254 protein-coding genes and 1 pseudogene (1 of these 255 running past the window's edge) are annotated in these 343,595 nt (G+C 63.4%); 134 read left to right on the top strand and 121 right to left on the bottom strand.

The genetic code is table 11. The features are described from left to right. The first annotated feature begins 233 nt into the window (after positions 1–233). A complete protein-coding gene (locus tag OKA05_RS14640) occupies positions 234–683 on the top strand; it encodes a type II secretion system protein (RefSeq protein ID WP_264487909.1) in 450 nt (149 codons plus the stop codon). 371 nt (positions 684–1,054) lie between these two features. On the opposite strand, the gene OKA05_RS14635 is transcribed toward OKA05_RS14640, so the two are convergent. Beyond that, positions 1,055–2,587: a DNA recombination protein RmuC gene (locus tag OKA05_RS14635; protein WP_264487908.1), complete on the bottom strand. Its 1,533-nt coding sequence runs from the start codon at positions 2,585–2,587 to the stop codon at positions 1,055–1,057. An 872-nt stretch (positions 2,588–3,459) separates the two neighbouring features. Here OKA05_RS14635 and OKA05_RS14630 point away from each other — a divergent pair. Continuing rightward, on the top strand, positions 3,460–4,083 hold the full coding sequence (locus tag OKA05_RS14630) for a superoxide dismutase (protein WP_264487907.1): 624 nt from the start codon (positions 3,460–3,462) through the stop codon (positions 4,081–4,083). A gap of 195 nt (positions 4,084–4,278) precedes the next feature. On the opposite strand, the gene OKA05_RS14625 is transcribed toward OKA05_RS14630, so the two are convergent. Together OKA05_RS14625 and OKA05_RS14620 are read right to left on the bottom strand one after the other, a co-directional pair. Then, positions 4,279–5,529 carry a hypothetical protein gene (locus OKA05_RS14625; RefSeq protein ID WP_264487906.1) on the bottom strand — a complete coding sequence of 417 codons (1,251 nt, stop codon included), beginning with the start codon at positions 5,527–5,529 and terminating at the stop codon, positions 4,279–4,281. A gap of 841 nt (positions 5,530–6,370) precedes the next feature. Next, positions 6,371–8,008 (bottom strand): HEAT repeat domain-containing protein, encoded by a 1,638-nt coding sequence (locus OKA05_RS14620; RefSeq protein WP_264487905.1) that lies wholly within the window; start codon positions 8,006–8,008, stop codon positions 6,371–6,373. 312 nt (positions 8,009–8,320) lie between these two features. Here OKA05_RS14620 and OKA05_RS14615 point away from each other — a divergent pair, with 312 nt between their 5' ends. From OKA05_RS14615 to OKA05_RS14565, 11 genes are all read left to right on the top strand, one after another. Then, on the top strand, positions 8,321–9,895 hold the full coding sequence (locus OKA05_RS14615) for a TIM44-like domain-containing protein (protein WP_264487904.1): 1,575 nt from the start codon (positions 8,321–8,323) through the stop codon (positions 9,893–9,895). A 244-nt stretch (positions 9,896–10,139) separates the two neighbouring features. Continuing rightward, positions 10,140–11,966, top strand: a complete 1,827-nt coding sequence (locus OKA05_RS14610) for a hypothetical protein (RefSeq protein ID WP_264487903.1) — start codon at positions 10,140–10,142, stop codon at positions 11,964–11,966. Between the two features lie 150 nt (positions 11,967–12,116). Continuing rightward, complete coding sequence (locus tag OKA05_RS14605; RefSeq protein WP_264487902.1) at positions 12,117–12,245, top strand: hypothetical protein; 129 nt, start codon at positions 12,117–12,119, stop codon at positions 12,243–12,245. 12 nt (positions 12,246–12,257) lie between these two features. Further along, complete coding sequence (locus tag OKA05_RS14600; protein WP_264487901.1) at positions 12,258–12,737, top strand: hypothetical protein; 480 nt, start codon at positions 12,258–12,260, stop codon at positions 12,735–12,737. Between the two features lie 247 nt (positions 12,738–12,984). After that, the gene (locus OKA05_RS14595; RefSeq protein WP_264487900.1) at positions 12,985–18,090 is read left to right on the top strand and encodes a tetratricopeptide repeat protein; all 5,106 of its coding nucleotides are present in this window, start codon (positions 12,985–12,987) and stop codon (positions 18,088–18,090) included. A gap of 98 nt (positions 18,091–18,188) precedes the next feature. Next, entirely contained in the window at positions 18,189–20,234 is a 2,046-nt protein-coding gene (locus OKA05_RS14590) for a PDZ domain-containing protein (protein ID WP_264487899.1), read from the top strand. Between the two features lie 41 nt (positions 20,235–20,275). After that, positions 20,276–21,157, top strand: a complete 882-nt coding sequence (locus tag OKA05_RS14585) for a S1 family peptidase (protein WP_264487898.1) — start codon at positions 20,276–20,278, stop codon at positions 21,155–21,157. A 458-nt stretch (positions 21,158–21,615) separates the two neighbouring features. After that, a complete protein-coding gene (locus tag OKA05_RS14580) occupies positions 21,616–21,774 on the top strand; it encodes a type II toxin-antitoxin system HicB family antitoxin (RefSeq protein ID WP_264487897.1) in 159 nt (52 codons plus the stop codon). 98 nt (positions 21,775–21,872) lie between these two features. Next, the gene (locus OKA05_RS14575) at positions 21,873–22,679 is read left to right on the top strand and encodes a DUF1444 family protein (RefSeq protein WP_264487896.1); all 807 of its coding nucleotides are present in this window, start codon (positions 21,873–21,875) and stop codon (positions 22,677–22,679) included. 39 nt (positions 22,680–22,718) lie between these two features. After that, positions 22,719–23,234 (top strand): hypothetical protein, encoded by a 516-nt coding sequence (locus OKA05_RS14570; protein ID WP_264487895.1) that lies wholly within the window; start codon positions 22,719–22,721, stop codon positions 23,232–23,234. Further along, positions 23,231–23,995 (top strand): TSUP family transporter, encoded by a 765-nt coding sequence (locus OKA05_RS14565; RefSeq protein ID WP_264487894.1) that lies wholly within the window; start codon positions 23,231–23,233, stop codon positions 23,993–23,995. Before OKA05_RS14570 ends, OKA05_RS14565 begins: the two co-directional genes overlap by 4 nt. Positions 23,996–24,008: 13 nt before the next feature. On the opposite strand, the gene OKA05_RS14560 is transcribed toward OKA05_RS14565, so the two are convergent. Continuing rightward, a complete protein-coding gene (locus tag OKA05_RS14560) occupies positions 24,009–24,644 on the bottom strand; it encodes a DNA-3-methyladenine glycosylase family protein (protein WP_264487893.1) in 636 nt (211 codons plus the stop codon). A 582-nt stretch (positions 24,645–25,226) separates the two neighbouring features. Between OKA05_RS14560 and OKA05_RS14555 the strand changes: the two genes are divergently transcribed. After that, positions 25,227–25,415, top strand: coding sequence for a hypothetical protein (locus OKA05_RS14555; RefSeq protein WP_264487892.1), 189 nt, complete (start codon positions 25,227–25,229; stop codon positions 25,413–25,415). 12 nt (positions 25,416–25,427) lie between these two features. On the opposite strand, the gene OKA05_RS14550 is transcribed toward OKA05_RS14555, so the two are convergent. Continuing rightward, entirely contained in the window at positions 25,428–25,805 is a 378-nt protein-coding gene (locus OKA05_RS14550; protein ID WP_264487891.1) for an RNA recognition motif domain-containing protein, read from the bottom strand. 330 nt (positions 25,806–26,135) lie between these two features. Here OKA05_RS14550 and OKA05_RS14545 point away from each other — a divergent pair, with 330 nt between their 5' ends. The 6 genes from OKA05_RS14545 (at position 26,136) to OKA05_RS14520 (ending at position 32,693) form a co-directional block, all read left to right on the top strand. Continuing rightward, complete coding sequence (locus tag OKA05_RS14545) at positions 26,136–26,561, top strand: EF-hand domain-containing protein (protein ID WP_264487890.1); 426 nt, start codon at positions 26,136–26,138, stop codon at positions 26,559–26,561. Positions 26,562–26,625: 64 nt separating this feature from the next. Continuing rightward, positions 26,626–27,369, top strand: a complete 744-nt coding sequence (locus tag OKA05_RS14540; RefSeq protein ID WP_264487889.1) for a hypothetical protein — start codon at positions 26,626–26,628, stop codon at positions 27,367–27,369. 48 nt (positions 27,370–27,417) lie between these two features. Next, positions 27,418–28,473 (top strand): SAM-dependent methyltransferase, encoded by a 1,056-nt coding sequence (locus OKA05_RS14535; protein ID WP_264487888.1) that lies wholly within the window; start codon positions 27,418–27,420, stop codon positions 28,471–28,473. A 53-nt stretch (positions 28,474–28,526) separates the two neighbouring features. Continuing rightward, entirely contained in the window at positions 28,527–29,063 is a 537-nt protein-coding gene (locus tag OKA05_RS14530; RefSeq protein WP_264487887.1) for a hypothetical protein, read from the top strand. 161 nt (positions 29,064–29,224) lie between these two features. After that, positions 29,225–31,843 carry a glutaminase family protein gene (locus OKA05_RS14525; RefSeq protein WP_264487886.1) on the top strand — a complete coding sequence of 873 codons (2,619 nt, stop codon included), beginning with the start codon at positions 29,225–29,227 and terminating at the stop codon, positions 31,841–31,843. A 103-nt stretch (positions 31,844–31,946) separates the two neighbouring features. After that, positions 31,947–32,693 (top strand): NYN domain-containing protein, encoded by a 747-nt coding sequence (locus OKA05_RS14520; protein ID WP_264487885.1) that lies wholly within the window; start codon positions 31,947–31,949, stop codon positions 32,691–32,693. A gap of 238 nt (positions 32,694–32,931) precedes the next feature. Here the strand turns inward: OKA05_RS14520 and OKA05_RS14515 are convergent, their stop codons facing one another. The 3 genes from OKA05_RS14515 to OKA05_RS14505 all read right to left on the bottom strand — a co-directional run bounded on the left by OKA05_RS14515 (position 32,932) and on the right by OKA05_RS14505 (position 36,023). Further along, positions 32,932–33,273: a hypothetical protein gene (locus OKA05_RS14515; RefSeq protein WP_264487884.1), complete on the bottom strand. Its 342-nt coding sequence runs from the start codon at positions 33,271–33,273 to the stop codon at positions 32,932–32,934. 264 nt (positions 33,274–33,537) lie between these two features. Continuing rightward, positions 33,538–34,650 carry a formylglycine-generating enzyme family protein gene (locus tag OKA05_RS14510; RefSeq protein ID WP_264487883.1) on the bottom strand — a complete coding sequence of 371 codons (1,113 nt, stop codon included), beginning with the start codon at positions 34,648–34,650 and terminating at the stop codon, positions 33,538–33,540. A gap of 71 nt (positions 34,651–34,721) precedes the next feature. Continuing rightward, on the bottom strand, positions 34,722–36,023 hold the full coding sequence (locus OKA05_RS14505) for a Gfo/Idh/MocA family protein (protein WP_264487882.1): 1,302 nt from the start codon (positions 36,021–36,023) through the stop codon (positions 34,722–34,724). A gap of 178 nt (positions 36,024–36,201) precedes the next feature. Here OKA05_RS14505 and OKA05_RS14500 point away from each other — a divergent pair, with 178 nt between their 5' ends. The 7 genes from OKA05_RS14500 (at position 36,202) to OKA05_RS14470 (ending at position 57,877) form a co-directional block, all read left to right on the top strand. Further along, positions 36,202–37,542, top strand: coding sequence for an MFS transporter (locus tag OKA05_RS14500; protein ID WP_264487881.1), 1,341 nt, complete (start codon positions 36,202–36,204; stop codon positions 37,540–37,542). A gap of 21 nt (positions 37,543–37,563) precedes the next feature. Then, on the top strand, positions 37,564–38,832 hold the full coding sequence (locus tag OKA05_RS14495) for a Gfo/Idh/MocA family oxidoreductase (RefSeq protein WP_264487880.1): 1,269 nt from the start codon (positions 37,564–37,566) through the stop codon (positions 38,830–38,832). 158 nt (positions 38,833–38,990) lie between these two features. Next, positions 38,991–39,524: a flavoprotein gene (locus tag OKA05_RS14490; RefSeq protein WP_264487879.1), complete on the top strand. Its 534-nt coding sequence runs from the start codon at positions 38,991–38,993 to the stop codon at positions 39,522–39,524. Between the two features lie 589 nt (positions 39,525–40,113). Then, a complete protein-coding gene (locus OKA05_RS14485) occupies positions 40,114–45,582 on the top strand; it encodes a beta strand repeat-containing protein (protein ID WP_264487878.1) in 5,469 nt (1,822 codons plus the stop codon). Positions 45,583–46,255: 673 nt separating this feature from the next. Beyond that, the gene (locus tag OKA05_RS14480) at positions 46,256–51,208 is read left to right on the top strand and encodes a beta strand repeat-containing protein (protein WP_264487877.1); all 4,953 of its coding nucleotides are present in this window, start codon (positions 46,256–46,258) and stop codon (positions 51,206–51,208) included. Positions 51,209–51,386: 178 nt separating this feature from the next. After that, a complete protein-coding gene (locus OKA05_RS14475) occupies positions 51,387–52,886 on the top strand; it encodes an FAD-dependent oxidoreductase (RefSeq protein WP_264487876.1) in 1,500 nt (499 codons plus the stop codon). Between the two features lie 518 nt (positions 52,887–53,404). Then, on the top strand, positions 53,405–57,877 hold the full coding sequence (locus tag OKA05_RS14470; RefSeq protein WP_264487875.1) for a beta strand repeat-containing protein: 4,473 nt from the start codon (positions 53,405–53,407) through the stop codon (positions 57,875–57,877). A 258-nt stretch (positions 57,878–58,135) separates the two neighbouring features. On the opposite strand, the gene OKA05_RS14465 is transcribed toward OKA05_RS14470, so the two are convergent. The 6 genes from OKA05_RS14465 to OKA05_RS14440 form a co-directional block, all read right to left on the bottom strand. Next, entirely contained in the window at positions 58,136–58,702 is a 567-nt protein-coding gene (locus OKA05_RS14465; protein WP_264487874.1) for a ribonuclease H-like domain-containing protein, read from the bottom strand. A 67-nt stretch (positions 58,703–58,769) separates the two neighbouring features. Beyond that, the gene (locus OKA05_RS14460) at positions 58,770–59,621 is read right to left on the bottom strand and encodes a class I SAM-dependent methyltransferase (RefSeq protein ID WP_343226966.1); all 852 of its coding nucleotides are present in this window, start codon (positions 59,619–59,621) and stop codon (positions 58,770–58,772) included. 50 nt (positions 59,622–59,671) lie between these two features. Beyond that, entirely contained in the window at positions 59,672–60,055 is a 384-nt protein-coding gene (locus OKA05_RS14455; protein WP_264487872.1) for a hypothetical protein, read from the bottom strand. A gap of 65 nt (positions 60,056–60,120) precedes the next feature. Further along, positions 60,121–61,119 (bottom strand): M28 family metallopeptidase, encoded by a 999-nt coding sequence (locus OKA05_RS14450; RefSeq protein ID WP_264487871.1) that lies wholly within the window; start codon positions 61,117–61,119, stop codon positions 60,121–60,123. Between the two features lie 115 nt (positions 61,120–61,234). Further along, entirely contained in the window at positions 61,235–65,932 is a 4,698-nt protein-coding gene (locus OKA05_RS14445) for a ThuA domain-containing protein (protein WP_264487870.1), read from the bottom strand. A 363-nt stretch (positions 65,933–66,295) separates the two neighbouring features. Next, positions 66,296–66,658 carry a putative quinol monooxygenase gene (locus tag OKA05_RS14440; protein WP_264487869.1) on the bottom strand — a complete coding sequence of 121 codons (363 nt, stop codon included), beginning with the start codon at positions 66,656–66,658 and terminating at the stop codon, positions 66,296–66,298. Between the two features lie 269 nt (positions 66,659–66,927). Between OKA05_RS14440 and OKA05_RS14435 the strand changes: the two genes are divergently transcribed. From OKA05_RS14435 to OKA05_RS14420, 4 genes are all read left to right on the top strand, one after another. Beyond that, positions 66,928–69,702, top strand: coding sequence for a bifunctional aconitate hydratase 2/2-methylisocitrate dehydratase (locus OKA05_RS14435; RefSeq protein ID WP_264487868.1), 2,775 nt, complete (start codon positions 66,928–66,930; stop codon positions 69,700–69,702). Positions 69,703–69,832: 130 nt separating this feature from the next. Next, a complete protein-coding gene (locus OKA05_RS14430) occupies positions 69,833–72,694 on the top strand; it encodes an aconitate hydratase (protein WP_264487867.1) in 2,862 nt (953 codons plus the stop codon). A 139-nt stretch (positions 72,695–72,833) separates the two neighbouring features. After that, the gene (locus tag OKA05_RS14425) at positions 72,834–73,439 is read left to right on the top strand and encodes a hypothetical protein (RefSeq protein WP_264487866.1); all 606 of its coding nucleotides are present in this window, start codon (positions 72,834–72,836) and stop codon (positions 73,437–73,439) included. Positions 73,440–73,507: 68 nt separating this feature from the next. Next, entirely contained in the window at positions 73,508–74,935 is a 1,428-nt protein-coding gene (locus tag OKA05_RS14420; RefSeq protein WP_264487865.1) for a hypothetical protein, read from the top strand. 19 nt (positions 74,936–74,954) lie between these two features. On the opposite strand, the gene OKA05_RS14415 is transcribed toward OKA05_RS14420, so the two are convergent. Both OKA05_RS14415 and OKA05_RS14410 read right to left on the bottom strand, forming a co-directional pair. Next, a complete protein-coding gene (locus OKA05_RS14415; RefSeq protein WP_264487864.1) occupies positions 74,955–76,286 on the bottom strand; it encodes a S1C family serine protease in 1,332 nt (443 codons plus the stop codon). A 41-nt stretch (positions 76,287–76,327) separates the two neighbouring features. Beyond that, the gene (locus tag OKA05_RS14410) at positions 76,328–77,521 is read right to left on the bottom strand and encodes an FAD-dependent oxidoreductase (protein ID WP_264487863.1); all 1,194 of its coding nucleotides are present in this window, start codon (positions 77,519–77,521) and stop codon (positions 76,328–76,330) included. Positions 77,522–77,744: 223 nt separating this feature from the next. On the opposite strand from OKA05_RS14410, the gene OKA05_RS14405 reads away from it, so the two are divergent. Together OKA05_RS14405 and OKA05_RS14400 are read left to right on the top strand one after the other, a co-directional pair. Further along, positions 77,745–80,546 (top strand): Calx-beta domain-containing protein, encoded by a 2,802-nt coding sequence (locus OKA05_RS14405; RefSeq protein ID WP_264487862.1) that lies wholly within the window; start codon positions 77,745–77,747, stop codon positions 80,544–80,546. 75 nt (positions 80,547–80,621) lie between these two features. Beyond that, on the top strand, positions 80,622–82,094 hold the full coding sequence (locus tag OKA05_RS14400; RefSeq protein WP_264487861.1) for an FAD-binding oxidoreductase: 1,473 nt from the start codon (positions 80,622–80,624) through the stop codon (positions 82,092–82,094). Between the two features lie 281 nt (positions 82,095–82,375). Here OKA05_RS14400 and OKA05_RS14395 read toward each other — a convergent pair whose 3' ends face one another. After that, positions 82,376–86,899: a PKD domain-containing protein gene (locus tag OKA05_RS14395; RefSeq protein WP_264487860.1), complete on the bottom strand. Its 4,524-nt coding sequence runs from the start codon at positions 86,897–86,899 to the stop codon at positions 82,376–82,378. 357 nt (positions 86,900–87,256) lie between these two features. Between OKA05_RS14395 and OKA05_RS14390 the strand changes: the two genes are divergently transcribed. After that, positions 87,257–91,480, top strand: coding sequence for a LamG-like jellyroll fold domain-containing protein (locus OKA05_RS14390; RefSeq protein WP_264487859.1), 4,224 nt, complete (start codon positions 87,257–87,259; stop codon positions 91,478–91,480). A gap of 199 nt (positions 91,481–91,679) precedes the next feature. Here the strand turns inward: OKA05_RS14390 and OKA05_RS14385 are convergent, their stop codons facing one another. Then, positions 91,680–92,084 carry a thiol-disulfide oxidoreductase DCC family protein gene (locus OKA05_RS14385; RefSeq protein ID WP_264487858.1) on the bottom strand — a complete coding sequence of 135 codons (405 nt, stop codon included), beginning with the start codon at positions 92,082–92,084 and terminating at the stop codon, positions 91,680–91,682. 73 nt (positions 92,085–92,157) lie between these two features. Between OKA05_RS14385 and OKA05_RS14380 the strand changes: the two genes are divergently transcribed. Beyond that, positions 92,158–93,027, top strand: coding sequence for a LysR family transcriptional regulator (locus OKA05_RS14380; protein WP_264487857.1), 870 nt, complete (start codon positions 92,158–92,160; stop codon positions 93,025–93,027). A 25-nt stretch (positions 93,028–93,052) separates the two neighbouring features. On the opposite strand, the gene OKA05_RS14375 is transcribed toward OKA05_RS14380, so the two are convergent. Both OKA05_RS14375 and uraD read right to left on the bottom strand, forming a co-directional pair. Next, positions 93,053–93,223: a hypothetical protein gene (locus OKA05_RS14375; protein WP_264487856.1), complete on the bottom strand. Its 171-nt coding sequence runs from the start codon at positions 93,221–93,223 to the stop codon at positions 93,053–93,055. A gap of 76 nt (positions 93,224–93,299) precedes the next feature. Continuing rightward, positions 93,300–93,839 (bottom strand): 2-oxo-4-hydroxy-4-carboxy-5-ureidoimidazoline decarboxylase, encoded by a 540-nt coding sequence (uraD, locus tag OKA05_RS14370; protein ID WP_264487855.1) that lies wholly within the window; start codon positions 93,837–93,839, stop codon positions 93,300–93,302. Between the two features lie 7 nt (positions 93,840–93,846). Here uraD and pucL point away from each other — a divergent pair, with 7 nt between their 5' ends. Together pucL and xdhC are read left to right on the top strand one after the other, a co-directional pair. Next, positions 93,847–94,692, top strand: a complete 846-nt coding sequence (gene pucL, locus OKA05_RS14365) for a factor-independent urate hydroxylase (RefSeq protein WP_264487854.1) — start codon at positions 93,847–93,849, stop codon at positions 94,690–94,692. Between the two features lie 142 nt (positions 94,693–94,834). Next, on the top strand, positions 94,835–95,605 hold the full coding sequence (gene xdhC / locus OKA05_RS14360) for a xanthine dehydrogenase accessory protein XdhC (protein ID WP_264487853.1): 771 nt from the start codon (positions 94,835–94,837) through the stop codon (positions 95,603–95,605). Between the two features lie 465 nt (positions 95,606–96,070). Here the strand turns inward: xdhC and glgP are convergent, their stop codons facing one another. After that, positions 96,071–97,732 (bottom strand): alpha-glucan family phosphorylase, encoded by a 1,662-nt coding sequence (glgP, locus tag OKA05_RS14355; protein WP_264487852.1) that lies wholly within the window; start codon positions 97,730–97,732, stop codon positions 96,071–96,073. Between the two features lie 218 nt (positions 97,733–97,950). Between glgP and urtB the strand changes: the two genes are divergently transcribed. From urtB to ureC, 8 genes are all read left to right on the top strand, one after another. Next, the gene (urtB, locus tag OKA05_RS14350; protein ID WP_264487851.1) at positions 97,951–99,663 is read left to right on the top strand and encodes an urea ABC transporter permease subunit UrtB; all 1,713 of its coding nucleotides are present in this window, start codon (positions 97,951–97,953) and stop codon (positions 99,661–99,663) included. Then, complete coding sequence (gene urtC / locus OKA05_RS14345) at positions 99,663–100,793, top strand: urea ABC transporter permease subunit UrtC (protein ID WP_264487850.1); 1,131 nt, start codon at positions 99,663–99,665, stop codon at positions 100,791–100,793. Before urtB ends, urtC begins: the two co-directional genes overlap by 1 nt. Then, positions 100,790–101,557, top strand: coding sequence for an urea ABC transporter ATP-binding protein UrtD (gene urtD, locus OKA05_RS14340; protein WP_343226964.1), 768 nt, complete (start codon positions 100,790–100,792; stop codon positions 101,555–101,557). The genes urtC and urtD overlap by 4 nt, the downstream gene beginning before the upstream one ends. A 10-nt stretch (positions 101,558–101,567) precedes the next feature. Continuing rightward, the gene (gene urtE, locus OKA05_RS14335) at positions 101,568–102,293 is read left to right on the top strand and encodes an urea ABC transporter ATP-binding subunit UrtE (RefSeq protein WP_264487848.1); all 726 of its coding nucleotides are present in this window, start codon (positions 101,568–101,570) and stop codon (positions 102,291–102,293) included. Positions 102,294–102,411: 118 nt separating this feature from the next. Continuing rightward, positions 102,412–102,690: a hypothetical protein gene (locus OKA05_RS14330; RefSeq protein WP_264487847.1), complete on the top strand. Its 279-nt coding sequence runs from the start codon at positions 102,412–102,414 to the stop codon at positions 102,688–102,690. Between the two features lie 3 nt (positions 102,691–102,693). Then, positions 102,694–102,996: an urease subunit gamma gene (locus OKA05_RS14325; RefSeq protein WP_264487846.1), complete on the top strand. Its 303-nt coding sequence runs from the start codon at positions 102,694–102,696 to the stop codon at positions 102,994–102,996. A 73-nt stretch (positions 102,997–103,069) separates the two neighbouring features. Next, on the top strand, positions 103,070–103,378 hold the full coding sequence (locus OKA05_RS14320; RefSeq protein WP_264487845.1) for an urease subunit beta: 309 nt from the start codon (positions 103,070–103,072) through the stop codon (positions 103,376–103,378). Positions 103,379–103,484: 106 nt separating this feature from the next. Beyond that, entirely contained in the window at positions 103,485–105,206 is a 1,722-nt protein-coding gene (ureC, locus tag OKA05_RS14315; RefSeq protein WP_264487844.1) for an urease subunit alpha, read from the top strand. A 14-nt stretch (positions 105,207–105,220) separates the two neighbouring features. On the opposite strand, the gene OKA05_RS14310 is transcribed toward ureC, so the two are convergent. The 6 genes from OKA05_RS14310 to OKA05_RS14285 form a co-directional block, all read right to left on the bottom strand. Next, positions 105,221–106,045 (bottom strand): hypothetical protein, encoded by an 825-nt coding sequence (locus tag OKA05_RS14310; RefSeq protein ID WP_264487843.1) that lies wholly within the window; start codon positions 106,043–106,045, stop codon positions 105,221–105,223. Positions 106,046–106,068: 23 nt separating this feature from the next. Beyond that, positions 106,069–109,635, bottom strand: a complete 3,567-nt coding sequence (locus tag OKA05_RS14305) for a pilus assembly PilX N-terminal domain-containing protein (RefSeq protein WP_264487842.1) — start codon at positions 109,633–109,635, stop codon at positions 106,069–106,071. Between the two features lie 315 nt (positions 109,636–109,950). Beyond that, positions 109,951–110,772, bottom strand: a complete 822-nt coding sequence (locus OKA05_RS14300; protein ID WP_264487841.1) for a hypothetical protein — start codon at positions 110,770–110,772, stop codon at positions 109,951–109,953. A 140-nt stretch (positions 110,773–110,912) separates the two neighbouring features. Beyond that, positions 110,913–111,326, bottom strand: coding sequence for a hypothetical protein (locus OKA05_RS14295; protein WP_264487840.1), 414 nt, complete (start codon positions 111,324–111,326; stop codon positions 110,913–110,915). After that, complete coding sequence (locus OKA05_RS14290) at positions 111,323–111,991, bottom strand: DUF2306 domain-containing protein (RefSeq protein WP_264487839.1); 669 nt, start codon at positions 111,989–111,991, stop codon at positions 111,323–111,325. Before OKA05_RS14290 ends, OKA05_RS14295 begins: the two co-directional genes overlap by 4 nt. A 51-nt stretch (positions 111,992–112,042) precedes the next feature. Further along, a complete protein-coding gene (locus OKA05_RS14285; protein ID WP_264487838.1) occupies positions 112,043–113,377 on the bottom strand; it encodes a sulfatase family protein in 1,335 nt (444 codons plus the stop codon). Between the two features lie 137 nt (positions 113,378–113,514). Here OKA05_RS14285 and OKA05_RS14280 point away from each other — a divergent pair, with 137 nt between their 5' ends. Genes OKA05_RS14280 through OKA05_RS14250 form a run of 7 tightly spaced genes read left to right on the top strand, consistent with a single transcriptional unit; the run spans position 113,515 to position 124,777 of the window. Continuing rightward, positions 113,515–114,498 carry an AAA family ATPase gene (locus tag OKA05_RS14280; RefSeq protein ID WP_264487837.1) on the top strand — a complete coding sequence of 328 codons (984 nt, stop codon included), beginning with the start codon at positions 113,515–113,517 and terminating at the stop codon, positions 114,496–114,498. Positions 114,499–114,502: 4 nt separating this feature from the next. Further along, positions 114,503–115,585 carry a DUF58 domain-containing protein gene (locus OKA05_RS14275; RefSeq protein ID WP_264487836.1) on the top strand — a complete coding sequence of 361 codons (1,083 nt, stop codon included), beginning with the start codon at positions 114,503–114,505 and terminating at the stop codon, positions 115,583–115,585. A gap of 4 nt (positions 115,586–115,589) precedes the next feature. Further along, the gene (locus OKA05_RS14270) at positions 115,590–117,683 is read left to right on the top strand and encodes a vWA domain-containing protein (RefSeq protein WP_264487835.1); all 2,094 of its coding nucleotides are present in this window, start codon (positions 115,590–115,592) and stop codon (positions 117,681–117,683) included. Between the two features lies 1 nt (position 117,684). After that, positions 117,685–119,841, top strand: a complete 2,157-nt coding sequence (locus OKA05_RS14265) for a vWA domain-containing protein (RefSeq protein ID WP_264487834.1) — start codon at positions 117,685–117,687, stop codon at positions 119,839–119,841. 20 nt (positions 119,842–119,861) lie between these two features. Further along, the gene (locus tag OKA05_RS14260) at positions 119,862–122,744 is read left to right on the top strand and encodes a DUF4175 family protein (protein ID WP_264487833.1); all 2,883 of its coding nucleotides are present in this window, start codon (positions 119,862–119,864) and stop codon (positions 122,742–122,744) included. Then, positions 122,741–123,397 (top strand): DUF4159 domain-containing protein, encoded by a 657-nt coding sequence (locus OKA05_RS14255; RefSeq protein WP_264487832.1) that lies wholly within the window; start codon positions 122,741–122,743, stop codon positions 123,395–123,397. Before OKA05_RS14260 ends, OKA05_RS14255 begins: the two co-directional genes overlap by 4 nt. Positions 123,398–123,406: 9 nt before the next feature. Continuing rightward, on the top strand, positions 123,407–124,777 hold the full coding sequence (locus OKA05_RS14250) for a multiheme c-type cytochrome (RefSeq protein WP_264487831.1): 1,371 nt from the start codon (positions 123,407–123,409) through the stop codon (positions 124,775–124,777). Here the strand turns inward: OKA05_RS14250 and OKA05_RS14245 are convergent, their stop codons facing one another. Together OKA05_RS14245 and OKA05_RS14240 are read right to left on the bottom strand one after the other, a co-directional pair. Continuing rightward, positions 124,778–125,473 (bottom strand): SGNH/GDSL hydrolase family protein, encoded by a 696-nt coding sequence (locus OKA05_RS14245; protein ID WP_264487830.1) that lies wholly within the window; start codon positions 125,471–125,473, stop codon positions 124,778–124,780. Between the two features lie 53 nt (positions 125,474–125,526). Then, positions 125,527–125,901, bottom strand: coding sequence for a rhodanese-like domain-containing protein (locus OKA05_RS14240; protein WP_264487829.1), 375 nt, complete (start codon positions 125,899–125,901; stop codon positions 125,527–125,529). A 91-nt stretch (positions 125,902–125,992) separates the two neighbouring features. Here OKA05_RS14240 and tilS point away from each other — a divergent pair, with 91 nt between their 5' ends. Next, on the top strand, positions 125,993–126,940 hold the full coding sequence (gene tilS, locus OKA05_RS14235; protein ID WP_264487828.1) for a tRNA lysidine(34) synthetase TilS: 948 nt from the start codon (positions 125,993–125,995) through the stop codon (positions 126,938–126,940). A gap of 81 nt (positions 126,941–127,021) precedes the next feature. Beyond that, on the top strand, positions 127,022–127,402 hold the full coding sequence (locus tag OKA05_RS14230; protein ID WP_264487827.1) for a hypothetical protein: 381 nt from the start codon (positions 127,022–127,024) through the stop codon (positions 127,400–127,402). Positions 127,403–127,409: 7 nt separating this feature from the next. Here OKA05_RS14230 and tdh read toward each other — a convergent pair whose 3' ends face one another. Both tdh and OKA05_RS14220 read right to left on the bottom strand, forming a co-directional pair. Further along, positions 127,410–128,435: an L-threonine 3-dehydrogenase gene (tdh, locus tag OKA05_RS14225; RefSeq protein WP_264487826.1), complete on the bottom strand. Its 1,026-nt coding sequence runs from the start codon at positions 128,433–128,435 to the stop codon at positions 127,410–127,412. Positions 128,436–128,507: 72 nt separating this feature from the next. Then, positions 128,508–129,611 (bottom strand): acyltransferase family protein, encoded by a 1,104-nt coding sequence (locus tag OKA05_RS14220; RefSeq protein ID WP_264487825.1) that lies wholly within the window; start codon positions 129,609–129,611, stop codon positions 128,508–128,510. Positions 129,612–130,194: 583 nt separating this feature from the next. Here OKA05_RS14220 and OKA05_RS14215 point away from each other — a divergent pair. Beyond that, positions 130,195–130,542, top strand: coding sequence for a P-II family nitrogen regulator (locus tag OKA05_RS14215; RefSeq protein ID WP_211630810.1), 348 nt, complete (start codon positions 130,195–130,197; stop codon positions 130,540–130,542). Between the two features lie 91 nt (positions 130,543–130,633). Here the strand turns inward: OKA05_RS14215 and OKA05_RS14210 are convergent, their stop codons facing one another. The 6 genes from OKA05_RS14210 to mgtE all read right to left on the bottom strand — a co-directional run bounded on the left by OKA05_RS14210 (position 130,634) and on the right by mgtE (position 137,813). Then, positions 130,634–131,791, bottom strand: a complete 1,158-nt coding sequence (locus tag OKA05_RS14210; protein WP_264487824.1) for a hypothetical protein — start codon at positions 131,789–131,791, stop codon at positions 130,634–130,636. Between the two features lie 244 nt (positions 131,792–132,035). Further along, positions 132,036–134,279: a transglutaminase domain-containing protein gene (locus OKA05_RS14205; protein ID WP_264487823.1), complete on the bottom strand. Its 2,244-nt coding sequence runs from the start codon at positions 134,277–134,279 to the stop codon at positions 132,036–132,038. Positions 134,280–134,316: 37 nt separating this feature from the next. Further along, positions 134,317–135,051, bottom strand: coding sequence for a M14 family metallopeptidase (locus tag OKA05_RS14200; RefSeq protein ID WP_264487822.1), 735 nt, complete (start codon positions 135,049–135,051; stop codon positions 134,317–134,319). A gap of 143 nt (positions 135,052–135,194) precedes the next feature. Beyond that, positions 135,195–135,995, bottom strand: coding sequence for an SseB family protein (locus tag OKA05_RS14195; RefSeq protein WP_264487821.1), 801 nt, complete (start codon positions 135,993–135,995; stop codon positions 135,195–135,197). A gap of 25 nt (positions 135,996–136,020) precedes the next feature. Continuing rightward, entirely contained in the window at positions 136,021–136,419 is a 399-nt protein-coding gene (locus OKA05_RS14190) for a protein kinase family protein (protein WP_264487820.1), read from the bottom strand. Then, positions 136,416–137,813, bottom strand: coding sequence for a magnesium transporter (mgtE, locus tag OKA05_RS14185; RefSeq protein ID WP_264487819.1), 1,398 nt, complete (start codon positions 137,811–137,813; stop codon positions 136,416–136,418). Before mgtE ends, OKA05_RS14190 begins: the two co-directional genes overlap by 4 nt. Positions 137,814–137,963: 150 nt before the next feature. On the opposite strand from mgtE, the gene OKA05_RS14180 reads away from it, so the two are divergent. Then, positions 137,964–138,314: a lysozyme inhibitor LprI family protein gene (locus tag OKA05_RS14180; RefSeq protein WP_264487818.1), complete on the top strand. Its 351-nt coding sequence runs from the start codon at positions 137,964–137,966 to the stop codon at positions 138,312–138,314. A gap of 12 nt (positions 138,315–138,326) precedes the next feature. Here the strand turns inward: OKA05_RS14180 and OKA05_RS14175 are convergent, their stop codons facing one another. The 5 genes from OKA05_RS14175 to OKA05_RS14155 form a co-directional block, all read right to left on the bottom strand. Then, positions 138,327–138,518 carry a hypothetical protein gene (locus tag OKA05_RS14175; RefSeq protein WP_264487817.1) on the bottom strand — a complete coding sequence of 64 codons (192 nt, stop codon included), beginning with the start codon at positions 138,516–138,518 and terminating at the stop codon, positions 138,327–138,329. A 42-nt stretch (positions 138,519–138,560) separates the two neighbouring features. After that, complete coding sequence (locus OKA05_RS14170; RefSeq protein WP_264487816.1) at positions 138,561–139,160, bottom strand: NUDIX hydrolase; 600 nt, start codon at positions 139,158–139,160, stop codon at positions 138,561–138,563. A gap of 106 nt (positions 139,161–139,266) precedes the next feature. Continuing rightward, a complete protein-coding gene (mazF, locus tag OKA05_RS14165; RefSeq protein ID WP_343226965.1) occupies positions 139,267–139,611 on the bottom strand; it encodes an endoribonuclease MazF in 345 nt (114 codons plus the stop codon). Continuing rightward, a complete protein-coding gene (locus OKA05_RS14160; RefSeq protein WP_264487814.1) occupies positions 139,605–139,859 on the bottom strand; it encodes an AbrB/MazE/SpoVT family DNA-binding domain-containing protein in 255 nt (84 codons plus the stop codon). The genes mazF and OKA05_RS14160 overlap by 7 nt, the downstream gene beginning before the upstream one ends. A 52-nt stretch (positions 139,860–139,911) precedes the next feature. Then, entirely contained in the window at positions 139,912–141,312 is a 1,401-nt protein-coding gene (locus OKA05_RS14155; RefSeq protein ID WP_264487813.1) for a sulfatase-like hydrolase/transferase, read from the bottom strand. Positions 141,313–141,425: 113 nt separating this feature from the next. Between OKA05_RS14155 and OKA05_RS14150 the strand changes: the two genes are divergently transcribed. Both OKA05_RS14150 and gmk read left to right on the top strand, forming a co-directional pair. Further along, positions 141,426–143,579: a M3 family metallopeptidase gene (locus OKA05_RS14150; protein WP_264487812.1), complete on the top strand. Its 2,154-nt coding sequence runs from the start codon at positions 141,426–141,428 to the stop codon at positions 143,577–143,579. A 69-nt stretch (positions 143,580–143,648) separates the two neighbouring features. Continuing rightward, entirely contained in the window at positions 143,649–144,245 is a 597-nt protein-coding gene (gmk, locus tag OKA05_RS14145) for a guanylate kinase (protein ID WP_264487811.1), read from the top strand. Between the two features lie 163 nt (positions 144,246–144,408). Here gmk and OKA05_RS14140 read toward each other — a convergent pair whose 3' ends face one another. From OKA05_RS14140 to OKA05_RS14130, 3 genes are read right to left on the bottom strand one after another with little or no spacing between them, the layout of a single operon-like run. Then, positions 144,409–145,875 (bottom strand): hypothetical protein, encoded by a 1,467-nt coding sequence (locus OKA05_RS14140; protein WP_264487810.1) that lies wholly within the window; start codon positions 145,873–145,875, stop codon positions 144,409–144,411. Next, positions 145,845–146,393 carry a hypothetical protein gene (locus tag OKA05_RS14135; protein WP_264487809.1) on the bottom strand — a complete coding sequence of 183 codons (549 nt, stop codon included), beginning with the start codon at positions 146,391–146,393 and terminating at the stop codon, positions 145,845–145,847. The genes OKA05_RS14140 and OKA05_RS14135 overlap by 31 nt, the downstream gene beginning before the upstream one ends. Continuing rightward, positions 146,393–147,511: a patatin-like phospholipase family protein gene (locus OKA05_RS14130; RefSeq protein ID WP_264487808.1), complete on the bottom strand. Its 1,119-nt coding sequence runs from the start codon at positions 147,509–147,511 to the stop codon at positions 146,393–146,395. The genes OKA05_RS14135 and OKA05_RS14130 overlap by 1 nt, the downstream gene beginning before the upstream one ends. A gap of 410 nt (positions 147,512–147,921) precedes the next feature. On the opposite strand from OKA05_RS14130, the gene OKA05_RS14125 reads away from it, so the two are divergent. The 13 genes from OKA05_RS14125 (at position 147,922) to OKA05_RS14065 (ending at position 169,207) form a co-directional block, all read left to right on the top strand. Beyond that, positions 147,922–151,041, top strand: a complete 3,120-nt coding sequence (locus OKA05_RS14125; protein WP_264487807.1) for a DUF5060 domain-containing protein — start codon at positions 147,922–147,924, stop codon at positions 151,039–151,041. A 433-nt stretch (positions 151,042–151,474) separates the two neighbouring features. Further along, a complete protein-coding gene (locus tag OKA05_RS14120; protein ID WP_264487806.1) occupies positions 151,475–156,811 on the top strand; it encodes a PKD domain-containing protein in 5,337 nt (1,778 codons plus the stop codon). A gap of 96 nt (positions 156,812–156,907) precedes the next feature. Beyond that, positions 156,908–157,729, top strand: a complete 822-nt coding sequence (locus OKA05_RS14115) for a PEP-CTERM sorting domain-containing protein (protein ID WP_264487805.1) — start codon at positions 156,908–156,910, stop codon at positions 157,727–157,729. A 596-nt stretch (positions 157,730–158,325) separates the two neighbouring features. Beyond that, entirely contained in the window at positions 158,326–159,414 is a 1,089-nt protein-coding gene (locus tag OKA05_RS14110; protein ID WP_264487804.1) for a ribonucleotide-diphosphate reductase subunit beta, read from the top strand. Positions 159,415–159,482: 68 nt separating this feature from the next. Beyond that, positions 159,483–159,866, top strand: coding sequence for a four helix bundle protein (locus tag OKA05_RS14105; protein ID WP_264487803.1), 384 nt, complete (start codon positions 159,483–159,485; stop codon positions 159,864–159,866). 127 nt (positions 159,867–159,993) lie between these two features. Next, a complete protein-coding gene (locus OKA05_RS14100) occupies positions 159,994–163,266 on the top strand; it encodes a ribonucleoside-diphosphate reductase subunit alpha (protein ID WP_264487802.1) in 3,273 nt (1,090 codons plus the stop codon). An 85-nt stretch (positions 163,267–163,351) separates the two neighbouring features. Next, positions 163,352–163,540 (top strand): hypothetical protein, encoded by a 189-nt coding sequence (locus OKA05_RS14095; protein ID WP_264487801.1) that lies wholly within the window; start codon positions 163,352–163,354, stop codon positions 163,538–163,540. A gap of 14 nt (positions 163,541–163,554) precedes the next feature. Beyond that, on the top strand, positions 163,555–164,121 hold the full coding sequence (locus OKA05_RS14090; RefSeq protein WP_264487800.1) for a hypothetical protein: 567 nt from the start codon (positions 163,555–163,557) through the stop codon (positions 164,119–164,121). 26 nt (positions 164,122–164,147) lie between these two features. Continuing rightward, entirely contained in the window at positions 164,148–164,351 is a 204-nt protein-coding gene (locus OKA05_RS14085; protein WP_264487799.1) for a hypothetical protein, read from the top strand. Between the two features lie 120 nt (positions 164,352–164,471). Next, positions 164,472–165,347: a phosphoribosyltransferase-like protein gene (locus OKA05_RS14080; RefSeq protein ID WP_264487798.1), complete on the top strand. Its 876-nt coding sequence runs from the start codon at positions 164,472–164,474 to the stop codon at positions 165,345–165,347. Further along, positions 165,347–167,167: an ORC-CDC6 family AAA ATPase gene (locus OKA05_RS14075; protein WP_264487797.1), complete on the top strand. Its 1,821-nt coding sequence runs from the start codon at positions 165,347–165,349 to the stop codon at positions 167,165–167,167. The genes OKA05_RS14080 and OKA05_RS14075 overlap by 1 nt, the downstream gene beginning before the upstream one ends. Next, a complete protein-coding gene (locus tag OKA05_RS14070; protein ID WP_264487796.1) occupies positions 167,164–168,099 on the top strand; it encodes a hypothetical protein in 936 nt (311 codons plus the stop codon). Before OKA05_RS14075 ends, OKA05_RS14070 begins: the two co-directional genes overlap by 4 nt. Then, a complete protein-coding gene (locus tag OKA05_RS14065; RefSeq protein WP_264487795.1) occupies positions 168,074–169,207 on the top strand; it encodes a methyltransferase in 1,134 nt (377 codons plus the stop codon). Before OKA05_RS14070 ends, OKA05_RS14065 begins: the two co-directional genes overlap by 26 nt. Before the next feature lie 488 nt (positions 169,208–169,695). On the opposite strand, the gene OKA05_RS14060 is transcribed toward OKA05_RS14065, so the two are convergent. Then, complete coding sequence (locus OKA05_RS14060) at positions 169,696–171,180, bottom strand: Ig-like domain-containing domain (protein WP_264487794.1); 1,485 nt, start codon at positions 171,178–171,180, stop codon at positions 169,696–169,698. 279 nt (positions 171,181–171,459) lie between these two features. Here OKA05_RS14060 and OKA05_RS14055 point away from each other — a divergent pair, with 279 nt between their 5' ends. The 9 genes from OKA05_RS14055 to OKA05_RS14015 all read left to right on the top strand — a co-directional run bounded on the left by OKA05_RS14055 (position 171,460) and on the right by OKA05_RS14015 (position 179,601). After that, a complete protein-coding gene (locus tag OKA05_RS14055; protein ID WP_264487793.1) occupies positions 171,460–171,696 on the top strand; it encodes a DNA cytosine methyltransferase in 237 nt (78 codons plus the stop codon). After that, positions 171,693–172,460 carry a protein NO VEIN domain-containing protein gene (locus OKA05_RS14050; protein WP_264487792.1) on the top strand — a complete coding sequence of 256 codons (768 nt, stop codon included), beginning with the start codon at positions 171,693–171,695 and terminating at the stop codon, positions 172,458–172,460. Before OKA05_RS14055 ends, OKA05_RS14050 begins: the two co-directional genes overlap by 4 nt. A gap of 21 nt (positions 172,461–172,481) precedes the next feature. Continuing rightward, on the top strand, positions 172,482–172,754 hold the full coding sequence (locus tag OKA05_RS14045) for a hypothetical protein (RefSeq protein ID WP_264487791.1): 273 nt from the start codon (positions 172,482–172,484) through the stop codon (positions 172,752–172,754). Between the two features lie 153 nt (positions 172,755–172,907). After that, positions 172,908–173,306 carry a hypothetical protein gene (locus tag OKA05_RS14040; RefSeq protein ID WP_264487790.1) on the top strand — a complete coding sequence of 133 codons (399 nt, stop codon included), beginning with the start codon at positions 172,908–172,910 and terminating at the stop codon, positions 173,304–173,306. Positions 173,307–173,533: 227 nt separating this feature from the next. Beyond that, positions 173,534–173,770, top strand: a complete 237-nt coding sequence (locus tag OKA05_RS14035; RefSeq protein ID WP_264487789.1) for a PHP domain-containing protein — start codon at positions 173,534–173,536, stop codon at positions 173,768–173,770. Between the two features lie 534 nt (positions 173,771–174,304). Continuing rightward, positions 174,305–175,192, top strand: coding sequence for a carbohydrate-binding domain-containing protein (locus OKA05_RS14030; RefSeq protein WP_264487788.1), 888 nt, complete (start codon positions 174,305–174,307; stop codon positions 175,190–175,192). Positions 175,193–175,494: 302 nt separating this feature from the next. Then, positions 175,495–176,733 (top strand): SpoIIE family protein phosphatase, encoded by a 1,239-nt coding sequence (locus OKA05_RS14025; protein WP_264487787.1) that lies wholly within the window; start codon positions 175,495–175,497, stop codon positions 176,731–176,733. A gap of 136 nt (positions 176,734–176,869) precedes the next feature. Continuing rightward, entirely contained in the window at positions 176,870–178,498 is a 1,629-nt protein-coding gene (locus tag OKA05_RS14020) for a LysM peptidoglycan-binding domain-containing protein (RefSeq protein ID WP_264487786.1), read from the top strand. 68 nt (positions 178,499–178,566) lie between these two features. After that, complete coding sequence (locus OKA05_RS14015; protein ID WP_264487785.1) at positions 178,567–179,601, top strand: hypothetical protein; 1,035 nt, start codon at positions 178,567–178,569, stop codon at positions 179,599–179,601. Positions 179,602–179,641: 40 nt separating this feature from the next. Here OKA05_RS14015 and OKA05_RS14010 read toward each other — a convergent pair whose 3' ends face one another. Further along, positions 179,642–180,577, bottom strand: coding sequence for an alpha/beta fold hydrolase (locus OKA05_RS14010; RefSeq protein ID WP_264487784.1), 936 nt, complete (start codon positions 180,575–180,577; stop codon positions 179,642–179,644). Positions 180,578–180,798: 221 nt separating this feature from the next. On the opposite strand from OKA05_RS14010, the gene OKA05_RS14005 reads away from it, so the two are divergent. Next, entirely contained in the window at positions 180,799–181,611 is an 813-nt protein-coding gene (locus tag OKA05_RS14005; RefSeq protein WP_264487783.1) for a glycerophosphodiester phosphodiesterase, read from the top strand. 22 nt (positions 181,612–181,633) lie between these two features. Here the strand turns inward: OKA05_RS14005 and OKA05_RS14000 are convergent, their stop codons facing one another. Further along, on the bottom strand, positions 181,634–182,221 hold the full coding sequence (locus OKA05_RS14000) for a hypothetical protein (RefSeq protein ID WP_264487782.1): 588 nt from the start codon (positions 182,219–182,221) through the stop codon (positions 181,634–181,636). Positions 182,222–182,560: 339 nt separating this feature from the next. Between OKA05_RS14000 and OKA05_RS13995 the strand changes: the two genes are divergently transcribed. Next, entirely contained in the window at positions 182,561–185,074 is a 2,514-nt protein-coding gene (locus OKA05_RS13995; RefSeq protein ID WP_264487781.1) for a beta strand repeat-containing protein, read from the top strand. Positions 185,075–185,172: 98 nt separating this feature from the next. Here OKA05_RS13995 and OKA05_RS13990 read toward each other — a convergent pair whose 3' ends face one another. From OKA05_RS13990 to OKA05_RS13980, 3 genes are all read right to left on the bottom strand, one after another. Then, positions 185,173–186,369: an MFS transporter gene (locus OKA05_RS13990; RefSeq protein WP_264487780.1), complete on the bottom strand. Its 1,197-nt coding sequence runs from the start codon at positions 186,367–186,369 to the stop codon at positions 185,173–185,175. Positions 186,370–186,521: 152 nt separating this feature from the next. Beyond that, positions 186,522–187,991, bottom strand: a complete 1,470-nt coding sequence (locus tag OKA05_RS13985) for a DUF1570 domain-containing protein (RefSeq protein ID WP_264487779.1) — start codon at positions 187,989–187,991, stop codon at positions 186,522–186,524. Between the two features lie 121 nt (positions 187,992–188,112). Then, positions 188,113–188,256, bottom strand: a complete 144-nt coding sequence (locus tag OKA05_RS13980) for a hypothetical protein (protein ID WP_264487778.1) — start codon at positions 188,254–188,256, stop codon at positions 188,113–188,115. Between the two features lie 171 nt (positions 188,257–188,427). Here OKA05_RS13980 and OKA05_RS13975 point away from each other — a divergent pair, with 171 nt between their 5' ends. Both OKA05_RS13975 and OKA05_RS13970 read left to right on the top strand, forming a co-directional pair. Then, entirely contained in the window at positions 188,428–188,877 is a 450-nt protein-coding gene (locus tag OKA05_RS13975) for a cupin domain-containing protein (protein WP_264487777.1), read from the top strand. A 142-nt stretch (positions 188,878–189,019) separates the two neighbouring features. Next, positions 189,020–189,673, top strand: coding sequence for a KH domain-containing protein (locus OKA05_RS13970; RefSeq protein ID WP_264487776.1), 654 nt, complete (start codon positions 189,020–189,022; stop codon positions 189,671–189,673). A gap of 240 nt (positions 189,674–189,913) precedes the next feature. Here the strand turns inward: OKA05_RS13970 and OKA05_RS13965 are convergent, their stop codons facing one another. Then, positions 189,914–191,545, bottom strand: coding sequence for a putative manganese-dependent inorganic diphosphatase (locus OKA05_RS13965; protein WP_264487775.1), 1,632 nt, complete (start codon positions 191,543–191,545; stop codon positions 189,914–189,916). A gap of 416 nt (positions 191,546–191,961) precedes the next feature. Between OKA05_RS13965 and OKA05_RS13960 the strand changes: the two genes are divergently transcribed. The 5 genes from OKA05_RS13960 to OKA05_RS13940 all read left to right on the top strand — a co-directional run bounded on the left by OKA05_RS13960 (position 191,962) and on the right by OKA05_RS13940 (position 196,466). Further along, a complete protein-coding gene (locus tag OKA05_RS13960) occupies positions 191,962–192,219 on the top strand; it encodes a hypothetical protein (RefSeq protein ID WP_264487774.1) in 258 nt (85 codons plus the stop codon). Then, on the top strand, positions 192,216–192,653 hold the full coding sequence (locus tag OKA05_RS13955; RefSeq protein WP_264487773.1) for a periplasmic heavy metal sensor: 438 nt from the start codon (positions 192,216–192,218) through the stop codon (positions 192,651–192,653). Before OKA05_RS13960 ends, OKA05_RS13955 begins: the two co-directional genes overlap by 4 nt. After that, positions 192,631–193,239, top strand: a complete 609-nt coding sequence (locus OKA05_RS13950) for an RNA polymerase sigma factor (RefSeq protein WP_264487772.1) — start codon at positions 192,631–192,633, stop codon at positions 193,237–193,239. The genes OKA05_RS13955 and OKA05_RS13950 overlap by 23 nt, the downstream gene beginning before the upstream one ends. A 10-nt stretch (positions 193,240–193,249) precedes the next feature. Then, positions 193,250–195,334 (top strand): TonB-dependent receptor, encoded by a 2,085-nt coding sequence (locus OKA05_RS13945; RefSeq protein ID WP_264487771.1) that lies wholly within the window; start codon positions 193,250–193,252, stop codon positions 195,332–195,334. Between the two features lie 79 nt (positions 195,335–195,413). Further along, entirely contained in the window at positions 195,414–196,466 is a 1,053-nt protein-coding gene (locus OKA05_RS13940) for a hypothetical protein (RefSeq protein WP_264487770.1), read from the top strand. Between the two features lie 18 nt (positions 196,467–196,484). On the opposite strand, the gene OKA05_RS13935 is transcribed toward OKA05_RS13940, so the two are convergent. The 3 genes from OKA05_RS13935 to OKA05_RS13925 form a co-directional block, all read right to left on the bottom strand. Beyond that, positions 196,485–196,883: a hypothetical protein gene (locus OKA05_RS13935; RefSeq protein WP_264487769.1), complete on the bottom strand. Its 399-nt coding sequence runs from the start codon at positions 196,881–196,883 to the stop codon at positions 196,485–196,487. A 117-nt stretch (positions 196,884–197,000) separates the two neighbouring features. Continuing rightward, positions 197,001–198,989, bottom strand: coding sequence for a sialate O-acetylesterase (locus OKA05_RS13930; RefSeq protein WP_264487768.1), 1,989 nt, complete (start codon positions 198,987–198,989; stop codon positions 197,001–197,003). Between the two features lie 6 nt (positions 198,990–198,995). Continuing rightward, on the bottom strand, positions 198,996–201,455 hold the full coding sequence (locus tag OKA05_RS13925) for a fibronectin type III domain-containing protein (protein ID WP_264487767.1): 2,460 nt from the start codon (positions 201,453–201,455) through the stop codon (positions 198,996–198,998). A gap of 147 nt (positions 201,456–201,602) precedes the next feature. Here OKA05_RS13925 and OKA05_RS13920 point away from each other — a divergent pair, with 147 nt between their 5' ends. Then, positions 201,603–202,160: a hypothetical protein gene (locus OKA05_RS13920; protein WP_264487766.1), complete on the top strand. Its 558-nt coding sequence runs from the start codon at positions 201,603–201,605 to the stop codon at positions 202,158–202,160. A 46-nt stretch (positions 202,161–202,206) separates the two neighbouring features. Here the strand turns inward: OKA05_RS13920 and OKA05_RS13915 are convergent, their stop codons facing one another. The 3 genes from OKA05_RS13915 to OKA05_RS13905 all read right to left on the bottom strand — a co-directional run bounded on the left by OKA05_RS13915 (position 202,207) and on the right by OKA05_RS13905 (position 204,352). Continuing rightward, positions 202,207–202,740 carry a pyridoxamine 5'-phosphate oxidase family protein gene (locus OKA05_RS13915; RefSeq protein WP_264487765.1) on the bottom strand — a complete coding sequence of 178 codons (534 nt, stop codon included), beginning with the start codon at positions 202,738–202,740 and terminating at the stop codon, positions 202,207–202,209. 102 nt (positions 202,741–202,842) lie between these two features. Next, complete coding sequence (locus OKA05_RS13910; protein WP_264487764.1) at positions 202,843–204,120, bottom strand: glycoside hydrolase family 2 TIM barrel-domain containing protein; 1,278 nt, start codon at positions 204,118–204,120, stop codon at positions 202,843–202,845. 94 nt (positions 204,121–204,214) lie between these two features. Beyond that, positions 204,215–204,352 (bottom strand): carboxymuconolactone decarboxylase family protein, encoded by a 138-nt coding sequence (locus OKA05_RS13905; protein ID WP_264487763.1) that lies wholly within the window; start codon positions 204,350–204,352, stop codon positions 204,215–204,217. Positions 204,353–204,531: 179 nt separating this feature from the next. Here OKA05_RS13905 and OKA05_RS13900 point away from each other — a divergent pair, with 179 nt between their 5' ends. Then, a complete protein-coding gene (locus OKA05_RS13900; RefSeq protein WP_264487762.1) occupies positions 204,532–205,146 on the top strand; it encodes a PEP-CTERM sorting domain-containing protein in 615 nt (204 codons plus the stop codon). A 148-nt stretch (positions 205,147–205,294) separates the two neighbouring features. Further along, the gene (locus tag OKA05_RS13895; protein WP_264487761.1) at positions 205,295–206,188 is read left to right on the top strand and encodes a phosphotransferase; all 894 of its coding nucleotides are present in this window, start codon (positions 205,295–205,297) and stop codon (positions 206,186–206,188) included. A gap of 256 nt (positions 206,189–206,444) precedes the next feature. Here OKA05_RS13895 and OKA05_RS13890 read toward each other — a convergent pair whose 3' ends face one another. Continuing rightward, positions 206,445–207,557: a DEAD/DEAH box helicase gene (locus OKA05_RS13890; protein ID WP_264487760.1), complete on the bottom strand. Its 1,113-nt coding sequence runs from the start codon at positions 207,555–207,557 to the stop codon at positions 206,445–206,447. 169 nt (positions 207,558–207,726) lie between these two features. Here OKA05_RS13890 and OKA05_RS13885 point away from each other — a divergent pair, with 169 nt between their 5' ends. Continuing rightward, positions 207,727–211,233, top strand: coding sequence for a hypothetical protein (locus tag OKA05_RS13885; protein ID WP_264487759.1), 3,507 nt, complete (start codon positions 207,727–207,729; stop codon positions 211,231–211,233). Between the two features lie 22 nt (positions 211,234–211,255). After that, entirely contained in the window at positions 211,256–212,821 is a 1,566-nt protein-coding gene (locus tag OKA05_RS13880; RefSeq protein WP_264487758.1) for a serine protease, read from the top strand. A gap of 18 nt (positions 212,822–212,839) precedes the next feature. On the opposite strand, the gene OKA05_RS13875 is transcribed toward OKA05_RS13880, so the two are convergent. Together OKA05_RS13875 and OKA05_RS13870 are read right to left on the bottom strand one after the other, a co-directional pair. Further along, positions 212,840–213,349: a hypothetical protein gene (locus OKA05_RS13875; protein WP_264487757.1), complete on the bottom strand. Its 510-nt coding sequence runs from the start codon at positions 213,347–213,349 to the stop codon at positions 212,840–212,842. 67 nt (positions 213,350–213,416) lie between these two features. Continuing rightward, on the bottom strand, positions 213,417–214,439 hold the full coding sequence (locus OKA05_RS13870) for an SHD1 domain-containing protein (RefSeq protein WP_264487756.1): 1,023 nt from the start codon (positions 214,437–214,439) through the stop codon (positions 213,417–213,419). Between the two features lie 121 nt (positions 214,440–214,560). Here OKA05_RS13870 and OKA05_RS13865 point away from each other — a divergent pair, with 121 nt between their 5' ends. Together OKA05_RS13865 and OKA05_RS13860 are read left to right on the top strand one after the other, a co-directional pair. Beyond that, positions 214,561–215,061, top strand: coding sequence for a VOC family protein (locus OKA05_RS13865; RefSeq protein ID WP_264487755.1), 501 nt, complete (start codon positions 214,561–214,563; stop codon positions 215,059–215,061). 52 nt (positions 215,062–215,113) lie between these two features. Then, positions 215,114–216,547 carry a C39 family peptidase gene (locus tag OKA05_RS13860; protein ID WP_264487754.1) on the top strand — a complete coding sequence of 478 codons (1,434 nt, stop codon included), beginning with the start codon at positions 215,114–215,116 and terminating at the stop codon, positions 216,545–216,547. A gap of 102 nt (positions 216,548–216,649) precedes the next feature. On the opposite strand, the gene OKA05_RS13855 is transcribed toward OKA05_RS13860, so the two are convergent. Next, positions 216,650–217,219, bottom strand: coding sequence for a hypothetical protein (locus OKA05_RS13855; protein WP_264487753.1), 570 nt, complete (start codon positions 217,217–217,219; stop codon positions 216,650–216,652). A 311-nt stretch (positions 217,220–217,530) separates the two neighbouring features. Here OKA05_RS13855 and OKA05_RS13850 point away from each other — a divergent pair, with 311 nt between their 5' ends. Together OKA05_RS13850 and OKA05_RS13845 are read left to right on the top strand one after the other, a co-directional pair. Further along, complete coding sequence (locus tag OKA05_RS13850) at positions 217,531–219,360, top strand: beta strand repeat-containing protein (RefSeq protein WP_264487752.1); 1,830 nt, start codon at positions 217,531–217,533, stop codon at positions 219,358–219,360. Between the two features lie 39 nt (positions 219,361–219,399). Then, positions 219,400–222,381, top strand: coding sequence for a beta strand repeat-containing protein (locus OKA05_RS13845; protein ID WP_264487751.1), 2,982 nt, complete (start codon positions 219,400–219,402; stop codon positions 222,379–222,381). 188 nt (positions 222,382–222,569) lie between these two features. On the opposite strand, the gene OKA05_RS13840 is transcribed toward OKA05_RS13845, so the two are convergent. Next, positions 222,570–225,260 carry a glycosyl hydrolase family 95 catalytic domain-containing protein gene (locus tag OKA05_RS13840; protein WP_264487750.1) on the bottom strand — a complete coding sequence of 897 codons (2,691 nt, stop codon included), beginning with the start codon at positions 225,258–225,260 and terminating at the stop codon, positions 222,570–222,572. Positions 225,261–225,346: 86 nt separating this feature from the next. On the opposite strand from OKA05_RS13840, the gene rlmN reads away from it, so the two are divergent. Then, positions 225,347–226,480, top strand: coding sequence for a dual-specificity RNA methyltransferase RlmN (gene rlmN / locus OKA05_RS13835; protein ID WP_264487749.1), 1,134 nt, complete (start codon positions 225,347–225,349; stop codon positions 226,478–226,480). A 126-nt stretch (positions 226,481–226,606) separates the two neighbouring features. Here rlmN and OKA05_RS13830 read toward each other — a convergent pair whose 3' ends face one another. Further along, positions 226,607–228,196: a trypsin-like peptidase domain-containing protein gene (locus tag OKA05_RS13830; protein ID WP_264487748.1), complete on the bottom strand. Its 1,590-nt coding sequence runs from the start codon at positions 228,194–228,196 to the stop codon at positions 226,607–226,609. Positions 228,197–228,298: 102 nt separating this feature from the next. On the opposite strand from OKA05_RS13830, the gene OKA05_RS13825 reads away from it, so the two are divergent. Further along, positions 228,299–230,254 carry a DUF455 family protein gene (locus tag OKA05_RS13825; RefSeq protein WP_264487747.1) on the top strand — a complete coding sequence of 652 codons (1,956 nt, stop codon included), beginning with the start codon at positions 228,299–228,301 and terminating at the stop codon, positions 230,252–230,254. Between the two features lie 446 nt (positions 230,255–230,700). On the opposite strand, the gene OKA05_RS13820 is transcribed toward OKA05_RS13825, so the two are convergent. Both OKA05_RS13820 and OKA05_RS13815 read right to left on the bottom strand, forming a co-directional pair. Then, positions 230,701–231,273 carry a fasciclin domain-containing protein gene (locus tag OKA05_RS13820; protein ID WP_264487746.1) on the bottom strand — a complete coding sequence of 191 codons (573 nt, stop codon included), beginning with the start codon at positions 231,271–231,273 and terminating at the stop codon, positions 230,701–230,703. A gap of 217 nt (positions 231,274–231,490) precedes the next feature. Continuing rightward, complete coding sequence (locus OKA05_RS13815; protein WP_264487745.1) at positions 231,491–234,073, bottom strand: DUF1800 family protein; 2,583 nt, start codon at positions 234,071–234,073, stop codon at positions 231,491–231,493. Positions 234,074–234,220: 147 nt separating this feature from the next. On the opposite strand from OKA05_RS13815, the gene OKA05_RS13810 reads away from it, so the two are divergent. The 4 genes from OKA05_RS13810 to OKA05_RS13795 all read left to right on the top strand — a co-directional run bounded on the left by OKA05_RS13810 (position 234,221) and on the right by OKA05_RS13795 (position 238,831). Next, positions 234,221–236,350: a CHASE3 domain-containing protein gene (locus OKA05_RS13810; RefSeq protein ID WP_264487744.1), complete on the top strand. Its 2,130-nt coding sequence runs from the start codon at positions 234,221–234,223 to the stop codon at positions 236,348–236,350. Continuing rightward, positions 236,343–237,458 (top strand): hybrid sensor histidine kinase/response regulator, encoded by a 1,116-nt coding sequence (locus OKA05_RS13805; RefSeq protein ID WP_264487743.1) that lies wholly within the window; start codon positions 236,343–236,345, stop codon positions 237,456–237,458. Before OKA05_RS13810 ends, OKA05_RS13805 begins: the two co-directional genes overlap by 8 nt. 125 nt (positions 237,459–237,583) lie before the next feature. Next, positions 237,584–238,423 (top strand): DUF1194 domain-containing protein, encoded by an 840-nt coding sequence (locus OKA05_RS13800; RefSeq protein ID WP_264487742.1) that lies wholly within the window; start codon positions 237,584–237,586, stop codon positions 238,421–238,423. Positions 238,424–238,486: 63 nt separating this feature from the next. Then, the gene (locus OKA05_RS13795; protein ID WP_264487741.1) at positions 238,487–238,831 is read left to right on the top strand and encodes an SH3 domain-containing protein; all 345 of its coding nucleotides are present in this window, start codon (positions 238,487–238,489) and stop codon (positions 238,829–238,831) included. Between the two features lie 4 nt (positions 238,832–238,835). Here the strand turns inward: OKA05_RS13795 and OKA05_RS13790 are convergent, their stop codons facing one another. Beyond that, positions 238,836–239,729 (bottom strand): ADP-ribosylglycohydrolase family protein, encoded by an 894-nt coding sequence (locus tag OKA05_RS13790; RefSeq protein WP_264487740.1) that lies wholly within the window; start codon positions 239,727–239,729, stop codon positions 238,836–238,838. 77 nt (positions 239,730–239,806) lie between these two features. Here OKA05_RS13790 and OKA05_RS13785 point away from each other — a divergent pair, with 77 nt between their 5' ends. The 5 genes from OKA05_RS13785 (at position 239,807) to OKA05_RS13765 (ending at position 243,903) form a co-directional block, all read left to right on the top strand. Further along, on the top strand, positions 239,807–241,069 hold the full coding sequence (locus tag OKA05_RS13785) for a Glu/Leu/Phe/Val family dehydrogenase (RefSeq protein WP_264487739.1): 1,263 nt from the start codon (positions 239,807–239,809) through the stop codon (positions 241,067–241,069). Positions 241,070–241,106: 37 nt separating this feature from the next. Beyond that, entirely contained in the window at positions 241,107–241,637 is a 531-nt protein-coding gene (locus OKA05_RS13780) for a Uma2 family endonuclease (RefSeq protein WP_264487738.1), read from the top strand. After that, positions 241,637–242,605 (top strand): MDR family NADPH-dependent oxidoreductase, encoded by a 969-nt coding sequence (locus OKA05_RS13775; RefSeq protein WP_264487737.1) that lies wholly within the window; start codon positions 241,637–241,639, stop codon positions 242,603–242,605. The genes OKA05_RS13780 and OKA05_RS13775 overlap by 1 nt, the downstream gene beginning before the upstream one ends. A gap of 42 nt (positions 242,606–242,647) precedes the next feature. Beyond that, the gene (locus OKA05_RS13770; RefSeq protein ID WP_264487736.1) at positions 242,648–243,505 is read left to right on the top strand and encodes a hypothetical protein; all 858 of its coding nucleotides are present in this window, start codon (positions 242,648–242,650) and stop codon (positions 243,503–243,505) included. Positions 243,506–243,567: 62 nt separating this feature from the next. Then, positions 243,568–243,903, top strand: a complete 336-nt coding sequence (locus tag OKA05_RS13765) for a hypothetical protein (RefSeq protein ID WP_264487735.1) — start codon at positions 243,568–243,570, stop codon at positions 243,901–243,903. 117 nt (positions 243,904–244,020) lie between these two features. Here the strand turns inward: OKA05_RS13765 and OKA05_RS13760 are convergent, their stop codons facing one another. The 3 genes from OKA05_RS13760 to OKA05_RS13750 all read right to left on the bottom strand — a co-directional run bounded on the left by OKA05_RS13760 (position 244,021) and on the right by OKA05_RS13750 (position 247,196). Continuing rightward, entirely contained in the window at positions 244,021–246,084 is a 2,064-nt protein-coding gene (locus OKA05_RS13760; protein ID WP_264487734.1) for a TonB-dependent receptor, read from the bottom strand. A gap of 43 nt (positions 246,085–246,127) precedes the next feature. Next, entirely contained in the window at positions 246,128–246,517 is a 390-nt protein-coding gene (locus OKA05_RS13755; protein ID WP_264487733.1) for a hypothetical protein, read from the bottom strand. Positions 246,518–246,590: 73 nt separating this feature from the next. Beyond that, positions 246,591–247,196 (bottom strand): hypothetical protein, encoded by a 606-nt coding sequence (locus OKA05_RS13750; protein WP_264487732.1) that lies wholly within the window; start codon positions 247,194–247,196, stop codon positions 246,591–246,593. A gap of 183 nt (positions 247,197–247,379) precedes the next feature. Between OKA05_RS13750 and OKA05_RS13745 the strand changes: the two genes are divergently transcribed. From OKA05_RS13745 to OKA05_RS13715, 7 genes and pseudogenes are all read left to right on the top strand, one after another. Next, positions 247,380–247,607: a hypothetical protein gene (locus tag OKA05_RS13745; RefSeq protein WP_264487731.1), complete on the top strand. Its 228-nt coding sequence runs from the start codon at positions 247,380–247,382 to the stop codon at positions 247,605–247,607. 128 nt (positions 247,608–247,735) lie between these two features. Next, positions 247,736–247,978 (top strand): annotated as a pseudogene (locus tag OKA05_RS29335) (haloacid dehalogenase-like hydrolase); the annotation flags it as partial. Positions 247,979–248,137: 159 nt separating this feature from the next. Beyond that, on the top strand, positions 248,138–249,730 hold the full coding sequence (locus OKA05_RS13735; RefSeq protein WP_264487729.1) for an arylsulfatase: 1,593 nt from the start codon (positions 248,138–248,140) through the stop codon (positions 249,728–249,730). A 135-nt stretch (positions 249,731–249,865) separates the two neighbouring features. After that, positions 249,866–251,140, top strand: coding sequence for a hypothetical protein (locus OKA05_RS13730; protein WP_264487728.1), 1,275 nt, complete (start codon positions 249,866–249,868; stop codon positions 251,138–251,140). A 7-nt stretch (positions 251,141–251,147) separates the two neighbouring features. Then, positions 251,148–251,354: a hypothetical protein gene (locus tag OKA05_RS13725; RefSeq protein WP_264487727.1), complete on the top strand. Its 207-nt coding sequence runs from the start codon at positions 251,148–251,150 to the stop codon at positions 251,352–251,354. Positions 251,355–251,371: 17 nt separating this feature from the next. Next, entirely contained in the window at positions 251,372–253,006 is a 1,635-nt protein-coding gene (locus OKA05_RS13720; protein WP_264487726.1) for an esterase/lipase family protein, read from the top strand. Positions 253,007–253,074: 68 nt separating this feature from the next. Further along, a complete protein-coding gene (locus OKA05_RS13715; protein ID WP_264487725.1) occupies positions 253,075–255,423 on the top strand; it encodes a mechanosensitive ion channel domain-containing protein in 2,349 nt (782 codons plus the stop codon). A 438-nt stretch (positions 255,424–255,861) separates the two neighbouring features. Here OKA05_RS13715 and OKA05_RS13710 read toward each other — a convergent pair whose 3' ends face one another. The 15 genes from OKA05_RS13710 to OKA05_RS13640 all read right to left on the bottom strand — a co-directional run bounded on the left by OKA05_RS13710 (position 255,862) and on the right by OKA05_RS13640 (position 279,557). Continuing rightward, on the bottom strand, positions 255,862–257,088 hold the full coding sequence (locus tag OKA05_RS13710; protein WP_264487724.1) for a 3-keto-disaccharide hydrolase: 1,227 nt from the start codon (positions 257,086–257,088) through the stop codon (positions 255,862–255,864). Between the two features lie 17 nt (positions 257,089–257,105). Next, a complete protein-coding gene (locus tag OKA05_RS13705; RefSeq protein WP_264487723.1) occupies positions 257,106–258,182 on the bottom strand; it encodes a Gfo/Idh/MocA family protein in 1,077 nt (358 codons plus the stop codon). A gap of 63 nt (positions 258,183–258,245) precedes the next feature. Then, positions 258,246–259,376, bottom strand: a complete 1,131-nt coding sequence (locus OKA05_RS13700) for a VWA domain-containing protein (RefSeq protein ID WP_264487722.1) — start codon at positions 259,374–259,376, stop codon at positions 258,246–258,248. After that, positions 259,373–261,568, bottom strand: a complete 2,196-nt coding sequence (locus OKA05_RS13695; protein ID WP_264487721.1) for a DUF5682 family protein — start codon at positions 261,566–261,568, stop codon at positions 259,373–259,375. The genes OKA05_RS13700 and OKA05_RS13695 overlap by 4 nt, the downstream gene beginning before the upstream one ends. Further along, positions 261,565–264,504: a DUF4132 domain-containing protein gene (locus OKA05_RS13690; protein WP_264487720.1), complete on the bottom strand. Its 2,940-nt coding sequence runs from the start codon at positions 264,502–264,504 to the stop codon at positions 261,565–261,567. The genes OKA05_RS13695 and OKA05_RS13690 overlap by 4 nt, the downstream gene beginning before the upstream one ends. Then, the gene (locus OKA05_RS13685; protein WP_264487719.1) at positions 264,501–267,503 is read right to left on the bottom strand and encodes a DUF4132 domain-containing protein; all 3,003 of its coding nucleotides are present in this window, start codon (positions 267,501–267,503) and stop codon (positions 264,501–264,503) included. Before OKA05_RS13685 ends, OKA05_RS13690 begins: the two co-directional genes overlap by 4 nt. Before the next feature lie 22 nt (positions 267,504–267,525). Then, the gene (locus OKA05_RS13680; RefSeq protein WP_264487718.1) at positions 267,526–268,608 is read right to left on the bottom strand and encodes an ATP-binding protein; all 1,083 of its coding nucleotides are present in this window, start codon (positions 268,606–268,608) and stop codon (positions 267,526–267,528) included. Beyond that, on the bottom strand, positions 268,605–270,110 hold the full coding sequence (locus OKA05_RS13675) for a DUF5691 domain-containing protein (protein ID WP_264487717.1): 1,506 nt from the start codon (positions 270,108–270,110) through the stop codon (positions 268,605–268,607). Before OKA05_RS13675 ends, OKA05_RS13680 begins: the two co-directional genes overlap by 4 nt. Further along, a complete protein-coding gene (locus OKA05_RS13670; protein ID WP_264487716.1) occupies positions 270,107–271,411 on the bottom strand; it encodes an SWIM zinc finger family protein in 1,305 nt (434 codons plus the stop codon). Before OKA05_RS13670 ends, OKA05_RS13675 begins: the two co-directional genes overlap by 4 nt. Before the next feature lie 73 nt (positions 271,412–271,484). After that, positions 271,485–272,786 carry a hypothetical protein gene (locus OKA05_RS13665; protein ID WP_264487715.1) on the bottom strand — a complete coding sequence of 434 codons (1,302 nt, stop codon included), beginning with the start codon at positions 272,784–272,786 and terminating at the stop codon, positions 271,485–271,487. 4 nt (positions 272,787–272,790) lie between these two features. Further along, complete coding sequence (locus OKA05_RS13660) at positions 272,791–274,086, bottom strand: hypothetical protein (RefSeq protein WP_264487714.1); 1,296 nt, start codon at positions 274,084–274,086, stop codon at positions 272,791–272,793. Between the two features lie 102 nt (positions 274,087–274,188). Beyond that, complete coding sequence (locus OKA05_RS13655) at positions 274,189–275,784, bottom strand: hypothetical protein (protein ID WP_264487713.1); 1,596 nt, start codon at positions 275,782–275,784, stop codon at positions 274,189–274,191. Positions 275,785–275,787: 3 nt separating this feature from the next. Next, entirely contained in the window at positions 275,788–278,262 is a 2,475-nt protein-coding gene (locus OKA05_RS13650; RefSeq protein WP_264487712.1) for a hypothetical protein, read from the bottom strand. Continuing rightward, positions 278,259–279,170, bottom strand: a complete 912-nt coding sequence (locus tag OKA05_RS13645) for an ABC transporter ATP-binding protein (RefSeq protein ID WP_264487711.1) — start codon at positions 279,168–279,170, stop codon at positions 278,259–278,261. The genes OKA05_RS13650 and OKA05_RS13645 overlap by 4 nt, the downstream gene beginning before the upstream one ends. 15 nt (positions 279,171–279,185) lie before the next feature. After that, positions 279,186–279,557: a GntR family transcriptional regulator gene (locus tag OKA05_RS13640; RefSeq protein ID WP_264487710.1), complete on the bottom strand. Its 372-nt coding sequence runs from the start codon at positions 279,555–279,557 to the stop codon at positions 279,186–279,188. 109 nt (positions 279,558–279,666) lie between these two features. Between OKA05_RS13640 and OKA05_RS13635 the strand changes: the two genes are divergently transcribed. Then, positions 279,667–279,972: a hypothetical protein gene (locus OKA05_RS13635; RefSeq protein WP_264487709.1), complete on the top strand. Its 306-nt coding sequence runs from the start codon at positions 279,667–279,669 to the stop codon at positions 279,970–279,972. Then, positions 279,947–280,402 carry a TA system VapC family ribonuclease toxin gene (locus OKA05_RS13630; protein ID WP_264487708.1) on the top strand — a complete coding sequence of 152 codons (456 nt, stop codon included), beginning with the start codon at positions 279,947–279,949 and terminating at the stop codon, positions 280,400–280,402. Before OKA05_RS13635 ends, OKA05_RS13630 begins: the two co-directional genes overlap by 26 nt. A 17-nt stretch (positions 280,403–280,419) precedes the next feature. Here OKA05_RS13630 and OKA05_RS13625 read toward each other — a convergent pair whose 3' ends face one another. The 3 genes from OKA05_RS13625 to lepB all read right to left on the bottom strand — a co-directional run bounded on the left by OKA05_RS13625 (position 280,420) and on the right by lepB (position 283,015). Then, positions 280,420–280,869, bottom strand: a complete 450-nt coding sequence (locus OKA05_RS13625; protein WP_264487707.1) for a hypothetical protein — start codon at positions 280,867–280,869, stop codon at positions 280,420–280,422. A 33-nt stretch (positions 280,870–280,902) separates the two neighbouring features. Further along, the gene (locus OKA05_RS13620; RefSeq protein ID WP_264487706.1) at positions 280,903–281,739 is read right to left on the bottom strand and encodes a phytoene/squalene synthase family protein; all 837 of its coding nucleotides are present in this window, start codon (positions 281,737–281,739) and stop codon (positions 280,903–280,905) included. A gap of 70 nt (positions 281,740–281,809) precedes the next feature. After that, entirely contained in the window at positions 281,810–283,015 is a 1,206-nt protein-coding gene (gene lepB / locus OKA05_RS13615; protein WP_264487705.1) for a signal peptidase I, read from the bottom strand. A gap of 349 nt (positions 283,016–283,364) precedes the next feature. On the opposite strand from lepB, the gene OKA05_RS13610 reads away from it, so the two are divergent. The 7 genes from OKA05_RS13610 to OKA05_RS13580 all read left to right on the top strand — a co-directional run bounded on the left by OKA05_RS13610 (position 283,365) and on the right by OKA05_RS13580 (position 294,280). After that, positions 283,365–287,057 (top strand): discoidin domain-containing protein, encoded by a 3,693-nt coding sequence (locus OKA05_RS13610; RefSeq protein ID WP_264487704.1) that lies wholly within the window; start codon positions 283,365–283,367, stop codon positions 287,055–287,057. A gap of 95 nt (positions 287,058–287,152) precedes the next feature. Then, positions 287,153–288,319 carry a vitamin K epoxide reductase family protein gene (locus tag OKA05_RS13605; RefSeq protein WP_264487703.1) on the top strand — a complete coding sequence of 389 codons (1,167 nt, stop codon included), beginning with the start codon at positions 287,153–287,155 and terminating at the stop codon, positions 288,317–288,319. Between the two features lie 255 nt (positions 288,320–288,574). After that, positions 288,575–289,516, top strand: coding sequence for a DMT family transporter (locus tag OKA05_RS13600; RefSeq protein WP_264487702.1), 942 nt, complete (start codon positions 288,575–288,577; stop codon positions 289,514–289,516). 26 nt (positions 289,517–289,542) lie between these two features. Further along, positions 289,543–290,784, top strand: coding sequence for an aspartate aminotransferase family protein (locus OKA05_RS13595; protein ID WP_264487701.1), 1,242 nt, complete (start codon positions 289,543–289,545; stop codon positions 290,782–290,784). Positions 290,785–290,800: 16 nt separating this feature from the next. Then, on the top strand, positions 290,801–291,697 hold the full coding sequence (argF, locus tag OKA05_RS13590; protein WP_264487700.1) for an ornithine carbamoyltransferase: 897 nt from the start codon (positions 290,801–290,803) through the stop codon (positions 291,695–291,697). A gap of 86 nt (positions 291,698–291,783) precedes the next feature. Then, on the top strand, positions 291,784–293,313 hold the full coding sequence (locus OKA05_RS13585) for a hypothetical protein (RefSeq protein WP_264487699.1): 1,530 nt from the start codon (positions 291,784–291,786) through the stop codon (positions 293,311–293,313). 22 nt (positions 293,314–293,335) lie between these two features. Beyond that, a complete protein-coding gene (locus OKA05_RS13580; protein WP_264487698.1) occupies positions 293,336–294,280 on the top strand; it encodes a hypothetical protein in 945 nt (314 codons plus the stop codon). 267 nt (positions 294,281–294,547) lie between these two features. Here OKA05_RS13580 and OKA05_RS13575 read toward each other — a convergent pair whose 3' ends face one another. Continuing rightward, complete coding sequence (locus OKA05_RS13575; RefSeq protein WP_264487697.1) at positions 294,548–296,719, bottom strand: family 1 glycosylhydrolase; 2,172 nt, start codon at positions 296,717–296,719, stop codon at positions 294,548–294,550. 79 nt (positions 296,720–296,798) lie between these two features. Next, positions 296,799–297,734, bottom strand: coding sequence for an FAD:protein FMN transferase (locus OKA05_RS13570; RefSeq protein ID WP_264487696.1), 936 nt, complete (start codon positions 297,732–297,734; stop codon positions 296,799–296,801). A gap of 171 nt (positions 297,735–297,905) precedes the next feature. Here OKA05_RS13570 and OKA05_RS13565 point away from each other — a divergent pair, with 171 nt between their 5' ends. Beyond that, positions 297,906–303,551 carry a CotH kinase family protein gene (locus OKA05_RS13565; RefSeq protein WP_264487695.1) on the top strand — a complete coding sequence of 1,882 codons (5,646 nt, stop codon included), beginning with the start codon at positions 297,906–297,908 and terminating at the stop codon, positions 303,549–303,551. 21 nt (positions 303,552–303,572) lie between these two features. Here the strand turns inward: OKA05_RS13565 and OKA05_RS13560 are convergent, their stop codons facing one another. Continuing rightward, a complete protein-coding gene (locus tag OKA05_RS13560) occupies positions 303,573–305,114 on the bottom strand; it encodes an FAD-binding oxidoreductase (RefSeq protein WP_264487694.1) in 1,542 nt (513 codons plus the stop codon). 59 nt (positions 305,115–305,173) lie between these two features. Then, positions 305,174–305,794 (bottom strand): hypothetical protein, encoded by a 621-nt coding sequence (locus OKA05_RS13555; protein ID WP_264487693.1) that lies wholly within the window; start codon positions 305,792–305,794, stop codon positions 305,174–305,176. 135 nt (positions 305,795–305,929) lie between these two features. On the opposite strand from OKA05_RS13555, the gene OKA05_RS13550 reads away from it, so the two are divergent. Next, positions 305,930–306,859 (top strand): AEC family transporter, encoded by a 930-nt coding sequence (locus OKA05_RS13550; protein WP_264487692.1) that lies wholly within the window; start codon positions 305,930–305,932, stop codon positions 306,857–306,859. Between the two features lie 48 nt (positions 306,860–306,907). Here OKA05_RS13550 and OKA05_RS13545 read toward each other — a convergent pair whose 3' ends face one another. From OKA05_RS13545 to OKA05_RS13535, 3 genes are all read right to left on the bottom strand, one after another. Then, positions 306,908–307,486 carry a hypothetical protein gene (locus OKA05_RS13545; RefSeq protein ID WP_264487691.1) on the bottom strand — a complete coding sequence of 193 codons (579 nt, stop codon included), beginning with the start codon at positions 307,484–307,486 and terminating at the stop codon, positions 306,908–306,910. A 132-nt stretch (positions 307,487–307,618) separates the two neighbouring features. Continuing rightward, positions 307,619–309,100 carry an SUMF1/EgtB/PvdO family nonheme iron enzyme gene (locus tag OKA05_RS13540; protein WP_264487690.1) on the bottom strand — a complete coding sequence of 494 codons (1,482 nt, stop codon included), beginning with the start codon at positions 309,098–309,100 and terminating at the stop codon, positions 307,619–307,621. A gap of 16 nt (positions 309,101–309,116) precedes the next feature. After that, the gene (locus OKA05_RS13535) at positions 309,117–310,277 is read right to left on the bottom strand and encodes a hypothetical protein (protein ID WP_264487689.1); all 1,161 of its coding nucleotides are present in this window, start codon (positions 310,275–310,277) and stop codon (positions 309,117–309,119) included. Positions 310,278–310,430: 153 nt separating this feature from the next. On the opposite strand from OKA05_RS13535, the gene OKA05_RS13530 reads away from it, so the two are divergent. After that, a complete protein-coding gene (locus OKA05_RS13530; protein WP_264487688.1) occupies positions 310,431–311,012 on the top strand; it encodes a DUF7738 domain-containing protein in 582 nt (193 codons plus the stop codon). 65 nt (positions 311,013–311,077) lie between these two features. Here the strand turns inward: OKA05_RS13530 and serS are convergent, their stop codons facing one another. The 14 genes from serS to OKA05_RS13460 form a co-directional block, all read right to left on the bottom strand. Beyond that, positions 311,078–312,361, bottom strand: coding sequence for a serine--tRNA ligase (serS, locus tag OKA05_RS13525; protein WP_264487687.1), 1,284 nt, complete (start codon positions 312,359–312,361; stop codon positions 311,078–311,080). Positions 312,362–312,405: 44 nt separating this feature from the next. Next, complete coding sequence (locus OKA05_RS13520; protein WP_264487686.1) at positions 312,406–313,680, bottom strand: serine/threonine protein kinase; 1,275 nt, start codon at positions 313,678–313,680, stop codon at positions 312,406–312,408. A gap of 75 nt (positions 313,681–313,755) precedes the next feature. After that, positions 313,756–315,555 carry a hypothetical protein gene (locus OKA05_RS13515; protein ID WP_264487685.1) on the bottom strand — a complete coding sequence of 600 codons (1,800 nt, stop codon included), beginning with the start codon at positions 315,553–315,555 and terminating at the stop codon, positions 313,756–313,758. Between the two features lie 103 nt (positions 315,556–315,658). Beyond that, positions 315,659–315,880, bottom strand: a complete 222-nt coding sequence (locus tag OKA05_RS13510) for an RNA-binding protein (RefSeq protein ID WP_264487684.1) — start codon at positions 315,878–315,880, stop codon at positions 315,659–315,661. 253 nt (positions 315,881–316,133) lie between these two features. After that, entirely contained in the window at positions 316,134–316,859 is a 726-nt protein-coding gene (locus tag OKA05_RS13505) for an AIM24 family protein (protein WP_264487683.1), read from the bottom strand. Between the two features lie 129 nt (positions 316,860–316,988). Next, complete coding sequence (locus OKA05_RS13500) at positions 316,989–318,221, bottom strand: LL-diaminopimelate aminotransferase (RefSeq protein WP_264487682.1); 1,233 nt, start codon at positions 318,219–318,221, stop codon at positions 316,989–316,991. Between the two features lie 13 nt (positions 318,222–318,234). Then, entirely contained in the window at positions 318,235–319,248 is a 1,014-nt protein-coding gene (locus OKA05_RS13495; RefSeq protein WP_264487681.1) for an AAA family ATPase, read from the bottom strand. Further along, positions 319,245–319,898: a nicotinamide riboside transporter PnuC gene (pnuC, locus tag OKA05_RS13490; RefSeq protein WP_264487680.1), complete on the bottom strand. Its 654-nt coding sequence runs from the start codon at positions 319,896–319,898 to the stop codon at positions 319,245–319,247. Before pnuC ends, OKA05_RS13495 begins: the two co-directional genes overlap by 4 nt. Further along, the gene (pncA, locus tag OKA05_RS13485; RefSeq protein ID WP_264487679.1) at positions 319,895–320,500 is read right to left on the bottom strand and encodes a bifunctional nicotinamidase/pyrazinamidase; all 606 of its coding nucleotides are present in this window, start codon (positions 320,498–320,500) and stop codon (positions 319,895–319,897) included. The genes pnuC and pncA overlap by 4 nt, the downstream gene beginning before the upstream one ends. After that, positions 320,497–321,426 carry an ADP-ribosylglycohydrolase family protein gene (locus OKA05_RS13480; RefSeq protein ID WP_264487678.1) on the bottom strand — a complete coding sequence of 310 codons (930 nt, stop codon included), beginning with the start codon at positions 321,424–321,426 and terminating at the stop codon, positions 320,497–320,499. Before OKA05_RS13480 ends, pncA begins: the two co-directional genes overlap by 4 nt. A 5-nt stretch (positions 321,427–321,431) precedes the next feature. Next, entirely contained in the window at positions 321,432–321,926 is a 495-nt protein-coding gene (locus tag OKA05_RS13475; protein ID WP_264487677.1) for an O-acetyl-ADP-ribose deacetylase, read from the bottom strand. Continuing rightward, the gene (nadE, locus tag OKA05_RS13470; RefSeq protein ID WP_264487676.1) at positions 321,923–323,857 is read right to left on the bottom strand and encodes an NAD(+) synthase; all 1,935 of its coding nucleotides are present in this window, start codon (positions 323,855–323,857) and stop codon (positions 321,923–321,925) included. The genes OKA05_RS13475 and nadE overlap by 4 nt, the downstream gene beginning before the upstream one ends. An 8-nt stretch (positions 323,858–323,865) precedes the next feature. Beyond that, positions 323,866–324,885, bottom strand: coding sequence for an ADP-ribosylglycohydrolase family protein (locus tag OKA05_RS13465; protein ID WP_264487675.1), 1,020 nt, complete (start codon positions 324,883–324,885; stop codon positions 323,866–323,868). Between the two features lie 7 nt (positions 324,886–324,892). Continuing rightward, positions 324,893–325,231, bottom strand: coding sequence for a hypothetical protein (locus OKA05_RS13460; RefSeq protein ID WP_264487674.1), 339 nt, complete (start codon positions 325,229–325,231; stop codon positions 324,893–324,895). 119 nt (positions 325,232–325,350) lie between these two features. On the opposite strand from OKA05_RS13460, the gene tnpA reads away from it, so the two are divergent. Then, on the top strand, positions 325,351–325,797 hold the full coding sequence (tnpA, locus tag OKA05_RS13455; protein ID WP_264487673.1) for an IS200/IS605 family transposase: 447 nt from the start codon (positions 325,351–325,353) through the stop codon (positions 325,795–325,797). A gap of 111 nt (positions 325,798–325,908) precedes the next feature. Here tnpA and OKA05_RS13450 read toward each other — a convergent pair whose 3' ends face one another. Together OKA05_RS13450 and OKA05_RS13445 are read right to left on the bottom strand one after the other, a co-directional pair. Further along, positions 325,909–327,342 carry a nicotinate phosphoribosyltransferase gene (locus tag OKA05_RS13450; protein ID WP_264487672.1) on the bottom strand — a complete coding sequence of 478 codons (1,434 nt, stop codon included), beginning with the start codon at positions 327,340–327,342 and terminating at the stop codon, positions 325,909–325,911. A 24-nt stretch (positions 327,343–327,366) separates the two neighbouring features. Next, the gene (locus OKA05_RS13445; protein WP_264487671.1) at positions 327,367–328,053 is read right to left on the bottom strand and encodes an NUDIX hydrolase; all 687 of its coding nucleotides are present in this window, start codon (positions 328,051–328,053) and stop codon (positions 327,367–327,369) included. A 94-nt stretch (positions 328,054–328,147) separates the two neighbouring features. Between OKA05_RS13445 and OKA05_RS13440 the strand changes: the two genes are divergently transcribed. After that, a complete protein-coding gene (locus tag OKA05_RS13440; protein WP_264487670.1) occupies positions 328,148–328,780 on the top strand; it encodes a hypothetical protein in 633 nt (210 codons plus the stop codon). Positions 328,781–328,871: 91 nt separating this feature from the next. Here OKA05_RS13440 and OKA05_RS13435 read toward each other — a convergent pair whose 3' ends face one another. Beyond that, positions 328,872–329,903 (bottom strand): tRNA dihydrouridine synthase, encoded by a 1,032-nt coding sequence (locus OKA05_RS13435; RefSeq protein ID WP_264487669.1) that lies wholly within the window; start codon positions 329,901–329,903, stop codon positions 328,872–328,874. Between the two features lie 90 nt (positions 329,904–329,993). On the opposite strand from OKA05_RS13435, the gene OKA05_RS13430 reads away from it, so the two are divergent. From OKA05_RS13430 to OKA05_RS13420, 3 genes are read left to right on the top strand one after another with little or no spacing between them, the layout of a single operon-like run. Continuing rightward, the gene (locus OKA05_RS13430) at positions 329,994–330,428 is read left to right on the top strand and encodes a GNAT family N-acetyltransferase (RefSeq protein WP_264487668.1); all 435 of its coding nucleotides are present in this window, start codon (positions 329,994–329,996) and stop codon (positions 330,426–330,428) included. A 53-nt stretch (positions 330,429–330,481) separates the two neighbouring features. Next, complete coding sequence (locus tag OKA05_RS13425; RefSeq protein ID WP_264487667.1) at positions 330,482–331,468, top strand: exosortase/archaeosortase family protein; 987 nt, start codon at positions 330,482–330,484, stop codon at positions 331,466–331,468. Next, complete coding sequence (locus tag OKA05_RS13420; RefSeq protein ID WP_264487666.1) at positions 331,465–332,199, top strand: exosortase-associated EpsI family protein; 735 nt, start codon at positions 331,465–331,467, stop codon at positions 332,197–332,199. The genes OKA05_RS13425 and OKA05_RS13420 overlap by 4 nt, the downstream gene beginning before the upstream one ends. A gap of 15 nt (positions 332,200–332,214) precedes the next feature. Here OKA05_RS13420 and OKA05_RS13415 read toward each other — a convergent pair whose 3' ends face one another. Next, the gene (locus tag OKA05_RS13415) at positions 332,215–334,176 is read right to left on the bottom strand and encodes a tetratricopeptide repeat protein (RefSeq protein WP_264487665.1); all 1,962 of its coding nucleotides are present in this window, start codon (positions 334,174–334,176) and stop codon (positions 332,215–332,217) included. Positions 334,177–334,289: 113 nt separating this feature from the next. Between OKA05_RS13415 and OKA05_RS13410 the strand changes: the two genes are divergently transcribed. After that, entirely contained in the window at positions 334,290–335,483 is a 1,194-nt protein-coding gene (locus OKA05_RS13410) for a VanZ family protein (RefSeq protein ID WP_264487664.1), read from the top strand. Here OKA05_RS13410 and OKA05_RS13405 read toward each other — a convergent pair. The 8 genes in view from OKA05_RS13405 to OKA05_RS13370 are tightly spaced (at most 42 nt apart) and all read right to left on the bottom strand, a layout consistent with a single transcriptional unit that may run on beyond the window. Beyond that, positions 335,463–336,383, bottom strand: a complete 921-nt coding sequence (locus OKA05_RS13405) for a glycosyltransferase (protein ID WP_264487663.1) — start codon at positions 336,381–336,383, stop codon at positions 335,463–335,465. The two genes, OKA05_RS13410 and OKA05_RS13405, sit on opposite strands and share 21 nt — an antisense overlap. Further along, positions 336,380–337,183, bottom strand: coding sequence for a glycosyltransferase family 2 protein (locus OKA05_RS13400; protein ID WP_264487662.1), 804 nt, complete (start codon positions 337,181–337,183; stop codon positions 336,380–336,382). Before OKA05_RS13400 ends, OKA05_RS13405 begins: the two co-directional genes overlap by 4 nt. 26 nt (positions 337,184–337,209) lie before the next feature. Next, a complete protein-coding gene (locus tag OKA05_RS13395) occupies positions 337,210–338,376 on the bottom strand; it encodes a glycosyltransferase (RefSeq protein WP_264487661.1) in 1,167 nt (388 codons plus the stop codon). A gap of 42 nt (positions 338,377–338,418) precedes the next feature. Further along, entirely contained in the window at positions 338,419–340,812 is a 2,394-nt protein-coding gene (locus tag OKA05_RS13390) for a hypothetical protein (protein ID WP_264487660.1), read from the bottom strand. Further along, a complete protein-coding gene (locus OKA05_RS13385; protein ID WP_264487659.1) occupies positions 340,809–341,690 on the bottom strand; it encodes an alpha-1,2-fucosyltransferase in 882 nt (293 codons plus the stop codon). The genes OKA05_RS13390 and OKA05_RS13385 overlap by 4 nt, the downstream gene beginning before the upstream one ends. Then, positions 341,687–342,583 carry a class I SAM-dependent methyltransferase gene (locus OKA05_RS13380; RefSeq protein ID WP_264487658.1) on the bottom strand — a complete coding sequence of 299 codons (897 nt, stop codon included), beginning with the start codon at positions 342,581–342,583 and terminating at the stop codon, positions 341,687–341,689. Before OKA05_RS13380 ends, OKA05_RS13385 begins: the two co-directional genes overlap by 4 nt. Next, positions 342,580–343,353 carry a DUF268 domain-containing protein gene (locus tag OKA05_RS13375; protein WP_264487657.1) on the bottom strand — a complete coding sequence of 258 codons (774 nt, stop codon included), beginning with the start codon at positions 343,351–343,353 and terminating at the stop codon, positions 342,580–342,582. The genes OKA05_RS13380 and OKA05_RS13375 overlap by 4 nt, the downstream gene beginning before the upstream one ends. After that, on the bottom strand, positions 343,350–343,595 hold the 3' end of the coding sequence (locus OKA05_RS13370; RefSeq protein WP_264487656.1) for a glycosyltransferase. It continues 2,109 nt past the right edge of the window; the window shows 246 of its 2,355 coding nt (coding positions 2,110–2,355); the start codon falls outside the window, past its right edge; its stop codon occupies positions 343,350–343,352. The genes OKA05_RS13375 and OKA05_RS13370 overlap by 4 nt, the downstream gene beginning before the upstream one ends.

Raw genomic sequence — 343,595 nt, 5'->3', positions numbered from 1 at the left:
AGGGACCACTCCGCACTGTCACCAGTGCGCCTACGCGGAAAGCACGGACAACCGCGGCGGGCTCACCTTGGCATCCGCAGGCGCGGTGGTGACACCGCGGAAGCCACCGGTGAAGCGGACTGCACCCTCGGCTCCGGCATTCTCACGAACGTCTTTCTACGGAAAGACCGTCTTCCGCGATCACGTGATGTTGCGGGGTGCATTCCGTGGTAAGTTTCACACATCCCCCCGCTATGAAATCCGCATCCCCCCAGCGGTCTTCGGCACGGAATGGCATGACGCTACTGGAACTCACCGTAGTGATCGCCGTACTCCTCGCCCTGACCTCCGTCTTGTTCCTCGGTGCCCGCGCCTGGAAAAATGGTGCCGACCGCACCGGCTGCATCATGAACATCCGCAACGTGCAGACCTCCGTCCGCTCGTACCAGAATCTCTATGGGTACAACCCCGGAGGCATGCCCTATGCCGAAGGTGGCACCCAGGACATCGCCGCCCACATGTTCTCCAAGGGCTACATCACCGAGACCCAGTTCTCCGCCATTCAAGGCGACGAATTGTGCATCGGTGGCGGCACCTATGAGTGCGAACGCCCCGATACCTTCCCGCCCGTCGGCCAGCTCTATATCTCCTGCTCGCTATCCGCGACCAAGAAGCACGAGATGACGCCGAATATCGAGTGGTGATGGGTGCGTTAAGCCCGGATATGGATGACGCTGTAAGTTATCCGTAGGCGCGGTGGCTTGGTCCCACCTGGCCGGATCCCGGAGGGATCCCAGCGAGTAGCCGGTGGTCGCAGCCGCGCAGCGGCGAAGACCACCGGACCCAAGGAACGCGCAAGAAATCCCGGAGGGGATTCCAGCCGGGCTGGGAGCACCGCGGCGTCTAACAATCCTCATCAAGTCGGTACGAAAACGAGGATGTCGGGCGCGTCCGTTGTTCATGCCCGGCTTGAACCCCATCCGGGGTTCCCTCCGTCGCGTCTTTTATCCGGGGGTGGCGCTCCGCTTACCCCCGGCTACTGGCTGCTTCCCCTCCGGGGAAGGCGGACACCTCCTCACTCTCCCAGCGCCGATCGCAAATCCGATGCTGCGGAGAGCGCCTTGTCCTTCGGGTCCGGCGCGAGCGCGAAATCGTCGGCCGGGCCTAACAAGTCGGCTGCCGATGGGAGATTCGTTGCCGTGGGGACACTTGCCTCCACGGGCGAATCCGCCACCGAGCCTACCGGCAAGCGCGGCGCGCGCTCGATCGGCACCAGATCCGGTAGCGTGGTATTTTCCGGTGCGGCCTGGAGATCCTCGAACTTCCGCGCCGCGATGAGCACCCGCGTTTCGTAGGAGCCGACCGCCGCATTGTAGTGCCCCACGGCATTCTCCAGCGACTTGCCGAGCTTGCCGAAATGACCTGCCAGCGTGGAAAGCCGCTCGTACATGGTCCGGCCGAGCGCCGAGATCTCGCGGGCATTGTCCGCCAGTGCTTCCTGACGCCAGCCGTAGGAGACCGCGCGCAACAGCGCGATCAAGGTCGTGGGCGTGGCAAGGATGACGCCGTGATCCACCCCGCGCTCGATCAGCCCCGGATCGCTCTGCAGCGCCGCGGAGAAGAACGACTCGCTCGGCAGGAACAGCACCGTGAACTCCGGCGCGTGGGCAAACTGCGCCGCGTAGTTCTTCGACGATAGCTGGGTGATGTGCGTCCGCACCTGCCGCGCGTGGCGGTGCAGCGCTTCCTCCCGCACGCTGTCCTCGGTCGCCTCCAGCGCGTCGAGGTAGGCATCCATCGGCGTCTTGGAGTCCACCACGATGGTCTTGCCGCCGGGCAGGCGGACGATCAGGTCCGGCCGCAAGCGCTTGCCCTCGTCATTCGTGGTGGTCGTCTGCGTTTCGAAGTCGCAGTGCTCCTGCATGCCGGCGAGCTCGACCACGCGGCGGAGCTGGATTTCTCCCCACTGGCCACGGCCGGTCGGCTGGCGCAGCGCCTTCACGAGCTGGGCGGTCTCGCGCTGCAGGCCGAGCTGGCCTTCCGCGAGCGTCTTCACCTGGGTCTTCAGCTCGGCGTAGGCACCCTCGCGGGCCTTCTCGATGTCGCCGATGCGGCTCTCGAATTTCCCCAGCGACTCGGCCACCGGCTTGACCAGGTTCTCGATCGCCATGCGGCGCTTCTCCAGATCGCCCTTGGCTTCCTCGGTGTGGGATTGCAGGGAGGTTTTCGCCAGTTGCAGGAATTGCTCGGAGGACGACTTCAGCGCATCCGCAGAGAGGGCCTTGAAGGTATCGGAAAGCCGCTGCTCCGCGCGATCGAGCAGCGCCTGCTTCTCCGCGGCGGCTTTGGTTTCCTCCTCCAGCCGCGTCCGGGCCTCGGCGAGTTGGGTGCGGAAGATCTGGCCGCTCTGCTCCAGCTCCGTGACCTCGGCGGCGGTGGCCACCAGGCGGGCTTCCAGCTCGGTCGCGCGGCGCTCCTCGCTCTTGATCTGCTCTTCAAACCGCGCCTTGCGGCCGGACAGGGCCAGTACGGTGATCAGCCAGCCGAAGAAGGCCCCGGCGAGGGCGCTGAGGATCCACGGCAGGGCGGCTTCGAGTTCGGGCGGCATGGCAGGGCGGAAGGGAAATCGGGTTGGGTTGAGCGAGGGGAGGCCAGAACGGGGGCTACCGCAATAATCGCGTTCGGGAAATTTGAACTGCGAATCGACGGGAACGGCTGGTGCGGGGAACGAACCGCAGAGACGCGGAGGTCGCAGAGAGAACGCGGAGGTCGGGGATGGGCGGGTGATTGAACCGCCAAGACGCAAAGGTCGCCAAGGAAAGGCAAGGTGGTGGATGAAAGGCGGGGGACTGATGCGGGGAACGAACCGCGGAGGCGCGGAGGCCGCAGAGAAAGCGCGGAGGCCGGGGATGGGTGGGTGATTGAACCGCCAAGACGCCAAGATTTTGAAAACCGCAAATGGACGCCAAGGGACGCGAATGGGATCCCATGCTTTTGCCGCTCGGTATCCGAATACGTTGGGATTGCCGTTCTGGCTTTTTGCTTCGGGATCAAGCCGTTGAAGCCTTGCCCGGGCGAAGAAATCGAACCGCGAAATCGCGCGAAAATACGCGAAATCTGTCAGAATCGGGAATCTTCTCCTGCCTTTAGATTTCGCGCTTTTTCGCGTGATTTCGCGGTTAAACTTGAAACGCCAACCCGCCTGAAAAGTGGGCCCAGTTCCTCCCCAATCAGCGGCCCATCCGCCGTTCCAAGACGGACTCCGGGCAACCTCCTCCCACAATTCGCGTCCATTGGCGTCCATTCGCGGTTTCCCCATCCCCAAGTCCGGCCGTCCCGAGCCAGCAAGGAGCCGACCGGACGCCCGGATTCGCATTGTTCCTTGCGGCGGGCAGATTGCGCGGCATCGTTCCGTCCGTCGCGTGCCGGCCGGGGTAACCGGCCGCGCCGCGCGGACGCAAATCAAACCGACTCACCATCATGGCCCACACTCTTCCGCCCCTCGGATACGCCTTTGACGCGCTCGAACCTCACATCGACGCCAAGACCATGGAGATCCACCACGGCAAGCACCACAATGCCTACGTGACCAATCTCAACGCCGCCATCGCCGGCAAGCCCGACCTCGAGGCCAAGAGCGTCGAAGACCTCATCGCCGACCTCGGCTCCGTGCCCGAGGACATCCGCGGCCCGGTTCGCAACAACGGCGGCGGTCACGTCAATCACTCCTTCTTCTGGAAGGTCATCGCCCCCGGCGGTGCCAAGTCCCCGTCCGGCGACCTCGCCGCCGCCATCGACAAGGCCTTCGGCTCCTTCGATGCGTTCAAGGAAGCCTTCGGCAAGGCCGCCACCACGCGCTTCGGCTCCGGCTGGGCTTGGCTGCTCAAGGGCGCCGATGGCTCCCTCTCGATCGGCTCCACGCCGAACCAGGACACCCCGCTGATGGGCAAGGCCATCGCCGGCGTCGAAGGCACCCCGGTCCTCGGCCTGGATGTCTGGGAGCACGCCTACTACCTCAACTACCAGAACCGCCGCCCCGACTACATCACCGCCTTCTGGAACGTGGTGAACTGGGACGTCGCCAGCGAGAATTTCGCAGGCTGAGTGGAGTGAGCTAGCCGACTCACGACGAGCCGACTCACCATCATTCATTCAAGTAACGACGGCCGCCGGGATTCCGGCGGCTGTTTTAGTTTGTAGTTTGACTGATCGGCTCAGCCGCCCGCCCAAGCAAACCCCGCCCGGATTATTTTCTTTATAAGGGACCAGGCATTTTAGCGGTTTCTGAACTGACCCTTTTTATTCCGTTTCGGCTCTGAAGAATCTCTTGGAGTCGCCCGGGGCCGGAATCCATATGAAGGGGTTGCTCGCCGGTGTCTCGATTTCCCATCCGGCCAAGTCCGGGGAGGATTTGAGTGTTCCGCCCCATCCTATTTCAAAGCTGCCACCCTGGAGAGGCTTCAGGTCAACCCAAGGGCCTTCAATGGGGGTCATGCTAAACGACCCCGTAGCATTCTCGAAGGAAAGCATGATGGGGAAATCCGTGGTGGAATCCCGCGGGACGAAGGGCTGTACATTTCGAAGTTCAAACGAACTCACCTGCTTTCCGGCGTTCGCCGCGAGGTCGAAGGACCTGCCTTCTTGGACTTCCCCGATCTTCACGCCGTCCACATGGACGTGAAAAGGTGCTTCAAATCCAACCGGCGCGGCGACGATCGTTGAGAAATAGGTTCCGGGATCCGCAACGAATGAAAATCCACTCGCGACCCGGGGATCGGCTGAAGTGGCACCCCGTCTGAACCAGGTGATGCTCCGTTTGTTGATAAACCGCGAACTGGGAAGGTTAGCGTTGGTGGGCGTGAAAACGATCTCATCCGGGGGAAGCGGCACCTTTTGTTGCGACCCTAGAGCCGGGATCAGGGTGCTGAACTTGAGGAGATACCTCCACTTCGCAGTGCGGACGTTTACTGATTCAGATACCCCCACCGACTCGTGGACCAAAATCGAGAGGCGGCCGAAATGAAGCCCGGGGCTGAGTTGTTGGGGATCTGGAGATGGAGCGAATCCCTGATTTCCGATCTGGAGCGACAGCTCGGTGGTGCCGACGGGCCCTGGGTTCACCACGCCGAGTTCATCATCAGTGAAAAGAATGTATTGGTCGTCACCCGAGACCAGGATTCGAAACCGTAGTTCTATCATGCCGCTGAAGGGACGGTGGGGACCGTTGCCAAATCCACGAATTTCGCCGTCACAGTAGATGTGGCCCGGATCAGACGGGTAGGAGCCGGTCGCAAGATGGACGGTCTGGCTGGCGGCCATCGACGCGAGTGCGTATGGGGGAGGCGACACTAGGCCCACTTCCGCGTATCCTGCGAGAAATGCTGGCTTGGCCACCCCCCATGTACCGCCGTCGGAGTACCTTCGCAGCTCAACGCCATTCGACGCTTCGGCAAAAACCTCTGAATTCTGCCAAATACTTTGCAGGTAAACTTGGGCGGAACAGTTCGCCTGGAATAGCAGGGGGATGCTTGCGAGAGGGAGGATTCTCATGAGTGTCGTCTAAGTCAGGTGCACTAGATTGTGAAGGAAATAGGGGTGGCCAGCGAGGCATGTCTGCTTGCACATGGATCTTTCGGGTGACAGCGGTGCAAGGTGCGGATGGCCGGCCTATGGTAACGTTGGGCGCGTAATTACAGCATGCATAGCATTTCGAGGCAGCGAACGCCGCGAACGCCGGAGCATTGAAATGCCTGTCCCGAATGGCACTAAATTTGCCCTGCCCGTCGTTGAGAAATCTGTTAGAAAACCCTGCCCGGCCGGGTTCTTGAAGTGTGAGAAACAAGACACCGTACCTGACAGGGTTTTCCACCCGGTTGTTTGGCAGCACCAGGGCTTCCGCGCAAGCCCGCACCCGTGCCGAGTGCCATCGGATCAGCGACCCGTCGATCGCCGACACGGCCCGCATGTTCGCGCCGGTTCTCGGTGCGCGCTTCATGCATGAAGCCGATCCCTCGTCGCGCCGCCAGTGGCGGAACTTGCGGTGGAGGGAGCGCCGTAGCAAAGAGGGTCGGCCTGCTGCAACGCATTGAAGGGCCATTCGGGCCGGTCTGATCCCGCTTCGCCCTGCGGGCTACGAGGGACAAGCGACCGGCGCTTCCGGGGCGCGAGGCTGTTAGATGATGTTCGGCCGTGCCCGCGTGTCCGTTGGGCGGACTTGCATCAGTAGAGCATGCACCTAGGTGCTTCCCCGCAGCAGGGCTGCTGGCTTCGAGCGGCAGCAGGGCTGCCGCATTCCGGGTCTCCGACTGCTGGGGCGGAGGTGAATGGGTCGGGGTCTCCGGCTAATTGCTTTGGCCTCCGGGAGGGGCCGGGTCGGTTGGCGCGGCTGGGCCTACTCCTCCCGCAGGTAGGCTTCCTTTGACCACTGGTAGCGGGTGGCGAGGATGGTTTGGGCGGTGGGGGAGAGCTGCTTGAACATCGCCTCGATGCGTTCGGCGTGTTGGATCGCGGGGCGGGTCTTGGCTTCCTCGTAGGCCATGGCGGCGAGGCCGAGGAAGGCGCCGAAGATATTCGCGGAGTAGTCCGCCTCCTCGTAGCGGGTGTAGCCGACGTAGTACTCGTTCCGGCCGGGTTCGGAGAAGGCGAGGCTCGCGCCCATGTTCGCGACGACCCGGGTGCCCTTGCGGAGCTTGCCGACGGCGACATCGAGGTCGGCGAGGATGTCCATCTGGTAGAAGCCCATCGTGCGCGGATCGCCGCTGCGGAGGGTGTTCAATTCCTTCTGGAGGATCTCGATCTTCCGCTTGTGCGTGGGGGCCCAGGTGCGGGTGGCCTTGCTCATCGCCCTGGTTTCGGTCTCGATCTCAGCTACCAGCTCGGGGATGCGGCCCTTCACGGCATCCTCCATGATCAGGCCGTCCGCGCCGAACTTGGCCTTCCCGCCGATGGCAAAGGTGACCAGCACGCGGCGGTCCTGGTCATTGAAGGCGAGGCGTTCCTCCTCCAGCTTCGCCTTCGCGGCGTCGGCGGCGGCCCAGTATTTCTTGATCTCGTCGAGGCCGGCGAGATCGAGGGGCTCCAGATAGGGACGGACCCAGGCACCGCCATTGGTGCAGCAGACGGTGATGTCTTCCTGCGCGCGGTTCCTCATCGCGTCCGAGGCCTCGGCGGATGCCATGATGTCGGTGAGGGCCTTGAGCCCCAGCATCGAGAGGTCCTCCTTGGGAGAGAGCGCGAGCTTGCCGTACTGCTTGATGATATCGAGGTAGTCGCCGGGATCGCGGCCGGGCATCTTCAGCGCTTCCGCAAGGGCCGCAAAGGCTTCGGGGGACTTGAGCTTGCCGATGCCGCGGAAGGCCCACCGGCGGATCTCGCGATCCGGGTCACTGGACGCCGTCATGAGCAAGGGCAGGTGCTCGGGCGAGGGATTCATGGCTAGGTCGGCGAGGGCCGAGATGCGGGCCGCGGGAGCCAAGCCGGGGGTCTCGTAACGAGCGGCGGGATCTGCCTTCACGACCGCGGCCGCCGGGGCGGGGGCAGGGTCACCGGGTGGCAGGGGTGCGGGCTTCTGACCCGGTGCAGGCGCTGGCACCACGGGTGCGATAGCGGGGGCGGGAGCCGGCTGCGGGGCATTCTTCGCCAGCTCGGCCTTCTTCTTCGCCAGCTCGCGGAGCTGGGGAATGCGCACCTTTAGGATGGGCTCGGCTTTCTTGTAGAATGCGGAGATCTTTTCGGCCTCGGCGAGCATCTGATCGATATCCTGCCGCCCGTAGTCGACCTTCGCCACGACATGACCCGCGGGGCCGGAGACGGTGGCCCCATTGGTCCCGGTCACCTTGAAGCCGGAGCCGTCCAACATCAGCTCCGCATATTCATAGGCTTCGGCGTAGGCTTTCGTCTTGGTGCCATCGAAGATCACGATCAAGCCGCGGGCGGGGCGCGGCGGCTTTTTTCCCTGCGCCTGCACGGGCACCGTGAGCAGCGATAACGTCGCGAGGATCACGGAAAGCATCCAGGCAAACGATCTCATCCGCGCGCTGGTATTCGCGTACTCTGCTGCGCCCTTATCCTTATCCTTCTTGCTCGAAGTGACAGGCCGACGACGATGCGATGCGGAATCGCCCAACGGGGAGGGAGGGAGGGGGAGCATAAGCTAAACTGCTGCGATCTATGGTGTGCCTATCATGCCCGCCGCGAACTGGGAAACCAAAGCTTCTCAAAAGCACTCCTACCCCCCAACAGTCCTTAACAGCTTAAGCTGGCAAGCCGCGTGAAGGTGCATCCTATCGGCGGAACTTGCGGTAGCGGGAGCGCCGTAGCAAAAGATGGCCTGCCGCACAAAATGAAACCCCGGTCCGCGCTCCTTTGCCTGCCTGCCTTCCTGGGCTTGCTGCTGTGGCTGGGACTCGGGATTTCTGAGGATGCCGCCGCGCGCGCCGGTGGGGCAGGGGGTGGCAGCACCAGTAGCAAAAGCAGCGGTAGCAAGAGCTCGGGCAGCAGGAGCAGTGGTAGCAGAAGCTCCGGAAGCAAGAGCAGTGGCAGGAGTAGCTACCGCAGCAACTACAGCGGTGGTTCGTCGTCCAGAGGATCTTCCTATGGTTCCTCGGGCAGCCGCGGAACTTCCGGGTCGGGTTCGCTGAAATTCACCTTCGTGCTCCTCACCATCGGCGTCGGCGTGGCGGTCGCGGCCGTGATTCTTCACCGCAGGTCGATGGCTGCCCGTTTTCCCCCGCCCACGGAGCGGGAGCGGTCCAGGATCCGGACCGCTCCGATCAACGGGCCCCGTGGCCTGGATGAATTCCTCCACGCCCATCCCGATTTCGATCCCGGCGCGTTCGCGGCCAAGGTCCGCTCCGCCTTCATGAAGATCCAGCGGGCGTGGACGGAGCAGGACCTCTCGAGCGTCCGGCCTTTCCTCTCGGATGGCATGTACCAGCGCTTCGCCACCCAGTTCCGCATGATGGAGCTGCTGAAGCAGCGCAACGTGCTCGATGAGATCCAAGTCTTCGGCGCGCACCCGATCGACTACCGCATCGATGGCGCATTCGATGTGATCGACGTGTGGATTTCCGCCGCCATGTCCGACTCCTTCACCTGCGAGCTGGACCCCTCGATGAATTCGGAAAGCCACGACCCCTTCATCGAACACTGGTCCTTCATCCGCAAGCGCGGCGCAGCGGACTCCGGCTTCGATATCGTCTCGGACAAGAATTGCCCCTCCTGCGCCGCGGAGCTGCCCGCGGACATGGGCGAGTTGTGCCGCTGCACCCACTGCCAGGTGCTGGTGAATAGCGGCGACTTTGATTGGGTGCTGGCCGAGATCACCCAGGAAGCGGACTACGATATCGGCTCCCGGATGACCCCGCTCGTATCCCCGGAGCTGGAGGAAGCCATGGCGGCGGTGGCTGGCAAGTGCCCGGACTTCTCGCGACAGGTCGTGGAGGACAAGGCCAGCAATGCGTTCATGCAGATCATGACGGCCTACGCCACGCGGAATCCCGCCTCCGTCCGCCGTTTCGTGACCGACGAACTCTTCGCAGGCCTTTCCGCGAAGATCCCGGACCATGGCTCGATTTTCCACCGCATCTATCTCAATGAATGCGTGCTCCTCAATGTGGGCCAGCAGGGAGCGGTGCACCGTTGCGACGTGGGGCTATCCGCCAGCATGCAGCGCGCGGGGCTGCTGCCGGCGGGAGGCCTCGCCCTGCTCGATGCCGGGCCACGGCGCCGCGACTTCACGCTCACCCTGGAGCGCGACATCGATGCCGTGCCGGAGAAGGGCTCGCTCTATCAGCACCAGTGCTCCGCCTGCGGCGGCCGCGTCGGCGACACGCTCGACGTGACCTGCCAATACTGCGGCACCGCCCTGAACTCGACCCGCCACGAGTGGATCGTGAGCGGCTTCGAGGAGAATTGAGGTGGATTCTTGCAGCGTTGATGGGCAAAGCCATCGTCGGCGTGGAGGGCACCTCCGCCCCCGGGCGGGTTGATAGAGTCACCAAGTTTTCCTTTACACCACCGCCTTCCGGGCATTCAAAGTAAATACATTGCATGCACATTATTCATTCCCGGCCCTGATTGCGCTCGTCGTCCTGGGGGTGCTCCCTCTGGATCAGACCGTAGCGGAGGTGGAGCCCCTCACTTGTGGCAACTGCGCCGGAATGTCTCTGCCGGGCGGGGAAGCGATAGGGTTCGGCCCCCAGGCGATCGTGGCACCGGCCAATGCCCAGTACTACGAAGTGTTCCCCAACGTGGTGCGATCCGACGGGTCCGAGTCCTATCGAATCAGGGTCAATCTGGGAAGGTCGGCGAGGCGTGTCTATTTCCCCTATCTGACTTCCAATGACCCGCTCTTCAGGACCGACTTTTCCGACGATGGTCAAAACGGCGACGCGGTGGCCGGCGACCGCATCTACACCAGTTCGCCCTTCGTCCCGGTTCAGTTGTCGCCATCTTTCAACTACAGATCCCAGCCACCCGGGGAATCGCTGCCCGGCCTGACCTTCGTGACGTGCAGTACGATCCATATCGTCGAGACGGACGGGAGCGAAACCTCGATTCTCACCTCTCCCGAGGTAGGAGTCATCAGCTCAGCGGGACTCACTCCGCTCAAAACCGCCGGCAGCGATTTCCAGATCGCCTCCCACTTGCTGAATGTCCGCAGCAGCAAGCCGACGTTTCAGAATCAACTGCGCGGCATCGGGGCCAACAACGTCGCGGAGATGCAGGCGACGGTGAAAAAGGTGATCGGGCAAGTGGGGGACAACTACGATTTCATCCTCCTGCTCTCGAGCATGCATGCGGAGCGGACTCCTGCGATCTCGACCTCGGCGAACTACTTTGCGGGCATGCACATCCACGCCCAGAGCTCTTCCGCCGGTACCGGGATGCCGCAGATCAATCAACCGGCAACCTACGGCAGCGCAGGAAGGCTGCTTGGAATGAGCCAGATCGACACGGCCACCCGGGGAATCTTCATGAACAACGTGCTCCATGAGCTCACCCATCAATGGGCCGCGGGGATCTCCGATGCGAGCTTTGGAAAGCTGAAAAGAGACCCAGGGCACTGGCACGGTTTCAGCAATATCAACAGCTTGGTGGGCGGCTTCGAGTGGGTGCCGCGAAGTGATGGACCGGGATGGCTGGTGAACACGGACTCGTCTGGCAGCCAGATTGTCCGCGAAATGCCGGCGGTGGAGCGCTACTTCGCCGGTTTCTGTCCGCCTTCCGAAGTCGGTCCCTTGATGGCTTACGACAGCACCACCACCTTTCCCTGGGATCGGGGGCCCGCGAAGATTCCGATCTTGCCCGAAGAGATTGTCGCGAACTTCTCGGTCGAAGACCTGATCGCGGTGCATGGAAAGCCGGTGGCGGATGTGCTGGAGGGTCAGAAGCACTTCAATATCCTCTTCGTCGTGGAATCGGTGGAGCGGTTCCTGACTCCGCGGGAGATGACCTTCTACAACAAGCTGGCGGAGGAATTCGAGCGGCTGCTGCGTCCGTCCGAGCCATCGCCCCGCATGATGGACAACTGGGTGCCCGCCACGCGTTTTTTCGGCAGGGGTGTCACGCTCTCCACCCGGGTGAGCGGATGGGATCAAGATCTCGACGGGCTCTACGACGATTGGGAGACGACGTACTTCGGCAACCTCGCCCAAAGCAGCGGGGGCGATCCCGATCGTGACGGTGCGGACAATTTCAGCGAGATGGCCTACCTGAGCCACCCGGCGCATGCCGATCTGCGGCGGGGTGTCCGTGCGTATGAGACGGCCACCCACCAGTGCCTAGAAACGACCCGCTTCCTGCCGACCCTGGATTACCGGATGGAGATCTACTCTGGCGACCCGCCGCAGGGCTGGGTACGGAACAATACGGGCAACTGGCTCGGGCCCCACTTCCGGCGGAAGATTCCAAAGGCCGACATCGCCTCCGGTGCGGCGGGAAGGCGAATGATCTGCCGTGGCAAGGTCACCGCTGCGGCTCCTTAATTTTGTAAAGGTGAGGGCCTGGCGTCTGGATTCCGGGCCGGGGATCCATGGCTGCTGAAGTGCCCGTACCTTTCTAAAGAATCGTGGCCGCGTTTCGCGCGATTCCCGCTGGGAGACGGAGGCCGTGATCTGTATCATCCCATTGTCCTCATGAAACTCGCCGCCTGCTGCATCGCCTTTCTCGTCACTTGGTCGAGCCCGGTGCTTGCCCACACCGAGGAGGAGGTGAAAAAACTGGTCCGCGACTACTTCGCCGCCACCCACGCCCAGGAGTGGTAGACCGTCGTGGCGATGTATCACCCGCAGACCTTGGTGGAACTTCAGACCCGAATTCTGAAGAGCGCGAAGGTCCCCACGACCTCCGCCGGCGTGAACGATGACAACCGCGCCGCCGTCACGGAGATGCTTGAGGCCTTGGAGGCCAAAACCCCGGAAGAACTATGGGCGATTCAGCCCGCGGTCTTTTATGAGCGCATGCTCGACCAGGGCCGGAAGAGAGGGATTGGTGCCGGACTGAAGGAGGTGGAGACCACCATCAAGGGCATCAAGGTGGAGAAGGAGGGCGATGAATTTCACGCCGACGCCGAAGTCGAATCCGTCCTGAGGCGAAAGCTCTACTCCGGTGTCACCCACTTTGTGATCGAGCCCGTCGAAGGGCAGTTGAAGGTCGTCGCCATGACCAAGACGAAGAACGAGCCCCGGGACATTGAAGATGGAGCCAAGCCGGAGACCCCGAAGGTGGAGCCCGGCCCCGGTGAGAAGCCGGAGTGAGCATGGCTGTCCGGGGTGAGTGGGCTTCGCGTTTTCTTTCTTAAGGAGATGACCCTTGGGGAGCTGCCGCAGTCCGGGTCTCCGACGACTCGGGCGGAGCGGAAGGGGAGGCGGAACGGTCAGGTGCTTCGGCGGGCCAGCGGCCCGCGCACCCAGCTTGTCGGGCACTCGGCCCACGCTCCGCCTTTCGGCTCGCCAAACGCCCGTTCTGCCGGTGAGGTTTAGGGAACGTTGATATCAAGATAAGATGAGTGGAGTGCGGGAAATGTCGATGGTGACTGCCGGGATAAAGGCGGCGATGGAAGACGGGCGGATGCTCGATGCGTGGCAGGTCGCGCAGGAGTCGGGCGTGGCGCTGGCGGCTTGGCCGCACGGGGAGGCCCGGCGGCAGGCGGCGGCGCTGGCGACGCACTTGGGCGATGCCCGGCTGGGGCAGGCGCTCGATTGGCTGAACTGGCGGGCGGAGCGCAGTCACCCGACGTGGTATTTCCGCGCGCTGTTCCCGCGAACGGCCTGGCACACGCCGCAGGAGATGATGGCAGAGATCGATGGCCGGCTGAAGGGAGACATGCCGGATGAGTCGCGCGCGGAGCTGCTGGCGTATCAGGCGTGGAGCCTTTCGGCGTTGCGGGATTTCACCCCGGCGCATGCGAAGATCACCCGCGCGCTGGAGCTGGATCCGGAGGACTCATGGTTGCACGTCCAGCGGTCCGGTCTGCTGGAAGCGCAGGACCGCTATGCGGAGGCGCTGGAGGCGGCCGAGCATGCGCGGCAGCTCAAGCCACGCTATCGATCCTCGGTGCTGCAGTGCGCGGACCTGTTGATCCATATGGGTCGGGATGACGAGGCGCTGGCGCTTTTGTTAGAGACGCATCGGGGGGCGCAGCAGGCGGCGTTCGCGTTGCGGATGCAGACGATCCACAGCGAGCGGGAGAACCACGCAGAGGCCTTGTGGTGCCTGGATGAAGCGGAGCGACTTTCGCCGCTGGCGGGCGAGTCGTGGAAGAAGTGGGCGGCCGGACGGCGGGCGGATTTCCTCTACATGGCCGGGGACATCGATGGCTGTCTGGAGTTGTGCGATCGCAAGGGCGAGGGCTTCCAGAAGATCATCGCGAAGACGCTGCGCGAACCGGGCGCGCGCGAGCGCAAGCGGGTGAAGCTGGACGTGCCCTTCACGCGCCAGCACCGCATGACCTGCGCGCCGGCGACGCTGGCCACATTGGCGGCGTATTGGGGGAAGAAGCACGATCATCTGGAGATCGCCGACGCGATCTGCCATGAGGGCACGCCCTGGCACAAGGAGCGCGTGTGGGCGGAAGGCCACGGCTTCATCGCTCGCGAGTTTCGCCTGACGCCGGAGACCCTGCGCGGGCTGATCGACCGAGGGCTGCCATTCACGCTGACCACGCAGTGGACCACGGGTGCGCACATGCAGGCGTGCATCGGCTATGACGATCGCACCGGCGTGATCCTGCTGCGCGATCCCACCGAGCGGCACTTCGGCGAAATGATCCTGAAGGGCTTGATCAAGGATCACCCGATCGATGGCCCGCGCGGGATGACGCTGGTGCCGGTGGAGGAGGCGGCGCGGCTCGATGGCCTGCTGCTGCCGGACGAGGCAGCCTACGAGGCGACGCATCACCTGCTCATCGCGCTGGACGGGCACGACCGGTGGAAGGTGGATGCGGCTCTCACCACGCTGCGGGCGGTGGCCCCCGGCAGCATGCTCGCGCTACAGGGCGAGGCCCGGGTGGCGGCGTATTTGCAAGACTGGCCACGCGAGCTGGCGGCGACCGAGGCGTTGCTCGAGCGGGCACCGGACCACGGGCACCTGCTACTACGGAAGTCGTACTTGTTAGCCTGCCTCGGCCGGCGAGGCGAGCAGCGGGCGCTGCTGGAGAAGGCGGTGCCGAAGGGCGACGCGGTCTTCGCCTCGGAGCTGGGCGAGCTGCTGCTGCAGGACGCCCGGGAGTTGCCGCTGGCCGCGCATTTCCTCAAGCGCGCGCTGCGCCGCCAGCGGAGTTCGGGGCGTTGCCACGAAAGCCTGGCGCGTTGCCGGGACAAGCAGCACCGCCATGCGGAGTCGATCGACCTGCGGCGCGCGGCGGCCTCGCTGTCGCCGGATTTCGAGGGCTACTCGCGCGCCTACTTCGACACGTGCCGCGTCCTCAAGCGCACGGCGGAAGGACTGGAATTCCTGCGCGAGCGGGTGCGGATCCACGGTCGCAAGGACGCCGGGCCATGGATCACGCTGGCCTCTTGCCTGGATGCCACCCGCAATGACCGCGAAGCCGCGGCGGTGCTGGAGGAGGCACGGGCTGCGCGGCCGGACGATGGCGAGCTGTTGCTGGAAGCCGGCGGGATGATGGCCGGCTGGGGCGGTGAATTTCGCGAGCGCGGGCTGGCATGGATCGAGGCCGCGCGGGGCAAGGTGCCGGAGGCCAGGTGGCTGCGGAAATCCGGGCAGATCGCGGGTTTCACGGGCGACCGGCGGCTGGCGATCCTGCGCTGGCGCGGCCTGCTCGCGATCCAGCCGTTGTCGGTCGATGCCTGGCGCGGGCTCGTCCGCCTGACGGCGGAGGAGGAAGGGGAGACCGCCGCGATGGCGCTGTTAGACAGCGCGCTGGCGAAGCACCCGGGGCAGACCGGCCTGTGGGCGCTGGCGGCAGAGTGGCGGCGCGGCAGGCCGGAGGCGGCATTGCAGGCGCTGGATCAATTGCTGGAGCGCGACCCGCGCGACCGCTGGGCGTGGCGGGAGCGGGCGCTGCGGCGGCTGGATGTGGGGCGCAAGGACGAGGCGCTGGCCGACGTCCACGAGGCCGGGGCGCTCGACCCGCGCGATCCGCTTTCACTCGGCATTCTCGCCACCGTGCAGCGGGAATTCGGGAGGAATGACGAGGCGAGGACGGCGCTGATGGAGGCACTGCGGATCGACATCGATTACACATGGGCGGCGCGCGAGCTGATGGAGCTGGCGAGCGACCGGGCCGCCTCGCTGGAGACGCTGCATTTCATCAATGCGGAGATGCGCCGGCAGGTATCGAATGGCGAGATCGTGCCGGATTATCAGGAGCTGGCGTGGCGATTCGTGGCGCCGCCGGTGCTGCTGGGCGACCTCCAGGAGTTCTGCCGCGAGCGGCCGGACCTGTGGCAGACGTGGTCGGCGCGGGTCGAGCAGGCGCTGCGGATGCGGTTCGATGGCGAGGCGATGGCGGCGGCGACGACGCTCACGGAGAATTTCTCGCTGCTGCCGCGCGCGTGGCTGGATTTGGCCAAGGTGCATCACGCCGCCGGCCGGCACGCCGAGGAAGAGAAGGCGATCGCGGTGGCGGTGGACCTGTCGCCCGGTTGGGACGAGGCGGCGCGGCAGCATGCCGAGGTGCTGGAGCGGCTCGGGCGCCTGGCGGAAGCGGAGGCGGTGCTACGGCGGGCGCTGCTGCTGGAGCCGCTGACCGGCGCGAATTACGGCTGCCTCGCCGATTTCCTGCGCCGCACCGGCCGCCGCGACGAGGGCTTGGCGCTGCTGATCAAGGCTGCCGAGAATTGCCCGTTCTATTCATGGGGCTGGGATGCGCAGGCTCGTTGGGCGAAGGCGGACGGGCGGGAGGAGGAAGTCATCGCGCGGCTGCAAGAGGCGAGCCTCCGCCACGGTCACCGGCGGTCGTGGTGGCCGGTCGCCCTGAGCGTGTGGGACGAGCTCGGGCGGAGCGAGGAGAGCATCGCCGCGATTCGCCGCGGGCTTGAGCTTTCGCCCGGCGACCAAGGGCTGCGGGATCAACTGGCCTATCAACTGTGCGAGCAGGGCAAGCACGATGAGGCGATGGCTGCCTGCGCGGCCATCGCGGGTGAAGCCGCGCCGCCGCGCGAGCTGGAGGGCCGCCGGGCGTGGATCCTGATGCGGGCGGGCCGGCCGGTGGAAGCAATCGCCGCGATGCAGTCGCTGCTGGAACGCGAGCCTGACTACGGGTGGGGCAGCAGCGAATTGGCCGGCTGGCTGAACCGTCGCGCGGATTGGCCGCGGCTGCGCGATCTCGCCCGCACGTGGTCGCGCCACGCGCCGCGCTCGACCATTGCCCTCGGCTTCCTGGGCCAGGCGGAGCGGGAATTGGCAAACGACACCGCGGCGATGGAGGCCTACGGCCGCGCACTGGCGCTGGACCCGGAGTATCTTTTCGCCGGCCGCCAGCTTGCCGACATGCAGATGGCTCGCGGAGAATTCGACCAGGCGGCTGCCACCATCGCGCTGCTGCGCCACTACGTCGGCGGCTCGAAGGTCACCGGCGATGCGATCGAGCTGACGCTGAAGCGCGGCGATCTGTCCGGGGCCTTCAAGGAGGCGGAGAGCTTGCTGACGGACCCGGAGGCCGGGTCGGACCTGTTCGGCTGGATTGGGAATCTGTTCCAGCGCGCCGGTCGCGAGGTCGCGTGGGGGAATTGGCTGGGCGAGCAGCTCAAGAACGGGCCGGTGGCTGCGCCGGGGGCGCTGGTCGCCTTCCTCCAGCACCTGCCGCCGAAGAAGCAGTGGACCGAGAGCGTCCGCTGGATCACCCGCGAGCCGCTGGGTAGCGAAAGCCGCATTCAGGCGTGGCGCTGGCTGATCGGCCATGCCGGCAAGCACCGCCGCCACGATCTGTTGCAGGCATGGGGTCGCAAGGATCACCGCGCCGAGCTGCACGGTCACGGGGCGCTGTGGAATGCCATGGGTAGCGCCCTGCTCGAAGCCTCGATGGGGAATGACGGGGCCGAGTGGCTTGGCGATTGGCAGCGCCGCGAGAAGGATCTGGAGGGCCACACGCTGGTGAACCTAGCGGCGCTTTACGAAGCCTGCACCGGTGATATCGACACGCTGCTGCGGCAGGCGGTGGAGGTGCGCCGCGCCGGGCTCGCGCGCTTTCCCGCCAGCCACAATGCCCCGGCCTTGCGCGCCGGGCTGGCCTTGGGATGCGCTCTGGATGGCCGCATCCCGGAGGCGAAGGAGGCGCTGGAGCAATTCGAGCCGAGCCTGACGAACGACTACTACCGCCACTCCGCCCAGCTCGCGGAGGCGATCGTGGCAACCGCGGAGGGACGCGATGGGGAGGCGGCCGAGCTTGCCCGCACGTCGCTCGGTTTCTTCACCCGCTATCCCGACGACTTCGCGATGAAGCGCCTGCGGGAGAAGGGCGAGCGTGTCCTGGCCAGCCACCAGCCGTGGACGAAGGGCAAGGTGGGCAAGCTGCGGAAGCGCTGGAATCTGCCGGTGCCCTCCAAGGCCAAGGCGTCCAGTAATGAGAATTCGGGGCTGACGTGGTTCGGCGGGGTCGCCGTGGTGGTGCTGGTGAATTTCCTGATCCGCACCTGTTCCGGGGAGTGATCGGGCGGCGCCTGCAATCGGCCCGACGGGAGGATTAACTTGAACAAGCCCGGATTCGCCGGACGCTTGAGGGCGTCCCCAGCCCACCCATGACCCTCATGACCTGCCGTTCCGCTCTTCTGGTGCTCGCGTTTGCGACCTGCCAGCCCGTTTTTTCCCAGGATGCCAGCCAGCCTCCATCCGTGCCGGTGCCCGCCGCCGAGGTCTCGGATGCCATCAAGAAGGTCTATCCCGCGCTGGTCCGCATCTACGTGGTGATGGAGGAGGGGTCCGACGGCACGATGAAGAAGATGCAGGGCAGCGGCAGCGGCGCGATCATTTCGCCCGAGGGCCACGTGCTGACCAATCACCACGTCGCCGGCCGCGGCACGCGCTTCGTCTGCACGCTTTCCAATCACGATGAGGTGGATGCCACGCTGGTCGGCACCGATGCGCTCTCCGACCTGGCAATTCTCAAGCTGGACCTGAACACCCGCCGCTTCAAGGACCAGCCGCTCGCCGTGGCGGGCTTCGGCGATTCGGATGCGCTCAAGACCGGCGACCTGGTCTTCGCGATGGGTAGCCCCGGCGGGCTCTCGCAATCGGTCACCCGCGGCATCGTCGCGAATACCGAGATGATCGTGCCGCGCCACCAGATCGGCCTGACGCTCGATGGCGAAAAGGTCGGCGAACTGGTCCGCTGGATCGGCCACGACGCGATCATTTATCCCGGCAACAGCGGTGGCCCCTTGGTCAATCCGGCCGGTGAAATCATCGGCGTGAATGAAGTCGGCATCGCCAGCCTTGGCGGCGCGATTCCCTCGAATCTCGCGAAGAAGGTGGCCGCCGAGCTGATCGACAAGGGCAGCGTGACCCGCAGTTGGATCGGCGTGGAAGTCCAGCCGCTTCTGCGCAGCATGGCGGACAAGAAGGGCGCGCTGGTCGCTTCCGTATGGAAGGGCAGCCCCGCCGCGAATGCCGGCATTCAGCCCGGTGACTTCATCACCGCGTATCAGGGCACGGCCTTGCCGGACTGCCATGCCGCGGAGGATTTGCCGATTTTCAATGCGATGGTGCTCAATACCACGCCCGGCACCGAGGTCACCCTGGCCGGCCAGCGCGGTGGCCAGCCGCACACGTGGAAGCTCACCACCGTGGTCCGCGAACCGACGCAGGCAAAGGAAGGCGAACTGCGCGAGTGGGGCCTGACGACCCGCGACTTCACCCAGGTCTCCGCGCTTGAGAAATCACGCGACGACAAGGACGGGGTACTGGTCGATACCGTGCGCGGCGGCGGACCTTCCTCCGAAGCGAAGCCACCCCTGCGTGGCGGAGACGTGATCGTGAAGGTCGGCGGCAAGCCGATGAAGAACCGCGCCGAGCTGATCGCCTTCACGACGGATTTTGTCAAAGATGTCACCGAGCCGAAGCCTCTGCTCGTCGAGTTCGAGCGGGATCGCCAGCAGTTCGCGACCGTGGTGAAGGTCGGCCCCGTGAAGGATCCGGTGAAGCCGCGTCTTGCGGAGAAAGCGTGGATGGGTCTCGCCACCCAGGTCATCACCGACGAGCTCGCGACCGCGCTCGGCATCGCTGGCAAGAAGGGCGTGCGTGTGACTTCGCTCGCGCCGGATTCACCGGCAAAGCGGGCAGGTTTGTTAGAAGGCGATCTGTTGCTCAAGCTGGATGGCAAGATCATCAACGCCCGCCGCCCGGAAGACTCCGAGACTTTTCCTGAGCTGATCCTCGCCTATCCGGTCGATGCGACCGTCGAGCTGACTGGTATGCGCGCCGGTCAGCCGCAGACGTGGAACGTCTCGCTCGCGCCGCGGCCGATCGATGACAGCGAGCTGCGGGAGTACAAGGACGAACTCTTCGAATTCACCGCCCGCCAGCTTTCCACCGCCCAGCGCGACAAGATGAAGGCCGAGCTCGATCTGGAGCCGGCCGGTATCTCCGTGATGAAGGTCGAGCCCAGCGGTTGGGCCGCTCTCGGCGGGCTCTCGCCGGACGATGTGATCCTCACCATCGACGGCACGCCGATGAACGAAATCGACACTCTCAAGACGAAACTCATCTCGCTCCGCGACAGCAAACCGCGCAGCGTCGTCTTCGGCATCCGCCGTGGCCCGCGCACGTGGTTCCTCGAAATCGAGCCACGCTGGTAATCTTCATTCTCTCAACTCTCCACTCTCACCTTTCGACTACTATGTTCCGCACCATCGTTCTCGCCCTCGCGGCGACCACCGCCCTCGCCTCCGCTTCCACCGCGGAACTCCGCGACACTGCCAAGAAGCTCTCCGCCGAGCATAAGGACGCCGTCGTCTGGCTGTCCGTACTCGCCAAGACCAGCATGTCTGCCGATGGCGACGTGCCCGCCCAGATCAAGTCCGCGCTCGCCGCCCAGGAAAAGGAAGAGAAGAGCGAGGTCACCGGCACCATCATCGATGCCTCCGGCCTGATCGTCACTGCGCTCGGCGGCCTCGACAAGTCATCGATGGTCGATGGCCAGACGGTCAACACGCCGATGGGACCGATCAAGCTCAAGTCGAATTCGGAGATCAAGGAAGTGAAGGTCATCACCGCCGATGGCTCGGAAGTTCCCGCTGACCTCGTGCTGAAGGACGAAGACCTGGGGCTCGCCTTCATCAAGGTTCGCATGGACAGCGAGGAGGCCAAGGGCATCGAATTCAAGGCGATCAACCTCGCCGACTCGGCGAAGGGCGAAGTGCTCGACGAGTGCATCGCGCTCGGCCGCCTGGATGAATCGCTCAACCGCGAGGCCAGCCTGCTGACCACCGAGATTTCCGGTATCACCACCCGCCCGCGCACCTTCTACCGCGTGGCCACCGATGCGATCGGCTGCCCGATCTATCTCGCCAATGGCAAGCTGCTCGGAGTGTCGGTGCTGCGCAATCCGAAGGGCAATTCCTCCCGCACCGGCCAGATCCAGATCTCGCCCGTGATCCTGCCCGCCGCCGACATCGCCAAGGTCGCCGCCCAAGCGAAGGACGCGAAGCCGGCTGAACCTGCAAAGGCGGAAGAAAAGCCTGCGGAGGAGAAGCCCGCTGAAGAGAAGGCTGGTGAGTAAGACCAGGGGGTCTAACAGATCATCCTGACGCTTTCCGATTCTAACAAAGCCGCCCGTGGGAAACCCGGGCGGCTTTTTGTTTTCCATCCGTAGGCGCGGTGGTGACACCGCGGAAGCCGCCAAGGAAGCGGGCTCCACCCTTCCTTCCGCGTTCTCACGAACGCGCCTACGTTAGAAGCGTGCGCAGACTCGCGACTTTCGCTACTCTTCCCCGCGATTGGATGAGTCAGCCCGATTACCTCAAAAAGATCGAGACCGCCCGCACCGCGAAGTCTGCGAGGACTTCAGCCGATGCCTACGCCCAGATGGACCGTAAGGCGGCATCGACGAGTGGTCGGTTTACGACGAGAGCTTCCAAAGGCTCGTCTGCTGATGCCTCGAAAGCGGACGCCGCTCCGCCGGAGTTGGATCGCTGAACCGGGAATTGCACCAAGGACTTTGAACGCTAGGCTCAGAGCATGAGGCTCAAGGCCATCATCCACGAAGCCGAAGAGGGTGGATTTTGGGCAGAAGTGGCGGCGTTGCCCGGTTGCTTTACCCAAGGCGAAACCCTTGAAGAAGTTGACGTCAACCTTCACGAAGCGATCGAGGGATGGTTGCTTGTGGCCGAGCTTTGAAGTGGAACCTGCCGTGGCCGCACGATTCCCGGTTGGCGCGCTGACTCTCGCAAACCTCTCGCTTGCCACCGCCTCGCGATTTACCCAAATCATCCTTCATGCACGATGACGACGCAGGCTTCCGGGACCGGGTAATCCGAATCGCCGGGCAGGTCTTTCCCGGGATGGATTTCGTACCGGACCCGGAAGAGCCGGATGTCTTGATCGTCGGTAAATGGCGTCTCGGCCTTCAGAACCTCCGGGCGAAGTATGAGCTTGGCGAGATCTCGGACGAGGACTTCGCAACGATGGTGGAGGACCACTTCGGGTCGATCTTCGCGAATGAAACCCCGAGCTTGGATGACCTTTCCCTGGACGAGATTCGGGACCAGCTCCGTCTCCAGGTCATGCCTGCGGATTATGTGCAGGCGGCACCCGTGCCAATCGTCGCCTTTCCCTTCGCGACGGGAATCGCCGTCGGCATCGTCGCGGATTTCCCGCAGTCATACGCATATGTGCGCCAAGTCGACTTGGAGCGATGGAAGATTTCTCCCGAAGAGCTCCACGAGATCGCCCTTGAAAATCTGGAAGCCATCAGCCGCGACATCGACGTGCATCTCAGCAAGAACGATGCGGAGACCATCTTGGCGATCGATAGCGGCGACGGCTACGATGCGGCGCGCATCCTCATTCCCGGACTCCAGGATTTCATCGCCTCGCATCTGGGCGAAACGTTCCGCTTCGGAATTCCCAATCGGGATTTCCTGATCTGTTGGAGGCTCGATTGCAGCCCTGAGTTCCACCGCCAGCTTGGCGGGAAGATTGCCGAAGATCATGCGGAGCGGCCCTATGCGCTGTCGCCCTCCGTCTTCGTCCGCAACTCCGAGGGCAACTTCCACGAGCAACCCGGGGTGCAAGCGCCGTGATGATGAAGTGAGCCTCCGCCCGTTAACCCGGGTTGAAGTTTGACACTTCCGTGGCTTTCGGGCATTGGGATGGGTGTGGAGGAAGCTCCAGAGCAACCTGCCGAGCCGTCCGAGGGAGAACTCCGGGCGATCTTGGACGAGCGCGAACGGGTGCGGGCCGCGGCCCGGCAACGGGTCGCTGGGCGCACCACGCGTATCATTGCCGCGGTGATCGCGGTGGTAGTAATCGCCCTTGTAAGCCCGAGCGAGAACCGCGAGATCGTCGCCTCGCTGTTCCGTGAGCCGGATCCCGAACCTTCGGCGGCCCCCCAAGTGGAGCCGGCGAAGCCGCTGGAACCGGGCGAGCAGGAAAGCATCGAGGACCAGCTCACGAACTCTGCCTCGATCGATGCCAAGTCGATGGTTTCGCCCGATGGAAAGATCGTCACGAAGGCGGACATCGGTCTGGCGATGGAGTTGCTGAATTTCATGCAAGTCGCGCCGAAGCGCGAAGATCCGCCTGCCACAAAGTCGGAGCCGCAGCCTGAGCCGGAGAAGAAGGCGAAGGCCCCATGAATCCGCTGTCGCCCGTCGTTCACGGGTTGTTGTTTCTGGCGGGTTTCGCGGGTGGATTCATCGATGCCATCGCGGGTGGCGGCGGCTTGATCACGGTGCCGGCCTTGCTGGCGACGGGCATGCCGCCGCAGGTGGTGCTGGGGACGAACAAGCTGCAATCATCGTGCGGCACGTCGATCGCGGTGTGGCGCTACGCGCGGGCCGGCCTGATGGAGACGCCGGGCCTGCGGTTGGCGGTGGTGATGGCGTTTCTCGCGAGCATGGCCGGGGCTCAGGCGGTGAGCATTCTGAGCAAGGACCTGCTGAAGCAACTTATCCCATGGCTGCTGGCGGCGGTGGCGGTTTACACCGCGCTGAACCGGCGCTTCGGCGTCGAGACGGGCAAGCCGAAGATGTCGCCGGTGGTCTTCGCCGCGGTGTTCGGGATCGCGATCGGGTTCTACGATGGCTTCTTCGGGCCGGGCACGGGGTCATTCTGGACGCTGGCGACGGTGGCGCTGTTAGGCCTCGAGCTGAAGGGCGCGACGGGCTACACAAAGGCGGCGAACCTTGCGAGCAACCTCGGTTCGCTGGGGATCTTCCTGGCGCACGGGTCGGTGCATTTCAGCGCCGCGGGAGCGATGATCGGGGGGCAGGTCATCGGCGCCCGGCTCGGTGCGGGTCTGGTGGTGAAGAAGGGCGCGGGCCTGATCCGGCCGGTGTTCCTCGCGGTGGTCTTCGCGATGACGGCGAAGCTGCTGTGGGATGCGTGGCGCGGGTAGTCCGTGGCTGACATCACGGCTCCGGCGAGCGATTCAAGTCGGTGGCCCGCCACAGGTACCAGGCGGCGACCGAGCGGTGCGGCTGAAACCTCTCGCCGAATCCGAGCAGCTCCTTTGGCTTCGGCATCTCATCGAGGCCATACGCGATCTTGTAGCCGGCGCGCACGCCGAAGTCATCCACCGGCCACACGTCCGGCCGGCCGAGGGTGAAGATCAGCAGCATCTCCACCGTCCAGCGGCCGACACCGCGGACCTGCGTCAGGCGGGCGATGATTTCCTCATCGGGAAGCGCGGCGATGGCCTTCGAGCCCGGCACCACCCCGGACAAGGTCTTCTCGGCGATGTCGCGGATGGCGGCCGTCTTTGCCCGCGAGAAGCCCACGGCGCGGAGTTGTTCGTCCGTCACCTTGTCCAGCGCCTGCGGTCCGGGAAAGCGACCGCCGAAGAGCCCGCGGAAGCGCCCGAGGATCGTCTGCGCCGCCTTGCCATGGAGCTGCTGGTGCGCCACGGCATTGACCAGCGCTTGGAAGGGCGTGCGACCGGCCTCGATCTCCAGCGCGCAAGGGCCGACGCGGCGAATCAGCGCCTTCATTGAAGGGCAGGATTTCCGGAGATGGGCGACAGCACGGGCGTGGTCGGCGGAGGTCATGGGAGAAACCGCTAGATCAGCCGGGCTGCCATCGCGAGTGGGAAAGGGCTCGGCCCTGAATGGCACGGGATTAAGGTGAGATTCGGTGGATACTCATGACCCCGGAGGGGTGTCGGAAATTAGCCGGTAGCGTGAGCCACCGGGAGGCTACCCATCTTCATTCAAGCCCCGGCAGGGGCGACAGACTCAGCAGTGAACGGTTGGTGACGCCACTTTTCCACCGCCCCTGCCGGGGCGGAGCATTCTCGGACATCGGGGCCGGTGGTTGTCACCACCGGCTAATTTCCGATGTCCCTCCGGGACGGAAGAAGCCGGGAACCACCTTAATCCCGTGCCATTCGGCTCGGCCCTTGTCAAACGGGTCAACTCCGGTAGGAAAGATCTATCCTGCTGGAAAAGGTCATTCATTTGAAGATCACCCGCATAGTCCTCGCTTGCGCTGCCGGCTTGGTGCTTGCCTCGGCGCGGTCGATGTCCGTCGGACCTCGTGGCTGGGAGTTTCCGGATTTCTATGTCGCCCTCATGTTAGGCGGTGCGGTCACGTTTTCCTGGCTTCGTCATCCTGCCCGATCCGTCTCGACGATGAACTTGTGCATCGTGTTCGTCTTGCTGGCCCTGCTGGTAACTTATCAGGCCGTCCAAGGGTCCTCCACTGACCTCTGGATCGCCGTTGCCGTGTCGGTTGCGTTCCTCGCCATCCTGCTGGCTTACCGCAAAGTCGTCACGACAGCCTCGCCGCTCCCCGCCGAGCGGCTGGAGCAGGGCGCTTGACCGGAAGCCTGCTCAGCCTTCCCGCCGCGGTGCCCGCTTCCCGGTGAATTTCCGGGCCGCTTTCTTTGCGGTTTTTTTCGCCGCCTTTTTTGCAAAGAAGCTCTTCTTCTCCGCTGTCTTCGGTCGCGGCTCATGCGTGCCGAGCAGGGAGGACGAGGCGGCGCGTTTCACCCGCAGCTTTTCGGAGCCGAGCCGGGTGCCATTCAGCCCCTTGATCATCGCTTCCGCCTGGTCGATCGATGGCATGTCGGCGAAGCCAAAGCCCTTGGACTGGCCGGTGGCCTTGTCGATCACCAGGTCGAAGGTCCGGACCTTGCCGTACTGGTCGAGCATCCTGCGGACGTGTTCTTCGGTGATGGAGCGGTCGATATTGCGGATGAGGACGATCATGCCGGAGAAAGCCTAGTGGCAGCAGACGAGTGGAAACGAGCCCGGATTTCTTCAAAACCTCAAAAGAGGATGCTGCCGACGAAGACGCGGATGTGATCCGGGAAATTGGGTTTTCAAACCGCGATTGGACCCCAATGGACGCGAAGAGGATCCCTTTCCCAGCGATGGACGCCCTGGTTCGGCGCATTTCACCGGCAAATCGCCTGACGACTTCCCCAATTCGCGCCCATTTGCGTTGATTCGCGGTTCAGATCTTCCACTGCGGTTGCTCTGGATGGGCAGGGAAATGGATTGACCAAGCAGGCCGGATTCCGGTCATCTTCCAAAGCCATGAAGCTCGTATCCGGTCTGTTTTGCCTCGCTGCCGCCTTTTCGTTCACCGGCTGCTCCTCGACGAGCCCGTCGCCGACGGTGGAGCAGTCATTCAAGACCGCCGACATGAACGGCGATGGCAAGGTCTCGCGCCAGGAATACGACGCCCACCTGATCGGCGAGATGTTCGCCCGCTTCGACGGGAACAAGGACTCGGTGATCACCGAGAAGGAGTTCGTGGACAACGGCGGCACCAAGGAAGGCTTCTACAGGGTCAACACCAGCGGCTCCGGCAAGATCACGCTGCAGGAGGCCCGGGCCAGCGCCGGGGTGAAGAAGACCCTCGCCGCGCCCTTCAAGGAAGCCGACGCGAATGGCGACGGCCAGGTGACCCTCGAGGAATTCCGCAGCTCCCGCGAGAAGGCCCTCGATTACGTCCGCTAACGGCCGGCATCAGACCCTCGTCCAGCGATCTTGATCTGGCGGCTTTCCCGGCCAGACTTGCATCGTGAAACTTAGGATGATGGGAAGACTGGCGGCGGTCTGGCTCGCGGCCCAATGCCACGGCGAGGACTTCCCCATCCTCCCGAAGGATCTCACGCAGCTTCCCGCCTCGGAGTTTTGCAAAGTCGTGGAAGGCACGACTTCCAAGGACGGAAGATTCGCCATCGCGGTGGGCCTCACCACCGGGAAGCCGGTGGCGTGGAGTGATTTCAAGGAGGAGGGCGGAAGCTACTCGTTGGATCCGGAGGCACCGGGCTTCGCCAATTTCGTCGTCGATCTGAAGAAGGACCGGGCGACCGCGCTGGTGCGGGGAAAGCACCCTGGCACGCGGGCGACCTACAACCATGAGCGGTGCACCGTGGCGTGGTCGGAGAAGGCCAAGCATCTGGTGGCCATGCAGTCATGGAAGTGGCACACGGCGTATGCCGGAGTCTATGCACTTTCGGCAGAAGGGGCGGTCACTGCCTCCTTGGACCTGTTGCCCGTCGCGCAGGATCAGCTCCGCCGGATCCTGGAGCGGGATCACGGGCTCAAAGCCGACGCGTTCAAGGCCAAGTACGCCGTCGCGCTATCGGATCCCGCAGTGACCGAGGAAGGCCGGGTGACCCTCACCGCGTGGGCGGAGGTCCCGAAAACCGATGACCCTTCGGTATCCATTTCGCTCCGATTCACGGTGCGCCCGAACGCCGATGGCAAGCTGTCCGTCTCGGACCTGAAAGTGGAAACGCCGGCGGAAGAAGCCCGCTAAGGGCGAATTGTCCTTCCATCGCTCGCCCCTTGGGCGCAGGAGACGGGCATGTCGCACGCGTCCTGGCTGATCCGCATTCCCGATGTCTTTGCGCCTTTCGCGCCGCAGATCCTGGCGGGCCTCGGTGCGACGCCGCGGAAAATGCTGGGTGGCGACTACCATTTGGTGGAACTCGCCGACCCGGCGGTGCTGTCCGAGTCGGAGCGGGCGCTTTTCACGAGCTGGAATCTGCCGGTGGAGCACGGCTGGCCGTGTTGCCCGCAGAAGATGGACGGCTTCGTGGAAAAGGCGGCGCAGGGGATTCTCAAGAAGTTCGGCGACCGTGGTGCGCAGGCGCTGTTCACCGGGCCGTTGCTGCCGGGGGCGCCGCATCCTTTCTACAAGCACCTCGCCACCAATCTCCGCGGCCGGGTGCTCCAGCTCTTCCCCTCGCTGCCGGTAGCCGAGGTCGAGGCGCAGGACCCGTCCGCGCCGACCTTGTTTTGCCTGGTAGGGAAGGAGGGCCTTTTCTGCGGGATGCGGAGTCCGCGGGAGGCGAACGGCTTTTACCCCGGCGGGACGAAATTCATCCGCCAGGCTGCCGCGATCAGCCGGGCCGGGGCGAAGATCGCCGAGGCCCTGCACTATCTGAAGCTCCACCAGCCGGACCTGCCGGCCGGTGCCCATTGGCTGGAACTGGGCGCGAGCCCGGGCGGGATGACCGCGGAGCTGCTCGACCGCGGGTTCCGCGTCACCGCCGTCGATAAGGCAGCACTGGATCCCCGGTTGGATCGTGCGCCAGGACTGACTTTCATCCGCGGCGACGTGGATACCTTCAATTTCAAGTCCGACGGGGAGTTCGATGCCCTGCTTTGTGACATGAATGGCGACCCGCGCGTGTCGCTGCGGCAGGTGGTGCGGCTTTCCGCCGGGCTGAAAGCCGGTGGGCTGATCGTTTTCACCCTGAAGGCCGCCGGGGCGGACACGCCGGAGGACATGCTCGCGCTGATCCGGGCAGCGGAGGCGTATGCGGTGGCCTCGGGGCTGACCCTGATCGCCAAGACGCACCTGACCTACAACCGGCAGGAGTTCACGCTGTTCTTCGAGCGGGCTCCGGGGCACTAGGGACCGCCATGAGAGGGCTGGAAACCGGCCGTCCTCTCCCTAGGCTCGCCATGATGAGCGGGGAACTACCCACCACTGGCGAGGATGCGGATCCGGGGCTGACGCTGGAGCCAAATGGTGAGAGCGAGCCGGAACCTTGCGCTCACTGTGGCCACTACAGCCGCTCGGTTAACGGCTTCATTCATCGCGGGGAGAATGGGCCGACCTGCGCCGCCTATCTGGTGCATTGGACTCTCGGAGTGTCGGAACACCTGGCCAATTTCGATCTGATCCTTGGCCCATGGGGCGACGGCGCGGACCCGGCCCTCCGCCTCGCCATTTCCCTGACCTATCGTAACGACGCCGAGCAACGTGGCTTCACGCTCATCGATGCGAAGGGCAGGCCCCACGATAAACGCGAAATGGTGGGGCGAGCCCTCGCGCGAGACGAGGTGATCGGCTCTCCCACGCTCGCGGCCGAGGTCTTCCGCTTGGTGGACTTCATCCTCCTCCACGATTCCCGGATCGGAAGCATCGAAACCAAGCCCCACGGCATCCGGTCCGGCGTGGGCAAGATCTTCCGATTCTTTGGCAAGAGAGCGGGTCCTTAACGAGGGATTGCGGCCGGGTGATGGCTCGCAATTCGTTTGACAGAAAGAACGTGTTTCACGACGTAGAGGGCGACGCTTCTGAAACCCCGCCGGTTTTCCGGCGACGATGCGCCTGAATCGGTCCATGGTGACCGTCTTCTCCCAAACCCGTTTGGATCTCTATGAAACACCAATCCATCCTCAACCCGAAGGCCGCGCTGCTGGCTGCCGGCGCGCTCAGCCTGACGCTGGCGCACGGCCAAGTCCGGCCGAAGCCCGCAGGCGAAAATGACCTCGTCCCGCCCTCGACCCCGCTGGTCGCGTGCGACCCGTACTTCAGCATCTGGTCGCCCGGCGACACGCTCAATGGCGTCGAGACCACCCACTGGACCGGCAAGCAGCAGCAGCTCACCAGCCTGGTGAAGATCGATGGCAAGGCCTATCGCGTGATGGGTGCCACCCCGGCCGCCGCCCCGGCGCTGAAGCAGAAGAGCCTGACCGTGCTGCCGACGCGCACGATCTACACCTTCGAAGGCGCGGGCGTCTCCGTCTCGCTCACCTTCCTGACTCCCGCGTTGCCGGATGACATCTCGCTCCTTTCCCGGCCGGTCACCTACCTCGCGTACGAGTTTGTTTCGACCGATGGCAAGCCGCATGAGGTGTCCGTCTTCTTCGGCGCGTCCGGCGAACTGACCGTCAACACGCCCGACCAGGACGTGACTTGGAACGACGCCAGCGGTGATGGCCTGGCCGTCGTCCGCATGGGCTCGAAGGATCAGCCCGTCCTCCAGAAGGCGGGAGACGACCAGCGCATCGACTGGGGCTACCTCTATCTAGCCGCGCCGGAGGAAAGCACCGCTGGCCGCGCTTTCGGCAAGCCGAACGAACTGGGCATCGCCTTCGCCGGCAATGGCATCGGCTACCGCAAGGGCGACTCGGGTGAAGCCGACCGCGCCGATGGCGTGGGCGCGGGTCTCGAACTCAAGCCCTTCCAGGTTGGCAACGACCCGGTCTCGAAGTGGGCGATGATCGCTTACGACGACATCTACGCGATCCAATACAACCGCAAGAACCTGCGGGCCTACTGGCGCAAGGACGGTTGGGAAGCGAAGGACCTGCTGGCCGCATCCGCGAAGGAGTATTCCGAGCTGCGCGCCCGCTGCGAAACCTTCGATGCCGAAGTGATGGCAGACCTGGAGAAGCTCGGCGGCGTGAAGTACGCCAAGCTCTCCGCGCTCGCCTACCGCCAGTGCTTCGCCGCCGGCAAGTTCGTGGCCGATGACAACGGCCAGCCGCTGCAGTTCTCGAAAGAGAACCACTCGAACGGCTGCATCGCCACCTCGGACGTGTTCTACCCGATGGCCCCGCAGTTCCTGCTGTTCGGCCCGTCGCTGGCGAAGTCGTTCCTTGCGCCCTTCATGGAGTATGCGAAGAGCGACCGCTGGAAATTCCCCTTCGCGCCGCATGACCTCGGCACCTACCCGCATGCCAATGGCCAGGTCTATGGCGGCGGCGAGAAGACCGAGGAAAACCAGATGCCGGTCGAGGAAAGCGGCAACGTCCTGCTCCTGATGGGCGCTGTCTCGCAGATGGAAGGCAATGCCGAATATGCCAGCCTCTACTGGCCGCGCCTCGAGCAATGGGCGGAATACTTGAAGAAGGAAGGCTTCGACCCCGCCAACCAGCTCTGCACCGACGACTTCGCCGGTCACCTGGCGCACAACGTCAACCTGAGCGCCAAGGCGATCTGCGCACTCGGTGCCTTTGCAAAGATGTGCGAGATGCGCGGTGAGAGTGAGAAGGCCGCCAGCTACTCGAAGACTGCAAAGGAATTCGCCCAGCGCTGGATCAAAGAAGCGAAGGACGGGGATCATACCCGCCTCGCCTTCGACCGCCCCGGCACCTGGAGCCAGAAGTACAACTTGGTGTGGGACAAGATCCTCGGCCTGGGCCTGTTCCCGGATGAAGTGCTGCGTAGCGAGATGGACTTCTACAAGAAGAAGCAGAACGTCTACGGCCTGCCGCTCGACAACCGCAAGGAGTACACCAAGCTCGACTGGATCGTCTGGACCGCCTCGCTCACGCAGGATCGCTCCGACTTCGAAGCGCTGGTCGCACCGGCCTTCAAGTTCCTCAACGAAGGCCCGAACCGTTCGCCGATGACCGACTGGTATGAGACCGTCAGCGGCAAGAAGGTCGGCTTCACCGCCCGCCCGGTGGTCGGTGGCGTTTACCTGCCCGCCCTCTATCACAAGGACCTGTGGGCGAAGTATGCGAAGCGCGACGTGACCAAGGCCAAGGGCTGGGCGCCGATGCCCGAGTATATCGCGCCGGTGCTGACCACCATCGTGCCGAACGGTGCCGAGAAGGATGGCGTGGTGTGGAGCTACACGACCGCCCGCCCGGAAGGCGAGTGGTTCGGCACGGGCTTCGATGATTCCAAGTGGCAGAAGGGGGCCGCCGGCTTCGGCGCGGGCAGCCCGCCGAATGCCAAGGTCCGCACCCGCTGGAACAGCTCCGACATCTGGGTCCGCCGCGAGGTGAATATCCCGGGCAACGTGCCGGACAACATCGCACTCAACGTCTATTACGACGAGGATATCGAGGTTTACATCAATGGCGTGCGCGCCGCTGCGGCCGGTGGCTTCGTCACCGATTTCTCGCTGGTGCCGCTGCTGCCGGAAGGCAAGGCCGCGCTGAAGCCCGGCAAGAACCTGATCGCCGTGCATTGCCTCCAGACCACCGGCGGCCAATACCTTGACCTCGGCATCGTCGAGGTGAAGCCGGGCGAGAAGAAGTAAGCGTTTCTTCGGCAACGACGATTCTAACACAAGGCACGGGGTGAATCGCCCCGTGCCTTTTTCGTGCCTTGCCCCAGCGGCCGTTCGCGGCTGGGATGATCGCATGTCTGAAAGCACCTCCGTCGCCAAGCCCCTCGCCGTGCTGATCGATGCGGACAATGCCTCGGCCGCCGTCATCGCCGCGGTGCTCACCGAGGTCGCGACCTATGGCACCGCGAGCGTCAAGCGGATCTACGGCAACTGGACCTCCGAGCAACTCAAGAGCTGGAAGGCACCTCTGCTCGAACATTCCATCCAGCCGATCCAGCAGTTCAGCTACACCACGGGCAAGAACTCCACCGACAGCGCGATGATCATCGACGCCATGGACCTGCTCTACACCGGCCGCTTCTCGGGCTTCTGCCTGGTCACCAGCGACAGCGATTTCACCCGTCTCGCCGCCCGGATTCGCGAACAGGGGCTGATGGTCCTCGGCTTCGGAGAGAAGAAGACGCCCAAGCCATTCGTCGCCGCCTGCGACAAGTTCATCTACACCGAAGTCATCCAAGTCGCCTCCGACACGGCAGGCACCGGTAGCGAGGGGAAGGGGAAAAAGGCGGGAGCCGATCTCCGCAAGGACGACAAGCTGGTGAAGCGCATCCGCATGGCCATCGACTCCGCCACCGGCGAGGAAAGCGAGTGGGCGTCGCTCGGCCTCGTGGGGACCCATCTTTCCAAGCTGATGCCCGACTTCGACTCGCGGAACTACGGCTACGGAAAGCTGAGCGACCTGCTGGAGGCCATCGGCCTGTTCGAGCTATCGCGGAAGGACAAGCACGTGCAGATCCGGGTGAAGCCCAAAGGCCGGTGAGGTGGCGGCATGGCCTGGACCGCGCCCCAGGCAGGCCCTTGCGGAGATAACCGATGAAAGCCGAAGGCCCTCGGACTGCTGCGATTGTTCGCAGCTTTCCGAATGCAGGGTGCGGCGGTTTCTCCAGGCGGACGGAAGCGATCCTGCGTGATCGCTTCACTCCGAGTGAGCGGCGAGCCTCTCCCTTCACTCAAAAGCTGCGAATCATCGCAGCAGTCCAAGGGCGGCTGCGCCGCGGTTATCCCGCGCAGCTCACTCCAGCCGTCCCGGGCCGGTGTTCCATAGCCGGTGCATCTCCTTCACGTCGGGCACCTTCATCGTTGTCCTTGCGGCCGGCCTCCGTGGAAGGGGAGCCGATGGTGAACTCGCCGCCAGGCACGGGCACCAGATCGAAGGTGCCATCGTTCGCGCGCGGAACCTTCTCGGTATATGCCTTCATCTCCGCGGCGACGGCCGGGGAATCGCCCTTCTTGGCAACGAGCGCGTGGATCTGCCCGGTGACGGGAAAGTACTGTGGATTTAGTACTTCGGGCTGCTCGGCTTGGGCCGGCAGCGCGAGAAGAAGGACGAGGTGTCTCACGTGAAGGAAACGAACAAGGGGAGTGATCCTTTTCATCTCCGGGGTTGGTGGAGTCGGCCGAAGAGGCGCGGAGGTCGCGGAGTGGAGAAGGATAACGATCTAACAGGCGTCCCTCTCCTTTCACTCAAAGTTTTCCCAGGCGGACAGAAGCGATACAACATGATCGCTTCACTCCAAGTGAGCGGCGATCCTCACCGTTCACTCAAAAGCTGCGAACAATCGCAGCAGTCCAAGGGCGGCTGCGCCGCGGTCATCGGGCGCGGTTCACTCGGTTGGCCCGGGGCCGGTGTTCCACATGCGATGCATCTCCTTCACGTCCGGCACCTTCATCGGGCGGACGACGCGGAGGCCGATGTACTGGCAGCTCGTGAGGTACCAGAGCGACTTCGGGTTCTGCGGGTCGATCGCCTTCCACGAAGGATCGGACGGCACGCGGGCGGCGGAGCGCAGCGTCTCCGGGCCCCCGTCGAAGTAGTGACCGCCACGGGTCACGTGCGGGTAGCGGTTGACCGCCGGGTGCCACGGGTTCGTCGCGCCGGCTTCCCACTTCGCGTAGGCGTCGGGGAGATAGGCATCCAGGCACCACTCGGAGACATTGCCGTGCATGTCATGGATGCCCCACGGGTTCGGCTTCTTCAGGCCGACCTTCTGGTAGGTGTAGTCGGCATTCGCCATGGACCAGCCGTAGTCACCGAGCTGGGAAGGATCGTCGCCGAAGGAATAGGCGGTGGTGGTGCCGGCGCGGCAGGCGTATTCCCACTCGGCCTCGGTCGGCAGGCGGTAGTAGTGACCGGTCTGGGCGCTGAGCCACTCGCAGAACTTGCTGGCGGCGTGATGGGTCATCGCGATGGCCGGCCAACCCGCACCGTAGCCGTCGCCCATGCTGAAGTGCATCGGCACGTAAGGTGGAGTCGGCTGGCTGACGACGTCCACCAGGGTTTCGCCATCCTTCGCCACCGGCGCTTCCGGGGTCATCAGGTCAGAGTCGCGGTTGAGCGTGCCATCCTTGTTGCGCGCCTTGCCGTTTTCCATGAAGGCACGGTAGATGTCCCAGGTCATCTCGCACTTGCCGATCCAGAAGGGATCAATCGCGAGCTTCACCTGCGGGCCTTCGTTGTCCTTGCGACCGGCTTCCGCGGAAGGAGAGCCGATGGTGAACTCACCGGCGGGCACGGGCACCAGGTCGAAGGTGCCGTCATTCGCGAGCGGCACCTTTTCCGTGTAGGCCTTCATCTCCGCGGCGGCGGCCGGGGAGTCGCCCTTCTTGGCAACGAGCGCGTGGATCTGCTCGGTGACCGGCAAGTACTGCGGGTTTGGTACTTCGGGTTCCTTGGCGTGGACCTGCGAGGCGAGAAGAAGGAGGGCGAGGCGTTTCATCGGAATCGGGAAAAAGATGAGGCGCGGACCGGACGGGGTCCAGCACGCGCCTCGAAGGAGACGGGGTGAAATCAGGCGAGCTTGTACTTTCCGGGCACCGGCACCGGCGCGACCGGGAAGCTGTCGCCCATCTTCAGCGTGTCGGGAGCGAAGTCCTGGGAGGCATTCCACATCTGCTCCCAGGTGATGCGCTGGCCGGTGTGGGCGGCGTCGCGGCCGAGCAGGCCGAGCATGGTGCTATTCGCCATGTACTCACCGGTGTTGATGATCTCGCCCTTGCGGATCGCGGCGAAGAACTCGTTGTGGCAGACCTGATACATGTTCTGCTCCGCGCCGGCCGGGGCGCGATACATCCAGCTGCGCTTGCCATCCGGGCCGAGCACCATCGGTGTGTTCGGCGCGACGGCGGTGCCCTTTTCGCAATAGATGCGGTCCACGGTCTCGGTGTGGCAGCCGAGGTACTGGCGCTCGCCGAGGTGGCAAATCACGCCGCCGGGGTATTCGAAGGCGATGTTGTAGTGGTCGTAAACGTTGCCGGCGTCGGTGCGGTAGGCACGGCCGCCATTGGCGACGGCGGCGATCGGCGCGACGTCATTCATCGCCCAGGCGATCTTGTCCACGGTGTGCACCGCCTGCTCGAGCAGAGGGCCGCCGCTGGTCCATTCGAAATTCGTCCACCAGCGGAGCTGCCATTCCACATCGGCCATCTCGGCGGGTTTGGTCATGCCGGGCTGCAGCGGCTTCGGCGGGCTGCCCATGTAGGTGCCATAGACCGAGTAAACCTTGCCGAGCTCGCCGGAGTTGACCTTGCCGTAAAGTTCGCGGACGCCCGGGGCGAAGCGCCAGCAGTAGCCGTGCTGGATCGAGACGCCCTTCTGCTTGGCGAGCTTGGCGGACTCCATGACCGACTTCACGCCGGCCACGTCCACGGCCATCGGCTTCTCGGCGAAGACGTGCTTACCGGCCTCGATCGCCGCACGCAAGTGCTGCGGGCGGAATCCCGGAGGCGCTCCGAGCAGGACGACGTCCACGCCGCTTTCAATGACCTTTTGGTAGGCATCCAGCCCGCTGAACTGGCGCTCGGCCGGCACATCGAGCTTGGCACCGAAGCTCTTGAGCCCGTTCAAGCTGCTCTTGACCGCCTCGGGGAATGCATCGCCGAGCGCCCAAAGGACCACGTTCGGGTCGGCAGACAATGCCTGCTGGGCGGCACCGGTACCGCGGCCGCCGCAGCCGATCAGACCGATCTTGAGCTTTGCGGTGTTGGCTTGGCCTTGGGCGAGCAGGAGATTCGGGAAGCTGGCGACCACCGCGGTGGCGGCGGAACCGGCGATTACACGGCGGCGGGAAAGGGAAAGAGGTGTGGGGCTCATGGCAGGTGCGGTGACAAACGGGCCGCAAATACGCTGCCGCTGCAAGCCGGGCTTTCAGGATCCGGTGGAAAAATTTCAGGAATGCTCGTTTTTCATGAGAGAACCGGACGATTTGAGCCGAATTGGGGCGTGATCCTGCTTGCCGCCGTGCGGGCGTTTCTCCAAGTCTCGCCCAGTTATGGAAAAAGCCGCCCCGTCCGCCGTGACCACCCGCTTGTCGGTGATGATGTTTTTGCAGTTCTTCCTCTGGGGAGCTTGGTTCGTGACCTTGGGGGCCTGCCTGGACGCCAATGGCCTCGCCTCGATCATCGGCGCGGCGTACGGCAGCGCCCCGATCGCGGCGATCATCGCGCCGCTGTTCCTCGGTCTGGTGGCGGACCGCTTTTTCCCATCCGAGAAGGTGATGGGCGTGCTGCTGCTCATCGGCGGGGCGGCCATGCTTGCGGTGCCCGGGCTCGCGGCGAAGGGGGACGCGGAGATGGTGAAGAACCTCTTCATCCTCCACATGCTTTGCTACATGCCGACGCTGGGACTCGGAAATTCGATCGCGTTCGCCAATATCAGCGACCAGAGCAAATTTCCCGCCCTCCGCGTCTGGGGCACCATCGGCTGGATCGTCGCCGGCCTCATCACCGGCTTCATGGGATGGTCCAAGAGCCTGCACATCTTCACCCTCGCCGGCGGGACTTCCCTCCTGCTCGGCGCGTTCTCCTTCTTTCTTCCCACCACGCCGCCGCCGGCGAAAGGACAGCCGCTCAAGCTGAGCTCCATCTTCATGCTGGATGCCTTCAAGCTGCTCGCGAAGCCCGCCTTCTTCATCTTCATCCTGTGCTCCACGCTGATCTGCATCCCGCTCGCCTACTACTATAGCACGACCTCCATCTTCCTCTCCGACATGGGCTTCCGCCAGCCGGCCTCGTCGATGTCGATCGGACAGATGTCGGAAATCGTGTTCATGCTGCTGATCCCGTTCTTCTTCCGGAAGCTGGGCGTGAAGTGGATGATCCTCATCGGCATGGCCGCCTGGGTGCTGCGCTATGTGCTGTTCGCCTTTGCCGCGCCGGATCAGGTGGTGTGGATGCTGTTCCTCGCCATCGCGCTGCACGGGATTTGCTACGACTTCTTCTTCGTCACCGGCTTCATCTACGCCGACAAGGCCGCGCCGGTCACCGTGCGCAGCCAGGTGCAGTCGATGCTGGTCTTCTTCACCCAGGGCATCGGTATGTATTTCGGCTACAAGATCGCCGATGCGCGGATGAAGGTCGGCGTGGGCGGCCACGCACCGCTGGCCGAAGCGATCCAGGCCGGCTCCACCGGTGAGACTCCCAGCTTCGCGCAGCAGCTCGGACAGATGTTCTCCGTCGGGCTGCCGAAGGTGGATGCCACCCTGCTTTCCACGGCTTCCACCCAGTGGAAGGCCTTCTGGCTGCTGCCTGCGGGCATGGCCGCAGTCATCGCCGTCCTGTTCCTCGTTGCCTTCTGGGACAAGTCCGCGGATGGCGGTGACACGAAGCATTGAACCTTTTCCGACTCCGATCTCATGAACCTGACCCGCCGCCAAACCCTCAAGTCGCTCGCCGCGCTGGCGACCATCCAGATCGTCCCGAGCCGCGTGCTTGGCCTGAATGGCCAGACACCGCCATCGGAAGAGATCACCAAGGCCATCATCGGCTGCGGCGGGATTTCCGCCTCCCACCTGCCGATGCCGGGCAAGCTGCTCGCCCTCTGCGACGTGGACAAGAGCCACCTCGCCCAGCGGATGAATCAGGTCGGCGGCGAGGCCAAGGGCGTGAAGGGCTACCGGGATTTCCGCGAAATCCTTGAGCGCAAGGACATCGACGTGGTGCACGTCGCCACCCCGCCGCATTGGCACGCGCTGATGTCGATCGCTGCGGCGAAGTCCGGCAAGGACGTCTGGTGCGAGAAGCCGATGAGCCGGACAATCGGCGAGGGCATCGCGATGGTGAAGGCGGTGGAGAAGTATGAGCGCGTCTTCCGTCTCAACACCTGGTTCCGCTTCAAGGATAACTTCTACGGCATGGGCGTGCCGGTGAAGCAGATCAAGAAGGCCGCCATGCACGACGTGCTCGGCTGGCCGCTCACCATCACCGTGGGTGCGCATACCGGCTTCGACTGGAAGCTCGGCACCTGGGTCGGCCAGAAAGGCCTGACCGAGCAGCCGGTGCCCGCCGAACTCGACTACGATCTCTGGCTCGGCCCCGCGCCGAAGAAGCCCTACAACCCGAACCGCGTGCACGCGAAATTCCGCGGCTACTGGGACTACGATGGCGGCGGCCTCGGCGACATGGGCCAGCATTACCTCGACCCGGCCCAGTACATCCTCGGCAAGGACACCACCGCGCCGATCTCCGTGGAGATCGATGCCGACCCGCAGGACGCCGACGCCATCGGCACTTGGCGGCGCATCGAGTTCACCTACGCCGACGGTTGCAAGATCATCCTCGATGGCAACAACAGCCTCAAGGACTCCGCCTACATCCAGGGGCCGAAGGGCAAGATCACCAAGGGCTTCCAGACCGACATCCCGGACCTCGAGAAGAAGCTCGCCTCGCTGCCCGACCCCGAGCCGCAGATCACCGACTTCCACGAGAGCGTCCGCACCCGGAAGAAATTTGCCCTCAACGAACGCAACGGCTTCTGGTCCTGCACCATCGTCAACATCGGCGTTACCGCGCACCGCTTGAACAAGAACCTCAAGTTCGATCCGAAGACGCTGAAGTTCGACGACTCCGAGGCGAACAAGCTCATCGAGCAGCCGATGCGCGGGCCTTGGAAGATCGAGGTGTGAGCAGTCAACCGTAGGCGCGTTCGTGAGAACGCGGAAGCCACCTGAACGGCGGGCTGCGAGGGTAGCTTCCGCGGTGTCACCACCGCGCCTACGTAAAGGCAGGGCCCTCGCCCCACATTCGCAGTTGGAAGTTTCCCATCCGGTGCTCCAATCCCGGCATGACCATCGTCCTCGGCATCACCGGCTCGATCGCTGCCTACAAGGCGGCCGACCTCGCGTCGCAGCTTGTGAAGGCCGGCCATGAGGTCCACGCGGTCATGACCCGGGTGGCCACCGAGTTCATCACGCCGCTGACCTTGCAGGTGCTCACCCGCCACCCCGTGCTGGTGACGCTGGAAGATGAAAAGCAGAGCTGGAAGCCCGGGCACATCGAGCTCGCCGACTCCGCCGGCCTGTTCCTCGTCGCGCCCGCCAGTGCCGACGTCATCGGGAACTTTGCCAATGGCCTCGCGCCCGATCCGCTGTCGTCGATCTACCTCGCGTTGCCGCGCACCACGCCGGTGGTCATCGCGCCGGCGATGAACGGCAAGATGTGGCAGCACCCGGCCGTCCAACGCAACGTCACCCGCCTCAGGGAAGACGGCTGTCGCTTCATCGGCCCGGCGGAAGGAGACCTCGCCTGCGGCTATCAGGGCGTCGGTCGCATGGCTCCCGTCGACGAGATCCTGGCGGCCGTGCTGCCGTCCGTTTGAGGAATTGTTAGAGGAGCTGCGGGCGCTTGGACGTGCGAGCGGAGCGGACCGCTGGGGGGGGGTGTCATTTCGAAAAGCGGGCGCTTCGCTAAGCTCTCGTTTCGGTATGAATGCGACGCTTTGATCTACGCAATCATCCCCATTTTGCCGATTCCAAAAAAATCAATTGATCGGTTTTTGATAAAAACACGGCGGAATGGGTTAAGTTTAACCTTCTATTTTGCAGTGACTTGTGACACATTGAGAAGCATCTTTGAAATGGCAGTGTCGCAATTCCACACAAACGAAACCGTTGAATACAAGATTCTTCGAAGGGACGATTTAGACTGCGGCAAGGTTCGATAACCGGTTCTCCAACATTCAACGTCCAAACCCGAAGGGCGGTTGGGAAACGGAATCGGATCCGACAACCCAAATCCATCGAAACCCGAAACCCGCAGACCCGGTGAGGCACTTTTAAGCCTCGTCGACCCTTTTTGGAAGGCGTCCCGAAGACCGCCCTTTCGCCGGCACCACTGTGCCCGCGGCAGGCCTGTTAGGGGGACTTCATGCCTCTCCTCAAGGCGGGGTTACGTACTTAACCAACCCAATGAAACCCCAATTGCCGCATTCCCGCCGCAACCTCATCGAGACCGCCTTCGGTTTAGGTTGCTTCCTGGCTTCCTCGCTATCTTCCGCCCACGCGGCCCTCACGTCCCCGGTCTATTGGGACGGAGCCGGCGGCGGATGGAATGCCGTCGCGAACTGGTCCTCTGCTGCCGGAGCGACCACGCCCGATCCCGCCGTGGTTCCCGGCGCGTCGGATGATGCCGTCTTCAACATCGACCCGATCGATGGAGCCACCGTCGTCGCGTTGAATGCCGCCCAATCGGCGAAGTCGGTCGTGTTTTTCAACACCGGGACCACGGCGCTCGAGGGCGGCGGTGTGAACCAAATCCTCACGCTTGGGGCGGGTGGCATTGATCTCGATCCGGCCGCGGGAGCGGTGACGATCGGTTCCGCCACCGCCGGGCAAAACGTGGCGATCACGCTGGCTGCCAGCCAGAGCTGGATCAACCCCACGGCGAACACGCTGACGGTCGCCAATGGTGTCACGGGCGCGGCCAGCGGCATCCAGACCCTGACGGTTGCCGGCTCCGGCAACACCACCGTCAATGGCACGGTCAATGACGGTGCCGCCAGCACGCTGCATCTCACCAAGACCGGCGCCGGCTACCTTCGCCTCGCGGGCGGAAATACCGACATCCTCGGCACGCTGGATATCCAAGGCGGCACGGTTGGCAGCACGGGAGACTTCCTCGCCACCGGCCTGACCGGCACCGGCACCTTTGAAAACGGCACCAATGCCGACAAGTGGTCGTTCTGGAACATCGCCGGCACCCAGACCTTCGACGGCATCGTCCGCAATGGCGGGGGCACCGGCCTGCTTGGCTTTGTAAAACGCGGGACCGGAACGCTGACCCTGACGAACAACGCCAGCAACGTCACCTCCAACGTGCAGGTCGAGGGCGGACGGCTGGTGCTCAACAATACCGGCACCTTCGGCTCGATGGCGCAGGGCGGTGCCGTTCGCACCGGCCATACCGCGGTGGTGGGTTCGGTGGCGGGTCAAAACGGCATCCTGGAGATCAACGGTGCCACTGTGAATTACAACAACCGCGCGGGCAACGCCACCCAGGACGAAGTCTACCGCGCCACGCTTTCGGTCGGCACCAATGGCACGAGCGCCGGCACGGTGAAGATGACCTCCGGATCGCTCACCCTGCGCCGCCAGCTCGGCCTTGGAATGGTCAATACCGGCTACGGGGCCTGCTCGATCAGCGGCGGCACCGTGAACGTCGGCGGCTTCCTCGCGCTCGGCCTTGCCACGGCTCGCGGTGTCTTCAACCAGAACGGCGGCACCTATTCCATGACCGGCCCGGTCACCAATGGAGCGGGTGCCAACAGCATCGGGCTGATGAATCTCTCCGGCTCCGCCATCTACAACCAGAGCGCCGCGGGTGACAATGGCATCTGGCTTGGCGAGAATGGCCTCGGCATCCTCAACGTCTCGGGCAGTGCAGCCCTAAACTTCGCCGCGACGAACAATGGCCTGCGCTTCGGCGTCGCGGCCGCCGGCGTCGGTATCGCGAATCTCCGCGGCGGCACCGTGACCACCCCGGCCGTGTATCGCAGTGCCGGCTCCGGCACGCTCAACTTCCACGGGGGCACCCTCGCAGCGAACAAGGTCAATGCGACCTTCCTCACCGGCCTGACCGGTGCCTACGTTTACAGTGGAGGCGGCACCATCGACAATGGCGGTCACGCCATCACCATCAGCCAGCCATTGCTCGCCCCGGTCGGCAATGGCGTGAGCGCCACCGGCCTGACGGTCGGCGGTGCGGGGTTCATCGATACCCCGGTCGTCACCATCACCGGTGGTGGCGGCTCCGGTGCTACCGCGGTCGCGAATGTCGATGCCAGCGGCACCCTCACGGGCATCACCGTCACCAACCCCGGTATCAACTACACCACGGCGCCGACCTTCGCACTCGCAGGCGGCGGCGTCGGGAATACTGGCTCGATCACCGGGACCGCCTCACTGGTGGCAAATACCAGCGGTGGCCTGACCTTCACCGGCACCGGTACCACCACCTTGGGCGGGGCCGACACCTTCAGCGGACCCATGGCGGTGAATGGCGGCAAGCTCGGCCTGGGCGGAAACCATGCCGCCAATGCGGTGTCGGTGGCCGCGACGGCCGGACTGGTCGTCGCGGATCCCGCGGCGGCCGTCGGCACGCTCACGGTTTCCTCACTCACCCTTGCCAGCGGTGCCACTCTGACCTTCGAAACCGGCGGCGGCACCAGCAGCGACAAGATTGTCACGGGGTCCTGCACCCGCGGTGCCGCCCTTGGCTTCACGCTTTACGACACGGGTACGACCAATGCCGCCACGCTGGGCAGCTACACGCTCGTCCAAAGCACCAGTGCCTTGGCGCCCGGAATCACTGGCCTCTCGGTGACCAACCCACGGGTCGGCTACACTTATACCTTCAACAACACCGGCAACGCGATCACCGTAGATGTGACTTCCTCGGATTCCGATGGTGATGGGATGTCCGACGCCTATGAACAGGCCAATGGTCTGGATTGGACACTTCCCGATGGAGCTACCGGGGTCAACGGCGCCACCGGCAACCTCGACGGGGACTTCACCAACAACTACGACGAATTCCTGGCCGGCACCTCGGCGAACAATGCCGCCTCCGACCCGGCCAACACCGACAACGACGGGCTTCGCGACAGTTGGGAAGTCACCCATTTCGGGGGCATCGCTGCCCAGACCGGCAGCGATGACTACGACGGCGACTTCGATTCGAACCTGTTCGAATTCACCTCCGTCACCCTGCCGGCGAATGCGGGCAGCTTCAGCGACACGGACACCGACGGCATGGCGGATGGCTGGGAGATTCTCTACTTCACCACCATCACCGCGAAGGACGGCACGGTCGATTCGGACAGCGATCTCTTCACCGACCTCCAGGAATACGAGTATGGGTCGAATCCGACGGACTCGTCGTATTCGCAAGCGTTCTCGAAGGCCCTCCACCGCTGGAGCTTCACCGGTAACCTCAATGACTCGGTCGGCACCAGCCACGCCGCGATTCAGAACGGCACCACCAGCAATACCAACGTGGTGACCCAGGACGCCACCAGCGTGACGCTGGCCGGCGGGGTGAAGGCGGATTCCCAGTGGGTCAAGCTCGGGGCCAACCTGCTACCCGCGCGGAACACCCCCGTGACCATCGAGCTGTGGGCGACGATGAACGCGCCCCAGAGCTGGTCGCGGATCTTCGACTTCCACAGCGGCACCACGGAGAACCTCTTCATGAGCTGGAGCCAGGCGGCGACCCCATTGACCGACCGGGTCGAATGGCGCGACGGCGCGCTGGCCTCGACGAACAACACCAACAACTACGCCGTCGGAACCAAGTATCACATCGTCATGACCATCGAGCCCGCGCCAGTCGCCGGCAGTTCCGTGGTGAAGTGGTATTCGGCCCCGGCCTATGATGGCGAGTCGTATCTGGAGATGGGACCGGCTCGCGGAACGGTCACGGTCGCGAACAGCCTCGCGCTGTTCAGTGATCCGATCGCCGCGCTCGGCCTGTCGACCTTTGGCGACAATACCGCCAGCGCGACTTACGACGAAGTCCGCATCTGGGACGGAGCCCTTGCCGACTGGGCTGTCCAGGGCCTCTATCAACAGGGGCCGGACAATGCCGCCCAGCTCGACACCGACAATGACAAGCTGCCCGATGCCTTCGAGCAGTACTACTTCCAAAGCCTGGAATTCGATCCCGGCGATGATCCGGACAACGACTCGAGCGACAACCTCGAAGAACTCATCGCGCTCAGCGATCCCAACGACTCGCAGTCGAGCCCGAATGACTCCGATGCCGACGGCCTGCCCGACGCGTGGGAGGAGGAGTACTTCACCGACCTCGATGAAACCTCCACCGGCGATCCGGACGGCGATTACGCGACCAATGAAGAGGAACTCGCCGCAGGCACCAGCCCGGTGTCCTACGTCCTGTTCCCTGACGACGACAATGACGGCATGTCGGACGGCTGGGAGGAAAACTTCATCGGCGACCTGACCGACAATGGCACCGGCGACACGGATGGCGACGGCTTCAGCTCGCTGGCCGAGTTCACGGCCAAAACCGCTCCGGACAATCCGATGGTACCCGGCAATCCGGATGGCGACGGCGACAACGACGGCCTGCCTGACCGCTGGGAAACGACCTGGTTCAGCACGACCACCCTGCTGACCCAGAACGGCACCGGCGACTCCGACTCCGACGGCTTCAACGACCTGGCCGAATATGAGGCCACCTCGGATCCGACCGACATCGACTCGACGCCCCAGGACATCAATGGCGATGGCACGGCCGACCAGCATGTCTTCCACGGCATGACGGCCACCGGCAGCGGTCCGCAGGACAAGGACGGCCAAGCCACCCCATTCACCAGCCGCCTCGCTGGCACGGGAGCCTCGATCCCGACCGTCGATCCGAACCTCGATCTGGACACCACCGCCGGCACGCTGGCGCTCACCAGCTCGTCCTCGGACATCAACGGGCAAGTGAACATGGCGCAACTGGAGGCGCTCGGTCTTCCGCTGTCATCGCTTGGCTTTACCGGGAACCAGGACTTCCGGGTCCGGGCGCACTACGTGAATCAGCCGGTCATCGGCGGTTACGACCAGATCGGCGCCTGGGTGGGCACCAGCAGCACTTCCATGACCCGCGCTGCGGTGGTCTTCGGAAACTACGTGGGCCTGGGGACCAACACCAACGGGGCCAATGACGCCAATGGCTTCTTCGGAGTGACCAACAGCGGCGGTATGGCCGCCCGCGACCTGACTGTCGTGATCGAGCGCATCGGTGGCGTGTGGTCGATGAGCTGCAATGGCACCCCTTGCACGCCCACCGCCCAGCCCGCCTTCCTCGACGGGCTCGCCACGCTCCAAGCGGGCATCTACGTCCTCGACCAGAACGCCCACAAGACCGCCACGCTCGAAAGCTTCACCGCAGTCAGCTTCGGCTCGGGCTCCGGCGATGGTGACAGCGACGGCATGGACGACGCGTGGGAAACCGCGAAACTGGGCGGCCAATCGCGCGATGGCACCGGCGACCTCGACAACGATGGCACGCTCGATCTGCTCGAGTTCGCCTTCAATGGCGATCCGAACAACGGTAGTTCCCGCGGTTCGATCACCAGCGCCCTCGCCGATACCAATGGCAATAGCCAGAAGGAGCTGACGCTTACCGTGGCCGTCCGGAATGGTGCGAGCTTCGCTGGGCAGCCGGATGGCAGCCAGCTCGCCGTGGTGGGGGGGGTGACTTACACGATTCGCGGTTCGCTCAATCTGACGAGCTTCACCAGCGGGGTGACTCACGTCTTGATGACGGCGTCCGGGGATCCGGCTTACGAACTCCACACCTTCCGGCTCAATGCTTCGGAAGGTCTGGGGGGGAGGGGCTTCCTCCAAGCCGTAGCGACCCACCCGTAAGGGCCCTCGTATCCACTCAGCCGCGTCCGCCACTTTTGGCGGGCGCGGCTTTCTTTTTGCCCGTGCTCTTCGGCCTCGGCTTTGAGCGCGGTTTTCCGAGCAAGCGGATCCGACGCGAATCTCCGTGGATTCGTCCGCATGGTTGGCGGCGGTCAGAAGCTCTTCGTTTCGTGCGAAACGGCCCGTCTGTATGACAACCATCGAAAACGGGAAAGGTGGCGTAAAAATACAATCTAGTAACTACCTGATGGTCCCCGAAAACCCGTTTGGCGCTCGAACAGGCAAATGTGGACTTATTCAAAAACACGCTTATCTTTTGAAGCCCTCTTCACGAATCGAAGAACTCGGGATCCGCGAACCTGGGTCCATAAAACCGGCTGGAAAGGCCGGATTATAGTCGTAACTCACGAATAGTAAATGAATTGTTAGGATTTATTTGCGATTGGGCTTGGATGCCAAAGAATTTTGTTTCAATAGAAAACGGATTTGGTATTCCAAATTTACCTGAATGAGCGAAGCAACGCTCGTTCCGGAAGAACCCAAGACCCAAGAACCCAAACCGACGATCCATGGACCTTTCCAAGGAAGTCAACTCGCGTTGGCCGATCAAACGGTAAACCCATACACATGGGATAGGCGTGTACATATCTGCAACCCTCTCTTCTCTAACCCAATGAAAAACCCGACCCCAACCCCGATCACCCGTGTCTCATTGGCAGCCACGGCTTGTTACAACGCCCGCTGGTTCGCCGGCCTCCTCGCTGGCAGCACCGTACTTGGCAGCTCCATCAGCCAGGCTGCCGTCAACAGCGAGTGGATAGGAGGCGATCCCGCCGGCCCTACCAACTGGAACATCGACGCGAACTGGACTCTCGGGGTCCCGGTCAGAACCGGCGTTGACCCGACCAACGAGAACGCGCTGATCAACATCGTTGCGGGGCCGGTTCTAACCCTCGCCAACGGAGCGCCTCCGTCTGCCATCCTGGCGATTCCCACGGATATCATTATCGGTTCCGGTAGCCTCAAGAACGGACGTCTGGACCACATTTCCGGTGATGCTTCGACCGGCTCTGGCAACTTCCTGTATGCCGGATTGGGTGCCGGTACCGGCGTTTACAACCTCGCGGACACCGGTGTCGTGGTAGGCCCCGGCCTCAACAACACGGGGTATGGCCCGGGGACTGGTAATATGAACGTCCAAGGCCAGTTCCGGATCGGCGATGGAGCCGGCAGCAATGGCACGGCCAACATCAATACCTCCGGCACGCTGACGGTAGCATCCGGTATCCAAGTCGCCACCAACAGCGCGACGGGCAGGGTCAATATCGACGCTGGGACGATCAACGCCACCGCCGGATGGTGCGAAATCGGCAACGGTGGCGGTTGCAATGGCAAGCTGTTCATGTCCGGTGGCACTCTGACCAAAGCGGGCGCGAATGACAGCTCGGGCTTCATCATTGGTGCCAACGGTGCCACTGGCGAGGCAACCATCGGCGGCAACGCCATCATCAACGTCACGGTCGGAGGCAATGACAACGGCGCCTTCCGCGTCGGCAACAACGGCGGTTCGAAAGGCACGCTGAATCTCTCCGGCACCGCCTCGATCACCGTCAACAACCAGTTCTACGTCGGAAACAACACCGGTACCGGTGTCGGTGCCGGGGGCACCCTCAACATGACCGGTGGCTCGATCAATGTGAACAACTGGACTGCCATCGGCCGCTCCGGCGGCACCGGCACCGTCAACATGAGCGGTGGCACCTGGACCAAGACCGGTGGCGGCACCCAGTTCATTGTGGGTTCAAGCGGTCCCGCCACCATGAACATGACGGGCGGTCTCGTGGATATCCAAGGCGGATTCACGTGGGTCGGGGAAGGAAGTGGCGCGAGCCCCGCGGTACTGACGATCTCCGGTGCCACCACCTATCCCGCTGGCCCGGAATACCGCAGCCCCTACATCTCGGTCGGACCGGAAAGCCCGAATGCCACGCTCAATCTGGATGGCGGCACCGTGCGGACCCACCGTTTCGGCGGCAAACGCAACGAAAACGACGGGGCGAATTCCGGCAACGGCACGATTAAATTCAATGGCTCCCGGATCATCGCCACGGCGAACGATGCCGCGTTCATCAATGACGTGAACACCGTGCAGATCAATGCGGGCGGCATGTTGATCGACACCAATAATTTCACGCTGAGCACCGGCCACACCATTGGCGGCACCGGCGGCGGCGTCACCAAGCTGGGTGCTGGCAGCCTCACTCTATCGGGCACCACCACCTTCAACGGCAACAATACCGTGAATGCCGGCACGCTGGCCTTCACCGGCACCAACGCGCTGCCCGGCACCAACACCGTGAATGCCGGCAAGCTGGCAGTCACAACCGCGGCCACCGGCAGCGGCAACTACGTGGTGGCGAACGGCGGCACCTTGGGAATCACCCAAACCGGTCCTGCCGTTTCGCTTGTGGCAACCAACACCACCTTGGGCACCTCGGCCGCGACCACGCTGGACATCGACCTTGGAAACCACGCGGGCTTGCCTACCGCCCCGGTGCTTGCGACGACCGGTCTCACAGTCGGGGGTCCGGTCTCCATCAATCTTGTCGATACGGCTCCCGTCGTGGGATCTGTTCCCTTGATCTCCTACGTGGGACCGAAAGGCGGCAGTGGAAGTTTCAATACCGTTCTGGGCAGCGTGCCCGTCGGTGTCATCGCCACCGTGGTGGACAACGGGACGAACCTCGTCTCCCTCGACGTCACCCGCGTGAACTCTCCCTACTGGAAGGGAGAAGGAAACGGCGTCTGGCTCTCGGAGGCCGATGCGGTCACCCCGGATGGTGACTGGTTCGAAGACTACACCGAAGTGACCAAGAACTTCCAGAACGGTGACCCGGCGCTCTTCGACGACCGTGTGGTCGGCACGTCGGAGGTGCTGCTGAACAGCACCGTCCTGCCCGGCGGAAGCGGGGTGAGATTCGACAACGCCAACACCTATGGCTTGTCGGGCTCGGGCAAGATCTCGGGTAGCACGACCTTGACCAAGACCAACTCGGGCACCGTGGTGATCGCCACGGAAAACGACTACACCGGCACGACCACCTTGAGCGGCGGATCGGTGTCAGTGGCCAAGCTCGCCAGCTCCGCCAGTCCGACGGCGCCGCTGGGCAAGGGCAGTCTGGTTCTCGCCGGTGGCACGCTTGACTACACCGGCGCCGGACAAGTCACTGACCAGGGCTTCTCCATCACCGGCACCGGCGGCATTGCCTTGGCGGCCGACGTGGAATTCCAAGGCGCGATCACCAGCACCGGCGGCAAGCTGGTCAAATCCGGGGTAGGAAACCTGACCTTGTCCTTCAACGGCGCGAACGTGATCGGAGGTGGCGGCCAAGATTCCGAAATTCAGGAAGGGGATCTGATCCTGACCGGTGGCGGAGCCCAGACCGTTTCGATTCCGGGGAGCCTCTACGTGTCCACCGTGTTCAATGGGCTGGCTGACCTCTCGCTGTCGAATACGGCGGTCACCATCGGCAACTTCATCGCCATCGGTCGTGGCAACGGCGACGACGGGGTGAGCAACCTGACGGTCACGAACTCGACGTTGAACGTGGGCGGCTTCAGTACCGGCTTTGCCAACGGGAATACCAACAACCTGAGCGAGCAGTTCGTCACGGTGAACAACTCCACGATCACTTCCGGCGGAGTTACCTATCTGGGCGAAAGCCAAGGTTCCACCACCACGATGACGATGAGCAACAACTCGCAATACAATGCGGGTGGAGTGTTCATCCTGGGACGTCTCGGCAGCACGAGCACCGGGAACCTGACATTGAGCGATTCGAGCAAAGTCATCAAGACCGCGGGGGCCGGATCCCACGTCGCGATCGGCGGTGAAGGCGCAGGCACACTCACCATGAATGGCACCTCGCAGTTCACCACTCCCGGCGGCGATTTCAATGTCGGCGACGTCGGCTCCGCCGTAGGTCTGCTCGACATCAACGCCGACGCCACGGTGACCCTGGCTAGCAATGTGTTCATCGGCAAGAACTCGTCGAAGGGCACCATCGACATGAGCGGAACCTCCAACATGTCGACCACCGGCTTTACCCAAGTCAGTGGTGGCGGGGCTACTTCCGAAGGAACGCTCACGGTCGCAGGAAGTGCGGAGTATCTCTCCACCAACCAATTTCTGGTCGGATTCGGAGCGGCATCGAAGGGCTTCGTGACCGTGGATGGCTCCGGCAAAATCCAGGTGAACTCGTTTGTCTCCGTTGGCTTCAACGGGACCGGCACCATGACGGTCAAGGGCGACGGCTCCTTCGCCAACAACGATGACTTCTCGGTCAATGAGAACGGGGATGCTCCCGTCACCGTGACCGTGCAGGACACCGGCTCGCTGACGGTGGGAGGAAACCTCTACGTCGGGCGGAATGGCGGCCGGGTGGGCACCCTCACGGTTTCGGGAACCGGCGGAGAAGTGAATCAGACCAATGCCGCCGCTGCCTTCAACGTGGGGCAGTCGGGCAACGGTACCCTGAATATCCAAGGAAGTGCCACGGTCACTGCGGCCAGTAACAATGGCGTGGTCCTCGGTCAGATTGGCGACGGAACCGGCACGGTGAATCTGGACGGAGGCACGCTCACGGCGAAGCGGATCTTCGGCAACGCCGGCAACAGCACCTTCAACTTCAACGGCGGCCTGCTCAGGGCGGCCACGGGTGCCACCCCAGCCTTCATGAGCGGGGTGGACAACTCCTTCGTGAAGGCGGGTGGCGCGCTTATCGACAGCAACGGCGAAGCCGTCACCATCTCGGTGCCATTGCTGACGGACCCCGTCTCGACGGGCGGAGGCCTGACCAAGTCGGGCGCGGGGACCTTGGTGCTGAGCGGTGCCAACACCTACACGGGCACCACGACCGTCACCGCGGGCACGCTCTCCCTGAGCACCGCCACCTTGGCCAATACGAGCGTCGTGGATGTATCTGCCACCGGCAGCGCGATCCTAAACCTGAATTTCGCGGGCAGCGATGTCGTCGCCGGATTCAGCATCGACGGCGTTCCTCAGGCAACCGGCACCTGGGGTGCGCCTGGCTCGGGAGCAACCAACGTGACCGCACGCATCACCGGCACCGGTATCCTGAATGTCGGTGGGGTCGATTCCTTCGCGGATTGGATCGACGACTTCGCAGTCGGCGGCTTGACCGGCAAGACCGATGACTTCGACAAGGATGGCCTGACCAACCTTGAAGAGTTCGCGCTGGATGGCAACCCGTCCACGGGTGCTTCCACCGGCAAGGTCCGCTCACGGATCGAACTCGTGGGTGCCGAGCAAGCGCTCGTCATCACCCTGCCGGTGCGTGTCGGAGCCACCTTCGACAACACCCCGGGTCCCGGGGCTGACGCCACGGTGGTCGCGGACGATGTGGTCTACCTGATCCGGGGCTCGAATGACCTGTTGAGCTACAACCAGATCGTCACCGAGATCCCCGTCAGTGCCGCCAATCCGACCATGCCGGCGCTCAGCGATCCGAGCAAGTGGGAGTACCGCACCTTCCGTCTGAGCGGTGTGGTCCCGGCGCGAGGCCCGAGGGGCTTCCTCGACATCGAGATCCAGGATGCTCCCTGAGCTCGTGATTGACTAAATCCCAAGCCCCGGTCGCTTCGAGCGGCCGGGGCTTCTTTCGGCCCTGACGGCATGACCCATCCGTCGCTTGAGCGCAGTCGCGCGATTGCGATTGTTGGGGCTTGTTCTAGATTCCCTTCCCACGGCCACGCCGTGTCTCGACAAAAAAACCTACTTTTTCATGATCCAAGACGTTCTCGTCCTCGGAGCCGGCAGTGCTGGCTTGATCGCCGCCCTCTCCGTCAAAAGAAAAATCCCGCAGCTCAACGTGCGCATCGTCCGCAGCCCGGATATCGGCGTGATCGGCGTGGGCGAAGGGACGACGCCGAATTTCCCACGGCACATCTTCGACTACCTCGGGATTTCGCGAAAGCACTTCTACGAGCTCGCCGAGCCGACGTGGAAGCTCGGCATCCGCTTCCTGTGGGGCGAGCGCGGGCGCTTCGACTACACCTTCGCGCCGCAGCTTGATGCCCACTGGTCCGACTTGCCGAGGCCGAACGGCTTCTACTGCGACGAGGAGTTTTCCTCGGTCGACATCACCTCGGCATTGATGCGGCAGGACAAGGCCTTTCCGCGCCAGCCGAGCGGTGCGCCGGACATCCAGGCGTGGCATGCCTTCCACATCGAGAACGCGAAGTTCGTCGAGATTCTCGAGGTCGTCGCGCGCGAGGCCGGCGTCGAGGTCATCGACGGTCGCGTGACCGGGGCGGACCGCGGCCCGCAAGGGATCACCGCCGTTCACCTTGAAGACGGGCGCAAGTTGGAGGCGGACTTTTTCATCGATGCCAGCGGCTTCCGCAGTGAGCTGTTAGGGAAGGTGCTGGAAGAGCCGTTCGAGAGCTTCGACAAGACGCTGTTCTGCGATCGCGCCGTCGTCGGCGGCTGGGAGCGCAGCGAGAGCGAGCCGATCCTGCCGTACACCACGGCGGAGCAAATGGATGCGGGATGGAGCTGGCAGATCGAGCACGAGCACCACGTCAACCGTGGCTACGTGTATTCATCGCAGGCCATCTCCGACGACGAGGCGGCCGCCGAATTCAAGCGCAAGAACCCGAAGGTTCCCGAGGCACCGCGGATCGTGAAATTCCGCAGCGGCTGCTACAAGCGGCTGTGGGTCGACAACGTCATTGCCGTGGGAAACTCCGGCGGCTTCGTCGAGCCGCTGGAAGCCACGGCGCTGATGGTCGTCTGCTCGCACTGCCAGACCTTTGTCGATTTCCTGCTGCACTCGGAGTTGGATCCCACGCCCTCGATGCGCGATCTTTACAACGAGCTGGTGTCCCAAGGCTGGCACGACATCCGCGACTTCCTGGGCCTGCACTACAAGCTGAACACGGCCCTGGACACGCCCTTCTGGAAGCATTGCCGGGCGGACACCGACCTGTCCGGCATCGGCGCGTTGTTAGAGTTCTATGAAGAGAATGGTCCCACCGGTTTCTGCCGCTACCGGATGGGGTCCAGCCAGAATGACTTCGGCATCGAGGGCTACTTCGTGATGCTGGTGGGAAACCGCGCCCCCTACCGGAAGCGCCACGCCGCCTCGCCGCAGGAGAAGGCGATCTGGGAGGCTCATCGCCAGGCCAATACCAACAAGGCGAAGCAGGGGATCGATGTGAAGGAAGCACTCTACTACGTGCGCCATCCCGGCTGGCAGTGGAACGCCGAGAAGCCAGCCTGACCGACCGGGTCGGGAAGGGATGATTCACAGCCATCAGGCGATTCTGCCTGGTGGCTTTTTCGTCGGTCGGGATCCAAGTCAAGGAGGAGGCGCGGAAGAAAGGTGGGTTCGGCTCCGCCTTCGAATAGCCGTCGTTCGCGGCTCCGAGTGGCTGACTGTCTTCCTTTGGTCTAGCAGTTTACGTAAGAGCCGCAGGTTATCGGGCTAACGGGATCGGACTCCTCGAAATGGACTTAAACCAGAGGATACAAGCCATCTTCGAAGACTGCCGGGGGGTGATTGAAACAGGTTGTTGACCTCGCGTGACGGTATTGCCCCGGGGAATTTCAAAACTCGTTTGCAAATGGGTGCATCAACCTGAGGGTCGCCCACCCCAAGTTGACATGCCAAACGCATTTCAGACACGGGAGAACCCAAATTGATAGATCAAACGCACCCGCCAGCCTGGCGGTCGCGAAACCCGTAGAGACCCGTCGGCATCAATGATGGCGGTGGGTCCCGCAAATCCCGAGAAACCCATGACGAACCCGACCTCAATCCTGACCACGCGGGCATCTTTGTCCGCGACTGCTTCGCACAACGCCCGCTGGTTCGCCAGCCTGCTTGCTGGCTCCGCCATGCTTGGCGCTCCCGCCCTTGCGGTGGGCAATTTCTGGGATAGCGACACTCCCCCCGGCTCCACTGACTGGAATACCGCTGGCAACTGGAGTGAAGGACGCGTTCCCGCCAATCCCAATGGGGCACCGACCGGTGAAAATTACGATGATGCCATCGTCAACGATATCGACCCGGCTTATCCGATTCTGACTGCCAGCCCGGCAGCCAGTGTGCGTGACGTCAAGGTGGGTGTGAATGACCTCACGACCGGCCGGCTCGATATCCGGGCGGGAACCCTCATCGGAGCCGGTTGGGCGGTGGTGGGTGACAACGGCGGTTCCGGAACGCTCAATATCGCCAACACCGCGGCGTCAGGTGGCACGTTCACTGGCTTTGGCTTGGGGAGCGCTAGCTTTCAAGCTGGCTTCCGGCTTTACGTGGGGGGCGAAGGTACCGGCGCTGCGGCGGGGACCGCGAACGTGAACACTTCCGGAACCATTGGGATGAGCGAGGAACTCGTCGTCGGCAATGGCAGCGGCACCGGTGGCACGCTCAACTTCGACAACGGCACCATCAATGTGGGCGGTCAGACCTGGTTCGGCCAAGGTGGCGGAGGCGTCGGCAAACTCAGGATGTCGGGAGGAACCCTCAACTCGAATTCCTGGATGGCCATCGGTCGCGAAGGTGGCACTGGCACGGTCGAGATGAGCGGCGGCACCTGGAACCGGAATGGGGGAGCCGAAGCCTTCATCGTAGGTTCCAGCGGGGTGGGGGAAATGACAATGACGGGCGGCACGGTGAACGTGTCCCCGGTCACGTGGATCGCGGAAGGTAGCGGTGCCAACGGCTCCAAGCTTACCTTGGGCGGTTCCGCGATTTTCAATACTCCGATCATGTCCGTGGGGCCGGAAGGCACCGGCACGCTTGAACTCAACGGCGGAACGCTGCGGACCGGCCGCATCACCGGCAAGAGGGCGTCCGCCACCGGTGGTGGCACCGAAGCCGACGGCGGGGTCGGAACCATCAACTTCAATGGCAGCCAGATCGTCGCCACCGCGCCAAACAGTGCTTTCATTGCTGATGTCAATGTCCTGAACGTCGCGGCGGGTGGCTTGCGGATCGACTCCAATGGCTTCGACGTGGGGGTTCCGGCGGTACTTTCCGGTGCGGGCGGTGTCTTGAAGAGCGGTGCAGGCACCTTGTCCCTCGGTGGGGCGAACGACTTCATCGGAGCATCCACCGTCACCGGTGGTACGCTCAATGTGAGCACGGACTCGACCGGCGGCGGCGCTTTCACGGCGACCGATGCCACCTTGGGAGCGGTGCAGGCCATCGATGCCGGCGTGCTGCAGATGTCCTCGCTCACGCTGACCAATGGCGCGCTTGCTGTCACCGCTGCGACAGGTGTCACGGGGAATCCCACCGCTGCTCCGATCAAGGTCAACGGGCCGCTCACCCGGACCGGCCAGATCGCGATCAACTTGATCGATGACCAGCCGGCTGTCGGCCAGTTCCCGGTGGTCGCCTACACCTCGAAGCCCGGCACGGGCACGTTTGTTCCCGGAAAACTCCCGCTCGGCGTGACGCTGACCGCGGGCACTCCGATCGTGGACAGCGGCTCGGTCATCTCCCTGAACATCGCCCGGGTGAACGCGCCCTACTGGATCGGCTCGGGTGGCGGCGTCTGGAACACCACGACGGCGAGCTGGCAGAACCTCTACACGGGCGGACCAACCACTTACATGAACGGGGATCCTGCAGTCTTCGAGGATCTTGTCACGAGCCCGGTGACCTACGACGTCATCCTCAATTCGACTGTCTCGCCGGGTGCCGGCGGGGTGATCTTTGACAACGACCTCGACGACTTCACGCTCACGGGCACCGGCAAGATCAGCGGCACCACCGGCCTCATCAAGCGCGGCTTCGGCGGGCTCACCATTGGCAACCTTCTCAATGACTTCACCGGTCCGGTGACAATTGAAGAGGGTGTCGTCTCGGTCGGACTGTTGGGCAATGCCGGCAGCCCCAGCCCCTTGGGCGCGGGGAACCTGGTGCTGGCGGGGGGCACGCTCAACTACACGGGTCCTGCTGTCTCGGTCACCCGTGGCTTTGATATCAACGCCCCGACAAACACCACGCCGAGCGAACTGGTGATCGCGAGCAACGTGACCATGAGCGGTCCGGTGACCGCGACGGCAGGCAAGTTCCGCCTTTCCGGCGCGGGTGTCCTGACCTTGAGCCACGGTGGAGTGATCTCGTTGGCAAATGGTCCGCAGGATGCCGAGCCGGCATCGCTGGTGATCGACGGTAAAGGGCTCACAATCAATGGAGTGGGCCAGACGGCGAACGTCATCGGAAACACCCAGATAGGAGTCGCGAATGGCGCCACCACGGCGCTCACGGTCGCCGGAAATGCGATCCTCAACCTGAACCGCTTCCAAGTCGGCTTCGGCGTGGGCTCTACACCAAGCGTCCTGATCCAGGATTCGGCGAGAATTCACAAGAGCGCCACCGGCTGGCTGTCGATCGGCAATAGCAACGACAGCGTTGCCACGGTGACCGTCCGCAATAGCGGCAGTCTCATCTCCGACGGCGGAGACTTCAACATTGGGGACACTGGCACTTCCAATGGCACGCTGACCCTTGAGAACAGCGCCGCGGTCACCTCCATCGGCCCGGTCTTCATCGGCAAGAACGGCACCCGGGGAGCGGTGAACTTGAGCGGGAGCTCCACCATGTCCTCCGGTCTGACGGAAGTTGCCGGCGGCGGTGGGTCGCAGGGCTCTCTGAATGTGGTGGGCACGTCCACCTACACTTCGAATGGCGCGCTGCTTGTCGGGCCGGGGGTGGATTCCGCGGGTGTCGTGACCATCGACGGGTCCGGCAGTTTCCAAGGCAACACGTATGTCTCCGTCGGCTTCAACGGCGGCGGCACGATGACCATCAAGGGCGACGGCTCGTTCAACAACTCCGACGACTTGTCGGTCAATGAGAACGGAGCTGTCCCGGCCCTGGTGACCGTGCAGGACACGGGTTCGCTTGCGATGGGGGCGAACCTTTACATCGGGCGAAACGGCACCCGGGTGGGCACCCTCACCGTCTCCGGATCCGCGACGGTGGATCAGACCAATGCGGCTTCGAACTTCTTCGTGGGCCTCGCGGGGGACGGCACGCTGAATATCTCCGGCACCGCAGCAGTCACCGCGGGCAGCGCCAATGGCGTGGTCCTCGGTCAGGATGCCAGCGGGGTCGGCACGGTGAATCTGAATGGCGGCACGCTCACTGGAAAACGGGTCTTCGGAAACAGCGGAACCAGCACCTTCAACTTCAACGGCGGCCTGCTTCGTGCGGGTGCCGGGGCCAATCCCGACTTCATGGCCGGCGTGGACAACGCCCTGGTGAATGCCGGTGGCGCCCGCATCGATAGCAACGGCCAGAACATCGCCATCAACCAGCCACTGCTGGTCGGCACCACCGCGGGTGGTGGCCTGACCAAGTCGGGAGCCGGCACGCTGCGCCTGAGCGGCGTGAACACCTACACCGGGGCTACGACCGTCAGCGGGGGTAACCTCGGCGGCACCACCACCATTGCGGGACCGCTGGTCGTGCAGACGGGGGCGGGCATCGAGCCGGGTGCAGTGACTGGCACGCTCACGGCGAATGGTGGAGTCACCTTCAGCTCCGGCTCGAAATTCCTCGTGAACATCGACGACAGCCAGACCGCCGACAACGGGCTCCTGGCTACCACGGGGAACCTCAATGTGACCGGGGTGGCCTTGCAGGTGAACCTTGCGGGGCCCGGGGCTCTTCCATCCTACACCATCGCCACCGCGGGCTCGGTCACCGGACCGTTCGCGTCGGTGCCGGCCGGGGTGAACGTGACCTACAATGCGAACAGCATCACCATCACGCCGCCGACGGCCACGCCCTTCCAGTCGTGGATCAACGGCTTCGCGGTGAATGGCCAGACCGGCGCCGCCCAGGATCCGGATAGCGATGGAGTGACCAATCTCGAGGAATTCGCCCTCGATGGCAATCCGGCCAACGGCAATGCCACCGGCAAGGTCCGCTCGCGGATCGAAACGGTGGGTGGCCAGCAGGCGCTGGTGATCACCCTGCCGGTGCGTGTGGGTGCGATCTTCGATAACACCCCGGGTCCGGGAGCGGATGCGACGGTGGTGGCGGATGACGTGGTTTACCTGATCCGGGGCTCGAACGACCTCGTGAACTATAACCAGGGCGTCACCGAGATCGCGCCCAGCACGAGCAATCCCAACATGCCAGGGCTCAGCGATCCCACCAAGTGGGGCTACCGGACCTTCCGCCTGACTGGAGCGATCCCGGCGCGGGGCCCGAGGGGCTTCCTCGACATCGAGATTCAGGACGCTCCCTGATCTGATCCGGCCAATTCCCAAGGTTCTTGGCTTCAGAGCCCCGGTCGCCTCGTGCGGCCGGGGCTTTTTCCGCCTTGGCACCCCGGGGTTCCGGCCCTAGAACCCGCCCGCCATGTATACGACCAAGCAGATCGACGTCACCGTGAAGATCTTCATCGTCTGCCTCATCGCCTTCTTCTGCTGGGCAGTGTGGGGCGTGCTGGGAATGCTCGGCGTGGTCGGTTGAGCCGATTCCCGTGGGCTCGTCCGGCCCGTTTTTTACGTCCAGCCGACGGTGACCTCCTGAAGCTGGCCGCCGCGGTCGTGATACTTGATGTGGCCGTTCGCGAGCGCGTATTCGTGGACGCACTTGGTCACTTTCACGTCGAAGGCGCAGTACTCGGCGATTTTCATCAGCGGCTCGAAGCTGCCGGTCTTCTTGTGTTCCTGCCACCACTTGAGGGCGTCGAGGCCGTCGGCGGATTTGCCGGTGCCGAGTGAAGCGGACGCCGCGGCATCGAGCTTCATGCGGAAGCCGAGCGTCTCCTGCAGCGCCAGCATCATGTCCAGATTCACGGTCTGGGCCGGCAGGTCGTAAATCGTGTAGCCCTGCAGGACGGGGTAATCGAACTCGACGTGGTTCCAGCCGACGACGAGGTCGGCGCGCACCAGCTCATCGACCAACTCGTTGATGTCGTGTTCGCCGTAGATCCGGTAGCCGCCGCGGGTGGTGCTGTAGGTCACGGCCACGGAAATGCCCATCTTGTCCTTATGGGCGGAGCCGCCCACGTCGCCGAAGCTGCGCTGGGTTTCGAGGTCGAAATAGACGATGTTCTTGCCGGACACGGGCGGAGCCTAGGCGGCGTGCCGCGAGTCCCGCAACCCTTGAGGCATGCTGGGAGGAGACGGCGGTTCAGGCTCTCTCGGCCACCAAGCCGAACATCAGCGGAATCGAGGGCTTGCCGTCCGGCGAGGTCCACCGTCGGCCGGGGAGGGACTTCATTTCCGCGAAGGGCTTCCAGCCGTTGGTGAACTCGTACTCGTGGAATTCCCGCAGGGTCAGCCCGGCTAGGATCACCGCACCGAGAATGTCGCCTAACCCGCGCTGGAATTCGTAGCAGGGGTGCGGATTGTTGAAGGGTTCGGCGGGCGCGACCGGTCCCGACGGGGTGAGGCCGCCGCAGGAATCGGCCACGTAGTCGCGGATGCCGTCGTCCCATGCCAGCGGCTCGGCCATGCGGTAGTCGTATTTCGGTTCGCCCTGCTCATCGAAGATCATCGCGACCGGGTGAAACTCGACGCACACGAAACGTCCGCCGGGATTCAGGACGCCAGCCACGCCTCGCAAGAAGGTGCCGAGGTCCGAGAGCCAGCACAGCGCGCCGTAGGAGCAAAACACCGTGTCGAAGCGGCGTCCTGCGTTCACGGCTGCTTCCAGCCATGGGTAAACGTCCGAGCGCTCGAAGGTGGCGGCGATGCCGGATTCTTCGGACAGCCGGGTCGCGAAAGCGATCGCCTCGTCGCTGATGTCCACGCCGGTGACCTCTGCGCCGAGGGCGGCGATGCCGAGGGTGTCTTGGCCGGAATTGCACAGGAGGTGCAGCACCGTTTTTCCCTGCACCGTGCCTAACAGGCCGGTTTCTTCCGGGAACAAGGTGCTGCCGCCACCGCGCAGGAATCCGGCTTGGTCCGGCTTGTGGCGGTTGTGCGCCACGGTGGCCGCATTCCACGACAGGCGATTGGCTTCATGGAAATCGGGACGGATCACCGCAGCAGGGGACGAGTTGTTCCGGGCCGCGTCAACTCCCGGTCAACTCAACCGGCGGTCGGCAAGGGATAGCAGGCCATTTCCTTGAGCTCTGCCCAGGTCGGTGCCTCGACGCCCGCCGCCAGCTTGATCAACGCATCCTTTCCGGTCTCGCGGCACCACGTGCGGATCCGGGCCTCGATTGCCAGATAGGGGGCATCGTAGTCCTCGCTGAATTGGACGACGCCGAGCACCGGATAACTGCCACCGGGGAATTTCGTGCGGGCCATCGCGAAAATGGCGAGTTGGGAGCCTTTCGGGATCAGGTCTGCCGCCAGCTTCGGCAACTCGCGACGAATCACCTCCAGGCAGGGAATGATCAAACTCATATCCCACGCCAGCAGTTCGTAGATCGGGGGCTCGAGCGGGGTGAAATAGATGTCCAATTCCATGGGGAGACCGGGGCAGCGTATCGATCCAGTCGTGCTCGTCACGACTTTCCCGACGTACGATGTAATTACAGTCCGGTCGAGAGGAGCTTCGAGGCCAAGGCGTCGATGGCCTCGCGGCGGTCCAAGTCTTTTACCCCGGCCCAGCGGCAAAGTAGCGGGAAAAACCGGCCGGCCGAACGGCGGAAGGTCCCGGCTTCGAAAGCGACCGTGTCCGCGGCTCCCGCGGAGGGCTTGAGCTTCCCTTCATCGGCACGCAGCAGAACCTCGAAGGACAACTGCGTGATGCGGGCCATCTTGGCGTAATTCAGGCGGTCCGGAGTGTCGGTCGGCTGGTGATAGTGCTCCCAGCGGCCGCAGGAGAAGAAGAGGTAGGGGATGCCGCTTTTCCGGAAGACCCCGTGATCGCTCATGTCGCCGACGTAGCGGTTCAGCGTGGCGATCAGCCGGAGCTTCTTTGGCAGCGTGATCCCATTTAACAGCCCGGGGAGTTCCGGGTGGCTCTCCGCGCCGGTCGCGAAAAGCAGGTCCTTGAAGAGCGCCATCGGCACATCGTGCCCCACCAGATCGTAGATCATCGCGAAGTGGACGCCGCGGTCGTCGAGCTCGTCTTCGGCGAAGCGGATGCTGCCCATGGGCGGGCCCTGGAAATACGGCGGTTCCTCGGCGTCGAAGATCGCGACGATCAGGTCGCGCTCGAAGCCGCCGTGCTTCACCGCGAGCTCGCCGAGCGCCAGGCAGATCGCCACCGCGGCTCCGTTGTCGTCCGCGCTCGGAGCGGGGATGGCGCTGTCGTAGTGGGCTCCGATGAGCAGCGGGGCCAGCGAGCGATCCCGTCCCGGCACCACGCCGGCGAAGTTGGTGAAGGCGATGCCTTCCCATTCATACGGCAAGGCGAAGCTGGTGCCGCGGTAGGGCAACAGCCCGATCTCCTCCAAGCGCCGCGCGACGAAGCGCTCGGCCACCGCGTGGCCATCCGTGCCGACCATGCGGCCCTCGGTGCGGCATAGTTGGTAGACGTCGGCTTTCAGCGCGGCGGTCACGCGGGAGATGTCGGGAAAGGTCATGGAAGGTGCGGTGCTGGAAGCGCGGGCACAGCTCGAATTCTCCGTTTGGACCTTTTCCGGCTGAGCGCTCAAGGGACCATTCTGCGGGCCAGCGGCCCGCGTTCCCAGCGGGGGACTAGTCGGGCGACACTTTCAAGAATAGCCGCTCGGCGGACTCTGGCGGCAACAGGCTCTGTGGGATCACAAAGCCGGTGGTGGTCGCCGGCCAGCTCGCGGCTTTCCAAGTGCCGGCGGTGGTCCACGTCTGGAGATTGGTCGAGACCTTCAGTTGATAGAAGCGGCCGGGGACAGTCCTGACGGTGGCGATGGCGGTTGTGCCGCCGGCACCGGGCTTCACAGTGAGCGCCATCAACACGCTCGCCGCGTTGGTCGGGTTCGTGCCGGCCTCATGCTCTTCGGCGTCGGTCATGCCGTCCTTGTCGGTATCCGCGGTGCCGGAAAGGCTGGTGAGGGTGGACGAATAGGCGAGCTCCCACTTGTCGGGAAGGCCGTCGCCATCTTCGTCCGCCTTGCCGCCGAAGCCGAGCGAGACGGAGTAGTAGTAATTCCGCGTGAGGTTCGTGACCGGATAGCCCTTCAACACGGGGGCCTGGCCGAGCGAGATGCTGCTAGCGACATTGGTCACGTCGTAGCTGTAGAAGATCTGATCGGTGCCGAAGTACTCGTAGGAGATGACTCCCGGGCCGGTGCCGCCGGTGCCATCGGCATTGGCATCCACGAAGCCGGCTGCGATCTTCTCGCCCGCGCCGATGGTGACATTCGCCGGTGCACTGGAGAAGGCCACGTCATTCACGCCGAGACTGTAGCCGGTACGGGTGGTGCCGATGGCGACCACAGTGAAGTTGTCGTTCGCATTGACCCGCACCAGGAAGGGCGTGACCGGATCGCCGACCCGAGAGGCGTGGAAGCGGAAGCGATCCACGCTCACCGTCATCGGTGCGCCGGAGTTGTTGATGAAGGTATCGGTCTCGTTGATCACGAAATTCGAGTTCGCGCCGTCGACCGCGAAGCCGTTGGCCGCCTGCGCGCCGTGGCCGATTTCATACGCGGAGAGCAGGTAGCTGATGGAGAACTGGTAGTTCCGGTTCAGCGTGGTGTAGAGCTCTGTGCCAGGGTCGGGAGCTTGGCCGAGGGTCACGGAGCCGGCATCCGCGTCCGTCTCGCCGCCGCTGTACCAGATTTCCGCGCCGCCCTCTTCCCAGTCGACGATACCGGCGAGCGTGCCGCCGGAGCCGTCCGCCTGGGCATCGATGAAGCCGATCGCGAGCTTTTCGCCGGCAGCCAGTGGCACCACCGTCTGGCCGTCGGAGAAGGCCACGTTATTACTACCCAGCACGTAGTTCGTGCGGGTGGTGCCGATTGCGACCACGGTGAAGTTGTTGTTGCCGATCACTTTCACCACGAAGGGCGTGACCGGATCGCCAATGCGGCCGGCATTGAAGTGGAAGCGATCGAGCGCGACGGAGATCGTGGAGCTGGTGTTATTCGTGTAGGTCGCGTTCTCGTTGATGACGAGGTTCGAGTGCCACAGGTCCGGGCCGTGCGCATTCGGCGGGGTGGGGCCGGGGATGCCGATTTCGCCGCCAGCGTAGAAGCTTCCGCTCTTGGTGCAGGAATCGGCGTCCATGCCGAGGATCCAGTCGGCCACGCGGGCGACGGCTTCATCATCGACGATGCCCTTGGCCAGCGGAGGCATGGAGATGTGTGGCTCGATGGTGTTCATGCGCAGCAGCATGATCGAGTTCTCGATGCTGCCGGCTTTCACGACGGCCGGGGCTGGCGCGCCGAGGCCATCGATGACGGGTCCGCAGAGGATGCCCTGATTCGGCAACGGGGTGGTGAGGCGGGCATCCCAGAATGCACGCGAGCTACCGCCGGGCTGGTGGCAGTGGGAGCAATTGCTATCGAGATACGAGCGCACCCACGCCTCATCCGTCACGGTGGGGCTGTCGTGGGACGACGAGGTGAGGACGTTGGTGAGATCCGCGACCGTGAGTGCGGGATTGATGAAGCCGGCGACACTGAGGGATTCAATCTGGTTCGCCGTGCCGCCGCCAGGGTAGGCCAGGCTGCGATTGAGCTGGCGGGTGCGGAAGCCGAGCACCGGGCCGGCGGCGGCGGTGTGGCACATGTTGCACTGGGCGCGCGACGGGTAGAGGTATTCGAAGGTCTGGCCATCCACGGTCAGCGTTTCCTCCATGCCTGCTTCTAACAAGTCCGCCTCGGTGCTGTTCGCGCGCCACTTGTAGGTGACGCCGCCCCAGCCATCGGTGCCGTGGACGAGCAGGCGCGTCTCAAGCGGCGCATCCGTATCGGGCCGCGCGAAATGCTTCACGAAAACGGTGCCGACGGGGAACTGCCAATTGCCGGTCGCACTGTAGGTGATGCGCTCGGCCGCGGTATTGGCCACGCCATCGTTCGGCAAGATGACCCAGCGCTTCTTGTGCATGCCGGCGCTCCACAGCGGCATGTTCACGTCGAAGGGGATCATGAACGCCGCGGGTGTCAGAGCGGACAGATTGGTGAAGACGCCGGTCTGCGAAAGCAGCGGCGGATACTGCCAGGTGCCACCACCGGGCGGTCCAGCGGGCTTGATGCGGGATATCTGTGCGGCGCCATTCACACCGGCACCGAGCTGGAGCAAGAGCGGCTCGCCATTCGAATCGATGCCAAAGGAGCTGACGCCTTCCCAGATACCACCAGCGCGACCGGTGGCGATCGGTTGGACGCCGGTCTTGGCCTTCGTCACCGGGTCGAACTCCAGTGCGTAGACGTTCTGCGTGCCATTGTCGGCGAAGAGATACTTGCCCTGGAGGAATGGCATCGCCGCGCCGCGATAGACATGGCCACCGATGATGCAGTTGCCGATGCCGTGGTTGTAGTCGTGGATGGGTGCGCGATCGATGCCGATCAGTGGATTCGGCATGGTGGTGTAGCCGTTGCCCGTGCCTTCCTTGTAGATCCACTGGAAGTTCAGGCCGGGGGCGTCCATCAGGTCGACCTCTTCCCAGGTGTTCGCGCCGACGTCGCCGATCCAGAAGCCGGACGCGGGGTCGTGGCTCATGCGGTGCGGTTCGCGGAGGCCGATGGCGTAGAATTCCTCGAGCACCGCGGCGGTCGCGCCCTCGTGCGGCTCGGCCCACGGGTTGCTTTTAGGAACGTAGTAGTTCTGGCTGTAGGAGCCGAGGCCCGCGGGCTGGCGGCGGATCGGCCGGCTGATGGCCCCGCCTTGCATGTCCACATCCATGCGGAAGACGCCGGAGCGAGCGCGCTCATTGAGCTTCTGGGTGTCCTCGATGGCGCTGTTGCTCTCATCGCCGCCGTCGCCGAAGGCGAGGTAGAGAAAACCATCCGGCCCGAAGCACATGCCTCCGCCTTCGTGGCCCTTCGCGATGTCATGGAGATTCAGCAGGATCTGCTCGCTGGCGGGCGTGAAAGCCGTGCCATTCCAAGTGAAGCGGGCGAGGCGGTTGTAGAATGGATTGTTGCCGTCCACCAGCGCGTCCGGCGAGTCATTGGCCGGGTGGTGGACGTAGTAGACGTAGAGGAAGTCCTTGTTCACGCCTTGGCCGAACTGCGGGTGGAAGGCGGTGGAGAAGACACCGCCGTGCTTGTGGGTCGGCGCGCCGACGTCCCAGTTGATGTACCAGACCCGGTCGGTGATGTTCAGCACCGGGGTGGCGGTGGTGGTCGCGTCGCTATCGGTCAGCTTGAAAACGCGGCCGTCCATTTCCACCACCATGAGCTGGCCGGGTTGGCCGGGCCACGGCTTTGCCTCGATGGGCGACTCCCAATTCAGCGTGGGGAATGCCTTGGTCACCTGCACGCCGGTGGGCACCACGGAGAGTGTCGGCAGCACGCCATTCACGAAGGGCGTGACCGCCTTCGGTCCGCCGAAGCCGCTGACACCGGTGGCGTGGGCGCGCAGCGAGATTGCGGTGGGACTCGGAAAGTCCGACGGGGTGGTGGCCGGTGGATTGATGCCGGCGCACCATTTCACCGCACGGCACAGCGTATCCTGGAAGGCGGCGCAACGCATGCCGGCGGGTTCCACGTCGCCGGGGAAGATGTGGCCATAGCTCGAAGCATAGACGCGGCCGGTGCCGTAGTTCGTCGTCCACTCGACGGGGAACTGGAAGAGCGACTCCGGGTCCTTGGCATAGGAGAGAACGGTCAGGTTATTGGCCGGGCCACGAGTGTAGCGCCAGATTTCCATGTTCGCGGCCATCCATGAAGTCGGCAGGCCGGCGTGGATCGGGTGGTTGCCGAGGCGCTTCACCTGCACGTTCACGTTCGCGCCGTGATTGGTGAAGGCGTAGGGACCGGGCAGGTTGGGGTTGTGAATCTGGAGCTGCTCGCTCGCGCTGATCAGGATGGTCTTGCCGACGTCCGCGTTGTTCCAGCGCAGGCCGAGCATCTCATTGTAGGCCGGCCAATCGGGGAATGCCTGGCAGGCCTCGTGGAAGGCTACGAAGCCACCGCCGGTGTTGACGTAGTTGGCGAAGGCCGTTTCGACCGCCGCTGGCCAGCGCGGTTCGCCACCGGCGCTGTTGCTGTAGCCGGAGATCACTACGTCGTAATTCGCAAACGACGGGGACCACGTCGCCCAGCCGGGATCGCTCGCTGCGCCGGGCGTGATGCTGACATCGACGTCGAAGGATCCGTCGCGCGACAGGATCGCGGTCAGGATGTCCTTGCGGTTCTGCCAGTCGTGATTGCTCGCGCCTTCGATGAGCAAAACTTTCGGACGCTCGGCGAAAGCCGTGCTAACGAGCAACAAGAGGGCGCTGAAAAGGATTCGGGGGGAAACCATGGCAATCCGGTGGGGGGTCCGGGTGTGTTTCCGGCGGGGGCCGGAGCACGATGGAGTTTTTTGGAAAAGCGATCTAATCACGCCTTCGCGGGCGCGGCGAGGCCTTTAAATTACGGATATTCGAACAATCTGTCTGCCAAAATGTTAGCAGGGGTCGGCAATCAAGAAGCGGGCCCGGCTAGGGGCTTTAGAAAAATTGTTCGCTCAGGTACCGCTGCAATGGGTGTGGCCGGAAGCCGTGGGACTTCGCCTCGGGAATCCGTCGCCAACATAGCGAGCGCTCCGCTCACAAGAGCGATCACAGAATGCTTGTGGCCTTTATGATCTGGAACGCCTCGCCGCTGGTGTGTGGTCTGAATTTTTTCACCGCTCGATCCCGGCCTTGAGGACGAACCACGCCGGATTCAGGTGGCCGAGCGGCCCGCGGAGCTTGTCGATTTCCTCGGCCGGGCCGTGGAATTCGAGGCGGAGGAGGTCGGAAATGGTCAGCATCCGGCCGAGGACTTCGCCGACGTTTTCCAAGTGGGCCAGCACGCCCTCCCCGCCGACATAGCCTTCGCGGCAGAAGACCTCGTCGCCATTGACGGTGAATTCGTAAAAGAGACGCGCCGACTCGGTGCGGGTCTTCGCGATGAAGTCGGCCATGATCGCCTCCGATTCCTCCTGTTTGCCGGGGTGGAGTTTGAAATAGGGGTGAATGGTAACGAGGTTCTGAGGAAGGCTCATGGCGGCTGGCACTCTCGCGAAATATCCTGTCGCCGCAAGCCCGTTAGCGGCGGGTGGAGAGAGGTCATTTACCGGGTTTCTCTCCAAGGCGGTTAGGGGCATGCGATCCTCTGTTTGAAGAGCCTTTTGACTTTTTCACACTGGCTCCTAACCTCCGCGCGGCGAAGGGGAGGAATGCCTTCGCCGTGAGCCTTTGTTCCTAGCTATCAGCGATTTGGCACTGGCGCCGCTTCATCTCCCCGTGAATTCCCATCGATCGATTTAAGAAAATGCATCTTTATCAGGACTACTTGGCGGAAATTGAGGAACGCAAAGCCGCAGGTTTGCATCCCAAACCCATCGATGGGGCCGAACTTCTGGCCGAAATCATCGCGCAGATCAAAGACCCCTCCCACGAGCATCGGAAGCAGTCCCTCGATTTCCTGATTTATAACACCCTCCCCGGCACGACCAGCGCGGCGGGTGAGAAGGCCCGATTCCTGGAGGAAGTCATTCTCGGTAAATCGGTTGTGGCGGAAATCTCCCCCGCCTTCGCCTTCGAGCTGCTCTCCCACATGAAGGGCGGGGCATCCATCCATACCCTTCTCAATCTCGCGCTCGGCGAAGATGCGGATATCGCCCCGCAAGCCGCCGAGGTTCTCAAGACCCAAGTCTATCTCTACGACGCCGATACCGCGCGCCTCAAAGCCGCCTACGAGGCCGGCAACCCGGTCGCGAAAGACATCCTCGAAAGCTACGCCGCCGCCGAGTTCTTCACCAAGCTCCCGGACGTCCTGGAGGAAGTCCAAGTCGTCACCTACATCGCGGCCGAGGGAGACATCTCGACCGACCTTCTTTCCCCTGGCAATCAGGCGCACTCCCGCTCCGACCGCGAGCTGCACGGCAAGTGCCTGATCACCGTCGAGGCTCAGGAAGCCATCAAGGCCCTGCAGAAGCTTCACCCCGACAAGAGCGTCATGCTCATCGCGGAAAAGGGCACCATGGGCGTGGGTTCCTCCCGCATGTCTGGCGTCAACAACGTCGCGCTCTGGACCGGCAGGCAGGCCAGCCCCTACGTGCCTTTCGTGAATATCTTCCCGATCGTCGCGGGCACCAACGGCATTTCGCCGATCTTCCTCACCACCGTCAGCGTCACCGGCGGCATCGGCATCGATCTCAAGAACTGGGTCAAGAAAACCGACGCCGAAGGCAAGGTCGTGACCAACGACAACGGAGATCCCGTTCTGGAGCAGGCTTACTCGGTCGAAACCGGAACCGTCCTCACGATCAACACCAAGGAGAAGAAGCTCTACGGCAACGGCAAGGTGTTGGCCGACATTGCCTCCGCGTTCACCCCGCAGAAACTCGAGTTCATCAAGGCGGGCGGCTCCTACGCCATCGTCTTCGGCAAGAAACTCCAGACCTTCGCGGCCGAAACGCTGGGAATTGAAGCACCCGCGGTCTTCGCTCCCGCAAAGGAAGTTTCCCATCAGGGACAGGGCCTCACCGCCGTAGAAAAGATCTTCAACCGCAATGCCGTCGGCACCACTCCCGGCCTGACCTTGCACGCCGGTTCCGACGTCCGTGTGAAGGTCAACATCGTCGGCTCGCAGGACACCACCGGCCTGATGACCTCGCAGGAGCTGGAGGCCATGGCCGCCACCGTCATCTCGCCCACGGTCGATGCCGCCTACCAATCCGGCTGCCACACCGCGTCCGTGTGGGACAAGAAGGCCCAGGCCAATATCCCGAGGCTGATGTCCTTCATGCAGGGCTTCGGGCTCATCACCGCCCGCGACCCAAAAGACGGCTATCACGCGATGACCGACGTCATCCACAAGGTCCTCAATGACCTCACCGTGGACGACTGGGACATCATCATCGGCGGCGACTCCCACACCCGCATGTCCAAGGGCGTCGCCTTTGGCGCGGACTCCGGCACGGTCGCCCTCGCTCTCGCCACCGGCGAAGCGACCATGCCGATTCCCCAGTCCGTCAAGGTGACCTTCAAGGGCACGCTCAAGGCCTACATGGATTTCCGCGACGTGGTCCACGCCACCCAGGCGCAGATGCTGAAGAAATTCGGCGAGAACGTTTTTCAAGGCCGCGTCATCGAGGTCCACATCGGCACCCTTCCCGCCGACCAGGCGTTCACCTTCACCGACTGGACCGCCGAGATGAAGGCCAAGGCGTCCATCTGCATTTCACAGCCCGAAACCCTCATCGAATCCTTGGAAACTGCGAAGAACCGCATCCAGATCATGATCGACAAGGGCATGGACAACGAAAGCCAAGTCCTCCAGGGCCTGATCGACAAAGCCGACAAACGCATCGCTGAAATCCGCTCCGGGGAAAAGCCGCCCCTCGCTCCCGATGCCACTGCCAAGTATCATGCCGAGATGGTCGTGGACCTCGACATCATCGACGAGCCGATGATCGCCGACCCCGACGTCAACAACGAGGACGTCTCCAAGCGCTACACCCACGACGTCATCCGCGGCCTCTCCTACTACGAAGGTAGTAAGGCAGTTGACCTTGGTTTCGTCGGCTCCTGCATGGTTCACAAGGGCGACTTTAAAATCGTCGCCAAGATCCTCAGGAACCTCGAGCAGAGCCAAGGCAAGGTGGAGTTCAACGCGCCGCTTGTGGTCGCCGCGCCAACTTATAACATCATCGACGAGCTCAAGGCCGAAGGCGACTGGGACATCCTTCAGAAGTACTCCGGCTTTGAGTTCGACGACAACGTGCCCAAAACCGCCGCCCGCACCGAGTATCAGAACATGATGTATCTCGAGCGCCCGGGCTGCAACCTCTGCATGGGCAACCAGGAAAAGGCCGAAAAAGGCGACACGGTCATGGCCACCTCGACCCGCCTTTTCCAAGGCCGCGTCGTGGAAGACACCGAGCGGAAAAAGGGCGAGTCCCTGCTGTCGTCCACCCCCGTCGTCGTCCTCTCCGCCATCCTCGGCCGGACTCCGAGCTTGAACGAATACAAGACCGCCGTCGAAGGCATCGACCTCACCACCTTCGCCCCACCGGTGAGTGAGCTGGTGGCTGCTTCCTAACGCAGCGGACCGCGGGTCTTGAGCCCGCCCCACGACATCGGCTCCCGGGCTCGGAAAAGCCCGGGAGTTCTCGACAGGTACTGCGGGATGCCTCTGGAAGTTTCATGCCACTGTTGTATAGAAGCTTCCCATGGACACTCTCCGCACGTTCAAGACCGGCACCGGTGCCGACGGCAAATTTTTCTCCCTGCCCGCACTGGCCGAACAAGGCTTCCCGAATCTCCCCAAGCTGCCGGTGTCCATCCGGATCGTGCTGGAGTCCGTGCTGCGCTGTGTGGACGGCCGCAAGGTGTCCGAAAAGGACGTGGCGAACCTCGCCAACTACAACGCGAAGGCACCCGGCGAGTATGAGATCCCTTTCACGGTCGCCCGGATCGTGCTGCAGGACTTTACCGGCGTGCCGCTGCTGGTGGACGTGGCGGCCATGCGCGATGCCGCGGTGAAGCGCGGCGCGGCTCCGGAAAAGATCGAGCCGCTGGTGCCCGTGGACCTCGTGGTGGACCACTCGGTGCAGGTCGATTTCGCCGGCTCGCAGCTCTCGCTGGACCGCAACATGGCGATCGAATTCATCCGCAACCGCGAGCGCTATGAGTTCCTCAAGTGGGGCCAGCAGGCTTTCGAGACCTTCTCGGTAGTGCCTCCGGGCATCGGCATCGTCCACCAGGTGAACCTTGAGTACCTCGCCAAGGGCGTGCTTTCGAAGGACGGCGTCTATTATCCAGACACGCTTGTTGGAACTGACTCGCACACAACGATGATCAACGGCCTCGGCGTTGTGGGTTGGGGTGTGGGCGGCATCGAGGCGGAGGCCGGGATGCTCGGCCAGCCGGTGACTTTTCTGGTTCCGGAAGTGGTCGGCGTATACCTCACCGGCGAGCTGAAGGAAGGTGTGACCGCCACCGACATGACGCTGCGCATCACCCAGATGCTGCGGAAGCACGGGGTGGTGGGCAAGTTCGTCGAATTCTTCGGCCCCGGCGCGAAGGCACTCAGCCTGCCCGACCGCGCCACCATCGCGAACATGGCTCCCGAATACGGCGCGACCATGGGCTTCTTCCCGGTCGATGAGGAGACCATCGCCTACATGCGCGGCACAGGCCGCTCTGAGGAACTCTGCACCACGGTGGAGAACTATTACAAGGCGCAGGGCCTGTTCGGCATCCCCGATAAGGGCGAGTGTGAATACACCGACCAGCTCGAGCTGGATCTCTCCACCATCGTTCCGTCCGTCGCCGGGCCGAAGCGCCCGCAAGACCGCATCGATGTGACCGCGCTGCGCGAGACCTTCGACACGCTCTTCAGCGCGCCGGTGTCCGCCGGTGGCTTCGGCCTGGATGCCGCCCAGCGCGAGATCCGCGTGAAGCTGAGCATGCGGGAGAAGGCCGGTGTTTCGGTCGATTCGTTGCTCGCCACCGATGGCAACCACAAGCCCTTCGAAGGTCGCCCGCGCAACGAAGTCGAGATGGTTTCCAATCGACCGACGCCTGACGTCGTCGTCGATCCCGATCTTTTCGAAGGTGGCCCGGTGGATCTCGAACTCGGCCACGGCTCGATCCTGATCGCCGCTATCACTTCCTGCACGAACACCAGCAACCCGAGCGTGATGATCGCCGCGGGCTTGGTGGCGAAGAAGGCGAATGCGCTCGGCCTGACCGTCGCGCCGTACGTGAAGACCTCACTGGCTCCCGGCTCACGCGTGGTTACCGATTACTTCGAGGCAACCGGCCTGCAGAAGGAGCTGGACCAGCTCGGCTTCCAGACTGTCGGCTACGGCTGCACCACCTGCATCGGCAACTCCGGCCCGCTGCACCCGTCGATCGAAGGCGCGATTTCCGAGGGTAGCCTCGTCTGCGCCTCGGTGCTCTCCGGCAACCGCAACTTCGAGGCCCGCGTCCACGGCTCGATCAAGGCGAACTTCCTGATGAGCCCGCCGCTGGTGGTCGCCTACGCCCTTGCCGGCCGCGTCGACCTCGACCTGACCACCGAGCCGCTTGGCAATGACAAGGATGGCAATCCTGTCTTTCTCAAGGACCTCTGGCCGACCCACCAGGAGGTGAAAGACCAACTCGCCACCGCGCTCAAGCCCGCCGTCTATCAGAAGCTCTACGGCGACCTCGACTCGGCGAACCCGAAGTGGGGCGAGATTTCCGGCAGCACCGGCGCGACCTACTCGTGGGATGAGAAGTCCACCTACATCCAGAGCCCGCCCTTTTTCGATGGCGGCGCAACGGTCGTCGGCGACATCCTCAATGCCCGCCCGCTCGGCATCTTCGGCGACTCCGTCACCACCGACCACATCTCGCCCGCGGGATCGATCAAGGCGACCTCGCCGGCCGGCAAGTACCTCATCGAGAACGGTGTCGAGAAGGCCGAGTTCAACTCCTACGGCGCGCGCCGCGGCAATGACCGCGTGATGACACGCGGCACCTTCGCCAACGTCCGCATCAAGAACCTGATGTGCCCGGGCGTTGAAGGTGGCTACACGCAGTACTTCGGCGATGCGGAAGTCTCCGCGCCCGACCAAGCGATCGAGGCCGTGGAAGGTGCCAAGCCGACCTTCATCTACGATGCCTCGATGGCCTATCAGGCCGATGGCACCAAGCTCATCATCATCGGTGGCGAGGACTACGGCATGGGTAGTAGCCGCGACTGGGCCGCCAAGGGCACTCGCCTGCTCGGTGTCTCCGCTGTCATCACCAAGTCCTTCGAGCGCATCCACCGCAGCAACCTGATCGGCATGGGAGTGCTGCCGCTGAACTTCATCCATGCGGATGACTACGACCGCGTGAAGGGCCTCACCGGCGCGCGCTTCGACATCACTGGCATCTCCGGCGAGCTGAAGCCGATGCAGGACGCCCTGCTCGTCTGCCACCTGCCCGACCACTCGCGCGTGGAGTTTTCGCTGAAGGTCCGCCTCGATACCCCGGCGGAGGTGGACTACTACCTTGCGGGAGGTATCTTGCCCTACGTGCTGGATCAGATTCTGGCGTAAGGCTCCTTTGAGGAGCGACGACACTCTTGTCGCCTGGTTTTCAGAGGCCGCTTCCGATATCGGAAGCGGCCTCTTTCATCTGGCCTTTGGAGAAGGTTTGGGTCGAAGATATCATTCAGTGCTCACTCGCCGTCCGCTCTTGCTTGTTTTGTTCCTGCTCCTGGCGCTGGTGTTTCCCGCCGGAGCATGGACGTCCCGGACGGCGGAGGCTTCGGCACTGGGAAACATCGGGAGCTTCATCAAGCACTTCGAGACCGAGAAAAAGCGGCTGCCCGAGTCTTGGAATGAACTCGAAGAGCTCTGGGGGAACCCGTTGGACCAAACGTTTCGCCTCGTCCTCCCCACTCGTCGCTATGAACTGTTCTCTCCTCCGCTCGATCTTCGGATTCACGAAAAGCTGTCGATGCGAGTGGTGGCGATCACTCGCAAACCCATGTGGGAGACGACCCGGAAAGGAAACATGGGCCGGACCATCGCCCTCAAAGGCCCCGGTCGCTATGTGCTGTATCGGGAGGAGGATGGTGACTTGTTCATCCGCTGGTTCGATGAATCCACGATCCAGCGCCTCTGGCCGAGCACGGGCCAAGCGCTACCGGTCCCTGATCAGGAGCCGGAACGCCCGTGGGTGACCAATGCGCGGAGGGCGATCATGGTAAAGCGCATCGGTCTCATCGTTTTGGTAATCCTTGTCGTCGCTTGGCTGGCGGGTCGCATTTTTCTGAAGCGAAGAGAGGCGACCGCTTAAGTTGGACTTGGTTCGTCGCGGACCGCTGCCGCCTTGTCACTCGCCCTCGCTTCATGCACGGTCATGTCATGTTCCGGTTTTCTGTCGCGTTCGCCATTCTCATCGTCGGCATCGGCCAGGCCTCCGCCGTGACCGCCGCGTGGAAGGTGCCGGTGGAAAGAATCGCGCCTCAGTTTGATGCCGCGCCTCCGCTTGAAAAGCCTCCGGGTGACTCCGCCTTTTTTCAACCGGGTGACAAACTATGGGATCTTTCGGGAAGCGTGTCCTGGAGAATTCAGGTTGAGAGCCACGCCGGAGACCAAGGTGATCCCTTCGCTGTTCCCGAGCCCGGGGAAGAGCAAATGGATTGGAAAGGGGACTGGATCGTGTGGAACTCCCGCTCCGGGATGATCGTGGCCCGCGGTTCCTGGTGCGATGTGCTCCTCGCGCAGAAGGCCGTCGGATTTGAAGATTTTCCAGACGTGATCCGCATCCGTGTCGAAGTGAAGGGTCCCGGTGAGCCGCGCTCGCTGTCGCTCATCTCCCGCAGCGGCGAAAAGGCCTCGTTGGAATTGGGAGAGCTCCGCGTGGAGGTGGAACCTGTTTCGTCCGGGAGTCCGGATCTCATCATCGACAGCCCGGTCCGGGTAAGTTGGCCGGCGGCGGGCAATCACGGTCGTTGGCAAGTGGTGACCGCGATCTCGTTTCTCGATGGCCACCGTTACCGGATCGCCTGCCACGGCGCGGGAGACCAGCGCTGGGAACTCATGGCTTCGGCTGAACGGGAATTTTCGGATGGCACCGCGCGGAAGGAAGCCCGTTGGCTGGAAACTTCCGGCGGCGTGAAACCTTGGGCGGTCTTTGAATCGCGGGAAAAGAGGATGCACCAGCAACTCGATGCGAACCGATGGCTCGGGATCTATCCTTCTGGTGCGGGACTCAGTTCGCATCTGCTGGCCAGATCCTGTTTGCAGCGGCGAGCCGACATCAAGCCTCCTGCGGAACTTGCGGAATGGGTCAGCGCGCCGCTGGCCGATGTGCGTTTCTTCATGGAGGAACAGGGAATCGTTTTCCGTGAGGAAGGGTGTTTTGCAGGTATCGATCCATTGAGCCAAAAGGTTTTCATCGTTACGGACAAGGCGGGCCAGGAGATGGCCGCAAGCAGTTTCCGCACCTTCGTCGACGGTGAGCTCGAACCACCCATTTGGATTGAAACCAATCCCGAATCCGGCGGCTGGGGAATCGCATCCCGGTCAGGTGAAGGGGCCGAGATCAAGCGATCCGGAGACGGCAACGGAAACAACCTGCTCTTCCATTGCGAGACCACGCAAGCGGCCGATGGCGTCACCTTCGATCACCGTTACGTTCTCGACGTCGTGTCAGGTGACACGAAGATCGGGAAGCTCGAATCGAACACCACGCTCACGAAGGGCAAGCCACAGGTCATCGGCAGTGGGACCGCTCCGGACGGCAAGGAGGTGAAGGTCATCGTGACGGCATCGGGCCCGCGGGAGTGAATCTCATTCTCCTGACGATTCACTGAGCCCGGATCAGGACCACGGCGTCGGCCGCGGCTTGGACGATCGCCTCGCGGGTCTTCGGTGGATTCGCCAGGGGCGTGGGTGCGATGAAGGCCGAGCCGAGCATGGACTTCGCGTAGCTGATTTTGAGCGCGTAGTTGACGTTCTGGTTGATCTCCAGCCCTCGCTCGGAGACGCCGCTGCTCAGCGTGGCGGAGACGATGCCCACCACTTTTCCGGTGCCGTCGACCAAGGGACTGCCCGAGTTGCCCGGCTGGATCGGCACGCTGATCTGGAAGTAGCGTCGGTCGTCGTTCGCCCCGGAGAGCGAGCTGACGCTTCCCTCGGTGAACTTCGCCGAACTGCCCTGCACCGTCACCTGCGGGAACCCCACGGTGAATACCGGCTTGGCGAGGCCGACGCCTTTTTCTTCACCCAGCGGCAGCCACTTGGTGGATGGAGCCTCCACCTTCAGGAGGGCGATGTCGTTGGTGGCATCGAACTTGAGGACCTTTGCGGGCAGGAAACGGCCGCCCACCTGGACCTCGATCTTGGTGCGCTTCTCGACCACGTGGTTGTTGGTGAGAAGGTGGCCGACGCCGGTGATGAAGAAGCCAGTGCCGGTGGAAGTTCCCGTCGGCGTTTTCGCGGCCTCGACCGCGGCACCGTGGCCAGCGGCGGCGAGCAATTCGGAGGACTTGGTGGTGAATGAAGGGACGGTCCGCTCGGCACCGTCCGTCCCGACGTAGCTGAACTTGCCGACCGTATAGACGTCTTTCTCGAAGCGCATCCCGTCGATGTAGGGCTTGGTATCGCAACTGAGCCATGCCGCTTCCACGGTGATGGTCTCGGGGACGGTCTCGGTCTTGTAGCCCTTGCGAAGCTTGGGCTTGCGGTGAGGCTGGAGGGTGGTCGGTCCGTCTTCCTGGATCGTGTAGGGGATCTTGATCTCGGTGGTCTTGCCGGTGGTGAAGATGGCGGGGGAGAGCAGCATGCCGCCCTCCTTTACCTGCAGGATGGTCCCGGAGAGCTTGGTGACTCGCGACTTGAGAAAGTCCGCCCCCTTCTGGCGGGTGGCGGCCTCGGACTCGGCGACGGTGGTGTTCTTGCGGTGAAGCTCGGCGTCCTCGGGATTCAAGCCGAATTCCGCGACCAGCTCCGGAGGCAGGCGCTCGAAGGCAATCTTGGCGATGCCGCCCTTGTGCATGACGCGGATGCCATCCGGCTCCATCTTGAGGATGACCACGTCTTCATAGGTCAGGAGCTTGTCGAACTTCCGGCCCTCCTGGGCAAAAGCGGCGGACAAGGTGACCAGTGCTGCAAGGGCGCGCGGGAGGAGCGACTTCATCGAGGACAAATGTTATCTCCCCTCGACTCCTTCAGGTCAAGTCACGAGCCAGAGTTGGGACTTCCCACCAGTCCGGCCATGGTCCTGGTCATGAATTTCCGCGCCGGGGAGAGGTGGCGGGTGACGCCGAAAAAGGCGGCGCGGAGCGGCGTGAGCCATTCGAGGTCGGATTGGAACCAGGGGGTGAGCTGGCGGCTGGCGAACCGGTAGTAGGCTAGCGCCATCCGTCGCTCGCGGCTGTAGAGGGCGAGGGCTTCTGGCAGGGGAAGGCGCGCGACGCAGCCGGCAAGACACGCGGCATCGGCGAGCGCGAGGTTCACCCCTTGGCCGAGCTGGGGGCTCATCGCGTGGCCGGCATCACCGAGGATGACCACGCCGTCACCGTGCCAGCGGCTCATCGAGACGTCGCCATAGCGCGCGGTGAGGACTTGTGACCAGTCATCGATTTGGCTGAGGAGCGCATCCGCCTGCGGGCAGAGGTCGAGGATGGTTTGTTTCCACTCCGCGAGCGGCCGGGCGCGGATGGCGGCATCGTCGGCGAGCTTGATGCTCCAGAAGAGGCTGACCAGTGGCTGGTCGCCATCGAGTTCGGTGCCGGTGGCGAGGAAGCCGAGCAGTCGGCGGGTGCCGTGGACCATCTGATAGAGTTCGCTTTCCGGAAAGGCCCCGCGGTTCTCACCGATGAACCAATGCGCTCCCCACGGGTAGCCGCGGTCGGTGCCTTGGAAACCGAGCTTGCCGCGCAAGGCCGAGCGCGCGCCATCCGCCACCACGAGCAGGTCGAAGCCGGTTTCCTTTTTGCCGTCCGCGGTCTCTATCAGCCACTTGCTGTCGTCACGCCGGGCATCCGAGATCTCCCAACCCCAGCGGACGTCCACGCCGGCGTCGCGCATCGTTTCTAACAGAAAGTGCAGCAGCACCGGCCGGTGCAGGCCGAGCCCGTGGAGGCCGTCGCCGAGTTCGGCATAGCGAAGGTCGAGCACGTCGCTGCCGTCGCGGTCCACCACGTGCAGCCGCTCCACCCTTGCGCCGCGGCGGTGGATCTCCTCGGCTATCCCCAGCTCGCGCAGCACCGCCATGCCGGAGGGTTGGAGCAGGAAGCCCGCACCCAAGGGGCGGCATTCGGCGGCGCGCTCGAACAGGACGACCTCATGCCCCTGCCGTTTCAGCAAGGTCGCCGCGGCGGGACCGGCCGACCCACAGCCGACCACGGCCACCCGGAGCAATTTCTTCACGCCGCAGATGCTCCATCGTGCCCGCGGCCGGGCAAGCTTGTGTTTGGAAAGAAATGAAGTTTGCCGTTAGCGCATTCCATCCGCGGAAGTGAAGAAAAAGTCATCTGGAGGATGCCGAATTTTCCTTGGAAAGTTAACATGTTAGGACAGTTTCCGGATCGCATGCTGGGAGCCGCTTGAGAGGGGGGATCCCGGCATGCTGCTGTCACCCACCCTTACACCCATGAAGAAGTTGCCGATTCTACTACTCAGTTCCTCCTTGCTCACCTCTGCAAGTGCCCAGGATCCGCCCGTGGCCTCGACATGGAATTATTCCGTGGTCGATCAACGAGCCGGTAATGCGGGGCTCTTCGTCCTGGAAACCGGCAACGGTCCGGAAATCTTCTGCTCCAGTGAAGCTGGGGCCAATGTCTGGCTTGCCCTGAAGCATGATCCGGCGACCGGAGACTATCAGATCGCGCACGTCTCCGATGCGGTCTCGACGTCCGAGTTGGTGGCCTTCCAGCCGGTGCAAGTGACGGGGGACGCGACGCCCGAACTCGTCCTTGCCCACAACGATGGGACGATTGCGATCTACGACGCCACGACCCGGGCGCTTGTTTCGACGCTGCGGCCGCGCCCTGGCATGAATGGCTTCATCGCCCGTGACCTCGACGGTGATGGAAGCCCGGAACTCATCTGCTCCTCGATCTTCGACCTCTTTGTCTATGACATCAATGGTCAGGAGAAGTGGCGGGTGAACGGAGCCGGAGGGTTCAGGTATGCGATCGGGCAGATGGATGCCGATCCCGCACTTGAGATCGCGACGACCGGGGGAAAAGTCGTGGATGCCGAAACCCACACCGTGCAGTGGGACTCGCAGACCGAATGGTATCCGCTCACGATCGGAGACATCGATGGCGATGGAATGGATGAGGTGATTGTTCGCGGCAGTTGGGATGACGTCCAAGTTTACGATGTCGACACGCAGGCACTGAAGTGGAGCGCTCTGACCGGCCAGGGGATCGTCGGCCTCAGCATGGCCAATGTGGACAGTGATCCAGAACCGGAGCTGCTGGCGGCCCACGTTCTGGGAACGCAAGCTTACGATCTCTCCGCCAGTGGCTTGGCGGAAAAATGGATGATCCACAACAATCCGGATGAAATGGGCCTGACCCATGCGGTGGGGCAATTGGATGGCGACAGCGAACTGGAACTGGTGCGGACCACGCGCAATCCCGACGCCTGGGGTGCCCGGCTGCGGGTGGCGGGCATCTCTTCGTTGAGCGAAAAATGGGTCAGCCCGCTACTCCGTGGACCTTTCGTCGGCGTGTGCAAGGGCGATGTGACCGGCGACGGCATTCCCGAGTATGTGTTCGCGTCCGCCCAGTCCGGGGGGAAGAAAGGCGGAAGGATCCAGATGCTGGATACGAATACGCTCACGCTCACCGGGGTGTCGGAGCCGGTGCTCGATCCTGAAGCGGGTGCGGAGATCAAGGATGTGAGCCTCTGCGACATCGATGGTGATGGCCGCTTCGAAGTCGCAGTGACCGGCGTCGCCGAGAACGCTGGATTCAGCGGACTTTTCGCCGAGGTCTATCGCTTCGATGCGGCGCAGGGCTTCGTGAAGCTGTGGAGCGCGCCCAAGGAATTCTCTCCGACGGACGGCCGCCGGATCGAGGTCGTCGATGTCGATGCCAATGGCGACCTGGAAGTCGTCATCGCCGGACAGCAGATCGACTCGTCATCGAGCAGCCGGATCTTCGTCTTCGATTATGACTCGAGGACCGAGCAGTGGCGCTCGCCCGAACTCCCGGAGAATTGGACCGGTCAGATTTCGGTCGCGATTTCCGATGTCGATGCCGATGGCCGTGTGGAGGCGATGCTGGGCTGCGTGGGATCCGGCTTCCAAGTTTATGACCTGGGTTTGCGCACGTTGGAGCAGACGACCAACCTGCCGACACTCACATGCGTGGCCGCACACGCCGGCTGGCCAGAGCCTTCACGCGTCGCGACGGGCTTCTGGGTGGGGACGAACCGTGGTGAGGTCATCCGCTATGTGAAGAACGCGCAAGGGATCTATGCCGGTAGAGGCATTCCTTACTACGGGGCGACGACCATCCGGCAGATCATTCCCGCCTCCGCAAATTCCATGTTCACGGTCACCCAGGAAGACCGGATCACCCTCTACGAGCCGCATGGTATTCCGAAGTGGAAGACGGAGTTGTTGCCCGGCCAGATATCCCAACGGCTGGCACCGCTGCACACCGTCGATGGCTGGGAGGTGTTCAGCAACCTGGGCTTCGGCGGTTCGATCTTTCCCCTCGATGTGCTCGATGTCGAAAGACAGGTCTCGCTCTCAGCCTCGGGAGCATTGCGCGAGGGCGAGTCGTCCGCTGCCACCGTCGTGCTGACGCGTCATACGGCGGGACCGGAGACGATGGTGGTCCGCTTTTCCATTTCGGGCACCGCGACTCCCGGAGTGGATTTCCAGGTCACCGGTGCGACTCAAGCGGCCGATGGCTTCTGGGAGGCTGAGATTCCTGTCGGCGAAGTATCGGCGACGGTGACTCTTACACTCACGGAGGATGCGCTGCCGGAGGGAGAGGAAACGCTCGATCTCATGCTCGCCTGGGGAACCACCTATGGCCCCAGCTCCGATCGAGTGGCGAGGCTGAGGATCGCCGACGATGAAACCGTCGTGGGCGTGTATTTCGCCAAGTCGCGGATCAGCGAAGATCCCGCGGCGACGACCGGCAAAAGAACCAAACTCGTCTTCCTCCGGAAGGGCGATCTTTCCGGGAAACTCAAGGTGCCCTTCACACTCGACGGCACTGCAACCAACGGCAAGGACTTCACCAAGCTGAAGAAGTCGGTGACCTTCAGGGCGGGCGAGGATCGCGTCGCCATCAAGGTGGTGGCGGAAGGCGATCGCAAGACCGAGGGTGATGAGGCGCTTGTTGTCACGCTATCTCCGGCGAGTAGCCACGGCGCAAAACCGGGAGCTGAAACGGCAGAACTCACGATCGAGGATGCTGCGAATTGATCCGGTGGGAGAAAGCCGTGCAAGAGTGCAAAGGCGTCGGCTCTTTGCTCGGTAGCGCTGCCTAATAGCGATCGCTTGAAGCTCTTTCCCCGGCTCGCCCTGCCGCATGACATCCGCGGCGGGGCGAGCTTGTGTTTGGAAAGAAGCGTGGAAGCATCGCCCGCGATGCTCGTTTCCCGCCGCACTTTCCTGGGGCTATCGATGGCGATGGTCCCGGCATGGAGCCAGGGCCAGGTGAAACCCGCGCTCCGCTACCTGCAACCGGGTGATGCCGGCTATGAGGACGCGAGGAAGCCGTTCAATTCCACCATCTTGCTCAAGCCTTCGCGGATCGCGTGCTGCCGGACCGAGGCGGATGTGGTCGCGGCCGTGCGGCACGCGAAGGAGGCCGGCCTGCCGGTCGCGGTCAAAAGCGGCGGCCACGATTTCCACGGCTTCAGTCTCAATGACGGCGGTCTGGTGTTGGAGCTATCGGGAATGGCCAGCCGCGAGTTCGATGAGAAGACGAACCGGTTCACCGCCGGACCGGGTCTCAAACTCCGCGACTGCTATTCGTGGCTGCTGCCGCGCGGTCGTTTACTCCCGGCGGGATCGTGCGGCGGCGTGGGCCTTGCCGGGCTTACCTTGGGCGGGGGCTATGGACTCTTTTCCCGCGAATTCGGCCTGACTTGCGATCATCTGACCGGTGTCCGGTTGGTGGATGGCCAAGGCGACGTCCGCGATTCCCGCGACGAGCCCGAGCTGCTGTGGGCCTGCCGCGGGGGCGGCAACGGGAACTTCGGCATCGCGACCTCGTTTACCTTCGAGACGCAGCCTGCGCCGCCCATCCTGGCGAGCCGCAAGTTCATTGCGAAGGGGCTGAATGCGGGTGGCCTAGCCCGATGCCTCGAGCGGTGGTTCGAGATTGCGGCGACTCTACCCGAGCCGTGCTTTTCCGCGGTGATCCTCAACGGCAGCCAGGCGACCGTGCTCCTGACCTCGACCAGGGCGGCCGATGGCCCGGCGTTCGTGACTGCCTCGAAGGCGCTGCTGCAGTCGGGCTTCACCTCGAAAGGCCCGCTGACCCGTCCGCTTGCCAGCGCGATCGGCCGCTACGAGGGCCGCCCGGGGCCGCTGCCCTTCGACAATGTCTCCGCCGGCTACTACCGTGGGTTCGCGGATCTGAAATCCGCCGCGGCTGGGATCTGCGCGACGGTGAGGGAGGCTCCCGGCCTGATTTTCCAAGTGAACACGCTGGGCGGCGCGATCGCCCGTGGTCCCGACTCGGCCTATCCGCACCGGGACTTTCCCTTCCTCGGCGAATTGCAGGCCTATTGGGAAAAGGGCGCCATTCCCGCGAAGCTCGCCGCCGGGCATGCGGCGGTCCGCCACGCCTTGGAAGCTGCGGGGATTCGCCGCCACTACCGGAACTATCCGGATCCGCGGCTCGCCGATTGGCAGGCCGCCTATTTCCCCGGCACCTATGAACGGCTTCAGGCGCTGAAGGCGGCGCTCGATCCTGACGACCGCTTTCGCCACCCGCAGAGCATCCGACTTCCCAAGATCTGACTCATCGTAAAAATTTCTCAGGAACTTTGAACGTCAGAGAACCTGAAGGGTCTATGACCATGAAGACCGCGCTCCGCGTTGTTTTCATGTAAGGGTGAACAGCACAAAATCGCTTCTGCAGCCTACGGGTGTGGGCAGGAAATGATTCGGGCCGCCAGGGGTGGGACCTTGGCGGCCTACTCTTGTACAGTGGTGGTGCCTCGGGGCGCTTGGGGCGGTCCATTCAGCGAGAGGAAAGTGTCTTCCCTCCCGGCCGAATGAAGAGTTCGTGCGGCAGAGGCTCAGTTCACGCTGAACTTCGCCCGCAGGAAGGCCTTGGATCCATCGATCGGGATTGCGGCGCGGAATTGCAGGGCGGTGTCCTCAAGCACGGTCACTCCGGTATCGCTCCAGCCATTGAGCAAGGTGGAGCGTTCGCCGGTGATCTCTACATCGGTCGCCGCGGGGTCGCGGGGGATGGTGAGGATCAGCTGTCCGCCCTGCACGGTGTGGGTGAAGGCCACCCGGGCACCGCTGTCTTTTGGATCGGTCCCGGTGGCGTACTCGATCAGGTTCGCGACCCCGTCGCCGTCGAAGTCATCGTCGCTCCCGGAGAGTGGCGGGGAACCGGCGAAGTGGAGCGCCAGCCAGGCACTGTAGCCGCTGGCCGGGGGAGCGGTGAAGACCGCAGACTGCCGGATCGTTCCGAAGTCTCCCACCGTAATGAAGGTGTTGTTGAAGAACACGGCGGCTTGCCGGAGTTCCTCGTTCGCGGTGGTCAGGGGGTTCCAGTTGACCCCGTCAGTGGAGATCAGGTTGATGTCCGCTTCGAGGTTATCCATGTCGATGCCGGCCGCGAAATAGAGGCCGTTGCCGTAGGCGAAGCCGGCGATCTGGCGGGTGCCAGTTTGGGTCGTGGCGAAGCTGGCACCACCATTGGTGGAGTGCCGGATTTTCGCGAACCAACCGGAGGCGAGGAAGCGGTCGTTGCAGTAGTCGACTTCGTAGAAGCCGTGCCAACTGTCGAGACCGGCGGCTGCGGAGGTATTCGTCCACGTGGTTCCATCGGGGGAGGTCAGGACGGTCCCGTTCGAGCCGTTGTTGGCAGCGCCGACGGCAACGAAGCCACCACTGCCGTAGGCGACACTGTTGACGTTCACCGCGACCCCGGAAGGAACAGGCGACCACGTCATGCCATTGGTGGATCGCCACATCGCGCCGGAGTCGCCGACCGCGATGTAAGCGCCGCCTCCAAAGGCGACGTCCCTGAGAGTCGCTCCACCGAGATGGCGGCGGGTCCAAGTAGTGCCATTGGGCGAGGTGTAGATCGCTCCTTTCCAGCCGACCGGTGCGTCGAAGTCGTAGTTCATGCCGACCCCGATGAAGTTGCTGCCATCGTGAGTGAGCCCGTAGAGATAGACGTTCGACGCGACGCTGCCGCCCGTCCAGTTGATGCCGTCGGTGGAGATCCGGTAGGTGCTGCTGTCGCCCACCGCGACCAGCTTCCCGCCGCCGTAGGCGATGTCATTGAGGCGGGTGGCGGTGCCGGAGGTACGGGTGATCCAGGTGTCCAGCGGATCGGTCACGGTGATCGCATGGGTGGTGACGGTCACGCCGCCGCGGGTGTCGGTGGCGATGAGGTCCACGGAGAAGGCGCCGCCGGTGGGATAGACATGAATGACCGATGGGCCGGTGACCAGCGGTTTGCCGTTCTTGAAGTCCCAGGCGATGATCAGCGGGTCGCCATTCGGATCGCTGGTGGTGGCGGAGAGAGTCACACTGGCCCGCGCATTCGCAGTTGCCGGGGCGGTGATGCTGGCGGAGGGAGCACCATTCGATGGATAGAAGCTGTTGCTGCGGGAACTCCCGCCCCCGGTGTTATTGACGGTGGAGTAGCGACCGCTTCCGAATGCCAGCGCCGGGGTGAAAGGGAAACCGGTGTAGCTGCTTTCTTCCCATGAAAGCCCGTCAATGGACACCAGCAGGGCCGTTGTCCCATCGGCCTTGTCAATGGCCGACGCGACTACGCTCCCGTTGCCAGCGGCGATGTTCTCGACTTCATAATCGTGATCGCCGCGGATCGGCGTCTCGCTCCACGTCACCCCACCATTGAGGGACACGTGCAGGCCGCTGTACCAGCCGCCGGCGATGAATTTCCCGGCGGCGTATTCCACGCTGTCGAAGCTGTGCCAACTGGCCAGGCTGTGGCCGGCGCTGCGGTCGGTCCAGGCGATGCCATCGGGGGAGGTGTAGACCTTCGTGCCTCCCACGGCGACGAAGACCCCGCCACCGTAGGCGATGCTTTGGAGCGTCTGGATGCCGGGAGCCGTGATGGTGCTCCAGGTTTGTCCTCCATCGGTGGAACGCAGGATGGTGCCGTCGACGCCCACGGCCACGAAGGCACTACCGCTCCACGCGACATCGCGCAGTTCCGGCAGCGAGGCCAGCGTTGCCTGCGTCCATTGAACGCCATCGGTCGAGTGGAAGGCGACGGCACGCCACTGGCCGCTGATGTAGTCACTGCCGGCGATTACGTAGCGGCCATTGCCGTAGGCGATGCCACCGCTCCTGAAATTCAGGGCCATGTACTGTTCCTTCCACGTGAGGCCATCGAAGGATCCATAGGCATATTGATTGCCGGTGGCGATGAAGCGGCCGTTGAGATAGGCGTTGCGATTCACGGTGCGACCGGCGGAGACGGTGCCCGCGGTCCACGTCATGAGCGGATCGCTGACGGTGACGGCCTGCGTCTTGACGACCGTGCCGCCCTTCATGTCGCTCACGGTGAGGGTCACGGTGTAGCTGCCACCAACGAGCCAGCGGTGGTTGACCGCGGAGGTGTTTGTGGAGGCGCTGCCGTCGCCGAAATCCCAGTGGTAGGCCAGCGTGTCGCCATTGCCATCGGAAGCCGTGGCAGAGAAGGTCACGTCCGAGCGAGCCTCGACGCTACCGGAGCCGGTCAGCGTGGCGGTCGGTGGGGTATTCCCGGGGAATGGTCCGATCTGCACATTGACATCGAGCCACTGGTCGGCCCCCGCCCCGCCGATGGCGAGCGGCGTGACGTGGACGTTGGCGGTGGTATCCGAAAAGGTGCGCCCGAGCCCGACGGCGGCGTCGTTCTTGCCATCCGGCGTTCCCGGGGTGGTATCGAGCAGCCACGAACGCGTTTCGTCCGGCCGTTGCCAGATTACATAGGCACCCTGCTGGAAGGCCGGCTGGGTGGAGATCCCCGGACGGTAGCCGACCCAGTAGTACTGGGCCGGTGCGGCGGCCTTGGTGATGCGGACGCCCCGCAGCTCACCGGTGGTGGCATCGGAATCGAAGCGGTAGATGCGGCGGGTGCCGGAGCCGGTCGCGGTCGCATCCTGCCAATTCGCGGCGGAGAACCAGCCGAGCCGTTGTTTTCCCTGGATGTGGAAATGGCCTTCCGGATCCGGGCCGCCACCCATGATGTCGGTCTGGTCGCCATACTCGACGGTGTTGCCGGTACCCGCCACGCTGCCATCGGTGGTGGCCCAGAAGCTCGCATGGCCGAGGCCATAGTTGTGGCCGAACTCGTGGATGATCACGCCCGAGTCATGGTTTCCCTGCAGCCATTGGTTGCCGCCGCCCGCCAGGCCGGCGTAGGTCAAGCCGTTGCCCTGCATGCCGATGCTCGGGAAATGGACGACCACGATGTCATAGCCGTTGAGCGCGCTGGCTCCGGCCACGGCGAGGTAGGCATTCTTGGCGTCAGTGTGGAGTTCGCTGTTCTTGGAAGGCGCGTAGAATGTCGCCGTTTGCGGCATGCGGACCGTGCTCGCGCTGACCGTCGCAGTGACGGTGGTCTTGCCGTAGGACATTTCCTCCAGGGAATCCGCCACGGCCGTATTCATGACGGTGGCCAAGGCGGCCTGGCTCACGACCTCGCCCGGCACGTCCGAGAAATCAACGCGGATACAGAAGACGGACTTGGGGGTCTCCGACCAAGCGCTCGCCTGAAGCTCGACCTCGCCCTGTGCGCCTTCCCAATCGACCCCGCCGCCTTCGGCGGGCGATGGCAGGGCGAACACCACGTTCGAACCGTGGGTCGGCGACACGGATTCATCCAGCTGCGCCATCTTCTGGTTCGCCTCATCGAGGGAGGATGAATCGGCAAAAAGGAAACGCTTGCCGGCCGCCAAGGCGGTGACCGGACGGTCGCCCAGCACTTCGCCGGTGGAAAAATCGCGGGTCGGATCCTGATTGCCAAGCGGCAGCGCGGCGTGGGCCGCGACTTCGTCCGCAGCGACCGGCGCGAAGGCGTGCTCCGCAATCGCCGCCACCCCATCCAGCGTGATGCCGGCGAGCGGGGTGCCCTCCTTGGTCAACTGGCGCTTCCGCCAGCCAAAGACCGAGGCATCCCAACTCCGGCCCTCCATTTCCAGAATCCGCATCGGCTCGGCAGGAGCCCCATCCGCGCACACCGGCAGCACGCGCAGCGTGGCGAGCGCCACGAACGGTCGCTCGAACCACGGCTTGAGGGGCTCTGGCAGCGCCTCGTACTGGGTCGGCGTCACTGCCTGTGCCAAGGCCTGCGCGGGGTCGGCTGCGATCCACTGGAGCATTCGGGCCTTGCGCTCCGTCGCCAGCGTCACGGCCTGCTGCAGATCCGTCGTGGGGATTTCACGGACCTCGCGGTGATCGTTCAGCCATTGCTCCAGCGCCGGGTCGGCGACGGGAGGCAGGGTCTTCGTCGCTTCGACCGCCCTCCCGGATGGAGGAGCCGGGGTATCCCGGCCGAGCCACCAGAGGGCAATTCCAACCAACAGAACCAACGGGAGAACCAGCGAAAGGAGGCGTCGCATGGCCGCAGCTTCAATCACAAAGGTTAAGGAACGTCGACTTTATTTAAAACGGTGGTGTTCGACCGGGCCTTGCGGGAAGTTTCAAAAATTTCTCAGGAACTTTGAACGTCAGAGAACCTGAAGGGTCTATGACCATGAAGACCGCGCTCCGCGTTGTTTTCATGTAAGGGTGAACAGCACAAAATCGCTTCTGCAGCCTACGGGTGTGGGCAGGAAATGATTCGGGCCGCCAAGGGTGGGACCTTGGCGGCCTACTCTTGTACCGTTGCGGGGTCACGGATGAGCACGGTTCGCCGGATTTTTTGAAGAATTTCGCCTTATCGTGGCATAGTTCGACGCCTAAGGATCCCTCAAGTGATGGAAAATCCTCCCCGTATTCGCGCCTTCATCCCACGCATCGTGCGGTTGTCGGGTCTCTTCGCCGCCGCCTCCCTGTCCTGTGGCTTCGGGCAAGCGCCCCCGGCATCGTTCCGCCGCGCCGTCGCCACGGCGAGCGAATCGGTGACGGTGGATTTTGTCGCCCATCCGATCCGGAGCACGAATTTCGGGGTGCTGGTGCAGGACGATGCGGGCGCGTTCAACGCCTACACCCCGCGCGAGTCGCGGATCTACTTCGGGACGATCGCCAATCAGCCGGGCGCGATTGCCGCGGGCCTGCTGAAGCCGGACGGCACGTTGCTGTGCCGGATCAGCTTTGAGAGCGGCGTCGAATGGAGCAGCACCGGCAGCACCGCGTCGATCCGCGGGAGCACGAATTGGCAGCCGGTGTGGCCGACCACCGTGACCGGTGCCGGCGGCGCGGGCTCGATCGTGCGCGAAGCGGAAGTCGGGATCGATGCGACGAACCAGCAGTACGTGACGACGGGTTCGGACGTGGATGCCGCCGTGGAGATGGCGGAATTTTCGGTGATGGCGTCCAACCTCTCCTATCTCCGGGATGCCGCGCTGCTGCACCGGATCGGCAAGGTGATCGTCCGTTCTTCGTCGGCCACCGACCCGTACGTGGTGCACGGGGCAAGCACCAGCGGACTGCTGCCGGAACTGCGGACACAGTGGACTTCAGTGGTGCCTGTCGGCACGACGCACGACCTTGCGCTGGTGGCCCGGCCGGGGGCGGGGGGTGGCTTGGCTTATGTCGGGGTGATTGGCACGGCCAGCCGCTACTCGGCGAACGGCACCGACGTGAATGGCGACTTCTCGGTGATCTGGCGTCATGAAGCCGGTCACAATTGGGGCTCCAGCCACTACGAGGGCGGCGGCAAGCCGGAGGGGCCGACGATCATGTCGGACAATTCCTTGTCGCGCTTCTCCTCCTCGGAGCTTGCGAAGATCATCTCCCACCGTAACGGCCGGACCGGCATCCTGGACGCCCTCGGCCCCTACGCCTTTCCCCTGCCACCGCGGGCAAACATGGACCGCGCGGTTTTCCTGAGCGGCAGCAACGTGGCGATCGACGTGCTGGCGAATGACTCCGACTCGAATGGCGACGCCCTCACGCTGCTCTCTTTCCCTTCACTGTCGGTCGAGGGGGGCACGCTGGTGCGCTCGGTGGGCACCGGTCCCGGCGGGCGCGATGAAATCGTCTATACCCCGGCGACCGGCTTCACCACCGGGACGGACAGCTTCTCCTACCGCATCCAGGATGTCACCGGGCGTACCGGCACCGGTTACGTGGCGGTCGGTCCGGTCGGGGAGTCGCTGTTCCCCGTGGACCATTGGAATCTCGACGAAGGCATCTACGACGGCTTTGGGGTGATCAACGCGCGGCGATCCTCGCACAATGGCTTCCGCCAGTTCAGTGGCGTGGTGCCCGGTGAGCCCGGAGCGAATGCGGTGACCGGCCGCGGTGCGTATTTCAATGGCGGTGGCGGCGAGAGCTCATTCCCGGCGCCCAACTACAACACCGCCACGCTGACCATGACCACATGGGTGAAGCGCAATGGCGCGCAGAACCCGTGGGCTCCCTTCGTGTTCACCCGCGGCGGCTCGTCGGCGGCGGGCTTTGGCTTCGGAGAGGGCCATGAGCTGCGCTACCATTGGAACGATGCGGGCTACACCTTTGCGCCCTCGCCGGCGCTGACGGTGCCGGATGGCGAATGGTGCCTCGCGGCGATGGCGGTCTCGCCGACGGGAGTGACGCTGCACCTGCGGACGGCGGCGGGCCTACAGAGCGCCACCCACGCCACGGAGATTACCTCGGAGGCCTTCAACAGCTGGATGTATCTTGCGTGGGAACCGGGGAACCCGGCGCGTTATTTCAAGGGCTGGCTGGATGACGTGCGCGTCTATAACCAGACCCTCTCCCCCGCGCACATCGAGTCGCTCTACCAGCAGGCGACGCATCCGCCCGAGTTGCACGTCCACGAGCCGATTGCCGGGTCATCGATCCAACCGCTCAATGCGGTGCTCGAAGCGGAGGTCTCCGAAGGCGGCCATCTGGTGAAGAGCGTCGATTTCCTCGACGGCACCACCGTGGTCGGCAACGCGACCAGCGAGCCCTACCAATGCACCGTGGCCGCGCTGAATCCGGGGCCACGCACGGTGACGGCGCGGGCGAATTTCGGCGATTGGGGCTACTCGATTGATTCGGCACCGGTGAGCTTCACCGCCCTCCAGCCGCCACTGCCCGAGGTAACGGTCACCACCTCCGGCGTGCCTTCGCGCTCCGGTCCAGTGGCAGCGAGTTTCGTCATCACGCGCAGCCATCCGATTGGCAATTTGACGGTTCCTTTCAGCATTTCGGGGAGCGGGGTGACCGGCACCGATTATCAACCGCTGCCGACCAGCATCTGGCTGCAAGCCGGGGAGTTGAGCGGGACGGTCACTTTGACGCCCATCGCAGCCCCACCAGGGCCTGTCAAAACGGTCACGCTGACGCCCACGCCGACCTCGTCGTTCGTCGCCGGCAGTCCTGCCTCGGCGACTCTGGTCATCGACGACCACTATACCTCGATCGCGAATGGACCGTGGAATGCTGATACGACCTGGACGAGCGGCGCAGCCGCTCCGGTCGCTGGCACCCAGGGGACGGGAGATGACTACGCCGTGGCGCACCTCGTGACGTCGAACAACACCGGTATAAATAGCCAGGCCTTCTTCGCCCGCAGCCTGCGGATCCAAAACGGCGGCACGCTCAATCTGGCGAGGCTCCACGCAAGCCAGAACCAAAATGTCTCCTACAACTTGCCTCCCGTGACCTTGGAAGGGGGCGGGGCGATCCGCTTTAGCGCCTCGACCGGAAGCTCGACCCACACCGTCTCCGCCGCGATCACGAATGCCGACAGCTCCTTTCTCCGCATCACGGGTGGCAGCTACGCGAACAGCGCGAGCCTCACCGGAGCGCTGTCCGGCAGCGGCCACATTGCGATCGTTTCGGAAAGCAACGCAGTAGTGCTCGCGGGGGATATCCGCCAGGTCTCGGTCAACTCTGCGAACAATTCCTTCACCGGCGATTGGGCAGTGGATCATCTGGCCAGCGGTGACGACTTCGCTGGCTTGCGCGCCGGAGCTGCCAACGCGCTCGGCACTGGTACGGTCACGGTGGGTACCCGCTCGCGACTGATCAATGACGCATCGGGTGGCCTCAATTCTCTCGCCGGGGTCGTGATGAATGGCGCGACCTCCGTGCTCCAGCTTAACCGGCCGTGGGTCAATCCGGCCGCCAGTCTCACGCTTTCCGGCGGCAGCCCGGCGGTGACTTTGGGGAATGCCGCCTCCTCCATCGGAAATCTTTCCGGCAGCACCGGCACGATTTCCGGCAGCGGCGTCTCCTCGGCCCTGACGGTCCAGCAAACCACCGACGCCACGTTTGCCGGCGGCTTGGGGACGCAGCTCAGGCTTATCAAAACCGGCCTGGCGGTCCTGCGCCTGACCGGTGCGCTCGATGCCTCGCTGAAGCTGACGCTTTCCGCAGGCAGCCTCAGCTTTGGGGAGACCGCGGTCGCGGTCGGTTCGCTCACCCAGACCGGCGGCACGCTGCGGCTCCCGCTCGCCACGGTCGCGCCGCTAACGCTGTCCGGAAGCTACGCATGCACCGGCGGCACGCTGACGGTGGTTTCGGAGACGGTGCCCGCCACCGGCGTGGCGTATCCGGTCGTCGCCTATCAGGGCGTGCTGCCCAGCCAACCGGCATTCGTTTTCGAAGGCCCGCTGGCTCCCCACATGTCGGCTTCGGTGGACTACGGCAGCGGGGCCAATCCCGTCATCCGCGTGACCTTCAGCATCGACCCCTATCCGGCTTGGGCCGCGGGCCACGGGCTGACCGGCGACGATGCTCTCCCGGCTGCCGATCCCGATGATGACGGCGTGGCGAACCGGGAGGAAATGCTGCTCGGCTTCGATCCCGTGGACCCGATGTCCCGGCTGGAGATGATGCTCGTCACCATGGATGAAGCCACGGTCACGCTGAAGCTGAACCGCGTGATCACCGGCGGGACATTTTCCCTGGAGACCTCGGAAGGCCTACTAGCTCCTTGGGCCAGCACGCCCATCCCCGTGGCGGCGGATGCCGACGACTTTGAGTTCCAAGCCCCCCGCAGCGGTGGAACCCAGTTCTTCCGCGCGGTGTTCCAAGCTCCGTGAGGGGATTTTGAAAAACTTCTCAGAAACTTTGAACGTCTGAAAACCTGAAGGGTCTATGACCATGAAGACCGCGCTCTGCGTTGTTTTCATGTAAGGGTGAACAGCACAAATCGCTTCCGCAGTCCATGGGTGTGGGCAGGAAATGATTCGGGCCGCCAAGGGTGGGACCTTGGCGGCCTACTCTTGTACTCGAGGAGGGTCACAGCAGGCGTTCCCGCAGTGCCTCCGAGGGCATGGAGCAGGCGTCGCCTTTGCCGAACCACTTGTGCCGGCGGGCGGCGATGAAATCGTAGGCCCGATCCCGGAAGGTGCGGGGAATGATGAAGCGACCGATCCACGAGAGGATCCGCCACTGGCCGCCCAGTCCGTGCATGACTCGCAGGACGGCATCCGAGCGGGAGAAGATCTGACCGTCGGTTTCTACCAGGGCCGTGTTCAGGACTCCCGTGCCGGCCCTTTCCTCCATGCTCTGGCCGAGTGGGCTCTGGAGCTTCACGAAGCGGAAACGCCGCCGTGGGTCGTGCTCGGCGAGGAAGCGGATGCTGCGGCTGCACATCAGGCAGTCGCCATCGAATGCCAGCACGATGAGGTCGCTCCGGTCCACAGGTGGACGCTAGCACCGTTGGGCCGAGAGGAAATCCTAGGCTGGATCAATCGCTTCGGATTGGATGCACGGCGTGACGCCCAATCTTCACCACCTCGAGCTGTTCTATCATGTCGCGCTCAACGGCGGCATCACCGCGGCCTCGCGCAGCATGCCGTATGGCATCCAGCAGCCGGCGATCAGCGGGCAGATCACGCTTTTGGAAAACGATCTGGGCGTGCGGTTATTCCAGCGGCGGCCCTTCAAGCTGACGCCGGAGGGACGGGAGCTGTACGAATTCCTCACGCCTTTCTTCAGCGCACTGCCGGACATGGCGGCCAAGATCGCGGGCAAGGCTTCGCGGCGGCTGCGCCTGGCGGCACCCGCCACGATCATCCGCCGGCATCTGCCGGATGTGCTCGCCTCGGTGCGCAAGGCCCGGCCGGATCTGGAGCTCAGCCTGGTCGATGCCGACCAGCGCGCCGCCTTTGCGCTGCTGGAGGCGGAACAGGTCGATCTGGCGGTTTGTGAGCTGGAAGGCCGGGCACCCGCGGGCATCCGCACCGAGGTGCTGATTTCGATGCCGCTGCTCCTGCTGCTACCGGAAGCTTATCAGATTGCCCGATCCGGGATGCACGGGATGGCGGTGGATTTGCCGCTGATCCGCCCGCCGGCGGACGCGGCGATGACCCGCTTGTTCGCCCGGGCGCTGGCCAAGGCCAAGCTGGATTGGCCCTCGCGGATCGAGGTGAACTCGCTCGAGCTCGTCCACGCCTACGTCGCCGGTGGTTTCGGCGCGGGCCTCAGCGTGAAAGCACCGGGCATCGTGACTCCCAAGGGAACCCGCGCGTGGCAGATCCCGGAGTGTCCCGAATTAACAATCGCCGCGGCATGGCGAGGCAAGCTCTCGCCATTGGCGGAGCTGGTGCTCGCAGGACTGCGGAAGCGAGCCAAGGCGGGCTGAATGTCAGCCTCCGGCTCGGGCCCGGTCAGTCGCGGCCAAACATGCGGCGCAGCTCGGCGGCTTCCTTGACCTTCGGTTGCGAAGTCCGGCGGGAAGACTGGGCCGGGGTCGCGGAGGATTGCTTTTTCGGCTTCGACTGCTGGCGCTGTGGGACGTCAAGGTCGCCGAACCATGCAAGGCAGATACGGTGTTTCATGGGGGAGGGAGGGGTGAGCGACAGTGACGCTAAACACATCCTCCCATGAGATCAAGTACGCGATCGCGTAGGTATCCTACGAATCTGTCACCAAGTCATCGAGCCGCAGCCGGGCGATGTGGTGGATCTGCCGAAGCGCCTCCGCCATTTCCGCTTCGGCGTCATTTTCAAGCCGCCGCTCGAAGGCCGCGACGATGCCCGGCCTATCGGTCAGCCGCACACAGATGACGAAGGGGAAGCCGAAGCGCTCGCGGTAGCGGGTGTTCAGCCCGGTGAAGCGTTCGAACTCCGCGTCGGAAAGCCGGTCGAGTCCCAGGCCTGCCTGCTCGCGGGTCGATTCCGCGCTCAGCGTGCCAGCGCGGGCGAGCTTGCCGGCCAGATCCGGATGGGCGCGGATGAGTGCGAGCTTCGCAGTGTCATCGGCGTTTTCCACGGCCGCGCGCATCCGGTCCGCGATGTGCTTTTTCCCGGCGAAAGGACGCTCCCCGGCGGTCTGCTCGGCGACCCACGGCGAGTGCTCGTAGATCCCGCCGAGACAGGCCACGAACTCTGCCTTTGGCATCGCATTCAACGCATCGACCGTTAGAGTCCTCACTTCGACACGATCCCCACCCATTCCATTCGTGGCAACGCTTGAATCCAATCGCTACGGCAAGTTCCGCGTCCGCGTGATGAAAGTCCTGCGGCATGACGACTCGCACCACGATGTCTGCGAGCTCGAGGCGGATGTGCTTCTCCACGGCGAGCTGGCGGGCTCCTATCTTTCCGAAGACAACTCGTCGGTCGTGCCGACGGACACGGTGAAGAACACCGTCCACGTGCTGGCTCATGATCATCTCGAAACCTGCCGGACGAGTTTTGCGAAGATCATCGGCGAGCACTTCCTCGCGAAGTACGCGCACCTCGCTGGCGTGGAGGTCGAGCTGCGCGAGCGGAAGTGGGAGCGCATGAGCATCGAAGGCAAGCCGCACCCGCATGCCTTCGTTCACGCTGGGAATGGGGAGCCGTTTTCGCGGGCGGCATTTTTCCGCGGGAAAGCGCCGCAACTTTCGTCAGGCATTCGCGGGCATCTCGTGATGAAGAGCACGCAGTCCGGCTTCGCTGGCTACAATGTCTGCGAGCTTACCACCCTGCCGCCGACCACCGACCGCGTCTTTGCCACGCGTTTGGCGGCGGAATGGGAGTTCATAAATCTAACAGAAGACTTCGTGGCGGCGGACATGGCGATCCTTGCCGCCGCGCATGAGGTCTTCGCCACGACCTACAGCCCCTCGGTACAGCGCACGCTCTATCAGATTGGTGAGGTCGCCTTGGAACGCGTGCCGGCCATTTCGCGGATCGAACTGAAAATGCCGAACGTCCACTTCCTCGGGCTTGATCTCGCCAAGCTCGGCCGGCCGGGGCAAAGCTGCGTGCTGCTGCCTACCGATGAGCCACACGGCGAAATCGAGGCGGTGATCGTGCGATGAACTTATAAAATGTAGCGGCGGTCTATGACCGTCGGAAACTGGCGGCATCAGCCGCATCCTTGTGCATCCGAAAACAGAATCTCCCGATGCGGCCGATGCCGCTGAAGTGCGACGGTCATAGACCGACGCTACATTGACTCACATGACGCCTTGGCAGGAAATCGCCCGCTTCACTGAAACCGGCACCGATGTCGTCGTCGTCACCGTTGCCGCCGCGCGTGGCAGCGTGCCGGGCGAGGCCGGGGCGAAAATGCTCGTCACCCGTGATGGCCTGCAAAGTGGCACGGTCGGCGGTGGGCGGATCGAAGCACGTGCGCTTGCCGAGGGGACTGAACTACTAGATTCATCGGAGGAAACCACCCGCCTCGTCTGCTGGAATCTCCAGCGCGACATCGGCATGACCTGCGGCGGGGAGATGACGCTGCTGTTCGAGCGCGTCGCCGCGAGGCCGCCATGGCATATCGTCATCTTCGGTGCCGGTCACATCGTGCAGGCGCTGGTGCCGGTGCTGCAGCCGCTTTCCTGCCGGATCGATGTGATCGATACCCGTGCCGATTGGCTGTCGCGGCTGCCAGCGGGGAAGAATATGGCGACGCACCCCGTGACGGTCTTCGAGGATGGCGTCGAGTTGGTCACCGGTCAGTCATTCGTGCTATCCATCACCAAGGGTCACGCCAGTGATGTGCCAGTCTTGCGCGAGGTGCTGGCGCGGTATCCCGGCATTCCGTTTCTCGGGGTCATCGGCAGTGCGTCGAAGCGGGCCGCCTTGCTCCGTGACTTGAGAGAAGCAGGCGCCGGGGAGGATTTGTTAGAGAAGATCACCTGCCCACTCGGTTTGCCGATCGGTGGCAACGATCCGCAAGAGATCGCGATCAGCATCGCGGCGCAGTTGTTAGAGAAACGAGGTTACTGAAGGTCCACTGGGAGCGCGGGGTTAATTCCGATTGACCGGTCGGGTGAACCTACCATCCAGGCGGGATAAATCCCGCGTTCCCAGTTTGCCGATCGCTTCTTCGTCCCAACGGGACGAGTCATAAGAGCCCGGCACGAAGTGCCGGGTGGGCAGGATAAACCGATCGCGTCACAACGTGACGCCTCATGCTTCTGACGGCCGTATTCCCGGACCGGATCCGGGCTCGCATTGAATGGCGCTCTGCGTCGGACATACACGGGACCAACACAGATGGGCGGGAGCTTGGGGGTGAATCCGCCGCACCCCCCATGAGGTGTCCCGTTGGGACACCATGCTTGCTGGCGGTCCACCCGGCACTTCGTGCCGGGCTGTTATGAGCCGTCCCGTTGGGACGGAGAATGACCATCCCGTTGGGACGAAAAAGGTCACTGCTGCCAGTGTCCCTCACCGGGAGGCCGGTCCTCCTCACGCGTAGATCTTCTCGTAGTACTCCGTGACCATCCGGTCGGAGTCGAAGAAGGGCACCACCTCGTTCATCGAGTTGAGCACCAGCTTCCACCAACCGTCGGGATCGCCGTAGTAGAGCGGGAGGATCTTTTGCTCCATGGCATCGTAGAAGCCGAGCAGGTCGTGGCGGTCGCGCGCTTCCGGGTCGAGGCTCGGGTCGGCGGGCGGGATGATGAAGCTGTTGTGACCGTCCTTGGAGAATTCGCAGACCCAGCCATCGTAGGTCGTGAGATTGACCGAGGCATTCATCGCGGCGGTCATGCCCGAGGTGCCGGAGGCTTCGCGGGTGACCACCGGGTTGTTCAGCCAGATGTCCGCGCCGTATTTCAACTGGCGCGAGAGTTCCAGCTCATAGCCGACGAGCACGGCGACATTCGGGAAGTCCTTGGTCGTCTGGACGAGGTGGTTGAAGGTCTCGATCGCGCCGAAGTCGAAGGGGAACGGCTTGCCGGCCCAGATGACCTGCACCGGGCGCTCGTTGTTGTTCACCAGCGAGCGGAACAGGCGGATGTCGCGGGTGATCAGGTCGGGGCGCTTGTAGCCGGCGAAACGACGGGCCCACACGATGGTGAGGACGTCGGGGTTGAAGAGCTTGCCGGTTTGGTTCGCGACGGTTTGGAAGAGGTTCGCCTTCAGCTCGCGCTTGCGGGTGGCGAGCGTGTGGATGTCGCTTTCCTGACGCGAGTTCTCCAGCCCCTTGTCCTTCCAGAAGCGAGCGTTCTGGGCATTGGTGATGTGGGTGATCGGGCAGATGTTCGGGAAGTGCTCCCACATCTTGCGGGAGACGTCGCCGTGGAGCTTCGAGACCGCGTTGGACAGGTGGCTCAGGCGCAGCGCGGCGAGCGAGTGATTGAAGACGTCACCGTCGATGCCGGTGATGCCGCGGATCGTATCCATCGCCACGTTGCCAAAGAAGGTGAAGTCATGGAGCAGCTTGAAGTCGTGCTTCTCGTTGCCCGCTTCTTCCGGCGTGTGGGTGGTGAAGACGAAGCGCTTCTTTACTTCATCCACGTTTCCGGTGCGTTCGAAGACGCGGAATGCAGCGGACAAGCCGTGGGCTTCGTTGAGGTGCCAGACTTCGGGATCCACGCCGAGTTCCTCCAGCAGCCTCGCGCCACCGGCACCGAGGACGATGTACTGGGCGATGCGGCGGAGGGGGTCATTGTCGTAGAGACGATGCGTGATGGCTCGGGAAAGGTGGTCGTTCTCGTCCAGATCCGTGGTGAGGAAGAACATCGGCACGGTGCCGAAGATATCGCCCGGGAGGAACATCGCCTTCACCCACACCGGGTGGCCGTGGACCGGCACTTGGAACTTGATGCCGGTGTCCTGCAGGAAGGCGTAGTGCTTCTTGCGGAACTGCACGGCCATCTCGCGCTCCTCGCCGCGGGCCTGATCGTAGTAACCGTAGGTCCACAGCATGCCGATGCCGCACAGATTCTGGCGGAGTGCGGCGGCGGAGCGCATGTGAGAGCCGGCGAGGAAGCCAAGGCCGCCCGAGTAGATCTTGAAGATCTGGTCGATCGCGAATTCGCAGGAGAAATAGACGGCGCTTTTCGAGAACTTCGGGTCGATCTCGTAGGCGTGGGAGAATGGTTTCGGGAGAAAGGATCCGGACATGGGTGCTGCGGGATGAAAGGGAATGTCGCTGATAGCGTGGCGGTTTGGGGGGTGGCTACCGCAGTTAGGGTTGGGCTAGCCGGGCGGATTTGTCGAGCCCGGGCGACGGGGATGCGATTTCCGTACCAGCTCGTCCGATTTTGCGGAAGCCGGGTGGGAAGAGGTGACAGAGACGGCGGGGTGGAGTGGCACGGCGGGTGCTCTTGCGTAGATTCACCATGTCACTCGCACCTTCAGGGAGAATGGGAATTGCCGGCGTCAGGCTGTGCGCGTGGCTTGTTCTTTTGACGGGACTTTTTGCCTCGCTGCCGCTTTCCGCGCAAGAACCCGCCGCCAAGACACCGCGGGAAATCGTCGCCGAAGCCACGGTCCTGATGGACGTGGACCAGCAAAAGGCGCTCGTGGAATCCCTTGCCACAGCGAGCGCGGACGAGGTGGTCCCGCTGCTCACGAAATGGAAAGAGGGCGAGATTTATCAATATCAGGATGCCGCGGGGAACAACTTGGCGGTGCTGCTGGGCGGCGAGCCGGACGGTGACGGGAAAGTCACGATGGCGGCGCTCGCCGACGGCAAGCCGGTCACCGCGGAAGACGGCACACCGCTGCGGGTGACCAAGGATGACCTCTACATGGCGGACACCGATTCATCGCTGCGCCGCGTGATGAAGGGCGTGACCGACCGCCTCGCGCTCTCTTCCCCGGACATCGCCAAGCGGATGCGGGCTGTGCAGGACACGGGGCTGGAGCAGGATCTGGCGAAGCTCCCGCTGCTGGAACAACTCGCGGCCACCGAGAAGAGCGGCAAGATCAAGGACGCGCTCGCCGAGGCCATCGCGATGCTGAAGCTGCGATCCGAGGACGCGGCGGTCCGCGATGTCGCCGTGAAGGAGCTTGGCGCGATGGGCTCGATCGCCTCGCAAGGCGCGATCAAGACCGTGCGGGGCGATGCGGAGAAAGCCGGTCAGGTCAGCCTGGTTGCGGCCTGCGACGCGGCCCAGACGGAGATCGACTCGCACATTTCGTTCGTGAACTCCGCCGGCACGGTGTTCCGCGGACTTTCCAAAGGCAGCATCCTGCTGATTGCCGCGATCGGCCTTGCGATCACCTTCGGCCTGATGGGCGTGATCAACATGGCCCACGGCGAACTCATCGTGGTGGGTGCCTATACCACCTACATCGTGCAGAACATCTTCGCGAAGTGGAACCTCTCCGGATTCGCTGGGGATGCTTACTTCCTGATTGCGATCCCCGCGAGTTTCCTGACCGCCGCTTTGGTCGGGCTGGTTTTGGAACGAGGGATCATCCGCTTCCTCTACAAGCGGCCGCTTGAGTCGCTGCTCGCGACCTGGGGTGTCTCGATGGTGATGCAGCAGCTCTTCCGCCTGATCTTCGGCGCGAACAATGTGCAGGTGGACAGCCCGGGCTTCCTCTCGGGGAACTGGACCGTGAATGACATCGTCTTCGGCTGGAACCGCGTGTTCGTGATCGGGTTCGCGGTGCTGATCATCTTCCTGACCTGGGCGACGCTCAACAAGACCTCGCTCGGGCTGCTGATTCGCGCCGTGATGCAGAACCGCAGCATGGCTGCTTGCATGGGCATTCGCACGGAGCGCGTGAACATGATGACCTTTGCCTTCGGCAGCGGCCTCGCCGGGCTCGCGGGCGCGTTCCTTTCCCAGATCGGCAACGTCGGGCCGAATCTCGGCCAGGACTACATCGTGGACTCCTTCATGACCGTCGTGGTCGGCGGCGTGGGGAATATCTTCGGCACCGTGATCAGCGCGCTTGGCATCGGCATGGCCGACCAGTCGCTCCAGCAGATCCTTGGTGATCCAGTCACCGGCAAGATCCTCGTGCTCGGTGCCATCATCCTCTTCCTCCAGTGGAAGCCCTCGGGCCTCTTCGCCACCCGCTCCCGTAGCCTCGACTGATGAATACCTCGCTCTCTGCCAAGGCTCCGACCATTGGCCTCGCCGCCGTCGCGCTCTTCCTCGTGGTCGGGATGCCTGCGCTCAATGCAGCGGGCGTGATCGAAGACTTCTATCTCAATACCTGGGGCAAGTATCTCTGCTACGCGATCCTCGCCATTTCCGTGGATCTGCTATGGGGCTACACCGGCTTGCTCTGTCTCGGTCAATCGCTGTTCTTTTCGCTCGGTGGCTACATGTTCGGCATGCACCTGATGCTGATGATCGGGCCGGATGCCGTTTACAAAAGCGCGCTGCCCGATTTCATGGACTTCATGGGGCGGAAGGAACTGCCCGGCTTCTGGGAGCCCTTCCATTCGTTCCCGTTCGCGGCGTTGATGGTCTTCCTGCTGCCTGGCCTGTTGGCCGGCATCTTCGGCTACCTTGCCTTCCGCTCTCGCATCAAGGGGGTCTATTTCTCGATCCTCACGCAAGCGCTGACCTACGGCGCGGCGCTGATGTTCTTCCGCAATGAACTCTACATGGGCGGGAACAATGGCTTCACCGACTTCCGCAGCATCCTCGGTGCGGACATCCGGCTGCCGGAGACGAAGCGCATGCTCTACATCGCGTCCGCGGTCACGCTGGTGCTGGTCTTCATCTTCTGCAAGTGGCTGACGACTTCGCGCTATGGCCTGATCCAGCGTGCGATCCGGGATAGCGAGAACCGAGTGCTCTTCTCCGGTTACTCGGCCGCGAATTTCAAGCTCTTCGTCTTCGTCATCAGCGGCATGATCGCGGCCATTGGCGGGGCACTCTACGTCCCTCAGGTCGGCATCATTAATCCCAGCGAGATGATGACGGAGAAGTCGCTCGAAGCCGTCGTGTGGGTGGCCGTCGGAGGCCGTGGCACGCTCTTCGGCCCGATCATCGGGGCGATTGCGGTGAATGCCTTCAAGAGCTGGGCGAGCAACAAGTTTCCCGATCTCTGGCCGCTGATCCTGGGTGGCTCCTTTGTGCTCGTGGTGCTGTTCATGCCGAAGGGCATCGTCGGCATCCCCGGCCAGATCCGCGCACTGATTGCCCGCCGCGAGGACCGCAGGTTGGCAGCCGCCGAAGACGAACTCCTCAACTCCGCCGCGAAGACCAAATGAGCATGCAGCATTACCTCCTGGCCGCGGAGGGACTCAACAAGTCCTTCTCCGGATTCCAGGCGATCCGCGACCTGAACTTCGCCCTTGAGAAAGGCGAGCTGCGCACCGTCATCGGTCCCAATGGCGCGGGCAAGACCACCTTCCTCGACCTCATCACCGGCCGCACCAAGCCGGACAGTGGCACGCTCCACTTCGAGCAGACGCATGATCTGCTCAAGATGAACGAGTATCAGATCTATCGGCTCGGCATTGGCCGGAAGTTCCAGACGCCGACGGTGTATGTGGATCATTCGGTGCGGGAGAATCTGCTGCTCTCGCTTGCCGGTTCGCGCGGCATCCTTCACTCGCTCTTTGGCCGGGTGAAGAAGGAGCAGGAAGTCCGCATGGATGAGATCCTCCACACCATCAAGCTCACCGACCGCGCCCACGCCAAGGCCGGATCGCTCGCCCACGGCCAGAAGCAGTGGCTGGAGATCGGCATGCTGCTCGCGCAAGATGCGAAGCTGCTGCTGGTCGATGAACCCGCCGCGGGCATGACCGATGAGGAAACGCACCGCACCGGCGAACTGCTGCTTTCGCTCGCGGGCAAGCACACGATCGTCGTCATCGAGCACGACATGACCTTCGTCCGCCAGATTTCCGAAGGCCGCCTCGTCACCGTGCTCCACCAGGGCAACGTCCTTTGCGAGGGATCGGTGGACAAGGTGCAGAACGATGAGCGCGTCATCGAAGTTTACCTCGGTCGAAAGAAGAAAGCCGCTTGATTGAAGTACGATGAGTGCCGTAGCCACCGAAGCCCCGACCCTTTCCGTCAGCGATCTGTCCGTGTCGATTGGCGGCAGCCGCATCCTTCGCGGCGTGAGCCTGGAGATCCGGCCAAAGACCGTCTTCTGCCTGATGGGCCGCAACGGCGTGGGTAAAACCACCACCCTCAAGGCGATCACCGGCCTAATGGCGGCCGACAATGGCTCCATCTCGCTTGAAGGTGAAGTGCTCTCGCGTCTCAGCGCGGAACGGCGGGCGCTCAAGGGCCTCGGCTTCGTCCCGCAGGGTCGGGAGATCTTCCCGCAGCTCACGGTGGAGGAGAATCTCTACGTGGGCACCATCGCCCGAGGGCGGAAGCCGAAGAAGGAGGAAGTCGATCGTGTTTTCACGCTATTCCCCATCATCAAGGAGTTCCTGCCGCGCAAGGGCGGCATGCTTTCGGGCGGCCAGCAGCAGCAGCTCGCGATCGGTCGTGCGCTGCTGACCCGGCCGAAGCTTCTCATTCTCGACGAGCCCACGGAGGGCATCCAGCCGAACATTATCGATCAGATCGGCGAGGCCATCAAGATGCTGCGCGAGGAAGGCGAGATGGCGATTCTACTAGTCGAACAGTACTTGGATTTCTGCAAGGAGCTCGGCGATGACTTTTGCATCCTCGAGCGCGGTCGTGTCGCCGCCAATGGCCCGATGACCGGCCTCACCGACGAACTCATCAAGGAATTCCTCACCGTCTGACCCTGGCCATGTTCTTCAAGAATCAGGACTAGGATGGATGGGATGAATAGGATGGGATCCGGTGCCTGTCTTTATCCCATTCATCCTATCCATCCCGGTCCCACTTTCTTTCGTCATCATGATCCGCGAAACCCTCCGCAAGCTGCTGTTAGGCTTGTTTGCCTTGCTGCCCGCCATCGCTGCCGCCCATCCGGGCCACTATCATCCGCCGGGCGAGGACGATGAGTTCGACCAGTTCCGCGCCGATTGGCTGCACCTGCATGGCTGGATGGAGGTCGCGTTGGCTGCGATGCTTGTGACTTCGGTTTTGCTGTTCCACTTCAACAAGAGCCGCAAGGTCCGCATCGGCGCGGTCATCGCCTTCGGTGGATCGCTTGCACTGCTCGCCGCGTCTTGACTCATGCACCTGTCCCCCCGCGAACAGGAGAAGCTGTTGGTGGTCGTGGCTGGCGACCTTGCTCGCCGCCGTCGTGACCGTGGCTTGAAGCTGAACTATCCTGAGGTCATCGCCTTGATCACCTCCGAACTTTTCGAGGGAGCCCGCGACGGCAAGTCCGTGGCCGAACTCATGAGCTACGGCACCACGCTCGTCACCCGCGACGAGGTCATGGAAGGCGTCGCGGAAATGATCCACGACATCCAGGTCGAGGCGACCTTCCCCGATGGCACCAAGCTGGTCACCGTTCACCACCCAGTGAGATGAAGAAGATCGTAGATGGCAGATGGTGGATCGTGGATGCCTCTCACGCCCGGAGCTTTTCATCCCCCATCTCAGAATGATCCCTGGAGAAGTCATCACGCCCGACGGCGTCATCGAGCTAAACACCGGCCTTGAGAAGCTGAGGCTCGCCGTGGCGAATACCGGGGATCGTCCGGTGCAGGTGGGCAGCCACTTCCACTTCGCGGAGGTGAATGAGGCGCTGGAGTTCGACCGGGTCGCTGCCCGTGGCTTTCGCTTGGACATTCCTGCGGGCACGGCGATCCGCTTCGAGCCCGGCGATACGCGGGAAGTGCCCTTGGTCGCGTTTGCAGGCAAGCGCGAGATCTACGGGCTGAACAACAAGGTGAACGGGCCTTTGGGATGAAGATGAATCGAGAGAGCACTGGGAGCGCGGAATTTATTCCGCCTGTACGACCATCGAGTGCTTCGGGCGGAATGAATTCCGCGCTCCCAGTGCCGCTGCTACTTCCATGAACCAAACCCGCGCCAACTACGCTGGCACTTTCGGACCCACCGTGGGCGACCGGGTGCGCCTTGCGGATACGGAGCTTTTCATCGAAGTCGAGCGCGACCTCGTGGCGGAGAAGGGCGGCTATGGCAATGAGGTGAAGTTCGGCGGCGGCAAGGTCATCCGCGATGGCATGGCGCAGTCGCCGGTCGCGTGTGATGCCGATTGCCTCGACCTCGTCATCACCAACGCGCTCATCCTCGATGCCGCGCAGGGGGTGATCAAAGCCGACATCGGCATCAAGTACGGCCGGATCGTCGGCATCGGCCACGCGGGGAATCCGCTGCTGCAGGATGGCATCGACATGGTCATCGGCGCGGGCACCGAGGTCATCGCCGGTGAAGGCTGCATCATCACCGCCGGCGGTATCGATACGCACATTCATTTCATCTGTCCCCAGCAGATCGAGCATGCCATTGCCAGCGGCGTGACCACGCTCATCGGCGGTGGAACGGGTCCGGCGCACGGCACCTACGCCACCACCTGCACGCCGGGGAAGTGGAACATCCGCCGGATGTTAGAGGCGGCGGAAGCGTTCCCGATCAATCTTGGCTTCCTCGGCAAGGGCAACTGCTCCTCGCCCGAGCCGCTGCGCGAGCAAGTCCTCGCCGGAGCGATCGGCCTGAAGCTTCACGAAGACTGGGGCACCACCCCCGCTGCGATCGACACTTGCCTCAGCGTTGCCGATGAACTGGACGTGCAGGTCGCCATCCACACTGACACGCTCAATGAAGCCGGCTTCGTGGAGAGCACGCTGGCCGCGTTCAAAGGCCGCACCATTCACACCTATCACTCCGAGGGTGCTGGCGGCGGTCACGCGCCGGACATCATCCGCGTTTGCGGCGAGGCCAACGTGCTGCCCTCGTCCACCAATCCGACGCGGCCTTTTACCGTGAACACGATCGATGAGCATCTCGACATGCTCATGGTCTGCCACCATCTCGACTCGCGGATTCCCGAGGATGTCGCCTTCGCCGAAAGCCGCATCCGCCCGGAGACCATCGCGGCGGAAGATTTGCTCCATGACCTAGGCGCGATCTCGATGATGTCCTCCGACTCGCAGGCCATGGGCCGGATCGGAGAGGTCATCACGCGCACCTGGCAGACGGCGCACAAGATGAAGGTGCAGTTCGGCCCGCTCGAAGGACCGTCGCATCCCGCCGCCGACAATTTCCGCGCGCTGCGCTACGTCGCCAAGTATACGATCTGCCCGGCCATCACCCATGGCATCGCCCACGAGGTCGGCAGCATCGAGGTCGGTAAACTCGCCGACCTCGTGATCTGGAAGCCGGCCTTCTTCGGCGTGAAACCCGAGACAATCCTCAAGGGCGGCCTCATCGCGTGGGCGAACATGGGCGATCCGAATGCCTCGATTCCTACGCCGCAGCCGATGATGTATCGCCCGCAATTCGGCGCCTTCGGCAAGGCCATCCGCTCGACTTCGCTCACCTTCGTCAGCCAGGCCGCGCTCGATTCCGGCTCACTCGATGACCTCGGCTTGCAGAAGCGACTCGTGGCCGTGAAGGGCTGCCGCACCGTTACCAAGGCGGACCTGCCCTTCAACGACGCGATGCCGAAGATCACCGTCGATCCCGAGACCTACACCGTCACCGCCGACGGCCGCGAGCTGCGCTGCGAGCCCATGGCCGAGCTGCCGATGGCGCAGCGGTATTTCTTGTTTTGAATCCCGCGCCGCGGTCAGGGCGTCTTCTTCTCCGGATACTCGGTGGCGGGCCGGAATTCGCCCGGGGGAACGGTCGAGGCGGCGTATTTTCCGCCGCGGAAGGACTCCTGGGCGGTGACTTCGTAGGCGATGAGAATCGAGGTGCTGCCTTTGGCGAGCGTCAGGCGGTCTTCGTAGAGGGAAGGCAGGAACTTGCCGCCGCCATTCATGGCGAGGGCCACGGCGGCATTGGGTTGGGCCTTGCCCGGCGCGGGTTTCCAGACATGGCGCTTGAGCGGAGGCAGCAGGATCTTGGTCGCGCCCTCAAACACCGCGCCGCAGGAGGCCGCCATCGAGGCATTCGCCACGAGGATCTGCGGGACCTGGGACTGGGGAACGGGTATGAAAGTGACCGTCGGCTTGGTCCACTTTTTCTCGCCCAGTGGTTTGGTGAGCAGCACCAGCACGCAGCGTGCGTCCGCGGGGACCACGCATTTCTCGAGGCTGGTCATGGCATCGACCGCAGTGCCGGTTTTGATCTGGAGCGTGACCTCCGTGTCGGCCACCGGCGTGCGCACCGGCGTGCCGATGGCATTGAGGAAACACGGGATCTGGTAGGTGGTATTGCCCTTCTTCACATAGACGGCATTCGGCGGCACCTCGGTGGGATCGACTTCCTTGACCTGCACGCCACTGCCTTGTCCTCCCGCTGCGGGCGCGGCTCCTTTTTCAAACTCGGCGAGCGGCACCGGTCCCACCGGCACCACGATGAAATCGACGAAGTGGCCTTCAGGCAGCGGTTCGGCCGTGAGCGGCAGGATCAAGGCGGCAAGGGCCGGAATCAGACGACGCAAAAACATGGGATCAACGATAGCAAAGCGATTCAGATCTCACTAGGGGCCAACCAGCGGAAACTCTCAATGACATAACGGCGGCCCCAGTCGGTTTTGTTCGCCTCGACGAGAGGATTGAGGCCGTTGGTCGAAGGATCGGGCGTGATGGGGACCGGCGAACGCTGCACGACCGCCTCGCACCAGACCTTGGCAGTGAGATTGCCGTTCGCGTCGTGGGCTTCGCCGCAGGCGCGGACGACGAAGGTGTCGCCGCGGGCGACGAGCACCGGCCCGAGCTGCTGGAGGATGTCGGCCTGGGTGAGCTGCGAGGCGGCGTCGAAGCCTTCGGGGCGCGTCGCACCTCGGGGACGCGAGTGGTACACGGAGTACTGCTGCACGATCGGGGTGAGGGCGGGACCACCCCAGTAGGGTGCTCCGTAGTTGAATTGGTTGGCGGCTGCGTTGGAGTCCGGCAGCTTCAGTTCTGCGTTGTTGGTGCCGTTATCGTTGATCTGGGTCGTCTGATCCAAAGCGGCCTGGAGGGTTCCCGCGAAGACCGTTTCCGCCTTGGTGGCGTCCGACGTGGTGCCGAGACGGCGGTTGACGAAATCCGCGACCCCGAGGAACGGCGCGCGCTTCTTCACCTGAGCCACGATGGCCACCGCCAAGGTGTCGATTTCCTCATCCGAAAGCTTGCGATAGTCACGCCAGAAACGGTCGCTGGAGGCATCGAGAGCGCTTGGTGTGGAGGAGCCGCGGGTGATGAGGTGGCCTGGAAATCCGGCTCCTTCGTCAGGGTCGGAGTTAGAATCTCCCGGAACGTTCACCTTGCGGAACGAGCGCAGCAGGCTCTTCCAGGCAGTGACGCTGGTGGAGTTCACGTTGAAGCCACCGTCCAGCAAGAGCGCCTGGGCGGAGCGATGGAAGTCGAGGAGCTCGGACTGGTTGTCGGCCTGTGGGACGGCGGAGTTGATGACGAGCCGCGAATTCGGAAGAGGCATGGTTGAATCCCAGCGATCACCGTCCCAGCCGTTACCGGTCCGCGGGATGGCGGACAGGAAGTAGCGGTCCCACAAGGCCTGGTTCAGTTCGAACGAGAGATCGTTGACCAGCACCTCCCTGGGCACCTGGTTGAAGCCGGTGATGTCGGGATTGTTGGAAGAGGTGAGCTTGGAAACCTTGTCGGTCCACTGCGTCGTTTCGGTTCTTTCCGGGTTCGAAGTGAAGTTGCCCACCGGGACGAATGGCGACGGGATCGAGTTTCCGATGGCATGGGTCGGATGCCAGGTGAACGGCGAGAGGGGGACGTGCTGCAGGGCGCCAAGGCTGGTCAACGGCGTGTCCGGCAAGGGGATGTCATACACCGGATAGACGCTGCTGGCGGTGGCAAAGGAGGCGTCGGTGAATACTGCGGTGCGATACATCGATCCCGAGGGGGCGCGGCGCGGCATCACTTCCGGATCCAGCCATGGCGACCATTGGCGGGCTTGGGCGCAGACGCCATAGGTGTAGAGGTGAGGGCCGAAGGTGCTCATTTCGCCCCCCGTCATCGCGGTGTACTGCATGCCGAACATGTTGTCGGTGGGCCAGCGGTGGATGTTCGGCGCGTTGATGTTGTGATGGGCGAGCAGGGCACCATACCACGGCTCCTTGTTCGGACCACCGTGGACGCGGTTGGAGTAGGTTTCGTACTGGAAGCGGAAGCGTCCGCCGTAGGCGAGCAGCGAGTCGGGCGGAATCTTGCCGTTCTTCACGTCGGAAAAATGGCGGATGTTCCGCTTGGTGTAGTCGGGCAGCCAGCGGCCATTGTTGTCCCGCGAGAAGTTGTCCATGGAGAGCTGCCGGACCGCCGGGCTGCCGTTGCTGCTCAGCAGGCTGGTGGCCGTCGCTGCCCCGCTCCCGCTGAGGGCGTGAAGGGTGATCGTCTGGGTGCGGCCGTCGATCTTGCTACCGTTCCAATAGGTGTTTCCACCTTGGTTATACTTGAGCACCAACGTCGATTGGTTCACGGCCCCGAGGGTGTTTGACGCCCACTCGTTGGTGAAGCAGCCGAGATCGGCGGGGCTGGCGCTGGCCGTGAGCGCGTTGCTCCGCAGGTCGTTGGCGTTGAAAGGCCGGTTTCCGCCGGGCGAGCTGAAGGTCAGCGCCTCGCCGGGCTCGAAGTCGGTGGGCGGGACGTAGAAGCCCAGCAGCCGCGCCTTCTGACCGGGGCTGGTGCTGTTGTTGATGCTTTTCGTAACGTCCGTGCCATTGGTGTCCTTGTAAGTGCAGTCGATGGTTTGGCCGCGGTAGAATTCGAAGAGCACGACATGGCCGGTGGTCTTCATTTTGACCGAGAACGGGTTCCATAGCACCACCCGCGGATAGATCAGCTCGATGAGGCGGCTGGAGGCTGGCGCTCCTTCCAGCACGTGATTGAGGTAATACACCGCCTCGGTCATCACGGGCTGGATGACCGGCTTCACGAATTTCACACCGGGATCCACGATGTTCACGTTGCCTTGGCCGGTGGTATTCGGGAGTTGGGTGGCGATGCTGAAATCACCGCCGGAGCGGCTGACTTGCTTCCGCAGGTCATACCAGTTGCGCAGCATGCCGAACTTCGGGCCCGACTTCGTCCGCGTGGTGCCGAGGATGCCGTTCAGCGCGGTGGTGTCGGTGATGGCTGTAATGGGCCCAAGCGCCGGGGCGACGCCATTCTCCAGGTACGCGGTCAGGTCTCCCTTGAGCCCACCGCCCATGGGATCCGCGAGCAGCGAGCGGCTGGAGGTGGTGAATTCATCGTCGTGCTCCAGGCCATACGTCCGGAAATCCGAGAGGGCCATCCCTCCGGCCACCGGCGACAGCATCAGCTGGTTCCGGCTGACGACCTTGGCGGCCTCCCCGACCTCCAACGCCTCCCCTTGGAAAAATGCCGTGCCGTCGGACGTCTGCGGTGAGAGCCAGCGGCGCATCCCATTGTCCGAAGGCTTCGCCGAGTCCGGCTGGGAGGCCTGATAGGGGTCCTCGAGATTGAGCCGCGCCTTGGTGCTCTCGTCGGAAACGTGGTAGGCGAATGCGCCCTTCGCCGGGTTGGCCACGACGGTTTTTCGCACCCGGATGGGCGAACTTCCGGAGCGAACCTTCACCGAGTCCGCGTCCGCGAGGGCCACTGTCGGGTCCGCGTTCGTGCCGTTCATGCCGCTCACCAGCCAGGTGAGGACTTGGTCGGGGGCTTTGTAGGTCTGGCCTTGGCGGCGGTCGGTGTAGCCGGTGCCAGACCGGGTGTCCGTCCGGATGATCCCAGTGCCGGCGGCCTCCCCTTTCAGGGCATCCGTCCGCCACACGCCGACCCATTTGTCATTGGCCGGATTGCCGGGCAGGATTGAGGAAGTCGCGGTGACCCGCTTGTCCGGACCGGCGAATTTCTGCAAGTCGCCCACCGCCAGCATGACGGCCAGCCGGGCATTCGCCTTGGCCACCGCCATCGCCTCCCCGTGGGACGACGAGCGTACTGAGATTGTGGAGAGTGTGAGCAGTCCCACGGCGAGCACCGTGAGCAAGACCATCAGCGACAAGCTGACAACCAAGGCGAAACCCCGAGACTGCCGGCCACGCCGGGAGGCTTTGTTAATCATGAACATGGCAAAAAAACGATTTCCTCGACCATACGACCTTGCTTTGTAATTACAATCCGGAATTTCATTGCGAGATTTCATGGTCAAAAATGAGCAGTTTTAGATCCATTCCCGCACTTCATCCGCAAATTTCGGTCTGGCTGGAACCCGGCCTGCCCGCGGCAAGCTCGCGATCTTCCGCGGGAAGTGCGGGAAAAGACCCTCCGAGGCCGCCCCAGCCGGGTGGCCTGCACGCCCTGTCCCGACATTTCCTCCGTCACCGCCGAGGGCTGCGAGCCCATGGACGGGGTGCCGGGGCCATGGTACCCGTCGCGTCTAGCAGACCACCTCCGGCCTCGGTGCCTCGACTGCCGGCGGACATTCCTCGATGGTCCGCCGGATGCGCGCGTGGGTCCGGGCGATCATGTCGGCCTCATCGCGCAGGCCGCCGAGGATTTCCTGTAGGCGCTGGCCCGGCAGCTCGCCGGGATCTTCCACTGTCTCCCGCTCCGTGGGATCGGAACCGAGTCCGAGGATCTCGGCATGAACCTGATAGAGCGAGGTGTAGGCGTGAAGGATCGCGGCGTGGGATTCGCGCCGGGCGCTCTCCAAGCGCTCCAGTTGCGTGGGCTGACGTGAGGTCAGGATTTCGCCGAGTCGTTCTTCGCGCGCCCGGATGCCGGTGATCTCGCGGCAGACCTCGGCACAGATGCCGTCCACGCCCTTCTCCACTTCCTGCGCGAAGACGGCGAAGTGTTGGCCGCGATGGACGTCCTTCTCGATCTTTTGCTTGAGGAAGAGGAAACGGCCGAGACAGAGGGAATACTGAGGCAGGCCCTTCGACTCCAGGCTGCCGATGATGCGCTTCAGCTCCTGATCCTGAGCCGCATTGCTCTCCCCGATCAACTCGCGCAGGCTGGCCGCGTCCACGGCGGGCCGTCGCTTCTTCCAATACCGCGAGACCAGCGCCACGGTCGCGCCGAGGAGAAGGACGAAGCCGGCCACGCCCGCATCCAGCGCGAAACCCATCGCGCCCGCTCCGAGCAGAGGCAACCACGTCAGCGGCGAGCGCAGCATGGTTTCCCGGCTCCGGTCCCTGATCCGGACATCGTCCATCGGGAAGGTCGGGGCCACGGCGAACAGGGTTGAGGGGTCCATGAGTGAGTTCCTCCTTTGCCGGCGAGGCTACGATCCGGCGTGAGGACCCGGCGACTACATTCGGCCTGCCACTTCGGAGTCGCTGGAACGTTCGCAGGGCGTTGCTCTTCATGGAGGTCAGGTCTTTCTAACAAGTCTCCTTACAACGGCTTGGCCGGCTCGACCTTGGGTAGAAGCGCTGGAGCGAAACGCGGGTCTTCATAGGCGGGGTGGTGCTTCCCGGTCTTCGCATCGAGAAGGAAGATCTGCTGGTCGGAAAGGCGGACGTAGCCCTGCAACTGCGGCGATACCTTTGGATTCCGCGAGGGGGAAATGGTGAAGGGAAGGCGTGACTCTTCTTTCACCAGCATCTGAGGTTGGAACTCGAGCTGATGGCTCGGCCCGGGCGCGGCTCGCGAGAAGCTACCGCTCATCCGGTTGACCTTCGCGTAGATCTCGGTGGCGACCTTTCGCTTCGCCAAGTCTTCGGCAGTGGAGGCGGGAGCTTGGGGTGGGGCGGCTTGCAGCAGCGCCGTCACGGCGACGAGCGCGAGGATGGATGATTTCGTTTTCATGAGACGGATGGAATGGGGGAAGAAATTGCGGAGCTCCGGGAGCGGCGGCGGAGGACCAGCTCGGCGACCGCGGCATTGCCGAGGACGCTGAGCCACAGCGAAGTCACGTAGTTCGTCTCCTCGGCCAGCCCGAGCTGGAAGAAGACGAGGTGAAGGATGCGGAAGGTGATGGCGCTGGCGGCGAAAGCGAAGGAGCGCGTCATCCACCCGCGATGGGCCGCGAGGTCGCGCGAGCCACCGATCATGGAGGTCACGCCGCGCAGGGTGGTGTGGAACGTGGCCGCGCCTAACAGGAGGAAGCCCGCCTTCCCCAGGACTCCACCTTTGGCATGGAGCGCCAGATACATTCCACTGGGACACACTAGGATCAGCATGGTGGCCGCATAGATCCTGCCGCTCCAGCGATGGAGTTTGGGAAAACCGCGGAGCACCATGCGGGAGAGCTGCGGCAGGCTCGCGATGAGGCAGACCACGCCGCTGGCAACGTGAACGTACAGGCAGAGAAGCCAGACCGGTTGTTCGCCGATGGCCCCGCGCTGCCCGATGAAGATTCCTTCGCCGCCGGGGCCGAAATCCGCGACCGTATTTGTCACGATGAGCAGCGCCCCGGTCAGGTAGGCGAGCCAACCGATCCACCGGAACGCGGAGATGGCGATGGGAAACACGAGGGCATCATGCCCGTCATCGAAGCCAAGCGCTGTAAATCGCAGGTAAATTCAGCGTGCTGCCACCTTGAGAGTCCTGAAGCGCTCGCGCATCGCTTCCAGTCGCTTCGGCTCGGTCGTCGCGAGGTTGGCTTGCTCCCCGGGATCGTTCTTCAAATCGAAGAGTTCCTCGTAGCCGCTATCCGGCCAGAATATGTATTTCCAATCCCGCGTAACCAATGCTTCCGAGGCCGGGATGAAGTCCTTGTCGCGGATCACGGCGTGCTCGTAGAAGAAGTCTTCGCGCCACGGGGGATTCTCGGGTGCGAGGTAGAGCGGGGAGAAATTGCTGCCCTGCATCGTGGCGGGCGCGGTCTTCTCCGCGGCGGCCAGAATGGTGGGAGCAAGGTCGACATTGAGGACGAGGGCATCATTCGTGGTCCCGCGCTTTTCCGGTGCCAATCGCGGATCCCGCACGATGAGTGGAACACGGATGGACTCCTCGTAGGGATACCATTTGTCGGCCAGCCCGTGTTCGCCGTGGAAGTAGCCATTGTCGGTGGTGAAGATGACTAGCGTCTCTTCTAACAAGCCCTGCGACTTCAGCTCGTCCAGCACGCGGCCACAGGCGGTGTCCACCTCCGAGACGAGACGGAAGTAGTTCTTCATGGAGGTCTGGTATTTCTCCGGGGTATCGAAGCGCAGGTGCCAGCGCCGGCGACCTTCGTTCTTCTCGCTCGCCACGCCGGGCGGCAGCTTGGCGAAGGTGTCCGCCACCGTCGGCACCGTGATGTCCTGATAAAGCGCCGCACTCTCCGGCTGCGGACGATATTGATCCGGATGGCCGTCCTCGGCGTGTGTGGCGAAGAAATTCACCGCTAGGCAGAACGGCTTGTCCTTCGGTCGCTCGCGCAGGAAGTCGAGCGCATCGGTCTCGTTCTTGCGGGTGACGTGGATCTCGTTGCCATCCTCCTGCTTGAGGAAATGCGTGCCGGAGTAGCTGCGGGCGAAGTCGAAGCGGCCCGCCTGGAATTTGCCGCAGTGCCATTTGCCGACGTGGCCGGACCACCATTCTGCTTCGCGCAAGATGCCCGGCCAGGTTTCCTCCCACGGCGTCCGGAAGGCGTCGAAGCCGCGGTTCCCATGGCGCGACATCCATTGGCCGGTCAGCATTGTGGCCCGGCTCACGCCGCAGATGGAGGTGGTCACGCAGGCCCGGGTGAAGCGCACGCCGTCCTTGGCCAAGCCATCGAGCCGCGGCGTTTTCACCACCGGATGGCCGGCGCAGCCGAGCGTGTCGTGGCGCCAGTCGTCGGCATAGAGCAGCACGATATTGAGCGGCTTGGCTCCTGCGGAAAGGGTCAATGCGAAACCAACCGCGAAAATGGAAAGGAAACTGCAGCTCATCTCTGATTATAAGGTTACGCGCCGAGAGGCCGGTTCGTTCTGTGAAGGGCGAATGAACTTCCTGTGACAAAAGGTTTCATTCTTGCCACTAGGAAAGACGGCTTCCAGCGTCAGTGGACTTATTAAGTTAAAATGCCATGAGCTCCCCCGGAAGTAAGACCGATGATGTGGCCCGCGCCTCGAAGGCGATCATGGCCGAGCTGGCAAAGGTCATCGTCGGCCAGGACGATATTGTCCGCGGACTGGTCGCGTCGCTCTTTGCCAATGGCCACTGCCTCCTGATCGGCGTGCCCGGTCTCGCGAAGACCCTGCTGGTGCAGTCGATTGCACGCGTGCTGGGCGTCGATTTCAAGCGCATCCAATTCACGCCGGACCTGATGCCCTCGGACATTCTCGGCTCTGAGGTCATCCACGAGCACCAAGGGCGCATGGAATTCCAATTCCGCCCCGGCCCGGTATTCACGAATCTCCTGCTGGCGGACGAAATCAACCGCACGCCGCCAAAGACCCAGTCGGCCCTGCTGGAGGCAATGCAGGAGCGCCGCGTCACCACCGCCGGGCAGAACCGCCTGCTGCCGGATCCTTTCCTCGTCGTCGCCACGCAGAATCCGATCGAGCACGAAGGCACCTATCCGCTGCCGGAAGCGCAGCTCGACCGTTTCATGTTCTCGCTCGATCTCGGCTACCCGTCGCGGTTGGAGGAAATCGACATCGTCCGCCGCACCACCATCGGCGAGACCGCGGAGCTGGCGACGGTCATCACCGGTCAGGATATCCTCGGGATCCAGAAGCTCGTCCGCGCGATGCCGGTGGCAGATCACGTGCTCGGCTACGCGGTGGATCTCACGGCCTCGACCCGGCCCAATTCCGGAAAGAAAACCGCCGACACCTACATCGAGTGGGGCGCGGGCCCACGGGCGTCGCAGTACTTGATCCTCGGTGCGAAGGCCTTCGCGATCATGGAAGGCCGCGCCGCGCCGGAGGCCTTCGACGTGAGAAAGGCGGCACCGATGGTGCTCGGCCACCGCATCGTGCCGAACTACCGCGCCACCGGGGAAGGACTGAAGGCCGCCGATCTCGTCCGCACCTTGATCGGCGAAACCAAGGAACCGACCTACTGAGGCCATGGCCACGCCGATCCCCGAGCCTCGTGGCGAGCCGACCGTGCTGGGCGCGCGCTTCGCGTCGGCGCTGCAGAGGGCGACGGCGGGGTCTCCGCCTCCCTTTCCCAAATCACTGCCAACGACACCCCCGCCGTTTCCCACCGCCATCACTCCCGATGCCGCGGCGGAAAGGAATCGCGAGCATCAGGCGCTGCGCCTGCTCAATCAGGCGGAGCTCGAGCGCTTCAAGAACCTCATCGTTTTCGCGAAGACCACCGTCGAAAGCCAGTTCAGCGGACGCCACAAGTCGCCCGACCTCGGCAGCGGCGGTGAATTCGCCGAGTACCAAGCTTACCTGCCCGGTCTGCCGGTCCACGCGATCGACTGGCGCATTTACGCACGCACCCGCAAGCTGGTCATCCGGCGCTACCGCGAGGAGACCGACATGGATGTCCACTTGCTGGTCGATGCGTCCGGCTCGATGGATTTCCTCGGCGGTGGCAGCGAAAACAAGGGCCGCCGGGCCGCCCGCATCGCCGCGGCGCTCGCCTACCTGATGATGAAGCAGGGCGACAAGGCTTCGCTCACGCTATTCGCCGACCGCGTCGTCGATCACTTGCCGGCCGGTGGCGGCCAGCGGCATTTGCTTTCCGCGCTGCGCTCACTGGTGCGGCCGGCCTACGGGGCCACCGGCCTAACAGATCTGCCCGGCGCGATCACCGAGTGCAGCCGGCTTTACAAGCGACGCGGGCGGCTGGTCATTCTCTCGGATTTCCTCGGCCACGATCCCGCTGAGATTTTCGATGCCCTCGGCCCGCTCATTCATCGCGGTTTCGCGATCCTGCTGATGCAGATCCTCGATCCCGAGGAACGCACGCTGCCGGATGCCCCGCTCGCGCGCTTCGTGGACATGGAGACCGGCGAATCGATCGAGGTCGAGCCGGCCGAGATCCGCGACGCCTACGCCGCCCGCGTCCATGAGCGCTGCGAGTCGCTCGCTGCCGATGGCGCGAAGCACCGCGTCGAGTTCACCTCACTCGGCACCGAGAGCCCGTATCGCGAGGCGATCGAGTCCTACCTCGGCTTCCGCACCGCCAAGAACTGAAGCCATGTCCTTCCTCAATTCCTCGCTGATCTGGCTGCTGCCGCTGGCGGGGATTCCATTCCTCATCCACTGGCTCAGCCGGCGTTTTCCGAAGCGCTTCCTGTTCTCGTCGATCGAGGACATCCGCCGCACGGTCGCGGGTCGCTCGCGCTTGTTCCGCTGGCGGCACCTGCTGATGCTGCTGTTGCGGACGCTGGCATTGCTCGCGCTGCTAGGCGCGTTCCTCAAGCCGGTGATCGCGTCCCGTGCCTCCGCTCATGGGAAGGAAGGGCGGCGCGTGCTGCTGCTGGTCGACCACTCGCTCAGCATGACCCACGCCGAGGGTGGCACCACGGCCTTGTCGCGGGCGAAGGGGGAGGCGCGGCGTCTGTTGGATTCGCTCGATCCCGCGGACCGCTTCAATGTCATCCGCGTCGATGCCTCGCCGGCGTCTGCGTTCATCGAGTTCTCCACGCTGCGCGATGCGGCAATGGCCTTCCTTGATGACTCGCCGGCACCGGTGGGCACGGCGGATTTCCACGCGGCCAACCAACTCGCCGCCGAACTCGCGCGGGATGAGAAGGGGGAGCTCGATGTCTATTACTTCTCCGACTTCCAGCGCGGCAACTGGGCGGATGTCGCCTACGCTTCGCTGCCAGCGGATGCGCGGCTGTTCTTTGTGTCCGCCACCGGGGAGAAGCAACGCGGCAACCGCGCGGTGACCGGCATCAAGCTCGCGGAAGGAGCTGTCATTGCCGGTGGCGAGATCGAGCTTTCGATCCGTGTCGCCAATCATTCGCCGAATCCGTGGAGCGGCAAGATCGAGGCGGGCTTCGATCCCGCCCATCTGCGCGAGCGGGAGATCATGCTCGCTCCGTGGTCGGAGACGGACGCGCCGCTGGTCGTGCCGGTGCCCGCTGGTGGCTTGCAGAAATTGACCGCGACGCTTCAGCCGGATGATTTGCCCGCCGATGATACCCGGAATCTCGTCGTGCAGGTGCGTGAGCGCGAGGAGGTCGTGCTGCTTACCGGCCCGGAGGCCAATGGAGGAACGCCTGCGCCATCGCTCTTCCTGCGGACCGCCGTCGATCCCTATGGCGGAGACAAGGGCGTGTATCGTCCGCGGCCCTTGGAGCCCGGCGGGCTGACGCCGGCGGCGCTTTCGGCCAGCAGTCGCTTGATCGCATCGCGCCTGCCGTTGTTAGGCGATGAGCAGGCGGGCACGCTGGCCACGTTCTTGCGCGGCGGGGGTGGGATGATCCTGTTCCTCGACGGCGAGTCGGATCGCGCGAATCTCGACAAGGTCTCCACGCTGTTAGGCGAGGCTTTGCCGTTGCGCCTTACGGAGAAGCTCAGCTCGGAAAACCTGCCCGGCGGCGCGATGCAGGTGGCCAGCGGCGATTTCCGCTCGCGCTTCCTGCGGCTGTTCGAGGGCGAGCGGCGGCAGAATCTTTCGCTGCTGGAATTCTACGACCTCTATCATGCCGTGCCCACCGGCACCGGTCGCACGCTGCTGAACTACGCCGATGGCACGCCCGCGCTGACCGAGAGCCAGATCGGCCTCGGCACGCTGGTGATCTGCAATTTCTCGGTCTCGGAAGCCTCGAGCAATCTCGCCCGCCAGCGGCTCTTCCCGGCATGGATCCATGAAATGCTGCTGCGCATGGGCGACACCGCGAACGCCGCGATGGAATCCTACGTCCCCGGCGACACCATCTCCGGTGAAAGCTGGGCCGCGGAAGCCACCGGGCGTGAATTCATCGTGCCGCCAAGTACGAAGCCCATCGTACGTCGCGATCCCTCCGGCGAACGGCTGCGCCTCACCTTTACCGCCACGGCTCCCGGATTCTACCGGTTGCCCGGTGGTGATGGTCGCGACCTGCTGGCCTTCGCGGTGAATCCCGATCCGCGCGAGTCCGACCTCCGCTCGATCGATCCCGCTGTGCTGCCGGACCGCGCCGGTGGCAGCAATCCGGGCGCGACCTACGTCGGTGAGACCGCGGACTACGGTATCCTGCTGCGCGGGCGACCGGTGTTCCACTGGTTCCTGCTTGGCGCGCTCGGCCTGCTGCTGATCGAGGCCATCCTGTTCAAGACCTTCAAACCGCGAACCGCCTGACGTGCTCTTCGATCCCGTCATCCCCCTGCCCTGGATCCTGCTCGTCGCCCTCGTGGTGCTGGGGCCGACCGTGTTCTTCTACTTCCGTTCCGGGAAGCGGCTGGGAGCTGCTAGAAACCTCTTCCTTCTGACGCTGAGGCTCGTCGCGTTGCTGCTGATGCTGGCGATCCTGCTTCAGCCGTATCGCGAGGAACCGGTGCCCGTGCCTGTTAGAGAAAAGTCGGTGCTGTTCGCGATCGACACCTCGGCGAGCATGGCGGAACCGCATGCCGATGGGAAAAGCCGCATCGATGCCGCGCGCGATGATCTCTCGGAGGCAGGCGTTTTCGCTGATGAGAGCGGACGCTACCGGTTCTTCACCTTCGGCGAGGATGCTGCGTCCGTGCGTGCGGAGGATCTCCAGTTTAAGCCCGCCGATGGCAAGACGACGCGCATCGACACCTCGATCGCGACCTTGCTTCGCCATGCGAATCACCCGCCGCCCGCAGCACTCATCCTGCTTACGGACGGCCACGATTTCGATCTCACTCCGCCGGGCGAGACGGCGCGCCGCACCCGCGCGCGCGGCATCCCGGTCTTCACGATGCCCTATGGCACCGCGGAGTCGGGCCGCGATGTCTCGGTGCGCATCGCGAACTACCACCCGCACACGTTCGTCCGCCAGAAGACGCAACTCGAAGCCTTCGTCCGCGCCACCGGCTGTCCGCACGAGACGCTGAGCATGGACCTGCTGTTGGGCGGCAAGCTGGTCGAGCGCAAGACCGTCGAGACCGGCAACCAGTCCTACCACAACGTCTCCTTCACCGTCTCCCACGAGGAGCCGGGACAGTTCGAATACACCTTCCGGCTGTCGCCCGTCGCCAACGAGCGCGAGCTCTCTAACAACAGCGCGACGACTTACCTCAACGTCATCTCGGAAAAGATCCGCATCCTCGAAATCGAAGGCACGCCGTTTTGGGACACCACGTTTTTGCGTCGCTCGTTCGCGCGGAACGACAAGTTCGACATCGACTCGCTGGTCGCCTTCACCGGCGATCGGGTGCGGCCGATCCGCTCGAATCCGGAACGTGTCGCCGCCGAGTTGCGTCCACCGGCGAAGGTCGAGGACCTCGTTCCCTACAACCTCGTCGTGCTGGGACGCGACGTCCAGAAGGTGATCGGCGCCGACGGTATCGCGGCGATTTATTCGTGGGTGAAGGATCACGGCGGCATCGTGGTCTTCGCGCGTGGCAAGGCATGGCCGGATGGCCAGGCGACGGGTGCCGAGCTGCCGCCGATCGATTGGGACACCTCCAATGCCCGCGGCGCGCGGCTGGAAGTGACGCCTCAGGCCGGCTCGGTGCCGGCCTTCCGCCTGCTGCGCGAGGTCGCCGCGGCGGACCAGTTTCCGGAGGTCATTGCATTCCCCGCCACTGGCAAGCCGAAGACACTGGCCACGACTTTCTCCGTCTCCGAGGACCAGGCACCGGCAGTGGTTTATCGTCGCTACGGCAGCGGTCAGACGCTGTCGCTCGGCGTCGGCAATCTGTGGCGCTGGGTCTTCAATCCGCAGGCCGAGTACGACAACAACGCGTATGACCGCTTCTGGGATCAGCTCTCGCTGTGGCTGCTTGCGAATGGCGGCGTGGCACCGCTCGAAGGCTATTCGCTGCGCGCCGATACGGCAAACCTCCCGCTCGGCGAAACGATCCGCCTGCGTTTCGGCGTTCACGGGCGCGATGCTCCGGCCGCGCCGCCGACCGTGTCGTTTTCCAAGGATGGCGCGCCCGTCACTCGCGTCGTGATGACGGCGGAGGAAAACGGCATGCTGAGCCGGGTCGAGTTCACGCCGCGCGAAACCGGCCGCTACCGTGCGGAGGTGACCGCTCCCGATGGCAAGACGCTCGGGGCGAGTTTCATCGTCTTCCGCGAGGACCTCGAGTCGGTTGAGACCGCGATGGACCTCGCCTATCTCGACGAACTCGCCAAGGCCAGCGGCGGCAGGCGGATCGATGCCGTCGAGCTCGGCCCGCTGCTGCGTGATCTCCTGCGCGAGGCGGCCGAGCAAGCGCCGCTCACCCGCCGCGTTTCGCTGTGGGACCGGCCGTGGCTTTTGCTTCTTGTGAGTTTCCTCCTCGCCGCGGACTGGTATGCTCGCCGCCGCTGGGGCCTGATCTGATTTGATTCGCTCTGATCGCCATGAAAGACGAACCGCTCCCCTCCTCATCCGTGCTCGACATGCTCCGGCGCGCTGGTGCTGTCGAGGCGCGGCATCGCGCGCTGCGGTTGGTGCTGCGCTCGCTGGTGTGGATCGCCCTTGCGGTGCCGCTGCTGATGGTGGCGGACATCCTGTTCCATTTCTCCGATGGCGTGCGGCTTGCAGGAAGCCTCGGGATCGCTGTGGCGATCGCGCTGGTGCTTGCGGTGGCCGCGGTGATCGCATGCTTCGCGCGGCCGCCGCTACTGAGGATCGCGCGCTTGTTGGAGTCGCGCGATCCGGCGCTGGGTTCGAAGCTGGTGAACCTGCTCCAACTCGATGCCAATGCGCGCTCGGCGGAGGGCTCGCCGTTGACCCGCGAGCTGGCGGGGCAGGCTGTGGCTCAGGCGGCGAGTTCGGTGGATACCGCGGCGTTCCCGGTGCTGGCGCGCGATCCGCAGCGTTTTCGCTATCTCCGCCGCGCCTTGATCGTGCCGGTGCTGTTGATGGCGATCACGTTGTTCGGTGGCTCGGATGCGCAGCGCGAGTGGCTGCGTTTCCTCGATCCCCATGGCGATCATCCGCCGCTGTCGTTCACGCGATTGGAGATCGAGAAACCCGCGGCCGGGACGTCGATCCTTTATGGCGAATCGGTGGTGGTGATGGCGCGTGCGCGTGGCCACATCCCGAAGGAGTTATTTCTCACGGCCCGGCCGGATGGAGAAGGCGCACCATTCACCGTCGCGATGATCCCGCGCGGCGACGGCACCTTCATCGCGCCCTTGGAAAAAATCCATCAGCCGCTGGAAATCACGGCGCACACCCGCGGTGAAAGCAGCCGCAGCCAGCGCCGGCGAATCGATCTCATCCTGACGCCGCAGATCGGACCCGCGATGGTGACGATCGCTCCGCCCGCCTACACGGGGCAACCGGCCCGCGAGTTGCCGTTCCGCTTCACCGGCTTGCAAGCGCTTGAAGGTACGGCGATCACCTTCCGCCTCAGCTCGAACCGGCCGCTCGGCGAGGGCAAGGTCACGCTGCTCACGGCACCCGACAAATCGGCTGACTTCCCGCTGCTGCCCGCGCCGGAAGGCCCGGAGGAAAGCGCCTCGGCATCCCTGACGGCGACCGCTTCGGGACGCCTGTCGTATTTCCTGGTGGATATCGCCGGCCACGCCGCGACCGAGGCGCCGACTTCCACCCTGACCGTGACCCGCGACCTACCGCCCGCCATCACGATCACCACACCGGAGCGCGATGCCTTCGTGGTGGAGAACCTGAAGCTGCCCTTGGTAATCGATGCCACTGATGACTACGGGCTGCGCTCGGTGCGGCTGCATGTGGGCATCGACGGGAAGTTCGGCGAGCCCGTGGTGGCGGAGTTCGACAAGCCGGACGTCCGCCGGCACCGGCTTGAGAAGAACCTCGACCTCGCCGCGCTGGGTGCCAAGGCCGACAGCGAGATCACCGTTTTCGCCGAGGCCGTGGATACCCGGCCGGAGCCGCAGATGACCCGCACCGGCACCCGCAAGATGGGCGTGATCACGGAGGAGCAGTACAATGACTTCCTCCGCAAGCGCGCTGACGTCGCGATGATCGCGGGCAAGTATGAGAGTCTGTTAGATCGCTTGCAGAAGAAGGTCGAGGCCCAGCGTGAGATCGAGGAGGCACTGAAGGAGCTGCAAGAGAAGCAGGCAAAGGATCCCGCCGACAAGGAACTCGAATCCGGATTGGCCAAGGCATTCCAAGAGCAGGACGATCTCAATCACGAGCTCGAAGCACTGGCCGAGGAGATGTCCGACTTCGGCCGCGAGGATCCGGTCTATGATTTCGAGAAGGAGTTGCAGGAGCAGCTTCACGAACAGTCCAAGACCTTGCGCGAGTCGGCGGAGAAGAACCGCCGTGAATCGGAGAAGGCGCTTGAAGCCGGGCCGCCACCGCCTCAGTCACCCACGAAGGAACAGCTCGATGGCATGGCGCAGGCCGCCCAGGCCCAGCGCGAGCGGCTGGAAGGGGAGCGCAGTGCAGCAGAGAAGGGCGTGCAGGAACCGCTGCAGGACCTCGCCCAGCTTCACGAGCTGATGAAGGATTTCAATCTCTTCAAGCAGCTCGAACAACAGCAGCGAGAACTCGCCGAGCAATCGAAGGCCTACGAAGAGAAGAAGGAACTCACCCCTGACGACCGGCTTGCGATGCGCGAGATGGGAGCGAAGCAACGCGAACTTGGCCGCAAGCTCGATGAACTCGGCCGCAAGCTGAAGCAAGACGCCGAGGCCGCGAAGGAGGAGTTCCCGCAGGCTGCCGAGAGCGCGCAGCAACTCGCCGATGCGATGGATCAGGCCGGCATGCCGGGCATGGCGAGGGATGCCGCGCAGGATATGTTAGAAGGTCGTGCCGATGGCGCTCATCCGCAGGCGCAGAAGCTTTTGGAGGAGATGGAGAAGCTTTTCGCCGAGAATGGCCAACCCGGCTTGCAAGGCGTGCAACAGGGGATGGATCAGGCGCTGCGGCTGGATCGCGGCATGAATCCCGGCGACTCATTCCGCCAGATGATGCAGTCCCTGAATTTCCGCTCCCCTGGCGGTGGCCCCTCCGGTGCCGGTGCCTCGGGCATGATGGCCGCCGGCCAGGTCCCCGGTGAGGCCGACGTGATCGGTGGCGAATCGCTGCTCGATGGTCCGCTGTCGCGGGCGATGGCCGGCCGCGGTGACCAGGGCGGCGACGGCATGCCCGGCAGCCCCACCGCGCGGATCGATGCGGCAGACAGCGGCAAGCCCGACGAACTTTCCTCGCGACGCACCGCCACGCCCGGTTCGTCCTCGCTTTTGATGGAGTATGAAAATATCGCCGACGCGTACTTCCGCCGGCTGACCACCGAGAAATGAACCGGCTTATGAAGACCTTCCTCATTCTAACAGCATTGCTCCTGTCGCGGGCCTTCGCCGTCGATTGGAACACCGAGACCATCCGCTGCGGAAACCTCGTCTATGGCGACAACCAGACCTCGGTGTGCTTCGCCGAAACCTTTCTCTCCGAGACGGCGACCGAAACGGGGCTCAAGATCGATCCGAAGTTCGCCCGCATCGCGCTCGCGACCGATGAGGTCTTCACCACGCCGCTGTGCGTGTTCACCGGCGAGGGCGATTTCAAGCTGAAGGACTCCGAGCGCGCGAACCTGCGCCGCTACCTTGAGAACGGCGGCTTCATTCTCTCCAGCCCCGGCTGCTCCAGCGCGCCGTGGAACCAAGCGTTCCATAAGGAGATCGCGCTCGCCTTGCCCGGCCATGAACTCAAGGAGATCCCGATGGATCATGAGATCTTCGCGACGGTCCACAAGATCACGAAGCTCAACGTCAAGGGCGGCGGCACCACCCGCCTGAAGGGAATCTTCATCAATGGACGCCTCGCGCTGGTGCATTCGCCGGAGGGGCTGAACAACGCCGCCAATGCCAAGGGCTGCTGCTGCTGCGGCGGAGCGGAGATCCAGGAGGCGAAGCAGGTCAACGTGAATGCCGTGGCCTATGCCCTCCTTCACTGAGCTTTTCGCGTGAAGAAGTATCTCCTCATCGGTCTCGTCATCTGCGCGGCGGTGGCTGCGGCGATCCACTACTATGGATCTCCGAGCAAGCCGGCCGCGGCGCAGAAGCTGACGATTCATTTCACCTGCGACACGTCGGGGCGCCTTGAGCCATGTGGCTGCTTCACCGGTCAGCACGGTGGGCTGACGCGGCTGATGACCTGGCTGGAAGAACGGCCGGAACGCCACGACACGCTGAAGCTCGACGTCGGCGGCGCGCTCGCCGGGGTGAATGACTACGACCTCGTCCAGTACCAGTACCTCGCGCGGGGCTATCGCGAGATGGGCTTTGCCGCGCTGAACATGGGTGCTGCCGAAGCTGCCATTCCGGCGAAGACGCTTGCATCGCTCTCGGCCACCTCGGCGGTGCCGCTGGTGAGCGCGTCGCTGGTGGATGCCACACGGAAGGAGATTCTGGAGCCGTTCCGCATCGTCGAGGCAGCGGGCAAGCGCATCGGCATTCTTGGCGTGGTGTCGCCCACCAGCGTGGTGGATGCCGGTGAAGGAATCGCCGTGCTGGGACTCGATGAAGCGATCGAACGCCAGCTTCCGGCCTTGCGTGAAAAGGCGGACCTCATCGTGCTGCTGGCCTTTGCGAAGGAGAACGAATTGCGACGGCTGGCGCGCGACTACTATGAATTCGCGCTCATTCTCGGCGGCGATGTCGGCGGACCGGCTCAGGACTTGATCCGTGAGAATGATTCGATCGTGCTGTTCACGACGAATGAAGCTCGCACCGTCGGCACCCTGACCGCGACCCTTGGCGGCGAACCCCGCACGCGTTTGTTAGATCCGGCCTACGAGATCACGCTGTTAGAGGAGGGCATCCCGCAGCATCCGGACCTGAAGAAGCTGGTGAGCGAATTCCGCGACGAGATCCGCCGCACGCCGCTGGCAGTGGACGACCCGAATGCCGTTGATCCACGCGCCATCCCCGGTGTCCAACCAGCCGCCACCTACGTCGGCTCCGCCACCTGCCAGAGCTGCCATCCGAAGGCTTTCGAGAGCTGGCAGAAATCCGGCCACGGTCATGCCTTCGAGACGCTGGTGAAGAAGGGCTCGGATGCCGATCCGCACTGCATCGAATGCCACACCGTCGGCTTCGGCCGGCCATCCGGCTACCGGCGGCCATTTGGAAAAGAGAAGCTCATCGATGTCGGCTGCGAATCCTGCCACGGCCCGGCGAGCGAGCACGTCGCGCATTTCCGCGATGGCAAGAAGACCGCCTTCAAGTTCCGCCCCGTGGGCCCGGGAGACTGCGTAACCTGTCACCACGGCGAGTTTTCACGGCCCTTCGAGTGGGACAAGTTCTGGCCCCTCATCGAGCACGGGAAGGAATGATCAGAACAGGTCCCCGATGACCTTGGCGGCGATCTCGTGACCCTTGCGGTTCGGGTGATTGGCCTGGCTGAGCAGGCTGTCTTGCTTCACGCCGCGCTTCAGATCCGCCTTCCACGCAGCCCACACGTCGGCCAGCAGCACGCCTTCCTCCGCGGCCACCTTGCGAATGATCGCGGCGCGTATTTCGAGCGGTTCGTCGGGTTCATCGATTCTCACGTTGTCGGCCCCGGTAGGTGTTAGAAAGACGACCGGAACGCCTTTCGCCTTCGCCGCCCGTGCCATCGATCGCCAGGCATTCTCGACGTCGGCCTCGGGCTGGCGACGGTCGTTGAGCGCATAGTCGATGAAAACGATGTCGGGACGCAAGGTGAGCACGTCCTTCTCGAATCGCGCCGCGCCTTTCACGCTATCTTCGCCGCCGATTGCCGTGACGATGGAATTGATCACCGCATGAGGATGGGCTTTCTGGATCTTCTCCATGGCCATCAGCGGATAGGAGTCGAAGGGCTTCACCTCCGGCGTCTTATGATAGCCGGATGGCACGCTATGACCGTGGAAGACGAGATGGATGCTGCGGTTTTTCGGCCAGGTCTTGTCGAGTTCGGCGACGAGCGAGGCGGGAACCTGCGGCTCTCGGGCCGAGATCGCGGCGCAGCCGGCAAAGAGCAGGAAGAATGGAAGCAGCAACCACTTCATGGACGACATGCTACGCCCCCTTTGAAGCCGTTCTTGCCCGCCGGCACCGTGATTCACTTCTCCACCGGCTTGCCAGCCTTCTGCCAGGCGGTGATGCCGCCGGCCATGTCGTAGACGGTGAAGCCGGCTTCGCGCAGTTGCTTCGCGGCCTTCGCGCTGCGCCCGCCGGACTTGCAATAGACGAGCACCGGCTTCTTGGGATCGAGGGCGGCCTTGGCCTTGTCGAGAAAGCCGTCCTGCGCCAGCGGGACCAGCTTGGCCCCTTTGAGGTGGCCTTCCTTCCACTCTTCCTGAGTGCGCACGTCGAGGAGCTGCGCGCCATCGGCGAGCTGCTTTTCCACCTGCTCGACCTTGACCGGTGCGGGTTCGTCCGCGGCGGGCAGACTGGTGGCGAGGGCGAGGCTGGAAAGGAGCACGACGAGCTTCATGGCCTGAACATCCGATGGAATTGCTTCCGCGGCAAGAGCCCTCCCGCCGATCGTCACTTGAAAACTCGCGCGGTTTGGTCATGGCTGTGCGGTGCCTATCCCGGAAGTCGCCTGGTTCGATGCCGCCCCGAAGCGGAAGCGCTACCTCGCGGGCATTTCCGGCGGAGCGGACTCGGTGGCGCTGCTGCATCTGCTGCACCGGCACGGCTTTCGTGAGGTGATCGTCTGCCATCTCGACCACGGCCTGCGCGGACGGGCTTCGACGGGAGACGCACGCTTCGTCGAGAAGCTCGCGGGGTCGTTCGGCTATCCGTGCGAATCCGGCAAGGCGGACGTGCGCGCGGTGATGCGGGAGAAGGGCGACTCGCTGGAAACCGCGGCCCGTGAGGCGAGGCATGCCTTCTTCGCCCTATGTTCGCGAAAGCATCGCTGCCCGCGACTGCTGCTTGCGCACCACGCTGATGACCAGGCGGAGACCGTCTTGTGGAATCTGCTGCGCGGCAGCCGCGGCCTCTCAGGCATGCAGGAAAGCCAGGTGCTCCAAGTCGCTGGCCGGCCGCTCGAGTGCCTGCGGCCGCTGCTTTCCTCACGGCGTGATGACCTGCGCGGTTGGCTTGCATCCGAGAAGCTTTCATGGCGCGAAGACGCGACCAATGCCAAGCCGATCGCCGCGCGCAACCGCCTGCGCCATGAGGTGCTGCCGTTGCTCTCCGATATCGCCCGGCGCGATGTCACCGATTCGCTGGTGCGCGCTGCGGGTTCATCTTCCGAGCATCGTATGATCGAACGTTGGGCCGTGAAACAAGCGGCGGTGCTCGATCCGCAGGGCCGCTTGCATCTGCCGAAGCTGCGGACCTTACCGAGCGAACTCCAGGCGGCGTGCTTGTACGATTACCTTCGTAGTTCCGGCGTGGCGGAGCTGTCGCGGGATCTCGTGCTGCGCGGACTGGCGTTGCTCGATGTGGATGGACCTCCCGCGGTGAATTTGCCCGGAGGCCGTGTCTTGCGGCGGCGGGCAGGGCGTCTCTTCACGGCGTAATGGAGGCTCGCCAATAACCCGAATCACCCTTTGATACGCTCCAACCTCATGATTCCCCTGACTCCACTCCGTTCCCTCGCCGTGGCCATACTCGTTACGGCGACATCGCTCATTGCCGCTCCGGCTGAGGACAAGCGATTCAGTGCGGTCATCAAGCCGGACCCCGCCACTCAAACCACCTCAGTGCGCGTCAGGATTCCGAAGGCGGCCCATGCCGAGCCGGTCCAATCGGTTTACCTCCAGCGTGCCAGCAAGACAGGGCTCGACCTGCATGTACCGGTGAACTTTTCCGAAAGACCCGATGGCGTTTCGATCTTCCTGATCCTACCAACGGGGTGGACCGAACGGGCCACCTTGCGGGTCGCTCATCGAGTTCCGGACACGGGTGTCTTGAGTTCGGCAGTTTCCGATGGGGAAACCTACGAAATTCCACTCATTCCATCGGCCGAGCCGAAGAAATAGGGAGAGTTCACTCCCAGTCCAGGACCACCTTGCCCGATTGCCCGGACATCATCGTTTCGAAGCCCTTCTTGAAATCCGCGATTGGGAAGCGGTGCGTGATGATCGGCGAGATATCGAGGCCCGCGCGGATCATGCTGCTCATCTTGTACCACGTCTCGAACATCTCGCGGCCGTAGATGCCCTTCAGGACGAGGCCCTTGAAGATCACCTTGTCCCAGTCGATCGCGACCTTGTCAGGGAAGATGCCGAGCAGCGAAACCTTCGCGCCGTTCGAGGTGTGATTGAGGATGTCGGTCAGGCCGGACGGATGGCCCGACATTTCCAGTGCGACATCGAAGCCTTCCTTCATGCCGAGCGACTTCATCGCGTCCGAAAGCGACTCTTCGGCGACATTCACGGTGCGGGTGGCACCGAGCTTTTTCGCGAGTTCCAGGCGCCATGGGTTCACGTCGGTGACCACCACATGGCGAGCCCCGGCGAAGCGACAGACGGCGGCGGCCATGCAGCCGATCGGGCCGGCGCCGGTGATGAGCACGTCTTCCGCGACGAGGTCCCACGACAGCGCGGTGTGGACGGCATTGCCGAGCGGGTCGAAGCAGGAGATGACCTCCTCCGGAATCGAGGGGTCGACCTTGTAAACGTTGCGGTAAGGAATCGAAAGATACTCCGCGAAGGCTCCCGGCCGGTTCACACCCACGCCGAGCGTTTCCGGGCACAGGTGGCGTCGGCCGGCGAGGCAGTTGCGGCAGCGGCCGCAGACGATGTGGCCTTCGCCGGAGACGAGTTCGCCGGGGACGATGTCGGTGACGCCGGAGCCCACCGACTCGACCACGCCGCAGAATTCGTGGCCGACATGCATCGGCACCGGGATGGTGCGCTGCGCCCAGGCATCCCACTTCCAGATGTGCACATCGGTGCCGCAGATGGAGGTCTTCTTGATCTTGATGAGCACGTCCATGGGGCCCACTTCGGGCATTGGGACGTCCATCATTTCGAGGCCGGGACCGGCGATGGCTTTGACGAGCGCTTTCATGCGGATGCGCGTGGGATCGTGCACGCGTGCCGGGTGTCGGCTAGGGAAATAGCTTCCTCACCGGAAAAGTGACTAAGCCGGACGGGCGTGCTGGCGGAATCGGTCCAAAGGCTGCTCGAGGTAGCGCCAGCAGGCATAGGCGATCCCCCAAGAGCCGAGGGCGAAGACGAGGATACGCAGCGACAGCATCGTCTGATCGTGGCCCTCCGTCCACCACAGCCAAGGGATCAGCTTGCCGACAGCCAGCGGCACTATCGTGTGGAAGAGATAGAGCCCGTAGCTGATCCGCCCGATGTGCTGCGCCACGGGATGCTCCAGCGTCTTTGCCAACGCACCGGAGAAGCCGCGCAACGTCGCCGAGATCAACCCGACGAAAGCCATCGAGAGCAGAGTCTGCTGGACGTGCCGCAGACCGGTAACCGGATGGCCGGATTCATCGAAGACATACAGGACGAGATAACCGGCGAAGGCCAGCCAAGCGGCGAGGCGCAGCCTGCGGTCACCGGCCGGCATCCCACGTTCCATGGCCAGCGCCAGCAGTGAGCCCATCCCCAAGTAATCCGCCGCCGAGGTAGACAGGGCCCCGGCGTGATAAACCTGTGGGAAATAATTGAGAGCCGCCCAGCGGGTAAGCGGAGCCAACAAAGTGAAAGCGATCAAGGCAGGCAACAGCGCTTTCCTAGGCAGGTAGAGGATTACCAGCGGCCAGAGCAGGAAGAACTGGATCTGGATCGCAAGGGTCCAGTAGTGCGCAGTGCCGGGAGGCCAACTCGGCGAGAAGGCCATGTGGATATTCGCCACGTGCGTGAGGTAAATGAGGGGATGAGCGCTTAAGTCCGGTGAACCACAGAGCCATCCGAGAAGCATTGCCGCATAGCAGGGCAGCAGCAGGCGGACCGCCCGGCGCTTGAGGAAGTGTCGAAAGGCCATTCTCTTCCAGGGCTTGCGCAGCTTTTCGCCCGCATCACGGTCGCGCAGCAGCACCCGCGTGGTCAGGAAGCCGGTGAGAATCAGGAAGAAATACAGTCCGATCTCAAAGGGCAGGGCGCCGCGCCACTCTCGCGGCGTCCAGTGCAGCCAGATCACGCCCAGCACGGCGAAGGCGCGCCAGCCATCCAGTTGGGTGTTTCGCGGGGCGGACAAGGCGCGGCGACGCTGCCATGGGATGACCGGCATCACAGGAAAAAATTCCAGAGTGCCACCGCTTTGAAACGGGCCGCCGAATTAGCCGAAGATCAATCTGGCAGTAAGCCACATGATCAGAAAGGAGCTTGGGACTAGAAAGACTTGGAGAAGCACAAACGACGCGGCCGAAGATGAGAAGGCATCGTCGGGCGGTGGTTCTGGAGCGCTTAGCCGCTGTTCGAAGATCCCCAGCCCGCAGGTCGCAGCAAAGTTTAGCCATCCCCATCCGAACAGCCAGAGTGTGGGAGCTCCCCCTACCATGGACGCGAGCGGCTCAAGTGCCGAGAAGGTCGTGAAGACGAGACAGGTGGGCATCAGCCAGAGCACGAACCGGAACCAGCGGAGAGAGGGGTTTGGAGGTGGAAGGGAATCGTTCAGGGGTGTGGGAAAGGTGTAAAATCCACTTTGATAAAAGCCACAGGCAGCAACTCTTTATCGCCGGAAACTCTTGAGATTGACCGGATTTCCGCTGGCCAACTAACATTGGCGCACGTAGCATTGCGTAGTTTTTAAAAATTCCCTGCCGCGTTTGGCACGGGCATTGCTCAAGGCTCATCGACCAATCCGCCGCACCATGAAGAAAATCGAAGCGATCATCAAACCGTTCAAGTTGGAGGAAGTGAAAGAGGCCCTTGCCGAAGTCGGTGTGCAGGGCATGACCGTGACTGAAGTTAAGGGTTTCGGCCGTCAAAAAGGCCACACGGAAATCTATCGCGGCTCCGAGTACACCGTGGATTTCCTCCCAAAAGTGAAGATCGAGATCGTGGTGGACGACGCGCAGGCCGGCGGCGTGGCCGAGGCCATCGTCAAGAGCGCGAACACCGGGAAGATTGGTGACGGCAAGGTCTTCATCTCGACGATCGAAGAAGCGATCCGCATCCGCACCGGCGAGACCGGTTCGTCCGCGGTCGCTGTGAACTAACTGAATTTTTTTCCCTCTCATCAGCCCGGCTCTCCCAACAAGGAAGCCGGGCTTTTTCGTGCCCGAGCACAGGGTTGAAAGAAGGTGTGATTCAGGGAGGGGACAGCCGTTCTTCGATTCTCAGCCGCTGGGCCTTGTCGATGCTTGCTCCCCGGATCTCCAAAAACGTGCGCAGGGCGTCGTCGTCCGGGTTGAAACCCAGCAGCAGGTCGACTGCCTTGCGGTCCTCGCGATCGCGATCCGAGGTCTCCCCCAGGATGACCGCCGTGATGTGATCCACGGCTCCGGGGCCCTCCTCTTCCGCGAACTGGCGCGACTCGCTCAGGAACGCTTCCGCATCGCCTCCGAAGCCCATGCGCACTTTCATCTGCGCCGCTTCGCGGATGATGGCTTCCCGTTCCGGCAAGGTCGCCGCGTGTTTGCGGAAGAACTCCCGCATGTCGTCCGGACCCTTGGAATAGAGTTGTGTGCCGCATACGTGGCCGACGAGGGCCTCGTGGTTTTCGCGACCGAGTCCGTCCCGCAGGAATTCGATCGCCTGATCCGGTGCGAGCAACTCCGATCGCTTGCGGAAGGCGGCGTCGATGACCAGGGCGGCGAAGTTCGGCGTAAAGGAGCGCCCCCGGTTCATCGCAGCCGCGGGATCTTTTTCGAGAAGCTGGACTAAAACCGCGATCTCGCCGCGGACGACGACCACCAAGGAGCTATCCTCAGGCAAACGGGTTCGTCGCACCTCATCAAGCCAGGCGGTAGCGGCCGCGGCATCGTTCTGAATCCATTGCTCGAAGAAGGACGACGAGAAAAAGTCCCAGTTGATGTCCCCGGCTTTGCAACTCGCGAGCAGGTGATCGGCGGTGAGCGAGGGTTCTTTCTTTCCCAGCAAATCCAGCAGGAGAACCTCCAGCGTCGTCCCGGTCGCTGCGCAGTTCGCCGTGGCAAGTTGATCCAACATCCCGACGATTTCATCCGCGGTTAGATCGTCAAGATCGCGACGGATGGCCCGGTAAATCGCGTCCATGTCCGACGTGGGCCATGCCTTGGAAAGACGCGCGCAAAGCGCCTCGAGGGAAAGATCCGGCGATTCGCGCTCACGGGATTTCGTGGCTGCCGCGAAGGGCGGGGCTGTCACCGAACCTCCGGCGGCAGAAGCGCCGTGGGAGGGGGCGGGCCGACGGAAAACCGCGACACGGCCGACGATCAAGGCAAGGAAGGCCAGAACCGCGATGAAGACCGCAATGACTCTTCCCATGCGGCCATATAGAATGAATCCCACGGATCCGTAAACGGCATTTGCAAGCCTCCTCGGTAGGCGCGGTGGTGACACCGCGGAGTGGTCCTTGGCAGCCATCCTCACCCTTGCTTCCGCGTTCTCACGAACGCGCCTACATTTTTCACGGCGGCATCGGCCGCATCGCTGTCGCCTCGAAGCGGAAGTCTCATGATGCGGCTTGTTGCCGCTAGTTTCCGACGGTCGCAGACCGACGCTACATTTCTCATGGCAGCACGAGCACGGCACCTGCCGCCGCCGCGGGGTCAAGCCGCTCGGCCAGCGTGGTGCGGATGGCGGCGGCCGTGCGTGGGACCTTCCCTTCGTGGACCTGCTTGCCGTTCACGGTCATGGTCACCGGCTGGTCGAGGTCGAGCAGTTCATCGGAAAGCCGCAGCTCGGTCTTCGCGGGCACGTCGCCATCGAGGCGGATGGTCTGGCCGTCCACGGTCGCGGTGATCTTTTGGCCGGGTTTCGCCGCGGCCAGGTCGGGGATCTTTAGCCAGTAGAAGCGGTCGTGGGTGATGTCGTCCTGGAGCCACACGATTTTCTTCGGCCACGGATTGCGGGTGAAGGTCGCCATCCACGGCACCGCCTCGGCGTCCTTGCGGTTCATCCAGTGCGGCAGGCCCTCGTAGATCCGGGACATGTGGATGTAGCCGCCGGGATCGTCCTTCGCCAGTTGGTCGAGATCGGCGGTCTTGGTGGCCGCGATCTTGTTGCGGTCGTAGGCGGCATCGGCGCCGCCCATGAAGATCGCGAAGGGGAGGTTGCGCAGGCCGAGCAGCGAGGCCTCGTTCGGGTGGCCCGCCATCATCGCGGCGGCGGCAAAGCGGTCTGCCATCCGCGGTGCGAGCTGCCAGACGCCATCGCCGCCGGCCGAGTAGCCCATCAGATAGACCTTGTTGGGATTCACGCCGCGCAAGGCCACGTGGTCCTCGATCAGCCGCTGGAACATCGGGTCGATGTGGCCTTCGTGCCACAGGTTCCACGTATCGGTCGGCGCGCGCGGGGCGACGTAGATGCCTTCCTCAGGTTCGTAGAGCTTGATCTGGTTTTGCCACTGCTGGTCATTGACCCGCGGCGGGGCATTGCCGCCGCCGTGCATCGAGATCCACAGGCTGCGGCCGTCGGCGGGGGCTTCGCCGAAGGTCTTTTCCAGCCAGCGCAGCGACTTGTCGCCCACGGTGATCGACTTCTTTTCCAGCTCATCCTTGCGCTCCCCGGCGAGGGCGGTCGTGCGATCGGCGGCCAGCATGCGGGTCACACGCGCGGCGTCGGCCTTGCTCAGGTCACCTGGCAGATCCTCCGCCTTCCGCGGTGAGGAAATCCAATACTCCACCGTCGAGACGGCGCAGGGCACCGGCGCGAGATCGTCCCATGCCGCGTCCATCGTCGGGTCGCCTTTATCCAGCGGACCGTAGGCCAACTCCCGCAGCTCGCCGTCCTTGGTGAATCGCAGCCAGCCCTTCGCACCGGGCTTCAGCTCGAAGCGTGGCATGTCGTTGAGATCCGTCGTGCCGGCCTTGGTCACCGCTTCACCGAGCTTCTTGCCGTTTTCATCGAGCACCAGGAGCGGGACCGCGAGTCGTTCGCCGCCCTTCTTTTGGAAAAGCCGCACGCCGAGCTTTGCCAGCGGAGCAGGACTGGGGACCGGTGCCTTCGCGTAGCGCGAGGTCACATTCACCGCGGCCACGTCCTTGCTTCCTTCTGCCCAGACCATCGGGAAGGCGGGGCCGTCCTTCTTCCACGACGTCGCATAGATCGCATACTTCGGTTCGTCCGCCTTCGCCTGCGCGGCGTCGTTCACGAACCACCCGCGGTCGAGGCCGTCCTTGTCGTACTCATCGGCCCCGGTGAAATGCCAGCCGCCGGCCCAGACTTCCACCCAGGTGTGATTGCCGCGGTCGTTCGCCCACAGCGGGGTGCCGGCGGCGCGGGCCGGGATGCCGACCGCGCGACAGGCATCGACGAGGATGATGGAGAGCCCGGTGCAGGTCGCCTTGTTGATGGCGATCGATTCGCTGGGGCTCTGGTTCGGCGCCTTGCGGCCGGTGTTGTAGTGGACATTGATGATCTTGAAGAACTCGCGGTTCAGCGCCTGCACGGCGTCGGTGGCGGTCTTCGCGTCCTTCACCAGCGGCCGCGCCTTTTCCAAAAAGTCCTGCCGCCATGCCTCGCGCGTTTCATCGAAGACCGCGTAGGGCAGCACATCATTGAGGAAGATGTCCTCCGGGATCTGCTTCGCCCACGGGAACTCGTTCCGGGCTTGGAAGGCCAGGTCGAGATTGGTGGTGAGAAATTCCGCCGAAAGGGTCTCATGGTCCTTCCGCGGCATGTGCTCGGTCAGGAACTTTGCCGCCCGCTCGCCGGCTTCGCCGTGCTTCGCCTTGGCGGCGGCGATGAAGTCATCGGTGGGCGCGCCAAGCGCCGCAGCGGCCAAACCAAGCAGGGGAAGGAGAAATCGCATGACGGGCAAACTAGCGTCGCCGCCCGCGCCGTCGATCTCAGAGAGTCGCGGGAAATGCCGCCGCCGCCTTGGCCGCCGCCACATGCGCGGCGATGCGGTCCTGCAGGCAATTCGCGCTCGGCGTTTCGAAGGTGAAGGACACGGGGCAGCCGAGCTTGGCTAGGAAGATCGCCTCCGGCCAGTTCTCCGGCAGGTCGGCCTCGGCGGCGTGGTAGATCCAGCCCGAGTCGCGGATGTCGTGGCCGTCGATCATCGCCCCGGGCTCCGGCGGGAACCACGGGCGCACCGCCTCGAGGATCGCCCCGGCGCGGTCCGGCCGGTCGTCGCCGAGATTGATCTCATAAAAATAGAAGCCGCTGGTTTCCCAATCCTCGTGCAGCGAGATGAAAATCCGCGGGCACGGCAGCGACTCCAGCCAGGCGGCGTGGGCCTGCACTTCCGGAGTACGGCGGTTCCAGTAGTCGCGGTTCAGGTCGATGCCCTCGGCGTTGTCGCGCGTGCCGGCGGCCAGCCCGGTCGGGTTCAGCGCGGGGCAGACCAGCCACGGACCGTCATCGAAGGCACCCTGTCTGAGCAGTTCCAGCGCTGCCCAGGGCCCCGCCGGCTCATCGCCGTGCATGCCGGCGGAGAGGTAGGCCGCAAGCCCGTCGCCCGCCTTTTCCCAGACCACCAGGGGTCCGGCAGACGTTTCGCACAGCGTCCGCGCGACGAACCCGCGGTCGCGGGCTAGCGCGCCGAACTCGGCGAGGTAGGACTGGAGCTCAAAGGCCACGCGGTGAAGATGCCCCGGACCTGCCGGGACCGATCAAGCGCATTCGTGGGCAGCTCTCGCCGGTCCGTTGGCGGCAGACTCAACCTTCAGGCCAGCCGGGACTATCCCGAGTGGCGTGAATGGTGCAGCCCGGCGGATTGCGCTTACGCCCCAAAGTAGCCACCCTCCGCGTCTTTCCACATCTTGTAGCCTTCCAGTTCATCTTCGGTGACCGGGGTGGTTGCGAGCAACTTGGGTCCCATGGCCAAAAAGCCGGCTCTAACGAGTGGCATGTGGCCGATGGCTCTTACGGATTCGCTGTTACTGGAATCCAGCGTGAGCGATGCCGGATCTACATTGGTGGGACGCTCGGAAAACGTGTTGGCATACACTCGCAGGTGGACACCCCCGTCATCTGCCGCCAGCAGCTTGGCGGCCCTGAACGCGCCCTCTCCCCAAATCGAGTAGATGCCTCCCAGCTCATAGTTGTAGCTCTGCTCAAATACGGAGCGGAGGTTGGAGACCTGCTCCGGGGTAAAGGTCCATTGGAGATGTGGATCGTCGGCATTGAGAACGAAGCCGACAGATGGACTGAGGACAAAGACCAGTTCGAGAGCGCTGATGGCTGAAGACCGGTTGGCGAGTTGCCAAGTGGCAGCCGCCGATCGGGCACGTTCCAGTGATGAAAAAGCCGCGACGAATGGATTGCCATCGGGTCCTTCGGTCACCGCCGGATCGCCGAAACGTTCGTCGGTTTTTTTGAGCAACCAAAGCTCGGAGCGTCCCAAGGTGATCAGAAAGCGGGCAAGCGAGTCTTGGTCATCCGCGGTAAGATGAAGGACGAGAGCTGCTTCCAACGGGTTGCCGTTGCCGTTTTCAAGATCCGTGAGCACCTGCTTGAATGTCCGGGCCTTTGCTTCGGCGACTAGGCGTTGCTCGCGCTTTTTCTGGAAGAATTTAAACATGTTGATCGGGAAATGAGCCCGGCACCTATTCCTCGGTGGGACCGGGCCACGGCAATATCTCCGCCAGCTCGAAGTCGATGATGCAGAAGCGTCCCGCACGCGCGTCGTAGGTGATGTTGCGCGGCTCGGCGTCGAGGTGGCGGACGCCGTAGTCGCGCTCGAGGTCGGCGAAGAGTTGGTCGGCGCGCTCTCTCGAAATCGACGTGGCCGGTTGGCCGCAGCTCGTGGAGACGAAGTAGAGTTCGTCGGGATGCTCTTCCATCAACTTCGGGACATAGGGACAGCCGCGTTCCTCGAGCACCTTGAGCACGGCCACCTCGGTGGCATAGCGCTTGTCGGCATCGGTGCCGCGGAAGTGCTTGTGGACGCCTCCCATCCAATCGAGCCGCACCAGGGCGCGAATGCCGTCCTTCAGTTCCTTCATAGTCCCAAGATGGCGCGGGCCACCGTAAAATAAATGACCATGCCCGAGACATCGACAATTGCCGCGATGGCCGGGGCGGACACGACCGCCGGGTCAAGATTCACCGCCCGTGCCCCGAGTGGCAGCAGCGAACCGAGGAAGGTGGCCGAGGTAACCTGGGTGGTGAGCGCGATGGCGATCGCGACGCCGACCTTCGCCAAGCTCATGCCCGGGGGCATGGGCAGGTGGAAAAACGGCAGTAGCAGCACCGTGAAGAGCGCCATGCAGGTGCCGAGCAGGAGCCCGAGGAAGAAGCCGGTGCGGAGTTCCTTCCATGCGACTTCGCCCGCCGAGCCGGGGCTGATTTCTCCGAGCGACATCGCGCGGATGACCATGGTGGAGGCCTGCCCGCCGGTGTTGCCGCCGGCTGCGACCACCATCGGCAGGAACAGCGAAAGCAGGAACACCTGGCTGAGGATGGAGCCAAAGCGCATCATCACATAGCCGGACAGCAAGGACACGAAGGCCAGCCCGGTCAACCAGCCGGCGCGGCGGCGGAATTGGTTGAGTATGCTGGTGTTAAGATAGGTTTCCTCCGACTGCTCACCGCCGATACCCGCAATCTTTTCGATGTCCTCCGTGCTTTCTTCCTGGAGAATTTCCATCGCGTCATCGTGCGTGACGATGCCGAGCAGGTGGTCGAATTCATCAATGACCGGCAGCGCGATGAGGTCATACTTGAGCAGCATGTTCGCCGCTTCCTCCTGGTCGGCGGTGGCGAGCACGCGCTCTGGGCCGATCTCGCGCATGATGTCGCGGACGGGCGTGTCCCAAGTGTTGAAGGCGAGGTCGCGGAACCGCAGCTTGCCGAGCAGCCGGCCCTTTTGATCGACGACGAAGATCCGGCTGAGGGTCTCGGTCGATTCCTGGCCGCGACGCAGCATCTCGATCGCCTGCTTCACCGTCTGATTATCGAAGATCCGGCCGATCCGCGTGGTCATGCGGCCGCCCGCGGTATCGTGCTCGTACTTGAGCAGCGAGCGGGTCAGCTCCTCATCCTCCGGGCCGAGCAGGCCCAGGAAGCGCAGCCGCGCCTCATCGCCCACGTCCTGGAGGATGTCGACGCGGTCGTCGTCGGAGAGTTCGTGGAAGAGGACCTTGAGCTCGGAGGGGCTGAAGGCGTCGAGCGCCTCCTCGATCATTGTGTCGGGCAGCTCGACGATCATGTCGGCCGCTTTTTCCGGGCCGATCGTCTTGAGGAACAGCTCGTGCTTGTCCTCCTCGATCTCCTGGTAGGCGTGGGCGAGGTCGGCGTAGTGCATTTCCTCCGCCAGCGCGCTGACGGCGCTCCGGTCCTCCGCCTCGATGGCTCGCATGAGCTCATCGATGGGGAGGGTGGCTTCGTCGTCCGGCATGGCGCGGAGTGTATGGGCCGAGTCCGGACCGCCAAGCGCGGAGAGGTGACGGCGGCTAGATCGCTTCGTGGGAATGAGATGACGGGCCACACCGGCGCTACCCGGCTACTTCCCATTGAAGTGATCTGCCTGAGTTGTCAGGATGTGCGCGTGAAACTTCTCCCCCTTTGCCTCGCCCTGCTGGTGGCTGCGCCGGTCGCGTTGCCCGCACAATCGCAGCAGGAAATGAACGCCGAAGCCGCCGAGACCTTCAAGAAGGCGGACAAGGAACTCAACGAGGTCTATGCGAAGGTGCTCGCCAACCTCGACGATCTAGCGAAGGAGAACCTCAAAAAATCCCAGCGCGCGTGGGTGGCGTGGCGCGACGCCGAGGCCGCTTTTCGCGCCGATGCGGAGGCCCGCGGCGGCAGCATGTGGCCGCTCGTCCACGAGGGCATCCGCGGCCGCCTGACCAAGGAGCGGGTGAAGAGCTTGAAGGAGCTGCTGCTGGAGGAGAAGTGACGGGTTGAGCGGTCAGCGTTTGCCGGTCCCGTTTTCTTGCTGGAGTCTTTCGAAAAGCCCGTCGAGTCGCCCGCTTTGGGCGTCCTCCTCGATTTGGCGGTCCCACGCGTCGGCATCGAAGCGACGGAACCAAGTTCGCAACTCGGCCAATTCCTTGGAGGACAACCGTGCGATCGCTTTCAGGATGTCTTCGAGATCGTTCAAAGCGGCGGTATCTTAACCCGCATTGTCCACTCGAAAAGCCTCTCAATCGAACAAGGTCGGCAGTTCCGGCTTGGCGGCGTGGGTGAATGCCAGGGTGATGTAGTGCTCCGCCGCACGGTAGGGGCAGAGGTCGGGCAGGGCATCGGGCGCGAACCAGTCCGCGCCATCGGTTTCGTGGGACAGTGTCAGTTCGCCGCCGGTGGCTTCGCAGAGGAAGACGAGCTTGTAGACGTGCTCCGGCTGGCGCGGGTGGCCTTGGCGGTCCTTGTCCCAGCAGGCGATCAGCTTGCGCACTTCCACCACGATGCCGGCTTCCTCCAGCACCTCGCGGGCGGCGTTTTCGGCGGGGCTGGCATTCAGGTCGGCCCAGCCGCCGGGCAGGGTCCACTGGCCGGAGCTCGACTCGCGAACGAGCAAGATCTTCCCGTCTTGGATCACTGCGGCGCGGACGTCCACCTTGGGAGTCGCGTAGCCAATCTCGACCGGCCAGCGGAACTCGCGCTCTTCCGCGTCGAGCAGCTCGGACGCGATCTCATGCAGGCGCTTGTAGCGTTCCAGGTCGTAGGGTCCTTCGGAGTAGCGCAGGCCGGCTTCGGCCATGGATTTCAATTCGCGGCTGACGGAAAGAAGGTCTTTGGACATTTCGGCTGGCGACATCTCCGTCAGCTTTGCGGGGATTTCCAGAACTCAACGGGAGGTTCGCGGATTTTTCACGAAACGGCCCCACCAGCCGTGAAAAGTATTGGCGTCAAATCGAGAGCAGCGTCGCGATCTTGCGGTTGATCTCGTCGAGGACGTCATTGGGGACCGCTTCCACGAACCGGACGCCGCGTGCGTTCCAATCGAGGTTCTTGAGATGGTCACTGAGCGCCACGCCTTGGATGGACTTGCCTTGGATCGCCACCTCGAAGGGATAGCCTTTCACGTGGCTGGTGATCGGGACCATCACCGCCAGGCCGGTCTTGGCGTTGTAGGTCTGCGGGGACAAGACCAGAGCCGGGCGTTTTCCGGCCTGTTCCCGGCCTGCCTGGGGATCGAAATCGGTCCAAACCACGTCGCCGCGCTCCGGGATGTAGGCCGCCTTTTTCACCAGACTTCGCGGCCTTGCGGTTGTCCCCAATCGGTCTCGCAGTGGAGGTTCTTCTCGGTGATGCCGTCGCAGAGTTCTTCGAGGGGCGACTGGGTGGCGGCCTTGCGGATGACGAGCGCGCCATCCGCGATATCGATCTCGACCCGGGTGCCGGAGGAAAGGTGCGTTGCCTTGGCGATTCCGGCTGGCAGCAACAGGCCAATGCTGTTGCCCCACTTCTTCAATGTGGCGGTAGTCGTTCCGGTGCGCATGAGATTATACAATGTCTAATTTACGCCCAGGCGCAACACGGGATTTCCACCATCAGCCCCCGACGACCCAGTCCTTCGGCGGCTTGAAGCCCTCCCGGCCTTCGTCGTAGGGGCCCACGCCGGGATTTTGCCAAGTGCCGAACTCGCGGAGGAGCTTGCGCAATTCGGCGACCTTTTTGGAGTGCTGGGCGGCCACGTCGTTCGCTTCCTTCGGGTCGGCGGCGAGGTCGTAGAGTTCCCAAGTCGCTTTCGCTGAGGGACTTTCGGAGAAAAAGTCACCGTGCGCCACCAGCTTCCACGGACCGAGGTGCACGGACGCGTGGGCCTGCGCGTCCTGGTGGATGTAGGAGAACCAGGGCCGCTCGGGGAGGGGCTTGCTGGCGCGGAGGGGGGGTAGGAAGTCGATGCCGTCGAGGTTCTTCGGGGTTTCCACGCCGGCCGCGGCGAGCACGGTCGGCAGCACATCGATGTAGCCGACGCGCCCGTCGAAGCGCTTCCCGCCGGTCACGCCGCCCGACGGCCAGCGCATCGCCGCGCACGAGCGGGTGCCGCCTTCGTAGACGCCCAGCTTCGCCCCGCGGTAGGGTCCGTTGTTGCCGCCCGCCTTCGGGATGCCGCCGTTGTCGCTGAAAAAGAGCACCAGCGTCTCTGCTGCGTCCGGCCGGGCTTCCGCCGCGGTGAGGATCTGGCCGATCGCCCGGTCCATGGCGTGGACCATGGCCGCGTAGACTTTCTTCTTGGGGCCGAGGCCGGAGAATTTCGCGAGGTCGTCCTCCTTTGCCTGCATCGGCGAGTGGGGGGCATTCAGCGGCACGTAGAGCAGCCACGGCTTGTCCGCCGGGGCCTCCCGGATGAAGCGGGCGCCCTCCGCGCCGACGAGGTCGGTGGAGTAGCCAGGCTCCTTCACTGTCTGGTCGCCGCGGTGCCAGTCAGTCTCGCCGTCGCGCTCGTGGGTGAAGTAGTCGATCGCGCCGTTGTAGTGGCCGTAGAAGCTCGTAAAGCCTTGAGCGAGAGGGAGGAATTCGCGACGGGCGTGGCCAAGGTGCCACTTGCCCGCGAGTCCCCGCTGCTCGTAGCCGGCCGGGGCCAGCAGCTCGGCCAGGGGGTTTTCCTCCGGCGGCAGTCCATATTTCGACCACGGCGGGACCACCGCCCGCATCATCCCGAAGCGCAGCGGCCAGCGCCCGGTCATCAGCCCGGCCCGGGTCGGCGAGCACATCGGCGCGGCGCGGAAGCCGGTCAGATTCACCCCGGTGGAGGCCAGCCGGTCCAGATTCGGGGTGGGAATGGTGCCGCCATTGAAACCGACGTCCGCGAAACCGAGGTCATCGGCCACGATCACCAGCACGTTCGGCTTTCTCGCGGCCTCCGCCGCCGTCGGGAAAATCAGCAGTGCCAGTAGCGCGCAAAGCGCCTGGCGATTGAACGAAAGCCCCATCCAGCGGTTTCTCATGCACCGTGATTTCACGGAAGTGGCGGTCGTTCCAAGCCCGGGGGCGGATTTGAAACTTCGCGGCGGAAAATTCGACATTTTCACCCGCGGATAGCTGCCCTAGGGAAAGGCGCATGCATCCGTTCCTCGATGAGGGTTTTCACGTCCGCTGGTCCACGCTCACGCCGGAGGCGGTCGAGCCCGACATCCGCAAGGCGCTCGAAATCGCCAAGGCAAACCTCGACGCCGTCTGTGCCGTGACGCCCGCCGAGGCGACCTATGCGAGTACCTTCGGCGCCTTCGAGAAGGCCAGCGACCTGCTCAATCTCGGCTGGGGCCGCTTGAACCACCTCGACTCGGTCTGCGATGAGCCCGCCCAGCGTGCCGCGCTGAATGCGATGCTGCCGGAGGTTTCCGAATTCTACGCGTCGATCCCGCTGAATGAAAAGCTGTGGGCGGTGCTGAAGGCCTTCGGCGAATCGCCCGCGGTGGCGGAGTTGGGGACGGTCGAGAAGCGCTTCGTGGCCGAGACGATGCTCGATTTCGTCCAGTCCGGCGCCGACCTGCCGGAGGACCAGAAGACCCGTGTGGCCGCAGTGGAAGCCGAGCTTTCCAAGCTGACCAAGCAGTACTCCGAGCACGTGCTGGATTCGACCAATGCCTGGGAGTTGCTGATCGAGGACGAAGCGAAGCTGGCCGGCCTGCCTGCCTCCGCAAAGGCCGCCGCGCTCGCCAATGCCAAGTCCAAGGAACTCGCGACCGATGAGAAGCCGGCCTGGCGATTCACCCTGCAGATGCCCTCGATGTTCCCGCTGATGCAGCACCTCGATGACGATGGCATCCGCCGCCAGGTCTGGGAGGCCTCGGTGAAGGTCGCGGCGCAAGGCGAGCACGACAACACCGAACTCGTCTGGCAGATTCTTGAGCTGCGCAAGGAGAAGGCCGCCATCCTCGGCCACGGCCACTTCGCCGATCTCACGCTGCAGCGCCGGATGGCCCGCAATGGCGAGACCGCGCTGAGATTCACGGAGAACCTGCACGACCGGATCGAGGCGCCATTTCACGCCGAGTATCGCTCGCTCTGCGACTACAAGGGGGCCAAGACCGGCCAACCTGTCGATGGCCTCCAGCCGTGGGAATTCGCCTACTGGTCCGAGAAGCGCCGGCAAGAAGAGTACGATCTGGATGACGAGGCGCTGCGCCCGTACTTCCCGGTCGATCGCGTGATGGGCGGGATGTTCGACCTCTGCTCGAAGCTCTTCGGCATCACCATTCACGAAAAGAAAGCGGCCTATTTCGAGCGCGGCTCCAACTCTCAACCATCAACTCCCGACTCTCAACTTCCTGAGGTCTGGCACCCCGAGGTGAAGTTCTACGACCTGCTCGACACCAAGACCGGCGAGCACCTCGGCTCGTTCTATGCCGATTGGCATCCGCGCGAGTCGAAGCGCGGAGGTGCCTGGATGAACTGCCTCTTCACCGGTCACCCGGGCGGCGATGGCTCGACCCGCGAGGCGCACCTCGGCCTGATCATTGGGAACATGACGCCGCCGGTGGACGGCAAGCAGGCGCTGCTGACCCATGGCGAGGTCGAGACGATCTTCCACGAATTCGGCCACCTGCTGCACGGCCTGCTGAGCGATGTGCCGGTACGCTCGCTGGCCGGCACGAATGTCCCGTGGGACTTCGTGGAGCTCCCCTCCCAGATCATGGAGAATTTCTGCTGGGACCGCCGCTCGCTCGACTACTTCGCCAAGCACCACGAGACCAGTGCGACCATCCCGGACGATCTCTACGACCGGATGATCGCGGCGAAGAACTACATGAGCGCGACCGCCTTCATGCGGCAGCTTGCCTTCGGCAAGCTCGACCTGGAACTGCACACGCGCCTCGACCGCTATGAGGGCCGCGACCTCGATGAGGTCGATCGCGAGATCCTCGCCAGCTATCGCGTGCCGCTGAAGACCGACTCGCCGAGCATGGCGCGCCGCTTCAATCACCTCTTCAGCTCGCCCACGGGATACGCCGCCGGCTACTACTCCTACAAGTGGGCCGAGGTGCTGGATGCCGATGCTTTCACGCGCTTCCAGGAGAATGGCGTGATCGATCCGGAGACCGGCGCGGCCTTCCGCGAGCACATCCTCTCGAAGGGCAACTCGGTGCCGGTGGACGAGCTGTTCCGCCGCTTCATGGGCCGCGACCCGGAGCTTGGGCCGCTGCTCGAGCGCTCCGGACTGGCGGGTCCGCTGCTGGCGGATGCCGGATTGGAAGAGCCTGCCTGCGCGTAACACGCCGGAGACGGGCGGTTGCCTTTACAATCCGCAATCGCCAATCCCCAATCGGTAATTCGCAATCGAATGCGCTCCGGCATCCTATATCTCGTCTCCGGCCCGTCGGGCTCGGGGAAATCCACGCTTTGCCGCCGGCTCGCTGCCGAGGGCGAGGCGGAGTTTTCCGTCTCCTGCACCACGCGGACGCCGCGTTTCGGCGAGACGCATGGGAAGGAGTATTTCTTCCTCACCGTCGCGGAGTTCGAGGCAAAGATCGCCGCGGGCGAGTTCCTCGAACACGCGCTGGTCCATGGCAACCACTACGGCACGTTGCGCAGCGAGGTCATCGGCCGGCTCGCCGCGGGGACGGACGTGGTCATGGACATCGACGTCCAGGGCGCCGCGCAAGTCCGCGCCTGCGATGACGAGTCGATCCGGCTTTCGCTGGTCGATCTGTTCGTGATGCCGCCGGACGAAGACGAGCTTGCGACCCGTCTCCGTGGCCGCGGCACCGATAGCGATGAGGTCATCGCCCTGCGCTTGCGCAACGCGATCGACGAGATGCATCACTGGCCGGAGTACCGCTACCGCCTGCTTTCCGCCACGCCGGAAGAAGACTACGCGAAGTTCAAGTCGCTGCTCTTCGGCGAGCGGATGCGGGTGTCGCGGTTGTGGGTGGGGTGAAGGGGAGAGGGCTTGTCCCGGGAGCGCTGGTCTTCAGACCGGCTGAATGGTCCTCGGATGCCCACTCCTCCTTAGCGAATCCATTCCCGGGGGCTTCTCGATTTCTGTCTGCTTTTTAGGGCCCATTCGGCCGGTCGGAAGACCGGCGCTCCCGGGTCCCCCGTCACTTCCTCCCCCGCGTGCCGGACCACTCCCACAGCTCGGTCAGCAGCAGCCGCTCGGACGAGGCGATGACATTGGCGGCGGTGGTGAAGCACTTCGCCTCCGCCAGTTCGGCGCGCTTTTCCTTCAGTCGCTCCACGATCTGGCGGTAGAGCCCGGCCCGGCGCTTGTGCTCGAAGAGCGGGATCATCGCCAGGCACCACGCCGCGATCGCGGGCAGCACCACCGGCAGGAATGCCAGCAGCACCCGGTCGACGGCCGCTGGGACCTGCCACTTGAAGACGCCTTTGAAAATCGCCGCCGCGCCGAAGAGCATCGCGCCGGTGGAGGCAATGCGGAATGCGGTTTGGAAGACCTTGAGCCGCTGCGCCGCCAGCTCGCCCTTCGAGGAAAGGTAGCCGATCTGGCCATCCAGCCGCTGCTTGAGATAGCGGTCGCGCTCCACCTGCCACGACTCGCGTTGCCCGATCATTTGCCACGCCGCGCTGCGCAGGAAGGCGGCATCGTCGTGGAACAAGTCCGCCGCGAACGGCCGCAGCGGCGGGGCGAAGGCGTGCGACGCAAGTAGCGACCTCAGCAGCTCCGCCCGCAACCGGTCGTCCACCCACTGGTTGTTGATACGCAGGCGCGCACCTACCCACGGCAGGCACCCGGCGATGACCACAATCGCGAATTTCACCACTGCCGCCTGATCCGCGCCCGGGCCGAACACCGCCAGCACCCCGGCGATGACCGTCGCGCATTGGTTGAGCGAGATCGATCCCGCGGAAAACCAGCGCGACCGCGGTGCCCCGCGCACCGCCCGACGATCGAGCTCCGCGAACAGGGGCCGGATGCCCGCGACTTCCGGCAATCTCGCGATGACCTCGTCCTTCCAAGGCAGCGGCGAGCGGGCTTCCAGTGGCCCGATGTGCGCGGTCTCCGCATCGATGATCCGGTGAGGCACGCCGCGTTCACGCGCTTCGGTCACGCTCTCTGCAGTGCCGCCGATGCCGCGGGCCGCTTGGCCGTCCCACAGGAAGAGCATCGCGTCGCACACATCGAGGATCTCGCGTGCGGCGAGGTGGTAGGCCTCGGGGGCGATTTCATTGCCGGGCGCGATTTCCACGTTCGCCGCCGCGTCGATGAGTGCCTTCGCCTTGCTCCACTCGGCTTCGTCCTCGTCGAAGTCCTCGCGGAAGCGCTCCTCGGGAAACGGCAGCACCACGCTGTAGGCGAGGCCGAGTTCGCTGCAGGCTTCCAGGAAAAGCAGGTCCGCCCCCGCCGCGGCACTGGACCGGCCGGTGAGCACGCCATCCACGCCTTCGCGGAACTCTTGGAGCGCCTTCACGATCGCCGCCTTCGCCGCGACCGGCTCCGCAATCTGCCGGTGCCCCGCGAAGCCGATGATCCACACGCGGCGGAAATGAGTCGCTTCGATGGTGGACGGGATCACCCCTATCGCGCTGGTGCCGCTGCTTGCTTCCATGTCTTCATCATCATGCGGAGCTCCCCAAGCGGGATGGATTCCAAGGCATCGCCCTCGTCGGGAAATCGGCCCGTTTTCAGGATGTTTCCCGTGACCACGCCGTCCTTCACCGCCAGAAGCGTTCCCCAATGGCCGGTCACCCCCAGGAGGAATCCAGTGAGTTCTTTTACGGGTTGGCCTTCGAAGTGGACGAGGTGCAACGCAGTCAACCATTCCGAACCGGGAACCAATTTTTTCGCCAACGACCCTGCGTTATAAGGCTCGGTGAGAAGGAAATCGATCTCTTTCCTAAGCGGAACGACGGACCCGAAGTCCTCCAAGACCTCCGCGCGGAAAACCGGGACACCCTTGATGCCGGGATTCTCCACAGCCCGCAGGATGCGGATCCTCGCGTAAGGCCGCCCTGGCTTCCCTCTCTCGAACACCTCCCGGAATGACGTGTCGTTCTGATCAAGCGCGCGCAAGGGGGCGCCTGATATCGCGATCCAAACCGCGAGGAATAGAACCAGCGTTTTCATCATTCGTGATCGTCAAAGTGCTCCAGCTTCACCGCCTGCTCCGCATACGCCCGTCCCATCCCGCCGAGGAAGTCCATCAGCTCGATGTTGTCGAGGGTGAAGCCCTTCTTACTGACCTTCAGCGCCGCTTCCATGTCCGCCTCGCCGATCGTGCGATCGTAGCGCGCGTAGAGGAAGGCGCCGCGCGGATTCTCGCGGATCAAGTCGCCGATCTCGCTGTCGAGCGGCTCGCCGTGGCGGCACTCGCCGTGCTGGCGGCAGAGCAGGTCCTGCATCCACTGCGCCGAGCTGATCAGGGCTGTGGGGATCGACTTCGCCTGGCCGAGCAAGTTCTCGTCGATCCGCGTGCCGCGGCCTGTCTTCACCCGGCCGGTGCCGACGGAAACGAGGCTCAGGCAGTCCTTTCCATCCGGCCAGTTGAGGCGGTACTCCGGCAGCGTGGCCATGGTGTAGAGCAGGTAGGAGGGATTGTTGAAGGGCGTCACGCCGCCATCCTCGAAGGCGAAGACCTGCTTCTTCGTTTGCCCGCTATGCCGGTCTGCGATCTCGATCACCTCGGGCGGGAAAAAGGTCGGCGCGGCGGTGCTGGCGCGCACGATTTGCCACAGCGGCAGGTCGAGATTGCAGCCCGGCTGCGAGCGGTCGTTGTAGAGCGCCCGCGGGTTGTTCGACATCGGCCACGGCGAGCCGGTGGAGGCATTGCGGGTCACCACCAGCAGCAGCGTGCGGAGCTTGGCGGTGCCGAGCGTCGCGGGCGTGCCGTCGTCCTCGACGAAGAAGTCCTTGAGGAAATCCGAGATCGGCTGCCCGGCGAAGCGATGCTTGTGGATGCTGCTCAGGCCGGCCTTGGTGAACATCACCCGGGCATTCTCGCGGTAGAGGCGGATCACCTCGTCCACCGGCAGGCCCCACGACAGGAAGGTCGCGATGATGGCCCCCGTGCTGGTGCCGCCCATGTAGTGGAAATAGTCGGCGAGCACCGCATCCGGGCGGCCGTGTTTTTCCCGCAGCAGCGCCTCCATCCGCCGGGCGATCTCCAGTGAGAACAGCCCGCGGATCCCGCCGCCATCGAAGGCGAGCAGCCGTGCACGACCGGATGGGGGGGCGGTCCATTCCATGATGCCGCTCATCTAACCGCTCCGCCCCGCCGCGGCGAGCCGCAAAAAAGACCTCTCCGTCAGGTTTACTGAAGCCGTTTCGTTCTGGTTCCGGCCAGTTTTCCACAGAGCGCACAGAGGCAGGGCAGGAGGTCACAGACGGGGAATGCGATGGGTGCCCATCCATGAACTTTCTCTTCTGCCTTCCTCTGCGGAACCTCCATGTCGAACTTGTAAGTAGTCCCTACGAGTTCGAGTCACATTGCATATCGCCCTAAATTGAACGTGCGTAACTTGCCGAATGTCCTTTTCCATGATGCTGCTTGCAAGGCCGCTCGTGGCATTGATGCTCCGCCCCACTTGAAACCACGGGAAATTTCTCTCTTGTGGAAACATCCGGCACGGATCGCGCAGCTTGGATATTGGTTGCCATGAGTTTTTCCCCCCTTCATCGACGGTTTGTACCTTGGGCCATCGCGCTTTTTCTTGGCGCGGGGTGTGTCGTCGCGCACGCCCAGCAGGGGATCGCTCTACCGATCGAGGGTGAGCTGAAGCGTTGGCATAAGCTGACCTTCGACTTCGTAGGCCCGGACACCGGCGAGACGGCGACGCCGAATCCTTTCACCGACTATCGGCTGGACCTGACCTTCACCCATGCCGTCACTGGCACGACCATGGTGGTCCCGGGCTTCTACGCCGCGGATGGAAATGCCGCGGAGAGTTCGTCGAGCGCCGGGAATATCTGGCGTGCGCATTTCGCGCCCACGGAGGTGGGCGACTGGACCTACACCGTCTCCTTCCGCAGCGGGGCGGGTGTGGCTACGGCGGATAGTCCTCTGTCTGGGGCTAGTGGCGGTTATTTCGATGGCCTGCAAGGGGGATTCACCGTCGCGCCGACCGACAAGGCCGGCCGCGATTTCCGCGCGAAGGGGCGGCTTGAGTACGTCGGGCGGCATCATCTGCGCTTCGCAGGCACCGGGGAGTACTTCATGAAGGCGGGCACGGACTCGCCGGAGAACCTGCTGTCCTACGCCGACTTCGACGGGGATTTCAAAACCGACCTCCAGAAGGACGAGCTGGTGAAAACCTGGGCTCCCCACGTGGCGGATTGGCAGCCGGGCGACCCGGTCTGGCAGGGCACCAAGGGCAAGGGCCTGATCGGCGCTCTGAACTATCTGGCGTCCGAGGGACTCAACTCCGTGTCCTTCCTTACGATGAACATCAACGGGGACGACAAGAATGTCTTCCCCTACACGACCTACGCCGAGCGCCTGCGGCTGGACGTGTCGCGGCTGGACCAATGGGAGAAGGCCTTCGAGCACGCGACCCACAAGGGCCTCTACCTCCACTTCAAGACCCAGGAGACGGAGAACGAGATGCTGCTCGACAACGGCAACCTCGGCCCGCAGCGGAAGCTCTACTACCGCGAGCTGATCGCGCGCTTCAGCCACCATCTGGCGCTGAATTGGAACCTCGGCGAGGAGATCAACAACGCCTCGACCGCCCAGAAGGTGGCGTGGGCGCAGTTCTTCCAGCAGCAGGATCCCTACAAGAATCACATCGTCATTCACAATGGCGACCAGCACTTCGACCTGATGGGGCCGCAGTTCCCGCTCACCGGGATGTCATTGCAGCTCAATGAGCCGAACTTCAGCGACACCTTTGTCAACGTGCTGCGCTACGTGCGCCGGTCCGACCAGTATGGCAAGGCGTGGGTGGTGGGCTGCGACGAGCCGGGCAATGCGAGCGACAGCCTGCGGCCGGACAGCAATCCGGGGAACAGCCAGACCGACGCCCGCCGCGATGCGCTGTGGGCCACGATCCTCGCGGGCGGCGCGGGTTGCGAATTCTACTTCGGCTCGAAGTGGGCGCACTCGGACATGACCTGCCAGGACTTCCGCAGCCGGGATCTCTTCTGGGACTACTGCCGCCACGCGCTGGCCTTCTTCAAGGAGAACGACTTTTCCTTCGAGCTGATGTCCAACCAGAACGAGCTGGTCAGCGGCGCTGGCGACAATGGCAACCGCTGTCTCGCGAAGACCGGGGACACGTATCTGGTCCAGCTCCGCGCGGGCGGCACCCACACGCTCAATCTCTCCGCAGCGAGCGGGAATTTCTCGGTGAAGTGGTTCAATCCCCGCAGCGGCGGCAGCCTCCCGGCGGCCGATCTCCAGGGCGGCAGCGTGGTCAGCCTCGGCGCCCCGCCGGCGGATCCGGACCCGATCCAGGACTGGATCGTGCTGGTGAAATCGACCAGCGGCGGCAGCGCGACCAATACCCCGCCAACGGTCACGGCCGGGGACGACCGCCAGGCCTTTCTCACCAGCAATGCGGTTTCGCTATCCCTTGAAGGAGAGATTTCCGATGATGGTTTGCCGGATCCCTTGGCGCTCGATGTGGGCTGGATCATGATGTCCGGGCCCGAGCCCGTCACCTTCTCACAGGCGCAGGCAGCGGCCACTCAGGCGACCTTCACGGCACCGGGCACCTATGTCTTGAGCTTGGCGGCCGATGACGGCGATCTGGATGCGCACGAAGAGATCACCGTGACCATCGAGCTGCCGGAGCTGACCGGCCGGCGGAATTTTTCACCATCGCAGGACGCCTTCACGGACGCGGGCGAAAACAACAACGGCGAGACGCTGGCGGTCCGCCTGGACGACCGCAGGACTTACCTGATGTTCGACCTCACGGCGCTGGATGCGGACCCCATGGGTGCGGTGCTGCGGCTGACGGAAGCCGACGGCGTGGCCGCGGAAGCGGTGACGCTGCGGGCCTTCTCGGCGCTCTCGAACGATTGGAACGAGGCTGGCATTTCCATGGCTACTGCCCCGGAAAAGGGCGCGGAACTCGCTGTTTTCAGCGGGGCCGTCGGAGCAGGGGAGACCATCGAAATCGACTTGGGCGAGATGGTCACGGGGCCGGGCATCCACGGGATCATCTTGGAAGCGGAGTCCGGCGAAGCGTCGTTCGTTTCGAAGGAATCGGCCGACGAAGCCGGGTGGCCGAAGCTCGTGGTCACCACCCACGGCAACACGGTACCGGTCTATGACGGCTACGCGTTCCTCGCCACGGTCAATGAACCGTTGACCCTGCCGTATGCGGCGCTGCTGGCCGGAGCCTACGATCCCGATGGCGATCCGGTGACGCCGGTCATCGCGAACGGCTCGTCGTCCCAAGGCGGGCAGGTCGTGATGGATGCGGAAGGCCTGACCTACACCCCATCGATCGACTATTTCGGTCCGGATTCGTTCGTGCTGACGGTGGGGGACGGCCGCGGCGGCTTCGCCACGGCGGAGATCACCGTGCAGGTGAACGAGCCCCCTCCCGCCGCACCTCCCGCTCCGCCGACTGTGGAGCGGGTCGCTGAGGGCGTGATGCGCTTCCGCTATCTCGGCACGCCCGGCGTGAACCACACCCTCCAGCGTTCCATCGATCTAGTGGAATGGCTGACCTTGGCCACCGACCTCGGCCTGGAGACCGGAGAGATCGATTATCTCGACACCGAGGCCCTGGAATCGGCGGCGTTTTATCGGATTACGACGCCTTAATTCCCAAGGCCGCGAGTCTAGCCCCAGGGTAGTCTCGGCTTTAGCCGGACACTGGAAAAACGGGGTCTTTGGGGGCCACGATGGATAGGATGGACGGGAGTGTTTGAGGACTCGGGTCCCCGCTTCTCCGGCATTTTCCATCCTATCTATCCTATTCATCCTAGTCCGATCTCCCGGCGCTCACACCGCCGGAACCAAGCAACCACGCGGCTTTCCGGGGCGCTAACGGGAGAATGTTAGGGTTTTTTCCTCGCAGAATGAACCTTTTTAGTTATTAAGAGGTCTTTACCTTACACGCGCGCTTAGTGCGGGAAATCCCCCATACCGCCAGTGTGACAACGATGCGAAGGCTGCCGAAACCCGGTTTCGTGGCCCTCCGTCATCCCCGAATCGCCGTCCTTCAATCCTCAAAATTCCCAACAAGCCCTAGCTCATGTCGCCACTCCGAGCTCTTCTCGCCAGCCTTCTCCTCACTCCCGCAGCCGTCCACGCCGTTGTCACACCCGTCAGCTCCACGGACGTTTATCAAGAATCCGGCGGCATCGTCGTGATGGAGGCGGAGCGCACGCCGTCTTCGCTCGGCAGCGGCAGCGCTCGCTGGGAACTCTACGAGCCGGGCGAAACGAATTTCGTCGCCGGTGCCACCAATAACGCCCACCTCGAGTTCCAGGGGAACTCTTCCAACGGCGGCCCCGCGACCGCCCCGCTGACCTACAAGTTCCGCATCAACCAGGGCGGCTACTACCATCTGCACCTGCGTGCCCGTGCCCGGCTCGATGGCGCGGATTCGGATAAGAACAACGACTGCTACGTGCGGGTCAACGGCGACTCCTACGGCGCGGGCCCGAACGCCGGCGACACGCATCTCAAGGATGCGACGCTCAGCCTGCTGACGAACAACACCAAGCTCTACGGCGCCAGCCCCACCACCTGGGGCTGGTCCGACCAGCTCGACGCCGGCGGCGAAGCAAACAAGCGCTGGCCGGTTTACAACTTCGTCTCCGGCGGCACCTACACGCTCACGATCTCCGGCCGCTCGATCAAATACAACTTCGACCGCATCGTCTTCCGGAAGTCCACGATCTCCACCTCCAGCGCGAAATCGGCCACGCTGCCCGAATCCTCCACGGGCACCGGCGGCACCACCGGGCAATCGATCGCCACGCTGATGCTGGTGAATGCCGATACCGATGACGACATCGGCCCAATCACCAACGGGATGACCATCAATCTGGCGGTCACCGGTGCCAACCTCAACGTCCGCGCCGATACCAGCCCGTCGATCGTTGGCTCGGTGCGCTTCGGCCTCGATGGCGTGGCTGACTTCATGACGCAGAGCAGCGCGCCCTATACCCTCGGTGGCGATGCGCCGGGAGATGACTACCTTCCCTGGACGCCGTCGCTGGGCAGCCACACCTTGGTCGCGACGCCCTTCACCGCGGCGAGCGGCGGCGGTACGGTCGGTTCGCCCACGACACTGAACTTCACGGTAATCAACACGCCGCCCTCCGGTTCGCCGGTGGCAAGCGCTGGTTCGGACCGGTCGATCACACTGCCGACCAGCTCGGTGGTCATCAATGGCTCGGGCACCGATAGCGGCGGCTCGATCAGCGGCTACTCGTGGAGCCAGGTGTCCGGACCTTCCAATGCCACGCTGTCCGGAGGGGGCACTGCCAATCTCACCGCTTCCGGACTTGTCCAGGGCAGCTACGTCTTCCGCCTCACCGTCACCGACAACAGCGGCTTGACCGGCTACGACGACCTCACCGTCACGGTGAATGCCGCGGCCGGCGTCCCGGTGGCGAATGCGGGATCCGACAAGGCGATCACCCTGCCGACGAGCTCGGTGGTCTTCAATGGCTCGGGCACCGATAGCGGCGGCTCGATTTCCGCCTACTCCTGGAGCCAGGTTTCCGGCCCCTCGACCGCCACGCTGTCCGGCCAAGGGACGGCCAATCTCACCGCGTCCGGCTTGGTCCAAGGGCCCTACGTTTTCCGCCTGACCGTCACCGATAATAGCGGACTCACCGCCACGGACAATGTGACCGTGACGGTTTCCGCGGCCACCGGTGGCAGCGGCCAGTCGGTGACCACGCTGATGTTGATCGATGCCGATACCGACAGCGAGATCGGCCCGATTCAAAACGGCAGCACCATCGACCTCGCGGTCGTTGGCGCGAACCTGAACATCCGCGCGGATACCTCGCCGAATCCTGTGGGCTCGGTGCGCTTCAGCTTGAATGACGTGGCCGACTACGCCACCCAGACGAATGCGCCCTACGCGATGGGTGGCGACGCGCTGACCGATTTCTGGCCGTGGACGCCGCCGCTCGGCTCGCTGACCGTCACTGCCACGCCCTATACCGCTGCCGGTGGCACGGGCGTCGCGGGCACGGCGAAAACCGTGACCTTCACGGTGATCAACAGCCAGCTCACCGGCGACCCGGTCGCCCATGCCGGCCAGGACAAGGCTGTGGTGCTGCCGACCGCCTCGGTGATCTTCAATGGCACCGGCACCGACATGGACGGCAGCATTTCCAGCTACTCCTGGACCCAGATTTCCGGCCCGAATACTGCCACGCTGTCGAATCGCACCACCACCAACCTGACCGCGGCGTCGCTGGTCCAAGGCACCTACGTCTTCCGCCTGACCGTCACCGACAATGCCAACAAGACGGCCACCGACGACGTGACGCTGAACGTGCTGCCCGCCGGCAGCGGCAGCGCGCTCATCACCGGCGAGATGAAGAAGTGGCACAAGGTCACGCTCAGCTTCACCGGCCCGACCACCAGCGAGACCGCCTCGCCGAATCCCTTCACGGACTACCGCCTGAATGTCACCTTCACGCACCTCGCCAGCGGCAAGAGCTACGTGGTCCCCGGCTTCTTCGCCGCGGACGGCAATGCCGCCAATACCTCGGCGACCTCCGGCAATGTCTGGCGTGTCCACTTCGCGCCGGACGAAACCGGTGCGTGGAGCTACAACGCGGCCTTCCGCGCCGGCACGAATATCGCCACGCTGACTTCGGCCGGGGCCAGTGGCGGATTCTTCGATGGCGACACCGGCAGCTTCAACATCGCGGCGACCGACAAGACCGGCATCGACTTCCGCGGCAAGGGCCGCCTCGAATACGTCGGCAAGCACCACCTGCGCTTTGCCGAGACCGGCCAGTATTTCATGAAGGCCGGCACCGATGCGCCGGAGAACTTGCTGTCCTACGCGGACTTCGACGGGGACTTCAAGACCGACGGCCAGGGCGACTCGTATGTGAAGAACTGGTCGCCACACACCGCCGACTGGCAGGCCGGCGACCCGGTCTGGCAGGGCACCAAGGGCAAGGGCCTGATCGGCGCGATCAACTACCTCGCCGCCGAAGGCCTCAACGCCTTCTCCTTCCTCACCATGAACATCAACGGGGACGACAAGAACGTCTTCCCCTACACGACCTACGCCGAACGTAGTAGATTCGACGTGTCGCGACTGGACCAGTGGGAGACGATCTTCGAGCACGGCACCCGCAAGGGCATGCACCTCAACTTCAAGACCCAGGAAACCGAGAACGAACTGCTGCTGGACAGCGGCAATCTCGGCACCCAGCGCAAGCTCTACTATCGCGAGCTGATCGCCCGCTTCGGCCACCACCCGGCGCTGAACTGGAACCTCGGCGAGGAGATCGACAGCGCCTCCACGTCCCAGAAGCAATCATGGGCGCAGTACTTCCACGACAGCGATCCTTACAAGCACCCGATCGTCATCCACAACTCCACCGGCTCGCTGCACCGCGACCTGCTCGGGAGTGCCTCGAAGCTCACCGGCTTCTCGCTGCAGCTGAACGCGTCGGACTTCACCGACATGTTCTCGATGACCAAGGACTACATCGACCGGTCCGATGATGCCGACCGCCCATGGGTGGTGGCCTGCGACGAGCCCGGCGATGCCCAGTACGCGCTGCGGCCGGATAGCGACCCCGGCTCCAGCCACGTCAATGCCCGCAAGAACGCGCTGTGGGGAAACATCATGGCCGGCGGTGCGGGCTGCGAGTTCTACTTCGGCTATGCCCTGGCCCACTCCGACCTCACCTGCCAAGACTTCCGCAGTCGCGATGACTTCTGGGACTACTGCCGTTATGCGCTGCAGTTCTTCGCGGCGAATCCGGTGCCCTTCGAGCAGATGACCAACCGCAACTCGCTGGTCAGCGGCAATGGCAACAACGCCAACCGCTGCCTCGCGCAAACCGGCCACACCTATCTGGTCCAGCTTCACGGCGGCGGCACCCACACGCTGAATCTCTCCGGCACCACCGGCACCTTCACGGTGAAGTGGTTCGATCCCCGCAATGGCGGCGCGCTGCTCAATGGCCCCACCGTCAGCGGCGGCGGCACGGTTTCGCTCGGCGCTCCCCCGAACAACACCTCGCAGGATTGGGTCGCGCTGGTCCAGTCCACCAATATCGGTGGCGGCGCAACGAACCAGTCGCCGGTCGTTAGCGCTGGGGCCGACAAGTCGGTCGTGCTCAGCGGCAGTTCGGTGCCAGTGAGTCTGACCGGCACGGCCACCGACGATGGCTTGCCGGAAGACTCGCTGCTGTCCCGCACCTGGTCTCAGGTTTCCGGCCCGGCCGTGGTGAACTTTTCCAGCACCACCACCGCCACCACCACGGCCACCTTCACGGTTGCCGGGAACTATGTCCTGCGCTTCTCCGCTTCGGACACCGCGCTCAGCGCTTCGGATGATGTGGCGGTGCACATCGCCGCCCCGGCCGGCACTGGCGGGCAGACCGTGCTGCCGGTCCACGATGCCTACACCGAGGGCGGTGCGAACAACAACAACACCCAGCTCCGCCTCGAAAAGTCCTCCACCCGGACGCGCATCACCTTCCTCCAATTCGACCTCTCGGGCCTCGGCTCTGCGCCGTCGTCGGCCGTGGTCCGCTTGACCGAGGGTGATGACACCTCGTCCGGCACGATGACGCTGCGCCTCTACGCCGCGACCTCCAACAGCTGGACGGAATCGAATGTCTCAAGCTCGAACCAACCCGCCAAGGGGGCCCAGGTCGCCGTTTTCACCGGCGACGTGACGGACGGCAAGGTGATCGATTTCGACGTGGCTTCCCACGTCACCGCGGCCGGCATCTACAGCTTCATCCTGGAGGCCGACTCGTCCACGAAGGACGTCTCGTTTGCTTCGAAGGAAAACGCGACGGTTTCCGCGCGCCCCGCGCTGGTGGTTGGCACGAGTTCGGCGGGCAATGCCCCCCCCACCCATCCCGGCTACAGCTTCACCACCGGCCAAAACGAGCCGATCCTGGTTCCCTTCGCCCTGCTTCTCACGGGTGCTTCGGATCCTGACGGCGACCCGGTGAGCGTGCTCGACGCCAGCACCACTTCGGCCGCCGGTGGCTCGATCGCGCTTGGCGGCGATAGCCTGACCTACTCCCCGGCCTCCAACTTCAGCGGATCGGACAGCTTCACGCTCACCATCCATGACGGCCGTGGCGGCATCGCCACTGCCACCATGACCGTCCTGGTCCAAGGGAGCGACGATGGCATCAGCGGTTACGCCCCGCCCGTGCTCCAGCGGATCTCGGCAAGCCAGATGCGCCTGAGCTTCACCGGCAAGCCCAATACCAGCTACCGCTTCCAGCGTTCCATCAACCTGAGTGCGTGGAGCACCCTCCAGACCCTGACGGCCGGGTCTAACGGGCAAGTCCAGTTCACCGACTCCAATCCGCCGGCTGGAAACGCCTTCTACCGGATTGCGACACCTTGATAATCAAGAAAACCGAGGAATCAGAGTCATGCTAATAACTTGCCAGTAGCGCCCGAAGACGCTATTCACCGCGCAGTCCCCGGCCCCGCCCCTTGCATGAAGCTGCTTCCTCTCGCACTCGCTGCTGCCGCCTTTTCCAATCTCGCCACCGCCACGGTGGTAAATATCGACTTCACCACGACTTCCGGCACCGGTTATACGGGTCTGGGGGCTTCCGACATCGTCGATACTGGCACCACTTGGAATACCGCCGCCTATTCAGGCTCGGGTGGCTCCGTGACGATGACCGATATGGTCGATTCCTCGGGCGCAGCCACGCTGGTCGACTTCACCGTCTCCGGCATCGAAGGGGCCCAGAACCCGGCGGGCAGCATGGAGCGCCTGGGTGGCTTCTCGAACCTGATGCGCGACTACATCCGGATCGACGCTGTGACGACGGGGGCCGTGCTGAGCGTGGGTGGCAAATTCTCCGGCCTCGTCGTGGGAGCCAGCTATGATCTTTATTTCTACGGGCAGGGGGAACACATGGCTCCTGGCGGCCCTCCGAGTGCCAACTACGGCCAGAACAGTCTTTTCACCGTCAACGGCACTTCCAAGCAGACCGGCTGGGATGGCACAGCCAACGGCGACGGCTCCCTCGACGAAGGGATCGAATACGTGAAATTCACGGCGATTGCGATCAACGGCGGCGCTGAGGGAGGCGTCATCAATTTCAACTGGGCGAACGTCGTCGCCACCGGCGCGACTCCCAACGTCCTGGCGGACGAGGCCACCAATGGCAGCACCCCTCCTGCCAATACCGGCTCCAGGTTTGCCGCGCTGAATGGCATCCAGCTCGTCTCGATCGTTCCCGAGCCCTCCTCCGCGCTGCTCGCACTCCTCGGTATGACCGGCCTGCTGGTCCGCCGCCGCCGCTGAGATTCCGGCCGATCTTCCTTTTTCACACCCCGGTTGGCCATGCCTCCCGGGGTGTTTTGTTTGGTGCTCTCCGTCCGGTTTGTGGGTGCTCCCCGCCGCCTCGAGCCGGTTCTCCTCCTGCAAATCCTGGGGGATTGGACGACAAGGCCTCGGCAGACCCACCGAGAGCCTGTTGCTCCGGGCAACACCGCTCACGAAACGAAGCCGTTCCTTGACCGCAGCCGGGATGCGGGCGAGGGGTCCACGACTTCCAAAAAAACCGTCTCAAGCTGCCGGATTTTTTAGAACGCCCCGCAAGCGATTTTTGCTGTGAAAATTTCGAGGCCCTAGGCCTACCCGGACCGGAGCCGCCTGCTCTTTCACTAGTCCCACATTTTGCGGGCATTTAGGGATTTCGGTGCGATTGTCAAGGTTCCGGCGGAACCATCACCATACCACAGGTGGTATTGTTAATAATTTGTGGATACCATATGGACAGAATCGGCTTGAGGTCTGCTACCCTCTCCGGCACTCTTCGCAACGCTGTGTCCGCCGCGCTTGGCCCCGCCCAAAAGCGCGGAAAATCACCTGAATTCTTCCAGAAAGTCGCCTCCTCAATGTCCGCCACCACCACCATCACTCTCGGAGCCCGCACCTTCGTCCTCGACCGTGAGAAGGCCGAGCAGGCCTTTGCCGCCAAGAAGGTCATCAACGGTCGCGAGACCATGTTCTTCAACATCCTCCCGCTGAAGTACCAGTGGGCGTATGACCTGTACAAGACGATGAAGAACAACCACTGGGAGCCCGAGGACATCACCATGCAAAAGGATGTCGAGCAGTGGCGCTCGGACGAGATCAGCGACGTCGAGCGGTGGATCATCAAAATGGGCATCGGCTACTTCTCGGCCGCCGAGGGCATCGTGGGCGACAACGTCCTCCACGTGGTCCGCGAGCTCGTCACCGCGCCGGAGCTGAAGCTCGTGCTCGGCCGCCACGCCCATGAGGAAAACATCCACGCGGACAGCCTCGTTTACATGATTTCCTCGCTCGGCATCAACCCGCACGAGTGCGAGGCCATGTTCGAGGACGTCCCCTCGATCACCGCGAAGAACAACTTCGTCGTCTCCAACAGCATGGCCCTGCGCCGCGACATCGACCTCACCGTCACCGCGAACAAACAGGCGCTGGCGAAGAACATCTTCATGTTCGGCCAGGTCATGGAGGGCACCCAGTTCTACGGCCTGTTTGGCATGATCCTCAGCCTCTACCGCCAGAACAAGTTCCCGGGCATCGGCAGCATGTTCCGCTACACCCTGCGCGATGAGTCGAACCACATCGAGGTCTTCCGCAACCTGCTCATGGACCTCATCGACGAGAACCCGGACATCTGGACCGAGGACTTCCGCGACGACCTTCGCGACACCATGGCCGAGGGCATCCGCCTCGAAAAGCAGTTCATCCGCGACTGCCTGCCCGTCGCCGGCCTGGGCCTGAACTCCGCCGACTTCGAGACCTACATCGACTACATCGCCGACCGCCGCCTGATCTCCTGCGGCCTCGCCCCGCTCAATGAAAGCGTGACGAACCCCTTCCCGTGGCTCGCCGAGATGATGGACATCAAGAAGGAGACCAACTTCTTCGAAGGCCGCGTGACCGAATATCAGAAAGCGTCTGCGCTCAGCACTGTCGATGATGACGAGCTGTGAGGGTTTTTGTGCCGGGTGATCGGTGATCAGTGATCGGTGGAAAGACAGAAGAGTCGAACCAAGAAACCATGAGCGAAATCGAAACCTTCGAAGATTTGGACGTGTGGAAGCGCGGCTGCAATCTGGCCGTGGATGTCCACGTCGCGCTCGCAACCTCGAAGGACTTCGCTCTCCGCAGCCAAATGGAGCGCTCTTCGCTGTCGATTCCGTCCAACATCGCTGAAGGTGCCGAACGCGACAGCACTCCGGACTTCATCCGCTTCCTTCGCATCAGCAAGGGCTCCTGCGGTGAACTTCGCACCCAGCTCTATGTCGCCGAGCGTGTCCGCCAGCGCCTCGGCGCTCCTCCACTCGAAGGCTCCCGCGAGATGATCGCCGAGACCCGGACCATTTCAAAGATGCTCCAGTCCCTCATCAACTCCCTCCTCCGCCGCCTCAAAAAGGATCCCTAATCCACTCTCAGTCTCCGCCTCTTCTATTCTTCCACCGATCACTCGGCACAAAAAGAACTCCCGCTCCGCCTCCTCAAAAACCTCCCTGCCTCTCTTCTCACACACTTTTCCCACCCTTAAGCTCGCCATGTACCGCGCCGTTAATCCCGACGAAGACCTTCTCCTGAAGCAAGTCATCACCGACCGCTTCACCCTTCCCCTCAGCGACCGTGCCTATGCCTGGCGCGATGTCCTGACGACCGAGCGGCGCAAGCCGATCACCGACATCATCGTCACCCGCGGCAATGAGGACACCCACTTCTCGCTGGAAGACGTCGCCGACGCCATCGGCGAATCCCTCGCCGACCTCCTCATCTCCCGCCAGGCCGATGAGAAATCCATCTTCTCCGACGTCAACCGCAAGTTCGTCTCCGACGTCGCCCACGCCGTCTCGAATTCGCTGACCAAGTCCCTCGACGAAGGCGGCCGCCTCCGCCTGTCCGAGGCCGACCTCTACCTGCTCATCGAGAAGGCCCTGCTTGAAAACGAGGCCTACGATGTCGCAAAGTCGCTCGCCTTCCGCCGCTCCATGGAAAAGACCGGCCACGTGGACGTCCACTCCAGCCCGCACGCGCTGCCGGTCCGCCTGATCCGCCGCAGCGGCAATGTGGTCCCATGGTCCGAGACCAAGATCGAGATCGCCGTCCGCAAGGCCTTCCTCACCATCAAGGAAAACCCCGAGGCTGCCGTCGATATCGCGAAGGCTGTCACCGACCGCATCCGCCGCGGTGACCAATCCTTCGTCCACATCGAGGACGTCCAGGACATGGTCCAGGAGGAACTCATGCGCCAGGGCCGCTTCAAGGCCGCCGAGCATTACATCCTCTACCGCGCCCAGCGCGCCCGCCTCCGCATCGAGCAGGAAGAAAGCGCCGAGGACCCGAACCAGGAGTTCATGGTCACCGTCACCACGGACGACGGCAAGGCCGCCTTCTGGGATGGCACCGAGCTCAAGAAGCGCATCTCCTACGCCTCCACCGGCCTGGACCTCTGCATCGATGAAGCGGAGATCGAGCGCGAGCTGCGCCGCTCCGTCGGCTCGGAGATCTCCGAGAAGGACCTGCGGAATACCATCATCCTCAATGCCAAGGCGCTGATCGAGAAGGACGCCGATTTCGCGAAGTTCGCCGGCCGCATCCTGCTCTCCTACATCTATGAGGAAGTGCTCGACTGGAGCATCTCCCGCGATGGCATCCACAAGCTCAAGCACGCGCACAAGCTCGCCTTCAAGAGCTACCTGAAGCACGGCGTGGCCATCAAGCGCCTCAGCCCGGAGCTGCTCGACATCTACGATCTGGACAAGCTCGCCGACGCCTTCGACCCCACCGCCGACCTGGATTTCGACTACCTCGGCATCCAGACGATGTATGACCGCTACCTCATCGTGGACAAGACCGGCAGCAAGCCCCGCCGCTTGGAAACGCCGCAGTTCTTCTGGATGCGCGTCTCCATGGGCCTCTTTAAGAAAGAGGAGAAGGACCGCGAGAGCTGGGTCATCCGCCTTTACAATCTCTACAAGGGCCGCCGCTTCTGCTCCTCCACGCCGACGCTCTTCAATAGCGGCACGCTGCACTCGCAGCTCTCCTCCTGCTACCTCTACAAGGTCGATGACTCCATCGAGAGCATCATGATCCGCGGCATCGCGGAGAATGCCTTCCTCTCGAAGTGGGCCGGCGGTCTCGGTGGCTCGTGGACAAGCGTCCGCGGCACTGGTGGCTACATCCAGGGCACCAATGGCGAGAGCCAGGGCATCATCCCCTTCCTCAAGCTCCACAATGACCAGCTCGTCGCGGTCAATCAGGGCGGCAAGCGCCGCGGCTCCGGCTGCGCGTATCTGGAAACGTGGCACAACGACATCGAGGACTTCCTCGAGCTGCGGAAGAACACCGGCGACGAGCGCCGCCGTTGCCACGACATGAACACGGCCAACTGGATCCCGGACCTCTTCATGAAGCGCATGGAGGACCGCGGCGTCTGGACCCTCTTCCGCTCGAATGAAGTGCCGGACCTCCACGACCTCTACGGCAAGGCCTTCGAACAACGCTACACCGAGTACGAAGCCATGGCCGCCGAGGGCAAGATCTGGTCCCGCCAGTTCCCCGCCATCGACCTGTGGAAGAGCATGCTCAAGATGGTCTTCGAGACCGGCCATCCCTGGATCACCTTCAAGGACCCCTGCAATGTCCGCTCCCCGCAGGACCACGTCGGCGTCATCCACTCCAGCAATCTCTGCACCGAGATCACGCTGAATACCTCCGAGGAAGAGACCGCCGTCTGCAATCTCGGCTCCGTCATCCTCGACACCCACGTCACCCGGGATGGCGCGCTCGACCACGAGATGCTGAAGGAGACCATCACCGTCGCCATCCGCGCGCTGGACAACGTCATCGACATCAACTTCTACCCGACCCAGGCCGCGCTCACCGCGAATAGCCGCCACCGCCCGATCGGCCTCGGCGTCATGGGCCTCCAGAATGCCCTCTACAAGCGCGGCCTCGCCTTCGCTTCGGATGCCGCCGTGGAGTTCAATGACGAGTTCATGGAAGCCATCGCCTACTACGCCTACGGCGCTTCCAGCGACCTCGCCGGCGAACGCGGCACCTACTCCAGCTACAAGGGCTCCAAGTGGGACCGCGGCCTCCTTCCACAGGACACCGTGGATCTCCTCGAGGACGAGCGTGGCCGCAAGATCGATGTCCCGCGCGGCGGGAAGATGGATTGGTCCGTCGTCCGCGAGAAGATCAGCAAGCACGGCATGCGGAATTCCAACGTCCTCGCCATCGCCCCGACCGCGACGATCTCGAACATCACCGGCACCACTCCCTGCATCGAGCCGAACTACAAGAACCTCTACGTGAAGAGCAATCTCAGCGGCGACTTCATCGTCCTGAATGCCGAGCTCGTGAAGGACCTCAAGAAGGCCGGCCTGTGGAGCCAGGAAATGCTCGACCAGCTCAAGTATTTCGATGGCGAGCTCGACTCCATCGACGACATCCCCGAGGCGCTCAAGCACAAGCACAAGACCGTCTTCAGCGTCGGCTTCGAATACATCATCGACGCCGCCGCCCGCCGCCAGAAGTGGATCGACCAGAGCCAGAGCGTGAACCTCTTCCTGGCCACCCCGGACATGAAGAGCCTCTCCCACATGTACCGCCGCGCCTGGGACAAGGGCCTCAAGACCACCTACTACCTCCGCACCCTCCAGGCCTCGAACATCGAGAAAGCCACCATCGACGTCAAAAAGGAGCAACGCGGCCACATGGCCAACACCACCGAAAAAACCGCCTTCACCGCCGCCGAGAAAATGGCCTGCAGCATCGACGCCATGCGCAACGGCGGCGAATGCGAAGCCTGCCAGTGATCCTTCCAGGGGCGGCTCCTCACCGGAGCCGCCCTTTCTGTTTCGAGCCCCATGCCTCCGGCCTCTCCCATTGACAGCCCAAGCGATGGCGGGCATCGTCCTGACCATGAAAGTCAGGCAGCCGTCACCCAAGCTCGTCGCGATCAGCAACGCGCTTTCGAGCGCGCCGCTGAAGCGATTGCCTGTGGAGACCGTGCGGGCTCAGGTGATCCAGCACCTTTCGGAGTCGAGATCCGAAATCTTGAGAACTGGGCCGGCGAAGAAGGACAGTTGATTCTCGCCGCGGAGGTGGACTCGCTGGACCTGGTCTCGAATAGCACCAGCGAGCACGAGGTATTCTATCGTCCAGCGGATGGAAGGGCGGTGAAGCGGACGTGGCCGGGCATTTACGGGCAGATCCCCACCGCGTCGAGTGGCACCCTGGACCGCCGGAATGCCACCCCGGCGGAATACCTGAAGCGCATGGCACTTCACATCGAGGTCTTCGCCAGCGACATCCGCCTTGAGGGCATCACGGTCTCGGACAAGCCCAGCATGATCATCGGCCAGCCGCCAGGGCAACCCTCGCTAGTGATCTCCCAGCGTTGGTACGCCAAGGAAGGCCTCGCCACGAACGAATCCATTCACGACCTTCTCACCGGGGAAGGCTTCCGTGCCGTCCCCTCATCCTACTTCGGATGGTACCGCCCCGAGGATGGCGTGGTCATCGTCGATGCGAAACCGGACAATTTTATCCGGACGCATGAAGGACTGATCCCCATCGACTTGCAAATGGCACAGTTTGACACTGACCAACTGGCCGCTGCCGGTCTATCTTCCGACCCAAGCGCACCGGTAATCTTCATCCCTCGATAGCCAGACTCCCAATCCCATCCCGCCCCATGGTTCCTCCACTGAGCACTCACCACCGATCACGCGGCACCCTCTTCGCCTCGAACATCGAGAAAGCCACCATCGACGTCAAAAAGGAGCAACGCGGCCACATAGCCCACACCACCGAAAAAACCGCCTTCACCGCCGCCGAGAAAAACGCGTGCAGCATCGAAGCCACGATGAACGGCGGGACCTGCGAAGCCTGCCAGTGATATCCGTTTCTCCTGAAACAGGCGGCCCGTGAAAAGGCCGCCGACTTTTTCCAAGTCAATAGCTAGCTTAACAAGCGGAAGAGATGCTCGTTGCGCTAGTGGACATAGTTCACATCACTAATGCTCACATCTGTTGACTCGGTTAAAAGCCTGATCAAAGTTGGCCACCTTCCAGGTCAACCTAAATGTGATTTGGACGGTTGGCTCAGCAATTTTCGACGAGATGAACTCCCTTTGGCTCAACACCTAGCATCTCGATATATCTATATTAGCCAAGCGCACGGCGAATCAATGTTCCTCGATGCGTTTCATTCGCTTAGCAGTCATATAGCGAAAGCAGCTACCAATGCAGACACTATCGCCACTAAGTGGTGGGATTTTTTGGGACGTGTCGTGGTGTCGCGTGTAACAGGTGAAAATCCGAACGATACTGACAGTGGATACACTTTTGCACGTTGGGCACGGCAACTCGCAGGCATTCCAGAGACGCGGATTCTTCGGCCAGAGGAAGTTATTGCGGCAAGGTATAACAACGATTTCCCGTTGCTCTTGGTGGATGATTTTTTGGGCTCTGGAGAGCAAATCATTAAGCATTGGAAGCGGAAGCATCAACTCTCCGGTCAGAGTTTGGAAGATTTGTTCGCTAACAGTGGCGGCTACGGAGCCTACTATTGCCCTTTGGTTGCGACGTCATACGGCCTGCAACGAGCCCGGAGCTGCGTCGGGCTAAATGTCATTCCAGTTTATACCATGGGACCGGAATACTCCGCATTACAAGCCGACTCAAGGATTTGGAAGAACGCCTTTAGCCAATCTCAGTTGGATGAATTTTTGAACAACACCTACGCTCGGGCTGCATTTTCGGACCCTAGGTTTAAAGGTGGATTCCATAATTTAGGCCTAACAATAGGATTATGGAATAATGTACCTGACGCATCCATCCAAATTCTTTGGGACGAGTCCCTCACGTGGAAACCACTAATGAAACGTGCCTAATGAGCTTTGATCGCAAATTTGTGGAATTGTTAAAGGATCGGCTCGGCGGATTCAAGTATGAATGGACCACAGCAGACCTCACACAGGTCTTTGCGCCACCTTCCTACTTTGATGATTTGTCGAGTGCGCGGCCGTGCATGCTGATCGGGGCGCGCGGATCGGGGAAAACTACCGCCCTACTAGGCATGACCCGCCTAGCGCGCGGCGAGGCAGATTCTAAGCACAACAATGACCTACTAGCAGTTTACGAGCGCGTCGACTCAGGAAAGACAAGCGCATTTTCAGGAGCGGGAGTTCCAGATTCCCAATGGGACAAAATTTTCTCTCACTATCTGAATCTCTCAATCTGCTGCCGGCTCATTCTGGAGATAAAAGAATGCAAAAATCCTTCCAGCGAAGAACAGGATTATTCTTCAGTCATCGAATTACTCAGAATCACTCCTCAGGAGCCCGAACCCTGTAATTTAAAAATTACCATTGAGATACTACGCCGAGCGCTTGTCGATTTGGAGAATGCGCTCAATGACATTCAGGCATTGGATGGAATACCTCTTTCCATTCTTCTGGAGCCAATCCGAGAGCTTTCTTCGATCGCTAAACAACTACTAGGGTTCAGCCGAATTATTTACATTTTTGACGAGTACGAAAACTTCGACGAAAGGCAGCAGCGAATTGTAAACACCATCATTAAACATTGTACTCCGGCCTTTGTTGTGAAAATAGGGCTGAAGGACTATGGACTGAAAACTCGGGATGTTCTGGCTAAAGATCAAAGAATAAGTCACCTAGCCGATTATGTGCAGTTGAGAATTTCGGAAATTTTTACCAAACAGCAATTTAGAGACTTCTCGTTACGAGTACTTGAGCTTCGACTCCAAGGCCGAATTCCTTCAGGGAAATCAATTGCGGAGCTATTTGAATCGCTTTCGTTAGAGGAGGAATACGATCGTAGTGTAGAGACCTCAATAAAAGTGAGGCTTGAAAATGTTTTTGCAGGCCTGCAGCGCGAAGGGGAGCTTTCTCTTCTTCAGAAGCGCTTTCTGCTGCTTGAGTCGGAGTTTAGAGGACAAGAACTCCTAGAATTAATTCAGCGATGGTTTTCCGACGATCGCAGCTTGAAAATTAGATTCGGAAATTATTCTTATGCTATTGTCCTAAGTGACTCAAAAGCAAAGAAAAATGCAGATGGTGTAAAAAAATTGTACCCTGGAATTCACACATTAGCTGACCTCGCTGGCGCTAACATCAGGTACTTTTTAGAGCTGGTATACGAATCTGTCTCGGAACAGTACCGTAGGGACCCTACATCTGAATTCATTGCAGCAGAAGCGCAAAGCATTGCTGCTCAGAGAGTGGGCAGACGGGCACTTGAGAACGCGACTGACGGTGCTCTTCATGGACCGGCCATTAAAGGAATTGTTATTGGAATAGGAAGGGTTCTGGAAAATCTTGCTAGGGGAGTTCATGGTCGTCGACCAGAGGTGACGACTTTCAGAATTAGAGATCCACGGCCCCCAGCACGCATTGAAGACAGCCTTTTCCTGGTTAGGGAGTGCATTCGGGAGGGACTCTTCATCGAAGCCCCGATTACCAAGCGTAGTGGCAGTCATGTGCCCATGACACAAGAATACCGGATCCACCCCATCCTTTCTCCATTTTTGGGAATAAGTCATCGAAAGAAGAGGTGTATCGACATTTACGCTGATGAGATTCAGGTGTTAGCACAAGATACTGAACGAGGAATCAAAGTGATTGAGTCCCGCCTGCGTTTGGGTGGTGTAGACGACTCCCTTCAATCGGATTTTTTCAGTGCTGAATGATGATAAATATCCCGCGATACTCCTTTGAATGGGAACCAGATCAAGTAGATCTCGGGGGGGCCTTGCTGGTCACTAACGATTCCAATACTGAAGATCGGCATTCTTGGTGGAGAAATGCATCCATTGCTCCAGAGGATATCATAATTATCACTGAAGCCGGCGGGCACGCTTCTCCGACCATAAATTGGAATGGTTTGGATTTCTCTCTTCGGCGCTCTGAAGAAATAGCAAGTTTTTTGAATCAGATTCAAGGAACTACTAAGGGTGTCGTAATCGATGTCACAACGTTAGCCTATTCCACCTGGGCAATTCTGGTTAAATACTGCCTCAAAGAAGGGATACCTATTCAGGCTGTTTATTCGGAGCCTTTGGAATATGCTGAGCCTACAATGGAAGAATTTTCATTGAGTGATAGAGTTGCGGGAGTTCGCGCGATTCCCGGTTTCGTTAGTTTGGACTCGGACTTTGAAGAAGCGGCCGAATTGCTAGTTTTCATGGGATTTGAGGGTCCAAGAGTTTCGCACGTGATGCGAGTGACAGATGTGCCAGAAGAGCTAGTGACCCCCGTGATCGGAGTGCCTGCATTTATCCCTGAATTTGCCCAATATGCTTACTTGGGGAACAGAAGAGTGCTCGATAGCTTAAGAGGCGGACGTCCTATTCGATGCGCTAAAGCGAGCTGTCCTTTCGCCGCGATTATGGTGCTCGATTCCGTCGCAAGAGCCACCAGTGGCCGAGAATTGAAGGTAGCTCTGTTGGGGACTCGTCCACACGCACTGGGTGCAGTTTTATATTACATAGTTAGCAATAAACGGATTGGTCTAATCTACGACTTTCCAATTCCGAGCCCTGGCCGCAGCGAAGGGTGCAGAAGAGTTCATCTTTACGACCTCAGGAGATTTTACGATGAATCAAGGCTCTTCAACCTTTGACCAATACTTCACACCGGAATCTCTGATCTGCCGTTTGATTGAGGAGGTTCCGCTAAAAAAAGTAAAACGCATTGCCGACTTTGCTGTCGGCAAAGGAGCATTACTTCTAGAAGCGAAGAAGATCTGGCCAGAAGCAGAGTTACTGGGAATTGATCGAGACCCCAAAATGGTCTGCTCGCTGAAGACGAATCCTACAAGTGGGACTTGGATCTGCGAAAATTTCTTGGAGTGGGCTCCAAAACAAGATGGGGCTGCTAAAGCAGCTTACCAGAGTGATCTGATCCTGCTTAATCCCCCCTTTTCACTAAAGGCGCATCCTTGCCTTTCTATTCCTTTTCAGGGGGCTGTTTACCGGTGCTCCATTGCCTTGGCATTCATTTCCTACGCGCTAAGATTCCTTAGAAAGGGCGGAGCTATTCTGGCTATTCTTCCTCATGGAGTCGTCCATTCAAAACGAGATGCCGCCTTGTGGTCGGCCATTGGAAAAACCTTTGATCTAGATATTCTCGAGGATCACGTTGCTGAGCGATTCCACGGTTGCCAAGTCCGCTGCATAACAGTTAAAATTTTCAACAGACGCCCAAAGATTCATGCGAAGACCGCTAAACCTCTTGAAGTAGTGCCGGACGCGTCAGCAGCCTTACAATTAAGTCGAGGCTGTTTCGATCACGTGTCATATAAAAATGCAGACTGTCGAGGTCGTCGCGGCCATTTACTGATCCATACAACAAATCTTAAAGATGGAAAAATCGTGGGCCGCTTTGCACGACTCTCCGCGGCCCTTCCTTATAAAGAGTACGAAGGGAGTTTGATTGTTTTCCCCCGAGTGGGCCGCCCTTCGAAAGAGAAGGTTGTCTTTATCGCCGATGCCAAAGGATTACAGTTCACCTCGTGCGTCATGGTAGTCGCCTGCGGAGAAATGAGCACCGCCCAAGCTGTCTTTTCTGCCATTTCTGAGGCTTGGAACTCATTTAGAAATTGCTACGGAGGAACTGGCGCTCAGTACACCACCCTAGAGAAGGTGAAAGACTTCATCCGTTCGCTTCCGGAAGCGGAAGGGGTGGAAGAAAGCTCGCTCAAACGGAGTTGTTCTCTTGCGGGTGGCTGAGCGGCCATCGCTTCGCTTGGCAAGGATGGGTCTGGGGTCGGTCCCCGCATCGTAACATGTTCCTTACTCTTCTTGGTTGGACCAGCCTGCGCGGCGCATCATCCGCATCGTCCCCAAAGCGGTTTCGGCAGCCTTGAATCCCTAAAACTCTCAAACTCCGCTCCGCCGGTATGGTAGACCTTAACGGAGGAGCGGAGTTCCAGAACGCGCCTTCGGCCTCCGGAAATGAAAGGGGTCAGGACGAGCATTTCAACAAACGCCCTGATGGCCTGAAAGGCACGATCAAGCCAAGTTATAGCGCGTTAAAATGCCTGTCCCTTCGCAAAGTGGCGGTGGAGCAGCCTCACTCGTCACCCGCAGCGGAATCCCCAACTGTCCTCGAAGCTGCGGCGGGAGAAGTGCCGCGGTTCAAGCGGGCACGGCTCGATGGCGATACAGCAGTCCTCACTGGCGGGATGATTTTCCCGCCGCGCTGCTTCCGCGGGCGGTCATGGCGTCTGCACGGCCTTTAGACGGGCGAATTTCGCAGCGTCCGGGGCTTGAAGCACCGTCAGCTTCACCCTGTCCGTGCCTGCCGTTGGCGTGTCCTTGGCGACCTCCACGCCGCCGGTTGATCCGGCGGTGTTGGCACCGACGGTGTAAATGGATGGCCACGAGGTGAGGGTAGTGCCTACTTCAATCGAAAGCGCGGTGGTGGCGCTGATGGAAGATTGGATGCGCTGAAAGGTGAAGACCATGTTGCCGCCGACCGTGGAAACCGTCGGCAGCTTGTCGAGCACGCTGGCAGTGGGATTGGCGGCACCGAGGATCCAAGCGAGCCCGTTCTTCACGCCGTCGCCATTGGCATCGGCATCGAAGAGCGCCCCACGCGCCCAAGCGTCGTAGGCAGGCTCAGTGGCAAAGTTCCAGGTGGTATCATTGGTAATCCCGGCGAAGCTGTTGCCCGCGGTGTCGTCGATGGCGGTCGCGGCGATCTGGATGGCGTGGTTCTTGCCGGCCACAAGGTTTGCCGTCGGGTTAATCGTCAGGACGGCACCGGAAATCGACACTTGGCTGGTGTCGGTGACGGCGATGGTCGTTTGCGTCGCGTCGGTCAGGTTCTTGACCGTGATGTTACCGGTGCCGCGGGAGATGTTCTCGCTGAATGTCGCCACGAGGTTCGCGCCGGAAACCACGGCAGTTGCGTTGTCTGCGGGGCTGAAAGAGGAGATCGTTGGAGCCGTGGTGTCGGTGCCGGTGATGACAGAGAGAGGCAAGGCGTTGGAGGCCGAAGTGTTGCCTGCACCTGTGACCTTGTTTCCGTATGAAGTGCTTCCGTTGCGGTTCCACAGCAGGATGCGATCAATCGCATGACCTGATGAGCGAGCGCTGATTTGGAAGGTGTAAGTGCCTGGGGCGAGCGTCCAAAAGAGAGGGAGGGGATAGTTGTCCTGATTTTTTGCATCCCAAATCCAGCCCGAACCATTCCGATAGACTTTGTACCAATTTTCGCTGGCTGATCCAATTTTGTCCGGGACACCACCGTTTGCGCCACCAGGCACTTCTTGCGCTGTGATGCTGACTCCACTTGGATTCAGCATGCGGGCAAATGAATCATTATGTTCGGTTGTCTCTGTGGAAGTATTAAAAGTGCCTTCAGTGCTATTATACGAGGATATTAATGAGCGCCATTGCAATTGATAGTCACCGGGGGTTGTTATCACTACCTTGTAGGAGATCAATCCTTTGCCAGGAGTGCTGGAACTGTTGAGAGTGCTGCCATAGAATGACCCAAATATGGAAGCGTTGTCGCTTCTGCCCACAACGCTTGTCGCCTGCTTCCATCCTTGAGCAGGCAGGGGTTCGGATTCGGCCTCCATGACCACCACTCCGCCGCTCTCATTGTAGGCAGCGGTGGCAGTGGGGGTGACCGTGAGCAATGCAAAGCATCCGGCGAGCAGCGAGATTTTCAAAACGTGGATGATGCTTCTCATAATTTCTTTCGGTCAGGAGGCTCGGGAAAATCGACACGGCCTCTTGTGAAGGCGCGATACCGTGCTTCAGTTGCTAGAGGCTGCAACTTGGAAGTGAATCGGGCCAAGCCGGGCGTGAATGGGGTCTAAATGGGGTACCAGCTAGATCACAGAAAGGGGTCAGGACGCGCATTTCAACAATTCTGCCGTCGATCCTATTACAGGTCCCGCTCGTCCACGCCGTCGAACTTTCCATCCTCCTTCTTTGACAACCTCGCGGAAGCCTGTTCAACTGAACCAGTGATTTTCCCTGCGCCTTCCTTTGTCGATTTCTTCGCTGGCAGCGGGTTGGTCACCCAGGGCGTGCGGCATGCCTGCGAACCGGTCTGGTCGAACGACATCTGCGCGAAAAAGGCCGCCATCTACCTCGCCAACCACGGCGACGGCCATTTCCACCCCGGCTCAATCGAGCACGTCCGCGGCGCAGAGATCCCGAAGGGCGACATCGTCTGGGCCAGCTTTCCCTGCCAAGCATGAAAGCGGCGAGTCAGCGGGAGCGGCTGATGCTTGCCGGGCTGTTTCTCTCGAAGTTCAGCAAGGAGGGCCTTCGCCACTTGGGATTCGAGACCTTTGCGGAGGCCTATAATGCGATGGGCTACGCACTTGGGGGCAAGCCGACGTCGATCAAGAACTACATGCAGGAGTTCGACCCGCTGTTTCCTAACGGTCGCAAGGGCTGGCACGGGCGGGAGATGCGAGCGCATTGTCGCGAAGCCTTCGAACAGTTCGGCGGCCTCTCGCTGGAGCAGTTTTCCCGACTGCTCACGCCTCTGCTCCTTCCCGGAAAGGTGCTGCCGCAAGAGCTGGAAGAACTGAACGCATTCCAGCACGATGATTTCGAAAACGAGAGCTTCTCCAAGCGTCTTATCACCGGTGTGGCGGCCGAAGGATTCTTCGAGTCCACTTTCTCAACCCTCACTGATTTCACCGGCCACACCCTCAGCAACGTCACCCGCTTCGGCTGCGGCTTTGACTTCCGGGTGCAGCCCGCCGGAATCGTTCCCTTTCTCGCCGTCGAAGTGAAGGGAATCGCGGGCGCTGGCGGTGACGTGATGATGACCAGCAAAGAGCATCGGGTCGCCGAGCACTTGGGCGACCGCTATTTCCTGTGTGTCGTTCGGAATTTCGTTGAGAAGCCGTCGCTGTCCCTTTTTCGGAACCCGTTGAAGCAGGGCTTCCAGTTCACGGCTCGGGAGCGCAGTCAAACGACCATCACTTGGCATTCGCGGGTTCCTGCCTGATTATCTAACACCAATCCGCCCATGAACCTACCTCCGCACAATCCCGATCTTGTGGTTCCTACCGACGGTTTCTTGGATCCGGATGCGACCAACGGCCTGAGGTCATCCTCGGCGAAGAGCGCAATGCTTCACTATCGACGAGAACGAGATTTCGATTGTGATGAGACGACCTGCTGCGTGGACCTCATGACCGATCTTTTGCATCACCTGCATGCGCGCGGCGAAGACCCGATCAAGTGCCTGAAGAAAGCAGGCGATTACTTTCTTGCGGAGGTTGCCGGTGCTGCAGCGTGAGGAAGTGAATCGGGTGAGTTCCCGAAGGGATACACTGACAGTACCCGCCAAATCACATGTTTCCGTCGATCCGCCGCCTGCCCGCGCGAATGAGCAGCCATCGTTTCGCTTGGCAAGGATGGCGGTCGCGTTCTAAGCCCGCGGGAGGAAAACATGCTTTCTCACGAACCAATCGAATGGCCGGATGAAGTCGAGGTGCTAGTCGATCGCCTGGAGGGCGAATCGGCAGGGCGGACTCTCAGCCGCGAGGAGCGGGCGCTGATGGATGTCTATGAGACCGTGCCGCTGCTGGAGGGCGAGGATGGCTTGCACGGCTTCTGGCAGAGCGGCGTGAATCACCAGCGGGTGATCAATTCCTTCGAGCTCATCGGCGCCACCACCTTGGTGGACCCGCTCAAGGCCAGCCAGTGGTGCGAGACCCGCCCGGAGGACCGCCACGACTACAGCGAAACCGAAGAGGAATACCTCTCGACGATTGAAGAAGAGCTTTTCGAGGGGATGGACGAGCTGGTGGACGTGGTGCTGGTGTTCATCGAGGAGGAGTTGGGGTAGGGGAGAAGTGCCGGGTGATCGGTGGGGGAATTGGGAAGGCAACGCCGGCCGAGACCATGAGAGCGATAGGAGGCGGTCGATTGGATCTTTGGGGCGCGGCGTTGAAGAAGTCGTTGATGGAAGCCGCGACGATGCCAAGACCTACCAAGAGCGTCAGGTCGCGAAAGCCATTGAAGAATCGGGTTCCGGAGAGTAGTTCTACGAAAGCCAAACGAAAGAAAGGGCCGATGAAACCGGAAGACCGTTATCACCGCTTCGTCCGCTGGTCCGATGAGGACCAGTGCTACATCGGTTATTGCCCGGACCTTTATGCCGGTGGCGTCTGCCACGGCGAGCGGGAGGAAGACACCTACGCCGAACTTTGCGCGATCGTCCGGGACGAGATCGCCTACCGCAGCGCGAAGGGAGAGAGGCTGCCCGGGCCCGCCGTCCGCGCCACGCGGGATCTCGATTTCGCCGCGTGAGTGCCGGTTAGCCGAGATCCTTGAAACTTGATCTGCTGCGCCATGCCCCTGGCTGAGGATCTGGAATAAGGAGACGGAGAAGAGGTGAGAGGGGCGAAGGCGGACGAGGACCTGCTAAATTCAGTGCCATTCAAGGGTCAGCTCCCTTCGGGGTATCGTGCCCCTTCAGGGCACTGGCGGTGGGGCGAGGGGACCCAGGGCGGCGCGATGCTTGCCCTGGGCTGAGGGATGTCGCCCCTTTGGGGCTGAAGAAGGGCTGGCTGTTCGCGTAGGGGTTGACGGAGCCTTTACCGGCTTAGCTCAGGCGCATTGGCGGACGAAGAGGCGAGCGTTCCGATTCCATCGGTGGCATGCCCCGTCCAAGAGGTTGCTCTCGAGCCGCAGGCAGCCCCCTGAGGGCACGCTTTCCGAGCAAAATGCACCAAGAGGACATGCCATTTATAAGCTCATATGTGAATTAATGAGTCGTTAGCAGTCGGATGCCGTGCATTAACTTGCAGGCCACTGGTCTCACCACCCTTAGTCCCCGGTCCCATGAAATCACCCTGCCTTTCCTCCGTCCGCTTTGCGCTGCTCCTGTCGTTCCTCGCTCCCGCGAGTCTCCAAGCCGCCACGGTCGTCTGGGGTGGCAGCACCGGCGACTACGTGACGCCGGGCAACTGGGTGGACGGGGCGGTCCCTGACACCGCCAACGGCGACACGGCGGTGATCAACTCGGGAAACGCCACCTATTCTCCAGGCAGCGATCTCGCGATTCACAACGGCGGCGCGCTCGTCATCAACGGCGGAAGCTGGTCCCAAGCCGGTGGCGACGCGTGGATCCAGCTCTCCGGCGGAGCGCTGACGGTCGCGGGCGGCACCTTTAACCACGGCAGCTCGAGCAACATCGTCCGCAATGCCAGCTCAAGCATCACGGTCTCGGCCGGGGTGGCCAATTTCAACGGCGACTTCCGCAACGAGGCCGCCCTCGGCACGTTCGCGATCACCGGCGGCACGGTGAATATTGCTTACGAATTCAAGCCAATCACCTCGTTCACGATGTCGGCGGGGACGCTGACCGCCAGTGTGATTTCATTCGCCGACGGACCGGGCTCCATCGATTTCACCGGCGGGACGATCTCGGTGGAGGGTGCCAGCTTTTACAACGGCTTCTACGGCGGAGGGACGCAGTCTCTCAACTTCAGCACGGGATCGACCGGGTCGCTGTTTTTCCGAAACTACTCCCTCGGGGAGCTGACGACGGATGAGTTCCTGATCAACGGCACCATCCGGTGGAACGGCACCATCGCCCCCAGCTCGTTCAGCGCGGTGGAATCGGATGGCGGTGTGCTCGTCACCATCGTTCCCGAGGCGTCGACTACCCTGACTTGGCTGGCCGGCATGGGGGCCTTGCTGATGCGGCGCCGCCGCAGGGCGCATTGAGCCGCTGGCTCGGTGCCTAGGCTGGACGGCACACCGCAAAGGTGGCGGAGGAACGCGCAGGACGCGTGCGCCACTGCCGCCTTGGCACGCGGATCGGAAAGATGGCGGGGAAGGAGATTTGCGGGTGGCGATGTGGAGGCGGACATTGCCCAGCCGGAACGGCGCAGCCGTTCCGCTACGAGCGGGTGGGCCGTCGAGTCTCGTTCGGGGCCGGCCGGGTCGATTCGCGATGAGGATTTTCTCTGCCTGGCGGTCCTGAGTGCTTGGCCGGCAGGCTTTTCCGGCGTTACCTTCGGGCGACCATGGAGACTGGGGAACTCCAATTCCGCAAGAGCATCGGGGATTTCAGTCGCGCCATCGAGCAGGGGCGGGCGGCGGTGTATCGTCGCAACTTCGAATCCCGTACCTACGAGTACATCGGCCGCTACATCAAGGAACTCACCGGCTACGACCAGACGGAGCTGACGCCGGAGCTGTGGGATTCGCTGATCCTGCACACCGAGCAAAAGGGCGAGCTACAGCACCTGGAGCTGGCGGAGGCCAACCGGCTGGTGCGCTCCGGGCAGGTGGAGCGTTGGCAGGCCGATGTGCAGATCCGGACGCGCTCGGGCGAGACCCGCTGGGTGACGGACATGTCCACGGTGCTCCGCGACGCGGAGGGGACGTGCTTCGGCTGCCTCGGGGTCTTGCAAGACATCACCGAGCGCAAAGCGGGCGAGCAGCGGCTCGCCAGGCTGAGCGAGGAACTTCGTCGACGGAACGCCCAGATGGAAGCCGATCTGGCGATGGCGCGGGAAGTCCAGCAGGCGCTGATCCGCAGCATGCCGCGGGAATTTCCCCGCGGTGCGGCACCCGGCACTCCGCGGCTTCATTTCTCGAAGCGCTACTTGCCCGCGGAGATGCTGGCGGGCGACTTCATGGAGATCCTGCCGATCGGTGGCCATGAGGTGGGCGTCTTCATCGGCGACGTGATGGGCCATGGCGTGAGGGCCGCCTTGCTGACTACTTTCCTGCGCGGATTGATGGAGGAGCTGGTGCCCGTCGTCAGTGATCCCGGCCGGCTCCTCACGAAGATGAACCGGAGCTTTCACTCGGTCTTTGGCCAGGGGGACGATCTGATTTTCGCGACGGCGATCTACCTGGTGATCGATGTGAAGACCGGGGTCACCCGCTTTGCCAATGCCGGGCACACTAAGCTGCTCCACTTGCGCCCGGGTGCCGGTGACGCCGGTAGCCGCCTGAGCATGCCGGGCAGAGGCTCTCAACCCGCGCTCGGGATCGTGGAGGATTTCCAGTTCACGTCCGCCGAGCTGTCGCTGGGTGAAGGCGAATCGCTCCTGCTCTACACTGACGGAGTGCTGGAGGCGGGCGACGCCGATGAGCAGCAGTATGGCCGGCAGCGGATGCTCGGCTACCTGCAGCAGCATCTCCAGGCAGGACCCGATCAGCTCCTGGACGGCCTGATCGACGATGTCCGCTGCTTCACCCACTCGGAGGCCTTCGAAGACGACGTGTGTCTGCTGGCCATCACCCGGTCGTAGGGCGGCGAGAAGGGAGATTCGCAGGTGGCAATATCTGGCGGCGCTCGCCCAGCCGGAACGGCGCAGCCGTTCCGCTACTCCCCGGGACCGGCGATTCCTCGTTGCCGTGATCGTTGGCTTGGGTAGGTTCAACGTCATGCGTTTTTCGATCGTGCGTTCGTGGTCGCGCATCGCCCCCCTCTGGCTCACTTGCGGTGCTCTCTTCGCTCAATCTCCCATCGCTCCCCCGAAGGCCGGTCCGCCGAAGATCGAGCCGGGTCTGGAGGAAGCGGTGCATTGGAAATGGAGCGTCGCCCCGGCGGCGACCAGCGCGTGGGGCCTGCCGCTGCCGGAGGAGCTGGCACCGAAGTCCACCGTCCCCGGCGCGGGTGGGGCCACCTCCACACCCTCGGCCTCTGAGCCGCGGCCCACGACCTACGAGGTGAAGAAGGGCGACGCGCTCGTGAAGATCGCGCGGAGGTTCTTCATGACCGCGGAGCAGTTGAAGCAGTTCAACGGGTTGAGGGACGACCGCATCGTCATCGGTCAGGTGCTGAAGATTCCCACGCCGGCGGAAATGCTGGAGATGGCACCGCCGCCGCCTCCGCCCCCGCCGAAGGTGGAAGAAAAGCCGAAACCGAAGCCCAAATCGAAGCGCAACCCCGCGAGGTACCAGGATGAAGACCGCGACGGCAACCCCACCGGACCGGTGGACGTGGAGCCTATGACCTACGAGCAGCTCGTGCTGGAGACCGTGCTGATCCAAGTCTTTCTGGACCGCGAGATGTTTTCGCCAGGCGCGATCGATGGCAAGAGCGGCCCGACCTTCCAGAAAGTCAGCCAGATCTATCAGGAGACGCACCCCGATGCCGCGAACCCGGCGCTGCTCAAAGCGAAAGCGCTGGCCACGGTGAAGCAGCCGTACACGAGTTATGTGCTGCGCGCGGACGACTTCAAATTCATCCAGCCACGGAAAGCCGGGGCGATCGTGGGTGCCGATGGCAAGCCCCTGCCGGTCGTGAAGAAAGCTCCGGCCAAGAAGGGATCTAACACCACTGCCAAGACCGTCCCGGTCGTGCCGCCGCTCACCTACGAGCAGATGGCTGCCGCCGACTTTCTCGGCTACGCGACTGTATGGGAATTCGTCGCCGAGCGTTTCCACTGCGATGAGGGATTCCTGCGCGAGCTCAATTCCAAGCTCAAGGATGTGCCCGAGGTTGGGACCATCTTCCAGGTGCCGAACGTGGTGCCCTTTGAAATCGAGAAGGCGCTCGATGCGCCCCTGCAGCCCGCCGCCGATCCGCAGACACCGGTCACGGCCGCGGTGGTGAATTTGGCGCGGCTGGAAATCTCGCGTGGGGCACAGCTCATCGCCGTGCTGCCGATTGCCTCGGCCCGCCCGGGCCTAACAGGTCGTGGCTCGTGGACGATCCTCAATGCGATCCCGCAGCCGCGCCTGACCACCACCCGCGAACCGCGCGAGGCACCGAAGGTTCCACCGGCCGCAGCACCACCTCCCGGTGTGATACCCGCCGATGCGCCTCTAACAGCTCCTGCGCAGTTCCTCGCTCCCGGGCCTAACAATCCCATCGGCATCATGTGGATCCATCTCGCGAAGGCCAACAGCACCGAGCCACTGGCCTACGGCCTGCACGGCACCGGTATCCCCGCGCGGATGAGGTCGCAGGAAGGCATCGGCGGCTTCCGCCTCGCGAATTGGGACATCGCCCGCGCGGTGCGCCTGCTACCGACCGGCACGGCACTGCAGTGGAAGATCGCCCCGTGATGCGGTGGGATGCGGCGAATTTACCGCGTTTTTACCCTGGGATCGGGCGCATCTGCTATGCTTGGAGCATGCTCGCAAAGGTCGCTCTACTTTTCACGGGAAGCGTGATGCTCGCCGCCGGCGAACGCGTGGAGCCCCGGACTTACCTTCCGGGTGAGGTGGAAAAGGAGGCCTACTATCAGAGTGCTCCGGTCTCCGAGCTGATCGCCGTCCCCGAGCTGCCAACGCCGAAGCCCAAGCCGAAGCCCGCGGATGACACCGGCATTTCCGAAGCCACCCGTAATTTCGCCACCGCCAGGATTCAGGCGTTAGCCAAATACTACGGAGTGCAAATCACCGTTCCCATGGAATGGGGGAAAACGGGAGAGGAGATTCGCGTATACTATCGATCTGCGGACGGCCATTTTATTGCGATGCACTTCGATCCGGACGAGAAACAAGTGGCGGGTGCCCATATATCCGGGTTGCGCATTGAGGAAGATGCGACGCCACCGGAGGCGGAGGAACGCTTCGAAAGCTATGCCGCGGATTTCCACCGGCGTGTCTTCGGCTTCGCCCCACCTGCCGAACGCGAGGCAGCTCATCCACTCCGCGTGGAACGCTCAACCCATACCCGCCAAGTCCGCTGGAGCGTCATCGTCAATGGCGCGACCATGATCAGGCAGGCTTACGTGAAAGCCGAACTTGACCCACGGGATGGCCGTTGGACTTTGAGTGGCTCGCGCGGCCCGTCACGTTCGGAAGTGAAGTCGATCGAGGAGCTGCTCCAGAAGGAACCGACACGAATCACGGAAGCGGAAGCGGTGGCGATCGCCTGGAAGCATTGGAAAGCAGTCGGCACCCCACCGAAGGATGGCACGGACTACCGTATCTGGTGCCGCTTGAAGGAAGGAGCTGCGGAGGAGAGGGAGCCATGGGGTGGGCTCAGTTCGTTCGATCGCGAGGCGAAGGCGTGGAAAAACAAGGCCACGGAGTCAGGCCCGATGGATCCGGTGTTCCATGAGGTGGGGATCTCCTTGCCGGGCCTCTTCCGTGTGAACGCTCTGGTAGATCGCATCGACGGGAAGGTGATCCGGATGAACCAGCGCAAGATGGCGTGGTGAGTGGGGTGAAAGGGTGCGTCTTCCGGCATCGGGCGCTCCCTCACAGGAACTCGACCAGAGCCCGCAGATAGTCATCGAAGGCCTCGGCCTGGGGCGCATGACCGACTCCCAGCAAGGCCACGAGGCGGGCTCCGGGAATCGTGGCGGCGGCCGCTTTGCCCAGCTCTTGATACTGCCCCATGGTGGCGGCGACATCCTTCGACACGAGGTTCTTGCCGATGGCGGTGCGGTCGCGTTCGCCGATGATGAGCAGCGTGGGCACCTTCACATCGGGGAACTCGTAGAGCACTGGCTGGGTCATCACCATGTCGGAGGTGATGGCGGTCACGCGTGCCATCCTTTCCTTGTCGGGGCCTTTCATCCAGCCGACCTGAATGGCCAGCAGCGGATCGTATTCGGCTTTCCATTGGCCATCGAAATAGACGGTGCGCATGTATTCCTTCACCGCGGAGGGTGCCTTCTTCAGCTCGGCGGCGGTGGCCGCATCGATGTTCTGATAGGGGACCTTGCGCTTCCAGTCCTCGAGGCCGATCGGATTGACCAGCACGAGCTTCTCGGTCGCCGCGGGATACATGAGAGCGAAGCGTGTGCCGACCATGCCGCCCATCGAGTGGGCCACCACCGAGGCCTTGGCAATGTCGAGGTGATCGAGCAGCGCCTTGGTATGCGCTGCCATCATGTGGAAGCTGTACTGGATGTCGGTGGGCTTCGAGGATTTGCCGAAGCCGATCTGGTCGGGGAGGATCACCCGGAAGCCGCGGCCGGCGAGTTCCTTCGCGGTGCGTTCCCAGTAGGCGCCGGAGAAGTTCTTGCCGTGGAGCAGCAGGACCGCGCGGCCATTCGGAGCCGCTGATGGTTTCACGTCCATGTAGGCCATCTTTAGTTCGTGGACCTGCTCCTTGATGGGCAGCTCGTGCACCTCGAAGGGATAGCGGTAATCTGTTAGGGCGGCATCCAGCGGAGGGAACTTCGCCATTTCATACGGTGCGGGTTCTTGGGCGGAGGCCGACAGGACCAACGTTGCCGCGGCGAAAAGGACGGAAAAACTGGAAGCGCGCATGATTCGCCAACTTCCCCGGCGAATGCCGCCACGCAAACGGGAATCGTCGCCGCTTCATGAGACATCACGATCGTGGCAAAATCGTTGCCGCTCGGGAACGGGTGTGCCGGGAGCCTCTATCCACACTCGATCCCATCATGAAACGTCTGCTGCTGTCCGCTCTGTCCATCGCCGCGCTACTTGCGCCATCCGCCGATGCGGAGCCGAAGAAGCCCTTCCACTTCGCCCACCGGGGTGGTGCATTCGAGTTCGAGGAGAACACGTTGTTCGCCTTCCGCAGCAGCTACGAAAAAGGGATTCGCGGCTTCGAGACGGACATCCGCATGACCAAGGACGGCAAGCTGGTGATCCTCCATGACGACTCACTCGACCGCACGCACCATGGCAAGGGACCGGTCGAGGCGCTCGATTCCGAATCCGCCAAGGGCATCACCACCCTCAAGCAGAATGAGCCGCTGCTGTTCCTCGACACGCTGCTCGATTTCCTCGCGGACAAGCCGGGCCTCTACGTCGAGTTCGAGATGAAGACGGGCAACAAGACGCTCTACTCGGACGACCGGATCGACGAGTATGTCCGCGAGGTCCACAAGCACGTCATGGCGCGGCGCCCGGAGAGATCGACGTGGGTCTTCACTTCCTTCGACCCGCGGCCGCTGAAGGCGATCCGGCAGATCGATCCGCAGGCGGAGATCATGTTCATCAAGGGCGGCCCGCTGGACGAGGCGTTGATGACGGCCGCGAGTGAGATCGGCGCGCGGCGGATCGCCTGCAAGATGGAAGGGACGACCCGTCTCGCGGTGAAAGCCGCGCAGAAGCAGGGCTTCACCGTCACCGGTTGGCCGGGCCACAATATCAGTGACTACTTCCTCGGCCTGGGGCTCGGGGTCGACGCGATCTGCAGCGATGTTCCGGTGATGATCCAGGAGTACATCGACTCCCAAGGGAAGTGAGGGTCTGGAACGGGGAAACCGGCTACTGCACGGCGAGCGCCAGCACCCGGCCGCTGCGGTCGATCTCCACGGTCAGCAGGGAATTGTTGTAGCTGGCCCACATCCACATTTCACCGAGCAGGGTGAGACGCTTGAACTGGGGCGGGCCCAACTCGGCCTCGATCTGGCTGATCCGCTTCATCCGCGTGTACGGTCCCGGATTCTTTACCGCTTCCGCGACCCGCGATGATTGGTAGGGGCTGCCCAGCGTCGTCTTCTGTTGGCTGGTGTGGGTCACCTTGCGACGCACCACGCCCTTTTCGTCGTATTCCACCCCGAGCGAATTGTAGATCACGGTGTTGCTGCCGACGATGGAGCCCGCGCCCATTCCCACCGCTCCGCTGTTCCAGTTGGCAGTCCGGCGGTTGCCCTTCTGGTTGGTATTGCCGGGCTTGCCCAATTGGCTTTCGAGTTCCGGATAGGTCGTCTTGCCGATCTGCAGGGAGGCGGTCGCCTCCGGAATGGCGGAGGATCCGGCCGCGGTGATCGAGCAGGAGGTGAATGCGGCCCCGCATGCCGCTGCGAGGATCAGATGCTTCAACCGGGATCGGACAGGCTTGGAAAGTTTCATGCGTGGATGTGGCCATTGATAGCGGACAACGGCGGGCTTTTGAACAAGGAAAACGTCCCTAGGATCCTCGACCTGCGGCGAATTCCGGATTGTTGCCACGGGCTTTGAGTTTCACCCCGGGGTCTAGCAGAAATCCGCAGGATTGCGGTCGCTGGACCCCTCCAAAATCGGGTTTCGACGGGGGGAACTACACTTTTCGGCAAACCCACTCTCGGTTTGTGCATTCATGAGCAACGATTCTTGTGTTCAGCGGTTTTCCAGTTCCCATGGTTGAAAAGGAACCCGACGTCCATGGGCTGTTCCGAAACCCCGCCAGTCAACCCCTGCCCCACTGTCATCATGAAAACCCAATTCTCGCGTCTGTTGGGACGCTCGGTCGAAGCATGCGCCTGCCCGATGGCGGCGATGATCGCGACCCTCACCTTCGCCAGCACCGGGGAGTCCGGTGCGCAGGTCCGCAAGGAAGACAATTTCGACACGCTTGATCTGGCCACGAGCTGGGTCGACGGAGTTGCTGTCCCCGGCCCGGGCGATATCGCGCAGTGGGACGACCGGCTCGCCGTGGCCAACACCTCTGATCTCGGGATCACGAATTCGAGCTGGCTGGGGATCAAGGTGCTCAATCCCGCGGGAACCGTGGGGATCACCGGCACCAGTCCGACCACGCTGACCCTCGGTGCCTCGGGGATCGACCTGAGTGCCGCGACGCAGAATCTGACCATCGGCAGCCCGCTGGTGCTGGGAGCAGCCCAAACCTGGAAGGTGGCCTCGAGCAGGACCTTGGCCATTACCACGCCCAATGCCTCCGCCATCAGCGGCACTGGCCCCTTGGCTATCCATGGTCCGGGAACCGTGCGCATCGGAGGACTGGCAGCCAGCTATGGTCCCATCACCGGTGGTATCAGCGTCTCGGGGGGCAGTGGATTGAACAATGTGTCTGCGCTGCCGGGCGGATCCGCTCTCATTTCAGCTTCCACCTTGATCTACGACCTCGCGGCGATCGTGCCCAGTGTCGGCGGAAGCAGTGGCCCTTCCACCTTCAATACTCCCGCCCTCACCGTGGGTGGTGGGACGGTTCATACGATCGGGGGCGCACGGATATCCGGATCCGGACAGCCCGCTTGGGTCCAGTCGTCTTCATTGTCGATCGCAGCCGGCCAAACCAATTTCACCCACAGCCGGGGTTCAAGCGCCCGCGTCATCAATCAATTCAGCTCGACGATCATCCGGGCTGTCGGCGGAACGGTCAATTTCAGGGACGTTCTCAATGGCAGCAGCGGCGCTAACGACCCGAACGGCGGTGGCTACCGGGCCAACAACGCCGCTGTCGTCAATGGGATCGTGCCGTTCATTACCTTCACGTTCACAAGCACAAACACCTCGTTCTTCGTTCCCAGCGCAACGGGCAACGGAACTACCGTCAACGGAGCTGCCTATGCTTATGCCGCCGCTAACGATACCACGCCGACCTCGCTAGGAACTAGTCCCAACGCAAGTGTCACCACGGACGTGGCACTCGCGGCCTCCACCTCGATCAACAGCCTGCGGTTCGGCAGCGGTAGCACCAAAACGATCACTCTCGATCCCGCCGCCACGCTTTCGATCACATCGGGTGCCATCCTGGTGACTCCCAATGGCTCTGCAAACCAGACGATCACCGGCGGCAAACTAATGGGCGGGAATCCCGGCTCCACTTCCGGCAGAGACCTCATCGTCCACCAGCACAACAACACCTCGACCTTCACGATCTCCTCGGAAATCGTGGACGTCAACGAACTGGTGGAAGGCAACCCCACCGACGTCCCAACCGCCTTGACCAAGAGCGGCGCCGGGAAGTTCGCCATCGGCGGATCTGCCACCTACACCGGGAACACCTTCGTCAATGCCGGCTCGTTGCTGGTCAATGGCACACTGACGGGTTCGCCTTCGGTGATCGTTGCCCGCGGCGGCGCGCTCGGTGGTACCGGCAGCGTCACCGCGCCGATCACCGTCAATGCCGGCTCGATCGCTCCGGGCACCGGTGTGGGCACCCTTGCCACCGGCCCCGTGACCTTTGCCGCGGATTCCTCGCTGGCCATCGAACTCAATACCTTCGCCGGAACCTCCGACAAGCTGGTGGTCACCGGCGGCGTCACCACCGGCGGGAGCAGGGTCAACCTGACGCTCGCCGACGTGGGCGGCGATGTGACGCTGGCGAATGGCACCAAGTTCACGCTGGTGGACTACACCACGACTTGGTCCGGCAGCGACCTGCTGACCTTCGGAGGCAATCCCGTCGCGAACCTGTCCACCATCGTTCTCGGAGCGAACGCCTACATCGTGGACTACGCCGACGCTGCGGTGGATGGCACGGCCCTGACCCTCACCGTCACCGAGGCCCCGGAACTCACGCCCTATCTCGTGTGGTCGGACAGCTATGCGCCCCAGATTCCCAATTCGGCGAACCGTGTGCCCACCGCCGATCCGGATCAGGACGGCCGCACTAACCTCATGGAATTCGCGCTCAACGGCAACCCGGCCAGCAACTCGGATTCCGGCAAGATGACCGTTTCGGCCGTGGATTCGAACGATGCAGGCAGCGACAACGACCTCACCCTGACCTTGGCCGTGCGCGACGGCGCGGTGGCGGCAGCCGGCCCCGACGGCAGCATCACGCTGACCGTGGGCGACATCGTCTATACCATCCAGGGCAGCCAGAACCTGGTGGACTGGAACAAGGCCATCAGCGAAGTCACCCCGGCCTCCGTGCTTGTCCCGGCAGCCAGCCCCGGCTGGACCGCCCGCACCTTCCAGGTCACCGACTCGAACGGTCTGCCGGAGGGCCGTTTCATGCGGGTGGGCATCACGCCTTGAGCGAGGCGAGGATCGAGAAGGATCTGATCAAGGCGGGGGGAGGAGACTCCTCCCGCTTTTTTTGCGGAGATGCTGGGTAGCCGGACTGTCTCCTTCACTCACTCCGCTACCTTGACCTGGCGGAAGATCCAGAGGCTGCCGAGGCCGAGGGCGATGGCGAGGAAGCCGAGGCGATCGAAGTGGAGCATCGACCCGCCCGGGGCACGGGTGACAATCATCCCGCCGATGGCCGCGGTCGCGCCCGAGGCGAGGTCGCGCGAGCAAGAGATCAGGCTCATGTAGGCACCCCGCTGCGACGCGGGCACGGCCAGTGAGATGGTGGCCTGCGCGGGAATGAAGCGACCGCTGGCGAAGGTGAAGAATAGCGCCGCATTCAGCAGCGTGTGCCATAGCGGCAGCGGCCCGGAGGTGGCCATGTGCCCGATGATCGCGCAGGCGCACGTCACCAGCACCACGAAGACCCGGAAGCGTCCGTGCCGGTCGGCGAGCTTTCCCACATAAGGACCGGTGAAGATCGTCACCACGCCGCCGACGAGATAGATGAGGAACAGGTGCTCCTCCGGCAGCCCCACGTTTCCGACCAAGTAAGGCGAGAGGTAGGGGATGATCATGAAGTGACCCATCACGCAGATCATCATCAGCGCGATGCCGGTCCATGCGTTGCGATCCTTCAGCAGGGTCAGGAAGTCCTTGCGGGGATCCACGCCCGCGATGTCCAGATGGCTGCGCACCGGCGGCAAGACGCGAAACAGCAAGACCCACACGCCGGCGGCGATGGCGGCGATCACCAGGAACGGCGCTTCCCACTTCCACCACTGGGCGAGCTTCAGCCCCAGCGGCACGCCGAGCGCCGCGGCCGCGGAGAAGGCCGTCATGATGATGCCCATGCCGCGGGCGCGGCGTTCCGCAGGCACCACATCGGCGACGATGGTCATGATCGTGGCTCCGCTGACGCCACCGAATGCCCCGCACAAGGCCCGTGCCGCCATCAGCATGCCCGGCGTCGTCGCAAGCCCGCAAGCCAGCGTGCCGAGGGCAAAGCCCGCATAGCAGATCAGCAGCAGCTTCCGGCGATCAAAGCGGTCGGCGAAGGGTGCCATGGCCAGCCCGACCACTCCGGCGGCAAGGGCGAAGACCGAAATGATGTGGCCGAATGAAGTCGTGCTCAGGTCCAGCTCGCGCATGAGCTGGGGGCCCAGCGGCATCATCACCATGAAATCCATGATGTGGGTGAACTGCACGCAGGCGAGCAGCAGGAGCAGGGTGCGCTCGGAGACGCGGGGCGCGGAATCCATGGTTCAAGCGCTCGTTTGAACGCGCGGCTTCCCTCGCACTGGATTGGGCCGGACGCAAGCCCGGCAGTGAGTCATTTCCGAGGCCTCCCAAGGGAGGACGCGGCGAACGGCAAGCGGGTGCCTTGATCGCCTGACCTGTAGGCACCAGCCACCTACTGGAAGCGGAGAAAGATGCCCAGATCCCGGTGCAGCGCCGATTCGATGCGCGAGCCCACCACCTCCGCCGACTCGCCATCGAGCAAAGCGCTCAGGCCACCGAACTTCAGGGCATTCACATCCGGCGGATTGCCTTCCGGTACCTTGGGCGGCGTGAGATTGGAGGGATATCGGAACCTCCCATCGGGAAGCTTGGTGACACCTGGCAACTCCATGAAGGCGACCATGGCCTTCTGGTAGTCCTCGTAGTCCTGAATGTATTGTTCGTAGCGGTCCATGTTGCGGCGGTTCTCTTCAGGGAACTTGCGGATCTTCGCCACGCCCTTCTCCCCCTCGATCTGGATGAAGTAGTAGATGATCAGGTGGGACGTCCGGTAAAGCTGCGGCAGCCGGCTGTGGACCTGACCGCCGAACGCCGTGCCCTGCTTCCCTGGGCCGCTGGCTTTCCACTTCTCGTCCGTCGTTTGTAGTACTTCCGCCACCTTGCAGAGAGGAGGAATCTTGCCGCCTTGCAGGTAATCGGTGCGCTCCGCCTTGCTCCAGCTCGGCAACTCCTTGCCAGAGGGAGTCGAAGCCCGGAGATGGTTCATGACGAAGACATCGCGCACACCCTCGCGTATCCTCTCGTTGTCTGTCTTGAAGACGCCTGCTTGGATCGGGATCGAAGCGATATACTCGGCGTAACCCTCGTTCACCCACAGCGGCAGGTTATCGAGCATCTCATGGGTGAGCATGTGGGTCAGCTCGTGAACGATGGTCGAGACATCGTATTCGTCCGAGATCTTGCGGTAACCCGCCGAGCCGGACTGAATGCCCATGAGTTCCAAGGGAGCGAGGAAGACCTTTTGCTTGGGGATGTAGACGCCTGCCGTATTGCCGGGGCCGCCGGCTTTTCGATAGTCTGCGAGCGTGCCGAACAACTTCGCCTCGAAGCGGTCCTTCTCCGGCTTCGCGAGGACGCCGAAGGGAGACTTGGCGTGAAGCTGGAGCGTCAGCTCGAAGGTCCGCGCCAGGTCCTTCATGAGCGTGGCGCCGAGATTGACGTCACAATGGAAGCGGAAGTTGTTGGTCGTGTAGATGAAGGTTCCCGCAGCCCCGGTTTCTTCCGCCACCATCAGCCCCGGCATCGCCTGGCTGGCGTTGGCGGGCCATGTCTGCCACTTCTCATGGTAGTCCAGCCGGTTCGCCTTCACGAAGACATTGTCCGCGGTGGAGAGGCCGGCCAAGGGAACGAACGAGATCTTGCCCCCGGGAAGCCGCAGCGCCACGTCCGCCCCGCGAATGCCGAGGTATTCGGCGGTGATCTTCTTGCCGCCGGTGTTGGTCCAGACCCTGGCGGCGGCATTAGTGGATTCCTGTTGGCCAAAGCCCGCCGGGGCCAAGGCCAGCAGCAAGACCGAGGCAATCCACGACTTGTGAACGCTTGGAGTCGAAGCAGAAGGGGACAATCGGGAATAACAACTCATGATGCTCGCGCGCGGAGGAGGCTACCGACCACGGAATGGCCGGGCCAAGGCATTTCCCGGCTGTTAGGAGCCATGAGGGGACGCACGGCTGGGGACGTCTCGCGCCCACCCGCGATCCGTTCTAATTGTCGTCCTTGAAAGGGCGCTTGAAGTGATAGCCCTCGCTGACCGTGTTACCCCCACGGGTGACGGTTCGCTTGGTGAGGCATCCGGAGAGACTGATGAACAGGATCGCGACCGCGGCGGTCTTCAGGAAGATTTTCATCGAGGCCGGTCTAGCCTTTGGAAGGAAGTGGGACAAGCCGCGAAGAACGGTGGCCGTCACGTTGCAAAGAAGTGCTCGCCGTCGCCGCCGGACCTCATCACTTTTCAGGAGCGGTCGATTCGTCCGGGATGGATCGCGACCTTGTTCTTATTCCCGGAACTCCCGCCCCTCATGAACCCACTGGTCATTCCTTCCGAAGGCACGAATTTGAACATCCTCGGGATCCCGATGGTGGTCCGGCTGCGCGGCAGCGACACCGGCGGCATCGTCGGCGTGGCCGAATCGCATGATGTGACCGGCAGCGGCCCGCCGCCCCACATTCACCATCGCGAGGACGAGACCTTCCAAGTGCTGGAGGGGGAATACGAGTGGACCGTCGGCGACAAGACCTTCATCGCGGGCAAGGGCACCACGATCTTCGCGCCGCGCGGTATCCCCCACGGTTACCGCTACCTCGGCACCGAGCCGGGCCGGCTGATGTGCACCATCACTCCCGCGGGCTTCGAGGGATTCTTCGAGGAAGTCGGGGCGCTGAGTGCGGAGGAGCAACAGGATCTCCCGCGGGTCATGGCCATCGCCGCCAGCTACGGTCTGGAGTTTCTCCCACCGCCCGGGGCGTGAGGGATCCGGCTGTAAACGATTTCGTCACGAAAACCGACGGTCGGCCCATGCTTGCCATCCGCGGGCCATTCGGGCAATTCTACCTGAAAGTTCGCCTCCCCGAATGATCAATAACGCTGGGAAAGATAACCCACGAGATCCGATGCCGAAGCGCATTTCAGAAACCACGGATTCTCTCCGACAGGTCGGGCGCACCCGCGTGACCGACCGAGGCTTCCTGGAGCTTCTGAACACCGACCTCAAGGAACTCGAGATCGGGTCGTCCCTCCGCAGGCTGGGGAATACCAAGGTGGTGGAGTGGGATTTCAAGGACACCCTGCCCGCGGTGCGCAAGCTCGCCCACCAGGAAGTCGATGTGGTCGGGTGGATGAAACGGATCGCCCACTACAAGGTGATGGAGTGGGACTTCAGGGACGCCCTGGCCAAGACCGACGACTACATGCCTCTGCCCGAGCTCACCGGCGAGGCGCTCGGAAAGGGCCCCGGCCCCGAGGAAATGGAAGACCTCGTCAGTCGGTTGAAGAACTTCCTCCAGTTCGTGGCGGCGAACCTCATCGAGGAACCCGGGCGGGCCCAGATCCGGGTGCAAGAGATCGCCCCCGGCGTGATGCGATTCCGGCTCGTGGTCACCCAAAAGGACCAGAAGCTGCTGGTGGGCCGGGACGGCGAGACGGCCTCGGCGATGCGGAACATGCTCAAGGGCACCGCCGCCGGGGAGGGCGTCCACGTGCTGCTCCAGATCCTTTCCCATGAGGAAGAACTGACCGAGAGCCTGCGGGAGAGCGACGCGGAGTAGGTGGGTTCGGTTGAGCCTTTTTCGAAATTTCCCAGTCGCTGATTCCCAACAAACGGCTCCAGCTTTTCGGGCGAGTCGGAGGTTTTAAGTGAACCGCGAAATTACGCGAAAGAGCGCGAAATCTAAAGGCAGGAGAAGATCTTGCTTCTAACAAATCTCGCGTGTTTTCGCGCAATTTCGCGGTTCCATTTCTTCGCCCAAACCCCGGCTTGGACGTCTACGTTTCGAAGCAAAGCACCGTTACCCTTGCCGCAGCAGCTCCGCGAAGTAGGGCATCATCTGCTTCTTGCGGGAAAGCACGCCGGCCATCTCGAAGAGGTTCTCGCCGACCCGCGGGTATGTGATGGCGTCGATGATTTTCCCTTCGCCGCTGCATAGCAGCAGGCTGGTGCTGCTGGTGATATCGGTGACCATGAGGCAACTGAAATGGCACGATCCTTCCTCGCGGGCGCGATCGAGTTCCGCGGCGAGATCTTCGCTCATACCCTTGAACACATCGAAGCCGACTGTCTCCATCTGGCTCACGGCGAGCTTCCAGCCTCCTTCCTCATAGATCTTTAGATCCTGGCGCACCGCCGTGCCCGGCTCCATGCCATCCACCGCACAACCGGCTGCGAACATCGTCGCGCCGAACGCTGCGGCATCCTCGTTCGCGAGCGTCGCCAGCCAGTCCGCCATCTCGCGATCCAGCGGCGTGGTCGTGGGAGACTGCAGGATCACCGTGTCTGACAAGATCGCGGCGAGCATCAGGCCCGCGATGGCTGGCGGCGGTTCGCAGCGGGCATTGCGATACATCTCCGCGATGATGGTGGCGGTGCAGCCGACGACCTTGTTGATGAAGGTGATCGGCTGGTCGGTCCTGCGATGGCCGAGCCGGTGGTGATCGATGATCTCCTCGATGCAGGCTTCCTCAATCCCATCGACACACTGCGAAGGTTCGTTGTGATCCACCAGCGCCACACGGAAACGCCACGGCGTGAGGAAGCTCAGGCGCGTGACGACGCCGCGGATGTAGCCATCATCATCCACCACACTGAAGCCGCCCTCGTTCGACTTGCGGATTTCCTTCTGAACGTCGCGCACCAGGTCATAGGGCTTGAAGGTCGGATACTGGCGCTCGATGAAGTCCCGCAGCGGTCGCGACAAGCAAAGGCGCGTGCTGACCTCAAGCGCGTGAAGCGTGGTGGTCACAACGCAATCCGCGCGCGTCCGGAGCATGGCTGTTAGATCCGCGTCCAGATCATCGGTGCCGCAGATTACGAGGACGTCCGCTTTGTCGATGGCATGGACTTCGCCACTGGAAGGCAAGACGGCCAGCGATGGCGCGGCACTATCCGGCGACGACTCGCCGAGACCGGGGAGCCAGACCCTCCCGTGGAATGTCGCCGGCGGCTCGCCGCAGACAACCTTTCCCGCGATCGACTCGACGAAGCTCCGGAAGCAAAGTGACAGCTCCGGCCCGCGGCCGAGATCCGCAAGGTCGCCTAACAGCCCCGCGAGCCGCAGTGAGGAAATCTTGCCGGCATACTTCCCCTCGCTGCCGATGACCGGGAGAAAGGCGAAGCGCCGCTGGGTGATGATTTCCTGGGCTGTGCCGATCGTGTCGTCTTCCGTCAGCAGCAGCAGGTCGGGCCCTTGGATCATGATGTCCGAGAGCTGCGGCAGCAAGGTGGTCGCCAGCTCCGGATGCGGCACCCCGAAGTGTTCCAAGACGAACGCCGTCTGAGGATTCAAGCTGCCCGCGCGGTAGGGCACGGCCGGAACACCGGCGACCTCCCGCTTGTAGTGGGCATAGGCGATCGCCGAGCAGATCGAATCCGTATCGGGATTCTTGTGCCCGATGACCATCAAAGGGGTTTCGGCGGAGGTCATGAGGGAGCGGGTTTCCCAGCGGCGAGCATGAGCCGTGCCCACACCGCGTGCGATCCAACGGAAACATCCCCGGGGTTTTCTCAATCGGTATTAATTCCAATGCCTTTAAGGACTGGAAAAAAGCATCACCGCGGATTACGCGGATATCGCTGATAATAAGAGATATTGAAGATATCGAACCAGATGCCTTCAAGCTCCCGGCTATTGCTCCCGGTGCTACTTTCTCCATCCGTGCTATCCGTGCTATCCGTGCTATCCGCGCAATCCGCGGTAAATCAATCCCAACCTGATCCTCGGTTCCCTCTCCGAGCGTCCAATCCTTAAAGGCATTGGTATTAATTCCCTGTGGCATCCGGCGGCAGGATTGGGGCATTTCGGCTCGCCGGGACCGACCCGCGGGTTAGGCTGTCGGGCCTATGAACGGTTCGTTGAAGCAAGCGCTCGCCCAGGCCCGGCAGTCACGGCCGGAAGCACTGCCCGCGGACTTCGCTGACGGGGTGATGGCCCGGCTGAAAGCGGGGGATCCGGTCATCCGGCCGCGCGACTGGATCGGACTCGGCGCAGCGGCCATCCTGACCGCAGCGGCCACCGGGCTCTTCACCGAGCCGGCAAATTCTTCTCCCCATCCGCCGCCGATGCCGATGTTCAGCAGCCCGGCCTTTGCCGCCCGATGACCACCACGCGCAGCCGTATTGTATGGATCCTTGCCACCGTGGCGTTGGCGGCAGGCACGTCGTACTTCGTCACCCGCACCGCTTCGACCCCCCCGGCCTTGCCAGCTCAGGAATTGCACGAGTGGATGCACGAGCAGCTTGCACTCAGCCACGAGCAGCATGACGCCTTGGAACCGATCGAGCACGCCTTCGCTACCGAGCGGGAGCGCTTGAAAAGCGAGATCGCCATCGCCGGGCGTGAACTCGCAGCGTCGGTCCGCCAAGGAAAGTCCGGCTCGCCGGAAATCGAGACCGCGCTTTCCCGCCTGAATGCCGCCCAAGCCGCGCTCCAACGTGCGACGCTCGATCACTTTTTCGCGATGAAGGATCACCTCGATCCCGCGCAGGCGGAGAAGCTTCTCCAGTGGACTCATGACAGCCTCCTCCCTCGCTAGCATCCTCGCCGCCTTGCCCGTGTCCCCGGTGCCGGAAGCGGCTGCGGAGCAGGCATGGATCGAGGCGGCGCGAGGCGGTTGTCCGCAGGCCTTCCGCGCCCTGGTGGAGCGCCACCAGCAGCGTGTCTATCACTTCTGCTTTCACCATCTGCGCGATGCTGGTGACGCTCGCGAGGCCTGTCAGGATACCTTCATCCGTGCCCATGGGGCGCTGCCGCGGTTTCGGCCGCGGGCACAGCTCAGCACCTGGCTGTTCCAGATCGCACTCAATCTCTGCCGCGACCGACTGCGAGCCCGGCCCACCGCACGCGGCCGGGTCATCGTCCCGCTGGATGACCACGAGCCGCCTTGCCACCGGGCCACCCCGGACGAGGCGTCGATGCGTGACAACGACCTAGCCAAGCTCGACCGCGGTCTCGATGCCCTGCCGGAAAAGTTCCGCACCGTGCTCATCCTCTCCTGCCTCGACGGCCTCAGCCACGGCGAATGCGCGGCGATCCTGAAATGCTCCGAGCGCGCAATCGAGGGCCGCCTCTACCGCGCCCGCCAGCGGCTCGCAGAGTGGTGGGAAAAAGAGGGCGGGTGAAAAATTTCCCGTGGGATCCGCCGCCCGTTTTCGTTTCAGCGGCGTGATCCTTTCCTCTTGCCCGCTCCGACAGTCCTTCGCGGCCCTCGCTTTCCTCACCGCCGCGGCTTCCGCCCAGGACGCCCTCGAACCGCTGGTCGTCACCGGCAAGGCGGAGAACCTGCTCGGCGAAGCCGATTCCGCCTCGAAGGGCCAATCGGACCGCGAGGAGCTGCTGGACCGTCCCTACTTGCGGCGTGGCGAGCTTTTGGAAGTCGTCCCCGGCATGGTGGTCACCCAGCACGCCGGCGGCGGCAAGGCGAATCAGTACTTCGTCCGCGGCTACAATCTCGACCACGGCACCGACTTCGGAATCTTCGTCGATGGCATGCCGGCGAACTACCGGGCCCATGGCCACGGCCAAGGCTACGCGGACATGAACTTCCTGATCCCCGAGTTCGTCCAACAACTGGACTATGAGAAAGGTCCTTTCGATCCCCGCATGGGCGACCTCACCACGGCGGGCTCCGCCGAGTTCTCGCTGGTGAACGCGCTCGACCGCGGCTTCGCCAGTGTGACGATCGGGGAAGACGAATACTTCCGCGGCGTCTTCGGCGACTCGGTGAAGGCCGGCAATGGCGTCCTCACTTTCGGGGCGGAAGCCACCTACTACAACGGCCCTTGGATCCTGGAGGAAGACGCCCACCGCTTCAATGGCCTGGTCCGCTGGAGCACCGGCAACGAGGACGACTATTTCGATGTCACTCTGCTGGGCTATCAGGCGGAGTGGACCTCCAGCGACCAGATCCCGGAGCGCGCGATCCTTTCCGGACAGATCGATCGCTATGGCTTCCTCGATCCCACCAATGGCGGCGAGTCGCAACGCTACTCGCTTTCCATGAACTGGGGCCGCCTGTGCGATGACGTTCGCTGGCGCGCGAATGCCTACGCAGGCTACTACGACCTCGATCTCTACTCGAACTTCACCTACTTCCTCGACGATCCGGTCAATGGCGACCAATTCCGCCAGTCCGACCAGCGGGTCTTCTTCGGCGGTGAAATCTCCGCCACGCTGGAGAATCGCAGCCTCTTCGGTGCGGAGACCGACTACACCATCGGCTTTCAGTCCCGCAATGACGTGATCTGGGATCTGGAGCTCGCCCGCACCAAGGCTCGCGCCGATGTGAACCCAATCCGCAACGACGATGTCTTCACCGGTAACTACTCCGTCTTCGCCGCTGCTCACACGAAGTGGAACGATTGGTTCCGCACCGAAGCCGGGCTGCGCGCCGATGCCTTCTACTTCGACGTGGACAGCGACACTCCCGTCAACAGCGGGAACGAATGGGACGGCATCGCCGTGCCCAAGCTGAACCTCATCTTCGGACCTTGGAACGACACCGAGTATTACCTGAATCTCGGCGGTGGCTTCCACTCGAATGACGCGCGCGGACTCTTCACCCGCATCGATCCGAATGACGGCGTCACCCCCGTGGCTCCCGTCGATCCGCTGGTCCGCACCTGGGGCAGCGAACTCGGCGTGCGTCACCAGTGGAGCGATTGCCTCACCCTCACCGCGTCGATTTGGTATATCTATAGCGAGTCGGAGTTACTTTACGTCGGCGACGCCGGGAACGTCGAAGCCGGACCCTCGACCGATCGGTACGGCATCGAACTCGCGGGCTACTGGCGGCCGAACGAGTGGTTCTCACTGGATGGAGAAATCGCGCTTTCCGAAGGCCGCTTCACCGACACCTCGGCGGGCGCCTTCGTGGAAAACCAAGTGCCCCTGATCCTTTCCAGCGGCATCACCCTCGGCGAAAGGACCGGACCCTACGGCACCCTGCGCGCCCGCTACTTCTCCGAGCGTCCCTTGGTCGCGGACAAGACGGTCGAATCGGAGGACTCGCTCCAGTTTAACGCCCGCGTCGGCTACCGCCTGGAAAACTGGGACTTCGCCATCGACTGCCTCAATCTTTTCGACCGCGCCGACAACGACATCGAGTACTACTACACCTCCCGTCTTCCCGGCGAACCTGCCGCGGGCATCGATGACGTGCATCTCCACCCCGCCGAGCCTCGGACCCTGCGCGCGTCGGTGACCTACTATTGGTAGAACGCTGACGGGGCCAGCGGAGGATCAAACTTGCGCCGCCGGGAGGGATGGCGCTGCATGTCATGTCATCCTCCCGACCATGGATCCTCCCCCCATCCGGCCCCGCCGCTCCGTCGTCCTCACCGCTGCCGGATGGTTGTTCATCGTGACGGGAACACTGCTTCTCCCGATCAGTGTGATTTCCCTGCTGATGATTCTGGCGCGCAGTTATGGCACGGCCTCGGCAGATGCCATCGGCTTTCTCAGCGTGGTCGTCGCGCCACCGGCGGCACTCGTCACGGGCATCGGATTGCGGTGTCGGCGGGCCTGGGCATGGCCGGTCGCGCTGCTGCTGGCGGGTTTCCTCGTCGCGCTAAACATCCGCGATCTGCTCGACCATCGTTCCACGACGGAGACGACCGTCTCGCCCTCCGGCGTGCGGACGACGGTGCTCGCCTCGCCGCCGAACTACCACAGCCTGCCCCTGATTGCGGTCGGCGCTGCCTTGATCGCGATGCTGCTCAGGCGACCGGTTCGCTCGGAACTTCGGGTCGCGCGCGCTGCGGCCGTTAGCATGACTCGTCCGACCAGCCACGATCTGAAGCGCGATTGGCGGGTCGGACATCGCGGCCGCGACGGCATGTATTACGAAGAAGAGCATGGCGGAAACTGGCAGCGCATCGACATCGACGGCGAGATGCTGATGGGCCCCGCCCATCACGTAATTTATTTCGCCTCACCCGCAGCGTGGCAGCGCTATCCGGAGTGGGCACGTCATCGGCGCGAGGAGATCATCGCCCGGATCAAGAGCGAGTTCCGCCCCCCGGACTACGAGTATGAAGACGGTGGCACGGTAGCAGCGACGCACCCTTCGCCCCTGAAAACCACGCCGCAGCAATGGGGTGCACTGGCGCTTGTGATCGCGATCCTCCTCGCGCTCGCCGTGGGCATGGGATGGCTGGTGAAAAGCGGTCTGGAACGCGACGCCACGTGGTTCCCTGCGAAGCGCTCCAGCATGCAACGCGCCGTGGCACGCCAGGCCGAGCCGGCGACCTACTGGATGGCGATCAGCCTTTACGCCGCCATCGGCCTCGGGGCCGGCGGGTTCGCGCTGTGGATGCTGCGGGAAGGTTTTCGTTCACGGCGGCAATAGCCCGCGCGTCTATCACCTTCATTTTTTCCCTTCGGCCGCCGTCTTGATCTCCACGGGAGCCGGGGAGACGAATCCAGCGCGATCGCAGCGACCGGTTTCGTCGGAGTATCGGACGAGGCATCCGTCGCGAGTAAAACGCAGCTCCCTCTGCGTGCCGGGAACCATGTTGATTCCCTTGTAGCTGGGGTATTCGGAGTAATCCCAAGCGCCGGCGCGGACGACCCAGGTGAACCAGCCGGTAGGATCAATCCAGCCGTCCTGCGCCATCGGCTCCTTTTCGACGAGGATCACGGCCGTATCCGACCATGGTTCCCGGGCCGCGACTTCCGCCTTCGACTTGATGAGGATTTCCCGCTGCGTGGCGACGCTGCCGCAACTGGCGAGGAGAACGGGGAATAGGAAAGCGATGGTGCGCATGGCGGGAAAAGGTGCGGAGTTGAAGACTGCGGACGCGCCCCCGATGGGCCTGCCCGTAGGACCTACACCTAAAGCACGAATCTGCCCGAGGCCAGAGGAAATCCGGCGGTCAGGCTGTCATTTCGAGACCACCGTCAGTTTCAGACGGCAGGTCTGCCGTCCCGGGACTTTCGCGACCAATTTGCCGGGCTCGACACGGTCGATTCCTTCGACCCGCAGCTTGGCATTGCCCCGCGAAAGATCGACCGTCGGGGCTGTTCCCGTGACCACGACCTTGTCGGAAAGCGCGATGTGGAACTCGAACTCGCCGCCGCCCGTGTTGGTGATCGTCCACTCCATCGAGTCGTCCTTGCAGGCGATCTCCAGGCAGGCCTCGCGGTCGCGGCACTCGATGCGGTTCGGGGCGGTCATTCGCACCGCCGGCAGGGAGCGGGGGCCGAATCCGCCGGGGATCGACGTGCCGCCGCCGGGTTCGGCGGAGAGGAATTGTTTTCCACCGGCGACGAGGCTGGAAATGTGGCCCAGCTCGCCGGTCTCGATCTGGTATCCCGGACCCGCGAGGCGGTAGGTCACGGGCAGCGGCTGGAAGTCGAGCGACCGGGGCTCGAGGGTGTCAGTGCGGAAAGGCGCGGCGGGCAGGCCGGCTTCGTTCACGACGTTTGCCTGCGGTAGCCCGCCCCAGGCGAATCGGACGGTCTTCGGCGCGGGGACGCCTGGTGATGTCAGGGCCACGCGATTGCCATCCACAGTGGCGGTGGCGAAGCGGTAGTCGCCATCCTCTCCGGCGATGGCGAAGCCGCGCAGCTCCTTGCCATCGGAGCTCTTCACCGGTCCGTCGAAGACGACCACCATGCGATCGACTTCGGCTTTCACATCTTTTACGCGCGGCCCATTGGCGACGATGTCCGAGCCATAGACCGCCTTGCGGGCAAGCAGCGAGAGGCGGCGGCCGATCTCCTCCTTCTCGACGGGATGAAGGTCGAAGCCATCGGTGGTGTCGTGGGTCACGGCGAGAAAGTTGTGCGGCGAGGCTTCACAAGCCTTCGACTGGGCCTCGCGCAGCCAGCCGTAGTCGAGGCCCCCGCCATTGCCCGAGTAGGCGGGTAGCTGGACCACGAAGAACGGTAGCTCGGGTTGCTTCCATTGCTTGCGCCACTGCTCGGCGAGATTGGCGAGCAGGCTCGCATAGACTCCGGGGCGGCCCGCATTTGCTTCGCCCTGATACCAGAGCGCGCCCTTGATCGGGGTCGCCGTCAGCGGCGCGATCATGCGATGAAAAAGATGGCCGGGACCAATGCCGAACATCGAGCCGCTGATCTCCTTCTCCGGGATAGCCGGCAGAGTGCCCTCCGGCGTCCACGCCTCGATCGCGGTGCCGCCGAACGAGCTGTCGATGATGCCTAGCGGCACGTCCTTCAACTTCGGATCGTCGCGGAGATGCAGCGCGAAGCTGGCGGCGACGGCGGAGAATTTCCTCAGCGACTCCGGCGTGGCATGGCTCCACTTCGCCCCCGGGTCCGCCTGCGGTTTGTCCGCCCCGGCCTTGGGCATCATCAGCAAGCGCAAGCGCTGGTCCGCACCGGCGTTGGCAATCATCGCGGTCCCGCCGAGCGCTTCATCAAGACCCATCTGCATGTTCGACTGGCCGGAGCAGACCCACACGTCGCCAAACAAAAGATCGTCGATTTTCGCCGTGGTGCTGCCGTCCGAGACTTCCAGCGCGTGCGGGCCACCGGCGGGCTGCGCCGCGAGTTCAACGCGCCATGTGCCATCGGGCGAAACTTTCGCGGGCTGCAAAAGCTTGCCGAGCGACACCGTCACCGAGCCATTCTCCGGTCCGAGCCCCGTGACGACGATTCCCGCATCGCGTTGCAAGACCATGCCGGGCGAGAAGAGCGGGCTGAAGCCCAAGGGTGCGGCGAATGCGCCGAGTGGAGCGGCTAACAGCAGCGCCAGGGAAATGCGGAGCGACGCTTTCGTCGGACGAAGTACTAGATTCATCGAAGTTTGGTTCTTCAGCGCGGGATGTCCTTCGCGCGCCGGCTTGGGGATCAGCGCGCCATCGATACGACGCCCGATCCGGTATTTTTCAAACCTCGTCCACATTCAAACTTAGCCACCGCCGGGCTCGAAGAATAACTGGTAGAAGCCTTTTTCGCCTGCGGCGCTGCCGGTCACCGATTGCTCCGTGCGCTGCTGTGGCGTCATGGCCTCGATCTGTGCCCGGGTAAAGGTCGCGATCCGGTTGGCCACGTCGCCGAGGGCGGTAGGATCATCGCTACGATGCACGTAGTAGTTCCCCAGCGGCTTCAACTCCGGCAATACCACGATGATGCTGCCTTCCAGGGCTTCGCACCGGAGATGGAAAGCCAGATCGTCCTGCGCATCGTTGGGATCGAGCTGGAGTTCGTACTCGGCGAGATTGGAGGCTCCGCCACCATCCGAATCGGTGGTGGTTTGGCCGGTGAGGCCGTGGGATGTCAGCCATTCCTCGAAGGTCGGCGGGGAAACGACCGGCAGCACCGGGAAGACCTCGATGCCGGAGAGCACCGGATTCTGCACCACGTGCAGGAAGCCGATGTTCAATTGGCCGTCGCTCACGGTCACTGGGACTTCAACCACCAGGGCTTTGTTCGCTCCCACTTGAGCGAAAATGTCGAGGTTATCGATGGCCAACGCTCCCTCGGCGGTGACGTCAAACACCCGTCCACCCACGACTGAAACGCTGGCAACCACCTCCACGAAATGCAGCACCACTCGGTAATCACCATTCGATACCGCAAATCCGTAGGTCAGCTCAGGCGCAGTATCCCGGTCGATGCGACGCTTCTGATAGAGCGCCGGTTTGTCCGTGCCGGTGATGGCGGCGGTGTTCGAATCGGTGTAGCCCGTATTGGAACCGTAATCCGCCGCCCAGGTGTTTCCCTGAGGATCCACATAAGCGGCGTTGCTGCCGACATTCACCCGCAGCGTGGCAGCGGGCGCGAGCGTCGGGATCGCATTGACGGTGGCGGGAAGCGACTCGTTTCCCGCGGCATCGATGGCCCTGACATCGAAGGTGTAGGTCGTGCCGTTGGAGAGACCGGTGTCGGTATGGGTGAGAGTGAGGCCGCTAACCGTCGCGATCGGGTTGGGATTGCCATTCCGGCGGATGCGGTAGCCGGTCACTCCGACCTCGTCGCTGGCTGCGGTCCACGTGAGCTGCACCGCGCCATTCCCGGCAGCGGCCTGTAGCGTACCCGGCGGCGACGGTGCCTGGCTGTCGGCCGACGTTGTCGCCGTGGTGGAGGCTGCTTCGGAGTGATTGTTCGCCGCGTCGTAGGCCTTCACCTGATAGGTATAGGCGGTGGACGGGGAGCGGCCATGGTCGGTGAAGGTCGTCTGCTGGGTGGTTCCGAGATCCGCCGCGCCGCGATAGATCCGGTAGCCGGTCACCCCGACATTGTCCGTGGGTGCGGTCCAGCCGAGTGTCACGCTGCCGGCCGTGACCGCACTGGCGGCAAAATTTTCCGGCACTTCGGGTGGCTCCGAGTCGCTGGAACCCGAGCCCGAGCCACTCGGATCGTAATCGATCGTGATGATGTTCGAGCACGAGCTGCGATTGCCGCTGCCATCGACCAGGATCGCGGACAGCAGCTTGATGCCGTCCGGCGCACTGGCGTGAGCCAGCGTGAGGGGGAAGTCCACAAATCCTCCCGCACCGATGGTGACAGATTTGGGATCAAAGACGACCACCTTGTTCGATTCATAGGGATCGACATCGTAGCCGCCATCCACCGGGAGGTGCAGCTCGCTGTGCGCCACACACAGCCTCGCCGAGGCACCCGCCGGACCGGTGACCCGTACGGTGGGATTCGCATTCAGGGTAAAAGGTGATGCCTTGCCCGTGACGGAGATCACCGGCGTGGCGAGATTCGACGCGGACAAGACCCCTTGGGACATCAGGTTTTTGTTAGAGTGGCCCGGCACTCCCCCCATCCGCACCACCCGTGTGGTATCATCGTCAAAGGTGACAGTGATGGTGGCCCCGATCAGCTCGAGCCCGGAAACGCTCGCCGCGTGATCCGGCCCGGGTCCTGGCGCCCCCTTCACGTTTGTCGGATCGATATCCGCAGAAAAGGTCATCTTTTTCCCGGGGCCAAAGGACACGCCGGCACCGAAATTGACGCGGAGCGCATCGTAGCCGTCTTCGCTGCCGATGCCATCGTGCGGCGACTCGAAGGCGTGGGTGGGCGTGCCGGTGCCATTGAATGAGTCTTGCTCGAAGGCCTTGCCATCGGGATCGCCCGCCGTGCCGGCGGGATCGAAGACCACATCCGGCAGCATCGCGGTGCTCAGGTCGATCCTCGCGGAGAGGATCTTCTCGCCGGAGGTGGAGAGGTTTTCCAACTGGAACGAGCCGCCGGTATTGGTGCTCGAATTTTCGATGCTACCGCTGCCGCTGTTGATCGTCAGCCGTGCCGCGGCGGCACCATGGCTGATGACGGGAGCCAGCGACAGGGTCGTGGCGAAAAACGCGAGCCGCCAATACGGCCCCGTAATACGAATCGGGGGGTGGGGGAACAGTATCATTGAACCCGGCGGGGTGGGGGGTGGGACGCCGGTGAGTAGTATCATTCCTGAAATCACCGTTTTCGCAAGTACCCATGTGAACCGGGCAAAGCGCCCGGAATGAGTTCCGTTTGCGTGGCGGGCAGGGAGGACTTACCCGTTCCCACCATGAAGCCACTCCGCCCTTTGCTTTTCGCCACCTTGGGAAGCGTCACCCTGCTCCTCGGGACAGCCGGCGCCAAGCCGGAGAAAGACAAGGAAAAGGGAAAGGGCGGCGACAAGCACGCCGAGAAGGGGAACAAGGGAAAGCCCGACAAGGCAGAGAAGCACGCCGACAAGCAGGCGGAAAAGGCCGACAAGCACGTGGCGAAGGATGTTGGGAAAGGGAAGAAGCCGAAGTTCCAGGACGCGGATCGGAACCGTGTGGTCGGCTACTTTGCCACCTACCGCGATGAGGCCCACGGCCTGCCTCCGGGCTTGGCGAAGAACCTCCGCCGCGGCAAACCGCTGCCGCCGGGATGGCAGAAGAAACTACAGCCGGGCTTCGTCATCGCGGATGACTGGTGGGCCGACTTTTCGCCCGTCCCCTACGAATGGTTCCCCGAAGTGGAAGTCGTCGCGGACACCCGGCTCTATTGGTACGGCGATCGCATCGTCCGCGTCTATGAACCGCGGCGAGAGGTCATCGACGTGATCATCGTCCCGACAATCCGGGTCGATTGGTGACACGGGTTACCGCGTAGAAAGAGCAGGCGACACACTGCGGATCGGATTACACCTTTAGCGTCCCTTCGATCGAGTCGTCGAGGGTCTTTCGGATGGCGGCACCGATCAGCATCTTGATGCCGGCGATGGCGTTGCCGTGCTTGGTGTCCCAGTAGTAGCCCTCGGTGGGTTCCACTTTGATCACGGTGATGCGTGGGTCGTCCTTGCCTTCGGTGAACCAGGTCCGGATCACCGGCTCCCACAGTTCCTCGATCTTCGCGCGGTCCCGCGAAATGGTCGCGCGCCCCTTCAGGTGCATGAAGTCGGAATGCGTGGAGCCTTGGAAATAGAGTTCCACCAGGGGCAGGGCCCCGAGTTCTTCGTTCTTGAGGCTGTCATGGGAGCTGAGGAACCAGAGGTTTCCGGTCTCATCGACCTGGCGCACATTCATCGGTCGCGTGTCGGTCGTGCCATTGGGTGCCATTGTGGAAAAAAAGCAGTTCGGCGCCTTGCCGACGATTTCCTGGATCTTCGCCACCGCATCAAGGCCGCCAAGGTCTTCACGGGTGTCTTCCGGTTGTTGCTGATGGATGGAATTCATGGAAAGAGGGTCGGGTTCGCGTCGCCCCTCGTGAAACAAAAGGGCCGACCCTCCAAAGGGACGCAGGAATCCGGACTTGTCCAACGAAAGCAAATCCACCGACTACTCCACCTTCACCGACGCGTGGGCGATTGAGAGATTCGGGAAGTTGTCGCGGGCGAAGGCGTAGATCTTGGTCGGGCCGGTTTCCTTGGGAAGCTGCACGCGGTAGAAGCCAGGCTTCTTGCCCGACTCGTGCTTGAGCGGCTTGGCGGCATCGCGGCGGGCACGGTCGCCAGTACGCTGGTTGTAGTAGAAGCTGACCTCGACCGGATTCTTCTCCTTGTCGATCACGTCGAGCCGCACATCGATCCACTCGCCGGGTTTTCGCGGCTTTTCCGAATCGCGCAGGAGGAAGGTATCGATGACCGGCGGCTGATTGACCGCATCCTTGCCCGTGAAGGCCTTGCGGGCGCCCCAGTAGCTCGGGCGGTAGGCGTCCTCGATGAAGAAATCGAGCCAGATGCCGGGGTGGCTCAGTTCGTTGCCGAAGTTGAACAGGAAGCCGCCGGCGAACTGGTCGCCGGATTGCTTCATCACGTCCGGCCAGCCCTTGGCGAAGATCTCGTACTTCTGCTGGTCCTTCGGCTCGGGCCTCACGCCGTTCGCATCAGGCTTCAACTCCCACTCGCCGGTCGCGCCGAATTCGCCGAGGAAGAACGGCTTCTTCATCCCGAGCTTCTTCAGCTCCCCCGGCACGGCGAAGACCGCATAGCCATAGACATTGATCCCGTAGAGATCGAGCGAGGGGCAGTGCTTTTCCCAATAGGGCACATCCGTGGTCCATGCGGAAACGGAGGCCACCGGGTGATTCGGATCGATGCCCTTGATCGCCTTGCAGACGGTTTCCAAGTACTTCGCGTAGGCTTCCTTTTCCGGCTCGGTGGCGATGTTCAGGATCACCTCATTGCCCACGCCCCAGCCCAGCACCGCGGGGTGATCCTTGAACTTCTTCACCGCCGCGAGCGCGCTGTCCATCTGCGCCTGCTTGCCCTTTTCATCGTTGATCCAGTTGAAGCTGTCATCCCCCTCCGCCCCGGGCCGGCCGTGGCGCATCCAGATGCCCAGCAGCACCTTCATCTTATGCTTCTGCGCCAGATCGAGCAGGGTCTTAGTGGTGTCGCCGGTGCCCCAGGTGCGAAGCGCGGTCACCTCCAGTTCCGCCATCTTCTTGAAGTCCTCCGGGTTCGGCTTGTCGGCATAGGTGATGCCGTGGATTTGGAACGGTTTGCCGCCCACGTGAAGCTGGCCATTCGAGACGGTGACGGGTTCGACTGCTCCCTTCGCCGACAGGGCGAAAAGGAGGGCGGCAAACGAGGAACGGAGGACGGGAGAGATCATGCGGGTTTCCTTGGATTGTGTCGGAAGAACGTTCCGATGGCATCGCTTATTGCATAAAATTGCATGTGTGGAATCAGAATCTTCCGGCCGGCTTTCAAACCCGGAGTTGGGCCATCTTGAGGTCCTCGTCGCAGCCATTGATCTGCGAGGCCCACAGCTTGATGAAGTCGAGCTGCATCGGATCGATGCCCGCGCTACGAATGACCTGCTCGAGGCCAAGCATCGCCTTCATGACTTCCGGCGTGCTTTCCAATATTCGAGACGGGCCTTGGTGGTGTCGGTGTCGATGGTCTCCGTACACCCGGACTTCGGGGCATGCGACATGTGACAGTGTGAAGAAAATTTTCCGATTGTCGTAGCACCATTTGAATATCAGGGTTTCGGACGCCTCGCCTCATTTTTTTACACACGATGATATCCACAGCCAATCTTTTCATAAGCGGTCTTCTTGCATTGCTAGGATCCGCCAGTAGCTTGTCGGCGGCGATCACCGTGTATTTTTACGGCGTCAACTCCCCAAACGATACAAGCCCCAATCCATCCCCGCTGTATATAGGACCAGGATCGGGAGGCATGTATGTTGCCACAGGTGGCGGGGTAAATCTATCAATAGCGGGTGGATTTGGAGATCCCTTCTTTTATAGGTCGGATGCCACTCTTATCCCCGACGGTCGCACGGGAAACGTCTTGTATTTTAGTATCGAACTCCAAGGAGGCGCGATCCCCGGCGATCAAAATTACTCGTATCTCAAGTTTGGCGAAGGGTATTTCGAGCCCTTTGAATCCATTGCCCAGTTCCATTTTGAAGAAGATGGAACCGGCTGGCTGGTTGCAATTGCAACGACAAATACTGGAACCACAGCATCCAATATTCGTGGGAACAGCGATGGTAGAAGGACTACGGTTGCGGAAGGAGCCGCAGCGATTGCAGAAGCAAGTATTCCGGAACCATCTTCGACTGTATTCTTGGCAGGAGGGATTTTGGTGGGATTCACTCGCCGGAGACGAGGCAAAGCAAGTCTCTAACAGTGCCTCCCAGCATGTCCGGTTTGGGAATTCGTGGAACTTTTCATGAGTGAAGGCGAGTCGCCGACCAGGGGGGTGGAGGCTGGGGTGTTCCTTCCCAATCCACTAGATTTTTCCGTGACGGCTGTGGCAGCTCCGCGTGGACTTCATGAAGTCCTCCACCATGCCCGCCACCGACCTCCCCATCCTCGCCGCGACGGAAACGGCGATCGCCCACGGCATCGTGCCGGACCGCTGCGAGATCCTGCAGGATGGCAATACCCTGGTGCTTCGCCTGACAGAAACGCTGGTCGCCCGCGTGGTCCAGGATCGCGATGGCCCGCGGCAGGGGACGACGTGGTTCGCGCGGGAGAATGCGGTGGCGCAGCATCTCGCGAAGAATGGCGCACCGGTGATCCCGATGCATCCGGACATCCCACCGGGACCGCACGAGCATCTCGGCTACCCGATCAATTTCTGGCGCTTCGTCACCCGCATTGATGAAGAGCCGGAGCCGGAAGCGGTGGGAAGCACGCTACGCCATTGTCACGCGATCCTACATGCCTTCCCGGAGCCGCTGCCGGAACTGGCCATCCTAACAGAAACGGTGGATCTGCTAGGAACCTTGGAACGCCGCGCTCTTTTTCCGGAGGACACCTTGGAACTGTTGCGCGGCCACCTGACGAGGTCGGTGACGATGCTCGCTGCCCTTCCCCATCAGCCGCTGCATGGCGACGCGCATTTCGGCAACCTGATGAACACGAGCGACGGCCTGCTGTGGACGGACTGGGAAGACACCTTCGCCGGTCCGGTCGAGTGGGATCTGGCGTCGATCATTTGGAATGCGCGCATCCTCGATGAAGATCACGACACTGCGGACCGCATTCTCAAAGCATACCAAGCGGCGGGTGGATGCTTCGATCCCGCGGCACTCGAGCAGAGCTTGATTGCGCGGGCGGCGGTGATGAGCGCGTGGTATCCCATTTTGTATCCCGATCCCTCGGCGGAGCGGCGGGAGAAGCTGCGGTTCCGGCTGGAGTGGCTGGAAAGGGTGTTGCCCTGACCTGCTGTGGCGGTTCCGGATGGCACGGGATTAGGGGCAGGTTCGCCGGGTTTGCCGGGCGGAATAAATTCCGCGTTCCCAGTGGGCGCTTCCGAGGGTGTCCCAAATCTTAGGGACATGACAAAACTGCGGATTTCGGTCACCTTCTGCTCATCCGAAGGGGCTCCGGCCCATAGGAAATGAAAATTTCATGACGAAATTCATTGGGGCCGCATGAGTGTGCGGCCCCTTTTCGTGTCCGGGAGGAGCGGTTTTTTCAGCGGATTTCGCTGAAATGCACCCCGAGCTCGCGGCCGATCCGCTCCAGCTTCGCCCGCTCGCGCGGCTCGATCAGGGTGATGGACACGCCTTTCTTACCGGCCCGCGCGGTCCGGCCGCTGCGGTGGGTGTAGTACTCGAGCTGGTCCGGCGGCTGGTGGTGGAAGACGAAGGCGAGGTCGTCCACATCGATGCCCCGCGCGACGACGTCGGTGGCGACGAGCACGCGGATGCGGCCCTTCTTGAAGGAGCGCATGACCTTGTCGCGCTCCGGCTGGGTGAGGTCGCCCTGCAGCACATCGACCGCGAGTCCGTGCTTGGCCAAGACCTTGCCAAGCGTGATTGCGCCGGCCTTGGTGCGGCAGAAGACGAGGCCGCGTTCGTCGTCGCGACGCTCCAGGTAGCTGGCGATGAACTCCGCCTTTTCGTCGCGCGGGCAGACGGCGAAGCGGTGGTCGATGTCGCGGTTGACCACGTGGGCGCGGTCGATCGTCACCCGCTGCGGTGAGCCGGACATGCAGCCGTGGATGAGCTGCTGGATCGCATCGGGAAAGGTCGCGGAAAACAGCCAGGTGCTTTTGCGGCCGCGGGTCCAGGCGAGGATTTGCTCCAGTTCCTTCTTGAAGCCCATGCTGAGCATCTCGTCCGCTTCATCGAGCACCACATGGCGCACGGCATCCAGCGAGAGCACCTTTTGCTTCACCAGCTCGACCAGCCGGCCGGGGGTGGCGACGACGATGTGGGTCGGGCGCTGGAGCGCGGCGATCTGGCGGTCGATCTTGTCGCCGCCGCTGACCACTTCGGTGAAGATCTTCGCCGAGTGCTTGGTGAAGCGGAAAAGCTGCTTGCCGATCTGCTTCGCCAACTCGCGGGTCGGGGCGATGACGAGGGCCTGGATGACCTTGGAATTCGGGTCGACCTTCGTCAGCAGCGGCAGGCCAAAGGCCGCGGTCTTGCCGGTGCCGGTCTGGGCCTGGGCGATCAGGTCGCCGCCGTTTTCCATGAGGAAGGGGATGGCCTTCTGCTGGACTTCGGTCGGCGTGATGATGCCGAGTTCTTCGAGTCCCCGGATCAGGTCGGCGGGGATGCCAAGTTGTTGGAACGTGCTCACGATGAAAAGGGGCCGCGCCGGCTAGAACCGGCGGCGACGGGGTGCCCCGACCCTGCGTTCCCGGCAAGCCCGTGGCGAGCGGTGAATCACCGGAATGCGCGAGCTGGGTTTGGGCTGGCCGCGAACCATGGCGGTGGGTAGCAATGGGACCGAACGCCCCAATTCCTTCATGGAAGTCTCAAGTCTCCGTCTTAAGTTCCCGGCCCACCTCGCCTCTCGGCTGATGATTGCCGGCGGTGTGGCAGCGCTTTTCTCCGCCTGCAATCGCGACGCGGCGAAAGTGGAGAACAGGGACAAGGCGCAGGCTGGAGATGCTGCGGCCGCCGGGAAACAGGAACCGGCGAGACCGGCAGAGGCCCCCGGGATCCCACCGCTTTCCCAAGTAGCCCTTGATCAGTTGATGCAGCAGTGCGTCTTGGTCCGCTCGAAGGATGGCCGGGACACCCCGGGAGTGGTGGTGTTTGAGGAGGAGATCTCTTCCTCAGGCTCCACGCGACATCTGATCGCCGCCAGCACTTCGCCCGAGTCGGACACCATCCGTCTGGCCTATGCTTCGACCAAGGGCCGCGTGGCAATCTCATCCGGCACTCGGGAACTGGTGTTGCCAAACGGGCTGTCGCTTTACTCCACCACCGCGAAGGTTCCCTTCATTCCCGGAAAAACCGGCCCAGAGGAGGGGCCCGTTCATGCTTGCCGGTTGAGAGGCAGCGGCTCGATCGACCCGAAGGAAAAAGCGGAGCTGGAGGCGAAGCTCGCACCCTTGCGGAAACAGTCGGAGGAACTCACTGCGAAGCAGCACGAGGCCATGAGGGATCCCGGAATGGACCGGGTGAGCAGGGAGCAGGCCATGCGGCAGAGCAGTGAAATCGCGATGCAACGGGCCCGACTGTCCAGGGAGATGTCCCAGCTCACCAACCGGCTTGCCCTGCCGATCGACTCGATGTCGGGAGAAGAGGTGGGCAGCGCGAGCACGGTCGAGGCCATGGATAAGTCGTCGATTGCCATGGAGGGCACCGTCCTCGCCAGCAAGGACGGGACGGTCACGGCGATCCGCCACGAGGGCAAATGGATCGATACCGAGGAGATGATGCCGGCGGACCTCGCGGCTCCGGCGGGCATTACTCTCAGTATTTCCGGCAGCCAGCGGGACGTCCGAGTGAATTGTGAAATCGAATGGACCCAGCCGATAGGCAAGCCCGCATGTTCGATGGTAGCGGCGACCACCTACGAGCTGGAATCGATTCAAGGCGCGGACATTGCCGAGCGCCTGACCAAGGTCGAAGCCAGGAAGCTCTCGTCCTCCAAGGAAAAGTCCTCTGGCAGCAGCAACTGCGAGTGGAATGGCAAGCCAACGTCGCTTTGGATCAGGATTTTCAAGGACACCGACCCGGCTCACCCGATTATCGACGAAATGGTGCAGCTGGATTACCCGGACCAATTCGTGGCAAGATGGGGAAAGCCGCCATCGCCCTTGATCAAGCATAAGGCGTCCCAACAGGACAAGCCTGCCGACCTGTTGCGCGAGACCAGCGTCGTCGCCGCGCAAGGAACCATCCTCGACATGATCGCGGCGGGCGACGGGTCGGTCCTGATCGTGCGAACGGATCGTCCTCCGTACTGGGCTCCCTTTGACCTGAAGACCGGCCGGTTTGAAGAAGCCCCGTGGAAGGCCGGACCCGACACTCTCCTGGCGGCCCAAGCCGGCAAGGTCTATCTGATCGACCGGAAATCCAAAGTCCTGGAGATCTGGGACCTCGCTTCGAAGAAAAAGACCGGCCTTCAGCTCCTGGCAATGGAAGGCGACCTCGTGGCTGCGGCTGCTCCCTTGTCCTCCGCCATCTCACCGCTGCTGGTGACGTCGGACAAGACCGCCCGCTTCTTCGATCCCGTACAGTTCGACCCGCTGGCGAACGGCCTGGCCATCGATGCATGCTTTGCCGCCGAGAAAACGCGGGACCACGAGCTGCCCCGGCTTGATCCATCCTCGGTCCATCTCAGGGCATCGGGAGATGGTGCCCTGTACGTGCTTTACGGCGACCCGGCCGGATCACAACGCTCGAATCCGGTGATGATCCCGATCGAAGTGGATTCCTCGTTGCTGGCGATCACTCGCAATTCAAACCCGGGATTCCTTGCCAGCCGGGGACGGCAGGTGAGCCGGGATTACCCTGACCACGGTGGCAGTGACCTCGAACTCCGCCCGCGGGCTTCCCAAAAACCATTTCCCAGCCCTCCCGGAATGATCCGCTTCATGGATGGCGAAAACCGTGAGGCCATTGCGGAGATGTGGAGTCTCCCCGTGGCCCCATCGGAATCCTCAAAGTCTGCCGGTCCCCTGCCGCGCGATCGCGAGCTGTACTTCGATTCCTCCCATGACATCCTGCTGGCACCTGATGGAGACAAGCTGCATGTCATGCGCCTCAATCTCCCGAAGCGGTCGCAGGCGGCCCCTGACTTCGCGTTCACAGGCGAGGAGATCCAGATCCCCCTGCCACCGGGGCGCGACCACAAGCTCGTCTCCGACTCCGGTCAGGAGAAGGCCGGAGAAACGGTGATCGAAGGCAATCTTGCGAAGTGGAAGGTCCCCGAGAACTTCTCCAGCAGTAGCGTCAACCTGACCTTGGAATGGACGGCGGAACTCGGGTCCACCATGAGCCGCCCGATCCAACGCCGGATCGCCAAACAATCCCCGCGCCCATTCATCGAATCACCGGACGGAAAGGCCAGGCTCCCCCTGCGGCGGACGGGAGTCATCTCCACCCAAGATGAAATCCGGGGCTTCGCCGGCTCGGGCGAAATCCTGCTCACCCACTCTGGCGACACCTACGGCGCATGGAACCTGTCGACGTGCGAGCGTCTGCTCGACATCCAGGAAGATGGCCGCTCGATCTTCGGAGATGCCGACCAGCTCTATATCCTGAAGGACAACGACACCCTCAAGTCGTTCGACCTTCGAACCGGGGCAGCTTTGAAGGAAGTGTCCTTCGGAAATGCCGCCGAAAGGAGAGAGGGACTCGCCGGGATCACCACGGGCATCTCCGCCCGTGGTCCGCTGCTCGCGGTGGAGAAGGACCACATGAACCGCTATCTTGCCCTCGTCGATCGCAAGACGCTGGAGTCCCGTTTGCTGAACTTCCCCCGCGAGACCCAGCAGCTGTTCTTCATTCCGCAATTCACGGCGAATCCCAGCGGCTCCGCCATCTGGTCCTTCACCGCCGGTGTGTTTTGGGAGAACAACAACACGAAGATCACGGCGACGTCGTTCCCGAATACCCCAATCAGCGGGACTCCCGACGCCAGTGGCCGGTATGTCGTCGGGAGCGGCGGCATTCTCGATCTCAAGGCATCCCCTCCGGTCATTACCAAGACCTCTGAAATCCGGGGAGGTGCCGAATCGATGGAATGCTCGCTCGATGTTTCCGGCCAATATCTCCTGCTCACCGACTCGTCATCTCGGCCCGGACAAGCCGTGATCTCGGTGCGGGAAGTGGCGAAGTCGGGAGAAGAAATCTTCAAGCTCATCATCCCTGCGGATTACTTGCGATCTTCTCACGTCATCAGCGGCATTCAAAAATTGATTACCCCGCTTTCCGATAGCCCGCGCTCTATCGGTGTTTTCCACTTCGACGTTCCGGCCTTGGCGGTGAAGCTTGCCGCCGGCGCCGTGGAACCCTGATCACTGCCACTCCATGACGATCATGAAACTCCGGATGATTGCCCTGCTGGCGAGCGCCCTCTTGTCCTCCCACGGACAGGCGCAAGATGGCGACGCGACGAAGCTGTTCAAGTCCATGGAGCCCTCCGTGGTGCTGATTTCCGATGAAGAAGGAGGGGGAAGTGGCGTGGTGATTTCCGCCGACGGCCTGATCCTGACCAATGCGCATGTTGCCGGCACGGCCTTGCCGCTGACGGTGGAAGCAATGGTGACCGAGGCCGGCAAGGAGGTCCGCAAGAGTTTCCCGAATGCCACCGTGCAGAAAATTCATCCCACGAACGATCTGGCACTCTTGAAGGTGACGGCTCCGGGATGTCGCTTCCATCCCGCAGCCCTGTCGAAGTCCGACGCGGACACCAAGGCGGGCGGAACCTGCTACGTCATGGGCTTCCCTTACTTGCCCGATCAGGACAAGCCCGAGATCACCATCACCAAGGGAATCGTCAGCGCCGCCCGAAGGATGGTGGGTGGGTCGCCCTACATCCAGCTTGATGCCGCGATCAATCCCGGCAACTCGGGCGGTGCGCTTATCAATGAACGCGGCGTGGTGATCGGCATTCCGACGCTGCGTTTCGAAGGCTCCGATCGCATCGGCATGGCCGCGCCGGTGGCCGGCCTCAAGCTCGAGGCATTCGTGGATCCGAAAGAAGCCAAGGGCGATCCGGCCGAGGCGAAGCGCCTGTCCACAATTGCGGCGAGGCTTTACGCCAGCGACCTCTTTTCGCTGGGCACCGACGACGAAGCAGTGGCCGTCGCCATCTACATGCAGCGACAGGCGATCGCGCTCGAACCCAACAACCCCGAGTGGTCGATCGCCATTGCCTCGATGTATCGTCGGCTGAACAAGTTGAGTCTGGCGCGCGCCTATGCGGAGAACGCGGTGAAGCTGGCACCGAAGCATCTCGGAAGCCGCACGGTTCTAGCGGCCATCCACGACGAGTTGAAGGAGCCCGCCAAAGCCGCCGCCCAACGCCTCCAAGCGCTTCCGCTGCTCGCGGAAGATACGAAACCCGACGTCAAAAAGTTCCTGTTCGAGAAGCTCGCGGAAAACCTCATCGAAACCGATGATGGGGTCCGGGCGGTCTATGTGGTTTCCTGGGCGCAGGCGGCGGTTGGTGGTGGAGGTGGGCCCGGGCAACGCCTGATCCTGCAAACCGCCGGGCAGAAAGTACCGGAAGCATTGGTCCGCGAGATCCTGGATAAGAAGAGCGGGCACAGCATCGAGGACATGGAAGCAATGGCCCGGAAGGCACCCGCCGCCGGGTCCACGCCGCCAGCCGCTCCGCAACCGGCAGCGAACAACGACCAAGCTGCCACCGCCGATGCTTCCGCATCCGCTTCAACGGTGGTTTCCAAAGTGAACTTCAAGAGCGGTGCCACGGCCCGCCTCGCGGATGCTCCACCGGGCGTAGTGTTTCATCAGGAAAGCAGCACTGTGGAGTGGACCCCGCCGACCTTTTCGCGAATGGAAGAAACGCGCGTGCTCTTCGTGCTCACCCATCCCGATGGGAGCGAGGAGCTTCAAGTGCACACGGTTCGCCGCAAGTGACGAACCTCCTGGATCCCTTCACTTCCGCTTGAGCGGATCCTTGAACTGGTCGCGGTCCACCGATCCGGAATTCAACTTCGGCGCTTCGGTTTTTTCCGCGGGGATCACTCGGCGTTCCACGATGCGGGTCTTCGGACTGAGGACGATGGCGTGCTCATCCAGCCGGGCTTCGAGACCGGTCTGCTCGAGGATCTCGCTCATCAATTTGCCAGCGGAGAAGCCCTTCGCGGTGATGGTCACGGTGGGAGTCCACTTCTTGCGATCAAAGGCCTTGTCGATCCACTGGAGCTTCACGCTGCCCTTCGTCTGCGTCTCGACCAGGTTTGTGAGCGCCGCGAGGGCGTCTTCCACGGTCGCCTTGTCGAAGACGATCTCGGGAATGATCACGCTGGCGAGCGGTGTCTTCGCCAGCTGCGCCTTGAGGTTGGGGCCTGTTTCCGGCTTGGCCGCAGGCGGTGGCGCGGGTGCCGGAGTCTGCGCGAACACCGGCACGGACAGTGATAGCAGGATAGCGGCGATGATCTTCATTAACCGCTACCAAGCCATCGTATGACTGCCGGCGCAAGGAGGATCGCGGCGGCGACACAAGGCGTATTTACTTTGCGGGGACCTCCTTGAACCAAGCCATCGCCTTGCCGAACTCCTCGCGGTTGAGGCTATGACCACCGTCGAAGAGCTCCAGCCGGACATCGCCATATCCCTGCGCCTCGACGCTGTCCTTCACCTTGCTCGCGTGGTCAGGGGTCGAGATCGTGTCGGTCTTGCCGTTGCTGATGAAGACGCGGACTTTCTTGACGCCGGACTTGCGGAAGCCGGTCTCCTCGCGCGCGTCGTCGGTCATGTCCTGAGTGCAGCCGCCGAGGAAGAGGCCGGCCACTTCCAGGTCGCAGGCCAGCAGGTCACCGGCTCGGTAGAAGCTCGCCTTGGCACCGCCGGAAAAACCGCAGCAGGCGAACTTCCACGTCTTGAAGGTCGGCCATGCCTTGGCGAGCGCTTCCACGGCCTGCTTGTGGACGGCGAGGTCGCCGCCTTCGCTGCGCTGGTTGTCTTCCATGCGCGGATTGCCCTGATCGGTATCGGCGGCGATGACCACCCAGCCGGCCTTCGTGGCGGTGTCGGCGTATCCGCCGATGGCGCCGATGTTGCCGCTCTTGCGCTCGCCCTCGTTGTTGATCGGCGCGCTGACCCACATCACGTGCTGCGGCTTGGCGGGATCGAATCCCGCGGGCAGGGCGACGGCCAATTTCATCTGGCTCGGCTTGGTATCGGCCTTGGAGAATTTCTTCAGGGTGGCGGCGGAAAGCGGTTCCTGCACGTTGTTCACGGAGCCGTCGGCCTTGAGCGGCGTGCCGCAGAGGCTGAGCTCACCGGCTGGTGCCGCTTTCTCCTCCGGCTTGGTCTTCTGCCACTCCTCGGCGAATTTGCGGTCGTCCGCGCTCAGGCGGGCGAGCGCGAGTTTGACCTCCTTGCCTTTGAAATTGAGCACCACTTGGTCGCCATCGAGTCCCACGATCTCGGCATCGATCTTTCGGCCGGTGGTGTCGGTCCAGACGCGGGCACTGGCGGTGGTGAGGAGCAGACCACTGAGAAGGACAGCCGCCGCGGATCTTGGAATCATGATGCACCGGCTACAGGGCGGCACACCCACTGTCAACGGCCGCCAGCGTGGCGGTAACGACATGCTGACGCTGAGGAGACGGCATTGGCGGAGTGGCAGTCCGGGAGGCTATCTTTGACTCATGAAAGCCACCGCCACCGCTCTCGATCCACGCGTCCGCATCGGTCACGTCCACCTGAAGGTCGCCGACCTCGAGCGCTCGCTCCGCTTTTACCGCGGCGTGCTCGGTTTCGAGGTGATGCAGCGCTTCGGCGACTCGGCGGCGTTCCTGTCCGCGGGGGGGTATCACCACCACATCGGGTTGAATACTTGGGAAAGCCTCGACGGGAATCCGCCGCCGCCGGGGGCGACCGGGCTTTACCACACCGCCATCCTTTTTCCGGACCGGGCGGAGCTGGGAAAGGCGCTGCGCCGCCTGCAGGAGGCCGGCATCCCGCTGGACGGGGCCGCCGACCACGGGGTGAGCGAGGCGCTCTACCTGCGCGACCCGGATCAGAATGGCGTGGAGCTTTACCGCGACCGCCCGGAAAGCGAGTGGCCGCGCCACCCGGACGGCAGCCTGGCGATGTTCAGCCGGTCGCTGGACCTAGGAAAGCTGCTGGCCGAAGCGGCGGCCGTCTAACCGCCGAAGTTCCGGAGTTGAAATCCTCACGAAAACCGCTTGCCTCTGCGGAATGAAATCCATCCTGGCCTGCCTCCCCCTGGCACTTTCGCTGAATCTCCACGCCGCCGTCGGCGAATGGCGTGTCCTGAAGGACGGCGAGGGGGGCTCGATCAAGGCGCGCTTCGAAGGCGTCGCGGGTGACCGCTACCTGCTGCGCCGCGAGGCCGATGGAAAGCTCTTCGAGGTCTCGCCGGGGATCTTGCAGGGCGAAGACCGCACCAGCTTCGACTCGCAGGCCAAGCAGCTCGGCGAGGAAATCGAGAAGCTGGATAAGATGGCCGGCCACGACATGTTCTCGGGAACTCCCTTCGAGGTGCGCAAAGCGGACGAAATCGCCGCCGCGCTGAGCCTCAGCCAGGAGTCCAAGACCCAGCACAGCGCGAGCTGGCGGAACTACACCGGCGACAGCTACCGGCTCTTCGGCGTGCGCCCCTACTCCGTGGCGCTCTATTCCGATCAAGACGGCCATGCGACCGTGCTGTCCGCCGTTTTCTCGAACAAGGGCGACTTCAAGAGTGGCGTCGGCCAAGGGGAAGATCACTTCGAGGGCAAATCCACGGCGGACGCCGATAGCCTCGCGAAGGCGATGGAGGCGGACGAGAAAGCGGTCCTTTCCGCCATCACCGGCGTGCTCGGCGAGCCGAAGACGCAGCGCTTCGGCGACTCTCGAGCCACGCGCCGGAAGGTCAGCCGCTGGGACTGGAACGGCCACTCGCTGCTTCTTTCGAGCCAGGAGGGCGAGTATGTGTCGCTCTCGATCGTGCCGCTCGATCTCGCCGAAGCCGGCGGCAAGACCGCCAAGGTGAAGGACGGCGACATCCGCAAGCGCCTGATCGCTGACGTGGTGAAGGAGAGCAATGGCGACGTTTATCTCGGCCAGATCCCGATGGTGAACCAAGGCCCGAAGGGCTACTGCGTCCCCGCCACCTTCGAGCGGGCGATGCGTGCCGCGGGGATCGAGGCGGACATGTACCTGCTCGCCATGGTCGGCAAGAGCGGCATGGGCGGAGGTACCTCGGTGGAATTCCTTCTCGAAGAAATCCGCCAGCAGGTCCGCACCAAGGGCCGCCGGACGAAGGACGAGCGGGTCAAGGAACTACGCGTCCGCGACGTGAAGCGCTACCTCGACCAAGGCGTGCCGGTCATGTGGACCATGCGCTCGCTGGATGGCTACAACAAGATCGCCAACGCCAACACCTCGAAGCGCAAGACCATCACCGACTGGACGCAGTGGGCCAAGGAGATCGCCGTGGAAGCCGAGACCCTCGCAAAGACCGAGTCGGAGCAGGACAACCACCACATCTGCATGATCGTCGGCTACAACGAGGCGACCAACGAGCTCGCCGTGTCCGACTCGTGGGGTGCCAGCTACGAACGCCGGTGGGTGCCTGCCCCCGTCGCCAATTGGGCGAGTTCGGGCGGGTTGTTCATGATCTTGCCATGATTCACGGCGGGCTTGTTCCGGAGCCCGAGGCGTTGTCCCGATTTTGATCAGCAAGCCATGCTTCCCAGGGGGGCGGGAAGCACGGATCCATGCAAACCACGCTCAGGCGAAAACGGTGTCCAGCGATCCGGCTGGCGTCCGCGGGCGTCTCGGCGTGACCTTTTCCTCGCACCAGCGGGCGAAGCGTTTGGCGATGACCGCGGCGAGGCCTTCATTGGTGAAGCCATCGGGATCGAGGATCAGCTCGGTTTGCGGGCAGCAGCGATCGCAGTGTGAGAGCGAGACGCGGAAGACATTGCCGAGGTCGGCGGTGGCTTCGATCGCGGTCTCTCCGGAAAGCACCGCTCCGCCGAAGGCCGCGATATCCCGGGTCATGGCTTCGAAATCGCAGCGGAAGTCTTCCGTGATGCCCTGCTTTGCCGCGGCGGCGAGCACCGACTGACGCCAGAAGGGGTCACCGGCAAGTTGCCGGATTTCCTCCGCGTCGAAGGCCCGGCAGTGACCGTCGGCCAAGACGCCGGGCCGGTTCAGGTATTCGCAGACTTCGCGGCCGAGCCGGGAAATGTCGCAGCCGCAGTTGGCTCCGATCGCGAGTGAAAATCGGGGTGTGGAATGCTTGAGCCAATCGACCAAGCCAACCGCCCCCACGGTGGTAAAAGTAGTCGTTCTCATGGCGTCTCCTTCCTACTCCCTCGCGCTGCCGATTGCCACCGCTAGAGCAGCCTGTTAGTGCGCATATCCTCTTACTGGGGGAGAGGGGGCGGCTGGAGCCGGGGAGCGAGAGGAATCCCCCGGGCGAGTGATTGAAAATCGGCCGATTTCGTGTCGCGGGCGGGAAAGTGGTCCGAAACGGCCTCGAAAAGAGCCGTTGGGTTGCCAGCCGGGGGTCGGGGGTGACTCTGGTTTCAATCCCCGGACCGCCCAAGCGCTTCATCGGCTCGCCCGACAGCGCGATTCCAGGGACTTCCCAAAACCCAAAGTCCATGACCCCGACCTCAGAAAACCCGCGCCTTCTTCCCAAGCGCCTCTCCCTCCTTCTCACCGCCCTCGCAGTGTCGGGCGGTGCCGCCCCGGCCGCCAGCAACTCGTGGATCGCGGGCACCAGCGGCAACTACAGCGACGCCATCAACTGGACCGGCGGCGTGAATGTGCCGAATGGCGCGGCCGACAACGCCAGCTCCGACGGGGCCGGCTCGGTGATCCATTTCCTCTCCACCGATACCGTCACGCTCAATGCGCTGAACCTGAACCAGACCAGCGGTGCGACCGTCTTCAATCAAAGCGGCGGCTCGCTCACGCTGACTACGCTCGGCTTCGGTGGCGGCGGCGGTTCGCGGAACCCAACCTACAATCTCAGCGGCGGCACGGTTTCGATGTCCTTCTTCACGTGGGGCAATGGCAGCAACGCGCGCTTCAATGTGACCGGCGGCGGGGCGACCTACAGCGGGTCCGCCATCACCATCGGCGTGGCCGGCGGCGCGAATGGAGCGATCACGGTTTCCTCCGGCAGCTTCAGCCATACCGGCACGGGGCAGATCCAGCTTGGCACCACAAGCGGTGGCACCGGCGGCATCCTGATGACTGGCGGCACCTTCAGCACGAACTCCGCCGGGCTCCGCATCGGCACCGGGAATGGCACCGGCAACATCACGCTCTCCGGCGGGGCGATCTTCAACGCCAACGGCACCGGCACGACGAACATCTACCTCGGCAACAACGGCGGCAGCGGCAACCTCACCCTGAGCGACACCGCGCAGTTCAACAGCAGCGGGTATGTCCTGTCGGTCGGCCAGTTCGGGAACACCACGGGCAACAAGGGCACGTTGACGATGTCCGGCACCTCGACGCTCAGCGCGAATCGCATCGTGCTCGGCGGTGACAATTCGGCGAGCGCGATGATCGGGATCGTGAACCTCAACGGCGGCACGGTGTCCACCGGCTCCATCCGCCTCGGCTCCAGCACCGTGGCGGCGAGTGCGACCGCGAACGTGATCAACGCCAATGGCGGCACGTTGAAGGCCGTCAGCCACGCGACCAATTCGAACTTCCTCCAGGGAGCCTTCGTCAACTTGCAGGCCGGCGGGCTGAAACTCGACACCAATGGCAACGAGGTGACCATCACCAACGCGATGTCGGGCAGCGGCGGCCTGACCAAGCAGGGCAGCGGCACACTGACCCTCACCGGCTCTAACAGCTATGCCGGTGCCACCGCTGTCGAAAGCGGCACGCTTCATCTCGGCGCGGGTGCCGCGCTCGCCGGGGCGGTGACCATCGATGACGGAGCCACGCTCTCGGGCATCGGGACCATCGGGGGAAGCACCACGATTGCCGGGACCCATGCCGTGGGCGCGAGTCCCGGGCTGCAGACCTTTTCCTCGGGGCTCGAGTATCTCTCCACGGGCGTGGTCGCTTGGGAACTGGTCGCGAACACGACCGCCGACCGCGGCCTGGCTACCGGCTACGACGCGATCGATGTCAGCGGCGGAGCCGTCATCGTGAACTCCGGCGCGACCATCAACCTCGTCTTCAATGCCGCGGGCTCGACGGTGGATTTCAACGATGGCTTCTGGGCCAGCGATCAAAGCTGGCGGGTCATCGATGTGAGCGGATCCGCCACGGATGGCGGAGGCGACTTCTCGCTCGGCAGCGTGAGCCTCGATGCGAACGCGCTGTCCTCCGCCGGCTTCGGCAGCTTCGCGATGAGCAAGACGGACGGTGACCACTACCTCGTCTGGACCGCTGTGCCGGAGCCCGGTGCCGCCTTGATCGGCTCGCTGGGCCTGCTCGGCCTGCTGCGCCGTCGCCGCCGGTGAACCAACCCCTTTTCCCAAGAACCCTGAACCCAATCGACCATGAGACCCATCCAACCCATTCCGCTGACCCGGGCCGCTTGCCTGGCGACAGCCCTCGCCTTCACTGGCACGACGTTCGTGCACGCCGCCACCTACTCGTGGGACGGCACGACCGGTCCCTATAACGTGAACACGAACTGGAGCACGGACATCACGCCCGTGGCTGCCGACAACGCGCAGTTGACCAACGGCGGAACGATCCAGATCAGTGCCGGAGTGATTGCCCCTGCCACTGGCTTCCTCAACAACATCCCGGCCAGCAACGGCATCGTGGAAGTCTCCGGCGGCACGCTGAACTCGAACAACCTGCAGGTCACCGGCGGCACCGGCGTGTTCAATATTTCGAGCGGCACCGTCACTGTTCCCACCGATGCGCGCATCGCGGCGACCAACGGCCAAATCAACATCTCGGGAACCGCCATCGTGCATTTCCCGAAGCTCACGCTCGGCTCCGTCGCCGGAGTGACCGGTGCGACCATGACCGTCTCCGGCAGCGCCGCCGTCCAAATGGATCAGAACGGCAATGGCCGCGAGCTCTGGATCGGCGGCAATAACAACGGCAGCGGGGTACTCGTCCTGAAGGACAGCGCCTCGTGGACCTATGTCCGGAAAGACGGGACCACCGACTTCGCCATCGGCCGCGGCACGGGCTCTGGCGTGGTAACGATCCAGGACAATGCCACCCTGAGCTACACGGCGGGGATTGCCGCTGCCGCGCCGATCTGGGTGGGCGGGGCGCCGAACTTCGGTGGCGTCGTCGGGAGCAACATGGCAAATGCCTTCAACATCAACGGCGGCACTGTCACCGCATCCGGCATCCAACGCTTCGGTGCGGGCAATGGCTCGCTCAATCTCAACGGCGGCAAGATCGTTGCCGAGGGAGCGAGCGCGAACTACTTCGCCGGGTTCACCGGCACCGGTGGAAACCAATCCGTCAACCTGCTGGCCGGCGGCATGCGCTTCGATAGCAACGGCTTCGACGTCACCACCACCAGTCCGCTTTCCGGCGTCGGTGGCGTGGAAAAACTCGGCACCGGTTCGCTCATCCTGAGCGGTGCCTGCACCTACTCGGGCGACACGAAGGTCACCGCCGGGACGCTGGTGTTTAACGCCGCGTTTTTGCACGACAGCAGCAAGCTCACCATCGCCACCGATGCGTTGGTCGATCTCGCTCATGGCATCGAGGACATCGTCGATGAACTCGATCTGGGCGGCACTCCGGCCGGAGCGGGCACCTGGGGCTCATCGGCGTCCACCGCGACGAATGTGAACGACACCTTCTTCGCCGGCACCGGCGTCATTCGAGTCGGCCCGCCGCCGGTGGCCCGCAATCTCACGTGGACCGGCGGCGAGAGCGCATTCTGGGGAAATACCGCCCCGGATCTCAATTTCAAGGACGCCTCGGACGCGGACGTGGCCTTCGCGGCGAATGACAATGTCGCCTTCAATGACACTAGTACGGTAACCACCGTACTTCTCAGCGGGAATATCCAGGCCGGCACGGTGTCGTTCGCGGGCGCGCAGGACTGGCTCATCGATGGCGCAGGCTCGGGCTTTGCCGGCGGCACCGGTTTCGCCGTGAATGGCACGGGCACCGTGACCCTCGGTGGAACTTCCAGCACCTTCACCGGCCCTATCGCCGTGAACTCGGGCGTGCTGAAGTTCGGCGACAACCAGGCATTCGGCGCGACCTCTGGCATCGCCATCGCCGCGGGTGGGCAGGTGGACCTCAACGGCAAGACCCCCGGTGCCATCCATTCCTACACCCTGGCCGGCAGCGGGCCCGGAGGTGCGGGTGCGATCATCAATTCCTCCGCCACCGTCGCCGGTTTCAATTCCAGCGTGAAGCACCTCACCCTGACGGGCAATGCCACCATCGGCAGCAGTGCCGGCCGCTTCGACATCGCACCGGGCGGGGGCACCATCACCGGCAATGGCCACACGCTGACCAAGGTTGGCACCTGCGACATGGGCTTCCGCGGCGATGCCAGCGGCACCCCGATCCACTTCGTGATCAACGCCGGCACCGTGTGGGCGGAGAATACCGCGAATGCCTGGGGCGGCGCGACTGGCACGGTCACCGTGAAGAGCGGCGCGCGCGTCGGCACCTTCGGCGTCCTTTCCATCGCGACTCCGGTCACGGTGGAAAGCGGCGGCACGCTTCACAACCAAGGTGCCGGCACGGGCACCTGGACCGGAGCGCTCGCCTTCCAAGGCAATGTTAGCCTCGATGCCGGTGGCGGAGCGATGGTGCTGAGTGGTCCGATCACAGGGGCCGCGAACGTCACCAAGGTCTTCGGCAACGACATCACCCTTGCCGCTTCGGCCCTGCCCTTGAACGTCGGCTATACCGGCAACACCACCGTCAATGGCGGCCGTCTCATCGTGGAAGCGCCGTTCTTCGCCGACGACAGCGACGTGACGGTGGCGACCGATGCGCTGCTCCGTCTCAATCATGCGGCGCAGGACACCGTGGACACGCTCACGCTCGCGGGCACCCAGATGGCGGCGGGCGTGTGGGGGGCGGTCGGCTCCGGTGCACCGAACACCAGCGATCGGCTGGAGGGCACCGGCACCCTCTTCGTCATCACTGGTGGAGTCGCGAATCCCTACGTGGCTTGGGCCGCGCAGATCACCAATCCCGACGATCGCGACCGCGCTGATGACCCTGACGGCGACGGCTTTACCAACGAGAGCGAATACCTCTTTGGCACGTCACCGGTGGCCAACAATGGCGCGCTGGTTCAGGTGGCTGGCTCTGCCACGAACCTCATCGTCCGGTGGAACCAACGGACTACCGGCGCGACCTATCAGCTTCAGGAAAGCACGACGCTGACCGAGGTCCTTTGGCCGGCCAGTGGCGTCACCCCTGCAGTGGCGACTGATCAGAACGGTGTGCCAGCGGACTACACCCGCATGGAAGCCACCGTGCCCGTCGATGGCGCGAAGAAATTCGTCCGCGTCAGCGGCACCGAGAACTGAGTCCTCTCCTGGGTAACAAATTGGGTTAAACGAAGCACCGGCCGTGGGGCCGGTGCTTTCTTGTTTTTCAGAGAAGTCCCGCTTCAAGGGCGTGTTGTCCCGGCTTCAGCCGGACTCTGGCTATGCGAGGCTCTTTGGACGATTCAGTCCGGCTGAAGCCGGGACTACTTTCAACTTGAATCGAACCATCAGGGTAATGCCACCCGATAGCTCTCGCCCTTCGTGGTGGGGAGGCGGAACACGCCGTCCTTCGCGGCGAGTTCAACCGCCTTGCCATCGCCACGGGTGAGCGTGACCTTCGCGGGATTGCCGGACAGGCGCAGCACCAGTTCCTTTCCTAACAGGGACTTCAGCGTCGCTTCGGAGAGCTTGCCCTCCTTCCACGCGGCATCCACCTCGAAGCCCCCGCGCGCGCTCAGGCCTTTGACAGAACCGGTCGGCCAGCCCTTCGGCAAGGTCGGCAGGATCGCCACTTCACCGGCGTGCGATTGCACGAGCATCTCGCAGATGCCGGCGGTGATGCCGAGGTTGCCGTCGATCTGGAATGGCGGGTGGGTGGTATAAAGATTATCGAGCGTGTTGTGGGTGAGCAGGCCGCGGATCATCGCCTGCGCCTTGTCGCCTTCACCGAGGCGCGCCCACAGTGCGGTGCGCCAAGCCCAGGTCCACGAGCGCCGCGAGTCACCGGAGGTGCCACGGGTTTCGAGCGACAGCGCGGCGGCTTTCGCGAGGTCCGGGGTGCGGCTCACGTTGATCTGGTTGCCGGGATAGACGGCGTAAAGGTGGGAGGTGTGGCGATGGCCGCTCTTTTCCAGGTCCGGTCGCTCGGTCGTCCACTCCATCAGCTGGCCCCACGAGCCGATCTGCGGGCCTAACAGCTTCTCGCGGGCTGCGCTGATCTTCTTGGTCAGGGCGTCGTCGATCTTGAGTTCCTTCGCCGCATCGAGCGTGAAGGTGAAGAGATCCCACACGATCTGTTGGTCGTGGGCGACGCCATCCTCGCGCGGACCGTGCTCGGGCGACCAACCCTTCGGAACGACCAGCTTGCCGTCCTTTTCCACGAGGTGATCGAGCCAGAACTCCGAGACGTCCGTGAAGATCGGCCAGGCCTTCTCCTTGAGGAACTTCGCGTCACCGGTGAAAGCGTAGTAATCCCAGAAATGCCGCGCGAGCCACGCGGACGAGGGCAGATTCCACTCCCAGCCATTGCCGCCGGAAGCGTTCACCGAGGTGCGCATGGTCCAGCCGGGCGTCTTCTCGCCGAAGGCCTTCACCGTGGCAGCGCGGCTGCCGGGGATGCTGGCGATCACCCAGTCGTGCAGCGGCTTCGCGCACTCGGCGAGGTTCGCCGGCTCGGCCTGCCAGTAGTTCATCTGGATGTTGATGTTGGTATGGTAGTCGGCATACCAGGCCGGCTTATTGCTGTCGTTCCACAGGCCTTGGAGGTTGGCCGGCAGCGAATGGCGCGAGGAGGACAGCAGCAGGTAGCGGCCGTAGTGGAACATCAGCGCTTCGAGCGCCGGGTCCTCGCTGCCCTTCTTGTAGGCCTCCAGACGGACCTTGATGTCGCCTGCCTTGGCCTCGCCGAGGTCGAGCGTCACGCGGCCCATGAGCTTCTGGAACTCGGCCACGTGACGAGTACGAAGGTCATCGTACTTGCGGGCAAGCGCGACCTTCGCCTTGCCGGCAGCGGCTTCCACCGGATCCGCACCGGAGCGGAACTTCTTGGCCGGGTCCATGGCGTAGTCGGTGCCGGCGGAGAGGATCAAGGTGAGCGCGCCGGTGTCGCGGAAGGTGAGCGCATTCTCCTTTGCCGCCAAGGTGCCGCCCTCGCTGGTGGCTGCAACCCGTGCGGCATAGCGGAGCTTGTTAGAGAGTTCGCCGGTGAAGGCGAGCGCGCTGGCATTCGCGCTGGTGGTTTCGCCATGGGCACCGGCGAGCCGGAGCTTGCCGGCCAGCTTTCCGGTCGAGCGGAAGTTCACCACGATCACATCGTCCGCGTGGCTGGCGAAGGTCTCGCGGGTGATGGTGGCGTCGCCGGCCTTCCAAGTCACGGTGTGGACGCCGGTCGCCAGGTCGAGCGTCCGCGAGTAGTTCTCCGGCGCGCCGGGCGGCTTGCCGAGCGTGATTTCGGCGAGCTGGAAATGGCTGACGCCGGGATTCGGCGGGAAGGTCAGGCGATAGTGCTTGAGCGGCGCTCGCTTGCCGCCGAGCGGGAGGGTGAAGTTCTTCGTTTCACCACGACCGGCGAAGGGCTTCTGGTCCTTCATCTCGTGCAGCACGTTCCACGTCTTGCCATCGAGCGAACCTTCCAGCCGCCACTGCTGCGGATCGCGTTCCGGCACGTCGCCTCCGGAGGTGAAGGCGTAGGTGTGAATGATCTCCGCCTCGGGCAACTCGATCTGCCAGACCACGTCCTTGCCCTTGGGCTCAATGCACCACTTGGTGGCCGCGTTGCCATCGGCCGCGGCCGCCGGGCCTTCGTTGGCGTTGTAGGGGACCTGACCGCTGGCACAGGTCCCGGGGGGATGAGCCGAGGCCGCACCATCGAGTTCGATGAACAGGTCGCCGAAATTCTGGTAGCAGCCGAATTCGTTGACGTCGTAGCCGCCGGAGTGATTGTCGCCGCCTGTCCAAAGCGTGATGTCGTTGAACTGGATGCGCTCGCGGGAAGGGTTGCCGAAGATCATCGCGCCGATGCGGCCGTTGCCGACCGGTTGGGCACCGCCCTCCCAGTTGGAAGAGGTCGCGGAATTCGCGTCGCCAAACGAGGCTCCGCCGCCACCGGACTGGGTCGCGCCGGGTGGCCGGTCGTAGCGGATTTCCAGCGGGCCAGCGGCTGCGGTGGCGATCAGGGCGAGTGAAAGGGTGGATTTCATGGGCTCGAGTGCGGCTCCGATCTACGGCACGAGATCACGGATTTTCGAGGAAAAGCGGCTCATGATTCCAACGAAAGCATGACTCCATGGATAAATCTGGCTTGATGCCACCCCTCGGCGAGGGGATGGAGGGGGCGTCCATGACCACGCCGACGCCACGATCCCTTCACGATTTCTCGTTTCACGAGATCGAGGGGGTGCTGCGCGCATCCGGCCTGAGCGCGCACCATGCAAAGGCGCTGTGGCGCGCGGTGCTGCGGGAGAATGAGCTCGATCTCGCGTCTCGCGACTTCTCCCCGCCGCTGAAGGAATGGGTGGAAAGCCATGTCGGCGAGGGCAAGGCGTTCTTCCTGGATGCGCCCGAAGTCGTGGATGAAACGCACAGCTCCGACGGGCTGACCCGGAAATTCCTGCTCAGGCATCGCGACGGCCAGACGACCGAGACGGTGCTGATGGGCTATGACGGTCGCTTCACCGCCTGCGTCAGCAGTCAGGCCGGTTGCGCGATGGGCTGCGTCTTCTGCGCCACCGGCCAGATGGGATTTGTCCGCCACCTCCGCCCGGGAGAAATCGTGGCGCAGGTGCTGCACGCGCGCCGTGTGCTGGCTGCGACCCAGCCGGACAAACGGATCCGGAATCTGGTGCTGATGGGCATGGGCGAGCCGCTGCACAACTACGACTCGGTCATCCAGGCGCTCGGCATCCTTTCCAATGTCCGCGGGACCAGCATCGGCCCGTCTCGAATCTCGATTAGTACGGTGGGCGTCGTACCTGGCATCCTGCGTCTCGCCGAGGAAGGGCAGCCATACCGGCTCGCAGTCAGTCTTCACGGATCGACCGAGGAGGAGCGCTCGGCGCTGGTGCCCGCGAGCAAGAAGTGGTCGCTGGCCGAACTCATCGCCACCTGTCGCAAGTATGGCGAGGTCACCGGCAAGCGGATCTTCTTCGAATGGACGCTCATCGCCGGAAAGAATGATTCGCCGGATACGGCGCACCGCTTGGCCGAACTTTTGAAGGGCATGGAAGCCCACGTGAACCTGATCCCGCTCAATCCGACCACCGGCTTCGACGGCACGGCGGCGGCAGTGGAGTCGGGCCGTGAATTCCAGCGAATCTTGTTAGATGCAGGTTTCCCCTGCACCTTCCGCCAGCGCCGCGGGATCGATGTCGCCGCGGGTTGCGGGCAGCTCAAGGCGGCGAAGGTGAGGGCAGCACGCTGACGGCTCGCTTAAAGCGTACGTGGTCCCGGCTTCAGCCAGACTGAACGAGGAAAACGGCTCGCACGTCCCGCGAGTCCGGCTGAAGCCGGGACTACTTACACTTGGAGTGCGGCTACTGGGATTTGGTCACCGGCCGAGGGCGTTGGCGGCGGCGGTGAGCAGCTTGGTGGCTTCGTTCCGCCACTTCAGCGACAGCTCGGCCTCCTTGCGGTTGACGTAGGAAAAATGCTCGGGAGTGAAGTTCGACGTGTCGTTGCCGACGAGGTTCAGGACGTCCTGATAGAAGCCGGCGAAGCGCTTCTTCAGGTCGCGCTCGGAGGAGCGAAGCTGCTTCTCGGCGAGCTGCTTGTTCATCTGGATCAGGCGCTGCACGGGGGCGACGTCCTTGTGCTCCGCGAAGATCGACATGACCGTCGGTCCCTTGCCACCGGCGACTTGCATGTCGAGCCGCAGGCCGTTCTGGCCGGGCTCGAGCGCGGCCATCGCGAAGACGAGGCGGGTCCGGGAATCGAAGGTGGAGATCCGTTGGTTCTCGGTCCGCAGGCTGTCCAAGGAGGCGGCCCGCCACGGGACCTCGCGGTCGATCCGCGAGGCGAAGCGGCGGACTTGCGAAAAATCGGTGCCTGCCGACCAGACGTCCTCACGGGGCGCCTCGGCACGACAAACCACGCCGACGACTTCGCCGGTTTCCTGGATCATCACCGGGCCGCCGCTGTTGCCTCCGATGACCGAGGCCGACACCTCGACTTCCTTCGGGCCGAGCGCGACGACCTTGCCGTTGAGAAGGGTGAGCACATCCGACCCCCCGCTATTCCCCACCGCGACGATCTCCTGACCGGTGGTGACGGTGCCCGGCTTCACCACGCTGAGGGCGAGTCCTTCCTTCACGCTGACCTCGATGCGCGCCAGATCGCAGTCCGTGGCGACCTCGCACTTTCCGAATTCCGTCAAGGTCGCGCCATCGGCATTCTTGACAGTGAGGCCCTTGCCCTGCGTGAGCACGTGGGCGGCCGTGTAGAGCCAGGTGGTGCCATCGCGGGTGGCGATGAAAGCGCTGCCTTTGGTTTTCTCACTTCCGATGAAAAGCACGCCGGGCAACTTCGAGCGGACGACGGCGTGCTTGTCCGTCTTGCCTCCGCCCTTGGGAAGAGCGGCCGGGGCCGGCGCAGCATCGGCGGCCGCTAAAGCAGGCGGCGCTTCGGGCGGGCGCACGCCGAGGCGGAAGCGCTGCACCCACGCGGCCGGAGCACTTTTTTCGTCGAGGGTGGAGGCACCCGCTTCATGGCCGAAGGAAACTCCGGCATCGTCCACCTTGCGAATGACCACCTGGCGATAGACCTTGCCGCTGGGCGATGCGATTCGCTCGTGCTTTTCACCGATGGCGCGGTGGCGGACCTTCGCGGTCACCTCGTCCTGCAGTTTTTCGTTTGCCTTGCGAAGCTCCTCGGCCTCGTCTTTCAGCGTCTCGTTCTCTTCGCGGGCCTTTTCGAGCTCCTTGAGCGTGGCGTCGGCTTTCTCGCCCGCCTTCTTGCCGGCCTCGACTTCCGTCTTGAGCTTGCCGAGCTGGCTCTTGAGTTCCTCGACCTCGGTTTCCTTGTCGGAAAGCTCCTGCCGCGCGCGTTCCGCGGCCGCCTTGGAGCCGTCGTTGCAGGACACCATGGCGGTGCTGGCGATGACTGGAGCGGCAAGCCAGAGGAGGGGGCGAGGTGATATCATTTATCCCAAGAAAGCAAAGGGCAGGCGATGTCCGCAAGCTTGCAATGGAGTCGCGATCGATTCGGGCTTTGCGCCGCACCGCGATGAGGCATCGTCTCCGCCGTGCAGATCAGGGAAGCCGCCGAACGCGTGCTCTTCGCGCAGACGCTCGAAGAGAAGCTCGCGCTTGCTCCGAAGCATGCGAGCGATGAGGCGCCCGGAGTGGCCATCGCGACGCCGGAGGCGCCGGGCCGACCGCCGGAGCTACGCATCCATGCGAAGGGCGTGCGGGTCGAGTTCCCCGGCATCCATCGCCTCGATGATGATCGCGAGCGCGGCGTGATGCTGCACTTCCTGGCGAATCACGAGTTGCTGGCCGCAGAGCTGATGGCGCTGGTGCTGCTGAAATTCCCGGATGCGCCCAAGGAATACCGCGCCGGAGTGTACGAGGCGATGCGCGAGGAGCAAATGCACGCGCTGATGTACGTGCGCCGCATGAAGGAGTGCGGCATCGCCTTCGGCGAGCTGCCGGTGAACGACTACTTCTGGCGGATCGTCGCGCCGATGGAGACGCCGATGGATTTCGTCACGCGGCTGAACCTGACCTTCGAGCAGGCGAACCTCGATTTCTCGAAGCACTACGGCGGGCTCTTCCGCCAGGCCGGGGATACGGCAACCGCGGCGGTGCTGGAGAAAATCTATCAGGATGAGATCGGCCACGTGGGCCATGGCGTGAAGTGGTTCCGCAAGTGGAAGGAGCGCGGCAGCACGGATTGGGAAGCGTTCCGGAAGTCGCTGGTTTTCCCGCTGACCGCAGCGCGCGCGAAGGGCGTGGCACCCTTCAATGCGGAGGGCCGTCAACTGGCGGGCTTGGACGATGACTTCATCCGCCACCTTGAAGTCTGCGAGCAATCGCGCGGCCGGACGCCGGTGGTGCATTGGTTCAATCCGAATGCCGAAGGTTATGCGATGCCCGGCCGCTATCAGCCGGACAAGACGGCCGTGGCGCTTGAAGAGGACCTGGAAATGCTGATCGCCGGCTGGTGTCGCAAGGATGACGTGGCGGTGCTGAGAAAGCCGCCGTCGCGCGAGCATCTGGCGTCCTTGAAGAAAGCGGGTTTCGAGCTGCCGGAGATCGCGACCGTGGAAGAATTGCGCGGGCGGAAGCTCGGCGGGCTGCGGCCATGGGCATGGTCGCCCGAGGCGAGCAAACTCTTCGAGGATCTGGCAGGCGACGTTTCACCGAATGTGTCATGGCAGTGGCGTGAGTCGGTGGCCCGGGAGTGGCTGTCGAAAGAGATCGGCCTCCGGCTGGAACAAGTACTAGGTTTATCCGAGACATCGATACTCCATCGCAATGTGGACGACGCGTGGACGGCGATCGACGCGCGGCTTGATGACTCCGAGATGCTTGCGAAGGCCCTCTTCTCCCGTGCCGGCCAAGGTCACAAGCGGATCAATCGCGACAGCCCCGCGGAGGCGACACGCAACTGGCTGCGCAACACCATCGCGACCCACGGCGGCGTGGTCATCGAACCGTGGCTCGAGCGCGTGACCGATTTCTCCGCGCTCTACGAAATGGATGCCAGCGGCCAAGCCGATCTCATCGGCCTGACCGTGATCGAGAACGACGCCGCGGGCCGCTACACCGGTACCCGCGTCGGCCCGAAGTGGGCGAACCTGCTCGATCCCGGGGTGGCCGCGTTCCTTTATCGCGAGGCCCATGTGATGCGGTGGTATCAGGAGAAGATCCCCGCCGCGCTTTCGAAGGTCGTGCCCGGCTATGTCGGGCCGCTCGGTGTGGATGCGATGGTCCATCGCTTGCCGGATGGGTCGCTGGCATTGAAGCACGTCATCGAACTCAACGTGCGGATGACAATGGGCCGGGTCGCGCTGGAGCTGCTGAAGAAGTCCGCGTCGAATCTGAAGGGGAGGCTGACGATCCTGCGGAAGGAGAAGTCTGGGCCCGAATTTACCGCGGCGGGATCTCTAGCAGGCGGCCAGGTGCTTTTGAATGATCCACAACAGGCACAACGGTTTCTGGCGGTGTGGGAAACCGCTGGAAGTACCATCGAATAAACTCCAGTGATGTGCGTCAGTTATCCGAATGAAGCGTCTGTTCCTCCAGATTCTGCTGCCCTTCGCCGTGGCGTTGCCGTCCGGACTCGTTCTGGGCGGAATGTCAGGTGAGGAGGAAACGGCTCCTCGTCTTCCGACCAAAGGGGCAGAGCCCGCATCGACCTCGGCCTCGCGAGCCGCTGCTTGAGGGCGAGGAGGAAGCTGTCCGGTGGCTGTCGGATGAACTTGCGGATGCCAGCGCAAGCGGATCCTCGGGGGGCTCTCTGGCTATGATGCCCCTTCTCCCGAGGCTTTCGCTACGATCCTGAACGGGCTGCCGAGCGAAGGGGACGCGACCGCATTTCGCGAGGCGATGAAGCGTTGGTTCCCGGACGGTGGTCCCTGAAACGATCATGGCCCCCGCAGTGAAACCGCGGAGGCCATTGGATCAGTTGGACGGAGAAATTTTATTCTTCATCCAGTCCCGCGAAGCCGTCGAGCGACTCGGGAACCATCACCTTGTCGATGGAGTGAATGACGCCGTTGGTGGCGACCACGTCGGCCTTGAAGATCTTCGAGTCTTCGACCTCCTTGGTTTCCGACTTCACGTCGACCTCCACCTTCTCGCCGTTCATGGTCTTGAGCTCGCCGTTCTTCAGATCGGCAAGCGCGAAGCTGCCGGGGATTACGTGGTAAAGAAGCAGCGAGCGGAGCTTCTCCTTGTTTTCGGGTAGCAGCAGCTTGTCCAGTGCGCCCTCAGGCAGCTTGGCGAATGCCTCGTCGGTGGGGGCAAACACCGTGTAGGTGCCCTTGGTGCCGAGCGTGACGTCGAGCTCGGTCACTTGCAGCGCCTTGGTGAGGATCGAGAAGGTAGCCCCATCTCGGAGTGAGGCGGCGATGGATCCCGGTTCAGGAGTTGCCGCCGCTTTTTCAGTAGCGGCGGGCTTCTTTTCTTCCTTTTTCGCCTCCTGCGCGAACGTCACCGGAGTCAGTGCGGCCAGGGCGAGAAGGAGGGCGATTGGTTTGAGCTTGGTCTTCATGGTATGATCGATTTTTGCCCATCAATTCTTGGTGGGCAGCGTTGGCCGCCTTTCGCAGACGACATGCCACGGCCTCGGGGCGTCCGCGGGATGGCTGCGTAACTCACTGTAGAATAGCGACCGTACAAATATCCGGGGGCATCTCCGGCGCTCCCGGAATCCGCCGCGGTCATGCATGGTGCATCCCTACCGGGGGCCTATTGCTCGTTCTCACCCTCTAGTGCTGCACCGAGAACTCGGGGCTGCAGACTATCAGGTAAATCGCCAGCTTCAGCCGGTTCTCATGCCAATCCCAGCCACCGGGACCGATGCGTGCGAGAGCCTCGCGGATGATCTGGAAACTCTGCGGCGTGAGGGTGCCGCCGGTGAGCACGAGGTCGAGGCGGCGGAGGAGAGGATCGGGGTCGAGCGGCTGGACGTCGGTCTGCCCGTCCTCATCGACCTCGAGCGATGGGATATTCAGGAGCATCTCTTGCTCGAGGCTGAGTTTGACCTGCCGTTCCGCACGGGCGGTTTCGCCGACTTGGCCGTTGACCGCGTTCCAGAAGTAGTTCGGTGCGGTGACGCCAGACGAGGCGTTGATGATCTGCATCTCGGGAGCCACCAATCCATTCTGCGAGAGGACGCCCGGTGGCGTGTAGGTCGGCAGGTAGAAGTTGAAGACGCTCGGGGAATTCAGCGGCTCCTCGACGTGAGCCGCATTGAAGCCCGACAGGTAGTACCAGCCCTCTGCGGAGGTGGCATTGAAAGCGCGGGCGAAATTGACGACCTTCAGGAACGGCTCGCGCATCTTGCCGAAGGTCGGATCGCTCATCTTGGCGGGATCGCGTGCTTCGGGGTCCATCAGGATGGCCTTCACCGTGCGGCCCATGTCGCCGCGTGGCTCGGCATTGAAGGCAGCCGTCACGCGGCCGATGTACTCGGGCGAGGGATTCGACGTGACCAGCCGCTGGATCAGCAGGCGGCCGATGAAGGGGCCGACATTCGGGTGATTGAAGAGGCAGTCGATCGCGGCATCCACGTCGGCCATGGTGGCGGTGCCGGTGCTGCCCGGGCTGGGCTCGCGTTCCGGGGTTGTCGCACCTAACAGAAGGTTCTTCGGCCCGAGGTCATGCTCGCTGTCCCAGCCCTTCATCGGGACGGTGAAGTCACCGTCGTAAGCACCGAAGTTGGCGGGATTACCGTTGGTGAGCTGGCCGTAGGAGAGACCAGTGAAGACCTTGGCGAACTCGGTGATGTCGTCGTTGTCGTAGGTCGGGATCGGCCGGTCCTGGCCATCGAGGATGCGGGTGCCATCGGGGTTCAGCATCCACAGGCCGATGCTGAAAAGCTGCATGATCTCCCGGGCGAAATTCTCGTCGGGGAAGGTCTTGGCCGTGGGGTTGGATTTCCGGTTCGCGAGATGGCTGAGGTACTGCCCCATGCAGGGGTGGAGGGCCACGTCCTTGAGCAGCGTCCTGAAGTTGCCGAAGCTGCCTTCCAAGAGCTTGTCGTAATAGTGGGTCATCGCCGCCGGCTCGGTGGCCAGCCGTTCCATGCGATCGCCAATGACCATGATCTGGCTGAGCGCAAAGGCCACGCGCTGGCGCAGGGGGTCGGGGAGTTGTTCCTCCTCCTCAGTGGCATCCGGCCGCAGCTTCGGCAGGCCCATTGCGCGGCCCCACCAAGCGTTCATCTTGCGGTTGTTCCAGATCTCCGCGTTGTTAGGTCCGCTGGAGGGTTGCTCGTTTTGCCATTGGGCCATCGGCAGCAGGTAGCCGATCGGGCGCGTCATCTGGTCGTCGATCCACGCCTCGATGCCCATCGCCATGACTTCCTCGACGTTCTCCGGGATCTGATCCGGATCGTCGGCCAAGTCCTGATCGGGTCCGAAGGCGGCTTGGATGAGGAAGCGGGCGGCCTCTTTTGCCGAGGGACCGCTTTCATCGAGAATGGTGGCGCTGGCCGAGTTCGCGGTGCCCACGTCGTAGCCCGTCCCGGTCTCGAGGGTGAGCGTCACGGTTTCCGCCGGTTCGGTCGGTTCCTCGGGTTGGTTGTCGTCGAGCGGAGAAATCGTGACGAAGACCTCGCGCTGGCCGGGGGCGAAATAGGCCACCGTGCCGGAGATCGACGCCGTGTAGTCGGACGCGATGGCCGTGCCGCCGAGGGTGAAATTCACCTCCAAGGGGCGCAGACCGCCGCTGCGTCGGAGCACGAGCACTGCGGGATCCGGCCAGCGCTCCGAGCAGGTGTCATCGTAAGTGGACACCGTGACGGTGCTCGCCGCCGACAGACCCGCGGCGACCCGCTGCGCGTCGAGCTGCGCGTAGCGGCCGGTGCGGTTGGAACTCGGATTGAACCCTACCGTCAGCTCTTCCCAATCGCTGACGCCATCCGCATCCGAATCGGCGTCGGAGGCCTGGAGCTTGAAGAATTCCCGGCCGGCGGGGGGGGCCAGCGGCCAAGTGAGCGGTCCGCCGGTCCCGGCGATGTCCGTTTCCAGCGGCGACCACGAAACGAGGTCGGGCGCGGTGTGGATCGTGTAGCGCTTGCCGGCGAGGCTTTGCCACTGCAGCACCGGCAGGCCGCCGGGGGTGGTGATTTCCAGCCGGGGAAACGAGGTGCCGTCGAAGGGATTGGTGCCGGCGGTGCTTTCGAGGGCATTGGTCCAGCCGTCGCCGTCGGAATCGTCCGTCCCCAGTTCGCTGGAAACGCCGAAAACCATCTCCCACACGTCGCTCTGGGCATTGCCATTGCCGTCGAGGGCGTGTGCGGCCGAGGCCAGCGACGCCACGGCAAGGAGACCAGACCAGCGTTTCATGATGAGGCGGATGATGCCCATTCCGGCGCAGGGAACAAGCCTGCGGGTCGTCCCCGGGTGAATGCGTTTGAAACCAGCGGCTTGGAGGAAAGAGCTTGTCGCTCAACGGCCGGGATGGTGCCGTGTAGCGGAAAGCAGCCCGAACGCATGCGACGGCACTTGAAGGCCCGCTATTTGGTTCCCGCCCTCGTGGCGCTCGTGATGATCATTTACGGTGCGGTCACCTCGGTGCGGAACACCCGTGCCATCCTCGAGGACGCCAAGAGCGTGGATCACACCCACCGGGTGATGATGGAACTGGAAAACTGCCTGACCGCGATGCTCAACCTCGAAACGGGTCAGCGCGGCTATGTGATCACTGGCCAGGAAGACTACCTTGCGCCGTACCATGCGGCAGTGGGCGAGGTGGACAAGCGGATCGATGTGCTGGCGGAATTGATCGGGAAAAGCCCCGTCCAGCAGGATCGCATGAGGCGGGTTCGGGATGCCCTCCGCCTGAAGAAGGAAGAGCTGGCGCGCGGAATCGACGTGCGGAGCAAGCAAGGATACGAAGCCGCTGCGGCGATCGTCGATACCGGCGAGGGCCGCACCCTGATGGATGAAATCCGGGTGCAAATCGAAGCGATGCGCCTGGAGGAGGCGAATCTGCTGGCCGAGGGGCAACGACGGATGGTGCAGAATTTCAAGGATACCAATACCGTGGTGGTGACCACCGGTGCCGTGACCTTGCTCGCGGGGGTGACCGGCGTGGTGCTGCTCGGGCTCTACCTCATGGCGAAGGAGCGCGAGGCGAAGCTGGAGCTGGAGAAGGAAAAGGCCGAGCAAGCGGACAAGGCCAAGACCGACTTTCTGGCGATGATGAGCCATGAGATCCGCACGCCGATGAATGCCATCCTCGGCTTCGGCGAGCTGCTCCACGAGTCGGTGGAAAAACCCCAGAACAAGCATTTCGCCCACGCGATCGTCACCAGCGGCCGTGCCTTGCTGACGCTCATCAACGACATCCTCGACCTCTCGAAGATCGAGGCGGCGAAGCTGGAGTTGAATCCGGAAGCGGTGGAGATGAAGCGGTTCACGGACGGTCTGGAGACGCTGTTTTCCTACCGGGCGCGTGAGAAGGGGCTGGAGTTCTCGATCCGGCTTGAGCGCTCGGTGCCGGCCTACTTGTTCTTCGATGCGCTGCGCCTGAGGCAGGTGCTGGTGAACCTGATCGGCAATGCGGTGAAATTCACCCGCGACGGCCGGGTGGCCGTGACGATGCGGGGCGAGAGCGAAGGGGAAGGCGACGAGATGTTCCTGGCCGTGGAGGTGGAGGACACCGGCATCGGGATCGCCCAAGACAAGCTGCGCGACATTTTCCGCCCCTTCTATCAGGTGGAATCCCAGCAGAGTCGCCAGTTCCAAGGCACCGGGCTGGGCCTGAGCATCTGCGAGCGGCTGGTCGTCCTGATGAACGGGGACATCGGGGCGCGCAGCACTCCGGATAACGGCTCCATCTTCCACCTGCGGGTGCCGGTGCGCCGCTGCCACGGCCAAGTCGTGGAGACCAACGCCGGCCTTGGCGACGGGGTGGTGGACTTCAACCGCCTCGCGCCCGCGAAGATCCTGGTGGTGGACGACGTGCCGTTGAACCGCGAGCTGATCCGTGGCTTCCTCCAAGGCACTCACCACGAGATACTGGAGGCGGAGAATGGCGAGCAGGCGGTGATGCTGTGCCTGCGCCAGAAAACGGACGTAGTGCTGATGGACCTGCGGATGCCGATGACCGACGGCCGCGCCGCGCTCGCGATGCTGAAGGCGAACGAGGCCACCAAGCACATCCCGGTGGTGGCAATGTCGGCCTCGACGTTGCTGGACGGACAGGAGGAGCTCAAGCGGATCTTCGACGGCTTCGCGAGCAAGCCGGTCAGCCGGGAGCGGCTCTATCTGGAACTCGCGCACTTTTTACCCGTCCCCGCCGCGGCGGCCACCGCCCGGCCCAAGGCCGCGGAGCCCGTGGTGATCGCGGCCAGCGATCGCACGTGGCCGGAGCTGCGCCCGGACCTCGAGCGGCTGCGCGAGACCAAGCTGGCGTCCTTGATCAAGCTGGTGCCGGCGCAGGCGACGGCTGGCTTTGCGGGCGAGATCTCGGCGCTGGCGCAGAGCCACCATTGCCCGCCCTTGGAAGACTACGCCCGCCGGCTGGCGACCGCGGCCGGGACGATGGATGTCGCGGAGGCAGGCCGTTTGCTGGAAGCTTTCCCCGGAGTGATCGAATTGCTTGTTGCCGATGTCTGACTTCGATCCGTTGCCGCCGCCGTCTGGTCCCGCCCTCATCCTCGTGGTGGATGACGAGCCGAGGAATATCCAGGTCGTCGGCCCGCTGCTGCTGAAGCAGGGTCACGAGGTCATCGCGGCCGGCAGCGGGGAAGAGGCCTTGGCCAAGATGCGCACGGCCAAGCCGGACCTGCTGCTACTGGATGTGATGATGCCGGGAATGACCGGCTTCGACCTGTGCCGGCGCTTGCTTTCCCAGCCCGAGTGGCACGGCCTGCCGGTGATCTTCCTGTCCGCGGTCACCGACAAGAGCTTCGTGACCGAGGCGCTGGCTGCCGGAGCGGTGGACTATGTCACCAAGCCCTTCCACGGCCCCGAGCTGCTCTCGCGCGTCCAACTCCACCTGAACCTGCGGCAGATGCGCCTGCGCCTGTCGGCGGCGGTGGAGGAGCGGAACCATCTGCTGGAGATCGTGGCGCACGATCTCAAGAATCCGCTGGGAGGCGTGATGTTCGCCGCGGCGATGCTCGAAGAGGAGGCGGGTTCATTGTCGCTGCAACAAGCGCGGTTGGTGGACAGCATTTCCCAATCGGCGGCGCGGGCGCTGGAAATCACCGCCTCGCTGCTGCAGACCCAGCGGCTGGAGGAGGCGAAATCCCATCTCGAGCTGACGTCGCTGTGCCTGCGCGATTACGCCGTGCAGGCGATGGAGGCGCTGTCTCAACAAGCGGCGAACAAGGAAATCGAAGTCACCCTCGAGTGCGCCGCTGAAACGATTCCGGTCCGCGCTGACCGCCGTTCGCTGCTGTGCTCGTTGGAAAACCTCGTTTCGAACTCGATCAAGTTTTCGCCGCCCGGTTCGCGGGTGTGCGTTCGTCTGACGAGCGAGGGCAGCGATGGGGTCTTCCGGATCGAGGATCAAGGCCCGGGTGTGAGGGAGGACGAGCGGTCGAAGCTCTTCCGCAAATTCACCCGCCTCAGCGCTCGCCCGACCGGCAACGAGCTCTCCACCGGTCTCGGGCTTCACATCGTCCACGAGCTGGTGAAGGCGATGGGTGGGGATGTTTATTACGAGGACGCGGCCAATGGCGGCGCGTGCTTCGTGGTCTCGTTGCCGCTGGCGAGGTGAGCCATTAAGTTCCTCGGCGAAAGCGGCGATTCATAAAAATCCCGCCGCCGGCTCCCTGCGCGGAAAAAACCATTGAAAACTTAGTAAATTTAAGTAATCTGGTTTTACTAAATTTTAAAATATCCGTGACAACCTCCCTCTCCCTCCCTTGTTCCCGGGTCCGGTCCGGCTTGCTGGCCCTTGCTGCTGCCTGTGCGCTCGTCCTTCCGTCGAATGCCGGCAACGTGGATACCGAGCTGTTGATCTTGGTCGATGCGCAGACCTACTCCCAGAGCGACTTCAACCTGATCCTCGACAACGTCGCGAAGTCCTTCGAGAGCCAGAGCTTTTACGCCGCGGTGACCCAAGGCGGGGTTTACGGCAAGATCGCGTCCTCGGTGATGCTCTACAACCTGCCGACCAACCCCGTGGTGATCACGTGGCGCGAGCTGACCACCCAGCAGGATTTCTTCAATTTCGCCAACAGCGTGCGGAGCATCGCCTATCCGAACACCGGCTGGGGCGTCAGCTACGTCAACGCCTTGACTTCGGCGACGAACCACATGGCTGCATCCCCTTCGAACGGGACCGTCCAGCAGATCACGATCATCGACGACGCGACCGGCTTCTATCAGGCGGACGCGAACGCGACGAGGGCCGCCCGCAATGCGGCGCTGGCCTCAGGCGTGGACGTCATCAACGCGATGGTTTTCGACGCCGCCTATCAGGAGGCGACGGTCACCAACTACTATCAGGCGAACGTCATCAGCCCGACGACCGGCTCGGTGAGCGTGGTCTCCAGCCCGCAGGGCGGACCGAAGCCTAGCGCTGACATGGCTCTCATTTCCAGTGCCGTGCAAACTTCGGTCGCCGGTCCGACCATTCAGACCGCGCAGGCCATCCCGGAACCGACTGCCGCGGGTGTTTTGGGTTTGGCGGGCGTCCTGGGTCTGCTTCGTCGCCGTCGCATCGGTGGGGAGGCCTGAGCCTGATCTCCATGCCGTTTTCGGGCATCGACTCCCGCGGCGGTTTACGGTCAGCATTTCCGCATGCCCCGCTTCACTGCCAATGCCGACTACGAGGAAAAGGACACGAATCCGATCCGCCTGGTGCCGGGCGATGAAGTGACCGTCGGTCCGGTCGATCGCGCGTGGCCCGGCTGGGTGTGGGCGGAGGACGACAGCAACAACGACGGCTACGTGCCCGAGGACATCCTGGAGCCGCTGGGCGAAGGGCGCTATGCCGCCATGGAATCCTTTGACCCGACCACGCTGGTGATCCACCGCGGGGACGAGCTGGAATCGCTCAAGCAAATCCACGGCTGGCACTGGTGCCGCAATGCCTCTGGCGAGGAAGGCTGGGTCGCCGGCTACCTGCTGAAGCCAGTGGCCTGATGGTTCACTGGGGTAGCAAGCGCTCGATCGTCTCGATCGAGCGCAGGCCGCTGCTCCACTCCGCGGGAAATGCCGCTGCCCCATGGCGGGCACCCAACAGCAGGCCTAACAACAGGCCCCGCGCGGCGGAGTCGCCGCCGAGCATGGCATTCGCCGACAGCGCCGCCACCGGGTCGGCCTCATGGCGGAAGGCCACCGCGAGGGTGATCGGAAACGCCCCGCCGATGCCGCAGCCGAGGCCCAGCGCGCCGGCTTGCGCCGCGAGATCGCCATCCGCGGCATCACGGCCGAGCGTGACCCAGTCGATCGCTGGCAGCGCGTCGTAGGGATGCGAGGCGGCTTCGTCGAAGGTTTCCTCGAAGCCTGCGCCCCCGGCGATTGAAAGTGCCGCACGGGCGAAGAACTCGGCGGCATCGATGACTTGCGGGTCGCCATGGGTCAGCGCGGTCTGCGCCCGGGCCAGCGGGACCAAGGTTTCCACCTCACGGGTGAAGGCAAACAGCGGGGCGATGCGCGCCGCACCGCCGAGATCGTGGGAGTCCGAAGGCTCCGCGACGCCTGCGGCGAGGTTTTCCAGCGTCCCGCGGGTCGCGCCATCGAAGTAGCTGCTCTTGTCGTCGCGGATCGTTTCCGCCCAGTGGCGCCAATCGGCTGGCCAGTTCGCCAGGCTGCCGCCGGCCCCCGCCAACGACTCCAGCAGCGCCAGCGTCTGGTCGCCGTAGTGGGTCAAGTCGCCGGCCGCCTTGCTGGCGGGGTGGTACGAACTACGGGGCGCGTCATAGGAACGGATGCCGCCCGGATACCACACCGCGATTTTGGCCGGGTCATAGACCCAGTGCGGGCCGAGGGCGAGGGCATCTCCGAAGAACGACGGGAGGACGAGGTCACGGGCGGTCATTGGCGACAGTTTCGGCAGGAATCGTTCCCGAGCAAAGGATTCGTTGGCATCCTCCGATCCACGGTTAGAAAGATCCCATGCGCGACGAACTTCTGCGAAACCCGGTCTTCGCCATGGCGGCCACGCAATTCGACGGAGTGGCCGATTTCCTCGGCCTCAGCGACGAATTGCGCGAGCGCACCAAGTGGCCCAAGCGACTGATCACCGTGACCGTGCCGATCCGCCATGACGACGGCTCGGTCAAAGTCTATTTCGGCCACCGCGTGCAGCACCACCTGACCCGCGGGCCGGTGAAGGGCGGCCTGCGCTACCACCCGAACGTCGACCTCGGCGAGGTCGCCGCATTGGCGATGTGGATGAACTGGAAATGCGCGCTGATGGACCTGCCCTTCGGCGGCGGCAAGGGCGGCATCACCTGTGATCCTCGCACGATGAGCCACGGCGAGCTCGAGCGCATCACCCGCCGCTACACGATGGAGATGATCCCTTTCATCGGCCCGGACATCGACATCATGGCCCCCGACATGGGCACCAATGAGCAGACCATGGCGTGGATGACCGACACCTACTCGACCCACGCGGGGCGTTTGGTCCCGGGCATCGTGACCGGCAAGCCGCTTTCGCTCCAAGGCTCGGCCGGCCGCACGCAGGCCACCGGCCACGGCGTCGCCTTCCTGGCCTGTCGTGCGTTGAACAAGCTGAACCTGCCGATCGAGGGGGCCACGGCCGTCGTGCAGGGCTTCGGCAATGTCGGCTCGTACGCCGCCTACTCGCTGTCGAATTCCAAGGTGAAAATCCTCGGGGTCTCGGATGTGACCGGTGCGATCTGGAATGCCGGCGGCATCGATACCCGCAAGCTGCGCGACCACGTGGCCTCGCGCGGCAGCATCCAGGGATTTGCGGAAGCCGAGCCGATCGATCCGGCGGCACTGCTTTGCCAGCCGTGTGACATTCTGATCCCAGCCGCCACCGACATGGTCATCACCGGCGAAAATGCGCCGCTGCTGAAATGCAAGGTGCTCGCCGAGGGGGCCAATGGTCCCACCACGCCCGAGGCCGATGCGATCCTCAATGAGCGCGGCGACATCTTCGTGATCCCCGACATCCTCTGCAACGCCGGTGGCGTGACCGTCTCTTACTTCGAGTGGGTGCAGAACCTGCAACGCTTCCAGTGGACCGAGCGGGAGGTCCTGACGAAGCTTGAAACGATGCTGGAGAACGCCTTCTCCCGCGTGCTGCATTTCGTCGAGCGCCACAAGCTCCCGCACCGCACCGCCGCGCAGGCGCTGGCGATCAAGACGGTGGCGGACGTGAAGGCGCAGCGGGGATTGTTCCCGTGAACTTGCGATGTGAGGGGATTCCCGCTAGCTTCCTTTCATGAGCCTCGCGATCCAGCTTCCGCCGCGGCAGGACCAGATGGAGTTCAATCTCCGTGTCTGGGAGCGGCTGCTTGCCGATCCGGAGCTCGCGAAGATCGCGGGTCGCTTCGAGACCGACCGCCACGGGCACATCATCATGTCACCTCCTCCCGGCTCCTTCCACAGCTCGCGCCAGTCACGGATCGCGATCCTGCTTGATCGTTTGCTGGGAGGTCGCGCGCTCACCGAGTGTCCTCTCTCTACTTCCGATGGCGTGAAGTCCGCCGACGTGGCGTGGTTTTCTGAGATTCGCTATGCCCGTGCCTTTGATCCGCGCTGCTTCCTGGAAGCCGGCGAGATCTGCGTCAAAGTCATCTTGCCCTCGAACACCAAGGCGGAGATGGAGGAAAAGATGGCGCTCTATTTTGACTCGGGTGCGATCGAGGTCTGGTTCTGCGACGAGAGCGGCGACATGCGGTTCATCGGAAAAGAGGGCCCGCTGGAAGGTTCGCTGTTGTGCCCGGATTTTCCGGTGTTCATTGAAGCCTGATGCAAGCGCTCCGGTTTCACGAATTCGGCAAGCCCGACGAGGTATTACGGTTGGAGCCGCTTGATCTGCCTTCTCTAGCAGATGGCGAGGTGCGCTTGAAGATCCTGGCGGCCCCAGTGAATCCGGCGGACCTGAATCTCATCGAGGGAACTTACGGCGTGAAGCCGGAGTTGCCCGCGGTGCCGGGCATCGAAGGCTGCGGTGAGGTAGTCGAGAGCCGGTCGATGGATTTCCAAGCGGGTGACCGTGCCATCGTGCTGCGCCGCGCGGGGAGCTGGGCGACGCACGTGCAATTGCCGGCGGAGAATCTCTTCAAGCTGCCCGCGGGACTCGATCCCTTGCAAGCGGCGATGCTGAAAGTGAATCCGGCGACGGCGTGGCGGTTGCTCACCGGCTTTGCCACGCTCGAGCCCGGCTCGTTGATCGTCCAGAATGCGGCGAACTCCGGCGTGGGACGTTGCGTGATCGCCATGGCGAAAGAACTCGGGCTACGTACGATGAACCTCGTACGTCGCGCGGAGCTGCGCGAGGAATTGCTCGCGCTCGGCGCGGACGTGGTAGTGACGGATGACGACGCGGGACTTGAAGGGGCGAAAGCGGCTGGCGTTGAAAAGCCGAAGCTCGCCTTCAACTGCGTCGGCGGCGAAAGCGCGTTGCGGCTGATGAACCTGCTCGCGCCCGGCGGCATCCACGTGACCTTCGGCGCGATGGCTCGCAGGCCACTTACGGTTCCGAATGGCTTGCTCATCTTCAAGGATCTCCAAATCCGCGGTCTGTGGATCACGAAGTGGATTGAAGCCGCGCCCAAACAAGAATTGGACGAGGCCTATGGAAGGCTCGCCCGCTTGATGCTCGACGGCAGCATGGGTTTACCGGTCGACTCGACCTATTCCCTGGATGCGTTTGATGCTGCCCTCGAACGCGTGGGCGGGGCCGGGCGAGAGGGAAAGGTGCTTCTGGTTCCTTGATCTGACAGGTGGGAGCGCGAGTGGACGTTTCATGCAACCGGAATGAAGACTCTGGTTGCATGGATGGCCTTGGCTTTGACCGCGTCCGCGGAAGAACCCGCGAAGGGAGAGAAATTCCTCAGTAATGGAGAAGTGAAGATCGGAGTCGACCTTTCGTCAGGAGGATCGGTGTTCTGGCTCTCCGAACTGCCTGGGGACCGTAACTTGCTCAATCACTTCGACCGCGGTCGCTTCATCCAGCAGTCCTACTATGGCAAGCCCGACGGCTCAAAATGGGTCGAGAAACCGTGGCGCTGGAACCCGGTGCAAGGCGGCGACTTCAAGGGAAAGCCGGCGCGTGTCCTGGAGACCCGGGTGGAAGGCGGCGAGCTTTACGTCAAAAGCGTGCCGGTCAATTGGGCCGGCGGCCAGGATGTGGAGGACTGCCGGATGGAGGAATGGATCAAGCTTGAGGGAAAGATAGCGAAGATCCGCTTCCGCTTCACTTACACAGGAAACGAGGAACACCCGCCCGCCCATCAGGAACTGCCCGCGGTCTTCATCGACCACGCCTTTCCGGACCTCGTCTGCTACAGCGGAGCCAAGCCATGGACGGGAGAACCGCTGTCGGTGCGGCAACCCGGATGGCCGAACGAAAGCTGCAAGGCGACGGAGGAATGGGCGGCATATGTCGGACCCGATGGCCGGGGAATGGGGGTGTATTTCCCGGGCAACAGCGAGCTCACCTGCTACCGCTATACCGGTGAAAACGGCCCCAAGGGTGCGGGGTGTTCCTACTTTGCTCCGGTCCGCACGATGCAGATCAAGCCGGGTTTCGTTCACGATTACACCATCCACTTGAGCATCGGGACTGCGAAGGAACTGCGCGAACGGTTCTCTGGAATTAGGAAGAGGCAGTGAACCGCGTGTGTCTCCTGTGATTGGGCTCGATCAAGGGCCGTGTCCGGGCATCTTCCTGAGCCATGGAGTTCACGTTCACACCGGTTCGTATCGGTATCCTGGTGGCTTTGCTGGCGGGGTTCTGGCTGTTAGGCGGCTTCAACATCCCCGGCGATGGCTTTGGTTATCTCCGGAAGCCGTGGCTGTATTCCATCCTGCTGTTTGGCTTGGGAAGCGTCTGCGCCACCATTGTGGATCACTGGGTGGGGAATCTGGACCGCAGCAATTTGCGTTGGCTTTACGTGGTCATGGGAGTGCTCGGCATGGGTGGTGCCTTCATGTATCAGCACGTTTTGAAATCGCGGATGAAGATGGAGCTCGAGTCGCTTGCCATGCTGGATATCGACGCGGGGATTTAGCAGCACGTATGCGCGTTCGTGAGAACGCGAAAGGAAGGGTGAGGTCCGCTTCACCGGTGGCTTCCGCGGTGTCACCACCGCGCCTACGGTGGCGGAATGAATTCCGCTCCCAGTTTGTTAGAACGCCCACTCCGCGCCGACCCAGAAGGATCGTGGTGCGGCGATGGTGCGGATGCCGTCGCTGCTCAGGCCGGTGGCGATTTCCTCGTCCAAGAGATTGTCGACCCGGGCGTGCAGCATCACCTGCTCGGTTGCCTGCCAGGTCGCGCCGATGCGCGCGCTGGTGTAGCTCGGGATGCGGCGTTGGGCGAGGGCGTCGTCGTATTGATCGGCACCATACTCGTAGCCGGCGGAGAAGGTGAGGGTGTCGGTTGCCCGCCAATCGGCGGCGGCGATCAAGCGCAGGTCGGGTGCTTGGGGAAAGGGCTTGCCGTCCAACAGCGGCTGGGTCGTGGACTCGCTGAATTCCGTGTCACTCCAAATGCCATCGACACGCAGGGTCACTTCCTGTCTGGGCTGCCATTCCGTGCCGACTTGTAGCCCCAGCACGCGGGCTTCATCGACATTCTGCCGCTGCGAGCCGGAGCCGCCGGGCGGGATGGTGCCGAAGATCGCGGCGATCTGCGCGGGGTCGGTGATCGGGACATTGGCGATGGCGTCGCGGATCCAGTGGTGGAAGAGGCTCGCGTCGAACTTCAAGCACTCCGCCGCCTGCCAATCGACTGTGCCCTCGATGCTGTAGAAGCGCTCCGGATCGAGCGCCGGGTTCGCCTCGGTGATGTCGTTGCGGACGCGGAAGGGACGGTGAAGTTCGTTGAGCGTCGGCAGGCGGAAACTCGTGCCCGCGGAGAGGCCAAGCGTCACATCTTTTGTTAGATCATGCGAGAGGGCGAGTGCGAGCGACGGCTCGACTCCATCGCGATCCGGCTGAATGTCCTTCCGCAGCGTGGAGCCATTCACCAGCGACTTCTCGATGCGGCGGCCATCTTCCAGTTCCCATGCATCGAGGCGGATGCTGGCATCGATCCGCGTGTCGGTGCTGGCCTCGTAGCCCGCGGCGGCGAAAACACCGGTCAGGCTTTGCTCTCCACCGGCTTGTCGCCTGCGCACGAAGCTGCCCGCGACAAAACCGGCGTCCTCATTCGTCGCTCCGTCGGTATGGCGGAAGTCGGCCCCGGTGGTGAGCGACCACGGTCCCTCCGGTTCCCATTGCAGGGTAAACGCGGCACCGGTGCCGTCGCCGGGAACGTGGAACTGATCGAGCGATGGCGTCTCCGCGGTGCGCGTCGCATTCACCGAGGTGAACATCGACTGGAAGCGCCGCTGCTGCCGGTAGGCCAGTGCTTGCCAGGAAAGTCCGCCATCGTCCTCGGACGTGACGCGCACTGCGAAGTCGAGGGCTTCGGTGGAGTTGCCGGCGAGGGGTGTGCCGTTGTTACGATCTTCCTCGTACCACGAAAACATCGGCTCGACGGTGATGCCCGGTGCCGCGCGCCAGGCGAGCTTGAGGTCCGCGCCATACGAGTCGATCGCCAGCTTGCGGTCGATCGTTCCGCGCTGCCACGACGGCACCGCGTAGAAGCCATCCGAGTGCAGGCCGAAGGCCGAAAACGTCACCGCCAGCGAGTCATCATCCGCCACCAGCGTGTGTGAGGTGGATGCCGAGTAAGTCCCCTGTGATCCGCCGCCGACTCGCAGCAAGTGGCGCTCTTCGAACGCGGGATGACTGGTGAGCTGGACCACGCCCGCGGGGCTGGCATTTCCCCACACGGCGGCGCGCGCGGCAGGGACGATGCGGACCGACTCCAGCGTCGAGGGATCGTGGCGCGCCCAATAGACCCAGCCGCCGAAGGGATCGTTCTGCGGAATCCCATCGAGCACCACCAGCGTGCGCGAGGCGGCGGTGGCGCCGGTATTGCGCAGGCTCACGCCGGCCGAAGTGGGATTGCCGAAGAGCGAGGTTTGGCGGCGGTAGAGGGAAAACGAAGGCTCGCTGGCGAGCAACTCGTCGAGGGTGCGCGGCGCTCTGTTGGAGAAGTCCTCTTCGTCCCATTCGGCGAGCGTCCAGCCGGGGAGGTCGGCCACGCTACCGCCGCGACGCTCGGCGAGCACGGTCATTTCCGGCAGCGCGTCCTGGGCGGCCAGCGGGGAAATGACAACGAGGAGGGGGAGCGTTTTCATCGTTGCTTGAGTCGCGGCCACCGTTGCGATTCCCGCGAAGCCTTCAATTCCGAATCGAGTCGTCTTTGGCAGGCACCGGGGCGGGGGCAGGCCGTGCGACGCCGGTGTCGCCATCGTGCAGCACTTTCTCCACGGGGACGATCAGCGCGGTCGGAACGATGGTAGCGGCCCCTAGCATCAGCACGATCACCGAGACCCCGCCGGCCACCATCAGCCCGTTGTTCTTCCGCAGCAGGCCGGTGAATACCACGATGGCGCTGGCGAGAAACAGGCCGGTGGTCCCCATGCCTCCCTTCCAGAGCAGCGCCCGCGTCAAGTCCGGCAACGGCGTCTCCAGATGGCCGTACATCTTGGCGAAGCGGCTGAGGATGTGGTGATTGTAGGCGGCCGTCACCAGGGCGGCGGTACCACAAATCGCTGCGAATAGTTTCATGCCAAGGTAAACGGAACCAACGGCCCGATCTTCCAAGCATCCAAGCCAGAGTGCCGGCGGAAGGAAACTTCTGTTAGAAACCCTTCCAGAAAAGGAAGGCACAGGCGAGAACCGCAACGCCGTAGGCCAGCCCGGCGATGCAGAGCCCCTGCCAGCGCCGCGGCGTGGCGGTCGCCCACGTCACGGAATCGCGGAACAGGTAAGGCATGCCGACCCAGTAGAGCGACTTGATGACCAGTACGAGCGCGAAGGCGGGGACCAGCAGGCGGCTCTGAGGGGCCTTGAGGAAAGCGGCTTCAAACAACGGCGCAGCGACCATCAGGCCCAGCAGCCCGAGCGCACGCACGGCCAGGAACTCCTTCACCGCCAGACCCACCGCGACGATCGAAAGCGGCACCAGGTAGCTGAGGTACTTCTTCAGCCCATTGAACTCGCCGAGGTCCATGGCGAGGAATTGATACCAGCGCTTGCCGGGTGCCTGCACCAGGAACCAGAACCAGAGCAGGCCCGCTGCCAGCAGGATCTGGCCGAGCTGCTGGTTGCGCGGGAGCTTTTTGAGGAATGCCTGCACCGGCTCCGGCTTCGCGAGCATGAACGCGTGCATGACCACGAGCCAGATGCCCAAGGCGATGCCGGTGCCGTGGAGGGACAGGCGTTCGTAGAGGTGCATCGGGTCCATGTGCGCACGGGGATTAGGGGAGCCCGGCGGCGGGGACAAGGCCGAAGTCGGCAGCGGCCGTTCCGGAACAAGGTGCAATTCCCACGGAGAGGGGGAATTTCGGTAGATTGATAGGACTCGCCTTGAATTGGTGCGTTGGTCCAGTTTGCAACCGTGTTCCCAGCCGTTTTCCGGCTCGTTTTGATGCTGCCGCTGACTGCGGCGGCCGCGGAAGAGCCGCGCCCGGTGCTGATCGTCCATTCGTTTGGTCGCGCCGTCGCGCCGTTCTGCGACGTCGCGGAGAGTTTCCGATCGGACTTCGCCGACGCTATACGGGTCCGTTTTTCCCTGAGGGATGCATCGTTGGAAATGGCCCGCTTCGACGGGGAGGAGCGCGATCGCCTCTTTTATTTCCGGGATCGCCGGTGCTGATGCTGGGAATCGACGAGCGCCGCCTCGAGGGCCTGGTGGGCTCGCCCGACTCCGCGATGGTGGGCGAACACCTCGATCCGGACGGTTACATTGAGAACATCCTCAAGCTCCTGCCCGACACGAAGCACATCCATCTGGTGATGGGGACGTCGCCGTTGAGAAGTTTTGGGACCAGGCAGAAGGCGGTCACCGATTGGATCGCCACTGCCAAGAACCCGAAGACCGGCAAGCTCTTCACCGAAATGGTCTATCAGCCGATGCTCGAGCTGCTGGCCTACCTGCGCGCCAATGGCTTCAAGACTTACAACGTCTCGGGCGGCGGCATCGAGTTCATGCGGCCGTGGGCGGAGAAAACCTACGGCATCCCGCCCCGATCATGACTCGGGCCCTGGGAAGCGCGATGCCAGAAGGACATTGCACCAAAGGACAATGGCGTGCTCTCGCCTGACTCCCCAGCATGCAAGTCGGTCGTATCGCTCGACCTTCGTGATGCTCTTCCGTCGGCGCGAAATCTTTCCTCCACACTCCCCATGAAACCAACCGCAACGAACCTGTCGGTCGCGCTCGCCTTCGGGCTGGCGCTCTTCGCACCGCTTGCCCACGGGCAGGGCAAGAAACCCAACATCCTCGTCATCTTCGGTGACGATATCGGCTACTGGAATGTCAGCGCCTACAACCGCGGGATGATGGGATATCGCACGCCGAATATCGACCGGCTCGCCCGGGAAGGTGCGCTCTTCACCGACCACTACGCGCAGCAATCCTGCACCGCCGGACGTGCGGCCTTCATCACCGGTCAATCATGCTTCCGCACCGGCTTGCTAAAGGTCGGGTTGCCGGGCGCGAAGGAAGGTCTCTCCGAAAAGGACCCGACACTGGCGGATCTCCTCAAGCCGCAGGGCTACGCCACCGGCCAATTCGGCAAGAACCACCTAGGAGACCGCAATGAATTCCTGCCGACGGTCCACGGCTTCGACGAATTCTTTGGCAATCTCTATCACCTCAATGCCGAGGAGGAGCCCGAGCATCCGGACTACCCGAAGAATCCGGAATTCCGCGCGAAGTTCGGCCCCCGCGGCGTGCTCAAGTGCAAGGCGACTGAGCAAGACAGCGGAACCGCAGACCCGCGCTTCGGCCGCGTCGGCAAGCAGTCCATCGAGGACACGGGGCCGCTCAGCAGAAAGCGCATGGAGACCGTCGATGAAGAATTTCTAAACGCCTCCCTCGATTTCATCGACCGGCAGGCGAAGGCCGACAAGCCGTTCTTCTGCTGGTTCAATTCTACCCGGATGCACATCTACACGCACCTGAAGCCCGAATCCAAAGGGAAGACCGGCTTGGGCATCGTGGCGGATGGCATGACCGAGTTCGATGGCATGGTTGGCCAGCTTCTAAAGAAGCTCGATGACCTTGGAATCGCGGACAATACCATTGTGATTTGGACCACCGACAACGGTGCCGAAGGTTTCTCTTGGCCGGATGGAGGCACCACGCCTTTCAAGGGGGAAAAGAATACGAACTGGGAGGGAGGCTACCGGGTGCCGCTTGCGATGCGCTGGCCGGGTGTCATCAAGCCTGGCACCGAGATCAATGATGTGACCTCTCACGAGGATCTCGTGCCGACGCTAGTCTCCGCCGCAGGCGAGCCGAATGTGAAGGAGAAGCTCCTCGCCGGCTACGAGGCAGCCGGCAAGACCTTCAAGGTCCACCTCGATGGATACGACCAGCGCGAACTCCTCGCAGGAACGGGACCGAGCAAGCGGGAGGAATACTTCTATTGGACCGACGACGGCAATCTCGCCGGCCTCCGCTACAATCGCTGGAAGCTCTGCTTCCTCGAGCAGCGCGCGGAGAGCCTCGATGTCTGGCAGGACCCCCTCATCGTGCTGCGTTTCCCGAAGCTCTTGGACCTCCGTGCCGATCCCTTCGAACGCGCCCAGCACGATGCCGGCGACTACGATCGCTGGCGGGTGGAGCACGCCTTCGCGCTCGTCCCTGCCCAAGCCTACGTCGCGAAACACCTGGCGACCTATCAGCAATATCCTCCGCGGCAGAAGCCCGGGTCGTTCTCCATGGACCATGTCCTCGAGAAGCTCCACGAGGCGGGCGGGGGATCACGCTGATCTCGGACATCGACCGGCCGACCAAGGGACTGATCGGCGTGAGCCAGCGGCCGATGGAGGACCTGCTCGAAAGCATGAAATAGCCGATCGCCTACCGCGACCTTCCCCTGATTCAACCACCCGATCCGTCACGTCATGAAACCATGGTCTCTCGTCATCGCGACCGCGCTGGTCGCTTCCCTGCATGCCCAAGCGCCCGCCACCTATGAAACGGGCGTGATGCTCAAGGCGTCCGACTTCTTGCCGGCGAACTTGCTACGAGGCCCGTCGTACCGGGTCCGCGACCAGGTGCCGACGGACGGGTACATGGCCCACTTCACGATCGACAGCGACTTCGGCACCTTCACCGCCATCGGCCTGCCGGAGGCGAAGCGCCGCATCACCGAGGCGGAAGCGATCCGCAAGCTCGTCGAAACCAGCAAGGGCGATCTCTTTGCCGAAGGGCTCAAGCGCTCGGTCGAGCAGCCGATCGACGCGGTCAAACACATCGTCAAGAACCCGGTCGAAGCGGCGAAGCAGGCACCGAAGACCGTGGGGCACTTCTTCGTGAAAGTGGGCTCCGGCATCGGCCGCGGCGTGACCAGGGCTGTTGATCGCGTGGACGACGCGGCGAAGAGCGGCCACACCGACGCCGGCCAAGCAGCGTCCGCCGCGGGACGTGGCATCGGCAATGCGGCAAAGAGCGCCGCCGGCTTCGACAAGGCCAAGCTCGATACAGCCAAGCAGCTCGGCGTCGATCCGTATTCCGACAACGAGCGGCTCCAGGAGGAGATGGACAAGGTCACCTGGGCCTTCTTCGCCGGTGGCCTGCCCTTGCGCATCGGTGCGGCGGCCGCATCGGCAGGGCTCGCGGTGGCCGCCACCAACATGGTGGGCATTCCGGAAGATACCTATGCGCTGACCTCCGGCGAACTCGCGGACCGCGACGAACGTTCGCTTCACGCGATGGGTGTGAGCTTGGAAGACATCAAGGATTTCCAAATCCAGCGCGTGCTGAGCACCACCCGCCGCCACCGGATCGTGACCTATCTGGAAGCGATGCCGAAGGCATCCGGGCGCGGCGATGTGGTGCGCTTGGCCAACGCCTGCAACACACCGGAGCAAGCGGATTTTCTCATTTCCGGCTTGGCCATCCTCGCCGAACGCGACCGGACGGGCGCAGCGGCGTATGTCTCGCTGAAAGTCCTCGGCCGCCTACCGGGCGCGACCACCGCGACCGGCGAGCTGCACGTACCGGCTCCGGTCGATCACGTGACGTGGACCGATGAGGTCGCTGGTTTCGCGCAACGCGACGACCTCGGCACGGCGCCCAAGGTGCTCCTTCACACCGGTCGGATGTCGGCGGCTGCCACGGCCGGCATCCTGGCCGCAGGCTGGACGACCGTCGGCGTGGCTTACCCCTCGCGATGAGAAGACCATGGAACCTCGCGCCCACACCGATGAGTTCCTGCTTGTCCACGCAGACCCGTGGTTCCACTCGCTTTGCGATTCTGTCCGGGAGATGCGCACTCTGCCCGTCGACAAATCCTCGCTGCTCCCGCTGGCACTGCCATTGCTCGTAGCGAGTTCGATCGAGATCCCGCTTGCCGAACTGATCGGCAAGGTTTTCAAAACATTGCTGTAACCCGGCTTTCCGCCCTCATGAAACTTCAGGCCATCTTTGCCGCTGCGTTTGCTCTCACCTCGTGCGTCGCTCCCGTTTCCTTTCATGTGGTGGAGACCAAGACGCCACCCGGCGACTATCATGTTGCGCCGCTTGATGCGGCATTGGCCGAGCTGGAGGCGGGCAAGGCCTCTGCGGACGCGATGGAGGCCAGCGGTCATTTCCTCGAGTCGGCACGCCTCGCCGGTGACAAGGCCTTGGCGGGCGAGCCCGGTGCGGTGGCTCTGTACAATCACGCTGTGGGCCGCTTGGTCGAGCGGCTGGAGAAAGCCAAGGCGCTGCCGTGGGGCCGCACCATCACGGTCGGCAGCGGACCCACTGCCCGCACCCTGCGCGGCAAGCTGGAACCGGGGGCCAGCAATGCCCACCGCGAGTATCATGTGGTCGATCGGTACGACTTCCGCGGCAAATACGCCACCATCCACGCGACCCGCCCTGGCGTCGGCGCACCGCTGGTCGTCTTGGCGGATTCGAGCCCTGACTTCCGCAAGACCTTCGATCCGCCGCAGGTGTCCATGGCGCTGACCGCCGTGGTGCGTGCGGAAGGCAGTCGAGGCGCGGTACTGGAGTTGCACGATCCGCTTGAGGAGGAACGCATTTCCATCGCCGGCCGGAATCCGGTGCTCGCGGCGAATTTCAGCGCGCCGGTGAGCTTCGTGCTGGCGGTCACGCGACCTGACAAGCTCGGCCTGATCCGTCTGATCAACCCGCAGAAATACTCCGACACCGCACGGCTCATCCGTCTCCAAAAGTACGACAAGAACCGGATTCCGGTCCTCTTCGTCCACGGTCTGCAAGACACGCCGGCCACATGGGCGCCGATGTATCACTCCATCATGCAGGATCCGGAACTCCGGAACCGCTATCAATTCTGGGTCTTCAGTTACCCCAGCGGCTACCCGTATCCCTACTCTGCGTCGCTGCTGCGCAAGGAGTTGGACGGCGTCAACCGGGTCTTCCCCGACCACAAGAAGATGGTCATCGTCGGCCACAGCATGGGCAGCATGATCAGCCGGCTGATGGTGACGAATGCCGGCGACCGGATCTGGCGCGACATTTTCGCGAAGGGGCCGGATGACATGCGCATCACCGGTGCCAGCCGCGAACTGCTGCGCGACTCCCTCTTGTTCGAGCACCGCCGGGAGATCAACCGCGCCATCTTCCTCTCCGCCCCACATAAGGGGTCGGAAATCGCGTCGAACTGGATCGGTCGGTTGGGCTCGCGGCTGGTGCGGATGCCCACATTCCTGGCCGATGCCCGCAATGCCGTGGCCTCCGTCATCACCGTGGATGCCGCCTCGCTGCAGCTCGATCGCGCGCCGAACAGCATCGATACCCTTTCCCCGGAGAACCGCTTCGTGAAGGCCGTCAACAAGCTGCCGATCGCGCCCGGCATCCCGTATCACTCGGTCATGGGTGACCGCGGCAAGGGGGGAAACAAGGACCGGACCCGGCCGATGATGTCCGACGGGGTGGTGGCATTCTGGAGCTCGCACCTCGACGGCTCGGCGTCGGAAAAGGTGGTCCCGTCCCATCACAGCGCTCACCAGCATCCGGACGGCATCGCGGAGGTGAAGCGGATCCTGAAGCTGCACTTGGGTCAGGGGCGCTGAAACCTCGATTAAAGCCGGAGAGGCCCCGCTCGCCAGACGCAACCGGACCTGCCAGAAATCGGGCTCACGTGACACGGACCGTCTTTCAATTTCTCCGAATCGGCCTGCTGGTGGCAGGGCTCGCCGGCTCTCCGGCAGTCGCCCAGCTTCCGTCTTTCAAGCTTTCCGAAGACAAGCCCGAGGCTCTCAAAGAGGAAACGACCGAGGACAAGCGCAAGCGCCTGAAATCGTGGCTGGACGATTGGCGGGGACAGGTGGAAGCACTCGACAAAGGGGGGGCGCTGCCGACGGGCATCACGCCGGAGGAAAGCGCCGTCCGCCGTTCCGATCTCTTGCTGGGAATTTTCACCGCGGAGAACTCCGTCCGCTCGCTCGACACCGCAGAGATCCTCAAGCAGTCGATCTCCCAGGCCAAGGAGGACAGCGCCAAATGGAACGGCTTCGACAAACCGGGACCCTACTCCTTCGTCCTCCACGACGAATTGCGGCGGCAGCAGGAAGGCATCGCCACCCGGATGCGGGCCTATGAGTCGGCGGTGAACATGTTCGACCGCGAGCTGACCAAGCGCCAGGACGAGATCAAGAAGACGGACGAAGCGGTTCGCGTCGCCCAAGAGGCCGCCAACCGTGCCACACCGGAGCATGTCGGTGCCGAGCTTTGGCGGCTGGAGTCGGTGAAGCTGAAGCTGCGCGCGCTGAGTTCCGCGGCCGCGATGCTCCAGCACACCGCCGACAACACCCGCATGCGATTCGCTGCGGCGGAGATCGAGGCTGAACTGCTGAAGCGGAAAATCGCAGCACTCGGTGCCGCCACCGTCTTCCCCCAGGCAGACCTCGATCATCTGAAGCACTCGACGGACGAACGCCGCAAGGACATCGCCAAGGAACTCACGAACATCGAGAAGTCGCAACAGGCGGTGATTGCCGAACGGCAGACGGCGCTGGCGACGGCGGAGGCACTGAAAGCCGCCACGCCCAATCCGACCGATGCCGACAAGGCCAAGCTGACCGCCGCCGTGGAGCGCGTGCAATTCCTGGACAACCAGCTCGAAAGCTTGGCCAACCGGGTGGAGATCACCGGCGCGCGGCTGCGTTTCCTAAGCGAGTATTACGACGCGCAGACCTTCCGCAAAACGCTCCTCACCTCCCAGTCCGCTGCCGAGCGGACGGAAGCGCTGGTCTCGCTGCAGACCCAGCTTGCCCGGGCCAGCGCCTTCGACTCGCTGGTCGATGTCCGCCGCAATGCCGCGCTTTCCGCGATGCAGGAGCAGGAGTCGCGTCTTTCCGCGCTCGCAGCCGACTCGCCCCAGCGTCCCCAGATCGAGCAATTGCTGGGCACCCTGCGCGCCGACCTCGATTCCGTGGAGCGATTCGGCCAGGACATCTCCGGCCTGCATCTCGACATCGGCCGCTGGCTTGCGGATTCCGAGCAGATCGACCAGTCGAAGACTTGGGGCGAGCGCCTTCGCGGGCTCGGTTCGCGGGCGGCCAGACAGGCGAAGGCAGTGTGGAACTTCGTGGTCTATCGCTACGACGACAAAACGGAGGTCGATGGACAGGTCGTCACCGTGAAGCGCGGCCTCACGCTCGGCTGGCTGATCGGCGCGCTGCTGTTCTTCTGGGTGGCTTACCGCGCCGGGTCCTGGCTGTTGAAGCGCGGCTACAAGCGACTGGTCAACAAGGGCCGCGTCCAGCAGGGGCAAGCGGACACGCTGCGGCGGTGGACACGCATCGCGCTCGGCATCGTGCTCGCGCTGGTCACGCTGAATTTCCTCAAGATCCCGCTGACCGCCTTCGCCTTCCTCGGCGGTGCGCTCGCCATCGGCATCGGCTTCGGCACCCAGACCTTGTTCAAGAATTTCATCAGCGGGCTCATCGTGCTCGCCGAGCGGAAAGTCCGCGTCGGCGACATCCTCGAGGTCGATGGCGTCGCCGGCACCGTCACCGCCATCGATACGCGCTCGTCCACCGTGCGTTCCTTCGATGGCGTGGACATGATCGTGCCGAACTCGGTACTGCTGGAAAGCAAGGTGATCAACTGGACCCACGACACTCCGGTGGTTCGTCGCGTCGTGCGGGTCCGGGTCTCCTACGGCTCACAGCTCCGGATGGTGTCCACCATCCTCGCCGAGTGCGCCGGAGAACACGGAATCATCTTGAAGAGCCCCGAGCCGCAAGTGGTGCTGGAGGATTTCGCGGCGGACTCGTTGATCTTTGCGGTCTTCTTCTGGATCGACCTCCGCGCCAAAACCGGCGGGGCAACGGTGGCCAGCGACCTGCGCTTCATGATCGAGCGCCGCTTGGGCGAAGCGGGCATCTCATTGGCCAGCCCGCAGCAGTCTTTCCAGCTCCACGCTGACAAGCCGCTGCGGGTTCAAATGGACGGCGGGGAATCCGAGGAAGTGAAGCCATCTTGAAGTAAATGACTTCGCCGGTATTTGACTCGCGTCAAAGGCACGGCCATGGACAAACGTATGGCCCGTTCTTCGTCCCAACGGGACGACTCATAATAGCCCGGCACGAAGTGCCGGGTGGAACGCAGGAGACTCTCGCGTCCTGTAGGGACGCCTCATACGTTTAGCGGCTGCATTTCCGGTTCGGTTCCGAGGCCTACATCGATCGACGCTTTGCGTCGGAGAAATACGGGATCGAAATCGATGTACGGCAGCTCCGGGACCAAACCGCCGCACCCCGCATGATGTCTCCCGTTGGGAGACCAATCCCTGCCCGCCTTACCCGGCACTTCGTGCCGGGCTTTTATAAGTCGTCCCGTTGGGACGGAGGGGTCGTGCGCTTCGGGATCGATCCCGCCGCGGCGTTTTGGCGCTAACACCCACCTCCGCCCGGGAGCCTGATTACAGCTCCTTGATCCAGATATTGGCGAAGTCGATGAGGGAACCGTGGTGCTGCAGGGCGATCTTGCCCTTGGCGGCCACACCGGGGAGGCGCGCTTCCTCGATCACGACCTCGCCGTTGATGGAAACGGTGAGCTTGTCACCCTTCATGGTGATCATCGTCCGGTTCCACTCGCCCACGGGCTTGTCCATTTTCTTCTTCGGAGTGACGCCTGCGATCACGTCCGCGGGCTGCGACCTGTCGGTGCGGTAGCCGTACACCTCGCCGGAGCCGCAGGGCCAGTTCCACAGGTTCACCTGGCTCTTCGAGTTGCCGCGCACATAGACGCCGCTGTCGAGCTCCTGCACTTCGATCTGCTCGCCGGTTTCCTTGCCATCGGGACCGATGACGGGGCGCTTCATCACGGGGCCGGGGCCAGCCCAGCGCCAGTCGAAGGCCAGCGAGAAATCGCCGTATTCCTTCTCCGACCACAGGTCCTTGGCCTTGCCGTCGTATTTCAGGATGCCATTGACCGGCTGCCAGTGGGCAAGGTCGGCTTCGGTGTGCTTCCAGCCCTTGAGGGTCTCGCCGTCGAAGATCTGGGTGAAGCCGCTCTGCTTGGCACCTTCATCATTCGCTGCAGGGGCAGCCTCGGAGATTCGCATGTTGCGGAAGGCAACCGCGTCGCCGTGGCCGCAGAGGGCGATGTGGCCGGAGCGGCGCTTGACGCCCTCATGCTTCGGGAACTCCTTGCTGAGGTCGGCGAGGTTGCCTTCGGTGATCACTTCGCCGTTCACGGTGACCTGCACGCGGTCGCCGCGGACGGCGATGCGCTCCTGATTCCACTCGCCGACCGGCTTGAGCGGGGCCTTTTTCGCCGCGAGCAGGGTGTAGAGCGAGCCGTGGAACTGATAGGGCTTGAGGTCCTTGTACTTCTCCGAGGTGTTATCGAGCACCTGCACTTCCATGCCCGCATAGGCAGCGTCGCCGCTCCCCGGGTAGTGGATGCCGATGCCATTGTTGCCCCCCGGCGGGAGCTTGAACTCGAAATCGAAGGCGTAGTCCGCGTAGATCCGCTCGGTCACCAGGGTCTTTCCCTGCGGCGTGCAGACGATGGTTCCGTCCTGGACGACATAGCCTTCGCCCTTCCAGCCGGAAAGATCGGTGCCGTTGAACAGCGGAACGGACTTCAGTTCGGCCGTAGCGGCGAGCGGCAGGAAGGCGACGACGGTGGCAATGGATTTCATGACAATGTTAGAAAATGTTATAGATCGATGGTTTTCCCAGTGCGGAAGCTTTCATCCGCAGCTTCGACGATGCGCATCGAGGACAGCGCGTCTTCCATGTGGTCGGTCAGGTCCAGATCCTCGTGGATCGCCTTGAGGAAATACTCCTGCTCGCGATGGCACAAGCCGTCATGATCGGGCTCGTCGTCGAGACGGACCGACTCGTCGGCCTTCGCGAAGGTTCCTTCCGGCGTGAGTTGCGAATGGTGCAGCCGGATCGACTGGGTCTGGGTGTGGGCGTCCACGTTCGAGCTTTGGCCCTCCGCCGCGGCCTTGTCGGCGACGATCGACGCGCAGCCCTTCGGGCCGACCACGTCCTTCACGAAGAAGGCGACCTCGCTCATCATCGGGCCCCAACCGGCTTCGTACCAACCGACCGAGCCGTCCTCGAAGGTCACCTGCAGCGCGCCGTAGTTGATTTTCCCCTCGGGAATCTCGTCCGTCAGCCGCGCGCCGATGCCCGACACGCGGATCGGCTTCGAGCGGGTCATCTGGCACATCACGTCCACGTAGTGCACGCCGCAATCGACGACCGGCGAGATCGACGACATCAGTGCCTGGTGGGTCTTCCAGTTCGCGCCGAAGGACTGCTGGTTGAGGTTCATGCGCATCACCAGCGGCTTGCCAAGCGTTTGTGCCATCTCGATGAATTTGATCCAGCTCGGGTGGTGGCGCAGGATGTAGCCGATCACCAGCTTCTTCCCGCTCGATTTTGCCTTGGCGACGATTCCTTCCGCCGCCGCCACATTCTCGGCCAGCGGCTTCTCGATGAAGACATGGCAACCGGCTTCGAAGGCGGCCTCGGCGTAGGGGCCGTGGGTGTCCGGGTAGGTGGAAATGCTGACCGCATCCGGCTTGGTCGCCGCGAGCGCTTCATAGAAGTCCGCGAACTCCGCGTAGCCGCCGCCCAGCTCGGCATTCAGTTTCCCACGGCTCTCGGCCGATCGGGTGACGATTCCGCAAATTTCGAAGCCGGGGATGCGGTGGTAGGCAAGGGCGTGCGAGCGGCCCATATGGCCGGCTCCGACGCAAAGGACGCGGATAGGATTCTGCATGATCGGGGCGGTAAAACGATGTGAGGTGACGGGTTATTTCAGAAATCGGCGGCTGCCAAGCCCTCATCCGTCGCGCCGCGACTGCCAGAGCGCGAGGTCCTTTTTTGCCAGTGCCGCCGCCATCAGATCGGGGAAGCGGTCCGGGGTGCAGGCGAAAACCGGAATGCCTAGGGCCGCAAAGGTTGCAGCGTTCCTCGCGTCGTATCCCGGCTTGCCCTCGTCGCTGAGCGCGAGCAGCGCGATCACCTGCACGCCGCTCTCCTTGATCCGCGCCGCCGTCTGCACCATCCCCGCCACGCTTCCGCCTTCGCACAGGTCGGAAACGAGCACCATCACGGTGTCATTCGGCCGGGTGATCTTGCTTTCGCAGTAGGTCAGCGCCTTGTGGATGTCCGTGCCGCCGCCGAGCTGGGTGCCGAATAGCAGGTCAACCGGGTCGTGGAGCTCCTCGGTCAAATCCACGACCGCGGTGTCGAAGACCACGAAGCGGGTCGAGAGCGCCGGCATCGACGCCATCACCGCGCCGAAGATCGAGGAATACACCACCGACGCCGCCATCGAGCCGCTTTGGTCAATGCACAGCACCACGTCGCGCAGCGAACTTCGCTTCCGGCCGTAGCCGATCAGCGTCTCCGGCACGATTGTTTGGTGCTCGGGCAGCCAGTTCTTCAGGTTCGCGCGAATGGTCCGGTTCCAGTCGATCTCGGAGAGTCGCGGCCGGCGGTTGCGCAGGCTGCGGGAAAGCGCGCCTTGCACGGCCTGACGGGTCGGCTGCTCCAGCTTTCGCATCAACTGGTCCACCAGCCGGCGCACCACGCCGCGCGCGGTTTCGCGGGTCTTCTCCGGGATCACGCGATTCAGCGACATCAAGGTGCCGACCAGATGCACATCCGGCTCGGCCTGTGCCAGCACCTCCGGCTCTAACAAAAGCTGCTTGAGGTCGAGCCGCTCGATCGCGTCCTTCTGCATCACCTGCACGACTTCACCCGGGAAGTAGCGTCGGATGTCGCCGAGCCAGCGGGCCACCCTGGGGTTCGAGCCACCGAGACCGCCTCGCGACTTGCCGGCGTCGTAGAGGGCCTCGAGCGCCTCATCCATGCGGGCGTCTTCGGCGGAAAGGGACACGCCGAAGCCGGCGGCGGGCTCGGAGCCCAGCACCAGTCGCCAGCGGCGGAGGAGTTCGGGATCGTTCATGACGGTTGGGGTAGGCCGAAGAGTTTAGCCACCGCGGCGACGGCCGGCAGCGCACGCTCCATGTCGAGATCCAGCGGTGCGGCGGGCGGAGGGGTGCTGGCCGGTCCCTGGGCGACCGAGGCGGCGATGCGTGCCCGTTCCGGCGGCTCGAAGGTGCCGAAGGTCCGCCGCAGCAACGGCAGCGTGCTTTGGAACGCCTCGCCGCTGAGCGAGCCTAGCCACGTGTGCACGAGTCCTAACAGCGCCCGGTCGTGAACCAGCAGGCTGCCGCCGCCTTGCAGGAAACCTTCCAGCCATGCCGCGGCGGAAAGCGCGGGCATCCCCGGCGACAGCGCGAAGCCGAGATGCCTCGCAGCTTCGGCATCGTCGAGATGCGAGGCATCCCGCAGGATCCGCACGGAAAGGCCCCGCAATTTCGGATGCACGCTTTCGGATTCCTTCATCCGCCCGAGGGTGGCCTGAAACTCGTCGGTGAGAGCTGTCAGCTCGAGCATCGCCAATGCGCCACGATAGGACTGCACGTGGCCCGAAAGCGTGCGTGCCGCATCGTCATCGATCCCGCTCGCTGCGATCAGCAAGCCGGCGTGGATGCGTGCGGCGAAACCTTCGAGCAATCGCATCACCGCCTCGGCGTCGGTCGCGCGGACATCGCCATAGCGCGCGATCCGCGCCAATGGCGGCACCGTATCTAACAGCTCTGCCAGATCATGGGCGGTCGCCGCCGCGGCATCCAGACGACGAAGCAAAACATTCACCGCCTGAGGCAGCGCACCTAGCAGCGCGAGGTCCAGCCGCTCGGTAATGGGTTCCATCCCTGCGTCGGCCGGCAACCGCTTCACCAGCCGCTTGGTCGCCGCGCTCTCAATCGTATTGCCGAAAGCCGAGGCATCGATGATCGCCACTGCCAATTCCGGTTTCCATTGCAGCGACCAGCGCTCCTTGAAGGTTCCGCGCGTCCGCGCCTGCTCCTTGCGACCCCAGCCGATGCCGAGCGCGAGCAAGCGGTGCAGGAAGATGCTGCGAGCGCGCCCGCCATCTTCACGCAAGTCCAGCTCCAGCGGCGTGACCGATGCCGCGGGCTTCAGGCGTAAACGCTTCTGGCTCGCCTCGATGTCCTGCTGCAGCGGCAGCGTTGGCAGGCCCTCCGGCAGTTCTCCAAGTCGCTGACCTACGAGAAGTCTCGTACGAAGGAAATCAAGCGGCAGCGGGTCGCCCTGGCAGAACACCGCTTGGATCGACTCCAAGGTTTCATCCAGCCCCGGCAAGGGCCGGCCGCGCATCCCGGCGAGCGAATGCGACAGCCGCACCGCCTCGATCACCGAGGCCGATGAGGCTTCCTGACCTTCCTTCCGCAAGATGCGGGCCGCCTTGGTCAGCCACGACGGGATGGGATCCTCGGTGTTTTTCCAAAGGTGGCCATACCAGCCGGGCGAGCGGATGCCCGCCGCATAGCCGCTGGCCATCGCCAACCGCTCGTCCGTCCACGGAATCCAAGTGGCAGCCACCTTGTGCTTTGGCAGGCCTCTGAGCAGCTCGTTGTCATCGGCGACCTTCACCTTTGCCGTCAGCGCCGGCGTGTGCCAGGCCCCGCAGACCACGGCGATATTGGCGAAGCCGTCCTTCTCCGCGGCTCGCAGGCATTTCCTCATCCACGCCTCGCGCAGCAAGGTCTCGCGCGACTCCGGCAAGTCGAGGTCGCCGCGCAAGGTTGCAACTGCTTCAAGGATGGCCTCGAAGAAATCCTGGGTGTTGCGACGCTCCTCGACGCGGTCGTTCCACCAGCGCTCGCCATCGGAGTAGCCATCCGCCTTCGCGAACCACTCGAAGGCATCCGGTTGCGGCGGCGTTTCGTCGTCCTCATCCCGCAGCGCGAACATGTGGGCGGATGGCAGGTCGAAGCACCGCACCGGCACGCCCTTCGTCACCGCCCAGCGCACGGCCTGCCATTCGGGAGAGAACTCGGCAAAGGGATAGAATGACGCCTTCTCCGGTGCATCGGTCCGGTGCAGCAGGATCGCCACCGGCGGCTTCATCGCCTCGTGTGCGGCATGGACCAGCAGCGGTTCCGCCTCCGCCGGCATCTCTAACAGAATCACTTCCGGCGACAATGCGTCGAGCGCCGCGAGCAAGCTGCGTGCGCAACCGGGGCCATGGTGGCGAATGCCGAAGAGCGTGGTCATCTCATTTTTCATGCCCCGATGATCGCTTTCAAATCCGCCATCGTCTCCGACCACACCACCGCCGGCACCTCGTCGAAGCGCATCACAAGGGGGCTGTCGGGAAGAGGCGTGGTGCCCGGACGGATCTTCATCGCGGGCTTGGACGGTCGTGCGAAGAGTGCCACACCGAGATCGACGTCATCGCCCCTTCCGCTGCCCGCATAAAAGCCCTCCAACGCCAGATGGGCTTCAATGCCCGCTGCCCGGAAGTTCCGGAAGCATCCGAAGACAAGACCGGCGTTCCCTGTCGGTGCAGGAGACCAGCCGCGCCCGAGCATCCGCTGGCGCAGGAGGGCGGCATCCAGGGTCTTGCCTTCAGCAATCCGGATCTCGTGGCGGTTGCCATGCAGCGGATCCGGTCGTTCCACCGGTCGGGCGATCTGCGGGAAGGCTGGCGTCACCTTGAAGCGCTTCAAGTGTGCGGCCCAGTCAGCGAGAACGGCATCGTCCAGATCCATCGGATGAGGGAGCCCTACCGATGCCGCATTCTCAAACTCCTCCGGCTCGCCCTTGGCATCGGCGAAGATCCCGTTCGGATACCGGCGAAAGGTGCGGAGCATCGCACCTCCGGCATCATAGACCGCCCACACCAAGCTGCCTGCGAAGCAGCGGAATAGCGGATGCGCGTCGAAGCGCTCTTGCCAGGCTGCCGGTTCCCACCGTCGGCCTTCGACCATCGCTCGCTCCAGCCGGAGAGTTTGCGAGACGACCGCCTGTTTGAAGAGCTTCGCCCACTCCTTCATCTCGTCTGAGGGAAGTCCCGCCGGCGGCTTGGCGGACTCCCGGCCATCGGCCGCCAGCCACGCGACCTTGAGATCCGGGCGCAGGCGAGCGACTGCTTCTTCACTGGCAGGATTCGAAAAGGATCGCTGACCCGACTCGTCGAAGCCGAAATCCGGCACGATGCGCTCTGCGATCTCATCTTCGCTGATGCCTTGAATGGCCGCGAGCAAGCGAATCGCCTCGGTGGCCGCAGCCGCGACGTAGCGCCGCTGATTGCGATAGCGATGCGTCAGTGCGTCCAGTTCCCGCAATGCGCCGGGCGTGCCGATCAAGGCGATGGCCCGCACCGCCCACTCGGCGCGCTTGCCGGCATTCAGCTTGCACCAATCCGGGATCGGCCGGACGAGGCGCGGGATGAGACTGTCATCACCGGTCAAGCCCGCGACATCCACCGCCCAACGCGTCGATGCCTTCATGTCCGATGCAAACCACTGGTCGAGCAAGGCATGGGCAAAGGGTGCGTTCCGGTCGCGGTCGAGATGTTCTAACAACGGTGCCGCGTCCGCGGACAGCTCGCCCGAGCCCTCGCGCGCCTGGACTTGGAAGAGGAAGGTCCGCGCCCGTTCACTGAGGGCCACGCCATCGCGCGTGAACAGGGACGGCAAAGATTCGGCGTTCAGCCATGGCGCTGCCGGTGGGCGGATCGTCTTCGCCTTGGCAGCCAGGCTTTCCTCGAGGTTCGCGAAGTTCTCAAAGCGAGTCACGGGCTTCTCCGGCTCCGGTGCGACCTCGTGTCCCGCTTGCTCTAACAGCTTTGCCACTGCCTCGCGGACCTGCTTGCTGGGATCGGTGGCATGGATCTGCTTGAGCTTCTCGATCGCGTCCGCGCCGTTCGCCTTCGCCAGCAAGGTCGCGCCACCGATCCGCTCGTCCACCGACGCCGTCGGCGAGAGTTCGCCCGGCGCTGGCCCCCGGCCGTGTTTCTGCAGCCACTCCGCCGCGGTCTCCCGCAATTGCCGTCCCTTTGCGGTCGAAAAACGCTTCCACTCCGGCTTGAAGAGTCCGGCATCCGCCTTCGCGATACCCTGCCAGAATTGGAGCAGCCTCTTTCCCGTCCGGGTCGACGCCTCACGAAGATAAATGTCGCGGATCTTTCCCGCGTGCATGTGGGTGGGGTCCGACAAGATCACCTCATGGATCATCGCCGCGATCCCGTAGGCGAAGTAGTAAGAGGCGAGCATGTCCGAAAGGAACCTCCCGCCGAGGCCGGAGAAATCGGCAAGGGCTTCCTCCAGGATCCGGCGGTAGCCGGGTCCCGGACTTGAGGGACGGTATCTAAGATCGGCGGCCGCGACCAAGGCCAACGCCTCATCCGGACATTTTTCTAACAACAGCTGGGCCGCTTGCTCCGTGCCGGCGAATTCGGGGCTGCGGGCCAGTTCCAAGACCCTCGCGCTCCAGCGCCCGGAGTGGTGGTCCCTGACCGCGTGGTAGTCGATGAAGGCATGGATCCGGTCGTAGCGCGAGTGCATGTCCGAGCCGGGCAGCGAAGTCCCGGAAAAAAGCACGTGCTCCATTTTCTCAACCAGCAGCGGATCGAAGCGGTCGGTCAACTGCATGATCCCGCGGTGGGCGTTTACGGAAAGGAAGCCGATCGTCTTCGCTGGATCCTGGAGGACATGTTCGATCACCTCGGGCCTCCTCGTCGCCAGCGCCGCCAGCAGTTTCGGCTGATGGAAGCTGAAGCCTTTTTGGAAATCGCCGTGTCGCCAGGCGAAATTCGCGAAGGGCGAATGGAATGGTGCCTCCGGAGTGCCAGCTTCGGATTCCGACCAATCAGGACGGTGCATGGAGCGCAGGATCTCCTGGGCGAACTTCGCCGGATCCGGGCTCGGTTGGTATGCTGCCACTAAACGCAGCACTTCCGCCTCGCGCTCGCCGGACCAGAGCAAAAGGACTCCGGAATGCCCGATGACGGCGCTGACCTCGAACACGAATCTGATCCAAAGGATCTCCTCGCTGCCCCAGACCGGCACCTTGGCGAGTACCTCCGCGATCTCATGAAGATCGATGATCGAGGCTGACGATGCCCGGTTGGTGCAGACGGGATGTCCCCCGCTTGCGACGAACTCACACAAGAGCTCGCGCGTGGCATGACGGGTTTCTCTTAGTTGTGCGACATTCATCTCGCTTCTGCTCCCACGATTGCCTTCAGGTCCGCCACGGTCTCCGACCACACCACCGCCGGCACTTGGTCGAAGCGCAGCACACGCGGGTCGTCGGGGCCGGGTTCGTCGTAGGTGTAGCCGCCGCGACCGACCGTGTCCGCCTTCACGAAGTAGGCTGCGCCAAGCTCGACGCTGTCCATGGGGTCGATGCCCATATAGTAGTTCTCCGTCGGCAGGATCGCTTCGCAGCCCGCGCCGGGGAAGGGCTTGTAGATGCTGCTGATGCCGCCGGCATCGATCACCGAACCGCGGACCCACCCCCGCTTCTCGCTGCGCGACTTGAAGGTGCCCGCGCCGACGCTCTTGTCCTTCGTCAGCGCGATCTCGCGGCGATTGCCGTGAAGTGGATCCAGCAATTCCACCGGACGGGCGATCTGCGGGAATGGCTGCTTTACCTTGAAGCGGGCAAGGTGTGCGCCCCAGGCCTCAAGCGCCGCGGCATCGAGTTCCAGCGGGTGAACCATGCCGATGCTCGCGTCGCTTTCGGGCAACTCCTCGAGATCCCCGGTGGCGTTCGCAAGCAGGCCATTCGGATAGCGGCGGAAGGTGCGCAGCAAACTACCAGAGGCATCGTAGATCCCCCAGACAAGTCCGCTGGCGAATGAGCGCAGCAGCGGGTGGTTCTCGTAAAGTTCGCGCCAGCGCGCGACCGGCCAGCGACGCTGGCGGACGAGTGCCATCTCGAGCCGTGCGGTCTGGCCTTTCACGGCCTCGCGCAGCAGTTTGCCGACGGTCTTCACCTCCTCCTTCACGGTCGCGGGAGCGCTGGCGGGAAGGTTCTTCCATGCCTTGTCGGTTTCGGGATCGAACCACGACAGCTTGAAGTCCGCACCGAGTTCCGCGCTTGCGCCGCCGCCGTCCCACTCGAAGCGGCGGATGCCATCGGCATCGAAGCCGAAGTCGGGCACGACCATGTCGCCGAGTTCGTCCGGCGTGATCCCGCGCGCCTCGGCTGCGGCGTTGAACGCAGCCGCACAGGCCCTGCCGACATTCTTGAACTTGCTGCGGTAGCGGTTCGCCAGTGTATCAAGCACCATCAGCGGTTCATTGCCCGGCAGCAGCGAGATCGCCTGCGCGGCATACTCGGCGAGCTTGTGCCGCGAGTTCTCGCACCAGTCCGGAATGCGTGAGAGCAGCGGCGGGATGATCCGGTTGTCGCCGACCAGTCCGCCGAGCGCCAGCGCCCAGCGGTCAGACGCAGCCTGTTCTGAATTCAGAAAGCCTTCCACCAGTGCGAGACCAAACGGCGCGCTTTTCTCGCGGTCGATGTGAGCGAGCAGTGGAAGAATGTCCGGTGCGGCGTCGAGGGTCTTGTGTTTGGATTGCTTGGAAATGAGGAAGAGGATGCCCTCCGGTGAAAGCGGCGTGGCATTGGTCGTTGGAAGTTGCGGCAACGCATCCAATTTCAGCCACGAGGTCGCCGGCACCTTCAGCTTGGCCGCTTGCTTGGCAATCGAAGCCTCAAGATCGGAGTGGCTTGCAGGTGCCGATGGTGCAGTTGCTTCCTTCGCCACGCCACATGCCCTGAGTGCCTTGTGGAGGGCTTCGCGAACTTCGGAGGAACTCTCTTGCTCCAGTGCCGCTTGGATCGCGGCTGCTGCCGCCGAGGCCGCCAGCTTTTCCAAGAATGCCGCCGCTCCCCAGCGGGCATCTGACTTCTTGGAACCTAGTAGTTCGATGGCGCACTCCAATCCGCCTTTGCCTTTCGCCTTCGCAAGTGCTCCAGCGGCGGTCTCCCTGAGCGGCTTGGATTTCCCGATGAGAAGTTCTTCGAAATCCGGCATAAACGCGGCCGGATGGGAAGCCGCCACCACCTTCCAGAGTCCGGCCTGTCCTTTGGCGGGTAGCTTTTTGAGATGCTGGAGGACTCCTTCGCGCAATACCGGGTAGTGCTCGGGCCGGAGGGTCTTCAACTCCTCCGTGAGCAAGTCGGGGAGCTGATAGGCGTTGAAATTCCCAACGAGGTTGCGCAACAGCTCGCTGCCGCCGGACTCCCAGCGCTCGATCATCAGGGAATAGAGACGCCGGTATTCAGGACCGTCCGGGCAGGAAACGTGACCGCCTGCATCGTCCCATGCAAAAGCCCGGGCCATGATGCCGATCACCTCGGCATCTCGTTTTTCGAGCAAGTATCCCAAGGCTTCGTGGCCGAGTGCGGTCTCGGGAATCGACGCGAGTTCGGCCACCTGCTGGGAATGAATCCCTCCTCTCGCTTCGTCGAGTTGCTTCAAGACGGGAAAGGCTTCGCCCGGATCGGTCTTGGCCGCAGTCTCGCAATAGGCGAGACACAGCGAGTCGAAATCCTTCGACACGCCGACAATCCCGGTCCACGCGGACTGCGTTCGATACCCGCTGGAGTTCAGCGATTGCTCGCACCACGCGCGGGTCACTTCGGGTTGATGAAGCGCGAGCGCTGGAAAGATCCCGTCATGGGAGGTTAGCAGGTCCGGCTTGGCCGCGTAGTCAGGAGTGATGTGCCGGAGGATGAAGTTGGCGACGGGAGAAACAAACGGATCGGGAAAAGCGGGATCGGCAGCGAGCTGCCAGTTGTCCGTGAAATGGTCATTCCGACCGAGGTGCCTTACGAGAAATCCCGGAATGTTCTGATGGAGTGACTCGATCTCTGCAATCACCTCGGCCGCAATGGCTCCGCTGGCTGGATGGTCGCCGTCGTGGAGGTAGCGGAGAATTCCCGAAAGATAGTCGTGATGCTCGGGCGCCTTCGGAGTGGCCCCCTCGGAAAGATGGATGAAGAAGCGGACGAGCTGGCGGGCGCGATCCCCCCAGGCAATCTCGCCCATTAGTTCCTCCCCGATGAGCCGGGACTCCCAACCTGGATCAACCTTCGGCGCCTTACGGGCGATGGCCGGGTCGCCGGTTTCAATGAATTGCGAGGCGGCCTGGACCAGTGGGTCCGGCAGGCTTCGCTCTTTCAGCCGTTCGATTTCGGGGATCATGGAGCGCGACAGGATACTCTTGTTAGATGTGATTCCGGCACGCGCGGTAGAGGTCCTTCCACCCGTCGCGTTCCTTTACCACGGTCTCCAGGTATTCCTTGAACACCACCGGGTCTTGTGACGGATCCTTCACGATCGCGCCGACCATGCCGGAGGCGAGGTCTTGGGCGCTGAGCTTGCCATTGCCGAAGTGACCGGCGAGCGCGAGGCCATTGGTCATCACCGAGATCGCCTCGGCGGTGCTCAGCGTGCCGGAGGGCGACTTGACCTTGGCCTTGCCGTCCTCGGTCGCGCCGGAGCGCAGCTCGCGGAAGACGGTGACGACGCGGCGGATCTCCTCGAGCGCCGGTGGCTCGGCGGGAAGGGCGAGAGCCTTCGACATCGAGGCCACGCGCATGGTGACGATCTCGACTTCGGCCTCCAGCGACGACGGCAGCGGCAGCACCACGGTATTGAAGCGCCGTTGCAGCGCGCTCGAGAGATCGTTCACGCCGCGGTCGCGGCTGTTGGCGGTGGCGATGACGTTGAAGCCTTCGGTCCCTTGGATCTCGGTGGCGAGTTCCGGAATGGGCAGCGTCTTTTCCGAGAGCATCGTGATCAGCGTGTCCTGCACGTCGGAGGGAATGCGGGTGAGTTCCTCGACGCGGCACAGCATGCCATCGCGCATCGCGCGGAACATCGGGCCGGGCACCAGCGCTTCCTCGGATGGCCCCTTGGCGAGGAGCATCGCGTAGTTCCAGTTGTAGCGCAGCGATTCCTCGCTGGTGCCGGCGGTGCCTTGAATCATCAGCGTGGAGTCGCCGGAAATGGCGGCCGCCAGATGCTCGGAGACCCAGCTCTTGGCCGTGCCGGGAACGCCTAACAGCAGGAGCGCGCGATCGGTGGCCAGCGTCGCGACGGCGATCTCGATGATCCTACGATCCCCGACGTACTTCGGCGTGATCAGGGTGCCGTCGGGCAAGGTGATGCCGAGCAGGTAGTCGGTGACAGCCCACGGCGAGAGCTTCCAGCGCGGCGGCCGCGGACGGTCATCGTGCTTGGCGAGGGCGGCAAGCTCCGCGGCGAAGGCGGACTCGGCATGTTGGCGGAGGACGGTGGAACTCATGGCGTGGCGAAGTGGGAAAGAAGGGATCGGCGGAATTCCAGCGTGGTCGCGAATTCCTCTGCGGCAGCGGAGAGCTCGGGGAGTTTGGCGATCGCTTCCAAGCGGGCTTGGATGCCGTCCTTCGGCACACAGACGGCGAGGGCACGGGCCTGCGGGCGAGTGAGCGACGCCGGATGGGTCGAGACGGCTTGGTCGAGCAAGGCGAGCAGCGTCTTGCCAGAGCCGGGAGGCGGCGCTTCACCGATGCGGGCGAAGAGATCGAGGACGATCAGCGGCGGAAGGTGCTTCGCAATGCCATCGAGCACGGCAAAGCGCGACGTGGCGGGCATCGCATCGAGCACACCGGCGAGGACGAGGTGCTTCGGCAGTGCGGCAACCGGCCATGGCTCGCGCGTCGCGAGGAAAGGCAGCGAATGCTCCGGCATCGCACGCGATGGCAGGCGGCGCGCGGAATCGATCCAGCCGAGCAACAGCGGCTCGCGCCAGTCGCCCTCGATGGAAAGCGTGAAAAGCTCGTCGGGCTTGCAGCCTAACAGCTCCGGCCAATCCGAAAGCGGAACCAAGGCGACCGCCTGACGCAGCCACCATGCCTTCTCACCGGTGCCTTGCGGCGGCTTCTCCTTCAGTCCATCTCCGGTCCATGAAGCATCAAAGGCGGCCGGTGGCTCGACGGCGATGACTCGCTTCAACAAGCGACGCTCGATCTTCACCAGGCCCCGCACCCGTTCGAGAGCACGCCGACGGAATGCGGAGCCTTCGAGCTGCGAGAGCGCGGCGGCGGCGAGGTCGCGGGTGTCTTGCCGACGATCCTTGAGGGCGAGCTCTTCGAGCCATGGCTCGTCGCATGGCTGCGGGCTGGCGGCGGTCTGTCGCACGATGTTCTCGCGCATCGCCGGTTCCTCCCCGGACCATTGTGCTGAGATGGCCGTGGCGGCACGTTCGGGATCCACGGCGCGGGTCTGGCGCAGCCAGGCGATCCGCTCGGCGGGCAAGCCTTCATCCCACGCGTGGTCGGGCACGGCCTCGTCCTCTAACAGCCACACGAACTCCGCGAGACGCTTCGCGATCCAGCGCCCGCGTTCGCCAGCGATGCCGCGGACGGCAGGCCGGAGGGCACGGTCCTTCGATGCGGCGGCGAGCAACTCGGGCAAGACTCGCCCGGGCACCACGCGATTCGACTGCTCGGCGAGCCGCAGCCACTCCGGGAGCAGTTCGGGATACTCGCCTTTCAAGAGCCGCATGCCGGCATCGACCGCCGGCGGTGGCAACTCGGGATGGGACTCCAGCGGGCAGGGGTCGGCGGCTTCGGGGGCGGCGAGTGCCTTCACACCGGCGCGCTTCATCGCCCGCGTCACGGCCAGTGCTTGGAGCACTGCCGCAGCAGGGTTTGCCGTGTCGATCGCTTGCCAGGTCGTCTCTAACAGCGGGTCCGACGGGGGCGGCAAGGTCGTCAGGCGAGCGGTGCCGAGCAGCGCGGCGGAGAGCAGCGGGTCAGTCATCATGGCTGCTGGGGGGTGAGAGGAATCCAGGCCGCGCCATCGGAGATGGACGAGACGCGGAGGTGACGGCCATCCCACTCGCCCGCCATCAATACGGCCCGGCCACCGGCGATGCACTCGACCCGCAGTGCGAGATCGTCCGCGGCCTGCCACGGCAAGGCGCGCCCGGCTTCATCGGCGAGCACTCGGCCCTGCGGCCGGAGCTTCATCAGGAATGGCATGGCGCGTATAAAGGGACTGGCCGCGAGCGCGGCAGCGAAGCGGTCGAGCAGTTCTTCCAGCTCCGCGTCACTGGTGTCCGCCACCGGCTCCAATGCGGCGAAGCCATCGCCATCCGGTGTGGCGCGGAGCGGGAACAAGCCGGGATGGAATTGAAGTACGGCTTTCACCGTAGATCCCACCGGCCATGGCTCGCTCACGGTTTGTGGCACCGGCGCGAAACGAAGCACGCGGGCCCAGCGCCGCGACTTTTTCCCGAACAGCCAGCTCGCACTGGTGATCAGACGATCGCGCTCCTCGACGCGGCGGGCTGCGACAAACCATTCGTCCTCCACTGGCAGCCGTGTCGCCTCATCGCCGCGACTGCCAAGCTGGGCGTCGATCTCGACGCGGGTGGCTTCGTCCAAGGACTCACGGTTTCCGGCGGCGTGGAGGAGCAAATACAGGCGCCCGAGTTCGAGGGGCAGTTCTTCGTCCACCTCGGCATCCCGCAACACGGTATCGGCGACATGGCGGGCTGCACCGGCGAGCCCCGGCGCCTGGGCATCGATCATCCGGCGGGCCAGATTCTCCCAAGCCGCGGCATCGCGAGCGGCCCCCGACGCGAGTCCCTCGCGGGTCAGGTCGAGGATGGCCTGCTGGAGCAGGGCGATGCCGTCGCCGACGCGCCCCTCGCGTTGGACGCGGCGTTTCTCTGCGGCCTTCTCATCGACCGGCTTGGTCGCTTTCTCCTCGGCGCGGACCGCGGCCTTCTCCTGGCGTGTGGTGCGCGAATCGAGCCACTCGGCAACCCATGGAGGGCGCTCCTTCTGGACCAGTGAAGACGGTTCGCCGGTGGCGAGGAACATCAGGCCGAGTGCGTGCTTGCAGGGGAACTTGCGGCTCGGGCACGAGCACTTGGTGGCGAAATCGGCGAGCGAAACCCGGGTCTGATAAGGTTCCTTCCCCGATCCCATCGCGAGACCCCACACCACCTCGTCGTCGCCACCGGCGCTCTCCCACTTGCGACCGGTGGCAAGGCCGCGGCCTGCCTTGAGCGAAGCGGCGTCCGGAGCGAGGGCGGTGATTTGGTCGGGAGTCAGCACGACGTGTCTCCCATGTTGCTAGCGGGCAGCTACGGGAGATGGCACGGCTTTTCCACCGTAGATGTGGAAATTGTCACTCGTCAGCCGGGACGGTCTCCCGGCTGAGTCCGCCAACGGCCGGCTTGGGTTTCTCGGCCTGCTCAATTTCGAGGAGCAATTCGTCGCGTTCCTTGCCGGCGGGCAGGCTATTCGCCCATTGCAGTGCGGCTTCTGGTTCGTAGGGAGCCACCGTTTGAGCGTATGACTTGATGGCGGTGGTCTTCGCGGTTCCGTCGGCGAGAGTGCCGATCCACTCGCCGGCAGCCTTGTAGTCACTGCGCGTCCATTGCTGGACCAGTTCGTTGGTCTTCTGCTTCAGGGTGTCTTCCGGCACCTTGCCATTCATCCACTCCACCCACTTGCCGGTATCGGCACCAGCCTGCCAGGAGGAAATGCCTTGGGCGATGGACTGGGTTTCCTTCTCGCCCAGCTTCGCGGAGGTGAGCCACGCCTGGCTGGATTCGAAACCTTCACTCGTGAGCTGTCCGCCCAAAGCCGAAAGGGTTGTCTTGGAAAGATCGCCCTGTTTCTTATCGGCGCGCAGGACCTCCAGCAATGCGTTGCGCTCCTCTGCGGTGCGGGCTGAGCGTGCCAAGCCTTCGCCCACGCGATGCTGCTCCTTCAATCCCAAGTCATCCACCATCCCGAGCGCGAGTTTCGGATCCTGCTTGGCGGCGCCGGCGAGGATGGCCGCCTTGGTGTCCTCGGTGATCAGGCTGGCGTGCTTCTCGGAATTCTTGCGCACCCACTCCATCGCGGCGAGTGGATCCTTCTCCGCCCACTTGCCGAGCGCAGTCGTCACCACGTGAGACCCCATCTCTCCCAAGCCCTTGATGTCGGAGGACTCGGTGTAGATGGAAATGGCAGCTTCCGGTTGTTCGCTGGCCAGCATCATGATGGAGAAGCCGATCATGTTGCGGCGCATTTCATCATCGAGATCCGGACTCTCCTTCATTTCGGCAACGACTACTTTGATCTGTGCGGGGGTGAGGTCCAGGAAGCGGGCAATCGTTTCCATCATCTCCTTTTGAAACTCATCCCCGGGCTGTTCGCCGGACTTCTGAATTTCCTCCATCTTCTTGGCGAAGTCGATCAGCTCCTTCGCGAAGGACTTGGCCGCGGCGACCTTTGCCTCCGAGTCCTCGCGGCCCGTCTTGGTGGGCAACGGTGGCTTGCTGGCTTCTAACAAGGCATCGGGTGAAAGTCCGAGCGCGCGTGCTTCCTCGGTCACCTGGCGATGCGACTCGCGCACGGTGACGAGCTGGCCGTGCTGCTTCCAGCCAAGCATGCCGCCGGCGGCGAGGATGAGGAGGGAGAGGAAAAGGGAGGCTTTCATGGCGTCATTCGGTAGTCACTTTGGCGGGGGCCGGCTTCCCTTCCAGGCGTGCCGTCACTTCGGCGCGTTTGGTTTCATCGGTGATCTTCGCCGCCATTTCGAGGGCCGCGTCGCGGTTCTGCCGCGCCTGGTGGCCCTTGAGAAAGGAGACGAGCAGTTCGTCGCTTGGATTCGCGGCGTGGAGTTCACCGATCAGCTTGGCGTTGTCCTCCCACTTGGTCTGCCGGTTCCACATATTGCCGAGCGATTCGCCGGTGACGCTGTCCACCGAGTCCGGGGATTCCTGGGCCACCCACTCGCGCATTTCATCGATGGCTTCGCGGTCCACCTTGCCCTGATGGGAGAGCTGCTGGAGCTTGCTGGTGGCGGCCTGCTTGGCGACCTCCTTGCGCTCGTCCGGCGTGGCATCGATCTCGTCGAGGAACTTGCCGACCTTCTCGTAGCCGCCCTGGTGAATCATCGTGCCCGTTGAGCTGGCAAGCGCCTGCGGGCGTTCCTTTTCCGGCACGTGTTCTCGGACCAAGGCGGCGAGATTCTTTTCCGAGCCCGCCTTCACGTTCATGAACATTCCCTGCTGGAACAGCTCGCGCCGCTGGTCCTCCGGCAGCGCGGCGATGCGTTTGCCGGCGGCATCCACGTCCGAGCTGATCAGTGAGGCGATCGCCGCCCCCTCGAATTGCAAGCGGCTCTGGCTCTTCCCGTCGAGTGACTTGCTGTCGAACTTGCCCGCCGCAATCTGCGCGTCGAGCCAAGCCACGGCCGCCGCGCCGTCCTTGCCGCTCCATTGTTGGAACGCATGGGCCATCTGCCAGCTTCCCATCCCACCGCGGCTGTCGTTGATCCGGTCGAGGTAGCGGTCGAGCACCAGCTTCGGCTCTTTCTGAGCCAGCAGGTTGATCAACATGCCTTCCAGGCTGCTGCGGGCGTCCTTGTTCAGGTCGAGTGCGGCGATCTCATCGAGCGCGGCTGTCAATTCCGCGCCGCTGAGCGACATCAGCTTGGTCTGGAGCTTCATCATCGCCCGCATGTCCGGCATGCCGCCGCTTTCGGCCTTGGCCATGGTGTCGGCCAGGTCTTTCCAGTCGATGGCCTCCGGATCTTCCGCTTTCTTGCCATTCGCACGGGCACCGGCGAGCGAGGAATCTTCGGCCGTCGCCGCAGCGTTCTTCGCCGCCTCGACGTGCTGGCGCAGCAGCACCGTTTCTTTCTCCAGCGAGGAAATCGACTGCTGTTGGAGCCCGAGCCAGAGGCCCGAGGCGACGAGTGCCACGGCGGGTGGAAGGAAGTGGAGGGGTCTCATGATCGTGCCGGACCTTGGGGATCCGTGAATGCCATCCGCGGATGTAGCGGGAATGGTTACATCCGTCGGCAGGAAAGTTGGGGGGGATTTTGGAACGGCAAGTCAGGGAGGGGGAAGGGCGGCATGAACTTTTCCCACCGGGCGCGCTACAAAGAGGTGGATGCTGGAGCGGAGCACCTCTTCCTCCGACCAATTCTGGGGATTTCCGAGGTAGTAGAGATTCACCCACAGGTCCAACCAGCGGGACCCGAAGGCACGCTGTCGATCCATTCCATAGTATCCTCCTCCCTGAAGCACCATCAGCGCCTTGGTGCCGTTTTCGTCGACCATGATCCCCCAAAGGGAGTCTGCAAATTCCTTCCCCGGACTCCAAGGGGCACTTTCCCGCCTTGGCTTCGGAACGAATGGTGAGTCGGGTTGGATCAGCCGGAGTCCCAGCGAAATCTCATGACGGGTCTGTTGGAGATCCCAAGTCCGCACGTTTCCTCCGCCGTCGAGCGGGTAGGAACTCCGGGCGCGGACCGGAAAATCTCCAAGGCGATCTACCCGGCACAGCACCCCATTGATTTGCCACATCGAGTTCGCCACTCCGGCTTCGTCCATGTGATCGGGAATGGACACCCACGATTCCACGGTTGCCTGGCCTGATCGATCGTCCAATGGCGGTCGCCCTGGCAATCTTCCCCCCAGATGGGTCATCAGGGAGCTGAAATTGGACTCCAGCCGGAAACGGTGGTCGTTGCGAAGCAGGCCGGCACCACTGCCCCAACCAATCATGCCCCCGCGGGAACCGGTATGAACCAAGCGAAGGCTTGGCTGCTGCTGGATCAGAAGATCGTAGGCGACAAACTCGTCCTCACGGAGACCCGTTGCGCGCACGGTTCCTTCGATCCGTGAGTGCTTCATTCCCCACTCGCTGACGAAGCGCGGTCTCAGGCTCTCCGAGACCGATTTCGCATCCGCGGGAGGTGGAAGTCGTTCGATCATGACGTCGGCAACCGGCAGGTCTGGCGTCGGAACGAGAGGGGCCTTGATGGCGCGGAGCTGGGTCAGGATCCCGGTCAGCCCTGCAACCACGAGTGCGGCACTCCCTTGGCGCCACCGCGATGCGAGCGTCCATGCGATCCCGTAGCCCACGGCACCCGCCACACCTGCCCATGTCAGGTCACTCGTCCACGACGTGGAAATGGCAGAGCCAATCCACCGGCCGGTATAGGGCACGACCAGCGTCACAAGCGTGAGAACGATCGGCATCACCAACAAAACCACGATCACGGTTCGAACGCTGCTTTTGCCTTGCAGCGAAAGAGACATCCCGGTGGCGATTGCCATGGTGAGCAAAGCCGCCGGCACGAAAGCCAAGGCGGCTCCCCATGCTGCCGACTCCCACCCGAGGTGGAAGATCCAGCATCGCACGGCCGCCATGCATGCGATCGCGACCACCAGGCCGGCCAGGATCCCATTGAGCCGCCGCAATGCCAGCCGTTCGCCGCCGGGACGAGTCCGGTGAAATGCCCGGTCGTCGAATGCCGATCCTTCGACTACCAGCCTCGCGACCGTTACGGCCAGCAGGACCAGCGAGACACCGGCCATGATGTCGCGAATCCCCCCGCCGCGGCCTTCCAACCACGCGAAGGCGGCGACAAACGCGAGCAGCGTCAGCACCACGAGCAAACGGCAAAGTGGGGAAGTGAACATGGTTTAGCGCAGGTGGAATTTTTCCGAAGCGGGATCGAATACGAAGTGGACCGGCTCTTGACCGAGGAACCAGCCCACGACCTCGTCGTCGGTCTTCAGATGACTTGGAAACTCGAACCACTTGCGGACGGGATCCTTGACCCAGACCGAGGCGAACGTCGTCTCCGTCGCCTGCTTCCTCCGGATGGCGTCGCGCAACCAGCGGGGAGCCTCGCTTCGTCCGCGAGCGAGCGCGAGATCCAGAAGGGGATCGATATTGGGGTTTGGCAGGGGGGGCTCGTAGTCCTCCAGACGTCGATCCGTCTCCTTTTCAAGATACTCCCGGGGTAGCACCACTCCTGCCAGTGCCCGGAACGCATCCGCGGTGGGATAGAGGCGGTAGAAATCACGCCATTCGGCTTCAGAGAACCCCACCTCCTTGGGAGACGAGATCAGTACTTCTTCGACCTGCCACCCGAACCCCATTCTAGCTCGTTCGGCCGCCATTCCGATCAGATCGCCTTGCCAGCCTCTTCTCACCGCATTTCGATAGATTCCCTCGTCGAAATCCCGTGCCGTCATTTTTCGGGCGTAGTCGCGTGGCAGATGATCCATCATTGCCCAGCCGAAGACGCCTCCCGCTCCCCGGGCGAATGGGGAGAGCGCCCTAATGGTCCTGATCACAAGCGCGGGATGCTCGGCAAAGAGACTCCCCACCGCCGCCTTGAGCTGATGGTTCGTCTCGTTCGATTCGTGGTTAGAGATGCGCGGGGCGAATTGATCCAGCCAGGCTTGCACCGCTTCTTCGGACGCGCCGGATGCCGGTGGCGGATTTTGCTGCAGCCACTCCAGTGCCGTTCCCGCCCGAGGATCCGGCGGAGGAGGAGAATGAACTCCGGTGGTGGGAGTCCACAGACCGGCGCACGAGATCGGGGAAGAAGTAATCCAGTCCACCGACACACGTCCGGAGGGAATTCCGCGGACAATCACCAGCCGGTAGTTTGCTGCTGGCACGACAAACGGGTCCTCCATGTCCCTGTCGAAGCGGGAGAAATTGTCCCTGAGCATGACCATGCGTTCACGGAGCCCCAAGCTTACCCGTCGCCAACCGGGCGCGAGCGCGAGCCCCATGTCGGAAAGCGGCGTGATCTTGCCGTCCGATTCGCGGACCAGGAAATAACGGTCGCACCCGCGGTCGGGAAGGTGGCCATTCGCAGGATCGGTCAGCCACAGGTAGGGCGTAGTCTCAATAAACTGGATATTGATCCCACCGTCTGCCTGGTTGAGCCCGCGGATCGCCCAGCGGGTGTTTTCCCATCGTGTCTCGGCTTGGTTTCTGACCGGCACCTCCGCCACCACTTGCCAATCGATGAGGGCGCCTAGCAGGCCCACCTCAAGGTCGAGCATCCGTGCTGGATCGTGTTCTCCCGGAAGGGCGGTCGCCGCTGGCAAAGCGACAGTCTTCCCAAGCACCTCCGGAAGCTTGAGTTGATCGCCGTAGCGCTCGCGCAACGCCTGCTGGATTGGCCGGTTCCACGCCATCTCCGGTCGCGACGCCCGGAGGCGGTCGCCAATCCCCTGCTTGGGCCACGGCTCCGCTCGCCGGCCATTGACCCGGAGGGAGGCTACCGACCAGACGACATCGCCCTCTGCCTGGGTCTCCAGCGGCGGCGGGTCGATCTCCAGCCAGTTCGCCAGGCGATCCCCCATCTCGCGATTGGAGAGCGTCAGGTGAACCAACGAGGGTGCCACCCTTTTTTCCCCCGAGCCCGGCTCGATTCCGGCAAGCGCCATCATGGCGGCAGGGATCACGCAGCTCAAAGCGACGAAAGCCGGAACGCGGCGAAAACTGCGGCCGCGACCGAAGATCAAGGCGCAGCACGCGGCCACCATGCCCAAGGCCAGCAGGCCGCACAGCATCACCGGCATCGAAACGAGCTTCGCCTGGAGATAGGGCGATCCCGAGATTCTCAGCGAAGGAGCCCGGTCGAGGAGGGCCGCGCTGGCGATCCCTGTGGCAAAGGCGGCGGGTAAAGCCACGAACGCTTGTGAGCGCTTCGACCAGCCCCACACGGCCGGGAATGCCACGCCAAGAAGGACCAAAAGCACCACCACGGCCTGGAGCGTCCCGATCCCGATCACGTGCGCTGATTGACCCCTTCCAAGAAGCACCGCCGCTTCCGCCAGTACGAAGGGAACCACAATCAGGATCAGCATGCCCGCGGCTTTACCCTTCAGCAATCCGGCCAAACGCATCGGCCGCGTAGCGAGGAAGTGCTCGGAACGGTTCGGGTTCTCTTCCCACAAACTCCGGACGACCAGAAACAGGCTCAGCGATCCAACACCCCAACTGGCGATACTTCCCAGCAGTTCCGTCCTGACCCCGGCCTGACCCGAGGGCACGATCCCCGAGATCACCGCGAGGGCATGCGATGCCAGTAGCCAAGGCCACACCGGCAAGGCCCGCAGGAACTCGGCGCGGAAGATGGCGGCGGTCATGGCGCACTCTGGCGTTGGGCGCGATACGACTTCGCTAGGGCGACGAAGATTTCGCGGAGGTTCATGGATCGGGCGTCGCGGCGGGCCAGGGCGGGGAAGAGGCGGCGGCAGTCGGCTTCACTACGAGATTCATCGTAGTTCGAGTCCGTGAAGCGGGCGACGCGGCCTTGGATCTGGAAATTGAGCCAACTTTCCGGAAGGCCGGACGGCGCGGGCGTCTCATCGGGAAGCCCCAGCTCCACGGCACGGAAGCGAGCCTGGACCGATTTCACGTCGTCCTGCAGGTCCACCCGTCCGTTGTTCAGAATGGCCACGCGGTCGGCGAAGCGCTCGACCTCCTCGATGTCGTGCGAGGAAATCCACACGGTCCAGCCCTCGGTCTCGGTCAGCTCTAACAGGCCGCTGAGAAATTCATCGCGCACCAGCGGATCGAGTCCGGAGAAGGGCTCGTCCAGCACCACCAGCCGCGGGCGATAGGCGAGGCTGGAGACCAGCGACGCCTTCATCCACTGGCCGCGGGACAAGGATCGCAGCTTGGTCTTCAGCGGCAGGTCGAAGTCGGCGAGCAGCTTCTTCTCGAACTCCCGGTCCCAATGCGCGCCATACATCGGCCGGACGTAGTCGAGCAATTGCGGCACCGTCATCCAGCCGGGCATCTTCTGGTTCTCCGAGACGTAGCCGATGCGCTGCCAATGCTCCGGCTTCAGCTTCCGGGCGTCGGTGCCGAGCACGGTCACGCTGCCGTCGTCGCGGTCGAGCAGGTTCATCGCGCACTTGATGGTCGTGGTCTTGCCAGCGCCATTCGGCCCGAGGAAAGCGGTGACCTTTCCCTCGGGGACATCGAGGTCGATGCCGTGCAGTGCCTCGTTGCGGCGGTAGCGCTTCTTGAGTCCGCGGATCGTGATCATGGCATGGGATGCGAATCAGGGTTGTTGGAGGCGGTGGAGCAGTTCTTCGATCTCCGCGGCGGTGAGATGGAGGGCCCGAGCCTCATCCAGAAAGCGACGGGCCGACGGCTCCATCAGGGCGAGCCGTTGATCGAGCGAGGGAAGCTGCGGGGCCTGCACGACCATCCCGACGCCGGGACGGCTGACCAGGAAACCGAGGTCCTTGAGCTGCTGGATGACCTTGAAGGCGGTGGTCGGGGAAATCTTCAGCTCCTGCGCCAACGCGCGCACCGACGGGAACAGGTCGCCCTCCCGCAGTTCTCCGTTTGCCAGCGCCCGGTGCGCGGAGCGGACGATCTGGTCGGAGACCGGTTCGCCATCGCGGAGTTGGAAGGAAAAGGGCAGCATCGGTCAGGTGTTTTTAGTGTTACACCTCACGTGTAACACTGGCAAGATGATTTCTGAGGGCCGGATCTGGTCATTTGACAGCAAACCAGCAAACCAGCAAACTTCCCGCATGAAGACGACGCTGGATTTGCCGGCTGAGCTTGTGAAAGCGATGAAGCTCCGGGCCGTCCACGAAGGCCGGAAGCTCAAGGACGTGGCGGCGGAGCTGCTGGAGCGGGGATTGTCCGCCCCGCCCACCCTTGTGTTTCCCCTTTTCCCGGCAGCACCGAAGATCGAGGTCCAAGCCAATGGCGTCCCCGTGATTGTCTGTGGCAACGACGCTCCCGCCAGTCGCATGTCGACCGAGGAGCTGCTCGCCTTGGAACAGGAAGCCCTTTACCAGGAGGATCTTGAGCGAGTTGGACTTTCTCTATGACACGAACCTGTGGGTGGCCCTGACGATGTCGGAGCATCCCCACCATCAGACGGCGCACACGGTCTTTGCGAATGCCACCACGGATCGCCCGGCGTGTTTTTGTCGCTCCACCCAGCAAGGTTTCCTGCGCCTAATCACCACGCCTGTGCTGCTGAAGGAATACAAGGCGGTTGGCTTCACGAACGCGGATGCCTTGAGTGTGTATGCGGGCTTGGAGAAGCTGCCGGTTGTACAGATGCGGTCCGAGCCGGCAGGGCTTGAGCCGCTTTGGCATCGGCTCGCCAGCCTCGGATCGGCTTCCCCGAAAGTCTGGATGGACGCGTACCTCGCCGCCTTCGCCATCGGCCATGGGGCCGAGCTGGTGACCTTCGATGCCGGCTTCAAAAGCTTCGAGAAGGACGGGCTGAAGCTCCGGCTGTTGTCTGCCTGATCACTCCGCAGTGCCGCTCAGGGCACGCGGAAGATCTTCCCGTTGGACGGATCCTTCGCGAGGGCGCCGCTCCTGAAGCCCTCGACGTCGATGACGTTGTAGGGCGCGTAGGGGCTGATCACCTGGTTCGGATTTGCGGTGCGACGGGCGTCCGGATACGTCGGCCGCGGAGCTGGGGCCGGGGCTGGCGTCGAAGGGGCGTCATAGGCGTCCGGGGCATCCACATCGGGATTGATCCGCGGCGAAGGCGGCCTTGGCGTGCCGGGCGGGGCCACCGGTGGTGGCGGACGATTGCCATCGGGCACGGGCTCAAATTGGCCGGTCTCGGTGCCGGGGGCACGACCGCCGGGGCCATACGGGTAGAACGGCTCGCCATCGCGATACGGCGGGGGCTGCTGGGCGTAGGGCTCGGCCGGGAAGCAGGATACGGCGAGCAGGGTTAGCGGCAGGAGAACGAACGATTTCATGTCGGCCATCGGACGATGCGTTGGCACCGATATTCAAGCAGCCGACCCGAGTCGCAAGAGATGTTTTGAGAAGATCGCCATCTTGCGAGCCTTCGAGAGCTTGTAGCGCTGGTGGAAGACCTTGAAGCCGTCCTTCCGCATCTTCTCCAGCAGCGTCTGATAGATGGAGCGCATGATCTCCGCCGGCACCAGCGCCTTGGCGTCGCCTTTCGGCATGGCCTCGACTGCTTCCTGATAGAAGGCGGTGGCACGGTCGGCTTGGTAGGCCATCATGGCGGCGAAGCGACCATCGTAAACCCGGCCGATCAGGTCGCGCTCGCTATACTGGAAGCGCGCGAAATCGGCCAGCGGCAGGTAAATGCGGCCGCCGTTAGAAAGATCCTCGCCCACGTCGCGCAGGATGTTCGTGAGCTGCAGCGCGTGGCCCAGCGCCACCGCATAGCGTTCCGAGGCCGGATCAGTGGCACCGAAGACCTTGAGCGACGCGAGGCCGACGGCGCAGGCGACCTTCCAAGTGTATTGCGAAAGATCATCCCACGTGCCGAAGCGCTGCGGGTGCAAGTCCATGCGACAGCCTTCGATGATCGCCGTGAGCAAATGCACCGGGATGTCGTACTGGCGCATCAGCTCCACTACCTCCACCTGAAGTGGATCCGGATTGGCGAAGCCGTTCTCCAAGCCATCCTTCCATGCGAGCAGCCCGGCCTCGCGCTCGGCCAGCGGGCGGTCGGCCTCGTCCGCCAAGTCATCGACGACGCGGCAGAAGGCATAGAACGTGACCATCCCGTCCCGCCGTTCCTTCGGCAGGATCTGTAGCGCGAAGGCGAGGTTCGATTTCGCCTGACGCGTGATTTCAGCGGAATCGGCCATGGTGGCGGTCATGAAGAAACGATGCACATCCGATGCCATGAAGGCTATTCGTGCATTTGCGCAAAGAATGTTAACGGATGAAGCCCCAGTGCCCGGTGGTGATCGGCCAGAGTGAGAACAGCGCCGGACCGGCGAGGTTGAACTCCTTGACCGAGCCCCAATAGCGGGAATCCAGCGAGTTACCGGTATTGTCGCCCAGTGCGACGTATTCGCGCATGCCGGGCCGCGCTTGGTCGGCCAGCTTGAATTTCTGGCCGCTGACAGCGAGTGGGAGCGGGTAATTCGGGTCCGGGCGGGCCAGCTCGTAGCCATTCGGGTTCAGCTTGCCATATTCGCCCTCCGACTTGATGACCTGCTGGATGCCGGGCTCTTGGGCGACCTTGCCATTCACCCACAGGTTGGGTGGTTGGATCGCGAGCTCGTCACCCGGCACGCCGCAGAGGCGTTTGATGTAGTGGGTGCCGCCGGTTTGATCGGCCATCTGCTTGCTGCCGCCGGTTTTGATGCCGCGGGTGTCAAAGACGAAGACCTCGCCCCGTTTCGGCTGGCGGAAGTGGTAGGAGACCTTGTCCACAAGCACGAGGTCGCCGGTATCGACCCAGCCCCGGAGGATGGGATCGCCCTTCTTGTAATCCCCGCCGCTGACATGGACCTGTCCGGTGCGGGGATCCTTCTCCGCCCTCAGGCCGAGATGGCGCTGGGTCTCTCCCTCGGCGGCCGGGATCTTGACCCGGCTGCCATCGCTGAAGGTCACCTCGGTGCGGGTGAAGAGGAACCACGAGGCGTCGCGAATGCCGACTACCCGTTTGTCGTTCTCTGCCACGATGTTCCGGTAGCTGCGGCCGCGCATGACCAGATCCCATGCCTGCTTGCCCAGCCACGGCTTCTTGTAATCGGCATCCTCGCTCTCGTGAATGGTGATGCCGTTCAGCGTCGGCTGCATCGAACCGGTCGGAATGCGGAAGGGCTGGATGATGTAGGCGCGCAGGCCCAGCGCCACCACCAGCGCGACGAAGATGACTTCGACGTTTTCCTCCCAGGCACTCTGCGAGGGGAAGTGCGGCAGGGCACCCTCACAGGTCGCGCGAAGCTGCTTCGACGCCTCGTCCACCTTGGTGCGGTCGCCAGCCTTGATCGCGTCGAGCAAATCGGCGCGGCGCGACTCGATCTCGTCGATGCGGTCCGGCTTGAGCAGGTCGCGCTTGTAATGGAGGAACTTCAGCGCGCCCTTGTGGAGCAGCTTCGCTTCTTTCTTCCATTTTGGCGTGAAGAACATGACGCGCAGTCTCGACACCCGACCCCGCGGATGCAAGCCCGGCATGAAAACGCCGGAATGAGTGACGGCAGGCCGCAGGCCGGAAGCACCCGCAAACGCACGTCTCTTCCACCCGCGCCGGTTTAGTCCGCATCACGATTCATCACTTTTTCAGAATGAGGCTGCCGGGTGGCTTGGGCGGTGCTCTCCGCCAAACTGACTGAGAATCATTCGATTAAGGACAATGAAATTTAATGCACTATTAATCAAGGGGTTCCTCCTCCGGGGCCTGCCGCGGTGGCGGCGATCCTTCCACTCCCTATCAGGGCCTCTCTTGTTGGGAGCCTTGTTGACTGGCATAAGCCCCGCCTTGCCCACCGGGAACCTCATCGTGAATGGCGACGGGGGCGATGTGCCCGCCACCGGCTGGACACTTACCAATGGCGGCGACGGTTGGGGCAAGCGGGCCGATATCACCTACGACAGCGTGCCCGGCTGCTACGTGACCTCCTACGCCCTGTGCAAGCGCAGCCAGACCATCGACCTGCTGGCCGCCGGTGCCACGACGGAGGAACTCGATGCTTCACCTCCTGTCCTGGTGAGCGAGGCAATCTCGTATGACCGCAACAACAACGCCACCGACACCTATTACCTCAAGGTCGAGTTGCGGGACGCCTCCCAGAACGTGCTGGCCACCTGGAACTCCGGCACGGAGACCGCCCGGCTGCCGGTCCCCAATGGTTGGACCACGCTTCAGCACGTCTTCAAGAACTACCCCGCGGGAGTCCGCTACATCCACTTTGAAGACGGGGGCATCGACGTCGGCTTTTGGCTCGGTCACTACGGAACCTATCATGATGCGACCACCGCTTTGCTGCTGGTGGACACCGACGGCGACCAGATCCACGACTACTTCGAGGACCTGTACGGGCTCGACAAGAACGATCCCACCGATGCCGCGCTCGACAAGGATGGCGACACCTTGATCAATCTGGATGAGTACCAGGCAGGGACGAACCTCGACTCAGTGGATACCGACGGCGACGGGCTGGAGGACGATGCCGAGCTCGCGAACACCACCAACCCGCTCGTCAAGGACTCCGACGGCGACGGCGTGTGGGACGGTGACGAGGTTTTGTCGTACCTGAGCGACCCTTTGGACACGGACACCGACGACGACTTTTATCCGGATGGCTATGAGGCACGCGATGGCAGTTCGCTGACCAACGCCAATGAATCCCCGGGCGGCCTCAAGGTGGAGCTGGCCCCGGCAGTCGGCGCCAACTTGCCAGGAGCAGCACTGCTTACCAGCGACCTCACCGATCCGGAGAACAACGGCAGTGACGCCTCGGCCAACGGTACGGGATTCAACTGGACCGCCATCACCGCAAGCATCAACGGCACCTTCCTCGGCACCGCCAACGAGGGTGCCTTCAACCTGTTCGACAACAAGATCGGTGCCACCGCGGGCTCGAAGTGGTACTACTTGGGTAGTACTCCACAATGGGTCGCCATCCAGTTCCCGGCGCTGACCAGCCTCGACTACTTCACCATCACCAGTGGCAATGACTTCGCCGAGCGGGACCCGCGGGTATGGGAAATCCAAGGTTCGACCAATGGCACGAATTACCAGACGATCGCGCGCATCGACTGGACGCAGGCCGCGCTGTGGACCGGGCGCAGCCAGGTGCTGAAGGTGACACTGCCGAAGCGTTCGTTGCCCTACACCTATTTCCGCTATGCATTCGCTTCCACCGGCACGACGGCGCACCAGCTTGCGGAGATCGAATTCTTCGGCGAGCAAAACAGCGCCGATGTCGATGGTGACGGTATTCCAAAGTTGTACGAGGACTACTACGATTTCCTCAGCGACAACGATGCCGGCGACCGCCTCCTCGACGAGGACGGTGACGGTCTAAACAACCTGGGCGAATACCTCGCGAAGTCCAATCCGCTGGAAAGTGACACCGACGGCGACGGGCTCACGGACGGCGAGGAAGCCGGCCCCGGCGGCTATGGCTCGAGCCCTCTCCTGCTGGAGAGCGACGGCGACACGCTGTCCGACAACGCGGAGGTTTTCGTTCACGGCTCGAGTCCCGGCCTGGCCGATACGGATGGCGACTTCTTCCGTGACGACTACGAGGTCACTGCTGGCTCCGGCGTGAATAACAGCAACAGCTCGCCCAATGGCACCCGGGTTACTCTCGCCCCCTCACCGTCGCCAGCAGCACCCGGCACCGCGCTGCTGGGCAGCGACCTGACCGACCCGGAAAACAACGGCAACGACACCACCCCGAACGGCACCAACTTCAACTGGAGCAGCATCTCGGCGAGCACCAATGGAACCTTCCTTGGCGCCAATGGCGAGGGTGCTTACAGCATCTTCGACAACAAGATTGGTAACGTCGGCGGCTCGAAGTGGCTTTACAACTCGACCGCTTCGCAGTGGGTCACCGTGGGATTCCCCGCGCTGGTCGCGCTCGACTATTTCACCATCACCTCCGGTAACGACTCTCCCGAGCGCGACCCGCGGGTGTGGGAAATCCAAGGCTCCACGAACGGCACCACCTTCGAGACGATCACGCGTTTCGCCTGGACGCCTTCGCAGATCTTCACCGCCCGCAATCAGGTGCTGAAGGTCGCCCTGCCCCAGCGCACCCTCCCCTACACCCACCTCCGCTACACAGTCATCTCGACCGGGAGCGGCACGCACCAAATCTCGGAGATCGAGTACTTCGGTGAAGTGTCCAACACCGATGCCGATGTCGACGGGATCCCGAAATTGTATGAGGACTACTATGCCTTCCTCAGCGACAGCGATCCGAGTGACGCCGTGCTGGACGAAGACGACGATGGACTCGACAACAAGGGCGAGTATCTCGCCAAGACCAATCCGCTGGTGAAGGACACCGATGGCGACGGGCTCGAAGACGGCGACGAAGGTCCCGCCGGGGCGAACCCGCTGGTGAAGGACACCGATGGTGACGGACTCGAGGACGGCGCTGAAGTGAACACGCACTTCACCTCGCCTGCCCTGGCCGATACCGACGGCGACACGTTCAAGGACGGCTACGAGCTTACGAGGGGCACCAGCCCGCTCAGTTCCGCGAGCACGCCGGACGGCTTGACCTACCTTACCCTCGGCACCGGCACCTCGGCGCTGTTGGGTGGGGACATCACCGACCGCGACAACGGTGGCACCGACGCCGATGGGACTACCGGAGCCGACTTCGACTGGAAGTCCATCTCGGCGACCAACAAGGCTAGTTTCCAGACGGAGGGTGCCTTCAACGTCTTCGACAACAAGGTCGGCGGCGGCGAGATGAAGTGGTGCTGCGATCCTCCGGGCACCGCGGTGCCTGCCCAGCGGGTGACCGTGGAGTTCGAGCATGCGGTGCGGCTCACGCACTTCACCATGACCTCCTCGGACGATGCCCCAGAGCGCGACCCGCGCGCCTGGAAGATCCTGGGATCGAATGACGGCGTGACCTTCACCCCGATCGTGAACCACTCGGACACCACGATGACCTTCTGGGGTGCCGACCGGAACAAGGTGGTGCGCTTTAACCTGGCCACCCCGTCACCGTTCTACACGTGGTTCCGCTACGAGGTGACGGCGACGAACAGCACGCTGCACGCGCTGGGCGAAATCGAATACTTCGGCCTCGACCAGGACACCGATGCCGACGGCATGCCCGACTATTATGAAGCGAAGTATGCCTTCCTCGATCTCAACGACCCGTCCGATGCGGGCCAAGATCAGGATGGTGACCGGTTCACCAACCTCCAGGAGTTCCAGAACAAGACTCTCCCGGATGTGGCCGACCCCAATGATAACGTGCAGCTGACGGTCACCTCCGCGACCTACAATGGCACGAGCTTCAACCTCGCCGTCAGCGGCTTCAGCACCGCCAAGTCGTACCAGCTGTATCGCAGCCTGACGCTGAACAACGACTGGACACCGGCTGGCGCGCCGTTCACCCCGACGGGGACGAACCAGAACCTGGTGGACCCCTCGCCGCCTTCTGGCAAGGCATTCTACAAGGTGGAAGAGCAGCCTTGATTCGGCCCTGCTGAACCGCTAGTTGCAATATCCAAGCCCTCCGGCCCCTTGCGAGCCGGGGGGCTTTCTTCATCACCTCACGGACCTTTTTTTCCATGCTGGCTCTTCGTCTGGTCTCGATGGTTGGACTGTTTCTGAGCGCCTGGCTTCTTTTTCAGAAAGCGACGGGCTCGATCACTTATCTCGTCGGCTGCGGTGCCGCTTCCGGTTGCGCGAACGTGCTGGGTTCACGCTGGTCGCAGTGGTTTCTGGTCCCTGTCAGCGCGCTATCGCTATCGCTTTACGCGGCATTGCTGGTGCTGACCTTCAAGCCGCACCGCTCGGCCCTCGCCGCGGTCGCCACCTGTCTCCTGGGCGCGGCGGCGTGGTTCGCCATCGTGCAGGCATTCCTCCTCCGGAGTTTCTGCCCATGGTGCTTGGCCGCCCATCTCATCGGACTTACCGCCGCGGTGCTGGTGTGGAGGGCGGATAAGGAAGTGTGGCCGGGTTCATCGAAGCACGGCGCGCTTGCCGGGCTGGCCGCTCTTTCCGTGCTGATCGCAGGACAGGTATTCGGACCCGCGCCAGCCTCGCATGCCGTGTCGGAAATCACGCTCGCGGCTTCGCCGCCGGATACCGGCGCGACCAAGCCGGTGCATTCGCGCGGTGCGGGCCGCAAGGTGACGTTCCTCGGCAACAAGGAATACAACGTCGCCGCCTTGCCGCACCTCGGCGATCCCGCCGCCCCGCACGTGGTGGTAAAGTATTACGACTACGCCTGCGACGTCTGCCGCGATCTCCACGAGGACCTGCTGGCCTTCGAGCGCAAGCATCCGCGGACTCTCTGCGTGGTGCTGCTTCCTTGCCCGATCGAGAGAGCCTGCAATCCGAACGTGCCGGCGCATGTGAAGGACCATGCCCATGCCTGCGATCTGGCGCGGCTCGCGCTCGCCTGCTGGCGCACCGACCCGGAGTCGTTCCCCGCCGTCCATCACGCGCTCTTCGCGCGACCCGTGCAAGATCTGCCCCGTGCCATGACGGCAGTGACCACGCTGATGGGAAAGCCCCTTGCGCCCGATGCCCTGCAGGACCCGTGGATCGCCGAAATCCTCGCCGCGGATGCTGCGGATTACCAGCGGGTGAATGTCACCAACAGCGGCGAGTTGAACTACCTCATGCCGAAGCTGCTGGTCGGCGGCACACGCATGCTCCACGGCAAGACCCGTAGCCGCGAGATCCTCTTTCAAGCGCTGGAGCACGAATTCAAGCTCGCGCCGCAATGAGAAAAGCAGGTGCGGCTCGCAGTCCGGCCGAAACGCCGCAGCCGTGCCTTGACTTTCGTCTTCCCGCCTGCCACTTCCCTGCCGTGCCTGCGAACCTTCGCAAAGATCTCCGACTCGCCGCCCGCGCCCTTTGGCGCATGGGTGCGTTCGGAGCTTGATGGCACCCTGCCACCTCCGGACGCGGCCCTGGGCCCGGCGGAGGAAAGATGATTCCCATCCCGCAGGCCTGCCGTTTCCGGATCCACCGATGATCCGATGAAACCACCCGACCCCAATAACCCGCGCGGCCTCGTGCTGATGCTGCTGTCCGTGTTCCTGTTTGCAGCGAATACGCTGCTGCTCCGCGCGCTCAGCCTGCACCTGCCCGCCGCCGATGGCTGGATGGGCGCGCTGTATCGCGGCACGGTCGGCATGCTCTTGGTCGCGGCGCTGTATGGGTTCGGCCGCGGGCTTTCGTTGAAAGCATTGGTCGGCAGCAAGCTCGTCGCACTGCGCGGCATCGTGGGGGCGCTTTCGATCGCCGCCTTCTATCTTACCATCGCCGAGCTCGGCGCTTCGCGTGCCGTGGTGCTGAACCTGACCTATCCGATCTTCGCCACGCTCATCGCCGCGTGGTGGTTGAAGGAGCGGGTCTCACGGTCTGCGATTTTGTGGATGATCACGGGCTTCATCGGCCTGCTGCTTTTCGTCGGCGGTGATGCCACGCACGGCATCACCGCGTGGGATGGCATTGCGCTCGCAGGTGCGGTGGGTGCCGGCATCGTGGTGGTCCTCATCCGCAAGCTGCGGGCCACCGAGCACGCGGGCACGATCTACGCGTCGCAGTGCTTCTACAGCATCCTGCTCGCGCTGCCGATCCGCGGTGGCGAGGTGGTGAAGCTGCCACCGCAGGCTCACCTGTGGCTCATCGTCGCCGCGATCATCGTCGGGGTCTCCCAACTCGTGATGACGAATGCCTACCGCACCCTGCCGGTGTCGCAGGGCTCTTCCATCCAGATGCTGCTGCCGCTCGTCACCGCGGCGGGCGCGTTCTTTCTCTTCGGCGAGCGTTTCACCGCGCTCGAGCTGGCGGGTGCCGCACTGACGCTCTTCGCCACGTGGCGGGTCGCCGCGGGTCCGAAGCGACGACCGGAGCCTGTCATCTCGCCTCCGAATCCTTCCAATACCGTTCAATTTCCCGATTTGCCAAAACCATGAAGACCGCTAGCGTCCGCCCCTTTCCCATGAGCCACGTCCTATCCACCTACGCCCGTTTCCCCGTCACGCTCGTCCGCGGCGAGGGCACCCGCGTGTGGGATGATGCCGGGAAATCCTACCTCGACTTCTGCACCGGCATCGCCGTGTGCTCGCTCGGGCATTGCCCGCCGCGGCTGGTCCACGCGATCCGCGAGCAGGCCGGCACCTTGCTGCATGTCTCGAATCTCTACGGCATCCCGCAGCAGGAGGAACTCGCGCGGGTCATCGTGGAAGACCACGTGAAGCTGCCGGGGAAAGTCTTCTTCGCGAACTCCGGCGCCGAGTCGAACGACGGCCTCATCAAGACCGCCCGCAAGTTCGGCCACGCCCGGCCGCAGCTCGATGGATCGCCGAGGTACGAGGTCCTGAGTTTCACCAAGTCCTTCCACGGCCGGACCCTCGGCGGCATCAATGCCACCGGTCAGGACAAGGTGAAGGAAGGCTTCGATCCGCTGCTGCCCGGCTTCCGGCACTTGCCTTTCAATGACCTCGCCGCGCTCGAAGCTGCGATCCGGCCGGAGACCGCCGCGGTTTTGTTAGAGCCGGTGCAGGGTGAAGGCGGCGTGAATGTCGCCACGCCGGCGTTCCTGCGCGGCGTCGCGGCGCTGTGCAAGAAACACGACGTGTTGCTCTTGCTCGATGAGGTGCAGACCGGCTTCGGCCGCTGCGGTCCGACCATGGCATGGCGGGCCATCGCACCCGAGATCCAGCCGGATGCCATCTCGTGGGCCAAGGGCATGGGCGGTGGTTTCCCGATCGGGGCGTTCTGGCTTTCCGACCGCGCCGTCGATGCCACGGGCAAGGCGCTCTCCTCGCTGATGGGCCCCGGTTCGCACGGCACCACCTATGGCGGCAACCCGCTTGCCTGCGCGGCTTCGCTCGCGGTGTTAGAGGAAGTCGTTGAGATGGATCTTCCCGCCAATGTCGCGCGGCAGGAACAGCGGATCCGCGAAATCATCGCGTCCTGGCAACTGCCCGTCATCACCGAAGTCCGCGGCGTCGGCCTGCTGTTAGGCATCGGCCTCGATGTCTCGCAGTTCGCCGTTCCGGAAGGCAAGCTCCCCGCCGCCTTCGTCTGCGGCAAGCTGCTGGAAGCCGGCCTGCTCGTTCCACCCGCTGGTCCTGAAACCATTCGCCTCCTGCCTCCGCTCAATGTCACCGACGAGGAGGTCGACGAAGCTCTCGCCATCTTCCGCGCCACCCTTTCTTCACTGGTCACCGATCACTGATCACCCGGCACTTTCCATGAACCATTTTCTTTCCATCGAAGAACTCACCGCCGCGGAGATCACCGCGTTGCTCGAAGATGCCACCCGCTTGAAAGCGGAGCGCGGTCGTCATGAGCAGCCGCTGGCCGGGCAGACGTGGGCGATGATCTTTACCAAGTCGTCCACGCGGACACGAGTGTCATTCGAGGTCGGCATCCGCGAGCTCGGTGGCTTCCCGATGTTCCTTTCGAAGAACGATATCCAGCTCGGCCGCGGCGAACCGATCAAGGACACCGCCCGCGTGCTCGGGCGGATGGTTCATGGATGCATCATCCGCACCTTCGCTCAGCAGGATGTCGTGGACTTCTCGCAGTACTCCGGCATCCCGACCATCAACGCGCTGACCGATGATGAGCACCCGTGCCAGATCCTCGCGGACTTGCTGACCGTGAAGGAAGCGCTCGGCGGCTGGGAGGGAAAGAAGATCGCCTTCATCGGCGACGGCTTCTCTAACATGACCATCTCGTGGATGTGGGCGGCCAAGCGGCTCGGCTTCGAGCTCGCCGTCGCCGCCCCGACGGACTATCAGCCGCCCGCCGAATTCCTCGCGAAGCTGGACGCACCGAATGTCACCGTGACCACCGATCCCGCAGTGGCCGCCAAGGGCGCACACGTCATCAATACCGACGTGTGGCTCTCGATGGGTCAGGAAGACCAGCAGGACAAGGAAGAAGCCTTTGGGCCCTTCCAGGTGAATGCCGGCCTCTTGGCGCATGCCGCCGAAGGTCACATCGTCCTCCACTGCCTGCCCGCCTATCGCGGCAAGGAGATCACGGAAGAAGTGCTGGAACAGCACGCCGACGTGATCTTCCAGGAAGCCGAAAACCGCCTGCACGCCCAGAAGGCCGTGCTGGTGGCCTTGGCGAAACGCTGACCGTTCGTCACGGCGACCGATAGCAGTCCGGGAAAATTCAGGAATTGTTGAATCAGCCGGGATCTCCGACCGTCTGACCCGATTCCATGAAGGCACGTCTCCCGGTGACCCTGATAGGCACGCATCTCCTCGCCCTTGGGGCAGGGTGGTGGTTCCTTGGCCACGACGATCCGGAGGCCGCCCCCGATCCGGCGCTATCACTGGCGACGAAATCGGAACGGGCTCCTCGTCAGGATCGCCGTGTGTCCACCGCGGACCTGCTAGCGGCCTACAACAATCACGAACTGCTTAGCGAGGTCATGAAGCGCCGGAACGAGGCCGCGCCACCGCCACCGAGCCCGCCTCACGGCACGCCATCCGTGTATGTCCCCGCCGCGCAGCGCGCCGCGGAGATCGCCGACATGGCCGCTGCGATGCAAAAGGAACTCGATGCCGTGGATGCCGGGAAGATGTACGACCACGAGCTTGCCCGGGCCTTGGTCGCGCGCTGGATGAAGGAGGATCCGGCCGCCTGCGCCGCGTGGATCGGGCAGATGAAAATGCGCGTGGGCTGGGGCGATCCTTTCGACGCTTTTGCCAAGACCCTTCCCCCGCGGGAATTGATCGCGCTGATGGACCGCGGATGGATACAACGGAACCGCAGCATGGCGCTCCGGGACTTGGCGGAACACGTCGGCGACGCATACGCCGCGGATCTAACTGCGGTTCTAGCCCTTCTCGGTGAGAAGGAGACGAAGCCATTCCTTGAAGGGGCACTCGGCAAAGCCCGGGTGGAGGATGCGGCCGTGTGGCTTACCCAGTTTTCCGGGGATACCGTGGTTCTCCAGTCATTTGCGAGCCGGTGGATCGACGCTCCGGACTCGGACTGGCGGTGGGAGGGCGGCGTACGGCCCTCGTTTTCTGGCGAAGAGGAGGATTGGCAGGAAAAAGCGAAGCTTGCCTTGGACGCAGTTGCCGGGACACCGGCCGAGGAGATTTTCCAGAGACGATGGGAGGAGGAGCAGAGACAAGTCGAAAAGGGACGTGAACTCGCCCGGGTCGCCCACGAGCCAGCGGAAGCCACTGCGGCTCTCGTCGAGCTGTACTTGAAGCAAGGCAACAGCGAAGCGGAGGCGCGCCAACTCGTGATGCGGGAGATTTCGCAAAGCTACCAAAATGGCATGGAAGTCTGGCAGGGGGAGGCATGGGAGCAGGACTTGCAACTTAGCCTGCTCGGCCAGCGGAAGTTCAAGGAGGTCCTGACCGGACGGCTGGACGCTATCGCCGCCAATGTTCCTGAGATACTCCAGTCGGAAACCCGCAGCCGGACTTGGAACGACGCCATGCCCATCGATCCTGCCGCCGCCCTGGAGGTCGCACGCCAGACCGGACAGATGGAGGAGGTCCTGCAAAGCGCGACGAAACTGGTGCGCAACAACGGGACTTCGCTCGCCCTGCAGGCGCAGGTTCTGCTGGCCTTGGCCGGACAGGGTCTTTGGCAACAGGATGGCAAGCAGCTTCCAAGCGCCGCGACGTTCTCCGCCGACTACCTGCGAGATGATCCCGAAGCGGCCCGGCAGTGGATTGCCCGGCTTCCCTCGCCGCTTTCCCAATCCGTGAAGGAGGAGACCCGATGAAGCCCGTCACGCTGCACTGCTTTTGCTCTCCCATGGAGCGCTCGTTTTGGTCGGCGGATGGTTGGCCGGTGGAACCCGGAGCGAACCCGCACAGGTTGCTACCCTCGCGGCACCTGCTCCCGCGAAGCCTTCCCCAACGCCAACAGTAGAGGAAGCGACGGCGAATCCGATTCTCCGCGCCACCGGGGCGGACTTCCGGGCCGCGTGGGACGAGTTGCTGGCCGGCCCACGCAGCTCAAACGGCGAGGTCGGCGGAAACTCGATCAGCCTTCTCATTGATTGGTGCCGGGTGGACCCGGAGGGGGCGGTCCAAGGGCTGGGCCGGCTTCATGCGCCGCGGTTCGCGCACAACTACCCGGGCAATGCCATTAACTATCACGGCGCGGAATTGGCACCGGCCATGGTCAAGCATTGGAGGAAGCTGGAGAGAATGGACGACTACAAGGTCCAATCTTTCCTCGGCCGCTCCTTGAATGCGCTTGCGAAGAAAGATCCGGACGCCGCGGCGGCCCTGACCCACGATCTGCCGCCCGGCATGCGCAAGGAGGTCTACGATGAGCTTTTCGACAAGCAGGATACCACCGCGATCGGGCGGCTGTTGAAAGGCGTGCCTTCCCTAGCTCCCGATGCCACCGACGAAAGGACCGCATTCTGGACCGCCGTGGCGGCAGCGGTCGATGCCGCGGATTCGAAAGGCGCGTTGTGGGATTGGATGGTGAGCACGACTGATGTCACCGCAAGGCAGGCGTTCGTCACGGAAGGCATGACCAAGGCCCACCAGGCAGAAGATTGGTCCGGCTTCTTCGATGCCGTGGAGCGTATGGACCCGCCCCGCCAGCTCGAAGTGCGCGATCACTTTCGCAAAGTCTTCCGGAGCGCAGGCTATCCGGAAGCCCGTGCTGCGATTTCGGCGGAATGCCAGCGGCACGGGTGGGAGGACTGGTTGGAAGAACCCGCCGCGGAGTAGATCGGCTCATCATGCCGACCGGGCCCATCACCGAAGGCTCTCAGACCACGTAACTACCGCGTAGCGGTCAAGGAAGGTAGCCGTGGGTTTCAACCCACGGAAAAGCCCGCGCAATGCATGGTGTCGCAGAGCGACAAAGGAGTCCGATCTTGCCGGACTCGATTCGACATCACGGCCGCTCTCATCCGGTTTCCTGTGTCGCTACCCGACACGCTGTTTCCCGCGCCCTTCCCGTGGACTGAAGTCCACGGCTACCATCCTTGGTCGCTACGCGACCGGAGAACTGGGCCTTCCCGAGGAATGGTGGGCGATAGCATCGCGCAAAACTCCCAAGCCCTCCGCCTCGCGACGGGTCAGTGTGGGATCCTTGTCGAGATCCACGAAGTAGAGACCGAAGTCCGTATTCGGATCGAAGGCGTGGCCCCACTCGCGGTTGGACGTGATCGACCAGTAGGTGAAAGCTTTCACCGGAACGCCCTTCGACAAGGCCCGCTCGACTTGGGCCAGGTGCGCGCTGATGTAGTCACCGCGGGTCATGCCATCGGCTTCGGGAACGCAGCCGTTTTCAATGATGAGGATCTCCTGGTCCGGGAACCAGCGGTGGAAACGTTGCAGCGCGTGGAACAATCCCTCCGGCCATACCGGGGCTGTTAGAAACCGGCCGTGTGCGGCATCTTCTAACAAACGGAACTTGTTCAGCCGCCACGTCGGCAGTCCCCAGTAGTAGTCGAGACCCACGAAGTCCTGCGCCCCGATCGCCTCCTCCGGGCAGAGTTCCTCCGGCAGCCGCCCGGAGATGCCGAGATACCACCAGTTCGCATTCGCGATCAGGCTGGTGGTGCCCCAGAAGCGCCACGCCCAGTTCAGCCAGCCGGACTTGCTCTCTAACACTTCCAGCCGCTCGACCGGTTGCAGCGGCACGATGTCGAGCTTGGTCTCGTCGCCGAATACCTCGCGGGCGATCCGTCGGGCGAGTTTCATCTCCAAGCCATCTTCCGCACAGCCGGCGGAAACGCCCGGCGCATCGGTCCGCAGGCCGACCCGCAATCGTCCGCGCCGCCGGATTCGCCGCAGGTCGCGGCTGGTGGAAAGGTGGTCCGGCAGCGAGTCGCCGCCGCTGAAGACCTCGTGAAGCGACAGCGGTCGATTTGCTTCCTTGACCACGACTTCCGGCTGGGAAATCCACGGTACGCTACAAGCGATTTCCAAGTCGTGTTGGAACTGCTCCACCGCCCGGTTCACGCGATCCATCAGCCGCTGGTGACCGTGTGGCGCGACCACCACGTAGTGCTCGTCGCTCAAGCCGGTCGCGAGAAAGCGGAACCGCTCGCGGTAATTCAGCTCGAAGGGCAGCAGGAAAAACGCGTCGCCATACACCGCGGCGACCTTGCCCGCGGCGAGCGAAGTACGAGCATCATCGTAGTTCGCAAACATCTTCTTGCGAGCCTGGGGCGGCAGGTCGCGCCGCCAGCCTTCCGGCTGGTTGCCGATGGCCACCACGCCGACCTCTTTCCCCGCGAGCGAGGCGAGGTCGTTGCCGGCGAAGCCATCGAGCACCAGCACCGCCTTTCCCGTGCGCAGATACGGGTCGCTGAATTCAAAGCGTGTCGGGTCGCCCTCGGTCACCCCGCCGATCACGAGGTCGACATCGCCGCGCTCGCTGACCAGCGCACCCTTGGTGGTGAACTTGAAAACCGCCTCGGAGAGCCCGCGGTGGCAGACGCCCCAGTCCATCAGCATCTGCAGCCAGGTGGGAAAGCCGGTAACGAGCGGGTTCACTCCGACCTTTGCCGCCGGATGCCTTTCGCGAATCGCCTGCCGTGCTCTCGCATGCGCCCGAAAGAGGTTCGGGATCAACTTTCCCACCGCCTCCGCCTCCGCATCCACATCACTGCCACGCGGCAGGCCGGGTGGCATGTAGTAGCGATTTTGCCACCACGGCTTGATGTAGCCGAAAGTGAGCTGGCTCGGCTCATTGAAGGTAATCCACCAATCGACGATGTCGCCCAAGGCCTCCGCCATCTTCGCGGCATAGCGGGCAAACAGGTCGGGGAATCGCTCGCCGATCATCCCGCCGTGCTCGCGCTCCAGCCACACCGGCCAGACGAAGTGATGAAGCGTGACCATCACCTGCATGCCGTGCGAGCGGATGCACCCGGCGACGCGACGATAGTGGGCGAGAGCATCTTGCTCGAACACGCCTTCGGCCGACTCGACCCGCGCCCATGCGATCGAAAAGCGGAACAGCTTGCACCCCGCCGCCGCCGCCGCAGCGATGTCCTCTTCGTAGCGGTTCCAGAAATCGGTGCCCTGCCCGCGCGGGGTCAGCCCCTGGCAACGTTCCCACAGGTCCCAGACATCCTCGCGCGCCGGATCGTGCGCCTCCACCTGGTGATCGGCGTTGGCGGTCCCGAAAAGGAAGTCGGGGGGGAATGGCACGCGGCGAAGGTGACCCGACCGGGTCCACCGGCAAAGCCCGGAAAGTGATCTAACGACACCTCGCGCTCCTCGCCCGGACTCACCGGGTCGTCCTCACGATCACCCGCGTCGCTCCGCCTTTCAGGGCGACCGCTTCGGCCTTTTCCGCGCCAGCCACGCAGGCGGCGGTGGCGAGAGCGTCACTGGTGGTGGCGGTCGGCGCGATGACGCTCACCGCGATGCGTTCCGTCAGCCCGAGGCCGGTCGCCGGGTCGAGGATGTGCGAGTAGTGCTTGCCATCGATCTCCGCGAACTGGTGGAGGTCACCGGAGGTGGAGACGGCGCAGTGGACCAGCTCGACGACCTCCTCCGGCTGGTCCTCGTCGAAGGTCTGGAGACCGACGCGCCACCCGGTTTTACCCGGCGGCGGATCGCCCAGCCGCAGATCGCCGCCGGCGGCGATGCAGGTGCGGGGAAAGCCCGCTTTCGTCATCACCGCGAGCATGCGATCGGCGGCGAAGCCCTTGGCGATACCACCGAGGTCGAGCTGCATGCCGGGCTTGGTCAGAAGAATCGTGGACGCGGACGTGTCCCAGGTGACGTGCTGCCAACCGCTGGCTTCGCGCGCCTTGGCAAGGTCATCGGCGGCCGGGAGCCGGTGCTGGCGGCGGCTTTCGCGCCACAGCTTCGTCAGCGGGCCCAGCGTGGGATCGAATGCACCGTCGGTGGCCTTGGCGAATTGGAACGAGGCGGCCAATAGTTCCGCGAAGACCGGTGAGACCTTGGTTGCTTGGCCGGTCGGCAGCCGCATCAACTCGCTGTCCGTCAGGTAGTCGGAGGCGATGCGATTGACCTCTGCCGCGGCGGCGAAGGCCTCCTCGGCGGCCTTCCGTGCCACGGCCTCGTCTGCCCCGTGGCAGGTCACGGTGAAGCGGGTGGCCATCAGCGGACGCTCGAAAACGAACCGCTTTTCCTCCGCGCGGAGCGTTCCAAGCGCGAGCGCCAGAAGCCCGCCGATCACCGATACTTTCAGCATGCCCGCAGCCTGAGCAACCGGGCACCGGCGTTCCACCCTGTTTTGCAGAGGAACCGCCCCTACCCGAATGCGCATTGGACACGTCTCCAAAAGTGTCGTAATTGTCACTCAAGGCATACGAGGACACTTTTTTGCCATTTTAAAGACCGAAATGCCCTTTTCTAGGATTTCATGAAACCCATTCTGAGGATCGCGTGCATCGCGATTGCGCTTCTGTGTCCTCTTGTCGCTGCTCCGGTCTCGATCGGGGACCCTTCGTTTGAAGGAAACGCCAACGTGTCTGGGGCTTGGACCCATAATTTGGGTCCCGAGTGGACCGGCACAGGTGGCGTGAGTAGCGGCAATGCGTTCGAGGAGTACGTCGCGGGCTTCGCTGCTGCTGGCAACGACCACCTCGGGATGGAGCTGAACTACGACGTCTGGCAGAATCTCGCCGTCACCTATCAGTCGAACACCCGCTACACGCTGACCGTCGCCGCGGGCCATCGCGGCGGGACTACCCAGCCGGGTAACCAGAGTCAGTACCTGCTGGCAGACTCGACCGGGGCCATCTATTCGACCGGTATTTTTAACGCCTCCAGCTTGCCAGCGCAGACCTTCGGTGATGCTCCGGCGCTGGTCTTCGATACTCCGGATAATCCCGCCGCCGTGGGAAAGACGATCCGGGTACTGCTCCAGTCACGCGGCAGCGGACGCTCGCATTTTGATAATATCCGGCTCGATGCGACCTCGCTGGTGCCGCCGGGCACCGCCACGGTGGTGAATCAGTCCGCGTCCGCGGTTACGACCGCCACCGCGACGCTGAACGGGCAAGTGTCCAATATCGGCAATGGAGCCCCCTCCATCACCCTTTTCTGGGGCACCGCAAATGGCGGCCCGGCGACGGCGGGTTGGCAGCATTCGCTGGCGCTCGCCGGCACCCATACCGGGAGCTATTCCGGCGTGATCAGCGGACTGGCACCGGCCACCAGCTACTACTTCACCAGCCGGGCGACAAACGTCGCCGGCGAGTCCTGGGCGATCTCGTCCGGCAGCTTCGAGACCCCGCCGCTGCCGCCATCGGTCGCGAATGTAGCTGCCACCGCCATCGCACCGACTACCGCCACCGTCGGGGCAAACGTCACGGCGACCGGCGGAGAAATCCCGACCGTAACGATCTACTACGGGCTCTCCGACGGCGGCACCACCGCGGCGAGCTGGGCGTCCTCGGTCAGCCTTGGCCCGCTCTCCGGCTCCGCGACCACCGCGCTTGGCGGACTTTCCTCTGGCTCGACTTACCATTTCCGCGCTTTTGCACAGAACAGCGGTGGGCAGGCGTGGGCGGCTGCTTCATCGAATTTCGCCACGCCGGTGGTGGCGCTGGCGACGGTGACGAATAAAGCTGCGGAAGGCATCACCGGCACCACGGCCAGCCTGCGCGGTGAAGTCACGGCAGATGGCGGTGATCCACCGGTGGTCACGCTTTTCTACGGCACTTCGAATGGCGGAACGAATCCCGCCGCGTGGTCGTCTTCCGTGAATCTCGGCGTTCAGAGTGGCGACTTGAGCCACTTCGCCAACGCTCTCTCGCCACAGACCACCTACTATTTCCGTAGTAGGGCGGTGAACGCCGCAGGCACCTCCTGGGCCGCTTCCTCAGCGAGCTTCGCCACCACACCGCTGGTTCCGAATACGGCGGTCATCAATGAGATTCACTACCGCCCGGCGGACAAGACCAGCGTCGAAGACTTCATCGAGCTCCACAATCCGGGTGACGCCGCGCTGGACCTCTCCGGCTGGACGCTTTCTGGTGCGGTGACGTTTACATTCCCGGGGGGGACCTCCCTGCCCGCCGGCGGCTTTTTGGTCGTCGCGGAAAAGCCGTCCGTCATCCTTTCCAAGTATGGCAAGTCCGCTCTGGGACCATGGACTGGCAAGCTGAACTCGACTGGCGAGCGCATTGAATTGAAGGACAGCGGCGGTGTGGAAAAGGATAGCGTGGAGTATGGTGTCGGCTTTCCGTGGCCAACCGGGCCGGACGGTTCCGGGAGCTCGGCCGAGCTGCTCCATCCCGGGCTCGATAATGACCTCGGCGGCTCGTGGCGCGCGTCCGGTTCCATGGCCGTCCCACCCGTGACCTACATCGCCAGCCAAGCCACCGGATGGAAATACAAGAAGGGCAGCGAGGAGGCCTCCAGCCCGGTCGATGCCTGGCGCGCCAACGGGTACAACGACAGCTCGTGGTTCACCGGCCAAACGGGCATCGGCTACGGCGACCCCGGCATCATGACCACCCTCTCCGACATGCCAGGCGGCTACCGGAGTGTCTACTTCCGCAAGAGCTTCACGGTGGCAGCGGGATCCATTCCGTCACAGCTTCGCCTGCGCCTCCGCGTGGATGATGGCTGCGTGGTCTGGATCAATGGCACCGAGGTCCGCCGCTTGAACGTGGCCAACGGCCAACTCGCCTACACCTACCTCTCGCCCGTCGCCCATGAAAACGCGTGGGAAGAATACGTGATCAACAACGCCGACAGCTTCCTCTTCGGTGGCACCAACGTGATCTCGGTCCACACCTTCAACAACAGCGACAGCAGCAGCGACTTCTCGATGGATCTCGAGCTGTTCTCCGCCACGAACACTTCCGCGGTGCCCACTCCCGGTGCCGTGAATTCGGTGAAAGCGGCCACCGCCGTCATCCCGCCGCAGATTCGCCAGGTCGTCCATTCACCCGTCACCCCAGTCGCCGGCCAGCAGGTCACCATCACCGCGAAGGTTACCGATCCCGACGGCATCGGCACGGTCAATCTCGCCTACCAAACCGTCGACCCCGGCAACTACATCCGCCTGACCGATCCCGCCTACGCCACCTCGTGGACAACGGTGCAGATGAGAGACAACGGTTTGACCGGAGATGCTGCCTCGGGCGACTCGATCTACACCGTCCGCCTTCCCGCGAACGTGCAGACGAATCGCCGGCTGGTTCGTTACAAGATCACCTTCTCCGATGACCTCGGCAACACCGCCACCATCCCGTACTCCGACGACCAGCAGCCGAACTTCGCCTACTACGTCTATGGTGGTTTGCCGACGTGGCAGGGAGCCTTCAGGCCCGGCTCGACCACCCTGCAATCCTTCCCGAGCACCTTGCTGGATGACCTGCCGGTCTATTCGCTGATCGCGAATGGGAGCGATGTGATCAATTCGCAGTACAGCAGCGGCTCGGATGCCATCCGTTTCCGCGGAACCTTCGTGTACGACGGCGTGGTCTACGATCACATCGAGTTCAAGAACCGCGGCGAGGCCTCGACCTACGTCTCGGGGAAGAACAAGTGGCGCTTCTTCTTCAACCGCTCCCGCGACCTGCCGGCCATGAACAACTTCGGCGAGGACTACTCGGAGAAGTGGGGTTCCTTCTCCGGCGACGCCTGCGCCAGCCCGTGGGCATCGCTGCACCGCGGCATGGCAGGCGTCGAGGAAGCATCTTCCTACAAGGTCTTCCAGCTCGGTGGCCTGCCGTCTCCCAATACCCACTACTACCATTTCCGTGTCGTCCGCGGGGCGACCGAAACACCGGCTGCCGGAACCATCATCAATGACCCCATCGGCAATGCGGAAGGCCAGTACGCCGGTGACTTCTGGGGCCTCTACCTCGCCGTCGAGCAGCCGGACGGGTCATTCCTCGACGAGCGCGGCCTGCCGGATGGCAGCGTTTACAAGATCGAGGGCAATGGGGGAGACAAGAAGAACCAGGGCGTCACCCAGCCGGTCGACTCTTCGGACTGGAACGCCTTCCGCGACGCCCATGTCAACGGCGATCCGACCGAGGCCTGGTGGCGCGCGAACATGGACATGGAGGCCTACTACAGCTTCCACGCGCTCAACCGGCTGACCGGCAACGTGGATCTCCGGGGCGGCTACAATCACTACTTCTACCACCGCTCCACTGACAATCGCTGGGTACCGATGCCGTGGGATTTGGACATGATGTTCATGGCCAAGACCCACTGGAGCACGTCCGTCAACGGCACCGATTACCCGGGCGTCATCCATGCCTACAAGTCGATCCTTCAGAACCCGGCACTGGCGCTCGAGTATCGAAACCGCGCGCGGGAACTCCTCGACTTGGTGGCCGGTGACAGCACGCCCGGTGGCGGCCAATTCGGCCAGCTCATCGACGAGTTCGCCTCGATCGTGAATCCCGCGGGCCAGACGCTCACCTGGGCGGATGCCGATGCCGCCATGTGGAATCTCCACCCCCGTACGCAGGGCTCCGACAGCGCCGCCAGTGGCCAAACGAACCACAAGGGAAACTTCTACCGCACAAGCTATGCCGATAGCCGCATCGGCGGTGACTGGACCCGTTGGCTGCGGAGTTCGGGTTCGTCGGGCACCATGGCGCACGAGGATTCGATGATCTACCTCCGCGATTACGGGACCAACGCGTGGCCCGGCGGCTCTTGGTCGGTGAGCAACGGCAACCAGCTCGGCTATGGCTATCAGTACCTCGTGGCGGATGCGGCTGACAGTGCGATCCCGCAGCGGCCGGTTGTCACCGCCTCGGGTGATCCGGCGTTTCCGACGAGCGACCTGAAGTTCACCTCGTCCGCCTTCGCCGATCCCCAGGGCGCGGGCACCTATTCCAGGACCCAATGGCGGCTCTCGGAAATTTCGGGACCCGGAGTCAGCGGCTACGTCGCTGGTGCGCCGCGCAAGTACGAGATTATTAGTATTTGGACGAACGAATCCACCGTCGCGCCGGGCTCAGTGAGCATTCCCTACGGCGTAGCCAAGCCGGGCAAGACCTACCGCGTGCGCGTCCGGCATCGGGATACCTCGGGCCGCTGGAGCCGGTGGTCCGCGCCCGCTCAGTTTGCCGCCTCCACGCCGCCGCCCGGGTTGCTGATGCACTACTGGAACTTCAACGCCATCAATCCTGCCAATCTCCTCAAGGTCACCGAGACGATCGGCGGGGGCACGATCACACCGGTCCTCACCGGCGGGGCGGCGGTGGAGGATGACAATGGTGAAGACTTCTCTGCGGAGAACGCCCGCGACGGAGATCTCGCGGGCAACCATCTCCGCGTGAACACCCCGCTCGGCGCGACGCTGACCTTCGCGCTGCCCACCACTGATCATGGAAACGTCGTGGTGAAGTATGAGACCCGCCGCTCCGGCCAGGGTGCGGGCCTCCAGAATGTCTCTTATACTACCGACGGGAGCACGTGGATTCCCTATACTACGGTGACCGTAGTGGACGGGCCGCCGGTGCTGCAGTTGCTCGACTTCCGCGGCAACATGGCTGCCGATGACAATCCACTCTTCGCGGTGCGCATCACCTTCCAGCAGGGAGCGGGCGGAACGGGAGGTAACAATCGCTTCGACAACTTCACCATCGAAGGCGATGAGCTTGATGTTGAACCGGGTACCTATGCCTACTGGCGCAGCGAGCATTTCAGCGGCGGCGATCTTACCAACGAGGCCGTTTCAGGACCCGAAGCGACACCGGCCGGTGACGGCATCTCCAACATCATGCGCTATGCCCACGGTGTCGGCCCCTACGAGCCGGTCTTGCATCTGTTGCCGGTGCTGGTGAAGGACGGTGGCGGACACGAGTTCCGCTTTCGCTTCGATCCGGCGCTGACCGATCTGGTGTGGAAAGTGAAGGCCTCGAATGACCTTGGTTCCTGGACGAGCACGCTTTTCGACTCCACCGTCGGCCCCGTGCCGCCCATGGAAGACGGCTGGCTGCCAGTCACGCTGCCCGCATCTCTCACCGGAAATCCTTGGCCGGATCCGCAAATCTTCGTGCGGCTCGAAGTGCTCGCGATCCCGTGAGGGCCCAAGCTCTGGTCCGCCTCAATCGTCCAGAAACTTGCCCGGATTCAAGATGCCCTGCGGATCGAGGGCATCCTTCAGCGCAAGATGGACGTCAAAGGCGACCTCACCGAGCGCCTGACGAATCCACGGCTTCTTCGCCAGACCGATGCCGTGTTCGCCGGTGATGGCGCCGCCGTGGTCGAGCACCCAGGCGAAGAGCAGGTTGAGCGCATGCTCCGCCTTCTCGCGCGTCGCTGGATCCTCGAAGCCGGCCACCATCAGGTTGGTGTGGATATTGCCATCCCCGGCATGGCCGAAGCAGGCGACCGGGATGCCGGTGTCTTCTTCGAGTCGCCGCGCGAAATCGACCAGAGCCACCAGCTTTGAGCGCGGCACCACGATGTCTTCGTTGAGCTTGGTCAGGCCGGTATCGCGGAGAGAGTAAGAGAACTCGCGCCGCAACTGCCAGATCGCCTCGCAGTCGGCCTCCTTGGTCGCGCGGTCGATGCGGGTTGCTCCCACTTCTCCTAACAGGGCTTCCAGCTCCTTCAGCTCGCTCTTCACGGCGGCGGGGCGGCCATCGATCTCGACGATGAGATGAGCCTGGCCCTCCGGCAGCTTGTCTTCGCCCAGCCGCTTGCGTGCGGCGGCCAGTGTGAAGCCATCGGTGATCTCCAGGGCGGAGGGCAGGTGGCCGCGGTTGAGAATGGTTTGCACCGCTGCCGCCGCGGCGGGAAAGTCGCCGAAGACCGCCGCCAGCATCGCGCGCGAGGCTGGCTTGGGAATCAGCCGCAACGTGATCTCGGTGACCACGCCGAGCATGCCCTCCGAGCCGGTGAAAATTCCGCAGAGGTCGAAGCCGGTCTTGTTCTTGTGGACGCGGCCGCCGCAACGCATCACGCGGCCATCCGCGAGCACGACTTCCAGCCCGAGGACGTAACTGCGAGTAACGCCGTACTTCAGGCAGCGCGGGCCGCCGGCATTGGTGGCGATGTTGCCGCCGATCGAGCACTCCTTCAGCGACGCCGGATCCGGCGGGTAGTCCCAGCCGACCGCGCGCGCGGCTTTCTGCACTTCCACGGTGATCACGCCGGGCTGCACCACGGCCACGCCGTCGGCGGGATTGATTTCGACGATCCGGTTCATCCGCGCGACCGAAAGCACGATCCCGCCGGTCACCGGGACACAGCCGCCGACGTAGCCGATGCCCGCGCCGCGGGTCGTCACGGGGATGTTCTGCCTGGAGGCGAAGCGCAGCGTCTTCGAGACGTCCTGGACGGATTCGGCGAAGACGACCAGGTCGGGCGGATTCCGGGCATACCACTTGTCGGCGGCGTGCTCCTCCAGATCGGCGGCGCGGATCGAGACCTTTCCCGGCCCCAATAGCTCGCTGAGCTCCGCGGCAATCTCGGCCACGGAGAAATCGTGTGTCTCCTCTGGAGCCGGTGCCGTCGCCGCGGTTCCCGGCTTGTCGAGGTCGTCGAAGATCTCCTCATCGTGGTGGCCGCCCCGGGCATGTCTTTCTTGCCGGGTGGCGCTGCCGGAGGTGATCCAAGTCGGGCGTTTGGGCGGAAGGGGCACGACCAAGGATTTCTCCGGTATGCCTTCCGGTCAACCCGCGAGCTTGTCGTTGCGGCGCCTCAGCACATGTTGGGCGTGGTATGGCGGTGCCGCATCACCGCGCCGCCTTTGCCGATGATCCATCGCACGGTCGCCCGATGGCCGCAGCACGCATCGGTGTCGAGGATGCGCCACTCGATCAAGGCGGTGCCGCCGTCGGCGGAAAGGATCACCTTCGGGCCTTCCAGACCGTTGAGAAATTCGTCGAATTCCGGGTGAAGCTCTTCCGGGACCTGGTCCTTTTTGAGCGGCGTCGAATCGATCAGGCAGCCGCCAAAGTCGTTCCAAAAACGCTTGGCGACGGGGACCTCCCGGCCCTTCCACGTGAACCGGAAGACCTTGAGGATGCCATCCGTGGGCTGCAGCCAGCGAGGCAGCTTCTCGCCGCGAAAGGTATACTGCGATTCCGGTCCGCCATCGCCCGGGACCGTTTCCTCGATCACCTCGTCTTCCTTGGTGATCAGGGCGACCTCCAAACGAAGGTCGCCCTCGGGCGAGATGAAGGTGCCGGAAGTCTGGCGAACGACCGTTTCCGCCCACGCGGCGCGAGCGGTCCCGGCGTGGTCCTCGGGCTCAGCTTGCAAGCGTGGCACCATCACTGGAGTGACAGACGCTAGCGAAAGGAAGGTCCTGCGTTTCATCTCGCCACGAATACGGAGCCGGGAGCCGCCCGGCTTTCGCCTTCTTCACCGGCAGGGTCGTGGACATGTGATAGCGGTATGGCGAGGCGGTACACCGGTTGACATCGACCGCGCCGGTCGCGTTGATCGCCTCGCGTGTTTTTCCGGATCCTGCTCGATGTCTGCGCGCCGATCTTCCTGATCGTCGGCGCGGGCTGGCTGATGGACCGGAAGTTCAAGCTGCACCTGGAGACCCTGGTGAAGCTGAACATCTACCTGATGGTCCCGGCCTTCATCTTCACCCGGGTGGTCAGTGCGGAACTCGGTGGCACGGAGGCCCTGCGGATTGCCGGGTTCACGTTCTCGACCATCGCGCTGATGTTCATCGGCAGCGCCATCGCGGGCCGCTTGTTCCGGATGCCGGCGAGCGAGAAGCAGGCGCTTTCACTGGCCTCGATGTTCTACAATTGCGGCAACTACGGCCTGCCGCTGGTCACGCTGGCCTTCGGCGACTTTGCCGCGGAGGTGCAGATCTTCGTCCTCGCGACGATGAACGTCGCGACCTACACGGTCGGGCTTTTCCTCGCCCAGGCGCGCGGCGAAAGCCCCGGCTCGCACCGCCGGGCACTGATGAAAATGCTGCGCCAGCCGACCCTTTACGCGATGGCCGCCGGTCTCATCTGCCGTGGCCTCGGCGTGCGGGTGCAGGAGTGGATCTGGCTGTGGCAGCCCTTCGATCTGATCCAGGCGGCACTGATCGGCTTCGCGCTGGTCACGCTGGGCGTGCAGATGTCGCAGACCAAGCCCGCGCCATTTCGCGCCGGCCTGTGGTCGGCGATGCTGCTGCGGCTAGTGATTTCACCGGCGCTGGCGGTGTTGCTGGTGATGGCGTTCGGCTTCTCGCGCGAGGTCTCGGCCTCGCTGATCCTTGCCGCTGCGGCTCCCACGGCGGTGAATACGGCCCTGCTCGCCCACGAGTTCGGCGGCGACGTGTCCTTTGCCACTTCGGCGGTTTACTACAGCACGCTGATCAGCCTGATCACCACGCCAGCGCTGGTGTATGCGCTGAAGCTGTGGCTGGGGTGAACGTCATTGGCGCATCAGCGGGAGCGATTGAAGATGCCGATGACAGGCTTATGGCCCGTCGGTTGCAGCGCCTCGTTCGGAGGTCTTCAGCAAGTCGCCAACTGGGTAGCGCCAAGTATGGCTGCCAGCCTTCAGGCGGAATCGACCTTGGTATATCGAGACGGAGTCTAACGGAGATTGCGATTCCTGCTCAATGAGGCCGCCTACGAAAATCCAACTTTTCTCAGTCGTTGGATCGAAAGTTAGCGCCCTCATGGGAATACTCTTTTTGGCAGAGGAATGGAGGGTGAAAGAGAATTTCCCTTGGCTGTCTGTAACGGCAGCCAAGGAAGGCAAACGATCGGGCCCACCGAAGAAGATCGGATAGCCCTCCATCGCCGTGCCAACATTGAAGTGACGAAGTTCTCCGCTGAAGATCCAGGTATCGGCAGTGGAAGGATGTGGGATCGCCTTGATGTCCCGCAGAACCCATATCCACGAAGCTTCAGTATTTGGTACGGAATGGAAAGAGGGGTTGGCTTCCGTGCTGATGAATCGACCGGACTGTCCGTCGGACAGCTTGCCGAAATCCACTGCACTAACGCGATGGATGGTTAGGAGGATTCCGGCAATTAGAGCGATCTTCATACCTGTTAAACGGTAATGGGGATTTTACCCGGAATTCCGCTTTCTCTCTGTAAATGCTCTGCAAATACGAGGCCGCGTTCTCATGCCGCGAGTATCTCAGAAGTTCAACGCTGGCGTGCAATCAAGCACGAATCACTCCACCACACGGAAGCCCAGATCAGGCCGCCGCAGCGCGCGATCCGCAGTCCACTCGCGGGCGGTCGCGCCGGTCGAGGGCTTGAGATAGGAGCCGCCCATGAGCACCCAGTTTTTCTCTCCGAGCGGGTTGGCGGGATTGAGCGACTGGCTTTGCGTCCACTCCGCCACCGAGCCGGCCATGCCCAGCAAGCCGGCCGGCGTGCGGTCGGTCGGTGCGATCTCTTGGACAGGGCCCCATCCGGCAGGGCGCAGCGATGAGGGTTCGGGAAGTTGGAGGCGCATGGCGGCCCACCACTGCTCCTCGGTCGGCAGGTGCACGGTCTTCCACTCGCAGTAAGCCATGGCGTCCCACCAATCGACATTCACGACCGGGCACCCACGGCTGATGATGCGCCCCTGCCACTGGCCGCCGGTCTTGATCGCGGCAAGCATGTCGGCCCAGCCCTCCGGCTCGTGGGCGGTCTTTCCCGCAGGTTGGCTGGCGTGATCGTAGGCAGTCCGCCGGTCGGCGGGCAGGGCGGCCAGCACCTGCAGGAAGTCCTCATATTCGCCGATGGTGACCTCATGGGAGGCCAGCTCGAAGGCTGGCAAAGCCGACGTCCCACCGTCGGGTAGCGGATGACTGCCGGCGGGAATGACCACGGGTCCCGGGAGCGAGACAGCCGCTTTGCCATTACTCTTGCCCTTCAGTGCGAAGGCGCCGATCGCGGCGGCAATCGCCACGGCAGCCAATCCCAGCACCAAGGGCAACGACGATTTCTTCGACTGCGCGCGGGCGGTCGGCGGTGCTGCTGCGGCCGGGGTTTCCGCAAGTTGTTGCTCGATTTGCTCCGCATACGAACGGACTTCCGCCCATGTCAGAGAGCGATCCAGTCCCTCGCCGCGCATCCACGCGAGCAGCGTGAGCATCCGCGAGGCACCCGGGCGGCCGTCGGCCACCAGCGGGATGAGTTTCCGGCCGAGCGTCCCGATGTCAGCGGTGGAGCGCCCCGGCTCGCGCTTGCCGGCGCGGGCGAGATTGGCCACGCGAACGACGCCGTGGGTGTCGAGGAAGACGTCCCCCGCATCCATCGCCACGGTGGAGGTGCCATCCGCCTCCAGCGTCAGCGAAGCCTCGGCGACCCGGCGCAGGATGTGGGCGACCTGTGCCGGCTTCATCGCCTCACGGGCGTGCAGTCGGTCGGCCAGGGAGGCGCCGGGCAGCCGCTCGAGCGCGGCGAAGCAGTGGTCGGGCAGGGTGACCGCCTCGTATACCGAGCCGATCAGCGGATGATCGACGGCGGCCTGCGCGCGGACGTCGGCCAGGAAGGCATCGCGCGAGTGGAGCGCGGTCGGCTTCAGTTCGATGACCACCACGGGCCGGCGGATCGAGTGCTGTTCGGCCAACCATGTGAGGGAGGTCGGGCTTTCGGCGAGGACTTCGTCGAGGCGGTAGTCGCCAATGAGAGTGCCGGCGCGGGCTCGGAAATCGTCCATGAAATCAGATCAGCGATCAAGGAGGGGGCAGCGGCAGGTCGCCGTTCGGGTCGGCTGGAAGGTTAGGCAGGAAATCGCCTTCGCGGCTGGGCAGCAATCCCGGGCTCATCATGTCCTCGGTGAGGAATTCCGGCATCTGGTCCCAGGGATTGCCCTGTTGCTGTTGCGTGAGCGCCGGGCTTTTCGAGGAAAGGTGACGGGGCCAGGCCTGGGTATCGAGGACCTCGCCCTTGTAGATCAGCTCCACGACCTGGCCGTAGTACTCGCGCTTCCCGAAGAGGTGCTCCTGCTGGAGATCGTCCGTCGGCAGGATGTAGGTGAAACGAACCAGCTCTTCGCCGGTGGCGAAGTCGAAGGGCAGGGTCGCGTACTTCACGTTCTCTTCCTTCACGCCCACGACGGTCGGGAGGATCTCCCGTTTGCCCTTTTTCATCATGGAATCGTAGAAGGAAACCTTCACCTCCAGGTCGCCTTCTTCGAGTTCGGTGGTCGATGCGGCATGCACCGGCACCGTGACCACCACGCGCTGACCTTCCTCATGGTCGTTGTCCTTGAAGATCCGCACCCTGCCGAGGGCCATCTCGCCGCGCAGGTCGGCGGGCATCGCGATGCCATTCGCCAGCTTCTCCCCGGCCAGGGCGTAGAGCGATCCCGCACCGGTGGTGCCGAGGCTGAGAATCTGCTGGTAGGCATCCGCCGCTTGATCGGCATGCACCGGGTCGGCGGAGGCCATGTCCTCATAGATCAAAGCCTTCTCGTAGAGGACGTTCGGGTCCTTCGGCGCGATATCGAGGGCGGCTTCCACCTTGTTCATGGCCGTGGACATGTCGTCCGCGATCCGGGCCTTGCGGGCTTCGGCTACCAGTCGCTCCACCACCGGATCGGCAATTGCGGGAACTGAAAGCGGGCGCGGTGCCGGCAGCGGGGTGGTTTGCGGGAGCGGCGGCAGCTCGACGGGCTTCGGCGTAGGCGGAGCCACAGCGATCGCGGGCGGTGCGGCCTCCGGGGCCACGGTAATGACCTTGGACACCACTTTCTCGACGATCCTCACTTCCTGTGCCCGCTCGACGCGGACGGCCAGCGCCACCCCGGCAGTCAGGAGTTGCGCGAAGGCGACCAGCGCGAGACCCCAGCAGGACAGCCGGAATACAAGATCGGACCGCAAGTGATTGGGCATGCGGGGTACGCTAGGCGGCGAAAATCGGCGACGCAAGCAGCGACCTCGTGCCTTTCCGGGCGGGAATCTACGGAATTCACGGCCCAACGGAAGTCGAGCCCCGCGATTGGGCATTTACAGCGGGCAATGGCTGGAATCATCTCACAACACATCATGCGGCTGCTGCTTCCCTTCCTCCCCGTCCTCATGTTTCTCGCGAGTTCGCTGGCCTTCGGCGCCAACCCCGTTCCGGAACCATCGAAGATGGTGATCGAATATACGGATGCCGACGTGAAAATCGGCCCGCTTTCCTTCGTGGCAAGGAAGACCACCATGACCGAGGTCGAAGCCGCCCTTGGAAAGCCGGATCGCGTTGTGACGGCGGCCAGCAACGTTTTCAACTGCTATGATCGGCTGGGGTTACGCTTTGAATTTTCAACCTTCTCGAAGTCGAAGGCGGTGGACGTGAGCATCTTCATGGATGAGAAAGAGATCGCCAGCTCCGCCAACTTCGCTCCCGCCAAGGTTTTTGCGGGCGTGATTCGCTTCCGCGGTTTGGAGTTCAAGGCTCCCTGTAAGGCGAAAGACGTTTATCCGAAGCTCAACCCGCTCTTTCCCCGCAGCGAAGCCGTGCCGGGAAATGACAAGTTCGGAAACACGATATACCGGGTCGGGAACTGCCGGACGTCCTTCAACTTCCGCAAGGACTCGGGAGAGGTGACCTACATCAGACTCGACGGCCCGATGCCCAAGTAAGGCGGCGAAGCCGTAAGCAGGGTGGACTTGTTTTCCACCCTGCGTCCCTAGAACGTCGGCACCCCTTAGCGGATCTCCGTAGCGCCGAAGTAGGGGACCAGCGCGTCCGGGATCTTGATGGATCCATCCGGCTGCTGGTACTGCTCCAGAATCGCCACGTAGAGCCGCGGCAGCGCCGTGCCGGAGCCGTTCAGCGTATGGCAGAAGCGGTTTTTCCCTTCGCCGTCCTTGAAGCGCAGCTTCATGCGGCGCGCCTGGAAATCGCCGAACCACGAGCAGCTCGAGACCTCGAGATACTTCCCGTGGCCGGGTGCCCAGACCTCGATGTCGTAGGTCTTCGCCGAGTTCGCCCCCAGGTCACCTGTGCACAGCTCGATGGTGTGATAGTGCAAGCCGAGCTTCTGCAAGACCGACTCGGCATGGCCTGTCAGGGCCTCCAATGCTTCCAGGCCTTGGTCCGGGTGGACGACCTGGACCAGCTCGACCTTGTCAAATTGGTGCATGCGGATGATCCCGCGGTTGTCACGGCCCGCGCTGCCTGCCTCACGGCGGAAGCACGGCGTGTAGGCGCACAGCCGCTTCGGCAGGTCGGTTTCGTGGAGCAGCGTGTCGCGGTAGAGGTTGGTCACCGGTACCTCGGCGGTCGGCGCCAGGAAGAGCTGATTGCGGCCGTCCTCGCCGGCGTCGGTGCCATACATGTCGTCCTCGAATTTCGGGAGCTGGCCGGTGCCTTCCATGCACTCGCGCAGCACCACGTGAGGCACATTGACCTCCTCGTAGCCGTTTTCGCCCGACTGGAGATCGAGCAGGAAATTGATCAGCGCTCGCTCCAGCTTGGCCCCCTTGCCTCGGTAAACGGCGAAGCCGGAGCCGGCGATGCGCGTGGCATCATCGAGCGAAATGATGCCGAGCGCCTCGGCGAGCGTCAGGTGATCCTGCGCACCGGGGATTTCCCGCTTCTCGCCCCAGGTGCGGACGACCGGGTTGGCGGTCTCGTCCTCGCCCACCGGGCAGGCCGGGTGGGGGAGGTTGGGGATTTCCATCAGCAACTCGGCCTGGCGGGTGCCCGCGGCCTCCGACTCGGCGTCGAGGGCGGCGATCTTGTCGTTGATCTCGCGCACGGCGGCCTCGATGGCCGAGGTGTCCTCGCCCTTGGCCTTGAGCATGCCGATCTGCTTGGAGGTGCTCTTGCGCTCGGATTGGAGCTGCTGCTTTCCGGTCTCGGCCTTGCGGCGGGATTCGTCGCAGGCGAGCACTTCGTCAATGAGCGTCCAATGGTTGCCGCCGCGCGCTTTCAAGCGCTCGCGGACGGCATCGGTGTGTTCACGGATCTCGCGGATATCGAGCATGGCGCGGCGAGCCTTAGAGCATCGCCGGGCGGTCGTCCACCGCCCTACTTGGAAAATTGGGTCACGAGGAAGTAGATGATCACCAGCAGCAGCAGGCCGCCGACCACGGCGAGCAGATTGCGCTGGCCCTCGCTCATGCCCTTTTTCTTCTTCGCGGTGGAAAGATAGATCGTCGGGCCGCCCACCACGGCGCCGGGAGCCCGGCGGACCGTAGGAACCGGAGCCGTCATGGTCGCAGGCGGCGGCGGGAGGTCCGGGGGTGGTGGACCGGTGTCAGGCTCCAGGTCGGGAATCTGCACCGCCGTGGTGTGCACGCTCGGCGGCGCGCCATCCGGCGGGGCCAGCGGCTGGGGGGCCGTGTGGGTCTTCACCACATGGGTGGCCGTCATCGCGGTCGGCACCGGGGCTGGCCGCTGCGGGGCACCGCTGGCCATCCGCGGACGCAGGCCGGCCGGCGGCTGCGGAGAGGGGGTGGGCTGGGCGATCGCCTGCGACATCGGCTGGTCGAGCTGGATGAAGCTCTTCATGCTCTCGCGGCCGTTTTCCGGGCGCTCGGCCGGGTAACGGTTGATGTGCCACATCACCCAATCGGCGGCCCATTTCGGGATGTCCGGGCGGACTTCGTTGAGCGGGATGACCCGGTGCTCGAGGTGCGACGTCATCACCTGATGCGCGCTTTCCCCTTGGAAAGGATTCTGGCCGGTCAGCGTGAAGTAGTAGACGCAGCCGATGGAATACATGTCCAAGCGCGAGTCGATCGGCCCGCGCTCGAACTGCTCCGGCGCCATGTAAAAGATCGAGCCGAAGATGTCGCCTTGCTCGATCGTGTCGATGGACGTCTTCGGGCTGAATTTCGCGAGGCCGAAGTCGACGATCTTGGTCTGGAAGCGGCCGGACGGCAGCCAGTTGACCATGATGTTCGACGGTTTCAGGTCGCGGTGGACCAGGCCGAGATGTTGCGCGGCCACCAGCGCCTCTTGGATTTGCAGGACCAGCTCGCGGAAATCCGGCCACGTGAGCGGCGCTTTTTCCACGATCTCATCGAGCGTCTGGCCGGTCAGCAGCTCCATCACCACGAAGGGGCCGTCCTCGTCCGAGCCGACGTCGTAGATGGTGACAATGTTCGGATGCTGGAGCGCGGCGAGGGCGCCGGTCTCCTTCTCCATCTGCTTGGTGGCCTCATCGCGGTGCTCCGCATCGTCTCCGGAAACGATCCGTTTGACCGCCACCTCACGCTTCAAGGCGTGGTCCCAAGCACGGTAAACCGCGCCCAGTCCCCCTTGGCCGAGCTTACCACGGATCTCGTATCGTTCCTCCATGTAATGGGCTTTCCTCACTTTGAAGCCGCGTTTCCCCATGCGGCAATGAAGAAAAACCAGACCGGTTAGGTCGGCTCAGTCCGCATAGAAGCGGCGGACCCCGGTCCGCAGCAAAGGATCGCGGCGGCTTGATTCGTCAATCACGTCGTTTCCGGCACGTCGCAGACCGTGGTAAGCGGCGATTGCCTCGAAGCCTGCGTTCAGCGATCCCTGCATGGGATTGTGCTTCGACAGGCCGATCTCGACATTCTCCGGCAGTCCCTGGGGAGTGACCAAGCCCGCTTGGATCATGTGGCGCACCCCCTCCGAGTAGCGGCTGCCGCCGCTGAGTGCCAGGCTCATGAGCATGGCGTGCGGGTGCAGCCAGCGGATGCCCGGGGTATCCACGCCGTAGGCCTCGTAGCCATCGCCCGGCATGCCGCCCTCGCCTCCGGAAAGCCCGAAGATGCCGGCTTGGGCGGCCGGAGAATCCGGCCAGTATTTGACCACGTAGCGCGATTGCCGCTCTAACAAATCTCTCCGGGCCGCCGGCCAGACCGTGCCAGTCGGCAGGTCCGGCGTCTCCCGGTCGAAGTCGGGATAGAACAGGCTCTGGATCTCCGAAATGAACTGCACGCCCCGGAATACCTGGCCGCCCGGGTTCATTTTACCGCGGGGTTCCCGGCCGGCGACCATCGCCTCCAGCATCAGCACCAGCGCAGTCTCACCACCCCAGTCGCGCCACTGGCTGGCCAGCGGGGTGGTCCCGTCGGTCGCAAAGCCGTGGCTGATCCAGCCGTCGGCGGTGCTTGCGAGATCGAAGTCGAGGTCGGAAATGAGTGCCGAGATGGCGTCCTGCACGTCATCCAGCCCCAAGATATCGCCGGCGAGCCGCAGGCTGATCAGGGCGATGGCGGTGTCGACCGTGCTGTATTCCGTGCCGGGATGGACCACCGGGTTGCCAGTCGCATCGCGGCGGGTGAAGTGCGGGAGGAAGCCAGCCGCCTTGTTCATGCCGAGCAGGGCACGGGTCGAGCGGCGGATCTCGCCGGCCACCATCTCGCGGTCCAGCCAGCCCTCCGCGGCTCCCGCGGCGCTGGCCAGCGCGTGCATGCCGGAGGAGCTGATCGAGTCAAAGGTGCCGGCCGGCAAGTGCGCGCGGTCGCGGGTCAAGCCGCCTTCCGGGTCGTGGCAGCGCCGCAGTTTTCCGAGTGAGACGCGCATCAGCCACTCCTCGTCGGAGATCGCCGGCTTCGCCACATCGAAGCCGATGGCCGACACCTCGACCGAGCTGCCGGGCTCGGCCACCCAGTTGAAAAACTTCACCGGCCCCAAGTCAGCCGCCGAGAGCTCGAAGCGATGGCGCGTCCGCTCGCCGGGCTGGAGGATCATGGTCTGCGACCACTTCACCATCTTCCCCGGATCCGAAAGTTCCACCCGCAGCTCGCCCTGACCGCGGGCATCCACGGTCACCGCCACCACGCCGGCGCGGACTTCCGGTGGACCGCCCAAGCCGATCACGTCGGTGGGATCGAATAGCCGCTGCGTCTCCACCGCCAGTCCGGACAGCGAATGCCAGGCACCGGTCCACTCACCGTTCGATTTCGTGCGGATCGCGCCGGCCTTCGACTCCAGGCGCGCTTGGCCCGGGCCCATCCAGCCGAAGTCGGTCCCGAAGTGGGTGAAGTTATCGAAGGAGTTGATCGCCGGGGCGGCATCCGGATGGTCGCCGGGAAAGGAGATCGAGTAGTTGGTCACGGGCTGCCAGACGGTATCCGCCGGGGCCGCGGCCAAGCCGAGCGCCACTCCCCACACCGCCAACCGGACCGCCAGACCGCCGCGCCGGGCGGTGCTGCTCACGAAGCCGGGATTGAAGAACTTCAAGGGGGCTACCACTGCCCGCGAGTGAAGCGTAAAACCGGGAGGAAATCCACCCCTCCCATCGGGAAAGTCGAAAATTAGGGAAAACTAAGTAATTTCCCCCGGTTCGCCCCCCGCGTCAGTGGTTGTCGGCGGTTTCCTTGATGTCACTCAAGGCGGCGATGAAGTCGCTGAGGATTTCCGCGGGCACCATGATGGTATCGCGGTTCCCGCCCACGTCTTCGGTGATCTTCACCACCATGCCACGTGAGTTTTGTTTGAGATCGAGGAAGAAGGTCTTCCGGTCGGCCAGGATCTTCTCCGTGTGCAACAGCTCGCTTTCCACGCGTTCCCCTTTCATAATTGTGGGTCGCAGTCTTCCGGGAGATCGTTGATTGTCAAGGAAAAGGCCGGGGGTGGCGCTATCAACAGGTGGGATTCCCGCGTCTCGTCGAGACTCAAGGAGAACTCATGTCCCTGTAGTTCGTTTTCTCGATCTCCTCCTTCACCTCCTCCATCTGGGACTTCAGCTCCTCGAGGTTTTCTTCGTTCTGCACGGTCTGGCGCAATTAGGGTTCGGCTGCGCTGTCACGGCGGTGGTGCCGACGTGCCGGTCAACCGCCGGTGGTCTGCATATAGACCTCCTCATACGGTTGCACGATCACGAACCCATCGCCCTCGAACCGCATCTGCATCGACTCGCCGGAGCCGCGGCCGAGGAAGGTCCGCAGTGATACGTCGGCCTTGAGGGTCGGGTTGAGATTGCCGCTCCACGCGATGGTCGCATTCGGATCGGTCATCAGCGGGCGGCCCGGTTGCACTCGCAGCGTCAGCGGCTGATAGTGGCTGGTGATGGCGAGCAGGCCGCTGCCATCGAAGCGCACGTTGAACAAGCCGCCGGCCATCATGCCGACGATCTTCTTCATCATCGTGATCTTGTGCTGGAGGCTGCCCTCGAAGGCGAGCACGTCATTGCCATTCACGATGAGGCTCTCGTTCTGGAGCTTCAGGATGATGATCTTCTTGCCTTGGTCGGCCAGGTAGAGCTTGCCGTTGCCATCGGCATAGGTCAGCCGCATGCCTTCACCGGAAATGGCGCGCTTGAGCAGGCTGCCGACGCCATGGTCGAGCATGCCTTCGCGGGTGAATTTGATATCGCCGTGATAGGCGACCATCGAGCCGGTCTTGGTATTCATCCGGCCGTTGAGGTTCACTTCGAGGAAGCGCGGGGATTCCAGCTCGAAGACTCCGTGACCGAGATCGCGCTGGGCGGTGCGGGCGACGAATTCCTGAAGGCTCTCGGCGGGATTGTTGGCGGGCAGCGAAGGTGGTGTGGACATAGGGGGCCTTCTCTAACCGAATCATCGGCGCGAGGCGAATCCAAACTCGGTGGCGAATTCGAACCGGGTGAAACGACAACTCCCCGGCGGCACGCTTGCCACCGGGGAGTGAGGAAAGGCAGGAGGGAATCAGCCTAGCAGCGCCGTCAGTCGTCGACAGACTTCCTCGACGTTCGCGCGCGAATTGAAGGCGGAAATGCGGAACCAGCCTTCACCGGCGGCCCCGAAACCGGCGCCTGGGGTGATCACGACCTGTGCTTCGCCGAGCATCTTGTCGAACATGTCCCACGAACCCAGGCCGGCCGGGCAGCTCACCCAGACGTAGGGCGCATTCACGCCGCCGAAGACCTGCAGGCCGACGGCCTTCACGGCTTCGACCAGCAGCTTGGCATTGCCCATGTAGTGCTCGATGAGCGCCTTCACCTCGGCCTTGCCCTGCTCGGAGAAGACCGCGGCGGCCCCCTTCTGCACGGGGTAGCTCGCGCCATTGAACTTGGTGCTGTGACGGCGGCTCCAGAGCTGGTGCAGCGGCACGCGGTTGCCTTGGTCATCCTTGCCGGTGACGGTCTTCGGGATGACGATGTAGGCGCAGCGGACACCGGTGAAGCCGCCGTTCTTCGAGAACGAGCGGAACTCGATCGCGACGTCCTTCGCGCCTTCGATTTCGAAGATCGACTTCGGAATGGAAGCGTCCTGGACAAAGGCCTGATAGGCAGCATCGAAGAAGATGATGGTGTCGTTTTCCTTTGCGTACTTCACCCAGGCCTCGAGCTGCGCGCGGGTGGCCACGGCGCCGGTCGGGTTGTTCGGGAAGCACAGGTAAACGAGATCCACGCGCTCCTTCGGCAGGTCGGCGACGAAGCCGTTCTCCGCGGTGCAGGGGAGATAGACGAGGCCACCGTAGGCGCCCTTTTCATCGGAGTCGCCCGTGTTGCCAGCCATCACGTTGGTATCGACATAGACCGGATAGACCGGGTCAGTGATGGCGATGACGTTGCCCTTGCCGAAGATGTCGAGGATGTTGCCGGTGTCGCACTTCGAGCCATCGGAGATGAAGACCTCATCCGCCGAGATGCCGAGGCCGGCGAACTCATTGTCCACGATGGCCTGGCGCAGGAACTCGTAGCCCTGCTCCGGGCCATAGCCCTTGAAGGTCTCGCGCACGCCCATTTCATCGATCGCCTCGTGCATTGCGGCGCGCACGGCGGCGGGCAGCGGCTCGGTCACGTCGCCGATGCCGCAGCGGATGATCTTGGCGGCCTTGTCCGGATTGGCATCGGAGAAGGCTTTCACCCGGCGGGCGATTTCGGGGAAGAGGTAACCGGCTTTGAGCTTGAGGAAGTTCGAATTGATCGAGGCCATGGCGGCGGGTGGTTTAGACGCCGCCCGGAGCGGGGGCAAGGCCTTCCTCGATCACCGGCCAGCGGGCGAAGATGATCGCTAGGGCGTCCTTCACCCGCTGCTCCCGGCCGCCGCGCAGCAGGTGCCAGGGGACGGATTGGGCCTCCAACGCCGACTCGAACCACCGGTGCATGTCGTTGCGGATGTGTTCCCCGTCGCGCAAGCCGTCCTGCACGAAGGGGATCTCGTCGCCGGTCAGGAGGTAAAGGTCGGCCCGGCACTCGTCGGCGATTGCATTCAGTCGCTCATCGTCGTGCCCCATGTAGCGCCGGTGCCAGAGCATGGTGGCAAAGGAGTTCGTGTCGCAGATCAGGACCCGGTTCGCCTCTCTCGCTGCCAGATCCTCGCGGCGGTTCTGCTCGCGGGCGATATCGAGAAACTCGGCGCTCTCCCAGATCGCCTCCCCGCGGGCCTGTTTCACCTCGCTGTATTCGCGCCCGTATTCCGAGACCCAAGTCGTCCGGAGAGCCGACGCAAGATCCATGGCCAGGGTCGTGGTGCCGGTCGATTCCGCACCGACGATGACCACCCGTTTCGCGAACCACCCGCGTACTGGAGCATCGATGAAATCCCACATCGCCAGCGCGTCCGTGCGCACCGCAGTGCCGCTGCAAGGGATGGTGATGCGGGCCTTGTCCACCAGAACGTGGGCACAGCCGAGGTGGGAGGCATAGCGGTCGCCGTAATCTTCAGAGGTGAAGACGGCATCCGGCGCACGTCCAAGCCAGCCGATCGTATTCTCCGCCCAGACGCGCGAGTCGTTCTCATCGTATCGGTCATCGATCAGCATCACCTCCGCGGATGGCACCATTTCGCTCAACCATCTGGCACGGAACTCGGGCGGGATCGGATCGATCGGCTTGCCGCAGATAATGACGATCACGCGATCACAGCGCGAAAGCGCGGTCTCGATGAGAAAGCGGTGGCCGCGATGGGGTGGCAGGAACTTGCCGATCACCACCCCGAGTCCGAAACGGTCGGGGTTCATGCGCGGGCGAGTTCCTTCTTCCATCGGATGAGGCCGACGATGCACAGGCCGATGAAACCCGCGTAGAGAATCGCGGTCAGCGGCAGTCCGCGGGACAGATAGAGTGGCACGTAGATGATGTCCGCCGCGATCCACAGCCACCAGTTCTCGATCCGCTTGCGGCACAGTAGATATTGAGCGGCGAGACACAAGATGGTGGTGACCGCATCCCACAATGGTGCAGCCCCATTCACCGAGATCAAAAGCTCACGCAGACCCCAGGTGCCCAGCGTTAGAAAGAGCACGATGCCGATCCATTCCGCGCGACGGGTCCGGGAAACGTTGAGCCGCGAGTGATTGGCACCGCCGTGCAGCCAGTGCCACCAACCCCATACGCCCAGCGCGAAATAAACACCCTGCAAGCCGAAGTCGGCGAACAACCGTGCACGCCAGAACAGCACCGCGAAAAACACATTGTTCAAGAGCCCGATCGGCCAGTTCCAGATATTGCCACGCGTGACGAGCCAGACGCAGGCCGCGCCCGTCGCGAAGCCGAGAGCTTCTGTTAGGTCGAGTGGCAGCCACTTCTGCCAAGCGCACAGGAGCAGAGCCGTGCACAGCACGGTCACGATGGAGGCTTCGAGCCGGAATCTCTTGGCGTCCGCTGTCATGCGGTGATGGTCACTCGCTTGGCTCGCATTTCCTCGATGGCTCCGTTCACATCACCGGGCTGGAGATTCACCCCGCGACAAGCGGGCAGGTGCAGCGTGACCTGGAAGCCCTCCGCCACGGCATCGAGCGCGGTGAACTTCACGCAGTAGTCGGTGGCGATCCCGCAGACGGTGACGTGCGTCACGCCCTGCTCGCGCAGCCAATCGGCGAGACCCGTCGAGTTCCGGCGGCCATTGTCGTGAAAGCCGCTGTAGCTATCGATCTCGGTTCGCGTGCCTTTCTGGAAGACGCGAGTGATCCGCCGAGTGTCGAGCCCCGGTGCGAACAGCGCACCGCCGGTATTTTCCAGGCAATGCACCGGCCACAAGGTCTGCGGCAAGCCGCCGAGGTCGACGCTTTCGAAAAGCTGCCGCCCCGGATGATTCGATGCGAAACTGCCGTGGTCCGCAGGATGCCAGTCTTGTGTGGCGACGATGATCTCAAAGCCATCCATGAGCTGGTTGGCGATCGGGATGACTTCATCGCCTCCCGGAACTCCAAGAGCGCCGCCAGGAAGGAAGTCGTTCTGCAGATCGACGAGGATGAGTGCGTGCTTGTTCATGAAACCGGGAGCGAAGTGGTGTGAAGCTTGGCTGCGAAATCGAGAATCATCTCCCGCCCATGCAGCTTCTCCAGCCATCGGTCGGGGATGCCTTCCAATCCATAAAACGCGCCAGCCATCTGGCCGTAGATCGCACCGGTCGTATCGGCGTCTTCGCCAAGGTTCACTGCCAGCAGCGCCCCATCCTCGAAGTTCTTCGCACGGTGAAATGCCCACAGCGCCGCTTCCAGCGATTGCACCACGTAGCCGGTGCCGCGGATTGCCGGAGGTCCCTTCTCCTTGAAGGAGCCCGCCGCAATCGCCGCAATGGCCGGATTCATCCCGTCCCACGACTTCCCGGATGGGTGATAGTGCGGTGCGAGCACCTCGTCCTTCAGTGCCCCGTGCATGAGTCCCCACAGCATCCCGCCGAGGTAGCGGCAGGCGTCCAGGCAAGCCGGGGCCTGATGCGTGCCGCGCGAACTTTCAGCGGCATAGTAGATCGCCTCGTCCGCGTTGTGGAAAAAGATCGGCACCGGAGCCAAACGCATGATCGAGCCATTGCCCGCCGAGTAAGTGTCGGTGCTGCCGCTCGCTGGCTCGCCGGATTTGACGAATCTCGAAAGCGCGGAGCTCACCGTGTTCCCGATGTCGAAGCATCCTGCCTTGGACGAACTCAGGTGGCCTTTCCTCCACCAGCGGACGTAGCGCTCCATCTGATCCCTCAGGTCAAAGCCCCGGCACTCGATCAGGCTTTCCGCGAGGCACAGGGCCATTGACGTGTCGTCCGTCCATTGGCCGGCTTTCAAATTGAATGGTCCGCCGCCGATCATGTCGGCGAGCGGCTTGAAGGCGCCGGGAGTAGTGAACTCCAGCGTGGTGCCAAGCGCATCGCCGACGGCAAGTCCGGCGAGGCATCCTTGGGCGTATTCGAGGGAAAGAGCCATGAGCGTCAGTCGAGGAGAGCTTGGTAAACTTCGAGATCCGGCTGCGAGAAACAGCAGAAGGTCACGTCCACTGCGGCACCGGACTCTGCGAGAAATCGTTTCACGGTGGTCACGGCCACCTGCGCGGCCTTCTCGATCGGATACCCGTAGATGCCGGTGCTGATGGAAGGAAAGGCGACGCTCGTGAGCCCGTGTTCCCTCACCAGCTTCATCGAATTTGCGTAGCAGTTTGCGAGGAGCTCCGACTCACCGTTGTTCCCGCCGCGCCAGACCGGACCGACCGTGTGGATGATGTGCTTGGCAGGCAACCGGTAGCCCTTTGTGATCTTCGCTTCACCCGTCTTGCACCCGCCGAGCAAGCGGCACTCGGACACCAGATCCTGCCCCGCGGCACGATGGATCGCACCGTCCACGCCACCGCCGCCGAGCAGGCTCGAGTTCGCGGCATTGACAATGGCATCGACGGCCAGCGTCGTGATGTTGGCTTGGATGGCTTTCATAGGGCATCGAGTTCTTCGCGGAAGCCGCCGCTCAGGATCGGCCAGCGGCACCAGGTCTTGGGGTCGAGATTCTCGTCATCGAGATGGAAGCCCGGGGCATAACGCTCGCGTTTCCACTGGTTGCGGCTCCACAGGGTGAAGAAGCGCCGCGTCCATACCCTGCGCGTATCCGCCGGATAGGCCGGGAACGCGATCTCCAGCAACTCTAGTACTTCCTGCGGCGACTTCCGGTCGCGGATCGCGGCGCGCTCGATGAAGTCCAGCACCGGATAGGGCATCAGGTCGCCCTCGTCGGTCTGGCCTTGTTCGCCCGGGCGCAGTTCGGCGGTCGGTTGCTGGACATTGATGGCTGCCAGTGCGGGAATCGGCCGGCGCTTCCCGCCAATCATGGGGCCGGTGGTTTCTAGCCATTGCAGCCACTCGCGCAGGAATGCCTTGTCGATGCCCGAGATGGGCGCGAGCCCGCCGGAGGTATCGCCGTCCATGGTCGCATAGCCGACTGCCGCCTCGCTGCGGTTGCTGGTGGAAATGAGCAGGGCATTGCGCAGGTTCGCCAGCATCCAGATGCCGGGCGAGCGGACGCGGGCCTGGATGTTCTGGAGCGGGATATCGTGATCGGCCCAAGTTAGCGGCGTGCCGAAGGCCTCCTCGATCATGGCAACGTAGCCGCGGTGGAGGGCCGAGACTTCGAGTTCGCGGTGCGTTGCTTCTAGTGCCTCGGCCAAAAGTCGTGCAGCCTCGCGGGTGACCTCGCCGCTGTTCTCCGTCGCTTGGTACGCCGTGAGTAGTAGGTCACCGAAATCCTTCGCCACCAGTTTGCCTCCGAAGCCTTCGCCGAGTTCTTCGAGCGCGAACTCGAACATTAGCCGTACCAGGCAAACCACCGCCGCCGAGTCTGCACCGCCGCTGAGCGAAACGACATAGCCACTCGACCTGCTCTTTCGCAGGTAGTCGAAGAGCCCGAGCGTCACCGCCCGCGTAAACTCCACGGTCTTTTCGTCCGGTCCCGCCAGCAGGTGATGATGGATCGCCACCGCCACCTCCGGCCATGCGAAGTCCGTGGTGATGAGTCCCGGATCGTTTGCCGCTGGTAGGGCAGGCTTATGACTCGCGCTGCGAGCCATCGCCAATCGTCCGGCGGTGATATCGACGGTCGCCGCCAGCACCCGGTGATCGGCAAATCCGAAGCGCGGGCTTTCGGCAATAACATGGCCTCCTTCTGCGACCAGCAATTGGCCATCGTAGATGATGCGACCGGCCTCGTTTCCTAACAGATTCGAGTAAACATACGCCGCGCCGAATGCCCGCGAGCCCTCCGCCACGAAGCGCCGCCGAATGCCGGCCTTGCCAAAGGCGAAATGACTGGCGCTGGGATTGAGGATCACGTCCACGCCGCGCGCCGCGAGCTTCGCGCCGGGACGATCTGCCACCCATGCATCCTCGCAGATCTCGAAGCCGAGCTTCACGCCACCGATCTCAAAGACGAGGTCGCCGATCGGCAGTCGCGTGCCGTCGGGGGCGACGAACTCGTCGCGCACGCCACCGGGCCACGGCTTGAACCAACGGGGTTCGTAGTGGATGCCATCACCCGCCAGGTTCTTCTTCGCGGCAAGGCCTAACAGCTCGCCATCCGCCGCGACGGCGGAAACATTGAATAGCGCGCGCTGGTGGAACACCGGCAGCCCGAAGGCGACGACCAGTCCGCGTGTCTCCGGCAAAAGATCTGCGAGCATCCGCCACGCCCGTTCCCAAGTCGCCGGGGCGAAGAATGCATCCTCGCAGCCATAGCCGGTGAGGCATAGCTCCGGCAGGCAGACCAGCGATGCGCCTTCACTCCGGGCATCTTCGAGCGCGGCGCGGATGCGCGATTCATTCCCCGGCCAATCCAGCGGGGTTTGGTTCAGGGCGACGGCGGCGAGTCGGAGGTTCATGGGAAAAATCAGTAAGGCGGTAGCAGACGGCGGAAGGCGTGGGCGAGCACGATGAAAAAGAAGCAGCCATTGCGGGCAAGCGAGAGCGGCCAGTTGGGATAATGCAGGTGGTCCAATGCATCCGCACGCGAAAGTAGCTTTCCGCTAAGCGGCCAGTCCCGAAGCCCGGCGATCCAATCTGCCGGCAAGCCTTCCTTTCCCACATCAATTCCCGCCAACGATCCCGCCACGAAAGCGACCGTGTCCGTATCACCGCCAGCCGCGATCACCGCAGTCACGGTGGCCCGGAAATCCCCGCGATGCCGCAGCCAGGCGAACAAGGCCACCGCCGCGGTATCGGGCGCGAAACCGCTGACGAATCCCGGCTTTCTTCCAAACGAATCCGCGAACGCCCCGACTTCGATGCCATCGGTAAGGGCACTTAGAAGCAGCGGGAAACGGATCTTCATCTCATCGCTTTCGATGTGTTTCTCAAGCGCATCGAGAATGATGGCGGGATTCGGAGTGCCATTCGCTGCCATGCTGGCGGCCTCGGCGATCATGCGCGCGGCTTCGCTTGCACGGGGATCCGTGTGGGTGATCCGGGTCGAGGCATTGACGAACGTCGCCCGCCTTTCCACATCATCGGCAAAGTGGACGCCGATGACCGGGGCGCGCATGAGCGGCCCGTTTCCCCCCGACCATACGCCACTGCGCGAAGGGCTGATGCCGCACCAGAGCCGGATCGCCGAACGTGCGGTCGCCATGCCGATACCCGCCGGGATGCCGGCAAACCACCAACGAAGGCGGCGCGCGAGGTCCTTGGTGAAAGCATCCGGGTCCTCGCCTTGCTTGGCCAAGCTCAGCGCAGTCATCACAGCGTGCTCGGTGTCATCGCTCACCATGCCCTTGCCGAACAAAAAGCGATGACGCCACGAGCCCCGCCACATGCGGGCGATGCGCTTTGCGTGGAGGCCCTCGGCAGGCAGGCCGAGGGCGTCTCCGAGCGCGCCGCCGAGGAGGCATTGGGAAATGGCATCTTCCTTCATGAGCGGGTCAGGGAAAGCGTTGGGTGACTTCGATCTTGCCGACGATGTGCCGGTTGAATTCATCGAGTTCTTCAGCCGGCACCCAGAGTTCCGTGTGGTCCCGGCCACCGACCGTTTGGACGGGGAACTTTTCGAGGTAGGTCGAATCCACATCGAAACGGGTCACAAATCCGGAACCTGATGCTGGCACATTCCAGTCCCGGGCGATCTGAATCGCGTAGGGTTCGTTGGTGACTGGATAGAAGATCGGTTGGTCCGGAAGCCGCGGCGGAAAAGCGGTCCAGCCCGAGTCCTCGATCAGCTTCGGTTCTTCGGGGCCGACGGGGCGGTAGAGAGTGGTGTTCATGTGCGGATTGGAGTCCTGATCCCGGAGGGATTTTGGAAATAAACCGGTGGCGTCAGCCACCGGAGTTGGTTAGAAAAGAGTAAGGCGTCCCGGTAGGGCCGCTGGATGAAGGACCTACTATGCCCTCCACTCATATCGCCTTGCATGTCCACGTGGTCTTCAGCACCAAGGACCGTATGCCACTCCTTGCTTTGGAATGGCGTGGTCGGCTGCATGCTTATCTCGGCGGAGTCATCAGGAACCTTGATGCCGTACCCGAAGCAGTGGGTGGAGTATCGGACCATGTGCATCTCTTGATCGGGTTACGCGCTACGAAGGCGCTGGCGGATGTGGTTCGAGACGTGAAGGCGGTGTCCTCGCGTTGGGTGCATGAGGAGATCGGGATGGAGAAATTCGCGTGGCAGGAGGGATATGGGGCGTTTTCGGTGAGCCCATCGCAATGCCACGCAGTCAGGGACTACATCGATGGACAGGCAGAACATCATCGGAAGAAAGGCTTTCAGGAGGAGTATGTGGAGATCCTGACGAAGTGCGGGGTGACCTATGACGAGCGGTTCTTGTGGTAAGCGCCGTTCTGCCGCCCCTCCGGGGCGGGTAAATCCTTTGCCTTGGGTCCGGTGGCTGACGCCACCGGCTAATTTCTGGCGCCCCGCCGGGGCGGTGGGCACCGGTAAGGGTCATCGCAGTTCTCCCAACATTTTTTCCCTCCGCTCATGCAGCCCTTCTTCCAGGCCGGCGGGGTAGGCATGCGGGTTTTTGAGTCTTAGGATGCCAGTGTGAAGCGAGGCGAGGCTCTCCTGGCAGCGGTTGCGGATGGTTTCGAGTGGCTCGGCGGGAGCGATCCGGCGGCCGGCTTTCATGACGGGCTGGAGCAGTTCGGTCGCGGTCGTGCCTGCCGGGATCTCCTTCCGGCGGATCGGGTCGGCGGGATCGATGATCGTGGTCGCACCATCGAAGCTACGATCCACGTCGTAGATCGCGTCGCCGATGAATTTCCCATCTTCCATGAAGCGCCTTACTTGCAGGCGGCCGGGGATGGAACTCTTGGCGGTTTGTTCGCTGAGCTTGATCCGCGGTTGCCAGGTGCCGTCGTCGCGACGCAGGGCGGCGAGCTTGTAAACGCCACCGAGCGCGGGTTGATCGGCTGCGGTCACGAGGTTGGTGCCGACACCCCAGACGTCGATCTTCGCATGCTGATGGCGCAGGCTTTCGATGAGATGCTCGTCGAGGTCGTTGCTGGCGACGATTTTAACGTCGGGAAAGCCGGCGGCATCGAGCTTCGCGCGGGCTTGCTGGCTGAGCCAGGCAAGGTCGCCTGAGTCGAGGCGAATGCCGCTCAGCTCGTGGCCCTGCTTGCGCAGCTTGCGCGCGGTGACGATGGCTTTGTCGACTCCCTCCAGCGTGTCGTAGGTATCCACCAGCATGGTCGAGTTGTCGGGCATGGCCTCGGCGTAGCGGTCGAAGGCCTCCTGTTCGTCATCGAACGACATCACCCACGAGTGGGCATGGGTGCCGCGCAGCGGGATGCCGTAGCGGTGGCCGGCGAGGACATTCGAGGTCCCTTCGCAACCGCCGATCCATGCGGCGCGGCTGGCGGTGAGTCCACCATCGGGGCCTTGGGCACGGCGGTAGCCGAACTCGAAGACCGGCTCACCCGCGGCGGCGTAGCAGACGCGCGCCGCCTTGGTGGCGACCAGGGTCTGGAAGTTGACGAGATTGAGCAACGCGGTCTCGGCAAGCTGGGCGTGGAGAATCGTCCCCTGCACCCGCAGCAGCGGCTCGTGAGGGAAGACCGCCGAGCCTTCGGGAACGGCGTCGATGTCGAGCTCCAGCCGCAGGTCGCCGAGGTAGGCGAGGAAGTCATCGCGGAAGAGCGGGTGGTCGTTGCGGGTGCGCAGCGAGGCGAGGTAGTCGAGCTCCTCCGTGCGGAAGCGGAAAGCCTCCAGCCACTGCAGGGCTGGCTCCAGTCCGGCGGCGATCGCGTAGCCGCCTTGGAAGGGCAGCCGGCGGAAAAACAGGTGGAACACGCTTTCATGATCCGCGGTGCCCGACTGCCAGTAGGCAGCGGCCATGGTGAGCTGGTAGAGGTCGGTTTGGAGCGGGCTATTCATCGTGCCGGGTGATCAGTGTTAGAATCAGAGTTCAAAGAGAAATCCTCGCTTCGCGAGGGCGTCGTACTTGCGTCGGTCGAAGCGATGGAGCCGGGCGGGGCGATGGGCGCCGCCGGTGAACTCTTCGAGCGGGATCAGGAAATCGAAGGCGAGGAGCTTCTTGCGGAAGTTCCGCTTGTCGATGGTCCGGCCGAGGATGGCTTCGTAGAGCGCTTGGATCTGGGTCAGGGTGAAGCGCTTGGGGAGGAGTTCGAAGCCGACGGGTTGGTAGCGGATTTTTCCGCGCAGGCGGTCGAGCGCCATGGCCAGGATGCGCTCGTGGTCGAAGGCGAGGCCGGGCAGGCCATCGATGGGAAACCAAGCCGCATCGCTGGCATCGGTGTCGCCTTTCGGGGGATGCTGGTCGGGGCGGACCAGCGCATACCATGCGACGCTGACCACGCGACCGCGCGGGTCACGGCCGGGCTCACCGAAGGAGTAGAGTTGTTCGAGAAACACCTCGCGGAGGCTGGTTTCTTCCTCGAGTTCGCGACGTGCGGCACTTTCGAGGTTCTCTTCCATGCGCACGAAACCACCGGGCAAGGCCCATGCACCGAGGAAAGGCTCGATGCCGCGCTTCACCAGCAGGACTTGCAGACCGCTCCCATCGAAGCCGAAGACTACGCAATCCACCGTCAAGGCGGGACGGGGAAACTCGTAGGTGTGCGGCATGGCGTCGGGCGCAAGAAAGTGTAAAAAGAACACGAAGTCAAGTGAGGGATTTCGCCGGACTTGCCACCGGGCCTTTCAAGCCGGAGGTTCGGGAATGGACACGATCAAGATTCTGCTCGTCATGACGGTGGCGCTGCTCGTCGGCGCGCTGGCGATGTCGTGGAAAAATTTCCGCCAGGACGTCCGCGGCACCCCGAAGAAAGAGCTCGCCGAAGTGCACCGGCAGATCGCCGAGATCGAGCAGCAGCGGAAGCTGCTTCAGGAAGAGCGGGACCGGCTGATGGGAGGCCAGCCACTGGCCCCGAAGCCGCCCTCGGACACTCCTGCGATCCCGGAAGTGGCCCCGCAGGACGCACCGGAGACCGGTGCGGTTTTCGGCGACGATTTGTCCGCGGGGGAAGCAGTGCCGGCGCCGGAGCCGGACGCACCCGTTGCACCGGCTGCAGAGGATCGTGCCAAGGCGATCGCCGCGGCACCGGTGGTGGCGAAAATCACGGAGTGGGTGGAAGATCCGCAGTTGGGAGCGTTCGCGACGCTTCAGGTCATCGATGTCGCCGCGGTGAAGGCCGACGCGGTGCTGTGTGTCCGGCGCAACTCCGGGATTCTCGGCAAGCTGAAGGTGAGCGAGGTCGCTCCGGAAGGCGCGCTGGCAAGTCCCACGGCCGTCTTCGGCCAGGTAAAACCGAAGGTAGGCGACGAGCTGATCGTGGAACCAGCGGCTCCGTAGGCGCGCTGGTGACAGCGCGGAGCGGTCCCTGATGGCGGACTCCACCCCACGCATTCTGACGAATGCGCCTACGGGTGGGGGCGCGGAGCCATCAGGTCGAGAGCAGCTCGCCAAACCCGCAGAACACCCGCGAATTCTCCTGCGGTGCCGCGTGCACCGGCTCATCGCGGTCCAGGTGATCGCGGCAGGCGGAGTGAAAGTCGTCCGGCGTCTTCGCGCGGCGCACGCGGAATTCGAAGTCGGGATCGTGCCCCTGCGTGACGAAGGCCATGGTCTTTTTCATCCGTTGCACGTGGCTCAGCGGATCGAAGGCTTTCGTATGCGCGGCGAGTTCGTCGTAGAGGCGGCCGACGTATTCTAACAAATCCCGGCAACGCGGCTCGAACACCGGCTCACCGGCGAAGGCGCTGCGGAGCTGCGCAAACAGCCACGGGTTGCGGATTGCACCGCGGCCGATCATCAGGCCGGCGGCTTGGGATTTCTCCCGGTAGGCGAGGCCGGTGGCGACATCGACCACGTTGCCATTCGCGATCACCGGGCAGGAGAGCGTTTCCACCGCCAGCTTCACGCAGTCGGGATGCACCGGCGTGGAGTAGCGCTCCTCCACCGTGCGCCCGTGGATGGCCAGCGCGTCGATGGCGTGCTTGCGGAAGATTTCCAGCAGCTCCGGGAATTCGTCGTGATGGTGGTAGCCGATCCGCGTTTTCACCGTGAAGCGACCGGGAATGGCATCGCGCAGCGCGCCGAGAATGCGGTCCACCTTCGGCAAGTTCCGCAGCAGGCCGCCGCCGGCCTCCTTCTTGCACACCACCGGCGCGGGGCAGCCGAGATTGAGGTCGATCCCGGCGACGGGATGCTCCAGCAACTGCTTCGTCGTCCGGACCAGCGCCTCGATGTCCTGGCCGATCATCTGGGCGAAAATCGGCCGGCCCGTGGGGTTTTCATCGACCGAGCGGAGGATCCAGGCGCTCGGCCGCGAGTCGTTGTGGACCCGGAAGTACTCGGTCACGTAGACGTCCGGACCGCCGTAGGGATGGATGACCTTGAGAAAGGGCAGGTCGGTCACGTCCTGCATCGGTGCGAGGTAGAGCACCGGGCGGTCGGCGGGAAAAAGATCGTTCATCGCGGTGCCCGGCCCTTGTCGGGCCTGTGGCATCCCGCGGCAAGCAAAGTACTTTTGCCACGAGGTCCGTTCTGGTTTTAGGTTTTCGCAATGACCCTTCTCCCCATTACCCCCGACCTCGAATTCGACTGCACCAACTATGAGATCGTCTCCGGGATCATGATGGAAGTGATCGAATCCACCTTGGAGATGGGGACCACGCCGCCGTGGTGTGGGTATCTGGCGCTCACGACGGACCGGGAGGTGATCGGGACCTGTGCGTTCAAGGGCCCGCCCGACGAGCGCGGCGAGGTGGAGCTCGCGTGGTTCACCTTTCCCCACTACGAAGGCCGCGGCCACGGGACTCGGATGGCGCGGCTGCTGGTGGACATGGCGGAGGCAGCGGGCGAAAACGCGACCCTCATTGCCCACACCCTGCCCGAGCGCAATGCCTCCGCCCGGATTTGCGAGCATGCAGGATTCATCTGCGAAGGTGAGGTCCAACTGCCCGAGGATGGGCTCGTGTGGCGCTGGCGGCGCCCCTGAAGCCTTTAGACCGGGCGTTGACAGGTCCCCCCGTCTCGGAGATTCTCCCGGGGATGCGCGGGGAAACCCAGGACAACACCGCGGACCGCGGACCCGTGAAGCCCGGAGCCCTGCCGAAGGACTCTCTGGCCGTCTGCGTGGCATGCGCGGCGGTCGTCGTGGCGTTTTACTTTTTCGTTCCCGCCAGCGGTTGGGGCGAACTTTCCACCGCGGGCTGGTGGAAATCCTCGTGGAACCATGAAAACGACTACGAACACGGGTTCCTGGTGCCTGTGATCATGGTGGGCCTGATCGCCTCACAGTGGAAGAAGCTGCGCGAGCTGGCGTGCCCCGGCCATTGGTCGGGCGTGCTGGTAGTCCTGCTCGGCTGCTTGTTCTATCTGGCGGGCCAGCGGACTGGCCAGCCCCGCCTCACCGTGGGCGGACTGCCGATGATCTTGTGGGGAGCGTCGCTTTTCATGTGGGGATGGCGAGCGGCCCGGCTGCTGTTTTTCCCGTTCTTTTTCCTGTGGCTGGCGATTCCGGTGCCGGAATTCCAGCAAGCGACCACGCGCTTGCAGATCCTTTCCACCAAGCTCGCCCAGTGGGGTTCGGGCCTGTTCGGCATCGAAACGGTGGTGCGCGGGACGCAGATCCATTCGGTCACGGACAAGTGGAAGCCTCTTGGGATCGACGAGGGCTGCGGTGGCATCCGCTCGCTGATGGCCCTGATCATGATTTCGTCGGTGTGGGCGTATCTCGCGCCGATCTCGCTGTGGAAAAAGGCGCTCCTTTGCCTCGCGGCATTCCCGCTCGCGATTCTCGGCAACATGATGCGGCTCACCTCGATCTTCGTGATCTCCGAGTATGGCGATTACACGTTCGCCGCGGGAACGTGGCACGACTGGGCCGGTTTGTTGCTCTTCTACCCCATTTCGTTGGTGATGCTGCTGGGCGTCCACTCTCTGCTGGAAGGCGGGTTGCCATGGCGACGTCCGAGGAAAAAGCTGGCCGTAAGAAAAGTCGTGAGACCCGGGGGGGAGGCCCTTGAAGTGCAATGAAGCGAGGACTGATCCTGCTGGGTGTGCTGGTGACGGGGCTATCGGCGGTGTTTTTGCTGCCCGATTTCAAGACCACCAATTCCGCGTTGTCGCTGACGATCCCGAAGCAAATGGCGGCTTGGACTTTCACAGAAGGAGAGCCAACCAAGGAGGAACGCGATACCTTGGCCAAGGATACCACGTTTGCGAAAGCCCGCTGTGAACGATCGCGATCCGGCAGTACATCATACTTCGACACCGGTCCAAAGGACCACGCCCAACTTTCGATCGTGATGTCGGGCATTGACCTGGCGAATTCGATCCACCGCCCGGAGCGCTGCATGCCGGCCCAAGGCCACGAAATCTACGGTTCGGCCACCACCCTGGTGGATGTCCGCGGCAGCAAGCAGCTGCCGGCCCGCCGCTTGCTCTCGGTGCAGGAGATCCCCATTGACGAACTTGGCAAGAACGTCATCCACCGCGAGGCGGTGACCTATTACTTCTTCGTCGGCAGTGAGCAAATCACCGAGAACCATACCCGGCGCACGCTCATCGACATCAAGGACCGGCTGATGAAGGGCGAGGCGCAGCGATGGGCCTATATTTCGGTGACGATGTGGTTCAACGGTGACCTCGGCGACAAGCACCCTGATTTGTTGGACCTAGCTGGCGCCGACCGGGTGGCGCGGGAGTTGCTCGGTGAGCTGGCGGCGAAGAACATCGCCTGGGAGCAGGTCAAGCAGCCGGGCTGAACGACGGCGATCAGATCAGTGCACCGGTTCGGGCCGCACTTGGGCTCCTTCTAGGAAGCGGATCGTCTCCTCCAAGCCGGTGACGATGTCCTTGGCTTCCTTTCCAAGCTGGCCCAGGCCGCCCCGCTTCTCCGCTTCGCGCAGGAGATCGCGCGCCCGGAGGAATTGGCCCAGCGCTTCGCTGGCCCGGCGCTCCTTGACCCACGCGTCGTACCACCGGCGGTAAAGGTGGGAGGCGAGGTAGAAGCGGGCCCGGAAGTTTCGTTCGGTACCGCCTTGCAGCTCGATCGCGCGTTCAAAGTCGCGCTCTGCCTCGTCGTTCCGGCCAAGGATGGAGAGGGCGTTGGCGCGATTGACCGGCCATTCCGGATCGTAGGGATTGAGCTTCTGGGCCGTGGCGTAGGAGTCCACGGCCTGGGCCAGCCACAATTGCTGGTCGGCCGTTGGCAGCCCTTGGATGGCGGCGGCGGCGCGGGAAAGATGACCACTCCGGCCGGCGAGTTCAGAGCCGGGCCATATCTCCATGGCCCGCTCCATATGCTCCACCGCCAGCGTCGGGGCGGTCACGGCATAGGCCTCCCGGCCGAAGGAAACCGGCCACAGCGTCCGATACGCCTGGCTCGCCCGCCAGCCGGTGAAGCCGAGCAGGATCGCAACCGGGAGGACGATCAGGCAAGGGACGAAGCGCACTGGTCCGATCGGCTCCTCGATGAAGGTCGGCTCACGTCTTGGCAGGGTGAAACCGAAGGCGAGCCCGAGATACATCGCGCCCGGCAGGGTGTGGGTGACAAAGCTGAAATTCGAATGGAGCAGCGTCCCCGCCATGGCCGCCAATCCACCACAGGCGAGGGCGTCCAGGGCCGCTTTTTGAGTGGCATCCGCTTCGTCCCGGGCGGCCAGCCCAGCCACTCCCACGAGGCCGGTCGTCATGACGGCCCCCACGATGAGCAGTGCTCCGCCCCAACCGTAGTCCACGGCGGCTTGGAGCAGCTCGTTATGGACGAAGTCGTCGTTGAAGCGGTCCCAGATCTTGTTCTCGTCCACCAGCGCGGCGGCATTCTTTTTCCAGCCGAAACTCCGGCTCCCGCTCCCCGTCAACGATTGGGAAGTGGAAATATCGATCGCGTAGCCGGCCATCGTCAGGCGGAAACGGTCGTCTGCGACTTGGGTGACGGATGACTTCTTTGCCCCGCGCCGCTCCTGGATTTTAGGGAATGCCAGCGGAGCGAGCAGGGCGATCAGCACCGGCGTCACCACCGCAATGCCCGCGACCACGCCGCGGTTTCTCTTCTTGTCCCGCCACGCGAGGATGCCCCAGGCGAGAAACAAGATCGCAACACCCGCTCCCAAGCCAAGCGCACCGCCGCGCGAAGCGGACAGCAGCACGCACACCGCCGCTGCCACCGCACCGAGTGCTTGTCCGATTCTTTCGCCCAAGCTGTCGCGGCCCCAGATGGCCCTCGCCGCCAGCAGCACGGCGGAGACGAGCGAAAAGTCCGCGAGGTGATTGTAGTGGCCGAAGAGGCCCGACGGGAACTCGACCGGCCGGGTCGCGAACGGCCACGAGAATGCCGGATTACCAAGCTGCACGAGCGCGATTCCCAGATTCGCCAGACCGAGCAATGCCAAGGTCGCCATGATGAAGCGGAGGCCCAGGCCACGTGCGGGCATCGTCCATGCCCAGACGCACGAGATCAGTGCTGCAATCACCAGCAGGGCATCGGATCGGCCGAATTCGCGAACCGGGCTACCCCAGCAGCGCCACAAGATCCAGCCGCTCGCCGCGAGGATGACCGCGAAGGCGAACCATGCCCACCGCGGCTGCTTCCCGAGCCGCCACATTTGGAAGCCACCGGCAGCCAGTGAAATCGCCAGCGCGACCAGCGCCGGTCCCCACGTGTAGTCGAGAGTCTGACCGCCGAGGATCACTGCCAGCACGAGCGACAGGGAAAAGAATAGTCCGGAGATGGCTTGCATGGGTGGCTGGCGCGGTAAGGGCACCGGCAGGGTAGGAGTGGCATTTCCGTCATGTCGAGCCGTGGCGCCGGAAAGGGTTCGCACGATGCGGACGAAACTGGTGTCTTTCCGCCGTGCGCCGCGCGTTCCTCCCGATCCTGCCGCTCGCCTTGCTCCTGCTGCTGGCAGGGACGTGGTGGGCGTGGCAGCACCGGTTCGAGATCGATCCGGCCCACCCTCACCTCACGCTCCACGACTTGGAGCGCAGTCTGGCCCTCGAGCCCGGAGCTGCGTGGGAGGCGGCTCCCGGCGGAGAGACCGGGCTGGTCCTTCATTCAGGCACGACCTCCCACCCCGCGGTGCAGTTGTTGCCGCTTCCGCTGTCGGGGCCAGTGCAGTTCCTGATGTTCGATTTCGCCGTGCAGGCGCGCGGCTTGACGCCCGGCCCGATGCCGTGGTCCGACGGCCGGCTGATGATCGAGTGGCATGCGCCCGGGAAACCGATGGACCCGCAGTACCTCGCTGCGGCCCGCAGCGATCAATCTTCCGGTTCGGCATGCCTCGTGGTCCGCTGTCATCATGGCCCGGCGGTTCCGGTGTTGCGGGTGGAGCACCTGGGCACCTCGGGCTCCTTCCACGTGCCTTACTGCCGGATCGATACCGTCCGCGAAAGCGCTTGGTGGACCGTAGGGCGCTGGTTCCTCCTCGGCGGTTGGTTTACCTGGACCGCCGTGCTCGCGGGCTGGGGGCGCACCTCCGGCCCTGGTCGTCCGCTGCTGGCCGCGGGCGTATGGCTCTTCTGCGCTTCCCAATGGGCGGTGCCCGGTCCGTGGCAATCGCTCCGTCCGCTCGGCCCGTTCTTTGCGGTCAGCGAACCTGCGGGCAGGGCGTCGTTCACTGCTCCTGCCGCGCCGCCGCAAAAATCACCCGCTTCTCAAGCAGGCCCGGCTTCCGCGGCACCCGCCGAAGCACTGGGCGAATTGCCATTCGGCGGAAGCCTGCTGTTGGAAATCAAGGACCGCATCAAGCAAGCGCGGCCCTTGTTTCACCTGCTGCTTTTCTTTGGGCCGGCCCTCGTCTTCGCCTTGCTGATCGGTCGCAGGAAAAGCGTCCTGTTCGCGGCACTGCTGGCCGGGGTGATCGAGGGGTCCCAATACCTTTTCGGTTACGGCTTCGACTCGTCCGACTGGTTCGACCTTTCGTTCGATTCCCTCGGGGTGGTGCTGGCGTTGTTCGTGCACGCCCGCGTCTCCCGTTGGTGGCAGGCGCGAAAGGCGGCCAGTGAGTTCGCCTCGGACGAGACGTCGTCAGCCAGCCAGCCGACCTAGCTTGCCCTGCCAGCCATCGCGGAAGGCGCGCCATACCAGCGGCAGCCGCGCCGGGCCATCGACCTTCGCGACGCAGACCGCATACGCCAGCGCCATGGCGAGCGCGCCCGCGGCACCGGCTTGGCGGCGCTTCAGCCAGACCATGTTGCGCACCTTGTAGTGGAGCTTCCAGTCGGCGAGGCCGCGCTCGAGGAAAAGGCGTCGGCCGAGAAAGCGCCACTCCACCAGATCCGCGGGGCCGGGGTGATCCATCACCGCGGCGGGCACCGCGTAGGTCGCAAAGCCCGCCCGCTCGATGCGCCAGGGATACTCCTCGTCCTCACCGCGGATGAAGAGCTCGCCCTTCACAGGGCCGGCGGCATCGCGAATCTTCTTCGGGACCATCGCTCCGGTCCACACGCCGCGGCTCCGGATGAGCGGCTGGTCGGAGAGTCCATCGCGGGAATGAATGAGGGAAACCGAGCCATCCTTGGCCACCACTTGCAGCGGCCACGTGAAGCGGCCGGTCGCCGGGTCTTCCTGAAGCGGATGAATCACGACGTCATCGCGCCACGGTGAGCGCAGCATTTCCTCAAGGGCATTCGACCGCGGCCACGAGTCGTCATCGAGAATCCACACGGCATCCAAGCCTTGGGCGAAGGCATGCTCCATCGCTGCCTGGATGCCGCCGGCGTTGCCGAGGTTGTCGCCGATATCGAGCACTTCCAGCGCTTCCCAGCCGAGCCCTCGCAAGGCCTCCGCCGAACCATCGGTCGAGGCATTGTCGGCCACGATCAGGCGGTCGAGCGGCCGGGTCTGGGCTTTGAGCCGGCGGGCGCACTCGAGCGCGGTGTCGCGGCGGTTGTAGCAGGCGAAGACCGCTGCGACACGAGGCGTTGGCGTTGGAGGAGACGGGTTCATTTTCCCAAGGTTCGCAAGGCGACCTTCCAGCCGCGCGCGGCAATCCACAGCACGCCGTCCGCGAGGCCGTTCAGGTAGGGGTCGTCGAAAAGGGTGGTGCCATAGGCCCGGCGGATCGCGCGGGACTCCACGTGCTGGCGCTCTGCCCGCAGGATGGCGTCGAGGTCACGGGTCTTGCCGAGGTGGCGCATCGAGGCATTGCCGCCGTGCAAGCGGAAGTCGGCCACTGTCACCGGCAGATGTTCGAAGCTCAGGCCTGCGGCATGGAGCCGGGCGAAGAATTCGCCATCCATCACGTAGCGGAAGTCCTCGCGCAGCCGGTGGCCCGCCGCGATCACGGAGGCCCGGCGATAAAACGCCGCGGTCGAGCCGATGTAGCAATGGTGATGGACGTGAACGAAGGCCGACCAGCCCGGCAGGCGCACGGTCCGCAGGTGCTTGCCGGACTCGTCGATGAAATCGAAGTCGCCATATACGATGTCCGCCGTACTTCTGCGGAGCCTCTCGACCATGGTGGCCAGCGCACCGGGCTTCAGGCGGTCGTCGGCATTCAGCCACATCACCCAATCGCCTTGGGCGGCATCGAAGCCACGGTTGATCGCCTGCGACATCCCGCTGTCCTTCCCCTGCGTCCAGCGTGCGTGGGGAAAGCGCGCGGCTACCGTGGCGCTGTCATCGGTGGAGCCGCCATCGAAGATGAGGTGCTCGAGGGTCACGCCTTCCTGCGCGGACACGCTTGCCAGGCAGTCGCCCAGAAAGCGGCCGTAGTTCAGGTTGGGCGTGATGATCGTAAAGTCCACGGGAAGGTCGGCTCAAGGCTTGCGATTCATCTCTCCCCGGCAATCGAAATGACGAGGCGCGCCACTTCCGGTGCGTGCAGGCGGGATTGCCACGTGCCTGAGATGGCTGCGCCATCGCGACGTCCGTGGTCCCAGGCGCTCAATTCGCTGCGGATCGCCGCCACATGGCCCGCCAGGTCATCCGTTGCTGCCAGAGTGCCCGAAGCCTCGCTCACAAACCACGGGAACGCGGCCAAGGACGGCGAGACCGCTGCCACCACCGAGCACCCGCAGCACAAGGCCTCGCCGCTCGCGATGTGAAAGGATTCGAAGGCCGATGGGCACCACGCGACCTGCGCACGAGACAGGATCTCGGCAATGGCTTCCGGCGCGATCCGGCCGTGCAATCGCACGCGGTCCCGCTTCTCCGCCCACTTTCGTAGCTCCGCAGTCGCATGGCCGACGATGTCCACGGTCACTTCAAAGTCAGAATCTAACAAATTCGTAACTGCTTCCATCATCAGCTCCGGGCGCTTCTGGGTCGCATCATCCCACCGGCCGATCACTGCGAGGGACCGTGTCTTCGGACTTCCATCAAACCGGAACAACGGATTCACCGGATGCGGCACCACCCGCACCCGCGCGGCAAAGTCCTCGCCGCCGTAGATGCGACAGAAGTGGCGGTAATGATCCGCCGCCACCGGGGTCACACACGCGATGACATTTCCGGCACGGAGATGCGCGGCCCGCAATGGATCGGATAGAGCTAGCCCGATGGTCAGGCCGCGGGCGGCTCGCTTTGAGAAGCGCCACCATCCGCCCGGAGTGCGGCCCGCGCCGGAAACGACGAGCTGTTCGCGCCACCACGCGGCGGGATCGAGGCGAGGACTTACCAGCCCGCCACTGTCCTGATTGAGCACGAGGAATATTCCGGCCTCGCGGATGGCTTCCGCCACTTTCCGGAACTTCGCCCGCCCCCAGGCGTAGAGGACCACGCCATCGAGTTCGTGACCGCGCCACCATGCGGGACTCTCAAGGTCGGCGTAGCCGGTGCGGATGAGGTCCGGCTCATCGTCCGGCCGAGATGCACCGGGCATGATCGCCCGGCTTTCGACGCCCGCCTCCTGGAATCCGCGGCAAAGCAGCCCGCTGTCCCGTGCAAAGAAGTCCGGTCCTCCACCGAAGTCCATGGGGGTGCAGGTGAACCAGCGCATGGCAACTTCGATGAATCTAGTACAAGGATGGAAAGGAACCGGTCAGGCGGTGCCACGGGCTTCCGCCGGTGCACGCGGCTTGAGACGGCTAACTCCCCACGCACTCAAGATCGTGAGGAGAAGTGCGACGGTGGAAACGACGAAGCCGGCTTTGCGCAGCGGTGGATCGTATTCCATCAGCACCGTGGTCGGTTGACCGGGAGGAGGATTCTCCAGCGGCAGCACCATGCTCGCGTCAGGTGCCCGCAGGACCGGCCGCCAGGCGTCGGGAGCCGAATCGGCAGTGCGATACTTCCAGCCGTCCGCCTGGTTCTCAGCAATGCGGATCCAACGGATGCCCGGCGGCACCTCGATCTTCCGCGCGTTCTCGCGTCCGCTGCTTTCCTGCAATGTCTCCCAGTGGGATGAGCCCTCGTTGCGGAGGAAAGAGTCCTTGGAAGAGTCGTCCTGGAATCCGACATAGCGCGGGACGGCATCGCGGTTTTGATAGATCTCCATCACTTCACTCGACCACACCTTTTCCCATGCCGCCTCACGCGGTGCGTTGCCGGGGCAGGTCACCAGATGGCTGACCCCGATGCGTCCAAGCGAGCGAGCATCTCCACTCAGCCTGGCAGGCGAAACCATCCCGTCTTTCGCGATGCTGTCGAAGCCGCTGATGGTGGCGACGCCGTAAGCGGTCAAGGTGTTAGGCAGGAAGGGAGTCTCGGCCATGTGCGTTTCGAGCGACTTGATCGAGGTGAAAATCCGCCCGTTCTTGACGTGTTGTTGAAGCGCTGCGGCCTCAGGCGTGACAGGAAACAGGGGATGCTTCGCCAAGTCCGACCATGTGACCCAGCGGCTGCTGAAAACCATCAGCTCCGCAAGCCCGGCGACCGCCACGATGCCCGATCCGATCATGCGGCGGCGGCTGACGACACTCGCCGTCAGGGCGAGGCCCGCCAAGGACGCGAAGAAAAGTGCCAGCGGGATCAACTGCTGCGGACTCCAGATCAGGCAGTCGTTCACGAAGCCTTCCAGACGACCCTGCATCCACGATTTGAAAATCCCGAATGCTCCTCCGCTGCCGGGCCCCAGGAACTTCGCTTGAAGCAGCGCCGTCACTTGCTCCCGCTTCATCGCGAGGACAAGGCTGCCGAGGGTCCAAAGAATCACTGCGGCCCCTGCACAGATACCGGTCACTTTCGCGATCCGCAATCTCGTTGTCGGGCTCGACCGCTGCATGAAATCGACGAAGGCGAAGATGCCACCCAAGATCCAGATCAGCAGCATCCGCTGATAGAGATACTTCACCAGCGGGGTCAGCGGGATCAAGAGCCCGATCAGGATGAGAAACCGCGCCAGCGGCGGGACGTTCTTCCGAAAGCAGGCAAGGAAGGCTATGAGCACCGGCAGCGAACCGAAGTAGGCCACGAAGAACAGCTCGCTCTTGAAGACCTTGAGCGCGTCCATCGTGCACGGCCGCCCGACCACCGATGGGAAAACTTGCAAGGCATAGGCCAGCAGGTTCATCACGGGCTGGAGCATGCCGTGGGGATAGAGGCCCATGCGGGCAGTCGAGTGCAGGCCGAGCTGGCTGCTCTCATGGTAGGCCGCGATGCACGGCAGCAGCATCATCGCCGCCATGCCTGCCGCGAGGACTCCCCACGCAGAGTAGCGTCCTAACAGGCGGGCCTGTGCCACCAGTGACTTGCCGGCCTTCAGCGCTTCCTCCGCCCATAGTGCGCTCACCACCAATGCCACGAAGGCGCAGTGCTGCAATGAGCCTCCCAGAAATGCCATGGCGATGAATGCCGGCACCAACGCCCATGCCGGCTTTCGTCCCCGCTTGTAGCAATCGGCCGCCCACAGGATCCACGGCACCCAGCAGAAGGCGCTCAGTGCCCAGCGATGGTAGACCCAGATGATGAACTGCGTGTTCGCAGCGTAGGCCAGCGCTCCGCAGCAGGACCACAGCGGCCCGATCCCCCGGCCGCGCAGGAACAGCAGCATGCCGAGCGAGGCCAACAGGAACTGGCCCATGATGCCGAGATGCCACGCGGTCCAGAAGTCGAACCACCGGTGAAGCTGCATCGTCCAGTCATAGTAGAGCGCCATGGTATTGGCGTACTGCACCGTGCCCCCATAGGTCAGCGAACTCCAGCCGACCCAGCCTTCGGCGCGATAGCTGTCGGCGGCGAGGATGCGATAGGTCAGGTAGTTGTCGATCGCATCGACGACGAAGTGATTCTTCACCGAGACCTGCGCATCGGTGCCGCGCCATGGCTGCAGCAGCTCGTGCATCACATCGAGCGGTGCAAGGACGCGACCGCCCATCCACCATGGTGAAAACCAGGCGAGGATCGCTGCCGCGCAAATGCATGCACAGACGAAGGTCTGCCGACGGCGGACTGAAGGTGTCGCCGGGAATGCCTTTTCGGAAGGTTCCTCGCTCATGTCGGTGTGGGGCCGAGGGTTACGATTTCCCAGCCTTCGCACTGCTTCTCGGCGATCGGGGCACGGATTCCCCGGAACCACTCGGCAGGCATCAGCACCCGCTGACCTGGCTTCTTTCCGAGCCAAGCGGCCCACCACGAGTAGCTGCTATTGGCGATCACGTGATGCTTCGCCAGACTCATCAGGTGAAGATCGACCAAGGGTGACCGCCGCGCAGGCCCACCGGTGATGACGATGTCTTCGCCGGTGAAGCGGTTCGTGCACCACGCCGGGTCATCGGAGAAAATGTGGAACCGCGGAGCGGGGAGTGTTTCCCGCAGCCGACGCATCGCTTCCAGATAGTAGTCCATCCCGCACACATCGAGAAACGGGTTGCCGGCGTAGTCGCCGCGCCGGACATGGACCGCCACGCTGTTAGGCGCGCGCAAGCTTTCCGCCAGTCCTTCATGGCCGGTTTCCAGGCCGAGGCCATCCGTCCGCAGCTCCTCGCGGAGCTTGGGTTCGATGCTGGAAAAATAGCGCGGCGTCTGGAAATAGCCGAAGATCAGGCAATTGGCGGGCGCTTCAAGGAACCGGGCGTCGAAGCCTTGGTGATCCTCTCGTTCGCGCAGTTCCGGCACGCCGCGCAGTTGCCAGTAGTGGTGACCGGTGAATTTCCGCAATGCACGCGCAGCCGGAGAACAGCGCCGCACGATGCGGGCATGGCCGGCCGCAGGGCCGGGCAAATCGCGCAGGCATTTCACCTCGTCCCAGCCTGGTGAGTTGAACCAGGAGCCGTCCATCGCCAGCGGCACGCCGTGCTTTTCCGCCAGCACCCGGCCCAGCGCGTACTGGAACAGGTTGTTGCCAAGCCGGCCGAGCAGGACGATGCGAATCATGGCCCGGTGCCTCTGCCCCATGTGATCAGCGTCACTCCACAGAGATGATCGCTCGGGCCTAACAGATCGGCCTCGCGCTCCAGCTTCGCGGGAATGCCGGCCGCTTGCAGCGCGGAGACCAGCGCGGCGTCATCCCGCCCGCCGATGGAGCGGGAGAAGACGTTGGCATTGCTCACGATCATCCCGGTGGACGAGGCGCGGAGGTAGCGGTCGATGTAGTGGTCCTGTAGATCCGAAGTCAGCTCGGTGAAAGCATAGTTCGAGACCACACAGAAACTGTCCAGGGGTCCGGTTTCGTCAGCGGACGTGGCAAATTCGCCGAGGCTCGTTTCATTCAGCATCCGCAGGGCGGCCCGGGCTACTGGCGGCAGATCGACGAGAACGGTGTGCGCGTTGGAGACGATGGCGTTCATCGCCGCCAGACCGCCGAAGCCGACACCGATCTCAACGACCGTCCCGCCGGGTTTCACGCGCCTGTGATCGCGCAGCCACAGTGCATGGGAAAGGTAGCGCAGCGTGGTCGGGCTGAAGGGTACTCCCGTGCCTAACAGCAGTCCGGGCCAGCGGATGGGATTGCCCCACTCATCCACCGCACGGAGCCGGGAATCCGCGAGCAGCTCCGGGGCGAGGGCGCGGATCCTTCGCGCATGATAGCGGCCATCGCTCGGGCCCAGGGTTTCCACCACCTCGCGGACCGCGCGCTCGCGCCGGAAGCCGTGGCTGCCGCTTTCGCCATCGGCGAGAATGGCACAGGCATCCGGCCATGCCATGGTGCCGGACACACTGCCGTGGCGACCGGCTCTGCCGGTGGTGGCGAAGTTGTCCGTAGTCTTTCGCACGCTGTACTCTTTCCAGAGACGGTCGTGCAACCGGTCGATCAGTCGTCGTTTCACGGTGAAGTGCGCAGGGCGCAGACGATGCCGACGCCCGCCCGGCAACCGAAGTGATTCGCCGCCTCGGCTGATCGCCAATTGATATCGGGATGCAGGTGCGTGGCGTCATCCACCACGGCGAAGCGCTCGATGGTCCAGCCGTCCTGAAACCAGCCGGTCACGGTGGAAGCAGCGAAGATGCGGTGGGCATTGAACTCGACGCGCTCCGGCCCGATCGGTGTGGAGAGGTAAAAGCGTCCGCCCGGCTTCACCATCCGCTTGAGTTGCTCCAAGCCTTTCAGATGGCCCAATGGATCGACGTCATCGCCATAGCGCCCGAGGCCGAAGTGCTCGATGGTGTGAAGACAGGACAGCGAGTCCGTGCAGGCCACCCACTCGGCCGGAAGATCTGCTGCCAGATCGACCTGATGGAAGTGCACGTTCGGCACCGGGATCGGCTGCGGCCGGATATCGAGCACGTCCACCGCGCGGAAGACGGCCAGATGGCCGACGAATCCATCGAGCCGTGAGCCGACATCGACGTGACGTTGCGGCTGATCTGTTAGAATCCAGCGGGCGACCTGGAGGTCTTGGAAAAAGTACGCACCGAGATGGCCGGAAGATTCGCCGAACTCCGTAAGCATCGGCAGATCCTTTCCCTGTGGCAGGGAATCGGCCCCGGGCAGTCCGCGGAAGCGATCGCGATCGCGGGCGAAGCGTTGCCAGCCGGAGAGGGCGGTGGGAAAGCGCCGCGGATCGAAGCCCGCAGCCCTGAGGATGGCGCGGATCATCGGGCGGTATGGTGTCGCGAGACTTCGTGAAAAACCTCCACCATCAGGTCGGCGACCACCCGCGCCGCATATTTATCCCGCAGTGACAGGCCCCAGTCCCTGACTTGCCCGGGCGGGAGCGCCAGCACGTCGTCCAGTGCGGTGAAGAGGCTTGCGGGCTCGCTAAGATCGAATCCGCCGCAGCTTGCGGCATCGCCTAACACCTCCTCGATCGAGGTGCCGCGGGTGAAGCAGACCGGTGT

Origin of the sequence: Luteolibacter arcticus, from assembly GCF_025950235.1 — a bacterium.
In the GTDB taxonomy this organism is placed as follows: domain Bacteria; phylum Verrucomicrobiota; class Verrucomicrobiia; order Verrucomicrobiales; family Akkermansiaceae; genus Haloferula; species Haloferula arctica.
This window is presented reverse-complemented; position numbering and strand designations above follow the sequence as displayed.

Excerpts from the sequence above, each read along its gene's own strand:
- OKA05_RS13950 (WP_264487772.1), top strand. The coding sequence starts at position 192,631 with ATGACAGCCTCCTCCCTCGCTAGCATCCTCGCCGCCTTGCCCGTGTCC.
- OKA05_RS13430 (WP_264487668.1), top strand. The coding sequence starts at position 329,994 with ATGACCCTTCTCCCCATTACCCCCGACCTCGAATTCGACTGCACCAAC.
- OKA05_RS14600 (WP_264487901.1), top strand. The coding sequence starts at position 12,258 with ATGTATCACCCGCAGACCTTGGTGGAACTTCAGACCCGAATTCTGAAG.
- OKA05_RS14125 (WP_264487807.1), top strand. The coding sequence starts at position 147,922 with ATGAGTTTTTCCCCCCTTCATCGACGGTTTGTACCTTGGGCCATCGCG.
- OKA05_RS14030 (WP_264487788.1), top strand. The coding sequence starts at position 174,305 with ATGAAATCACCCTGCCTTTCCTCCGTCCGCTTTGCGCTGCTCCTGTCG.
- OKA05_RS13885 (WP_264487759.1), top strand. The coding sequence starts at position 207,727 with ATGGAAGTCTCAAGTCTCCGTCTTAAGTTCCCGGCCCACCTCGCCTCT.
- OKA05_RS14625 (WP_264487906.1), bottom strand. The coding sequence starts at position 5,529 with ATGAGAATCCTCCCTCTCGCAAGCATCCCCCTGCTATTCCAGGCGAAC.
- OKA05_RS13500 (WP_264487682.1), bottom strand. The coding sequence starts at position 318,221 with ATGGCCTCGATCAATTCGAACTTCCTCAAGCTCAAAGCCGGTTACCTC.
- OKA05_RS13535 (WP_264487689.1), bottom strand. The coding sequence starts at position 310,277 with ATGCCCAATCACTTGCGGTCCGATCTTGTATTCCGGCTGTCCTGCTGG.
- OKA05_RS14220 (WP_264487825.1), bottom strand. The coding sequence starts at position 129,611 with ATGCCGGTCATCCCATGGCAGCGTCGCCGCGCCTTGTCCGCCCCGCGA.
- OKA05_RS14115 (WP_264487805.1), top strand. The coding sequence starts at position 156,908 with ATGAAGCTGCTTCCTCTCGCACTCGCTGCTGCCGCCTTTTCCAATCTC.
- OKA05_RS14565 (WP_264487894.1), top strand. The coding sequence starts at position 23,231 with ATGAATCCGCTGTCGCCCGTCGTTCACGGGTTGTTGTTTCTGGCGGGT.
- OKA05_RS13600 (WP_264487702.1), top strand. The coding sequence starts at position 288,575 with ATGAAACCACCCGACCCCAATAACCCGCGCGGCCTCGTGCTGATGCTG.
- OKA05_RS14035 (WP_264487789.1), top strand. The coding sequence starts at position 173,534 with ATGAAACCGGAAGACCGTTATCACCGCTTCGTCCGCTGGTCCGATGAG.
- OKA05_RS14415 (WP_264487864.1), bottom strand. The coding sequence starts at position 76,286 with ATGAAGTCGCTCCTCCCGCGCGCCCTTGCAGCACTGGTCACCTTGTCC.
- OKA05_RS14060 (WP_264487794.1), bottom strand. The coding sequence starts at position 171,180 with ATGAGAAGCATCATCCACGTTTTGAAAATCTCGCTGCTCGCCGGATGC.
- OKA05_RS14575 (WP_264487896.1), top strand. The coding sequence starts at position 21,873 with ATGCACGATGACGACGCAGGCTTCCGGGACCGGGTAATCCGAATCGCC.
- OKA05_RS14580 (WP_264487897.1), top strand. The coding sequence starts at position 21,616 with ATGAGGCTCAAGGCCATCATCCACGAAGCCGAAGAGGGTGGATTTTGG.
- OKA05_RS14210 (WP_264487824.1), bottom strand. The coding sequence starts at position 131,791 with ATGGGAAGAGTCATTGCGGTCTTCATCGCGGTTCTGGCCTTCCTTGCC.
- OKA05_RS13840 (WP_264487750.1), bottom strand. The coding sequence starts at position 225,260 with ATGAAATCCACCCTTTCACTCGCCCTGATCGCCACCGCAGCCGCTGGC.
- urtD (WP_343226964.1), top strand. The coding sequence starts at position 100,790 with ATGAGCATGCAGCATTACCTCCTGGCCGCGGAGGGACTCAACAAGTCC.
- OKA05_RS14245 (WP_264487830.1), bottom strand. The coding sequence starts at position 125,473 with ATGAAGTGGTTGCTGCTTCCATTCTTCCTGCTCTTTGCCGGCTGCGCC.
- OKA05_RS14150 (WP_264487812.1), top strand. The coding sequence starts at position 141,426 with ATGCATCCGTTCCTCGATGAGGGTTTTCACGTCCGCTGGTCCACGCTC.
- OKA05_RS13555 (WP_264487693.1), bottom strand. The coding sequence starts at position 305,794 with ATGAAACGCAGGACCTTCCTTTCGCTAGCGTCTGTCACTCCAGTGATG.
- OKA05_RS13930 (WP_264487768.1), bottom strand. The coding sequence starts at position 198,989 with ATGTGGACGAGGTTTGAAAAATACCGGATCGGGCGTCGTATCGATGGC.
- OKA05_RS13595 (WP_264487701.1), top strand. The coding sequence starts at position 289,543 with ATGAGCCACGTCCTATCCACCTACGCCCGTTTCCCCGTCACGCTCGTC.
- OKA05_RS13915 (WP_264487765.1), bottom strand. The coding sequence starts at position 202,740 with ATGAATTCCATCCATCAGCAACAACCGGAAGACACCCGTGAAGACCTT.
- OKA05_RS14510 (WP_264487883.1), bottom strand. The coding sequence starts at position 34,650 with ATGAAACGCCTCGCCCTCCTTCTTCTCGCCTCGCAGGTCCACGCCAAG.
- OKA05_RS14190 (WP_264487820.1), bottom strand. The coding sequence starts at position 136,419 with ATGAAGGAACTGAAGGACGGCATTCGCGCCCTGGTGCGGCTCGATTGG.
- OKA05_RS13690 (WP_264487720.1), bottom strand. The coding sequence starts at position 264,504 with ATGAATGTCGCACAACTAAGAGAAACCCGTCATGCCACGCGCGAGCTC.
- OKA05_RS13760 (WP_264487734.1), bottom strand. The coding sequence starts at position 246,084 with ATGAAAACGCTCCCCCTCCTCGTTGTCATTTCCCCGCTGGCCGCCCAG.
- OKA05_RS14195 (WP_264487821.1), bottom strand. The coding sequence starts at position 135,995 with ATGTTTAAATTCTTCCAGAAAAAGCGCGAGCAACGCCTAGTCGCCGAA.
- OKA05_RS14595 (WP_264487900.1), top strand. The coding sequence starts at position 12,985 with ATGAGTGGAGTGCGGGAAATGTCGATGGTGACTGCCGGGATAAAGGCG.
- OKA05_RS13650 (WP_264487712.1), bottom strand. The coding sequence starts at position 278,262 with ATGACCGCCGCCATCTTCCGCGCCGAGTTCCTGCGGGCCTTGCCGGTG.
- OKA05_RS14435 (WP_264487868.1), top strand. The coding sequence starts at position 66,928 with ATGCATCTTTATCAGGACTACTTGGCGGAAATTGAGGAACGCAAAGCC.
- OKA05_RS14485 (WP_264487878.1), top strand. The coding sequence starts at position 40,114 with ATGAAACCCCAATTGCCGCATTCCCGCCGCAACCTCATCGAGACCGCC.
- OKA05_RS14100 (WP_264487802.1), top strand. The coding sequence starts at position 159,994 with ATGTACCGCGCCGTTAATCCCGACGAAGACCTTCTCCTGAAGCAAGTC.
- OKA05_RS13880 (WP_264487758.1), top strand. The coding sequence starts at position 211,256 with ATGAAACTCCGGATGATTGCCCTGCTGGCGAGCGCCCTCTTGTCCTCC.
- OKA05_RS13710 (WP_264487724.1), bottom strand. The coding sequence starts at position 257,088 with ATGAAATCCATTGCCACCGTCGTCGCCTTCCTGCCGCTCGCCGCTACG.
- OKA05_RS14630 (WP_264487907.1), top strand. The coding sequence starts at position 3,460 with ATGGCCCACACTCTTCCGCCCCTCGGATACGCCTTTGACGCGCTCGAA.
- OKA05_RS13395 (WP_264487661.1), bottom strand. The coding sequence starts at position 338,376 with ATGCGCTGGTTCACCTGCACCCCCATGGACTTCGGTGGAGGACCGGAC.
- OKA05_RS14080 (WP_264487798.1), top strand. The coding sequence starts at position 164,472 with ATGCTCACATCTGTTGACTCGGTTAAAAGCCTGATCAAAGTTGGCCAC.
- OKA05_RS14040 (WP_264487790.1), top strand. The coding sequence starts at position 172,908 with ATGCTTTCTCACGAACCAATCGAATGGCCGGATGAAGTCGAGGTGCTA.
- OKA05_RS13685 (WP_264487719.1), bottom strand. The coding sequence starts at position 267,503 with ATGATCCCCGAAATCGAACGGCTGAAAGAGCGAAGCCTGCCGGACCCA.
- OKA05_RS14070 (WP_264487796.1), top strand. The coding sequence starts at position 167,164 with ATGATGATAAATATCCCGCGATACTCCTTTGAATGGGAACCAGATCAA.
- OKA05_RS13505 (WP_264487683.1), bottom strand. The coding sequence starts at position 316,859 with ATGTCCACACCACCTTCGCTGCCCGCCAACAATCCCGCCGAGAGCCTT.
- OKA05_RS14450 (WP_264487871.1), bottom strand. The coding sequence starts at position 61,119 with ATGACCTTTCCCGACATCTCCCGCGTGACCGCCGCGCTGAAAGCCGAC.
- nadE (WP_264487676.1), bottom strand. The coding sequence starts at position 323,857 with ATGAACCTCCGACTCGCCGCCGTCGCCCTGAACCAAACCCCGCTGGAT.
- OKA05_RS14130 (WP_264487808.1), bottom strand. The coding sequence starts at position 147,511 with ATGGAATGGACCGCCCCCCCATCCGGTCGTGCACGGCTGCTCGCCTTC.
- OKA05_RS14590 (WP_264487899.1), top strand. The coding sequence starts at position 18,189 with ATGACCTGCCGTTCCGCTCTTCTGGTGCTCGCGTTTGCGACCTGCCAG.
- OKA05_RS14155 (WP_264487813.1), bottom strand. The coding sequence starts at position 141,312 with ATGAGAAACCGCTGGATGGGGCTTTCGTTCAATCGCCAGGCGCTTTGC.
- OKA05_RS14275 (WP_264487836.1), top strand. The coding sequence starts at position 114,503 with ATGGCCACGCCGATCCCCGAGCCTCGTGGCGAGCCGACCGTGCTGGGC.
- OKA05_RS13480 (WP_264487678.1), bottom strand. The coding sequence starts at position 321,426 with ATGGCTCTTTCCCTCGAATACGCCCAAGGATGCCTCGCCGGACTTGCC.
- OKA05_RS13405 (WP_264487663.1), bottom strand. The coding sequence starts at position 336,383 with ATGAACCCGTCTCCTCCAACGCCAACGCCTCGTGTCGCAGCGGTCTTC.
- OKA05_RS13565 (WP_264487695.1), top strand. The coding sequence starts at position 297,906 with ATGAAACCCATTCTGAGGATCGCGTGCATCGCGATTGCGCTTCTGTGT.
- lepB (WP_264487705.1), bottom strand. The coding sequence starts at position 283,015 with ATGTTCTTCACGCCAAAATGGAAGAAAGAAGCGAAGCTGCTCCACAAG.
- OKA05_RS13635 (WP_264487709.1), top strand. The coding sequence starts at position 279,667 with ATGAAGACGACGCTGGATTTGCCGGCTGAGCTTGTGAAAGCGATGAAG.
- OKA05_RS13385 (WP_264487659.1), bottom strand. The coding sequence starts at position 341,690 with ATGATTCGCATCGTCCTGCTCGGCCGGCTTGGCAACAACCTGTTCCAG.
- OKA05_RS14005 (WP_264487783.1), top strand. The coding sequence starts at position 180,799 with ATGAAACGTCTGCTGCTGTCCGCTCTGTCCATCGCCGCGCTACTTGCG.
- OKA05_RS13640 (WP_264487710.1), bottom strand. The coding sequence starts at position 279,557 with ATGCTGCCCTTTTCCTTCCAACTCCGCGATGGCGAACCGGTCTCCGAC.
- OKA05_RS13980 (WP_264487778.1), bottom strand. The coding sequence starts at position 188,256 with ATGAAAATCTTCCTGAAGACCGCCGCGGTCGCGATCCTGTTCATCAGT.
- OKA05_RS13975 (WP_264487777.1), top strand. The coding sequence starts at position 188,428 with ATGAACCCACTGGTCATTCCTTCCGAAGGCACGAATTTGAACATCCTC.
- OKA05_RS13940 (WP_264487770.1), top strand. The coding sequence starts at position 195,414 with ATGGATCCTCCCCCCATCCGGCCCCGCCGCTCCGTCGTCCTCACCGCT.
- OKA05_RS13860 (WP_264487754.1), top strand. The coding sequence starts at position 215,114 with ATGAAATCCATCCTGGCCTGCCTCCCCCTGGCACTTTCGCTGAATCTC.
- OKA05_RS14445 (WP_264487870.1), bottom strand. The coding sequence starts at position 65,932 with ATGGTTTCCCCCCGAATCCTTTTCAGCGCCCTCTTGTTGCTCGTTAGC.
- OKA05_RS14550 (WP_264487891.1), bottom strand. The coding sequence starts at position 25,805 with ATGATCGTCCTCATCCGCAATATCGACCGCTCCATCACCGAAGAACAC.
- OKA05_RS13510 (WP_264487684.1), bottom strand. The coding sequence starts at position 315,880 with ATGAAAGGGGAACGCGTGGAAAGCGAGCTGTTGCACACGGAGAAGATC.
- OKA05_RS14440 (WP_264487869.1), bottom strand. The coding sequence starts at position 66,658 with ATGAGCCTTCCTCAGAACCTCGTTACCATTCACCCCTATTTCAAACTC.
- OKA05_RS14615 (WP_264487904.1), top strand. The coding sequence starts at position 8,321 with ATGAAACCCCGGTCCGCGCTCCTTTGCCTGCCTGCCTTCCTGGGCTTG.
- OKA05_RS13415 (WP_264487665.1), bottom strand. The coding sequence starts at position 334,176 with ATGCAAGCCATCTCCGGACTATTCTTTTCCCTGTCGCTCGTGCTGGCA.
- OKA05_RS14605 (WP_264487902.1), top strand. The coding sequence starts at position 12,117 with ATGAAACTCGCCGCCTGCTGCATCGCCTTTCTCGTCACTTGGTCGAGC.
- OKA05_RS14635 (WP_264487908.1), bottom strand. The coding sequence starts at position 2,587 with ATGCCGCCCGAACTCGAAGCCGCCCTGCCGTGGATCCTCAGCGCCCTC.
- OKA05_RS13570 (WP_264487696.1), bottom strand. The coding sequence starts at position 297,734 with ATGCTGAAAGTATCGGTGATCGGCGGGCTTCTGGCGCTCGCGCTTGGA.
- OKA05_RS13815 (WP_264487745.1), bottom strand. The coding sequence starts at position 234,073 with ATGAAACGCTGGTCTGGTCTCCTTGCCGTGGCGTCGCTGGCCTCGGCC.
- OKA05_RS14490 (WP_264487879.1), top strand. The coding sequence starts at position 38,991 with ATGACCATCGTCCTCGGCATCACCGGCTCGATCGCTGCCTACAAGGCG.
- OKA05_RS13475 (WP_264487677.1), bottom strand. The coding sequence starts at position 321,926 with ATGAAAGCCATCCAAGCCAACATCACGACGCTGGCCGTCGATGCCATT.
- OKA05_RS14140 (WP_264487810.1), bottom strand. The coding sequence starts at position 145,875 with ATGGAAGCAAGCAGCGGCACCAGCGCGATAGGGGTGATCCCGTCCACC.
- OKA05_RS13435 (WP_264487669.1), bottom strand. The coding sequence starts at position 329,903 with ATGAACGATCTTTTTCCCGCCGACCGCCCGGTGCTCTACCTCGCACCG.
- serS (WP_264487687.1), bottom strand. The coding sequence starts at position 312,361 with ATGCTCGATATCCGCGAGATCCGTGAACACACCGATGCCGTCCGCGAG.
- OKA05_RS13465 (WP_264487675.1), bottom strand. The coding sequence starts at position 324,885 with ATGAAGGAAGATGCCATTTCCCAATGCCTCCTCGGCGGCGCGCTCGGA.
- OKA05_RS13420 (WP_264487666.1), top strand. The coding sequence starts at position 331,465 with ATGAAGCGAGGACTGATCCTGCTGGGTGTGCTGGTGACGGGGCTATCG.
- OKA05_RS14520 (WP_264487885.1), top strand. The coding sequence starts at position 31,947 with ATGTCTGAAAGCACCTCCGTCGCCAAGCCCCTCGCCGTGCTGATCGAT.
- OKA05_RS14025 (WP_264487787.1), top strand. The coding sequence starts at position 175,495 with ATGGAGACTGGGGAACTCCAATTCCGCAAGAGCATCGGGGATTTCAGT.
- xdhC (WP_264487853.1), top strand. The coding sequence starts at position 94,835 with ATGACGCCTTGGCAGGAAATCGCCCGCTTCACTGAAACCGGCACCGAT.
- OKA05_RS13810 (WP_264487744.1), top strand. The coding sequence starts at position 234,221 with ATGCGACGGCACTTGAAGGCCCGCTATTTGGTTCCCGCCCTCGTGGCG.
- OKA05_RS14270 (WP_264487835.1), top strand. The coding sequence starts at position 115,590 with ATGTCCTTCCTCAATTCCTCGCTGATCTGGCTGCTGCCGCTGGCGGGG.
- OKA05_RS14205 (WP_264487823.1), bottom strand. The coding sequence starts at position 134,279 with ATGCGATTTCTCCTTCCCCTGCTTGGTTTGGCCGCTGCGGCGCTTGGC.
- OKA05_RS13645 (WP_264487711.1), bottom strand. The coding sequence starts at position 279,170 with ATGATCACGATCCGCGGACTCAAGAAGCGCTACCGCCGCAACGAGGCA.
- OKA05_RS13495 (WP_264487681.1), bottom strand. The coding sequence starts at position 319,248 with ATGAACCCCGACCGTTTCGGACTCGGGGTGGTGATCGGCAAGTTCCTG.
- OKA05_RS14420 (WP_264487865.1), top strand. The coding sequence starts at position 73,508 with ATGTTCCGGTTTTCTGTCGCGTTCGCCATTCTCATCGTCGGCATCGGC.
- OKA05_RS14555 (WP_264487892.1), top strand. The coding sequence starts at position 25,227 with ATGAACTTGTGCATCGTGTTCGTCTTGCTGGCCCTGCTGGTAACTTAT.
- OKA05_RS14535 (WP_264487888.1), top strand. The coding sequence starts at position 27,418 with ATGTCGCACGCGTCCTGGCTGATCCGCATTCCCGATGTCTTTGCGCCT.
- OKA05_RS13895 (WP_264487761.1), top strand. The coding sequence starts at position 205,295 with ATGAAGTCCTCCACCATGCCCGCCACCGACCTCCCCATCCTCGCCGCG.
- OKA05_RS13460 (WP_264487674.1), bottom strand. The coding sequence starts at position 325,231 with ATGAACACCACTCTCTACCGCCCCGTCGGCCCCGAAGAACCGAAGCTG.
- OKA05_RS13660 (WP_264487714.1), bottom strand. The coding sequence starts at position 274,086 with ATGAGACCCCTCCACTTCCTTCCACCCGCCGTGGCACTCGTCGCCTCG.
- OKA05_RS13585 (WP_264487699.1), top strand. The coding sequence starts at position 291,784 with ATGAAGGCACGTCTCCCGGTGACCCTGATAGGCACGCATCTCCTCGCC.
- OKA05_RS13680 (WP_264487718.1), bottom strand. The coding sequence starts at position 268,608 with ATGAGTTCCACCGTCCTCCGCCAACATGCCGAGTCCGCCTTCGCCGCG.
- OKA05_RS13920 (WP_264487766.1), top strand. The coding sequence starts at position 201,603 with ATGAAGCCACTCCGCCCTTTGCTTTTCGCCACCTTGGGAAGCGTCACC.
- OKA05_RS14620 (WP_264487905.1), bottom strand. The coding sequence starts at position 8,008 with ATGAGATCGTTTGCCTGGATGCTTTCCGTGATCCTCGCGACGTTATCG.
- OKA05_RS14585 (WP_264487898.1), top strand. The coding sequence starts at position 20,276 with ATGTTCCGCACCATCGTTCTCGCCCTCGCGGCGACCACCGCCCTCGCC.
- OKA05_RS13665 (WP_264487715.1), bottom strand. The coding sequence starts at position 272,786 with ATGAAAGCCTCCCTTTTCCTCTCCCTCCTCATCCTCGCCGCCGGCGGC.
- OKA05_RS13705 (WP_264487723.1), bottom strand. The coding sequence starts at position 258,182 with ATGCAGAATCCTATCCGCGTCCTTTGCGTCGGAGCCGGCCATATGGGC.
- OKA05_RS14255 (WP_264487832.1), top strand. The coding sequence starts at position 122,741 with ATGAACCGGCTTATGAAGACCTTCCTCATTCTAACAGCATTGCTCCTG.
- OKA05_RS14085 (WP_264487799.1), top strand. The coding sequence starts at position 164,148 with ATGGTTCCTCCACTGAGCACTCACCACCGATCACGCGGCACCCTCTTC.
- OKA05_RS14395 (WP_264487860.1), bottom strand. The coding sequence starts at position 86,899 with ATGCGACGCCTCCTTTCGCTGGTTCTCCCGTTGGTTCTGTTGGTTGGA.
- OKA05_RS13765 (WP_264487735.1), top strand. The coding sequence starts at position 243,568 with ATGGAGTTCACGTTCACACCGGTTCGTATCGGTATCCTGGTGGCTTTG.
- OKA05_RS14000 (WP_264487782.1), bottom strand. The coding sequence starts at position 182,221 with ATGAAACTTTCCAAGCCTGTCCGATCCCGGTTGAAGCATCTGATCCTC.
- OKA05_RS13730 (WP_264487728.1), top strand. The coding sequence starts at position 249,866 with ATGAAACCATGGTCTCTCGTCATCGCGACCGCGCTGGTCGCTTCCCTG.
- OKA05_RS13605 (WP_264487703.1), top strand. The coding sequence starts at position 287,153 with ATGCTGGCTCTTCGTCTGGTCTCGATGGTTGGACTGTTTCTGAGCGCC.
- OKA05_RS13785 (WP_264487739.1), top strand. The coding sequence starts at position 239,807 with ATGCGCGACGAACTTCTGCGAAACCCGGTCTTCGCCATGGCGGCCACG.
- OKA05_RS13855 (WP_264487753.1), bottom strand. The coding sequence starts at position 217,219 with ATGAGAACGACTACTTTTACCACCGTGGGGGCGGTTGGCTTGGTCGAT.
- OKA05_RS14330 (WP_264487847.1), top strand. The coding sequence starts at position 102,412 with ATGATCCGCGAAACCCTCCGCAAGCTGCTGTTAGGCTTGTTTGCCTTG.
- OKA05_RS14455 (WP_264487872.1), bottom strand. The coding sequence starts at position 60,055 with ATGGAATTGGACATCTATTTCACCCCGCTCGAGCCCCCGATCTACGAA.
- OKA05_RS13900 (WP_264487762.1), top strand. The coding sequence starts at position 204,532 with ATGATATCCACAGCCAATCTTTTCATAAGCGGTCTTCTTGCATTGCTA.
- OKA05_RS14310 (WP_264487843.1), bottom strand. The coding sequence starts at position 106,045 with ATGTTTTTGCGTCGTCTGATTCCGGCCCTTGCCGCCTTGATCCTGCCG.
- urtC (WP_264487850.1), top strand. The coding sequence starts at position 99,663 with ATGAATACCTCGCTCTCTGCCAAGGCTCCGACCATTGGCCTCGCCGCC.
- urtE (WP_264487848.1), top strand. The coding sequence starts at position 101,568 with ATGAGTGCCGTAGCCACCGAAGCCCCGACCCTTTCCGTCAGCGATCTG.
- OKA05_RS13830 (WP_264487748.1), bottom strand. The coding sequence starts at position 228,196 with ATGATATCACCTCGCCCCCTCCTCTGGCTTGCCGCTCCAGTCATCGCC.
- OKA05_RS13390 (WP_264487660.1), bottom strand. The coding sequence starts at position 340,812 with ATGAGCGAGGAACCTTCCGAAAAGGCATTCCCGGCGACACCTTCAGTC.
- OKA05_RS14545 (WP_264487890.1), top strand. The coding sequence starts at position 26,136 with ATGAAGCTCGTATCCGGTCTGTTTTGCCTCGCTGCCGCCTTTTCGTTC.
- OKA05_RS13770 (WP_264487736.1), top strand. The coding sequence starts at position 242,648 with ATGAAGACTCTGGTTGCATGGATGGCCTTGGCTTTGACCGCGTCCGCG.
- argF (WP_264487700.1), top strand. The coding sequence starts at position 290,801 with ATGAACCATTTTCTTTCCATCGAAGAACTCACCGCCGCGGAGATCACC.
- OKA05_RS13935 (WP_264487769.1), bottom strand. The coding sequence starts at position 196,883 with ATGCGCACCATCGCTTTCCTATTCCCCGTTCTCCTCGCCAGTTGCGGC.
- glgP (WP_264487852.1), bottom strand. The coding sequence starts at position 97,732 with ATGTCCGGATCCTTTCTCCCGAAACCATTCTCCCACGCCTACGAGATC.
- OKA05_RS13780 (WP_264487738.1), top strand. The coding sequence starts at position 241,107 with ATGAGCCTCGCGATCCAGCTTCCGCCGCGGCAGGACCAGATGGAGTTC.
- OKA05_RS14215 (WP_211630810.1), top strand. The coding sequence starts at position 130,195 with ATGAAGAAAATCGAAGCGATCATCAAACCGTTCAAGTTGGAGGAAGTG.
- OKA05_RS14010 (WP_264487784.1), bottom strand. The coding sequence starts at position 180,577 with ATGGCGAAGTTCCCTCCGCTGGATGCCGCCCTAACAGATTACCGCTAT.
- OKA05_RS13805 (WP_264487743.1), top strand. The coding sequence starts at position 236,343 with ATGTCTGACTTCGATCCGTTGCCGCCGCCGTCTGGTCCCGCCCTCATC.
- OKA05_RS14500 (WP_264487881.1), top strand. The coding sequence starts at position 36,202 with ATGGAAAAAGCCGCCCCGTCCGCCGTGACCACCCGCTTGTCGGTGATG.
- OKA05_RS14530 (WP_264487887.1), top strand. The coding sequence starts at position 28,527 with ATGAGCGGGGAACTACCCACCACTGGCGAGGATGCGGATCCGGGGCTG.
- OKA05_RS13970 (WP_264487776.1), top strand. The coding sequence starts at position 189,020 with ATGCCGAAGCGCATTTCAGAAACCACGGATTCTCTCCGACAGGTCGGG.
- OKA05_RS14135 (WP_264487809.1), bottom strand. The coding sequence starts at position 146,393 with ATGAAAACGCTGGTTCTATTCCTCGCGGTTTGGATCGCGATATCAGGC.
- OKA05_RS13540 (WP_264487690.1), bottom strand. The coding sequence starts at position 309,100 with ATGGACGATTTCCGAGCCCGCGCCGGCACTCTCATTGGCGACTACCGC.
- OKA05_RS13795 (WP_264487741.1), top strand. The coding sequence starts at position 238,487 with ATGCCCCGCTTCACTGCCAATGCCGACTACGAGGAAAAGGACACGAAT.
- OKA05_RS14015 (WP_264487785.1), top strand. The coding sequence starts at position 178,567 with ATGCTCGCAAAGGTCGCTCTACTTTTCACGGGAAGCGTGATGCTCGCC.
- OKA05_RS14610 (WP_264487903.1), top strand. The coding sequence starts at position 10,140 with ATGTCTCTGCCGGGCGGGGAAGCGATAGGGTTCGGCCCCCAGGCGATC.
- OKA05_RS14240 (WP_264487829.1), bottom strand. The coding sequence starts at position 125,901 with ATGAAGCTCGTCGTGCTCCTTTCCAGCCTCGCCCTCGCCACCAGTCTG.
- OKA05_RS13845 (WP_264487751.1), top strand. The coding sequence starts at position 219,400 with ATGAGACCCATCCAACCCATTCCGCTGACCCGGGCCGCTTGCCTGGCG.
- OKA05_RS13520 (WP_264487686.1), bottom strand. The coding sequence starts at position 313,680 with ATGGAGGAACGATACGAGATCCGTGGTAAGCTCGGCCAAGGGGGACTG.
- OKA05_RS14305 (WP_264487842.1), bottom strand. The coding sequence starts at position 109,635 with ATGATTAACAAAGCCTCCCGGCGTGGCCGGCAGTCTCGGGGTTTCGCC.
- uraD (WP_264487855.1), bottom strand. The coding sequence starts at position 93,839 with ATGGGTGGGGATCGTGTCGAAGTGAGGACTCTAACGGTCGATGCGTTG.
- OKA05_RS13625 (WP_264487707.1), bottom strand. The coding sequence starts at position 280,869 with ATGAAATCGTTCGTTCTCCTGCCGCTAACCCTGCTCGCCGTATCCTGC.
- OKA05_RS14045 (WP_264487791.1), top strand. The coding sequence starts at position 172,482 with ATGAACCTACCTCCGCACAATCCCGATCTTGTGGTTCCTACCGACGGT.
- OKA05_RS14560 (WP_264487893.1), bottom strand. The coding sequence starts at position 24,644 with ATGACCTCCGCCGACCACGCCCGTGCTGTCGCCCATCTCCGGAAATCC.
- OKA05_RS13865 (WP_264487755.1), top strand. The coding sequence starts at position 214,561 with ATGAAAGCCACCGCCACCGCTCTCGATCCACGCGTCCGCATCGGTCAC.
- OKA05_RS13960 (WP_264487774.1), top strand. The coding sequence starts at position 191,962 with ATGAACGGTTCGTTGAAGCAAGCGCTCGCCCAGGCCCGGCAGTCACGG.
- OKA05_RS14390 (WP_264487859.1), top strand. The coding sequence starts at position 87,257 with ATGGAAAATCCTCCCCGTATTCGCGCCTTCATCCCACGCATCGTGCGG.
- OKA05_RS14260 (WP_264487833.1), top strand. The coding sequence starts at position 119,862 with ATGAAAGACGAACCGCTCCCCTCCTCATCCGTGCTCGACATGCTCCGG.
- OKA05_RS13995 (WP_264487781.1), top strand. The coding sequence starts at position 182,561 with ATGAAAACCCAATTCTCGCGTCTGTTGGGACGCTCGGTCGAAGCATGC.
- OKA05_RS13870 (WP_264487756.1), bottom strand. The coding sequence starts at position 214,439 with ATGATTCCAAGATCCGCGGCGGCTGTCCTTCTCAGTGGTCTGCTCCTC.
- OKA05_RS13695 (WP_264487721.1), bottom strand. The coding sequence starts at position 261,568 with ATGAAAAATGAGATGACCACGCTCTTCGGCATTCGCCACCATGGCCCC.
- OKA05_RS13725 (WP_264487727.1), top strand. The coding sequence starts at position 251,148 with ATGGAACCTCGCGCCCACACCGATGAGTTCCTGCTTGTCCACGCAGAC.
- mgtE (WP_264487819.1), bottom strand. The coding sequence starts at position 137,813 with ATGCCGGACGACGAAGCCACCCTCCCCATCGATGAGCTCATGCGAGCC.
- OKA05_RS14300 (WP_264487841.1), bottom strand. The coding sequence starts at position 110,772 with ATGGACCCCTCAACCCTGTTCGCCGTGGCCCCGACCTTCCCGATGGAC.
- OKA05_RS13620 (WP_264487706.1), bottom strand. The coding sequence starts at position 281,739 with ATGGCCGATTCCGCTGAAATCACGCGTCAGGCGAAATCGAACCTCGCC.
- OKA05_RS14285 (WP_264487838.1), bottom strand. The coding sequence starts at position 113,377 with ATGAGCTGCAGTTTCCTTTCCATTTTCGCGGTTGGTTTCGCATTGACC.
- OKA05_RS13735 (WP_264487729.1), top strand. The coding sequence starts at position 248,138 with ATGAAACCAACCGCAACGAACCTGTCGGTCGCGCTCGCCTTCGGGCTG.
- OKA05_RS13755 (WP_264487733.1), bottom strand. The coding sequence starts at position 246,517 with ATGAAACTATTCGCAGCGATTTGTGGTACCGCCGCCCTGGTGACGGCC.
- OKA05_RS13965 (WP_264487775.1), bottom strand. The coding sequence starts at position 191,545 with ATGACCTCCGCCGAAACCCCTTTGATGGTCATCGGGCACAAGAATCCC.
- OKA05_RS14110 (WP_264487804.1), top strand. The coding sequence starts at position 158,326 with ATGTCCGCCACCACCACCATCACTCTCGGAGCCCGCACCTTCGTCCTC.
- OKA05_RS13445 (WP_264487671.1), bottom strand. The coding sequence starts at position 328,053 with ATGCCGCACACCTACGAGTTTCCCCGTCCCGCCTTGACGGTGGATTGC.
- OKA05_RS14480 (WP_264487877.1), top strand. The coding sequence starts at position 46,256 with ATGAAAAACCCGACCCCAACCCCGATCACCCGTGTCTCATTGGCAGCC.
- OKA05_RS14075 (WP_264487797.1), top strand. The coding sequence starts at position 165,347 with ATGAGCTTTGATCGCAAATTTGTGGAATTGTTAAAGGATCGGCTCGGC.
- OKA05_RS14065 (WP_264487795.1), top strand. The coding sequence starts at position 168,074 with ATGAATCAAGGCTCTTCAACCTTTGACCAATACTTCACACCGGAATCT.
- OKA05_RS14320 (WP_264487845.1), top strand. The coding sequence starts at position 103,070 with ATGATCCCTGGAGAAGTCATCACGCCCGACGGCGTCATCGAGCTAAAC.
- OKA05_RS13775 (WP_264487737.1), top strand. The coding sequence starts at position 241,637 with ATGCAAGCGCTCCGGTTTCACGAATTCGGCAAGCCCGACGAGGTATTA.
- OKA05_RS13990 (WP_264487780.1), bottom strand. The coding sequence starts at position 186,369 with ATGGATTCCGCGCCCCGCGTCTCCGAGCGCACCCTGCTCCTGCTGCTC.
- OKA05_RS13655 (WP_264487713.1), bottom strand. The coding sequence starts at position 275,784 with ATGTTCACTTCCCCACTTTGCCGTTTGCTCGTGGTGCTGACGCTGCTC.
- OKA05_RS14170 (WP_264487816.1), bottom strand. The coding sequence starts at position 139,160 with ATGTCCAAAGACCTTCTTTCCGTCAGCCGCGAATTGAAATCCATGGCC.
- OKA05_RS13700 (WP_264487722.1), bottom strand. The coding sequence starts at position 259,376 with ATGAACGATCCCGAACTCCTCCGCCGCTGGCGACTGGTGCTGGGCTCC.
- OKA05_RS13850 (WP_264487752.1), top strand. The coding sequence starts at position 217,531 with ATGACCCCGACCTCAGAAAACCCGCGCCTTCTTCCCAAGCGCCTCTCC.
- rlmN (WP_264487749.1), top strand. The coding sequence starts at position 225,347 with ATGGATAAATCTGGCTTGATGCCACCCCTCGGCGAGGGGATGGAGGGG.
- OKA05_RS13530 (WP_264487688.1), top strand. The coding sequence starts at position 310,431 with ATGCGGCTGCTGCTTCCCTTCCTCCCCGTCCTCATGTTTCTCGCGAGT.
- OKA05_RS14095 (WP_264487801.1), top strand. The coding sequence starts at position 163,352 with ATGGCGGGCATCGTCCTGACCATGAAAGTCAGGCAGCCGTCACCCAAG.
- OKA05_RS14495 (WP_264487880.1), top strand. The coding sequence starts at position 37,564 with ATGAACCTGACCCGCCGCCAAACCCTCAAGTCGCTCGCCGCGCTGGCG.
- OKA05_RS14475 (WP_264487876.1), top strand. The coding sequence starts at position 51,387 with ATGATCCAAGACGTTCTCGTCCTCGGAGCCGGCAGTGCTGGCTTGATC.
- OKA05_RS14050 (WP_264487792.1), top strand. The coding sequence starts at position 171,693 with ATGAAAGCGGCGAGTCAGCGGGAGCGGCTGATGCTTGCCGGGCTGTTT.
- OKA05_RS13905 (WP_264487763.1), bottom strand. The coding sequence starts at position 204,352 with ATGAAGGCGATGCTTGGCCTCGAGCAGGTCATTCGTAGCGCGGGCATC.
- OKA05_RS14640 (WP_264487909.1), top strand. The coding sequence starts at position 234 with ATGAAATCCGCATCCCCCCAGCGGTCTTCGGCACGGAATGGCATGACG.
- OKA05_RS14120 (WP_264487806.1), top strand. The coding sequence starts at position 151,475 with ATGTCGCCACTCCGAGCTCTTCTCGCCAGCCTTCTCCTCACTCCCGCA.
- pnuC (WP_264487680.1), bottom strand. The coding sequence starts at position 319,898 with ATGACAGCGGACGCCAAGAGATTCCGGCTCGAAGCCTCCATCGTGACC.
- OKA05_RS14280 (WP_264487837.1), top strand. The coding sequence starts at position 113,515 with ATGAGCTCCCCCGGAAGTAAGACCGATGATGTGGCCCGCGCCTCGAAG.
- ureC (WP_264487844.1), top strand. The coding sequence starts at position 103,485 with ATGAACCAAACCCGCGCCAACTACGCTGGCACTTTCGGACCCACCGTG.
- OKA05_RS13910 (WP_264487764.1), bottom strand. The coding sequence starts at position 204,120 with ATGATCTCTCCCGTCCTCCGTTCCTCGTTTGCCGCCCTCCTTTTCGCC.
- OKA05_RS13545 (WP_264487691.1), bottom strand. The coding sequence starts at position 307,486 with ATGAAGATCGCTCTAATTGCCGGAATCCTCCTAACCATCCATCGCGTT.
- tnpA (WP_264487673.1), top strand. The coding sequence starts at position 325,351 with ATGCCCTCCACTCATATCGCCTTGCATGTCCACGTGGTCTTCAGCACC.
- gmk (WP_264487811.1), top strand. The coding sequence starts at position 143,649 with ATGCGCTCCGGCATCCTATATCTCGTCTCCGGCCCGTCGGGCTCGGGG.
- OKA05_RS13450 (WP_264487672.1), bottom strand. The coding sequence starts at position 327,342 with ATGAATAGCCCGCTCCAAACCGACCTCTACCAGCTCACCATGGCCGCT.
- OKA05_RS13750 (WP_264487732.1), bottom strand. The coding sequence starts at position 247,196 with ATGGACCCGATGCACCTCTACGAACGCCTGTCCCTCCACGGCACCGGC.
- OKA05_RS14505 (WP_264487882.1), bottom strand. The coding sequence starts at position 36,023 with ATGAGCCCCACACCTCTTTCCCTTTCCCGCCGCCGTGTAATCGCCGGT.
- OKA05_RS14295 (WP_264487840.1), bottom strand. The coding sequence starts at position 111,326 with ATGAAAACGAAATCATCCATCCTCGCGCTCGTCGCCGTGACGGCGCTG.
- OKA05_RS13955 (WP_264487773.1), top strand. The coding sequence starts at position 192,216 with ATGACCACCACGCGCAGCCGTATTGTATGGATCCTTGCCACCGTGGCG.
- OKA05_RS13985 (WP_264487779.1), bottom strand. The coding sequence starts at position 187,991 with ATGAGTTGTTATTCCCGATTGTCCCCTTCTGCTTCGACTCCAAGCGTT.
- OKA05_RS13925 (WP_264487767.1), bottom strand. The coding sequence starts at position 201,455 with ATGATACTGTTCCCCCACCCCCCGATTCGTATTACGGGGCCGTATTGG.
- OKA05_RS13425 (WP_264487667.1), top strand. The coding sequence starts at position 330,482 with ATGCGCGGGGAAACCCAGGACAACACCGCGGACCGCGGACCCGTGAAG.
- OKA05_RS13875 (WP_264487757.1), bottom strand. The coding sequence starts at position 213,349 with ATGAAGATCATCGCCGCTATCCTGCTATCACTGTCCGTGCCGGTGTTC.
- OKA05_RS14020 (WP_264487786.1), top strand. The coding sequence starts at position 176,870 with ATGCGTTTTTCGATCGTGCGTTCGTGGTCGCGCATCGCCCCCCTCTGG.
- OKA05_RS14470 (WP_264487875.1), top strand. The coding sequence starts at position 53,405 with ATGACGAACCCGACCTCAATCCTGACCACGCGGGCATCTTTGTCCGCG.
- OKA05_RS13720 (WP_264487726.1), top strand. The coding sequence starts at position 251,372 with ATGAAACTTCAGGCCATCTTTGCCGCTGCGTTTGCTCTCACCTCGTGC.
- pncA (WP_264487679.1), bottom strand. The coding sequence starts at position 320,500 with ATGAACAAGCACGCACTCATCCTCGTCGATCTGCAGAACGACTTCCTT.
- OKA05_RS13820 (WP_264487746.1), bottom strand. The coding sequence starts at position 231,273 with ATGAAGACCAAGCTCAAACCAATCGCCCTCCTTCTCGCCCTGGCCGCA.
- OKA05_RS14430 (WP_264487867.1), top strand. The coding sequence starts at position 69,833 with ATGGACACTCTCCGCACGTTCAAGACCGGCACCGGTGCCGACGGCAAA.
- OKA05_RS13745 (WP_264487731.1), top strand. The coding sequence starts at position 247,380 with ATGCTGCCGCTGACTGCGGCGGCCGCGGAAGAGCCGCGCCCGGTGCTG.
- OKA05_RS13675 (WP_264487717.1), bottom strand. The coding sequence starts at position 270,110 with ATGATGACTGACCCGCTGCTCTCCGCCGCGCTGCTCGGCACCGCTCGC.
- OKA05_RS14375 (WP_264487856.1), bottom strand. The coding sequence starts at position 93,223 with ATGAAACACCGTATCTGCCTTGCATGGTTCGGCGACCTTGACGTCCCA.
- OKA05_RS14160 (WP_264487814.1), bottom strand. The coding sequence starts at position 139,859 with ATGCGCACCGGAACGACTACCGCCACATTGAAGAAGTGGGGCAACAGC.
- OKA05_RS13375 (WP_264487657.1), bottom strand. The coding sequence starts at position 343,353 with ATGATCCGCGCCATCCTCAGGGCTGCGGGCTTCGATCCGCGGCGCTTT.
- OKA05_RS14405 (WP_264487862.1), top strand. The coding sequence starts at position 77,745 with ATGAAGAAGTTGCCGATTCTACTACTCAGTTCCTCCTTGCTCACCTCT.
- OKA05_RS14525 (WP_264487886.1), top strand. The coding sequence starts at position 29,225 with ATGAAACACCAATCCATCCTCAACCCGAAGGCCGCGCTGCTGGCTGCC.
- OKA05_RS14105 (WP_264487803.1), top strand. The coding sequence starts at position 159,483 with ATGAGCGAAATCGAAACCTTCGAAGATTTGGACGTGTGGAAGCGCGGC.
- OKA05_RS13440 (WP_264487670.1), top strand. The coding sequence starts at position 328,148 with ATGGACACGATCAAGATTCTGCTCGTCATGACGGTGGCGCTGCTCGTC.
- OKA05_RS13790 (WP_264487740.1), bottom strand. The coding sequence starts at position 239,729 with ATGACCGCCCGTGACCTCGTCCTCCCGTCGTTCTTCGGAGATGCCCTC.
- tdh (WP_264487826.1), bottom strand. The coding sequence starts at position 128,435 with ATGAAAGCGCTCGTCAAAGCCATCGCCGGTCCCGGCCTCGAAATGATG.
- OKA05_RS14325 (WP_264487846.1), top strand. The coding sequence starts at position 102,694 with ATGCACCTGTCCCCCCGCGAACAGGAGAAGCTGTTGGTGGTCGTGGCT.
- urtB (WP_264487851.1), top strand. The coding sequence starts at position 97,951 with ATGTCACTCGCACCTTCAGGGAGAATGGGAATTGCCGGCGTCAGGCTG.